Origin of the sequence: Roseovarius pacificus (assembly GCF_900142665.1) — a bacterium.
Lineage (GTDB): Bacteria > Pseudomonadota > Alphaproteobacteria > Rhodobacterales > Rhodobacteraceae > Roseovarius > Roseovarius pacificus.
Genome location: NZ_FRBR01000001.1, coordinates 570,682 through 1,029,303 on the forward strand (window position 1 = coordinate 570,682; position 458,622 = coordinate 1,029,303).

General features: G+C 63.0%; 433 protein-coding genes, 2 tRNA genes, 1 other RNA gene, 2 pseudogenes and 2 riboswitches. Of the genes and pseudogenes, 188 read left to right on the forward strand and 250 right to left on the reverse strand.

All coding sequences use genetic code 11. The annotated features are described in order from the left end of the window. Positions 1-291: 291 nt before the first annotated feature. From BUB53_RS02750 to BUB53_RS02760, 3 genes are all read left to right on the forward strand, one after another. Entirely contained in the window at positions 292-1,338 is a 1,047-nt protein-coding gene (locus BUB53_RS02750) for a YeeE/YedE family protein (protein ID WP_073032428.1), read from the forward strand. 108 nt (positions 1,339-1,446) lie between these two features. Beyond that, a complete protein-coding gene (locus tag BUB53_RS23110) occupies positions 1,447-1,857 on the forward strand; it encodes a DUF4177 domain-containing protein (RefSeq protein ID WP_073032430.1) in 411 nt (136 codons plus the stop codon). A 156-nt stretch (positions 1,858-2,013) separates the two neighbouring features. After that, positions 2,014-2,637, forward strand: coding sequence for a DnaJ domain-containing protein (locus BUB53_RS02760; protein WP_073032432.1), 624 nt, complete (start codon positions 2,014-2,016; stop codon positions 2,635-2,637). Between the two features lie 47 nt (positions 2,638-2,684). On the opposite strand, the gene msrB is transcribed toward BUB53_RS02760, so the two are convergent. The 4 genes from msrB to BUB53_RS02780 form a co-directional block, all read right to left on the reverse strand. Next, a complete protein-coding gene (gene msrB, locus BUB53_RS02765; RefSeq protein WP_073032434.1) occupies positions 2,685-3,161 on the reverse strand; it encodes a peptide-methionine (R)-S-oxide reductase MsrB in 477 nt (158 codons plus the stop codon). Positions 3,162-3,253: 92 nt separating this feature from the next. After that, on the reverse strand, positions 3,254-3,811 hold the full coding sequence (locus tag BUB53_RS02770) for a fasciclin domain-containing protein (RefSeq protein WP_073032436.1): 558 nt from the start codon (positions 3,809-3,811) through the stop codon (positions 3,254-3,256). Between the two features lie 121 nt (positions 3,812-3,932). After that, positions 3,933-4,625 carry an anti-sigma factor gene (locus tag BUB53_RS02775; RefSeq protein ID WP_073032438.1) on the reverse strand — a complete coding sequence of 231 codons (693 nt, stop codon included), beginning with the start codon at positions 4,623-4,625 and terminating at the stop codon, positions 3,933-3,935. Continuing rightward, positions 4,622-5,164: a sigma-70 family RNA polymerase sigma factor gene (locus BUB53_RS02780; protein ID WP_073032441.1), complete on the reverse strand. Its 543-nt coding sequence runs from the start codon at positions 5,162-5,164 to the stop codon at positions 4,622-4,624. Before BUB53_RS02780 ends, BUB53_RS02775 begins: the two co-directional genes overlap by 4 nt. Before the next feature lie 145 nt (positions 5,165-5,309). Between BUB53_RS02780 and cobS the strand changes: the two genes are divergently transcribed. From cobS to BUB53_RS02865, 17 genes are all read left to right on the forward strand, one after another. Then, on the forward strand, positions 5,310-6,296 hold the full coding sequence (gene cobS / locus BUB53_RS02785) for a cobaltochelatase subunit CobS (RefSeq protein ID WP_073032443.1): 987 nt from the start codon (positions 5,310-5,312) through the stop codon (positions 6,294-6,296). Further along, positions 6,293-6,670 (forward strand): hypothetical protein, encoded by a 378-nt coding sequence (locus BUB53_RS02790; RefSeq protein ID WP_073032445.1) that lies wholly within the window; start codon positions 6,293-6,295, stop codon positions 6,668-6,670. The genes cobS and BUB53_RS02790 overlap by 4 nt, the downstream gene beginning before the upstream one ends. Then, on the forward strand, positions 6,667-8,547 hold the full coding sequence (gene cobT, locus BUB53_RS02795; RefSeq protein WP_073032448.1) for a cobaltochelatase subunit CobT: 1,881 nt from the start codon (positions 6,667-6,669) through the stop codon (positions 8,545-8,547). Before BUB53_RS02790 ends, cobT begins: the two co-directional genes overlap by 4 nt. 172 nt (positions 8,548-8,719) lie before the next feature. Beyond that, positions 8,720-10,528 (forward strand): aminopeptidase P family protein, encoded by a 1,809-nt coding sequence (locus BUB53_RS02800; RefSeq protein ID WP_073032450.1) that lies wholly within the window; start codon positions 8,720-8,722, stop codon positions 10,526-10,528. Between the two features lie 57 nt (positions 10,529-10,585). Beyond that, a complete protein-coding gene (locus tag BUB53_RS02805; protein ID WP_073032453.1) occupies positions 10,586-10,927 on the forward strand; it encodes a DUF427 domain-containing protein in 342 nt (113 codons plus the stop codon). Positions 10,928-11,268: 341 nt separating this feature from the next. After that, positions 11,269-12,357 (forward strand): response regulator, encoded by a 1,089-nt coding sequence (locus tag BUB53_RS02810; protein WP_073032455.1) that lies wholly within the window; start codon positions 11,269-11,271, stop codon positions 12,355-12,357. 190 nt (positions 12,358-12,547) lie between these two features. After that, on the forward strand, positions 12,548-13,915 hold the full coding sequence (locus BUB53_RS02815) for a serine/threonine protein kinase (protein WP_073032458.1): 1,368 nt from the start codon (positions 12,548-12,550) through the stop codon (positions 13,913-13,915). 10 nt (positions 13,916-13,925) lie between these two features. Further along, on the forward strand, positions 13,926-15,167 hold the full coding sequence (locus BUB53_RS02820) for an FHA domain-containing protein (RefSeq protein WP_073032460.1): 1,242 nt from the start codon (positions 13,926-13,928) through the stop codon (positions 15,165-15,167). Beyond that, positions 15,151-16,059, forward strand: a complete 909-nt coding sequence (locus tag BUB53_RS02825) for a PP2C family protein-serine/threonine phosphatase (RefSeq protein WP_073032462.1) — start codon at positions 15,151-15,153, stop codon at positions 16,057-16,059. The genes BUB53_RS02820 and BUB53_RS02825 overlap by 17 nt, the downstream gene beginning before the upstream one ends. A 34-nt stretch (positions 16,060-16,093) precedes the next feature. Beyond that, on the forward strand, positions 16,094-17,314 hold the full coding sequence (locus BUB53_RS02830; RefSeq protein ID WP_073032464.1) for a hypothetical protein: 1,221 nt from the start codon (positions 16,094-16,096) through the stop codon (positions 17,312-17,314). 166 nt (positions 17,315-17,480) lie between these two features. After that, positions 17,481-19,544, forward strand: coding sequence for a dynamin family protein (locus tag BUB53_RS02835; RefSeq protein WP_073032466.1), 2,064 nt, complete (start codon positions 17,481-17,483; stop codon positions 19,542-19,544). Between the two features lie 14 nt (positions 19,545-19,558). Then, positions 19,559-20,458, forward strand: coding sequence for a dynamin family protein (locus BUB53_RS02840; protein ID WP_159437756.1), 900 nt, complete (start codon positions 19,559-19,561; stop codon positions 20,456-20,458). Positions 20,459-20,534: 76 nt separating this feature from the next. After that, the gene (locus BUB53_RS02845) at positions 20,535-20,912 is read left to right on the forward strand and encodes a hypothetical protein (RefSeq protein ID WP_073032470.1); all 378 of its coding nucleotides are present in this window, start codon (positions 20,535-20,537) and stop codon (positions 20,910-20,912) included. Continuing rightward, positions 20,912-21,718, forward strand: a complete 807-nt coding sequence (locus BUB53_RS02850) for a hypothetical protein (RefSeq protein WP_073032472.1) — start codon at positions 20,912-20,914, stop codon at positions 21,716-21,718. Before BUB53_RS02845 ends, BUB53_RS02850 begins: the two co-directional genes overlap by 1 nt. A 374-nt stretch (positions 21,719-22,092) precedes the next feature. Beyond that, entirely contained in the window at positions 22,093-22,725 is a 633-nt protein-coding gene (locus BUB53_RS02855; protein ID WP_084728817.1) for an acyl-homoserine-lactone synthase, read from the forward strand. A 201-nt stretch (positions 22,726-22,926) separates the two neighbouring features. Further along, entirely contained in the window at positions 22,927-24,069 is a 1,143-nt protein-coding gene (locus BUB53_RS02860; protein WP_073032474.1) for a response regulator, read from the forward strand. A gap of 282 nt (positions 24,070-24,351) precedes the next feature. After that, positions 24,352-25,698, forward strand: a complete 1,347-nt coding sequence (locus BUB53_RS02865; protein ID WP_073032476.1) for a cytochrome P450 — start codon at positions 24,352-24,354, stop codon at positions 25,696-25,698. Positions 25,699-25,717: 19 nt separating this feature from the next. Here BUB53_RS02865 and BUB53_RS02870 read toward each other — a convergent pair whose 3' ends face one another. Then, positions 25,718-27,094: an FAD-binding oxidoreductase gene (locus tag BUB53_RS02870; RefSeq protein WP_073032478.1), complete on the reverse strand. Its 1,377-nt coding sequence runs from the start codon at positions 27,092-27,094 to the stop codon at positions 25,718-25,720. A gap of 83 nt (positions 27,095-27,177) precedes the next feature. Between BUB53_RS02870 and BUB53_RS02875 the strand changes: the two genes are divergently transcribed. Then, positions 27,178-28,866, forward strand: coding sequence for a chloride channel protein (locus BUB53_RS02875; RefSeq protein ID WP_073032480.1), 1,689 nt, complete (start codon positions 27,178-27,180; stop codon positions 28,864-28,866). A gap of 216 nt (positions 28,867-29,082) precedes the next feature. Then, on the forward strand, positions 29,083-30,402 hold the full coding sequence (locus BUB53_RS02880; protein WP_229709451.1) for a sensor histidine kinase: 1,320 nt from the start codon (positions 29,083-29,085) through the stop codon (positions 30,400-30,402). Between the two features lie 59 nt (positions 30,403-30,461). On the opposite strand, the gene recN is transcribed toward BUB53_RS02880, so the two are convergent. The 13 genes from recN to ftsW all read right to left on the reverse strand — a co-directional run bounded on the left by recN (position 30,462) and on the right by ftsW (position 45,382). Then, complete coding sequence (gene recN, locus BUB53_RS02885; RefSeq protein ID WP_073033690.1) at positions 30,462-32,111, reverse strand: DNA repair protein RecN; 1,650 nt, start codon at positions 32,109-32,111, stop codon at positions 30,462-30,464. Between the two features lie 39 nt (positions 32,112-32,150). Further along, positions 32,151-32,999 carry an outer membrane protein assembly factor BamD gene (locus BUB53_RS02890; RefSeq protein WP_073032484.1) on the reverse strand — a complete coding sequence of 283 codons (849 nt, stop codon included), beginning with the start codon at positions 32,997-32,999 and terminating at the stop codon, positions 32,151-32,153. A 110-nt stretch (positions 33,000-33,109) separates the two neighbouring features. Next, entirely contained in the window at positions 33,110-34,030 is a 921-nt protein-coding gene (gene lpxC / locus BUB53_RS02895; protein ID WP_073033691.1) for a UDP-3-O-acyl-N-acetylglucosamine deacetylase, read from the reverse strand. A gap of 218 nt (positions 34,031-34,248) precedes the next feature. Continuing rightward, the gene (ftsZ, locus tag BUB53_RS02900; protein ID WP_073032486.1) at positions 34,249-35,874 is read right to left on the reverse strand and encodes a cell division protein FtsZ; all 1,626 of its coding nucleotides are present in this window, start codon (positions 35,872-35,874) and stop codon (positions 34,249-34,251) included. Between the two features lie 206 nt (positions 35,875-36,080). Then, positions 36,081-37,415 (reverse strand): cell division protein FtsA, encoded by a 1,335-nt coding sequence (ftsA, locus tag BUB53_RS02905; protein ID WP_073032488.1) that lies wholly within the window; start codon positions 37,413-37,415, stop codon positions 36,081-36,083. 4 nt (positions 37,416-37,419) lie between these two features. Then, a complete protein-coding gene (locus tag BUB53_RS02910; protein WP_229709450.1) occupies positions 37,420-38,286 on the reverse strand; it encodes a cell division protein FtsQ/DivIB in 867 nt (288 codons plus the stop codon). Then, the gene (locus BUB53_RS02915; RefSeq protein WP_229709449.1) at positions 38,274-39,152 is read right to left on the reverse strand and encodes a D-alanine--D-alanine ligase; all 879 of its coding nucleotides are present in this window, start codon (positions 39,150-39,152) and stop codon (positions 38,274-38,276) included. Before BUB53_RS02915 ends, BUB53_RS02910 begins: the two co-directional genes overlap by 13 nt. A 104-nt stretch (positions 39,153-39,256) precedes the next feature. Beyond that, the gene (murB, locus tag BUB53_RS02920) at positions 39,257-40,177 is read right to left on the reverse strand and encodes a UDP-N-acetylmuramate dehydrogenase (protein ID WP_073032496.1); all 921 of its coding nucleotides are present in this window, start codon (positions 40,175-40,177) and stop codon (positions 39,257-39,259) included. Further along, positions 40,164-40,427: a DUF2484 family protein gene (locus BUB53_RS02925; protein ID WP_073032498.1), complete on the reverse strand. Its 264-nt coding sequence runs from the start codon at positions 40,425-40,427 to the stop codon at positions 40,164-40,166. Before BUB53_RS02925 ends, murB begins: the two co-directional genes overlap by 14 nt. Further along, a complete protein-coding gene (locus BUB53_RS02930; RefSeq protein WP_073032501.1) occupies positions 40,424-41,611 on the reverse strand; it encodes an APC family permease in 1,188 nt (395 codons plus the stop codon). Before BUB53_RS02930 ends, BUB53_RS02925 begins: the two co-directional genes overlap by 4 nt. A 62-nt stretch (positions 41,612-41,673) precedes the next feature. Next, positions 41,674-43,074 (reverse strand): UDP-N-acetylmuramate--L-alanine ligase, encoded by a 1,401-nt coding sequence (gene murC / locus BUB53_RS02935; protein WP_073032503.1) that lies wholly within the window; start codon positions 43,072-43,074, stop codon positions 41,674-41,676. Positions 43,075-43,103: 29 nt separating this feature from the next. Then, positions 43,104-44,219: a UDP-N-acetylglucosamine--N-acetylmuramyl-(pentapeptide) pyrophosphoryl-undecaprenol N-acetylglucosamine transferase gene (locus BUB53_RS02940; protein WP_073032505.1), complete on the reverse strand. Its 1,116-nt coding sequence runs from the start codon at positions 44,217-44,219 to the stop codon at positions 43,104-43,106. Next, positions 44,216-45,382 (reverse strand): putative lipid II flippase FtsW, encoded by a 1,167-nt coding sequence (gene ftsW, locus BUB53_RS02945; protein WP_073032508.1) that lies wholly within the window; start codon positions 45,380-45,382, stop codon positions 44,216-44,218. Before ftsW ends, BUB53_RS02940 begins: the two co-directional genes overlap by 4 nt. 294 nt (positions 45,383-45,676) lie before the next feature. Here ftsW and BUB53_RS02950 point away from each other — a divergent pair, with 294 nt between their 5' ends. Next, entirely contained in the window at positions 45,677-46,864 is a 1,188-nt protein-coding gene (locus BUB53_RS02950) for a BaiN/RdsA family NAD(P)/FAD-dependent oxidoreductase (protein ID WP_073032510.1), read from the forward strand. Here the strand turns inward: BUB53_RS02950 and BUB53_RS02955 are convergent, their stop codons facing one another. The 15 genes from BUB53_RS02955 to BUB53_RS03025 form a co-directional block, all read right to left on the reverse strand. Beyond that, complete coding sequence (locus BUB53_RS02955) at positions 46,865-47,263, reverse strand: hypothetical protein (protein ID WP_073032513.1); 399 nt, start codon at positions 47,261-47,263, stop codon at positions 46,865-46,867. A 205-nt stretch (positions 47,264-47,468) separates the two neighbouring features. Beyond that, the gene (murD, locus tag BUB53_RS02960; RefSeq protein WP_073032515.1) at positions 47,469-48,866 is read right to left on the reverse strand and encodes a UDP-N-acetylmuramoyl-L-alanine--D-glutamate ligase; all 1,398 of its coding nucleotides are present in this window, start codon (positions 48,864-48,866) and stop codon (positions 47,469-47,471) included. 283 nt (positions 48,867-49,149) lie between these two features. Continuing rightward, complete coding sequence (gene mraY, locus BUB53_RS02965; RefSeq protein WP_073032528.1) at positions 49,150-50,232, reverse strand: phospho-N-acetylmuramoyl-pentapeptide-transferase; 1,083 nt, start codon at positions 50,230-50,232, stop codon at positions 49,150-49,152. Then, the gene (locus tag BUB53_RS02970; protein ID WP_073032530.1) at positions 50,233-51,678 is read right to left on the reverse strand and encodes a UDP-N-acetylmuramoyl-tripeptide--D-alanyl-D-alanine ligase; all 1,446 of its coding nucleotides are present in this window, start codon (positions 51,676-51,678) and stop codon (positions 50,233-50,235) included. Then, entirely contained in the window at positions 51,675-53,183 is a 1,509-nt protein-coding gene (locus tag BUB53_RS02975; RefSeq protein WP_073032532.1) for a UDP-N-acetylmuramoyl-L-alanyl-D-glutamate--2,6-diaminopimelate ligase, read from the reverse strand. The genes BUB53_RS02970 and BUB53_RS02975 overlap by 4 nt, the downstream gene beginning before the upstream one ends. Before the next feature lie 19 nt (positions 53,184-53,202). Then, positions 53,203-54,987 (reverse strand): peptidoglycan D,D-transpeptidase FtsI family protein, encoded by a 1,785-nt coding sequence (locus tag BUB53_RS02980; protein ID WP_073032534.1) that lies wholly within the window; start codon positions 54,985-54,987, stop codon positions 53,203-53,205. Next, the gene (ftsL, locus tag BUB53_RS02985; protein WP_073032536.1) at positions 54,984-55,337 is read right to left on the reverse strand and encodes a cell division protein FtsL; all 354 of its coding nucleotides are present in this window, start codon (positions 55,335-55,337) and stop codon (positions 54,984-54,986) included. The genes BUB53_RS02980 and ftsL overlap by 4 nt, the downstream gene beginning before the upstream one ends. Next, positions 55,337-56,329 (reverse strand): 16S rRNA (cytosine(1402)-N(4))-methyltransferase RsmH, encoded by a 993-nt coding sequence (gene rsmH / locus BUB53_RS02990; protein ID WP_073032542.1) that lies wholly within the window; start codon positions 56,327-56,329, stop codon positions 55,337-55,339. Before rsmH ends, ftsL begins: the two co-directional genes overlap by 1 nt. 3 nt (positions 56,330-56,332) lie before the next feature. Continuing rightward, positions 56,333-56,836 carry a division/cell wall cluster transcriptional repressor MraZ gene (gene mraZ, locus BUB53_RS02995; RefSeq protein ID WP_073032547.1) on the reverse strand — a complete coding sequence of 168 codons (504 nt, stop codon included), beginning with the start codon at positions 56,834-56,836 and terminating at the stop codon, positions 56,333-56,335. A gap of 649 nt (positions 56,837-57,485) precedes the next feature. Next, entirely contained in the window at positions 57,486-58,001 is a 516-nt protein-coding gene (locus BUB53_RS03000) for a GNAT family N-acetyltransferase (RefSeq protein ID WP_229709448.1), read from the reverse strand. A 127-nt stretch (positions 58,002-58,128) separates the two neighbouring features. Beyond that, the gene (locus BUB53_RS03005) at positions 58,129-58,545 is read right to left on the reverse strand and encodes a universal stress protein (protein ID WP_073032551.1); all 417 of its coding nucleotides are present in this window, start codon (positions 58,543-58,545) and stop codon (positions 58,129-58,131) included. 202 nt (positions 58,546-58,747) lie between these two features. After that, positions 58,748-59,743 (reverse strand): acryloyl-CoA reductase, encoded by a 996-nt coding sequence (acuI, locus tag BUB53_RS03010; RefSeq protein ID WP_073032554.1) that lies wholly within the window; start codon positions 59,741-59,743, stop codon positions 58,748-58,750. 108 nt (positions 59,744-59,851) lie between these two features. Beyond that, positions 59,852-60,361: a DinB family protein gene (locus tag BUB53_RS03015; RefSeq protein ID WP_073032556.1), complete on the reverse strand. Its 510-nt coding sequence runs from the start codon at positions 60,359-60,361 to the stop codon at positions 59,852-59,854. Beyond that, positions 60,361-60,990: a DUF1326 domain-containing protein gene (locus tag BUB53_RS03020; RefSeq protein WP_073032559.1), complete on the reverse strand. Its 630-nt coding sequence runs from the start codon at positions 60,988-60,990 to the stop codon at positions 60,361-60,363. The genes BUB53_RS03015 and BUB53_RS03020 overlap by 1 nt, the downstream gene beginning before the upstream one ends. Before the next feature lie 18 nt (positions 60,991-61,008). After that, positions 61,009-61,767, reverse strand: coding sequence for a DUF2182 domain-containing protein (locus BUB53_RS03025; RefSeq protein WP_188744965.1), 759 nt, complete (start codon positions 61,765-61,767; stop codon positions 61,009-61,011). 60 nt (positions 61,768-61,827) lie between these two features. On the opposite strand from BUB53_RS03025, the gene BUB53_RS03030 reads away from it, so the two are divergent. Then, positions 61,828-62,562 (forward strand): FadR/GntR family transcriptional regulator, encoded by a 735-nt coding sequence (locus tag BUB53_RS03030; protein WP_073032563.1) that lies wholly within the window; start codon positions 61,828-61,830, stop codon positions 62,560-62,562. A gap of 4 nt (positions 62,563-62,566) precedes the next feature. Here the strand turns inward: BUB53_RS03030 and BUB53_RS03035 are convergent, their stop codons facing one another. The 5 genes from BUB53_RS03035 to BUB53_RS03055 all read right to left on the reverse strand — a co-directional run bounded on the left by BUB53_RS03035 (position 62,567) and on the right by BUB53_RS03055 (position 66,435). Further along, positions 62,567-62,776 carry a Trm112 family protein gene (locus BUB53_RS03035; protein WP_073032565.1) on the reverse strand — a complete coding sequence of 70 codons (210 nt, stop codon included), beginning with the start codon at positions 62,774-62,776 and terminating at the stop codon, positions 62,567-62,569. Next, entirely contained in the window at positions 62,773-63,432 is a 660-nt protein-coding gene (locus tag BUB53_RS03040) for an LON peptidase substrate-binding domain-containing protein (protein ID WP_073033692.1), read from the reverse strand. Before BUB53_RS03040 ends, BUB53_RS03035 begins: the two co-directional genes overlap by 4 nt. 27 nt (positions 63,433-63,459) lie before the next feature. Beyond that, positions 63,460-64,371: a thioredoxin family protein gene (locus tag BUB53_RS03045; RefSeq protein WP_073032567.1), complete on the reverse strand. Its 912-nt coding sequence runs from the start codon at positions 64,369-64,371 to the stop codon at positions 63,460-63,462. Positions 64,372-64,675: 304 nt separating this feature from the next. Beyond that, entirely contained in the window at positions 64,676-65,464 is a 789-nt protein-coding gene (locus BUB53_RS03050; protein ID WP_073032569.1) for an exodeoxyribonuclease III, read from the reverse strand. 284 nt (positions 65,465-65,748) lie between these two features. Then, on the reverse strand, positions 65,749-66,435 hold the full coding sequence (locus BUB53_RS03055; RefSeq protein ID WP_073032572.1) for a response regulator transcription factor: 687 nt from the start codon (positions 66,433-66,435) through the stop codon (positions 65,749-65,751). Between the two features lie 175 nt (positions 66,436-66,610). Here BUB53_RS03055 and ribA point away from each other — a divergent pair, with 175 nt between their 5' ends. Then, positions 66,611-67,702, forward strand: a complete 1,092-nt coding sequence (ribA, locus tag BUB53_RS03060) for a GTP cyclohydrolase II (protein ID WP_073032574.1) — start codon at positions 66,611-66,613, stop codon at positions 67,700-67,702. Between the two features lie 35 nt (positions 67,703-67,737). On the opposite strand, the gene BUB53_RS03065 is transcribed toward ribA, so the two are convergent. The 6 genes from BUB53_RS03065 to BUB53_RS03090 form a co-directional block, all read right to left on the reverse strand. Further along, positions 67,738-67,905 carry a hypothetical protein gene (locus BUB53_RS03065; RefSeq protein WP_327213531.1) on the reverse strand — a complete coding sequence of 56 codons (168 nt, stop codon included), beginning with the start codon at positions 67,903-67,905 and terminating at the stop codon, positions 67,738-67,740. 213 nt (positions 67,906-68,118) lie between these two features. Then, positions 68,119-70,317, reverse strand: coding sequence for an excinuclease ABC subunit UvrB (gene uvrB / locus BUB53_RS03070; protein ID WP_073032576.1), 2,199 nt, complete (start codon positions 70,315-70,317; stop codon positions 68,119-68,121). 148 nt (positions 70,318-70,465) lie between these two features. Beyond that, positions 70,466-71,065 (reverse strand): rhodanese-like domain-containing protein, encoded by a 600-nt coding sequence (locus BUB53_RS03075; protein WP_073032578.1) that lies wholly within the window; start codon positions 71,063-71,065, stop codon positions 70,466-70,468. A 102-nt stretch (positions 71,066-71,167) separates the two neighbouring features. Further along, a complete protein-coding gene (locus BUB53_RS03080) occupies positions 71,168-71,575 on the reverse strand; it encodes a universal stress protein (RefSeq protein ID WP_073032580.1) in 408 nt (135 codons plus the stop codon). 71 nt (positions 71,576-71,646) lie between these two features. After that, entirely contained in the window at positions 71,647-71,958 is a 312-nt protein-coding gene (locus BUB53_RS03085) for a DUF5665 domain-containing protein (protein ID WP_073032583.1), read from the reverse strand. Continuing rightward, complete coding sequence (locus tag BUB53_RS03090) at positions 71,959-72,279, reverse strand: antibiotic biosynthesis monooxygenase family protein (RefSeq protein WP_073032585.1); 321 nt, start codon at positions 72,277-72,279, stop codon at positions 71,959-71,961. Between the two features lie 144 nt (positions 72,280-72,423). Here BUB53_RS03090 and BUB53_RS03095 point away from each other — a divergent pair, with 144 nt between their 5' ends. After that, positions 72,424-73,083, forward strand: coding sequence for a hypothetical protein (locus tag BUB53_RS03095; RefSeq protein ID WP_084728821.1), 660 nt, complete (start codon positions 72,424-72,426; stop codon positions 73,081-73,083). 23 nt (positions 73,084-73,106) lie between these two features. On the opposite strand, the gene BUB53_RS03100 is transcribed toward BUB53_RS03095, so the two are convergent. From BUB53_RS03100 to proS, 13 genes are all read right to left on the reverse strand, one after another. Continuing rightward, positions 73,107-75,401 carry a glycosyl hydrolase family 28-related protein gene (locus tag BUB53_RS03100; RefSeq protein ID WP_073032587.1) on the reverse strand — a complete coding sequence of 765 codons (2,295 nt, stop codon included), beginning with the start codon at positions 75,399-75,401 and terminating at the stop codon, positions 73,107-73,109. Between the two features lie 167 nt (positions 75,402-75,568). Further along, the gene (locus BUB53_RS03105; RefSeq protein ID WP_073032589.1) at positions 75,569-76,012 is read right to left on the reverse strand and encodes a universal stress protein; all 444 of its coding nucleotides are present in this window, start codon (positions 76,010-76,012) and stop codon (positions 75,569-75,571) included. A gap of 10 nt (positions 76,013-76,022) precedes the next feature. Beyond that, the gene (locus BUB53_RS03110; protein ID WP_073032591.1) at positions 76,023-77,309 is read right to left on the reverse strand and encodes a TRAP transporter large permease; all 1,287 of its coding nucleotides are present in this window, start codon (positions 77,307-77,309) and stop codon (positions 76,023-76,025) included. 3 nt (positions 77,310-77,312) lie between these two features. Next, positions 77,313-77,963: a TRAP transporter small permease gene (locus tag BUB53_RS03115; protein WP_084728823.1), complete on the reverse strand. Its 651-nt coding sequence runs from the start codon at positions 77,961-77,963 to the stop codon at positions 77,313-77,315. 91 nt (positions 77,964-78,054) lie between these two features. Beyond that, positions 78,055-79,068, reverse strand: coding sequence for a TRAP transporter substrate-binding protein (locus tag BUB53_RS03120; protein ID WP_073032594.1), 1,014 nt, complete (start codon positions 79,066-79,068; stop codon positions 78,055-78,057). Positions 79,069-79,227: 159 nt separating this feature from the next. Beyond that, the gene (gene ehuR, locus BUB53_RS03125; RefSeq protein WP_073032596.1) at positions 79,228-80,616 is read right to left on the reverse strand and encodes a MocR-like ectoine utilization transcription factor EhuR; all 1,389 of its coding nucleotides are present in this window, start codon (positions 80,614-80,616) and stop codon (positions 79,228-79,230) included. Positions 80,617-80,659: 43 nt separating this feature from the next. After that, the gene (locus BUB53_RS03130) at positions 80,660-81,076 is read right to left on the reverse strand and encodes a c-type cytochrome (protein WP_073032598.1); all 417 of its coding nucleotides are present in this window, start codon (positions 81,074-81,076) and stop codon (positions 80,660-80,662) included. 30 nt (positions 81,077-81,106) lie between these two features. Continuing rightward, a complete protein-coding gene (locus BUB53_RS03135) occupies positions 81,107-81,523 on the reverse strand; it encodes a c-type cytochrome (protein ID WP_159437757.1) in 417 nt (138 codons plus the stop codon). A gap of 90 nt (positions 81,524-81,613) precedes the next feature. Then, the gene (locus tag BUB53_RS03140) at positions 81,614-82,603 is read right to left on the reverse strand and encodes an Ldh family oxidoreductase (protein WP_073033696.1); all 990 of its coding nucleotides are present in this window, start codon (positions 82,601-82,603) and stop codon (positions 81,614-81,616) included. Between the two features lie 112 nt (positions 82,604-82,715). Then, positions 82,716-83,399, reverse strand: coding sequence for an ABC transporter ATP-binding protein (locus BUB53_RS03145; protein ID WP_073032600.1), 684 nt, complete (start codon positions 83,397-83,399; stop codon positions 82,716-82,718). Next, entirely contained in the window at positions 83,392-84,681 is a 1,290-nt protein-coding gene (locus BUB53_RS03150) for a lipoprotein-releasing ABC transporter permease subunit (RefSeq protein ID WP_073032602.1), read from the reverse strand. The genes BUB53_RS03145 and BUB53_RS03150 overlap by 8 nt, the downstream gene beginning before the upstream one ends. A gap of 199 nt (positions 84,682-84,880) precedes the next feature. Continuing rightward, complete coding sequence (locus BUB53_RS03155; protein ID WP_073032604.1) at positions 84,881-85,384, reverse strand: DUF2937 family protein; 504 nt, start codon at positions 85,382-85,384, stop codon at positions 84,881-84,883. Between the two features lie 36 nt (positions 85,385-85,420). Next, positions 85,421-86,812, reverse strand: coding sequence for a proline--tRNA ligase (gene proS, locus BUB53_RS03160; protein ID WP_073032607.1), 1,392 nt, complete (start codon positions 86,810-86,812; stop codon positions 85,421-85,423). A 150-nt stretch (positions 86,813-86,962) separates the two neighbouring features. On the opposite strand from proS, the gene BUB53_RS03165 reads away from it, so the two are divergent. Genes BUB53_RS03165 through BUB53_RS03180 form a run of 4 tightly spaced genes read left to right on the forward strand, consistent with a single transcriptional unit; the run spans position 86,963 to position 92,525 of the window. Continuing rightward, entirely contained in the window at positions 86,963-88,027 is a 1,065-nt protein-coding gene (locus BUB53_RS03165) for an AI-2E family transporter (RefSeq protein WP_073032609.1), read from the forward strand. Further along, positions 88,027-88,695 (forward strand): P-loop NTPase family protein, encoded by a 669-nt coding sequence (locus BUB53_RS03170; RefSeq protein ID WP_073032611.1) that lies wholly within the window; start codon positions 88,027-88,029, stop codon positions 88,693-88,695. Before BUB53_RS03165 ends, BUB53_RS03170 begins: the two co-directional genes overlap by 1 nt. Positions 88,696-88,750: 55 nt before the next feature. Continuing rightward, positions 88,751-90,925: an RNA degradosome polyphosphate kinase gene (locus BUB53_RS03175; RefSeq protein WP_073032613.1), complete on the forward strand. Its 2,175-nt coding sequence runs from the start codon at positions 88,751-88,753 to the stop codon at positions 90,923-90,925. 52 nt (positions 90,926-90,977) lie between these two features. Next, positions 90,978-92,525, forward strand: a complete 1,548-nt coding sequence (locus tag BUB53_RS03180) for a Ppx/GppA family phosphatase (protein WP_073032616.1) — start codon at positions 90,978-90,980, stop codon at positions 92,523-92,525. A 3-nt stretch (positions 92,526-92,528) separates the two neighbouring features. On the opposite strand, the gene BUB53_RS03185 is transcribed toward BUB53_RS03180, so the two are convergent. From BUB53_RS03185 to BUB53_RS03220, 8 genes are all read right to left on the reverse strand, one after another. Continuing rightward, complete coding sequence (locus BUB53_RS03185) at positions 92,529-92,903, reverse strand: hypothetical protein (RefSeq protein ID WP_073032618.1); 375 nt, start codon at positions 92,901-92,903, stop codon at positions 92,529-92,531. Positions 92,904-92,939: 36 nt separating this feature from the next. Continuing rightward, the gene (locus BUB53_RS03190) at positions 92,940-93,971 is read right to left on the reverse strand and encodes an endonuclease/exonuclease/phosphatase family protein (protein WP_073032620.1); all 1,032 of its coding nucleotides are present in this window, start codon (positions 93,969-93,971) and stop codon (positions 92,940-92,942) included. Beyond that, complete coding sequence (locus tag BUB53_RS03195) at positions 93,952-94,650, reverse strand: molecular chaperone DjiA (RefSeq protein ID WP_073032622.1); 699 nt, start codon at positions 94,648-94,650, stop codon at positions 93,952-93,954. The genes BUB53_RS03190 and BUB53_RS03195 overlap by 20 nt, the downstream gene beginning before the upstream one ends. Positions 94,651-94,693: 43 nt before the next feature. Next, a complete protein-coding gene (locus BUB53_RS03200) occupies positions 94,694-95,182 on the reverse strand; it encodes a GNAT family N-acetyltransferase (RefSeq protein WP_143163114.1) in 489 nt (162 codons plus the stop codon). After that, positions 95,179-95,790: a VOC family protein gene (locus BUB53_RS03205; protein ID WP_073032625.1), complete on the reverse strand. Its 612-nt coding sequence runs from the start codon at positions 95,788-95,790 to the stop codon at positions 95,179-95,181. The genes BUB53_RS03200 and BUB53_RS03205 overlap by 4 nt, the downstream gene beginning before the upstream one ends. A gap of 10 nt (positions 95,791-95,800) precedes the next feature. Next, positions 95,801-96,301 (reverse strand): MAPEG family protein, encoded by a 501-nt coding sequence (locus tag BUB53_RS03210; RefSeq protein ID WP_073033698.1) that lies wholly within the window; start codon positions 96,299-96,301, stop codon positions 95,801-95,803. Between the two features lie 87 nt (positions 96,302-96,388). Continuing rightward, positions 96,389-98,518, reverse strand: coding sequence for a methylmalonyl-CoA mutase (gene scpA / locus BUB53_RS03215; protein WP_073032627.1), 2,130 nt, complete (start codon positions 98,516-98,518; stop codon positions 96,389-96,391). Next, complete coding sequence (locus BUB53_RS03220) at positions 98,490-99,425, reverse strand: hypothetical protein (RefSeq protein ID WP_073032629.1); 936 nt, start codon at positions 99,423-99,425, stop codon at positions 98,490-98,492. The genes scpA and BUB53_RS03220 overlap by 29 nt, the downstream gene beginning before the upstream one ends. A gap of 177 nt (positions 99,426-99,602) precedes the next feature. On the opposite strand from BUB53_RS03220, the gene BUB53_RS03225 reads away from it, so the two are divergent. Beyond that, positions 99,603-100,058, forward strand: a complete 456-nt coding sequence (locus BUB53_RS03225) for a DUF4174 domain-containing protein (RefSeq protein WP_073033699.1) — start codon at positions 99,603-99,605, stop codon at positions 100,056-100,058. A gap of 13 nt (positions 100,059-100,071) precedes the next feature. Here the strand turns inward: BUB53_RS03225 and BUB53_RS03230 are convergent, their stop codons facing one another. From BUB53_RS03230 to BUB53_RS03255, 7 genes are all read right to left on the reverse strand, one after another. Further along, positions 100,072-100,560 carry a hypothetical protein gene (locus BUB53_RS03230; RefSeq protein ID WP_373285756.1) on the reverse strand — a complete coding sequence of 163 codons (489 nt, stop codon included), beginning with the start codon at positions 100,558-100,560 and terminating at the stop codon, positions 100,072-100,074. Between the two features lie 43 nt (positions 100,561-100,603). After that, a complete protein-coding gene (locus BUB53_RS03235) occupies positions 100,604-102,604 on the reverse strand; it encodes an acetyl-CoA carboxylase biotin carboxylase subunit (RefSeq protein ID WP_073032633.1) in 2,001 nt (666 codons plus the stop codon). A 126-nt stretch (positions 102,605-102,730) separates the two neighbouring features. Next, positions 102,731-102,940, reverse strand: coding sequence for a hypothetical protein (locus BUB53_RS03240; protein WP_073032635.1), 210 nt, complete (start codon positions 102,938-102,940; stop codon positions 102,731-102,733). 385 nt (positions 102,941-103,325) lie between these two features. Then, entirely contained in the window at positions 103,326-103,685 is a 360-nt protein-coding gene (locus BUB53_RS03245; protein ID WP_073032638.1) for a hypothetical protein, read from the reverse strand. Positions 103,686-103,913: 228 nt separating this feature from the next. Next, a complete protein-coding gene (locus BUB53_RS22925; protein WP_188744964.1) occupies positions 103,914-104,057 on the reverse strand; it encodes a hypothetical protein in 144 nt (47 codons plus the stop codon). A gap of 217 nt (positions 104,058-104,274) precedes the next feature. Next, positions 104,275-104,691 (reverse strand): DUF6497 family protein, encoded by a 417-nt coding sequence (locus tag BUB53_RS03250; RefSeq protein ID WP_084728830.1) that lies wholly within the window; start codon positions 104,689-104,691, stop codon positions 104,275-104,277. Positions 104,692-104,704: 13 nt separating this feature from the next. Beyond that, the gene (locus BUB53_RS03255) at positions 104,705-106,237 is read right to left on the reverse strand and encodes an acyl-CoA carboxylase subunit beta (protein ID WP_073033701.1); all 1,533 of its coding nucleotides are present in this window, start codon (positions 106,235-106,237) and stop codon (positions 104,705-104,707) included. Between the two features lie 223 nt (positions 106,238-106,460). On the opposite strand from BUB53_RS03255, the gene BUB53_RS03260 reads away from it, so the two are divergent. After that, positions 106,461-107,678, forward strand: a complete 1,218-nt coding sequence (locus BUB53_RS03260) for a multidrug effflux MFS transporter (protein ID WP_073032641.1) — start codon at positions 106,461-106,463, stop codon at positions 107,676-107,678. 18 nt (positions 107,679-107,696) lie between these two features. Here BUB53_RS03260 and BUB53_RS03265 read toward each other — a convergent pair whose 3' ends face one another. Continuing rightward, positions 107,697-108,293 (reverse strand): LysE/ArgO family amino acid transporter, encoded by a 597-nt coding sequence (locus BUB53_RS03265; protein WP_073032642.1) that lies wholly within the window; start codon positions 108,291-108,293, stop codon positions 107,697-107,699. A gap of 89 nt (positions 108,294-108,382) precedes the next feature. Between BUB53_RS03265 and BUB53_RS03270 the strand changes: the two genes are divergently transcribed. Beyond that, a complete protein-coding gene (locus BUB53_RS03270) occupies positions 108,383-109,273 on the forward strand; it encodes a LysR family transcriptional regulator ArgP (RefSeq protein WP_073032645.1) in 891 nt (296 codons plus the stop codon). 169 nt (positions 109,274-109,442) lie between these two features. On the opposite strand, the gene BUB53_RS03275 is transcribed toward BUB53_RS03270, so the two are convergent. Further along, positions 109,443-110,192 carry a YebC/PmpR family DNA-binding transcriptional regulator gene (locus BUB53_RS03275; RefSeq protein ID WP_073032647.1) on the reverse strand — a complete coding sequence of 250 codons (750 nt, stop codon included), beginning with the start codon at positions 110,190-110,192 and terminating at the stop codon, positions 109,443-109,445. Between the two features lie 124 nt (positions 110,193-110,316). On the opposite strand from BUB53_RS03275, the gene BUB53_RS03280 reads away from it, so the two are divergent. Continuing rightward, positions 110,317-112,098, forward strand: coding sequence for an SLC13 family permease (locus BUB53_RS03280; protein ID WP_073032649.1), 1,782 nt, complete (start codon positions 110,317-110,319; stop codon positions 112,096-112,098). Between the two features lie 7 nt (positions 112,099-112,105). Here BUB53_RS03280 and BUB53_RS03285 read toward each other — a convergent pair whose 3' ends face one another. Then, positions 112,106-113,884 carry an SLC13 family permease gene (locus BUB53_RS03285; protein ID WP_073032651.1) on the reverse strand — a complete coding sequence of 593 codons (1,779 nt, stop codon included), beginning with the start codon at positions 113,882-113,884 and terminating at the stop codon, positions 112,106-112,108. An 80-nt stretch (positions 113,885-113,964) separates the two neighbouring features. Next, complete coding sequence (locus BUB53_RS03290) at positions 113,965-114,777, reverse strand: TIGR00282 family metallophosphoesterase (RefSeq protein ID WP_073032653.1); 813 nt, start codon at positions 114,775-114,777, stop codon at positions 113,965-113,967. A gap of 197 nt (positions 114,778-114,974) precedes the next feature. On the opposite strand from BUB53_RS03290, the gene BUB53_RS03295 reads away from it, so the two are divergent. The 4 genes from BUB53_RS03295 (at position 114,975) to folP (ending at position 119,496) form a co-directional block, all read left to right on the forward strand. Continuing rightward, on the forward strand, positions 114,975-115,367 hold the full coding sequence (locus BUB53_RS03295) for a c-type cytochrome (protein WP_073032655.1): 393 nt from the start codon (positions 114,975-114,977) through the stop codon (positions 115,365-115,367). 265 nt (positions 115,368-115,632) lie between these two features. Continuing rightward, positions 115,633-117,306 (forward strand): cytochrome c oxidase subunit I, encoded by a 1,674-nt coding sequence (ctaD, locus tag BUB53_RS03300; RefSeq protein WP_073032658.1) that lies wholly within the window; start codon positions 115,633-115,635, stop codon positions 117,304-117,306. 170 nt (positions 117,307-117,476) lie between these two features. Beyond that, on the forward strand, positions 117,477-118,406 hold the full coding sequence (locus tag BUB53_RS03305; RefSeq protein WP_073032672.1) for a dihydroneopterin aldolase: 930 nt from the start codon (positions 117,477-117,479) through the stop codon (positions 118,404-118,406). A 76-nt stretch (positions 118,407-118,482) separates the two neighbouring features. After that, a complete protein-coding gene (folP, locus tag BUB53_RS03310; RefSeq protein ID WP_073032674.1) occupies positions 118,483-119,496 on the forward strand; it encodes a dihydropteroate synthase in 1,014 nt (337 codons plus the stop codon). 118 nt (positions 119,497-119,614) lie between these two features. Here the strand turns inward: folP and BUB53_RS03315 are convergent, their stop codons facing one another. Further along, positions 119,615-120,526 (reverse strand): DMT family transporter, encoded by a 912-nt coding sequence (locus BUB53_RS03315; RefSeq protein ID WP_073032676.1) that lies wholly within the window; start codon positions 120,524-120,526, stop codon positions 119,615-119,617. An 87-nt stretch (positions 120,527-120,613) separates the two neighbouring features. Continuing rightward, complete coding sequence (gene ilvC, locus BUB53_RS03320; RefSeq protein WP_073032678.1) at positions 120,614-121,636, reverse strand: ketol-acid reductoisomerase; 1,023 nt, start codon at positions 121,634-121,636, stop codon at positions 120,614-120,616. A gap of 128 nt (positions 121,637-121,764) precedes the next feature. On the opposite strand from ilvC, the gene BUB53_RS03325 reads away from it, so the two are divergent. The 3 genes from BUB53_RS03325 (at position 121,765) to BUB53_RS03335 (ending at position 123,910) form a co-directional block, all read left to right on the forward strand. Further along, a complete protein-coding gene (locus tag BUB53_RS03325) occupies positions 121,765-122,220 on the forward strand; it encodes an Lrp/AsnC family transcriptional regulator (protein ID WP_073032680.1) in 456 nt (151 codons plus the stop codon). Next, the gene (locus BUB53_RS03330) at positions 122,217-122,675 is read left to right on the forward strand and encodes an Lrp/AsnC family transcriptional regulator (protein WP_073032682.1); all 459 of its coding nucleotides are present in this window, start codon (positions 122,217-122,219) and stop codon (positions 122,673-122,675) included. Before BUB53_RS03325 ends, BUB53_RS03330 begins: the two co-directional genes overlap by 4 nt. A gap of 107 nt (positions 122,676-122,782) precedes the next feature. Continuing rightward, complete coding sequence (locus tag BUB53_RS03335) at positions 122,783-123,910, forward strand: aminotransferase class V-fold PLP-dependent enzyme (protein ID WP_073032685.1); 1,128 nt, start codon at positions 122,783-122,785, stop codon at positions 123,908-123,910. A 33-nt stretch (positions 123,911-123,943) separates the two neighbouring features. On the opposite strand, the gene BUB53_RS03340 is transcribed toward BUB53_RS03335, so the two are convergent. From BUB53_RS03340 to BUB53_RS03350, 3 genes are all read right to left on the reverse strand, one after another. Further along, positions 123,944-125,146, reverse strand: coding sequence for a UbiH/UbiF family hydroxylase (locus BUB53_RS03340; RefSeq protein WP_073032687.1), 1,203 nt, complete (start codon positions 125,144-125,146; stop codon positions 123,944-123,946). 64 nt (positions 125,147-125,210) lie between these two features. After that, complete coding sequence (locus BUB53_RS03345; RefSeq protein ID WP_073032688.1) at positions 125,211-125,435, reverse strand: hypothetical protein; 225 nt, start codon at positions 125,433-125,435, stop codon at positions 125,211-125,213. Between the two features lie 88 nt (positions 125,436-125,523). Next, positions 125,524-126,168, reverse strand: coding sequence for a pyrimidine 5'-nucleotidase (locus BUB53_RS03350; protein ID WP_073032689.1), 645 nt, complete (start codon positions 126,166-126,168; stop codon positions 125,524-125,526). 113 nt (positions 126,169-126,281) lie between these two features. Between BUB53_RS03350 and BUB53_RS03355 the strand changes: the two genes are divergently transcribed. Next, positions 126,282-126,926 carry a GntR family transcriptional regulator gene (locus BUB53_RS03355; protein WP_073032690.1) on the forward strand — a complete coding sequence of 215 codons (645 nt, stop codon included), beginning with the start codon at positions 126,282-126,284 and terminating at the stop codon, positions 126,924-126,926. Here the strand turns inward: BUB53_RS03355 and BUB53_RS03360 are convergent. Together BUB53_RS03360 and carA are read right to left on the reverse strand one after the other, a co-directional pair. Continuing rightward, the gene (locus BUB53_RS03360) at positions 126,900-128,837 is read right to left on the reverse strand and encodes a glycosyltransferase (protein ID WP_234983209.1); all 1,938 of its coding nucleotides are present in this window, start codon (positions 128,835-128,837) and stop codon (positions 126,900-126,902) included. The genes BUB53_RS03355 and BUB53_RS03360 overlap by 27 nt on opposite strands. Before the next feature lie 77 nt (positions 128,838-128,914). Next, entirely contained in the window at positions 128,915-130,063 is a 1,149-nt protein-coding gene (gene carA, locus BUB53_RS03365; RefSeq protein WP_073032691.1) for a glutamine-hydrolyzing carbamoyl-phosphate synthase small subunit, read from the reverse strand. A gap of 187 nt (positions 130,064-130,250) precedes the next feature. Here carA and BUB53_RS03370 point away from each other — a divergent pair, with 187 nt between their 5' ends. Next, positions 130,251-130,709, forward strand: coding sequence for a GatB/YqeY domain-containing protein (locus tag BUB53_RS03370; RefSeq protein WP_073032692.1), 459 nt, complete (start codon positions 130,251-130,253; stop codon positions 130,707-130,709). 19 nt (positions 130,710-130,728) lie between these two features. Here the strand turns inward: BUB53_RS03370 and BUB53_RS03375 are convergent, their stop codons facing one another. From BUB53_RS03375 to gatC, 6 genes are all read right to left on the reverse strand, one after another. Further along, positions 130,729-131,238 carry a DUF2244 domain-containing protein gene (locus BUB53_RS03375; RefSeq protein WP_073033703.1) on the reverse strand — a complete coding sequence of 170 codons (510 nt, stop codon included), beginning with the start codon at positions 131,236-131,238 and terminating at the stop codon, positions 130,729-130,731. 94 nt (positions 131,239-131,332) lie between these two features. Next, positions 131,333-131,737, reverse strand: an RNA gene (rnpB, locus tag BUB53_RS03380) — RNase P RNA component class A. Positions 131,738-131,748: 11 nt separating this feature from the next. Beyond that, positions 131,749-132,465 carry an N-acetylmuramoyl-L-alanine amidase gene (locus BUB53_RS03385; RefSeq protein ID WP_229709447.1) on the reverse strand — a complete coding sequence of 239 codons (717 nt, stop codon included), beginning with the start codon at positions 132,463-132,465 and terminating at the stop codon, positions 131,749-131,751. A 1-nt stretch (position 132,466) separates the two neighbouring features. Further along, a complete protein-coding gene (locus BUB53_RS03390; protein ID WP_073032693.1) occupies positions 132,467-133,201 on the reverse strand; it encodes a hypothetical protein in 735 nt (244 codons plus the stop codon). Between the two features lie 38 nt (positions 133,202-133,239). Continuing rightward, on the reverse strand, positions 133,240-134,727 hold the full coding sequence (gene gatA, locus BUB53_RS03395) for an Asp-tRNA(Asn)/Glu-tRNA(Gln) amidotransferase subunit GatA (protein ID WP_073032695.1): 1,488 nt from the start codon (positions 134,725-134,727) through the stop codon (positions 133,240-133,242). Further along, positions 134,727-135,014 (reverse strand): Asp-tRNA(Asn)/Glu-tRNA(Gln) amidotransferase subunit GatC, encoded by a 288-nt coding sequence (gatC, locus tag BUB53_RS03400; RefSeq protein WP_073032697.1) that lies wholly within the window; start codon positions 135,012-135,014, stop codon positions 134,727-134,729. The genes gatA and gatC overlap by 1 nt, the downstream gene beginning before the upstream one ends. Before the next feature lie 128 nt (positions 135,015-135,142). Between gatC and BUB53_RS03405 the strand changes: the two genes are divergently transcribed. The 6 genes from BUB53_RS03405 to BUB53_RS03430 all read left to right on the forward strand — a co-directional run bounded on the left by BUB53_RS03405 (position 135,143) and on the right by BUB53_RS03430 (position 142,302). After that, on the forward strand, positions 135,143-135,835 hold the full coding sequence (locus BUB53_RS03405) for a metal-dependent hydrolase (protein ID WP_073032699.1): 693 nt from the start codon (positions 135,143-135,145) through the stop codon (positions 135,833-135,835). A 293-nt stretch (positions 135,836-136,128) separates the two neighbouring features. Continuing rightward, complete coding sequence (locus BUB53_RS03410; protein ID WP_073032702.1) at positions 136,129-137,445, forward strand: glutamine synthetase family protein; 1,317 nt, start codon at positions 136,129-136,131, stop codon at positions 137,443-137,445. 96 nt (positions 137,446-137,541) lie between these two features. Then, positions 137,542-138,219, forward strand: a complete 678-nt coding sequence (locus tag BUB53_RS03415) for a type 1 glutamine amidotransferase (RefSeq protein WP_073032704.1) — start codon at positions 137,542-137,544, stop codon at positions 138,217-138,219. Position 138,220: 1 nt separating this feature from the next. After that, complete coding sequence (locus tag BUB53_RS03420; RefSeq protein ID WP_073032705.1) at positions 138,221-139,567, forward strand: glutamine synthetase family protein; 1,347 nt, start codon at positions 138,221-138,223, stop codon at positions 139,565-139,567. A 48-nt stretch (positions 139,568-139,615) separates the two neighbouring features. Continuing rightward, positions 139,616-140,920: an NAD(P)/FAD-dependent oxidoreductase gene (locus BUB53_RS03425; protein ID WP_073032707.1), complete on the forward strand. Its 1,305-nt coding sequence runs from the start codon at positions 139,616-139,618 to the stop codon at positions 140,918-140,920. 173 nt (positions 140,921-141,093) lie between these two features. Then, on the forward strand, positions 141,094-142,302 hold the full coding sequence (locus tag BUB53_RS03430) for a DegT/DnrJ/EryC1/StrS family aminotransferase (protein ID WP_073032709.1): 1,209 nt from the start codon (positions 141,094-141,096) through the stop codon (positions 142,300-142,302). A 10-nt stretch (positions 142,303-142,312) separates the two neighbouring features. Here BUB53_RS03430 and BUB53_RS03435 read toward each other — a convergent pair whose 3' ends face one another. The 4 genes from BUB53_RS03435 to BUB53_RS03450 all read right to left on the reverse strand — a co-directional run bounded on the left by BUB53_RS03435 (position 142,313) and on the right by BUB53_RS03450 (position 146,374). Continuing rightward, positions 142,313-143,278: a LysR family transcriptional regulator gene (locus tag BUB53_RS03435; protein ID WP_073032721.1), complete on the reverse strand. Its 966-nt coding sequence runs from the start codon at positions 143,276-143,278 to the stop codon at positions 142,313-142,315. Positions 143,279-143,285: 7 nt separating this feature from the next. Beyond that, the gene (gene phaR / locus BUB53_RS03440) at positions 143,286-143,843 is read right to left on the reverse strand and encodes a polyhydroxyalkanoate synthesis repressor PhaR (protein WP_073032733.1); all 558 of its coding nucleotides are present in this window, start codon (positions 143,841-143,843) and stop codon (positions 143,286-143,288) included. 142 nt (positions 143,844-143,985) lie between these two features. Continuing rightward, the gene (locus BUB53_RS03445) at positions 143,986-144,432 is read right to left on the reverse strand and encodes a phasin, PhaP (protein WP_073033705.1); all 447 of its coding nucleotides are present in this window, start codon (positions 144,430-144,432) and stop codon (positions 143,986-143,988) included. Between the two features lie 133 nt (positions 144,433-144,565). Next, entirely contained in the window at positions 144,566-146,374 is a 1,809-nt protein-coding gene (locus tag BUB53_RS03450; protein WP_073032735.1) for a PHA/PHB synthase family protein, read from the reverse strand. A 105-nt stretch (positions 146,375-146,479) separates the two neighbouring features. On the opposite strand from BUB53_RS03450, the gene phaZ reads away from it, so the two are divergent. Beyond that, complete coding sequence (gene phaZ, locus BUB53_RS03455; protein ID WP_073032737.1) at positions 146,480-147,793, forward strand: polyhydroxyalkanoate depolymerase; 1,314 nt, start codon at positions 146,480-146,482, stop codon at positions 147,791-147,793. 111 nt (positions 147,794-147,904) lie between these two features. Here the strand turns inward: phaZ and BUB53_RS03460 are convergent, their stop codons facing one another. The 4 genes from BUB53_RS03460 to BUB53_RS03475 all read right to left on the reverse strand — a co-directional run bounded on the left by BUB53_RS03460 (position 147,905) and on the right by BUB53_RS03475 (position 150,056). Continuing rightward, positions 147,905-148,171 carry a hypothetical protein gene (locus BUB53_RS03460; protein WP_073032739.1) on the reverse strand — a complete coding sequence of 89 codons (267 nt, stop codon included), beginning with the start codon at positions 148,169-148,171 and terminating at the stop codon, positions 147,905-147,907. Beyond that, a complete protein-coding gene (locus tag BUB53_RS03465) occupies positions 148,164-148,889 on the reverse strand; it encodes an alpha/beta fold hydrolase (protein WP_073032741.1) in 726 nt (241 codons plus the stop codon). Before BUB53_RS03465 ends, BUB53_RS03460 begins: the two co-directional genes overlap by 8 nt. A gap of 80 nt (positions 148,890-148,969) precedes the next feature. After that, complete coding sequence (locus BUB53_RS03470) at positions 148,970-149,731, reverse strand: alpha/beta fold hydrolase (protein WP_073032743.1); 762 nt, start codon at positions 149,729-149,731, stop codon at positions 148,970-148,972. A 76-nt stretch (positions 149,732-149,807) separates the two neighbouring features. Further along, a complete protein-coding gene (locus tag BUB53_RS03475) occupies positions 149,808-150,056 on the reverse strand; it encodes a hypothetical protein (RefSeq protein ID WP_073032745.1) in 249 nt (82 codons plus the stop codon). Between the two features lie 174 nt (positions 150,057-150,230). On the opposite strand from BUB53_RS03475, the gene BUB53_RS22385 reads away from it, so the two are divergent. Continuing rightward, a complete protein-coding gene (locus BUB53_RS22385) occupies positions 150,231-150,590 on the forward strand; it encodes a hypothetical protein (protein WP_143163115.1) in 360 nt (119 codons plus the stop codon). Positions 150,591-150,797: 207 nt separating this feature from the next. On the opposite strand, the gene BUB53_RS03480 is transcribed toward BUB53_RS22385, so the two are convergent. Further along, positions 150,798-151,034 carry a hypothetical protein gene (locus BUB53_RS03480; protein ID WP_073032747.1) on the reverse strand — a complete coding sequence of 79 codons (237 nt, stop codon included), beginning with the start codon at positions 151,032-151,034 and terminating at the stop codon, positions 150,798-150,800. A 403-nt stretch (positions 151,035-151,437) separates the two neighbouring features. Between BUB53_RS03480 and thrS the strand changes: the two genes are divergently transcribed. From thrS to BUB53_RS03505, 5 genes are all read left to right on the forward strand, one after another. Continuing rightward, positions 151,438-153,384, forward strand: a complete 1,947-nt coding sequence (gene thrS / locus BUB53_RS03485) for a threonine--tRNA ligase (protein ID WP_073032749.1) — start codon at positions 151,438-151,440, stop codon at positions 153,382-153,384. Between the two features lie 222 nt (positions 153,385-153,606). Beyond that, positions 153,607-153,912, forward strand: coding sequence for a BufA1 family periplasmic bufferin-type metallophore (locus BUB53_RS03490; RefSeq protein ID WP_073032752.1), 306 nt, complete (start codon positions 153,607-153,609; stop codon positions 153,910-153,912). 68 nt (positions 153,913-153,980) lie between these two features. Continuing rightward, entirely contained in the window at positions 153,981-154,838 is an 858-nt protein-coding gene (bufB, locus tag BUB53_RS03495) for an MNIO family bufferin maturase (protein WP_073032754.1), read from the forward strand. Continuing rightward, positions 154,835-155,590 (forward strand): HvfC/BufC N-terminal domain-containing protein, encoded by a 756-nt coding sequence (locus tag BUB53_RS03500; protein WP_073032756.1) that lies wholly within the window; start codon positions 154,835-154,837, stop codon positions 155,588-155,590. Before bufB ends, BUB53_RS03500 begins: the two co-directional genes overlap by 4 nt. A gap of 3 nt (positions 155,591-155,593) precedes the next feature. After that, the gene (locus tag BUB53_RS03505) at positions 155,594-156,217 is read left to right on the forward strand and encodes a DoxX family protein (RefSeq protein WP_073032759.1); all 624 of its coding nucleotides are present in this window, start codon (positions 155,594-155,596) and stop codon (positions 156,215-156,217) included. Here BUB53_RS03505 and BUB53_RS03510 read toward each other — a convergent pair. Together BUB53_RS03510 and BUB53_RS03515 are read right to left on the reverse strand one after the other, a co-directional pair. Then, positions 156,129-156,497 carry a hypothetical protein gene (locus BUB53_RS03510; RefSeq protein WP_073032762.1) on the reverse strand — a complete coding sequence of 123 codons (369 nt, stop codon included), beginning with the start codon at positions 156,495-156,497 and terminating at the stop codon, positions 156,129-156,131. The genes BUB53_RS03505 and BUB53_RS03510 overlap by 89 nt on opposite strands. Positions 156,498-156,542: 45 nt before the next feature. After that, the gene (locus BUB53_RS03515; protein WP_073032764.1) at positions 156,543-156,857 is read right to left on the reverse strand and encodes an ArsC/Spx/MgsR family protein; all 315 of its coding nucleotides are present in this window, start codon (positions 156,855-156,857) and stop codon (positions 156,543-156,545) included. 215 nt (positions 156,858-157,072) lie between these two features. Between BUB53_RS03515 and BUB53_RS03520 the strand changes: the two genes are divergently transcribed. Beyond that, a complete protein-coding gene (locus BUB53_RS03520; protein ID WP_073032766.1) occupies positions 157,073-157,279 on the forward strand; it encodes a cold-shock protein in 207 nt (68 codons plus the stop codon). Between the two features lie 327 nt (positions 157,280-157,606). Here BUB53_RS03520 and thyX read toward each other — a convergent pair whose 3' ends face one another. Then, positions 157,607-158,515, reverse strand: a complete 909-nt coding sequence (gene thyX, locus BUB53_RS03525; RefSeq protein WP_073032768.1) for an FAD-dependent thymidylate synthase — start codon at positions 158,513-158,515, stop codon at positions 157,607-157,609. A gap of 174 nt (positions 158,516-158,689) precedes the next feature. Between thyX and BUB53_RS03530 the strand changes: the two genes are divergently transcribed. Both BUB53_RS03530 and BUB53_RS03535 read left to right on the forward strand, forming a co-directional pair. Next, positions 158,690-159,118 (forward strand): VOC family protein, encoded by a 429-nt coding sequence (locus tag BUB53_RS03530; protein ID WP_073032770.1) that lies wholly within the window; start codon positions 158,690-158,692, stop codon positions 159,116-159,118. After that, entirely contained in the window at positions 159,112-159,888 is a 777-nt protein-coding gene (locus BUB53_RS03535) for a DUF1194 domain-containing protein (protein WP_084728834.1), read from the forward strand. The genes BUB53_RS03530 and BUB53_RS03535 overlap by 7 nt, the downstream gene beginning before the upstream one ends. Here BUB53_RS03535 and BUB53_RS03540 read toward each other — a convergent pair. The 3 genes from BUB53_RS03540 to BUB53_RS03550 all read right to left on the reverse strand — a co-directional run bounded on the left by BUB53_RS03540 (position 159,827) and on the right by BUB53_RS03550 (position 161,079). Continuing rightward, complete coding sequence (locus BUB53_RS03540; protein WP_073032773.1) at positions 159,827-160,324, reverse strand: MarR family winged helix-turn-helix transcriptional regulator; 498 nt, start codon at positions 160,322-160,324, stop codon at positions 159,827-159,829. The genes BUB53_RS03535 and BUB53_RS03540 overlap by 62 nt on opposite strands. Before the next feature lie 94 nt (positions 160,325-160,418). After that, positions 160,419-160,682, reverse strand: a complete 264-nt coding sequence (locus tag BUB53_RS03545) for a succinate dehydrogenase assembly factor 2 (protein WP_073032776.1) — start codon at positions 160,680-160,682, stop codon at positions 160,419-160,421. Further along, a complete protein-coding gene (locus BUB53_RS03550) occupies positions 160,675-161,079 on the reverse strand; it encodes a helix-turn-helix domain-containing protein (protein ID WP_073032778.1) in 405 nt (134 codons plus the stop codon). The genes BUB53_RS03545 and BUB53_RS03550 overlap by 8 nt, the downstream gene beginning before the upstream one ends. A gap of 94 nt (positions 161,080-161,173) precedes the next feature. Here BUB53_RS03550 and BUB53_RS03555 point away from each other — a divergent pair, with 94 nt between their 5' ends. Continuing rightward, positions 161,174-162,376, forward strand: coding sequence for a pyridoxal phosphate-dependent aminotransferase (locus tag BUB53_RS03555; protein WP_073032780.1), 1,203 nt, complete (start codon positions 161,174-161,176; stop codon positions 162,374-162,376). 15 nt (positions 162,377-162,391) lie between these two features. Next, on the forward strand, positions 162,392-162,796 hold the full coding sequence (locus BUB53_RS03560) for a hypothetical protein (RefSeq protein ID WP_073032782.1): 405 nt from the start codon (positions 162,392-162,394) through the stop codon (positions 162,794-162,796). A 31-nt stretch (positions 162,797-162,827) separates the two neighbouring features. Here BUB53_RS03560 and BUB53_RS03565 read toward each other — a convergent pair whose 3' ends face one another. The 23 genes from BUB53_RS03565 to BUB53_RS03675 all read right to left on the reverse strand — a co-directional run bounded on the left by BUB53_RS03565 (position 162,828) and on the right by BUB53_RS03675 (position 187,872). After that, entirely contained in the window at positions 162,828-163,190 is a 363-nt protein-coding gene (locus BUB53_RS03565) for a response regulator (RefSeq protein ID WP_073033706.1), read from the reverse strand. Positions 163,191-163,435: 245 nt separating this feature from the next. Next, positions 163,436-163,783 carry an Hpt domain-containing protein gene (locus BUB53_RS03570; RefSeq protein ID WP_073032784.1) on the reverse strand — a complete coding sequence of 116 codons (348 nt, stop codon included), beginning with the start codon at positions 163,781-163,783 and terminating at the stop codon, positions 163,436-163,438. Beyond that, positions 163,773-164,741 carry a response regulator gene (locus BUB53_RS03575; RefSeq protein WP_073032785.1) on the reverse strand — a complete coding sequence of 323 codons (969 nt, stop codon included), beginning with the start codon at positions 164,739-164,741 and terminating at the stop codon, positions 163,773-163,775. Before BUB53_RS03575 ends, BUB53_RS03570 begins: the two co-directional genes overlap by 11 nt. 208 nt (positions 164,742-164,949) lie before the next feature. After that, entirely contained in the window at positions 164,950-166,158 is a 1,209-nt protein-coding gene (locus BUB53_RS03580; protein WP_073032787.1) for an ABC transporter permease, read from the reverse strand. After that, positions 166,158-166,895: an ABC transporter ATP-binding protein gene (locus BUB53_RS03585; protein WP_073032790.1), complete on the reverse strand. Its 738-nt coding sequence runs from the start codon at positions 166,893-166,895 to the stop codon at positions 166,158-166,160. The genes BUB53_RS03580 and BUB53_RS03585 overlap by 1 nt, the downstream gene beginning before the upstream one ends. Further along, positions 166,864-168,120 carry an efflux RND transporter periplasmic adaptor subunit gene (locus tag BUB53_RS03590; RefSeq protein WP_073032792.1) on the reverse strand — a complete coding sequence of 419 codons (1,257 nt, stop codon included), beginning with the start codon at positions 168,118-168,120 and terminating at the stop codon, positions 166,864-166,866. The genes BUB53_RS03585 and BUB53_RS03590 overlap by 32 nt, the downstream gene beginning before the upstream one ends. 253 nt (positions 168,121-168,373) lie before the next feature. Further along, positions 168,374-169,366 carry an NAD(P)H-quinone oxidoreductase gene (locus BUB53_RS03595; RefSeq protein ID WP_143163116.1) on the reverse strand — a complete coding sequence of 331 codons (993 nt, stop codon included), beginning with the start codon at positions 169,364-169,366 and terminating at the stop codon, positions 168,374-168,376. 6 nt (positions 169,367-169,372) lie between these two features. Then, positions 169,373-170,722: a hypothetical protein gene (locus BUB53_RS03600; RefSeq protein ID WP_073032794.1), complete on the reverse strand. Its 1,350-nt coding sequence runs from the start codon at positions 170,720-170,722 to the stop codon at positions 169,373-169,375. A gap of 10 nt (positions 170,723-170,732) precedes the next feature. Continuing rightward, the gene (locus BUB53_RS03605) at positions 170,733-171,560 is read right to left on the reverse strand and encodes an SDR family NAD(P)-dependent oxidoreductase (protein ID WP_073032796.1); all 828 of its coding nucleotides are present in this window, start codon (positions 171,558-171,560) and stop codon (positions 170,733-170,735) included. Beyond that, the gene (locus BUB53_RS03610) at positions 171,557-173,062 is read right to left on the reverse strand and encodes a tripartite tricarboxylate transporter permease (RefSeq protein WP_073032799.1); all 1,506 of its coding nucleotides are present in this window, start codon (positions 173,060-173,062) and stop codon (positions 171,557-171,559) included. Before BUB53_RS03610 ends, BUB53_RS03605 begins: the two co-directional genes overlap by 4 nt. Positions 173,063-173,065: 3 nt before the next feature. Further along, entirely contained in the window at positions 173,066-173,590 is a 525-nt protein-coding gene (locus tag BUB53_RS03615) for a tripartite tricarboxylate transporter TctB family protein (protein WP_073032801.1), read from the reverse strand. A gap of 75 nt (positions 173,591-173,665) precedes the next feature. After that, positions 173,666-174,649, reverse strand: coding sequence for a Bug family tripartite tricarboxylate transporter substrate binding protein (locus BUB53_RS03620; RefSeq protein WP_073033708.1), 984 nt, complete (start codon positions 174,647-174,649; stop codon positions 173,666-173,668). Positions 174,650-174,702: 53 nt separating this feature from the next. Next, on the reverse strand, positions 174,703-175,416 hold the full coding sequence (locus BUB53_RS03625) for an SDR family NAD(P)-dependent oxidoreductase (RefSeq protein ID WP_073032803.1): 714 nt from the start codon (positions 175,414-175,416) through the stop codon (positions 174,703-174,705). Positions 175,417-175,420: 4 nt separating this feature from the next. Further along, positions 175,421-176,185, reverse strand: coding sequence for a citryl-CoA lyase (locus tag BUB53_RS03630; RefSeq protein WP_073032805.1), 765 nt, complete (start codon positions 176,183-176,185; stop codon positions 175,421-175,423). Between the two features lie 2 nt (positions 176,186-176,187). Next, entirely contained in the window at positions 176,188-177,711 is a 1,524-nt protein-coding gene (locus BUB53_RS03635) for a class I adenylate-forming enzyme family protein (protein ID WP_073032807.1), read from the reverse strand. Positions 177,712-177,723: 12 nt separating this feature from the next. Then, positions 177,724-178,509, reverse strand: a complete 786-nt coding sequence (locus BUB53_RS03640; protein ID WP_229709446.1) for an IclR family transcriptional regulator — start codon at positions 178,507-178,509, stop codon at positions 177,724-177,726. Positions 178,510-178,813: 304 nt separating this feature from the next. After that, a complete protein-coding gene (gene pcaF, locus BUB53_RS03645; RefSeq protein WP_073032809.1) occupies positions 178,814-180,013 on the reverse strand; it encodes a 3-oxoadipyl-CoA thiolase in 1,200 nt (399 codons plus the stop codon). Positions 180,014-180,025: 12 nt separating this feature from the next. Further along, positions 180,026-180,700: a 3-oxoacid CoA-transferase subunit B gene (locus BUB53_RS03650; protein WP_073033710.1), complete on the reverse strand. Its 675-nt coding sequence runs from the start codon at positions 180,698-180,700 to the stop codon at positions 180,026-180,028. A 17-nt stretch (positions 180,701-180,717) separates the two neighbouring features. Beyond that, on the reverse strand, positions 180,718-181,437 hold the full coding sequence (locus BUB53_RS03655) for a 3-oxoacid CoA-transferase subunit A (RefSeq protein ID WP_073032811.1): 720 nt from the start codon (positions 181,435-181,437) through the stop codon (positions 180,718-180,720). Between the two features lie 33 nt (positions 181,438-181,470). Next, entirely contained in the window at positions 181,471-182,781 is a 1,311-nt protein-coding gene (locus BUB53_RS03660; protein WP_073032813.1) for an aspartate aminotransferase family protein, read from the reverse strand. After that, a complete protein-coding gene (locus BUB53_RS03665; protein WP_084728842.1) occupies positions 182,778-184,118 on the reverse strand; it encodes an aspartate aminotransferase family protein in 1,341 nt (446 codons plus the stop codon). The genes BUB53_RS03660 and BUB53_RS03665 overlap by 4 nt, the downstream gene beginning before the upstream one ends. Further along, positions 184,115-185,815: a hydantoinase B/oxoprolinase family protein gene (locus BUB53_RS03670; RefSeq protein ID WP_073032815.1), complete on the reverse strand. Its 1,701-nt coding sequence runs from the start codon at positions 185,813-185,815 to the stop codon at positions 184,115-184,117. Before BUB53_RS03670 ends, BUB53_RS03665 begins: the two co-directional genes overlap by 4 nt. A 23-nt stretch (positions 185,816-185,838) precedes the next feature. Then, entirely contained in the window at positions 185,839-187,872 is a 2,034-nt protein-coding gene (locus BUB53_RS03675; RefSeq protein ID WP_073032817.1) for a hydantoinase/oxoprolinase family protein, read from the reverse strand. A gap of 178 nt (positions 187,873-188,050) precedes the next feature. Here BUB53_RS03675 and BUB53_RS03680 point away from each other — a divergent pair, with 178 nt between their 5' ends. Next, positions 188,051-188,821, forward strand: a complete 771-nt coding sequence (locus BUB53_RS03680) for an IclR family transcriptional regulator (RefSeq protein ID WP_073032819.1) — start codon at positions 188,051-188,053, stop codon at positions 188,819-188,821. A gap of 50 nt (positions 188,822-188,871) precedes the next feature. Here the strand turns inward: BUB53_RS03680 and BUB53_RS03685 are convergent, their stop codons facing one another. The 3 genes from BUB53_RS03685 to dctP are packed head-to-tail and all read right to left on the reverse strand — an operon-like array spanning position 188,872 to position 191,778. Next, complete coding sequence (locus tag BUB53_RS03685) at positions 188,872-190,182, reverse strand: TRAP transporter large permease (protein WP_073032821.1); 1,311 nt, start codon at positions 190,180-190,182, stop codon at positions 188,872-188,874. Then, positions 190,175-190,693, reverse strand: coding sequence for a TRAP transporter small permease subunit (locus BUB53_RS03690; protein WP_073032823.1), 519 nt, complete (start codon positions 190,691-190,693; stop codon positions 190,175-190,177). The genes BUB53_RS03685 and BUB53_RS03690 overlap by 8 nt, the downstream gene beginning before the upstream one ends. Before the next feature lie 56 nt (positions 190,694-190,749). Further along, positions 190,750-191,778 carry a TRAP transporter substrate-binding protein DctP gene (gene dctP / locus BUB53_RS03695; protein ID WP_073032825.1) on the reverse strand — a complete coding sequence of 343 codons (1,029 nt, stop codon included), beginning with the start codon at positions 191,776-191,778 and terminating at the stop codon, positions 190,750-190,752. 373 nt (positions 191,779-192,151) lie between these two features. Here dctP and BUB53_RS03700 point away from each other — a divergent pair, with 373 nt between their 5' ends. The 4 genes from BUB53_RS03700 (at position 192,152) to BUB53_RS03715 (ending at position 200,527) form a co-directional block, all read left to right on the forward strand. Beyond that, on the forward strand, positions 192,152-193,015 hold the full coding sequence (locus tag BUB53_RS03700) for a hypothetical protein (protein ID WP_143163117.1): 864 nt from the start codon (positions 192,152-192,154) through the stop codon (positions 193,013-193,015). After that, positions 192,964-194,586: a hypothetical protein gene (locus BUB53_RS03705; RefSeq protein WP_159437758.1), complete on the forward strand. Its 1,623-nt coding sequence runs from the start codon at positions 192,964-192,966 to the stop codon at positions 194,584-194,586. The genes BUB53_RS03700 and BUB53_RS03705 overlap by 52 nt, the downstream gene beginning before the upstream one ends. An 18-nt stretch (positions 194,587-194,604) precedes the next feature. Next, complete coding sequence (locus BUB53_RS03710) at positions 194,605-198,315, forward strand: hypothetical protein (protein WP_073032832.1); 3,711 nt, start codon at positions 194,605-194,607, stop codon at positions 198,313-198,315. A 268-nt stretch (positions 198,316-198,583) separates the two neighbouring features. Next, positions 198,584-200,527 (forward strand): TonB-dependent receptor, encoded by a 1,944-nt coding sequence (locus BUB53_RS03715; RefSeq protein ID WP_073032834.1) that lies wholly within the window; start codon positions 198,584-198,586, stop codon positions 200,525-200,527. Between the two features lie 57 nt (positions 200,528-200,584). Here BUB53_RS03715 and BUB53_RS03720 read toward each other — a convergent pair whose 3' ends face one another. After that, positions 200,585-200,872 (reverse strand): DUF2218 domain-containing protein, encoded by a 288-nt coding sequence (locus BUB53_RS03720; RefSeq protein WP_073032836.1) that lies wholly within the window; start codon positions 200,870-200,872, stop codon positions 200,585-200,587. Between the two features lie 145 nt (positions 200,873-201,017). On the opposite strand from BUB53_RS03720, the gene BUB53_RS03725 reads away from it, so the two are divergent. From BUB53_RS03725 to BUB53_RS03785, 13 genes are all read left to right on the forward strand, one after another. Continuing rightward, on the forward strand, positions 201,018-201,926 hold the full coding sequence (locus BUB53_RS03725) for a siderophore ABC transporter substrate-binding protein (RefSeq protein WP_084728847.1): 909 nt from the start codon (positions 201,018-201,020) through the stop codon (positions 201,924-201,926). 5 nt (positions 201,927-201,931) lie between these two features. Continuing rightward, positions 201,932-202,876: an ABC transporter permease gene (locus BUB53_RS03730; protein WP_073032838.1), complete on the forward strand. Its 945-nt coding sequence runs from the start codon at positions 201,932-201,934 to the stop codon at positions 202,874-202,876. After that, on the forward strand, positions 202,869-203,813 hold the full coding sequence (locus BUB53_RS03735; protein WP_073033712.1) for an iron chelate uptake ABC transporter family permease subunit: 945 nt from the start codon (positions 202,869-202,871) through the stop codon (positions 203,811-203,813). Before BUB53_RS03730 ends, BUB53_RS03735 begins: the two co-directional genes overlap by 8 nt. Beyond that, on the forward strand, positions 203,810-204,571 hold the full coding sequence (locus BUB53_RS03740) for an iron ABC transporter ATP-binding protein (RefSeq protein WP_073032841.1): 762 nt from the start codon (positions 203,810-203,812) through the stop codon (positions 204,569-204,571). The genes BUB53_RS03735 and BUB53_RS03740 overlap by 4 nt, the downstream gene beginning before the upstream one ends. Before the next feature lie 339 nt (positions 204,572-204,910). Further along, positions 204,911-206,293, forward strand: coding sequence for an RNA polymerase factor sigma-54 (gene rpoN / locus BUB53_RS03745; protein WP_073032843.1), 1,383 nt, complete (start codon positions 204,911-204,913; stop codon positions 206,291-206,293). 145 nt (positions 206,294-206,438) lie between these two features. Further along, positions 206,439-207,644, forward strand: coding sequence for a 3-oxoadipyl-CoA thiolase (gene pcaF / locus BUB53_RS03750; RefSeq protein WP_073033714.1), 1,206 nt, complete (start codon positions 206,439-206,441; stop codon positions 207,642-207,644). Between the two features lie 397 nt (positions 207,645-208,041). Beyond that, positions 208,042-209,247 carry an ABC transporter substrate-binding protein gene (locus tag BUB53_RS03755; protein WP_073032845.1) on the forward strand — a complete coding sequence of 402 codons (1,206 nt, stop codon included), beginning with the start codon at positions 208,042-208,044 and terminating at the stop codon, positions 209,245-209,247. A 63-nt stretch (positions 209,248-209,310) separates the two neighbouring features. Then, entirely contained in the window at positions 209,311-210,096 is a 786-nt protein-coding gene (locus BUB53_RS03760; protein WP_073032848.1) for an ABC transporter ATP-binding protein, read from the forward strand. After that, positions 210,080-210,829, forward strand: coding sequence for an ABC transporter ATP-binding protein (locus BUB53_RS03765; RefSeq protein ID WP_073032850.1), 750 nt, complete (start codon positions 210,080-210,082; stop codon positions 210,827-210,829). The genes BUB53_RS03760 and BUB53_RS03765 overlap by 17 nt, the downstream gene beginning before the upstream one ends. Before the next feature lie 11 nt (positions 210,830-210,840). After that, positions 210,841-211,728, forward strand: a complete 888-nt coding sequence (locus BUB53_RS03770) for a branched-chain amino acid ABC transporter permease (RefSeq protein ID WP_073032852.1) — start codon at positions 210,841-210,843, stop codon at positions 211,726-211,728. Between the two features lie 3 nt (positions 211,729-211,731). Next, complete coding sequence (locus BUB53_RS03775; protein ID WP_073032854.1) at positions 211,732-212,733, forward strand: branched-chain amino acid ABC transporter permease; 1,002 nt, start codon at positions 211,732-211,734, stop codon at positions 212,731-212,733. Between the two features lie 75 nt (positions 212,734-212,808). After that, the gene (locus tag BUB53_RS03780; protein WP_073032856.1) at positions 212,809-213,960 is read left to right on the forward strand and encodes a CaiB/BaiF CoA transferase family protein; all 1,152 of its coding nucleotides are present in this window, start codon (positions 212,809-212,811) and stop codon (positions 213,958-213,960) included. Next, a complete protein-coding gene (locus BUB53_RS03785; RefSeq protein WP_073032858.1) occupies positions 213,957-214,946 on the forward strand; it encodes an NADPH:quinone oxidoreductase family protein in 990 nt (329 codons plus the stop codon). The genes BUB53_RS03780 and BUB53_RS03785 overlap by 4 nt, the downstream gene beginning before the upstream one ends. A 28-nt stretch (positions 214,947-214,974) precedes the next feature. Here BUB53_RS03785 and BUB53_RS03790 read toward each other — a convergent pair whose 3' ends face one another. The 11 genes from BUB53_RS03790 to BUB53_RS03840 all read right to left on the reverse strand — a co-directional run bounded on the left by BUB53_RS03790 (position 214,975) and on the right by BUB53_RS03840 (position 227,948). Then, the gene (locus BUB53_RS03790; RefSeq protein ID WP_073032860.1) at positions 214,975-215,784 is read right to left on the reverse strand and encodes an N-acyl homoserine lactonase family protein; all 810 of its coding nucleotides are present in this window, start codon (positions 215,782-215,784) and stop codon (positions 214,975-214,977) included. After that, entirely contained in the window at positions 215,781-217,076 is a 1,296-nt protein-coding gene (locus tag BUB53_RS03795; protein WP_143163118.1) for an alpha/beta fold hydrolase, read from the reverse strand. Before BUB53_RS03795 ends, BUB53_RS03790 begins: the two co-directional genes overlap by 4 nt. Then, complete coding sequence (locus BUB53_RS03800) at positions 217,015-217,935, reverse strand: NAD(P)-dependent oxidoreductase (RefSeq protein ID WP_200797768.1); 921 nt, start codon at positions 217,933-217,935, stop codon at positions 217,015-217,017. The genes BUB53_RS03795 and BUB53_RS03800 overlap by 62 nt, the downstream gene beginning before the upstream one ends. Continuing rightward, complete coding sequence (locus BUB53_RS03805; RefSeq protein WP_073032866.1) at positions 217,925-218,305, reverse strand: carboxymuconolactone decarboxylase family protein; 381 nt, start codon at positions 218,303-218,305, stop codon at positions 217,925-217,927. Before BUB53_RS03805 ends, BUB53_RS03800 begins: the two co-directional genes overlap by 11 nt. Before the next feature lie 22 nt (positions 218,306-218,327). Further along, positions 218,328-219,026: a GntR family transcriptional regulator gene (locus tag BUB53_RS03810; RefSeq protein ID WP_084728849.1), complete on the reverse strand. Its 699-nt coding sequence runs from the start codon at positions 219,024-219,026 to the stop codon at positions 218,328-218,330. Between the two features lie 282 nt (positions 219,027-219,308). Beyond that, on the reverse strand, positions 219,309-220,370 hold the full coding sequence (locus tag BUB53_RS03815) for a GlxA family transcriptional regulator (protein ID WP_073032868.1): 1,062 nt from the start codon (positions 220,368-220,370) through the stop codon (positions 219,309-219,311). A 144-nt stretch (positions 220,371-220,514) separates the two neighbouring features. Continuing rightward, positions 220,515-222,956, reverse strand: coding sequence for a GcvT family protein (locus tag BUB53_RS03820; RefSeq protein ID WP_073032870.1), 2,442 nt, complete (start codon positions 222,954-222,956; stop codon positions 220,515-220,517). An 8-nt stretch (positions 222,957-222,964) separates the two neighbouring features. Continuing rightward, the gene (locus BUB53_RS03825) at positions 222,965-223,855 is read right to left on the reverse strand and encodes a phosphotransferase (protein ID WP_073032872.1); all 891 of its coding nucleotides are present in this window, start codon (positions 223,853-223,855) and stop codon (positions 222,965-222,967) included. After that, positions 223,852-225,858, reverse strand: coding sequence for an ABC transporter permease (locus tag BUB53_RS03830; protein WP_073032875.1), 2,007 nt, complete (start codon positions 225,856-225,858; stop codon positions 223,852-223,854). The genes BUB53_RS03825 and BUB53_RS03830 overlap by 4 nt, the downstream gene beginning before the upstream one ends. After that, positions 225,855-226,886 (reverse strand): quaternary amine ABC transporter ATP-binding protein, encoded by a 1,032-nt coding sequence (locus BUB53_RS03835; RefSeq protein WP_073032888.1) that lies wholly within the window; start codon positions 226,884-226,886, stop codon positions 225,855-225,857. The genes BUB53_RS03830 and BUB53_RS03835 overlap by 4 nt, the downstream gene beginning before the upstream one ends. A 117-nt stretch (positions 226,887-227,003) precedes the next feature. Further along, positions 227,004-227,948 carry an ABC transporter substrate-binding protein gene (locus BUB53_RS03840; RefSeq protein ID WP_073033716.1) on the reverse strand — a complete coding sequence of 315 codons (945 nt, stop codon included), beginning with the start codon at positions 227,946-227,948 and terminating at the stop codon, positions 227,004-227,006. A 204-nt stretch (positions 227,949-228,152) separates the two neighbouring features. Between BUB53_RS03840 and BUB53_RS03845 the strand changes: the two genes are divergently transcribed. Next, entirely contained in the window at positions 228,153-228,959 is an 807-nt protein-coding gene (locus tag BUB53_RS03845; RefSeq protein ID WP_073032890.1) for a DeoR/GlpR family DNA-binding transcription regulator, read from the forward strand. A 15-nt stretch (positions 228,960-228,974) separates the two neighbouring features. Further along, positions 228,975-229,757: an inositol monophosphatase family protein gene (locus BUB53_RS03850; RefSeq protein WP_073032892.1), complete on the forward strand. Its 783-nt coding sequence runs from the start codon at positions 228,975-228,977 to the stop codon at positions 229,755-229,757. A 64-nt stretch (positions 229,758-229,821) separates the two neighbouring features. On the opposite strand, the gene BUB53_RS03855 is transcribed toward BUB53_RS03850, so the two are convergent. Together BUB53_RS03855 and BUB53_RS03860 are read right to left on the reverse strand one after the other, a co-directional pair. Further along, positions 229,822-230,754 carry a choline/ethanolamine kinase family protein gene (locus tag BUB53_RS03855; RefSeq protein WP_073032894.1) on the reverse strand — a complete coding sequence of 311 codons (933 nt, stop codon included), beginning with the start codon at positions 230,752-230,754 and terminating at the stop codon, positions 229,822-229,824. A gap of 22 nt (positions 230,755-230,776) precedes the next feature. Beyond that, positions 230,777-233,200 (reverse strand): GcvT family protein, encoded by a 2,424-nt coding sequence (locus BUB53_RS03860; protein ID WP_073032907.1) that lies wholly within the window; start codon positions 233,198-233,200, stop codon positions 230,777-230,779. A 155-nt stretch (positions 233,201-233,355) separates the two neighbouring features. Between BUB53_RS03860 and BUB53_RS03865 the strand changes: the two genes are divergently transcribed. From BUB53_RS03865 to BUB53_RS03885, 5 genes are all read left to right on the forward strand, one after another. Continuing rightward, positions 233,356-234,117 carry a DeoR/GlpR family DNA-binding transcription regulator gene (locus tag BUB53_RS03865; RefSeq protein WP_073032909.1) on the forward strand — a complete coding sequence of 254 codons (762 nt, stop codon included), beginning with the start codon at positions 233,356-233,358 and terminating at the stop codon, positions 234,115-234,117. A 211-nt stretch (positions 234,118-234,328) separates the two neighbouring features. Further along, positions 234,329-235,402: an extracellular solute-binding protein gene (locus tag BUB53_RS03870; protein ID WP_073032912.1), complete on the forward strand. Its 1,074-nt coding sequence runs from the start codon at positions 234,329-234,331 to the stop codon at positions 235,400-235,402. A 71-nt stretch (positions 235,403-235,473) separates the two neighbouring features. Next, positions 235,474-236,577 carry an ABC transporter ATP-binding protein gene (locus BUB53_RS03875; protein ID WP_073032914.1) on the forward strand — a complete coding sequence of 368 codons (1,104 nt, stop codon included), beginning with the start codon at positions 235,474-235,476 and terminating at the stop codon, positions 236,575-236,577. Beyond that, positions 236,577-237,434, forward strand: a complete 858-nt coding sequence (locus tag BUB53_RS03880) for an ABC transporter permease (RefSeq protein ID WP_073032916.1) — start codon at positions 236,577-236,579, stop codon at positions 237,432-237,434. Before BUB53_RS03875 ends, BUB53_RS03880 begins: the two co-directional genes overlap by 1 nt. An 11-nt stretch (positions 237,435-237,445) precedes the next feature. Then, positions 237,446-238,294, forward strand: a complete 849-nt coding sequence (locus BUB53_RS03885) for an ABC transporter permease (RefSeq protein ID WP_073032918.1) — start codon at positions 237,446-237,448, stop codon at positions 238,292-238,294. Between the two features lie 61 nt (positions 238,295-238,355). Here BUB53_RS03885 and BUB53_RS03890 read toward each other — a convergent pair whose 3' ends face one another. Further along, positions 238,356-239,258, reverse strand: a complete 903-nt coding sequence (locus BUB53_RS03890) for a MurR/RpiR family transcriptional regulator (protein WP_229709445.1) — start codon at positions 239,256-239,258, stop codon at positions 238,356-238,358. Positions 239,259-239,401: 143 nt separating this feature from the next. Here BUB53_RS03890 and BUB53_RS03895 point away from each other — a divergent pair, with 143 nt between their 5' ends. From BUB53_RS03895 to BUB53_RS03930, 8 genes are all read left to right on the forward strand, one after another. Next, positions 239,402-240,175 (forward strand): N-formylglutamate amidohydrolase, encoded by a 774-nt coding sequence (locus BUB53_RS03895; RefSeq protein WP_073032920.1) that lies wholly within the window; start codon positions 239,402-239,404, stop codon positions 240,173-240,175. Further along, on the forward strand, positions 240,168-240,764 hold the full coding sequence (locus BUB53_RS03900) for a TRAP transporter small permease subunit (RefSeq protein ID WP_073032922.1): 597 nt from the start codon (positions 240,168-240,170) through the stop codon (positions 240,762-240,764). The genes BUB53_RS03895 and BUB53_RS03900 overlap by 8 nt, the downstream gene beginning before the upstream one ends. Continuing rightward, a complete protein-coding gene (locus tag BUB53_RS03905; protein ID WP_073032924.1) occupies positions 240,764-242,086 on the forward strand; it encodes a TRAP transporter large permease in 1,323 nt (440 codons plus the stop codon). Before BUB53_RS03900 ends, BUB53_RS03905 begins: the two co-directional genes overlap by 1 nt. Before the next feature lie 54 nt (positions 242,087-242,140). Continuing rightward, complete coding sequence (locus BUB53_RS03910) at positions 242,141-243,178, forward strand: TRAP transporter substrate-binding protein (protein WP_073032933.1); 1,038 nt, start codon at positions 242,141-242,143, stop codon at positions 243,176-243,178. Between the two features lie 80 nt (positions 243,179-243,258). Next, a complete protein-coding gene (locus BUB53_RS03915) occupies positions 243,259-244,620 on the forward strand; it encodes a glutamine synthetase family protein (protein ID WP_073032935.1) in 1,362 nt (453 codons plus the stop codon). Positions 244,621-244,640: 20 nt separating this feature from the next. Then, positions 244,641-246,020: an aldehyde dehydrogenase family protein gene (locus tag BUB53_RS03920; RefSeq protein ID WP_073032937.1), complete on the forward strand. Its 1,380-nt coding sequence runs from the start codon at positions 244,641-244,643 to the stop codon at positions 246,018-246,020. After that, positions 246,017-247,162 carry an iron-containing alcohol dehydrogenase gene (locus tag BUB53_RS03925; RefSeq protein WP_073032938.1) on the forward strand — a complete coding sequence of 382 codons (1,146 nt, stop codon included), beginning with the start codon at positions 246,017-246,019 and terminating at the stop codon, positions 247,160-247,162. The genes BUB53_RS03920 and BUB53_RS03925 overlap by 4 nt, the downstream gene beginning before the upstream one ends. A gap of 183 nt (positions 247,163-247,345) precedes the next feature. Further along, a complete protein-coding gene (locus BUB53_RS03930; protein ID WP_373285761.1) occupies positions 247,346-248,098 on the forward strand; it encodes an SDR family NAD(P)-dependent oxidoreductase in 753 nt (250 codons plus the stop codon). Positions 248,099-248,138: 40 nt separating this feature from the next. On the opposite strand, the gene BUB53_RS03935 is transcribed toward BUB53_RS03930, so the two are convergent. Genes BUB53_RS03935 through BUB53_RS03950 form a run of 4 tightly spaced genes read right to left on the reverse strand, consistent with a single transcriptional unit; the run spans position 248,139 to position 252,563 of the window. Further along, positions 248,139-248,969, reverse strand: a complete 831-nt coding sequence (locus BUB53_RS03935) for a PPC domain-containing DNA-binding protein (RefSeq protein WP_073032941.1) — start codon at positions 248,967-248,969, stop codon at positions 248,139-248,141. Further along, positions 248,966-250,576 carry an acyl-CoA synthetase gene (locus BUB53_RS03940; RefSeq protein ID WP_073032943.1) on the reverse strand — a complete coding sequence of 537 codons (1,611 nt, stop codon included), beginning with the start codon at positions 250,574-250,576 and terminating at the stop codon, positions 248,966-248,968. The genes BUB53_RS03935 and BUB53_RS03940 overlap by 4 nt, the downstream gene beginning before the upstream one ends. Next, positions 250,573-251,745: an acetyl-CoA acetyltransferase gene (locus BUB53_RS03945; protein WP_143163121.1), complete on the reverse strand. Its 1,173-nt coding sequence runs from the start codon at positions 251,743-251,745 to the stop codon at positions 250,573-250,575. The genes BUB53_RS03940 and BUB53_RS03945 overlap by 4 nt, the downstream gene beginning before the upstream one ends. A gap of 11 nt (positions 251,746-251,756) precedes the next feature. Further along, on the reverse strand, positions 251,757-252,563 hold the full coding sequence (locus BUB53_RS03950; protein WP_073032948.1) for an IclR family transcriptional regulator: 807 nt from the start codon (positions 252,561-252,563) through the stop codon (positions 251,757-251,759). Positions 252,564-252,746: 183 nt separating this feature from the next. On the opposite strand from BUB53_RS03950, the gene BUB53_RS23355 reads away from it, so the two are divergent. The 12 genes from BUB53_RS23355 (at position 252,747) to mnmH (ending at position 263,717) form a co-directional block, all read left to right on the forward strand. Further along, a complete protein-coding gene (locus tag BUB53_RS23355) occupies positions 252,747-252,881 on the forward strand; it encodes a hypothetical protein (RefSeq protein ID WP_268238400.1) in 135 nt (44 codons plus the stop codon). Between the two features lie 110 nt (positions 252,882-252,991). After that, entirely contained in the window at positions 252,992-253,642 is a 651-nt protein-coding gene (locus BUB53_RS03955; RefSeq protein WP_073032950.1) for an isochorismatase family protein, read from the forward strand. Between the two features lie 99 nt (positions 253,643-253,741). Then, a complete protein-coding gene (locus BUB53_RS03960; protein WP_073032951.1) occupies positions 253,742-254,977 on the forward strand; it encodes a metal-dependent hydrolase family protein in 1,236 nt (411 codons plus the stop codon). An 18-nt stretch (positions 254,978-254,995) separates the two neighbouring features. Further along, on the forward strand, positions 254,996-255,718 hold the full coding sequence (locus BUB53_RS03965; protein ID WP_073032953.1) for a haloacid dehalogenase type II: 723 nt from the start codon (positions 254,996-254,998) through the stop codon (positions 255,716-255,718). A gap of 69 nt (positions 255,719-255,787) precedes the next feature. Continuing rightward, the gene (locus BUB53_RS03970) at positions 255,788-256,909 is read left to right on the forward strand and encodes a C4-dicarboxylate TRAP transporter substrate-binding protein (protein WP_073032955.1); all 1,122 of its coding nucleotides are present in this window, start codon (positions 255,788-255,790) and stop codon (positions 256,907-256,909) included. A gap of 72 nt (positions 256,910-256,981) precedes the next feature. Then, a complete protein-coding gene (locus tag BUB53_RS03975) occupies positions 256,982-257,476 on the forward strand; it encodes a TRAP transporter small permease subunit (protein ID WP_073032956.1) in 495 nt (164 codons plus the stop codon). A gap of 20 nt (positions 257,477-257,496) precedes the next feature. After that, entirely contained in the window at positions 257,497-258,804 is a 1,308-nt protein-coding gene (locus BUB53_RS03980) for a TRAP transporter large permease (protein WP_073032957.1), read from the forward strand. Between the two features lie 92 nt (positions 258,805-258,896). Beyond that, positions 258,897-259,586: a TetR/AcrR family transcriptional regulator gene (locus BUB53_RS03985; protein ID WP_229709443.1), complete on the forward strand. Its 690-nt coding sequence runs from the start codon at positions 258,897-258,899 to the stop codon at positions 259,584-259,586. Between the two features lie 149 nt (positions 259,587-259,735). Continuing rightward, on the forward strand, positions 259,736-260,716 hold the full coding sequence (locus BUB53_RS03990; protein WP_073032960.1) for a TRAP transporter substrate-binding protein: 981 nt from the start codon (positions 259,736-259,738) through the stop codon (positions 260,714-260,716). Positions 260,717-260,781: 65 nt separating this feature from the next. Next, entirely contained in the window at positions 260,782-261,309 is a 528-nt protein-coding gene (locus BUB53_RS03995; RefSeq protein ID WP_073032962.1) for a TRAP transporter small permease, read from the forward strand. Further along, the gene (locus tag BUB53_RS04000; RefSeq protein WP_073032965.1) at positions 261,302-262,585 is read left to right on the forward strand and encodes a TRAP transporter large permease; all 1,284 of its coding nucleotides are present in this window, start codon (positions 261,302-261,304) and stop codon (positions 262,583-262,585) included. The genes BUB53_RS03995 and BUB53_RS04000 overlap by 8 nt, the downstream gene beginning before the upstream one ends. A 70-nt stretch (positions 262,586-262,655) precedes the next feature. Continuing rightward, positions 262,656-263,717, forward strand: coding sequence for a tRNA 2-selenouridine(34) synthase MnmH (gene mnmH, locus BUB53_RS04005; protein WP_073032966.1), 1,062 nt, complete (start codon positions 262,656-262,658; stop codon positions 263,715-263,717). Here mnmH and selD read toward each other — a convergent pair. Continuing rightward, positions 263,714-265,909, reverse strand: a complete 2,196-nt coding sequence (gene selD / locus BUB53_RS04010; protein WP_073032968.1) for a selenide, water dikinase SelD — start codon at positions 265,907-265,909, stop codon at positions 263,714-263,716. The genes mnmH and selD overlap by 4 nt on opposite strands. Before the next feature lie 74 nt (positions 265,910-265,983). After that, entirely contained in the window at positions 265,984-266,514 is a 531-nt protein-coding gene (gene idi / locus BUB53_RS04015) for an isopentenyl-diphosphate Delta-isomerase (protein WP_073032970.1), read from the reverse strand. A gap of 225 nt (positions 266,515-266,739) precedes the next feature. Between idi and BUB53_RS04020 the strand changes: the two genes are divergently transcribed. The 7 genes from BUB53_RS04020 to BUB53_RS04050 all read left to right on the forward strand — a co-directional run bounded on the left by BUB53_RS04020 (position 266,740) and on the right by BUB53_RS04050 (position 275,193). Further along, positions 266,740-267,603: a LysR family transcriptional regulator gene (locus tag BUB53_RS04020; protein ID WP_268238398.1), complete on the forward strand. Its 864-nt coding sequence runs from the start codon at positions 266,740-266,742 to the stop codon at positions 267,601-267,603. A 110-nt stretch (positions 267,604-267,713) separates the two neighbouring features. After that, the gene (locus BUB53_RS04025) at positions 267,714-269,165 is read left to right on the forward strand and encodes an aldehyde dehydrogenase family protein (protein ID WP_073032973.1); all 1,452 of its coding nucleotides are present in this window, start codon (positions 267,714-267,716) and stop codon (positions 269,163-269,165) included. 5 nt (positions 269,166-269,170) lie between these two features. Further along, the gene (locus tag BUB53_RS04030) at positions 269,171-270,166 is read left to right on the forward strand and encodes a membrane dipeptidase (protein ID WP_073032975.1); all 996 of its coding nucleotides are present in this window, start codon (positions 269,171-269,173) and stop codon (positions 270,164-270,166) included. A gap of 45 nt (positions 270,167-270,211) precedes the next feature. Next, positions 270,212-271,771, forward strand: coding sequence for a BCCT family transporter (locus BUB53_RS04035; RefSeq protein ID WP_073032977.1), 1,560 nt, complete (start codon positions 270,212-270,214; stop codon positions 271,769-271,771). A gap of 69 nt (positions 271,772-271,840) precedes the next feature. Then, entirely contained in the window at positions 271,841-273,535 is a 1,695-nt protein-coding gene (locus BUB53_RS04040) for a hypothetical protein (RefSeq protein WP_073032979.1), read from the forward strand. Continuing rightward, complete coding sequence (locus BUB53_RS04045; RefSeq protein ID WP_073032981.1) at positions 273,532-274,188, forward strand: DUF3726 domain-containing protein; 657 nt, start codon at positions 273,532-273,534, stop codon at positions 274,186-274,188. Before BUB53_RS04040 ends, BUB53_RS04045 begins: the two co-directional genes overlap by 4 nt. A 147-nt stretch (positions 274,189-274,335) precedes the next feature. Next, positions 274,336-275,193 carry a DUF2189 domain-containing protein gene (locus tag BUB53_RS04050; protein ID WP_073032983.1) on the forward strand — a complete coding sequence of 286 codons (858 nt, stop codon included), beginning with the start codon at positions 274,336-274,338 and terminating at the stop codon, positions 275,191-275,193. Between the two features lie 25 nt (positions 275,194-275,218). On the opposite strand, the gene BUB53_RS04055 is transcribed toward BUB53_RS04050, so the two are convergent. Beyond that, entirely contained in the window at positions 275,219-276,190 is a 972-nt protein-coding gene (locus tag BUB53_RS04055; protein WP_073032985.1) for an MBL fold metallo-hydrolase, read from the reverse strand. A 192-nt stretch (positions 276,191-276,382) separates the two neighbouring features. Between BUB53_RS04055 and BUB53_RS04060 the strand changes: the two genes are divergently transcribed. Further along, complete coding sequence (locus BUB53_RS04060; RefSeq protein WP_084728855.1) at positions 276,383-277,453, forward strand: phosphatase PAP2 family protein; 1,071 nt, start codon at positions 276,383-276,385, stop codon at positions 277,451-277,453. A 2-nt stretch (positions 277,454-277,455) separates the two neighbouring features. On the opposite strand, the gene BUB53_RS04065 is transcribed toward BUB53_RS04060, so the two are convergent. Continuing rightward, positions 277,456-277,731 (reverse strand): MBL fold metallo-hydrolase, encoded by a 276-nt coding sequence (locus BUB53_RS04065; protein WP_073032987.1) that lies wholly within the window; start codon positions 277,729-277,731, stop codon positions 277,456-277,458. 103 nt (positions 277,732-277,834) lie between these two features. Here BUB53_RS04065 and BUB53_RS04070 point away from each other — a divergent pair, with 103 nt between their 5' ends. Continuing rightward, entirely contained in the window at positions 277,835-278,887 is a 1,053-nt protein-coding gene (locus BUB53_RS04070) for a phosphatase PAP2 family protein (RefSeq protein ID WP_073032989.1), read from the forward strand. 3 nt (positions 278,888-278,890) lie between these two features. On the opposite strand, the gene BUB53_RS04075 is transcribed toward BUB53_RS04070, so the two are convergent. Further along, positions 278,891-279,478 carry a riboflavin synthase gene (locus tag BUB53_RS04075; RefSeq protein WP_073032991.1) on the reverse strand — a complete coding sequence of 196 codons (588 nt, stop codon included), beginning with the start codon at positions 279,476-279,478 and terminating at the stop codon, positions 278,891-278,893. A gap of 150 nt (positions 279,479-279,628) precedes the next feature. Between BUB53_RS04075 and BUB53_RS04080 the strand changes: the two genes are divergently transcribed. The 3 genes from BUB53_RS04080 to BUB53_RS04090 all read left to right on the forward strand — a co-directional run bounded on the left by BUB53_RS04080 (position 279,629) and on the right by BUB53_RS04090 (position 284,203). After that, positions 279,629-280,912 (forward strand): capsule biosynthesis protein, encoded by a 1,284-nt coding sequence (locus BUB53_RS04080; RefSeq protein WP_073032993.1) that lies wholly within the window; start codon positions 279,629-279,631, stop codon positions 280,910-280,912. Positions 280,913-281,009: 97 nt separating this feature from the next. Next, entirely contained in the window at positions 281,010-282,158 is a 1,149-nt protein-coding gene (locus BUB53_RS04085) for a polysaccharide biosynthesis/export family protein (protein WP_073032995.1), read from the forward strand. Then, positions 282,158-284,203, forward strand: coding sequence for a capsular polysaccharide biosynthesis protein (locus tag BUB53_RS04090; protein ID WP_073032997.1), 2,046 nt, complete (start codon positions 282,158-282,160; stop codon positions 284,201-284,203). The genes BUB53_RS04085 and BUB53_RS04090 overlap by 1 nt, the downstream gene beginning before the upstream one ends. A gap of 10 nt (positions 284,204-284,213) precedes the next feature. Here the strand turns inward: BUB53_RS04090 and BUB53_RS04095 are convergent, their stop codons facing one another. The 3 genes from BUB53_RS04095 to BUB53_RS04105 all read right to left on the reverse strand — a co-directional run bounded on the left by BUB53_RS04095 (position 284,214) and on the right by BUB53_RS04105 (position 287,100). Continuing rightward, a complete protein-coding gene (locus tag BUB53_RS04095; protein WP_073032999.1) occupies positions 284,214-285,536 on the reverse strand; it encodes a TRAP transporter large permease in 1,323 nt (440 codons plus the stop codon). Beyond that, positions 285,529-286,017 carry a TRAP transporter small permease gene (locus tag BUB53_RS04100; RefSeq protein WP_073033001.1) on the reverse strand — a complete coding sequence of 163 codons (489 nt, stop codon included), beginning with the start codon at positions 286,015-286,017 and terminating at the stop codon, positions 285,529-285,531. The genes BUB53_RS04095 and BUB53_RS04100 overlap by 8 nt, the downstream gene beginning before the upstream one ends. A 78-nt stretch (positions 286,018-286,095) precedes the next feature. Then, positions 286,096-287,100 carry a DctP family TRAP transporter solute-binding subunit gene (locus BUB53_RS04105; RefSeq protein ID WP_073033003.1) on the reverse strand — a complete coding sequence of 335 codons (1,005 nt, stop codon included), beginning with the start codon at positions 287,098-287,100 and terminating at the stop codon, positions 286,096-286,098. A gap of 189 nt (positions 287,101-287,289) precedes the next feature. Between BUB53_RS04105 and BUB53_RS04110 the strand changes: the two genes are divergently transcribed. Continuing rightward, the gene (locus BUB53_RS04110) at positions 287,290-288,108 is read left to right on the forward strand and encodes an IclR family transcriptional regulator (RefSeq protein ID WP_073033005.1); all 819 of its coding nucleotides are present in this window, start codon (positions 287,290-287,292) and stop codon (positions 288,106-288,108) included. A gap of 20 nt (positions 288,109-288,128) precedes the next feature. Here BUB53_RS04110 and ribD read toward each other — a convergent pair whose 3' ends face one another. The 12 genes from ribD to BUB53_RS04170 form a co-directional block, all read right to left on the reverse strand. Then, entirely contained in the window at positions 288,129-289,199 is a 1,071-nt protein-coding gene (gene ribD / locus BUB53_RS04115) for a bifunctional diaminohydroxyphosphoribosylaminopyrimidine deaminase/5-amino-6-(5-phosphoribosylamino)uracil reductase RibD (RefSeq protein WP_073033719.1), read from the reverse strand. Between the two features lie 23 nt (positions 289,200-289,222). After that, complete coding sequence (gene nrdR / locus BUB53_RS04120; protein WP_073033007.1) at positions 289,223-289,708, reverse strand: transcriptional regulator NrdR; 486 nt, start codon at positions 289,706-289,708, stop codon at positions 289,223-289,225. A gap of 265 nt (positions 289,709-289,973) precedes the next feature. Next, the gene (locus tag BUB53_RS04125) at positions 289,974-290,414 is read right to left on the reverse strand and encodes a hypothetical protein (RefSeq protein ID WP_073033010.1); all 441 of its coding nucleotides are present in this window, start codon (positions 290,412-290,414) and stop codon (positions 289,974-289,976) included. Continuing rightward, complete coding sequence (locus BUB53_RS04130) at positions 290,411-290,854, reverse strand: secondary thiamine-phosphate synthase enzyme YjbQ (protein ID WP_073033012.1); 444 nt, start codon at positions 290,852-290,854, stop codon at positions 290,411-290,413. The genes BUB53_RS04125 and BUB53_RS04130 overlap by 4 nt, the downstream gene beginning before the upstream one ends. A gap of 786 nt (positions 290,855-291,640) precedes the next feature. Continuing rightward, positions 291,641-293,638: an RNA polymerase sigma factor RpoD gene (rpoD, locus tag BUB53_RS04135; RefSeq protein WP_073033014.1), complete on the reverse strand. Its 1,998-nt coding sequence runs from the start codon at positions 293,636-293,638 to the stop codon at positions 291,641-291,643. 118 nt (positions 293,639-293,756) lie between these two features. Further along, positions 293,757-295,709, reverse strand: a complete 1,953-nt coding sequence (dnaG, locus tag BUB53_RS04140; protein ID WP_073033016.1) for a DNA primase — start codon at positions 295,707-295,709, stop codon at positions 293,757-293,759. Positions 295,710-295,749: 40 nt separating this feature from the next. After that, positions 295,750-296,046: a hypothetical protein gene (locus BUB53_RS04145; protein ID WP_073033018.1), complete on the reverse strand. Its 297-nt coding sequence runs from the start codon at positions 296,044-296,046 to the stop codon at positions 295,750-295,752. A gap of 109 nt (positions 296,047-296,155) precedes the next feature. Beyond that, positions 296,156-296,707 carry a sarcosine oxidase subunit gamma gene (locus tag BUB53_RS04150; RefSeq protein ID WP_073033720.1) on the reverse strand — a complete coding sequence of 184 codons (552 nt, stop codon included), beginning with the start codon at positions 296,705-296,707 and terminating at the stop codon, positions 296,156-296,158. Further along, positions 296,700-299,630 (reverse strand): sarcosine oxidase subunit alpha family protein, encoded by a 2,931-nt coding sequence (locus tag BUB53_RS04155; protein ID WP_073033020.1) that lies wholly within the window; start codon positions 299,628-299,630, stop codon positions 296,700-296,702. Before BUB53_RS04155 ends, BUB53_RS04150 begins: the two co-directional genes overlap by 8 nt. Further along, positions 299,627-299,899: a sarcosine oxidase subunit delta gene (locus BUB53_RS04160; protein ID WP_073033022.1), complete on the reverse strand. Its 273-nt coding sequence runs from the start codon at positions 299,897-299,899 to the stop codon at positions 299,627-299,629. The genes BUB53_RS04155 and BUB53_RS04160 overlap by 4 nt, the downstream gene beginning before the upstream one ends. Before the next feature lie 63 nt (positions 299,900-299,962). Next, positions 299,963-301,216, reverse strand: a complete 1,254-nt coding sequence (locus BUB53_RS04165; RefSeq protein ID WP_073033024.1) for a sarcosine oxidase subunit beta family protein — start codon at positions 301,214-301,216, stop codon at positions 299,963-299,965. Between the two features lie 144 nt (positions 301,217-301,360). After that, entirely contained in the window at positions 301,361-302,791 is a 1,431-nt protein-coding gene (locus BUB53_RS04170) for a Glu/Leu/Phe/Val family dehydrogenase (RefSeq protein ID WP_073033033.1), read from the reverse strand. Between the two features lie 364 nt (positions 302,792-303,155). Between BUB53_RS04170 and BUB53_RS04175 the strand changes: the two genes are divergently transcribed. The 3 genes from BUB53_RS04175 to BUB53_RS04185 are packed head-to-tail and all read left to right on the forward strand — an operon-like array spanning position 303,156 to position 306,174. Further along, the gene (locus BUB53_RS04175) at positions 303,156-305,072 is read left to right on the forward strand and encodes a VWA domain-containing protein (RefSeq protein WP_084728857.1); all 1,917 of its coding nucleotides are present in this window, start codon (positions 303,156-303,158) and stop codon (positions 305,070-305,072) included. Then, positions 305,069-305,602: a TadE/TadG family type IV pilus assembly protein gene (locus tag BUB53_RS04180; protein ID WP_073033035.1), complete on the forward strand. Its 534-nt coding sequence runs from the start codon at positions 305,069-305,071 to the stop codon at positions 305,600-305,602. Before BUB53_RS04175 ends, BUB53_RS04180 begins: the two co-directional genes overlap by 4 nt. A gap of 5 nt (positions 305,603-305,607) precedes the next feature. Next, positions 305,608-306,174 carry a TadE/TadG family type IV pilus assembly protein gene (locus BUB53_RS04185; protein ID WP_073033037.1) on the forward strand — a complete coding sequence of 189 codons (567 nt, stop codon included), beginning with the start codon at positions 305,608-305,610 and terminating at the stop codon, positions 306,172-306,174. Positions 306,175-306,192: 18 nt separating this feature from the next. Here BUB53_RS04185 and BUB53_RS04190 read toward each other — a convergent pair whose 3' ends face one another. Continuing rightward, positions 306,193-306,675 carry a hypothetical protein gene (locus tag BUB53_RS04190; protein WP_073033039.1) on the reverse strand — a complete coding sequence of 161 codons (483 nt, stop codon included), beginning with the start codon at positions 306,673-306,675 and terminating at the stop codon, positions 306,193-306,195. A gap of 171 nt (positions 306,676-306,846) precedes the next feature. On the opposite strand from BUB53_RS04190, the gene BUB53_RS04195 reads away from it, so the two are divergent. Further along, complete coding sequence (locus BUB53_RS04195; RefSeq protein WP_073033041.1) at positions 306,847-307,758, forward strand: pirin family protein; 912 nt, start codon at positions 306,847-306,849, stop codon at positions 307,756-307,758. Between the two features lie 149 nt (positions 307,759-307,907). On the opposite strand, the gene BUB53_RS04200 is transcribed toward BUB53_RS04195, so the two are convergent. The 3 genes from BUB53_RS04200 to BUB53_RS04210 all read right to left on the reverse strand — a co-directional run bounded on the left by BUB53_RS04200 (position 307,908) and on the right by BUB53_RS04210 (position 310,040). Beyond that, positions 307,908-308,345 carry an HIT family protein gene (locus tag BUB53_RS04200; RefSeq protein WP_073033043.1) on the reverse strand — a complete coding sequence of 146 codons (438 nt, stop codon included), beginning with the start codon at positions 308,343-308,345 and terminating at the stop codon, positions 307,908-307,910. A gap of 85 nt (positions 308,346-308,430) precedes the next feature. Then, positions 308,431-309,078 (reverse strand): imm11 family protein, encoded by a 648-nt coding sequence (locus BUB53_RS04205; RefSeq protein ID WP_143163123.1) that lies wholly within the window; start codon positions 309,076-309,078, stop codon positions 308,431-308,433. Positions 309,079-309,452: 374 nt separating this feature from the next. After that, positions 309,453-310,040, reverse strand: coding sequence for a TetR/AcrR family transcriptional regulator (locus tag BUB53_RS04210; RefSeq protein WP_073033047.1), 588 nt, complete (start codon positions 310,038-310,040; stop codon positions 309,453-309,455). Between the two features lie 107 nt (positions 310,041-310,147). Here BUB53_RS04210 and BUB53_RS04215 point away from each other — a divergent pair, with 107 nt between their 5' ends. From BUB53_RS04215 to BUB53_RS04240, 6 genes are all read left to right on the forward strand, one after another. Next, positions 310,148-310,438, forward strand: a complete 291-nt coding sequence (locus tag BUB53_RS04215; RefSeq protein WP_073033049.1) for a hypothetical protein — start codon at positions 310,148-310,150, stop codon at positions 310,436-310,438. Between the two features lie 95 nt (positions 310,439-310,533). After that, positions 310,534-311,820, forward strand: coding sequence for a homoserine dehydrogenase (locus BUB53_RS04220; RefSeq protein WP_073033051.1), 1,287 nt, complete (start codon positions 310,534-310,536; stop codon positions 311,818-311,820). A 77-nt stretch (positions 311,821-311,897) separates the two neighbouring features. Then, the gene (glpX, locus tag BUB53_RS04225; RefSeq protein WP_073033053.1) at positions 311,898-312,863 is read left to right on the forward strand and encodes a class II fructose-bisphosphatase; all 966 of its coding nucleotides are present in this window, start codon (positions 311,898-311,900) and stop codon (positions 312,861-312,863) included. A gap of 12 nt (positions 312,864-312,875) precedes the next feature. After that, complete coding sequence (gene recJ, locus BUB53_RS04230; RefSeq protein WP_143163124.1) at positions 312,876-314,627, forward strand: single-stranded-DNA-specific exonuclease RecJ; 1,752 nt, start codon at positions 312,876-312,878, stop codon at positions 314,625-314,627. A gap of 134 nt (positions 314,628-314,761) precedes the next feature. Continuing rightward, positions 314,762-314,836 (forward strand) — tRNA-Glu (locus tag BUB53_RS04235). 160 nt (positions 314,837-314,996) lie between these two features. Further along, positions 314,997-315,197, forward strand: a complete 201-nt coding sequence (locus BUB53_RS04240; protein WP_073033055.1) for a hypothetical protein — start codon at positions 314,997-314,999, stop codon at positions 315,195-315,197. 171 nt (positions 315,198-315,368) lie between these two features. Here the strand turns inward: BUB53_RS04240 and BUB53_RS22220 are convergent, their stop codons facing one another. Beyond that, complete coding sequence (locus BUB53_RS22220) at positions 315,369-316,478, reverse strand: SEC-C domain-containing protein (RefSeq protein WP_084728861.1); 1,110 nt, start codon at positions 316,476-316,478, stop codon at positions 315,369-315,371. A 147-nt stretch (positions 316,479-316,625) separates the two neighbouring features. Next, complete coding sequence (locus BUB53_RS04245; protein WP_073033057.1) at positions 316,626-317,171, reverse strand: helix-turn-helix domain-containing protein; 546 nt, start codon at positions 317,169-317,171, stop codon at positions 316,626-316,628. Between the two features lie 52 nt (positions 317,172-317,223). On the opposite strand from BUB53_RS04245, the gene BUB53_RS04250 reads away from it, so the two are divergent. After that, positions 317,224-317,694 carry a hypothetical protein gene (locus BUB53_RS04250; protein ID WP_143163125.1) on the forward strand — a complete coding sequence of 157 codons (471 nt, stop codon included), beginning with the start codon at positions 317,224-317,226 and terminating at the stop codon, positions 317,692-317,694. Positions 317,695-318,079: 385 nt separating this feature from the next. Here BUB53_RS04250 and BUB53_RS04255 read toward each other — a convergent pair whose 3' ends face one another. Further along, entirely contained in the window at positions 318,080-318,775 is a 696-nt protein-coding gene (locus BUB53_RS04255) for an IS1595 family transposase (protein WP_073033061.1), read from the reverse strand. A 165-nt stretch (positions 318,776-318,940) separates the two neighbouring features. Here BUB53_RS04255 and BUB53_RS04260 point away from each other — a divergent pair, with 165 nt between their 5' ends. Beyond that, positions 318,941-319,201, forward strand: coding sequence for a hypothetical protein (locus BUB53_RS04260; protein WP_073033062.1), 261 nt, complete (start codon positions 318,941-318,943; stop codon positions 319,199-319,201). Between the two features lie 81 nt (positions 319,202-319,282). Here BUB53_RS04260 and BUB53_RS04265 read toward each other — a convergent pair whose 3' ends face one another. The 7 genes from BUB53_RS04265 to BUB53_RS04295 all read right to left on the reverse strand — a co-directional run bounded on the left by BUB53_RS04265 (position 319,283) and on the right by BUB53_RS04295 (position 325,906). Beyond that, positions 319,283-321,955 carry a hypothetical protein gene (locus BUB53_RS04265; protein WP_073033064.1) on the reverse strand — a complete coding sequence of 891 codons (2,673 nt, stop codon included), beginning with the start codon at positions 321,953-321,955 and terminating at the stop codon, positions 319,283-319,285. A 1-nt stretch (position 321,956) separates the two neighbouring features. Next, a complete protein-coding gene (locus BUB53_RS22705) occupies positions 321,957-322,199 on the reverse strand; it encodes a hypothetical protein (RefSeq protein WP_073033066.1) in 243 nt (80 codons plus the stop codon). Further along, a complete protein-coding gene (locus BUB53_RS04275; RefSeq protein WP_073033069.1) occupies positions 322,196-322,525 on the reverse strand; it encodes a hypothetical protein in 330 nt (109 codons plus the stop codon). The genes BUB53_RS22705 and BUB53_RS04275 overlap by 4 nt, the downstream gene beginning before the upstream one ends. 429 nt (positions 322,526-322,954) lie before the next feature. Next, positions 322,955-323,155, reverse strand: a complete 201-nt coding sequence (locus BUB53_RS04280) for a helix-turn-helix transcriptional regulator (RefSeq protein ID WP_084728867.1) — start codon at positions 323,153-323,155, stop codon at positions 322,955-322,957. A gap of 75 nt (positions 323,156-323,230) precedes the next feature. Then, complete coding sequence (locus BUB53_RS04285; RefSeq protein WP_073033073.1) at positions 323,231-323,956, reverse strand: hypothetical protein; 726 nt, start codon at positions 323,954-323,956, stop codon at positions 323,231-323,233. Then, positions 323,953-325,134, reverse strand: a complete 1,182-nt coding sequence (locus BUB53_RS04290) for a tyrosine-type recombinase/integrase (protein ID WP_073033723.1) — start codon at positions 325,132-325,134, stop codon at positions 323,953-323,955. Before BUB53_RS04290 ends, BUB53_RS04285 begins: the two co-directional genes overlap by 4 nt. A 250-nt stretch (positions 325,135-325,384) precedes the next feature. Continuing rightward, the gene (locus BUB53_RS04295; RefSeq protein WP_073033083.1) at positions 325,385-325,906 is read right to left on the reverse strand and encodes a DUF2478 domain-containing protein; all 522 of its coding nucleotides are present in this window, start codon (positions 325,904-325,906) and stop codon (positions 325,385-325,387) included. Between the two features lie 442 nt (positions 325,907-326,348). On the opposite strand from BUB53_RS04295, the gene BUB53_RS22710 reads away from it, so the two are divergent. The 8 genes from BUB53_RS22710 to BUB53_RS04330 all read left to right on the forward strand — a co-directional run bounded on the left by BUB53_RS22710 (position 326,349) and on the right by BUB53_RS04330 (position 334,259). Next, positions 326,349-326,492: a hypothetical protein gene (locus BUB53_RS22710; protein ID WP_159437759.1), complete on the forward strand. Its 144-nt coding sequence runs from the start codon at positions 326,349-326,351 to the stop codon at positions 326,490-326,492. A gap of 10 nt (positions 326,493-326,502) precedes the next feature. After that, the gene (locus BUB53_RS04300) at positions 326,503-327,189 is read left to right on the forward strand and encodes an adenylate kinase (RefSeq protein ID WP_073033085.1); all 687 of its coding nucleotides are present in this window, start codon (positions 326,503-326,505) and stop codon (positions 327,187-327,189) included. Between the two features lie 62 nt (positions 327,190-327,251). After that, positions 327,252-327,512, forward strand: coding sequence for a DUF4212 domain-containing protein (locus BUB53_RS04305; RefSeq protein ID WP_073033087.1), 261 nt, complete (start codon positions 327,252-327,254; stop codon positions 327,510-327,512). A 12-nt stretch (positions 327,513-327,524) separates the two neighbouring features. After that, a complete protein-coding gene (locus tag BUB53_RS04310) occupies positions 327,525-329,312 on the forward strand; it encodes a sodium:solute symporter family protein (RefSeq protein WP_073033089.1) in 1,788 nt (595 codons plus the stop codon). Positions 329,313-329,457: 145 nt separating this feature from the next. Continuing rightward, positions 329,458-331,284 (forward strand): DUF294 nucleotidyltransferase-like domain-containing protein, encoded by a 1,827-nt coding sequence (locus BUB53_RS04315; protein ID WP_073033091.1) that lies wholly within the window; start codon positions 329,458-329,460, stop codon positions 331,282-331,284. A gap of 15 nt (positions 331,285-331,299) precedes the next feature. Then, entirely contained in the window at positions 331,300-331,833 is a 534-nt protein-coding gene (locus BUB53_RS04320; protein ID WP_073033101.1) for a hypothetical protein, read from the forward strand. Further along, positions 331,823-332,206: a response regulator transcription factor gene (locus BUB53_RS04325; protein WP_073033104.1), complete on the forward strand. Its 384-nt coding sequence runs from the start codon at positions 331,823-331,825 to the stop codon at positions 332,204-332,206. Before BUB53_RS04320 ends, BUB53_RS04325 begins: the two co-directional genes overlap by 11 nt. Beyond that, positions 332,199-334,259 (forward strand): 3'-5' exonuclease, encoded by a 2,061-nt coding sequence (locus tag BUB53_RS04330; protein ID WP_073033105.1) that lies wholly within the window; start codon positions 332,199-332,201, stop codon positions 334,257-334,259. The genes BUB53_RS04325 and BUB53_RS04330 overlap by 8 nt, the downstream gene beginning before the upstream one ends. 18 nt (positions 334,260-334,277) lie before the next feature. Here BUB53_RS04330 and BUB53_RS04335 read toward each other — a convergent pair whose 3' ends face one another. Further along, positions 334,278-335,321, reverse strand: a complete 1,044-nt coding sequence (locus BUB53_RS04335; protein ID WP_229709441.1) for a diguanylate cyclase domain-containing protein — start codon at positions 335,319-335,321, stop codon at positions 334,278-334,280. Beyond that, entirely contained in the window at positions 335,318-335,914 is a 597-nt protein-coding gene (locus BUB53_RS04340; protein ID WP_073033107.1) for a heme NO-binding domain-containing protein, read from the reverse strand. Before BUB53_RS04340 ends, BUB53_RS04335 begins: the two co-directional genes overlap by 4 nt. 130 nt (positions 335,915-336,044) lie before the next feature. Next, positions 336,045-336,144, forward strand: a riboswitch (TPP riboswitch). A 112-nt stretch (positions 336,145-336,256) separates the two neighbouring features. On the opposite strand from BUB53_RS04340, the gene BUB53_RS04345 reads away from it, so the two are divergent. From BUB53_RS04345 to BUB53_RS04365, 5 genes are read left to right on the forward strand one after another with little or no spacing between them, the layout of a single operon-like run. Beyond that, on the forward strand, positions 336,257-337,144 hold the full coding sequence (locus BUB53_RS04345) for an ABC transporter substrate-binding protein (RefSeq protein ID WP_373285760.1): 888 nt from the start codon (positions 336,257-336,259) through the stop codon (positions 337,142-337,144). Further along, the gene (tenA, locus tag BUB53_RS04350; RefSeq protein ID WP_073033109.1) at positions 337,141-337,815 is read left to right on the forward strand and encodes a thiaminase II; all 675 of its coding nucleotides are present in this window, start codon (positions 337,141-337,143) and stop codon (positions 337,813-337,815) included. The genes BUB53_RS04345 and tenA overlap by 4 nt, the downstream gene beginning before the upstream one ends. After that, positions 337,812-338,537: an ABC transporter ATP-binding protein gene (locus BUB53_RS04355; protein ID WP_073033111.1), complete on the forward strand. Its 726-nt coding sequence runs from the start codon at positions 337,812-337,814 to the stop codon at positions 338,535-338,537. Before tenA ends, BUB53_RS04355 begins: the two co-directional genes overlap by 4 nt. Before the next feature lie 17 nt (positions 338,538-338,554). Beyond that, entirely contained in the window at positions 338,555-339,211 is a 657-nt protein-coding gene (locus BUB53_RS04360) for a TenA family protein (protein WP_073033113.1), read from the forward strand. Further along, on the forward strand, positions 339,208-339,948 hold the full coding sequence (locus BUB53_RS04365) for an ABC transporter permease (protein ID WP_073033115.1): 741 nt from the start codon (positions 339,208-339,210) through the stop codon (positions 339,946-339,948). The genes BUB53_RS04360 and BUB53_RS04365 overlap by 4 nt, the downstream gene beginning before the upstream one ends. Before the next feature lie 157 nt (positions 339,949-340,105). Here the strand turns inward: BUB53_RS04365 and BUB53_RS04370 are convergent, their stop codons facing one another. The 4 genes from BUB53_RS04370 to BUB53_RS04385 form a co-directional block, all read right to left on the reverse strand. After that, positions 340,106-341,668, reverse strand: a complete 1,563-nt coding sequence (locus tag BUB53_RS04370; RefSeq protein ID WP_073033117.1) for a trimethylamine methyltransferase family protein — start codon at positions 341,666-341,668, stop codon at positions 340,106-340,108. Between the two features lie 107 nt (positions 341,669-341,775). Further along, complete coding sequence (locus BUB53_RS04375) at positions 341,776-342,663, reverse strand: DMT family transporter (protein WP_073033119.1); 888 nt, start codon at positions 342,661-342,663, stop codon at positions 341,776-341,778. Further along, complete coding sequence (locus BUB53_RS04380) at positions 342,660-343,376, reverse strand: HAD family hydrolase (protein ID WP_229709436.1); 717 nt, start codon at positions 343,374-343,376, stop codon at positions 342,660-342,662. The genes BUB53_RS04375 and BUB53_RS04380 overlap by 4 nt, the downstream gene beginning before the upstream one ends. Then, positions 343,373-343,657 carry a DUF3572 domain-containing protein gene (locus BUB53_RS04385; RefSeq protein ID WP_073033123.1) on the reverse strand — a complete coding sequence of 95 codons (285 nt, stop codon included), beginning with the start codon at positions 343,655-343,657 and terminating at the stop codon, positions 343,373-343,375. The genes BUB53_RS04380 and BUB53_RS04385 overlap by 4 nt, the downstream gene beginning before the upstream one ends. Positions 343,658-343,743: 86 nt before the next feature. Between BUB53_RS04385 and BUB53_RS04390 the strand changes: the two genes are divergently transcribed. Then, positions 343,744-345,135: a diguanylate cyclase gene (locus tag BUB53_RS04390; protein ID WP_073033125.1), complete on the forward strand. Its 1,392-nt coding sequence runs from the start codon at positions 343,744-343,746 to the stop codon at positions 345,133-345,135. A gap of 28 nt (positions 345,136-345,163) precedes the next feature. On the opposite strand, the gene BUB53_RS04395 is transcribed toward BUB53_RS04390, so the two are convergent. The 4 genes from BUB53_RS04395 to BUB53_RS04410 form a co-directional block, all read right to left on the reverse strand. Continuing rightward, positions 345,164-345,640, reverse strand: coding sequence for a periplasmic heavy metal sensor (locus BUB53_RS04395; protein ID WP_073033127.1), 477 nt, complete (start codon positions 345,638-345,640; stop codon positions 345,164-345,166). Further along, positions 345,640-346,020 carry a hypothetical protein gene (locus tag BUB53_RS04400; RefSeq protein WP_073033129.1) on the reverse strand — a complete coding sequence of 127 codons (381 nt, stop codon included), beginning with the start codon at positions 346,018-346,020 and terminating at the stop codon, positions 345,640-345,642. Before BUB53_RS04400 ends, BUB53_RS04395 begins: the two co-directional genes overlap by 1 nt. Next, positions 346,013-346,591, reverse strand: coding sequence for an RNA polymerase sigma factor (locus BUB53_RS04405; RefSeq protein WP_073033131.1), 579 nt, complete (start codon positions 346,589-346,591; stop codon positions 346,013-346,015). Before BUB53_RS04405 ends, BUB53_RS04400 begins: the two co-directional genes overlap by 8 nt. A 107-nt stretch (positions 346,592-346,698) precedes the next feature. Next, the gene (locus BUB53_RS04410; protein ID WP_073033133.1) at positions 346,699-347,361 is read right to left on the reverse strand and encodes an EF-hand domain-containing protein; all 663 of its coding nucleotides are present in this window, start codon (positions 347,359-347,361) and stop codon (positions 346,699-346,701) included. Positions 347,362-347,586: 225 nt separating this feature from the next. On the opposite strand from BUB53_RS04410, the gene BUB53_RS04415 reads away from it, so the two are divergent. After that, a complete protein-coding gene (locus tag BUB53_RS04415) occupies positions 347,587-347,976 on the forward strand; it encodes a DUF983 domain-containing protein (protein WP_073033142.1) in 390 nt (129 codons plus the stop codon). Between the two features lie 28 nt (positions 347,977-348,004). After that, the gene (locus tag BUB53_RS04420; RefSeq protein WP_073033144.1) at positions 348,005-348,703 is read left to right on the forward strand and encodes an NUDIX hydrolase; all 699 of its coding nucleotides are present in this window, start codon (positions 348,005-348,007) and stop codon (positions 348,701-348,703) included. A 25-nt stretch (positions 348,704-348,728) separates the two neighbouring features. Here BUB53_RS04420 and BUB53_RS04425 read toward each other — a convergent pair whose 3' ends face one another. Genes BUB53_RS04425 through BUB53_RS04435 form a run of 3 tightly spaced genes read right to left on the reverse strand, consistent with a single transcriptional unit; the run spans position 348,729 to position 350,760 of the window. Then, on the reverse strand, positions 348,729-349,631 hold the full coding sequence (locus tag BUB53_RS04425) for a DMT family transporter (protein WP_073033146.1): 903 nt from the start codon (positions 349,629-349,631) through the stop codon (positions 348,729-348,731). A gap of 21 nt (positions 349,632-349,652) precedes the next feature. Further along, positions 349,653-350,561 (reverse strand): fatty acid desaturase, encoded by a 909-nt coding sequence (locus tag BUB53_RS04430; RefSeq protein WP_073033148.1) that lies wholly within the window; start codon positions 350,559-350,561, stop codon positions 349,653-349,655. Beyond that, a complete protein-coding gene (locus BUB53_RS04435; RefSeq protein ID WP_073033150.1) occupies positions 350,554-350,760 on the reverse strand; it encodes a DUF2061 domain-containing protein in 207 nt (68 codons plus the stop codon). Before BUB53_RS04435 ends, BUB53_RS04430 begins: the two co-directional genes overlap by 8 nt. 106 nt (positions 350,761-350,866) lie before the next feature. Here BUB53_RS04435 and BUB53_RS04440 point away from each other — a divergent pair, with 106 nt between their 5' ends. Beyond that, on the forward strand, positions 350,867-351,751 hold the full coding sequence (locus BUB53_RS04440; RefSeq protein ID WP_073033726.1) for a helix-turn-helix domain-containing protein: 885 nt from the start codon (positions 350,867-350,869) through the stop codon (positions 351,749-351,751). Between the two features lie 411 nt (positions 351,752-352,162). Here the strand turns inward: BUB53_RS04440 and BUB53_RS04445 are convergent, their stop codons facing one another. The 7 genes from BUB53_RS04445 to BUB53_RS04475 are packed head-to-tail and all read right to left on the reverse strand — an operon-like array spanning position 352,163 to position 360,134. After that, on the reverse strand, positions 352,163-353,329 hold the full coding sequence (locus BUB53_RS04445; RefSeq protein ID WP_073033152.1) for a phenylacetate--CoA ligase family protein: 1,167 nt from the start codon (positions 353,327-353,329) through the stop codon (positions 352,163-352,165). A 33-nt stretch (positions 353,330-353,362) separates the two neighbouring features. After that, positions 353,363-354,154: an ABC transporter ATP-binding protein gene (locus BUB53_RS04450; protein ID WP_073033155.1), complete on the reverse strand. Its 792-nt coding sequence runs from the start codon at positions 354,152-354,154 to the stop codon at positions 353,363-353,365. Between the two features lie 2 nt (positions 354,155-354,156). Further along, positions 354,157-355,404 carry an ABC transporter substrate-binding protein gene (locus BUB53_RS04455; RefSeq protein ID WP_073033164.1) on the reverse strand — a complete coding sequence of 416 codons (1,248 nt, stop codon included), beginning with the start codon at positions 355,402-355,404 and terminating at the stop codon, positions 354,157-354,159. A 38-nt stretch (positions 355,405-355,442) separates the two neighbouring features. Continuing rightward, positions 355,443-356,516, reverse strand: a complete 1,074-nt coding sequence (locus BUB53_RS04460; RefSeq protein WP_073033166.1) for a branched-chain amino acid ABC transporter permease — start codon at positions 356,514-356,516, stop codon at positions 355,443-355,445. Positions 356,517-356,519: 3 nt separating this feature from the next. After that, a complete protein-coding gene (locus tag BUB53_RS04465) occupies positions 356,520-357,398 on the reverse strand; it encodes a branched-chain amino acid ABC transporter permease (RefSeq protein WP_073033173.1) in 879 nt (292 codons plus the stop codon). 2 nt (positions 357,399-357,400) lie between these two features. Next, positions 357,401-359,359 (reverse strand): AMP-dependent synthetase/ligase, encoded by a 1,959-nt coding sequence (locus BUB53_RS04470; protein ID WP_073033178.1) that lies wholly within the window; start codon positions 359,357-359,359, stop codon positions 357,401-357,403. Next, the gene (locus tag BUB53_RS04475; protein WP_073033180.1) at positions 359,349-360,134 is read right to left on the reverse strand and encodes an ABC transporter ATP-binding protein; all 786 of its coding nucleotides are present in this window, start codon (positions 360,132-360,134) and stop codon (positions 359,349-359,351) included. Before BUB53_RS04475 ends, BUB53_RS04470 begins: the two co-directional genes overlap by 11 nt. Positions 360,135-360,254: 120 nt before the next feature. On the opposite strand from BUB53_RS04475, the gene BUB53_RS04480 reads away from it, so the two are divergent. Then, the gene (locus tag BUB53_RS04480) at positions 360,255-361,163 is read left to right on the forward strand and encodes a LysR family transcriptional regulator (RefSeq protein WP_073033182.1); all 909 of its coding nucleotides are present in this window, start codon (positions 360,255-360,257) and stop codon (positions 361,161-361,163) included. 122 nt (positions 361,164-361,285) lie between these two features. Here BUB53_RS04480 and BUB53_RS04485 read toward each other — a convergent pair whose 3' ends face one another. Further along, positions 361,286-362,149 carry a universal stress protein gene (locus BUB53_RS04485; RefSeq protein ID WP_073033185.1) on the reverse strand — a complete coding sequence of 288 codons (864 nt, stop codon included), beginning with the start codon at positions 362,147-362,149 and terminating at the stop codon, positions 361,286-361,288. 202 nt (positions 362,150-362,351) lie between these two features. Between BUB53_RS04485 and BUB53_RS04490 the strand changes: the two genes are divergently transcribed. Then, the gene (locus BUB53_RS04490) at positions 362,352-364,079 is read left to right on the forward strand and encodes a cation:proton antiporter (RefSeq protein WP_200797769.1); all 1,728 of its coding nucleotides are present in this window, start codon (positions 362,352-362,354) and stop codon (positions 364,077-364,079) included. Between the two features lie 313 nt (positions 364,080-364,392). Here BUB53_RS04490 and BUB53_RS04495 read toward each other — a convergent pair whose 3' ends face one another. From BUB53_RS04495 to gdhA, 5 genes are all read right to left on the reverse strand, one after another. Continuing rightward, positions 364,393-366,924, reverse strand: coding sequence for a cation:proton antiporter (locus BUB53_RS04495; RefSeq protein WP_073033196.1), 2,532 nt, complete (start codon positions 366,922-366,924; stop codon positions 364,393-364,395). 187 nt (positions 366,925-367,111) lie between these two features. Next, on the reverse strand, positions 367,112-368,632 hold the full coding sequence (locus BUB53_RS04500) for a tripartite tricarboxylate transporter permease (RefSeq protein WP_073033197.1): 1,521 nt from the start codon (positions 368,630-368,632) through the stop codon (positions 367,112-367,114). Positions 368,633-368,635: 3 nt separating this feature from the next. Then, the gene (locus tag BUB53_RS04505) at positions 368,636-369,115 is read right to left on the reverse strand and encodes a tripartite tricarboxylate transporter TctB family protein (RefSeq protein ID WP_073033199.1); all 480 of its coding nucleotides are present in this window, start codon (positions 369,113-369,115) and stop codon (positions 368,636-368,638) included. A gap of 64 nt (positions 369,116-369,179) precedes the next feature. Further along, positions 369,180-370,163, reverse strand: a complete 984-nt coding sequence (locus BUB53_RS04510) for a Bug family tripartite tricarboxylate transporter substrate binding protein (protein WP_073033201.1) — start codon at positions 370,161-370,163, stop codon at positions 369,180-369,182. 243 nt (positions 370,164-370,406) lie between these two features. Continuing rightward, positions 370,407-371,762 carry an NADP-specific glutamate dehydrogenase gene (gene gdhA, locus BUB53_RS04515; protein ID WP_073033203.1) on the reverse strand — a complete coding sequence of 452 codons (1,356 nt, stop codon included), beginning with the start codon at positions 371,760-371,762 and terminating at the stop codon, positions 370,407-370,409. Positions 371,763-372,346: 584 nt separating this feature from the next. Between gdhA and BUB53_RS23545 the strand changes: the two are divergent. Next, a pseudogene (locus BUB53_RS23545) lies at positions 372,347-372,553 on the forward strand (IS6 family transposase); the annotation flags it as partial. 216 nt (positions 372,554-372,769) lie between these two features. On the opposite strand, the gene BUB53_RS04525 reads toward BUB53_RS23545, so the two are convergent. Continuing rightward, positions 372,770-373,354 carry an HNH endonuclease gene (locus BUB53_RS04525; protein WP_073033210.1) on the reverse strand — a complete coding sequence of 195 codons (585 nt, stop codon included), beginning with the start codon at positions 373,352-373,354 and terminating at the stop codon, positions 372,770-372,772. 237 nt (positions 373,355-373,591) lie between these two features. Here BUB53_RS04525 and BUB53_RS04530 point away from each other — a divergent pair, with 237 nt between their 5' ends. Beyond that, positions 373,592-374,023 (forward strand): VOC family protein, encoded by a 432-nt coding sequence (locus BUB53_RS04530; RefSeq protein WP_073033212.1) that lies wholly within the window; start codon positions 373,592-373,594, stop codon positions 374,021-374,023. 32 nt (positions 374,024-374,055) lie between these two features. On the opposite strand, the gene BUB53_RS04535 is transcribed toward BUB53_RS04530, so the two are convergent. From BUB53_RS04535 to BUB53_RS04550, 4 genes are read right to left on the reverse strand one after another with little or no spacing between them, the layout of a single operon-like run. Further along, positions 374,056-374,721, reverse strand: a complete 666-nt coding sequence (locus BUB53_RS04535) for an alpha/beta hydrolase (RefSeq protein WP_073033213.1) — start codon at positions 374,719-374,721, stop codon at positions 374,056-374,058. Further along, positions 374,718-375,347, reverse strand: coding sequence for a DNA-3-methyladenine glycosylase family protein (locus BUB53_RS04540; protein ID WP_073033215.1), 630 nt, complete (start codon positions 375,345-375,347; stop codon positions 374,718-374,720). The genes BUB53_RS04535 and BUB53_RS04540 overlap by 4 nt, the downstream gene beginning before the upstream one ends. Then, positions 375,344-376,072, reverse strand: a complete 729-nt coding sequence (locus tag BUB53_RS04545; RefSeq protein ID WP_073033217.1) for a cobalt-precorrin-6A reductase — start codon at positions 376,070-376,072, stop codon at positions 375,344-375,346. The genes BUB53_RS04540 and BUB53_RS04545 overlap by 4 nt, the downstream gene beginning before the upstream one ends. Further along, entirely contained in the window at positions 376,069-377,115 is a 1,047-nt protein-coding gene (locus BUB53_RS04550; RefSeq protein ID WP_073033219.1) for a cobalt-precorrin-5B (C(1))-methyltransferase, read from the reverse strand. Before BUB53_RS04550 ends, BUB53_RS04545 begins: the two co-directional genes overlap by 4 nt. Before the next feature lie 143 nt (positions 377,116-377,258). On the opposite strand from BUB53_RS04550, the gene cobA reads away from it, so the two are divergent. The 6 genes from cobA to BUB53_RS04580 all read left to right on the forward strand — a co-directional run bounded on the left by cobA (position 377,259) and on the right by BUB53_RS04580 (position 385,536). Beyond that, complete coding sequence (cobA, locus tag BUB53_RS04555; protein ID WP_073033221.1) at positions 377,259-378,110, forward strand: uroporphyrinogen-III C-methyltransferase; 852 nt, start codon at positions 377,259-377,261, stop codon at positions 378,108-378,110. Positions 378,111-378,201: 91 nt separating this feature from the next. Next, positions 378,202-379,476, forward strand: coding sequence for a cobyrinate a,c-diamide synthase (locus BUB53_RS04560; protein WP_073033223.1), 1,275 nt, complete (start codon positions 378,202-378,204; stop codon positions 379,474-379,476). Positions 379,477-379,532: 56 nt separating this feature from the next. Next, positions 379,533-380,750 (forward strand): MFS transporter, encoded by a 1,218-nt coding sequence (locus BUB53_RS04565; RefSeq protein WP_073033225.1) that lies wholly within the window; start codon positions 379,533-379,535, stop codon positions 380,748-380,750. Between the two features lie 882 nt (positions 380,751-381,632). Beyond that, positions 381,633-383,072 (forward strand): cytochrome P450, encoded by a 1,440-nt coding sequence (locus BUB53_RS04570; RefSeq protein ID WP_084728872.1) that lies wholly within the window; start codon positions 381,633-381,635, stop codon positions 383,070-383,072. Then, the gene (locus tag BUB53_RS04575) at positions 383,069-384,208 is read left to right on the forward strand and encodes an alkane 1-monooxygenase (protein ID WP_073033227.1); all 1,140 of its coding nucleotides are present in this window, start codon (positions 383,069-383,071) and stop codon (positions 384,206-384,208) included. The genes BUB53_RS04570 and BUB53_RS04575 overlap by 4 nt, the downstream gene beginning before the upstream one ends. A 95-nt stretch (positions 384,209-384,303) precedes the next feature. Continuing rightward, positions 384,304-385,536 (forward strand): MFS transporter, encoded by a 1,233-nt coding sequence (locus BUB53_RS04580; protein WP_073033229.1) that lies wholly within the window; start codon positions 384,304-384,306, stop codon positions 385,534-385,536. Between the two features lie 428 nt (positions 385,537-385,964). Here BUB53_RS04580 and BUB53_RS04585 read toward each other — a convergent pair whose 3' ends face one another. Continuing rightward, the gene (locus tag BUB53_RS04585) at positions 385,965-387,242 is read right to left on the reverse strand and encodes an MFS transporter (RefSeq protein WP_073033232.1); all 1,278 of its coding nucleotides are present in this window, start codon (positions 387,240-387,242) and stop codon (positions 385,965-385,967) included. A 210-nt stretch (positions 387,243-387,452) separates the two neighbouring features. Between BUB53_RS04585 and metG the strand changes: the two genes are divergently transcribed. Continuing rightward, entirely contained in the window at positions 387,453-389,171 is a 1,719-nt protein-coding gene (gene metG, locus BUB53_RS04590) for a methionine--tRNA ligase (protein ID WP_073033234.1), read from the forward strand. 180 nt (positions 389,172-389,351) lie between these two features. Here metG and BUB53_RS23550 read toward each other — a convergent pair. Further along, a pseudogene (locus tag BUB53_RS23550) lies at positions 389,352-389,480 on the reverse strand (IS1 family transposase); the annotation flags it as partial. Between the two features lie 293 nt (positions 389,481-389,773). On the opposite strand from BUB53_RS23550, the gene BUB53_RS04595 reads away from it, so the two are divergent. Beyond that, positions 389,774-392,491: a cation-transporting P-type ATPase gene (locus tag BUB53_RS04595; RefSeq protein WP_073033236.1), complete on the forward strand. Its 2,718-nt coding sequence runs from the start codon at positions 389,774-389,776 to the stop codon at positions 392,489-392,491. Between the two features lie 789 nt (positions 392,492-393,280). Here BUB53_RS04595 and BUB53_RS04600 read toward each other — a convergent pair. Next, complete coding sequence (locus BUB53_RS04600) at positions 393,281-393,826, reverse strand: tetratricopeptide repeat protein (protein WP_073033239.1); 546 nt, start codon at positions 393,824-393,826, stop codon at positions 393,281-393,283. 32 nt (positions 393,827-393,858) lie between these two features. After that, on the reverse strand, positions 393,859-394,335 hold the full coding sequence (locus BUB53_RS04605; RefSeq protein ID WP_073033241.1) for an Lrp/AsnC family transcriptional regulator: 477 nt from the start codon (positions 394,333-394,335) through the stop codon (positions 393,859-393,861). A 108-nt stretch (positions 394,336-394,443) separates the two neighbouring features. On the opposite strand from BUB53_RS04605, the gene putA reads away from it, so the two are divergent. The 3 genes from putA (at position 394,444) to BUB53_RS04620 (ending at position 399,093) form a co-directional block, all read left to right on the forward strand. Beyond that, positions 394,444-397,875 carry a bifunctional proline dehydrogenase/L-glutamate gamma-semialdehyde dehydrogenase PutA gene (gene putA, locus BUB53_RS04610; RefSeq protein WP_073033243.1) on the forward strand — a complete coding sequence of 1,144 codons (3,432 nt, stop codon included), beginning with the start codon at positions 394,444-394,446 and terminating at the stop codon, positions 397,873-397,875. A 106-nt stretch (positions 397,876-397,981) separates the two neighbouring features. Continuing rightward, positions 397,982-398,728 (forward strand): rhomboid family intramembrane serine protease, encoded by a 747-nt coding sequence (locus tag BUB53_RS04615; RefSeq protein WP_073033245.1) that lies wholly within the window; start codon positions 397,982-397,984, stop codon positions 398,726-398,728. Beyond that, the gene (locus BUB53_RS04620; RefSeq protein WP_073033247.1) at positions 398,725-399,093 is read left to right on the forward strand and encodes a GFA family protein; all 369 of its coding nucleotides are present in this window, start codon (positions 398,725-398,727) and stop codon (positions 399,091-399,093) included. Before BUB53_RS04615 ends, BUB53_RS04620 begins: the two co-directional genes overlap by 4 nt. Before the next feature lie 107 nt (positions 399,094-399,200). Here the strand turns inward: BUB53_RS04620 and BUB53_RS04625 are convergent, their stop codons facing one another. Together BUB53_RS04625 and BUB53_RS04630 are read right to left on the reverse strand one after the other, a co-directional pair. Beyond that, positions 399,201-399,989: an inositol monophosphatase family protein gene (locus BUB53_RS04625; protein ID WP_073033249.1), complete on the reverse strand. Its 789-nt coding sequence runs from the start codon at positions 399,987-399,989 to the stop codon at positions 399,201-399,203. 52 nt (positions 399,990-400,041) lie between these two features. Then, the gene (locus BUB53_RS04630; RefSeq protein ID WP_073033251.1) at positions 400,042-400,971 is read right to left on the reverse strand and encodes a LysR family transcriptional regulator; all 930 of its coding nucleotides are present in this window, start codon (positions 400,969-400,971) and stop codon (positions 400,042-400,044) included. A gap of 102 nt (positions 400,972-401,073) precedes the next feature. On the opposite strand from BUB53_RS04630, the gene metF reads away from it, so the two are divergent. Continuing rightward, the gene (gene metF, locus BUB53_RS04635) at positions 401,074-401,940 is read left to right on the forward strand and encodes a methylenetetrahydrofolate reductase [NAD(P)H] (RefSeq protein WP_073033253.1); all 867 of its coding nucleotides are present in this window, start codon (positions 401,074-401,076) and stop codon (positions 401,938-401,940) included. Positions 401,941-402,012: 72 nt separating this feature from the next. Next, positions 402,013-402,495: a PaaI family thioesterase gene (locus BUB53_RS04640; protein WP_073033729.1), complete on the forward strand. Its 483-nt coding sequence runs from the start codon at positions 402,013-402,015 to the stop codon at positions 402,493-402,495. Here the strand turns inward: BUB53_RS04640 and BUB53_RS04645 are convergent. The 3 genes from BUB53_RS04645 to BUB53_RS04655 all read right to left on the reverse strand — a co-directional run bounded on the left by BUB53_RS04645 (position 402,463) and on the right by BUB53_RS04655 (position 407,043). After that, positions 402,463-403,572, reverse strand: a complete 1,110-nt coding sequence (locus tag BUB53_RS04645) for a DUF2235 domain-containing protein (RefSeq protein WP_073033255.1) — start codon at positions 403,570-403,572, stop codon at positions 402,463-402,465. The two genes, BUB53_RS04640 and BUB53_RS04645, sit on opposite strands and share 33 nt — an antisense overlap. Beyond that, positions 403,550-405,847, reverse strand: coding sequence for a xanthine dehydrogenase family protein molybdopterin-binding subunit (locus BUB53_RS04650; protein ID WP_073033257.1), 2,298 nt, complete (start codon positions 405,845-405,847; stop codon positions 403,550-403,552). The genes BUB53_RS04645 and BUB53_RS04650 overlap by 23 nt, the downstream gene beginning before the upstream one ends. A gap of 65 nt (positions 405,848-405,912) precedes the next feature. Continuing rightward, positions 405,913-407,043, reverse strand: a complete 1,131-nt coding sequence (locus BUB53_RS04655; RefSeq protein WP_073033259.1) for a type III PLP-dependent enzyme — start codon at positions 407,041-407,043, stop codon at positions 405,913-405,915. A gap of 114 nt (positions 407,044-407,157) precedes the next feature. Between BUB53_RS04655 and BUB53_RS04660 the strand changes: the two genes are divergently transcribed. Both BUB53_RS04660 and BUB53_RS04665 read left to right on the forward strand, forming a co-directional pair. Further along, positions 407,158-407,592 carry an Lrp/AsnC family transcriptional regulator gene (locus BUB53_RS04660; RefSeq protein ID WP_073033261.1) on the forward strand — a complete coding sequence of 145 codons (435 nt, stop codon included), beginning with the start codon at positions 407,158-407,160 and terminating at the stop codon, positions 407,590-407,592. A gap of 178 nt (positions 407,593-407,770) precedes the next feature. Continuing rightward, positions 407,771-408,286, forward strand: coding sequence for a hypothetical protein (locus BUB53_RS04665; protein ID WP_143163127.1), 516 nt, complete (start codon positions 407,771-407,773; stop codon positions 408,284-408,286). An 82-nt stretch (positions 408,287-408,368) separates the two neighbouring features. On the opposite strand, the gene BUB53_RS04670 is transcribed toward BUB53_RS04665, so the two are convergent. Then, positions 408,369-409,328, reverse strand: a complete 960-nt coding sequence (locus BUB53_RS04670; RefSeq protein ID WP_073033266.1) for a zinc transporter ZntB — start codon at positions 409,326-409,328, stop codon at positions 408,369-408,371. Positions 409,329-409,479: 151 nt separating this feature from the next. On the opposite strand from BUB53_RS04670, the gene BUB53_RS04675 reads away from it, so the two are divergent. The 3 genes from BUB53_RS04675 (at position 409,480) to BUB53_RS04685 (ending at position 413,999) form a co-directional block, all read left to right on the forward strand. Continuing rightward, positions 409,480-412,506, forward strand: a complete 3,027-nt coding sequence (locus BUB53_RS04675) for a valine--tRNA ligase (protein ID WP_073033268.1) — start codon at positions 409,480-409,482, stop codon at positions 412,504-412,506. A 114-nt stretch (positions 412,507-412,620) separates the two neighbouring features. Beyond that, complete coding sequence (locus BUB53_RS04680) at positions 412,621-413,727, forward strand: pyridoxal phosphate-dependent aminotransferase (protein ID WP_073033270.1); 1,107 nt, start codon at positions 412,621-412,623, stop codon at positions 413,725-413,727. Positions 413,728-413,783: 56 nt separating this feature from the next. Further along, positions 413,784-413,999, forward strand: a complete 216-nt coding sequence (locus tag BUB53_RS04685; protein ID WP_073033272.1) for a hypothetical protein — start codon at positions 413,784-413,786, stop codon at positions 413,997-413,999. On the opposite strand, the gene BUB53_RS04690 is transcribed toward BUB53_RS04685, so the two are convergent. After that, entirely contained in the window at positions 413,964-415,160 is a 1,197-nt protein-coding gene (locus BUB53_RS04690; protein WP_073033274.1) for a pyridoxal-phosphate-dependent aminotransferase family protein, read from the reverse strand. The two genes, BUB53_RS04685 and BUB53_RS04690, sit on opposite strands and share 36 nt — an antisense overlap. Positions 415,161-415,295: 135 nt before the next feature. On the opposite strand from BUB53_RS04690, the gene BUB53_RS04695 reads away from it, so the two are divergent. Continuing rightward, on the forward strand, positions 415,296-415,979 hold the full coding sequence (locus tag BUB53_RS04695; RefSeq protein WP_073033276.1) for a phosphatase domain-containing putative toxin: 684 nt from the start codon (positions 415,296-415,298) through the stop codon (positions 415,977-415,979). 3 nt (positions 415,980-415,982) lie between these two features. Here BUB53_RS04695 and BUB53_RS04700 read toward each other — a convergent pair whose 3' ends face one another. Further along, the gene (locus tag BUB53_RS04700; protein ID WP_073033278.1) at positions 415,983-416,651 is read right to left on the reverse strand and encodes a TIGR04283 family arsenosugar biosynthesis glycosyltransferase; all 669 of its coding nucleotides are present in this window, start codon (positions 416,649-416,651) and stop codon (positions 415,983-415,985) included. A 65-nt stretch (positions 416,652-416,716) separates the two neighbouring features. Between BUB53_RS04700 and ygfZ the strand changes: the two genes are divergently transcribed. Both ygfZ and BUB53_RS04710 read left to right on the forward strand, forming a co-directional pair. Further along, the gene (gene ygfZ, locus BUB53_RS04705) at positions 416,717-417,448 is read left to right on the forward strand and encodes a CAF17-like 4Fe-4S cluster assembly/insertion protein YgfZ (protein ID WP_073033280.1); all 732 of its coding nucleotides are present in this window, start codon (positions 416,717-416,719) and stop codon (positions 417,446-417,448) included. After that, positions 417,445-418,245, forward strand: a complete 801-nt coding sequence (locus BUB53_RS04710; RefSeq protein ID WP_073033282.1) for a fructosamine kinase family protein — start codon at positions 417,445-417,447, stop codon at positions 418,243-418,245. Before ygfZ ends, BUB53_RS04710 begins: the two co-directional genes overlap by 4 nt. Positions 418,246-418,248: 3 nt before the next feature. Here the strand turns inward: BUB53_RS04710 and efp are convergent, their stop codons facing one another. Then, the gene (efp, locus tag BUB53_RS04715) at positions 418,249-418,812 is read right to left on the reverse strand and encodes an elongation factor P (protein WP_073033284.1); all 564 of its coding nucleotides are present in this window, start codon (positions 418,810-418,812) and stop codon (positions 418,249-418,251) included. Positions 418,813-419,029: 217 nt separating this feature from the next. Here efp and BUB53_RS04720 point away from each other — a divergent pair, with 217 nt between their 5' ends. Both BUB53_RS04720 and BUB53_RS04725 read left to right on the forward strand, forming a co-directional pair. Then, positions 419,030-419,350: a DUF6280 family protein gene (locus tag BUB53_RS04720; protein WP_073033294.1), complete on the forward strand. Its 321-nt coding sequence runs from the start codon at positions 419,030-419,032 to the stop codon at positions 419,348-419,350. Positions 419,351-419,494: 144 nt separating this feature from the next. Then, positions 419,495-420,946: a cobyric acid synthase gene (locus BUB53_RS04725; protein WP_073033296.1), complete on the forward strand. Its 1,452-nt coding sequence runs from the start codon at positions 419,495-419,497 to the stop codon at positions 420,944-420,946. Here the strand turns inward: BUB53_RS04725 and BUB53_RS04730 are convergent. The 3 genes from BUB53_RS04730 to BUB53_RS04740 form a co-directional block, all read right to left on the reverse strand. Then, entirely contained in the window at positions 420,943-421,890 is a 948-nt protein-coding gene (locus BUB53_RS04730) for a prolipoprotein diacylglyceryl transferase (RefSeq protein ID WP_073033298.1), read from the reverse strand. The two genes, BUB53_RS04725 and BUB53_RS04730, sit on opposite strands and share 4 nt — an antisense overlap. Positions 421,891-421,962: 72 nt before the next feature. Continuing rightward, entirely contained in the window at positions 421,963-423,357 is a 1,395-nt protein-coding gene (locus tag BUB53_RS04735) for a TolC family outer membrane protein (RefSeq protein WP_073033300.1), read from the reverse strand. A gap of 65 nt (positions 423,358-423,422) precedes the next feature. Continuing rightward, positions 423,423-424,076, reverse strand: coding sequence for a protein-L-isoaspartate O-methyltransferase family protein (locus BUB53_RS04740; protein ID WP_073033302.1), 654 nt, complete (start codon positions 424,074-424,076; stop codon positions 423,423-423,425). A 145-nt stretch (positions 424,077-424,221) separates the two neighbouring features. On the opposite strand from BUB53_RS04740, the gene BUB53_RS04745 reads away from it, so the two are divergent. Then, positions 424,222-424,295: transfer RNA gene (locus tag BUB53_RS04745), tRNA-Cys, on the forward strand. A gap of 49 nt (positions 424,296-424,344) precedes the next feature. Here BUB53_RS04745 and glpK read toward each other — a convergent pair. The 9 genes from glpK to glpD all read right to left on the reverse strand — a co-directional run bounded on the left by glpK (position 424,345) and on the right by glpD (position 434,127). After that, on the reverse strand, positions 424,345-425,841 hold the full coding sequence (gene glpK / locus BUB53_RS04750; RefSeq protein WP_073033303.1) for a glycerol kinase GlpK: 1,497 nt from the start codon (positions 425,839-425,841) through the stop codon (positions 424,345-424,347). Positions 425,842-426,010: 169 nt separating this feature from the next. Further along, on the reverse strand, positions 426,011-427,729 hold the full coding sequence (locus tag BUB53_RS04755) for an ABC transporter substrate-binding protein (protein WP_073033304.1): 1,719 nt from the start codon (positions 427,727-427,729) through the stop codon (positions 426,011-426,013). A 103-nt stretch (positions 427,730-427,832) separates the two neighbouring features. Continuing rightward, positions 427,833-428,105 (reverse strand): DUF2160 domain-containing protein, encoded by a 273-nt coding sequence (locus tag BUB53_RS04760; RefSeq protein ID WP_073033305.1) that lies wholly within the window; start codon positions 428,103-428,105, stop codon positions 427,833-427,835. A gap of 83 nt (positions 428,106-428,188) precedes the next feature. After that, positions 428,189-428,503, reverse strand: coding sequence for a GIY-YIG nuclease family protein (locus tag BUB53_RS04765; RefSeq protein ID WP_073033306.1), 315 nt, complete (start codon positions 428,501-428,503; stop codon positions 428,189-428,191). Positions 428,504-428,593: 90 nt separating this feature from the next. Beyond that, on the reverse strand, positions 428,594-429,445 hold the full coding sequence (locus BUB53_RS04770; protein ID WP_073033307.1) for a carbohydrate ABC transporter permease: 852 nt from the start codon (positions 429,443-429,445) through the stop codon (positions 428,594-428,596). A gap of 1 nt (position 429,446) precedes the next feature. Further along, positions 429,447-430,322: a carbohydrate ABC transporter permease gene (locus BUB53_RS04775; protein ID WP_073033730.1), complete on the reverse strand. Its 876-nt coding sequence runs from the start codon at positions 430,320-430,322 to the stop codon at positions 429,447-429,449. Further along, positions 430,322-431,398, reverse strand: a complete 1,077-nt coding sequence (locus BUB53_RS04780) for an ABC transporter ATP-binding protein (protein ID WP_073033308.1) — start codon at positions 431,396-431,398, stop codon at positions 430,322-430,324. Before BUB53_RS04780 ends, BUB53_RS04775 begins: the two co-directional genes overlap by 1 nt. Before the next feature lie 12 nt (positions 431,399-431,410). Further along, positions 431,411-432,499 (reverse strand): ABC transporter ATP-binding protein, encoded by a 1,089-nt coding sequence (locus tag BUB53_RS04785; RefSeq protein WP_073033309.1) that lies wholly within the window; start codon positions 432,497-432,499, stop codon positions 431,411-431,413. Further along, on the reverse strand, positions 432,496-434,127 hold the full coding sequence (gene glpD / locus BUB53_RS04790) for a glycerol-3-phosphate dehydrogenase (RefSeq protein WP_073033311.1): 1,632 nt from the start codon (positions 434,125-434,127) through the stop codon (positions 432,496-432,498). Before glpD ends, BUB53_RS04785 begins: the two co-directional genes overlap by 4 nt. A gap of 257 nt (positions 434,128-434,384) precedes the next feature. Here glpD and BUB53_RS04795 point away from each other — a divergent pair, with 257 nt between their 5' ends. Next, positions 434,385-435,146, forward strand: coding sequence for a DeoR/GlpR family DNA-binding transcription regulator (locus tag BUB53_RS04795; RefSeq protein WP_073033313.1), 762 nt, complete (start codon positions 434,385-434,387; stop codon positions 435,144-435,146). Positions 435,147-435,152: 6 nt separating this feature from the next. Here BUB53_RS04795 and dacB read toward each other — a convergent pair whose 3' ends face one another. After that, on the reverse strand, positions 435,153-436,643 hold the full coding sequence (gene dacB, locus BUB53_RS04800) for a D-alanyl-D-alanine carboxypeptidase/D-alanyl-D-alanine endopeptidase (RefSeq protein ID WP_073033315.1): 1,491 nt from the start codon (positions 436,641-436,643) through the stop codon (positions 435,153-435,155). A 60-nt stretch (positions 436,644-436,703) separates the two neighbouring features. Further along, positions 436,704-437,321, reverse strand: a complete 618-nt coding sequence (locus BUB53_RS04805) for a nicotinate-nucleotide adenylyltransferase (protein WP_373285755.1) — start codon at positions 437,319-437,321, stop codon at positions 436,704-436,706. Between the two features lie 83 nt (positions 437,322-437,404). On the opposite strand from BUB53_RS04805, the gene BUB53_RS04810 reads away from it, so the two are divergent. Then, entirely contained in the window at positions 437,405-438,295 is an 891-nt protein-coding gene (locus tag BUB53_RS04810; protein ID WP_073033328.1) for a bifunctional helix-turn-helix transcriptional regulator/GNAT family N-acetyltransferase, read from the forward strand. A gap of 73 nt (positions 438,296-438,368) precedes the next feature. After that, entirely contained in the window at positions 438,369-440,024 is a 1,656-nt protein-coding gene (ettA, locus tag BUB53_RS04815) for an energy-dependent translational throttle protein EttA (protein ID WP_073033330.1), read from the forward strand. A gap of 67 nt (positions 440,025-440,091) precedes the next feature. On the opposite strand, the gene BUB53_RS23415 is transcribed toward ettA, so the two are convergent. After that, a complete protein-coding gene (locus BUB53_RS23415; protein ID WP_308424286.1) occupies positions 440,092-440,340 on the reverse strand; it encodes an REP-associated tyrosine transposase in 249 nt (82 codons plus the stop codon). After that, positions 440,337-440,591, reverse strand: a complete 255-nt coding sequence (locus BUB53_RS23420) for a transposase (RefSeq protein ID WP_308424285.1) — start codon at positions 440,589-440,591, stop codon at positions 440,337-440,339. Before BUB53_RS23420 ends, BUB53_RS23415 begins: the two co-directional genes overlap by 4 nt. Before the next feature lie 288 nt (positions 440,592-440,879). On the opposite strand from BUB53_RS23420, the gene BUB53_RS04825 reads away from it, so the two are divergent. Next, positions 440,880-441,086, forward strand: coding sequence for a cold-shock protein (locus BUB53_RS04825; RefSeq protein ID WP_073033332.1), 207 nt, complete (start codon positions 440,880-440,882; stop codon positions 441,084-441,086). Positions 441,087-441,175: 89 nt separating this feature from the next. On the opposite strand, the gene BUB53_RS04830 is transcribed toward BUB53_RS04825, so the two are convergent. Then, positions 441,176-441,577 carry a BrnA antitoxin family protein gene (locus BUB53_RS04830; RefSeq protein WP_229709433.1) on the reverse strand — a complete coding sequence of 134 codons (402 nt, stop codon included), beginning with the start codon at positions 441,575-441,577 and terminating at the stop codon, positions 441,176-441,178. A gap of 213 nt (positions 441,578-441,790) precedes the next feature. Between BUB53_RS04830 and BUB53_RS04835 the strand changes: the two genes are divergently transcribed. Both BUB53_RS04835 and BUB53_RS04840 read left to right on the forward strand, forming a co-directional pair. Continuing rightward, the gene (locus BUB53_RS04835; protein ID WP_073033334.1) at positions 441,791-442,345 is read left to right on the forward strand and encodes a L,D-transpeptidase; all 555 of its coding nucleotides are present in this window, start codon (positions 441,791-441,793) and stop codon (positions 442,343-442,345) included. A 209-nt stretch (positions 442,346-442,554) separates the two neighbouring features. Continuing rightward, complete coding sequence (locus tag BUB53_RS04840; RefSeq protein WP_073033336.1) at positions 442,555-442,761, forward strand: cold-shock protein; 207 nt, start codon at positions 442,555-442,557, stop codon at positions 442,759-442,761. Positions 442,762-442,819: 58 nt separating this feature from the next. Here the strand turns inward: BUB53_RS04840 and BUB53_RS04845 are convergent, their stop codons facing one another. Further along, entirely contained in the window at positions 442,820-443,497 is a 678-nt protein-coding gene (locus tag BUB53_RS04845; RefSeq protein WP_073033338.1) for an arylesterase, read from the reverse strand. Here BUB53_RS04845 and BUB53_RS04850 point away from each other — a divergent pair. The 4 genes from BUB53_RS04850 to BUB53_RS04865 all read left to right on the forward strand — a co-directional run bounded on the left by BUB53_RS04850 (position 443,496) and on the right by BUB53_RS04865 (position 449,541). After that, a complete protein-coding gene (locus BUB53_RS04850) occupies positions 443,496-444,185 on the forward strand; it encodes an ABC transporter ATP-binding protein (RefSeq protein ID WP_073033340.1) in 690 nt (229 codons plus the stop codon). The genes BUB53_RS04845 and BUB53_RS04850 overlap by 2 nt on opposite strands. Continuing rightward, entirely contained in the window at positions 444,182-446,701 is a 2,520-nt protein-coding gene (locus tag BUB53_RS04855) for an ABC transporter permease (RefSeq protein WP_073033343.1), read from the forward strand. The genes BUB53_RS04850 and BUB53_RS04855 overlap by 4 nt, the downstream gene beginning before the upstream one ends. Positions 446,702-446,771: 70 nt before the next feature. Next, positions 446,772-447,653, forward strand: coding sequence for an inositol monophosphatase family protein (locus BUB53_RS04860; RefSeq protein ID WP_073033345.1), 882 nt, complete (start codon positions 446,772-446,774; stop codon positions 447,651-447,653). 103 nt (positions 447,654-447,756) lie between these two features. Continuing rightward, positions 447,757-449,541, forward strand: coding sequence for a bifunctional helix-turn-helix transcriptional regulator/alpha/beta hydrolase (locus BUB53_RS04865; protein ID WP_229709430.1), 1,785 nt, complete (start codon positions 447,757-447,759; stop codon positions 449,539-449,541). Positions 449,542-449,895: 354 nt separating this feature from the next. Here the strand turns inward: BUB53_RS04865 and gcvP are convergent, their stop codons facing one another. From gcvP to BUB53_RS04885, 4 genes are all read right to left on the reverse strand, one after another. Further along, positions 449,896-452,745, reverse strand: a complete 2,850-nt coding sequence (gene gcvP / locus BUB53_RS04870; protein ID WP_073033349.1) for an aminomethyl-transferring glycine dehydrogenase — start codon at positions 452,743-452,745, stop codon at positions 449,896-449,898. 98 nt (positions 452,746-452,843) lie between these two features. Further along, complete coding sequence (gcvH, locus tag BUB53_RS04875) at positions 452,844-453,203, reverse strand: glycine cleavage system protein GcvH (RefSeq protein ID WP_073033351.1); 360 nt, start codon at positions 453,201-453,203, stop codon at positions 452,844-452,846. A gap of 31 nt (positions 453,204-453,234) precedes the next feature. Beyond that, the gene (gene gcvT, locus BUB53_RS04880) at positions 453,235-454,362 is read right to left on the reverse strand and encodes a glycine cleavage system aminomethyltransferase GcvT (RefSeq protein ID WP_073033353.1); all 1,128 of its coding nucleotides are present in this window, start codon (positions 454,360-454,362) and stop codon (positions 453,235-453,237) included. Between the two features lie 160 nt (positions 454,363-454,522). After that, a riboswitch (glycine riboswitch) is annotated at positions 454,523-454,609 on the reverse strand. A 29-nt stretch (positions 454,610-454,638) separates the two neighbouring features. Continuing rightward, positions 454,639-455,091 carry an RrF2 family transcriptional regulator gene (locus BUB53_RS04885; protein WP_073033355.1) on the reverse strand — a complete coding sequence of 151 codons (453 nt, stop codon included), beginning with the start codon at positions 455,089-455,091 and terminating at the stop codon, positions 454,639-454,641. Between the two features lie 95 nt (positions 455,092-455,186). Here BUB53_RS04885 and BUB53_RS04890 point away from each other — a divergent pair, with 95 nt between their 5' ends. Together BUB53_RS04890 and BUB53_RS04895 are read left to right on the forward strand one after the other, a co-directional pair. Continuing rightward, positions 455,187-455,753, forward strand: a complete 567-nt coding sequence (locus BUB53_RS04890) for a gamma-glutamylcyclotransferase family protein (RefSeq protein WP_073033357.1) — start codon at positions 455,187-455,189, stop codon at positions 455,751-455,753. A 68-nt stretch (positions 455,754-455,821) separates the two neighbouring features. Next, positions 455,822-457,069, forward strand: a complete 1,248-nt coding sequence (locus BUB53_RS04895; RefSeq protein WP_073033359.1) for a DUF2254 domain-containing protein — start codon at positions 455,822-455,824, stop codon at positions 457,067-457,069. A gap of 25 nt (positions 457,070-457,094) precedes the next feature. On the opposite strand, the gene gltX is transcribed toward BUB53_RS04895, so the two are convergent. Beyond that, positions 457,095-458,420 (reverse strand): glutamate--tRNA ligase, encoded by a 1,326-nt coding sequence (gltX, locus tag BUB53_RS04900; protein WP_073033361.1) that lies wholly within the window; start codon positions 458,418-458,420, stop codon positions 457,095-457,097. Positions 458,421-458,622: the final 202 nt, after the last annotated feature.

A 458,622-nucleotide genomic window follows, 5' to 3' on the forward strand; every position in this document is an offset into this window, starting at 1 on the left:
CGGGCAGGATTGGCGTCAAACGGCAAGCGGCCGGACCCCGAGCGCAGCGCCATTTACAGGCATCTGAGCGGAACTCGGCGCATCAGAGCAGAAAAGAAAGCCGGTCACGGCGAGGGCGGACGGCGTGGATCAATAACCCGCCGCGCCGCCACAGGCGAAACGGATGTTTTGCTCCGCTCCGATGTGAGGTATTTTGTTCCATCCCGCTTAGGTCCGCCCAATTTATACGGTCTTGATCGAAATCCATTTCCGCTCCATCTGGGAAAAAATTCCGATTTCGGGAGAATCGATATGTTTGAAACTCTGGGTTTCGAATCCCTGACCGCATCGCAGGCCGCCGTCTGGTTCGCACTGGGGCTCGGCGTGCTGTTCGGCGCGCTGGCGCAGGTGACCCGTTTCTGCCTGCGTCGCGCCATCGTGGCTGGTGAGCATCGCCGACAGGCCGCCGGTGTCTGGCTGACCGCGCTGGCCGTGGCCGTTCTGGGCACGCAGTTTGCCGTCGCGCAGGGCTGGATCGGCTTTGGCGACCATCGGTTCATGGCGGGCGACCTGCCGGTATTGGCCATCGTGGCCGGTGGCGTGATGTTCGGGATCGGCATGGTTCTGACCCGCGGCTGCATCTCGCGGCTGACCGTGCTGAGCGGCGCGGGCAACCTGCGCGCCGCGCTGGTTCTGGTCATTTTCGCGATCACCGCACATGCCACCCTCAAGGGCGTTCTGGCCCCGGTACGCACCGCGCTCGGATCGCAGACCGTGGCGCTGGACAATGCCGCGCTGCCCGGCAATCCGGCGATCTGGGCCGGGCTGATTGCCATAGCGGCGCTGGCTTATGGGCTGCGCTCGGGCAATCGTGCGGGCATTCTGGCCCTGGCGGCCCTGATCGGGGCGCTGGTGCCTCTGGGCTGGGTCGGCACGGGGTTCATTCTGTATGACGATTTCGATCCCATCGCGATGCAATCGCTGTCCTTCACCTCTTCTGCGGCGGATGCACTGTTCTATTCCGTCGCCTCGACGGCCGTGGGCGCGAATTTCGGTGCCGGGCTGATCGGCGGTGTATTGATCGGGGCGCTTGCGGCGGCGCTTCTGAACGGCGGTTTCGCCTGGCAGAGCTTTGACAGCCCGCGCCAGACCGGGCGCTATATCGCCGGTGCGGTTCTGATGGGGCTCGGCGGCGTTCTGGCGGGGGGCTGCACCGTGGGGGCCGGTCTGGCCGGTGTCCCGACGCTGTCGCTGGCGGCCATTCTTGCGCTGCTTTCGATTGTCGCGGGCGGTGTGCTCGCCGACAGGCTGTTGCGCGGCGCACCCCGGTCCGCGACACAGGTTCAGCCCGCCGAATAACCGGCACGACGCCAAACGTTCAGGCCCCCGTGCAAGTGGTTGCCGGGGGCCTTGCGCTGTCCGGCTGTGCGGGTAGGATGCGCCAGCCACGAAACTGGACGGAACGCGATGCCCGCAACATTCGAATACAAGGTGATCCCTGCCCCGGCAAAGGGGCGCAAAGCGCCCGGCGTCAAAGGGGCCGAGGCCAGATTCGCCCATACGCTGGAAGCGGCGCTGAACGAAATGGCCGCCGAGGGGTGGGAATACCTGCGCTCGGATATCCTGCCATCGGAAGAACGGCAGGGGCTGACCTTGTCGCATACGGTGTATCGCAGCGTGCTGGTGTTTCAGCGCGTCTTGCAGGAGGGCGAGCGGCTGAACACCGAGCCTGCGCAGGCCGAAGAGGCCGTGCCCGACAACGAGGCGGAAACGGACGAACAGGACGGCATTGCGCCCGAAACCGCCAGCGATGCGGCGCAGGGCGATATGGATACGTCCGACGAGACCGACGCCGAGGCCCGGCCCGAGCGCCCCTGACACGGTTCCGTGCGCCGGGCATCCCGGCGGCATGACGCGGATTCGGTTGGGGTCATGGCGGGTTTGCGCTGATCAACGGGATTTTTTGCACCCTGCCCCCTTCAATTCGCGCGCGTTTAGCATAAACTCTGCGCTCCGAGTCGCAAAGGTAGAGCCATGTCCAAGACAGATCCCTTCGGTTTCGACATGTCGGTTTCGTCGGCCAAGAAGAAGAATCCGCGTGGTCGGCGCGGCATGTCCGGCGCATCCGAAACGTCAACGCGCATCTGCGAGAAAGAAGGCTGTCAGGAGCCGGGCAAGTATCGTGCCCCCAAGGCGCCCGACGTGCTGGATGAGTTCCACTGGTTCTGCAAGGAGCATGTGCGCGAGTACAACCAGCAATGGAACTTCTTCCACGGCACGACCGAGGCCGAGATGAACGCGCAGATGTCCAAGGACAAGGTCTGGGAGCGTGAGACCAAGGCCTTTGTCGATCCCGAAACGCGGGCCTGGGCGCGGCTTGGCATCGAAGACCCGCATCAGGTGCTGGGCGAGAACGCCACCAAGAATCCGGGCCGCAAGAAGGCCGGCGGGCGCAAACTGCCGCCGACCGAGCGCCGGGCCGTGGAAATTCTGGAGGTCGAGGACAACTGGACCAAGGCGGATATCCGCAAGAGTTACAAGAAGCTGATCAAGGTGCTGCACCCGGACATGAACGGCGGCGACCGCAGCCAGGAAGAGCAGTTGCAACAGGTCGTCTGGGCCTGGGACCAGATCAAGGCCAGCCGGAACTTCAAGTAAAGCCGGCGACAAGGCCGCTCAACCGGCCTTGCGCGGCGGATGCCGGATCAGGCCGGTTTGAACACCAGGCTGACGCCGTTGATACAGTGGCGTTTGCCCGTCGGTTTGGGACCGTCGTTGAACACATGCCCGAGATGACTGCCGCAGCGGCTGCAATGGCATTCGGTGCGCGGGATCACAAGTTTCCAGTCGCGTTTTGTGGCCACGGCAAAGGCATTGACCGGTTGCCAGAAGCTGGGCCAGCCGGTGCCGCTGTCGAACTTGTGCTTGCTGGAATACAGCGCCAGATCGCAGCCCCGGCAGTGATAGGTTCCCGGATCGTATTGTTTGTCCAATGGCGAACTGAAGGCCGGTTCGGTGCCCTCGCGGCGCATCACCTCGTATTGCCGGTCGGACAGCATCGCCTTCCATTCGGCCTCGGTGCGGGTGATCTCAAAGGTTTCTCCGGCGGCGAGGGCGTATCGTGTCAGGGACAGGCCGGTTCCCGCCCCGATGACGGTGGCGACAAAGCTGCGGCGGTTCATGCGGGGCTCCTTTTTTGCAGGGCTGTGTCTCATGAAAAGTGACGGGTATGGGGCCGTGGCGCAATGCACGGCCCCACACGATCGGGTGAGAATTACTGCATCGCCGGCAGGATCACCCGGTCGACCACGTGGATGACGCCGTTGGACTGATCGACATCGGCAATGGTCACGTTGATGGTGCGGCCGCGCTCGTCTTCGAGCATGATCTTGTCCCCCTCATAGGTGGCCTGTAAGGTGCAGTTGCCGAGGGTGGGCACGGGATGTACGCCGCCATCGTCGTCGATCATCCCCTTGATGGCCATCGACATGGCGTCGGCCCCCACGACGTGGCATTTCAGGATATTGGTCAGTTGCTCCCTGGCCGCGGGGTCCAGCAATGCCTCGACGGTGCCTTCCTTGAGCATGCCGAACGCGTCGTCGGTGGGGGCGAACACGGTGAACGGCCCTTCCGAGTTCAGCACATCGACCAGACCGGCGGCCTTGACGGCGGCGACCAGCGTTTCGTGATCGGCCGAGTTCACCGCGTTTTCGACAATGGTCTTGTCCGCATACATCGCGGCCCCGCCGACCATCGGGTTTTCCGCGGCGGCAAAGCTGGCCGAAAGGCCGAGTGCGGTGGCTGCGGCGGCAAATGTCCTGATCGTAAACATATCGAGTTCCTCCTGTTATGACGTCGCGGCTTCGATCGCCGCGACAAGGGCGTGACGGGCCTGATTGCCCGCCGACACCCGAAGCCACGCAGACGCCTTCAAAGAGTTTCAGGACAAGCGATCACAGGTTCGTGATCTCTCCGACGGCCAGAATATCGCCCGTGGCGGTGCCCGTGGGCGACCCGCCCGGCGGTTCGTCGGAGATCGCCAGCACCGCACCGTCGAGACGCGGACGCAACGCCGTCGGCACAGTCAGATCGGCCTGAGCCTCGGCGGGCAACACACCGAGCGACACCGGCGCGTCCTCTCCTGCGATCAGCCACAATTCCAGCGCGCGCCCCTCACGCGGGGCGCCACGCTGTCGGTCGATGAACAAACGCCCCTGCCCCGCATCATAGGCGGCGGCAACGACGAGGCTGCGGTCCTCGGCAGCGATTTCGGCAACATAGGCGGGGCTGCCCGGCGGCGTCGGGCCACGATCCAGAACCCCTGTACCAAACCCGACCGCCACGACCACGACCGCCGCCGCCATCGCGCCCATTATCCATGACAGCCAAGTCCTGCCTGTGCTGCGGCCCTTGCCGAACAGCCGTGCCTCGATCTGGCCGAACACCCGTGGCGGCGGGGCGACCGGTTCGATCCGGTCGGTCAACCTGGCCAGATCTTCGGCCCAATCGGCATAGACCGCGCGCAATACGGGATCGGTGGCCAGACGCGCCTCGAACGCCGCCGCCTCATCCGGCGGCAGCAATCCCAGGGCGTATTCCCCGGCCAGGGCCTTGTCGGCCTCGCGATCTGGTGTCTCATCGCTCATCGCGACAGGCACTCCCTCAGTTTCAGCAGGCTGCGGCGCAGCCATGTCCGCATCGTATTGAGCGGCACATCGAAGCGGCTGGCAAGCTCTGCATAGGTCTCGCCGTCCAGATATGCACGGCGCACGGCCTCGGCATGACCTTCGTCCAGTTCATCCATACAATCCGAGAGGCGCGCGTTTTCGGATGCGGCAATCGCGCGCTGTTCCGGCCCCGGCCCGCTGTCGGATTCGGAGTCGATGGCCGACATATCCGCCGGGATCGCCACACGCCGCCGCTTGCGGTCCACGGCGGCGTTGCGGGCAATGGTGATCAGCCATGTCATGGGGCTGAGCCCGTTGACCCGATAGCGCCCGGCATGCCGCCAAATGCGCATGTAAACCTCTTGCAGCACCTCTTCGGCTTCGGCCCTGTTGTCCAAGACACGCAGGATAACGCCAAAAAGTTTCGCAGATGTGGCCGAATACAGCGCGGAAAACGACGCACGGTCCCCCAATGCGATCTGCCCCAGCCAGTTTTCAATATCGTCACGCGTAGCCAAGATGGCGCCATTCCTCTTGTTCCATGGCCTGAGTTAGCGCGACTATTTCCGGAGTCCATGGCTCTTGCCCTTCCCCTTGCCCTTTGCTGCAATATGTTGCACCACGTAACGCAACTTGAGACACCCGACTTGAAGGACCGCGCGAATGGCTGACGGCAGCATCGACACGAACGCAAAACCGACCGAAGAGATTTCCGTTCGCGAGGTATTCGGCATCGACACCGACATGATCGTGAAAGGCTTTGCCGAGCGCAGCGATCGCGTGCCCGAACTGGACAGCACCTACAAGTTCGACCCCGACACCACGCTGGCGATCCTTGCGGGCTTCAGCCACAATCGGCGCGTGATGATCCAGGGCTATCACGGCACCGGCAAATCCACCCATATCGAACAGGTCGCCAGCCGCCTGAACTGGCCCTGCGTGCGGGTCAACCTGGACAGCCATATCAGCCGGATCGACCTGATCGGCAAGGACGCGATCAAACTGAAGGACGGTGTGCAGGTCACCGAATTTCACGAAGGCATCCTGCCCTGGGCGCTGCGCAACCCCACCGCCATCGTGTTCGACGAATACGACGCGGGCCGTGCGGACGTGATGTTCGTGATCCAGCGGGTGCTGGAAGTGGACGGCAAGCTGACGCTGCTGGACCAGAACGAGGTGATCACCCCCAACCCCTATTTCCGCCTGTTCGCCACCGCGAACACCGTGGGCCTGGGGGATACGACCGGCCTCTATCACGGCACGCAGCAGATCAACCAGGGCCAGATGGACCGCTGGAGCCTTGTCGCGACACTGAACTATCTCAGCCATGACGCCGAAACCAATATCGTGCTGGCCAAGAACCCGCTTTACAACACCGAAAAGGGCCGCAGGATCATCAGCCAGATGGTGACCGTCGCGGATCTCAGCCGGTCGGCCTTCATGAATGGCGAGCTGAGCACCGTGATGAGCCCGCGAACGGTGATCGCATGGGCGCAGAACGCCACGATCTTCCGCGATGTGGGCTATGCGTTCCGCCTGACCTTCCTCAACAAGTGCGACGAGCTGGAGCGCCAGACCGTGGCCGAGTTCTATCAGCGCTGCTTTGACGAGGAACTGCCCGAAAGCGCCGCGAGCGTGAGTCTGGGGTGAGTGCGCAGGCCGCCCTCGTTCCCGCGCTGCTTTGCGCATGGCCCGCATTCGCGGACGGTGGCGAACTCTACCCGGCGGCGGACTGCGCGGCGCTTTGGTTCGGCTACGGGGATTATGCGGCTGTGTCGTCCTTTCTCGACGGGCAGCAGGCGGCCTATGACAAGGCGAATGCCTTCCGCGCAGCCGCGATCCGCCTGACCGGCGATGCAGAGGCGGTGGAGGCCCATATCGCCAGGTGGCGCCCCGACATGGCGCTGATGATGGAGGCCTATATCGGCCATGCCGACCGCTCCAGCCGCGAGATATTCGAACGCCTGTCAGACACCTGCAAAGATTTTGCCCGCACCCAACCCGAAACACGGCTATTGCAATGACCAAACCGACCGACAACCCCGCCGATCCGTTCAAGAAGGCCCTGGCCGAGGCCACCAAGGTCCTGGCCGACGACCCGGAACTGACGGTCAGCTATTCGGTCGATCCTTCGGGGCTGACCGGCGATTCCATGCGCCTGCCGCAGGTCAGCCGCCGGATGACCCGTGACGAGGTCTTGCAGGCGCGCGGCACTGCCGATGCGCTGGCGCTGCGCCACAAGTATCACGATGCGGCCACCCATACGCGCTATAACCCGACGGGCGAAATGGCGCGCGATCTGTATGAAGCGATGGAAACCGCCCGCTGCGAGGCCATCGGCGCGCGTGACATGCCCGGCACCGCCGGGAATATCGACGCCAAGATCGGCGCCGAGGCCGAGCGCATGGGCTATGGACAGATCACCGAGGCCTCGGATGCGCCGCTGGCCACCGCCGCCGGATATCTGGTGCGCCACATGGCGACGGGGCGCGATCTGCCCCCGGCGGCGCAGAACGTCATGAACCTGTGGCGCGGCTTTATCGAGCAGCAGGCCGGCGGCACGCTGGAGGGGCTCGGGGACACGCTGGCCGATCAGGCGGCCTTTGCCCGGTTCGCCCGCAAGGTGATCGAAGATCTGGGTTATGGGGATCAGCTGGGCGACGATCCCGACGCGCTGGACGAGGATCAGGACGACGAGGCCGAGCAATCCCCCGACGAAGAGGACGAACAGCCCGACAATTCCGGTCAGGACGACAGCGAGGACGACGAATCCGAGGCCAACCCCGAACAGGCCCAGGATCAGCAGATGGACGAGCAGCAGGCGCAGATATCGTCCGACGACATGGCCGAAGACGAGATGAGCGACGAAACCGAGCTGCCCGAAGGGGAAGCCCCGCTCGATCCGCCCCCGCCTGCGCCGGTGTCCGAAGCCGATCCCGACTATACCGTTTTCAGCACCGCGTTCGACGAGGAAATCCGCGCCGAGGATCTGGCCGAGCCCGTCGAACTGGAACGCCTGCGCGCCTATCTGGATCAGCAGCTCGAGCCGCTCAAGGGCGCGGTCAGCCGCCTTGCCAACAAGCTGCAACGCCGCCTGCAGGCGCAGCAGAACCGAAGCTGGGAGTTCGACCGCGAAGAAGGCATTCTGGATGCGGGCCGGCTGGCGCGCGTGGTGGCCAACCCGACCACGCCGCTGTCCTTCAAGGTCGAAAAGGACACCGAATTCCGCGACACCGTCGTGACCCTTCTTCTGGACAATTCCGGCTCGATGCGCGGGCGTCCCATCTCCATCGCGGCGATCTGCGCCGATGTTCTGGCGCGCACGCTGGAGCGCTGCAACGTCAAGGTCGAGGTGCTGGGCTTCACCACCCGCGCGTGGAAAGGCGGGCAGAGCCGCGAGACCTGGCTGAACGAGGGGCGCGCGCAGCTTCCCGGCCGCCTGAACGATCTGCGCCATATCATCTACAAATCCGCCGACGCCCCCATGCGGCGCACCCGCGACAATCTGGGCCTGATGATGAAAGAGGGCCTGCTCAAGGAGAATATCGACGGCGAGGCGCTGGAATGGGCGCATCGGCGGCTGGCCGGGCGCAAGGAGGCGCGCAAGATCCTGATGGTGATCTCGGACGGGGCGCCCGTGGATGACTCCACCCTGTCGGTCAACCCCGCCAATTACCTTGAAAAGCACCTGCGCGACGTGATCGATATGGTCGAGCGGCGCAAGGCGGTGGAATTGCTGGCCATCGGCATCGGCCATGACGTGACCCGATATTACGAGCGCGCGGTCACGATCACGGATGTCGATCAGCTGGCCGGCGCGATGACCGAACAACTGGCGGCGCTGTTCGATCCCGACCCGCGGGCGCGGGCCCGCGTGATGGGCATCAGGAAAGCGGGCTGAACGCTGCAACAAGGCGGCCCGCCGTCTTCATCTTTCCCGAAATACTCCGGGGGAGTCGCCCGACGGGCGACGGGGGCAGCGCCCCCATCTTCCCTCCGGCGCATGCGCGGCGTTGATCTTCGGAGCGCGGTTCACTAGCACTGTCGGACCAGATCGTTTTCAGGAGATCGCGATGTTCCAGTCCTTCGACGACACTGCCAGCCCGGAACAGGGCCCGCCGCGTCTGGCGCAACTGCGCGAGGCGATCTCCGCCGAGGGGCTGGCCGGGTTTCTGGTGCCCCGCGCCGACGCCCATCAGGGCGAATACGTCGCCCCCTGCGACGACCGTCTGGCGTGGTTGACCGGGTTTACCGGATCGGCGGGGTTCTGCGCCGTTCTGTCCGGCATCGCGGGCGTCTTCGTCGATGGGCGCTATCGCGCTCAGGTCAGGACGCAGGTGGATACCGCGCATTTCACGCCCGTGGACTGGCCCGAAACGAAACTGGCCGTCTGGCTGAAAGAGCATCTTCCCGATGGCGGCGCGGTGGGCTTCGATCCGTGGCTTTATACGCCCGCGCAGATCGCGGCGGTCGAAAAGGACCTGGCCGGGTCCGGGATCGAGCTGAAACCCACCGGCAACCTGATCGACCGTATCTGGCCTGACCGGCCAGCCCCCCCGCAAGGCGCGGTGCGGGTCTATCCCGAAACCCTCGCGGGTGAACCGCAATCAGACAAGCGCCGCCGTCTGGCCGCTGCCCTGCGCAATGCCGGCCATGCCGCGGCGGTGATCACCCTGCCGGATTCGATCGCGTGGCTGTTGAATATCCGCGGCAGCGACATCCCCCGCAACCCGGTGCCGCATGGTTTTGCCGTGCTGCATGACGATGCGCATCTGACACTGTATATCGACGCCGCCAAGCTGGACGACAGGGTGCGCGATCATCTGGGCGGCGAGATCACGATCCGCCCCACCAGTGCGTTCGGCCCCGGGTTGCGCAGCCTGACGGGCAGCGTGCGTCTGGATCGGGCGAGCGTGCCGCTCTGGGTGGTGCAGCATCTGGACGAGGCCGATGTCGCGCATGTCTGGGGCGATGATCCCTGTGTCCTGCCGAAAGCCACGAAAACCAGCGCCGAGATCGCCGCCACGCAAGAGGCGCATCTGCGCGACGGCGCGGCGCTGTGCGAGTTCCTGGCCTGGTTCGACGCTCAGGCCCCTGGCACCATCAGCGAAATCGACGTGGTCACAAGGCTGGAAGAGGCGCGCCGCGCCACCGGCAAGCTGCTGGACATCAGCTTTGACACCATCGCCGGGTCGGGCCCGCATGGCGCGCTGGCGCATTACCGGGTGACGCAGAAAACCAACCGTGTGCTGCAAAACGGCGATCTTCTGGTGCTGGACGGCGGTGGGCAATACCTTGACGGCACCACCGACATCACCCGCACCCTGCCCGTGGGCGATATGGGCGAGGACGAGCGCACCGCCTTTACCCGCGTGTTACAGGGCATGATCGCGATGAGCCGCACGCGCTGGCCGCGCGGGCTGGCGGGGCGCGATCTGGACGCCATCGCGCGCTATCCGCTGTGGCTGGCCGATCAGGATTATGCGCATGGCACGGGCCACGGCGTGGGGGTGCATCTGTGCGTTCACGAGGGCCCGCAGCGCCTGTCGAAGATCAGCGACGTTCCGTTCGAACCGGGCATGATCGTGTCGAACGAACCGGGATATTACCGCGAAGGCGCGTTCGGCATCCGTATCGAGAACCTGTTGGTCGTGCGCGAGGCCGAAACGCTGCCCGGCGGGGATGCAACCGGCAAGCTGTGCTTCGAAACGCTGAGTTTCGTGCCGATCGACCGGCGACTGATCGTGACCGATATGCTGAGCGATCCCGAGCGCGACTGGCTCGATGCCTATCACGCCGCGTGCCGCGACAAAATCGGGCCTCGGATATCCGGGGCGGCTCGTCTATGGTTGGACCAAGCAACCACGCCTTTGCAACACTGACGTTACAAAAGCCGGGCAAGCACACAGCAGAAACGACGAGACGCGAAAGGGACGGAGATGACCGATATCAAGATACGCAAGGCCGAGGGAACGTGGGTGGTCCGTGCAGGCGGCGCGGTTCTGGCTGAAAGCAAGGACGCGCTGGAACTGTCGGAAAACGGCCACCCGGATGTCATCTATTTTCCCCGCGGCGATATCGCCATGGCGTTTCTGGATGAAAGCGATCAGCGCACCACCTGCCCGCACAAGGGCGAGGCGCGCTATTATTCCATCGTGACCAAGAGCCAGACCCTGGAGAATGCGGCGTGGAGCTATGACGCCCCCAAGGACGACGTGGCCCGCATCAAGGACCATCTGGCCTTTTATCCCAGTGAAAAGGTCGCGGTCGAGCGCGTATAAGAGCCCTATCGGCATATAGGACAGGACGTGAACGGGCACTCGTTTCAGGCGGGGGTACGGGGCGTGTCCTGTGCGCCAGTCAGGGTCGCTCGGCACAGACCTGAGACGCCGGTCGGCATATGCCGCCGACCGGCTTATGACAGTCGTCGGCCCGTCCGGAAATCCCGCTGATCTCATAGGAACATCTTCGCCCGGACGGGCCGGAAACGGCCAATTTCTGCTCCCGGCGCGCAACGAGGAAAAAGGGTCAAAGTTCCACCACATTTCGCCTCTAAACCGAGATTCTGCGTAGCCAGTGATCTGTGTTTTCTCCTGAACTCAACACCAGAGGCCAACGCGAAATGAAGATCCTTGCGGTCGACGATGACGAAAGCATTTTGGAAATTCTTCGGCACGTTCTGGGAGGCACTGGGTATCACGAGGTCGAAACGGCGCGATCCGCCAAACATGCGCTGGAAACCATCAGCGATGAACAAAGGTTCTTCGACTGTTTCCTGATCGACATTCAAATGCCGTCCATGGATGGGGTCGACCTGACGGGGTTGATCCGTCAGACACCGGGCTACCGGCACAAGCCGGTCCTGATGCTGACGGCGATGGAAGACAAGCATTATCTCGACCGGGCCTTTGCCGCCGGCGCCACCGATTACATCACCAAACCGTTCGACTTTCTCGAGCTTCGCGCCCGTCTTCACGAAGCGCAAAGGCTGACCCATGACAAGCTACATCACGATTTCTGGCCCAACATGGACGAGACTATGGCACAGCCCGGCACTCAGCCCGGCTCCGGGCAGGTCGGGGACAGAACAGGCGAATCCGGGGCGTTGATCGACTACGCGGAATTCGAAAACTACCTGATCGCGCTTGGCCGTCGCAAAGCGTGCAAGGCGATTCTCATCGCGTTCAAGATCAGGCATTCGAGGCGCGACTTTCCGAAGCATTCGCCAGAAAGCCTCGCGATCATGGTGCCGGACGTGGCCATATCGGTTCAACAGGCGCTGTCGGGTCATCTGAGCAGCCTGTCCTATCGCGGTGATGGAACATTCGTTTGCGTCCTCGAGAAACCGCTGAACGCGTTCCGGGACGAAATCGAAGACATGATAAACACCCGGATCGCCTCGCTTCCCCGGCAAGACAGGAAATCCTCCGTTCGGGTGGTCGCCGGGGATCAGGTTTCGTTGAAGACGATCTCGCCGCAGAACCTTTTCAAACTGCTGTGGCACGCCGTCGACAGCGTTGAGCAAAGGCACCTTTCGGCGAACGAGTTCGTTTCGATTTCGAAACGCTTCCTGAGCCGCGCCCTGCTGTCCGATGAACAGCGGCGTCTCGATCAGAAAGCCTACAGGTCAGTCCTGAAAGAGACCCTCCCGGAAGTGAACGACACCCAGTGGCACCAACGGCTTGCCGCCAGGAAAACCCGGACAGGCTGACGCACGCGCCCGCGGCCTGAGGGCTCCCGCAGATGCGCCTGCGACCATTTTGAGGCAAGTTTAACCGGCTTGCCAACTCATCGACCGATCTTGGCCACGATCTGATCACAATTCCGGTGCAGCGTATCAACGTTATGAGTGCAAACGTACCCTTCCCAATGGTTTTCAAGCTATCCAATGGAAAGTTACATTGCCAAACACGGCCACCATTCAAAGCCTGCCTGAGGATCAGCTCCTCTCTCCCGGCGCGACGCTTCTTTACGGTCAGTACACGATCGAACGGCATCTCATAGACGGGGGGTTCGGCATGACCTACCTCGCCCGTGACAGCCTTGATCGTCGTGTCGTGATCAAGGAATGCTTCCCCAGTTCGATCTGCCAGCGCGTCGACGGAGAAGTCCGACCGACCGAGACGGACAATCAGGAGCAGTTCCAGTGCGTCATTCGCAATTTCCTGCGCGAAGCCCTGCGTCTGGCCAAGCTTGAACATCCCAATGTCGTCGGAGTGCATCAGGTCTTTCAGGAAAACAACACCGCCTATATCGCCATGGAGTACATTCAGGGCGTTGACCTGATCACCGTGCTCGAACGCGAACCCGAGCGGCTGACAAACCGCCTTATCACCAAGTTGCTGCACGATACCCTGAACGCGCTGGATTACGTTCACGCCCAGGGAATGCTGCACCGCGATATCTCGCCCGACAACCTGCTGCTGGATATCAATGACAAGGTCACCATGATCGATTTCGGGGCCGCGCGTGAGGAGGCCCGCAAATCGTCGCGTGCCCTGTCGACCCTGCTCGCCGTCAAAGAGGGCTATTCCCCGCAGGAATTCTATGTTCAGGACAGTGTCCAGGACATGTCGAGCGATCTCTATTCCGTCGCGGCGACGTTCTATCACCTGGTCACGGGCGAAGCGCCACCGGAAAGCCAGAAACGGCTTGCTGCGCTGACCTCGGACGAAGCGGACCCCTACGTTCCGCTGGCCGGTGGAAAATGGCCTTTCGACAGGCCGTTTCTGGACGCCATCGACCGCGCCCTTTCGCTGTCACGGGGGGAACGCATTCGCTCGGTCGAAGAATGGCTGACCCTGCTCGATGCGAAACCGGATGCGGTTGCAAACATTCCCGAGCTCGAGCCGGAGGCGGAACTACCGGATTCAAGACTCGAAGCCGTGATTTCCTCGCTTGTGGCGGACACGAACAGGTATCTTACCGCCGCCGTGCCCGACACGGCCATACAGACCACAGACACGACCGACGACTCCGCCGAACAAGAGGACGACCCTCCGCAGCTTGTCGATATCTTCGGCAACCCGATCCAGGATCTCGAGGCCTGGCTGAAAGATCAGGACCGGCAATCGGAAAAACACAGCCGCCGCAAAAGACCGGAGGTGGCTGAAATCCGGCACGAGATCGAAACTAAAGAACCGGAAACGCCGATGATGGCAGCGGCGGACGAAACGGTCGAGGAGCAGGCTCCGCGTTCCGGGCTGTCGCGTATGTTGAATTCTCTTGTGAAACGGCGGGGCCGCTCAGCCGCCACGGGTCAGAACTGAAAGGACGATCATGAAATTCATTCGTGACATTATCGGAGAAAAGCGTCAGGCGCATTTCGAGGCTGGCGGCATTCCCCCGGCAGATAGTCCCATGCCCGACAGGCCTCGCATCGACAGCACGCAGGAAGAGATGCCGCACCGAACCGCACAGGACCAGCAGGCAGAGCGGCTTGATGATATCCTGCTTGGGCATGTCAGCGCGAAAGCCGAAGACGGTTTCGAACAGTTCGACCGGAAAACCGGCGATCTGGCCGAGAGCCTGACAGAGGGTCCGAGCGAAACCGCGGATCACGACCTGATGGACGATCTGAACAATCTCTTTGCCGATACGGATTACGACGATCTGCAAGACGATGTCACCTTTGCGGATGCCGGGGCAATGCCCGCTGCCCCTGCCGAAACATGCGCGGTGGAGAAGCCGCAGCAGGACGCAGCGCGCCCCCTTGCAGACGACCCGCCGGCGTTTCAGCCCGACGATACGGCTCCCGCATCGCAACCCGACACGACCACCCCGCAGCACATGACCGGGGAACACGAAGTGCCGCAACCGCAAGACCCTGTCGAGCCCCCCGCTGACGGCCCTGCGCCCCTGCAACTCGGCCCCGAATACGAACGCACCGTCACCGTTTCGCCCGAAATACCTGCACAAGAGGCAAGTAACGAAACACCGCCCCCCGCACCGGCCAGCGAGTCATCGACGCCCGCCGCCGATCCTGCCCCCGCTGTCGCGGTCAATGTCCCTCAACCGACAGCGGGGCTTGGCGCCGGGCGTCGGGGCCGGGCCAAGACACGGTTGCTGGGGTTTCAGCCGGGGAACGGCCTCGGGCGGGATGTGCTGTCGGACGCGCCGGTCGCATCGCATGCGGAGCACGCCATGTTCCCGGTCGGATGGCTGGTGGTGATCGGCGGCGCAGGCTATGGCGCATCCTTTACCCTGCATAACGGTGTCTGCACTATCGGGCGCGGTGCGGATCAGTCGGTTCGGCTGGATTTCGGCGACAACAGCATTTCGCGCGAGAACCATGCCTCGATTGCCTATGACGAACAGCAACGCGCCTTTTACATCGGGCATGGCGGCAAGGCGAACCTGGTTCGCCGCAACGACAGGCCGGTTCTGAGCACCGAAGACCTATGCGCAGGCGACAAGATCACCATCGGCGAGACCGTTCTGAAGTTCATCCCGCTTTGCGGTCAGGATTTCAAATGGGGCACCCCGGACAACGATGGCTGGGCCCATGACGCAAACGGCTGATCTGACCTACGAAACATCGATGTCCATCGACCAGGGGCGTCGCGACCGGCAGGAAGACGCAGTCGTGTCCGATTTTCAGGCCGGATTCCCCTGTGGTTTCGTGGTTCTGGCAGACGGCATGGGCGGGCACGCCGCCGGCGATGTGGCCAGCAAGATCGTCGTGACCGAGGTTTTCAGCGAGCTGAAGCTGCAATCCGGCGATCCCGAACTGCTGGAGCCGCAGATCGGGGATATATTGCGCCGTGCCGCCGAATGCGCGAACGAATGCGTCGGATTATATGCCAGCACGCGCGCAAACGTCGCCGGAATGGGCGCGACCCTTGTCGCCTCGGTCTTCATCGAGGACAGGCTCTACTGGGTTTCGGTCGGGGATTCGCCCCTATACCTGTTCCGCGATGGCGTGTTGACGCGCCTGAACGAAAACCATGCGCTGGAATCCCAGATCGATTTCCTGGTGAACAACGGCATCATGGGCTACGAGGAGGCGCTGAACTATCCCGATCCAAGCTGCCTGACATCCGTCCTGATCGGGGATGACATCCCCCAGATGGACTGCCGGTCGATGCCCCTTCGGATACGGCATGACGATATCCTGATCGTGGCCAGCGACGGGCTGCAATTTCTGGACGACGCCCAGATCGAGGGCGTCCTGCGGTTTTCGCGTAAACGCTCCGCCGACGATATCAGCGCGGCGCTGATGCGCGAAATTCACAAGCTCGACGACCCGGATCAGGACAACGTGTCGTTCTGCGTCATCAAGGCCGTGCAGGAAGGGGCAAAAATGTCAGAGCCCCCTGCCGAAGCGGTGACGCATTCAAGCATGCATCAGGCCGGGAACAAAACCATCACGATTCTGGCCAAGGTGTCCCGCTCGGGCGCCGGAACCGCATAGGCCGGATTTGGAAGAGAGTACACGCGTGACGCATATGGGGAACATCAGTCCGGTCATCGACCGTCTGGAAACCGCGCTGTCCAGCGGAAACATACCGCCCCCCTACGATCGCTGGGGAGGGCGGCTGTTGTCGCACCTCACCAAACCGGTTCAGGTGGTCGTCACCGGCCTGCCGGGCAGTGGCAAGACGGCCCTTCTGGAAATGCTGTCGGGCCATTCGGTATCGACGGGGGATTTGTCGCCGCCGATCATGGAGCTGTCCTATGGCGAGCGTCAGCGCACCGTGATCGAGCGCCGCGACGGTTCGGTGCAGGAAATTGCGGGAGCGCTGAAGGATATCGACCTGCCCGCGGATGTGGTGCGTGCACGCCAGGAAATCCCGACCCCGAGACTGGCCTGTCAGGACTTCATTGAAATCGGCCTGACGGGAAACCCCGCCGAAAACGGTTCCGTTCTCGATCAGATCGTCAGGCGGGCCGATATCGTCCTGTGGTGCAGCCAGGATTTCAACGACGCGGAACAACAGCTTTGGGCGATGGCCCCGGACCACATCAAGGATCACAGCTTTCTGGTGCTGACCAAGGCGGACAAGCAAATGATGCGCGGCGTGCTGCCCGGTATCATGTCCCGTCTGGAGCCCGTCGTGGCCGAGGAATTTTTGGGCATGTGCCCGGTCGCGACGATTCAGGGCATAACGGCGCAGACCTCGGGCGCGGCGGTGGACGATGCGCTCTGGGCGTCGAGCGGTGGCCAGCGCCTGATGAATCTGGTGCTGAACGAGGTGCGGCAGGGGCGTGCCGCCGACATCGACCAGGGCCGGGTCTTTCTGGAAAGGCTGTCGACGCAGGCCCCGATGGCCCCGGACGCAAGCGCCGCCCCCCCCTCACCCGCCCCTGCCCCGCACCAGACCTCCGGCAATGAGCCTGTCGCGGCCAAAACCGGTGCGCTGCTGTCCGAAGCGGTCGATCTGCTACAGAAACAAGCCGGGCAGATGCTCGACTCGCTGGATATGTCGGGGGAACTGAACTCCGACGCAATCCTGAATGGCTGCGTCGAGGCGGTATCGTCGCTCGGCACCCTGATGGACCGCATCGCCCCGAACAATCCGGCGGCGCAAACCGTACGTGACGATCTTCAGGATGGCGAGGAAATGCTGGTTCTGTTTCAACTGGAACGCGGCGAAGACGCCGCCCTCGACGCCGTGACCCTGTTACTTCAGATGCGCAAGGAGCTGATCGAAAAAGCGGCAGGCTGAAAAGCGGGTTAACGAACTGGGCAAAAACAAGATTATTTCCGCAGACCCGTCCAATTCTCACCACAATTGCTTGCCAGTTTCGTCAAATGTTGAATGCGGGCGGATCATATGGACGTCTCGAGCAGGCCTGTCCATCCGCCTCGCCCAAGCCGACACCGGAAGCCGAATGAACGTCAAAGCCGAAGTAGATCACGCAACCGGGCTCCTGACCTCCGCCGGTCCGGCCAATCTGTCGTCGGGCATGGAAGACCTGAGCGACTTCGCCTGCCGGGCAGCCGAAATCGAACAGGCCTTGGAAACGCTTGCCAATCTCGCAGGCAAGGGCACGCGCCGTTCGGTGCAGCGCCTGCAGGACGAGCTTGCCGGCTTCGAGCCCTGCGTCACGGTTCTGGGGCAGGTCAAATCGGGCAAGACGACCTTGCTGAACGCCATGGCCGGTTGGGCGGACCTGCTTCCGTCAGATGTCAATCCGTGGACCTCCGTCGTGACCTCCCTGCACCTGACGCCGGGCCGGAAACGCGCCGAGAACGGCGCGAAATTCCAGTTCATGACCGAAGACGAATGGGATCGGCTGACCTCCAAGGGCGGTCGTCTCGGAGAACTGGCCGGACGCGCCGGGGCGGACAGCGAGCTGCAGAAAATTCAGCATCAGCTCGAAACCATGCGCGAGAAATCCCGCAAGCGCCTGGGGCGCAAATTCGAACTGTTGATGGGGCAGGAACACGAATACAGCTATTTCGACAAGAACCTGCTGGAACGCTATATCTGTCTGGGCGACGATTTCGGCGATGACAGCAACGATCCCGCCGATGACGGACAGGGGCAGTTCGCCGATATCACCCGGTCGGCCGATCTCTATCTGAATTGCCGGACGGTTCCGCACAGGATTTGCCTGCGCGACACACCGGGCGTCAACGATACCTTCATGATGCGCGAGATGATCACCATCAAGGCCGTCCGCGACAGCCGGATCTGCGTGGTTGTCCTGTCGGCGGCGCAGGCGCTGACCACGGTCGACCTTGCCCTGATCCGCCTGATATCGAACCTGCCGTCGCGCGACGTGGTGATCTTTGTCAACCGGATCGACGAGCTGTCCAACCCGGTCAACCAGATCCCCGAGATCGAGGACAGCATCCGCGAAACCCTACAGGCCCATGACGGCCCGGCAGAGGCCGAGATCATTTTCGGCAGCGCCTATTGGGCGAACAAGGCACTCAGCGGAAAACTGGATGATATGCCCGATATCAGCGCCGATGCCCTGCTGGCGATCACAACCCATCTGCTGGGCACCACCCGGATCGACCGCCAGCCCGCCGATCAGATATGGGACATGTCCGGCCTCCCTGCCCTGATGCAGGCCTTGTCGCAACGCATCATCGACGGGCTTGGCGCGCCGCTGCTGGAAAAACTGGCCTCTTCGGCGCTGTCCATCGCCACGTCCCAACAGGCGGCGCAATCGGTCATGATCAAAGCCGGCGATCACGGCGCCGATCTCAGCGGCTATGACCTGCGGAAAGAATTCGAGCAGATCGCCCAAACCCATCTGGACGGGTTCGGCAGCGAGATCGACGAGATCATTGCGGATTTTCACCTGCGTGCCGGCCGGGCGCATGAGAACTTCGTCGAACGCTCCACGCATTCGCTTCTGACACATCTTGAACGTTTCGGTCCCGATCTGGTTTGGGAATATACCCCGACGGGGCTGCGTGTCCTGCTGCGGTCGGCCTATTCCTCGATGGGCGCACGTATCCGCAAGGCTGCCGAGCAGCGCTATGAGGCCGCCGTGACCGATACGGCCCATCTTCTTTACCGCGGCTTCGGACAGATGGTCGAAGGCATCCAGATCGGAGTGCCCGCAGTTCCCGATATCCCCGCCCCGGTCGCCCTGGGGCAGACCATCGCACTGGATTTCAACGACAGCTGGTGGGTCATGTGGTGGCGCAAGACCCGCGGCTACAAGGCGTTCGCCAAACAGTTCCGCGAGTTGATCCGCGCCGAAACCGAAGATTTCATGACCCAGATGAAGGATGCCCAAACCGGCGACATTCGCACTGCCGTCCTCAAGGAACTGCAAGGGTTCCTGGACCAGCAGCACGACGTTCTGACCGACCTGATTGCAGGCCGCCAGCACGGCGAAAACATCGAGACCCTGTTTCAGGCACCGGCAGGCCGGGACTGTCACGGCAGTCTCGACGCGGCGATCGAAACATTCAGACGCTACACCTCATGACGAAGGAGACGACCTTGGATACCGCCGATACAAGTCTGCGCGTCGCCCCCCGCAAACCCCGGTTGGCGCTGATGGGCGAGTTCAGCGCAGGCAAGAGCACGCTGTCCAAACTGCTTCTGGGCGGGGCGCCGATGCCGGTGCGCGTGACCGCTACGCGGCTTCCGCCGGTCTGGCTCAGCAAAGGCGCGGACTCTGCCGTTGCCATACGGCACGACGGAACGGAAACGCCCTGTGACATCACCGCGCTCGACGAGGTGTCGGTCGAAGATACACGTTATATCCGGCTCTGTAACCCGTCCGAAACGCTGGATATCTGCGATCTTGTCGACATGCCCGGCATTTCCGATCCGAACCTGTCCACCGAGGCGATGCTGTCCCTTGTCGATGACATCGATTGTGTCGTCTGGTGCACCCCGGCCACGCAGGCATGGCGGCAATCCGAAGCCGCGATGTGGGAGCGGATCAAGGACCGGACGAACGGCGACAACATTCTTCTTGTGACCCAGGCCGACAAGCTGCGCAACGATCGCGATACCGCGCGCATGCTGGCCCGCGTGCGCAAGGAAACCGAGGGGCTGTTCAAGGCCGTCTACCCCATTTCGATCCTCAAGGCGCTCGATTCGGGGGACGACGAAGCGAAATGGCAGGCCAGCGGCGCGGCGGAATTCGTCGATCACCTAGTGGAAATGCTGCTCAATCCATCGTCATCGGCCGCGCAGCAAGCGCCGCACTATACGCCGCCCAACGCGCCTTCGGATATGGCCCGGAGCGATGATGCCGGCGAAACATCTCTGGCCCTGGCAGGGTCCGACGACGACGAAACCGCCTCCGATCCCGGAATCGTGCCAAAGCGCGTGCGCCGCGTGCGCACCGAACTGCGCGGGCGTCGGACGCGACCGGGGGCCGACCTATGACACAACGCAGGACACAACGGCTGGCACCGGCGAGGTAATCGTCGCGCCAGCATGACCATCGCCGGGGGGGCGGAGCATGAACATTGCCGAATACCTGGACCAAATGCGCAGGGACATTCCCGATTGCTCGCTGGTTTCCTTCGGGGACCTGCGCACCGGGCTTTCGCTTCGTGCCAGCGCGGCAGACCCTCTGAGACAGGATCAACTGGAAGAGATTCTTCAGCACGCAGCCTTTACCTTTTCCGTGTCCGACGCGCTGGCGGCGACAGGTGAAACGGAAACTGCCGACCAGCAAAGCGCTATCGTTGCCCGCCCGCAGGGAGTGCTGATTTTCGTGCGCTCCCCGGATGAGCCATCCGATGTCATATGTTGTCTTTGCCGGGATGCGACGGCGGAGACCCGTGTCGTGAACGGCGCAAACAAACTGTTCCATGGCATGGCGGGGGGCTCCTGATGGCAAGGACAGCCCAGATAACGCCGGGTCCGAACGACAAGGCGGAACAGCGCCTGCGAAAGGTGCTGAAACGCTTATGCGCCGAGCGGACCGCCCTGAGCGCCGAACGCAACACCCCTGCCGAAAATGGCCTCGGTCTGGTTCGCAGGGTCATAGACGAAATCGACGAAACCATCCTGCCCAGGCGGATCGACATCGTGGCGGGCGGCCAGGTGGTGGCCCGGCTGATCGCCTCGCACCGAAGGCTGATCGCCCTCGATACCGCCCACCCTGCCCCCGAAAGCAATGCCACTCCGGAAGGCATGGCGCGCGCCCATGTCGAAACCCTTGTGCAGATCGGCGACAGCCATCCCCAGGCATCGCTGTGCTGCCGGGGGCGCATCGAAAACGTCGCGACCGACAGTCAGTCCTGTTCGGTCGAGCAACTGGCAGCCTGCACCGTTGCAGACGACCGGACCGAGCCCTTGGAGCGTTTCCTTGGGGAAATCGAGGATCGGGCACAGGGCTGGATACGGCTCGAGGGGCGAACGACGATCCTTGGTTCCGGCGGTTCACAGGATCTGGTCGTCCGCCTGGCCGATCTGGAGCAGCTCGTTGCAGAAAAGCGGATGTACAAAGGATCACTGTCGCGCCTCAAGCGAAACGAGCCGACCTGTTCGATACTGCCCTTTTCCCGGACGTTACGTGCCGTCGTCGCATCGGATTCCGACGACTATGTCATCGCCGTCCTGCACCACGAGGATGTGACCGGGACACTGGCGGATTGGCAACGGTTTTACGGCACGAAATTCCCTGCGTCGCCATAAAATCCCCCAATCGTCAAAGCCCATCCCCGCCGCAGCGGGATAAAAAGCCCGATTCTCGCCTGACGCACACAGAATGCGCGCAAGCGAAAAAAGCCGCACAACCAGAACAACTTATAAATCTGCTGCCCAATTTCCGGGCAGATAGATGCGTATGACGTATGCTATGGCATTCTAAACCAACGAAATTTAATAAAAAATTAATACGCGGTAGACTTGTTTGGTTAAAATTTGGCATAAATAAGTCAAAAATATGTTGAGAGCAGGCAATGAACCGATCGTGGTCGCCTTTCCGTGCACCGTCCGAAACTCCAGACTGGCCAAATCCGGCGTCCCTGACGACACCGGAAAACGCCAGAGGCATTCCCTCGGGTTTCATGACCCGCGGCAAGGCATCGAAGCGGGAAAAACCGGCCTCGAAGATCAAATCCGTCACCATGGGCTTTCGCACCATGCACGAGCATGGCGATCTTCTGGTGAAATATCTCGAGGCACGCAAAACGATATTTCTGGACCAGTTGAAATGGGACGTCTGCGAGGCAGACGGCATGGAGTTCGATCAGTACGATACGCCCGCGTGCCAATGGGTTGTCCTGCACGAATTCGGCGAGGTTCTGGGCGGCGTTCGAATGCTGCCAACCATGGCGAAATGCGGCATTTACAGTTACATGCTGCGCGATGCGCAACGCGGCCTTCTGGAAAGCCTGCCCACCGACGTCCTGTTCATCGAAGCACCGGTTGAGTACGATGTCTGGGAGGCATCGCGCTTTTTCGTGACCGATATCGTCCCCGCCTCGCGGCGTCTGGAGGTCGAACAATTGCTGTTCAAGGGCATGACCCAGGTCGCGGTCGACAACGGGGCGAAATATATCCTTGGGATCGTTCCGGCAATCTGGTCGCGCTGGGCACGGCGCCTGGGCGTCAGCGCAACCCCGATCGGCGCGAAATTCACCATTGACGGCACCACCAGCCAATCGGTTCTGTTCAACGCGCAGGGCTTCGTGATCTGACCAGAAAACGGCGTTTATTTCGGACGTAACGGAAACATTGCCATGCTGAAAGGCGGGTTTCCGTGCAATTTATCAACAATGTCATGGAAATGCCCGATTTTACCCACAATCGGTCAGAATTCGTCGAAACCGGGCCTCAATAAAAGCACAATCTTTAATTATCGGTTGATCGCTATTCCGCAGCAATAACGGCCGTGGCTCATGACCAACCTGATTTCAGCAAGTGACCGTTTCCAGCGTAAGCTGGATGACCGTGCGAACAAGATTATGGCCTCCACCTTCCGGATTCTGGTGGTGGATGACGAGCCCAGCATCCTGGAGCTTGTGAAGACGGCCTTGGAAACGCTTGACGATTACAACGTATCGACCGCAACGAACGCGATTGCGGCGCTTGAGGAAATTCGCCGCGCCGAACGGCCCTTCGACTGCATTTTGCTCGACATCCAGATGCCCGAAACCGATGGCATCGAACTGCTGCGCGGGCTGCGATCCCTGCCCGACTATGCCGACATTCCGATTCTCATGCTGACCGCCATGAGTGATCGCAGCTATATCGACGAAGCCTTCAAGGAAGGCGCAACGGATTACGTGAACAAGCCCTTCGACTTTCTGGAGTTGCGCAGCCGCATCAAATGCGCGCATCAGCTTGTCGATGAACGGCGCAAGACCGAACTCAGTCAGAAATGCGCCTATCAGTTGCAACAGAAGATGAAGCGGAATAAGCAGTTCAACTTCGACGATCCGATCTCGGTTTCCGATGTCGACAAGCATCTGCGCTACCTTGAATTCGACAACTACGTCACACAGCTTGCCCGCCGCAAGCTGTTCAATTCGCAGTCGATCGCGATCAAGATTCAGGATGCCCAACTGCTGTACGAAAAACAGGATTGCGACAGTTTCCGCAATGCGATCCAGACCGTCGCCGAAAGCATCCAACTGGCCACTCACAAGGTGGATTGTGTCTTTTCCTACCGCGGCGGCGGTATCTTTCTGGTCATTTCGCACGATGCGAAGGGGGCCGAAGCGCTCTCATGTGAAAAGAACCTGAACACCCTGATCCAGGAGCGGACGCCTCATCAACAACCCGCGCCCGAACCGATCAATGTTCTGGTCAGCAACTCCGTCCCGATGCGCGGCCTGTCACGGTCGGCGGCTGCAACGGCCCTTCAGGACGCAATCAGCAACGTCAACGAACTGGAGCTCGCCTTGCAAAAAGATCAGGATACACAGACCGGCACCATGCACGATCACCGTCAGGATCTTCGCAAACAGACGCGCAAGCGTGTCTACGAGCGTGTTCTCTTCGAATTGTTCGGGGAAGAAAACTATCTGAATATGCGATAAAGTCGCAAAACTGATCTGTTTTACTCGTCCCGGAAGACGCGGTAAAAAATAAACGGTTTGGTACACTTGCCAAACCGGCATCTGATGATTCACTATGTCCACACTTGGCAAGCGCTGCGAGCCGGTTCGGGAATGCCTGACGGTATTTCCGTTTGTGTCTGAACAAGTTGGACGTGTTTTCCATAAAATCAACTTTGGCCTGTCCGGGCGTTTGTGCGCTTGTCAGGCCTCTATTCTGAATCTGGCTCGATTACGCGCCTGACCTTGGGGAGGTCGTTGGCAATGACTGAACAGCCTCTGTTCGATGCGACGCCCATCACGGCGCAGCTTGCCACGAAACCTGTCGGTTTGCTGAAATTCGCCCAGTTGGCAGGGCGCAACATGCTCGAAGTGATTCCCGACGAAACGCTTCGGCAGAAATACGTGCGCGGGCCGCTGAACATCCATTATTTCTGCGATCCCGATATCATTACCGAATTGCTTGTCGGCAAGGGACGCTACTTTCCCAAGGCGAAGTTCACCAAGGACATCATCGGCTCGGCCGTCGGCAACGGGCTGATCCTGTCCGAGGGCGACAAATGGCGCAGTCAACGCCACCGCTATTCCCCCCTCTTCGCCGCGCGTAACCTGCCCCTGCTGGCGACGCATTTCGCCGAAACCGGGATCGAAGTGGCCGACTCCCTTCTCGAAGGGCACGGCATCGTGGATGTCACCCAGATGGCCCCGGCCTCGACGCTCACCAACATCTCCCGCGTCATTTTTTCCGGCAACGAAGAGGTCAGCGCCGAAGAAATCCGCGCCGGGCTGAAAGCCTATTTCGAATATATTTCAAGGATTTCTCTGTTCGACCTGATGCAGCTTCCCAAATGGCTCCCGCGCCGCAAATGGCTGCAAAGCAACGCGCCGGTCACCAACATGCGCAACCTGGCCCGGCAGGTCATCGTTGAACGGCGCAGCCAGAACCGGGAAGAGCCCGAGGATTTCCTGGACCTCATGATCGCAGCGCTGGAAGAAGATTTCGAGGACCTCGAAACCACCGTGGACAACCTTCTGACTTTCGTCGTGGCCGGGCATGAAACCTCGGCCAATGCGTTGGCATGGGGATATTACCTTCTGGCCCTGCATCCGCGCATGCAAAACCGGATTCGTCAGGAAATCCGCAAGATCACGCCCGATGCGCCGGTCACCTACGAGGATGTGCAGCACATGCCGCTCTTGCGGGCCCATATCAAGGAAACGCTGCGCCTCTACCCGTCGGCGGCCTTCTTTGCCCGCGATGCGTCGGACGATCTGCAAATCAAGAACGTGACCATCTCCAGGGGCGACGCGCTGTTCTTCCCGGTCTATTCTCTGCACCGGAACGAAAAGCTATGGGACGCCCCCGAAAGCTATCGCCCCGAGCGGTTCCTGTCGGGCAAGATCCCGCGCGGCCAGTATATTCCGTTCGGCGACGGGCCACGAATCTGCCTTGGCGCGCAATATGCCGAAACCGAAATCATGGTTCTGATGGCCAGCGTTCTGCGCAAGATCACGTTCTCCCTTTCGGGGTCCCTCATCCCGCGCCCGGTGCTGACCTTTACGATGCGCCCCGAGGGGCCGATGATCCTCAACGCACGGCCCGCACCGTAAACCCGAACGTCCGACCGGCTCAGTTTCGCGGCGGCACGAGCTTGCCGGGGTTCATGATGTTCTGCGGGTCCAGTGCGGCCTTCACCGCCCCCATCATCTGCCATGCCCCGCCATGTTCGCGCGCCATGTAATTCAGCTTGCCCACGCCGATGCCATGCTCGCCCGTGGCCGTCCCGCCAAGTGCAAGCGCGCGGGTCACCATCTTGTCTGAAACGGTTTTGGCGCGGGCCACGGCATCGGCGTCGTTTTCGTCGAACATCAGGATCGCATGGAAATTCCCGTCGCCCACATGCCCGAGGATCGGGCCGGGCAACCCGGCCTCTTCCAGATCGGCCTGCGTGCCCTCGATGGCCTCGGCCAGCCGCGAAATCGGAACGCAATTGTCGGTCACCACCGCACGGGTGCCGGGCCGCGAGGCCAATATCGCGTGATAGGCATTGTGCCGCATGGTCCATAGTGCATTCCGGTCTTCAGCCCGCGTGGCCCAGTCGAACCCGCTGCCACCATGTTCGGCGGCGATCAGGCCGAAGGTTTCCGCCTGTTCCGCCACACCCGCGTCCGAACCGTGGAACTCCAGCAACAGATGCGGCCGCTCGGGCAGGGTCATGCCAGAATAGGCGTTCACCGCCGCGACGCTGGCCTCGTCCATCAGTTCGATCCGGGCCATGGGCACCCCCATCTGGATCGTGTCGATCACCGCCTGCACCGCGCCGCCCATCGTGTCGAACCCGCAAACCGCACTGGAAATGGCCTCGGGCTGGCCGTGCAGGCGCAGGGTCAGTTCGGTAATCAGCCCCAGGGTGCCTTCGGCGCCCACGAAAAGCGAGGTCAGATCGTACCCGCTGGACGATTTGCGCGCCCGTGTGCCGGTGCGGATGATCTCGCCCGCAGCGGTGACCACTTCGAGGCCCAGAACATTCTCGCGCATCGTGCCATAGCGCACCGCCGTGGTGCCGCTGGCCCGCGTCGACGCCATACCGCCAAGCGAGGCGTTCGCACCCGGATCGACCGGAAAGAACAACCCCGTCGCGCGCAGTTCTTCGTTCAGGCTCTGGCGCGTCACGCCGGGCTGCACGGTCACGTCCATATCCTGCTGACGTATCTCCAGAACCCGGTTCATCCGGCTGAAATCCACGCTGATCCCGCCCTGAAACGCCTGGGCCTGCCCTTCAAGCGAGGTTCCCGTGCCCCAGCCGATCACCGGGCAGCCCGCCTTGGCGCAGGCGCGCAGGATCTGTGCCACCTCCTGCGTGGTTTCGGGATAAGCCACGGCATCCGGGGGCGTGAGTGGGAAATAACTTTCGCTGCGGCCATGCAAGTCCAGATCGGACTTGGACCGCGTCAGCCGTTGGCCTAGAAATGTGGAAATCTCGGCGATTGCGTCCTGAACACCCATGCGTTTCCCCTCAAGCTGACTCCGGCGCACAGTAGGGCATGTGCTGGGTGGGGGAAAGATCGCCCCAGGGGAAACGGTGCGCAATGACCGACGGGGAACAGTCCATTTTTCGGCAAAAAGCCGCAGCAGCCACCGACGCGCTGCGCAACGGCTGGACGGTGCTGGTCACGCGCGGGCCGAGCCAGTTCCAGTTCTGGCTGATCGCCCTGACCATCGGCGTGGGCGCAGGCTTTGCCGCGTTGTTTTTCCGCAAGGGCATCAACGCCTTGCAGGGCCTTCTTTACGGCACGGACGATCCCGGCAGCATACACAGCCTGGCCGAAACCCTGCCGTGGTACTGGATTCTCATGATCCCGATCATCGGCGGGCTGGTGGTGGGGCTGATCCTGCACCATTTCACCGACGACGCACGGGTGCGCACGGTCTCGGACGTGATCGAGGGCGCGGCGCTGAACGAAGGCCGCGTCGAAGGGCGCGCCGGTGTCGCTTCGATCTTTGCATCGCTCATCACGCTTGGCACCGGCGGATCGTCCGGACGCGAAGGGCCGGTCGTGCACATGGCCGGGGTGATCTCGAGCTGGGTCAGCGACCGGATCAATGCCGACGGAATTACCGGGCGCGATCTGCTGGGCTGTGCCGTGGCGGCGGCGGTGTCGGCCTCGTTCAACGCGCCGATCGCCGGGGCGCTGTTCGCGCTCGAGGTGGTGCTGCGCCACTTCGCCCTGCATGCCTTTGCCCCCATCGTGATCGCCAGCGTGGCGGGCACGGTCATCAACCGGCTGGAATTCGGCGACATCACCGAATTTGCGCTGCCCACCTCCAGCGCCCTGGAATTCTATGTCGAACTGCCCGCCTTTCTTCTTCTGGGGCTGATCTGCGGTGTGGTGGCCACCATCCTCATGCACTCCATGCTCTTTGCCGAAGACATGGCCAGCTATATGCAGAAACGCGCCCGCCTGCCGCGCTGGCTGCGCCCGATGGTGGCCGGGGCGTTGCTGGGCGCGCTTGCCATCGGCTTTCCCCATATCATCGGTGTCGGGTATGAAACGACATCGCTGGCGCTGACCGGGCAGATGCTGCTGCACGAGGCAATCGTCTTTGCCATGGTCAAGGTGCTGGCCGTGTCGATCACCATCGGCGGGCGCATGGGGGGCGGCGTGTTTTCGCCCTCGCTCATGGTCGGTGCGCTGACAGGGTTGTCTTTCGGCCTGATCGCGACCGGGCTGTTCCCCGACGTCTCGGGATCGTCCACGCTCTATGCGCTCGCGGGGATGGGGGCGGTCGCCGCCGCCGTTCTGGGGGCGCCGATTTCCACCACGCTGATCGTGTTCGAACTGACCGGCGACTGGCAGACCGGTCTTGCCGTGATGGTCGCCGTGTCGATCTCCACCGCGCTTGGCGGGCGGCTGGTGCGGCGGTCGTTCTTCCTGACCCAGCTGGAGCGGCGCGGCACGCGGCTGGCAGCCGGGCCACAGGCCTATCTGCTGGCGATGTTCCGGGTCGAACGGCTGATGCGCGGCCCCGATCACGAACGCGCAGCCAGGGACGAGCAACTATGGGAGCTGATCGAGGACGGCATCTATATCGACAGCAACGCCACACTCGAGGCGGCAATGCCGATTTTCGACCGCTCGGCCATTCCCTTCATCCCCGTGGTCACGCTCAGGGGCGGGGATCAGCCACCCGAGTTGAAAGGCGCGTTGTTCCATGTCGATGCCCTCAAGGCCTATAACCGGGCGCTGGCCGCTGTCTCGGCGGAAGAGCACAGCTGACCCACGGCTGAAACGCTCCGCCGGGCGGCAGTGACAAGATTTTAACAGATTGCGGGCGTATTCGTTCCACTTCACTATGAGACAACGCGCCGAACGGGGCGTATGTGGGTAGTAACGACAGGTCATAAAATGGCGTTTTTTGATATTGTTCAGCCGGGTTCCAAAACGGCTGCTCCGGACGAGCGGTTGCTGCAAAATCTGAAAGACTACACATCGATGAGTTTGACGCTGCTCTGGCAGCGTCAGGCGATCTACCTTGCGGCAACCCTGCTGACCGCATTCTATTTCGATCCGATCAATGCCGCGCTTTTCTATGTGACGATCCTGTTCTGCGAAGTTCAGGACATCATGCTGGCCCGGCGCGTGGCGGCGCTTCTGCCTCGTCAGACCGATGCCATCTATTCCAGCCTCATCTGGATTCTCCTGAACACGATGCTGAGCGCGGCGGCCATCTGCCTGTTCGCGATCTCGGTCGCCTTCGAACAGGAAAGCGGCGGGCATTTCACGCCATTGTTCTTCCTGTTCGCCGCGGCGCTTTTTGCGGCGATGAACAACCACCAGCTGGTCATGGCGCTTACGATACGGCTGGCGATGTACGGCCTGTCGTTCTTCATCATCGTTCTGCGCGATCTGTGGCTGCACCGTCCCGATCTGGATTCCGAACTGTGGCTGCACTTCTTCACGGTCGTGTTCGTCATGTATTTCCTGATCGACTGTTCCATCGTTTTCCTGAAACTCTACCAGAAAAACCTCAAACAACTCGAAGCGCTCCGCGAGGAACACGAGCGCACCAAGGCCGCCTATATCGTTAAGTCGCAGTTCATCTCGACCGTCAGCCACGAATTGCGCACCCCGCTGACCTCGATCAAGGGGTCGCTCGACCTGCTGAATTCGGGAACGATGGGTCCGGTGCCCGACTCCATGCAGAAACTCGTCGAAATCGCCGGCAAGAACGCCCTGCGCCTGTCCCATCTGATCGACGATGTTCTGGATCTACAGAAAATCGAAGCGGGCGAAATGAACTACAAGATCACGATGGTCGACGTAAACGCCCTGCTGGACGAGGCCGTGAGCGGCAATTCGGGCTATGGCAACACCTACGGCGTGACCATCACCGAAGACTGCCCCCCGGACGAAACCATGAGAATCAGGGCCGACGAATCGCGTCTGATGCAGGTTCTGAACAACATGATTTCCAACGCCGTGAAATTCTCGCCCGAAGGAAGCGAAGTGACGGTCGGCTGCAAGCGTTTCAGCGACACCGTCAGAATCTATGTCTCGGATCAGGGCAGCGGGATACCCGAAGGCGTCAAGCACAAGGTCTTCGACCGGTTCAGTCAGTTGGATTCCTCGGACCAGCGGCGCGCGGCGGGCAGCGGCCTGGGCATGAGCATTTCAAAAGAAATCGTCGAACAGCTGGGCGGCACGATCGACTATGTCAGCGAACTGGGGCACGGAACGACCTTCTACTGCGATTTCCCCGCCTGCGGCGATTCCGACGAACAATGGCTCAAGGGCACCTTCGGCAGCCTGTGATCCCCGGCGCGCGGTTTCGTTCGCAGCCGGGCCTTTGGAATATGCCCCGAAAGCGGCCCCTACCCCGCCATCAGCGCCTGTGCGGCGGCGCGGGCCTCTTCGGTGATCCGGTCGCCCGACAGCATGCGCGCGATTTCATCCACCCGTTCGGACGTCGGTAGCGGCGTGACGGTGGACAGGGTCTGCTCCCCGGTCACCTTCTTCTCGACACGCCAGTGATGCGCCCCGCGCGCCGCCACCTGGGGCGAATGGGTCACCACCAGAACCTGCCCGTCTTCGGCCAGTTGCGCCAGACGTCGGCCCACGGCATCCGCCGTAGCGCCCCCGACCCCGCGGTCGATCTCGTCAAAGATCATCGTCAGCCCGCTATCGGTGCCGGTCAGGCAGACCTTGAGCGCCAGCAGGAACCGGCTGAGTTCCCCGCCCGAAGCGATCTTGTTCAGCGGTCCCGAGGGCGCGCCGGGGTTGGTGGCCACGGTGAATGTCACCGTATCGCGCCCCTCCGGCCCCGGATCGGACGGCTCGACCTGCGTGCTGAACACCGCGCGCTCCATCCTGAGCGGCGCCAGTTCCTCGCTGACGGCCCGGTCAAGTTCGCCTGCCGCCTCGCTCCGCGCCGCGCTCAGCGCCCCGGCAGCGGCGTCATAGGCCGCCTGCGCCGCCGATAACGCCGCCTCCAGCGCCTTCAGGTCCGCATCCCCCTGATCGAGCGCCGCCAGCTTTCCGCGCAGTTCGGTCGCAAACTCCCCCAGGTCGTCCGCCGCGACCCCATGCTTGCGGGCCATGGCGCGGATGGCGAACAGGCGTTCCTCGGCCTCTTCCAGATCCAGCGGGTTGAAACTCAGCCCCTCAAGGCATCGCGCCACCCCCTGCGCGGCGTCATCCAGTTCGACCATCGCCCGGCCAAGCGCGGCAATGGCATCGTCAAGCTGCCCCTCGGCCCGGTCCGCCACCCCTTCCAGCCAGCGCAGCGCATCGCCTGCGGACCCTTCGGCCCCCTCCTGCCCAAGCGCAGCCTGCGCGCGGGCGATATCCTCGCGGATACGCTCGGCCTGCTGCATCAGCCGGCGGCGGGTATCCAGCGCCTCCTCCTCGCCCGGCTGCGGGTCCAGCGCATCGAGTTCCGACACCGCGTGGCGCAGGAATTCCTCTTCGGCGCGCACCTCGTCCAGCGCCGCCGTGGCGGTTTCCAACGCCTTGCGGGCCTCGGCCACACCGCGCCATGTGCTGCGGGCCTTGGTTTTCAACGGCTCGAGCCGCCCATAGGCATCCAACAACGCGCGATGCCCTTTCGGGTCCAGCAAACCGCGATCGTCATGTTGCCCGTGCAACTCGACCAGTGTTTCCGACAGCCGCCGCAGCACCTCGCCGGAACAGCGCCGGTCATTCACCCAGGCGGTCTTGCGCCCGTCGCGGGAATTGACCCGCCGCAGGATCAGCTCATCCCCCGCCGGAAGGCCCGCCTCTTGCAGCACATCGCGCGCCGGGTGCCCCTCGGGCAGGTCGAATTCGGCCATCACCTCGCCCTGATCGGCCCCCTGGCGCACCAGTTCCGCCCGCCCGCGCCAGCCCAGAACGAACCCCAGTGAATCGAGCAGGATCGACTTGCCCGCCCCGGTTTCCCCGGTCAGCACGTTCAGTCCGGGCTGAAACGCCAGCTCCAGATGGTCGATGATCAGAATGTCCCGGATATCAAGCGCGCGCAGCATCGGATGCATCCCGGCAGCGGGGCTGGCCCCGCCGCCCCTTTACAACCAACGGCCCTGGATCATCTGGCGATAGATCTGGCGCAACCAGCTATCGCCCGCCGCCTCCAGCGTCAGCCCCTGACCGGTCAACAGCTTGTAGCTGTCTTCGTACCATTTGGTGCCGCGGAAGTTATGACCCAGAATCGCACCGGCGGTGCGCGCCTCGTTCGTCAGCCCCAGAGACAGGTAGGATTCGACCAGACGGTGCAATGCCTCGGGCGTATGCGTCGTGGTCTGGAAATCCTCGACCACCACGCGGAACCGGTTGATCGCGGCGGTGAAATTATCCCGGCGCAGGTAATACCGCCCGATTTCCATTTCCTTCGACGCCAGATGGTCGAACGCCAGGTCGAACTTGAGAATCGCCGAGCGCGCATATTCGCTGTCGGGGTAATGCTCGATCACCTGCCGCAGCGATTGCAGCGCCTGGAAGGTCAGGCCCTGATCCCGCCCGACCTCGTCGATCTGATCGTAATAGCTGAGTGCCAGAAGATACTGCGCATAGGCCGCATCCTCGTCGGTCGGATAGAAGTCGATGAATCGCTGCGCGGCGGAACGGCTGTTCTCGTAATCCTTGTCCTGATGATAGGAATAGGCCTGCATGATCAGCGCCCGCTTGGCCCATTCCGAATAAGGGTACAGGCGTTCCACTTCGCCAAAGACATCGGCGGCCATACCGGGATTGCGGCGGGCAAGATCGTATTCGGCTCGTTCGAAAATCTGCTGGGCGCTGTAGTTTTCGAAATCGACGTCGCCGCGCTCGACCCGGCCATTGTCACTACAGGCTGCAAGGCCAAGGCCCACGACGATTGCACCGACCAGCTTTGCGCGGGACTTGCCGATAGTCATGCTCGAACTCACCTATCTTGCGTATCTGCGGGGAAAATCCCCAGCTTCCGGAACGGTCCTAGCACATAAATTTCCGGTGCAAAACGCCTTTGGCGCTTTTCTTGTGCTGTTCAGGCGACCTCGGGAATCTCATCCCAGTGGACATCGGCGCCGGGGAGGCGTGCCGTCGTGGCCGCGTCGCATTCGACAATCTCATAACAATCGGGCTGCGAGAACACCGCATGCAACAAATCGTTGGTCAGCGCATGGCCCGCACGAACACCGTGGTAATGCCCGAGGATCGGCAGCCCGGCCAGTCCCAGATCGCCCACAGCGTCCAGCATCTTATGGCGCACCGCCTCGTCCGCGTGGCGCAGGCCACCGGGGCTGAGCACCTTTTCGCCATCCACGACCACCGCGTTTTCCAGCGTGCCGCCAAGCGCCAGACCGTTGGCGCGCATGGCATCCACATCCGCCTTGCGGCAGAATGTGCGGCTGGTGCTGAGTTCACGCACGAAACTGCCATTCGACATGTTCAGGGTCTTTTTCTGGGTGCCGATCGCGGCATCCTCGAACTCGATGGCGAATTCGACCAGCAGCGTGTCATGCGGCGTCAGCCGGGCACTGGCCGCGCCGCGGATCACTTCGACCGGGCGCAGGATACGCAGCGCCTGCAAGGGGGCCGCCATCCGGCGCACACCACGCGACAGGATGCCCCGCACGAACATCGCCGAACTGCCGTCGAGAATCGGAACCTCGGGGCCGTCGATCTCGATCACGGCGTTGTGGATGCCACAGCCGACGAGGGCGGCCATGATATGCTCGACCGTCGAAACACTCATCCCGTGTTCGTTTTCCAGCAGCGTGCACAGCGGCGACTGGTTCACATGGCTCCACAGCGCCGGAATATCAGCCTGCGCGGGGTCGGCATCGGTACGGCGAAACACGATCCCCTGCCCGGCGGGCGCGGGCAGGATCGTTGCGCAGGCCGGTTGCCCGGAATGCAACCCGACCCCTTTGAACGCGACTGATGACTGAACCGTCGTCTGCAAGATACCCTCGATTACGCAAAACAAGGCGCTTTAATGGTTACCGAGGGTTTAATTCTGCTGCGCCACAGCCTCAACTCAATCTTTGCAACGGCTTGAAACATCCCCGTTCAGACACCGGCGGATTTTCGCCAACAGCGCATCTTCACCCGCTACCCCATTGTTTCACAAAGAAAAAGGCCGCCCAAAAGGCGGCCTTTTCCTGCTAATCGCGAAGCCGTTCAGTTGGCCTGTCGGCGCAAAAATGCCGGAATTTCGATCTGTTCGTCTTCCGCCTCTTCAGGGGCCGGAGCCGCCTGCCGGGGCTGATGCGCCTGCATGGTGGGTTGCTGACGCGCCGGGCGCGGGGCCTCGGACTCGGCACCGTGGCCGGTCATGCGGTTGATCAGCGAGTTGATCCCGAAACGCGGACGCTGCTCGGCTGCCGGAGCCTCTTCCCGGAAGGTCTCGCGCTGCACCGGCTGCGGGCGATGCTGCTGCGACGGCGTGTTGGTCACCGCGCTGTGCAGACGGGCCAGCGCCTCGGGCGACGGCGTGCCGGGGGCCGGGGCGCGGGGCGCGACAAAGCTGTCACGCTCCTCTTCTTCCTCGGCACGATGTGCGCTCGGATCGAACGCATCCGGGCGCGGCTGATAGGCCGGCGGCGGCAGATCGTCGGTCAGTTCCTCTGCTTCGGGCTCGAAGATATCTTCCATCTGGTCCTGCGCCGCGGCGCGCTGCGCATCCAGACCGTCCGTTCCGAACAGGCCCGGTTCGTTTTCGCTGCGTGCGGCGACCGGCGTCACCTCTTCGGCCAGGTCTTCCACCGGCATTTCGGCGGCGGGTTTCAGCGGCTCCGCCAGCGACCGGCGCGGCACCGGAATATCCGTATCGACCGCCGTGGCATCGATGCCCGTGGCCACGACGCTGACGCGCATCGCGCCTTCCATCGCCGTGTCCAGCGTGCTGCCCACGATGATGTTGGCATCGGGGTCCACCTCTTCGCGGATGCGGTTGGCGGCCTCGTCCAGTTCGAACAGGGTCAGGTCGTGCCCGCCGGTGATGTTGATCAGCACGCCGCGCGCGCCTTTCAGGCTGATCTCGTCCAGCAGCGGGTTGGCGATGGCCTTTTCGGCGGCCTGGATCGCGCGATCTTCGCCGCTGTCCTCGCCGGTGCCCATCATGGCCTTGCCCATCTCGTCCATCACGGCGCGCACGTCCGCGAAATCGAGGTTGATCAGACCGGGGCGCACCATCAGGTCGGTCACGCCCTTCACACCCTGATACAGAACGTCGTCTGCCATCGAGAACGCCTCGGTAAAGGTCGTCTTCTCGTTCGCCAGGCGGAACAGGTTCTGGTTGGGAATGATGATCAGCGTATCGACCATCTTCTGAAGCGCCTCGACCCCTTCTTCGGCCTGACGCATGCGCTTGGCGCCCTCGAACTGGAACGGCTTGGTCACGACGCCGACGGTCAGCACACCCAGCTCACGCGCCGCATGCGCGATGATCGGAGCGGCGCCGGTGCCGGTGCCCCCGCCCATCCCGGCGGTGATAAAGCACATATGCGCCCCCGCCAGGTGATCGACGATCTGCTCGATATTCTCTTCGGCGGCGGCGGCCCCGACCGAAGCCTTGGCGCCCGCGCCCAGCCCTTCGGTAACCTTCACCCCCAGTTGAACCCGGTGTTCCGCCCGGCTTTGCTGCAGCGCCTGCGCATCCGTGTTGGCCACCACGAAATCAACACCGTCGAGCTGTTTCTCGATCATGTTGTTGACTGCGTTGCCACCCGCGCCGCCCACACCGAAAACGGTGATCCGGGGCTTCAGCTCGTGGTCCTGACCGGGCATCGTGAGGTTCAATGTCATTGCTCTATCCGCCTGCTGTTACGCCTGTCGTTACAGGCCGTTTTTCCGCCTAAACTGACTTATTCTTACTGATCGTTAACCCATACGTCACCCAAAAAACACCTTTTTACCACAAAATATGGCCTTTTTTTGATCTCGATTCGCGGGATTTTGCCGATAAGGGCATATTTTGGGGTCTGGATTGACTTCAGACATAGCAGACATCCTTACCAATTGTCCCGAAACCACTTGACCGCACGCTTCAAAGAGCGCGCCGGATAGCGGTCCTGGGGGATCTCGAAATCCCACCATTCGTCCTGTGGATTCGCCGCGAACAGGCACATTCCGACGGCGCTGGAGAAGCCGGCGCCGGTGGCCGCCTGCGGCAGGCCATGCACCCGCAGCGGCCGCCCCAGACGCACCTGGTGGCCCAGGATCTTGCTGGCCAGCCCGTCAAGGCCGGGGATCTGGCTGCCGCCCCCGGTCAGCACGATCTGCTGACTCGGCAGGTGATCGAACCCGGCGGCATCCAGCCGCGCGCGCACCTCTTCCAGTATCTCCTCGACCCGCGGGCGCATGATGCCGATCAGTTCGGCGCGGCTGACCGTGCGCCGGTCATGTTCCCAGTCGCCGGTCTCGCCGCCGATCTCGATCATCTCGCGGTCGTCCATGCCGGTGGCCACGACCCCGCCATAGAATGTCTTGATCCGCTCGGCGGTGGCCTTGGGCACCTGAAGGCCCATGGAAATGTCGCTGGTCACGTGATCGCCGCCCATGCGCACGCTGTCGGCATAGATCATGTGCTTCTTGATAAAGACGGACACGCCCGCCGTACCGCCGCCAAGGTCGATACAGGCGGCGCCCAGTTCCTGCTCGTCCTCGACCAGTGCGGAAATCCCACTGACATAGGCCGAACTGGCCAGCCCGGCCAGTTCCAGATCGCAGCGTTTGATGCAATAGGCCAGGTTCTGGATCGCGGCGCCCCCGACGGTCAGCATATGCATGTCGGTCGACAGGGTCTGTCCCATCTGCCCGCGCGGATCGGCCAGCCCGCTGCGATGATCCAGCGCGAAATTCACCGGCTGGGCATGCAGCACCTCGCGCCCCTCGCCGTAATCGGGCACATCGCAGGAGCTCAGCACCCGGCTGATATCCTGTTCACTGACCGTATGGCCCTCAAGCTCGACCTGTCCCGCCAACCCGTAAGAGCGCGGCTCGGCCCCCGAAAAGCAGGCGATGACGTGATCGACCCGGATATTGGCCATTTTCTGCGCCGCCTGCACGGCGGTGCGGATCGCGCGCTCGGTCTCGGCCATGGCGCTGACCTCGCCAAAGCGCACCCCGCGCGACCGCGTCGTCGCCGCGCCGATCACGCGGAATCCCGCCTGCCCCGCCATCGCGCCGATTCCATCGGCTTCGGACAGGCGCTCGGTCCCATCGAAGCGCAGGACCAGACAGGCGATCTTGGATGTGCCCACATCCAGAACCGCGACCACGCCGCGCTGCATCGCGGCCTTGCGCATGTTGCGCATCGCTCGTTGGGATTCGTAGAGCTCGATCATTTTCTTATTCTGCCCCTACTGTCATTCTTGTTACCTGCCACCATTCTTCGACGGCGTTTTCGCTCATTCTCAGGGTCGGGCGCGCGGCCAGCCGCATGTCCACCACAACAACATCGCGCGCCAGCGTCTCCTGCACCTCGTCCAGCACGATCACCCGCTCCAGCGCGCGCACGGGGTTGGCCTCGGGCAACAGGATGCGCTGGCCGCGATCCAGCACCACGTCCCACCGCCGCTCGCCCATACGCACCAAACCGCGCACCCGCTCCCTGAGCGGTGCGGCGGCGCGCAGGATTTCCAATGCCTCGGGCACGGCGCGATCGGCCCCCTCGCCCACGATCAGCGGCAGGTCGGCACGCGCCGCGCGGCTGTCCAGATCGTCCACGACGACGCCTTCGGCATCGACCGCGCCCAGCCCGTCACGGGTCCGCCATACCGCCACCGGCTCGCGCTCGCGCACCTCGGCCACCAGAACACCCCCCTGCCGGATGCGCAGGCTGGCCTCGGCCACGGCGGGCAGGCCCTGCACCATCTGCTGAACATGCCCCAGATCCAGATCGAAGGAACTGGCCGGCAGGTCGTAAGGGAAAATCTCGCGAATATCTTCCTCGACACCGGTGCTGGCGCCTTGGACGGCCAGCAGCGACACCATGAATTCCGGGCGCGTGGCCAGTTGCTCGCGCATGTCGGCCACACTCAGCAGGATCGCCTCACGCCGCGCATTGTCGGCCAGATACCATGTGCCGACGGCAAAGGTCAGGCAGAACGGAATGCCCACCCGCAGGGCCAGACGGAACAGCGGCGTCAGCATCAGCCGCTGGAACCTGTAGGACCAGCGCGAGGGGGCCGGATCGGGGCGCGTCACCTGTTGCACGATGCGTCCTCCACCAGCCAGTGGCACAGTTCGGGGAACGAAATCCCCACCGCCTGCGCCTGTTCCGGGCTCAGCGAGGTGGGCGTCATCCCCGGCTGCGTGTTGGTTTCCAGCAGGATCAGCCCGTCCAGCCCGCGCGCCTCGTCCCAGCGGAAATCGGTGCGGCTCAGGCCACGGCAACCCAGCACCTCATGCGCGCGCACCGCGTAATCGAGGCAGGCCTGGAAAATCTCGTCCGGCAGGTCGGCGGGCACCACATGGCGCGATCCGCCCTCCTTGTACTTGGCGTCGTAATCGTACCAGCCTTCGGTCAGGATATCGGTCACGGTCAGCGCCCGGTCGCCCATCACGCTGGCGGTCAGTTCACGCCCCGGCACAAAGGCCTCGACCATCACCTGTTCGGGCATGTCATCGGACAGCGCAGGCGGCGCATTCGCCGCCTCATGCACCAGATACACCCCCACCGACGAACCCTCGTTGTTGGGCTTCACGACATAGGGCGGCGCGATGACATGGCGCGTGCGCACCTCATCCCGCGGGGCCAGAACGCTTTCGACCACCGGCAGCCCGGCGGCGCGGTAGGCATCCTTGGATTTCTGCTTGTCCATCGCCAGCGCCGAGGCCAGCACGCCGGAATGCGTATACGGAATCCGCATCCATTCCAGCAGCCCCTGCACGCAGCCATCCTCGCCCCAGCGGCCATGCAACGCGTTGAACACGACATCGGGCGCGGCATCCGTCAGACGCGCGGCCAGATCACGGCCCGCATCCACCTCGATCACCTCGTAACCGGCTTCCCGCAATGCGGCGGCGCACTCACGTCCTGTGGAAAGCGACACTTCGCGCTCGGCCGAAGGTCCGCCCATGATCACCGCCACAATCGGGGATTTTCTGCTCGAAAGTCCCAATTTGTGCCTCAAAGTACCGGACCGTTTTCCGGCCCTGTTTAATTCTGTCGCCTGCCTTGGCGTCACGGGGCCGGTTCGCCGACCCTCATGATTTCCCAATGTAACTCTATTCCACTGTTTTGGAAAACCCTTTTTCGCACCTCTTCGCCCAGGGCTTCCAGATCCTGCGCCGTGGCACCGCCGGTGTTGATCAGGAAGTTCGAATGCTTCTCGCTCATCTGCGCGCCTCCGATGCGCGCGCCGCGCATCCCGGCATCGTCGATCACCTTCCACGCTTTCAGGTCATGCACGTCATCCGCGCGCCCCGTGCTGGAAAACCCCGCAGGGTTGCGAAAGGTGCTGCCGGCGGTGCGCTCCCTGCTGGGCTGGGTGGCGTCGCGCCTGGCCAGTTGCTCGGCCATGCGCGCCTCCAGCGCCCCGGCCTCGCCCCTTGGCGGGGCAAACACCGCCTCGACGATCACCCATCCCTCGGGCAGGTCGGTCTGACGGTAGCGGAAATTCAGATCACCCGCCGTCAGCGTCACCACCTCGCCGGCGCGCGTCACCGCCGTGGCCTCGACGAAATGATCGGCCGTATAGATGCCATAGCACCCGGCATTCATCCGCACCGCGCCGCCGATCGCGCCGGGGATGGTGCGCAAAAAGGTCAGGTCCAGCCCCGCCGCCGCCGCCTTGCGCGCCACATGCGCATCCAGCGCCGCCGCGCCCGCGCGCACCCGGTCGCCCTCGATTTCGATATAGTTGAACCCCCGCCCCATGCGGATCACCACGGCGCGCAGCCCCCCGTCGCGCACGATCAGGTTGCTGCCCACCCCCATCGGGAAAACCGGCACCTCCGGCGGCAAATCGCGCAGGAACGCGGCCAGATCCTCCACATCGGCGGGCTGGAACAGCCAGTCCGCAGGCCCGCCCACGCGCAACCATGTCAGATCCGACAAAACCCGGTGTTCCGTCAGCTTGCCGCGCGTTTCAGGCATCCGCATCCTTGTTCCCCACATTCCGGCGCATCCAGCGCCCCAGATAGATGACCGGCCAGCGCAACAGGCTCATTCCGCCCAGCAACACCGCCAGCCCGATCCATGGGCCGTTCTGATAGGTGACATAGCCCAGAATGGGAACCCCCACGGCGATCAGCGCATAGGCGCGGCGCCAGTGATTGTCATGGCTGGGGATCATCGCCAGGACATTGGCGGCAATGGCCCAGAGAAAGGCCAGGATCAGCGACAGGCTCATGATCCCACTCCGAAACTGACGGCCAGCGCCCCCATGGCCGCCAGCAGGCCCACCACGGGCACCGCCATCGGCACCCGGAACGCCGCCTCGGGCTCTGCCCGCTTCATGGCGATGAGCGCCGCATTGACCAGCACGAAGACCGACAACAGAATGGCCGAGGTCACCTCGGCCAGATCGGCCACCGGCAACAGAACCGCCATGGCGATCACCGCCGCGCCGATCAGGGCCGTGGCCAGAACCGGCGTGCCGAACCGGGGATGCGCATGATGAAACACCGCCAGCGAAGGGTGCCGCCGCCCCACGCCGAACATCACCCGGCTGGCCATGACGATCTGCGCCAGGATACCGTTCATCGCCGCGGCCACGGCGATCAGCGACAGGAACCCGGCGCTCCCGCCCCGTGCGCTCGACCAGACCAGCGCCAGCGGCTGCTCGGACGCGCCAAGCTGCTCCAGCGGCACCGCACGCACGGCGGCCCAGCTGACCAGCGCATACAGCAGGCTGGTGATCACCAGCGACATCAGGATCGCACGCGGCAGGGTGCGCAGCGGATCGCGCACCTCTTCGGCCATGTTCACGATATCCTCGAACCCGATAAAGGCGAAAAACGCCAGCACCGCCGCCGAGGCCACGCCGGGCCAGACAATCGCGGCGGGCGCGGCGTAATCCGCCGTCGGCTCGGCCCCTGCCCCGGCCCAGACCACCAGCGCCAGCCCCAGAACCTCGACCGCCGTGAACAGGGCCGCGACGGTCAGGCTTTCCAGCACCCCGGCAATCGCAACCCCGACCAGCACCAGCCCCATGACAATCGCCGTCGCGGCAAAAGGCAGATCGACCACGCTCAGCAGATAGCCGGTGCCGCCCCGCAGCACCGCCGCCGCCGAAACCGTCCCGGCGGCCACGATGGCCAGCCCCACCAGCATGCCCAGCCACGCGCGCCCCAAACCTTTTTCGACGAAAACCGCCTCGCCCGCCGCTTCCGGCAGGCGGGTGGAAAACTCGGCATAGCTCAATGCCGTGGGGGCCGCGATCAGCCCCGCGATGACAAAGGACAACGGCGCCCAGACGCCCGCCTCAGCGGCCACCGCGCCGACCAGCACGTAAATTCCGGCCCCGACCATGACGCCCACGCCATAGGCGGTCAGCAGGCCCAGCCCGATCCGGCGCTTGAGGTGTTCGCTCATCTCACGCCCTTCCCGTTTATCGTAAACCGGGGGTTCGTTGCCCCCGGTCCCCCCGGTGATCGTTACATGCGCTTCAGGCGCTCCGGCAGCCCGTTGGCCCATGTGCTGATCGTGCCCGCCCCAAGGCACACGACCATGTCGCCGGGCCGTGTCTGTTCACGCACCAGCCGTTCCAGATCGTCCTCGTCCCGGATGGCGCGGGCATGGCGGTGGCCATGCCGGATCAGCCCCGCCACCAGATCGTCGCGTGTCGCGCCCTCTATCGGGTCTTCGCCCGCGGCATAGACTTCGGCAATCGCCACGACATCGGCCTCGTTGAAACAGGCGCAGAAATCGTCGAAATGATTGTGCAGGCGGCTGTAACGGTGCGGCTGATGCACCGCGATCACCCGCCCCTCGCAAGCCTGCCGCGCGGCCTTGAGAACGGCGGCGATTTCCGTCGGGTGGTGGCCATAATCGTCGATGATGGTCACGCCGTTCACCTCGCCCACGCGGGTAAAGCGGCGGTTCACCCCGCCGAACGCGGCCAGCGCCTGCCGGATTTCCACATCCTTCATGCCCAGATGACGCGCCACCGCCACGGCGCTCAGCGCGTTGCTGACATTGTGATCGCCGGGCATCGGCAATGTGCAGCCCTCGATGGTCTTGTCCTCGTTCTGCAAGCGGATATCGAAATGCGCCACGCCCTTTTCATAGCGCAGGTTCACCGCCCGGATATCGGCCTGCGCGTTGAACCCGTAGGTCACCACGCGCCGGTCGGTCAGCTTGCCCACCAGCGCCTGCACATCGGTATCGTCGGTACAGCATACCGCCAGCCCGTAGAACGGGATATTGCTGACGAACTCGTAGAACCCGCGATGCAGGTTCTCCTCGGTGCCCCAATGCTCCATATGCTCGGGGTCGATATTGGTCACGATGGCGATGGTCGCGGGCAGGCGGTTGAAGGTGCCGTCGCTTTCGTCGGCCTCCACCACCATCCATTCGCCCTCGCCGACGCGGGCATTGCTGCCATAGGCGTGGATGATCCCGCCATTGATCACCGTGGGGTCGAAATTCCCGTGATCCAGCAGCGCGGCCACCATCGTCGTGGTGGTCGTCTTGCCATGGGTTCCGGCCACGGCCACATTGGATTTCAGCCGCATCAGCTCGGCCAGCATCTCGGCCCGGCGCACCACGGGCAGGCCCCGGCGGCGCGCCTCGTCCAGTTCCGGGTTGCCCGGCTTGATCGCCGACGAGATCACGACCACCTCGGCCCCCTCGAGATTCTCCGCCGCCTGCCCCTCGAACACGGTCGCCCCCATGCCTTCCAGCCGCTTTGTGATCGCCGAGCGTTTCAGGTCGCTGCCCTGCACCACATACCCGTGATTGAGCAGAACCTCGGCAATGCCCGACATGCCGATGCCCCCGATCCCCACGAAATGAATGGGGCCCACATCTCCGGGCAGTTTGGTCGCGGCATTCATCACAGGCTCTCCTTCACGCGCGAAATCCCTCATTGCTCGTCCCCCCTGCCGGCACCCGCCGCCAGCGCCTCGACCATGTCGGCCAGATGCTGCGGCGCGTCGGGCAGCGCCACGCTCAACGCGGCCTGCGCCATCTGAAGGGCCCCTTCGGGAGTCGTCAGAACGCTGGCTATCTGCTCCGAAAGCGTCTCGACCGCAAGTTTCGATTCCGGAATCACGATCGCCGCCCCGGCCTGCGACAGCCCCTTCGCATTGGCGCTCTGATGATCCGCCGCCGCCGCCGCATAGGGAATCAGGATCGAGGGCCGCCCGATCACGCTGATATCGGCCACGCTGCTGGCCCCGGCCCGGCTGATCACCAGCTGCGCCTCGCTCATCCGGCGCGGCACATCGCGGAAAAACCCGGCCACATCGGCGTCGATCCCGTGTTCGGTGTAAAACGCGGCGACCCGCTCGCCATCCTCGTCCCGCGCCTGGTGGCTGACCCGGATGTTGCGGCGCAGCTCCTCGGGCAGGGCCGCAATCGCGCCGGGCACCACGTCGCTCAGGATACGCGCGCCCTGGCTGCCGCCGATCACCAGAATCGACATCGGGTAATCCCCCGGCGGGATATAGGCCGCCCCCGCCCGTTCCAGCACCGCGGCACGCACCGGGTTGCCCACATGCACCCCCTCGACGCCCTCGGGCAGCGCGGTCGGCCATGTGCCACAGGCCACACGGTCCACCTTTTTCGAGAATATCTGATTCACCCGGCCCAATACGCCGTTCTGCTCATGCACCATGCGCGGCAGGCGCAACAGCCACGCCGCCCCAAGCGCCGGGATCGTCGGATACCCGCCAAACCCCACCACCACGGCGGGCCGCTCGCGCAGCATCCGAACCGTCGCGCCCAATACACCGCCCAGAATATGGAACGGCGCCAGCAGCCTGTTGACAACGCCACCCCGCGCAAAGGTCGCGCTGGACACCTGCTCGATCTCCACCGAATGCGGAAAGCCCCCCACATAGCGCGCCCCGCGCGCATCGGTGCTCAGCCGCACATGCCAGCCCCGGCGCAGCATCACCTCGGCCAGCGCCTGGGCGGGAAACATATGCCCGCCCGTGCCGCCCGCGGCGATCACCAGCAAAGGCGCCTTGCCGTTCATCGGCCCCTCCCGCGCAGGATATCCCCGATCTCGCCCTGCGGACGGGTGCGGGTAAAGGCGAACAGCATGCCCACGGCGATGCCTCCGGCAATCAGGGAGGACCCGCCATAGCTGACGAAGGGCAGCGTCATGCCCTTGGCCGGCAGCAGGCGCACGGCCACCCCCATGTTGATCATCGCCTGCACACCGAACATTGCCACCATCCCGGTCCCGGCCAGACGGATGAACGGATCGCGCTCGCGCATCAGGCGCATCAGCGAGCGCACGACGACAATGGCGTAAAGCGCGATGATGACCAGCACCAGAATCAGCCCGTATTCCTCGGCCGCCACGGCGATGATGAAATCGGTATGCGCATCCGGCAGGCTCCACTTGACCTCGCCCTCACCGACGCCGACGCCGAAAAACCCGCCCTCGCGGATCGCGTTGGTGGCAAAACCGAGCTGCGTGTTGGGGTCGACATCGGGGCTCAGGAACCCGTCGATCCGGCGCGCGAAATGCTCGGAGCCGGAATAGGCGAAACTGCCCGCCAGCACCACGCAGACCGCCATGCCGATCAGCAGCAACAGCGGCGCACCGGCCACGAAATACATCACGCCCCAGCCGAACAGCACCAGACAGGCCTGCCCGAAATCGGGCTGCATCGCCAGAAAGACCACGATCACCAGCGTCAGCAAGAACGACCAGCTCCGCCCCGGCGGGCCGTTGATCTCCTGACTGGCCGCCATCATCCAGGCCGCGACCACGACGAAACCGGGCTTGAGGAATTCCGACGGCTGCACACTGGCAAAGCCCAGCGAATACCACCGCACCGCGCCCTTGCCGAAATCGGTGCCGAAAAACGGCAGCAGCATCAGCGCCACGAAGGCCCCGAGAAACCCCAGAACGGCCAGCCGCCGCACCAGTCGCGGGTTCATCATCGAAGTCAGCATCATCGCGCTCAGCGCCAGCGCGCCGAACACCGCCTGCCGCTCCACGTAATGGAACGGGGCAAAGCCGTTCTTTTCCGCCAGCGGCGGCGATGCCGCCAGCCCCAGCAAGATCCCGATCCCGAACAGGATCAGGACACAGGACATCGACCATTTGTCGATCGTCCGCCACCACTTGGGAAGAACAGGCTCCGACTCCCGCACAGGGATCGTGCCATAGACCATTTCTGTCATCTGAACCGCCGACTACTGCCTCATGTCCCGCCCCTTTTCGGGGTCTGTTCGCATAGTTTAGCAGCAGAACGGCCCCGTGGGAAGCGTTCTTGACACCATGCGCGGCGCACCACGCATGGACCGGAGGCAAACGCACCCGCCGCCCCATTGCGTATGTTCACCGCCAGAAAGACCCGACGCACCCCCTTCTTCTTGCCCGAAATATCCCCGCCGGAGGCATCCGGCACCGGCCACCGGGCGCAGGGCCGCGAAACCGATTGACCCCACCCGCCCCATGCGCCACATCCTGCGCCCATGCAGGTCAACACACTGATCCTCGGCGCCGGGGCCGCCGGTATGATGTGCGCCGCCCATGCGGGCGCGGGCACCCTGATCGTCGATCACGCCAGGGCGCCGGGCGAGAAAATCCGCATCTCGGGCGGCGGGCGCTGCAATTTCACCAACATGCATGCCGGGCCGGAAAACTTCCTGTCGGGCAATCCGCATTTCTGCAAATCCGCGCTGTCACGCTATACCCAGTGGGATTTCATCGACCTCGTGGCGCGCCATGGCATCGCCTATCACGAAAAGACCCTCGGGCAGTTGTTCTGCGACGGCAAGTCCGGGCAGATCATCGCCCTTCTGCGCGCGGAAATGGCCCGCGCCGGGGCCGATCTGTGGCTACAGACCACGCTGGCCGAGCTGACCCATGACGGCAGCCGCTTCATCGCCACGCTCGACCGCGAGGGCCGGCGCACAACCGTCACCGCGCGCCATCTCGTGGTGGCCACCGGGGGCAAGTCGATTCCCAAGATGGGCGCGACGGGGCTGGCCTATGACATCGCCGCGCAATTCGGGCATGGCCTGCGCGAAACGCGCCCGGCGCTGGTGCCGCTCACCTTTTCCGATCAGCGCTTTGCCGGTCTCTCGGGCGTGTCCGCCCCGGCGCGGGTGTCCAATGCGCGCGCCGCGTTCGACGAATCCGTCCTGTTCACCCATCGCGGCCTGTCCGGCCCCGCGATCCTGCAAATCTCCTCCTACTGGCGCGAGGGCGAGGATATTCTGATCGACCTCGACCCCGGCGGTCACCTGTTTGAAACCCTGCGCGCACAACGTCAGCAGGAGGGGCGGCGCAAGCTGACCACCGAACTGGCCCGCCACCTGCCCGCGCGTCTTGTCGAGCATCTTGCCCCGGACCTGTTACCAAACGGTAACCTCGCCGATCAGTCCGACGCCGCGCTGGCCGAAATGGTCCGAAACCTGCGCGAATGGCGTCTCAGGCCCACCGGCTCCGAAGGCTACCGCACCGCCGAGGTCACCCTGGGCGGCATCGACACGGCGGGCCTGAAGTCCCGCTCCATGATGTCGCAAACCCTGCCCAACCTGTTCTTCATCGGCGAGGCCGTGGACGTGACCGGCTGGCTCGGGGGCTACAATTTCCAGTGGGCCTGGTCCTCGGGCTGGGCGGCGGGGCACGCCATTGCCGCAGGCCCGATCCCCTGATCAGCGCCCGATACAGTAGGCCGCGCCGCCATAAAGGACCGGCGCGTATCGCGGGCATGTCCCGCGCAGCGCCTTGCGCGGTTTCTTCCCTGCCGGGATACGCGCACGGCCCAGCTTTTCATCGGCACAGGCATTGATCCACCGGGCATCCTCCTTGCTGACGCCACCGCGCGGCAGAATGCGCAGAACGGAATTTCCGGCCAGCGGATATTCCTGCCAGACCGCCTGAAAAACCGCCCGGCCACCCCGGCCCAACTCATGCTTGCAATCCAGAATGGCGGCGCGCTGGTCGTTCGCGGAATAGTACCCGTCACGATCCGCACCGAGCGCCGCAGCGGGTGATGTCATCGGAAAAAGCGCCAACAGGGTGGCGCCGAATGTTGCGCTGAAATATCTCATCAAAGGTGTTTCCCGTCTCTTAATATCTCCCTCTGATTGATGCCGGTTTTGACGTCCAGGGTCAACGTCCCCCTCCCGGCGTGCTGTGGTGGTGGCGGACCCGGCGGGCCCGCGCGATTTGCGCCCCTGATGGACGCAAATTCTCCCCGCACCCCCGATTTTCGTACAAAACCCGCGTACACATCGTACAAAACGTACGAAACGCTCAGAGGCGGGACGTGACCTGGCGGATGAAATCCTCGCCGCGTTTTTCGAAATTGTCGTACTGGTCGAAACTGGCCGCCGCAGGGGCCAGCAAGACCGTCTCGCCCGGCTGCGCATCCTCCATGGCGCGGGCGACGGCGCGCTCCATCGTGGTGCAGACCTCAGCCTCAAGCCCTTCCAATTGCAGGGAAAATTCCGCCGCCTCGCGCCCGATGACATAGGCCTTCGCGACATGGCCGAACCCCGGCACAAGCGCCGACAGCCCGCCCTCCTTGGCCAGCCCGCCGCAAATCCAGCGGATTTTATCGAACGCCATCAAGGCCTTGAGCGCCGAATCCACATTCGTCGCCTTGCTGTCGTTCACGAAAGCGACCCCATTTTTCTCGGCAATCACCTGACTGCGATGCGGCAACCCTCCGAAGGACTGAAAGGCCCGCTCGATCACCTTGGGCGCCAGCCCGAGGGTGCGGCAGGCCGCATAGGCCGCACAGGCGTTCTGGTGGTTATGCGCCCCCGGCAAGCCCTTGATATTCCTCAAATCTATCGACCCGGCCTGTTTGCCCTTGCGGTACTCCGACAGGAACCCCTTGCGCGCGAACACCGACCACCCCGGCCCCGACAGCCTGCGATCGGCCGACACCCGGATCACCCGGTCGTCGCCGCGCCCCACGGCCAGTTGCCCGGCCAGGAACAGGCCCTCGTCCTCGTCCACGCCGATGATCGCACGATCCGGCCCGCCCTCGGCGAACAGCCGCCGTTTGGCCGCGAAATACCCGCCCAGACCGGCGTGCCGGTCCAAGTGGTCGGGGGTCAGGTTGGTGAAGACCGCAATATCTGGTGTCAGGGCACGGGCCAGTTCGGTCTGGTAACTGCTCAGTTCCAGCACCACCACACCGCCATCGCCGGGCGGGTCGATATCGAGCACCCCACGCCCGATATTCCCGGCCAGTTGCACGTCCTTTCCGGCCTCCTCCAGAACATGATGAATCAGCGCCGAAGTCGTTGATTTTCCATTGCTTCCGGTCACCGCGATCACCTTGGGCGGCTGATCGTATGCCTCCCATCCGGTGCCCGAAAACGAGCGGAAGAACAGCCCGATATCGTTGTCCACGGGCACCCCGGCCCGCAAGGCATTGGCGACCACCTTGTTGGGCTGCGGATAAAGATGCGGAATGCCGGGGCTGACAATCAGAGACGCGATGTCATCGAACACGCCATCGCGCGATAAATCCTTGATTTCAAACCCTTCTTCGGACGCGCCCTCGCGCGCGGCGGGGTTGTCGTCCCATGCCAGAACCTGCGCGCCACCCGCCCGCAAGGCCCGCGCCGCCGACAGGCCCGACCGCCCCAGCCCCAGCACCGCCACACGCTGCCCGGATACGCCCTGCACCTCGATCATGCCTGTTTCCTTCGATAGTTCACCACGCCAAACTGCCCCCACAACGCCCCGCGCGCAAGCGGGTTAACAAAGTGTTACGCCTTGCGGACGCTCCCGGCCGGGCGACGGTGCCGAATCCCTTTGTTAACAAGGGCCGCGCCCCCATTCAGGCCCTTCGGTATCGTGTCGGTATCGCGTCGGTGCCGGGGCGGTGCGGCCTGCGGATAAACCGGGCGCACGCTGGACGTTCGTACAAAGCGTACGCGCGTTTCGTACAAAAGATGAAACAGCCCACCAAGCGGGATCAGCGAACCTTCAGCGTCGCCAGCCCGACCATCGCGAGAATCAGGGCGATGATCCAGAACCGGATGACGATCTGCGGCTCGGCCCAGCCTTTTTTCTCATAGTGATGATGGATCGGCGCCATCAGGAACACCCGCTTGCCGGTGCGTTTGAAATAGAGCACCTGAATGATCACGCTGAGCGCCTCGACCACGAACAACCCGCCGACAATGCCAAGGACGATCTCGTGCTTGGTGACCACCGCAATCGCGCCCAAGGCACCGCCAAGCGCCAGCGAGCCGGTATCGCCCATGAACACCGCCGCAGGCGGGGCGTTGTACCACAGAAACCCAAGGCCACCACCGAACAGGCCAGCGGCGAAGATCAGGATTTCCCCCGTACCGGGGACGTAATGCACATCGAGATACTCGGTAAAGTCCACACGCCCCACCGCATAAGCGATCACCCCCAGGGCGCCGCCCGCGATCATCACCGGCATGATCGCCAGACCGTCCAGCCCATCTGTCAGGTTCACGGCATTGGCCGCGCCCACGATGACGAACATCGCGAAGGGTACGAAGAACCAGCCGAGGTTGATCAGCGTATCCTTGAACACCGGCAGGGCCAGCTGGAACTGCAATGTTTCGGGGTGATAGACTGACGCCCAGTACGAGGCGATCCCGGCGATCAGGAAACCGAGCCCGAGGCGCACCTTGCCCGGCACGCCCGACACGTTCTGCTTGGACACCTTGGCGTAGTCATCGGCAAACCCGATCAGGCCGAAGGCCAGCGTCACGAACAGCACCAGCCAGACGAACGGATTGTCCAGCCGCGCCCAAAGCAGGGTCGAGGTGAGCAGCGCCCCCACGATCAGCAACCCGCCCATGGTGGGGGTGCCGGTCTTGGCGATGTGGCTTTCCGGGCCGTCGCTGCGGATCGGCTGCCCCTTGCCCTGGCGCTTGCGCAGCACGTTGATCAGCGGCGGCCCGAACAGGAAACCGAACAGCAGCGCCGTCATGAAGGCCCCGCCCGCGCGGAAGGTGATGTAGCGGAAAAGGTTAAAGATATCCCCGCCATCCGACAACGCGGTCAACCAGTAAAGCATTCAACTGTCCTCTGTTTCCCGGCCCGAAGGCCGCATGGCGCGTCGCAGCGCATCGACCACAAGGCTGACTTTGCTGCCCTTGGAGCCCTTGACGAGCACGACATCGCCCGCGTCTATCATACGGCGGGCGCGGTCCGCCAGTTCCTGTGCCGTTTCGCACCATACGCCGCGCTTGTGCTCCGGCAGAACCTGCCATAGCGCCCGCATCCGCGGGCCGACACAATGAATCACGTCCAGATCGGCGATAAAGGGCAGATCGGCCAGACCGGCATGCAGGGCGGTTTCATCCGCGCCCAGTTCCAGCATATCGCCCAGAATGGCGATGCGCCGCCCCCTGGACACCCGCCCGACGCCATCCTCGGGCGTCGTGGCCGCCAGCACTTCGAGCGAGGCAGCCATCGAGGTGGGGTTTGCGTTGAACGCATCGTCGATCAGCGTCAGCGACAGATCGTCCACCGTATCCAGCACGATCCGCTCGCGTGTGCCCCGCCCCGCCGGGGGCCGCCACCTGGACAGATCGCGCGCCGCGAGCGTTACGTCACCGCCCAGGGCCTCGGCCACCGCCAGAACCCCAAGAGCGTTGGCCGCGAAATGCCGTCCCGGCGCCGACAGTTTCACGATTTGCGCCCCCGAGGGCAGTTCAGCCCGGATCACCGTGGCATCTGCGGTCAACTGCACCGATATCAGGCGGTATTGGCAGTCCTCGCCCGCCCCGAAGCGGAACACCGAGCCGCCCGTTGCGCATGCCGCGCCTTCGATGGTGCGCGTCACCGTTTTGTCCAGATCGCCATTGAAGATGCAGGCGCCGCCCTCTTCCAGCCCTTCGAAGATCGCCGCCTTCTCCCGCGCGATCCCGTTGAGATTCTCGAAGGCCTCCATATGCGCGGGCGCGACGGTGGTGATCATCGCCACATGGGGCCGCGCCAGGCGTGACAGCGGCGCGATTTCGCCGGGGTGGTTCATGCCGATCTCGATCACCGCGAATTCGGTCCCGGCAGGCATGCGGGCCAGCGTCAGAGGCACGCCCCAATGATTGTTATAGCTTGCCTCGGCGGCATGGGTGCGGCCCTGTCGGGACAGCACATCGCGCAGCATTTCCTTGGTCGAGGTCTTGCCGACCGAGCCGGTCACGGCCACCACGCGGGCCTGCGTGCGGGCCCGCGCGGCGCGGCCAAGCGCCTCGAGCCCGGTTTGCACGTCCTCCACGATCAGCAGCGGCGCGCTGTCGTCCAACCCGTCGGGAATACAGCTGACCAGTGCGGCGGCAGCCCCGTTTTCAAGCGCCTGCGCCACGAAATCATGCCCGTCGCGCGCCGCCTTCAGCGCCACGAACAGATCGCCGGGTTGAATGGTGCGGGTGTCGATCGAAACGCCGGTGGCTTGCCAGTCGCAGGTGCTGCGCCCGCCGGTGGCCGCTGCGGCCTCCCGTGCCGTCCAGAGCGTCATGCGAGGCCCCCGTCGAGCGCCGACACCGCGACGCTGGCCTGTTCGCTGTCATCGAAGGGAAACACGTCGTCGCCGACGATCTGCCCGGATTCATGGCCCTTGCCGCAGATCAGCAGCGCATCGCCCGGCCCCAGCATATCGACTCCGCGCAGGATCGCCTCGGCCCGGTCGCCCACCTCGGTGGCCGAGTCGGCGCCGCCCGCTGTGGCGACGCCCGCCATCACCGCGGCGCGGATCGTTGCCGGATCTTCCGAGCGGGGGTTGTCGTCGGTCACGATCACCAGATCGGCGTTTTCCACCGCCGCCTTGCCCATCAGCGGGCGCTTGGCCGCGTCACGATCCCCGCCCGCGCCGACAATGGCGATCAGGCGGCCCATCACATGCGGGCGCAACGCCTTGAGGGCGGTCGAAACGGCATCGGGCGTATGGGCGAAATCCACGAAAACCGCTGCGCCATTGGCGCGGGTCGCGGCCAGCTGCATCCGGCCCCGCACGGTTTTCATATGCGGCAGGGTTTCAAAGACGCGCTCGGCATCGGCCCCGGCGGCAATGGCCAGACCGGCGGCCAGCAGCACGTTTTCCGCCTGGAACCCGCCGATCAGCGGCATCCGGGCCTGGTGTATCCGGCCCTGCCAGTCAAAGCGCAATTCCTGCCCGGTAGGATCGAACCGCTGCGCCAGCATGTGCAGATCGCTCCCCTCGCGGCGGCCAACCGTGATCAGGTCCTGCCCGCGCGCGCTGGCGATTTCGGCCATCGCCTGCCCCCTGGGATCGTCGACGTTCAGCACCGCGACGCCATCCTCGGGCAACACGCGGTCGAACAGCCCGGCCTTGGCCGCGAAATATTCATCGAACGTGGCGTGGTAATCCAGATGGTCCTGCGAAAAGTTCGTGAAGCCCGCCGCGCGCAGATGCACGCCATCGAGGCGGCGTTGCTCCAACCCGTGCGAGGACGCCTCCATCGCCGCATGGGTCACGCCGGCCGCCTCGGCCTCGGCCAGAACGCGGTGCAGGGTGATGGGCTCGGGGGTGGTATGGGCCAGCGGCGCCTCGAACGCGCCTTCGACGCCGGTGGTGCCGATATTCACAGCCTCCAGCCCCAGTTCCATCCAGATCTGGCGGCAGAAACTGGCGACCGAGGTCTTGCCGTTGGTGCCGGTCACGGCAACCATCACCTCGGGCTGCGCCCCGAACCACAGGGCGGCGGTATAGGCCAGTGTCTGGCGCGGGTCTTCGGCCACGATCAGGGCGACATTGTCATACAAGGCCAGATCGTCAGCCGCCAACCGCGCGCCTCTTGAATCGGTCAGGATGGCCGCGGCCCCCATGCGCAACGCGTATTGAATGAATTCGCCGCCGTGCACGCGGGTGCCGGGCAACGCCGCGAAGAGAACCCCCTCGGCCACCTCGCGGCTGTCCACGGTCAGGCCGGTGATCTGCGCCCGCTTGCCGCCTTGCGCGGTCAGGCCGAGTTCCGTCAGTGATTTCGTCTGGCCCGCCACCATATGTCCCCGCGCGTCATGCCTAGTTCGCTGTCAGCGTTATAGCAGCCAGTTCGCCGGGTTCAATCTGTGGGCGAAGCCCCAGCAGGGGAGCGACGCGACGTATGATTTCGGCGGCCACGGGTACGGCTGTCCAGCCCGCTGTGCGGCGCGGCTCGTCGCCCGAGGTTTCCACCGGCTCGTCCAGCGTGACCACCAGCACGTATTCCGGGTCATGAGCCGGAAAGACGCTGGCGAAAGTCGCGATCACCTTGTCCTCGTAATACCCGCCGCCCCGTTCCTTGGGCTTGTCGGCGGTGCCGGTCTTGCCGCCCACGGCGTATCCCGGAACCTCGCCAAAGCTGGCGGTGCCTTCGGTGACGACCTTGCGCAGCATGTCCAGCGCCACGCGCGCCGTCTGTTCCGACATCACGCGCGGACCAAGCTGCGCAGTAGGCTGACGCAGCAATGTGGGTGTCACCTTGCGCCCGCCATTGGCCAGCGTGGCATAGGCGGCGGCCAGGTGCATCGGGCTGGCCGACAGGCCATGACCATAGGAAATCGTCATCGTCGACAATTCGGACCATTTCGGCGGCAACAGGGGCTGCCCGCCTGCGGCCTCGACGATCTCGACCGGGGTCGGATCGAAGAACCCGAGTTTTTTAAGGAACGTTTGCTGACGCTCGGCCCCGATCATCTGGGCGATACGCGCGGTGCCGATGTTCGAGGATTTGACGATCACCTTGGTCGCGGTCAGTTCCGGCCCGTAATTGTGGAAGTCCCGAATGCGGAACCTGCCCCACCGCAGCGGCCCCGTGGTGTCGATCATCGTCGACGGGTTGATCAGACCCAGTTCCAGCGCCTGCGCGACCGCGAAAATCTTGAAGGTCGAACCCAGTTCGTAAACCCCCTGAACGGCGCGATTGAACAGCGGGCTGTCGCTGGGATTGCCCTCGGTCGGCGGGCGGGGCCGGTCGTTGGGATCGAAATCGGGCAGCGACGCGACCGAGATCAACTCACCCGTTTTCGCCTCCATCAGGATCGCGGTGGCGCCCTTGGCATTCATCAGGGTCATGCCGCCATGCAAAACCCGCTCGACCGCCGCCTGCACCGACAGGTCGAGCGACAGGGTCAGCGGCTCGTGGCCATGCGCCGGATCGCGCAGGCGTTCGTCGAACTGCTTTTCGATACCCGCCACGCCGATCACCTCGGCGGCATGGACGCCCTCACGGCCGAAACTCGCCCCGCCCATCACATGCGCGGCCAGCTTTCCGTTGGGGTAAAGGCGCATTTCACGCGGACCGAACAACAGGCCCGGCTCGCCGATGTCATGCACGGCCTGTTTCTGTTCGGGGCTGAGTTTTTTCTTGATCCACAGGAACTTGCGCTTGCCGGTAAAATCCTTGATCAGCCTTTCGCGATCCAGATCGGGAAAGATTTTGACCAGCTCGTCCGCCGACCGCTCCGGTTCGATCATCTGGGGCGGCTGCGCATAGAGGCTGTGGGTTTCGAAATTGGTGGCCAGGATACGGCCCTTGCGATCCACGATATCGGCGCGCTGCGCCAGTATCTGCGCCCCGGCGATGGAACTGCGCGGCTCGGACGGTTCGGAACTGGCCAGAACGCCCATCCGCCCGCCGATCACCGCGAAGGCGCAAAAGAACATCGCCCCCAGAACCAGAAGACGCCCCTCGGCGCGCACGCGGGCGCGATCCCGCATCTGTTCGTGCCGGATGCGGATATTCTCGCGCTCGATGGCATCGGGGTTTTCGCCCCTGGCACGGGCTTCGAGGATACGGGCCAGCGGACGCAGCGGGGTGCGGATCATTGCGTGTCCTCCATGTTCATATTGGAAACCTCGACCGGGGTCAGGATCGGCAGGGTTTCGTCCTCGGGCGGAAAGGCCACCTGGTCGATACGGCCGAACTGATAGGGTTGCAGCGGCACAAGGCCCAGCTTGTCGAAATTGATCTCGGCCAGATCGCGCAGACGGTCGGGCCGGTTCAGATAGGCCCATTCGGCATTCAGCACGCGCAGGCGCTGACGGGCATCGGAAATCTGAAGCTGGAGCCTCTCGGCGCGGTTCAGCGCCGCCTGGGTTTCATAATTCTCGCGATAGGCCCAAAAGGCCAGGCCGATCACCGATAAAGCGGTCAGAACGTAAAACAGGCTGCGCATTATCTGTCCCCCTTGAGCAACGGCATGCCAATGGCCTTGCGATCCGCCGGCGTGGCCGGTGCATCGGTGCGGATCGCTATGCGCAGTTTGGCGCTGCGCGAGCGTGGATTTTCACCGAGTTCCCGATCGTCCGGGCCAATGGCCTTGCGGTTTCGGACCTCGAATTCCGGCGCGATGGCCTGTAGCTCGGGTGCGTGGCGGCTGCCCCGCCCGCCCCCGCCGGACTTGGCCTGAAGGAAGCGTTTGACCATCCGGTCCTCGATCGAATGGAAGGTCACCACCGCCAGTTGCCCGCCGGGTTTCAACGCCCGTCCGGCGGCCTCCAGCCCGGCGACCAGCTCACCGAATTCATCGTTCACCGCGATGCGCAAGGCCTGAAAGCTGCGGGTCGCGGGATGGGCCTGCCCCGGCTTGGGGCGCGGCAGGCATTTTTCCACGATTTCAACCAGTTGAAAGGTGGTCTTTATGGGGCTTTCTTCGCGGGCACGAGTGATCGCACGGGCAATCCGGCGGCTGGCGCGTTCCTCGCCATAAAGATACAGGATATCGGCCAGATCGCTTTCGGGCGCCTCGTTCACCAGATCGGCGGCGCTCGGGCCGTCCTGGCTCATCCGCATGTCCAGCGGGCCGTCCTGCATGAAGGAAAACCCCCGCTCCGCCCGGTCGAGCTGCATCGAGGACACGCCGAGATCCAGCACCACGCCATCCACGCCCTGCGCATGATCGTCCATGTTGGAAAACGTATCCTGCACCAGGTCCAGCCGCGCGCCGTACTCCGCCCCCCATTCGCGCGCCATCTCGAGCGCCAGCGGGTCGCGGTCCACGCCGATCACACGCTCGGCCCCGGCCTCCAGCAGCGCACGGGTATAGCCGCCCGCGCCAAGGGTTCCATCGACCCAAACGCCCCGAACGGGCGTAACGGCCTCCAGCAGCGGGCGCAGAAGAACAGGAATATGCGGGGCGGTATCGGGGGCGTGGGCAGCGGCAGCCATCCGTCAATCCCCTTTCGGCCCATCCAGGAAGGACAGCGGATCGAAATCCTCGGGCAGATCGTCCAGCCACTCTTCGGTCTTGGCCAGCTCTTCTTCCTCGTAGGTTTCGGGCTTCCAGACCTGAAAGGTGTCACCGGCGGCGATGAAGAACGCCTCGCTCTCCAGCCCGATCTTCTGCCGCAGCTTGGCCGGCAGAACCAGACGCCCGGTTTCGTCCACATTGGTCGGATAAGACTGACCATGGAACAGGCGCTGCAACATCTTGCGCTCCATCGAGCCGCGCGGCAACGCGTCGATCTTGGCGTCGACCTCGGCGATGGCGTCCATGGTGTAGCATTCAAGGTAATTGCGGCGGTGATCGCCATAGACGATGACCAGTTCGGGGTTCAGCCCTTCGGTCCAGTTCGGGTCGGAGGCTTCGAGGACACGGCGAAAAGAGGCCGGGATCGAGACCCTGCCCTTGCTGTCCACCTTGTGGTGGCTTTCGCCTCTGAACCTGCGAACCACTGTCCCGTCCGCCTCTCTGTCGCCCCGGTTGAAATCGTCCCCCCCCCCTGAAACGAAACGACGGACTGAGCTGCTGCCACTGCCCAATCCGCCGCCCTCGTCCCGCCTCGCGGGGATGTCCGACTGCGCGCGCCACCTGGGGGGATGTCTGCTCGCCCGCGCGCCGGATCTCTTCGTTCGATGAAAGCGGGTGCCTGTATGAAACCTGACTTGGGAGTTTTTTGTTCGGGGTCTTTGTTGCGCCCCTTTGTTCCCGTCCTCATCGTGATTAAAGGGATGCCATGGGATTTCATGGAAATCAATAAGTTTTTGCGGGAAACAGGCACATGATCTTGTTCTTAGTAGCCTTCAAAAACAACATGATGTGCTAAATCGGCACGCCTGAACGCATAACTTAGCGGAATATACCGTCATCTAACACAACATATAGTAGACTAAGGCAAGGCCGAATTTTTCCCATGCTTTCCCGAAAAAATCCCATAAATCAGCAGCCCGGTCAGAAATTTCAGCTGAAATCAGGTACGCTCAGGGCCAATCGCACCGATCACACCCCCGTGATTCGGCGCGTGAACAGACCCCGCCCATGAATTCCCATGGCGCGGTCCCATGAATTCCCGCACGGTTTCCCAGGATGTCCCGAAAGGCGCAGTCAGCCCTGCGCAGGCTCCAGCCACTTATACATCACCAGCGCATCCACCAGCCCCGCCTCGGGGTGGCGAAACGCCCCCGGCAGGCGGCCCACGGTCTCGAACCCCAGATACTGCCACAGGCGGATCGCGCCGGTATTGGTGGACACGACCAGATTGAACTGCATCGCCAGATAGCCCAGCTTGACCGCCTCGTCCTGCGAGTGCAGGCACATGGCGCGCGCGATCCCCTGCCCACGGGCCGAAGGGGCCACCATGTAACCGCAGTTGCAGACATGAGCCCCGTTCCCGGCCTGGTTCGACTTGATGTAGTAGCTGCCCAGGATTTCGCCCTCGCGCTCGGCCACATAGGTGGCGCGGGGCTGCTCGACCCACTGCGTCAGCATGCGGTCGCGTGTCAGGTTCGGGTCGATGGCATAGGTGTCGCCCTTGCGGATCACATCACGCAACAGGGGCCACACCCTGTCGGCATCCGAATCCCGCACCGGGCGGATCACAAGATCGCCGTTGTCCTTCACCCGATGCTCCTTGCGTGGCCGTTTCAGGAAAGGCCACATTACCCCCTGCGCCGCTCAGAGCAAGCCCTCGCGCAAAAGGTCGCGCCGCAGCCCCGGCGTCAAGTGCCGGGACCGCGCGTCCTTCATATCAGCCGCGCACCACGAAAACCGAGCACTTGGCATGTTCGGCCACCTTGCCGCCATTCGATGGCCAGATGTAATCGAGAATGTTCGGCATGTGGCTTTGCATCACGATAAGATCGACGCCCTCGTCCTTGACGGCCTTGATCAGCACATCGTCGATATCCGTTGTCGGGTCATGCGCCATCACCATGTCCGCCGTGGCATTGATCCCGTGCGCCTCGGCCTGCTCCGCCGCAAAGGCCATCAGCTTGTCCTTGTACTCCGCAGGGTTGTGCGCGGTCGAACTGGGCGTCGGCGTCGTGGCCCCGACATAAACCACGTCGGCGCCGTATTGCTTTGCAAGGTCGGCCGTAACGGCCAGAGATTTGGTCAGATCGCCTTTATGGGCCAGATCGACCGGCGTCATGATCTTCTTGAACATTCACTATCCTCCTGTCGCGCGGATTGCACCGCCGCTCCTGTCCGAAACCGGACAGGCCGCCTGTGCGCTCCGCCGAACGGGGGCCTGCGGCGGCTCCGCAGGATGCCCCTTGCATCGACGGTAACGCGGCGCGGGGCCGAAAATCAATCAACCACGCCGTTTTCCATGCCAGTCGCGACATATGCGGCCCCGCAGGACGATCTCAGGCGTTCACATCCACCACGACCCGGCCCTTGATCTGCCCCTTGAGGATATCACGCCCCAACCCCGGCAGGTCCGACAGCGTCGCGGGCTGCACCATGGCCTCCAGCCTGTCCATCGGCAGGTCGCTGGCCAGCCGCTGCCACGCGCGCAAACGGTTGTCATAGGGTTGCATCACGCTGTCGATCCCCAGCAGGTTGACACCGCGCAGAATAAAGGGCGTGATCAGCGCCCCCTCGATCGCCGCGCCACCGGCCAGCCCCACGGCCGCAACCGACGAGCCGTATTTCATCTGCTTCAGAACCCGGCCCAGCATGACGCCCGCCACCGCATCGACGCAGCCCGCCCACTGCTCGGATTCCAGCGGCTTCCGGGTGACCTCGGTCAACTCCTCGCGCGCAACGATCTGGCTCGCGCCAAGCCCTTTCAGGTACGCGCCGGTCTCTGGCCGCCCGGTCACCGCCGCCACCTCGTGGCCCAGATTGGCCAGGATCGCCGTGGCGACACTGCCCACGCCGCCCGCGGCCCCGGTCACCAGAACCGACCCGTGACCCGGCTCCAGCCCGTGATCCTCCAGCGCCATGACCGACAGCATCGCGGTCAGCCCGGCGGTGCCCACCGCCATCGCCGCACGGGTATCCAGCCCCTCGGGCAAGGGCACCAGCCAGTCGGCCAGCACCCGCGCCTTCTGGGCATAGCCGCCCCAATGCGCCTCACCCACGCGCCAGCCGGTCAGCACCACCTTGTCGCCGGGCTTGTAGCGCGCATCGCTGCTCTCTTCGACCGTGCCGGCAAAATCGATCCCCGGCACATGCGGATAGCGGCGCACCAGCCCGCCGCCCGGCCCGATGCACAGCCCGTCCTTGTAGTTGACCGTGGAATAATCCACCGCCACCAGAACCTCGCCATGGGGCAGGTCATCGACCCCGATCTGCGTCACTGCGGCGCTTGTTTTGCCGCTGTCCTCGTCCTTGTCCACAACCAGTGCGTTGAACATCTGTCTCTCCCTTCGCGCAATCAGGGCCAGCCCCCTGCTTCATCTTTCCCAAAATACTCCGGGGAGTGTGAGGGGCTGGCCCCTCACTCCCTCGCTCGCAACAGGCGCCTACGTCCCCGGCATCGCGAACAGATCGCTGACCGGCGCATCGAACCCCGCCCGTGTCATCATCGCATGCAACTGCCCGCGATGATGGGTCTGGTGGTTGAACATATGCACCACGCACAGCGCCTTGGGCTTGCTCACCTCGCGGCCCAAGGCGCCCGAATGCCATGTCAGATCGCCGGTCAGGTCCAGCGCATGCAGCTTGTCGGCCCAACGGGCGATGGCCGCATCGGTCACGAACCGCTCGGCACTCCACACCGCGAGGGTCGGGCACAGCCCCGGGCTGCCCTCGATCCCACCCTCGGGCGCACCGACCAGATCGGAGGCGAACCGGCTCATCCAGATCCGGTCTCCCCACAGGATATGGCTCAGCGTTCCCAGGATCGAGCCGAAGAACGCGCCGTGACCTTGCCGCAGATCGTCCAGCGATGCGCCGTCCAGCGCGGCATGTATCTGCCGGTTCTGCCACGCGTTGTAGCGCGCCATCTGCCGCGGATACGCCGGGCCGATCATCAGCGGGGCCCGTGCCAGTCGATCTGGCAGATTTCCGCGCTGCGCCCGTCGAAATCCCACACCCGGCCAAAGGCGCGCACCCGCCCCTTGGTGGCGGTGGCCACGGTAATGTCGGGGCCCATCCAGTATTCGGTGTTGGTCACAACGATATCCTCGCCGCCCTTGCCCTCGACCGGCACCACCTCGCCCTGGATCTTCTTGCCCACCATCAGGCGGCGCGCCTTGCCTTCGGTTTCGAACACCACCGGCGCGCGCTCGGCGCCCAGGAATTCGCTGACCAGCAAGCTGAACAGCCCGGTGGTGCCGCGCGCCTTGCCGCTGAAGATATTGACCAGCGCCTCATAGGCCTCGTCGCTGGCGCGCTCGTCGATATAGGCCGCCGCCTTCCAGTTGCCGCGCGCCATCAGGCCCGGAATTTCCAGCATCAGCCCCACGTTCAGCCCCGACAGGTCGGCATCGCCATACTGCCCCTCGTCGATGCGCACCCCGGCCCAGGCCTGGCAATGACCTTCGGTCGGCGGATGTTTCCCAAGGCTGACGACACAGGGGCAGAACACCGTGCAGTTGCAGTTGAGGATCAACTCCCCCTTGATGGTCCAGGGCACCGTGCCCAACTCGTCGAACGGCATGTTTCACTCTCCTCCGTTTCAAATTCCGCCTGCCAGCATCCAAAGCCCGGCCAGCCCCAGCCCCGCCCCCAAAGGACGGGTCAGCCAGCGGCCCAGATCGGGCAGTTTCTCGATGATCATGATCGCCGTGGCGAGTCCCATGAAGGCCAGGTTCATCACCCCGCCCACAAAGGCCAGCGCCATCAGCGCCCAGCAACAGCCAAGGCACACCAGCCCCAGCCGCAGCCCGTTGCGCCACGCGCCTTCGTCCCAGTGCTGCATGAAAAAGGTCAGCGGCGCGCGGCATTTGGCAAGGCAGGCCTCTTTCACCGGGCTGAACTGATACGCCCCGGCGATCAGTAACAGCACCCCGGACAAGATTCGCGAGCGGCTGTCGCCAAAGGCGCTGACCAGGTCGCCCCGGTAAAGCCCCATCTGCGCCCCCGCCGCCAGCAGCGAAAAGCCCAGCCAGATCGTCAGATACCCCGCCAGCAGCGCGGCAAACCCCGACCGCCCGGTCGTTGGCAACTCGTCATAGGTGGCCAGCGCCGGCAGGGCGGTGGGGGCCATCATCGCCGCCGACATCAGCGCCCACATGACCGTGATCCGCCCGAATCCCGCCGCGTCGGGCGTGACCACGCACAGGCTGGCCAGGAACTCGGCCCCGTAAACCTGCCCCGCCGCCCTCAGGCTCTCGGGCAAGGCCATCGCATAGAGCAGCGCCCAGGCCAGAACGATCACACCGAACAGCGTCAGCCAGTGCAGGCCCGTCATCCGTCTGATCCGTGCTGAAATCATCTCACCCTCATGCGACTCATCGCTTGCCTTTAAATTGTCAGACATTTAAATGTAAGACAAATGAAAATCGACCCGAACACCAAAACCGACCTCTCGGCCCAGATCGCCAAGGCCATCCGCGACGCCATCGTCGAGGGGCGCATGATCGTGGACGAGCGCCTGCCCTCCGAGGCCGAACTGGCCGAGCAGTTCGAGGTCTCCCGCCCCACCGTGCGCGAGGCACTCAAACGGCTGGCGGCGCAATCGCTGATCCGCACGCAGCGCGGCGCCTTCGGCGGGGCTTTCGTCAAACGGCTCAGCTATGAAGAGGCTTACGGGCAGCACGTCACCACCTCGACGCTGCTGTTGTCGATGAACGCCGTCAGTTTCGAAACCGCCTGCGAGGCCCGCTATGCGCTGGAACGCGCCTGCGCGCCGCTGGCCTGTGCGCGCCGCAGCGCCGATCATCTCGCCACGATGCGCGCCGAGATTCACCGCCAGACCCAGCCGGGCCTGTCCGATGAATCCTTCTGCGCGTCGGACGTGGCCTTTCACCGCGCCCTCGTGGATGCCGCCGGGAATCCGGTGCTCAGCTATCAGCTGGCGGGCGCGGTCGAGGCGATGCAGCCGCTGATGAACATGATCACCTTCACCGCCCGCTCACGCGAAACCATCGAGCGCCTGCACACCCGCATCGCCGATGCGCTCGACACGCAGGACGCGGCCGCCGCCGATACCGCCCTGCACGAGCTCGAAGCCTATACGCTGACCCTCGGGCACGATGTCATGGCCGCCCGCGCCCGCAAGGCCACCTGACCCGTCAGTCGTCCAGCCGGCGCGCCTCGTCCAGCAGCATCACCGGAATCCCGTCGCGAATCGGATAGGCCAGGCCGGCGGCGCGGCTGATCAGTTCCTGACGCTCGGCGTCATATTCCAGCGTCACCTGCGACTGCGGACAGATCAGCGCCTCCAGCATGCGCCGGTCGAACCCGGCATGATCATGACGGCTGTCTTCGGCGGTATCGTTCATTGCACGACCTCCCTGTCGTCGCCCCCGCGCAGGGCGTATTCGATCAGCGTCACCAGCGTTTCGCGCCGTGTCGACAGCGACGGCGCCTCCAGCAGCGCCTGCTTGTCCTCGGGCTCGAACCCCAGGAGCATCGACAGCGAATTGATCAGCAATTCGTCCTCGGCCTGCTCCAGCGTCTCCCAATCGGTCTGCAACTCGCGCGATTTGAAATAACGCCCCAGCAGCGCCAGAAACGCCGCGCGGTCGAACTCCGGGTCGGCATCCGCCGGTCCGAGATCGCGGTCGAACCCCTCCCAGGACACGCGCGCGCGCCGGTACGGGGTGAACCCCTCGACCTCTTCCAGTATCCGATACCGGGAAAGCCCCGTCAGCGTGATCATGTATCGCCCGTCCTCGGTTTCCGAGAACTGGGTGACGCGCCCGACGCAGCCGATGGCGTGCAAGCCCTTGTCCTTGCCGCTCTCGGGGGCCGAGGCCGGGCCGGGATTGGGCTGCACCATGCCGATCAGCCGCTCCGGCGTCTTCAGCACATCGTCGAGCATCGCCAGATAGCGCGGCTCGAACAGGTGCAGCGGCAGACGCGAGCGCGGCAACAGCAACGCCCCCGGCAGCGGAAAGACCGGGATGACATCGGGCAGATCGGATGCGTTGAACATATCGGTCAACCTAGCCCGCACAGGCGGTCAGGCAAATATCATCGAGCTGAGCTTGCGGCGTCCGTTCAGAACGATGGGATCATTGGGCTTGAGCGCCTCGAAAATGGTGAACAGCTGCTGCTTGGCCGCCGCGTCGTTCCATTCACGGTCGCGGCGGAACAGTTCCAGCAACTGATCGACCGCCTCCTGTGTCTGCCCGGTCGCGTTCAGTGCCTGGGCCAGGTCGAACCGCGCCTGATGGTCGTTGGGATCGGCCTCGACCTTGTCCTGCAATTCGCCCACGGGTCCGGCATCCGCCGCCTGCCGCGCCAGTTCAAGCTGAGCATGGGCCGCCTCCAGTTCCGGGGCCTGCGATATCTCGGCGGGTGCGCCGTTCAGGATCGCCTCGGCCTGTTCCAGATCGTCCATCGAGATATGGGCCCGAACCAGCCCGCCATAGGCGGCGGCGTTCTGCGCATCCTCCTGAAGGATCGCGGCAAAGGTCTGGGCGGCATCGGTCGCCGCGCCCTGCTCCAGCATCTCCTCGGCCGCCGCAAGCGCATCGTCGAGCCCGCCGCTGGCATCGCCCCCGGCGGCCTGCACGACACGTTCGACAAAGGCGTCGATTTCCGACGGGGGAACCGCGCCCTGAAACCCGTCCACAGGTTGCCCCTGCCAGAAAGCATAGACCGTCGGGATCGACTGCACCCGCAACTGGCCCGCGATCATCTGGTTTTCATCGACATTGACCTTGGCCATCCTGACCGCGCCCTTGGCCTTGGTCACCGCCGCTTCCAGCGCCGGACCGAGCGTCTTGCAGGGGCCGCACCACGGTGCCCAGAAATCCACGATGACCGGAACGGTCTGGCTGGCTTCGACGACTTCGCTCATGAAGTCCGCCTCGCTCACGTCCTTGATCAGATCGGTTGCAGGAGGGGTTTGGCCACCAAGTTCAAGCATGTCTCGGGCTCCGGATGCTGTGCGTGTATTCCCCGGTTACATGGAGCAGCCGCGCGCATGTTGCAAGAGGGCAGCGCACTCATCCCCTTGCGCCCGAGAGTGTTCCGCCCCGGACACCGGCCTGAGAGTCACAAGGGGGGCGGCAGCCAAAGCCCACAAGACAGCGCCACCGCCCAAGAGGGCCAAACCTCTGACACTCGCATTCATGAACCGTTTACTGTTTGGCCCCCCGCGGTTGTTCTTTCTGATCGGGGGGCAAATTGATAGGTCAGGTTTTCCTTACCTAAATTGCGACAACGTAAAGCTATAAATCGAATGTCGCGAATACGGGGGCGTGGTCGCTGGGCTGGTCCCAGCCACGCGCGGCGCGCAAAATGCGGCTGGAATGAAAGGCGTTCTTCAGATCGCCGGACGTCCAGATATGATCCAGCCTGCGCCCCTTGTCCGCCGCGTCCCAGTCCCGCGCGCGATATGACCACCAGCTATAAAGCTGCCCTTCGGGAATATCGGCGCGGGTCACGTCCGTCCAGCCCCCCGCCTCTTGGGCATTGCCCAGATGTTCGACCTCGATGGGAGTATGGCTGACCACCTTGAGAAGCTGCTTGTGCGACCACACGTCGTCCTCGCGCGGGGCGATATTCAGGTCACCCACCAGAATCGCCTTTTCGGGGCGGCTGTCGCGGAACCAGTCCCGCATTTCTGTCAGGTAATCCAGCTTCTGGCCGAATTTCTCATTGATGGCACGGTCGGGCTTGTCGCCCCCCGCAGGCACATAGAAGTTATGGATCACCGTGCCGTTTTCCAGCCGCGCCGCCACGTGGCGGGCATGGCCAAGCGCGGCGAAATTCATGTCTCCCGCATCTTCCAGCGGCAGGCGCGACAGGATCGCAACGCCGTTATATCCCTTCTGTCCGCGCGCCACCATATGGCCATAGCCCAGGGCGGCGAACTGGTCGCGCGGGATTTTCTCGACCGGGCTCTTGCATTCCTGAAGGCACAGGATATCCGGGCCTTCTTCCTGCAACAGCCGGGCGACCAGCCCTTCGCGCAGCCGGACCGAGTTGATGTTCCATGTCGCCAGCGTGAATGCCATGAGTGTCCCTTTCCTTGCCTGTGCGTTCGAATTCCGTATCCGCTCTATACCGCGAAGCGCGCGCCGCGACACCCTCGGAAATAGCCCGCGCCGCCATGCCCACCCCGACCCGACAAAAAAAGACCCCGGCGCAAAGCCGGGGTAAGTCCAACAGGGAGGTGCATGCGATAACCCGCACATGCAACGGGAACTCTTGCAGCATACCACCGCATGCAGGCGCTATCCTTGACCTGCGTCAAAACCTGCGTGGCATGCCAGTCACCCTAACATAAGCTATCTTTGCCCTATGCCAAGAGGCGGTACCCGCCTGTTTCCGTCACTAAAAGACGTGCATTCGACGGATCGGGTTCGATTTTCTGGCGCAGACGGTAGATATGGGTCTCCAGCGTATGCGTCGTCACCCCTGCATTATAACCCCAGACCTCGTGCAGCAGCACGTCGCGCGCAACGACGCCCTCGGGGGAACGATACAGGAATTTCAGGATGTTGGTTTCCTTCTCGGTCAGACGAATCTTGCGGTCGTCCTCGTCGATCAGCATCTTCATCGCCGGTTTGAAGGTATACGGCCCCAACTGGAACACCGCGTCCTCGGATTGTTCATGCTGGCGCAGCTGGGCCCGGATTCGCGCCAGGAGCACCGGAAACTTGAACGGCTTGGTCACGTAATCGTTGGCCCCGGCATCGAGGCCCAGAATGGTGTCGGCATCGCCATCATGGCCGGTCAGCATCATGATCGGCGCCTTGACCCCCTGCTTGCGCATCAACCGGCACAGTTCGCGGCCATCGGTGTCGGGCAGGCCGACATCCAGAATCACCAGATCGTAGAGTCCGTCGCGCGCCTTGGTCATCGCCTCGGCCCCGTTGGCGGCCTCGAACACGTCGAAATCCTCGGTGATCACAAGCTGCTCGCTCAGCGCCTCGCGCAGGTCGTCATCGTCATCGACCAGAAGAATTTTCTTGAGCTGTCCCATGCAAATGGCTCCTCGTACTGGATGCCGGAAAGATGTGGCAGCCAGGGCGATTGCACAAGATATGCAACAGCGGCCTCACAGCGACGTGTTGAATCGGGGGCGTATATTTCAATTCCCTGCAAAAGGGGCTAGATGTTACACAGTAACAACGAAGACACCCCAAGGACACCGCACCATGAGCCTTGCCCCGGACCTGACAGAAACGCTTGCACGCGCCCGCGCCGATCTGCGTATGGGCGTGCCCGTCGTGCTCGAGTCCGCGGACGGCGCGGCACTGGTGCTGGCCGCCGAAACGCTGGATGCGCAACGCCTGGCGGACCTGCGCGCGCTTGGCGGGCGGCCCATGCTGGCGATCACCGCGCGCCGCGCCGAAACGCTCAAGGCCCGCGCCTATGACGGCGACGTGGCGCGCATCCTCCTGCCGCCGGATGCCAGCCTGCCCTGGGTTCTGGGCGTGGCCGATCCCGCCGACGATCTGAAAACCCCGATGAAAGGCCCCCTGATGGCCGAACGCGGCGGCGATGCCGCGCTGCACCGCCTTGCCCTGTCGCTGGTCAAATCGGCCCGCCTCCTGCCCGCCGCGCTGGTACTGGACCTCTCCGACCCCGACAGCTTTGCCGCCAGCCACAGCCTGACGCGCGTGCCCGCCACGCCCGCCGCCGCGATGATATCGGAAACCAGCCCCCTGCACCCGGTGGTCAGCGCCCGCCTGCCCTTGCAGGTGTCCGAGGCCGGACGGCTGCACATTTTCCGCCCCGAGGACGGCGGCGAGGAACATTACGCCATCGAAATCGGCCAGCCGCCGCGCGACAAGCCGGTTCTGGCGCGCCTGCATTCGGCCTGTTTCACCGGCGACCTGATGGGCAGCCTGAAATGCGATTGCGGCCCGCAACTGCGCGGCGCGCTGGCGCAAATGGGGGCCGAAGGCGCGGGCGTGCTGCTCTATCTCAACCAGGAAGGGCGCGGCATCGGCCTCGCCAACAAGATGCGCGCCTATTCCCTTCAGGATCAGGGGTTCGACACGGTCGAGGCCAACCACCGCCTGGGGTTCGAGGATGACGAGCGCGATTTTCGCATCGGGGCGGAAATCCTCAAGCGCATGGGCTTTTCCTCGGTGCGGCTGCTGACCAACAACCCCGGCAAGATCGCCAAGATGGAAGAATGCGGCGTCAGCGTGACCGAACGCGTGCCCCTGAAAGTGGGCGAAAACGCCCATAACCGCGCCTACCTCGCCACCAAGGCCGCCAAGTCGGGCCATCTTCTCTGACCGAAATCCTGAAAAGATTTCGAACCGCTTTCTTTTCAAGAAAGCGGCACCGGCCCCGACAGCCACCGCACGGGCGCACGGTTGCAGAAAATCACGATCTGCCCCGAGTTCTCCGCCACCTGAACCCCCCGTCGATGGATTTCACGCAGGAACAGTTCCATCCCCACAAAACGCTCCACATCCCGCGCCTTGCGCCGGATCACCCCCCCTGCTGCACCGCCTTGGACGCAAACAGATCGTTGAGCCATATTTCGGGCGAAAGAGGAGAATTCCGGTTCTGCATGGGACGCAGACTGGCGCAGGTATGGTTAAAATCACGTTAAACGAGGCCCCCGTAGGGTGCGCATTCACTGCGCACCATGCCCGAAACACCCCGCGCAAACGATGCGCATTCACTGCGCACCCTCCCCTTTGCTCTACCGCCCCCGCCGCTTCACGTTCCCCCCGCGTTGCCCCGGACGCCCGGCTGTCGAGCGCCCGCGCGCTTTCACCGCGTCCTCGCTGGCCTTCTCCACCGCCTGTTGCCGGGCCAGCGGGTCGTCGTGGACGGCCAGATCGACCGCTTCCAGCCGCCTGACCTCGTCGCGCAGGCGCGCGGCCTCTTCGAATTCCAGATTCTCGGCGGCCTTGCGCATCTCGGCGCGCAAACCGTCCAGATGGGCCTGAAGATTGCTGCCCACCATCGGCTTGTCCACCGTCGCCGTCACCCGGTTCATATCCACGTCGCCCTGATAGAGCCCGGCCAGAATGTCATCGACATTCTTCTTCACCGTCGCGGGCGTGATGCCGTGTTCCTCGTTATAGGCGATCTGCCTTGTGCGGCGGCGGTCGGTTTCGTCCAGGGCCCGCTGCATCGAGCCGGTGATCCTGTCGGCATACATGATCACCCGCCCCTCGGCATTGCGCGCCGCGCGCCCGATGGTCTGGATCAGCGAGGTTTCCGAGCGCAGGAATCCCTCCTTGTCGGCATCCAGAATGGCCACCAGCCCGCATTCGGGAATGTCCAGCCCCTCGCGCAACAGGTTGATCCCCACCAGCACGTCGAACGCCCCGAGGCGCAGGTCGCGCAGGATTTCGATCCGCTCGATGGTGTCGATGTCCGAATGCATGTAGCGCACGCGAATGCCCTGCTCGTGCAGGTATTCCGTCAGATCCTCGGCCATGCGCTTGGTCAGCGTAGTGCACAGCGTGCGATAGCCCGCCTCCGACACCCGGCGCACCTCGTCCAGCAAATCATCCACCTGCATTTCGACGGGCCGGATTTCCACCTCCGGGTCCAAAAGGCCCGTGGGGCGGATCACCTGTTCGGTAAACACCCCGCCCGTCTGCTCCAGTTCCCAGGCGGCGGGGGTGGCGCTGACGAACACCGATTGCGGGCGCATGGCGTCCCATTCCTCGAACTTCAGCGGGCGGTTGTCCATGCAGCTCGGCAGGCGGAAGCCATGCTCGGCCAGGGTGAACTTGCGCCGGTAATCGCCCCGGTACATGCCGCCGATCTGCGGCACGCTGACATGGGATTCGTCGGCGAACACGATGGCATGGTCGGGAATGAATTCGAACAGCGTGGGCGGCGGTTCGCCCGGCGCGCGCCCTGTCAGGTAGCGCGAATAATTCTCGATCCCGTTGCAGACGCCGGTCGCCTCCAGCATCTCCAGATCGAAATTCGTGCGCTGCTCCAGCCGCTGCGCCTCCAGCAATTTGCCCTCACCCACCAATTGATCCAGCCGCTGGCGCAGCTCCTTGCGGATATTCACCATCGCCTGCTGCATGGTCGGCTTGGGCGTGACATAGTGCGAATTGGCGTAGACGCGGATTTGCTCGAAACTGCCGGTTTTCTCGCCGGTCAGCGGATCGAATTCTCCAATCGATTCAAGCTCCTCCCCGAAAAAGCTCAACTTCCATGCCCGATCCTCAAGGTGCGCCGGCCAGATTTCGAGGCTGTCGCCCCGCACCCGGAAACTGCCGCGCTGGAACGCCTGATCGTTGCGGCGGTATTGCTGGGCCACCAGATCGGCCATGACCTTGCGCTGATCGTACTCCTCGCCCACCTTCAGGTCCTGCGTCATCGCGCCATAGGTCTCGACGCTGCCGATCCCGTAGATGCACGACACCGAGGCCACGATGATCACATCGTCCCGCTCCAGCAGCGCCCGCGTGGCCGAGTGGCGCATGCGGTCGATCTGCTCGTTGATCTGGGATTCCTTCTCGATATAGGTGTCGGAGCGCGGCACATAGGCCTCGGGCTGGTAGTAATCGTAGAAGCTGACGAAATACTCGACCGAGTTATGGGGGAAAAATCCCTTGAATTCCCCGTAAAGCTGCGCCGCCAGCGTCTTGTTCGGGGCCAGGATGATCGCCGGGCGCTGCGTTTCCTCGATGACCCTGGCCATCGTGTAGGTCTTGCCGGTGCCCGTCGCGCCCAGCAACACCTGATTGCGCTCGCCCTCGTTCACCCCTGCGGTCAGTTCGGCAATCGCCGTGGGCTGATCGCCCGCGGCCTCGAACTCCGTCACCATTTCGAACCGCTTGCCGCCTTCCAGCTTTTCGCGCGTTTTCACGTCCGGCGCGGGGCTGTGCAGGATCGGCGGGGTTTTATCGGAATGGGCATAGGGCATATCTGGGGCGGTCCTCGTGGTTCCGCCCCACATTTGTTCTCTTTTCGTCCCGGATCAAGGGGCAATCCCCGAACGCGCCGGAAATGCCGCCCCGTCGCCTGCCCGGCTCAGCGGTGCAACCGGGGCGCGGCCATCCGGTGCCCCTGGCTCAGTTCGACGCCCCGGTCACGCTCAGCCCCAGCACCCGCCAGCTTTGCATGCCCCCGCGATAGTAATGAATCCTGTCGGCGGGATATCCCACCTCGATCATGTTGCGGATTGCTGTGGGGCTTTGCCCGCACCAAAGCCCGTTGCAGAACAGGGCGACGGGCCGCGCCTCGTCGCAGACCCAGCCCTCAAAGTCGATTTCGCAGCCCAATTCGCCCAGACGATCCACCACCTGCGTATAGGGGATGTTGACCGCGCCGGGGATGGTGCCGCCCGCAAACCACTCCGGCGTGCGGCTGTCCACCACCACGGCCTCCTCGTCGGCCAGCATCTCCAGCAATTCCACCTCGCCAATCGTGGTCACGCCCGGTGCGGGTGTCATCGGCTGGATGCAGAACGGCGGACAGGCCCGCGAGGTGCGCGCCCATTCGCCGGTGATCTCATGCGCATTGTCCTGAATGCGCGAAATTTCGACCGGCCCCGAGGGCGTCTGAACCGTGACCGAGGGGATATAGGGCCGGATATTGACCGGCTTCTGCTCCTGCGCCGCCACCGGCATCGCCAACAGGCCCAGCATGGCCGAAATGATCGTGAAACGCATCGAAACTCCTCCCTCTCGTGAACACGGATCAGATCAGCACGAAACGCCCGCCCCCGCAAGGGACGGGCCCTGTGGCACCCTGACCGCCAATCGCCCGCGGTCTCAGCGGATCACATGCACCGCACAGCCCGCATGCCGCACCACCTGCGTCGCGGTACTGCCCAACAGCAAATCCTGCATGCCGGGCCGGTGGCTGGCGATCACGATACAATCCACGCCGTTCTTTTCGGCGTAATCCAGAATGGTGCGGCCCGAATGCCCGTCGATCACCTCGGCCACACCGTTGGGCAGGGCCGACGCCATTTCACTCAGTTCAGCCTCGATGGCCTGCCGGCTTTCCACCAGGTAATTCTCGGGCACATAGGAAATGGCATAGCCCGGAATCTGCTCCATGACATGCAGCACGGTCACCTTGCCACCGTCGCCGGCCAGAATACGCGCCACATTTATCGCGCCCGCCGAATCGCGGTCTTCCTCAAAGGAAACAGGGACGAGAACATTCTTGTACATAAGGGCCTCCAATTGCAGTTCATGACAGTATGGCACGGCATGTGCCGGGAAACATTGACGCAGGTCAGATGCTAAGGCAATTCCGTCGCTTCCTCGATCTGGCGTTTGATCTCGGCGCCCCATTCCCCGATCACCGGAAGAAGTTCGACCTGGCTCAGCCCCCAGACCACGATCGACAGGATCATCGACGCTCCCAGCAGCGTGCCCAGCGCAAAGGCCGCGCCGCGCGCGAAATTGAACAGCAACAGCCGCGGGATCGAGTTGTGAATCCGCACGAAACGGTGCTTGTTCAGCCGCGCCACCTCGGCGCGCAGCGCTTCGAGCTCGTCGGCCAGCGCGCGCTCGCCGCTCTCGTTCCCCTTGTCCATGTCACCCCGGCTCATTCAGTCGAAAGTTCCGGCGACCTCGTACATCACCGGCTCGAATCCCTTGCACAGTTCGTTGATCCGGCGATTGCGCTTGCGCATTTCCTGGCTGCGCAGCATCGCCTGAAAATCCTCGCGCCGCTTCCACTGGGAATAATTGGCGATCCGGGTCTGCGCATCGTTCACATGCAGCCCCGCCGCGATGAAGCCGGGCTGTTTCGAAATGAACTCCTCATAGGCGCTGGTCAACTCGTCCAGAAGGTCCTGACAGGTGCCGGGCGTCATCTCGAAGGTGGTGATCACGGTCTGATAGCTGTTGTCGGTACGGATCAAAGGCATGGCGGAACTCCTTTTACACGCTTCAGCCTAACATCCTTGCGTCACAGCGCAAATTCTAACCGCGCCCGATCAGAAATTAACCGCCGGTTTACCAAGACTAAGGATAACTGAATCCCGTGTGGGGGCCGTCTGACCGGAGGGCCGATGCGGCGCGTTCTGCTCCTGATATGCCTGTGCGGTCTGCTGGCCGCCCTGCCTGCGCGCATGGCGCAGGCCGGCCCCTGGCCGCGCGGCAAGGGCGACACCTTCCTGTCATTTTCATGGGAACGCGACATCCTGCACGACCGGGGATACGCAACCCTCTACGGCGAATATGGCCTGTCCGACCGGCTGACGCTCGGCGTCGATATCGGCGCAGACCCGGGCGGGCTCGACAAGGCCATCGCCTTCGCCCGCATCCCCTTCGCTCAGGCCCCCGGAGGCATGCGCCTCGCGCTGGAACTCGGCTCGGGCGTTCAGGACTCGCGCCCGGTGCTGCGCCCCGCCATGTCCTTCGGGCGCGGGATCGACATCGCCGGACGCTCCGGCTGGCTGGTGCTCGATATCCGCGCAACCGTCTTTCAGGACAGGTTCGACACCGCATGGGAAAGCGACCTGACACTCGGCCTCGACACCACAGCGCGCATCAAAACCATCCTGCAACTTCAGGCCGGACAACCGCTACAGGGCGATGCCTATCTCAAGCTCGCCCCGTCCTGGGTGATACAGGGCCCGCCTGGTCGCCACATCGAAATCGGCGTGGTGACCGGGCTGAAGAACAGCCGGGCACTGGCGGCGAAAATCGCGCTCTGGCACGACTTCTGAACGCCGCCAGCCCCGCCGCCCGGTCACATCGGGTCGTCGATCCGCACCGTGATCCGCACCGTCCCCTGCACATCCTCGCTCCAGCGCAGCACCACCTGATCGTTCTCCGGCCCCTGCTTGCCCTGGTAATACGGCGTACCATAGTAAACCGCGCCACTGTCATCGCGCAGCGGCCCCGCGGCCACCACCGCATCCACCCCCTGCGCCCAGGCATCGAACGGCAGGCGCGGTCCGGCATCTATGGTCCAGGCCTGCGCCGGGCTGGCCTCGGTATGTTCGATCATGATCGGACTGGCCACCCTGCGGTTCACGTTCTTGAACATGTTGTCGCGGAAGGTGACATTGGAGAACCGGTTGAAATCCAGCGCCGCGAAACTGGTGTCGATCCCCTCGACCCGGTCGACCGGATCGCCGATGATGCGGAACGAATTGCCCGTCATCGTCAGCCCGTTCAGGAAATGCCCCGCCCCGTGCGGCTTGACCACGAAGAAATTGAACCATCGCGCCACATGGCTGGCCAGAAAGGTGTTGTCGGTCACGATCAACTGGCTGAACGAAAACTCGTTCGCGAACTCCGGCGCCTGATCGTGCTCGTTCGACCACTCGATGAAACTGTTGTCCACATAGTTGCCGTTGATCGTGCCCCGGTTATTGGTACGCGTCAGAACCAGCCCCGCCATGCGCGGCGAATTCTGCAACGTATCGCCCTGGAACCAGTGATTGCCGGTCACGATCGTGCTGGAGCCTCCGATCACCGCGAAATGCCGGAAATGCACCGCCCGGTTGTTGCGCAGCTTGACGTCGTTGGCATTGGTGTTGATCGCGATGGACTGCCGGTCCACGGCGGCCAGCGGGCTTTCGTTGGACAGGAACTGGCAGCGGTCGATCAACATCCCCTGACAGCCCTCGCCATGGCTGGTGATGCCGCGATCCTTCGGCCTCGTGATGAAACAATCCCGCAGCGCAAAGCCGCTGCCGGTCGGCGGCAACAGGATGCCGCTGCATTCACCGCCGCACTGGAACTCGATATCCGACAGGGTAAAGCGCCCCAGATCCTCGAACCCGCTGAAATCGAGGATGTATTTGAACCGCCGGAAGGTGAACAGCTGCGAGCCGTCCGCATCGTAGAGCGGCGCGCTCAACTCCACGCTTTGCGCCGCAATGTTCTTCGCGCGCACGTAAACCTCGCGCCCCACGCCATTGCCTTCCACCAGCGCGCCCACCGGCACGTTGGCCACATTCACCACCCCGGTCAGCCGCTTGGGATCGTTGGGCGAATAGCTCGCTTGCGAGGTCGCCACCTCGGTCTCCCAGGCCGGGCCGGAATAGATCGAAAACTGCCCGTTGCGGATCACCCGCCGCTGGTTGAAATAGGTCCGGTTGGCCAGCGCCGCCTGCATGTCGATGGGCGCGCGCACCCCGATGAGCCGCCCCCCCAGATCGAGCGAGTCATGCCCTGCCGTGTTCAGCAGCGCCTGAAACGCCTTTTTGAAGGCCAGTTCCTCGTCATCGCCGAACGCGTCGATATAGGCGGGCAGGTCGAAATTCTTCGTCAGGCCAAGGATCTTGTCCTCGGGCATCGCAACCGACCCTTCGAATCGCACCCGGTTCTGAAAGGTCACGCTGTCGGCAAGGTAATAGGTACCCTGCGGCACCAGCACCTCGCGCCCGTTCGCCGCCGCATCGGCCCGCTCGAAGGCGGCGGAATCGTCGCTCACACCATCGCCCAGCGCACCGTAGTCGCGCACGTCCACCACGCTCAGCATATCGCGCAGGAACACATGGGTGACATCCTCGATCGCGATGTCGTCGATGCGCACCACGCCGCCGCTCGGGCCGGTCAGGTCCAGCCCGAAATGCCCATAGAGCGCCTCGCTCCCCCACACCATATCGACCCCGGTGCGCGCGCCGGTGCCGACAATCGCGCTCACCTCGACCACCTCGCCATAGCTGGTCAGGCTCACCGCCGGGCCCGCCTCGCTCAGCCCGCCGACATGCGCCCCGCCCGCGCCCCCGGCCCAGCCCGCGATGCGCACCGATGGCAGATTGCCCGCCACCGCCTTCACCCGCGCGCTGATCCGCAGGTAACAGCCCGGCAACAGCGGCGTTTCCCCCATATAGCGCAGCTTTTGCACCGTATCGGCCTTCTGGAGTTCCAGCGCCCCGCCAAAATCCTGATCCGCCGGGACAAAGGCCGCATTGACCGCGTTGTCATAGGTATCCGCGCCGGGCGTTCCGTTCCCGCTCGACCACACATCCAGCCCGCCCGCAAATTCGGGCGGCATGAAAACGACCCCGTCGGTGATTGCCTTGTTCATGAGACTTCCCTTTCCGCATCCCGGCCCCACGCGGCCCGGATGTCATACGTATCTGCACGACAGGCACGGCCCGCCGCCGCACCCGATACGCAAGGGAGGTATCAACAAGGAATTAACAGGCCCCGACACCACCGTGACGGTGCCCTGTTCTCAGGAACGAAGACGGATCAGATCACCAGCACCGGGATCGAGGTCAGGCTCGTCACCTTGTGACTGACCGAGCCCAGCATATAGCCCTCCGACGCGCCCAGCCCGCGCGAGCCGACGACGATCAGATCGCAGCCCTTTTCTTCCGCGAAGGACACGATGGTGCGCGCCGACGGGCCGCCCTTGATGAAGGCATGCACCGACTCGACCCCAAGCTCCCCGGCGCGGGCCTTGGCGTGCTCCGCCGCCTCGCGCGACACCGCGCGCATCGCATCGTCCAGGCTGGCGCCGCTCTCGTCGCTGCCCCGCACCATGGACAGCGACGCTTCGAGGATCGAATGATGCCGGTACACCGTCAGCACCATCAGCTCGGCCCCGGTCAGCTTGCACAGTTCGGCCCCCTTCTCCAGCGCGGCCTCGGCCCCCTTGGACCCGTCATAGGCGACAAGTATCTTCCTGAACATCACGACCCCCTCACTTGGAGAATGCCAGATCACGCAGGAACAGCGCGATCTGCGGGAAAAAGATCAACAGCACCGCAACCGACAACAACATGATGATAAAGGGCGGCGTGCCCCTGACCACCTCGGCATAGGGCCGTTTGAACACCGCGATGGCCGTAAAGATATCGCAGCCGAACGGGGGCGTCGCACTCCCGATCGCGACCTGAAGCGTGATGATCGTCCCCACCAGCACCGGGTCCAGCCCGACCGAGGCCACCACCGGCGCGAAGATCGGCACAAGGATCAGGATCACCACAATGGGATCGACGAACATGCAGCCGACGAAAAAGGCGATGGAAATCGTGAACAACACGCCATAGCCGCCCATCTCGTCGATGCCGATGCTGCCCAGCACCTGCTGCGGAATCTGCGCAAAGCTGATGACATAGGAAAACGCCGCGCCGGCCCCGACAAGGATGAACACCACCGCCGTGATCAGCCCGGTGGATTTCGCCGTCGCGTACAACTGCCTGACGTTCATTTCGCGAAACACACCCATCTCCAGGATCAGCGCATAGAGCACACAGGCCGCCGCCGCCTCGGTGGGCGAGAAAATCCCGCCATAGATCCCGCCGACGATGATCACCGGAAAGCCCAGCGGCCACAGCGCACGCTGGATCGCCCGGCCCCGTTCGCCCCAGCTTGCCCTGGGCTCGGTCGGCACGTTGTGCCTGACCGCGTAGAAATACGAATAGACCGAGAACATGAACAGGATCAGAAGCCCCGGCCCGATCCCGGCAATGAACAGTTCCGAAATCGAGGTGCCCGAAACCACGCCGTAAATGATCATCCCGATGGAGGGCGGGATCAGAAAGGCGATATCCGACGAATTGACGATCAGCGCCAGCGCGAAACTGTCGTTATACCCCGCCTTCAGCATCCGCGGGCGCAGCGGCCCGCCCACGGCGACCACCGTCGCCTGGGTCGAGCCCGACACCGCCCCGAACAGCGTACAGGCCGAAGCCGTCGACACCGCCAGACCGCCCTTGAGATGCCCGACAAAGGACATGACCAGGTCGATCAGCCGGTTCGCCGACTGTCCGCGCGTCATGATATCGGCGGCGAAAATGAACATCGGCACCGCGATCAGGCTGGCGGGCCGTATCCCGCCCAGAATCTGCTGCACCATGGTGTCCAACTGGCCAAACCCGCCAAACAGCGACACGAACCCGATCAGCGATCCCGCGATCAGCGGAATCATCATCGGGAACCCCAGAAGCAAAAGCACGATCATCGTGCCGAAGATTGCGATGGCCATGGCTCAGACCTCCTCTTCGCTGGTATCGTCGTAGCCTTCCAGCGTGCTCGTCGACAGCCAGATATCCTTGTGAATCATGTTCTTGATCGCCGTCAGCGCATATTGCACCCCGGTCAGGAAGAACCCCAGCGGCGCCCAGACGATGATCCACCAGACCGGGATCTGAAGCGCCGGCAGCAACCGCCCGCGCGATGCCTGCGTCATCAGGTAATCCAGCGCATACCACGCCAGCAGGAACATCGCCGCCGACGTCACCAGGGCGATCACCACCATCAACAGCTTGCGCAGCGGCGGTTTCATCGCATCGAAAAACGCCGACATGCGGATATGGCGGCCATGACGCGCGGCATAGGATATCCCGGCGAACGTGATCAGGACGATCAGCGCCTGGTTCACTTCTTCGGAAAAGAAAATGCTCTGGCCCAGCACGAAGCGCCCGACGACATTCGCCATCGTGTTCAGCGCCATGAGCAGGACCCCGACAGCCAGCAACACCGCCTCGATCCGGGCAATGGCAACGTCGATCACCCCGAGAAACCCCGGCAATCCCGAAACGTAACTGGAATCGTCGATATCGTCGTCCGCCACCGGGACGGCCACTTCGGCAAGGAGGTCCGGATCGCTCGCGGACGCGCGTTCTTGTTCAGGCTTCATGGCCGCAATCCTCGGGATAATCTGTCGGGTTGGCGCGGCCGTCGCGAAACGGCCAGCGCCTTGTATCCGGTGCGCAGTCCGCGCGCGCCGGTCAACCGCCGCTCTTGGCGGCTTCCAGATCGGCCTTGAGCTGATCCAGGATCGTCTGTGCCTGATCGCCACCGATCTCCAGGAACTCCTGCTCGACCGACTCCGCCGTCGCCATGAACGGCGCGCGTTCTTCCTCGGTGAGCGTGGTGATGGTCATCGAGGGCTTGGCCTCCATGATCTTCTCCAGCGAGGCTTCGGTCAGGCCGGACTGATACTCGATGATGTAATCGAACGCCGCGTCGATGGCGTTGTTCACCAGTGTCTTGTCCTCGTCCGGCAGCCCGTCATAGAAATCCTTGTTGGCCATGACGGCGGTGGTGAAGTTGTTGTGCCCGGCGCGGGTGATATGGTCGGTCACCTCGTACATCTTCGTCGACTCGATGAAGAAGGCGGGATTTTCCTGCCCCTGGATGATGCCGGTCTGCAACGCGCCATAGACCTCGCCCCACGGCAGCGGCGTCGGCGTGGCGCCGAAGGCCTTGTAGCTTTCCACCAGCAGCGGGTTGGTCATGACCCGGAACTTCACTTCGTTCAGATCGTCCGGGCCGCTGACCGGCTCGGTCGTGGTCATCATCACCTCGCCCTCGGGGAACATCGTCAGCAATTCCAGCCCCTGCTCGGCATAAAGCGGCGGGAACAACTCGTTGATGGCCTTGGAATTTTCAAAGAAGCTGGCCAGCGTCTCGGTGTCCTGCGGCAGCAGATACGGCACGAAGAACACCTGCGCCTCGGGGATCAGCGCCCCGGTGAACCCCGGCGACTGGTCGACGAATTGCAGGATGCCCGACTGGGTCTGTTCCATGATGCTGTCGGATTCGCCCAGCGTGCCGAAGGGAAACAGCTGGACCGTGTGATCGGAATTGGCCTCGATCTCTTCCTTGAACTTCTGGGCGAATTTGCCCTGAACCTCTTCCATCGCCTCTTCGAACGCGTACCGCCACGTATCGGCCGCGGCGGCGCCCGCGCCCACGAGAAGCGCCATGGCACTGGTCGTCAAGAGTGATCTGTAAGTCATGTTTTACTCCCTGTCGTTAGACCCCGCCGCAGCGAAACACGCGGGCGGAATGGCTTCCAGGTTGCGGGGAAAACTCCCACACTGGCTACCGTCAAACTCCAAGGACAACTTTTTCAAGTCAATTGATATATTAAATCATGACAATTTTCGCCGTGGTTTTCAGAGCCTTTCCACGGCTGGCTGCGCAGGGCCGCTTGCCAGGGAGGCCAGCGTGTTCAGCGCCAGCTTCAGATCGCGCAACCCGACACCGCCCAGACACAGCCGGACGGCCGGGCCTGTTTCGGACACCGCGAAACCGGCGCCCGCCGAAACCGCCACCCCGTGCTCCAGCGCCGTTTGCCTGAACGCCCGCTCGTCCTGCGTGTCCGCCAGCGCCAGCCAGCGATGCAGCCCCTGATCCCCGCCGAGACAGCGCACCCCCAGAAGATTCTGCGCCAGCCGGTTGCGCAGCACCAGTTCCGCGCGCTGCGCCTCCAGCAACCGATCGGCGCTGCCGGTCTTCATCCAGTCCGACGCGATCTCCGCAATCAGCGGCGTCGCCATCCACGACACCGACAGATGCCTGCTGGCGGCGCAATCCGTCAGATAATCGGGCGTCACCAGAAACCCCAGCCGCAGCCCCGGCGCAAGGCACTTGGTCAGGCCGGTGCAATACAGCGTCCGGTCGGGGGCGAAACTCGCGATCGGCGGGGGCCGCCGCGAAACCAGCGGCCCCAGCGGATCGCTTTCCAGAATGACCAGCCCGGCAATTTCCGCCGCCCGCGCCAGCGCCGCCCGCCGCTCCCGGTCGATGACGCGGGCGAAGGGACCGGCCCCCGACGGCAACAGGAACACCGCCTTCATCTGCCCCGACGCCGCCTGCGCCGCCTCGATCAGAGCCTCCGGCAGCATCCCGCGCTCATCCCCGGCGATGCCCTGCAACCGCAGATGCAGATGCTGCGCGACCGGCCTCATCGAATGGCAGGTCGCGCTTTCCGTCGCGATCACGTCCCCCGGACTCGCCACTGCCGCCAGGGCGACGAACATCGCCGGGGTGACCCCGTTGGTCACCAGAATCCGCTCGCGCGGAACCGTCAGGCCACAGCGTTTCAGCCAGGCCTGCGCCATCTCTCCGTAATGCGACGAGGCCCGTCCGGGGCGTGAATCGTGAAAGGCCCCCTCCGGCAACCGCCCCGCCACGCGATGCAACGAGTCGGCCCAGGCTTCGGCGATCTGCGGCAGGCAGACCGGAGTCATCAGCGACAGGTCCATCGGCGGGCGCTCGGTGGCCCCGTGATGCCACGGCATTTTCAGCGTTTCGCGCGGCCCCCTGTTCACATAGGTTCCGCGCCCCACCTCGCCGGTGACCAGATCCGCCCGAATCAGCTCTTCATAGGCGCGGCTGACCGTCTGAACCGAAATCTTCAACCGCCATGCCATGTCGCGATGCGGCGGCAGGCGGTCTCCCGGCTGCAACGTCCCCGCCTGAATGGCTGCGGCAATGCCCTGCGCCAGACTGCGATAGGCCGGTCTGGAGATATCTTCGGGGGTAAGGGGCCAGTGCGACATGGCGCTCAGCGTCGCGCAGCCGCCCCGGCTTGTCCAGCAGTTGCTACTGCACCTGCAAACTTAGCAAATAGGCCACCAGATCGACCACCGGGGTCGAGGTGATCACCGGCTGGCCGCTCTCGGTGCGCAACGATGCCCCGTCGCCGTCGAAGAAATCGCCATAGACCGGCATCTGGCTGCCATGCGCCACCAGCGGATCGCGCCCATCGATCCGCTTGACCACCCGTTCCATCGGGAACACGCCGTCATTGCCCGCGCTCAGGGCGGTCAGGTCGCTGGGCTGCACCGTCAGAACGGCATGCATCGGCCCCTGCCCCGTGGCCCCGGCGCCGTGGCAGGCCGCGCAATACCGGTCATACAGCGCCTCGCCGGTCGCCGCGTCCCCCTCCGCCGCCGCCGCCGCCGAAGCGCTCAGGGCCACGGCTAGGGACAGAACACTCAGGTCAAACACTCGGGTCATGGTCTTGCTCCTCCTGATGGGGCCGCGCGATCAGCCCCGTTGAATGCTGGCCAGATACAGCGCCAGGGCCAGCAGCGCCCGCGGCGTTTCCACCCTCTCGCCCGTGGCCGGATCGTGCCACGTTACACGCGGCCCGTCCAGCAGCGGGCCGAATTGCGGCATTTCGTGAAACTGCCCCGGATAGCCGTGAATGCGCGCCATCGCCGCCGCATAGGGAAACACCCCGCCATTGCGCGCCGCCAGCCGCGTCAGATCCGCCGGCGGCACGGACAGATCCCCGGCCAGAGGCCCGTCGCCCCGCGCCCCCGCGCCATGGCACGAGATGCAATAGGCCACATATAACTGTGCGCCGTTCTCTGCCTGCGCTTCGGCCCCGGTCTCGGGCGCCGGCACGCACCCCGCCACGGACAACGCGGCCAAAGCCGCCAGAATGGGTTTCATCGTCATGGTCCCGCCGCCTGTTTCCATCACTCATCAAGCCCCATCGCCCCGCGCGGCGCATTGATCTCGATCAGACACGGCCTGCGCCCGGCCACGTCAGTCCAGCCCGGCCAGCCCCCGCACCTGCGCCCAGACGCTCTCGTCCAGCGCCACGGGATCGGCGAGGCGCTTGCCCTGCCCCGGCATCCGCGCACCGCTGTCACCGTCCAGCGCCACACCCGCCCCGACCTGCGCCAGCCGCTCGAAAAACGCCCCCGACGCCTCCGGGTCCATCAACAGGTAATACTGGCCCAGATCGTGCGGCGGACCGTCTGGCGCTTTCAGCGGTGTCACGTCCCGGCTGACCACGCCGCCGGTCATGCCCGCCGCCAGCAGTTCCGCCATCAGGCCGAACCCCCAGCCCTTGTAGCCCCCCACCGACACCAGCGACCCGGCCAGCGCCGCCTCGGGGTCGGTCGTGGGGCGGCCTTCGGCATCCACCGCCCAGCCCTCGGGAATGGGCTCTCCGGCGGCCTTCGCCATGGTGATCTTGCCCAGCGCCACGGTGGTGGTGGACTGATCGAACTGCATCGCGATCCCGCCCTGCCCGTCGGGCACCGAGAACGCGATCGGATTGGTGCCGATCACCCGGGTCTTGCCCCCCGGCGGCGCGACGATGGGCGAGGCATTGGTCAGCCCCAGCCCGATCAGCCCCGCACGCGCGATCTGTTCGGTGAAATAGCCAAGGCTGGTGCAGGTATGCGCATGCCCCACCGCAAGGCTCGCCACACCGCATTCCCGCGCAGCCTCCAGCGCCTGCGGCAACCCACGGGCAAAGGCAGGCTGCGCAAAGCCGAATTTCGCATCCACCTCGACCACACCGGGACGCGGGCGCGTGACCACCGGCTCGGCATCGCCCCGGACCCGGCCGCTCTCCAACTGGCTGCAATAGCTTTCGAGGTAATAGAGCCCGCAAATCCGGTTGCCGACGCTTTCCGCCTTGCGCACCGCATCGGCCACGCAATCGGCCACCCAGCCCGCCGCGCCATGGCGCACCAAGGCCGCCTTCGTTACCCGTTCGATCTCGTCCAGCGCAACGTCAACCATCCGTGCCCCCATCCGTTTCAAATGTCGCGGCACATTGATCAGGGCCATGCGTCAGGTCAATTCAAACCTTCTGAACGGCCTTTCAGTTTCACAGAACCGGGCCCCGGCCCGCTCAGCCCGCCACCACCTGCCCCTGATCCAGCCGCACCACGCGATCCATCCGCGCCGCCAGATCGAGGTTATGCGTGGCGATCAGCGCCGACAACCCGGTTTCGCGCACCAGTGTCATCAGCGCCCCGAACACCTGATCCGAGGTCGCCGGATCGAGATTGCCGGTCGGCTCGTCCGCCAGCAACAGGCGCGGCGCGTTGGCCAGCGCCCGGCAAAACGCGACCCGCTGCTGCTCGCCCCCCGACATGGCCGAGGGCCGGTGATCGGCCCGCGCCCCGATCCCGACCCGCGCCAGCAGGTCGGCGGCGCGGGTCTGCGCCTCAGCCCTGGCTATGCCGTTGGCCAGTTGCGGCAGCACGATGTTTTCCAGCGCCGTGAACTCGGGCAACAGGTGATGGAACTGGTACACGAATCCCACCTCCTGACGGCGCGCCACCGTGCGGCGGCGGTCGCTCAACCCGGTGTAATCGGTCCCGCCGATCCGCACCGTCCCGCTGTCGGGCGTGTCCAGCAGCCCGGCGATATGCAACAGCGTCGACTTGCCCGCGCCCGACGGCGCGACCAGCGCCACCATCTCGCCCGCGCGCACCTGCAACGCGGCCTCGTCCAGAACGCGCACCTCGTTTTCGCGGCCCTTGTTATAGGTCTTCGACACGCCCTCCAGCGCCAGCATCGCCTCACTCATAGCGCAGGGCCTCCACCGGGTTCATCCGCGCCGCGCGCCGCGCCGGAAAGATCGTCACCACGAAACTCAGCCCCAGCGACAGCGCCACCGCCGACATCACGTCAGCAAACTGCAACTGCGCGGGCAGATGATAGATGCCGCGAATGGACGGGTCCCAGACCTGCCCGCCCATCATCATGTTGATGAAGCTGAAGATCGGGTCGATATAGATCGCGAACAGGCAGCCAAGGATCACCCCGCACACCGTGCCGATGATCCCGGTGAACGCCCCGCAGATGAAAAACACCCGCAGCACCGATCCTTCGGTCAGGCCCATGGTGCGCAGGATACCGATATCGCGCCCCTTGTTCTTGACCAGCATGATCAGCCCGCTGGTGATGTTCATCGCCGCGATCAGAACGAGGATCGACAGGATCACGAACATCACGTTGTCCTCGACCTCCAGCGCGCGCAGGAACCCGCCGCTGGCGTCCTTCCACGTCCAGACCTGCGCCCGCTCGCCCGCCGCCTGTATCAGCGGCAGCGTCATGGCGTCCACGCCGTCCGGGTCGGTCACCATCACCTCCAGCTCATCCGCACGCCCCTCGCGGTTGAAGAACCCCTGCGCCTCCTCGAAGGGCAGGTAAACGCGCACCCGGTCGATATCGTAGCGTCCGGCGCTGAACACATAGACCACGTCATAGGCATTCACCCGCGGGCTGGTGCCAAAGGCCGTCTTGACCCCGTTGGGCGAAATCAGCTTGATCCGGTCGCCCACGTTCACGCCCAAGTCCCGCGCCACGCCCGAGCCAATGGCGATCCCGCTCTCGAAAGCGTCGATATCGCCCTGCGACGTTTCCGGGTCGGCAATGCGCGGAATGCCCTTCAGGTCGTCGGCCCGGATGCCGAACACCTGCACCCCCGCGTTTTCCTGCCGGGCATTGGCCATCACCTGCCCCTTGATCAGCGGCGCCACCCGCGTCACGCCCTCGACGGCGCGCACCCGCTCGGCCATGGCCTCGTAATCCGCGATGGTCCGGTCCAGCCGCCCGGTCTGCGTATCGACCTCACCCATGCTGTAGACCGTGACATGCGCATTCGCCCCGAGGATCGTATCCACGAACTCGGCCCGGAACCCCGAGCGCACCGCCAGCGTCGCCACCAGCGCGAACACCGCCAGCGTGATTCCGATCAGGCTGATCCACGTCATGACGCTGACACCGCCCTCGGCCCGCTTGGCCCGCAGATAGCGCCAGGCGATCATCCATTCAAAAGGCGCGAAGGGCGCGGTGGTGCCTGCCATGTGTCAGCCTCTGCTCAATCTCTCGGGATCGGGTTCGCGCGGACAGTGGGGCTTGCGCCCGGCAAGGTCAAGCCGGGGGCGGCAATTGCCGCCTCTCGGGTGGTCCATCCCCGATTTGCGTCCCTAATGGGCGCACAGTTCCCTGCCGGGCGCGATTTTCGTACAAAACCCGCGTACACTTCGTACAAAACGTACAAAACTACGCCCTGGCCTCGGAGCGCCTGCGCCCCAGCAGCGCCAACCCGCCAAACAGCCCTGCAAACAGGCCGTATCCCGCAAGGAACCCGATACCGGCAAGGCCCAGCCCGGCGCCGGTGACCGGCACGGCGGGCTTGAAATCCCCCCAAGCCTTCTGCGCCAGTTCGAGATCGGTAAAACGACCTGCATTCAATATCTTACCAATCGTTGTTGACCTTCGGATCGCGGCCAGATCCTCACTCAGCATCTGGTGACGGTTCAGCACGTAACCCATTGAAATTGCGCGCGCTTCGCCCATTCTGCCGCCCTGACGCAAATCTTCCAGCGCGGCCTCACGGTCAAGGCCAAGCCCCGCCGCATCCGCGTCGAACTGCGCCACCACCGCCGAAAGTTCCTCCACCGCACCTGAAAGACGCTGCGTATACTGTTGAGAATACTCGGGAAATTGCGACAGCCCGACCGCACCGGCCAAGCCGCCCGCCATGGCGATTGTCCTGATAATCATATGTCCTGCCTCTTTTTTAGAGGCAGTATAGCAATCTTACAGCCAGGTGTGGAACGACCGTTTCGCCATCGGCTCGGCACGGGCGACGGAATGGTGCGGAGCGTATATTTTCGCAACCTTTTCAACGGCTTGCTCCGGCGGCAATTCTTCGCTCCCGCCCGTCCGGCGGCAGGTCAGTTCGACCACCCCGTTCTTCAGCCCCCGCGGCCCCACCGTGATCCGCCACGGCAACCCGATCAGATCCTGCGTCGCGAACTTCGCCCCCGCCCGGTCATCGGTATCGTCGTAAAGCGGCTCCAGCCCAAGGGCTTCGATGGATTTATAGATCGCCTCACAGGCCGCGTCGGCCTCGCTATCCCCTTGTTTCAGATTGACAATTCCGACATGGAAGGGAGTCACGCCCTCGGGCCAGATGATGCCCTTGTCGTCATGGCTGGCCTCGATGATCGCCCCCACAAGGCGGCTCACCCCGATCCCGTGGCTGCCCATATGCACCGGCACGGGCTTGCCGTCCGGCCCCTGCACCGTCGCGCCCATCGGCTCGGAATACTTTGTTCCGAAATAGAAAATCTGCCCCACCTCGATTCCCCGCGCCACCCGGCGGCGCCCTTCGGGAACCTGCTGGAACACGGCCTCGTCATGGGTTTCGTCCGTCCGCGCATACCGTGAGGTGAATTCCTCCAGCACCGCCTGACACTGCGCGACATCGTCATAGTCGATCTCACGGTCGCCAAAACGCAGATCGGTGATCTCGCTGTCATAGAACACCTCGGACTCGCCGGTTTCGGCCAACACAAGGAATTCATGGGTATAATCGCCCCCGATCGGCCCCCCGTCGGCGCGCATCGGGATCGCTTGCAGGCCCATCCGCTCGTAGGTCCGCAGGTAGCTGACCAGATGACGGTTATAGGCGTGCAGCGCGTCTTCCTTGGTCAGATCGAAGTTATAGCCGTCCTTCATGAAAAATTCGCGCCCGCGCATCACACCGAACCGGGGGCGGATTTCGTCCCGGAATTTCCACTGGATATGATAGAGCGTCAGCGGCAGATCCTTGTAACTGCCCACGTGCGAGCGGAAAATATCGGTGATCAGCTCCTCGTTCGTCGGGCCGTACAGCATGTCGCGGTCATGCCGGTCGGTGATCCGCAACATTTCCTCGCCATAATCGTCATAGCGCCCCGATTCACGCCACAGATCCGCCGATTGCAGGGTCGGCATGAGCATCGGGATATGGCCCGCGCGCATCTGCTCCTCGTGAACGATGTTTTCCAGCTTGCGCAGCACCTTGAAACCAAGCGGAAGCCAGGAATAGATGCCGGCGCTGGCCTGCTTGATCATGCCGGCCCGCAACATCAGGCGGTGGCTGGCGATCTGCGCCTCGGCAGGCGTTTCCTTGAGCACGGGCAGGAAGTAACGGGACAGGCGCATGTTGGACCCTCGCGGCAAATTTGCGTTTTGCCCCGTTTATGGCTTTGCGCCCTGGCAGACAAGCCATCGCAAGCCGTTTTCGCGCCGCCCGCTCTTGCAAGCCCGGCCCGCTTGGGCGATGTCTAAGAGCCAACAACCACCGAGGCGCGCATGGCTCTGCCGGTCAAGACACAGATGAAATACTGGGGCATCGCATCGGCGGTGATCCTGATCGTGCTGTGGTTTCTGGGCGACGTGATCCTGCCCTTCGTTCTGGGCGGCGCAATTGCTTATTTCCTTGATCCTGTCGCCGACCGGCTGGAGCGCATGGGCGCCACCCGCGCCGTCGCAGTAACCGTGATCACGCTGATCGCGCTGATGATTTTCGCAATCATGGCGCTGCTCGTGGTGCCGACCCTGATCGAACAGACGGTCAGCCTGTTCGAAACCGCGCCCAAGCTGGTCAACAGGTTTCAGGAGGCCCTGACCCAACGCTTCCCCTCGATCGTCGATCAGGAATCGACCCTGCGCAAATCGCTGATCGCCCTCGGAGAAACGATTCGGGACCGCGGGGGCGAAGTTCTGCAATCCGTGCTCAGTTCGGCGGCATCGCTGATCAACGTGGTCCTGCTGTTCGTGATCGTGCCGGTCGTGGCGTTTTACCTGCTTTATGACTGGGATCGCATGATCGCCTCCATCGACGACCTGCTGCCGCGCGACCACGCGCCGGTGATCCGCAAGCTGGCGGGGCAAATCGACAACACGCTGGCCAGCTTCATTCGCGGCATGGGCACGGTATGCCTGATCCTCGGCACCTATTATGCCGTCGCGCTGATGCTGGTGGGGCTGCAATTCGGCCTTGTGGTCGGGGCCGTGGCCGGGCTGATCACCTTCATTCCTTACGTGGGCGCGGTGGTGGGCGGCGCCCTGGCCATCGGGCTGGCGCTGTTCCAGTTCTGGGGCGACTGGCTGTCGATCGGCCTTGTCGCGGGCATCTTCGCACTGGGGCAGGTGATCGAAGGCAACGTCCTGACCCCCAAGCTGGTCGGCAATTCGGTCGGCTTGCACCCTGTCTGGCTGATCTTCGCGCTGTCGGTCTTCGGCGCGCTCTTCGGCTTCGTGGGGATGCTTGTGGCCGTGCCGGTGGCCGCCGCCATCGGGGTTCTGGCGCGCTTTGCGATCAGCCAATACACCAACAGCCGCCTCTATCGCGGCCTGTCGCAAACGGACGACTGATGGCCGAACAACTCAGCTTTGACCTGCCCGTGCGCGAGGCACGGGGCCGCGAGGATTTCTTTGTCTCTCCCGCCAATGCCGAGGCCGTGGCGATGATCGAAGGCTGGCAGGGCTGGCCCTCGCACAAGCTGGTCCTGACCGGCCCGCCGGGGTCCGGAAAGACGCATCTGGTCCATGTCTGGGCCGCGCTGTCGGGCGCGCGCATCGTCTCTGCGGCAGATCTGCCCGAGGCCGACATTCCCGATCTGGCCAGCGGTCCTGTCGCCATCGAGGATTGCGACGCCATCGCCGGGAACCGCCCCGCCGAAGAGGCCCTGTTTCACCTCCACAATCTTGCAATGGCCGAGGGGCGTTCGATCCTGTTCACCGCCGAAAAGCCCGCCAACCTGTGGAACCTCACCCTGCCCGATCTGGCCAGCCGGATGCAGGGCACCCCCGCCAGCCCGCTGCATGAACCCGACGATACGCTGCTTGGGGTCGTCCTGATGAAACTTCTGGCCGACCGGCAATTGTCGCCCACGCCCAACACGGTGCCCTATCTGGTGCGCCGCATCGACCGCTCTTTCGCCGCTGCGCGCGACGTCGTGGCCCGGCTGGATTCGCTGTCCCTGTCCACGGGCCGGCCGATCAATCGCGCGCTTGCGGCAAAGCTGCTGGACAATGCCTGAAACCGGCGGCAGACTCGGTCATCTTCCCGTTACATGACACCGCCATAAGGCCCGCATGACACAAGCAGATTTCCTCAAATCCCCGATGCCCGAAGCGACCGAAATGCCCGATCTCGATCAAGAGGGGCCGGGACGTTTCTATAACCGCGAACTCAGCTGGCTGGGGTTCAACTGGCGCGTATTGGAAGAAGCGCAGAATACGCGGGTTCCCCTGCTGGAACGGCTGCGTTTCCTGTCGATCTCGGCCACCAACCTGGACGAATTCTACAACGTGCGCGTGGCCGGTCTGCGCGAGCTGGCCCATGCCGGCAACACCACCCCCGCCGCCGACGGGCTGACCCCCGCCGAACAGCTTGTGCTGATCAACGAGGACGCGCGCAAACTGCTCGAGGCGCAACAGGACACCTACGAAACCCTGCGCCGCGAGATGGAGGACGAGAACATCTCGATCCTCGACAATACCAGCCTGACGGCGGATGACCGCGCCTATCTGGCCGATGTCTTCCTGAACAACGTGTTTCCGGTCCTGTCGCCCCTGGCGATCGACCCGGCGCACCCCTTCCCCTTCATTCCCAACCTCGGCTACTCGCTCGCCCTTCAGCTCGAGCGCAAATCCGACAAGCGCCCCCTGCAAGCGCTGCTGCCCATCCCGCAGCAGATCGACCGTTTCGTCAGCCTGCCCGCCCCCCATGGCACCCACCGGGTGATCCCGTTGGAGGAATTGCTGCTGGTGCATCTCGACAGCCTGTTCCCCGGCTACAAGCACAAGGGGCACTGTTCCTTCCGGGTGCTGCGCGACAGCGATCTGGAAGTCGAGGAAGAGGCCGAGGATCTGGTGCGCGAATTCGAGGTCGCCCTGAAACGCCGCCGCCGCGGCGAAGTGGTGCGCATGAAGATTTCCTCGGGCGCCCCCGAGGCCCTGCGCCGCGTCATCATGGACGAACTGCACGTCAACCCCGACGAGGTGGTCGAGGTCGAAGGCATGATCGGGCTGGCGGACCTCAAGGAGCTGGTGCTCGAGGACCGTCCCGACCTGCTGTGGCCGTCCTTCACGCCACGTGTCCCCGAACGGGTGCAGGATCACGACGGCGACATGTTCGCGGCGATCCGGCAAAAGGACATGCTGCTGCACCACCCTTACGAAACCTTTGACATGGTGGTGCGGTTTCTGGCGCAGGCCGCGCGCGACCCCGACGTGGTGGCGATCAAGCAGACGCTTTACCGCACGTCCAAGGACAGCCCCATCGTCAGCGCCCTGTGCGAAGCCGCCGAAGACGGCAAATCGGTCACCGCGCTGGTCGAACTGAAAGCCCGCTTTGACGAGGCCGCCAATATCCGCCAGTCCCGACGGCTGGAGCGTTCGGGCGCGCATGTGGTCTATGGCTTTCTCGATCTGAAAACCCACGCCAAGATTTCCACCGTGGTCCGCCGCGAAGGCGATCAGCTGGTGACCTATACCCATTACGGCACCGGCAACTATCACCCGATCACCGCGCGCATCTATACCGATCTCAGCCTGTTCACCTGCGATGCCGCGCTCGGGCGGGACGCAACCAAGGTGTTCAACTACCTGTCGGGCTACGCGCAGCCCGAAAGGCTGGAGAACCTTGCGATCTCGCCGATCACGCTCAAACCGCGCCTGCTCGAGATGATCGCGAACGAGGCCGAGAACGCCCGCAACGGCAAGCCCGCCGCGATCTGGGCCAAGATGAACGCGCTGATCGAACCCGATGTGATCGACGCGCTCTATGCCGCCAGCCAGGCGGGCGTGAAAATCAGCCTCGTGGTGCGCGGCATCTGCGGCCTGCGCCCTGGCGTCAAGGGGCTCAGCGACAACATTCGCGTCAAATCCATCGTCGGGCGTTTCCTTGAGCATTCGCGCATCGTCTGTTTCGGCAACGGGGCCGACCTGCCCTCGAAAAAGGCGCGGGTCTATATCAGTTCCGCCGACTGGATGGGCCGCAACCTGAATCGCCGCGTCGAAACGCTGGTCGAAATCCAGAACCCGACCGTCAAGGCACAGATCGTCAGTCAGGTGATGGCCGCCAACATGGCCGACATCGCGCAAAGCTGGGTGATGGCCCCCGACGGCAGTTTTACCCGCGCCGACCCGCCCGAAGGCGCGTTCGCCTTCAACTGTCACCGCTTCTTCATGGAGAACCCGTCGCTGTCCGGGCGCGGATCGGCCGGGGCGTCGGACGTCCCCAAACTGACCCACACCGAAGATTGACGGCCCCGCCCTGCTATCGCATACAGAACACCCGAAGCGACCCGAGGGGCAAATGGACGGCACCAACGATCCGGCGCAGGAAGATGGCGGGCCTTTTGGCCGCCCTCTGTTCGACAAACCCTCGGCCCGCGCGCTCAGCCGCGTGGGCGTGGTCGATGTCGGCTCCAACTCGGTCCGGCTGGTGGTGTTCGACGGCGCGGCGCGCAGCCCGGCCTATTTCTACAACGAGAAAATCATGTGCGCGCTTGGCGCGGGCATGTCCGAAACCGGGCGCCTCAACCCCGAAGGGCGCGTTCGCGCACTCGAAGCGCTCAAGCGGTTCAGGCTGTTGGGTGACGGGATGGGCACCGGCCCGCTGGTGGCCGTCGCCACGGCGGCGGTGCGCGACGCCGAAGACGGCCCCGAATTCCGCGACGAGGTCGAACGCGAAACCGGCATCCGCCTCTGGGTGATAGACGGTCGCGAAGAGGCACGCCTGTCGGCGCAGGGCGTATTGCTGGGCTGGCCCGGCTCTTATGGTCTCGTCTGCGATATCGGCGGCTCTTCCATGGAACTGGCCGAGATCAACGGCGGCACGGTGGGCAAGCGCATGTCGTCTTCGCTCGGGCCGCTGAAACTGCGTGACCTCAAGGGTGGCAAGAAGGCCCGCAAGGCGCAAATCCACGACACCATCGCACGGATGCGTCAGGAACTGGGCGAACAGAAAAACCGCCTGTTCCTTGTGGGCGGCTCATGGCGGGCCATCGCCAAGATCGACATGGAACGCCGGGGCTATCCCCTGCATGTGCTGCACGAATACCGCATGACGCCCAAGGCCGTGCGTGAAACCGCCAAGTATATCGAAAAGAACGATCTCGAAGAGCTGCGCAACCGCGCGGATGTGTCTTCGGCCCGCGCCGCCCTTGTGCCCTACGCCATCGAGGTCCTGCGCGAGGTGGTGCGCACCTTCAAACCCCACGACATCGCCGTCTCCAGCTATGGCATCCGCGAGGGGCTGCTTTACGAACAGATGCCCCAGCAACTGCGCGATCGCGATCCCCTGATCGAATCCTGCCGCTTTGCCGAGGCCAAGGATGCCCGCATCCCCGGATTTGGCCGCGTAGTGTACGATTTCATCGAACCGCTTTTCAAATCCGCCAAACCCGACCGCCGCCGCATCATCAAGGCAGCCTGCCTGCTGCACGATGTCAGCTGGCGCTCGCACCCCGATTACCGCGCCGAGGATTGCTTCGACAACGCGACCCGCGCCAACCTTGGCGGACTGAAACATTCCGAACGGGTCTATCTGGGCCTTGCCCTGCTGCACCGCTATTCCAACAAGCGCGAAGGCACCCGGTTCGCGGATCTCTACGACCTGATCAGCGAGCGCGACGCCCAACAGGCCGAAGTTCTGGGCAAGGCGATGCGCTTTGCCGCCATGCTATGGCTGCGCAAGGACGCGAAACTGGGGCAGATGCGCTGGTATCCCAAGAAAAAACAGCTCGAACTCAGCCTGTCCCCCGAAGCCGCGCCGCTGTTCGGCGAAGTGGCCCAAGCGCGGTTTCAGTCCCTCGCCGCCTCGCTCGGGGCCGAGCCCGCCATCAGGACAGCGCGAAAATAGCCCTCAGATCTCGATCTCGCCATCTTCGAGCGGCGGCGCGGCTTCGGGCTCTTTCGGGGTCTTGCGGCGCAGGATGATATCGCCGTTGGGCAGCATCTCGGGCGGGTGATAGGCGTTCAGATCGTCGATCTGGCCCATCAACTCGCCAAAGGCCGGGCCCATCTCCTCGACAAAGCGGCGCAGTTCCGGCCCCATGGTTTCGGCCAAGCCCTTCAGGTCGTTCACCGCGGGTTCCATCTCGCGCATGATCCCGTCCAGAAACATCCGCGCCCCGCGCTCCATCAACGAGGGGCCGGTCTCGTCCTCGTCGGTTTCCTGCGCATGAAGCGGCAGGGCAAGGCACAGGGCAGTCGCCGATATCAGGGCAATACGTGTCATGCCGCCAATATAAGCGCAGCCGGTGACGAATTTAAGTCACAACACGATATCCATCGTCACCGGGAAATGATCCGACGCGGCGATCAGCGCCTCACGCAGTTCCGGCACCTTCCAGCAGCCAGGATCGTCGAACGGATGCCAGATGCGCCAATCGGGCCGTCTGGCCGCCAGATCGGACGACACCATGATGTAATCCAGCAGCGCCTGAAGGTACCGTTTCTCGCTGGTCAGGTAGAACCGCGCGGTCGTGTTCACCGCGCCGATCCGCCGGGTCAGCGCAAGATGCGCATGCGGGTCGCTCAGACAAAACGCGCCGCCATCCCCCTCGCCCATGATGATCTCGACCGAAGAGCGCCCGAACAGGTGCTCGTATTCGTCCAGACCGGGGCCGTCATTCAGATCGCCCAGCACGATCATCGGTTCTCCGTCGCGCAGATGTCCCTCGATCCGGCGGCGCAACCAGACCGCCTGCGCCTGCTGCTTGCGCCGGTTGGCGATGGCCATGCGCATGATCTGATCGCGGGTGCGCGCCCCGTGCGGCGCCTTGGATTTCAGATGCGCGCCGATCATGCGAAACGCGAAACCGCCAGCGGTTTCGCAAGCCAGCTCCAGCGGCGGCTTGGAAAACTCCACCCGATCCTCGGTATCGTCGATATCCAGGTCGATCCGGAACACCCCGTCAAAGCGCGGTGCCTCATCACTCCCTTTCTCCGGCGTCAACACGCCCCTGGGATCGTGACGGCAACTCAGCACATCGGGATCGTAAAGCAGCGCGATTTCCTGCTGGGTGTCATTGGTGAACCCCACCACCGCCTTGCGCGCCCGGATCTGCGCAAACGCGGCAAAGGTCTCGAGCGCGGCGACGGTCGTCCGCTTGCCATTGTGATCGGGCGCCTCGATCACCATCACCGCATCGGCATCGAGCGCGGTGAACACGATCCCGAGCGCCGCCAGCTGATCGGCCCGCGTCACATTATGACGGCCGGACCATTCCCCATCGGCCAGCAACTGACCGGCATCGTCGAACAGGGCATTGAACCACTCGACATTATAGGTGGCGATCCGCATGGCTCTCCTTCTGGCTGATCTCTTCCCAGGCCCGGTTGATATCGACCATGCGCTTTTCGGCCAGCTTGATCGCCTCCTCGGGGACGCCCCGCGCGATCATCCGGTCGGGGTGGCTCTCGCGCACATGCTTCTGCCAGACCTTCCTGATGTCGCGGATCTCCATATCCGGGCTGACGCCCAGAACGTCATAAGGGTCCGGCTCGGCATCCGTCACGAAGCGGCTGCGCAACCGGCGGAAATCGCTCTCTTGCAGGCCGAAAATCTCGGCCACCCGGCGCAGGAAATCGTCCTCGTTCGGGTGGTACTGGCCATCGGCCATGGCGATATGAAACAGCCCCTCCATCAGGTCGCACAAGGTGCCATCCTGTCCGTCGAACATGCGCCGGATGCGCGTGGCATAGTCCTCGAACCCGGCCACGTCCTGCCGCGCCAGGTTGAACACCCGCGCCGCGCCCGCCTCGTCTTCGCGCGCAATCTGGAACACCTCGCGAAAGGCCGTCACCTCGTCACGGGTCACCAGACCGTCGGCCTTGGCCATCTTGGCCCCAAGCGCGATCACGGCAATGGTAAAGGCGACGCTGCGCTCGGGCGGGCTGCGCAGCCTGTCGAAAACAGCGCTCAACCCCTCGCCCTTGGCAAGGGCCGAGACGGCTTCGGTTATACGGGTCCAGATCGACATGGGCGGCACCCTAGAGCGTTTCGCCGGGCTTGTCAGCGCGGGCTCAAAGACATTTCTGCAAAAGAATCAGATCCATCCACCGGTCGAACTTCCATCCCACCTGCGGCAGAACGGCCACCCGCGTATAGCCCAGCCGTTCATGAAACCCGACCCCGCCGGGATTTTCACCGCTGACTCCCGCGATCATCGAATGCATTCCGCCCGCCCTCGCGTGATCCTCAAGTGCGCTCATCAATACGCGCCCCACACCGCGCCCACGCGCGCCACCGGGCAGCATGATACTATGCTCTCCGGTGCGGGCATATCCCGGCCCGCCGCGAAACTGCTTGTAACTGGCAAATCCCAACACCCGCCCATCCTCTTCGGCCAGAAGATACCCATGGCCCTGCGCGCGCCGCTCGGCGATCTCGGACCGAACCTCCCGCGCCGTCTTTTCCTGGCTGTTGAAGGTGATCGCCGTGTCCCGGATCACCGGGTTCACGATATCCGCAATCGCCTGCGCATCTGCGTCCGACGCCGCGCGCAGGATCATTCCAGCACCCGCAGACCACCGGGCGTGGCGATCTCGGCCCGCAGGCCCGGCAGCCCGCGCTCGAACTGCACCCGCTCGTCCCGCAACACCGGCCCCAGCAGATCGGCCAGGTCTCCCGCCTGCGGATGGCTGACCATCAACCGCTGCAAGCTACAGCCCGAAGCCGTCAATCGCTCCGCCGGATGCGCCTCGCAGTCCCACTGGATAAGCGCCGGAAACAGGTTGTCATAGGGCAGGATACCGTCGTCGGGCACCGCCATGCGCCAGTTCAGATCGCCCCGCGACAGTGCCACGGGCCGCCCGGCCTGCGGAAACCGCACCACCTCACCGGTCAAGTCGTCCGACCGGCAAATCCACGTATTCAACCGCGGCGGCCCGTCGAAACGGTCCAGATCGAACCACCGCGCATAGTCCGGCGGCGGCGCATCCGGGTCGATCGCGATCACCTCGAGGTAAAGACCATCCTCCAGCCCCAGCAACAGGTTGTGCGTGGCGAAATGCGGATGCTGCCCGCCCCCCTGCAAACGCACGCCAAGCGCCGCTTCGACCGCTGCGCGCCCTTCTTCCAGCGTGCGCGCAGCCACCGCCAGATGATCCAGTTCCAACATGCCCGTTCTCCTAGCCAATTCCACCCGTCAGACGCCAGAGCGCCCAGAGTGCCACCAGAACCGTCGGCCAGAACGTGGCCGCAAACCCCACAACCCGCAACAGTGGCGCGCGATGATACCCCACCCAGAACACCACTCGTGCCAGCACGAACCCCGCTCCGAGCGTCACGATCACGCCCGGCCCGGCCTCGGCCAGCAATACCGCCGCCGCAGGCCAGATGCACAGTGCCAGAACCAGTTGCTCCACCGTATTCTGCAACACCCGCTGATCCACCGCCGCCGCGCCGTGCAACGCGCCACCGGCCAGCATCTCTTCGTCGCCCAGGCGTCGTGTGGCCACCCGCATCACCATCGCCGCCGTCACCAGCCCCGGCGCCAGAAACGCCGTCATGATCGTCGGCATCAGGGTAAAGACCGGCAGGCGCACGAACTGGGCCGCCCCCCACAACAGCGCCAGCGCCCATAAAAACCCCACACCCGAGGCTGCTATCACACGTGTCCGGCGGCTCATGCCCGTCCCCTTCATCTTTCCCGAAATACTCTGGGGGAGAATTGGCCGCAGGCCAAGAGGGGGCAAGGCCCCCTCCCGCCCTCGTGATCAGCCCCGCGCCTCGCGGATCAGGCGCAGGATGTCCTGTGCCGCCTCGGGAATATTGGTGCCGGGGCCAAAGATCGCCTTGACGCCCGCCTTTTGCAGGAACTCATAATCCTGCTGCGGGATCACCCCGCCGCAGATCACGATGATATCCCCGGCATCCTTGGCCTTCAGCGCCTCGATCAGTTGCGGCGCCAGCGTCTTGTGCCCGGCGGCCTGGCTGGAAATGCCGACCACATGCACGTCATTGTCCACGGCGTCCTGCGCGGCCTCTTCCGGGGTCTGGAACAGCGGGCCCACATCCACATCGAACCCGATATCGGCAAAGGCCGTGGCGATCACCTTGGCGCCGCGGTCATGCCCGTCCTGCCCCATCTTCACCACCAGCATCCGCGGACGGCGGCCTTCGGCCTCGGCGAAGGCGTCCACCGATTTCTGGATTGCGGCGAACCCCTCGTCGCCCTCATAGGCTGCGCCATAGACGCCGGCCAGCGTTTTCACTTCGGCGCGGTGACGGCCGAATTCCTTTTCCATCGCCATGCTGATCTCTCCCACCGATGCGCGTTGACGTGCGGCCTCGACCGCCGCTTCCAGAAGATTGCCGCCCTCTTTGGCGCGGCGTGTCAGTTCGCCCAGGGCCGCCTCACAAGCCGCCTCGTCTCGTTCGGCGCGGATTTTCTCCAGCCGCGCGATCTGGCTTTCGCGAACCTTGACGTTGTCCACGTCGAGAATGTCGATCGGGTCTTCCTTGTCCTTGCGGTACTTGTTGACGCCCACGATCACCTCGTCGCCCCGGTCGATCATCGCCTGCCGGGTGGCGGCGGTTTCCTCGATGCGCAGCTTGGGCATGCCGGATTCGACCGCCTTGGTCATGCCGCCCATTTCCTCGACCTCTTCCATCAGGGCCCAGGCCCTGTCGGCCAGATTCGCCGTCAGCTTCTCGACGTAATAGGACCCCGCCAGCGGATCGACCACATGGGTCACGCCGGTTTCCTCCTGAAGAATCAACTGCGTGTTGCGCGCGATGCGGGCGCTGAAATCGGTGGGCAGGGCAATCGCCTCGTCCAGGGCATTGGTGTGCAGCGACTGCGTGCCGCCCAGAACCGCGCTCATCGCCTCATAGGCCGTGCGGATCACGTTGTTGTAGGGGTCCTGCTCCTGCAGGCTGACGCCGCTGGTCTGGCAATGGGTGCGCAGCATCTTCGAGCGCTCGTTCTTCGCGCCGAATTCGGTCATCACCCGATGCCACAACAGGCGCGCCGCGCGCAGCTTGGCCGCCTCCATGAAGAAATTCATACCGATGGCGAAAAAGAACGACAGCCGCCCGGCGAACTTGTCCACATCCATGCCCGCCTCGATGGCCGCGCGCACGTATTCGCGCCCGTCGGCCAGCGTATAGGCCAGCTCCTGCACCAGGTTCGCCCCGGCCTCCTGCATGTGATAGCCCGAAATCGAGATCGAGTTGAAGCGCGGCATCTCGTTGCTGGTATATTCGATGATGTCGCTGATGATCCGCATCGACGGTTTGGGCGGATAGATATAGGTGTTGCGCACCATGAATTCCTTGAGGATGTCGTTCTGGATCGTGCCCGACAGAACGCCCTTGTCATGGCCCTGCTCCTCGCCCGCGACGATGAAACTGGCCAGTACCGGGATCACCGCGCCGTTCATCGTCATCGAAACCGACACCTTGTCCAGCGGGATACCGTCGAACAGGATCTTCATGTCCTCGACGCTGTCGATCGCGACGCCCGCCTTGCCGACATCGCCCACCACGCGGGGGTGGTCGCTGTCATAGCCCCGGTGCGTGGCCAGGTCGAAGGCCACCGATACGCCCTGCTGACCGGCGGCCAGGTTGCGGCGGTAAAAGGCGTTCGATTCCTCGGCGGTGGAAAACCCGGCATATTGCCGGATGGTCCAGGGGCGGCCCGCATACATCGTGGCGCGCGGCCCGCGCGTGAACGGCGCCTGACCGGGGATCGAGCCCAGATGCTCCAGCCCCTCCACATCCTCGGCGGTGTAGAGCGGCTCGATCTCGATCCCCTCAAGGGTTTTCCAGTTCAGATCCTCCAGTGGGCGACCCTTCAGCTCGCCCTCGGCAATCTTACGCCATTCGTCTTTCTTCGTCGTCATTTGCGTGTCCTCTTGTCGTCTGACCGGTCGGCGGATGTTCCCCCGCCTGTCCCGGTCCGTTTTCCTCGATCAAAGTCGCCAGACCATCCGCCCCGGCCCGCAGCCAGAGCAGATCGTCCGCATAAGCCTCGCGCAGCGCGGCGGTTTGCGCGCTGTCGAACGGGTGCCAGCGCCCTTCGCCGTCGCCCAGCCGGTCGGCATCGCCGCCCCGTTCGGCCACGATCCCGCGCAGCGCCTTCAGCGTCGGGGCCCGGTTCAGCCAGGCGCGCGCATGTTTGCGCGGCAGGTCGGCGCGGCCCGTCATGACCTCCAGCTTGCGCTCCGGCAGGCTGCCGAACAGCTCGTAAGGCAACACCTGAAGGTCGGCGCGCGGAAAGGCGCAGGCCACATCGGCGATCACGTCGCGCCAATGGCGGTTAGAGGTCACCAGCCGGTCCAGATCGTCAGGGCGCGGCACACGATGCCCCCGCGCCACAGCAAATCCCAATACCGAGGTCCAGTAACTCTCCTGCCCGCGAATCGACAGCACCACCCGCGTCACCCGGCCGCCGAAGGCCTGCGCGAACCGGGCCATGCGCTCCCCCGCGTCGCCATACAGCGCGCTTTGGCGCAGGTTGCGGCGCGGGGCCCCCAGCATGTTTTCATCGCTGACCAGCAGTTGCGTGAATCCGTTCTTCTGCGCCGTGACGGCGGCAATCGCGATCCGTCCCGCCGCGCGTTTCAGCTGCTGCCCGGGCGGGCGCAGCCCCGGCACCGGAACAACCCCGGTCAGCAGCCCGTCCCGTGTCCGCAGCGGCCCCCATACCCCGATACCGAGCCCCGACAACGCATCGGAATTGCTCCGCAGATAGTGCTGGAAACCGGTCGAGGCCGTTCTGTGCGCTCCGATATGCAGTATGATATCCATCGTCTTGCTGGCCCTTCGCCGGGTGGCCGCGCTGTGCGGGCTTGGAAATTGCGTCACGCTCATGCTGTCCCCCGAAAGCTGAGGAAGGGCTTAACGCTAAAATTTTCCCGGCCACACAGGCATTCAGCCTTCGCAATTGGCCCCGGCCCGCCTATATCTTGCCAGACAGGTGAGATGATGAAGAAGTTATTTGTCCTTATTTTCATGGCTCTGGCCGCGTTTCCCGCATATGCGCAGGACAGCGCGGAACGCGATCCATCGGGTGATTCGCCGATTATTTTCGACGGGGTCCGGACGGATTTGAACGAATTTCTCTGGATAAAACGCCCGCTGGTCGTCTTTGCCGACGCCCCGGCCGATCCCCGGTATGTCGAGCAGATGCAGTTCCTCACCGACCGGCTGGAGGCGCTGGATGCGCGCGACGTGGTGGTGCTGACCGATACCGACCCCGGCGCGCGCAGCGACCTGCGCCAGCAGTTCCACCCGCGTGGCTTCATGCTGATATTGCTGGGCAAGGACGGCACCATATACCTGCGCAAACCGTTCCCGTGGGATGTGCGTGAAATCAGCCGCGTGATCGACAAACTGCCCACCCGCCAACGCGAGATGCGCGAAAATTCCGGCGGCAGTTGATCCAATACCGCCATCACCGCGCCCCCACCGACACGACCAGCACCCCCGTGACCGGATCGAGGATCATCAGGCTGCCGCTGTCGCGGTCAAAGGCCAGTACGCTGCGCGGCTCCTCCAGCGCATAGCGAAAGGCGCTTTCCACGGTGTCGTCCATGCAGGCCCGCCCCTCCAGCGCGGCGCGGCGCATCTGCATGCCGGTCGCGCGGTCGCGGTTGATCAGCGCCACCAGCCCCGCATCGGGGGGTTGTGCGCTGTCATCCAGCGCGGCACGCCCGGACTGTCCCAGCCTCAGCAGCATCTCGCCCGTCCCCGAGGCCACCGGCATCGGGGCCTTGATCGACGGATCGACCAGCCGGAACACCCCGGCCGCGCATTCCTGCGTGGCCGAAAACCCCACGCTCTCGCCCAGGGAAAACCATTGATCCAGCCGCGCCCGCATCGCGGGTTCGTCATCGCGGGCACAGGCCGCGGTCAGGCTCAGCGCGGCCAGTACCATCGGCACCCGCCCCCTGCTCCCGATATGTCCCGCGGCCCGTATCATCCCCTTATTCGAACTCCATGATCACTTCGTCCACGGCAAGGCTGTCGCCCGGCCCGGCATTCACCTTGGTCACGATGCCCTTACGCTCGGCACGCAGGATATTTTCCATCTTCATCGCCTCCACGGTACACAGCGCCTGCCCCTCCTGAACCTCGTCGCCTTCTTCCACGTTGATCGCGACGATCAGGCCGGGCATCGGGCACAGCAGCATCTTGGATGTATCAGGCGGAAGTTTCTCGGGCATTAATTCGGCCAGTTCCGCCTGGCGCGGCGTGCGCACATGCACCTTGAGGTCCGCCCCCCGGCTGCGGATACGGAAGCCCCCCGACACCTTGCCGACCTTCAGAACCAGCGGCGCGCCATCCACCGTCAGATGCGCCAGTTGGTCGCCCGGCGTCCAGTTGCTGGTGACACGCTGCGTATCGCCATCCTCGAAGGTGACGGTCGATCCGTCCCTGTCCGCCGCGATCCGCACCGGGAAACGATGCCCCTGAAGGGTGACGACCCAATCCTCGCCGACATGGCGTTCGTGGTTGTCCATCCGCCCCGACACACGGGTGCGCCGGATTTCCGCCACCCGATGCATCGCCGCGCAGCTGGCGGCGATCCGGCGCAGGGCATCCTCGCCCAGGTCCACACCTTCAAACCCCTCGGGGTATTCCTCGGCGATAAAGGCGGTGGTCATGTCGCCCGAGACGAACTTGGGATGATCCATCACCGCGCTCAGGAACGGCAGGTTATGCCCGATCCCTTCCACCTCGAACCCGTCCAGCGCGTTGCGCATCCCTTCGATGGCTTCGGCGCGGGTATGGCCCCAGGTGCACAGCTTGGCGATCATCGGATCGTAATACATGGAAATCTCGCCGCCCTCGTAGACGCCGGTATCGTTGCGCACCACCGCGCCCTCGACATCCAGTTCCTGCGGCGGGCGATAGCGCGTCAGACGGCCGATCGACGGCAGGAAGTTGCGATACGGGTCTTCGGCATAGAGGCGGCTTTCCATCGCCCAGCCGTTCAGCTTGATATCGTCCTGGCTCAGCGCCAGCTTTTCGCCATAGGCCACGCGGATCATCTGTTCGACCAGATCGACCCCGGTGATCAGTTCCGTCACCGGATGTTCCACCTGCAAACGGGTGTTCATTTCAAGGAAATAGAAATTCCGGTCGCCATCGACGATGAACTCCACCGTGCCGGCGCTGGCGTAATCCACCGCATGGGCCAGCTTCAGCGATTGCTCGCCCATTGCCTTGCGGGTTTCCTCGTCCAGAAACGGGCTGGGGGCCTCTTCGATGACCTTCTGGTTCCGGCGCTGGATCGAACATTCCCGCTCGCCCAGATACACCCCGTTGCCATGACCGTCGCACAGCACCTGAATTTCGATATGGCGCGGCTGCGTGACGAATTTCTCGATGAAAATCCGGTCGTCGCCGAAACTGCTGGCCGCCTCGTTCTTCGAGCTCTGGAACCCCTCGCGCGCCTCCTCGTCGTTCCAGGCGATGCGCATGCCCTTGCCACCGCCCCCGGCGCTGGCCTTGATCATCACCGGATAGCCGATCTCCCGGCTGATCTTCACCGCCTCGTCGGCATTCTCGATCAACCCCATCACGCCGGGCACGGTGGACACGCCCGCATCCTGCGCGATCTTCTTGCTGGTGATCTTGTCGCCCATCGCCTCAATGGCGCCCTTGGGCGGCCCGATAAAGGCAACGCCCTCGGCCTCCAGCGCCTCGGCGAATTTGGGATTTTCCGACAGGAAGCCGTATCCGGGATGCACGGCCTCGGCGCCGGTCTGGCGGATCGCCTCCATCACCTTGTCGATCACGATATAGGATTCGTTCGCAGGCGGCGGGCCGATATGCACCGCCTCGTCGGCCATCTGCACATGCAGCGCCTGCGCGTCGGCATCCGAATAGATCGCCACCGTCTGGATACCCATCTTGCGGGCGGTCTTGATCACCCGGCAGGCGATCTCGCCACGGTTCGCGATCAGGATCTTCTTGAACATACTGTGTCCCTTCTTCCGGTTCCGGCCCCCGTGGGGGCCACATCAAAAAGACCACCGGCGCAAGGCGCACCGGTGGTCCTGTCAAAATCGTTCCGTATCCGCGCGTCAGGCGCGGAAATTTTCAGATCAGCGGCAACGGCCCGGATAGGCCTTGCAATAGGCGACATTGCCCGCCGCACCGACAAGCGCGCCCGCGCCGATGCTGCCATCGAGCACCGCCGCCGTGCCCGCCCCGGCCCCGGCGCCCAACAGCGCCTGCTCGGGCAGGGTGTCTCCACAGGCCGCAAGCCCAAGCAATCCGGCCCCTGCCAATAGTGTGATGAAACGCTTACGCATGATAATCCACCCTTCTCGATTTTCGGTTTCTCTCTACCGAATATCTGGGGTGGCTCCACCGCCAGGTCAAAGCCCAGGGCGGATATGCGGCCATGATCGGCAACTTGCCGCCGACGCCGAAAGCGAGCCAACATATTGTTTTTCAACAAAAAAAAGGACGGCCCGCACGAAATGGTGCAAGGCCGTCCACTAGGGGAAGGGTAACGGATAAGACGTCGCGTCTCAACCCCGTGGGGGCGGGGCATCGTTACGAACAATTCAACCGTCGCGCGATAATCGCCCAAACCCAAGCTACCCCGCACGGGCCGCCCGAAATCGGCTGTTCTTTGCGTAAAATCCGCCGCCCTCGGCAAAAAGACGCCAGTCGGCCGCATCTTTTGCACCATCACCATCCCTCGTCACCGTCGAAGACCTCGGGAAAGGCGGCGCGGGCAGCCTCGACATCCAGCATCAGCAACGCCTCGTAACTGGCCGGATCGAAGGGATCTTCCGCGGGAATCACCTCGCGCCCGAACAGCCAGCTCAGGCGTCCGGCATCCAGATTGCCCCGCTCGAACGGCTGATCGCCGAACTGCTCCCACAGAGCGCGCAAAAAGGCGCTGTCGGCGCGGCGGTCGGCAGGCTTGCGGTCGCGGTAGCGTTCACGCCGGGTGATCGCCGTCACGCCACGCGGATTGGCCCGGCGAATCGTGAATTGAAAATCCGTTCCCGGCATACGGCTGGGAAAGCCACGATGCTTCAGCATGGCGCACCTGCCGCATCCCGGCGCGGCGCGACAGCCCGCAGCCCTTCGAAAGCCAGTGTTTCAAGGGAAATCACGGGCGCAACAGCCCTGTTCAGGCGGCGCGTGCAAGCCTGGCGATGTCGGGATATGCGCCCTTCGGCGCGACAGGCCAGCCCGGACACCCTGTCCGATGCGCTGGCATGTGTCGGGACAGGCCAACCGGCCTGCCCCCGGTAAACCGCTGACGGCTTACTTGTACTTACCGGTGTAGACCGGCTCTTGGCTGACGGGCTCGGGTTCGACGACCACGAACTCTTCTTCAGCCTGCTGAGCGCAAGCAGCTGCGAAAGCGACCAGGCCGAAGGCCAGAATGCTCTTGATGCTGTTCGACATTTTATGTGTCTCCTGTCATTTTTCACGGGCAAACGCAGCGTAAACCGCCCCACCTGCCCCAGTTCCGAGGTATGGGTTACTTGGGTGCAACCGTTTGGCACCATAACGGAATTTCCGGCGGTTGCATACGCGGCATACGCGAACAGCCGCCAATGTGGCGTCAAAGCCTCATACTGGCCACAGGCATGACCGTCCGGGGCTATATCTTGTGCCCACATCAGAACATCTCCCAGATACAGGTGCCGTTTTCGACACGATATGCCTCGAAAACCTGCGTTGCCGTAGGGTCGATCACCCCGAATTCGGTTTCCCGGTCGGACAATGAAATCACCACCTGACGGGGCATCGGCCCGACATTCGACAAATGCGGAATCGCATGGCTGTTACACAGGAACTCCAGATCGCTCATGATCGTGTCGAACTCTTCCTCTCCGGTGAACCCGGCAGCCACGAATCGGAACCGATAGGTCAGGCCCTGTCCGGGCTGATTCCACACCATTTCCTGCAACACGGCCTCCAGCCCCGAGGGCAGGACAAGGCGCTCCTCCGTCGCCTCGCCCTGCTCTGCCGCACCGGCCTGACCGATGGTCAGCGCCAGCAACGCGGCGGGGATATGCAGGCCTCTCGCCCTCACAACGCGCCGCGTCTTACAACGGGATATTGTCGTGCTTTTTCCACGGGTTGCTCAGCTTCTTGTTGCGCAGCGCGGCAAAGGCGCGGCTGACGCGCTTGCGGGTGCTGCGCGGCTGGATCACCTCGTCGATAAAGCCACGTTCGGCCGCCACGAAGGGATTGGTGAAGCGGTCTTCGTAATCCTTTGTATGCGCGGCGATCTTGTCGGCATCGCCCAAATCGGCGCGATGAATGATCTCGGTCGCGCCCTTGGCGCCCATCACCGCGATTTCCGCCGTCGGCCAGGCATAGTTGAAATCGCCGCGCAGGTGCTTGGAGGACATCACGTCATAGGCCCCGCCATAAGCCTTGCGGGTGATCACCGTGACCTTGGGCACCGTCGCCTCGCCATAGGCGAACAACAGCTTGGCGCCATGCTTGATCACCCCACCGTATTCCTGACTGGTCCCCGGCAGGAACCCCGGCACATCCACCAGCGTCAGGATCGGAATCTCGAAGCAGTCGCAGAACCGCACGAAGCGCGCCGCCTTGCGGCTCGAATCGATATCCAGACACCCGGCCAGAACCATCGGCTGATTGGCCACCACGCCCACGGTCTGCCCTTCCAGACGGATGAAGCCGGTGATGATGTTCTTGGCGTAATCTTCCTGAATCTCATAGAAATCGCCCTCGTCGGCGACCTTCTCGATCAGTTCCTTCATGTCGTAGGGCGTGTTCGGGTTGGCCGGGATCAGGGTATCCAGGCTTTCCTCCACACGGCCCGGCTCGTCGAAGAACGGGCGCACCGGCGGCTTTTCCCGATTGTTCAGCGGCAGGAAATCGACCAGCCGGCGCACCTCGGCCAGCGCCTCGACATCGTTCTCGAACGCCCCGTCCGCGACCGAACTCTTGCGCGTATGGGTCACCGCGCCGCCCAGTTCCTCGGCGGTCACCTGTTCGTTGGTCACGGTTTTCACCACATCGGGGCCGGTCACGAACATGTACGAGCTGTCCTTGACCATGAAAATGAAGTCCGTCATCGCCGGGCTGTATACCGCACCGCCCGCGCAAGGGCCCATGATCACGCTGATCTGCGGGATCACGCCCGAGGCTTCGATATTGCGCTGGAACACCTCGGCATACCCCGCAAGGCTGTCCACGCCTTCCTGAATGCGCGCCCCGCCCGAATCGTTCAGCCCGATCACCGGCGCACCGTTCTGCATCGCCATATCCATGATCTTGCAGATCTTCTCGGCATGGGTTTCCGACAACGACCCGCCGAACACCGTGAAATCCTGGCTGAAGACATAAACCATCCGGCCATTGATCGTGCCCCAGCCGGTCACGACACCATCGCCATAGGGGCGCTCTTTCTCCATGCCGAAATCGGTGCAGCGATGCGCCTTGAACATGTCGAACTCTTCAAAGCTGTCCTCGTCGAGCAACAGTTCGATCCGCTCGCGGGCGGTCAGCTTGCCCTTGGCATGCTGCGCGTCGATCCGTCTCTGCCCGCCGCCCAGCCGGGCCTCGTCGCGGCGATCCTCGAGTTCCTGAAGGATATCTTTCATGTCGGTCCCCTTGCGATTTTGCGCGACCATAGGCAATGCAGGCGCTGTCACAAAGAAGAATCCGGCAAATTTGCAAAACCTCGCAAATTTCATCCTGCTAATCTGAAAATCTGCAAACTCCACAACGGATTCCCCAACCGTCACCTCATGCCATCCAATCTGTGCATTTCGCCACAGTTCCTTGTGCATGGACAAAACCGCGAGGCAGGCCTAACCCTGTTCCATGACCGACATGCACCCCTCCCGATTTCTGGATCGCGCCTCGCCGCCGCATATCGCCACGCTGATCCTGCTGGCGGGGATATCGGCACTGGCCATGAACATCTTTCTGCCCTCCCTGCCGGGCATGGCGGCCTATTTCGACACGGAATACCGGGTGCTGCAACTGTCGGTCGCCCTGTACCTGGGGGTGAATGCGGCGCTTCAGATCGTCATGGGGCCGATCTCCGACCGCTTCGGCCGCCGCCCCCTGATCCTCGGCGGGCTGGCGATTTTCCTGATCGCCACCCTGGGCTGCATATTCGCCACCAGCACCCTGATGTTCCTGACCTTCCGGATGTTTCAGGCCACGGTCGTGGTAGCCATGGTGCTCAGCCGCGCCGTGGTGCGCGACATGGTCCCCGAAGATCAGGCCGCCAGCATGATCGGCTATGTCACGATGGGCATGGCCGTGGTTCCGATGATCGGCCCGACCATCGGCGGCGCGCTGGATCAGATGTTCGGCTGGCAGGCCAGTTTCTGGGCGCTGTTCCTCCTCGGCGCGATGGTCACATGGCTGGCGTGGCGCGACCTCGGCGAAACCGCACCGCAGTCTGGCCAGACCCTGCGCCAGCAGATCGCGGACTACCCCGAGCTTCTGTCCTCACCGCGCTTCTGGGGCTACGCGATGGCCACGGCGCTCTCCTCTGGCGCGTTCTTTGCCTATCTGGGCGGCGCGCCCTTCGTGGGCGACCGGGTCTTCGGGCTCGATCCGGCGGTTCTGGGGCTCTATTTCGGAGCGCCCGCCGTCGGCTACATGGTGGGCAGTTTCATTTCGGGGCGCTTCTCGATGCGGCTCGGCGTCAATCGCATGGTCCTTTGGGGATCGCTGATCAACACCATCGGAATCGCCGTTAATCTCGGCCTGTTCTATGCCGGGTTCGGCACTCCCCTCACCTTCTTCGGACTGATGACGCTGATGGGGCTCGGCAACGGCATGGTCATTCCCAACGCCACCGCCGGGGCGCTGTCGGTGCGCCCGCATCTGGCCGGCACCGCCAGCGGCTTGTCCGGCGCGCTGATGATCGGCGGCGGCGCGGCGCTGTCAGCCCTGGCCGGGCTGCTCCTCACCCCCGGCTCCGGGGCCTACCCGCTTCTGTGGATCATGCTGACCACGGCCTTGGCCGGGATCGCCGCCATCGCGCTGGTCATATGGCGCGAACGCCACCTGACCCTGCCCTAGGACCGGGGGCCACCCCGCCTACCCCGTCAGCAGCCGCAGGGCAATCGCCCACATGGTCGCCCCCACCACGGCATCCAGCACCCGCCAGCTGCCAGGGCGGCGAAACAGCGGCGCCAGCCCCCGCGCGCCATATCCAAGCCCAAAGAAGAATACGAAACTCGCCAGAACCGCCCCGGCGGCAAAGCCGGGTTTATCGTCGTATTGCGCACTGACCGAGCCCAGCAGAACCACCGTATCCAGATAGACATGCGGATTGAGCCATGTCAGCGCCAGACAGGTCAGCAGCGCCCGGCGCAGGCTCGCCGCCCCCTCGCCCGCCTCCAGACTCTCGCCACCGCGCCACGCGGCGATGAAATTGCGCGCACCATACCAGATCAGGAACGCCGCCCCGCCATAGCGCATCACCCCCTCCAGCCCCGGCACCGCACGGGCCAGCGCACCAAAGCCCAGCACCCCCGCCGTCACCAGCACCGCGTCCGACAGCGCACAGACCAGCACCACGGGCAGCACATGCGCGCGCCGCAGCCCCTGCCGCAACACAAAGGCATTCTGCGCCCCGATCGCCAGGATAAGAGAAAACCCAAGGGCGAATCCTGCGCCCATCGCCTGCGTCATACCTGCCTCCACAATCCGACAGGGGCTTGCCTACCGATCCGCAGAACATTACTCAAATTAAAGTTCATTGCCCGTAATCAGGATTTCTAATGCAGCTCGACCCCGCCCAGCTTGCCGCCCTCTCGGCCATCCTTCGCACGGGCGGCTTTGCCGCCGCGGCGCAGGATCTGGGCATCACCCAATCCGCCATCTCGCAACGCCTCAAGACGCTCGAGGACCGCGTCGGCGCGCAGCTCGTGACGCGCGGCCAGCCCTGCACCGGCACCGAAACCGGGCGCCGCCTTGCGGCCCATGCCGAACAGGTCGGCCTGCTCGAAGCCCGGCTTGCCCGCGACATCGGCGCGCTCGCCCCCGCTCCCGACACGCGCCTGCGCATCGCCGTCAACGCCGACAGCCTTGCCACATGGGTGCTCGAAGCTCTCGCCATGGTGCCCGGCCACACCTTCAGCCTCGTGATCGACGATCAGGACGTGTCCGCCGAATGGCTCCGCCGGGGCGAGGTCCTGGGCGCGGTCACCGCCAGTTCCACGCCGGTCGCCGGATGCGATGCAATGCCGCTCGGCATCCTGCGCTACATCCCCACCGCCAGCCCCGCCTACATGACCCGGCATTTCCCCGACGGTCTGACGCCCGAGACCATCGCCCGCGCCCCGATGCTGCGCTTCAATGCCAAGGACCGGCTGCAACACCGCTGGATCGCGCGCTACATGGGGGTACAGGCCAGCCCGCCCTTTCACGATATCGCCTCCTCGCAGGCCTTCGTGCGCGCCGCCTGCCTCGGGCTCGGCTGGGGCCTCAACCCCGACCATCTGGTGCAGGCCGAACTGTCGCGCGGCACGCTCGTACCGCTCCTGCCCGACAGCCCGATGGACACGCCGCTCTACTGGCAATCCTCGCGCCTGCTCGGCCCCGCCCTCGCCCCCCTCACCCGCGCCATCCGCCACGCCGCCCGGACCTGCCTGCACCCGATGGAGGGATAGCCGGACACCCCGACTTGCCTCCAAGATGGACACAAGGTCTGGCACAGCACCGGATTTTCGTACAAAACCCACGTCCCTTTCGTACGTTTCGTACAAATTCTTATTCCCTCCAACAAAACAAAAAACGGCGCCCGTCAGGACGCCGCTTTCAAACCATATGACGGCCGCGTTACTCCGCCGCCAACTGGTCCATCACCTCGTCGGAGGCTTCGAAATTGGCAGTGACGCGCTGCACGTCGTCGTCATCCTCCAGCGCGTCGATCAGCTTCATCAGCTTCTGCATGCCGTCCAGATCCATCTCGGTCGTGGTGGTCGGCTTCCACACCAGCTTGGTCGACTCGCTTTCGCCCAACTCGTTCTCAAGCGCGCCGGACACGTCGTTCAGGTCGGTATCGGCGCACCAGATAATATGGCCGTCCTCGCTGCTTTCCACGTCCTCGGCCCCCGCCTCGATCGCCGCCATCATCACCGTGTCGGCATCGCCCACCCCGGCGGGATACGTCACCTCGCCCTTGCGCTCGAACATGAAGCCCACGCTGCCGGTCTCGCCCAGGTTGCCACCGTTCTTGGTAAAGGTCGACCGCACGTTGCTGGCGGTGCGGTTGCGGTTGTCGGTCATCGCCTCGACGATCACCGCCACCCCGTTCGGGCCATAGCCCTCATAGCGGATTTCCTCGTAATCCTCGCCATCGCCCGCCGAGGATTTCTTGATCGCGCGGTCGATCACGTCCTTGGGCACCGAATTGGACTTGGCCTCTTTCACCGCCAGACGCAGGCGCGGGTTTTTCTCGGGATCGGGGTCGCCCATCTTGGCGGCAATGGTTATCTCTTTGGAAAGCTTTGAGAAAAGCTTCGACCGCGCAGCGTCCTGACGCCCTTTGCGGTGCTGAATATTTGCCCATTTGGAATGGCCGGCCATACGTGTCTCCGATTGGAATGTCCCTGATTTCGGCCTGATATAAGGCAGGCCGAGCCCCTATCGCAACCCGCTTGCGCCGCGCCGCCCAATCGGGTTGGCTGAACGAACGAAACCGGAGAGCGCCATGAATGTCGATCAGATCGTCCTGTTTTCCCTGTTCGGAGCCTTGTTCACCCTGCTGATCTGGGGCCGGTACCGCTATGACCTCGTGGCGTTTGCCACACTGCTCTGCGCCGTGGTTCTGGGCGTGGTGCCCGCCGAAACGGCCTTTACCGGATTTGGCCACCCGGCAACGATCATCGTGGCGCTGGTGCTGGTCGTATCGACGGGTCTGGTCAATGCCGGCGCGGTTCAGATAATCACCCGCACGGTCGTGGACGGCGGCCGCAGCCTGCGCTCCCATATCGCCCTCCTGGGCGGGATCGGGGCCGTCCTGTCGGGATTCATCAACAACGTGGCGGCCCTCGCCCTGCTCATGCCGGTCGACATACAGGCCGCCCGCAAGTCCAGTCGCGCCCCCGGCCTTTCGCTGATGCCGCTCAGCTTCGCGACGATTCTGGGCGGCATGGTCACCCTGATCGGTACGCCGCCCAACATCATCATCGCCTCGATCCGCCAGGCCGAACTGGGCCGCCCTTTCGAGATGTTCGATTTCGCCCCGGTCGGGGTGGTGACGGCACTGGCCGGCATGGCCTTTGTCACGCTGGTCGGATGGCGGCTGATCCCCGAACGCGCCGCCACCCGCGACCCCGCCGGAGCCCTGCACGAAACCTCGGCTTACCTCGCCGAACTCTCGGTGCCCGATAACAACGGCCTCGTCGGCAAACGCCTGTCCGAACTCGATGAAACCGCCACGAAAAGCGACGTGTCGATCCTCGGCCTGATCCGTGACGGCACGCGCCGCTACGGCAGTTCGCGCGGGACCGTGCTCAAGGCCGACGACATCCTCGTGCTCGAAGCGCAGCCCGACGCGCTCGACGATTTCCGCGCCGCGCTCGGGCTGGCCTATACCGATGCCGACCGGCGCGAGCTGATCGAGGGCGAAACCGACGGGCTGACCCTGATCGAGGCCGTCGTGCCCCGCGATGCGCGCATCGCGGGCACCTCGGCGCAGGCCGTGGGCCTGCACTGGCGGCAGCGCTCGGTCATCGTCGGGATATCGCGTCAGGGCCGCCGCATCACGCAGAACCTGCGCCGCGCCCGGATCACCCCCGGCGACATCCTGCTGCTGCTGACCCCGGCCGATGCCGGGCCGCAGGTGATCAACTGGCTCGGCTGTCTGCCCCTGGCCCAACGGGGCCTGTCGATCACCCGGCAAAACAAGAGCTGGCTGGCCATCGCGCTGTTCGCCGCCGCCGTGGCCGCCGCCACCGCCGGGCTGATCCCGCTCTCCATCGGGCTGGGGGGCGTGGTGGTGGGCTACGTCCTCAGCGGGATCGTGCCGCTGCGCGATCTCTACGATCAGATCGAATGGCCCGTGGTGGTCCTGCTCGGCTCGCTCATCCCCCTGGGCGAGGCGCTCAGCGACAGCGGCGGAACCGAGCTTCTGGCCTCGCAACTGGTCGGGCTGACCGGCGACCTGCCGACATGGGCCATCCTTGCGGTGCTCATGGCCGTGACGATGACCCTCTCGGACGTGCTCAACAATACCGCCACGGCGATTGTCGCGGCCCCCGTGGGGATCGAGATCGCCAACCGGCTGGATGCCGCGCCCAATGCCTTCCTGATGGCGGTCGCCGTCGGGGCGTCCTCGGCCTTCCTCACCCCCATCGGGCACAAGAACAACACGCTGATTCTCGGGCCCGGCGGCTATCGCTTCGGCGATTACTGGCGCATGGGCCTGCCGCTCGAACTGATCGTCATCGCCGTGTCGGTGCCGATGATCCTGCTGGTCTGGCCGCTCTGAGCACCGCTCACAACGGCCAGATCAGCGGAATAAGCGCGCTGGCCAGCAGCCCCACGCTCAGGTTCAGCGGAATACCGACCTTCATGAAATCGGTGAACTTGTACCCGCCGGGGCCATAAACCAGCGTATTCGTCTGGTATCCGATGGGGGTCGCGAAACTGGCCGAGGCCGCGACCATCACCGCCACCACCAGCGGGCGCGCGTCGATCCCCATGACATCGGCCAGCCCGATCGCGATCGGCGTGATCACCACCGCCACCGCATTGTTGCTGACAAGCTCGGTCAGAACCGAGGTCAGCAGATACACCGCCCAGACGATCAACACCGGTGGCAGGGCCGACAGAACCGGCGCCAGCGCCTCGACGATCAGGCGCACCGCGCCCGACGCCTCCAGGGCCGCGCCGATCGCCAGCATGGCGAAAATCAGTGCCAGCAACCGCCCGTCGATAAAGGAAAACGCCTCGTCCGCGTCGATGCAGCGCGTCACCAGCACCACCGCCACCGCGACAACGGCCAGCGCCAGAATGGGCGCCACGCCAAGCCCCGCAAGCGCGACGATCCCGGCCAGCGCGGCCACCGCCAGCGGCGCATGCCCCCGCCGGAACGCCCGCGCCGAAGGTTTCGAGACATCCACCAGGTCCATCTCGCGCGACAGGCGCTGGATGTCCTCGGGTGCGCCTTCCAGCAGCAGGGTATCGCCCACCCGCACCACCAGATCGTCCAGTTGCCGCCCGATATTCTGGTTCCGCCGGTGCACCGCCAGCGGATACACCCCGAACCGCCGCCGCAACCGCATCGCCCCCAGGGTGCGCCCCACCATGCGGCATCCCGGCGTGATCAGCACCTCGACCGTGGTGGTTTCCACCGCCGACACCTGATCGACCCGCTTCAGGCTCTTGTTGCGCTGAAGACTCAGAAGTTCGGTCATCTGCGTGCGCAGCACCACCCGGTCGCCCACCTGCAACTGCACGCCCTTCAGGTTGCGCCGCAGCGACAGATCGCCCCGGATCACGTCGATCAGGCGTACGCCCTCGCGCTTGAACAGCTGCACCCCCGTCACCTCGCGCCCGATCAGGTTGGAATCCGGCGGGATGACCGCCTCGGTAAAGAACTTCATGCGCGAACGGTCCGACAGCATATCGGCCATCGACGCCCGGTCCGGCAACAGGTGCGGCCCGACGAAGCGCAGATAGAGCGCGCCCCAGACCACCAGCACGACGGCCAGCGGCGTGACCTCGAAAATGCTGAACGGCTCAATCCCGTGGGTGCGCGCCACACCATCCACCAGCAGGTTGGTCGATGTCCCGATCAGCGTCAGCGTGCCCCCCAGAATGGCGGCATAGCTCAGCGGAATCAGCAACTTGCTGGCCGGCATTCCCAGGGTGCGCGCCAGTTGCACGAACACCGGAATCATCACCACCACCACCGGCGTATTGTTCATGAAGGCCGACCCGGCCAGAACGCAGACGAACAGCAGCACGATAGCCACCCTGGGGCGTTCCTTGGCCTCCCGGTCCGCCAGAGAGGTCAGCGCATCCAGCGCCCCGGTGCGCACCAGCGCCCCCATGATGATGAACAGCATGGCGATGGTCCAGGGCGCCGGGTTGGACAGCACATCCAGCGCCGCGTCATAAGGCAGCACCCCAAACACCAGCAGCAACGCCGCACCGCTGATCGCCACCACCTCGGTCGGATAGATTTCGCGAATGAACAGCGCGAACATCGCCGCAACAACAGTCAGGGCCACAACCGCTTGTCCCGTCTGGGAAAACTCGAAAACGTCCATCCTACCTGCCTGTTGCAAAAATTGCTGCCGGCCATTTTCACCCATGGCGCGGGGCGCGGCAAGCGCCATCGCACAGAGCGTTAGGGAGCGGCCTGTTCCAGCCGCCCGCCCAGCCGGACCATGGCACAGCGCACGGCCTTGCCGGTCTTGTCGTCGGTTTCCACGAACAGCCCCGACAGGGTGACATCGCCCAGGGCGGGCTGGAACCGGCCCTTGCTCATGCCGGTCACGAAGCGGCGCATCGGCTCGGCCTTTTCCATGCCGATGACCGAATCGTAATCGCCGCACATGCCCGCATCGCTCTGATAGGCGGTGCCGCCCGGCAAAACCTGCGCATCCGCCGTGGGAATATGGGTATGGGTGCCCACGACGGCGCTGGCGCGCCCGTCGCAGAAATGACCCATCCCCACCTTTTCGCTGGTCGCCTCGCAATGCATGTCGATCAGGGCCGCCTGCACCGCCCCGCCCCGCGGATGCGCGCGCAGCACCGCATCGACGGCCGAGAACGGATCGTCGAAGCAGCGTTTCATGAACACCTGCCCCAGCACCTGCGCCACCAGCACCTTGCGCCCGCGCGCATCGGTGAACACCCGGTGCCCCCGCCCCGGCGCATCCCTGGCAAAGTTGATGGGCCGGATCACGCGCGGCTCGTTCTCGATGAATTGCAGCATGTCGCGCTGATCGAAGGCATGATCGCCCAGGGTCACGCAGTCCGCGCCGGCATCCAGAAGCAGCCTGGCGTGATCCCCGGTCAGGCCCATTCCGCCCGACGCGTTCTCACCGTTGACCACGACAAAATCCAGCCGCCACTCGTCTCGCAGCCGCGGCAGGGTATCGGCCACCGCACGCCGCCCCGCACGGCCCACGACATCGCCCAGAAACAGTATTCTCATGAGCGGATTGGTAGGCCCCGCCACGGCCAAACGCAAGGCCCGCCGCCGCGCCCGGCACAGCGCAGCCCGTTCTGCGGGACGACAAAACGCCGCTGCGAAATCCCGCCAGAACGGCCAAGGAATGCTTGCTGCACGGCCTCAGCTTGCTATGTATTGAGGGCAAACGCGCGTTCGATAACCATCATAACGAGGTCGGAATGAAAACTCTCATCACAGCAACCGCCGCCATGCTGGCCATCGCCGCTCCGGCGCTGGCCGAAGGCGACGCAGCCGCCGGCGAAAAGGAATTTCGCAAGTGCAAGTCCTGCCACATGATCGAGTCGCCCGAAGGTGAATCGATCGTCAAGGGCGGACGCGTCGGGCCCAACCTTTACGGGATCATCGGCAGCACCGCCGGCACGGTCGAGGACTTCCGCTATGGCGAAGCGCTCGTCGCCAAGGGCGAAGAAGGCCTCGTCTGGGATCAGGAAAACATCGTCGAGTACATGGAAGACCCGGCCAAATTCATCGGCGGGCGCTCGAAAATGACCTTCAAGCTGCGCAAGGGCGGCGAAGACGTCGCGGCCTACCTGGCGACGTTCTCGGAATAAACACCGGAAAATCAACGCATTACCCAAAGCCGCGCGGCGCTTGCCGTGCGGCTTTTCCTTTATCCCGCCCCGCGCCACGGGGCCGCGATGTCCGCCCGATCCCGCCACCCCCGCCCGGTCATAGGTTCAAGAGGGTGCGACAAAATTATTTGATCTGGGTCAACTTCTCGCATTGCCCCCTTGGTTCCGCCATTCTAAAACCTGAATGGATATGGGGGCCGGCGCAGAGTCGCGCGCCCGGAATTTTACCAGCAGGAGGCAGACAATGGCAGACGCAGCCATTCACGGCCACGAACACGAAGATCAGCGCGGGTTCTTTACCCGGTGGTTCATGTCCACGAACCACAAGGACATCGGTATCCTTTACCTGGTCACTTCGGCAGTCGTCGGCCTGATCTCGGTGCTCTTCACCGTTTACATGCGGTTGGAGCTGATGGAACCCGGCGTTCAGTACATGTGCCTGGAAGGCGCGCGCTTCACCGCCGCGGCCGCGGGCGAATGTACCCCCAACGGACACCTCTGGAACGTCATGATCACCTATCACGGCGTCCTGATGATGTTCTTCGTGGTGATCCCGGCCCTGTTCGGCGGCTTCGGCAACTACTTCATGCCGCTCCAGATCGGCGCGCCCGACATGGCCTTCCCGCGGATGAACAACCTCAGCTACTGGCTCTACGTGGCCGGGACGGCGCTTGGCGTCGCCTCGCTGCTGGCGCCGGGCGGCAACGGTCAGCTCGGCTCGGGCGTGGGCTGGGTGCTGTATCCGCCGCTCTCGACCAATGAAACCGGCATTTCGATGGACCTGGCGATCTTTGCCGTGCACGTATCGGGCGCCAGCTCGATCCTGGGCGCGATCAACATGATCACCACCTTCCTGAACATGCGCGCCCCCGGCATGACGCTGTTCAAGGTGCCGCTCTTCGCCTGGTCGATCTTCGTCACCTCCTGGCTGATCCTTCTGTCGCTGCCCGTTCTGGCCGGCGCGATCACCATGCTGCTGACCGACCGTAACTTCGGCACGACCTTCTTCGACCCGGCCGGCGGCGGTGACCCGATCCTCTATCAGCACATCCTGTGGTTCTTCGGCCATCCCGAGGTGTATATCATCATCCTGCCCGGCTTCGGCATTATCAGCCACGTGATCGCCACCTTCGCGCGCAAGCCCATCTTCGGCTACCTGCCGATGGTCTGGGCCCTCATCGCGATCGGCGTTCTGGGCTTCGTCGTCTGGGCGCACCACATGTACACCGTCGGCATGTCGCTGACCCAGCAAAGCTACTTCATGCTGGCCACGATGGTGATCGCGGTGCCCACCGGCGTTAAGGTGTTCAGCTGGATCGCCACCATGTGGGGCGGCTCGATCGAGTTCAAGACGCCCATGCTGTGGGCCTTCGGGTTCCTGTTCCTCTTCACCGTGGGCGGCGTCACCGGCGTCGTGCTCAGCCAGGCGGGCGTCGACCGCGCCTATCACGACACCTACTATGTCGTGGCGCATTTCCACTACGTGATGAGCCTTGGCGCCGTCTTCGCGATCTTCGCCGGTATCTACTTCTACTTCGGCAAGATCACGGGCCGCCAATACCCCGAATGGGCCGGCAAGCTGCACTTCTGGGCAATGTTCATCGGCGCCAACCTGACATTCTTCCCGCAGCACTTCCTGGGCCGTCAGGGCATGCCGCGCCGCTATATCGACTACCCCGAGGCCTTCGCGGTCTGGAACTACTGGTCGTCGATCGGTGCGTTCATCTCCTTCGCGTCCTTCGTGTTCTTCTTCGGTATCGTTATCTACTCGCTGCTCCGCGGTGCCCGCGTGACGCAGAACAACTACTGGAACGAATACGCCGACACGCTGGAATGGACCCTGCCCAGCCCGCCGCCCGAACACACGTTCGAGCAGCTGCCCAAGCGCGAAGACTGGGACAAACAGCCCGCTCACTGACCAGCGGACCAGACGGAAACCCGAAAAAGGCCCCGGACATCTCCGGGGCCTTTTTTCATCCCTGCAACCGGCGCCGTGCCGCCTCTGCGCGCCAGCCCGTCGCATTCTCCCTTCCCCCGTGGTCCGCGCACATGCTATCCCCCGTCCACTGACCACCCAGAGGACGCATCATGTCCAACGAAATCCGCCTCGCTTTCGAGCACCCCTCCGCCCGCGCGGACGCCACCGCCCCCGACGGCCCGCTGGATCGCATCTCGCTGCGCGATCACATCGTCGCGGTCGAGATCGGCGCCTTCCAGGCCGAGCGCGGCGTCACCCAACGGCTGTGTTTCAACGTGGTGGTCGAGGTGCGCCCGATCACCGACCCGCTGGAAGACGACGTGGATCGCATCCTCAGCTACGACCGCGTGACCGAGGCCATCGCCGCCGAACTGGCCGAGGAACGCCTGAACCTGCTGGAAACGCTGGCCGAACGTATCGCCGAGCGCATCCTGTGGGAGCCGCAGGCCGTGCGCACCTTCGTGCGGATCGAAAAGCTCGATCGCGGCCCCGGCGCGCTTGGCGTGGAAATCGTCCGCTCGGTCGACGATCTGGCAACCAAACCCGTGGGCAGCCACCCCGACACCACGCCGCACCCGCATCTGGTGTTCCTGACCAATACCGCGATCCGGTCGCCCAATCTGGGCCGCTGGCTGGACCAGCTGGAAAAACGGGCCGAGCCCGTGATCCTCTGTGTCGGCCTCTCCGATACCCCCGCCCCTCAAACCGGCCACAGGATGACACAGCGCCGGGTGGACCTGCTGGCCATCGAACAGAACGCCTGGGTGCTGGGCGGGCGCGACGACCGCTGTGTCGTGGTCAGCACCCGCACCGAACTGGACTGGGCCATGAAGAACGGCCAGATCAGCGTCTGGGCCCCCTCAAAGATCGTGCTCGATGCCGTCGACGGCCCCTCGACCGGCCCGGATGACCCCGTAGCGCTGGCCGCATGGTTCGCCGGCCACATGGAGGCCTCGGACCTCCTGCTGATCGGCGAAGCCCCGCCAAAGAACGCCCCCGTGCCCGTCCTGATCCAGGACATCGCGCAATCGGGGCTCTGATCGGCCGCGCCGCAGGCTTGACCCGGCGCGCCTGCCGTCAATAAAGGGGCAACCCCTTGCTGAAACGGATCGCATCATGGCCGCCTATTACCGCCCCGTCGCCCGCTTTGATCATGCCCGCCCCGATGCGGCGCTGCCGCTCGCCGGTGGCGCGCTCTGGTTCGATACCGTCGAAGAGATGCACCGCGACGCGCCCTCGCGCCTGATCCCCGCCGCACAAACCCCGTCCGAGGCGCTCGACCGCCTGACCGCGCCGCGCGCCCCGGTGGCCGGGCTCGATATGTCCCGCGCGCAGATCATGGGCATCCTCAACGTCACCCCCGACAGTTTTTCCGACGGCGGTCTGCATTTCGATCCCGGCTCGGCCCTTGCCCACACGCGCGAGATGATCGGCGCGGGGGCCTCCATCATCGACGTGGGCGGCGAATCCACCCGCCCCGGCGCGCAGGAAGTCCCGATTGACGAGGAAATCCGCCGCACCGCCCCGGTGATCGCCGCCATCCGGGGCGAAACCGATGTTCCGATCTCGATCGACACCCGCAAGGCCCCCGTCGCCCGCGCCGCGCACGAGGCCGGCGCAAGCCTGATCAACGATGTTGCGGGCTTCACCTTCGATCCCGATCTGGCCCCCTACGCCGCCGGGGCGGGTCTGCCCGTCTGCGTCATGCACGCCCAGGGCACCCCCGAGATCATGCAGGTCGATCCGCGCTACGACAACGTGTCGCTCGATATCTACGACTACCTGTCCCAGCGGATCGAGGCCCTGGCCGCCCTCGGCATCCGCCGCGATCAGATCGTTGTCGATCCCGGCATCGGCTTTGGCAAGACGCTGGATCACAACCTGACCCTTTTGCAAAATCTCTCGCTCTTCCACGGCCTCGGCTGTCCCGTCCTGCTCGGCGCATCGCGCAAGCGCTTCATCGGCACCCTCGGCGGCGTCGAAGAGGCCCGCCACCGCGCGCCCGGTTCCATCGCGGTGGCCATCGCCGGTGTCGCACAGGGGGTGCAGATGCTGCGCGTCCACGATGTGCGCGAAACCGTCGAAGCGCTGCGCCTGTGGCAGGCCGCGACCCTGGGGAAGGCCGATTAACCGGACCGCCGCGTGCGATCCGGCCACCGGTCATTGCGTCCATCATGTAGACACATCAACATATCCCTGCCGGATTTCGTACAAAACAGCGGTACGCTTTGTACAAAACGTACAAAACTCACACCCGCCGGAACAACCGGCTCAGCGCGCCGTATTGGCTCACCCCGACGCCGCACAGGATCAGCGCCAGCGCCGATATCAGGCTGGGCGGCAACGGTTCCGACAGGATCAATGCGCCCAGCACCACCGACCAGACCGGCACCTGGTAATTGACGAGGCTCATGAAAACCGGCCCCGCCGTGCGGATCACCAACACCCGCAACAGGCTCGCGCCAGCAGTCGGCACCAGTCCAAGAAAAAGCAGCACATACAATGTGTTACGGTCGGTTTTCGGCGGCGATCCTTCGACGGCCCAGGCCGCCGCGATCACGATTACCGCCCCGATCAACAGCGTCACCGCGTTCAATCCGATGGAATCCACATCCGGCAGCAACCGCATCTGCACCGAACTCAGCGCGTAACAACTCGCCGCGCCCAGACAGGCGATCCGCCCGAAACCTTCAAGGGATTCACCTGTCGTTTCAAAGGCTTGCCCCCCGATCAGCACCACCACACCCATGAACCCGATCACGAATCCCGCCACCTTGCGCCGGGTCAACCACTCTCCGGGTACCAGAAAATGCGCCAGGGGCAGCACCACCAGCGCCACTGCCGCCATCGACACACCGGCAAAGCCCGAGGTCACATATTGTTGCCCCCAGCTCAGCAACATGAACGGCACCGCCGACGACAGCGCGCCAATCGCGATAAGGCGTAAAATATCCGCATTTCCAACAGGTTGCGTAAATAACCTGAACCCCCGAAAGGCCCAGATCGCCAGCATCAGTAGCGTCGCGAACCCGATCCGCGCCGAGGCCAGCCAGAACGGCGTGATCCCTCGCAACGCGATTTCCATGACCAGAAACGTACCGCCCCAGATCAACCCGAGAGCGGCCACCATGATCCAGCTTTTTCCCGTAATCTCAGGCATTTGCGCGCGCCTTCTCATCTGGTCAAAGCGAAAAGACCCCAGCCGCTGGCCGGGGTCAATCCAATATCGCTCAGGCTGTGGCGCCGATCAGTTCTTTTCCTGATCCACCAGCTTGCCCGCGCTGATCCACGGCATCATATCGCGCAGTTTCTTGCCCACTTCTTCGATCTGGTGCGCATCGTTCATCCGGCGCGTCCCCTTGAAGAACGGCTGACCAACCGCGTTTTCCTGCATGAAGTCACGCACGAACTTGCCGGTCTGGATATCGTGCAGGATCGCCTTCATCTCTTTCTTGGTCTGCTCATAAGGCAGAACCCGCGGACCGCTGACATACTCGCCATACTCGGCCGTGTTCGAGATCGAGTAGTTCATGTTCGCGATGCCGCCTTCATAGATCAGATCGACGATCAGCTTCACTTCGTGCAGGCACTCAAAGTAAGCCATTTCAGGGGCATAGCCCGCTTCGACCAGCGTCTCAAAGCCCATGCGGATCAGTTCCACCAGACCGCCGCACAGCACCGCCTGCTCGCCGAACAGGTCGGTTTCGCATTCTTCCTGGAAGTTGGTTTCGATGATCCCGGAACGACCGCCACCGATGGCCGAGCAGTAGCTCAGGCCGATTTCCAGCGCCTTGCCCGAGGCGTCGGTGTCAACGGCCACAAGGCAGGGCACGCCGCCGCCCTTGACGTATTCACCGCGCACGGTGTGGCCGGGGCCCTTGGGCGCCATCATGATCACGTCGACGCCTTCTTTCGGCTCGATCAGGCCGAAATGCACGTTCAGACCGTGGGCGAATGCAATCGCCGCGCCCGGCTTGATGTGATCATGCACGTATTTCTTGTAGGTTTCGGCCTGCAATTCGTCGGGCATGGTGAACATCATCACGTCACACCATGCGGCGGCTTCGGAAATCCCTTTGACTTCAAGACCTTCCGCTTCAGCCTTCTTGGCCGAGGCCGAGCCGTCGCGCAGCGCGACACAGAGGTTCTTGGCGCCCGAATCCCGCAGGTTCAGCGCGTGGGCGTGGCCCTGGCTGCCATAGCCCAGAATGGCCACTTTCTTGTCCTTGATCAGGTTGATATCGCAATCGCGATCGTAATAAACGCGCATGTCGCACTCCTTTGCTTACAGATTACCGGCAGATTACGCCGAACCCGGAAAAAGAGCATTCAAAACGCATATATTCCGTGAAACAATCGTGGTATTCATTCTCAAAGTCACTGCTATATAAAAATATCATGCTCGACGATATCGACCGGCGCCTGCTGCGCCACTACCAACACGACGCCAGCCTCGGCCCCGCCGACCTGGCGGACCTCGCCGGATTGACCCCCGCGACCTGCGCACGCCGGCTGGAAAAGCTTCAGGCGCAGGGCGTCATCCGCGCCAATCGCGCAGTCATCGACTGGCGCGCGCTCGGGTATGAGGTGGCGGTGTCCCTTCGCGTCACACTGGACAAGACCCAACCCCGCGCCTTCGACGATTTCATGCAGGCCGCGCGCCAGGTGCCCGATGTGGTGGAAATCCAGACATTCCTGGGCCGTGTCGATGTGCGCCTGTCCATCATTGCGCGCGACATGGCGCATTATCAGCAGGTCTATCGCAGCGCGATCCTGACCCTGCCCCATATCGCCGATATCGAGGCCCTGATGCATGTGGCCCAGATCAAATCCGACGAGGTTCTGCCCCTGTGATCGAACTGGACACGACCGACCGCCTGATCCTGCGCGAACTGGTGCAGGACGCCACCCAAAGCGCCAGCGCATTGGGCCGCAAGCTGAACCTGTCGCAACCCGCCACCTGGCGGCGCATCAAGCGGCTGCGCGACAGCGGCGTGATCAAGGGGCAGCGGCTGGATCTCGACAAGGAAAAGCTGGGCTTTGGCGTGTCGGTCTTTCTGGGCATCAAACTGGCCACCAAGGGGCGTGTCAGCCTCGAGGATTTCGAACGCGCAGTGTCCGCCATCCCCGAAGTGCAGACCGTGGAACATATCCTTGGCCTTTATGATTATCGCCTGCGCATCGTGGCCCGTGACATTTCGGACTTCGAACGTGTCTTGCGGCGCAGGATCATGACCCTGCCGGGCGTGGGCGATGTCGAGGCGAACGTGCTGATGAGCGAAGAACGCCGCCCCGGTCCCATCGGTTAGGCCGACAGGGCAGGAAACGCGCCCGCTCCGGCCCCCTCCCGATCCGGGCTTTGCCATCCCCCGCGCTACAGGCTAGCACTATGGCGAAACCTGCAAGGAGATTCCAAATGACCGCATTGCTCGACACAGTGGACCCTGACGGGCTGCTGGAATTCTCGGTGGTGTTCACCGACCGCTCGCTCAACCACATGAGCCAGAGCTTTCAACAGGTGATGCGCGACATCTCGGGCATGCTCAGGGATGTCTACAAGGCCGATGCGGTCGCCCTTGTGCCCGGTGGCGGCAGCTATGGGATGGAGGCCGTCGCGCGGCAGTTCGGCACGGATGCGCATGCGCTGATCGTTCGCAACGGCTGGTTTTCCTACCGCTGGAGCCAGATTTTCGACGCCGGAAAATTCGCCGCCGACACGACCGTCTGCATGGCCCGCCAGACCGGCAATGGCGCGCAGACCCCTTTCGCCCCGGCCCCGATTGACGAAGTGACCGCGAAAATCCGTGAAACCAGGCCGGATGTCGTGTTCGCCCCGCATGTCGAAACCTCGGCAGGGCTGATCCTGCCCGATGACTATGTCACCGCCCTGGCCGATGCCGCACATGAGGTCGGCGCGCTGCTGGTGCTGGATTGCATCGCCTCGGGCTGCGCATGGATCGACATGAAGGCGACCGGCGTCGATGTGCTGATCTCGGCCCCGCAAAAGGGCTGGTCGGCCTCACCCTCGGCAGGGCTTGTCATGATGTCGAAACGCGCGCTCGAGCGGCTGGAAAACACCAGTTCGAACAGCTTTGCGCTGGACCTGAAGAAATGGCGCGACATCATGGCCGCCTATGAAAACGGCGGTCATGCCTATCACGCCACCATGCCCACGGACGCATTGCGCGCCTTCCGCAACACGATGGTCGAAACCCGCGATTATGGCTTCGACAAGCTGCGGGATGCGCAATGGGAACTGGGAAACAGCGTCCGGGCTGTGCTGGCCGAAAAAGGTGTGAAATCCGTTGCCGCCGAAGGGTTCGGCGCTCCGGGCGTCGTGGTCAGCTACACCGACGATCCCGACATCCAGAACGGCAGCAAATTCGCCGCCGAAGGCATGCAGATCGCAGCGGGCGTGCCGCTGGCCTGTGACGAGCCCGAGGGCTTCCGCACCTTCCGGCTGGGCCTGTTCGGGCTGGACAAGCTCTATGACGTGCCCGGCACGGTCGACCGTCTGAAAACCGTGCTCGACAAGGTTCTCTAGAAGCCAGCACAGCACATCAGGCAGCGGGGCGGTTCAGCCCCGCGCGCCAAGCCCGAGCTGCATCAGCGTCTTGCGCACCGGGGCCAGCGAATAGATCGCGTTCAGCGTCATGGCGCGCGCATCCCGCAAGGGCTGCGCATGCATCATCGACGCACGGTTCAGCAGGTCGATCCCCCGCACCCGCGCAGTCACCTCCCAATGGCGGCGGCGGTGATAGCTTTCCAGCATCGCCAGATCGCCCAGCCGGTCGGGTGCGGCCTCGGCCAGGTCCAGCAGAACGCGCATATCGCCAAGCGACATGTTCAGCCCCTGCGCCCCGATCGGCGGCACCACATGGGCGGCCTCGGCCACAAGGGCCACGCGCTCGGAATACATCTGGTCGGCCTGCTGGCTGATGATCGGCCAGACCGTGCGCCGCGAGGCCAGCGTCAGGGGGCCGAACAACCGGCAGGACCGCTCGTTCATGGCCGCTTCGAACTCGGACACGGGCAGCGCGGCAAGACGTTGCACCTCGGGGCCGCCCTCCATCCAGACAATGGCCGAACTGGGCCGCCCCTCGTAATCGGGCAGCGGCACCAGCGTAAAAGGCCCGCCCGTGCGGTGAATTTCGGTGGACACGTTTTCATGCGGGATCTGATGGGTCACCGCAAAGGCCAGCGCCTTTTGCCCATAACGCATTGTTTTCACGCCAATCCCGGTCGCCTCGCGCACGGGCGAATTGCGCCCGTCGGCGGCAATTACCAACCGGCACCGCAGCTTCGTGCCGTCACTCAGCCCGACACGCGCCTCGGCCTCTCGGGTAAAAAGCGAGGCAAAGCCGGTGCCGGGGCGGAACGCGACCGTGTCGAGGCTTTCCAGATGCGCGACCATCTCGCGCCGCAGCAACCAGTTGGGCAGGTTCCAGCCAAAGGGCCGGTCCGAAATGTCCGAGGCGTCGAATTCCTTGGTCAGGCGCGGTTCGGCCAGTTCGCCGCCCGCATCGACGATGCGCATGATCTGCAAATCGGCCGCATGAGGCGCCAGACGCGCCCATAACCCGGCCCGCTCCAGCAGCGCCTGCGCCGGTTGCAAAAAGGCCGTCGTGCGCAGATCGGCCCCCTTGGCATCGCGGTCCGTCACCGGAGGGGCGGGATCGACGCACAGCACCGAAAACCCGGCGTTCCCGAACACCGCCGCGGCGGTCAGCCCCGCCACGCCGCCGCCTGAAACGACAATATCGAAATCCGGTGCAGTCATGGCCAGGCCCTCCTGCCGTGCAGCATAGGCCGGGCCGCCGGGCTATGCCAGCGGCCGATTTGCCTCAACCCCGCGAAATCCAGATCAGCAGCCCCATCATCACCGGAACCAGTGCAACCGCCGGAACGTAAAGCCCCGGAACGCCCCACATCACGAAACTGCCCGCCCAGGCGGCCAGCAGGACGAAAACGGTCAGCAGGATCGGACCCGCGATGGCGATATCGGGGTCGCGATGGGCCGCGTGGCTGGCCTGTGCGGTTTCACGGGTTGCGGTTTCTGATGCGGTCATGGCGTTTCCTCGAATGCTTGATTGGGTTTGGGGCATAGATATGACAGTGCACCGATCCGCAAAGGCACATTTCGCCGCATGCGACAGATCAGACCAGCCGCGCCAGAAAACCGCTCAGGTCGTCGGTATGATGATGAATGTGATCGAGCGCCTGACGTTCGGGCGCCACATGAACAGTGCGCATTCCCATGGCGTGCGGGGCCGCCAGATTGCGGGGATCGTCCTCGAACATGGCGGCGTCCTGTGGCGTGATCCCGTCGCGGGCGAGAACCGCGTCGAAGGCGGCACGCTCGGGCTTGGGCCGGTATCCCGCATGTTCGAACCCATAGACGGCATCGAACACCCCCGACAGGCCACGCCGCGCAATCACACGTTCCGCATAGGGCCCGCTGCCGTTGGTATAGACGATCCGCCGCCCCGGCAGCGCCGCGATCCGGGTGCGCAACTCTTCGTCCGGCGTCAGGGCGTCAAAGGAAATGTCATGAACCTTTACAAGATAGGGATCGGGGTCGATCCCGTGTTCGCGCATCAGACCGGCCAGTGTCGTGCCGTATTCGCGCCAATAGTGATGACGCAAACGGTTGGCCTCGGTGCGGTCCACATGCAGCGCCTCCATCACGAATTGCGTCATGCGCTGTTCGATCTGGTCGAACAGCCGCACTTGCGGCGGATAGAGCGTGTTGTCCAGATCGAAGACCCAGCTTCGAACATGAGAGAAATCTTGCTTAGGCATGGCATCAATCTAGGCGGCCGTGACAATGGGTGCAATCGCGTTACACTTGATTGCAGCCCCCTTCCCCGCTTAGTGTCGCGCAAATCAACAAATGACAGGGACAGACCGCGCTTATGAAAACGCCCCCGAAAGATGCCTATACGTTGATCCTCGAAGCGATCGACATGGGGCTGTACAAGCCCGGCGACCGCCTTGTCGAAAGCGATCTGGCCGAACGGTTCGGCGTATCGCGCACGCCCATCCGCGAGGCGTTGCAGCGGCTTGAAACGCAATCCCTGCTCACCCGCGACGGGCGCAGCCTGATCGTGGCGTCGCTCGATCACAACCAGTTGGCCGAGCTTTACGTGGTGCGCGCCGAGCTGGAGGGGCTTGCCGCCAACCTTGCCGCCCGCCACGCCACCGACGAAGAGGTGCGCGTGCTGCGCGACATGGTCGAGGACGACCGCGCCCTGCTCAATGATCCGCAGGCCATGGCCCGCGCGAACCGGCGCTTTCACAAGCAAATCCATCTCGCCTCGCACAACCGCTTCCTCGTGCAGCAACTGGACCTCGTGCACCGATCCATGGCGCTGATGGCCACCACCTCGCTGGCGGCGCTCGGTCGCCCCGAGGATGCGCTGAAGGAACACGATGCCATCGTCAGCGCCATCGAGGCGCGCGATTCCACCGCCGCTGGCGAGGCCCTCAGAGCGCATATTTCCAAGGCTTTCGTGACCCGCCTGAAACTGGATTCAGGCGAGGTGAACGCCATCGCCTGACACGGCCCGCCCCGCCGGCGGCGCGGCCTCCGGCAACGAAAGCCCATGCGTGGTCTTGTCCCAGAAGAACGGTTTCAGGATCAGTTCGTAAAGCGCCTTGTAGGCGGCAATCGCGCCAAGCGGAGCGTAGACATGCATCATGGGCACCCATGGCAACAAATGCCGGTGCACCGGATCGCGCACGGCGGCCGCGTGGATCACGATGTTGATCGCCTCGACCATCAGGAACAGGCTGGCGAAACCGACAAGAACCTCCCGCGGCAGGACCGCATCCAGCGGGTGCGCCACCCCGAACAGGATCAGCCAGAAAGACCACAGGAACGGCGCCAGCACGAATTGCGACAGGGCCGTAACGAAATGCGCCTGAAACCCCCAGAATTTCCACGCGCCCAACTGGCGGTACAGTACCGAAGGCCGCCGCATATGCACCAGATAGGTGGTCATGTACCCCTTGAGCCAGCGGGATCGCTGCTTGATCCAGGGCCATAGCCTGCAATTGGCCTCTTCCCCGGTGACGGTGTTCAGCATCTCGGTCCGATAGCCGTGCCGCGCCAGCCGAAACCCCAGATCGGCATCCTCGGTCACGTTATGGGCGTCCCATCCGCCCAGATCCTCAAGCACGTCGCGGCGAAAATACAATGTCGTCCCGCCAAGCGGGATCGCGAACCCCAGTTTCGCCATACCCGGCAGGATCATGCGGAACCATGTGGCGTATTCGATGGTGAAACAGCGCGCCAGCCAGTTCTGACGCGGGTTGTAGTAATCCAGCACCCCCTGCAGGCAGACCAGATCGGGCGGCGCCTGCTGAAAGCGGCGCGCGACTGCGGTGATCTGATCTGGGTCCGGCGCATCCTCGGCGTCGAAAATTCCGATGATATCGCCCCGGCAGAAATCCAGCGCATAGTTCATCGCCCGCGGCTTGGTGCGCGGCTGTCCGTCGGGCACCACAACGGCGCGAATCCACGGCGGCAGGTCGATCTGGGCCAGCGTCTGTCGGGTCAGATCGTCCTCTTCCTCCAGCACCAGCACCACATCGAGCAGGCATTTGGGATAGGTCAGACGCGTCAGGCGGGCGATCAGGTGATGCGCGATCTCGGTCTCGCGAAACAGCGGCACGAGGACCGACACCTTGGGCAAAGGTGCCTTGCGGTCAGGTGCGGGGGGCATGGGCAGTGCATCGTCCCCCGCCGCCATGCGCGCCACGAATGCCGTTGTTTTCATTCCCGCCGACACGATCAGGGTAAATGCGGCCCAGCCCACGAACACTCCGAACACGGCAACCGGGAACGCCAACGACAAGATCGCCAGAACCGCAAGTAAGGTCAGCGTCACTCCAAGCCGCAGGCCAAAGCCCGCGCCCCATGTGCGGCAACTTTCCGCCTCGGGCACGCGGGCCTGCGCCGAGGCGATCAATGCCTCCCGATGGCGACTGGCGACAGCCTCCTGCACCGCGTGCCGCGGCGCCAGCAACAACCGCGCCGACATACCATTTTCGGACAGTTCATTATTCAAAATGCCGGTTTCCGGCGGAGCATCCGTGACAATCGCGGGCCGTCCATCATGGTCCATGACCGGAAGGATCGCATTCTTTATCAGGTTGCGGGGATCAACGCCGCTTTGATAGTCGGGCAGTCGCGTCAGGTCAGCGACAGTGGCGCGCCGCACACCCAACCGCGCCGCATGAGCCGCAAGCAACCGATCCTTGTCGGCCAGACCTTCGGCGCGCAGGATATCGTCCAGTCCGGCATCGCAATGCCTCTGCACGATCCAGGCAAGCGCCAGATCGGAGGACGAGACCACCCCCCGCCGCACCAGATCGGTTCCGGCTGTGTCCCGCGCATCCGCAAGGACATCGCCGCGCGCGCCAAGCTGGCGCAGTTCCGAAATCCCCATACGGCCCTCCTTGCCCATGCCGTGCTCTCGCACAATGGGCCAGAAAGATTAATCACAGGTAAATCAAGTGTTAACAGGATGTTAACGGTCGAAGGTCACGCACCCATCGACGCGGCGAAACGCTCGAACAGGTAGAAACTGTCCTGCGGTCCGGGGCTGGCCTCGGGGTGATGCTGAACCGAAAACACCGGGCGGTCGGTCATGCGAATACCGCAGTTCGAGCCGTCAAACAGCGACACATGCGTTTCCACGACCCCCTCGGGCAAGGTCTGGCTGTCCACCGCGAACCCGTGGTTCATCGACGTGATCTCGACCTTGCCGGTTTCCATGTCCTTGACGGGATGGTTCGCGCCGTGATGGCCGTGGTTCATCTTGACGGTCTTCGCCCCAAGCGCGAGGGCCAGCATCTGGTGGCCAAGGCAAATGCCGAACACCGGCAAACCCTTGTCCAGAACGCCCTTGATCATCGGCACGGCATACGCCCCGGTCGCGGCCGGATCGCCGGGGCCGTTGGACAGGAAAACCCCATCGGGATTCAGCGCAAGAACATCCTCGGCGGTGGCGGTCGCCGGCAGGACCGTCACCTCGCAACCGGCGCTGGCCAGACAGCGCAGGATGTTGCGCTTGGCGCCATAGTCGATCGCGACGACCTTGTGTTTCGCATCCGTCTGGCGGCTGTAGCCCTCGGGCCATGCCCACCGCATTTCGTCCCACCGGTAGGACTGCGCACAGGTGACGCGCCGCGCCAGATCCATGCCTTCCAGCCCGGCGAAGGCACGCGCCTTTTCCACCAGGGCAACGGTGTCGAAATTGCCCTCCGGGTCATGCGCCAGGGCCACATGCGGTGCGCCCTGCTGGCGGATCGCACGGGTCAGGCGGCGGGTATCGACCCCGCCGATGGCGATGCGCCCGCGCTTGGCCAGCCAGTCGGCCAGCGTTTCCGTGGCCCGCCAGTTGCTGGGGTCGGTCGGGTCCCACTTGACGACCATACCCTCGGCCACCGGATCGGCGGTTTCATCGTCCTCGGGATTGACGCCGACATTGCCGATATGCGGGAAGGTAAAGGTGACGACCTGCCCGGCATAGGACGGGTCGGTCATGATTTCCTGATATCCGGTCATCGCCGTGTTGAAACACAACTCGGCCGTGGTTTCCCCCGCCGCGCCAAAGCCTTTACCGTAAAACAACGTCCCGTCGGCAAGGGCCAGGCAGGCGGTCGGGCGGTCTTGGGTCGCATGAGCCATGGGGCGAGTCTCCGGATGTGGGCAAATTGGCGGATATGTAGGAGCCTGCCCCGACAGGGTCAAGTCACAAGATCGCCATGCCTTGCCGCCCCTGCGGCGCAGCAAACACATACGGACGTATGGTTGTCACCGCAGTGCGGGTTCTGTATTGTCGCGAACTTGTGACTCTGAAACGGGATGGACCGGAATGAACTTGCGAGAGCGTGTAAACACGGCCCTCAAACAGGCAATGAAAGACAAGGATGCAGCCCGCCTTGCAACCTTGCGGCTGATCAACGCCGCGATCAAGGATCAGGATATCGCCCGCCGCGGCGGCGATGGCGATCAGGGCGTCGACGACACCGACATCCTCGCGATCCTCGGCAAGATGACCAAGCAGCGTCAGGAAAGCGTCCGCGCCTATGAAGAAGGCGGGCGTCTGGACCTGGCCGAGCGCGAACGTCAGGAAATCGCCGTGATCGGGGAATTCCTGCCCCGTCAGTTGAACGACAAGGAAACCGAAGCCGCCATCGACGCGGCCATTGCCGAAGTCGGGGCCGGTTCGATCCGCGACATGGGCAAGGTCATGGGCCGCCTGAAAGAACAGTATACCGGCCAGATGGATTTCGGGGCGGTCGGCCCCCGGATCAAGGACAAACTCAGCTGATCGCGCGGCACCGCCCCGCCTACTGCGCGGGGTCCGGTGCCGCCGCGGCGCGCAGCGCATCGACAATCTCGCCATAAAGCGCCCTGCGCTCGTCCTCGGACAGGAACGCGCCGATCTCGACCTCGCGTTCGGCCCCGCGCAGGGTGATGTAATGGCCCACCGGTCCGCCCGTGGGGTGCATCTGCGCGCGCGCCCAGTAGCTCAGGCATTCCCATTCCTGACGCACCCCGCCCGGATTGATCCGCACAAGGTGAACCTGCTCGGGGTCGATGGTCAGTTCCTCGGAAATATCGCCGTCGCGATAGGATTTCTCCAACGCCCACCAGATACCGGCCACGGCCAGCAACATGAACGGCAACAGCCCCCACAGAACCACGGTGCCCAACAGCGGATAGAGCGGCACGGTGATCAGGGTGAACGTGCCCAGAATGAACGCGGCAAAGCCCTTGCGGGGCAACGACCGGTGCGGCCAGAGCCTGAGGCGCGAAACACGCGCCCCACTCGTTTCGGAAGACCATTCATAGGGCATGAGCCGCATTCTAGCGTGGCTAGGCCGCGGGAAAAGCCCGCACTCCGCCCGTGCGGCAAAAAACATGGCCGGAAGAGCGGAACGATCAGAATATCGGCGCGGAAGGCCTGTAAGCCGGATTCTGTCCACCCCGGATCGTGATCCGGGGCTGGATGACCATTCCTCTGGATGCCGTGTTGCCACGACACCTCAAGCTGCCAACCCGGATCGCTGGGGCAAGACGTCCCTGCGGGCGGTATCCCGAACCGAGGTCCGGGACCGGCCCCCGCGCGCGATCCCTATTCGGCATTGCTCCCGGTGGGGCTTGCCGTGCCGGACCTGTTACCAGCCCCGCGGTGGGCTCTTACCCCACCGTTTCACCCTTACCGCGCGAAACGCGGCGGTCTGTTTTCTGTGGCGCTTTCCCTCGGGTTTCCCCGGCCGGGCGTTACCCGGCACCGTTGCCTTGTGGAGTCCGGACTTTCCTCGGGGCGAACCCCGCGGCCATCCGGCCTTCCGCGCAAGGGGTATCTAGGCATCCCTCGCGGCGCGGTCAATGGGGAAGCGCGCGGCAAGATCGGCCATCAGCGCCCGGTCGGTGGCGTCCAGCCCCCCGCGCGCCCAGGGGCGAAACCGCTGGCGAAAGGCGGGCAGGATCAGATCCACCGCCGCATCGTTATCCATTCCGTCGGGAATGGCATAGCCGAACCGCACCGCGTCTTGCAGAAAATCCCCCGGCTCGCCCCCGATCCGAGGCCAGATGGACAGCCCCCGCAGCGCCAGCCGCTGCCAGTCGAACCGTGGGCCGGGATCGGATTTGCGATCCGGCGCCATGTCGGAATGGCCGATGATGCGCGTGGCCGGGATGCTCCAGCGGCGCATGATCCCCCGCAATAGCGCCTCGAGCGCCCGCATCTGCGGTTCGGGAAACGGATGCGCGCCGGTATTGGCCAGCTCGATCCCGATCGAGCGGGAATTGACGTCACGGACATCGCCCCACTGCCCGGCCCCGGCATGCCACGCGCGCTGATCCTCATCGACCATCTGCCAGACGGTCCCCGCCTCGCAAATCAGGTAATGCGCCGACACCTCGGCAGCCGCGTCGCACAACCGCTCAAGCGCGGTCCGGGCATTCTCCATCGCGGTGTAATGCAGAACGACCATATCGGGCAGCGCGCCCTGGCGGCGCGGCCCGAAATTGGGGGATGGGGTTGGAACGATATCGGGCTGCGCAACCGCGCCGGACATATCAGCCGCCGACGGCCTTGCGGAACGGGCGTGGGTCCCAGTCACAGGCATACCCGTCGCCATCCGGGTCCAGCCCCAGACGGTCGCGCTGCGGCCCGCCCTTCGACAAAAAGTCGATCTGCGCCTGATCGGCCGAGGCGTAAGCAGCGCAGTTGCGGCGGAACTTGGCCTCCTTGTTCAGACCCGGACGGCTGAACACCTGCGTGCCTCGGGGGTGATTGCTCTGCAAGGCGTACTGCACAACATTGGGTTCGCTCGTGCCGTTGCGCGCCGGCAGAGCCTCGGGCGCGATCACCTTGTAACGCGCCCGGTTGCGTTCGATCAGCGCGGCGTCGCTTTCGATGGAGCGTTCCGAACTCACGGCTTCGAAATCGGTTTCCTCCGACATGCCGTCGGCCGTGGTCACGGTTTGCGGCGGCGGGTTGCCGGGATCGGCATGGACCACCGCCTGCCCGGAATTCGCGGCCTGCTCACGCAAGGCGGCCTGCGTTTCCGCAGCCAGATCCGCCGCATCGTCGCCCTGCCCGCCTGCCGGTATGGCCGCACCGTCCAGCGTCTCGGACGACACGGCGTTCGGAGCCGGTATGCTTGTGCCCGCAAGCTGCGTTTCACGCGCCTGCCGTTCGGCCTGATATTGAGTATAGTCGCCAAATCCCACGCCGGCCCCGCTGTCGGGAACCGCCGGAGCACAAGCCGTAAGGGCCGCAAGGGCCGTTGCACCAAGGATAATACGCATCTGCTTTGTCCTGCCGTCAGAAGCTTTTGATCGGTTGCTTACCACCATTTGCCGGGTTTGGCCACAAAACCGGCAGCCTGTTCAAGCGCATAAGCCGTATTCAGCAAATCGCCCTCTTCCCAGGGCCGCCCGATCAGTTGCAGCCCCAGGGGGAGGCCCTGCTTGTCCAGCCCCGCAGGCACCGAAATCCCCGGCAGCCCGGCAAGGTTCACAGTGACGGTGAACACGTCGTTGAGATACATCTGAACCGGATCGGCATCCTTCATCTCGCCCAGACCGAAGGCCGACGACGGGGTCGCAGGGGTCAGGATCGCATCCACACCATCGCCGAACACCTGCTCGAAGTCACGCTTGATCAGGGTGCGCACCTTGCGGGCACGGTTGTAATAGGCGTCGTAGAACCCGGCGGACAGCACATAGGTGCCCACCATCACGCGGCGCTTGACCTCGTCGCCAAAGCCCTCGGCGCGGGTTTTCTCGTACATCTCGGTGATGCCGTCGCCCTGCTCCAGCTTCGCGCGGTGGCCATAGCGCACCCCGTCATAGCGCGCGAGGTTCGAAGACGCCTCGGCGGGCGCGATCACGTAATACGCAGGCAAGGCATATTTCGTGTGCGGCAGGGAAATGTCGCGGATTTCCGCACCCGCGTCCCTGAGCATCGCCGTACCGTCCGACCACAGTTTCTCGATCTCTTCGGGCATGCCCTCCATGTGGTATTCGCGGGGAATACCGATCACCTTGCCCTTGACGTCGCCGGTCAGCATCGCCTCGAAATCCGGCACCGGAATATCGACCGAGGTCGAATCCTTCGGATCATGGCTGCACATCGCCTCGAGCATGATGGCCGCGTCGCGCACATCCTTGGTCATCGGACCCGCCTGATCCAGCGAACTCGCAAAGGCCACGATCCCCCACCGCGAACAGCGCCCGTAGGTCGGCTTGATCCCCGTGATACCGGTGAAGGCCGCGGGCTGGCGGATCGAGCCGCCGGTATCGGTGCCGGTCGCCGCAAGGCACAGATCGGCCGCCACGGCACTGGCCGAGCCGCCGGACGATCCGCCCGGCGTCAGCGCCGCCTCGTCATTGCCACGCCGCCACGGGTTCACCGCGTTGCCGTAGCACGAGGTTTCATTGGAACTGCCCATGGCGAATTCGTCCATGTTCAGCTTGCCCAGCATCACCGCACCGGCATCGAACAGGTTCTGTGTGACGGTCGATTCATATTCGGGCCGGAAGCCGTTGAGGATCGCGCTTGCGGCCTGGCTGGGCACGCCCCTGGTGCAGAACAGATCCTTGATGCCAAGGGGGATGCCGCACATGTCCGGCGCATCGCCGCCCCTGATGCGCTCATCGGCGGCTTTGGCCTGATCCCGCGCCAGATCGGGCGTGTGGTGAACGAACGCGTTCAGCGCGCCCGCACCCTCGATGTCCGACAGGCAGGATTCGGTCAGCTCGAGGCTGGTCACGTCGCCCTTGCGCAGCGCGTCCCGCGCGGCAGAGATGGTCAGCTTGCTCAGTTCAGACATTATTCCACCACCTTCGGCACTGCAAAGAACCCCTCGCGCGCATCGGGCGCGTTCGACAGGATCTTGTCGGGCATGCCGCCTTCGGTCACCACATCCTCGCGCCGCTTGAGACGCATCGGGGTGACGCCGGTCATCGGCTCGACGCCCTCGACATCGACCTCGGCCAGTTGCTCGATAAAGCCGAGGATATCGTTGAATTCCTGCGCCAGGGCCGGCAGCGCGTCCTCTTCGACGCGAATGCGGGCCAGCTTGGCCACCTTGGCGGCGGTGTCCTTGTCGATCGACATGCATCAATCTCCGTTTTCCATTCGCACCAGCGTTTAGCGCCCGGATACGGGCGGCGCAAGCATATGGCGGGCCTTTTCCCCCGCCGCAGCCATGCTAGGGTGAGATCGGACAACAATAGGAGACGGACATGAAACTCACATGGCTTGGACATGCCTCCTTCCGGCTGGAAATCGGCGGGCTGGTCCTGTTGATCGACCCGTGGCTGACCGGCAATCCGATGCTGGAGCCGGATCAGCACAAGGCCGCGCTCGACGGGGCGACGCATATCGTGCTGACCCATGCGCATTTCGACCATGCGGGCGACCTTCCCCGGCTGTCGAAGGAGCTCGGCGTGCCGGTGGTCGGCCAGTTCGACCTGATGTCGCACTGGGAAGAACATGCGGGGATCGAAACCGTGGGCTTCAACAAGGGCGGCACGGTCGATCTGGGCGGCGTGATGCTGACGATGGTGAACGCGGTGCATTCCAGCTCGGTCGGAACCGAAAACGGCCCGCAGGTGATGGGCACCGAATGCGGCTACATGATCGCGGGCGAAGGGCACACGATCTACCTGTCCGGCGATACCGACGTGATGGCCGACATGAAGGTGTTCAACGACCTGCACCACCCCGATATCGGCATCCTCTGTGCAGGCGGGCATTTCACCATGGACATGAAACGCGCGGCCTATGCGGCAAAGACGTTCTTTGATTTCAAGACGGTCGTTCCATGCCATTACAAGACCTTCCCGATCCTCGAACAATCCGCCGGGGAACTGGCGCGCGCCCTGCCCGGCGTCGATGTGATCGAACCGGAGGTGATGCAGGCGATCGAGCTTTAGGAAGGGGGCGCTGCCCCCGTCGCCGCAAGCGGCCTGTCCGGAGCTCCGCCCGTTCGGGGCTGAAACGATCCCCCGGATCGTTTCCGGGACGCCCCTCACCCCCGGAGTATTCCGGCAAGAAGAAGCAGGGGCCGCGGCCCCTGTTTTTATACCGTTGCGCACCGGCGGAATACCGACACGATACCGACGTGATACCGACGCGCCGGACGGCGAAAATATTTTGATCAAATTATTGTGGCATCCCGGCGCCCCCTGGGCTAGCCTTTGCGCGATCCACGTTCAGGAGCCGCCCAATGGAACTGTCAGACTATCCCACGATCCGTGTCGCCGCCTGCGACCTGAACGGACAGATGCGCGGCAAGCGTGTGCCCGGCGACTATGCCGCCAAGCTCGACAGCGGCGCGGTGCGCATGCCGCTGTCGGTTCTGAACGTGGACATCTTCGGCGCGGATATCGAAAATTCGCCGCTGGTCTTCGAAACCGGCGACGCCGACGGCGTGCTGCGCCCCACCGGTCGCGGGCCGGTGCCCCTGCCCTGGCTGAACGCGCCACAGCCCCTGATCCCGATGACCATGTATCACGAGGACGGCACGCCGTTTGACGGCGACCCGCGCCATGCGCTGGAGGCGGTGCTGGAGCGTTATGCCGCACGCGGCTGGCAGGTGGTGGCCGCGACCGAACTGGAATTCACGCTGGTCGACGACAGCGGCGATGCGCTCAAACATGTGCGCAGCCCGCGCTCGGGGCGGCGGCTGGATGCGCCAGGCATCCTGTCGATGTCGCAGATGGATTCCTTCGACGATTTCCTGACCGCGCTCTACGAGGGCTGCGCGGCCATGGGCATCCCGGCCCAGACCGCCACGATCGAGGCCGGAATCGGCCAGTTCGAGGTCACGCTCGATCATCAGGACGCGCTGCGCGCCGCCGATGACACATGGCTTTTCAAGGCCTTGATCAAGGGGCTCGCGCGCCGCCACGGCTTTGCCGCGACCTTCATGGCCAAACCCTTCGACGAGGATGCGGGCAACGGGATGCACATGCATTTCTCGGTGCTGGACGGCGACGGGCGCAACGTGTTCGACAATGGCGGCGCAGCGGGCACCGACACCCTGCGCGCCGCCGTGGCGGGATGCCTTGCGGGGATGCCGCCCGCGACGCTGCTGTTCGCGCCGCATGCCAACAGCTATGACCGGCTGGTGCCCGGCGCCCATGCGCCCACCGGCGCGGCCTGGGCCTATGAAAACCGCACGGCGGCCATTCGCATCCCCGGCGGGCCACCCGCCGCGCGGCGCATCGAACACCGTGTCGCGGGCGGCGACATCAACCCCTATCTCAGCTTCGCCGCCATCCTCGGCGCGGCCATGGCCGGGATCGAAGACGCCATGACACCCCCCGCCCCGATCACCGGCAACGCCTATGATCTGAACCTGCCCGGCCTCGCCGCCGACTGGCAAACCGCCATCGACCGCTTCGAAGCCTCGGAGCTGATCGCGCGCATCCTGCCGTCGGGCCTGATCCGCAATCTGGTGATGACCAAGCGGCAGGAACTTTCCGCCATGTCGGCCATCCCGCACGAGGCATGGTGGAAAACCTATCTGGAAACGGTGTAACCCCTTGCCTTCGGGCCACCGCCGCGCTGAACTGAAAGGGCTTGCCGCACGCGCCATGCTGCGCTAGCCTTAATTTGATCAAATTATGGAGACCCCATGAAGATCGGCATCCTTCAAACCGGCCACGCCCCCGATATCGTGCTGGGCGAACTGGGCGATTACGACACCATGTTCGCGCGCCTGCTGGACGGGCACGGGTTCGACTTCGCCACATGGAGCGTGGTCGACAACGAGTTTCCCGACAGCCCCGATGCGGCGGATGGCTGGCTGATCACCGGCTCCAAACACGGGGCGTACGAGGATCACGACTGGATCGCGCCGCTGGAAGAGTTCATTCGTGCCGTCCATGCCGACGGGCGGCCCATGATCGGCGTCTGCTTCGGCCATCAGATCATCGCGCAGGCGCTTGGCGGCAAGGTCGTCAAGTTTCCCGGCGGCTGGTCTGTGGGCCCGACGGAATACCGGATCGAGGGCCGGACCCTGCCGCTCAACGCCTGGCATCAGGATCAGGTCGTGGAATTGCCCGAAGGCGCACGCGTCGTCGGCTCGTCCGATTTCTGCGAAAACGCCGCGCTGATCTATGATGACCGGATTTGGACGATCCAGCCGCACCCCGAATTCACCGCGCGCATGATCGAACAACTGATCGACCACCGGGGCCGTGGCGTGGTGCCCGATGCCCAACTGGACGCGGCCCGAAACCGCCTGTCCGACCCAATCGCCAACGACGCCATCGCCGCGCGTATGGCCGCCTTTTTCAAGCGGGAGTCCTGAAATGTCCGACTGGATCAACACCCTGCCCGACCCGGCGCAGGCCTATCTCGAAGGCCGCCGCCTCGACGAAGTGGAATGCATCGTCGCCGACCTGCCCGGCATCGCCCGCGGCAAGGCCGTTCCGGCCAGCAAGTTCGCGCGCCAGCAGCATTTTCACCTGCCCGATTCGATCTTCTACCAGACGATCACCGGCGACTGGGGCGAAGAGGGGTTCATCGAGCGCGACATGATCCTGCGCCCCGACATGACCACCGCCACCGCCGCGCCGTGGACCGGCGACTGGACGCTTCAGGTGATTCACGACGCCTTCGACCGCGACGGAAGCCCCATTCCCTTTGCCCCGCGCAACGTGCTCAGGCGCGTGGTCGAGATGTACCACGAACGCGGCATGAAACCCGTGGTCGCCCCGGAAATGGAATTCTTCCTCGTGGCCCGCAATCTGGACCCGGCCAAGGAGATCGAACCGATGATGGGCCGCTCGGGCCGCCCCGCCGCCGCACGTCAGGCCTATTCGATGACCGCCGTCGACGAGTTCGGCCCCGTCATCGACGACATCTACGACTTCGCCGAGGCGCAGGGCTTCGAGATCGACGGCATCACGCAGGAGGGCGGCGCCGGGCAGCTGGAAATCAACCTGCGCCACGGCAGCCCGGTCAAACTGGCCGACGAGGTGTTCTTCTTCAAACGGCTGATCCGCGAAGCGGCCCTGAAACACGATTGTTTCGCCACCTTCATGGCCAAACCGATCGAGGACGAACCGGGCAGTTCGATGCATGTGCATCACTCGATCCTCGATGCCAGGACCGGCGAGAACCTGTTCTCGGACAAGGACGGCAGTGAAACCGAGATGTTCTATCACTTCATCGGCGGGCTACAGAAACACCTGCCCGACGCGATTGCCGTGCTCGCGCCCTACGTCAACTCGTACCGCCGTTACGTCAAGGACCACGCCGCGCCGATCAACCTCGCCTGGGCGCGCGACAACCGCACCACCGGCATCCGCGTGCCGCTCGCCCCGCCCGAAGCGCGCCGCGTGGAAAACCGTCTGGCCGGGATGGACTGCAACCCGTATCTGGGGATCGCCGCCAGCCTTGCCTGCGGCCTTCTGGGCATCATGAACCAGGAAACCCCGGACGGGGAGTTCAAGGGCGATGCCTATGCGGGCGAGGCCGACATTCCCCGCGTTCTCGGCACGGCGCTCGACATGTTCGACAACGCCACCGACCTGCACGATCTCCTCGGGCCGGACTTCGCGCGCGTCTATTCCATCGTCAAACGCGCCGAATACGAGGAATTTCTGCAAGTCATCAGCCCCTGGGAGCGTGAGCACCTGCTGCTGAACGTCTGAACGGGCCATGCGCCCGCAGCACCGCAAGTCTTTTGCCAGGACAAAGCCATGAACCTGCTCTTCGCCAATGACCGTCAGGGCCGGTATCCGCCCAGTTGGTACGCCGCCACCGCCAACGACCTACCTGCCTTCGCTCCCCTGCGCGGGCAGGAAAAGGCCGATGTCTGCATCGTTGGCGCGGGCTATACGGGGCTGTCGGCGGCGCTGCATCTGGCCGAACGGGGCTATGACGTGGTGCTGCTCGAAGCGCATCGCGTGGGCTTTGGCGCGTCGGGGCGCAATGGCGGTCAGTTGGGCTCGGGGCAACGGATGGAGCAGGACGGGCTGGAAAAGCTCGTCGGGCACGAGGACGCCGCGAAACTGTGGGATCTGGCCGAAGACGCCAAGGATCTGGTCAAGTCCCTGATCGCGAAACACGCCATCGACTGCCATCTGAAACCCGGCATCGCGCATATGTGCTTCACCCCGCGCGAGGTCGAGGCCGAATACGCCTATGCCGATCATCTGGCGGCGCGCTACGGCTATACCGCATTGGAAAAGCTGGATCGCGACGCGGCACAGGCGATCTGCCCCTCGCCGCGCTATGTGGGCGGCACGCTCGACATGACGGCGGCGCATCTGCACCCGCTGAACTACGCGCTCGGGCTGGCCCGTGCCGCGCGCGATGCGGGCGTGCGGATATACGAAAACACGCTGGTGGCGCAGATCAACAAGGGCCAGCCCGCCCGCGTGCAGGCCGACAAGGGCGCCGTGACAGCCGATCACGTCATTCTGGCCTGCAACGGCTATCTGGGCGGGCTCGACCGCAAGGTCGCCGCCCGTGTCATGCCGATCAACAATTTCATCGCCGCAACCGAACCTTTGGGGGACGACGCGGCAAGGGTGCTGGCCCGCGATATCGCCGTGGCCGACACCAGGTTCGTGGTCAATTACTTTCGCCTCAGCCACGACAATCGCCTGCTCTTCGGCGGCGGCGAAAGCTATGGCTACCGTTTCCCGTCCGATATCGGCGCGACCGTGCGCAAACCCATGGCCGAGATTTTCCCCCACCTGCGCGACGTGCGTTTCGACTACACATGGGGCGGCACCCTTGGCATCACCATGAAACGCATGCCCTATCTGGCGCGGCTTGGGCCCAACATGCTGTCGGCCTCGGGCTATTCCGGCCATGGCGTGGGCACCGCGACCCATGCGGGCAAGCTGATGGCCGACGCCATCGCCGGGCAGGCCGAAGGGTTCGACACGCTCTCGCGCGTTCCGGCCCCACGCTTCCCCGGCGGCAGCGCCCTGCGCGCGCCGCTGCTGGTGCTGGCAATGACGTGGTACGCGATGCGCGACCGGATGGGCGTCTGAGCCGCGACAGGTCTGTGCCGCGCCCCCAGGATACCTGCAATCCTTCTCCCGGTGCCGGGAACGGCACGCGCCCCTACCCATGGGCGCGGCAGCCTGTCACAGAATTTTCGCTTTGGGTTTACGCCGCTTTGTTTTAGATTTCCCGAAAAGATAGTTCAGGAAAGCCGAAAAGAATGACCCTGCCGCCCAATGTCTACGACGCCGAAGCCATCCCCGAAGCCGCCCGCGCCGAAATCGACCGCATGCTGCAATCAGGCGATCTGTTCCGCTATACCGCGCCGGAAAACGCCCCCGTCACATTGCTCGAGCAGGAGTTCGCCGATCATCTGGGCAGCAAATACGCGCTGGCGGTCTCGTCCTGTTCGGCGGCGCTGTTCCTGTCGCTCAAGGCGCTCGGCCTGCCGCGCGATGCACGGGTATTGATCCCCGGTTTCACCTTCGCCGCCGTGCCTTCTTCGGTGGTGCATGCCGATTGCATCCCGGTGCTCTGCGAAGTGGGCGAGAACTACCGCATCGACATCGACGATTTCACCGCCAAACTGGACAATGTGCAGGCCGTCATCATCAGCCACATGCGCGGCCATACCAGCGACATGGACGCCATCATGGCTCTGTGCACCGCCCGCGACATCCCGGTGATCGAGGACGCCGCGCATTCGCTCGGCACCACATGGGCGGGCCGCAATATCGGCACGATCGGGCAAGTGGGCTGTTTCAGCTTCCAGTCCTACAAGCTGGTCAATGCCGGCGAAGGCGGGATCATGGTCACCGACGATGCCGATCTGATCGCCCGCGCCGTGATCATGTCCGGCGCTTACGAGCATAACTGGTCCAAGCACATCAGGGGCGGCGATAACGCCCTGCGCGCCGCCTTTGCGACATGGCAGAACCAGTTGCCGCTCTATAACCTGCGCATGAACAACCTCAGCGCGGCCATCATCCGCCCACAGATTGCCGAAATCCCCCGCCGGGTCCGCGACGGACGCTCCAACCACGATTATGTCGCGGCGCAACTGAATGTGTCACCGTGGCTGAACGTCCCCGACAAGCTCACCCCCGAAGAGCGCGCACCGGATTCCATCCAGTTCAACCTCGTGAACATGAGCGATGAGGACACACGCGCCTTTGCCGCCGCGGCCGCCGAACGGGGCGTCAAGGTGCAGGTGTTCGGGCTGTCCACCGACAACGCACGCGCCTTCTGGAACTGGCAGTTCCTGCCCGAAGCGCCGGGCGACCTGCCCCGGACGCGCGCCATGCTGATGCGCGCCTGCGACGCCCGCCTGCCCGCACGCCTCACCCGGCCCGAACTGGACCTGATCGCCGACGCGCTGGTTCAGGCGGCAAACGATGTGATGGGCGAAGCACTGGCCTACGGCACCTGAAACCGGCGCGTCACAGCAGCGTCAGGCGGTCGGCCAGAAACGGATGCGCGGCAATGGCCGGGGTAACGATCCGCTCTTGCAGGATCGGGCGCAGGGTGGCAGCAACCTGCGCCGGCATCTCGCCCAGAATATCCTTGCGCGCCATCAGGCTGATCGTGCGGCTCAGCGGCTCGAACGGCAGTTCCATCACGTCGATCTGATCGGCAAAGCGCTGCGCCCGCATCAGCGCCAGCGGCGGCAGGATGCTCCAGCCCGAGCCCTGCCCGACCAGCGCCAGCGTTGCGTGATAACTGTCGATCTCGAAGCGGTGGCGCAAGGTCAGGTTCTGCCGCGTCAGATGCGCGCTGACCAGCCGGCCCATGTAATGGCGCTGCGTGTATTGCACCAGCGGCAGCCGCTTGAGCTGGCGCAGCACGTCGCCCCCCTGGTCGATCGCCCCCTTCGGCACGGCCGCGACAAACCCCTCGCGCAGCAGCGCATGCACCTCGGCCCAATCGCTCCCCGCCCCCAGATCGGCGGCCACGATCACGTCGAGCGTGCGCTGATCCAGCAGATCGTACAGGTAATGGCTGGCCCCGGTCTCCAGCAGGAACTGACAGCCGCGCAATTCGTCGGCCATGTGGGTCAGCAGGCGCGGGGTCACGTCGGCCTCGAAATCCTCGATCATGCCAAGGCGGAACCGCGTCAGCATCGACAGGTCCGACATGGCCAGTTCGGCGCGCGCCTGCGTGGCCTCGTTCAGGATCACCTGCGCATGGCGCTTCATGATCTCGCCCGCGGGGGTCAGGCGCACGGGCCGCGCGTTGCGTTGCAGCAACGTGGCCCCGACCGCGCCTTCGAGATTGGTCAACTGCTGGCTGACCGCCGACGGACTGGCCCCCAGGCGTTTCGCCGCCGCCGAGATCGAGCGTTCATCCGCCGCGGCCATGAACACCTCGATCCCCCACAGGGTTATCCGGCCCGGACTATCGACCATGCCAGCGTTACTTGTTCATCTTCGACAGCTTGTCCTGCAACTCCGACAGCTGCTTGCGGATGGCGTCGAGGTCTTCCTGATCCTCGTCCTTGGCGTCGTCCTCGCGCGCGGGGGCGCTCGTCATGCCGCCAAAGCCGCCGGTCATCGCCTTGAGAAACGCCTCCTGCTGGGCGCGCATGGCGTCCATGCCCGGCATGCTGGCCAGCGGGTTGCCCTTGGTCATGTTCTCGACCATGGCCGATTGCCCCTCGCGCAGCATCTCGAAACTGGCAGCCAGGAAATCGGGCACAACGCTGGTGGCCTGATTGGTGTAACTGCGCACCAGATCGGTCAGTACGTTGATCGGCAGGACATTGTCGCCCCGGCTTTCGTGTTCGGCGATGATCTGCAACAGGTATTGCCGGGTCAGGTCGTCGCCGGATTTGAGGTCGATGATCTGCACCTCGCGGCCCAGCCGGATGAATTCGGCGATATCGTCCAGCGTCACGTAATCGGACGTCTCGGTATTGTATAAACGCCGGCTGGCGTAGCGTTTGATCAGCAACGGCTTTTCGGTGTCGGCCACGTCGCGATCCTCCCATGTTTCAGCGCTGCAGCATAGCTTATGCCAGTGCAGCACAAAAAGAAAGGGCGGGCCGCTATGGGCCCGCCCCTGTCATACCGGCCGATCAGGGAGGATGGATCGAACCGTATGTTTCACACCGCGCTTACTTGACGGTGGTGGCTTTCTTGGCAGCCGCCGTTGCGTCGTCGGTGGCTTTCTTGACGGCCTTTGCGGCGTCTTCCTGCATGTCCTTGCCCGCAGCCATCATCAGTTCGACGGTGTCCATCTGAACTTTCTTGGCGATTTCGGCGAAGGCAGCCATGTTTTCGGCAGCCACTTCGGCATTGGCCGATGCGAAATCGGTCAGCGCCTTGGCGTAGTCGGCCGGCTCTGCCTTGGCTTTGGTCATGTCCGACATCTTGGCCAGGGTTTCCTTGGTCCATTTGCTGGACAGTTCAGCCGACTTTTCAGCGGCGTCCAGGGCAACGCCCGACAGCTTTTCGCTCAGGGCGGCCTGGTTCTTGAACGCGTCTTCCATCGCCTTGGTGTCGACGGGGAATGCGCCCATGATGTCTTTCATGACGGTGGTGAAGTCTTGTGCTTTGGCCATTGGTAGTTCCTCGGTTTTGCTGGTCCGCGGGACGATCCCGCCTTTCTGCATCTGCGAGGAATATGCATGCTGCACCGCAGAAAATCAACCCTCTTTTTCTGCGGTGCAGCATTTTTTGGGAAATGACCCGATATCAGACACTTGCCTTCTTTCGCACATAGGTTCCCGGTGCGGGCGCCAGGGGCGGATGCTGCGAATCGCCGGGTTCCCTAGCGTCAACTTTCTTGCCCGACCGCTTGCGCAGCCAGGCCTCCCACCGGGGCCACCACGACCCCTCGTGAAACTTCGCGCCCTCCATCCAGGCGGCGGCGTCGCCGCTCAGGTCGGCATTGGTGTAATGGCCGTATTTCTTTTTCGACGGCGGGTTCACGATCCCCGCGATATGGCCCGATTGCGATACGATGAATGTCCGGTCCTTCGCCCCGGTCTGCCGGAAGCCGCGATAGCAATCCCGCCACGGCGCGATGTGATCGGTCTCGCAGGTCACCGACATCAGCGGGATCGTCACATCGCTGATATGCAGCCGCTCGCCGCAAAACTCGACCCCGCCCTCGATAAAGGCGTTCTTCTGGCACAGCAGGCGCAGATACTCGACCGTCATCCGCCCCGGCAGGTTCGATCCGTCCCCGTTCCAGTAGAGCAGATCGAAGGCGGGCGGCGCCTCGCCCATCATGTAGCTGCGCACGGCGGGCTGATAGACCAGATCGTTCGAGCGCAGGAACGACATCGTGCGTGACATGATAAAGGATCTCAGCACCCCCTGCTCGGCCACCTCGGCCTCGATCCCGTCGACGAAATCGTCCTGCAGGAACGGCGTGAACTCTCCCTGTTCGGAAAAATCCGTGAGCGCGGTAAAGAACGTGGCGGATTTCACCGACTTGTCGCCGCGCCTGGCCATCAGCGCCAGGACCAGGTGCAGGGTGGTGCCCGCAATGCAATAGCCCACCGCATTCACCTGCCTGACCCCGCAAATCGCCTTGACCTCGCGGATCGCGGTCAGGAACCCCTCTTCGATGTAATCCTCCATGCCCACATCGGCATAGGACGTATCCGGGTTCACCCAACTGACCACGAACAGGGTATAGCCCTGCTCGGTGACCCATTTGATCAGGCTGTTCTGCGCCTTGAGATCGAGAATGTAGAACTTGTTGATCCAGGGCGGGAAGATCACGATCGGCGTCGCATGCACCTGCTCGGTGGCCGGGGCATACTGGATCACTTCCATCATCCGGTTGCGGTACACGACCTCACCGGGCGACGTGGCGATGTTGCCGCCCAGTTCGAACGCCTTGTCGTCCGCCAGGCGCACCAGCATTTCGCCGTTATTGGCCTCCAGATCGGCCACGAGGTTTTCCAGCCCCCGCACAAGGCTTTCGCCCTCGGTCGCAACCGCCTTTTCCAGGGCATCCGGGTTCGTGCCCAGAAAATTCGTCGGGCTCATCATGTCGATGATCTGGCGCGAGAAATACTCCAGCCGGCGTTTTTCCACCGCGTCCAGATCGTCGATCTCCCGCACCGCCTCCTCGATGGCGCGGGCATTCAGGGCATATTGATGCTTGATGTAATGAAAAAACGGATGCGTCTGCCACAGCGGGTTGGAAAACCGCTTGTCGCCCTTCAGCGGATCGTCCTCATCCGCCGGCGCGGTTTCGGCGCCATGCCCCTGAAACATCTGCTGCTGCGCCTCCATGAAATGGCGCACCGATTTGCCCCAGTATTCCAACTGCCTTTCATAGATGCGGCCGGGGTTTTCCAGCATCTCCGACCAATAGGATGTGGCCGCCTTGGCAAACAGATCCTGCGACGGGCCACCCAGCGTGGGATTGGCCGGATTACGCTCCGACAACACACTGATCAAACGCTGTGACAACTCCTCCACGCGGGCCAAATTCTCGTTCATCCGTTCGAGATTTTCACCTGCGGCCTCCTCTTTTGTTGCCATATGCTTAAATCCCTTCTAAGTTTCTGCTGTGCAGCATTGCGCCGCAAACCGGAGGACAAGTGTGGCGTAATCGACCGGAAATCCCGGTGTAACAAGGAGATTACAATGCGCCACATGATGAATTACGACTGGATGGAAACCCTCCGGAATGCCAATCAATGGATGGGCGCATCGGCCCTTTCCTTTGCATCCTATCCCGTTTTCGCGATGACGCCAAACCCTGCTTTGCAATGGATGGCCGCCTGGGGCGAAGTGACCGAACGCACCTTTCAGCGCATGGTCACGAAACCCGACTGGGGGATCGAATCGATCACCGGCGAAGACGGGCGCGACCACCTGGTCAACGTCGAAACCGTGGTCGAACGCCCCTTTGGCGACCTGATCCATTTCGACGTGATGGGCCGCGATGAAATGGACCGCCGCGTGCTGCTGGTGGCGCCGATGTCGGGGCACTACGCCACGCTCCTGCGCTCGACCGTGCGCTCGCTCCTGCCCGATTGCGAGGTCTATGTCACCGACTGGCACAACGCCCGCGACATTCCCGTATCGGCGGGCAAGTTCGATATCGAGGATTACACCCTCTACCTGATGGATTTCATGCGCAACCTGGGCAGCGACCTGCACGTGATCGCCGTCTGCCAGCCCGCACCGCTGACGCTGGCCGCCACCGCCTACCTGGCCGAGCTGGAACCCGAGGCGCAACCCCGCTCGCTGACCCTGATCGGCGGCCCCATCGACCCCGACGCCACCCCGACCGACGTTACCGATTTCGGCAATCGCGTGACCATGGGCCAGCTCGAGGAAACGATGATCCAGCGCGTCGGCTACAAATACAAGGGCGTGGGGCGTCAGGTCTATCCGGGCCTGCTGCAATTGTCGTCCTTCATCTCGATGAACGCCGATCGCCACGCCAAGGCGTTCGCCAACCAGATCATGCGCGTCAGCCGCGGCGAAGCCAGCGACCGCGACCCGCATAACAAGTTCTACGACGAATACCTCGCCGTGATGGACATGACCGCCGAATTCTACCTCTCCACGGTCGAGCGCGTCTTCAAGGGGCTGGAAATCGCGAAGAACGAATTCGTCGTCAACGGCCACAAGGTGGATATGGGCGCGATCACCAGCGTCGCGGTCAAGACCGTCGAAGGCGCCAAGGACGATATCTCGGCTCCCGGCCAATGCGTCGCCGCGCTCGACCTGCTGACCGGCCTGCCGGACGAGAAAAAGGCCAGCCACCTGGAACCCGACGCCGGCCATTACGGCATCTTCGCGGGCCGCAGCTGGCGCAACAACATCCGCCCGCTGGTGCTGGATTTCATCGACGCCAATTCCGAAGCCCCCGCCGCGCGCAACCGCACCAAGCCGCGCAAGGCCAAGGACAAGGCCAGGAAAGCCGCCAACAAGAACGCCGCCGCCTGACGCATTACCCTGACGGGGGACATAAGGGGGCGCTGCCCCCATCGCCGCAAGCGGCGACTCCCCCGGGATATTTCCGGCAAGAAGAAAGGATGCCGCAGGCGCGAGGCCGGTTCACTCTCGCGGCGGTGTTCTGCCCTTGCGCCGCCCCCGCAACCAGCGCCAGACCGGCACCACATCCAGTGCCGCCACGGCCATGCCGAGCGGGAACATCCAGAATCCCACCACCGGCAAAAAGCCCAGCACGCCCCCGGCCATCAAGACAAGCCCGGCCAGCAACCGCACCCCCGGCGGCAGCTTGCGCCCGGTCCATATCTGCACCTTGCGGCGTATCCGGCGCAGCCGCACCAGCCAGTCCGCCGGCGGTTCGGTGTCAGGCATCGGCACGGGTTTGCAGGACGTAGGGTTGTTTCAGCCAGCCCTCCAGCGCCGCGATGGTGGCTGTCGGGGCCTCGAGTGGCGGCAAATGCCCGGCGCCGTCGATCACCTCCAGATTGGCATAGGGGATCAGATCGGCCATGAAACTGTGCCGTTTCACCGGCGTCAGCCCGTCCTGCGCGCCACAGAGCACCAGCGCGGGCACCTTGCAGCGGCGCAGAACCGACTGGTAATCGCGCCGCCGCTGCAACGCCCGGATCTGCCGGATGATCGCCGTCTCGCCCACATGATCGGCCATATCCAGGACCATCGCCATGATATCCGCCCGGTCCGGCCCATCGGCCAGCGCCTCGGGGGGCAACAGGGCCTCGACCGCCTCACGCAACTGCCCCGAGCGCAGCTTGATGATCGCCGGCTCGTAATTGGCCGCCGTCTGCGGGGTTTCGGCCAGTGAATTCGTGTCCATCAGAGCGATCCGGGTCACCCGTTCGGGCGCGCGCCGCAGAACCTCCATCGCGACGATGCCCCCCATCGACAGCCCCGCCAGCGCGAATTTGTGCGGCAGCAGGTCCAGCAGCCCCGACGCGATCTCCTCGATCCGCTCTCCCCCGGTCACCGGCGCCACCGTGATCGCGTAATCGGCGCTCAGCGCCGCGATCTGCGGGCCGAACACCCGTGCGTCGCACATCATCCCCGGCAACAGCACCAATGGGTCGCTCATGTCGCAATCGTCCTTTCCCGCCATGCGGAACGTGCCCGCCACCGCACATTGCCACAGCCCCGCTCAGGGTCAAGCGCCGCTCAGCCGCGCCCCCCGGAACGGGCCAGGACCTGCCCGACCGCCTCTTCGATCAGGGCCAGGCAATCGGGATCGGAAAACCGGTGATCGGCCCCGTCCACCAGCGTCAGGCGCATGTCGGGGCCTTGCGCATGCTCCAGCAGGCGCAAGGCCACCGACATCTCGACATCCTCGTCCGCCGTGCCCTGCAGGAAGCGCACCGGAAACGGCAGCGGCAGGGGATCGCGCAACACCAGATGGTTCCGCCCGTCCTCGATCAGCCGCCGGGTGATGATATAGGGCTCGCCATAATCGCTGGGCAACGCCACCTGCCCCCTGTCCTGCAACTCGGCGCGCTGCGCGCCATTGAACCCGGCCCACATGGAATCCTCGGTGAAATCCGGGGCGGCGGCGATGGTCACCAGCCCGGCGACCTTGTCAGGCATCTCCCGCGCGCACAGCAGCGAAATCCAGCCCCCCATGGAGGACCCGACCAGCACCTGCGGCCCGTCCGTCAGATCCCGGATGACAGTCATCGCATCCCCGGCCCAATCGCCGATACAGCCATCGACGAACGCCCCGGACGATTGCCCATGCCCGGAATAGTCGAACCGCAGGAACGCCCGCCCCGTGCGCCGCGCCCAGTCCTCCAGATGCACCGCCTTGGTGCCCTCCATGTCGGATTTGAACCCGCCAAGAAACACCACACCGGGGGCCTTCCCCGCAGTCTGGTGATAGGCCAGCTTGCGGCCCTGTTGCGTGGTCAGAAAATCGGTCTGCCCCATCTTGCCTTGCCCCTGCTTGAAAACACGGGAGCAGACTCGCCGAAAGCGGGGGGCAGATGCAAGCCGCGAATGCGGCTCAGGCCACCGAGCCGATACGCGCCTCGATCCGGCGCAGGGACCATTCGGCCTCGGCCCGCTCCGGTGTGGCACTGTCGGCGGCGTCATTCGATATTGATGGGTCGGCCAGACGCCGGGGACAGGTCCGGCTCAGGGTGACATATTGTTCGGTCAGCAGGGAATCGTGTTCTGAACAGGCCATCTTGGGGCTGATGCCTTTGTCGTTGTTGGTTCGGTTCTGGTCGCGGGCCTGCGAGGTTTCCGGCATCTATTGAGATCAGGATATCTCGTTGTTAGAAGGGCAAACGGAGTCAATCGGGGATATCCCTGCTGATATGCCTGTTTGCTGATATTGCTGCTGTTTCAGCCTCATGAAAAGTAACCGGCGCACGTCAAAGCACATTCCTCGGGTGGACAAAAAACGTGGCTTTAGGAGGTGCCTTTGCTGAAGAAGATATTGGCGGGAATTTTGCTGTCCGGAACACTGACGGCATGTGGTTCTACGACACTGTCAGTGCCTGACAAGATTGAGTACAACGGACAAGAAGCTTTCGATGTGCTTGCGGTATATACAAGCAACTTCGATTACCCGCCTACAGACGATCAGACCGCCTATGCACTGAAAGAACTGGAAACCGGCAAAAAGTTTTCAAGATTGCCTGCGAGAGCATCCAAAGCATGCCCGTCGGGCAGCTATACGATATTGAAGAGAGAAGAAGCTCAGGTTGAATCGTATTTGATCTCGGCTATTCCTCAAATCGTGGCTCGCTGGAAACAGCGTTTCATTATTGCTTGCGACTAAGCGATCAAGAGTCGCTGCCACCCAACGAATAGTGCGGTGACAGCGACAACTGTTCAGGGAATCCCAAATATGCCTGCGGTCTGAATACGTCGTTATTATGAATCAGATGAACGGCAAGCCGCCCTACACGATCTTCATTCTCATTCCCTGTAGCGCCAATTTTTCCCGGCAGGATGGGAAACCGTGTGCATTGGCCATCGGCCTCCCTCACCCACCGATATAGGGCCGCTCCTGCGGTCGGTAAAACACCTTCTGATTATGCAGACGGCCCAGCAGATCGTGAATCCGGCGCACCGACTCGTCGATCTGTTGAATCTCTTCGTTGTCGGCCTCGTCCGCCTCGACCAGCCTGCCCGCCAGATCACGCTTGGACTGGCGCAGGGCGGTCTCGATCAGGTCCAGGTCTTCAACCGACAATTCGAAATTCTCGTTGTAACGCGGCATGTGCAATTCCTCGGGTTGCAGTTGCTGACGATGTATCGGAAACGATGATAAACGACAATACAGGCATCATTTGCGACAGGCGATATTTTTTATCGTTCTGCGTCAATGTGTTACGCCCCGTTTCCGCATACAATCGCACACCGTCGCGACGCACCGCCGCATGTCGGGTGTCAAATGCCCTCAGTCTCCCGTGTGATCCTCAAATCGCGCCACTTGTGTCCCTTGTGGACGCACATTTCCCCAGCCATTCCGATTTTCGTACAAAACCCGCGTACACTTCGTACGTTTCGTACAAAATGCCACGCTTGACTTGGGCCGGGGCGCGGGGCAGAACGCGGGCCTGAACCATATACCCGCAACCGGGCGTTCCGTGGGCGCCAAACTGACGAGGAGCGACAGGCCGATGGCCCAGATTTCCCTTGAATTTCCTGATGGTAACCAACGGTCTTACGAGGCCGGCATCACCCCGGCCGACGTGGCCGCCGACATTTCCAAATCCCTGGCGAAAAAGGCGATCTCGGCCACTGTGAACGGCCAGCACTGGGATCTGCAATGGCCCATCGAATCCGATTCTTCCATTGCAATCAATACGATGAAGGACGAAGCTCAGGCGCTCGAACTGATCCGCCATGACCTTGCCCATATCATGGCCCGCGCCGTGCAAGAGCTCTGGCCCGACGTCAAGGTCACCATCGGCCCGGTGATCGAGAACGGCTGGTACTACGATTTCGACCGCGCCGAGCCTTTCACCCCCGAAGATCTGGGGGCGATCGAGAAAAAGATGAAGGAAATCATCAACCTGCGCGATCCCGTCCGCACCGAGATCTGGGACCGTGCCCGTGCGGTCAAGCACTATGAAGACAATGACGAACCCTTCAAGGTCGAACTGATCGACGCCATTCCCGGCGACGAACCCCTGCGCATGTACTGGCACGGCCCCTGGCAAGACCTCTGCCGCGGACCGCACCTGCAACATACCGGCCAGGTGCCCGCCGACGCGTTCAAGCTGATGTCGGTGGCCGGGGCCTATTGGCGTGGGGATTCCAACCGCCCGATGCTGCAACGCATCTACGGCGTGGCCTTCACCGGCAAGGAAAAACTCAAGGAATACCTGCACTTCCTGGAAGAAGCGGAAAAACGCGACCACCGCAAACTGGGCCGCGAGATGGACCTGTTCCACATGCAGGAAGAGGCGCCGGGACAGATTTTCTGGCATCCCAACGGCTGGACGATCTACACCACGCTGCAAGACTACATGCGTCGTCAGCAACGTCGCGGCGGCTATGTCGAGGTGAACACCCCGCAGGTCGTGGACCGTAAACTGTGGGAGGCGTCGGGCCACTGGGACAAGTACCAGGAAAACATGTTCATCGTCGAAGTCGACGAGGAACACGCCCGTGAAAAGGCCATCAACGCGCTCAAGCCGATGAACTGCCCCTGCCATGTGCAGATTTTCAACCAGGGCCTGAAATCCTATCGCGACCTGCCCCTGCGCATGGCCGAGTTCGGCAGTTGCAACCGCTACGAACCCTCGGGCGCGCTACACGGCATCATGCGCGTGCGCGGCTTTACCCAGGACGATGCGCATATCTTCTGCCGCGAAGATCAGATCGGCGCGGAAACCGAGAAGTTCATTGGTTTCCTGTCGAAAATCTATCGCGACCTCGGGTTTGAATCCTTCAAGGTCAAGTTCTCGGACCGCCCGGAAAAGCGCGCCGGCAGCGACGAGGTCTGGGACAAATCCGAAGAGGCGCTCAAGACCGCAACGCAAACCGCCGGATGCGAGTTCACCCTCAACCCCGGCGAAGGCGCGTTCTATGGCCCCAAGCTGGAATTCGTGCTGACCGACGCCATCGGGCGCGACTGGCAATGCGGCACGCTTCAGGTGGATTTCGTGCTGCCCGAGCGGCTGGACGCCACCTATATCGCCGAGGATGGCGCCAAACACCGTCCCGTTATGTTGCACCGTGCCGTTCTGGGCAGTTTCGAGCGGTTCATCGGCATCCTGATCGAGCAACACGCCGGCAAGCTGCCCTTCTGGATGGCGCCCCGTCAGGTTGTGGTCGCCTCGATCGTGTCCGAGGCCAACGACTATGTGCAACAGGTGGTGGATCAACTGGTCGCCGCTGGCGTGCGTGCCGAGGCCGATATTCGCAACGAAAAGATCAACTACAAGGTCCGCGAACACTCGGTCGGCAAGGTCCCGGTGATCCTGGCCTGCGGCCTGCGCGAAGTCGAGGAACATACCGTTTCGGTCCGTCGCCTTGGTGAAAAACAGACCAAAGTCGAGGCGCTGAATGACGTGATCCCGGCCCTTGCGCATGAGGCAACGCCGCCCGATCTTCTGTAACAATCGGCACTTTACCGGGAAGCGGCGCGTGTAACATTTGACACGCGCCGCTCTTTCTTTTGCGAAAATTGATTTTTGAATCAGAGCCTTACTCCTCCCCACCCTCCTCACACGGTTTAACGCGTTCGTGTCTGACGGGCTCGTGAATGGCCGCGTGATCGCCCTCGCGCTTACCCTCACCCTGTCGCTGATACTGGCGATGTAACCTGAGGGAGAGACCCGATGTCGAAAACGATGAAGACCATGGCGATTGCTGGTGCGATGACCGCCGCGCTTGCCGCACACACCAATATGGCCAGTGCCGAAGGCGCCAAGGAAAAATGCTTTGGCGTGGCCATGGCCGGGCAGAATGACTGCAAAGCCGGGGCTGGCACCACCTGCGCGGGCACGTCGACCGTCGATTATCAGGGCAACGCCTGGTCGCTGGTCGATGAAGGCACCTGCGCCGAAATCGACCTGCCCGACATGGCCGATGGCACGCCACGTATGGGCAGCCTTGAAGAACTGGATCGCGACCTGCCGTCCTGATCCTTGTCCGGGATGCGCGGGCCAGCCTGTGCATCCCTATCCGCCACCCTGTCTTCACGAGGCCCACCATGCTGGACAATACCCGTCCCTGTTCGCATCTGCCCGCCGCCCCTGGCGTGGGCTACAAACCGCAGCATTTCGCCGACATCATTGCCGATGCCCGGCCCGTGGAGTGGCTGGAAATCCACGCCGAGAATTACATGGGCGACGGGGGACGCCCGCTGGCGCAACTGCGCCACCTGTCCGAAAGGTTTGCCGTATCCGTCCATGGTGTAGGTCTGTCGATCGGGGGCGAAGGACGGCTTGACCCCGATCACCTGTCCCGGCTCAGGCACCTGTGTGACTGGCTGCAACCGGCCAGCTTTTCCGAACATCTGGCCTGGTCCACCCATGACAGCCATTTCCTGAACGATCTTCTGCCCCTGCCCTATACGCAGGCCACGCTGACACGCATCGTGGATCACATCGACGAGGTACAGGAAACGCTTGGCCGTCCCATGCTGCTGGAAAACCCCTCCAGCTACCTGGCATTCGACGAAAGCACCTATGCCGAGCCCGAGTTCCTGTCGGAAATCGCCCGCCGCACCGGCTGTGGCCTGCTGCTCGATGTGAACAATGTCTTTGTGTCCGCCACCAATCTCGGCCTCGATCCACGCGCCTATATCGACGCCTTCCCGCTCGAGCGGGTCGGAGAAATTCACCTTGGCGGGCATGACGAGGATCAAGACGATCATGGCGCGCCCCTTCTGATCGACAGCCATGGGCAAGAGGTGGCCGATCCGGTCTGGGCGCTGCTGGACTACACGCTGGATCGCATGGGCAAGCGTCCCCTGCTGATCGAATGGGACGCCAACGTGCCGGACTGGCCCGTTCTGGCCGCCGAGGCGCAACGCGCCGCCGATGCCCTTGCAAAGGTGCCCGCATGAGCCTGACCCAAACCCGTTTCCACGATGCGCTGCTGACCGGCGCGCAGTTGGCACCCGACGGGCTGAGCGACGGACAGGGCCGACCGGCCGGACGGCGGTTTGACGTCTATCGCAACAATGTTGCCGTCAGCCTGACAGAGGCGCTTGAGCAGGGATTTCCCGCCGTACGAAACCTGATCGGGCCCGACAGGTTCAAATCCATGGCAGGCCGGTTCCTGCGGCAACACCCGCCGGAAACCCCCATGATCATGCACTATGGCGCGGCCTTCCCCGCCTTTCTGGAAGCCGCCGAACCGCTGGCGCATATCGGTTATCTCGGCGACGTTGCGCGGCTTGAGCAAGCCCAACGCGAAGCCTATCATGCGGCGGATGCCACGCCCGTCGACGCCGCCGCACTCTCTGCCTTGCCGCCCGACGATCTGGTGCGATCCCTTGTGCGGTTTGCCCCTGCGCTCCGTCTGATACGCTCGGCCTGGCCGGTGCTGGCGATCTGGCGCTATGCCACGGAACCCGGTACGCCCAAACCGGCCGCCATCGCTCAGGATGTCCTGATCACCCGCCCGGACTTCGACCCTGAACTGACCGACCTGCCCCAGGGGGGTGCGAGCTTCGTCACGGCACTCATGAACAACAGCACGCTGTCCGCCGCGCTGGACACGGCACTGAGCGATGCGCCGGACTTCGACCTGCAAAACATGCTGGGCCTGCTGCTGCAACGTCAGGCCATAGCCGCCATAACCCCGTCGGAGTGACCCATGAGTGCCCTTCTAAATCTCTATCACGATATCGTCTCAAGGCTTGAAAGGGCCGACGGGCTGTTGCCGCTACTGGCCCGCATCCTGTTCGCTGCCATCCTGACGGGATATTTCTGGGCCTCGGGCCTGACCAAGCTGGGCTCTGGTCCATTGGGTTTTTTTCGCCCCGGTACAGGGGCTTATGCGCAGATATTCCCCCGCGCGATGGAAGCCGCGGGATATGACAGTTCGCAACTCGGCCTCTTTCACGGCCTTGTCGTTCTGGCTGGAACCTGGGCCGAATTCATCCTGCCCCTGTTGATCGTGATCGGCCTGTTCACCCGCCTTGCCGCGCTCGGGATGATCAGCTTTATCACCTTGCAGAGCCTGACCGACCTCTATGGTCACGGCGCATTGTCCGATCCGCTGACTCTGGGCGCATGGTTCGACAAGGCGCCTGACGGGATCATCCTCGATCAGCGAGCTCTGTGGGTGTTCCTGCTGCTGGTACTGGCGATCAAGGGGGCGGGGGCAGTATCGCTCGACCGCGCCCTGCTCAGAAATGCGCCTTGGGCTCGTCCGGTTTCCCGGCAGCCAGCGCCAGAAGACCGCCAAGCGCGGTACAGCCGATCGGGAACATGGTGAACACGCCGAAATCGAAGGCGTAGAACATCGCCGCCGCCGAGAGCAGCATCAGCACCCCGCCCCAGAGGGCGCGAATCCTGGCCATGGCGCCTCCGGCAATGGCCAGAAGCGGCGCGAAGAAGCTGACGAAACGAATCAACCCGACACGCTCCACCTGCGTGGCCAGCCCTTCTATCTCACCGTATTCATTGATGAATTCGGTATAGCCATAGCTGAAGAAGCCCACCAGCATTGCGAAAAGCCCGCCGATTATTCCCAAGACCAGGGCCGCGTTGCGCATGTCGCTCTCCTTGTTGCTGCCGTCCAGATAGGCACCGGGCGGCGTTTATCCAAGCAGGGCGGCCTGAACGTCCTTGCCCCAGCCGAGATACAGACGGCCCTGCGATTCGATCAGGGGGCGCTTCATCAGGGTTGGGTGATCCGCAAGCAATTCCAATGGGTTACGCTGTCTTTCCGTGTCATCCAGCCCGCGCCATGTGGTCGAGCGGGTGTTGAGCAACGCTGCCCCGAATTGCGCGTGCGCGGATTTCAGCAGGTCTTGCGGCACCCCGTCGGCGCGGACATCCACGAACTGCGCATCCGGCAATGATTTCAAGGCCTTGCGGCAGGTATCGCAGGTTTTCAAACCATACAGAATCATGGCGTTCCCCCTTTTGGGTGCCTGATTAACGGGCAGTGCGGCGCAGGTCACGCGGGTTTTGCTTGCTTTTTACATGACCCGTGTAATCATCGTTTTCGCTGCATTGGTCAAAACCTGTCCGCCTTCGAATTTTCGCAGTTGGATCAAAGGCTTGCCCGGTCGGCACTATGGCCCGGCATACTTCCGGGGAAGCGAAGTGAAGAAGGAGAGACGGCATGCCAACAGGCACCGTGAAATGGTTCAATACCACCAAAGGCTACGGATTTATCGAGCCTGATCAAGGCGGTAAGGATGTTTTCGTCCATATTTCGGCGGTCGAACGCTCGGGGCTGACGGGCCTCGCGGACAACCAGAAAGTGGGCTACGAACTGCAAGAAGGACGTGACGGGCGCGAAATGGCAGCCGACCTCAAGCTACTGTAACCAAACGATATTTTCAGGCCATCGCAGCGGCGCAGGCGATTGTGCCGCTGCAATTGCGTGTGACTCACCCCGCGCGTCCCCTCTGATACGGGCGTTTCAAAGCGGGGTTCGGTCGCGCCCCCGATAGCGTAGAGTTTCGTACGTTTTGTACGAAGTGTACGCGTGTTTCGTACGAAAATTGGGCGGGTCCGGCGGATATGTGTCCATCATGGGCGCAAACCGGGAATTTGGGCCGTTCTTCGGGATGACGCGAGTCCGGCAACAGCAGCGACCGGGCGAGGCATGATGCGCCCCGAGGGATGGGGGTGGTGCGCATGAATGCGCACCCTACGGTTCGATGACACCCATGAACTCTCGCCATTCGCCCTTGGACATGCCCGAGCTTTCCTGTGTCACCTCTTCGCCTTTCAGCATCCGGCGGACGCAATCGAGCGCGGAGGAGGAGAGCGTCGCGCCGCCCATGCGGTAATCCTCGAACGCCTTGTAGGCGGCGGGCACCCAATCGGCCACGATGGCGCAGATCGCGTCGGCATAGACGCGGATCTCGTACTGGGCGTGGGCATCGGCGCGCAGGCGCAGGAAGTGCAGCAGGTTGTGCAGATCGACCTTCCAGTACCATTGCGTATAGACATTGGCGGGCAGGTTCATGCGGGCCAGTTCACGGGCCAGCCCCTGTTGGCCGTCCTCGGAAATCATCTGTTCGTAATGGTCATAGCAGCGCATGGCGTCATCCTGAAGGATGCGCAGCACACGCTGAGCCTCGTCGCCTTGCAGGGCCTCGCCCCGGCCCTGATTGTTGGTGGTGGATTGCGCGGCCAGCGCATCGGGCGCGGGAATGTAGAACTCGCGATCGAGGATCGAATAGCGCGCCGAGTATTCGTTGACATTGGCGGTGCGGTGGCGAATCCACTGGCGCGCGACGAAGACGGGCAGTTTGACGTGCAGCTTGACCTCGCACATCTCGAACGGGGTCGAGTGCCAGTGGCGCATCAGGTAGCGGATCAGCCCCTCGTCATTGCTGACGGATTTGGTGCCCTTGCCGTAGCTCACGCGCGCGGCCTGACAGATGGCGGCATCGTCGCCCATGTAATCGACCACCCGCACGAAGCCGTGATCCAGAACCGGATGCGCGGTATAAAGATGGCGCTCCATCCCCGGCGCGACGGTGCGCAGGGTTTCCTGCGGCTGGCTGCGCAGGGTGTCGATTTCGGCCTGTTGCTCGGGCGTGAGGGGCATGGCGAATCCTTTCGGTGCGTTCGGTGCGTCGCGAGTCGAAGCTTACTATATCTTGCGTTGCCGCCCAGAGGAAACGCCAATATCGGGTGGGCAGTGCGCCAATTGGCGCGGGTGGCTCGACATGGGCCATGACAGGCCTATTGTGACAGGGAACGACATGAACGGAGGCACGCGATGCGCATCAGGTATCTGCATACGATGGTCCGGGTGAAGGACCTTGAGGAAAGCATGAAATTCTATGGCCTTCTGGGGCTGAAGGAAACGCGGCGGATCGACGTGGAGGCCGGGCGGTTCACGCTGGTGTTCATGGCCCCCGACGGGCAGGAGGAATGCCCTGTCGAACTGACCTGGAACTGGGACGGGGACGAGGGGCTGCCCTCGGACAGCCGCCATTTCGGGCATCTGGCCTATGAGGTCGAGGATATTTACGCCATGTGCCAGCATTTGCAGGACAACGGCGTGGTGATCAACCGCCCGCCCCGCGATGGGCGGATGGCCTTTGTGCGCAGCCCCGACAATATCTCGATCGAACTGTTGCAGCAGGGGACGGCGCAGGAACCGCAGGAGCCCTGGGCCAGCATGGAAAACACCGGCCATTGGTAAGGCTGGCGGCACTGGCCGGGGTCCTCTGGGCCTGCGGGGCATGGCCGGCAGCGGCGGCCTGCCGGCTGGCGCTGGTGCTGGCGCTGGACGTGTCCTCGTCGGTGGACGAGATGGAATACCGGCTGCAACGCGCGGGGCTGGCGGCGGCGCTGAATGCGCCGGATGTGCGCCATGCGGTGTTGCGGGGCGGCAATGGGCATGTGGCGCTGACCGCCTATGAATGGAGCGGGCGATACCGGCAGCGGGTGTTGCTGGACTGGCAGGCGCTGCATGGGCCGCGCGATATCGACCTTGCGGTGGCGGCGCTGGCGCAGGGCGAGCGCGAAGAGCGGATGCACCCCACGGCGATGGGCTATGGCCTGGGCTATGCGGCGACCCTTCTGGAGCGGGCGCCGGACTGCGCGCGGCGCGTCATCGACGTGTCGGGCGACGGGGTGAACAATGACGGGTTCGGCCCGCGCCTGGCCTACAGGCATTTCCCGCTGGACGGGGTCACGGTGAACGGGCTGGTGATCCTCGGGCACGATCCCGAGGTGGAGGCGTTCTATCGCCGGGAGGTGATCCGCGGGCGCAATGCCTTTGTCGAAGTGGCGCAGGGGTTTCAGGATTTCGAAACCGCCATGACCCGTAAGCTGTATCGTGAACTGAGCGACATCATGCTGGGCGCCCTGCCCGACACCACGCCGCCGGGCAAGCGATACGCGCAGGTCAGTAGATATAGCGGATCTGATCCGTCCAGTAGCGTTCGACCCGGCGCAGGGCCGCGGTGATCTGGTCGATCCCGTCGGCCCCCAGCACGCCCTTGCCCTGAAGCCCGTCGGCATGGCGGGCGAACAGCCCGGCGACGATATCGCGGATTTCGCGCCCCCGCGCGGTCAGCCGCACCCGGACCGAGCGGCGGTCGATCTCGCAGCGCTGGTGGTGCATGTAGCCCATCTCGACCAGTTTCTTGAGATTGTAGCTGACATTGCTGCCCTGATAGTAGCCTCGGGTTTTCAACTCGCCCGCCGTGACCTCGTTATCGCCGATATTGAACAGCAACAGGGCCTGAACCGCGTTGAGCTCCAGAACGCCGACGCGTTCGAATTCGTCCTTGATGACATCGAGCAGCAGGCGGTGCAGCCGTTCGACCAGTGACAGGGCATCGAGATAGCCCAGCATGAACCCCTGCTGATCGGCCGTGGCCAGTGGTGTGTGCAAACTCATTTCCGTCTCCGTGCGATGCTGTTGGCAGCGACACTGAGCGAAAATGCCGAAAAATCGGTAAATCCCGCCAAAGACCGATAAAATGCGTTCGATTTTACCGCGAGGCGTCGGAGTCCTGCGCGATACCGGCGATCAGGCTGGCGAAGGGATCGGGTGCGGGGGCCTGCCCCGTCACCCATTGATAGAGGTCCTGATCGTTTTCCGACAACAGGCGGTCATAGACATCCAGCTGCTCGGGCGTCAGGGACTCGAGCCGTGCATCGGCATAGCGGCTGAGGATGATATCCATTTCCTTGATGCCGCGCCGCATCGAGCGCATGCGCAGCCGCTTGAGCCGGGTCTGGCGGTCTTCAGGCACCGGCCTCGTCCCTGAGTTTGGCGCGCAGGCTTTTCTCGAGCCGGCCCAGACGATCGGTATATTGCGCCAGATGGGTGCGGATATCGCGAATCTCGGTCAGCATCTCGACCACGTCCGAGGACAGTTCGCCCGCTTCGTTGGGGCCGTCGGGGCCATCGCCCTCGCCCGAGAGGAGCCACAAAAGGGAAACGTTCAGCAGCCCCGCCATCATCGACAGCTTGTTGGCGCGCGGTTCGCTCAGGTCGTTTTCCCAGCCCTTCAGCGTCTTCAGCTTGACGCCGAGGCGCTTGGCCAGTTCGGCCTGGCTCATGCCGGCCTGTTCGCGGGCACCGGCGACGCGGTCGCCGAATGTGGTGGCCTCGGGGTCGAACCAGCCGTCGTTGGCTTCGGTGTTCATCTTCAATCCTTTCCGGTCATCCGTTCAGAATGGTTGATCCGTCTCGGGGCAGACCCTAAGACATTCGGGAAAGCATTACAAACCGGAGCGCGCCATGAACCCTCTTTCCGCGACACTATCTCGCGTCAAACCGTCCCCGACCATCGCCGTCACGTCGAAGGCGGCGGAAATGCGCGCGGCGGGGATGGACGTGATCGGCCTTGGCGCGGGCGAGCCGGATTTCGACACGCCCGACAACATCAAGGCCGCGGGCATCCGCGCCATCGAAGAGGGCAAGACGAAATACACCGCCCCCGACGGCATCCCGGAACTGAAAGAGGCGATCTGCGCCAAGTTCAGGCGCGACAACGGGCTGGACTATACCCCCGCGCAGGTCAGCGTGGGCACGGGCGGCAAGCAGATTCTCTACAACGCCCTGATGGCCACGCTGAACCCCGGCGACGAGGTGATCATCCCCGCCCCCTACTGGGTCAGCTATCCCGATATGGTGCTGCTGGCGGGCGGAGAGCCGGTGGTGGTGCCCGCTGGCATCGACACGGGGTTCAGGCTGACCCCCGAGGCGCTGGAGGCCGCGATCACGCCCCGGACCCGCTGGTTCATCTTCAACTCGCCCAGCAACCCGACCGGCGCGGGGTATTCATGGGACGAACTGAAGGCGCTGACCGACGTTCTGATGCGCCACCCGCATGTCTGGGTGATGACCGACGACATGTACGAACACCTGGCCTATGACGGGTTCGAATTCTGCACGCCCGCGCAGGTGGAACCGGGGCTTTACGAGCGCACGCTGACCTGCAACGGCGTCAGCAAGGCCTATGCCATGACCGGCTGGCGGATCGGCTATGCCGCCGGGCCCGAGGTTCTGATCGGGGGCATGCGCAAGATCCAGTCGCAATCCACCTCGAACCCCTGCACGATCAGCCAGTGGGCCGCGATAGAGGCGCTGAACGGGCCGCAGGAGTTCATCGCCACGAACAACGCGGTCTTCGTGCGCCGCCGCGATCTGGTGGTGGAGATGCTGAACGCGATCGAGGGCGTGGACTGCCCGGTGCCCGAAGGGGCGTTCTATGTCTATCCGTCCATCGCGGGGCTGATCGGCAAGACCAGCAAGGGCGGCACGACGATCACCGATGACGAAGCCTTCGCCACGGCCTTGCTGGAAGAAACCGGCGTGGCGGTGGTGTTCGGCGCGGCCTTCGGGCTTTCCCCGGCGTTCCGCGTCAGCTACGCTACGTCCGACGAGGCCCTGAAAGAGGCCTGCGGCCGGATTCAGACCTTCTGCGCCGCGTTGACGTAATCGGGGGCGGTAACGATGGCCGGAGACCTGCCGGACTATTATTTCAGGGTGCGCGAGAACGGTGCGTTCGTATTTCGCGTGGACACGGAAAACCGCCAGCGGCGCATCGACATGGACCAGATCGCGGTGGTCAACATCCGCAACGGCCAGATCAAGCCGCATGGCGAGCGCGACCTGACCGACGAGGATTTGCAGGTCATCAAGGACTGGATGGAAGACCGCGCCGCGCTGCTGGCCGAGCGTGATATCGACGACATCCACCGGGCGGTGGATTACCTGAACCAGACCACCCACTGGGCGCAATCGCGCGCCAGCGACGAACAGCTGGAACACGTCACCGACGCCCTGTTGCTGGCGATGCACGACCTGCGCACCGTTCTGGTGCGCAAGAAGGCCGACCGCCTGCTGAAGGACGAGTGATACGAAAACGCTCCGCTCGGGCAGGCCCGCCTTAAAGCGCCTCGCGCAGCTGGGCTGCGAGGGTCATCGGATCGAAGGGTTTGGTGATCACCTTGAGAGCGCCTTCCAGCAGGAGGGTTTCCGAGAACGAGTCCTCGGCCTTGGCCGTCACGTATATGGTCCCCACATTTTCCATGCCGGGCATTCCGGAAATGGCGGCGTGCACCTCCCGGCCGGTCATGTCGGGCATCATGAAATCCAGCAAGAGCAAATCCGGCTGAAAAATCTGTGCCGCCTCGATGGCCGACGGGCCGTCATGACATTGCCTGAGTTCGAAATCCTCGGCGAAGGACAACGCGATATCAACGATCGTCCGAATATCTTCGTCATCTTCAACGTGAAGAATCTTGCGCATTTCCGTAACCTGCCTCTCGTCGTGCGACCGGCTCATGTTGCGCACATGTGGCCGGGCCAGACGTCTGTTTTCTCAAGGTTTCGATTTACCACTCCACCAATCAACCTGTCCTGAACAGTACCGAACCGCTTTGATTATGTTTGTTTTGCGGTTTCAGCGCAATTACCGGCCAACCGGGCCGGTGATCGGGAACATTTTTCGTCCACGTCTCCATCGCGGCGTCGGGCCCATCGGCATCGGGCGCCTCATACCGCGTCCTGATCGAGCACGACCTCCATTTCATCCAACAGAGTCTCGACCTTTTGTATAACCGTCGCGGGATCGGCCGAGGCATCCCCCGCAATCGTTTCCGCCTCGCGGGCGGCATCGCCAATCGCGTCGAACCCCAGGGATGGGGCAACCCCCGCCAGATTGTGCGCCTTGCGGGCGATTTCCTGAAAGGCGCGGCTTCGGTTCTCGGCGGTCCGGCAGTATTGCAGCAACGCCTCGATATCCAGAATACGCTCTTCCAGCGTATCGACGAACTTGATCCTGAGCGAGGCAATCGCCTCGTCTATCCTCTGCCGTTCCCTGGTTTGCAGGTCATGCGACATGAACCGCACCCTTGATCCTGATGGCCTTGTGATCCTGCACACCGACATCCTGCGCCGATTGCATGGCGGCGAACAGCATCGCGGTCGGATCGCTGAACAGGCTCAGGCCACTGGATTTGGGCGCGCCGACGGCAACCGACGGCACCAGCGCGGCATCGTCGGACAGCAGGCCCGCGACCTGGGAAATCTTCCAGCCGATATCGGTTTCCAGGGTGTCCGAATCCAGCCGGGTCATACGAGAAATCAAGGCGCAGAAATTGCCGCTGCCGAAATAGGAAAGAACACGCAATCCGCCATGCAGCGATCCACCGATGGATCGCGCCACCTCGGCCATGGTGTCGGCAAATTCCAGCCCCGACGAATGAACAAAGATGTCATGGGCGTTGCGGACATGGAAACCGACAGCGACCGTCGTCATCAGGCGCAACGGCCCCAGACGCAGCACATAGTTTTCAAGGCTGCTTGCGGGGATCAGGAATCTGGAATTGGCGATGATGTCGGCGTCTTCGAACCCATGCGTCATGCCGAAGGCCTGTTCCGTTTCCGTGAGTTGCGACGATATCTGGCTGCACTGGCGCCGTTCGCTGGCAAGAGCCTCGACCATACGCATGCGCGCCTTGACCTCCATCGGGTCCACCGGCTTGTTGATGTAATCGCTCGCCCCGGCGTCAAAAGCGGCATCGACATATTGCTTGTCCGTCACGGACGAGATCATCACGATCGGCGTTTTATCGTAGGAGGGCCTGTTCCTGATCGACGCGCACAGCTCTATCCCGTTCATGCCGTCCATGTTGACGTCGAGAAAGAAGCAATCGAACGGTGCCTGCGATTGTGAGATGACATCGAGCGCCTGATCGCCGGACTCTGCGAATTGCAGGTCGTCATATCCGTCGCCTTGAAGGACCTGCATCAGCAGATCGCGGAAAATGGGCTCGTCGTCGACGATAAGTATCTTCATTCTGTGTGCTCACGTTTCCAGATGAGAGGTATAGGATTACTGTTGAGCACTCTTTACGCTTAAGTGATTATGCAACTTTCATACTACTCTTCGAGTTGAGTGCGGCGACAATATGGCGACAATATGGCGATCTGCTAAAAATGAAGGAAAATGAGCGGGATGCGGGGGGCGGCGCCCTTGACCGACGCGCGCGCCCCCCTGCCCCGCGTCAGTGCCGCAGGGCTTCGATCGGGTCGAGCTGCGCCGCCCTGCGCGCCGGGAAATATCCGAAGATCACCCCGACCAGCGCCGAAAAGACGAAGGCAAGCAGAACGATCTGGATATCTATCACGAACGGGACATTCAGCATCCGCGTCCCCACCGCCCCGAACGCCAGCCCGAGCAATATGCCCATGATCCCGCCCAGACCGGACAAGACCACCGCCTCGACCAGAAACTGCATCAGGACCTGACGCGCCTGCGCACCGACCGCCATGCGTATGCCGATCTCGCGGGTGCGTTCGGTGACCGAAACGAGCATGATGTTCATGATGCCGATCCCGCCCACAAGCAGGCTGACCGCCGCCACCGCCGACAAAAGGCCGGTCAGCACATCGGTAATCCCCGTGAGCATCGAGGCCAGTTGCTCCATGTCGCGGATCGCGAAATCGTCCTCTTCGCCCCGACCGATGCGCCGGGTCTCGCGCAGCAGCGCGGTAAGGTCGTCGATTGTCCGGGTGGTCGAAAACCCATCGCGGACCGAGACATAAATGAGCCGGACATCCGACGTGCCCGCGATGCGGCGGGCGAAGGTGCGGAACGGGATCATGACGATATCGTCCTGATCGGTGCCGAAGGACGACGCCCCCTTGGCTTCGAGCACGCCGGTGACTGTGCAGGAAATCGGCCCGAGGCGCAGTTTCTCGCCAAGCGGATCGGTCATGCCGAACAGCTCGTCGCGCACCGTCTTGCCCAGAATGCAGACCGGCTTGCCCGCCTGTTGCTCGGCTTCGGTGAAACTGCGCCCCTGTGCGATATTCCAATCCGTCGCCAGCAGGTACTGGTTGGTCGTGCCGCTCACGCTGGTGCGGTAATTCTCGTTGCCGAACACCGCAACCAGCGACGAAGAGCCCATCGGCGCGGCGGTTTCGACGCTGGCAAGCTGATCAACGATGGTTTGCACGTCCCTTTCGGAAAAGGCGCGCGCACTGCCGGAACCGGCGCTCGGCCCGAACCGGCTTTGACCCGGCGAGAGCATCAGAAGGTTGGCGCCCAGCTTTTCGACATCGCTTGTCACCTGCACGGTCGATCCGCGCCCCAGTGTCACCATCGCGATCACCGCGGCCACGCCGATCACCACGCCCAGAACCGTCAGGAACGACCGCGTGGGATTGCGCAGGATCGCCTGTAGCGCCAGCCTGACCGTTTCCAGAAACATCAGGCGGCCCCTTTGCCGGTGGGCCGGTCGGATTCGATACGTCCGTCCACCATCCAGATCAGCCGGTCGGAAAACGCGGCCATGTCGTCTTCGTGCGTGACCATGACGATCGTCAGGTTCTCGTCGCGATTGAGACTTTGCAGGAGTTCCATGATCTCGATAGAGCGCGTGGTGTCGAGGTTGCCCGTCGGCTCGTCGGCCAGAATCACGCTCGGCTGACCAGCCAATGCGCGGGCGATGGCGACCCGTTGCTGCTGACCGCCCGACAGTTCCGAAGGATCGTGATGCGCGCGGTTGCCCAGGCCCACCTTTTCCAGCGCGGAAAGCGCGCGCGCCTCGCGCTCGTCACGGGACATGCCCTTGTAGATCAGGGGCAATTCCACATTCTGAAGCGCCGTCGTGCGCGGCAGAAGGTTGTAGCCCTGAAAGATGAAGCCCAGATAGTGCCGCCGCAACAGGGCGCGCTGGTCCTGTGTCAGATCGGCAACCTCAACACCGTTGAACAGGTATTGCCCCGAGCTCGGCCGATCAAGGCACCCCATCACGTTCATCGCGGTGGACTTGCCCGACCCGGACGGCCCCATGATCGCCACGAATTCCCCCTGCGTGATGGTCAGCGTGATCCCGGCCAGCGCAAAAACCTGCGCCTCGCCCTTGCCGTAAACGCGGGTGATGTCGCGGAAATCTATGACGGGGTGGGCAGGATCAGTTGCCGTTGAAGCGGTCTGTGATGACACGGTCGCCCTCCTTCAGATCGCCGGACCGGATAATCGTGACCAGACCGTCGGTCTCGCCCGTTTCGACGGCCACTTCCTCGGCCTGCCCGCCCCGCAGCACCCAGACCGATTTGCGCGCTTCCGCCGCCCCGCCGCTTCGGCCACGATCCGGCCTTCGGGACATCATCAGCCCGACCAGCCCGCTGCCGCCCTGTCCGTTGTCTTCCTCGGCCTCCACGGGCGGGGTGTAGCGCAGCGCCGCATTCGGCACGAGCAGCGCATCCGCGACCGAGGTCACGACGACATCGGCGGTCGCGGTCATGCCCGGACGCAGCGCCATGTCGGAATTGTCGAGCGTCAGAATGCCCTTGTAGGTCACCACGCCATCCACGGTTTCGGGCGCGAAATACAGTTCGGTTATCTGCGCGGGGAAAACCCGCTCGTCATAGGCATCCACGGTAAACCGGGCCTCTTGCCCCACCTCGGCCCGGCCAATATCGGCCTCGTCGATGTCTATCTGAAGTTCCATCCTGGCGATATCCTCGGCCACCGTGAACAGGACGGGCGCCGACAGCGACGCCGCCACGATCTGCCCGACATCCACGGCGCGGTCCAGCACGACCCCGTTGACGGGCGAGCAGATGCAGGATTTCGTCAGGTCCACCTTCACGACCTCGAGATTGGCCTTTGCAAGATCGCGGTTCGCGATGGCCGCCTGAAGTTCGGCCTTGGCGCGTTCGTACCCGGCCTCCTGCGCGATGAAGGTCTGTTCGGCGGCCACCCCCCGGCGCGACAGTTCCAGACCGCGCTCGAAGGTCTTGCGCGCTTCGTCCAGCGACACCTCGGCTATGGCGACCCTGGCTTCGGCGGCGGCAAGCGATGCCTCCTGCACGGCGCGTTGCGCCTCGAGTTTGCTGGTATCGAGCGTGGCCAGCACCATGCCCTTTTCGACCGTGTCGTTGAAATCGACGTGAACGGCGGCGATGGTTCCGGACAGTTCGCTGGAGATATCGAACAGATCCGTCGGCTCGACCGAGCCGGTCGCCGAGACCGTGACCTCAAGACCGCCGCGCCGCGCCTCTTCGGTGACATAGCGCACCTGCTCGCCGCTGGTGGCGCCACGATAGAACAGGACCGCAGCCACCAGCAGGATCGCACCCCCGGCAACTGCGATCCAGCGCCACGAGGCATGGCGGCGGCGCCCGATCCCGAGCGTTTTGGCGATCTCTTCCTGTTCGGCTGTCATGCGTCGACCTTTCCCGATTTCGGAACCCTGAAAAAGAATAACGTAACAGCAACGGTTTTCCGTCGCGGAAAATCAGGATTTTTTTTCGGCTGCCTGTCCGGGTCATGCAGCACAAGACCGGCCTCAAGTCAAAGGCCAACGCTCTCTGACACGCAAAACCGGCAGGCCGCGCCGGGCGCAAGACCGCAAAAACGGGACATTTCATGCAACACAGCGCAGACCGCGCCCGGTTCCGACCGGGGCGGTTCGCCCCCTACCTGACGGACAGAACGATCTTTCCCACATGGCCCCCGGCCTCAAGCTCGGCATGGGCATCGCAGGCCCGCCCCAAAGGATGCACGGAATGGATGACGGGCCGGACCGTGCCGCTCTTCAGCAGCGGCCAGACATACCGGTGCAGATCGCGCGCGATCACCCCCTTTTCCTGCGGCGTCTGCGGGCGCAGGGTGCTGCCGCAAAGGGTCTGGCGTTTGCGGATCATGGATTCGATATCCACCTCTGTCCGCCCGCCTCCGAGAAACGCGATGATCACCAGCTGCCCGCCCACGGCGAGAGAGGCGAGATTGCGATCCAGATACTCGGCGCAGATCATGTCGAGAATGACATCGACACCGCGCCCGTCGGTCAATCGGGCGATTTCGGTCTCGAACCGCTCCGTTTTGTAATTGATCGCCTCGGTCGCGCCCAGTTCCCTGCATGCCCGGCATTTTTCGTCGGTGCCTGCCGTGGCGTAAACCGTTGCGCCAAGGGCGCAGGCCAGCTGGATCGCCGTCGTGCCGATGCCGCTGGCGCCGCCATGGATCAGAACGGTTTCGCCCTCGCTCAGCCGCCCGATGCGAAACAGGTTGGTCCAGACGGTGAAAAAGGTTTCCGGGATGGCCGCGGCTTCGAGCGCCGTCAGACCGGGCGGCCATGGCAGAACCTGTTCGACCGGGGCAACGCAATATTCCGCATAGCCCCCGCCCGCGACGAGGGCGCAGACCTTGTCGCCGGGCGCGTAACCCGTCACGCCAGCGCCGCAAGACACGATCTCGCCCGCCACTTCGAGACCCAGAACCTCGGTCACACCGGGGGGCGGCGGGTAGCCGCCCTTGCGCTGGCGCAGGTCGGGGCGGTTGACCCCCGCCGCCGCCACGTGGATCAGAACCTCGCCCGCGGCAGGGTCGGGCACGGGAATCGGCCGCGCCTCAAGAACCTCGGGACCGCCCGGTTCGGTGGCGAAAATGGCCTGCATCGTCTGGGTCATGTGCTCTTACCTCTGTAATGAAATGAAAACCGCCGTGGCGCAGAACAGCCCGACCACCAGCAAGGCCAGCACGGTCAGTTTCAGGTTGCCCCTGCGCACAAGGTGCCCCCCGTCCAGCCCCATGATCCGGCTGGTGATCAGCACATTGGCGGTGAAGGGCGAGGAAGCGGCCGTGATGCCCCACCCCAGGATCGCCGCCAGTGCCAGCCAGATCAGCGCGGGCTCGGGCACGAGCGGATGAAGGACGCCCAGCAGGATGCTGGCCGACACGATGGGATTGACGGCCCACAACCCTGCGCCGACCATCCCCACCGGCACCAGGGCGACGATCACCGGCAGCAGGATGTCGGGCGGCGCGGCAATCGCTCCGCCAAATGCCGAGATGGTTTCGGCGATCACCGCCCCGAGGAAGCCTGCGCCCGAGACGATGACGATCTCGTTCACGCTGTTCCCGGCTGTCGCGGCAAGTTCGCGATGCAGCCCGGGCGCGGCCCCGGCCAATATCTGCACGCCCCACCAGGCCAGCGAAAAGCAAAGGACCGCCACCAGCACCGATGCGGGCATCGACAGCGCCGCCAGATGGTGCAACCCGAACGCGACCGCCACCAGCAGAACGACCCTGAGAACCACACGCCCCAGCACCAGTTGCTCGGGCCAGGACGGCAATGCGCGCGTCAGACCAGCATCGTGCGAGGGGCCTTTCGACAAAAGGTAGCCCGCGCCGACATAGAGCACCGCCGCCGCGATCCCGTAGGGCAGCACCTGAAAATAGCCGACCTCGGGCAGGATCGACAGGGTGATGATCGTCGACAGCGCCAGCGGCGACCACATGGGCATTGCCGCGAACCCGCGCAGCATGGCCAGGGTCAGATCCTCGACCGCGTTCTGCCGCACGAGCGTATCGCGGCTTTGCGCAAGAAGCGTCGCCATCAGGGCGGCGGCCCCGAAATTCAGGAAGATCGCAAAGACATGCGTGCCGAACATGACGAACAGATACCGCGCCCCGCGGGGACGGTTGGCGACGATGGATGCGGCGCGCCGGACGTCCTCTGCGCGCGAGGCCGCGCGGCTGAGAATACCAAGCGCGATCAGAAGGGCCCCGAGAAAGATCACACGGGGCATCGCATCCGACGAAGCAAGCCAGCCCGTCAGCCAGCCGCCGAAGAACAGGACCATGACGATGACCCCGATGATCCGCGCAGGCCGGTTGAGCCGCTGCCGGTTCAGCACGGCCATGACGATCAGGACCACGCCCACGGGCATTTCGGGCACGTGAACAAAAATCGACGCCGCACCGGCACACAGCAGGCACAGCGCGACAACGGCATTGATCCTGTCCTTCGGGGACATCGGCATTGCTGCGGGGTCAGCCATCCATGGCCTGACGAACGCTTGCCGACAAGCCACCGTCGACGACCAGTTCGGTTCCCGTGATATAGCCCGCCCTGTCGGAGGCCAGGAAAACCGCCGCCTCGGCGATATCCCAGGCACTGCCCATGCGCCCCAGCGGGCATTGCCGGGCGCGGGCCTCGCGCATCTGCGCCTCGGTCTTGTCGCCATAGCTTTGCGCAAGGGTGATGCCGATCCGCGGGGTGTCGATCAGCCCGGCGATGATCGCGTTGACCCGGATGCCATCCGGCGCCAGTTCGACCGCAAGGGCGCGCGCGAACTGGTTCGCCCCGGCCTTGGTGGCCGAATAGGCCAGATGCGGAAAACCCGTATGCCGGATCGAGGCAATCGACGAGGTCACGGTGATGACCCCGCGCCCCTGCGCACGCATCATCGGCAGCGCCGCCTGCGCCGCGACGTGCAGCGAGGTCAGGTTGGCGTCGCTGATACGCCGCCACTCCGCCGGGCTGGTCCGGTCGGATGGCCCGCTTTTGCCAAGCCCCACATTGCAATGCAGGATATCGAGCCGGCCATGCCCGGCCTCCACCGCGCCGACAAGCTCTGTCACGCTGGTATCGTCGAGCACGTCCACGCTGCGGGCTTCGCCCTGGCCGCCCTCGTCGCGGATCAGGGCGACGGTTTCCCCGGCGGCGGCCAGATTGCTGTCGGCGGCCACCACATGGGCGCCTGCGCGGGCCAGGCAGATGGCGATGGCGCGGCCTATCCCGATGCCCGTGCCGATCGAACCGGCCCCGATCACGAGCGCGACGCGCCCTTCGAGTTCGGATCGGACCGGCGCCTTCATCGCGCACCTCCCGCGCGGATCGCATCGCGCTTGGCGCGCGTCGCGCGCAGCTCCCGCCGGACGCCGACATACAGCGACAGGACGGTGATCGCGATGAAGATCCAGCAGATCGGGCTTCTGAAGAAGATCGTGATATCCTCGGAGATCAGGAAGGACCGGCGCAGGTTATCCTCGAACAGCGGCCCCAGAATGAACCCCATCAGGAACGGCGCGGCGGCCATGTGGATTTTCATCATGACATAGCCAAGCGCCCCGAAGGCCAGCATCACGCCGACGTCGAACATCTGGCTTTGCACCGCATAGCTGCCGAAGACGCAGAACATCAGGACCACCGGCAGAAGGATATGGCGGGGGATATCGGCGATCTTCGCGAAATACCGGATGGCAAGCTTGCCCGAGCCCAGCAGCACGACGGAACTCAGCATGATACCGATGAAAATCGCGTAGATGATGGTGATGTTGTCCTGAAACATCAGCGGCCCCGGCGTGAGCCCCTGAAGCATGAACGCCCCGAGGATCACCGCCGTCACCACGTCACCGGGAATGCCCAGCGCCAGCAGCGGAATGAGCGTGGCCCCGGCCACACCGTTGTTCCCGGCCTCGGAGGCGGCGACGCCCTCGATATTGCCCTTGCCGAAGGTTTCCGGCGATTTCGAGGTCCGCCGCGCCTCGCCATAGGACAGGAACGCCGCGGCGGTGGCCCCGGCGCCGGGAATGGTGCCGATGATGACGCCAATAAAGCTGCCGCGGATGATCGAGACAAGGCTGCGCTTAAATTCCTCCAGCGTGACGCGGCTCTTGTCGGCGGTCTTGACGGTGACGGGCGCGACCTTGCGCACGTAGAAATCAATGACTTCGGGCAGCGCGAAAAGACCGATCAGCAAGGGAATATAGCTGACACCCCCCATCAGGTTGAAATTGTCGAAGGTGAAGCGCTGCGTGCCATAGACCAGATCGAGCCCGATGGTCGAGGTCAGAAGCCCCAGCAGGCCCGAGATCAGCCCCTTGGTCAGCGACGATCCCGAGATCGAGATGACCACCGTCAGCGAGAAACAGATCAGCCAGAAATACTCCGGCGGGCCGAAGGCCAGCGCCAGGCCCGCGATCAGGCTGGCGAAAAAGATCAGCGACAGGTTCGACAGGAAATCCGCAATGCACGACGCGTAAAGCGCCATGTTCAGCGCCTTGCCCGCCTGCCCCTTCTGGGCCAGCGGATACCCGTCGAGAATGGTGCAGGCCGCCGCCGGTGTGCCCGGCGCGCGGATCAGGATGGCGGTGATCGACCCGCCGAACACCCCGCCCTTGTAGACCCCCACCAGCAGAAGGATACCGGTCACCGGATCGAGATTGAAGGTGAAGGGCAGCGCAAGCGCCACGGCCATGGTGGCCGTCAGCCCCGGAATGGCCCCGACAACCACCCCCAGGCAGACGCCCGCGGTGATCGCCATGAGATTTCCCAGGGTGAAGAACAGTTCGAACCCGGTTGCGATGTTTTCAAGCATGAATCACATCCAGTCTTCGAAGATACCCGTCGGCAGGGGCACCTGCGCGACATGGGCGAAAAACAGATAGACCAGCAGCGGCACGGTGATCCCGACCCCCAGCAGGATGACGGGACGCCGCTCGCCGCCGATGGCAAGCAGGGCGACGGTGACCAGAACCGAGGTCAGAAGCATGCCCAGCCGGTCGGGCACCAGAAGATAGACCAGCAGCAACGCACAGAGCATCAGCAGGCGGCTTTTCCATCTGGGGTGAACGCCCGACATCATGTCTTCGTCTTCGCCGGGGATATGCGGGGCAAAGATCGCTTCGAGCATGTGGATCAGGGCGAACAGGCCGATGGCGATGGTCAGAAGATACGGCAGAAAGGCCGGCGACAGCGGCAGGTGCTTCACCGAGGATGGCGTCGTGACCCCGGTCGGTATGACGATCAGGGCGAACAGCACCGACGCCGCAAGCGTGAGCGCCGCAAAGACGATCTCGCGGCGGCGGCCCCTGTGGGCATCGGTCCGGGTTGTGTTTCCGCTCATGGCTGACCCTCCTCCTGTGGTGTGAGTCGGCAGTGGCGGCCCGTCGGGGCCGCCACGCATGATGATATCGCAGTGTTACTCGACGGTCACGCCGGCCTCGTCCACGACGGTTTTCCAGCTCGACAACTCGCTGGCGATGAAGTCGCTGAACGCCTCGGGGCTGCCGCCCTCGATCTGCGCACCACGCGTATCGGCGAACTTGACGAACCCGTCGCTGACGATGACCTGATCGAGCGCGTCGGACAGCGTTGCGACAATCGCCTCGTCCGTTCCGGCGGGCGCCAGCAGGCCGAACCACGACCGCGCCGCGAACCCGTCGAGTTCGGGAATGTCCAGCTCATCCAGCGTCGGCACGTCGGCCAGCTTGTCCGAGCGTTCCGGCGTGGTCACCGCCAGGGCGCGCAGCGCCCCCGACTGGATATGCGGCATGGCCGACGGCAGGTTGTCGAACATCACGTCCACATCCCCGGCCAGCAGGGCGGGCACGGCCTCGCCGCTGCCACGGAACGGCACATGGGTCATGTCGGCCTTGGTGCGGGCCTTGAACATTTCGCCCGACAGGTGGATCGAACTGCCCACACCGGACGAGCCGAAGGTCTTGCCCTCGGATTGCGCCGCGGCAAGGAATTCGGCGGCACTCTGGTAGGGGCTGTCCTTGTTGACCACCATCACGTTGGGGATCGACATCAACAGCTTGATCGGCGCGAAATCCGCGACCGGGTCGTATTGCAGGTTCTTGTAGACCGCAGGCGCGATCCCGTGCGATGACACCTGCCCCATGAAAAGCGTGTACCCGTCGGGCCGGGCCTTGGCGGCCTGAGTCGTCCCCAGGGTCGCACCGGCACCGGGGCGGTTTTCGACCGTCACCGTTTCATCCAGCGCCTGGCTCAGGCTATCGGCCACCTGACGGGCCAGGATGTCGGTCGCGCCACCGGCGCTGTAGGGCACGATGATGGTGATACGCTTGCTCGGGTAATCCTGGGCCATGGCCGATGTGCCGAGGGCCAGCATCGAAACGGCGCCTGCCGCAGCGATGATCGTTCTTCTGGAAAGTGTCATCTTCTTCTCCTCCATTGGTGAAAACGTCTGTTTTCCGGGTGTCCGGATGCTGTTCAGGCAGATCCGATCGTCATACCTCCGCAGACGAACAGAACCTGCCCCGTCACGAATCCCGATCTCTCCGAACAAAAGAACGATACGGCATCGGCCACATCTTCGGGGTTTCCTGTGCGCTTGACCGGAATGGACTGGATGATCCGGTCCGTGCGCGGGTCACCGGGCGGGTTGACCTTGTTGAAAAGTTCGGTGGCGATCGGCCCCGGACCGACGGCATTCACCGTGATCCCGTGCTGCCCGAGTTCGAGCGCCCATGTTTTCGTCATCCCGTGCAGCCCGGCCTTGGTTGCCGAATAGGCCGAGCGCAGTTCCTTGCCGAGCGCCACGCGGCTCGAGATGTTCACCACCCGGCCCAGCCGGGCCTCCTTCATCGCGGGCAACGCCGCCTGAAGGCACAGGAGCGGCGCACGCAAGTTGACTGCGGCGACCCGATCGAGCGAATAGGGATCGGTCGATTCCACGTCGGCGGGCTCGACGATGCCGGCATTGTTGACCAGCCGGGTCACGCGCCGCCCCTTGCAGAAGGCCCCGAGCGCGGACTGAACCGCCTCGACATCCGACAGGTCCAGGTCCAGAACCTCGTCGGCGACATCGTGTTCGGGCCGGACCCGGTCCACCACGGCGACACGCAGCCCGTCGGCCTTCAGCCGTTGGGCCACCGCCGCCCCGATCCCGCGGGCTCCGCCTGTGACGATTGCGAAATCCTGCATTGACTCAGCTTTCAAAGGGCATGGCTTTGTCGATGGTCTCCCAGATGAAACGACCCGACGGTTTGCGCTGTTCTTCGGCGATATGGGCGACAAGCCCCGCAGCGCGGGAAATGACGGCAAAACCGCGCATCAGTTCCACCGGAATGTCCATATCCCCGAGCAGGGCCGCCGTCGCGCCGGTGGCGTTGATGGTGATATGGCGCTGGAATTCGGCATCCACCGCAGCCGACAGGGTCCGAAGCGCCGTCAGGTAGCGGGGCGTTTCGCATTCGGCCTCGCCGATCTCCAGGAGCCTCAGCGCACGCGGATCGTCGGGCTTGTGCAGGTGATGGCCGAACCCCGGCAGATGCGCCTTGCGGGCACGGTGCTCGCGCACGATCCCGGCGGCGCGGGCCGCCTGGGCATCGCCCTCCAGATCGACCAGTTCCGCCAGAAGGCGCGCGTTGTTCTCGATGGTGCCGACAAACTGGCTGCCAACCGCAAGAAGGCCCGCGGCCACCGCGCCCTGAAGGTTCTCGGGGGCGGACATGTAGATCGAGCGGGTGGCGATGGCGCTCGGCGTCAGCCCGTGCTCCATCATGGTGATCAGGATCGCGTTCATCACCCGTTTCTGGCCGGGCGGCACATCGCGCCCCAGGATGTGCTGCATCATGACGGTCACGAAATCGCTGTCGCCGGTCAGCAGCTCATCGACCAGGTTGCGGTCGCGATAGAAAATCTCGGTATCGGTATACCGGCAAAGCGATGTGGTCGGTGCGGATTTTGACATGATTAACCTTCCTTGAGTGCATCGGCGCGCTGCGCCATGTGCTGTTCGGCGAGTTGCGTTTTCTGGAGCTTGCCAATCGCGTTGCGCGGCAGGCTCTCGACGAAGCGGACGGATTTGGGCGTTTTCACCGGCCCCAGCCGTTCGCGGATGAAGGCGATAATCTCGGCCGGGGTGACGGATTGCGCGTCGCGCACCTGCACGGCGGCATGTACGGATTCACCCCACTTGTCGTCGGGAACGCCATAAACCGCGCAGTCGATGATATCGGGATGCTCGCCCATCACCGTTTCCACATCGGCGGGATAGACATTGAACCCGCCGGTGATGATCATCTCCTTGGCGCGGCCGCGAATGAAGACATAGCCGTCCTCGTCCTTCAGCCCCAGATCGCCGGTATGCAGCCACCCGTCCACAAGGGTCTTGGCGGTCACCTCGGGCTGATCCCAGTAGCCGGTCATCAACAGGTCGCCGCGGATCACGATCTCGCCGGTTTCCCCGGCGGGCAGGATGCGCCCCTCGCCATCCATGATCTCGACCTGCGTCAGGAACGTCTCGCGCCCGACCGAGGCGCGCTTTGCCGGGTTCTGCAACTCCTGCGCGGAAATCATCGTGGCGATCTGCGGCGCTTCGGTCTGGCCGTAGGTCGAGGCGAGGCACGGGCCGAAAATCGCCTGCGCCCGCTCGATGGCGTCGGGGCGCATCGGACCGGCCCCGTAGATCAGGTTCCTGAGATCCGCGTAATCGGACTCCCGCACGTTCTCCAGTTCCATCAGCATATAGAGAACAGTGGGCGGCACGAAGGTGGTGGTGATCCCGGCATTTTGCAGGAAATGCAGCGTTTCCTCGGGGCGCGGCCTGTCGAGCAGAACCAGCGTGCCCCCCGTGGCCAGCGTCGGCAGAATGTAGGTCGAGGTGCCATGCGTGATCGGAGCCGCCGCCAGATAGCGCTGCCCCTCGGCAAGCGACCATGCCGAAATCTGGATCGCGATATTCGTGTTCCAGGCGCGATAGGGTTGCATCACCCCCTTGGGCAAGCCGGTGGTGCCCCCGGTGAACTTGATCGCCTGCGTGGCGCTCAGCGGCATATCCGCACCCTCGGGCACCTGCCCCATATGCTTTTCACACAGCGCAATCGTGGTCTCGGGGCCGCCCGCCGGATCGGACATCAGGAACCGGGTCTCGGCCCCGGCCAGCTTGTCCACGGTCTCGGGTTGGGCAATGACGATGCTGGCCCCGGTGAATTCGACCGCGCGCACCAGTTCGGCCCTGGCGTTCATCGGCTGAAGCGGCACCCAGACCTTGCCGGCGGCCAGAACGGCCAGCCAGCTGATCAGGTGATCCACAGAGTTGTAACAACAGATCCCGACCCGCGAGCCGAACGCGGGATCGAGCGTTTGCAACCCCGTGGCCAGCGCCTGAACCCGGTCGTGAAGCGCCTTGTAGCTCAGCGCCTCGTCGCCGTGTTCAACGGCGATGTGATCCGGCCAGAGCCGTGCTGCGCGATCGAAGAAATGGATTGGATACATGCTTGTCTTGCCTCAGGTCTTGAGCCCGGCGCGGTTGAGCGCCTGTTCCATCACGGCCACGATTTCCTTACGGCGCTGAGGGCCCATGCGCGACTTGCGCGCCGAAACCGACAGCGCCGCCAGAAGGCGGTCGGAGCCATCGAACACGGCCACCGCAATCGCGCTCACATCCGGGATGATGAGCGAATTGTTCACCAGATACCGATGCTTGCGCCAATGCCGCACCATGGAGCGGACCTCGGCCGTGGAGAGGTCGCCATAGCGTCCGTACACCTCGCTGTTGGAGCTGATCAGACGGTCGCAGCTGTTCTCGGGCAGCGCCGCCAGAATGGCCGCGCTTCCCGCCCCCACCCCGAGGGGCCGCCGGGACCCGACCTGCAACGTATTCGCCCGCAGCGGGGTGGTCCCGATCACCGCGTCGATGCACAGGGCCTCGTCGCCGAACGGCACCGTCAGGTAAACGGTTTCGCCCGTGACCGTGGCGGTCTCGGCCAGCGCGGGATGCAGTTCCATGCGCACGGCATCGAACTGCCGCGGCGATCCCGGCGCACCGGCGAGATCGAACAACCCGATGCCGAGCGTGTAGATTTTGGAATAGGGATCGAAGCTCAGAAGCCCGCCATCGACAAGCCCCTGCAACAGCCTGCGCGCCGTCGCCGTCGTGAGGTTCGCCTTGCGCGCCACCGTCGACAGGTTGACGCCCGTCGCGTTGCGTTCCGCCACGATGGGCAGCAGCCGGATGGCCTTGGCAAGCGACGTCTCAGCGCGCCGGCCGGAATCTGCGTCCAGTGTGGGCAATGGCCCCTCCCCCTTCAGGACAGGCCAATCGAATGGCCCCTCCGACAGGGATAAAACTTGTCCGGCAGGCCGCGAGAGTCTATCGAATTTTTATCATATATCGAATTTTTTTTATCATATACTGATATATATTTTTTTAAATTACTGTTTTACATATATTATCTTTAATAACAAATTGAAAAACCAATACCGAAAAATCCGGCTGCCCACCCGTTCCACACGGCGCAAATGACGAAACGTGCCCGACCATGCGGCCGGGCGCCTCGCCTCATTCACTTGTGCAAAAGGGACGCACGGCCTCTGATCAGACGGCTTCCAAAGCGATCGCAATGCCCTGACCGACGCCGATGCACATGGTCGACAGGCTTTTCTGCCCGGGTTTCAGCTCCAGCATCGCCGTGCCGGTGATCCGGGCGCCGGACATGCCCAAAGGATGCCCCAGGGCAATCGCACCGCCGTTCGGATTCACCCGCGGGTCGTCATCGGCGATCCCCAGATCGCGCAGCGTCGCCAGCCCCTGAGACGCAAAAGCCTCGTTCAGTTCGATCACCGCGAAACCGTCCTGTTTCATACCCAGACGGTCCATCAGCTTTTTCGACGCGAGCGCCGGGCCAAAGCCCATGATCCGCGGCGCGACACCGGCACTGGCCCCACCCAGAACCCTGGCGACGGGCGTCAGGCCATGCACACGCGCCGCGTCCTTCGAGGCAAGAATCAGCGCCGCCGCGCCGTCATTCACACCCGACGCATTGCCCGCCGTCACGGTCCCGTCCGCTTTGACAATGCAGCGCAGTTTTTGCAGCGCTTCCAGGGTGGTGGCGGGGCGCGGATGCTCATCCTCTGCCACCACGACAGGATCGCCTCTGCGCTGCGGGATGGTCACCGGCACGATTTCCGTCGCCAGACGCCCGCTGGCCATCGCCGCCCCGGCCCTTTGTTGCGATCGCAGGGCGAAAAGATCCTGATCTTCGCGGGAGACATTGAAATCCTCTGCCACGTTCTCGGCGGTTTCCGGCATCGAATCGACGCCGTATTGCGCCTTCATCAGGCTGTTGACGAAGCGCCAGCCGATGGTCGTGTCGTGAACCGCGTTGGCGCGGGAAAAACCGATTTCCGCTTTCGGCATCACGAAGGGTGCGCGCGACATCGACTCGACACCGCCGGCAACGATCAGATCGGCCTCGCCCGCGCGGATTGCGCGGGCGGCGGTGATCACGGCATCCATGCCCGAACCGCAAAGCCGGTTCATCGTGGTGCCCGGAACCGTGTCAGGGTAGCCGGCCAGCAAAAGCGACATGCGCGCCACGTTGCGGTTGTCTTCGCCCGCCTGATTGGCGCAGCCGAAAATCACGTCGTCGATCGCCGCAGGGTCCATCTCCGGGTTGCGCTCGGCCAGCACTTTCAACGGGATTGCGCCCAGATCGTCGGCCCGCACGGACGACAATGCGCCGCCATAGCGGCCCACCGGCGTACGGATATAGTCGCAGATATAAACCTCGGTCATCACAGGCCCCCTTCAGATATCCGCCGGAACGATCAGATCGCCGACCTGGCCTTCGGAGTGCAGCCTTGCCCCTGTCACCGCCTGCAAGGCGTCCATCGGGATTTGCGGCAGCTTTTCCCGCAGCACGAATTTGCCATCCACGATATCGACCACCGCCAGCGACGAGTACACACGGGTGACACATCCCAGCCCGGTCAGCGGAAAGGTGCAGGATTCGACCAGCTTGGGCGCTCCGTCGCGGGTGACATGATCGGTCACCACCGCCACGCGTTTCGCGCCGTGGACCAGATCCATCGCCCCGCCCACGGCCGGAACGCTTTTTGACCCCACGCGCCAGTTTGCCAGATCGCCGTTCTGCGCAACCTGGTAGGCCCCCAGCACCGCAAGATCGAGATGCCCGCCACGGACCATCGCGAAACTGTCGGCATGGTGAAAGAACGAGGCGCCGGGCTTCAGCGTGATGGCCTTTTTCCCGGCATTGATCAGGTCCCAGTCCTCGTCGCCCTCGGCAGGCGCCTTGCCAAAGCCCAGCACGCCGTTTTCGGTGTGATAGGTCACGTTGCGGCCTTCGGGCTGAAACCTGGCGATCATCTCGGGAAAGCCGATCCCGAGGTTCACATAGGACCCGTCCCCGATATCCTGCGCGGCACGCCATGCGATCTGCGCGTTCGACAGCTTGTCTTCCATGATATTGAAACCCGACATCAATAGACCACTCCCATGCGCACCAGCACTTCTTCCTGTTGAGGTTCGGGGACTTCCACGATCGTATCGACGAAGATGCCGGGGGTGATCACCTGCTGCGGGTCGATACATCCCGGTTCGCCCAGCCTTGACACCTGCGCGATGGTCCTGTCGGCGGCCATGGCCATCAGCGGATTGAAATTGCGCGCCGCCATGCGATAGGTCAGGTTTCCGACCGTATCGCCCTGCTGCCCCTTGATCAGCGCGAAATCGGCCTTCAGCCACCGCTCGCGCACATACATCCTGCCATCGAATTCCTCCGCCGGTTTGCCCTCGGCCAGCTCCGTGCCGTAAGAGGTCGGCGTGTAAAAGGCCGGGATACCCGCACCCGCGGCGCGGATGCGTTCGGCCAGCGTGCCCTGCGGGACCAGTTCAAGCTCGATCTCGCCCGCAAGGTATTTCTCGTTGAAGGCCTCGGCGTTGGAACTGCGCGGAAAAGAGCAGATCACCTTCGCCACCATTCCCGCCCTGATCATCGCGGCGATGCCGATGCCGCCATTGCCGGCATTGTTGTTGACGATGGTCAACCGGGCCGGATGCCCCGTGGCGCGAAACCTGTCGATCAGCGCATGCAGCAGTTCCACCGGCGCCCCCGATCCGCCGAACCCGCCGATCATAACCGTCGCGCCATCGGGAATGTCGGCGACGGCAGCCACCAGATCAGGGCATAGCTTGTTCATTCTCTGTCTCCTTCATCAGGTTGCACGCGGGCCTTACCGGCACTCCCGGCCAGGCACGAAAGGCAGTTCATCGCGCACCGCATCGGTCAGGATTTCGGCGATCCGCTCACGGCGCGGGACCTCCATCGGCAACGACAGGTAAATGTCGCCGCGCGGTGTCAGGGCCAGACCGCGCTCCAGCGCGTTGAGATGCACCAACCGCCGCAGGATCACGCTGCGCGGATCGGTCTGCGCCAGCGTTTCGGGGCTCTCCGCCCCCAGATGCAGGCTCAGAATCGACCCCATGCCGCTGGCGCGAACCTCCAGACCTTCGCGCGCAAACCCCGCATTCAGCCCGTGCCGGAAGGCCTCGCACTCCTGTAGGAACTGCGCGGCGCGGGCGGGCGTGAACACATCGCGCAGCCCGGCAAGCCCCCCGGCCATCGACATCACGTTGTTGTTGAAGGTGCCCGCATGGGCCAGCGCGCCGGGGCGCGCGGGGTCAAAGCGCTCCATCACCTCCGCGCGCCCGCCGAAGGCCCCAAACGGCAACCCGCCGCCCAGATATTTCCCGAGCGTCGTCATGTCCGGGGTGACGCCGTACTCCCCCTGCAATCCGCCCGCGCCAAGACGCGATGTCTTGACCTCGTCGAATATCAGGATCGCCCCGGCGCGGCTGGCCTCCTGACGCAGCATATCCAGAAACGCGGCGCGGCCCGGGATATTGCCCGCCGCGCCGATCATCGGCTCGACAAGGATCGCGGCCAGTTCCCCGGCATGATCGCGGATCGCGGCGCGGGTGGCGTCGATCTCGTTGAACCGGGCCATGACCCAATCGAACGGAGCCGCCATCGGCGACGGGCCCTGCCCGAAGGTCAGCACACCGCCGTGATACGCCCCTTCGAACACCATGATCCGGTCCCGGCCCGTCGCATTGCGCGCGGTCTGGATCGCGAACAGGTTGGCCTCGGTGCCCGAGTTGCAAAACCGGACCCGCTCGACCGAGGCGAAACGCGCGCAGATCAGTTCGGCGAACGGCACCTCGTACCGGTTCGGCCCGCTCAGAACCAGCCCGCCCGCCAGCGCCTCATGCAGCGCCGCGGTGATTTCGGGGGTGTCGTGGCCATACAGCCCGGCGGAAAATTCGCCCGCGCAGTCGATATAGCTGATCCCGTCGATATCCGTCAGGGTATCGGCCTTGCCCCCGGCGATGACGAAGGGAAACGGCGACAGATGCAGCACGCTGCGGGTATTGCCGCCGGGCATCACCGCGCGGGCGCGCTCGTGATGACGGTGGCTTTCGGGACGGCGGGCGGCATAGGCCGCGCGCAATTCGCTCAGACGGTCCTCAGCGGTGTCGGTCATGCGATCTCCTCCAATGCGTCGTCCAGGGCCAGCGCGAGGCGTGCAACGATCTCGTCCAGTTCGGCCTCCGACACGGTCAGGGCCGGGGCCAGCAGGATGTGATCCCCCTGCGCGCCGTCCACGGTTCCGCCGGACGGGTAGATCATCAGCCCGCGCGTCATCGCCGTGCGCTTGACCACGGCGTGCAGACTGCGGGCCGGATCGAAGGGGGTCTTTGTTTCTCGGTCCTGCACCAGTTCCAGCCCCAGAAACAACCCGCGCCCCCGGATATCGCCCACATGCGGATGCTGCCCGAACCGCGCCTCCAGCCGCGCGCGCAGGGCCGCACCACGCAGCGCCGCACGTTCGACCAGCCCTTCCCCGGCGATCACCCGCTGCACCGCCAGCGCCCCGGCACAGGCCACCGGATGCCCCATATAGGTCAGCCCGTGGCCCAGCCTGCCGCTGCCTGCGGCGATGGCATCAGCGATTTGCCCGCCGATCAGCACCGCGCCGATGGGCAGGTATCCCCCGCCCAGCCCCTTGGCCATGGTCATCAGGTCCGGCGCGACCCCGTCTTCGAGGCAGGCATGACCATGCCCGGTGCGCCCTGCCCCGCACATGATCTCGTCCAGAATGAGCAGCACGTCATGCGCATCGCAAATCCGGCGGATTTCACGCAGGTATCCCGGAACGGCGGGCGCGCATCCCAGCGTCGCGCCGACCACCGGCTCGGCGATGAAGGCGGCGACGTTTTCCGCCCCGAGCCGCAGGATGGTGTCCTCCAGGTCGCGCGCGGCGCGCAGCCCGTAGTCGGCCTCGCTCTCGCCGGGGCGCTGATCGCGATAGGCATAGCAAGGCGCAATGAACTCGGCGTCGAACAGCAAGGGCGCATAAAGTGCGCGCCGCGCCGGGTTCCCCCCCACCGACAACGCCCCCAGGGTCGCCCCGTGATAGCTTTGCCGGCGCGCGATGATCCGGCTTTTCTGCGGCTGGCCGCGCTCGACCCAGTATTGCCGCGCCAGTTTCAGCGCCCCTTCCACCGCTTCGGAGCCGCCCGAACAGAAGGCGACCTTCGCGATCCCGTCGGGCGCCGAGGCGACAAGGGTTTCGGCCAGGTCCTCAGCCGGGTCCGACGTAAAGAAGGACGAATGCGCATAAGCCACCCTGTCGAGCTGCGCCAGGATCGCCTCGCGCACGGTCGGATCGCCATGCCCGATTGCCGAAACCGCCGCACCACCCGACACCGCATCGAGATATTCCCGGCCCTCGGAATCGGTGACCCACAGGCCGCGCGCATTGCCCAGCCGGGGCAGCGTCGTGCCTGTCTGGCGGTGCAGGATCGCGCTGCCGGTCATGGTTTCGCCCCGTGAGGATCGTGCGGATCGAGATAGCCTTGCAGGCGGTCACGCGCGACGGCCTCGTCGGCACGGTCGGCCGCAGGGCCATACCCGCCGCCGCCCGGCGTGTTGACTTCGATCCAGTCGCCGGGGCACAGCACGAAATCCTCCCCCTTTGAGCGATGCTCGGGTTCGATCACCCTGTCGCCCTGACCAATCCGGATGCGATTGGGGTCTCCGGCCTCTCCGCCAAGGATACCGGGCGGGCCATAACGCCCATGCTCCATCAGGAACGACGCCTTGCCCTGTCCGCGCAGCAACCTCAGGCGATAGCTGACCCCCATGCCGCCGCGATGCCGCCCCGCCCCGCCCGAGCCGGTGCGCAGCCGGTAACTGTCGAACAGGATCGGATATCGCTGCTCAAGAATTTCGACCGGCTGGCTTTTGGAAATGCCGATGGTCGAACAGCCGTTATTGAGCCCGTCGCCGTCCCACCAGCCGCCATAGCCGCCGCCCGAGAAGTAATACATGATGTATCCTTCACCGGTTTCGGGATCGGTGCCGCCGAGGCTGAGATTGCCGCTGGTGCCTGCGGGCGCGGCGAACAGCCGGTCGGGGATCGCCTGCGACAGCGCCAGGAACACCGCCTCCATCACCCGTTGCGACACCTCCGCCGCACAGCCCGCCACCGGGCGCGGATATTCGGCGTAAAGGAAGGTGCCCCTGGGCTTTTCGACGGTGATCGGCTCGAAACAGCCCGCATTCATCGGCACGTCGGGAAAGATGTGCTTGAGGCCGACATAGACCGCCGACAGGGTCGAGGCCCAGACCGAGTTGAGCGGCCCCTGACAGGGCGGGCTGGATTTCGAGAAATCAAACGAGATATGCTGCCCCTCGACAGTGACCTCCAGATTGATCTCCAGCGGTTCGTTCACCACGCCGTCGCTGTCCAGATAGGCCGTGCTGGCATAGCAGCCGTCGGGGATCGTCTCGATATGGTTGCGCATCAGCCGCGCCGAGCGGGTTTCGAGCTCGGCAATCGCAGCTTCGACCACGTCCGCACCGTAGCGGTCCAGCAACGCGGCCAACCGGCGCGCCCCGCTGTTGAGCGCCGCGATCTGCGCGCGGATATCGCCGATGCGTTCCTCTGCGACCCGGATATTGGACAGGACCATCTGCACGATGTCCTGTTGCATCTCACCCCGCCGGACCAGCTTGACCGGCGGGATGCGCAGGCCCTCCTGGTGAATCTCGGTGGCGGTGCTGTTGAACCCGCCGGGCACCATGCCGCCGGTGTCGGGCCAGTGGCCGGTATTGGCCAGGTAACACCACAGCCGCCCCTTGTAATAGAACGGGCGCACCATCTTGACATCCATCAGGTGCGTCCCGCCCAGATAGGGATCGTTCACCAGGATCACGTCGCCGTCTTCCAGATCGTCGCGCGCCTCGATCACGCAGCGCGTCGTTTCCTGCATCACCCCCAGAAAGATCGGCAACCCCATCTCGCCCTGTGCGATCATCCGCCCGTCACCGAGCCCGTAAAGCCCGTTCGAGCGGTCGAACGCTTCCGAGATGACCGGCGAGAACGAGGTTTTCTCGTGCACCAGATCCATCTCGGAGCAAACCTGTTGCAGCCCTTTTTCGATCACGGTCAAGGTGACGGGATCAATGCCGGCGGAAGGATCGGAAGACAGTGTATTGGCAGTGTTTTGCATGGCGATTGTCCTGAAATATGTGATCAAACGGCGTCGATTTCGACGATGATGTTGCCGATGTCGTCCACCTGCGAAACGGTGCCCGGATCAAGCACCAGTGTGGAATCGGCCTGCTCGACGATGGCGGGGCCGACGATCCTGCCCCCCGCAGGCAGCGCATCGCGCGCATAGACCTGCGTGTCGTGCCAGACACCGTTGAAATACACCTGACGGCTGCCCGTCCGGGCGTCTTCCAGCGTGCCGGACGCCGGCCTGAAGATCGCCAGATCGGTCTTTTCGCGCCGCCCGATAATCGTGGTGCGCATGTTCACCAGCACCGGGATCATCTCGGGCAGTTCCAGATCGAACCGGGTCTTGAAGGCGCGCTTGAACGCCTCGAGCGCGGCATCGGGGGAAAACGTCTCACCGCTCAGCGGGATACGTAGCACATGCGACTGCCCCTTGAACAGAAGGTCGGCCTCGTGCTGCAATTCGATGCTGGTGACCTCCACCTTTTCATCCTGCAAAAGCGCACGGCCACGCTCGCGCTGATCGGCCATGATCGCGTCGATCCCGGCACAATCTATGTCGCGCAGCGGCTGGTTGACGGTCTGCACGAAGTCGTGGCGCACATCCGCCATGACGCAGCCCAGAGCCGAGGTCAGCCCCGGAAAACGCGGCACCAATACGCGCGGCAGGCCCAGTTCGCGGGCGATGGCCACCGCATGCAGCGGCCCCGCCCCGCCAAAGGGCATCAGCGCAAAGTCGCGCGGATCGTGGCCCTTTTCGATCGAGATCAGCCGGATCGCCCCGGCCATGTCGGCCACGGCCACATCGACGATGGCCGACGCCGCCCGATCCGCATCCAGCCCCAGAGGATCGCCGATATCGGCCCGCATCGCGGCCCTGATCCGCTCCAGCGGCGCGGGCTTGTCCGAACCGGTGATCGCCTGCGGATTCAGCCGCCCAAGCAGGAAATTCGCGTCCGTGATGGTCACCTTGTCGCCACCCCGGTCAAACCCGATCGGCCCCGGGAACGACCCCGCGCTTTGCGGCCCGATACGCAGCATCCCGGCCTTGTCGATCCGCGCCAGACTGCCGCCACCGGCCCCGACCGTGTGCATGTCGATCATCGGAATGCGGATCGGCACGCTATAGGCCAGATCCTTTTCGGCGGTGATCACAGGCTCCCCGCCGACCACCAGCGCCACGTCGAAACTGGTGCCGCCCATGTCGCCGGTGATGATCTTGTCGAACCCCGAGGCGCGCGCGATCTGCGCGGCGGCCAGAACGCCCCCGGCCGGGCCTGACATCACGGTATGCGCCGCATGATCCCCGATCAGACGCGAGGACATCATGCCGCCATTGGCCTGCATGATCAGCAATTCATTGGCAAAACCGCCATCGCGCAGGCGGTCCGCCACACGGGTGATGTACTGGCTGACGATCGGGGCGATGCTGGCATGGATCGCGGCGGTGCTGCCACGCTCGAATTCGCGCACCTCGCGGATGATCTCGTGCCCGGCGATGACATGCGGATTGGACCAGAGGTCGCGCGCAATGGCGACGGCGCGGCGCTCGTGATCCGGGTTGACGTAGGAATGCAGGAAATGGATCGCCAGCGATTCGACCCCGTCGGCGATCAGTTCCCCGACAGCGGCGCGCAGCGCGGCCTCGTCCAGTTCGGTGACGACACGGCCCTGCGCATCGACGCGCTCGGGCACCTCGCGGCGGAAACGGCGCTCAATCAGCGGTTCGAAATTGCCCGACAGCCCATAGGCATGCGGCCGCGTGCGGCGCCCCAGTTCCAGAACATCCCCGAATCCCTGCGTGGTGATCAGACCGCAACGCGCGCCGTTGCGTTCCAGCACGGCATTGGTGCCCGCGGTGGTGCCATGCACCAGCCAGCCCACCTCGGCGGGCGATACGCCCAGCTCGGCCAGCCCCTGAAGAAACCCCTTGGCCCGGTCGTCGACCGTGGTCGGCACCTTGGCGGTGGCGAATGCGCCTGACGCGGAATCCAGCATCAGAAAGTCGGTAAAGGTTCCTCCAACGTCCACGCCCACGCTGATCGTCATGACATCACATCCCCAAAGTTAAAGTTTCGTTTATCGGAACTATTTCTCGATTATTGATAATTAGAAAACCTGTGCCCCGAATTGTCAAGCGGGGTTTCATCCCGGGGATGACTTGTGTCCGCCGGGCAATCCAATCCATAAAGGCAGCAATGCCGAAGGCCCGAAGGAGTCCCCCCTGTTGAGTGCGAAAAATCCCCGTCCGATCGAACGGTACTTCCAGATCATCGAGATCGTTGCCGCCTCGCGGGACGGGCTGACGCTTGCCGAGATCAGCCAGATCGCCAACCTGCCGAAACCCTCGGCACACCGGCTGGTGAAGGCACTTCAGGAACTGGATGTGCTGGTCAGCGACGAAACCTGGTACAAGAAATTCCGCATCGGCCCCTATATGCGCCGCATCCTCCAGCTGTGCGTCGAACCCGAAAAGGAAGTCGCCTTTGCCCAGATGACGGTCGACCGGCTGGCCGCCGAACTGGGCGAAACCGCCTATGTCGTGCGCATGGAGCATGACAGCATCCGTTCTATTGCCCGCTCCGCCCCCGATCAGGGGCACCGGCTGCACGTTCTGCCCGGCGAAGTACTGCCGGCGCATGCCGCGGCCTCGGCCAAGGCGATCCTGGCGTTTCAGGACGAGGCCACCGTCGCACGCTTCCTGACGCCCCCGCTGGACGCCCTGACCCCCCTGACCAAGACCGACGTGGAGGCCGTGAAGGCCGAGTTCGCGCAGGTCCGCGAGACAGACTTCGCGATCTGCGACCGCGAAATCGACGAAAACGTCCGCGCCTATGCCTGCCCGGTGCATATCGAGGCCATCGGCGTCATCCACGCCGTCGGCGTCACCGGCCCGGTGACGCGGCTGGGACAGCACGACCATGACCACTGGATCGCGCCGATGAAACAGGCCGCCGACACCCTTGCCGCGATGCTCGCCACGCTCAAGCCGGCCTGAGCCGCATCGCAGGCCACACCGGCCACACCGGCCCGCCCCCTGCCGTCACATCAGAACAACTGCTCCGGCAGCCACAGCACGATTCCCGGCGCAGCCATGCACAATCCGACCGCCGCCAGCATCAGCAGGATGAACGGTATGACCGAGCGATAGATATCGGTCATGCGGATACTCGGCGGCGCGACACCGCGCAGATAGAACAGGTTGTACCCGAAGGGCGGGGTCAGGAATCCGATCTCCATCATGACGATGAACAGAATGCCGAACCACACCGGATCGAAGCCCAGCGCCACGACGATGGGCACGAAAATCGGCACGGTGATCATGATGATCCCCACCGTATCCAGCAACATCCCCATCACGAACAGGATGCTCAGCATCGCGATCAGGACGATCCAGCGATTGATCTCCAGCCCCAGAACCAGCCCCTCGATCAGGCGCGAGGCGCCCATCGCGGTGTAAAAGGTGGACATCGCCGTCGCGCCGATGATGATCCAGAAGATCATGCAGCTCAGGTGCAGCGTGTCCTCGGCGGCCTCGCGCAGCATCGTCCAGGTGCAACGCCGCAGGATCACCGCACACAGGATCGCCCCGCCCGCGCCGACGGCGCTGGCCTCGGAAACGCTGGCGATACCGCTCAGGATCGAGCCCATCACCGCAACGATCAGCGACAGCGGCAGCACCAGCCCGCGCAGGCTGGCGACCTTCTCGCGCCAGCTGTAGCGTTGCATGTCCTGCCCGCCGCTGATTTCGGGCTGCAACCAGCCGCGCAGGATCAGATAGGCGCAAAACAGCGCCGCGATCACCAGCCCCGGCATCAGCCCCCCGGCATAGAGCTTGCCGATCGAGGTATTGGCGACGATCCCGTAAACGATCATCGTCACCGACGGCGGAATGAGAATGCCCAGCGACCCGCCCGCGGCGATGGCGCCCAGCGTGATATCCTTGCCATAGCCGCGCGACAGCATCGAGGGGATGGCGATCATCCCCATCGAAATGGTCGCCGCACCGCTGATCCCGGCCATGGCGGCAAACAGCGTGCAGATCACGATCGTGCCCACGGCAAGCCCGCCGCGCAACCCGCCAAAGAATTTCTGCATCGTATCATAAAGATCGTCGGCCACCCGCGCCCGTTGCAGCATCGCGGCCATGAAGATGAACAACGGGATCGCCAGGTATTCAAAGCTCGACGCCGTTGAAAAGGCCTTGATCGGCACCATGTTCAGGGCCATCGGGCTCCAGAACAGGTAGATCATGCCGATGGACAACCCGCCCAGCGCAATGGCGATAGGCACCCCGAGGGCCAGGAAAAGCCCCATGCCGGCGAACAGCAGCGTCGTGGTCAGAACGGGATCAGGCATCGGAAGCCTCTCCGGGGTGCAACGCATCGCGCCACAACCGCAACAGGTGCAGCACCCAGGCCACGCATAACAACGCCGCGCCCAGCGGCATCATCCCCTTGGCCAGCCAGACAGGGCCGTTCCAGCTTCCGGTGGCCGAGCGTTCGCCCATCGCAAAGGACTTGAGCGCGAACTCCCCGCCCAGCTTGATCAGCGCCGCCGCGAACACGGCGAAAAGCAGCGTGGAAACGGTGCTGTCGATGATCGCCTTGACCATGGGCGGGAAATGCTCGTGCAGGGCATCGACACGCACGAAATTGCCCCGCGACAGCGCCCAGGGCCCGCCCAGAAAGATGAACGCCACCAGCAGCCAGGCACTGACATCGCCCGCCCAGGCGGCAGATCGCCCGAACACGCCGCGCGACACCATTTCAAAGACCATCACGGCGATGATCGCCAGAACGAACAGCGCCACCACCCGGCCCAGCCCCGTGATGAACCGTTCCAGTACTGAGATTGTATTGTCGAGCATGGTCCCTCCGGTCATAAACGGCCCCCGCCCGGTACCGGGCAGAGGCCATAGCCAGCTTACTCCGTGCGGCCCAGATCGGCCAGAAACGCGTTCAGCATCTCGACACCGCGCCTGGCCAGGTCGTCATGCTCGGCATAGGCCTGCCAGAGACTGCGCGCCTCGGCCTCCATCGCCACCCATTCGGCATCGGGGATCGTGCTGATCTCGACACCGGCGGCCTGCATGTCCTGCATCGCGCGCGCATCGTCGTTCATGCTGCGCATGATGTAATCCAGCGACGACGCGACAGCGGCCTCGTTCAGGATAGCCTTGATATCGTCCGGCAAACCGTCCCAGGCCGCCTGATTGACGGCAAAAAAGTTGTTGGGCACCGGCATCGGCGAGGGTTGCACATAATACTTGGCGACCTCGTGGAACGAGTTGTTCATGTTCCCCGCAGGGCTTGCCCAGCGCGCGGCATCGACCACGCCGGTGGCCAGCGCCGTATAGATTTCACCACCCCCAAGGAAGACCGGGCTTGCGCCCATCTTTTCGTACCAGTCGGCCTCAAGCCCGAACGAGCGGATCTTGAGCCCGTCGAAATCGGCTTGCGAGGTGATCGGCCTGGTCGACATGATGTCCCAGGGCGGGCTGAGTTGCGGCCCGAGATAATAGACCCCCTGCGCGCCATAGGCCTCGCGCGCCAGATCGAGGAAGCCGCGCTTGTAAAAGAAATTGAACCGTTCGACCGGCGTGCGCAGCGAACCGGGCACACCGCTTTCGAGGCTGGCGATCGGGCCCATCTTACCGGCGTAATAGCCCCCGGTCAGCACGGCCATTTCCGTCACCCCGGCAGACACCGCTTCCAGCCCGTCCTTCATCGGAAACAACGATCCGACCGGATAGATTTCAAACGCGATACGGCCCCCGGACATTTCCGACGCCAGGCCGGCGAACTTCTCTTCCAGCGCGACATAGCCGGGTTCACCGGCGTTCAGGTTACTCTGGATGCGCCACTGGAAATCCTGCGCCGATACGGCGCCGGGCAAAAGCGAACTGCCAAGCAGCGCCGCCGATCCGAGCATCAGTTTCAGGGATTTTAACATGGGATATCTCCTCTCTGCTGGTTTAATGTCTCGATTATCGAGATTTAATTTTACTTAATGGAACTTTTGCAAAGAATTGTTTTCCGGTCAAGCCCGCCTCGCACCAGAAAACCAGACAAAAACCGATTCCGGCGCCAGAATGATGAAGAACTCATCGCCGAACCCCGAAACACCGCCCGCGAAACGAACCGGCATGCCCCGGCTGGACTGGCACCTGTCTGGTATGAAAACCTTGGTCCTGTTCGTATCGGGATACATTTTTGTGCGCATCGGTCCGATACCGACAGCCCCCCGCCGCGACTTTCGCCAATGGAGTTGAGTTCTCTTACTCCCCTGCTAAGGTATAGGATATCTTTTTGACGGTATGTCGCTCATGCGGTTTTTATTTTTGCTCTTTCTCGGCATATTTATTGGCACACAGCCCGCTCAGGCTGACTGGACCCTCGCGCCGAACGGAAACTGGATCTCCCAAACCCCGACCGCCATTGGCGTTTCGGTGGATGGCGTCAAGGCGCTGTCGCTGACATGCGCCAACGGGGCACCGCTGATCTACACCAGCGGCTATCCGGCGACACCCGGCCAGAACCGTCAGGACAGTTTCACCGTCACCGTCGAGGGCCGGGATTTCCCGATAACCGGCGAACATTCACCGCCCGATGGCCTCTGGACGGGCATCCCCCCGGCGGCGCTTGTCGATGCCCTGAAAAAGGGGCGGGTGGCGGATATCCGGCCGCCCGGTCAGGGCAAGGCGCGCATGTCGCTCAAGGGTTCGTCGAGGGCGATTGATGCGGCGCTGGCGGGATGCATGCCCGTGGCCGATCAGGCCTCCTCCCCGCCAACCGGCGGCGGGACCGGTCGTATCGTCCTGACCGGCGCGCTGATCGCCGAGGCCTGTGGCGGCGCGTTCGACATCGCCGACGGGGCCGAACTGACGGGCCTTCTGGATGGCGACGACAAACCCGATATCGTGCTCGACTGGGCAGGCGTGACCTGCGCCGACAGGTCCAGGGGGCGCGGCGCCGGGCGCTGCGGCATCAATATGTGCTCGGTCGAGGTGTTCCTCACCCAGACCCAGAGCAGCCAGCAATTGCTGGGCTTGCAGCCGCAAATCGTGAACCGCGCCTTCGGCAAATCCGCGCTGCGCACGCTGGCGCTCAGGCCCTCCTGCCCCGACGGTGCGCTGGAATGCGTGATCGACTGGCGCTGGACCGGCACAAGGCTGGAGCCCGCGCAATGAGGTGGCTCGCCTGTCTCCTGACCCTGTCGCTGGCTCAGGGGGCAGCGGCGCAAACCGAACTCGATCTTTTCGGCGCGATGGTCGAAGGCCCGGACGGCACGGCGCTGGCCACCGCGACCAGCGTCGGCGGCACGCCCGAACACTTGCTGTACCTGACCTCTGCCGAGGCCGCGGGCATGCCCGGTGCCTGCCTCCGTATCTGGGCGCGGGGCGCCTGCCACCCGACCAGAGCGGCGGACGGCGCTCCGCTTGCCGGGCTGCCGGGGCTGGGCCTCGTGGCCGTGACGATCCCGAATGACGAGATGATGGCCAAATTCTCGGAGCTGCGGATCACGGCGATGCCCACGGTCGGCACCTTCGATGCCGCACGCGATGGACGACAGGTCCAGATCCTGACCCAGAACGCCTTTGGCGGCTGGGAAATCCCACTGGACCCGGCAGAGGTGTCGGGAAAAACCGGGCGCGGCATCACGATCCGCACCCCCGCCCTCTCCGGCCTCAGCACCGGCGCGCCGGTCGTCCACGGCGAAAAGGGCCTGATCGGCGTCATCGACGCGGCCCGGAACGGCAGCGCAAGCGTGGTGGACTTCGCCCGCATCGTCGAGGCCGTGATGACGGCAGGATATGCCGTGCCCCCCGAACTGCGCCCGCAGGCCGGGCCACAGGGCGAGTTGCCCCGCCAGGTCGACAACGAGATGGGCCGCCTGTTCGTCTTCAGCGACAACAGCAGCATCCAACAGGGGCTTTCGGGGTTCTACGGCCCGTCGCAGGGGCTGGGCTTCGATGCGAATTTCGTGACCGGCATAGAGTACAGCGTCTGGAGCGTCGATCTTCAGGGCGCCTCCGGGGCCTTGCTGGCAAGCGGCGCGAAAACCGTTCCCATGATCCCCGGCGGCATGCCGCTCGAAGCGCCCTATGACGGGACGCCGCCGGATATCGTCGCCACCTGCGTCCTGCACGCGACGCCCGCCTCTCAGGGGCGCCGGGCGATGGTGATGCAGTTCTGGCGCGCGGTGCCGGACCGCTACAATCCCAATACCGGCAACAAAAGCTATGACGAGGCCGCACCGCCGCTCACCGGCTGGGCCGATCATGCAAGCCCCTGCGCAGACCGCCTGACGCGGCTCGATGCCGAACGTCGCGCCGCCCTTCAGGGACTCGCCCCGCCGCCCACCGCCGCACCGCCCGTGCCCGCGCGCCCCACCGGCACCGCCAACCCGGCCCCACCCGGCGAATGGGCCCCGATCGCGCAATGGCCGGTAACGGGATATCCCGCCACGTCCATCGCGCTGGCACAGGGCCGCACCCTCACACTGGGCTGCACCGAAAGCCGCGAACTGGTGCTGACCATCGCACCGGGGGCGAGCGTCTCCGGCTTCCTGATCGGCGGACAGGCCGCCACCGAACAGGGCGAGGCCGACGGGATGGCCTACGGATTTTTCCCCGGCACTGGTTTCGGGCAACTGGCCGCCGGGGCCAGCATCGGCTTTCGGATCGACGGCGCACCCATGGACCTGCCCGGCCCCACGACCCTGCAAGGCGGACCGCTCGGGGACACCTGCCGCCCATAGACACGACGGAAAAGGAACATGACGATGATCTTTCGGACAGTCTTGGTGATCCTGATCGCCCTCGGCACCGCCGCCCAGGCCCAGATGGCCGACAAGACCGAAATCGCCCGCACCCTGTTCCTCGAGGCCATCCGCGCCACCCCCTCGCTGGCCGATGAAAACGACCCCCGGCGTTTTGCCCTGATGACCTATGTCGATCCCGGCTCGTCCAAAACCTTCGGGCAACGCCCCGCCGCCGAACAACAGCAGAACCTCGACGCCGCCGAGACCTGGATCAGGCAGCAGTTGCAACAGCCCCCCGCCCTCCCGCTGAAGATCGAGGTCGCCCTGCCCGCCGCGATCCAGATGAACGACGACGGCTCGGTGCGGCTCAGGGCCGGCAGCGGCAAGAAGCCCAAAATCGTGTCCGGCACGCTCGACGCGCTCAGGGTTCAGGCGCCACTGCAATCGCCGGGCGTCGAAATCTATCCGATTCAGCCGTTCGACCTGACCGCGCTGCGCCCGCCCGCCGCCGTGCAGGACCGGCTGGAGGGCCTTGCGCGCTCCCGTCAGGGCGTGATGATCGTCGCGCAGATCACGGTCACCCGCATCAATCCCACCGTGCAAAGCCGCGTCACCAGCGCCGCCGGGAGTGTCGACGCCCTGGCAGTGCACGAGATCACGGCCGTGAACCGCGAGTTGGTGCCGGGCAACCTGATCTGGACCCTCCCGGCACCGGAGACCGACGCCGACAGCGTGACACTGGCCAATGTCGAACAGGCGCTGCGCCTGCGCTCGCGCGACGGGCGCTACCTGGACGAACGGCAGGGCGGGGCCAGCGCGCTCAACCAGCTGATGCAATGGCGCGCCCTGACCGCCCTGCCCATCGAAGATATCCTCTCCCGCCGCCTCAGCCCCGATCTGTTCTGGCAGGCCTATCTGCAAATGGCCCCGCGCGCCCTGCAAGACAGGCTGATCCCCCCCGACAAGCTGACTCCGGGCCGGGATCGTTTCGCCCTGCATATCAACGACATCGAACAGCGCGACCTGGAAGACCGGACACTCCGCGCGCTGCTGCCGCAGATCGCCGCGGTCCTGCCGCAAGACCCGATTGCCGTCACCTCGACGGTGACCGTTCCCATGTCGGATTACGATTTCGACAAGGGCGGTTTTGCCGTGACCTTCCGCGCCGGTGGCTGGCTTCTGGGAACGCATTACCCGGTCGTCAGCGGGCTGCCCGATTTCTTCAGGATCGGCCAGAACGAAGCCACCCAGATCCTCGACCGGATGGCCATGATCGACGGGCCGGGGCGGAAATTCCTGACCCTCTATGCCGAACTGGGCCTTCGCGCCCGCGAAACCGTCTTTGCCCCGGACGGCCCCATCGGCCTGCCGCGCATTACGCCGGGGTTCGATCTGAGCGCCCTCAGCCTCCATGCCGGGTCGAACCACCCCGATCACGACTCGTTGCAGACCAACAAGCTGCTGGATCTCGATCCGCAAAACTATCGCGGAGCGGAACAGCCGATTGCGGATCGCGACGAACTGGCCCTCTGGGGCGAACTGTCCGGTGATCCGGGCGCGCGGGGCGAGGATCTGATCGCCGCCGCCATGCAGGTGGCCGAAGATCGGGCCGCCTTCGCGCAGGCGATGAACCGGCGCGGACAGGCCGATGACCCGCTCGCCGCCGCCCATGCCCTGGCCATGCCCGACCCGCCCGTCCTGACCGGCACGATGACATTCGTCAAACAGGGCACGGGCTGGAGCGCGAACGGCTTTCGCTGGACCTACCGGAGCAACGAAAGCGGCCTCGACGCGCCGCAGGTCGAACTGGCCGATTCCTCGATCCTGACCAATCTGCCGCTGAGCGACACGCAGGACAGCGCCATGCAGGCAATCGGCGGCACCGTGCAGTACCGTGCGCTTTTCACCCCCGTGGCCACCGCCATCAAGGGCGGGCGGACCACCGTTTTCGTTCGTCTCAGGGAAATCGCCCTGTTTTCGCACCAGAAGGACGAAACCGGCCTGCCCCTCCTGCGCGTCATCCTGAAGGAAGAGCCCGGCACCGCCCAACCCGAGGCACCGCAAAGCGCGGACTTGCCGGACCGGCCCGAAATCGTGATGCTGGATCACGATTTTCTCGATCTGCTACAGGTCCGCGAAACGGGCGACTCGCTGGACGAGGCGACGCTCGACCGGATGTTTCTGGATCGGCTGCACCGCGAATTGCGCACGCAAAACGACGCCGACCTGTCCTGGGGGCGGTTTTTCGATCCCATTCCGCAGCGCCTGAACCGGATTGAGCGCGCCGCGATGCTGCCCGCCTTCCAGGCCTGGCAGACGGCCCGCGTCGCGGCCCTGCCCGAGCGTGTCATGCTGCGGGTGGCGACCAACCCGATTTCGGCGGGCTGCGCGGCACTGAGCTATGCCCATCCCTCGCAGGTCAACGGGTTCTCGCCCGGCGTCAAGGCGATGCTCGAAGGGCTCGATTACGCCGCGTTGGCGCAATCTGTCGGAAATACGCTCGGCATGCTCGAAAAGACCGCGCAGAAAATCCCCGAACGCAAACCGGTGCTGGCCGACACCCGCCTGACGCAGATCGGCGGGCGGCCCATCTATCAGCTCTATCGCACGGCCCGCCATCCCAGCGTTTCGGCCTGCGTCGGGCAAGAGCGCTTGGATGCCGTGACTGACGGTTTCGATCCCGCCGCCAGCCAGACGACCGATGCCGTCATCGTTCTGAACCACCCGATCCTGATCGCGAACGAGCGCCGTCAGGTGGTTGAAACCCGCCATCTGGCCCGCCTCGCCGATATCGCCTTCGTGCCCGGCACACCGGCAGGACCCGGGCCGCGCCATGCGGGCACCTTCCGCATCGAGCTCGACGTGACCGACAGCATATTCTACGGACAGGACGCCCTGCCGCAGCGCCATATGCCCGACCCCACCGGCAAGCCCGTCCGCCTGTCGGTCGCGCAGGTCGAAAACCTCCGCGTTCCGGCCCCGCAGGTGAGCGACATCAAGGGCATGAGGCTGGAGACATCGGCGGAAGACATGGAAATCGCGCTGATCGCCAACGGCGCGGGGCAACGCGACTATGCCCAGAGCTTTGCCCGCCAGATCTCCCCCAAACCCGTTCCCGGATTGGGCACCCTGCCCGCCACCGAGGCGATCACCGATGCAACGATGCTGATCGACCTGCCCGAACACGAGGCGATCCTGTCGCTGTCCGACAGCCGGACCGGAACACCGCGTCTCGGGCTGGGACGGATCAAGCTGTACGATCCCGCCGCGGTGACCTCCGACGGGCTGGCCGGGGCGCTCATCAAGAAATACGGCGAACCCCGCTTTGCCGAAGCGGACCGCCGGGGTGGCCGCCAACTCAATCGCTATGTCTGGGGCTACCACCCGGCCATTTCCATGCCGTACTGCCTGCCGCAGATGAACGAAACCGCCGGTCGCCAGATGCGGGACGCCTTCAGGATCGACAACGACGAAGACCGCCGTTTCCTCGATCTCGCCAATGCCCTGACCTGGCCGCAATTCGGATCGCTGACCGAGGCCGGCCCGGATTTCGGCCTGTGCCAGCCGATCGTGATTGCAGAAATCTCGACCCACGCCGACAAACTCAGCCTCAGCACCTGGGTGATCGACCCGGCGGTCTTGTCCGGGCTTGACTGGGGTGGTGACGACGGCACGCCCAAAACCGCCGGGGAGTTGGCCAGCGAAGCCGCCGATATCGACCTCTGAATGCGCCGCCTGACTCGGGCACTTGCGTCCATGTTGGACGCAAGTGTTCCGGCAGGCCCCCGGTTTCGTACAAAACCCGCGTACACTTCGTACGTTTCGTACAATTTCCGTGCCCGCTTTTCCCGCCACACCGCGCCACGGAATCCCCGGAATCCTCTGGCGCAGCTTGACCTGACAAAAACACTAAGATAACGCGCCCGGAACAGCCAGACGCCGTGTCATCCCGTGCGCTCCAGCCAATTTCATACTATTACGCTGAGGGACACACATGACACGGATCACCAAGGGGCTGCTGCTCCTGTCCGCCTGCGGCTGGGCGGGCACAGTTCACGCCCAGGACGGCACGGCCTTCGATCTCGGGACCATCCGGATCGACACCGACGAGGCCCAAGCCCTTCTGGGCAATGAAGAAATCGACGCCGAAGACCTCGAGAACAGGAACCCGTCCACCACCAAGGACGTGTTCGCCGGTGAGTCCTCCATCACCGCCAGCGGCGGCGCCTCCATCGCGCAAAAGGTCTATGTGAACGGGATCGAGGAAAGCCTGCTCTCGGTCACCATAGACGGCGCGCGCCAGAACAAGTCGGCGTTTCACCACACCGGCAACGTGCTCTTGGACCCCGCATTGCTGAAACGGGTCGAAGTCAGCGAAGGCATCGCCCCCGCCGACGCCGGCCCCGGCGCACTGGCAGGCCAGATCGCCTATGAAACAAAGGATGTCGGCGACCTTCTGGACGACGGCGACAGCTTCGGCGGCTTCTCCAGCGTGACGGGCGGCACCAACGGTTATGGCGCGCGCGGCACGCTGACATTGTTCGGCCGCCAGGGCGGTTTCGAATGGCTGCTCAGCGGCACCCGTCACAAGGGCGACGATTACGATGACGGCGCAGGGCGCACCGTCCCCGGCACCGAAGCCGACCTCACCGATTACATGCTGAAACTGGCCTATACCGGCCAGAGCGGCGGGCGGCTGGAATTCTCGGCCTCGCAAACCGAAGACACCGGCACCCGCTCGGCACAGACCGGACCGGGCGGCCTGCTGTACACGCGGCCGGATTTCGCCGCGGTGGTCGGGCGCAACTCTTCCTTTGTCGAGGCCCTGTCGAAACGGAACTCCTACACGCTGACCTATACCGATGAAACACCCGAAGGCTGGCTCGATCCGACGGTGCAACTGTCTTATAACGAACAGGAAATCGACGCTTCTGGCGTGTGGGGCCTCAACACCAGCCTCAGCGGCACCGTCAAGAACGAATGGGCCACCGGGAACGGAACGATCACAGCCGGGTTGGATTTCTTCGATGAAGAGGCCAAAGGCCACAGCCGTGTTCCCGGTTCTCTGACAGGCAAGGAAAAACTCAGGAATTACGGCCTGTTCGTGCAAGCCCGGCAGGATCTGAGCGACCGCGTATCGGTATCCTACGGCGCGCGTTTCGACACGCAGCGGTTCAGGGCGGCCAATGGCATGGTGTTTAAGGATAACGGCATGAGCGCCAACGGTGCGGTCGATATCATCCTGTCGGACAACTGGACCTTCAACGCCGGCGCCGCAACCAGCTGGGGCGGGTACGAACTGGGCGAAGCGGCCCTGATCGACCCCACCGCCTGGACCTATGCGGGCTTCACGTCGTCACGCGCGAACTCCGCACGCGCCGGTCTGCGCTATGCCAGTGGCCCCTGGGAGGTCAGCGGCGCGCTGTTCTATACCGAGGTGAACGACGTCAACGCCGTCCTGCCCACCGCCGGCAATCGCGGCGCGACAAGCGATCTGGTTTCGCAAGGCTTTGACGGGTCTGTTTCCTACCGCGGCGCACAAGGGTTCGTTCGTATGAACTACACCTATGCCGATGTGGAACTCGACGATACCGCCATCGGATCGACCGCCTATTACCTCGGGCGCCCGGCGGGCCATATCATCGGGCTGGAAGCGGGCTATGACATCACGCAGGAATGGCGTGTCGGCGGCAACGCGCAGATCGTTCTGGAAAACGACGATATCACGCCGTCCCTGCCCGCCTATGAGACAGTCAACCTCTATACCAGTTACAAACCGGCCACCCTCGACGGGCTGGAATTGCGGCTGGACGTGTATAACCTGTTCGATGAAACCTATGCGGCGCGCAGCTCGGACGGGATCGACATCCCCTCGCGCGTCGTTGCCCTGAACGAACCGGGGCGCACCTTTGCGCTGACGGCCAGGCTGAACTTCTGACCGGCGAACACGGAAAACAATCTGGGCGCGCCGCGACATCGGCGCGCCCTGTCGTATTTACAGGGCCTGCCAGCCCATCCCCTTGAACGCCTCGCGAAACGCAAACCGTTCAAGATGAACGTCGACGATATGCCGGGCAGCTTTCAGCCCTGCCTCGTCCGGTGCGCAGATCTCGACCCGTAGTTCGCTTGCGGTCGCTCTCAGCCGCACAGGCCCCGGCGGCAGCGCGGCTTCGCCACTTTGCGCGTCATAGCGCACCTCCACCTTGTGGGCGAAATGCTTGCACAGTTGTTGCAGGTATTTACTGGCGTTTTCGGTCGCGAAAATCCCGACTTCAGAGTACATTTTTCCGGTCACATCCAATTCCTGACTATTTTAGGTCAATTAAGCCCTTGCAGTCGCCCGTTGCAAGGGCATATTGCAACCGGAACACCGCGCCGCCAGCCCACGCCAGCCCCGCGCCCACTCACCTCGACCGAAGGATGATCCGATGCGTGATCTGTTCGCGATGGCTGCCGCGTTTACCTTTTGCTGCGTCTCCGGCGCACTGGCCCAAACCCTGACCGTGGACACCGCCCGTGGCGATGTTGAGGTGCCAGCCGCCCCCCAGACTATCGCCGTGTTCGATGTGCCCGCGATCGACACGCTCGAAGCACTCGGCGTAGCGATCGCAGGGGTGCCCGCGCCGCTCTACCTGCCGTATCTCGACGATGTGGCCGCCGAAGCCGAACAGGTCGGTACCCTGTTCGAACCCGATTACGAAACACTGGCCACCATGGCGCCCGACCTCATCATCGCCGGGGGGCGCAGTTCAGAGCAGGTGGACACGCTGGCACGGATCGCTCCAACCATCGACATGACCATCTGGGGCGGTGACATGGCCGCGCAAGCCATGGCCCGCACCACCGCCTACGGCGCCATATTCGACCGTCAGGACCAGGCCGCCGCACTCAACGCGGCGTTCACGGCCCGGCTGGCCGAAGCGCGCGACGTCGTCGCGGGCAAGGGCAACGCCCTGATCCTGCTGACCAACGGTGGCAAGATTTCCGCCTATGGCGACGACAGCCGCTTTGGCTGGTTGCACAGCGCCACCGGCCTGCCCGAAGCCTATCCCGGCGTGTCTTCGGAAACGCATGGCGAGGCGGTGTCGTTTGAATTCGTCGCCGATCTCAACCCCGACTGGATACTGGTGATCGACCGCGGCGCGGCTATCGGCGCGGCAGGTCAGGCCGCGGCGGCGACGCTGGACAATCCGCTGGTTCAGGGCACCACCGCCGCGCAAAGCGGGCAGATCGTTCATCTCGATGCCGGGCCGATCTATATCGCTGGCGGCGGCATGCAGTCGATGATGCACACGCTGGATGAACTGATCGCCGCCTTCCGGGCCTCCGGGGGCTAAGCCCGGTGCGGCTGCCGCTGATCATTGCGCTCGTGCTGGCCGCCCTCGTGACGGCCAGCCTGTGCATCGGTGCCGCCTCGCTGTTTGCCGGGGATCTCGACGCCGGTTTCCTGATCGCGACCAGCCGTTTTCCCCGCACCGCCGCAGCGCTGCTGGCGGGCATGGGGCTGGCGCTGGCGGGGGTGGTGGTACAGCAATCGGTGCAAAACCGTCTTGTCGAACCCAGCCTGATCGGCACCCCGGAATCCGCCATGCTGGGATTGCTGGCGATCACACTGGCCTGGCCGGGTGCTCCGATCTGGATCAAGATGTGCAGCGGCGCGCTGGCGGCACTGGCGGGCATGGCCGGATTCCTTGGCCTTGCGCGCGCCCTGCCCCGGCACGATCCGATGCTGTTGCCCATCGTCGGCATGATCTATGGCGGCATCCTGATGGCTGTCGGGCTGTGGCTGGCATGGGTCACCGACCTGATGCAATACCTGGGCACATGGCGCCTGAGCGAGTTTTCAGGCGTGGTGCAGGGGCGCTATGAACTGCTCTGGGGGATCGCCGCGCTGGCGGTGTTGCTCTATCTGGTTGCCGACCGCATCACTCTTCTGGGCCTTGGAGAGACACAGGCCCGCAGTCTCGGCCTGAACTATGGCCAGACCCGCGCGCTCGGGCTGGGCATCGTCGCAACGATCATCGCGCTGGTGGTGGTGACCGTGGGCACCCTGCCCTTTGTGGGGCTGGTCGCCTCGAACATCGTGTCGCGCTGGCGCGGCGACAACCTGCGCGCCAACCTGCCGGTCATCGCGGCCTTCGGGGCGGGCGCGGTGCTGGCTGCCGACATTCTGGGGCGCCTCATCCGCTATCCCTATGAAATTCCGGCCGGAACGATCTTTGCCGTGGCCGGGGCGGGCATCTTCCTGTGGCTGCTCAATGCCGCCCCGGCGCGCGCCCATGATTAAACGGCGGGTGACATGGCTGGCGCTGGCGATGCTGGCGCTCTCGGCGGGCTTCCTGCTGTGGCAACTCAAAGGGCCCACCGGGTTCATCCTGACGCTCAGGGGCACCAAGCTGGCCACGCTGATCATGGTCGGCGCGGCCACCGGCGCGGCGACAATCCTGTTTCAGACGGTCGCCGCGAACCAGCTTCTGACACCGGGGCTGGTCGGGTTCGATGCGCTCTACGTGTTTCTGCAAACCCTGCTGGTGTTCCTGCTGGGCGGTGTCGGCTATGCCGCGATCCCCGCGGCGGCGGGGTTTCTGGCCGAAGCCGGCCTGATGATACTGGTCGCCGTGATCGTCTTTCGCCTTTTGTTTCGCAATGGCGGCGCTGACGTTATCCGTATTCTCCTGACCGGCGTCATTCTGGGGATCATGCTGCGCGGGCTGGCCGAATTGCTCCAACGCCTGCTGGACCCGGCGGAATTTTCCGTCGTGCAACAGGCCAGCTTTGCCAGTTTCAGCGCGGTCAGTCCCGCGCAACTGGCCATCACCGGGACGGCGCTGGCCATCGCCCTGTTTCTCTGTGCCCGCATGGCGCCCCGGCTTGACGTGGCGGCGCTTGGGCGCCCCGTTGCGCGCGGCCTCGGGCTGGATTACGACCGGCTGATCATGCAGGCGCTCGCACTGGTGGCGGCGCTGGTGGCGATCTCAACCGCGCTGGTCGGTCCACTGACATTCCTGGGGCTTCTTGCCGCCAGCCTTGCGCGCGAACTGGTGCCCACACATCGCCACGCATGGCTGATCCCCGCCGCCGCCCTGACCGGCGCGCTGATCCTCGTTGCGGGGCAATTCGTGTTCGAGCGCCTTCTGGGTCAGCAATCCACCCTGTCGGTAATTGTCGAATTTTTCGGCGGGCTGCTGTTCATCGCCCTGATCTTCAGACGGAGAACCCTATGATCGAGGTGTCCAACCTGTCGTATTCCGCCGGTCAGGCGCAGATCCTGCGCGACATCAGCCTGACCATCCCGCAGGGCGGGATCACGGCCATCATCGGGCCGAACGGGGCGGGCAAATCCAGCCTCCTGCACTGCATCGCGGGCCTGTTGACGCCGTCGGGCGGACAAGTGCGCATCGACGGCCTCGACCCGTTTGATGCCCCGCACCGGGACCGTGCCCGCGCCGTCGCACTGTTGCAGCAGACGCCGCGTATTGCCACACGCCTGCGGGTTCGCGAACTGGTCGCCTTCGGGCGCTGGCCCCATCACGGAGGCCGCCCCGGCCCCGAGGATGCGCGCCTGACCGAAGAGGCCCTCGCCACCTTCGACCTGACCCCGCTGGCCGACCGGTCACTGGAGACCCTCTCGGGCGGGCAACGTCAACGCGCGCTGGTTGCCATGACATGGGCGCAGTCCGCGCCATGGCTGTTGCTGGACGAGCCGCTCAACGCGCTCGATCCGAAATATGCCCGCGACCTGATGGAACGCCTTCACGATCTGACACGCCCCGCCCCCGAACAACGCAGCGTCGTCGTGGTGATCCACGACATCAACGCCGCCGCCGGCTGGGCCGATCGCGTGATCGCCCTCAAGGATGGGGAAATCGGTGCCAGTGGCCCCTGCAACGACATCATGACCCCCGCGACCCTGCACGCGGTGTTTGGAATGGCGTTCGATGTCATCGACCACAAACAGCGGCCCGTCGTGATTGCACGATGAGCGGGCCGATCCGGCCAGGGGCCCACTTGGCGCTCAGCTAATTCAAACGGACCTGTCACCAGCGTTTTCTCTGCGCCTGACGCTTCCTCAGGCAGACTAACGAAATAGACTTCGAAGCTTGCGGCGCCCCAAAACAGAACAATTCCCGCGAAAACTGACTGCAAGACAGACAATCCCGAAACGAGAGGGCTATGCAGGGCTTCTCCCCGACTTAAAAACTGACAAAATTCATGGAAACTGTATTTTTGGCACGATTCTTGCTATTCCAATTTTACACAAGCCCGCTATCCGGACGAGGAGGGACGGAGAGCGGCGCAGGCAGATCTGGGGGGAGAAAGAATGCACCTGCAAGCGACTCAGGAACTGAGCCAGTCTCAGTCTTTGAAAATCACCGCGCAGGCAATTCAGTCGGTCAAGATATTGCAACTCGGCAGCCAGGAACTCAACGAACTCCTGCGTGACGAGGCGGAAAGCAATCCGTTGCTGGACGTGCAGTTTCCCGATGCGCATTCCCGGTCTTCCGACGAAAAATGGCGGCCCGTCGATACATCGGCGCGCCCATCCACGTCTGGGGACAACATATCGGCAACGGATATCCCCAGCATCGCCGATACTCATGCCCACCATGTCAGCCTGCGAGAACACCTGCATCAGCAGGCGGCGATCACGTTCCATAAAAAACACGACAGGACCATCGCCTTCGAAATCATCGAGTCCATCGAACCGGACGGATACTTTCGGCGATCCGCAATCGAAATCGCCGACACCCTGAAAACAAGCGAACCACGCATCCTTCAGGTTCTCGGCAAAATACAGGAGTTTTCACCGTGCGGCGTCGGCGCGCGCGATCTGGCGGAATGTCTGCGCCTGCAACTGACCGAACGCGGGGAACTGACCCCAAAAATAAGTTGTTTTCTGGAAAACCTTCCACTTCTGGCCAATTACGAGGTCGACAAACTCGCCCGGAAATGCGGCTGCGACCGGCGGGGCGTCATCGAAATAATCGAGCATTTGAAGCGGTTGAACCCCGCACCGGGGCGTCAATTCGATACAAGCCCCACACCGCTGGCCATGCCCGATATCATCGTTCGCTACGACACCGCAGACGACTTCAAGGTTGAGTTGAATACCGATCTCTTGCCCAAAGCACTGATCGACCGGGACTATTATGCCCTGATACGCCGCCATTCACAGACACGCAGCGACAGAAAATTCATTGCCGACTGCATGAAGAGCGCAACCTGGCTGACCAAGAACCTGGACAGGCGCGCCCAGACCATATTGCAGGTGGCCAGTGAAATCGTCGTCCAGCAGCGCGATTTCTTCGTCCACGGTGCGGACCACCTGAAACCCCTGTCGCTCAGGGATATTGCAGAGGCGGTTGGCCTGCATCAGTCCACGGTGTCCCGCGCCATAGCCAACAAGTATATCCTGAGTCCGCGCGGCCTCACCTCGCTGAAGTTCTTTTTCTCCGAGGCGGTTCCGGTGTCCCAGACCCGCACGCAAGTTTCGGGCGAGGCCGTCCGCAACAAGATCAAGGGCCTGATCGAAGCGGAAATCGCCGGGGCAGTCCTTTCCGATGACGGTATCGTAGAGGAACTATCGCGCAACGGCATCAACATCGCCCGCCGCACCGTTACCAAGTACCGCAAGATGATGCGCATTCCATCTTCAGCGGTGCGCAAAAGGATCAAGAGAACACAGAGCGTTTCCATTGCCTGACGACCGGATCACCGCCATGCCGTTCCGGCTTTCGAGGGTTGCAATCCGTGCCGGGCGATCCCGAACCCGAAAAGCGCCCGTTCATATCGGGTTTCTCCGACCTCCATCAGCACACACGACACCCTTCAGATAACAGGAACACATGATGCAAGACGTCTTTATCTGCGACTACATTCGCACACCGATAGGCCGCTTTGGAGGCGGGCTGTCCACGATCCGGCCCGACGATCTCGGAGCCGTCCCGCTGCTGGCCCTGATCGCCCGAAACACCGCTGTGGACTGGGCGGCGGTGGACGACGTGATCTATGGCTGCGCCAACCAGGCTGGCGAAGACAACCGCAATGTGGCGCGCATGTCCCTGCTGCTGGCCGGGCTGCCGGAAACCGTGTCGGGCACCACGATAAACCGGCTCTGCGGATCGGGCATGGATGCGGTGATCACCGGAGCGCGCGCAATCCGCGCGGGCGAGGCCGATCTGATCGTCGCCGGTGGCGTCGAAAGCATGAGCCGCGCGCCTTTCGTCATGCCCAAAGCCGAAAGCGCCTTCTCGCGTTCGAACGCGGTGTATGACACGACCATCGGCTGGCGTTTCGTCAATCCGCTCATGAAACAGCAATACGGCGTGGATTCGATGCCCGAAACGGCCGAGAACGTGGCCGGGGATTTCGGCATCAACCGTGAAGATCAGGATGCCTTCGCACTCCGCTCGCAACAGCGGGCCGGGTTGGCGATAGACAACGGACGCCTTGCACAGGAAATCACCACCGTGTCCGTTCCGCAGCGCAAGGGCGATCCCCGTCAGATAACAACCGATGAACACCCGCGCCCGGACACCACACTCGAAAAGCTCGCGAAACTGCCCGCACCGTTTCGCGACGGCGGGACCGTCACGGCGGGCAATGCGTCGGGCGTGAACGATGGGGCAGCGGCCCTTGTTCTGGCCTCCGAACAGGCCGCCAAGGCGCACGGGCTCACCCCCATCGCCCGCATCCTCGGCGGTGCGGCTGCCGGTGTCGCCCCTCGCATCATGGGGTTCGGTCCGGCCCCGGCCTCGCGAAAACTTGTGACCCGGCTTGGGATGACCGCCGACGATTTCGACGTGATCGAACTGAACGAAGCTTTCGCCAGCCAGGCCCTCGCCACCATGCGCGACCTGAAGATCGCCGATGACGATCCTCGTGTGAATCCCAATGGCGGCGCAATCGCCTTGGGTCATCCTCTGGGCATGTCCGGTGCCCGGCTTGCGGGTACGGCGGCCCTGGAACTCAAACTGACGGGCGGGAAAAAGGCGCTTGCCACCATGTGCATCGGCGTCGGCCAAGGGATCGCCATCGCGCTCGAGGCGGTCTGACGCCGCATTTTGCGCCCTCCGACAGCGGATACTGCATTGCATCGTCCGCTGTCGGACAACACCGGATGACCTGAATCGAGACACTTTAAATTCAGGCATACCTAGTGGGAACAAGCGCCGCGCAAATCATTTTTCTGTCGCCCCGCCGACACCGGAAAGAATTGCCCGATCATGCCCCGGCCCCGCGATAAAGACAAAATCGAACAGGCCCTTACCCCAAAAACGCCAATTCCCCTGCCGCAGCACACGAAACAAGGGTACTGTCGGCATCTCCCGCCCTTTCCGGGATAAAATTCACGCGCAAAATTAAATAATGGCACGCATTTTGCGTCACATCCTGTGGCCGTCGCAGTGACGTGACCTTCAGTTTACCTGACCCTAGGGAGGAGACCAGAAAATGAAACTTTTGACAGGAGTAACCGCGACGATCGCGCTGTCGACCGGCATCGCCATGGCACAGGACGTGTCCGGAGATGCGGTCAAGATCGGCGCCATGGTCGATATGACCGGCGTCTATTCCGCGAATGGCGGCATGGGTGCCGTCCTCGGTGCGGAAATGGCCATTGAGGATTTCGGCGGTGAAGTGAACGGCAAACCGATCGAACTGCTCTCGGCAAACTATCAGAACCGGGTCGACGTGGCCTCCAACCTTGCGCGCGAATGGGTCGACCAGGAAGGCGTGGACATGATCATTGAGTCCACCGACTCGGCCGCAGCCATCGCCATTCAGAATATCGGCAAGGAAAAGGATATCCTGACCGTCGCGGCCGGATCGGCTTCGACGGCGCTTACGAACAACGAATGCTCGCCGACCGGCATCCACTATGTCTATGACACGTTCGCCCTGGCGACCGGCACGGGAAATGCCATCGTCAAGAACGGCCTCACGGACTGGTTCTTCATTACAGCCGACTACGCGTTCGGGCATTCGCTCGAGGAAAACACCGCGACTGTCGTCAAGGAACTGGGCGGCAACGTCATCAACACCGTCCGGCATCCGTTCAAGGCAACGGATTACAGTTCGTTCATCCTTCAGGCGCAATCTTCGGGCGCGCAGGTCGTTGCTTTCGCCAATGCCGGCACCGACTTCAGCACGGCTCTGAAACAGGCCAGCGAATTCGGCGTCGTTCAGGGCGGACAGACCATCGCCGGTATGCTCGTCTTCCTGACCGATATCTATGCCCTTGGCCTCGACGTTGCACAGGGCCTGACCTACACCACCGGGTTCTACTGGGATTACAACGACGAAACGCGCGCCTTCGCCGAACGTTTCAAGGAACGCCACGGCAGCATGCCCACGATGATTCATGCCGGGTTCTACTCGGCGGTCACGCATTACCTGAAGGGCGTCGAGGCCACCGGTTCGGACGATCCCGCAACGGTGCGCGCATGGATGGGCGAAAACCCGATCAACGACTTCTTCGCCAAGGATGGGTATATCCGCGAAGATGGCCGCATGATGCACACGATGTACCTGGCACAGGTGAAATCGCCCGAGGAATCCGAAGGCGAAGATGACGTTGCCAAGGTTCTGCGCGAAATCCCTGCCGAGGAAGCCTACATGCCGCTCGCCAAGAGCACCTGCTCCTTGGTGAATGGCTGACATCATTTCCAAAGCGGTGCCTTTGCCTCAAAGGCACCGCCAATCAGCAAGGACATCCTTCCCATGACATCCCGCCATGATGACGGGGCCGATTATGTTCTCACGGCCAAGGGTTTGACCAAGGTCTTCGGGGGCATAAGGGCCGTAGACAACGTGGATCTTTCAGTGCGGCGCAACTCTATTCATGCGCTGATCGGTCCGAACGGGGCAGGCAAGACGACCTGTTTCAATCTTCTTACGAAATTTCTTACACCATCCAAAGGCACCATCACTTACGAAGGTGAAGACGTCACCAATCTGGCTCCTGCGGCCATCGCCCAAAAGGGATTAGTGCGTTCATTCCAGATTTCGGCTGTATTCGGTGGCATGACCGTTCTCGAAAACGTTCGCCTCGCCCTTCAGCGACGCGTTCACGGTCGCTCCTTCGATTTCTGGCGGTCCAGCAAGTGCCTGAACAGCCTTGAGGACGAAGCCGTTCAATTGCTCGAGGACGTGGGACTGGAGGACTTCCTTCACGATCGCGCGGCAGACCTTCCTTATGGGCGCAAACGGGCACTGGAGATCGCGACGACACTGGCGCTGGACCCGCGCCTTCTGCTTCTGGACGAACCGCTGGCGGGTATGGGCCAGGAGGATATCGGCCGCACGTCGGATCTTATCAAACGTGTCGCGGAGACACGGACCGTTCTGATGGTCGAGCACAACCTTTCAGTCGTCGCCACACTTTCGGATCGCATCACGGTGCTCGCGCGCGGCGCGGTACTGGCCGAAGGAAATTACGCCGAAGTGTCCGAGGACCCGGCCGTTGTGGAAGCTTATATCGGAGAGCCGAATGACACATACGATTGAGAAATCCCAGGCGGACACACCCGGCCCCGAAACCCAGGCCATGCTTGAGGTTCAGGGGCTGAATGGCTGGTACGGCGAAAGCCACGTGCTGCATGACGTCAACCTGACCGTCAACAAGGGCGAGGTTGTTACCCTTCTGGGCCGCAATGGCGCCGGGAAGACGACGACACTCAAGGCCATCATGGGGCTCCTGAAATCCCGCAGCGGCAGTATCCGCTTCAATGGCACGGAACTGATCGACCTGCCCGCGCGCGATATCGCCAGGCTCGGCATCGGGTATGTGCCCGATGATCGCGGGATATTCGGCAGCCTGTCGGTGCTCGAAAACCTGCTTTTGCCACCCAAGGTGGCGGATGGCGGTTTTGATCTGCCGGCGATCTACGAGTTGTTCCCGAACCTGGAGGAACGCCTGGACAGCTATGGCAACAAACTGTCGGGCGGGGAACAGCAGATGCTGTCCATCGCGCGGATTCTCCGCACGGGCGCACTGTTCGTTCTCATGGACGAGCCGACCGAAGGGCTGGCCCCGGTGATCATTCACCAGATCGGCCACACCGTCCGGCGCCTCAAGAAAGCAGGGTTCACGATCCTGCTGGTGGAGCAGAACTTCCACTTTGCGCGCGAACTCGCCGATCGTCATTACATCGTGCAGGAGGGCAAGGTCGTCGACCAGTTCCGCAACGATGAGATCGCGGACAACCTGGAAAAAATCCAAGGCTATCTTGGCATATAAGGAAACTAACTATGTTCGAGCTATTGGGAATTCCGCCACAGGCTCTTTTCGGCCAAGTGCTCCTTGGACTGATCAACGGATCCTTCTATGCGGTTCTGAGCCTTGGTCTTGCGGTCATTTTCGGCCTGCTGAACATCATCAACTTCGCGCATGGGGCCCTTTACATGATGGGCGCGTTCGTGTCGTGGATGCTGCTGACATATCTGGGCATTCCATTCTGGTTTGCCCTGGTGATCTCGCCGCTGGTGGTGGGCGCACTGGGCATGGTGATCGAACGCACCATGCTTCGCCCGCTGCATGAGCTGGATCACCTCTACAGCCTGCTTCTGACCTTCGGCCTGACACTCGTCATCACCGGGGTGTTCCAGAACTTCTATGGCGTCTCGGGCAAGCCCTATCCCATTCCGGCGGCACTGACCGGGGTCATGAATCTGGGCTTCATGTTCCTGCCCATATACCGGGGCTTCATCATCGTGATGGCGGTGATCGTGTGTTTCGCCACCTGGTTCCTGATCGAGAAAACGCGGCTCGGCTCCTACCTGCGCGCCGCGACCGAAAATCCCGAGATGGTCAGCGCGTTCGGAATCAACGTCCCGCTTCTGGTCACCCTGACCTATGGCTTCGGCGTTGCCCTGTCGGCATTCGCAGGGGTGCTGGCGGCGCCGGTCTATTCGGTCAACCCGGTGATGGGCAACGACCTGATCATCGTGGTGTTCGCGGTCATCGTGATCGGCGGTATGGGCTCGATCATGGGGGCGATCATCGGGGGCTTTTCGCTGGGTCTGGTCGAGGGGCTGACCAAGGTTTTCTACCCGGAAGCCTCGACAACGATCATCTTCATAATCATGGCGCTTGTTCTGCTGTTCAAACCCAGCGGCATCTTCGGGCGGGAGGTTTAAATCATGTCAAAACAAGCCGAAACAACGAACCGGACCACGGCAATTCACCAGAGTCGCCCGCCTTCGGATGCGCGCGCACGGATGACGCGCCATCACATGATCGTTTTTGCCCTGATCGGGCTGTTCGTGGTGATCGCTCCGCAGTTCCTGTACCCGGTGTTCGTCATGAAGCTGCTTTGCTTTGCACTGTTCGCAATGGCCTTTAACCTGATGCTCGGGTTTGGCGGGCTGTTGTCCTTCGGGCACGCGGCTTTCTTCGGCGGCGCGGCGTATGCGGCGGGTTACGCGGCCAAGGTCTGGGGCTGGCCGCCGGAACTGGCCATCGCCTTCGCGGTGCTGGTCGCCGCTGTCATGGGCGCAGCGTTCGGGTTCCTGGCGATCAAAAGCCGGGGCATCTATTTCGCCATGATCACGCTGGCCTTTGCCCAGATGGTGTATTTCTACGCCTTGCAGGCCCCCATAACGGGGGGCGAAGACGGCATGCAGAGCATTCCGCGCAACGCCCTTTTCGGCCTTGTGGACATGTCCGGAGACGGTCCCTTCTACTGGATGGTGGTGGTGATCTTCATCATCGGCGTCCTGTTCATGTACAGGGTCATCCACTCGCCCTTCGGCGAGGTCCTGAAAGGTATCCGCGAGAACGAGCCGCGCATGATCTCGCTCGGGTATCAGGTGCAGCGCTACAAGCTTCTGACCTTCGTGATCTCCGCCGCCCTGTCGGGCCTTGCGGGGGGCACCAAGGCGCTTGTCTTCCACCTGGCGTCACTGGTGGATGTCCACTGGACCATGTCCGGCGAAGTCGTTCTGATGACCCTGATCGGGGGGATGGGGACGATCTTCGGCCCGATTGTCGGGGCGACGGTCATCGTTACGATGCAGAATTATCTCGCCAATCTGGGGTCGCTCGTGCTGATCATTCAGGGGGCGGTATTCATCGTTTGCGTTCTGACCTTCCGCGAAGGCATCGTCGGCGTTATTGCCAAATGGCTCAAGACACGCCTGTAATCGAAAACGTGGCCCGCCTGCGGGCGGGCCGCCTCTGCGAACCACTCGAAACTTCAAAATCTCCGAGGCAAACTCATGGCAACCCCATTGGACAATATCCGCGTTCTGGATTTTTCAACCCTTCTGCCGGGGCCGATGGCAACGCTTTTCCTGGCCGAAGCCGGTGCGGAAGTCATCAAGATCGAACGCCCCGGACGCGGCGAGGAAATGCGCAGCTATGTTCCGAAATGGGGCGAGGACAGCGCCAATTTCGCCATGCTGAACCGCGGCAAGAAATCGCTGGCGCTGAACCTCAAGGAAGCCGGGGAACGTGAGCGCCTGATCCCGCTCCTGAAAGAGGCCGATATTCTGGTCGAACAATTCCGGCCCGGAGTGATGGAAAGACTGGGATTTGGCTATGACGATGTCGCCGCGATCAATCCCGGCATCATTTACTGTTCCATCACCGGCTACGGGCAATCTGGACCAAAGGCCGCGCGCGCCGGGCATGACCTCAACTATATCGGGGACAGCGGATTGCTGGCCCTCGCTTGCGGTACCCCCGACACGCCCGTGATCCCCCCCGCCCTGATCGCGGACATCGCGGGCGGCACATATCCTGCGGTGTTCAACATCCTTCTGGCGCTGCGGGAACGCGACCGGACCGGCAAGGGGGCCCATATCGACATCGCCATGTGCGACAACCTTTTCCCATTCATGTACTGGGCACTGGCAGAAGGACAGGTCACCGGCGACTGGCCCGGCAACGGCGACTCTCTCGTGACCGGGGGCTCCTGTCGTTACAGGCTCTATCCGACGCGTGACAACCGTTTCGTTGCCGCAGCCCCTCTCGAACAAAAGTTCTGGGATATATTTTCCGAAGCCATCGGGCTGGACCCCGCTCTTCGTGATGATGGTAAAGACCCGCAAGCCACAACCGATGCCGTGGCCCGGATCATTGCCGCGCATGACGCCGACCACTGGCAGACCGTTTTCGAAAAGGCCGATTGCTGCTGTTCCGTGGTTCAATCGCTGCAAGACGCCGTGTCAGATCCGCATTTCAAAAGCCGTGGGGTTCTGGACCGCACAGTCGAAAATGCCTCGGGGGAGCGCACCATGGCGTTGCCCGTACCAGTGGTCCCGCAATACCGCACTTCGCAGGAAACATCCCGCGCCCCGTCCCTCGGCGCCGATAACGATATGATGCCCCGAATTGGAGCCTCGGAAATAACGGAGAAACCGCAATGAAGGCCGTTCTTGTCCGTGAATTCGGCCCCGTGGACACGGCCCGCGTCGAAGACCTTCCGGAACCGACACCCGGTCCCGGCGAGGTTGTCGTCGACCTGCGCGCCGCCGAAGTGAATTTTCCCGACATTCTCGTGATGGAAGGGAAATACCAGGTAAAGCCCCCCCTTCCCTTTTCGCCCGGCAAGGCCGGGGCCGGCGTGATTTCGTCGATAGGGCAAGACGTAAGCGGCCTTGAGGTTGGCGATCATGTCGCCATTCAGGCCGAATACGGCACCTATGCGGGTCAAATCGCGATCACCGCAGACAACTGCCACCCGATGCCGGATGATATGCCGTTCGAGGTCGGGGCGGCGCTCGGCCTTGTTTATCAGACCGCGCATTTCGCTCTGATCGAGCGCGCCGCCATGAAACCCGGCGACACAGTGCTGGTGTTGGGGGCGTCAGGCGGTGTCGGATCAGCCGCCGTGCAACTGGCGCGCGCGATGGGGGCCGGTGTCGTGATCGGTGGCGTCAAGGGCGCGCGCAATGCCGAACTCGCGCGCGCGGCAGGATGCGACGAAACGGTCGATCTGGGGATGGACAATCTGCGCGACGGGCTGCGCGACAAGGTTCGCATGGCCACTGACGGACACGGTGCCGATGTCGTCATCGACCCGGTCGGCGGCGCTGTGACCGAGGCCGCGCTGCGGGCGATGGCCTGGCGCGGGCGGCTGGTTGTCGTGGGCTTTGCCGCAGGAGAGATTCCCACGATCAAGGCCAATTACCTGCTGGTCAAGAATATCGCCGTGTCGGGCCTGCAATGGTCGGATTACCGCGAACGCGACCCGGCATGGGTACATCGCGTGCAACAGGACATCTTCGACCTCTGGTCACAGGGCAAGCTGTCGCCGCAAATTGCAGACACCCTGCCGCTGGATCAATTCTCGGACGCGCTGCAACGCCTGCAAGAAGGCCGCGCACATGGCAAGATCATCCTGACCCCTTGAGCGGGACGCGCAGGGCCCGCGCCCCCTGTCAGGCGGGTACGGGGCTGCGGTTCGGCGGCTCGTGCAGCACGAAAATCAAATCGTCGTCGGGATGGGCCGGATACAGCCCGGCCACCAGGGGATCGTGGCCGGGGATCAGCCGCTCATACCCGCCAGCAAGTTCCAGAATGCGGTCATGGCCATCCAGAGCCTGCCCCACATGCGTGGTGATCCGAAACGGGCTGCCAAGCGCGACATTGTCGAAAAAATGCACCGTGTCCGACGCAAGACACAACCGGCCACGACGGGTATCGACCGTCACCGCCTGAAGACCCGGCGAATGCCCCGGCACATGATGAAGGCGCACACCATCGGTCAGGTCATGCGCACCGTCCACGAAACGGACCCGTCCCGCATAATTCTGGCTGACCATCTCGAGCACATCCGGCAACGCGAACGGCACCCGGATCAGATCGTGACGCATGTAGCGCCCGGTTGCAAAACGCATCTCTTCGTCCTGCAGGATGAATTCGGCGTTGGGAAACAGGTTCAGGTTTCCGGCATGATCGTAATGCAGATGGGTGATGATCACCGTATCGACATCTTCCGCCTCGACCCCAAGCACGCGCAGCCCTTCGGTCGGGCATCGCTGAAAATCCCGCCCTCGTTCCTGGGCACGCTGTTCGCTGAACCCGGTATCGACCAGAATGCAGCGGTCCTCGTTCCGGATCAGCCAGACGTAATAGTAGATCGGTGCGGGGCCGTCATGCGGGTCCGCCCCCAGGAAATAGTCAGACGAAGGCCGGATCGAGGTGGCGTACTGGATAGCGTAAACTTCGAATTCGGGGGGCGTCGTCATGGCTGCATCCTTTCGATATAGCGCAATGCATTCATAAAATGGGGGCGGAAACCCGTCGGGTCTTCGATCATCGGAAAATGGCCAAGTCCAGGCATCTCGGCAAACCACAGGGTCTCCGAGGCCACGGCCCGGCACAGGCTGCGGGTGTTGTCGGGCGATGCGGAATAATCGTAACTGCCTGTCAACAGGGCCAGCGGGCGGGCGCTGTCGCGCAGCAGTCCGGCGATGCGGGCACCGTCGTATTCCTCGCTGTAATACGCCAGATCGCCCATATAAATCCCCGGCCGCGCCTGCGCATAGATCGCGCACGCCTCGTCGCGCTGGCGTTGCGGACAGGCCGGCCCCAGCATCGCGCGCACATAGGCCGGGTTGTGCTGACTGTCGGCGATACGTGCATCGGTCAGCAGGTCGCTGCGTCGGCCCGGCGCGGCCATCGGCGCCTCGAGCGCGATACAGCCACGTATCAGTTCAGGGTGCCGCGCGGTCACCGTCAGCGCCATGGTCGCGCCCATCGAACAGCCGGCCAAAACCACAGGCTCCCCGGCGGTTTCGCTGATGAACGCGCAGACCCACTCCAGATAGGCCGCCTCGGTCAGCCGGTAATCCGCCGTTGTCTCGCATCCGTTCTCGCCCGAAGACAACCCGTGCCAGGGCAGGTCAAAGGCCATCATCCGATACTTGCCCTGCAATTCTGTATCGGCCAGTTGATGAAGATACTGTCGGCTGTCGGCCCCGGCAGTATGCAGAAACACCACCGGCGGCCCCTCCCCCGTTTCGATCCAGTGAATCAGCGCCTCCTGCCCACCGGCACGGCGCAACACCCGTCGCCCCCCCAAAACGGAGGTGGCGTCATGTGCAAACCCGTGCCCCTCGAAATAAGGGGCTTCGGGACGCGCCAGTTCGATCAGGCGTTCCAGTGCAGCCAATGCCTGCGCCTGCGGCAGCGGATCGGCGGAAATGGCAAGCCCCGTGTCATGGCGCAAAAGCGCCCCGAACGAATGGCTGCCCGGTGGCGGATCGGCCTGCCCGACCCGGTCAAACGCCTCCTGCGGCCCTTCGATCAGAATGTCGGGCTGCTCCAGATCTTCGACCTCAAGCGGTCGCGGCACATCGGACAGCAACAGCCCGCACGTCCCTTGCGTTGATCGCAGGACTAGGCGCAAAGACAGGCCGCGGCAATGCCACGCAAAAACGCGATCCGCCGCGGCCCGCCCGATCCAGTCACTCAGATCAAACGCCATCGCGTTCGGCCAGCGTTTCGAGATAGCTGAAGATTTCCGTGTGATCGGCATCTTTCTCCAACCTGTTCCGGGCGTCGGTCCACAGATCGCTGACTTCGTCGATACAGGGCAAATCGAGCCCCAGATCGGACGACAAGGACTTGGCCAACGCCACATCCTTGGCCATCAGGTCCAGCGAAAAGCCCGCCTTGCGAAACTCGCCGTTCAGCACGAATTGCTTCAGCTTGTTTTCCGTTGAGTTGTTGCGCCCGGTCGAAACATTCAGAACATCGACCAGCGTTTCGGGGTTCAAGCCAAACTTGCGGCCCACGATCAGCGCCTCGCAAGCCGCCGCCAGACCGGCGGCAGACACGTAGTTGTTCAGCGCCTTCGAAGCATGCCCCGAGGCCAGCGGCCCGGTCAGTATGACTTTGCCCATTGCCTCGAGCACCGGCGTGACACGACCTGCGGCAGCCTCATCGTCACTGCCCAGCATGATGCTCAGGGTTCCGGCGATCGCCTTGCGCAAACCACCCGACACCGGCGCATCCAGCAAGGTGACACCGGCCTTTGCCAACTCGCCCGCCAGCTTGCGGGTTTCCATCGGATCGGATGAGCTCATGTCAATCACGAGCGCACCCTGTTTCAGCCCGTCAACCAACCCCGGAGCATCGTCACCCGACCCGAGACAGACCATGCGCACGATTTCCGAACGCGGCAACATCAGGATCACCAGATCGCAGGCCTGACCGATCTCGGGCAGGCTGCCCATCACATCCAGCCCGTTTTCATCAGCAACCCTGCGCGCCGCCTCATGATCGACATCAAACAGCGCCGGGCGCAAACCGGCCTCCACAAGGCACCGGACCATGGGCGCCCCCATCGTCCCGATCCCGACAAACCCGATTTTCATGTCCGGCTCAGATTTCATCCATCTCTCCCAGAACGGTGCGGGCCACGCGGAAACTGTCGACCATTGCCGGAACCCCTGCATAAATTCCGACCTGAAGCAGGATTTCCTTGATGTCGTCCGGTGTCAGCCCATTGTTGATTGCACCACGGATATGGGCGGCCAGTTCATGCTGACGGTTCAGCGACGCGATCATCGCGATGTTGATGGTCGAGCGCGTCTTGCGATCCAGCCCTTCGCGGCCCCAGATCTCACCCCAGCAATAGCTCGTCACCAGTTCCTGGTAGTCACGTCCAAAATCGTCGGCATTCGCAAGCGCCTTATCGACATACTCGTCGCCGAGCGTCGCGCGGCGGATTTCAAGACCCTTTTCATAGGTTGCCTCGTCCATGGTGGGGTATCCTCTTCATTGGTTAGGTATTCGTATTCATGTCCAGAAAACTCTGATCGGCGGCCCTGGCGGCCGAGGCCACATGCACCTCTGCCAGACGGCGCGCCGCCTTGGCATCGCGCCGCATGATAGCGGCAACAATGTCCTGAATTTCCGAGAGCATCTTGGGCAAGCGGCCCTCTTGAGACAGCGACCGGCGGCGCAGAAGAACAACGCGGTTGTTCAACTGGTTGAGAATCTTTTCAAGCGGCTGATTTTGCGCCCCCGCGAACAGGCAGCGGTAAAAATCGTTCTTCGCAGCGACCAGCGCCTGTTCAGGCGCCCCCTCGGCCACCAGTTCCGCCATACGCGCAGTGATCGCCTCGAGTTCGTAAAACTCTTCTGGCGTGGCATTGGCCGTAAATTCCGCACAGGCCAACCCTTCGACAGCCCCCCGCACACGGTAGAGGTCCTGTGCCGATTTGCGGTCGAGGCGGGTTACCATCGGCCCCTTGTGGGGCACATGCGTGATCAGATCTTCAGCGGCAAGCGCCTTGATCGCCTCACGCACAAGGCTGCGGCTGACCCCGAACATATCGCACAGCGCTCGTTCGCTCAGGTGCTGTCCCGGCTCCAACACACCATCCAGGATGGCGTCACGCATGGAGCTCAGCAAACGCCCGCTCAGTGTAACGTCGTCTCTTTTCAGCAACAGATTCTGTTGTGGGATGTCGTCCATCATGGCGAAACATCATCATATTGTCCTACAATATGTCAACTGTCTATATACCTGGTACAATACAATATCGCCCCAGACCAGCCTCAAAACCCGGCGCGGGAGCCCCTTGGCTCCGCCCTCTCCAGCCAAGTTGACAGCCGCAACTCGCTCATGGGCTTAAAGCACGCCCTCTGATGGCGATCAGCAAGACGGTTTCTTGTCGCTGCAAAATATGAAGGATGTGCACACAGGCATCTGCCCAAAGCACGACTGTCGAAGCGGCAGGCATGTCCGGCGCTTCAGCGGTTAATAAAAGGCATTGACCTCGTGAAGGATCGGCGCCGGGGTCAGTGCCTTCAAATCGCCCTTTCCCGATACGGTCCGGCAGCGTTCGGCACGGGGCGAGCGCCCATAGAGAGTTTCGTAGTGCTTCTTCATCGCCTGCGTCGTCCCAAAGCCGCAAATCAGGGCGATTTCCGTCAGGCTGTGGTCACTGTATTGCAGGAGTTGCCGCGCAAGCGACAAGCGGATACTGCGATAGAATTTCTCGGGCGTTGCACCGAGTTCGGCTTTGAACTGACGCTCCAACTGACGCACGCTGGCGCCGACATCCTTTGCCAGATCCTTGATTTTTCGGGGTTCGCCGATGTGATCGTTCATGATCGCAATGGCATCCAGCAGCAACTTGTTCGAGGTGCCGTAACGAATGTGGGGCATCAGGTTCGGGCTGTCCCGCCCGTCACGGATACGATCCATGACCATCCGCGTGGCCACGTCCAGAGTCAGATCAGACCCCAGTATCCGTTCGAGATAAGCCAGCATCATATGCGCGCTGGCCTCACCGCCCGCGCATGTCGAAATGCGCTCGCCCAGTTCGAAAATTCTTTCGGTCACATTGATCCTGGGGTGATTTTCCCGCAGGCGGGGGCTGTCCTCCCAATGTGCGGCACAATCACGCCCGTCCAACAGGCCCGTGCGCGCCAGAACCATGACGCCGGATGACACGGCCCGTATGCCGCCCCCCTGACGGTGATGGAACCGCAGCCAGTTTTCGACAGGCCGGGTGTGTGACAGGTCGGTTTCGCTGCCGGAAAACACCAGGACATCCGTCAGCCCCGGCACATTTTCCAGATCGTAATCCACCAAACAGGCGACACCGTTGGATGCCGACACCTGACGCATTCCATGCCCGATCAGGGACCATGTGAAAACCTCCCGCCCCATCAGGATATTTGCGCTTCTCAGGGGTTCCAGAGCCGCCGAGAAGGAATAATGCGAAAACCCCGGCAAAAGCAGAAAACCGATGTGGTGCTTGCGACCGGGATCACCTTTCCCGGTGGACCCAAGAGACATTCGCGGCAGACCCATCGTATTTCTCCTTTTCGGCCTCGCGTCCCCTTCGCGCCTGAGCGGCGTCGGGCTTTCGTCAGCGCACGGGGCCAGACAGCAGCCCCATACCCCCGCCCCGCGCGGCGGGCGCATCGCCCGCCATCAAGGTGGCAGATCCCTCGCTCAGCACTTCACCCGCTTCATCCGGGGATCATACAGCGGGCCGAGTTGCACCGCGCAAGGCACGCGTTCGGTCGCGACCTCCAGCTCGTAATCCCCGCTCAGGACGAAATCCCGTCCGATGGCCTCGGAGGCGCGGACATAGCCATAACCGATGGACTTGCCCACCGTGTACCCATAACCACCGCTGGTCAGCCACCCGACGCGCTCGCCGTTGCGATAGATCGTTTCGCGGCCCGACAGCACGATATCGGGTTCCGTGGTGAAGCAGGCCAGTATCTTTTTGACTCCGTTGTCACGTTGGCCCTCGGCGGCCTTGCGGCCCTTGAAGTCGATGTTTTGCTTCAACTTCACGGCCCAGGCCAAACCGGCCTCGGCGGGCGTATGATCGGCCCCGATGTCAGAGCCCCAGGCGCGATATCCCTTTTCCAGCCGAAGGCTTTCGATGGCCCGGTATCCTGCATCCCGCAGGCCGGAATCGCGCCCGGCCTCCATCAGCGCATCGTAAACGGTGGTGGCATATTCCACGGGCAGGTGCAGTTCCCACCCCAGTTCGCCCACATAGGTGACCCGCAAGGCATTGATCGGGCAGCCCGCGATGCCGATCGTTCTGGCGGTGCCGAACTTGAACCCTTCGTTCGACACATCATCGCGCGTGACCTGTTGCAGGATGTCGCGCGCCTTGGGCCCCATCAGCGACAGCACCGCATAGGACGAGGTGACATCGACAAGCTGAGCATTCATGCCCTCGGGGATATTGCGCGAAATCCAGTCGAAATCATGGGTGGCATATCCGGTGCCGGTCACGATGTAGTATTCATCCTGCGCGACGCGAACGACAGTCAGATCACATTCGATCCCGCCCCGGTCATTCAGCATCTGGGTATAGATGAGCGACCCAACGGGCTTGGCCACGTCATTGGCTGCGATCCAGCTCAGCGCGGCCTCGGCATCCGGCCCCTTCAGGGTGAACTTGGCGAACGAGGTCTGATCGAACAGCACCGCCGCCTCGCGACAGGCCTTGTGCTCGTCGCCAACGGCACCGAACCAGTTCTGCCGCCCGAAGCTGTAGACATCCCTGGCTTCCATACCGTTCGTGGCAAACCAGTTCGGGCGCTCCCATCCCAGTTTCTCACCGAAACAGGCCCCTTTGGCGCGCAGCTTGTCGTACAGCGGCGATTTGCGGCAGGGCCGCCCCGAGCTGTGCTCCTCGAACGGCCAGGCCATGGTGTAGTGTTTGCCATAGGCCTCGACGGTGCGGGTGCGCACCCAATCGCTGTCGAAATGCGGACGCCCGAACCGGCGGATATCGACCGGCCACAGATCGAAGGGCGGTTCGCCCTTGGCAACCCATTCGGCCAAGGCCATTCCCGCACCGCCGCCAGCGGCGATCCCGTAGGCATTGAACCCCGCACCGACAAAGAAATTCTTCAACTCCGGTGCTTCACCCAGAATGAAATTGCCATCGGGCGTGAAACTTTCGGGGCCGTTGACGAGTTGCTTAACCCCCGCCGTTTCCAGTGCCGGAACACGGCCAAGCGCCAGTTCGACCAGTTGTTCGAAATGATCGAAGTTCGAGTCGAGCAACGTGTAGTGGAACCCCTTGGGAATGCCGTTCATCGCCCATGGGATCGGGTTCGGCTCATAGCCGCCCATCACCAGGCCGCCGACTTCCTCCTTGTAATAGGTCAGCCTGTCGGGATCGCGCAGCGTGGGCAGATCCGGGGTAACCCCGTCGATCCGCTCGGTCACCATGTACTGATGCTCCATCGGCGCAAGCGGCACGTTGACGCCAACCGTCCTGGCGAAATCACGCGACCACTGGCCGCCGCACAGCACCACCTTTTCACATTCGATAAAGCCCTTGTCGGTCATCACCCCCTTGATGACGCCGTCCTCCAGTTCGACTCTCGTCACCTTGGTGTCTTCAAAGATCGACGCCCCCGCCATGCGCGCGCCCTTGGCAAGGGATTGCGTGATATCCGACGGGTTGGCCTGCCCATCGGTGGGCATATAGGCCGCGCCGACCAGATCGTCGGTGGTCATCAGCGGCCACAACTCCCTGGCTTCGGACGGGGTCAGAAGCTGCATCTCCAGACCGAAGGAATGCGCGGTGGTCGCCTGCCGCTTGACCTCGGTCCAGCGTTCCTCGTTGCAGGCCAGTCGCAGACCGCCGTTCATCTTCCAGCCCGTGGCCTGCCCGGTTTCCTGCTCCAGCGTGTTGTAGAGGTCCACCGAATATCCCAGAAGCTGGGTGATATTGGCGTTCGAGCGCAATTGCCCGACCAGCCCCGCGGCATGGAATGTCGTGCCCGAGGTCAGCTTCTTGCGTTCAAGCAGGACGACATCGGTCCACCCCATCTTTGCCAGGTGATAGGCGGTCGAACATCCCACGATGCCCCCGCCGATGATGACGGCCTTAGCGCTTGTCGGAAAATTGCTCATCTTGGTCCTCACATGGATTGAAAATCGGACAGGGCTGCCCGAAACCGTGACAGGTTTTGTTCGGTGTAGTCGGCGTAATCGAAGTCGATGTCTGAATGGATTTCAGAAACCATGCTCCACATCGTTTCCCGCAGAAGCGATGCGCATTTCATGGCATGGTATTTCCGGTTCAGTTCGCCGGTCAGTCGCGTCTCGAAATAATTTTCCAGAAGCCATGTCTCCTGCGCCGGGCTCAGTTCGTTGTTCGAGGCCAGACCGGCAAGATCGAACAACGGCGAGTTGAACCCGCCGTATTCCCAGTCCAGCAGCCACAGCCGCTGCCCGTCATCCAGAAAATTGGCGGCCAGCAGGTCGTTATGGCCCAGAACGATATCGACCTGTCCCACCGCCTGTTCCAGACCGGCAGCGATCTGCAACAGCTCATCCAGCCGCGCGATATGGCGTGACCTGGCATCGCGCAACGTGGCGGCATAGTCACACAGCACATGAAAGACCCAGAACGCCAGGACCGGCCCGCGCAGATGCGCAGGTGCTTCGGTATGGCAGCGTTTGAGAACCGGCAGGATACGCTCCAGCATCGCGTCGTCGCGAATGGCGGCCTCGTCGAGTGTGACGCCATCCACGAATTCGATCACCAGAATTCCGGGTTCGCTATGCCGGATTGCGGCGGCGATCCCGATGGATTGCGCCGCGCGATGCACCGCGAGTTCGTTGAACCGCATGATCTGATGCAGCACGATATCCTGCCCGACACGCACGACATATTTGCGCCCCTTGTCGGTCAGCGTGACATTGAAATTCGTGATCCCCCCACCCAGCAACTGAACATCCGTCGGCGCGCTCCAGATCGGAAGCGACGCGGCGGTTTCGAGGGCGGCTTTGGCTGCGTCGTTCATCATTCCAACCCCAGATTCCGACGCGCGCGACGGGCCGAGGCCGACAGGATGCGATCCGCACAGATGGCGATGAAGGCAACGGCCAGACCGGCCACGATGCCCTGCCCGGAATTGGCCTTGGTCAGCGCGATATAGACCTCCTGCCCCAGATCGCGCGTTCCGACGAGCGCGGTGATCACCAGCATCGAGAGGGCCAGCATGATCGTCTGGTTCAATCCCAGCAGAAGCTCGGGAACGGCCATCGGCAGCTTGATGCGCCACAGCACCTGTCGTGGCGTGCAGCCCGAGACCAGCCCGGCCTCGATCAGTTGCGGGTCGATGTTGCGGATACCGTGGGCAGCATAGCGCACAGCCGGGGCCATGGCATAGAGCACCACGGCGATCATGGCGGAAAAATCACCGACCCGGAACAGCATCACCACCGGGATCAGGTAGACGAAACTGGGCAGGGTCTGGAGCGTGTCGATCAACGAGCCGACGATGCGGTTCGCCATATCGTTCTGCGCGGCCAGTATCCCCAACGGGATTCCGATGACCGACGCCACCAGCACCGAAACACCGCACAGGTAAACCGTGGTCATGGCTTTGTCCCAAAGCCCCACCGCAGCGACCAGCGCAGTCAAAATCCCGGTGAGCAGCGCCAGGGAAATCCCGCCGATACGCCAGCCGATGATGGTCATCACCAGGATACCCCAAGCCCAGGGAATGCCAGTGAAGAAGCGCTTGATGGGGAGCAACAGGTAGGTCAGGAACGCCGTCTTGACCGCCTCGAACGTGTCGAAGAAATTCACGTTTATGTAGGTCATGAAATCCGACCAGAACGTCCCGGTCGAAATCGTCGCGCTTTGCGGATAGGTCTGGAACGCGGGCGATACCTGCGCCAACAGGAAAGTGGACACCGCGACCAGCAGAACGACAGAGGTCCAGGGATGCCTGCGAACCAGATTCTGGTCGGCATCTATAGCATGCAGATCCGCCGTGCGGGTCGCGAAGGCCTGACTCAGGCGGTCCAGCGCAATGGCCATGACCACAATGGCCAGCCCCGCCTCGATCCCGCCGCCGATGTCCAGACGCCGCAGTGCCCCCAGCACGTCAAAGCCAAGTCCCCCGGCCCCGATCATCGACGCGATGATGACCATGTTCAGCGTCAGCATGATGACCTGGTTCACCCCCACCATCAGTGTCGGCGCCGCCGAGGGCACGATCACCTTCCACATCAACTGCCGCCGGGTACAGCCGACCATCACGCCGACATCGCGGATTTCCGACGGCACACCGTGCAGCGCCACCGTGGTGACGCGCACCATCGGCGGCATGGCATAGATGATCGTCGCGACGAGCGCCGCCACCGGGCCGAACCCGAACAGGAACAGGATCGGCACCAGATAGGCAAAAACGGGCACGGTCTGCATGAGGTCGAGGACCGGGCGAAGCATGGCCTCGAACAGGGGAACACGATAGGCCAGAATGCCCAGCAACAGCCCCCCGACCGCCCCTATCGGTACGGCGATCAGAACCGAGGCGAGCGTGACCATGGCGCTGTCCCACTGTCCGAACACCGCCAGATACAGAAAGCATCCACCGACCAGAGCCGCCAGCTTCCAGTCCCGCGCATAGTGCCCCATCGCCCCAAGCGTGACGATGACCGCGATCCAGCTCAGTGACGGGGCGATCTTGACCGCATCGCTCCCGAGCCCGACCGAGAAGCCGTCGATCAGCAGGTCGCGCACGAAATCATAGGGGTATTCGATCAGTGCAGCAATGAACCGCGTCACATCGCGAAAAGTGAAAAGTCCGAAGGTCGCGTCCTCGACAAGCCATTGCATGAAGGCACTGATCGACGTTTCGGCTTTCAGCAGGTAGGCGCTCGGGTATTTGACGATCCAGCGTGCATCGAGCGCCTTGTAGATATCCCACGAATAATGGGACAGCGCCCATGTGATCGCGAAAAGGCCCAGCCAGAACCAGCCGCTGCGCCCCGGCAGAAGGTCACGCAGCCGGTTCATGAGACGACCTTGCGGCCGATCAGAACGTCGATCACGGCCTGACGTCCGATTGTGCCGACGACAGAGCCGTCATTGTCCAGAACCCGGAACGGCAAGTCGCTGGCCTCGATCTGGTCGGCAACCGCCTCGATGCGTCGATCCTGCTGCAAATCGCCCGCTGTCTCGCCTGACGGTGCGCCGGGTGTCATCACGCTGCGCAGTGTCAGAACCTTAGAGCGGGGGATGTGGCGGGTGAACTCCTGAACATAGTCCGTGGCCGGGTTCAGCACCAGTTCCTCGGGTGTCGCGATCTGAACCACCTCGCCATCCTTCATGACGGCGATGTGATCCGCCAGCCGGATCGCCTCGTCAAAGTCATGGGTGATGAAGACAATGGTCTTGTGCAGCATGCCCTGAAGGCGCAGGAATTCGTCCTGCATCTCGCGGCGGATCAGAGGGTCGAGCGCCGAAAAGGGCTCGTCCAGGAACCAGAGGTCGGGTTCGACCGCAAGCGACCGTGCGATCCCCACCCGCTGTTGCTGTCCGCCCGAAAGCTGGCGCGGATAATAGGCCTCCCGCCCTTTCAGCCCGACCAGTTCGATCACCTCGCGGGCGCGCGCCTCGCGCTCGGCCCTGGGCACGCCCTGCACTTCCAGCGGGAAGGCGGCGTTCTGCAACACGGTCAGGTGAGGCAGCAGCGCGAAATGCTGGAACACCATGCCCATCTTCTTGCGCCGTATCTCGATCATCTCCTTATCGGTCATCGACAAGAGATCGCGCCCCTCGAACAGTATCTCGCCCCCGGTCGGTTCGATCAGGCGGGACAGGCAGCGCACCAGCGTGGACTTGCCCGATCCGGACAACCCCATGATCACGAATATCTCGCCCTGCCGTATCTGGACCGAGGCATCCCGCACAGCGCCCACGAGGCCATGTGTCCTGATCTCATCGGCACTCAGCTTACCGTTGTTGCGGGAAAAAATATCCTCGGCGTGCGCTCCGTAGAGCTTCCAGATGCCCCGGCAGTCAAGCAAGATCGGTTTTTCCATATCTGTCCTCAGGCACGAATGAACCAGCCAGACCGCAACCGGGCCAGGAAAGGCTGTTCATGGTGGAAGGGCGGAGAACGGCGGACCGGCGAAACCGATCCACCGCAGACTATCGGATCAATCGGCAATCCAGGCGGACCAGACGTCCTTGTTCCCGGCAAGCCAGGCATCGGCCACCTCATCGACGGATTTACCGTTGAGGTCGACATCGGCAACCATGGCGCCCATATCTTCGTTATTGATATCGAACGCCTCAACCGCTTTTGCCGCGCCAGGCCATTTTTCCGCCACGCCGGACCACGCCACCTTCCAGATCGGGCCGGTGGGCTTGCCACAATCATAGGCCATATCCGGGTTCGACCCCCATGCAGGATCATCATAGCATTCCGCTGTATAGGGCGGGAATTCCACGAAGCTACCTTCGTACTTGGCAGGAGCCCAATGCGGCGCATAGATCCAGAGAACAATCGGCGCCTTGCGCTGATAGGCGCTTTCGAGTTCCGCAAAAAGCGCGGCGTCGGTGCCCGCGTGGACCACTTCGAAATCCATTTCCAGCGCCTCGACACGTTCTTCGTCGAAGCCACCCCAGGTCACGGGACCACCCAGATAGCGCCCCATCGGCGCGGTTTCCGGTGTCGAGAATTCGCGCGCACAATCGTTGAGCGCCTTCCAGTCGGGCAGACCCGGACAGGTTTCTTCCATATAGGCCGGATACCACCATTCCTCGATGGCGGTCATGCCGGTTTCGCCCATGTTGACGACATTGCCGGTGGCGACCGCCTCGTCCATCGCCTCGCGCCCGGTGGTTTCCCATATCTCCATGGCCACATGCAAATCGCCGCTTTTCAGCCCGGCGAACTGCGCGATGTAATCGGCCTGCACGTATTCCACGTTATATCCGGCCTCGGACAGAACCTTGCCCATGATGGTCGTGGTCAGCAACTGACCACTCCAGTCATGCAATGTCAGTTTGATGGGTTCTTGCGATTCCACTTCGGCAAAAGCCGCGCCGGCCATTGTGGCCCCGACCAAGGCTGTTGCCGCCAATACATTAAAGCGCATCCTGAAACTCCCTGTGTTTTTTTGCATGCAGTCGATGGCCTGAGCAGGCTTTCGATTCTCCATTTTTGTGACATCCAACCTCCGACAAGACGCCACATAAATCAACAAAAAGTTTCACTATGTGTTGATTTATATGTTCTATTTTCGGCTTTATGTGGTTAACTGACCGAAAACTGCACAAAGCCTTTGCGGAGGATCGTCAAGATGCCAGAAAACCCCACATCACCCGCACCAGACAAAAAGGTTCTTCCGGCTTCGCGCCGGGGCGCCGAAATCATTGATCTCGTCATGCGGGCGGGTGGCAGTATGCGCATCCAGTCGATTGCAACGGCATTGAACGTGTCCGAGGAAACCGTACGGCGAAACGTGCGGCGGCTCTCTGATGAGGGGCTGGTGCGCAAGGTGCATGGCGGCGTCCTGCTGCAACACGGCTCGACCGAACTCAGCTTTGCGCAGCGCATGGCCGAGAATCCCTTGCCCAAGCAACGGATCGCCGCCCATGTGGCGGGGCTGATCGGAAACGGGTCGTCCCTGTTTCTCGATATCGGATCGACCACGGCCTTTATTTCAGAGGCGCTCAAGGGTCATCAGGAACTGCTGATCGTCACCAATTCCGTTGCGGTCGCCTACAATCTGGCCGCCCGGAACGACAACCGCGTCTTCATGCCCGGAGGCGAGCTGCGCAATCACGACGGAGGAATTTTCGGCGCGCAATCCCTTGATTTCGTCAGCCAGTTTCAAACGGATTTCGCCGTACTTTCCGCTGCTGCCATCAACATGCGCTCGGGTTTCATGTTGTTCGACATGGAAGAGGCGCTGTATTCCCGCGCGATCATGGCCAATTCCAAGACACGCATCCTGGCTGCGGACAATTCGAAATTCGGGCGCGCCGCACCAATCACCCTTGGCGATCCGGCCACCATCGACCTGCTGATCACCGACGAACAACCTCCCGCCGATATTCGCGATGCGGCCGAGACGTGGGGCACTGAAATCGTGGTCGCGGACTGAAATAAAGGAAACCCGATGCCCGATACTGCCGACCTGCGCCGTTACCTGGACATGGCCCTGGATATTACCGAAGCGGCAAGCCGCATCGCTCTGAGCCATTTCAACGGCGCATTCGAGATTGTTACCAAGTCCGACGCCAGCCCCGTTACGGTTGCCGATCAGGAAACCGAACAGGCCATTCGTGCCGCCCTGCAACAGGTCTTCCCGGAAGACGGGATTTTCGGCGAGGAATACGGCACCGAGGGGCTGAATAACGAAACGGTCTGGGTCGTCGATCCAATTGACGGCACACGATCCTTCATTGCCGGAGTGCCGCTGTTCGGCATGCTTCTGGCCATGACGCGAAACGAGATACCGCAACTGGGCATCTGTCGGCTGCCCGCATTGGGGCAGGTGTATGCAGGCGCGCGCGGGCTGGGGGCGACGCGCAACGGATCGCCTATACAGGTTTCCGACTGCAATCGCCTGAACGATGCGATGCTGTTCATCAACGAGGGCGAAAAAATCTATGCCGAAGACCCTGCGCTGTTCGACCGCCTGATGGCTGCCGGTCGCCTGCGGCGGCTGGCCTATGATTGCCAGCCCCATGCCCTGATGGCGGCCGGTCAGGTGGACGCGGTGGTGGATTTCGACCTGAAGCCTTATGACTACCTCGCCATGGTTCCGATCATCGAAGAGGCTGGCGGGGTGGTCACCGACTGGCAGGGCAAACCGCTCGACTTTTCCTCTGACGGGCGGGTGGTCAGCGCCGCCACGCCCAACCTTCACGCTGAACTCCTTGCGATGCTGGCAGAATAAAATGGGCGCGCGAAACACTCCGCGCGCCCCAGTTTTCAGAGAGAAGACACTCCCAGGAAGAGACTTACCCGGCCCGCACGGCCTCGACATGGCCAGCAAATGCCGGATCGGACATCAGTGCCTTGCAGCGTTCGAACCGCCCCGTTGAATAGGCCCAGAAATCCTCGGCCGGATTGCCGTCCGCATGCTGGATCAATCCCCAAAGCGTCCAGAGCAGATCGCACATCGCCTTGTAGATTACTGTCCGGCCAATCTGTTCGGGCGTCGGAGCCTGCCCGAAATAGGCGGTCAGCATCTCGATATCCTGCTCATCGCTCAGCCCCGCCTCGACCGACAGGTCGCCCAGATCCCAAAGCGGGTCGTTCATGCCGGAATATTCGTAATCCACGATCCACATACGCGTGCCATCGTCGAGGAAGTTTTCGCACAGCGGATCGCAATGGCTGGGCACCAGATCGCCCGGTTTCTCGGCCAGAAGCCGCTTGATCGGCTCGGCCTCGGCCACCACCTGCGCATATCCTTCGGGCAGGTCGGTCTTCTTGGTGGACAGCACTTTCAGATAGTCGTCGATCATCGAAAACAACTCGAAGCGAAACCTGAAAGGCTCCCTGGCGTCGTGCAACTGGCGCAACGCGGCCCCTGCCCGCGCCGGAGACCCGGCCCGACTCCGGAACAGATCGGGCGTCATGGTGACGATCCCCTCGATACAATCGCACACCATGTTTCCCGTGTCCGGGTCGGCCCACAGCACCTCGGCGGACACGCCCGCCGCCGCCGCGATGCGCGTGTTGTGAATTTCCACAGCCCGGTCGATATAAGATTCCGTTCCCTCGCCCGGTATTCGCACGATCACACTGCGCTCGCCGCTTTCCACGCGGTAGACTAGGTTCGTCAGCCCGCCAAGCCGCTCAACGGTCACGGTCTCGGGGGTCACACCTCCGAAACTTTCGACATTGCGCAAGACACTCAGCACTTGTTCGGTATTGTTCTTTGTCATTTTTTATACCTCCCCGTTTTGTTCAGGCTTTCAGGCGTTCATTGGCCGGATCATAAAGCGGCCCCTCGACCCGGCGGATCGCGTGGCGTTCACCGAAAAGCTCGAGTTCGAACTCGGTCTCGCCAGAGATATCCGTTGGCAAATAGCCAAGAATGATCGTCTTACCGACAGTGTGGCCGTATCCCGCACTGGCCGCCAGCGACACCGTTGCGCCGTCCTTCAGGATGGTTTCGCCGCCTGTCGTTGGCAGTTTGTCATCGCAGGCAAAGGTGCACAGCTTTTTGCCCGTGCCGTCTGCCTTTTGTTTCTCCAGAACAGCACGCCCGGTGTAATCCCCCTTGCTCTTGAGATGAACGCGAAAGCCAAGCCCGGCCTCGACCGGGGTATAGTCGGGCGTGATGTCGGCGCTCCAATAGAGATACCCCTTTTCAAGCCGCAGGGATTCAATGGCGCGGTAGCCAACGTCGCGAATGCCATGCGCCTGTCCCGCCTGCCACAAACAGTCATAGACGTGGCGGGCGAATTCGGTGGGAACGTGCAACTCCCACCCCAGTTCCCCGACATAGCCGATACGCACGGCCTGCACATGGGCTGCGCCGACGATAATGTCCTGCCCGGTGCCGAACGGAAATGCCGCGTTGGACAGGTCATTCTCGCTGACGGCCTGCAATACGTCGCGCGCCTTGGGTCCACAGATATTAATCACCGCCCGCCCCGAGGTCACGTCGATCAGATGTACCGACCCATCCTTTGGCAAGGCGCGGCGAATCCAGTCGCTGTCATGCACGCCAAAGCCCGACCCGGTGACGATATAGAACCTGTCCTCGCCCAGCCGGGTGATCGTCAGATCGGCCTCGATACCGCCGGTTTCATTGCAAAGCTGGGTATAGATCACGCTGCCCACGGGCTTGTCCATGTTCGACACGGCCATGTGTTGCAGGGCCTCCAGGGCCCCCTTGCCGAACAGTTCGAACTTGGCGAAACTCGACTGGTCGATCAGGGCCACGCCTTCGCGCACGGCCTTGTGTTCCTCGGCGGCATATTTCTGCCAGCCCGGATCGACAAAGGCCAGTTGGTCGACCGGTTCCACCCCTCCGGGCGCGAACCACAACGGGCGTTCCCAACCGTTTTTCGACCCGTAAACCGCCCCGTGGTCCTTCAGCCGGTCGTAAAGCGGGCTCAGGCGCAACTCGCGCGCGGTCTCGGCCTCCTGCCCCGGATAGCGCATTTTGTAATGATGCGCGTAATGCTCCACCGCACGCGGATACATAAAGGCGCGCGTGGCATGGTGCGGGCTGAACCGGCGCACATCCAGCGGCCACAGATCAAGGCTTGGCCGCCCGTCGAGAATCCATTCCGCAATCATCTCGCCCGCGCCGCCGCCTGCGGCGATACCGTAGAGGAACCCGGTGGACAGCATCAGGTTGTCCAGTTCGGGCGCCCATCCCATAACGAAATCACCATCGGCCGAATATGGAATCGGGCCGTTGATGACCTGCCGGATACCAACCTCGTTCACCACCGGCGTCACCTCACCGGCCATTTCAGCCAGAGGCGCAAAACGATCCAGATTGTCGGGCAATAACTGGCGCACGAACTCGCCCGGTATCCCCTTATCGCCAAAGGGCAAGGTGCCTTCCTCATAGCCACCGATCACGAGACGGCCACCGGCGTCGGGCTTGTAATAGACCAGCCGTTCGGGATCGCGCAGGGTGGGCAGCCCCTTGACCAGATCGGGATTGGGCAGCGGCTCGGTCACGATATACTGGTGTTCCACCGCACAGGCAGGCACCGTGACGCCCAGCTTGTCGGCCAGTTCGCGGCTCCACATCCCTGCGGCAAGGATCACGTTCTCGGCCTCGTAATCCCCTTCCGAAGTCATAACCCTGGTGATCCGGCGCCCGGTAATCTCGAAATCGGTGACCTTCACGCCCTGCCGGATCTGTGCGCCGCGATTGCGCGCACCCGCCGCAATCGCCTGGCACAGGCTGGCCGGATCGACATGCCCGTCCGACGGAATAAACGCCGCGCCCTCCAGCCCATCGGCGTCGATATACGGGAAAAGTTCCTTGGCTTCGGCGGGCGTGATGATTTCCATTTCAAGGTCGAAACTGCGCGCCATGGTCGCCAGCCGCTGCGCTTCCAGAAGGCGCTCCCTGGTGGCGGCGAGCCGCAGGCTGCCAACCTTTTTCCAATCGAACGCCATTCCCGTTTCCGCCTCGAGCGCGTCATACATCGCGACCGACCGTTTGAGCATGCGCGTCGTGTTTCGCGACGACCGCAACTGCCCCACCAGACCGGCGGCATGCCATGTGGCGCCTTCGGTCAGCGACGCCTTTTCCAACAGGACGATGTCCTTTTCGCCGGATTTGGCCAGATGATACGCGATGGAGCATCCAATGATCCCCCCGCCTACGATAAGGTGCTTTGCCGCATGCGCCGCCATGTCTGATCATACCTTCTGTAAAATGGTGTCGAGGAAAATACATCCGAGATTTCAACATAAATCAACAAATTTGTATTATTTATGTTGAATAATGTTGATCACGCTGAAATTTTCCGCTCAAACTTTCCGGGGAAGGTGCGTAAAATAGACGAACCATGTCTAAATACGAACACGATATCCTGAGTACGGTGAACTTGCGCGGCACGGTTTCGGTCACGGAGCTGGCGCAGATTCTCGATGTGTCGGATCAAACGATCCGGCGCATCGTCAAGCCATTGGTCGAGCTTGGAAAAGTCCGCAAGGTGCACGGGGCGCTGGTCAGCACGCAAAATGTGATGGACCCGCCTTTCCTGGCCCGCATGAACGAGAACCGTTCGAAAAAGGTGGCAATCGCCAACAGGGTGGCACAACTCATCACCGATGGCGGATCAGTCATGATCGACACCGGGTCGACCTCCGCTTTCGTGGCGCAGGCCCTGGCCAACCGGAAAAACCTCACCGTGATCACCAATTCGGCCTATATCGCAAGCAAACTCGCGATGATCGAAGGGAACCGGGTGTTCATGGCCGGTACACAATTGCGCAACCATGACGGCGCCGCCTTTGATCGTGCCGCCTTCGAGGTCATCGCCAGCGCATCCGTCGAGATATCGATCATTTCCGCATCTTCGGTGCATCCCAAACGCGGATTTCTGGCGTTCGACCAATGCGAGGTGGATATCGCCCAGGCGATGATGGAAGTCTCTGCCCGAACCGTCATGGCGGTCGATTGCACGAAATTCAAGGAAACCGGAACAAAAGCGTCATTGCGCATGCCGCCTCTCAGACCGCAGGACATCGTTGTTTGCGACTCGCGCCCTGCCGAAAGATTCGACGATCTGCTGAACGCACAGGAATTTATTTCTGCTGATACATAAGGATAGGCGGCATGCCCATCGTAAATCCGGAGTCTGCATATCGTGACAGCGGCACCGGTTTGCGGGAAGCCCCTGACATCTCAGGCCGATCCAGCAAAGACCGCGCCACCGGTTCCAAGTGTCATCTAGGTTTTACTTGGAAAGCGGTCCATTCCTGCACTAACAATAAATTGGACCATTCGGACAAATCCGTTCAAGACAGGGAAGTCTCATGAAAACCTACGCTACACAGTTGAAATACGCTGCCGTCATCACCGGTGCTTTTGCGCTTGCCGCCCCCGCCAATGCGGACACGCTGCGCCTTCTGACATGGGGCGGCTATGCGCCCGAGAATGTCATCGAGAAATTCGAGGCGGAAACAGGCCACACCGTCGAGGTGACGCTGTCCAACAACGAGGAAATGATCGCCAAGCTGCGCGCCACCGGCGGCGGCGGCTTCGACCTGGCCCAGCCCAGCCAGGACCGCATCGCCGGGCCGCAGGCCGAATTCGGCATCTACAAACCCATCGACCTGTCCAAGATCGACGAGTCGCAGTTCATCCCCTCGATGCTGATGGCCACCAAGGCCAACACCACCGTTGGCGATGAAATCTATGGCGTGCCGCATGTCTGGGGGACTTCCGGGCTGGTTCTGGACACCGCCAAGGCCGGCATGGTCAAGGATTACACCGATCTCTGCGCACCCGAGGTGTCGGGCAATGTCTCCTATCGCCTGCGCCGCCCGACGCTGATCGGGTTCGCCTTCGCGATGGGGATGGACCCCTTCGCCGCCTATGGTGACGAACAGGCCTACACCGAGATGATGGAAGAGGTCGAAGCCAAGCTGAAGGACTGCAAGCCCAATGTCAAAGCCTACTGGAGCGGCGGTGACGAGTTGATGAACCTGCTGCGCTCGGGTGAAGTCGTGGCCGCGATGGCATGGGACACCGGCGGCTGGAAGCTGAACGATGACAATGCCGACATCACCTTTGTCGCGCCCGCATCCGGTGCGCTTGGCTGGATCGACACCTTCGTCCTGCCCGCCAAGGGCCGCGCGGACGATGCCGCCTATGACTGGATCAACTTCGTGATGCAGCCCGAGGTTTCCGCCATGATCACCGATTCCGTCGGCAACTTCACCGCCTCGCAGGGCGCCGATGAATATGTTTCGGACGCCCTGAAAGCCAAATATCAGGCCAGTTTCCCGCCCGAAGCCGTGGACAACATCAAGTGGTACCCGCCGGTTCCCGCCGGGCTTGAGGTGATCGAAGGCGCTGTACTGGATCGCGTCAAGGCCGCCAACTGAGACCACACATACTCTGAAAGCCCCCGTTCAACCGGCGGGGGCTTTTTGCTTTGCAAGGACAACGATACCCCATGACGGCACCTGATCTTGAATGTACTCACCTGACCAAGCGTTTCGGCGACACCACCGCCGTTCAGGATGTCAGCTTCGAGGTGCCACCGGGTTCTTTCTTCTCGATCCTCGGGCCGTCGGGCTGCGGCAAGACAACGATCATGCGCATGATCGCCGGGTTTCTCGCCCCCACCAGTGGGGATATCCGCATCAAAGGCCGTTCGGTACTGGATGTCGCCCCCAACAAGCGGCCGGTGAACATGGTGTTCCAGCATCTTGCGCTGTTCCCGATGATGAACATTGCCGAAAACATCGGCTACGGACTGCGCCGCAAGGGCCTGCCCAAGGCCGAAATCACCCGCAAGGTGGGCGAAGTACTGGAACGCATCGGCCTGCCCGATATCGGCGCGCGCAAGGTGGATGAACTATCGGGCGGGCAGAAACAGCGCGTGGCCATTGCCCGCTGCATGGTTCTGGAACCCGATGTGCTGCTGCTGGACGAACCGCTTGGCGCGCTGGACCTGAAACTGCGCGAGCATATGAAAATCGAACTCAAGGCATTGCAGGCGGCGTTCGATACGACATTCGTCTATATCACCCACGACCAGAGCGAGGCGCTGGTCATGTCCGACAACATCGCCGTGATGAATGCCGGGCAGTTCGAACAGGTCGGCAGTGCGCGCGATCTGTATTATCGCCCGGAAACGGCCTTTGTCGCCGGGTTCGTGGGCGACAGCAACCGCTGGCGCGGACAGGTCATGGGCGTGTCCGGCGACACGTTGCAATTGCGCAGCGAAAACGGCCTCGAGTTGCGCGGCTCCTGTCACGGGCGTCGCCTGGCCCGGAACGATACCGCCGAAATCTTCGTCCGCCCCGAGGCGATCCGCCTTGGCCACAGCGCACAGGACGTTTCGCATTTCGACAACCGCCTGTCCGGCGAGGTCACCAGCCTGCTGTTCAACGGCGCGGCCAGCCGTATCCTGATGCGCCCCGAGAGCGGCGGCGAGGAAATCGAGGTCACATTGCCCCAGTCGGGCGAGTTTGCCCATCTCGACCGCGGCGCACAGGTGCATATCGGCTGGTCCAGCGATCAGGGAAGCTGCTTTGCGGCGGGGACGGCCTGATGCAGGCCGCGCATCGTCTGGGCTTCGTGCTGCTGCTGACGCCATTGGTTCTGTGGCTCGCGCTGTTGATCATCATCCCCCATATCGACATGTTCTTCGTGTCGCTGCGCGAACGGGTCGGCGTCGGGGAATACGAAACCAGCCTCGCCAACTACCGCACCTTCCTTGAAGAACCGCTGTACCTGATGACCTTCGCACGCACGGCGGTCATGTCGGTGCTGGCGACGGCGCTCACTTTGCTGATCGGGTTTCCCGTGGCCTATTACATCGCCAAGATCGCGCGAGGGCGGGTCCGCTCGGCGCTGTTCCTGCTGTGCCTCGTGCCGTTCTGGGTGTCCGAACTGGTGCGCACCTTCGGATGGATGATCCTGCTGCGCGAAACCGGGGTGTTCTCGTCGTTGCTGCAATGGGCCGGCCTGGCACAAGGCCCGGTCGAAATGCTCTATAACGATGCCGCGATCATGGTCGGGCTGGTTTATACCTCGATGTTGTTCATGGTGGTGCCGCTGGTGACGACGCTGGACAGCCTCGATGATGCGGTGATCGAAGCCGGGTACGACCTTGGCGGATCGGGGCCCTCGATCCTGCGCGAAATCGTGATCCCCCATGCCATGCCCGGCATCGTTTCAGGCTCGATCGTGGTGTTCATGCTGTCGCTCGGCAACTACCTCACGCCGATCATGCTGGGCGGCAAGGACAGCCTGTGGTTCACCGAACTGATCTATTCGCAGTTCATCGTCCGCTTCAATTGGGAACTGGGCGCGGTGTTCGGCTTCATGCTGCTCATCCTGTCCTCGGTCATCGTCTGGGGCACGTTGCGCCTGACCGGTCAGACCCTTGAAAAGACGATGGGATAAGGAGGCGCGCCATGATCCCCACCATCCCGCAAAGCCGCCTGATCCGCGCAACCTATGGCGCTTATGTCGCGCTGTTCTTCCTCTACCTCGCCCTGCCATTGGCCGTTGTCGCCATCTTTGCCTTCAACGACAGCCAGTTCCCGTCGCTGCCGTGGGAAGGTTTCACATGGGACTGGTTCTTTGGCGACGAGCGCCCCAAGATCGGCGTGTTTCACGAACGCCCGATCCTGCGCGCCATCGGCACATCAGCCTTTGTCGGGCTGTGTGTTTCGCTCCTGTCCGTGGCGGTCGGGACATCGAACGCCTTCCTGTTCAACCGCTATGATTTTCGCGGCAAGGGAGTGTTCTATGTCCTGATGCTGCTGCCGCTGGTCATTCCCGGCATCGTTCTGGGTATCTCGATCCTGGTATTTTCATCGACCGTGGCAAATGCGGCGTGGAACGTCATGGAGTGGGACATCATGGCGCTGCGTCCGGGGTTGTTGCTGGTGATCCTCGGGCAATTCTCGTTCATCACCACCATCTCCACCCTGGTCATCGCGACCCGGCTTCAGAAATTCGACCGCTCGCTGGAAGAGGCCGCGCTGAACCTCGGGGCTGGCCGGCTGACCGCCGTACGCACCGTCACGATCCCCTTCCTCATGCCTGCCCTGATCGGCGCTTTCGTTGTTGCCTTCCTGATGAGTTTCGAGAATTTCAACACCACGCTGATGCTTGTCGGCTCGGACGCGCCCCTGACCATTGCGATGTTCGACCGCCTCAAGGAAGGCTCAACCCCGCTGCTGAACGCGGTTTCGCTGCTGCTGATGGTCGGGTCCAGCCTGCTGGCGCTGGTCATGATCGCATTTCAGCGCAAATAGAGGCCGGCGGCATTATAGGGAATCTCGACGTCGGAGCCGACGCCGCTCTGACTGCACGCCTTCAGTTCTTGCGGAACAGGCGTGTCATTTCGAACAGCTTGTCCAGCCGCTCGAAGCGCTCGCGCGCCTCGGGCCAACGCTCTTCCTGCGTGGCCGCGATCAGCGCCTCGATCAGGGACAGCGTGGCGATGTTCGAATCCCATGCCGACGGAATCTCGCCCCAGCAATGAAACGTCGCCTCTGCCAGACCGGCAACGGGGCTGGCCCATTGATCGGTAATCAGGATCACGCGCCCCCCCCGGTCCGATGCGATTTCGGCCAGCCTGAGCAGGTTTTCCTCGTATCGGCGCACATCGAAGATCAGAAGGGTATCTCCTTCGACCATATCCAGCACGTAATGCGGCCACGTGGCCGGCGACGAGGTCAGATGCGTCACGCCTTCGCGGATTGCCTGAAAGTGCGTAAAGGCGTATTCGGCCAATGACCGGGTTATCCGCCCCCCCACGATATACAATCCCGGAGCCGACGCCATCAACCGCGCCGCGGCATCGAATTGCGTCGTGTCGATATTCGAGAATGTCTGGGCAAGGTTTTGCGTCACCGCGCCTGCAAAACGATTGAGCATGTGTGATTCCGGGGCTTCCGCCGCCCAGACCGCACGCCGCTCTGTCGGGCCCGAAACCTTGGCCTGAAGCTCTTGCAAAAGCGCCTGGTGAAACTGCGGGAACCCTTTGAACCCCAGCTTCTGCACCATTCTCGCGACCACCGGCGTCGAAACCCCTGCCCCCTCGGCCGCAGCAGTGATCGTTGCCAGCCCTGCATTGGGGTAGTTTTCGACCAGTGCATTGGCGAACTTGCGCTCTGACTGGGTGAGTGTCGGGTAATGTTTGCGGATCAGCTGGCGCACTGTCGGCGTGGCCGCAGCCACGGAAACGGGCAGGTCGGTATCGGTTTCATCGGTCACGGGCGCGCCCCCTTGCGGCTGTTTTCCTGAGCGGAAACCCGGATATGCGAGGAGGCTGTCGGGTTTCTTTCGTCAGGCTGCTGGAAAAATATTGACGAAAAACTTTCCTCGTGGAAAGCTTTTTCCAACAACGAGGGGGCGACATGGCCAACAATGACGAAAAGGCCTTTGAAATACTGAACGCGGATGGCCGGGGGGCGGCTGTCATCGTGTGCGAACATGCTTCGAATCACGTCCCGGCCCGTTATCGCAACTTGGGACTGAGCGAGACCGACCGCCAGAGCCACGCCGCCTGGGATCCTGGCGCCGAAGCCGTGGCGCAACGCCTCTCGCAAGCACTGGATGCCCCGTTGATCGTGGGCCGCGTCTCGCGCCTCGTCTACGATTGCAACCGCCCGCCCGAAGCGCCGGGAGCCATGCCCGAACGTAGCGAAGTCATCGACGTGCCGGGCAATGTCGGATTGAGCGACGAAGACCGCGCCGAGCGCGTGCATTGCGTTTACGATCCCTTCACCACGGCGCTTGGCAATCTTCTGACACGGCAGGCTCAGCGCGGAACGCCCCCCGCCCTGATCACCGTGCACAGTTTTACTCCGCTCTGGTTCGGCGAACATCGGAGTGTGGAAATCGGTATCCTGCATGACGATGACAGCCGCCTTGCCGATGCGATGCTGGCGCGGGCCAAGAGCATTCCGGGGCGCAAGATCAATCGCAACGATCCGTACGGCCCCGCTGATGGCGTCACCCACACGCTGCGCCTGCATGGGCTGGCCAACAATCTGGCGAACGTGATGATCGAGGTTCGCAACGATCTGATCGAAACCCCGGCGCAACAAAACGCCGTCGCGGAAGAGTTGTTGACGCTTTTGCGTCCCGCACTGGCCCAACTGACACAGGCGGAGGTCGGGAATGCATAAGGCGATGCAGGGCTATATCCGCGCGATAGACCGGATGAATCACGTCATAGGACGGATCGCGATGTATCTGATCTTCGTTCTCATGGGCGTACTTTTGTGGTCATCGGTTTCCAAGACCTTTCTGACACCATCCATCTGGACCCTCGAAACCGCCCAGTTCGTCATGGTGGCCTACTACGTATTGGGCGGCCCCTATTCGATACAGCTTGGGTCGAATGTGCGCATGGATCTGTTTTACGGAGACTGGTCGCCGCGCACCAAGGCCTGGGTCGATGGGTTCACCGTCTTCTTCCTGCTGTTCTATCTGGTGGTTCTGTTCATGGGCGCGGTCAGTTCGACGGCCTATTCCCTCGGATATTTCGGGATGGAACCCTTTGCCTTCTTCGGTGACCTGTTCATGACGCTGATCACCCAAGGGTTTGCCGCGGCCAATGAAAAACTGGGCTTTCTCGAAAAAAGCCCCACCGCGTGGCAACCGCAACTCTGGCCGATCAAGGTGGTGCTGTGCCTGGGGGTATTTCTGATGATCCTGCAATGCGTTGCGGAGTTTTTCCGCGACCTGGAACGTCTGCGCGGGAGTGAAGCCTGATGTCGCATGACCTGATCGCAATCGTCATGTTCTCGGGCATGATGCTGATGCTGATGACCGGGCAGCGCGTGTTCGGTGCAATCGGCTTCGTCGGGGCGCTGGCCGGGGTTCTGCTATGGGGCACCGGCGGGGTGGAAATTCCGTTCTCGGCGGCCATGAAGCTGATGAAATGGTATCCGCTGCTAACGCTGCCGATGTTCATTTTCATGGGCTATGTCCTGTCCGAAAGCCGCATCGCCGATGACCTCTATAAAATGTTCCATGTCTGGATGGGCCCGGTACGAGGCGGGCTTGCCATCGGCACGATCGGGCTCATGGTCCTGATTTCGGCCATGAACGGGCTGTCGGTGGCGGGCATGGCAATCGGCGCAACCATCGCGCTGCCGGAACTGCTCAGGCGGAACTACGACAAGATCATGGTCACCGGGGTCATACAGGCGGGATCGTCGCTTGGCATTCTGGTTCCGCCCTCGGTGGTGCTGGTGCTGTATGCCATGATCGCACGGCAGCCCGTGGGGCAACTCTGGCTGGCCGGCGTCATTCCCGGCCTGCTCATGGCCTCGCTGTTCATTCTTTACATATACATCCGCTGCCGGTTGCAGCCGAACCTCGGCCCGGTCCTGCCCGAGGACGAGCGGAACGTACCCATGTCTGAAAAACTGCGCCTGCTGCGCGCCGGAATCCTGCCGCTGGTGATTTTCGCCGTCATGATGGTCCCCTTCGTCAAGGGGTGGACCTCGCTGGTGGAAAGTTCGGCCATCGGAGCGCTGGCCGCCTTTCTGGCTGCCGTCCTCAAGCGGCGCATGACGCGCGAGGTGTTTGAAAAATCCGTTCGCAGTACGCTGGCGATTTCCTGCATGTTCATGTGGATCATCCTTGCCGCATTGGGCTTTGGCGCGATCTTCGACGGGCTCGGCGCGGTGCGCGCCATCGAGGGACTGTTCACCGAGACCCTGAATCTCAGCCCGTGGATGATCCTGATCCTCATGCAGTTGAGCTTTATCATCATGGGCACATTCCTTGACGATACCGCCATGCTGGTGATCGTCGCGCCGCTTTATGTGCCGCTGGTCGGGGCGCTCGGGTTCGATCTGATCTGGTACGGGGTGCTGTACACGATCACCACGCAGATCGCCTATATGACACCGCCTTTCGGATATAACCTGTTCCTGATGCGCGCTATGGCCCCGCCCGAGATCGGGCTGCGCGACATCTATCGCTCGATCGTGCCCTTCGTGGCGGTCATGGTACTGGCGCTGTCGCTGGTGATGATCTTCCCGCAGATCGCACTTTGGCTGCCGGAGTACGTGTACGGAAAATAATCAACACAAGAAGCCCTGCCGAAGGGGCCGCATTTCAAACAAGGAGAGAAGACAATGACCACGACAAGACGCAAGTTCCTGAAAACCGCCGGGGCCAGCGCCGTCGCCGCCCCGCTGGCCGCCCCGGCCATCGCGCAATCCACCATCACATGGCGGATGCAGACCTATGCAGGTGCCGCGCTGGCCGAACATGTCGTGAAACCGGCCATCGACACGTTCAACAAGATCGCCGGAGATCGCATGCAGATCGAACTGTACTTCGCCGATCAGCTGGTTCCCACGGGCGAATTGTTCCGCGCGCTTCAACGTGGCACCATCGACGCCGTGCAATCGGACGACGATTCAATGGCGTCACCCACCGAAGTGACGGTTTTCGGCGGCTATTTCCCCTTCGGCTCGCGCTATTCCCTGGATGTGCCGGTACTGTTCAACCAGTACGGCCTCAAGGAAATCTGGGACGAAGAATACGCCAAGGTCGGGGTCAAGCACATCTCGGCCGGGTCATGGGACCCCTGCCACTTTGCCACCAAGGACCCGATCAACAGCCTCGAAGACCTCAAGGGCAAACGTGTCTTCACCTTCCCCACCGCGGGTCGCTTCCTGTCGCAATTCGGCGTCGTGCCGGTCACGCTGCCATGGGAAGACATCGAGGTTGCCGTGCAGACCGGCGAACTGGACGGCATCGCATGGTCGGGCATCACCGAAGACTACACGGTGGGTTGGGCCGACGTGACCAACTACTTCCTGACGAACAACATCTCGGGCGCATGGGTCGGCCACTTCTTTGCCAATATGGGCCGTTGGGACGAATTGCCCGAGGACCTCAAACTGCTGCTGGCAACATGCATGGAGCAATCGCACTATTACCGCCAGTGGTGGTACTGGGGCGGTGAGGCCAGCCTGCGCGTGAACGGCGAAAAGATGCAGCTGACCACGATCCCCGATGCCGAATGGGCCACCGTCGAAAGCGCCGCGCGCGAATTCTGGGACGAAATCGCAGCAGAGTCGGAAACCAAACGCAAGGTCGTGGAGATCTTCAAGCAGTACAACACCGACATGGAGAAGGCGGGCCGGCCTTACCGCTACACCTGAGCAGGCCAAACCCCGCCAATGAAAGCCGGAGGGGGCCAGAAACCGGCCCCCTTCCCCAAGCCTGAACGGAGCAAATCAAAATGACAGCCCTGACCCTGGACGCGCTGAAAACCAAGGCCGCAAGCGGCGAAATCGACACCGTGCTCGCCTGCGCCGTGGACATGCAGGGCCGCCTGACAGGCAAGCGGTTTCACGTCTCGAACTTTCTTGAGACCGGGTTCGAGGAAACCCATTGCTGCAATTACCTTCTGGCCACCGATCTGGAAATGGCCACCCCGGATGGCTATGCCTCGACAAGCTGGGCGTCGGGCTATGGCGATTACGTCATGAAACCCGACCTGTCCACGCTTTGCCCGGTGCCGTGGCTTGAAGGCACCGCAATGGTGCTGTGCGATTATCTGGATCACCACGATCATGCACCGGTGCCGCATTCCCCGCGCCAGATCCTCAAAGCGCAGATGGACCGCGCCGCCGCCATGGGCTTTACCCCGATGATGGCGACCGAACTGGAATTTTTCCTGTTCGCCAAGACCTATGATGAAATCCGCGCCAGCGATTACCGCGATCTGGAAACGCTGGTGAAATACAATCAGGATTACTCGATCCAGTTCACCAGTCGTGAAGAGCATGTGATGCGCCCGGTGCGCAATGCGCTTTACGCCATGGGCATACCGGTTGAAAACACCAAGGGCGAAGCCGAAATCGGCCAGGAAGAACTGAACATCCGCTATGGCGATGCCCTGGCCGCCTGCGACCAGCACACGCTGGCCAAGCACGCGATCAAGGAAATCGCCGCACAGCAGGGCCACGCCGCCACCTTCCTGCCGAAATGGCGCTCGGACAAGGTGGGCAGCGCCGCGCATATCCACCAGTCGCTGTTCAATGACGACGGCAACGTGTTCCACGATGCCGACGGGGCCTATTCCATGTCGCAGACCATGCGCCATTACGTGGCGGGCCTGCTGAAATACGCGCCCGACTGCATGTTGCTGATGGCGCCCTATATCAACAGCTACAAACGCTTCGTGCCGGGCACTTTCGCGCCCACGAAAACCGCATGGTCCATCGACAACCGCACCGCCGGGTTCCGCCTTGTGGGTGAAAATACCAAGGGCGTGCGGATCGAGTGCCGCATTCCCGGCTCAGACATGAATCCCTATCTGGCCTGCGCCGGGCAACTGGCCGCCGGTCTGGCCGGGATCGAGGAAAAGCTCGACCTGCCCGATCCGGTGCAGGGCGACCTGTACAGCATGACGGACATACCCGACGTGCCGCACACGCTGGCCCGCGCCACGCAAACCTTCCGCAACTCGGACATGCTGCGCAAGGCATTGGGCGATGACGTGGTCGATCACTACACCCGCGCCGCCGAAGTCGAGCAAGAGGATTTCGACCGCGCCGTTACGGATTACGAATTGCAGCGCGGTTTCGAACGCGCCTGACCTGAACCCCAGAGGATACCATGACAACGCTGACTTGCACATCCCCGATCGACGGATCGGTTTTCGCCACACGCGAGACGCTGAGCGCGCAAGACGCCCGCGACGCCATCGCCGAAACCCGCGCCGCACAGGCCGAATGGGCCGCCCGCCCCTTGCAGGAGCGCATTGATCTGGTCATGGCCGGGGTCAAGGCCGTGGGCGAAATGAATGATGAAATCGTGCCGGAACTGGCGCGCATGATGGGCCGCCCCGTGCGCTATGGCGGCGAATTCGGCGGTTTCGAGGAACGTGCCTCGAAAATGGCCGAATTGGCAGAGGAAGGCCTTGCAGATATCGAAATCGCCAACGACGGCGATTTTCATCGCTATATCAAGCGCATCCCGCATGGTGTTGTCTTTGTGGTTGCCCCCTGGAACTACCCCTACATGACGGCGATCAACACCGTGGCCCCGGCTCTGATCGCGGGCAATACCGTGGTGCTGAAACACGCCACGCAAACCCTATTGGTGGGCGAGCGCATGGCGCAGGCCTTTCACAAGGCCGGTATCCCCGAGGCGGTCTTCCGCAACGTGTTCCTCGATCACGGCACCACCTCGACGCTGATTTCCGAAGGGCTGTTCGATTTCGTGAACTTCACCGGCTCGGTTGGCGGCGGCAAGGCGATGGAGCAGGCTGCGGCCGGTACGTTCACCGGGCTTGGCCTGGAACTGGGCGGCAAGGACCCCGGCTATGCCATGGATGACGCGGATCTCGATGCAGCCGTTGCCGGGCTGATCGACGGGGCGATGTTCAACTCGGGGCAATGCTGCTGCGGAATCGAACGGATTTACGTACATGAAAGCCTGTTCGACAGCTTTGTCGAGAAGGCCGTCGAGATCGTCAGGGGCTACAAGCTGGGCGATCCGCTGGACCCGGAAACCACCATCGGCCCGATGGCCAATACCCGCTTTGCCACCGAAGTTCGCGCACAGATCGCCGAAGCGGTGGAAAGCGGCGCGACCGCCCATATCGCCCCCTTTGCTGAGGATGATGGCGGCACCTACCTGACGCCGCAAATCCTGACCGGGGTCACCCATGACATGCGCGTGATGCGCGACGAGAGTTTCGGCCCGGTCGTGGGCATCATGCCGGTGCGCGACGACGCCGAAGCGATCGAGTTGATGAACGACAGCCCCTTCGGCCTGACCGCCTCGCTCTGGACACGGGACGAGGCGCGCGCCGCCCGCGTGGGCGACGCCATCGAAACCGGCACGATCTTCATGAACCGTGCCGATTACCTTGACCCGGCATTGTGCTGGACCGGCTGCAAGAACACGGGCCGGGGCGGTGCGCTTTCGGTCATTGGCTATCACAACCTGACACGTCCCAAATCCTACCACCTCAAGAAGGCCACGACATGACACTCACTGCCAACTGGTCCTATCCCGCCGCCATCCGTTTCGGCGCAGGCCGCATCGCGGAACTCGCCGACGCCTGCACGCAATCGGGCATCTCGAAACCCCTGCTGGTCACCGACAAGGGGCTGGCCAGCCTGCCGATTACCGAGCAAGCACTGGACATCCTGCGCAAGGCGGGGCTCGATGCCGCAATGTTTTCCGAGGTCGATCCCAACCCCAACGAAAAGAACCTCTCCGCCGGGATTGCCGCCTATAACGATGGCGGCCATGATGGCGTGATCGCCTTTGGCGGCGGCTCGGGGCTCGATCTGGGCAAATGCGTGGCCTTCATGGCCGGGCAGACACGCCCGGTCTGGGATTTCGAGGATATCGGCGATTGGTGGACCCGCGCCGATGCCGATGCCATCGCCCCGATCATCGCCGTGCCCACCACCGCCGGTACGGGCTCGGAAGTAGGACGCGCTGGCGTTCTGACCAATTCCGAGACGCATGAGAAGAAAATCATCTTCCATCCCAAAATGCTGCCCGCAGCGGTGATCTGCGACCCCGAACTGACGGTCGGCATGCCAAAACCCATCACCGCCGGCACCGGGCTCGATGCCTTTGCCCATTGCGTCGAGGCGTTTTCCAGCCCGCATTATCACCCGATGTCCCAGGGCATCGCGCTTGAAGGCATGCGGCTGGTCATCGAAAACCTGCCGCGCGCCTATGAGGACGGTACCGATATCGAGGCCCGCGCCCACATGATGAGCGCCGCCGCGATGGGCGCCACCGCATTCCAGAAAGGTCTGGGGGCGATCCACGCCATGAGCCACCCGATTGGCGCACATTTCAACACCCACCACGGCACCACCAACGCGGTGTGCATGCCTGCCGTTCTGGACCTCAACGCACCGAAAATCGCCGAACGCTTTGAGCGCGCGGCGGGCTATCTGGGCATTGACGGCGGCTTCAAAGGCTTCCGCGCTTTTGTGGACCGGTTCAACGACCAACTGGGCGTTCCCAAGGGGCTTGCCGCGCTTGGCGTGACCGAGGATACGATCCCCGATCTGGTCAGGGGCGCGATCAAGGACCCGTCCTGTGGCGGCAACCCCGTCGAACTGACCGAAGAGAACCTGACGGCCCTGTTCAAGGCCGCGATGTAAGCCGGTCCGGCCCCTTTTCACGACCTCGACTCATGGCGGCATTCGTGCCGCCATGTTCTTTCCCGGCCGACCGCCTATTCATCTTTCCTATGACTGTCCGGCACCTGCCCTGGGCGGCTTACTTCCACCTTGCAAACCCGGTTGCTCATAGTAGCGTAGCCTGGGAAACAAGAGGGAATGATCATGCAAAAATGCGCCATCGTAACCGGCGCCGCGCGCGGCATCGGGCTGGCCACGGCCAAACAGTTTCTGGAACAGGGCTATGTTGTCTCAGCCGTCGACCGCGACGAGGCAGAACTTGAAAAAGCGCTCGGCGAACTGGGCGAAGGCGCGATTGGCCTGCCTTACGACATTTCCTTCCCGGAAAAGGCCGAGGCAATGGTGACCGATACGCTGGCCTCCTTTGGCCGGATTGACGCGCTGGTCAACAACGCGGGCGTGGCCGATTTCGGCCCGGTCGAAGACACCGATTTCGCCCGCTGGCGCAGGGTCATGGAAACCAATCTGGATGGGGTGTTCCTGTGTTCGCAGGCCGCCACACCGGCGCTCAGGGAAACCAAGGGCGCGATCCTGAACATCGCCTCCATTTCCGGGCTGCGGGCCTCGACCCTGCGGGTCGCTTATGGCACCTCCAAGGCCGCCGTGATCCACCTGACGCAACAGCAAGCTGCGGAACTGGGCGAGTACGGCATTCGCGCGAATTGCGTGTGCCCCGGCCCGGTACGCACCAAGCTGGCGATGGCCGTGCACACACAGGACATCATCGACGCCTATCACGACGCGATCCCGCTGAACCGCTACGGAACCGAGGAAGAACTGGCCAATGTCATCACCTTCCTGTGCTCGGACAAGGCCAGCTATGTCACCGGCCAGATCGTGGCGGTCGACGGCGGCTTCCAAAGCACAGGGGTCGGCCTGCCCGCCCTGCGCAAGTGACGTGAAAGCCGCGGCGGCACAAGCATATCGGTGATCGGGGTCAGCCGGCCTCGATCACCATCAATTCAAAGGTCACGCAAACCGGCGCGCCACCGGGAACGATGTCACCTGAAAACTGATCGTCGTCAGGATCGACGCAATACATCGGCAAGCGCAACCCATCCTCGGCCCATTGCGCACCGGGCGTAATCATGACCTCGGAAATGGGCGACTCCATCGGTATCCCTGCTTCGAACCGGGCACCGATCAGGCTCCCGACCCCCAGCACCTCGGCGCGCGCGAAACCTGCGTCCCGGACGATCTGCGATACGGTCTGGTGAATATCGTGATGCGGATTCACCTTGGCGATCAGGGCATTGCCGTCGGACGCCCCGTCAACGGGATGGAAGATGGGAAACAATGTTTCCTCGTTCAACGAAACATCGAACGCCCCCCCATTAAAGGCATACAGCATGACCCCGGCATCATTCGGCACGGTCACATCGTCAGGCAGAAGATGACCGCATTTCACGCTGTCGCCTTCTTCCCAAACCGCATGGCAATGCAGCCACCAGGCCCCGTCCCGCCTGCCCACGATGGCCGATCCGTGGCGGATACGGGCGTGCGATCCATGATGGGTGGCGCTGTACCATGCCGCATGAACCCCATCATCGGACGGCCCCGGCATGACGTAATCGTAAGGGCCGATGTCCATCCCGTCGACAACGATCACCCCGCTGTCGCTGCCGGTCTTCTCCATCACGTCCGCAACCGCATCCATCAACGACTGCCCGCCTTGCAAGGTAACGGGCAGCTTGCGCCCCTGCCCCCGCGCGACCGCATACGGCTTGGGCGCAGGCGGGCCGGGATGGCGGATGACATCACGGGTCATGCCCCCTCTCCGGGCCAGATCCCCTGCGCTTCCAGTTCTTCGCGGACGAGTTTCTTGGTAATCTTGCCATAGCCCGTCTTGGGCATCTCATCCAGGAACACATAGTGATGCGGCAGTTTGTATTTCGCCAGCTTCTGCTCAAGCATCTGCGCCAGGTCTTCGGGCGAGACAGACTGCCCCGGCTCGCAGGTGCACACGGCAACCCCCACTTCGCCCCACCTGGGATGGGGTGCGCCAAGAATAGCCACCTCGGACAGGGCAGGATGGGTCAGCATGATTTCCTCGATCTCGCGCGGATAGACGTTCGAGCCGCCTGAGATATACATGTCCGATGACCGCCCCGTGATATACAGATACCGTTCAGCATCCATATGGCCCAGATCGCCGGTGCGGAACCAGCCATCGCGGAACGCCTTTTCATTGGCGCCGTCATCCATGTAATAGCCCGCGCAAACCGCCGGCCCGGCCACGCAGATTTCGCCGGTTTCACCGGGGCTCAGTTCACACCCGTCATCGTCCTGAATGCTGACATGCAACCCCGTGCGTTCGATCCCGCACGACCCGAGGCGCGTGTCCGGCCCATCCTCGACATGATGATCCTCGCGCGGCAGATAAGTGATGCACCCCGTCACCTCGCCGAGGCCGAAATACTGCACCAACACCTGCCCCAGTTTGCGCAGCGCGTGTTTCTGGTCCTCCCGATACATCGGGGCCCCCGCATAGATCACGAAGCGCAGGCTGGAATGATCGTACTCATCGACAGCCGGGTGTTCCGTCAGCATCTTCACGATGGTCGGCACCGTGAACATATTGGTGATCCTGTATCGCTCGACCAACGCCCAGGCTCTGGCCGGATCGAACTTGCCGGACGGCATGAGCACCGAACACACGCCGCCCGCGATCATCATCAGCTGGTGCATTCCGGCCCCGTGCGACAAGGGCGCCACCACAAGGCTCATGTCCTCGGGCGTGGTTCCCGGCGTCAGATCGTGCAAGTGATTGAGCGCGGTAAAGGTCAACTGGCCATGGGTCAGCACCACGGCCTTGGGCCGCCCGGTGGAACCCGAGGTAAAGAACAGCCAGCAAGGCGCGTCGCGATCCACCGCCGCATCGGGAACATGAACGCCAGCGTGACGCGCGATCAGATCGTCATATGCCGTGCCGAACCCCTGACCGATGCAAACCACATGCTCCAGCCTCGGCGCGGCGTCGAGGCAGGCGGTGGCGTGATCGGGGAAGCCCTCTTCACAGAACATCAGGGATACGTCGGATTTCTGCGCCAGATAGGCCACCTCATCGGGTCTCTGGCGATAATTCGACGGCACCCAGACCGCCCCGATCCGCCAGCAGGCCAGCATGATTTCGGTGATCTGGTTGTTGTTGGGGCTTTGCACCATCACCCGGTCGCCGGGCTGCAATCCGTAATCGTCCCGCATCGCCGCCGACAGCGCGCTGACACGCCGGTCCAGATCGCCCCAACTCAGGGTCGTGTCATCCCAGATGATCGCGGGCCGGTCCCTGAGTCGCGCGGCGTTCTTCGTCAGGAAATGCGCAAGGTTATGGCTGCGCACGGACCAGGGCAGTTTCGGATCACGGTTCCGGGTCATTTCACGCGCTCCAGAATCGACACGTAAGAGGCCACAGCCGCCCCACCCATGTTGAACACACCCGCCAGTTGCACATCGTCAAGCTGCATATCGCCAGCCTCGCCCATCAATTGCATCGACGCCATGACGTGTTGGGACACGCCCGTCGCCCCGATGGGATGCCCACGCGATTTGAGCCCGCCCGACGGATTTACCGGCAACCTGCCGTCCCGCGCAGTGGTGCCCTCACGGATCACGCGCCCGCCCTGGCCACGCTCGGCCAGACCCATGGCTTCGTATTCCAGCAATTCGGCGATGGTGAAACAGTCGTGGGTTTCGACCATGTCCAGATCGTCCAGCGTGAGACCGGCCTGTTCCAGCGACTTGCCCCATGCCGCTCGGGGGCCTGCGAATTCGGTGGGATCGCGACGCGACAAGGCCAGCACATCATTCACATGGTTATGCGCGCGAAACGCGATGGCGCGGCGCATCTCGGCGGCCACATCGGGATGCGCCACGATCAGCGCCGCCGCCCCGTCCGACACCAGCGAACAATCGGTCCGGCGCAACGGCCCGGCCACCAGCGGGTTCTTGTCGCTGACGGTATTGCAGAACTCTGCCGTAAAAGGCTTTTGCATATGCGCATAGGGGTTGCGCATTCCGTTTTCGTGGTTCTTGGCCGCAATCATCGCCAGTTCCTGCGAATGATCGCCATGCTGCTGGAAATAGCGGTTGGCGATCTGCCCGAAGACCCCGGCAAATCCGCCGTCGATATCGCCCTCCTCGGTGCGGTATGACGCGGTCAGCAGGATATCCCCAACTTCCGGCCCCGGCGTGGCGGTCATCTTTTCGCCGCCCACGACCAACGCAATCCTGCCCCGCCCGGCAGCGATGAAATCCAGCGCTGCATAGAGCGCCGCCGACCCGGTAGCACAGGCGTTTTCCAGATGCACCGCCGGAACATGCGCAAGCTCGGGCACCGCCATACCCACAAGCGCGCCCTCGAAGGCCTGTTTGGAAAACCCGTTATTATAGGCCCCCACGAAAATGCCATCCACATCTGCTGCGCCAATTCCTGCATGATCCAGCGCCTCGGGCACGACCACGCCCATCAGTTCGGTCAGGTCTTCCTCGGGCGCCTTGCCGAATTTCGTATGCGCCCAACCCACGATTTGCGGCTGATTGTCCATCTTCGATCCTCTCATAATCCAGGGCTTCGGCCCGGTTGAATTCCCTTACATAGCGCATGCTCCACCTGCGCCACTTCGCGCCGCAAGAGCGCGGCCAGTTTTTCCTGCCGCTCGGGCTGCATCCGCGTGTCGATCGCGGCAATCGACAACGCGCCCAGAACCTCTCCGGCGGGGCCATGCACGGCCATGCCGATGGCCCATGAATTGGGCAGGTACAGCCCCGGATTCAGTGCCCAGCCTCGCTCCTGCGCCCTGGCGACCGCGCCCGAGACGACCTCGGGTGTGTAGCCGGGATATCCTTCGGCCAGTTCCGGCATGATCCTGTTCAGCACTTCGCTGCGTTCACCATCGGGAAGTGCCGCAAGAATGGCCATCCCACCCGCTCCGACACCCAAAGGATGCCTGTCCCCGGTCCTGAGCGCCTGGCTGCGGATCGGATAGGTGCCCTCTTCGCGGTGAACGCAAATACCGTAGGAACCGCGCCGCAACGACAGATAGGCATTGTCCTCGCTCTCGGCGGCCAAGCGCAACAAGCTGTCGGTCGCAGCGCCCAGCAGATCCACCCGCCGCGCGGCCATCAACCCGAGCAGATAGGCCTCGGCGCCCAAAAAATAGGCACGGGTATCGGCATCCTGTTCGATCATACCGGAGCGCATCAGGGCAAGCATCAGCCGCCGCACGGTTGGCCGGCTGAGCCCCGTCGCCTCGGTCAATGCAACGATAGGCACCGGCGCACCCGCGCCCTGTCCGACCAGGACCAGCAAAGCCAGAGCCCGATCGACACTTTGCGCACCACCGCTGTCCTTTGTTACCGGCATATAGTCCACATTATGGATGCTTTGAGGTATTAATGACCACATGCTGCAATATATAGAAACAATGAACAAGAAGAAATATACCTGTTAATAACGACAAACAGCACGTCTCACCCGAAACCCGACCTTATATCCATATTGTGTAATACAAATTCCGTAATGCCTTCACAGCGATAACGAAAACGGATGACCGCCCCTATCGGCGCTGCCGACAGCCGCCAAGGCTCGCCCGGTTTCGCGCAGGATACCAGCACGCCACTCACGATCCGCCCCTCGACCAAATCCGATCATCCTGACCTCACGCGTCCGGAGTGCATCTGACCCGATGGACAGATGCGATTACTTGCCATGGGCAATACAAACAGTCTTGACTGTTTTTTTGATAGGGATACTCTTTTCGAAAACAATTTCAGCCACAGGGAGTTCGAAACATGGCACATGCGGACGATTACAAGAATCGAAGCTACGGCGAGATACCCGTGGGAACGGGCTTCAAGCCGGGGATCGTCGTGGTCGATTTTCAGATCGGCTTTACCGACGCGCAATATCCGCTTGGCGGCGCGCCCCTCGTGATGCGGGCGCTCGAAAACACCGCAAAACTGCTCAAGGTGGCGCGCGCCTGCGGCGTGCCGGTGGCCAATTGCAACACCGCCTACATGAACGAGCGGGAAATGCCCTATTGGAAAATCACCGCCGTGCGCGAAACCTTCCGCCGCGACCATCCCAGCGTGGCCTTCGACGAGCGCATCTACGATCCCGACTACGATCTCACGGTCTGCAAAAAGGGCCCGTCGATCTTTTTCGGGACCGACGTCAGCGACTATTTCACCAAGGAACGCGTCGATACCGTCATCGTGACGGGCTGCAACACGAGCGGCTGTATCCGTGCCTCCTCGATCGATTCATTCAGTCACCGTTACAGGACGCTGGTCCCCGAGGATTGCGTCGGCGACATCGAGGAACAGCCGCACCGCGACAACCTGCGCGACCTCGGTCGCCGCTACGTGGATGTCGTCGACCTCCAGACAACGCTCGACTACATCCAAAGCTGGCACCAGTCGCAAACCCGCAAAGCCAGCTGACGGTCGACCTGCCGGGCGCAATCGGGCCGGTGCCCTCCTGAACCGCCAGCAAAGACCACTCTCATATTCGACACATCCGCCGAAAAGGAACGATGAAACATGGCCGACCTCCTCGTCAAAAACGCCCGGATCGTTGACGGCACGCAACCCGAGCCAACCGATCCGGTCGATATCGTCATCGAAAACGGGCTGATCGCGGATGTCGGCCCCAAGCTGTCGGCCAAGGCAAACGGCGAACTCGACCTCAAGGGGCTGACCGTCATTCCCGGTCTTGTCGATTGCCATGTGCACGTGATGGCAAGCACGGCCAATCTGGGCCTGAACGCATCGCTTCCGTCTTCCCTGATCGCCGCCAAAAGCGCCCGGTTGATGAACGATATGCTGATGCGCGGCTTTACCACCGTTCGGGATCTTGGCGGTGCGGACCGTGGATTGCAGCAGGCAGTGGACGAGGGCTATTTCGTTGGGCCGAGGCTCGTCATCTGCGGCAAGGCCTTGTCCCAGACGGGCGGCCATACCGATTATCGCGGCCCCTACAACAACCACGATGTCGGCTGGTACAATGACCGCCTCGGAGCAATGGGCCGGATTTGCGACGGGGTCCCCGAAGTCCAGCGCGCCGCGCGTGAAGAAATCAAGAACGGCGCGCAATTCATCAAGGCGATGGCGGATGGCGGGGTGTCTTCGCCCTCGGACCCGATCGGATATCTGGTTTTCTCGGTCGACGAACTCAAGGCAATGGTCGAAATCGCGAAGGGTTTCGGCACCTATGCAACGGGACATCTCTATTGCGACGAAGCAATCGTCCGGGCGCTCGACTGCGGGTTCGAGTGTATCGAACACGGCAACCTGATTTCGGATGCCACCATCGAACGTGTCGCGCGTGACGGAATTTTCGTGGTTCCGACCAACATCACCTATGACCTCCTGGCGCGCTGCGGCGCCGATTTTGGCCTGCCGCCCGAATCCGTGGCCAAGGTTTCGGACGTGCGCGAGGCCGGGCTCGAACGGCTGGGCAAGATGCACAAGGCGGGGGTTATCATGGGCTATGGCTCGGACCTCCTGGGGGGGATGCAAACCGAACAATCGGGCGAATTCCCGCTGCGGGGCCGTTACATGCCTGCCGATGCGGTGATCCGCTCCGCCACGGTGGACGCCGCAAAGGTGCTGCGCATGGAAGGGCAGATCGGCACCATCGCGCCCGGTGCGTTTGCCGACCTGATCGCCGTGGACGGCAACCCGCTGGAAAACCTCGATCTGCTGACCGGCCAGGGCGCGCATATGCCGCTGATCATGAAAGGTGGCGAAGCGATCAAAAAAGCAGCGTCTCTCTGACATTTTGCGAAAGGAGCGATGACCATGCTCACGGATTACACGGCCCTCAGCTTCGACGTTTACGGAACCCTGATCGACTGGGAAAGCGGCATTCGGGAAAACCTGCGTCCCCTCACCGACCGGCTCGACCAAGAGATGAGCGCAGACGACGTGCTGGAACTGCATGCCAAATGCGAAAGCAGCCAGCAGGCCCAGACCCCCGCACGGCGGTACTCGGACCTCCTCGCCACGGTCTACCGGCGGTTTGCCGAGGTCTGCGGCCTTGCCGTGGATTGGGACGAATGCAAACGATACGGGGAAAGCGTCGGAAACTGGCCCGCCTTTCCCGACAGCGCCGATGCGCTGGCCTATCTCAAACAGCACTACAAGATGATCGTGCTGTCCAATGTCGATAACCAGAGTTTCGCCGGATCGGCAGAAAAGCTCAAAATCCAATGGGATGCGATCTGCACCGCCGAGGATGTCGGCGCCTACAAACCCGCGCAGGCGAATTTCGATTACCTCCTTCTGCGCCTCGATGAATTGGGCATCAGGAAGAGCGACCTGCTCCATACCGCCGAAAGCATGTTTCACGATCACGTCCCGGCGCGCACAAACGGATTGACCAACGCCTGGATATACCGGCGTCATTCCAAACAAGGGTTCGGGGCAACCATGGACCCCGGCCAACTGGCCGAAACGACATTCCGGTTCAACAGTCTCGCAGAGATGGCCGAAGCCCACCAGAAGGCTAGGACCTGAGCACCCGGAAAGAGGCAGACAAAACAGGCCTGCACCTTGAAAACCCAAAAAAACAACAGGGAGAAAGAAATGAAAAACCTAATCAGGATCACGGCCCTTGCAGGGCTGATGGCCGCACCGGCAGCGGCGGAAACCACATTCATCGCCAACAGCTTTTACGATGGGGCCGTGCCGATGTCCGGCGAAGGCTACCTGAAATGGGCCGAACTGGTCAAAGACCTGTCCGGCGGCGATCTCGCGCCCGAGGTCTATACCGGCACCGTCCTTCTGGCCCCCCGCGCGGCCCTTCAGGGGGTGCGGGACAACGTCGTTCAGGTGGCGCATCACGCCGCGATCTATACACCTTCCGAACTGCCGGTCGCAAATGCCGTGCAGGAACTCGGGTTCAACTATTCCGATCCGGTTCCGACGATCTTCGCCGTGGCCGACTTTTCGATGAACAATGCCACGCAACTGGCCGAATGGAAGGACAAGGGCGTCGTATATCTCGGGGCCTACACGACACCGCCCTATGTGCTGATGTGTTCCAGTCCTGTGCGCAACCTGACTGAAATCAAGGGCAAGCGTATCCGCACCGCCGGGTCCGCGGTTTCGGTCTGGGTGGAAGAGGTCGGCGGCATCCCCGTCAACGTACCGTCCAGCGAAATGTATACCGGGCTTGAGCGCGGCACGCTCGACTGTGCGACCAACGCCGCCAGCGACCTTGTCGACCGCTCGCTGATGGAAGTCGCCGAACACACGACGCTGGTTTCGACCGGAATGTATTGGTCGGGCCCGCAATGGGGCTACAATTCATCGTTCTGGGCTGGCCTGTCTCCCGAACAGCGCAGTGTCCTGATGGAAGCCTCCGCCCGGTCGATGGCCCGTATGGTCATCGCCTACAAGGAGAAGGTCGCGAATGGGCTTGAAACATCGCAGGCGGCTGGCGGCAACGTCTACGAGCCCGAGGACGACCTTGCGGCATCGCTGGTCAGCTTCCGTGAAAAATCGCTAAGCTCGGTTTACGATACGGCAAGGGATCAGTTCGGTCTCGACAACGCCGAAGACGTCATCGACGATTTCCGCAGCGCCATGACCAAGTGGGAAGACCTGCTTGACGGTGTCGATACCACGGATGAGGATGCCCTGACCGCGCTGGCGATGCAGGAGATTTTCTCGAAAATCGATCCGGCAACCTACGGCGTCGACTAAGCCCCTTTCGGGCGGGCGCGTCCCTTCCGGCGCGCCCGTCAAAAGCACATTCCTGACACAAGGATTGCGGCCATGTCGTTTCTCATCCAGACAATCCGCTGGCTGAATATCGGGGGGCTGACGTTGTCCGCCATCGCGATGCTGGTGATGATGCTGCACATCACCCTCGATGTCGGTATCCGCTATTTCTTCAATGGCCAGATCGTCGGCACTCTGGAAGTCGTCTCTTTCTACTACATGGTCGTGCTCGTGTTTCTGGCACTGGGCTATGTCGAAAACCGCAACGAAAACATCCGGGTCGATCTGTTTGCACAGATGATGCCGCGGAGCGCGCAACTTGCGCTCTATATCTTCGCCTGCCTTGCAGGGCTCGTGTTTTTCGGAATGCTGTTCTGGCAATCGCTCCATGACGCAATCGGCTCGACTCAGCGCAAGGAAGACGCGATGAGCAATTTCACCTTTTTCATCTGGCCCGCACGCTGGGCTTTACCGCTCGGTTTCGCCGGTGTGTTCCTGGCCACGGCCTCGAACCTGCTCAAGTCCATCGCCCGTCGGCAAGCCCTGTAACACATCCCGGAGACTGAAGAATGAGCAATCTGGACATCGGTATCTGGGGCACGGTTCTGGCGCTTGTGATGATCGCCCTGCGGGTTCCGGTGGGATTGGCGCTTGGGCTCGTTTCGATTGGCGGCATCGCCATGATGTTCAACATGAATGTCGCCTGGGGCATGATCTCGGCCACCCCGTTTGATTACGTGGGCCAATGGGAACTGTCGGCAGCGCCCATGTTCCTGCTGATGGGCTTTATCTGCTCCTCCACCGACATGACGCGCGGGCTGTTCATGTCGCTGCGGCTCTACCTTGCACGTCTTCCGGGAGGCCTTGCGATCACGTCGGTCGGGGCCTGCGCCTTCTTTGCCGCCGCCTCCGGCTCGTCAGTGGCGACCGCCTCGGCCATGTCGCGCATGGCCGTTCCCGAGATGCTGGACAATGGCTATGACCGGGGCCTTGCAACCGGTACGATCGCCGCCTCCGGCACGCTCGGCTCACTGATCCCGCCTTCGGTGCTGCTCATCCTCTTCGGCGTTTATGCACAGGTATCGGTGGGGCAATTGTTCATGGCCGGGTTCATCCCCGGCATCCTGTCGGCGCTGATCTACATCGCCATGATCGTGATCCGGGTGAAACTGAAACCCGAACTCGCCGGAACCGTGACCGTCGATCCCACCCCCGAGGAGCGTGCGGCGGCGCTGCGCGATGTCTGGCCGCTCCCGACACTCATCCTCGTCGTATTGGGCGGCATTTTCACCGGCATCTTCTCTCCGACCGAGGCAGGCGCCTTGGGCGCATTCGCCGCCGTGATCATCGCCCTCATGCGCCGCAAGCTGACCCGCAAGGCCATGGTCGAGGCGATGCGCCAGGCCGTGGTGTCCACGGCGTCGATCTTCATCATCCTGATCGGCTCGCTTTTCTTCACACGATTCCTGGCCTTGTCCGGCTTCCCCCGTGCATTCGCCGACGCCATCCTGTCGGTCAGCGACCAGGTCTGGTGGATTCTGTTCGCCGTCGCGGTCATCTACCTCGTTCTCGGAATGCTGATCGACAGTATCGGGCTGCTGCTGTTAACGCTTCCGATCCTCATTCCTCTGGTCAACGCGGCGGATATCAATCCGGTCTGGTTCGGGATCATCGTGATCAAGCTGCTCGAGATCGGGCTCATCACCCCGCCCATCGGGCTGAATGTCTACATGATCAACGGAGCCCTGAACAACAGGGTCACCTTGCCGGAAATATTCCGGGGCATCACCTGGTTCCTGGCCATGGATCTGCTGACGCTCATCATCCTGATCGCGTTCCCGATCCTGTCGCTGTGGTTGCCCTCCATCGCGTATTGAGTGGCCGGTCACCCTCATGATCCGATGCCGTGCCATCACGGGCGGAGAACATCGGAAACCTTGGCAACATGCCATGTATCGCGTAACCGGTGGTGGCCAGGCCCAGGCCACCAAAGACACAAGGCGTACAGGAAATGGTAAAACGTGAGAAACAGGCACGCAGCATCGCCACCCGGGAGAAACTGATCGAGACCACGCTCGATGTCATTTACGATGTCGGGTACAACAGGGCGTCCACACCGGAATTCTCCGAACGCGCCGGCGTATCGCGTGGCGCATTGCTGCATCATTTTCCGACACGCGCGGATATCATCGTTGCGGCGATGGAAAAGCTGCTGAGCGACGGCACCCGCGATATCCGCAACATCGCAGGCAAAGTCACGCAAAAACAACTGGGCACCGACGAGTTCGTCGATTTTCTCTGGAGCATGTTCTCGGGCCGGTTTTATTACCTCTCCATCGAATTCATCAACGAGGCCCGCACAGACGAGGAGCTGCGGCTGAAAATGATGCCGGTGGTTAAGAAGTTTCATGAGGCCCTCAATGAAATCTGGGCCGAATTTCAGACCCGTGAACACCCGTCCTCCTCTCATGAGGCGCAGGTTATTCTGAACCTGACCGTATGCCTGGTGCGCGGCATGGGCATTCAGACCGTCCTGAAAAACGATCCCGAATATTTCGCGACTTTGCTTGATGCATGGAAAACCATTTTACGGCAGTTGGTTAAAAAACCCTCCGAGGTCGGGAAAACGCCTCTGTTTGCAACACAAGAAACATCATAGCGGGCGGCAAAAGCCGATAAATCCTGAAATATTGAGATTTCTTATGCCCCCTATATCGTTTTAATATACCCCACCCCTCGTATCGCTCCAATCTTGTCGCTCTTCATCCTTACCGCTAACAAGACGAGAGATACTTGGGAGGATCTGCTATGACATCAATATTCCGTAAACTCACCACCGCCGGCGCAATCGCGATGCTGGCCGGAAGCGCGGCCGCACAAACCGAAATCAAGATCGGCTATGCCCTGGCACCCGACAGCCACTACGGCGTCGCCGCCGAGAAATTCGAAGAAGTCGTTCTGGCCGAAACCGGCGATGATTTCACGTTCCGCCACTTCCCCTCCTCGGGTCTGGGCGGCGAGCGCGAGGTGATCGAAGGCCTCCAGATCGGCACCGTCGAAGCCACTATCGTATCCTCGGGGACACTGGCCAACTTCGTGCCGGAAACCGGCGTGTTCGACATCCCCTTCCTGTTCCGCGATCTCGGCCATGCGCGCCGGGTGCTGGACGGCCCCATCGGGCAGGACATCCTGGCCAAGTTCGACGATGTCGGGCTGCACGCGCTGGCTTGGGGCGAGCAGGGCTTTCGCCACATCACCAACAACCGCAACCAGATTCAGGGCCCCGCCGACGTTCAGGGCCTGAAACTGCGCACCATGGAAAACCCAGTGCACCTTGCGGCCTTCGAGGCCATGGGCGCCGCCCCCACCCCGATGGCATGGCCCGAGGTGGTCTCATCGCTGCAACAGGGCGTGATCGACGGGCAGGAAAACCCGCTGTCGGTGATCGTGTCGGTCAAGCTGAACGAGGTTCAGGAATACCTGACGCTGTCGGGCCACGTCTATTCGCCCGCGATGCTGCTGGTATCCAAACCCTTCTGGGAAGGTCTGAACGACGATCAGAAAGCCTCTCTTGAAAAGGCCGCGACCGAAGCCGTGACCGCCATGCGTGCCTATGTTGACAATGTCGAAACCTCGGGCGTCGAAACACTCAAGGAACGCGGCATGAAAGTGGGCGAGTTGTCGGCCGAGCAAAAAGCCGAGTTCCAGGCCGCGATCCAGACGGCCTATGAAGGGTACTACGAGACCTACGGCAAGGAACTTGTCGACGCGATCGTCGCAACCGAGTAAGACAATCCAAAATCCGGATGTGGCCGGTGCCCAGCGGTGCCGGCCCATTTCTATAAAGGTCTCTGGTGCGGAAACTGGAACGCATAATCGTCGCGCTGAATGCCTGGGCGCTGATCGTCATGCTGTCGGCCATGGCTCTGGTCGTGGGCGCGAATGTCGCGCTCCGCTACCTGACAGCACATTCCCTGCCCTGGGCGGACGAGGCCGCGCGCTACCTGATGATCTGGATGACCTTCGGCGGGGCCGGTCTGGCGCTGCGCGTGGGCGGCCATGTGGCCATAACCAACCTGCACGATGTCTTTCCCACGCCGGGCCAGCGCCTGCTGCGCGGGGCGATCGTCCTGGCGCTGCTGGGCTTTTTCGTCTTCATGGTCTGGGTCGGCTGGACCTATGCGCAGCGCATGCAATATCAGGTCACACCGGCCATGCGCCTGCCATTTTTCTATGTCTACCTGGCGATGCCCGTGGGGTTCGGCTTGCTGATCCTGCACCTGCTCATGATCGCGAAACCCTTCATCATGGCGGGGGATTACAAGGGCCTGAAAGGCGACGCGGCACAGGGCGAAACCCTGCCCGGGGGTGCCAATGGCTGAAATCCTGTTTCCCGCGCTGTTCATCCTTCTGGCCCTTGGCCTGCCGGTGGCCTTCGCCATGGCCATTTCGGTCTTTCTCGCACTTAGCTTCGGCTCCAGCTATCCGCACCTCGTCGTCGTGAAGGAAATGTTCGCGGGGCTGGACAGCTTCCCGCTGCTGGCGGTGCCGTTCTTTATCCTTGCCTCGGAAATCATGACCGGCGGCGCAGTCACGCAGGCACTCTTGCGGCTGGCGCAATCGCTGGTCGGGCACCTTCGCGGCGGGCTCGGCCATGCCAATATCGTCAGTTCGGCCATGTTCGCGGGGATCTCCGGCAGTGCTCTGGCCGATGCCGCAGGCCCCGGCGCGATGATGATCCGCATGATGGAAAAGGGCGGCTATGACCGGGGCTATGCCGGGGCGCTGACCATCGCCAGCGCCGTGGTCGGGCCGATCATCCCGCCCTCGATCACCATGATCATCTACGCCATGCAGGATCAGAGCGTATCGGTCGGCTCGCTGTTCATGGCCGGTATCCTGCCGGGCCTCCTGATCACCGCGCTCGTGCTGACCGCCAACGCCCGGATGAGCCACCTGCGCGGCTATGCCAGCGGCACCGCCCGCCCGCCGCTGCCCGAGATCGCGCGCATCGCGCTTTACGCCGTCCCGGCGCTGTTCCTGATCGTGCTGATCGTGGGCGGTATCCGCTTCGGCGTCTTCACCCCGACCGAGGCATCGGTCATCGCGGTGTTCTACGCGCTGTTCGTGGGCATGTTCGTCTATCGCTCACTGCGGCTGCGCGACCTGCCCAGGATCGTACTCCAGGCGGCGCTGACCTCGGCGGCCGTGCTGCTGATCCTCGGCGCGGCGCGGGCCTTTGCCTGGGTGCTGATCATCGAAGGCATCCCGCAATTCCTGGCCGAAACCATCATTTCCTGGGATCTGTCGCCCATCGTCTTCCTGCTGGCCGTCAACCTGCTGTTGCTGGCCTTCGGGCTGTTCATGGACCCGCTGCCGGGGGTGATGATCCTCGTACCGATCCTCGCCCCGATCAGCCATTCACTGGGGATCGACCCGAACCATTTCGCCATCGTCGTCATCGTCAACCTCACCATGGGGCTGACGACGCCGCCGGTGGGCAGCCTGATATTCGTCGTCTCCTCGACGGTCGGCCTGCGCCCATCCACCCTGATCAAGGAAATGCCGCCGTTTTTCCTGGCGCAGCTGATGGCGCTTTTGCTGATCACCTTCCTGCCGTTCCTGTCCACATGGCTGCCCACGGCCAGCGGCTTCTGACGCACACCATTTGCCCCCCCCGCACCTTTGACGCTGGCACTCGCTGCCCGGATCGCCTAGATGCAATGACATGAAATTGACCCTGTCCGATCTGGGCGATCTGGCCAATCTGCCCGCCGACACCGTGATCGACGCCCGCTCCCCGTCGGAATACGCCGAGGACCACCTTCCCGGCGCGATCAACCTGCCCTCGCTCAGCGATGCCGAGCGGGCCGAGGTCGGCACGATCTACGTTCAGCAAGACCGTTTCCTGGCGCGCAAGATCGGCGCGGCCCATGTCGCGCGCAACGTGGCGGCCCATCTGGAAGGGCCATTGGCCGACAAACCCGGCGGCTGGCGGCCTCTGGTCTATTGCTGGCGCGGCGGGCAGCGCTCGGGCGCCTTCGCCACGATCCTGTCGCAGATCGGCTGGCGGGTGCGACTGCTGGACGGCGGATACCGATCCTACCGCCGGCTGGTGGCGCGGCTCTTGCACGATACGCCGCTCGCGCTGCGCCCGGTGCTGCTCGATGGCAATACCGGCACCGCCAAGACCCGCCTTCTGGGGCTTCTGGCAGACCGCGGCTGGCAGGTGATCGACCTCGAAGCACTGGCCAATCACCGCGGCTCAGCCCTCGGGGCACAGGACGGCGGACAGCCCTCGCAAAAACTGTTCGAAGGGCGGCTGGCACAGGTCATCGCCCGGCTCGACCCGGCCCGCCCCGTGGTGATCGAGGCTGAATCCAGCAAGGTGGGCGAACGCATCCTGCCCCCGTCCCTGTGGAAAGCCATGTGCGCCGCCCCCGTGGTCGAGGTCACCGCCCCCCTGCCCGAACGCGCCCGTTATCTGGCCCACGCCTATGCCGACATTGCTGGCGATACCGCCCAGCTGTCGCAACAGCTCGACCTTTTGCGCCCGCTGCGCGGCCACAAACAGGTGGATGAGTGGCACGCGATGGCCGAACAGGGCGCGTTAACCTCCCTGGCCGCCAGCCTTGTCGAAGTGCACTATGACCCCGGTTATGAGCGCGCGCGCAAACGTACCGCCCTCACCCCGCCGGACCGTGTGACACTGGAGCGGCTGGACGACGACGGCCTGCAAAGCGCCCTGCCCCGGCTCGAGGCCGCGCTGATCCGCGCCGCCACGCCCTAAACCAGCGTCAGCCCCGGCGGCTCATCGGTCACGCGGCCAATCCGCACCGCCGCGATGCCCTCGTCCCGCAATGCCGACAGGGCCGCATCCGCATCTTCCGGGGCCATGGCCGCCAAAAGCCCCCCGGCGGTTTGCGGATCGAACAGCGCCTCGTATTCCGGCGCTCCCCGATCTCCGCCCATCCCCATCAACGCCTCGGCATAGGCCGCATTCGCCGCATGCAAGGACGACCTCCGCCCGTCCGCCAACAACGCCCCGGCCCCGTCCAGCAACGGCACATCCGCCAGCACCAGTTCCGCCCCGCAGCCACTGGCCTTGCAGATCGCCAGCACATGACCCGCCAATCCGAAGCCGGTGACATCGGTCATCGCATGCGCACGGCCCAAGGCGCGGGCTTCCGCCGCAAGACTGCGATCCATGACACGCAGCGCCCCCATCACCACCTCACCATCGGCCCGCCCCGCCATCTCGGCGGCCAGTATGACACCGGTGCCGATGGGTTTCGTCAGGATCAGAACATCGCCGGGCCGCGCGCCCGCCACGCCAATCGGTGCCCCCTCGCACAGGCCCGTCACGGTAAACCCCAGCGTCATCTCTGCCCCTTGCGTGGTGTGCCCGCCGATAATCTCGGCACCCGCCCCGGCCATGACCTGCCCCGCCGCCTCCATGATCTCGGCCAGGGTGCGGCGTTGCAGGCGCTCGGACATGCGCGGCAGCACGATATTGACCAGCGCCGCCTGCGGCTCTGCCCCCATCGCCCACACATCGCCCAAGGCATGGTTCGCCGCGATCCGGGCCATACGCCACGGATCGAGGATGAAACCACGCAGATGATCCGTACTCAGCACCTGCCGCTGCCCGCCCAGGTCGAGAACCCCGGCATCGTCCCCCGGCAGGCCGATCACGTCGGGGCGCTCCACATGCGGCAGGCTCTCCAGCAGATCGCTCAGCGCGCCCGGCCCCACTTTGGCCCCACAGCCGCCACAGATCACCGGATGGTCGGAAACTTCGGCGCGCACGCCCTCGGCAACCTTCTGCGGCAAATCGGGCACGGGCATCTCGGGCAAACTGCGGAACTTCTCCATGAACCGCCGGTCGATCCAGTCCTTCCAGCGCCACATGCCCGGCAAGCGCAGGCCTATCCCGCCCTTGTCAGCCACGGCCTGCTTGCCGCCCAGCGACACCAGTTTCAGGAAATCGCGCTGCGGACGGTATGACCGCATGGCGCCGCCCGTCAGCCCCGCGCACAGGTTGTCATACAACACCGGCGCGGCGCGCACCGCATAAACCCCCGCCTTGGGCCGGGGCGCATGGGTCAGATGCGCGCAATCCCCGGCGGCGAAAATGTTTGAATCATCCACCACACGCAATGTTTCATCGACCTTGATGAACCCGTCCTGCAACGGCAGATCGGTCCGGGCCAGCCATCCCCATGGCCGCGCGCCCGCCGCGCCCACGACCAACCCGGCCTCGATCAGACCACCATCCGCCAGCACGGCACCCTGCGCCGTCACCTCGCTCGGGCTCATGTCCTCGCGCAACTCGACCCCGGCCTTTACCATTGCTCGGCACAGCGCCCTGCGCGTCCCGCTTCCGGTTCCCTGCAACCCTTTGGCGGCATCCAGCACCACGACCTGCGGCGCCCTGTCCGTGACCTGCGCCAGCCGGTGATGCATCGCCAGCGCCAGTTCCACACCGGCCACCCCAGCCCCGATCACCGCTATCTGCGGCGCGGTACGCCCCTGCGCCACGTCCTCCACGAACCCGGCCCAACGGGCGGCGAACGGCCCCAGCGGTTTGGCCGCGATGCCGTGGTCCGAAAATCCCGGCAGGTCCGCCATGTCCGAGGTGATGCCGATATCAATCGACAACAGGTCATAGGCGATCTCGCCCCGCCCCTCGACCGTGACGCGCTGCGCCACCCGGTCCAGCCCCACGGCGCGGCCCTGCACCAGCCGTGCCCCGGCAAACCGCGCCAGACGCACAAGGTCGATATCCAGCGCCTCGCGCGGGTAATGCCCGGCCACATACCCCGGCAACATGCCGGTATAGGGCGCGCGCGGGTTCGGGTCGATCAGCGTCAGCCGCGCACCGGGCAACGGCGCCATGCCCCAACGCCGCAACACCAGCGCATGAGCATGTCCGCCACCGATGAACACCACATCGCGGGTCAGGGGAATCCGGCTATCCATGCTTTGTCTTATCCGGTCCGCCGACATGGAACCAGAGACCGACACCTGAAAGTGACAGGCGTCCCCTCATACCGTCAGGCGAATATCTGCCCGGCATGCCGATCCAGATAAATCCGCAGCCACGGGGTAAAGCACTCCGGGGCCGCGGCAATTCGCTGGCGCAGTTCCTCCAGCGTGATCCACCCGGTCTCCATCACCTCGTCCGGGTTCGGCTGGCACACAATGCGCTCCTCCACCCGTGCCGTGAAAATATCGACCAGTTCATGCTCGACCAGCCCGCCCCCGACATCGGCGCGATACTCCACCTGATCGCGATAGGTCAGGCGCAGGCCTTCGATGCCCAGTTCCTGCCGCAGGCGGCGATGCGCGCAGGCTTCCGGCGTTTCGTCCCAATGCGGATGGGTGCAACAGGTGTTCGCCCACAGGCCCGGCGTGTGATACTTGCCCAACGCCCGGCGCTGGATCAGCAACGCATCCCCGCACAACACAAAAACCGACACCGCCTTGTGCCGCAAGCCGCGCCGATGGGTGTCCAGCTTGCCCACCGGGGTCAGCACGCCCGCCTCCCAGGCCGGGATCATATCGGTATCGTTGGGCCGTTGCATGGTTGGGGTCCCGATCCTGCCGTGTCATATCCTGCCGATTGCGGGGGCTTTTAATACGCCCTGCCCGCCAAGGCCAGCACCGCAAATACGCTGCGCTTTCCGGCCAAACCCCCAGTCGGGAATCGCAAAAAAGATAGACTATGATGCCCTCCTGGCGTACTTCAATATCAAGGCATATCCGACCGCAGAAGTTAAAGGGTTCTGAAACTGGCGATTAAACTGGAAATGTTGCGCTGCTTCCGTGCCGTGGCAGAGCAAGGAAGCCTTGCCGATGCAGCCGAGATTCTGGGCCGCACACCATCGGCTGTATCGATGATGCTGCGCCAGTTCGAAGATCATGTCGGCGCGCCCCTGTTCGAAAGCACCCGCAAATCCCGCCTGACCCCGTTGGGCGAACTGATCCACGCCGAGGCGCGGCGCGAACTGGTGCATTTCGACCGTACCGTCGCCGCAATCACCGGCATGGCGCGGGCCGAACTGGGCCATGTCAGGCTGGCCGTCACGCCCTCGGTGGCGCAGGTCATCATGCCTCCGATCCTGCGCGACTACATGGCCAAGCACCCCGGCGTGAATGTCGACCTGCGCGACGGGGATTCGGCCACCATCCAACGCGATCTGACCGCCGAACGTGCCGATATCGCGCTGGCCACACTTGGCCCGATCCCCGGTTTCACCCGGCACCTGATCCTGACCGACCGGTTCGGCGTGGTCTGCCGGGCCGATCACCCGCTGGCGCGCGACTGGTCCGATCTGGGATGGACCGATCTTGCGGATGTGGACTTTATCGCCAATGGGCTATGCGATCATATCCGCGACGAAAGCTTTACCCCGATCCGCAATGGCGCGCGACTGAACGTCGCCAACACGGCCTCGCTCCTCAGCCTCGTGCGCGCCGGGGTCGGCGTGACACTGCTTCCCGAACTGGCCGTTCAGCCCGGCCAGGACGATCTGTGCTTCCTGCCGCTGATCGACAGTAGCGCAAGGCGCGAAATCTGGATGCTGACCCCGCCGGACGAGATGATGACTCCCGCCGCACGGGCGCTGGTTTCCGCGATCCGTTCGGCCGATCTGCGCGATCCGCAATCATAACTTCAATTTAACTGAATTAGAATTCAGAACATTGCGTTTGCCTGAAATGGCATCCCGTGCCCTTCTGTCGTGCATCAAGCTTGAACCGCGACTCAGCACGGGGCGACACCATGACCGACACCAAATTGAACTACATCGCCGGCGACTGGATCGCCGGCGGCAGCGAAATCGAAAACCGCAATCCCTCCGACCTCGGCGACCTGATCGGTCGCTTCGCGCAGGCCACCCCGGATCAGCTCGACACCGCGCTCGACGCCGCCAGCTCCGCCCAGGCCGAATGGGCCCGGTACGGGATGGAACGCAAGCAGGCCGTGCTGATGAACATCGGCAACGAGTTGATGGCCCGCGCCGAAGAACTCGGAACATTGCTGAGCCGCGAAGAGGGCAAGCCCTTCGCCGAGGGCAAGGGCGAAGTCTACCGCGCCGGGCAGTTCTTTACCTACTACGCCCATGAATGCCTGCGCCAACTGGGGGAAAACGCCGATTCCGTGCGCCCCGATATCGAGGTCGATGTGCGCCGCGAACCCGTGGGCACCGTGGCCGTGATCAGCCCGTGGAACTTCCCCACCGCCACCGCAAGCTGGAAAATCGCGCCCGCGCTGGCCTATGGCAACGCCGTGCTCTGGAAACCCGCCAACCTGACACCCGCCTCCGCCGTGGCCCTGACCGAAATCATCGCCCGTCAGGACATCCCCAAGGGCCTTTTCCAACTGGTGATGGGGGCGGGCCGCGACGTGGGGCAACGCCTTGTCGAAAGCCCCAGGGTGGATGCCATTTCCTTCACCGGCTCGGTCCCGGTCGGCAAGGGCATCGCCGCCGCCGCCATTCAGAACCTGACAAGGGTACAAATGGAAATGGGATCGAAAAACGCGCTCGCCGTGATGGACGATGCCGATCTCGACCTGGCCGTCACCCTGGCGCTTGGCGGCGCATTCGGCGGCACGGGTCAGAAATGCACCGCCTCGTCGCGCCTGATCGTTCATGACACCGTCCACGACGCCTTTGTTGAAAAGCTCGTGGCGGGGGTGCAGGCGATGAAGGTCGGCCATGCGCTGGCCGAGGGCACCCAGATGGGCCCGGTGGTCAGCGAACAGCAGCTTCGCGAAAACCTCGACTATGTCGAACTGGGCAAATCCGAAGGCGCCGAACTGGCCTGTGGCGGTACCCGCCTGAACATGGAGACCGAAGGCTATTACATGTCCCCCGGCGTGTTCCTGAACACCACCAACGCCATGCGCATCAACCGCGAGGAAATGTTCGCACCGCTGGCCGCCGTCATCAGGGTCGGCAGCTATGACGAGGCGCTGGCCACGGTCAACGACACCAATTTCGGCCTGACCTCCGGGATCGTCACGCGCGACCTCGCCCGCGCCACCCATTTCCGCCGCAACGCGCAAACAGGGGTCGTCACCGTCAACCTGCCCACGGCGGGCACCGATTACCACGTCCCCTTCGGCGGGCGCGGCGACAGTTCCTACGGGCCGCGCGAACAGGGCATTCACGCCCGCGACTTCTACACCACGGTGAAAACCGCCTACATCGCCGCCGGACGGCCGGAGTAATCGACATGACCTACCGCATCGATTGCCTGCAATACGCCAACTGGTCCGAAAAGATCTTCCGCCAGATGTGCGAGGGGGGCGTCGATGCGGTGCATGTCACCATCGCCTATCACGAGACCTTTCGCGAAACCGTCCTCAACATCGAGAAATGGAACCGCTGGTTCGAACAATACCCCGACCTGATCTTTCACGGGGAATGGGCCAGCGACGTGGCCCGCGCCCGCGAAACCGGGCGCACCGCGATCTTCTTCGGCTTCCAGAACCCCAGCCCGATAGAAGACGATATCGGCCTTGTCGAAGTACTCCACAAACTCGGCGCACGCTTCATGCAACTGAGCTACAACAACCAGTCCCTGCTGGCCACGGGCTGTTACGAGGCCGAAGACCCCGGCATCACCCGCATGGGCCGTCAGGTGATCCGGGAAATGAACCGCGTCGGCCTTGTGGTTGACATGAGCCACTCCGCCGACCGCTCGACCATCGAAGCGGCGGATATTTCCGAACGTCCCATCGCCGTTACCCATGCCAACCTGCATTCCTGGCACCCCGCCCTGCGCAACAAGCGCGACGACGTGATCCGCGCCGTGGTGGAAAACGGCGGCATGATGGGCTTTTCGCTCTATCCCCACCACCTCAGGGGCAAGAGCGACTGCACCCTGCAATCCTTCTGCGAGATGATCGCCACCGCCGCCGAGCGCTTCGGCGCGGATCATTTCGGCATCGGGTCGGACCTCTGCCAGGATCACCCCGACAGTATCGTCGAATGGATGCGCACGGGCCGCTGGAGCAAGGATATCGACTATGGCGAAGGTTCGGCCAGCGCGCCGGGCTTCCCGCCCCAGCCTGCGTGGTTCCGCGACAACCGCGATTTCGGAAACATCGAACAGGGCCTGCGACGCGTCGGCTTCAGCGACGCGGAGATCGCCGGGCTGATGGGCGGCAACTGGCACCGTTTCTTTGACGAGAATTTCACCCCGGCCAAGGCACAGCCGGACACGTAAAGGGCGAAAGCGCCCACCACAGGCCATTCGCAGGGAGACAAGAGAATGTCCGACACCACCAACACCCCGGAGGCCCCCACACAGGGGTTGCATCACATCAACAAACCGCTTTTCGCCGCCACCGGCGGCTTCATCGCGATCTTCTGCCTGATCGCGCTTTACGACCTCGACCTGCTGTCGGCCATGGTCGATGGCAGCTTTGCCTTCTCGGCGAAATATTTCGGCCTGTACTGGCAGCTGCTTCTGCTCGCGACCTTCCTGATCGGGCTGGTGCTGGTGGTGCTGCCCGGCAGCAAGGCCATCATGGGCAACCTTGCCGCACCGGAATTCCCGGTCTTCCAGTGGGGTGCCATGATCATGTGCACCCTTCTGGCCGGGGGTGGCGTGTTCTGGGCCGCTGGCGAGCCGATGGCGCATTTCCTGTCCAGCCCTCCCTATTTCGGGGCCGAGTCCGCCACACCGCAGGCCGTGAACCCCGCGCTGGCGCAAAGCTTCATGCATTGGGGGTTCCTCGCCTGGGCGATCCTCGGCGCGCTGACCACCATCATGCTGATGCACTACCACTATGAAAAAGGCCTGCCGCTGTCGCCGCGCACGCTGCTCTATCCGGTGTTCGGCGACAAGGCCATCAACGGCCCCATCGGCCTGATCGCCGATGCGTCCTGCATCATCGCCGTGGTGGCGGGCACCGTGGGCCCCATCGGATTTCTCGGCCTTCAGGTCAGCTACGGCCTGAACGCCCTGTTCGGCATCCCCGACAGCTTCGGCACGCAGGCCGCGGTGATCCTCGGGCTGGTGGCGATCTACACGATCTCGGCCATGACCGGCCTGTCGAGGGGCATCCAGCTTCTCAGCCGGTTCAACGTGATCCTGGCCGCCGCATTGCTGCTGTTCATTCTCGTGGCAGGCCCGACCGCATTCATTCTCAAGGGCTTTTTCGGTGGCTTCGCGACCTACCTCACCGATTTCTTCGGCATGGCGCTCTATCGCGGCGATGCGGGCCTCTTCGGCGAACCCGGCTGGCTAAGCTGGTGGACCGTATTCTTCTGGGGCTGGTTCCTCGGTTACGGGCCGCTCATGGCGATGTTCATCGCACGCATTTCGCGCGGGCGCTCGATCCGTTCGATCGTGATCATGCTTTCGATCGTCGCGCCCATCGTCACCGCCTTCTGGTTCACCATCGTCGGCGGCACCGGCATCAACTACGAACTGACCACCCCCGGCTCGGTCTCGGCGGCCTTCGAGGGCTTCAACCTGCCCGCCGCGCTTCTGGCCATCACCCAGCAACTGCCGATGGGCTTTCTGGTGTCGGTGCTGTTCCTGATCCTGACCACGGTTTTCGTCGCCACGACGGGCGACTCGATGACCTACGTGATCTCGGTCGCCATGTCGAACGAAGACCTGCCCGCCCTGCCCGTTCGCCTGTTCTGGGGCGTGGCCATGGGCATCATGGCGCTGATCCTGATCTACACCGGCTCGGGCGGGGTCGGCAAACTGCAAAGCTTCATCGTCGTTACCGCCGTGCCGGTGTCGCTGGTGCTGCTGCCGTCGCTCTGGGATGCGCTGCGCATCACGCTGGCCAAAGGCCGCGAGGCCAGGAACTGACGTCAGGATCGGGGCGGCCTTTGCGGGCCGCCCCGTTTTGTTTCAAACTGAGAGGATGGGAGGAGCCCGATGGAACAGACCCAAAGCAAAACGATCCCGCCGCGCGCCCCCAATGTGGTGATGACGCTGGCCCGCCTCGGCTCGTTCCATCAATCCCGCCTCAGCTTCATGCGTATCCTCCTGCGCCGGATGGAGGCCGAACAATGGACGTTTGAGCGCCCCGTTTTCGACATCGACGCACAGGGCATGGGCCGTGCCGTCTATACCGCCCACGGCCCCGAGCGCAGCTATTCCCTGGTGGCTTTCGCCAACGACCTGCCCCCCGAAAAACGCTCGGACCGGGTGATCGCCACCGAATGGGACGCCACCTTCACCCTGTTTGACGGCATCCCCACCCCCGCCGATCTGGACCGCCTGCAAGACAACGTGCCACAGCAGGAGGCGGGCCGCGTCACCGAGTCCGAGCTTTCGATCAGCCGCGCCAACCGCTCGGTGCGGCTGTGGGACTACGTGGTCGGCAAACTGGCGGCGGGCGAACAGCCCGATCGAACCACCGTCGAGAAGGTGGGCTACCTGATGCGCACCACCGCCGTCTACGGCTCGGGCAAGTTCGGCGCGGCGGATCGCGAAGACACCGCCGAACGCCCGGAATTTCAGGCCCCTTTCCAGATCGAGATGCTGTCGGTCTACCTGACGCGCGCCTTCGTGATGGATCTCGTCGAACACATGGCCCGGATGCGCGCCCCGGACACCGCCGTGCCGCTCGATCCCGACCTGCGCCGCCGCTTCGGCATCGGCAATTCCACCGGCCTCGGCATGGCCCCCTTCCTGCTGACGCACCCGGCGCTTCTCAACAACTGGATAGCCGCGCGCGAAGAGGCCCTTGCGCGCATCCGCTCGCTGCCCGCCGCGCATATGTCCGAGGTCGATATCTTCCGCAACTTCGCCCTGCGCGCCCGCCTGCACATGCAGGACTGGTATTCGGAACACCCCGTTCAGATCGCCAGGATCGACGCCCTGCGCGCGGATACCGCCAGGCTTCTGGCCCATCTCGATACCGCCGAGCTCAGCGCCGATCATCCGTGGAACCGCCTCTGGCTCTGGGCCGAGGACGCGCTGTCGCTCGAAGGGCAGGAACTGCTGGCCTCCCTGCTGATGGAGCCCTATCCCCATCTGGTTGACGGCCTGTCCGCCTGCATGGCGGCGGACGAAGCCGCCACCTGGCGCATCGACGGGGCCATGAGCACCGACCGCCTGCGCACCCTGACCCGGGACATCTACCGCTGGGCGCTCGACACCGACTGGACGGCCCCCGAAGCACAGGCCCGCGTCTGGTATACCTCCGAGGAAAAGCTGGAGCCCCGCCTCGGCGACCGGCACACAGACCCCGTCGAACCCTACGAACAGCCGCTCTGCCCGGGCCGCGATGCCGCGCGCATGTATGGAGACCTGACAGCCACCGGCGAAACCACCGTCGCGGGTTTCCTGATGCGTCACCCCGAACACCGCCATATCGTGCGCCGCGCCCAGATCGCCGCCCGCCTGCCCTATGCCGAAATCCGCGACAACACCATCGCCGCGACGGTTCTGCCCATCGACATGCTGCGCATGAAGCTCGCCTTTTTCGGGGCCTGCCACTTCGATCCCCGCTCGGATCGCTGGGTGCGCATCAACATGTACCAGCACGCGCCGTTTCCACACGAGTTGGGCGCCCGCTCGGGCGACGACTGGGCCTATCCCTTCCTGACCGGAGCCGCGTCATGACCTGGTCCCTGAACGAAATCGAAACCCTGTCCCGCAAGGCCGCCCGTGGCGCGGGCCTGAGTTGGGGACTGGCCGAAGAGGCGGGCAAGGCCGCTCGCTGGCTCAGCGCCGCCGGGCTGCCGGGGCCACAGGTGCTGGCCGAGCTGCTGATCCGCAACGACGGCGCGGATTACGAAACGCTCTGCCCGCTCGAACACAGCGAAGGGCACTGGATCGCGACAGGCGGCACGCTCTGCCCGCTGATCTCCGGTGCGACGCTTTGCGACAGCGCGGCGCGGCTCGCCTCGGGCGACGACCTGCATCTGGGCCGCACCGCCTGCCCGGTATTGCTGCTGCCCTATCTCGCCGCCGCCGTCGGCATGACCGGGACGCGCCTGACCGTGACCTGGAACGATGTCAGCATCACGCTGGACGCCGAGACGCATATCGGCCCGCACGACCCCGAAGCGCTGAACGCTGCCGTGGTCGACTCGGTGCACATCGCCCGCGCCGAAACCGGCGAACTGACGGCGCCTCTGACGCCGGGCAACCGTGGCGAGATGCCCCCCGAAACCGCCCGGCAACTCACCGCCTTCGCCCGGCGCACCTATGCACCCGCCACCTCGGAAAGCCGCCTGTCCGGGGCGGGCGCCGGCCTCACCGACAACGACTGACCCGAACGCGCAGTCCCGAAATCGTGAACCCGTTCCGGCGGCAGGCGTGTTATCCTCATGCCTGCGCGGGTCTTCCGCCGCTGCCCAAGTCCCGCCATTTGCCCGGCCCGAGCCATTGCTCGACCGGCCAGAAACAGGAGGGACCAAATGGTCAGGACAATCGGAAATCCACTGTCATGGGCCGCCCAGGGCCTTTCCAATGCCGGCCACGCTGTGGGCGATGCGACATCCGCACTGGGAAGCGAGGTCATCGAACCGCCCGAAGTACGCCAGATCACCCGCGACGACCTGCGCGCGGCGCTGCGCAAGGGCTATGCCGATTTCGCCCGCTTCCGCAGCGACGTGATGTTTCTCGTGCTGATCTATCCCGTGATCGGCATCTGCCTTGCCGTTCTGGCCTTCCATCAGGCCCTGCTGCCGATGCTGTTCCCGCTCGGCGCGGGTTTCCTGCTGCTTGGGCCTATCGCCGCCATCGGCCTCTATGAAATGAGCCGTCAGGGCGAGCAGCGCGAGGATGTCGGCTGGACGGCGGCGCTCTCGGTGCTTCGGGCGCGCAATATCGGCCCGGTCTTCGTGATGGGGGTCTACCTGCTGGGACTGTTCCTGCTGTGGATGCTTGCCGCGGTACTGATTTACAACTGGACGCTCGGCCCCGGCGCCCCCGCCAGCGCCACCGATTTCGCAATCGAGGTGCTCACCACCGGCCCCGGCTGGCTGATGGTCGGGCTCGGCATGGGCGTGGGCTTCGTCTTTGCCGCGCTGGTGCTGGTCGCCAGCCTGACGACCCTTCCCATGCTCATCGACCAGCGCGTCGGCCTGCCTGTCGCCGTCATGACCTCGGTCGCGGTCATGCGCAGGAACCCCGCCACCGTCGCCACCTGGGGGCTGATCGTGGCCACCCTCATGCTCTTGGGAACGCTGCCGTTTTTCCTCGGGCTGATCGTCGTGCTGCCGGTTCTGGGGCACGCCACATGGTATCTCTACCGCGCGGCAGTGCCCCGCTGATCCGGCCCCGCACAGGGCCGCACGCTCAGGTTTCGAACTGCCAGAGCGCGGGGATGAAGCGATACTGATCCCCGTCGCGCTGCACATGGCCCACGCCGGGGAACGGGAAGTGATAGCCCAGAACGGCGATCCCGTCCTCGGCGGCCATATCCAGCAGCCGCTTGCGGGTCGCCACCGTCTGATCGCCATCGGCATCGAACCCGTTATACCAGTCGGGATGGGCGAAATTCGTATAGGCATGGCTCATGGAATCGCCCAGCGCGATCAATGATTTGTCGCCGCTGTCCACCCGCAGGCTCATGTGCCCCGGCGTATGGCCCGGCGTGTCGATCATCGTCAGGCCCGGCACCACCTCGTGCCCGTCCTGCACCAGCGTCCATTCCGCACCGTCCACATTGATCGAATTGACCGCCCCCAGCACGAATTGCTGGTCTTCGGCGGGAACGCGATCCACCAGCCCGTCCTGCATCCAGTAGCCATGTTCGGCCTCGCCGAGCAGGTATTCGGCATCGGGCAGAAGCGCCTCGTCGAAATCGTCGCGAATGCCCCAGATATGATCGGGATGCGCATGGGTGATCACCACATGGGTGATCCCGAACGGGTCGATCCCGGCGGCATCCAGATTGCTCATCAGCCGCCCCGTGGTTTCCATGAACCGGTTGCCCGAGCCGACATCGACCAGCACCTTCGCATCGCCGATCTCGACATACAGATGGTTGGTATGCGAATAGCCCAGTTCGGGCGACAGGAAATGCCGCTTCAGAAAGGCCTGCACCTCGGCGGGATCGGCATTCACCCCCAGGCCGCTGGTCGGCAGGCGGAAAAACCCGTCCGACACGATGGTGATGCGCGCATCCCCCACCGAAAAACGGAAATGCGGCGGATTCTCGCCCTGCGGCACGCCCAGTTCCGCCCGCACGGCAGCCGGCATTGCAAAAGCGGGCGCCGCGGCGGCCATCTTCAGAAGATCGCGACGCGTCGGTTTCAGCACAGTCATGAATAGCCTCCCTTGGTTTCCGCCCAAGGATAGGGCGCGCTGACATTTACGCAATACGTTTCGTGAATATGATTTCCACCGAAATCCCGCGCCAACGCCCCTTAATCGCCAGAATTGCGTCCTACCCACGCCCAGAACCCCACTGATGTTGCCTGCAAGTGATCTACCGCGTGAGGCAGAAAGTCCCGGACCATGAGTGCAACGAGCTTTTACAACGATCAGGCCCGGACCTCACGATACCTCGGCCGGACTCGTATGCTGTGTCTGATCGTGGGTCTCTACATCCTCGCGGTCAGCGCGATCGGTCTGGTGGCCGGACACCCCCTGTCCACCCGTGCCATGGCCGGCCTGACGACCGTGGGCCTTACCCTGACACCGTCTTTCCTGCTGATCCTGTTTCTCTGGCATTTTGTATACCTTGCAATTGTCGTCCGCCCCCGACGCCCCATTCAACGCTTTGTTGGCGATCTCCGGCTCAACATAACGGACGGCGACAAAGTCCTGAACGGCACCCTTGCCTTGATCGCGATAGTGTTCTTTTTCAGCACCTTCAATTTCGCCAAGGACAAGATCACCTATTTCCAGCCCTTCGTCTGGGACAGCTATTTTGCCGATCTCGACCGCATCCTGCATTTTGGCCGGGCCCCGCATGAATGGCTTTATCCGCTGTTCGGCACACCGCTGGCCACCACGGCCCTGAACGCCGCCTACCATTTCTGGTTTTTCCTGATGTATTTTCTGGTGTTCATGGCCTGCTATGACCGCCACTCGCGCGCCCGGAGCACCGCGTTCCTGTTCGCCGTGGTGATCTGCTTCGTCTTCGGGGGCAACATTCTGGCCACGCTCCTATCCTCGGCGGGGCCGGTCTATTACCGGGAAATGGGGTTCGGGACGGATTACGTGCCCCTGATGGACATGCTCTACCGCTTCAACGAGGTCAGCCCCGTCTGGTCGCTGCGCGTGCAGGAAAGACTGCTCGAAGCGCATCACATGGGTGGCGCGATCAAGGGAATCTCGGCCATGCCCAGCATGCATGTGGCCACGACCGTGCTCATGACATGCTACCTGTTCACATGGCGCCGCTGGGCCGGCTGGCTGATGGTGGGCTTTACCGCGATCATCATGATCGGGTCGGTTCACCTTGCATGGCATTACGCGGTGGACGGGTATCTGGCCATCCCCGTCGCGCTGGGGTCGTGGTGGCTGGGCCAGAAACTGACCCGCCTTGTGAACGCTCCGTCCGAGCCCGTCAAAACCACCTGACCCTACAGCCTTTCGTGCAACCGCGCGACACAGCGCGCCGGCATATCCATCATCGTCAGGCGCGGCACCACCACATGCCGTCCTGTATCCAATGGCCATTTGGTCTCGCCGATCAGGTATTCGGCATCCGGCAGAAGCACCTCGTCCAAGTTGTCGCGAACACCCCGGATATGATCGGGATAGGCATGGGCGATACCGGGCGGGTCGATCGCCGCCGCATCCAGGTTGCTTATCAGCCACCCGGTGGCCCCATGAAACCGCACATCGGTATCGTGCACGCACCTTTGCCGCGAAATCGACCCATTCACGCCGATGCCCGGTCAAGATCGCCTGCCATACGCACCCCGTGTGACTGTTCGATTCTATATGCGGAGTCCGTGAATGGAACTTCAGGTCAATATTGCTACGGCATGGCAGGGCGTTGTGGTCCGGGCGTTCTGGCTCAACCGCGTCCTGCTGGGCCTCGCAGTACTGCATTTCCTGGCCGCTTTCGCCGTTTCCCGGTTCCTGGGTCAGCCGTTCTACTCGGCCATGGTGCCCCTGCTGCTGACCCTCTTCAAGTCGATGGTGCCGGTCTTCATCCTGATGCTCGGGATCGGACGACTGACCTGGATCGCCACCGTGATCCGGCCCGCCTATCCGCTGCGCCGCTTGTTCACCGATATCAAATCCATCCTCCTGGATGCCGAACGGCTTCTGAGCGGGATAATCGCTCTCGTCATCATCGGCTTCGTTGTCGGCACGGCCTCCTTCCTCAAGGACATGATCCCGCTGATCCGGCCCTTTTCCTGGGACCCCGCCTTCGCCCAGCTCGACCGGGTCCTCCATGGGGGCCAGGACGTATGGCGCCTGCTTGCACCCGTTCTCGCCACCCCGTTCGTGACAAGCGCACTCAACGCCGCCTATCACGCCTGGCTTCCTATACTTTACTTCTTGGTCTTCATTGCCGCCTTCGGACGTACCGACGCGCCCGGTCACCGCATGTTCCTGCTGTCGATGGTCATGGCCTGGATCGTCGCGGCCAACCTGCTGGCAACAACCTTTTCGTCGGTCGGCCCGGTCTACTACGCCGCCTTCGGCTTCGGCGACACGTTCAAACAGCAAATGCAGATGCTACACAGCCTGAACGAGATCAGTCCCGTCTGGGCGCTGCGCGTGCAGGACATGTTGCTGGACGGATACCAGACGGGCGGTAGCGTGCGCGGCATCTCGGCCATGCCCTCGATGCATGTGACCACCGCCACTCTCATGGCCTTCTATGGCTTCACCTTGTCCCGCCCGGTCGGCTGGGCACTGACCGCTTTCGCCGTAACGATCTTCCTGGGGTCGGTTCATCTTGCATGGCACTATGCCGTCGATGGCTATCTGGCCATCGCGCTGGCCGCGATCTTCTGGCGCCTGTCGCGGCGGCTCGTCATCCGCGACACGGCCTGACCGTCAGGCGAAATCCCTCAACCGCGCGACATAGCGCGCCAGCGTGTCGATTTCGAGATTCACCCGATCCCCCACCGCAACGCCGCCCCAGGTGGTGGCCTCCTTGGTGTGCGGGATGAAGTTGATCCCGAAATCGCACCCGTCCACCTCGTTCACCGTCAGCGATGTCCCGTTCAGCGCGACCGATCCCTTGGGCGCGATGAACCGCGCCAGCGTCTTTGGCGCGCGCAGGGTCACGCGGGTGCTGTCGCCCTCGTCGCGAATGGCCACCACCTCGGCCACACCGTCGACATGGCCCGACACGATATGCCCGCCCAGCTCGTCGCCCACCTTCAGCGCGCGTTCAAGATTGATGCGGCGCTCCCCGGTCCAGGCATCGAGGTTGGTTTTCGAAACGGTCTCGGCGCTGATATCCACGTCGAACCAGTCCGCGCCCTTGTCCACCACCGTCAGACACACCCCGTCGCAGGCAATAGAGGCCCCGATCTCGACGCTGTCCATGTCATAGGCGGTGCCGATCCGCGCCCGCAGATCGCCGCGCTTGTCCAACCGGCGCACGCGCCCGACATCGGTGATGATCCCTGTAAACATGGCTGACCTCCGGTTGCTCCCTGTCCGAGTTAGCCCCGCCACGCCCCCGTGACAAGGTATCGCCGCGCCCCGGACGGGACTTATTTTTGCCGGGAATATACGCTAACGGTAAGCAACGGGTAACGGTTTGACGCGTAAGGTGCGATTTCAATGACAGGCAGCGGGCGGACATTTCTGTTTTTGCAAGGGCCGCACGGGCCCTTTTTCCATCGGCTCGGGCGGATGCTCACGCGCGCCGGGGCCACCGTCTGGCGCGTGGGTTTCAATGCCGGGGACCGGGTGTTCTGGCCCGACCGGCGCAGCTATATCGCCTTTCAGGACACACCACAAAACTGGCCCGCCACCTTCGCCCGGCTGCTGGCCGACAAGGGCGTCACCGACCTCGTGCTGTACGGCGATACCCGACCCATCCACGCGCAGGCCGTGGAAATCGCCCGCAACGCGGGCCTGCGCATCCATGTCTATGAGGAAGGGTATCTGCGCCCCTACTGGGTCACCTATGAACGGGGCGGCTCGAACGGGCATTCGCGCCTGATGGGCATGACCGTGCCGGACATGCGCGAGGCGCTGGAAAACTCCGATATGGACACCGCCCTGCCCCCGGCCAGTTGGGGCGACATGCGCCAGCACGTCTTTTACGGCGCGCTCTATCACGGCTTCGTCCTGCTGCCGAACCGCCGCTACCGCAATTTCCGCCCCCACCGCGCCCTCGGCGTCGGCAAGGAATTCCAGCTGTACCTGCGCCGCCTGCTGCTGATGCCAGCCCAGGCCCTCGAACGGCGCCTCGCCACCCTGCGCGTGCGCCATGGCGGGTTCCCCTACCACCTCGCACTGCTGCAACTCGAACACGACTCCTCGTTTCAGGCGCATTCGCCCTTTTCCACGATGACCGAATTCCTCGAATGCGTGATCGAAGGCTTCGCCGCCGGTGCGCCGCCGCATCACCACCTCGTGGTCAAGGCCCATCCGCTCGAAGACGGGCGCGCCCCCATCCGGCGCGAGCTGCGCCGCCTGTCGCGCGCCCACGGCGTGCCCGACCGGGTGCATTACGTGCGCGGGGGCAAGCTGGCGCAACTGCTGGACGAGGCGCGCAGCGCCGTCACCGTCAATTCCACCGCCGGTCAGCAGGTGCTGTGGCGCGGCATCCCCCTGCGCACCTTCGGGGCCGCCGTCTATGCCAAGCCCGAATTCGTGTCGCAAAAACCCCTGCCCGAATTCTTCGCCGGGGCCGAACGCCCCGACCGGCGCGCCTATACCGATTACCGCCGCTTCCTTCTGGAAACCAGCCAGGTCGCGGGCGGGTTTTACTCGGCGCGCGGACGGCGGCAATTGCTGCGTCAGGCCGTCGATATGATGCTGGCCGGCGAAGACCCCTACGATGCCCTGCGTTCGGGCACCGCGGCACCGCGGCAACAGTTGCACATCGTGAACTGAGCGCGCCTGCGCGAACCGCTGGATTTTTCGACCGGATTCCGTTAGGTTGCGGGAAAAATACCGAGGCAGAACAATAACAGGTCGAGGAGACCGAACAGTGAAACCCCAAAACAGCGGATGGGCCAAACCCATCGCAGCATTTGTCGTTGTATCCCTGGTTGCGTCCTGTGGGGTATTGCCGCGCGTCGGCCCGAGCAAACGTGAAATCTATGCCGGTTCCGTGCAACGGGAGGGCGATGCCTTTATCGTCACCGTGAACGACCGCGTCACGCGCGCCACGGCCGTGCAACCGGCGCTCGGCTTTTCCGAAACCTTCCGCAATGCCGGGCGTCTCGGATCGGACACCATCCGCCCCGGCGACGTGCTGGGGCTGACCATCTGGGAAAACGTGGATGACGGCCTGTTGGCCGGGGAAACCGCCAATCAGACCGTTCTGCAAGAGGTGCAGGTCGATGGCTCGGGCTTCATCTTCGTCCCCTATGCCGGGCGCATCCGTGCCGCCGACAACACGCCCGACGGTATCCGCCGGATCATCACCTCCAAGCTCGACGAACAAACCCCCGACCCCCAGGTCGAGGTCCGCCGCCTCGCCGGGGATGGCGCGACGGTTTCCATCGTCGGCTCCGTGAGCGGTCAGGGCGTCTACCCGATCGAACGGCCCACCCGCACGCTGTCGGCCATGCTGGCCGCCGCCGGGGGCATCGCAATCGAACCCGAAATCGCCCTGATCACCGTGATCCGCGGCAACCAGCGCAGCAAGGTCTGGTTCCAGGACCTGTACGAAGACCCCTCCTTCGATATCGCCCTGCGCGGCGGCGACCGCATCCTTGTCGAACAGGATACGCGCGCCTTCACCACGCTTGGCGCCACCGGCGCGCAGGCCCGCGTTCCGTTCAAGACCCAAACCCTCAGCGCGGTCGAGGCGCTGGCCCAGGTCGGCGGCCTCAACCCCAACGCCTCGGACCCCACGGGCGTTTTCGTGATGCGCAACGAACCGGCGGACATCGCCAATCAGGTGCTGGGCCGCAACGACCTTCAGGGCGCACAACGCATGGTCTATGTGCTGGACCTGACCAAGCCCAACGGCATGTTCATGGCGCGTGACTTCGCGATCCGCGACGATGACACGATCTACGTGACCGAAGCCCCCTTCGCCCAGTGGAGCAAGGTGATCTCGGCCCTGACCGGCACGCTTGGCGCGGTCAGTTCCGCCGCCACCTCGGCCGACGCCTTCAGCGGCAACTGATGCAGGCGCCTGTCGCGCCCGACCCCGCCGCGGAGCCCACCGGCCCGCGGCGGGTTTTCTATTTCAACGCCGGGTTCCTGCGCCAGCGCCGCCTGCGCCGCATCATGGACCTGGCCGGGTACAGCCTGCGCCTTGGCCGTCCCGGCGCGGACGACCTGATCGCCGTCTGGGGCCGCAGCCCCTATGCCCATCGCGGCGAACACATGGCCGAACGCAGCGGCGCGGGCCTGATCCGTCTCGAGGACGCGTTCCTGCGCTCCTTGCATCCGGGCCGCTCCGGAGAGCCACCGCTGGGCCTGCTGATCGACCGCACCGGCGTGCATTTCGACAGCTCCGCCCCCTCCGATCTGGAAACCCTGCTGGCCACCCATCCGCTGGACGACACACCGCTGATGGACCGTGCCCGCGCCGCCATCGCCCGCCTGCAAGAATCGCATCTGAGCAAGTACAACGCCTTCAACCCGGCCATGCCCTGCCCCGATCCGGGCTATGTTCTGGTGATCGACCAGACCCGCGGCGATGCCTCCGTCGCCCACGGCGCGGCGGATGCCAACAGCTTCCGCGAGATGCTGTATTACGCGCAGGAGGAACACCCCGGCGCACGTATCCTGATCAAGACCCACCCCGAAACCGTGGCGGGCCACCGGCAGGGCTATTTCACCGCCTCGGACGAAACCGAACGAGTGTCCCTGTTCAGCGATCCGGTCAGCCCCTGGGCGCTGCTCGACGGCGCGGTGGGGGTCTATACCGTCAGTTCGCAACTGGGGTTCGAGGCGATCTTTGCCGGGCACCGCCCCCGCGTCTTCGGCCAGCCCTTCTATGCCGGCTGGGGCCTGACCGAGGATCGCAATCCCAAACCCCTGCCGCGCCGGGGCCGCCAACTCAGCCGCGCACAGCTCTTCGCCGCCGCGATGATCCTTTACCCTACATGGTACGATCCCTACCGGGACAGGCTGTGCCAGATCGAACAGGTCATCGACACGCTCACCGCCCAAAGCCGCGCCTGGCGCGAGGATCGCACCGGCTGGGTCGCCTCGGGCATGCGCCTGTGGAAACGCAAACCGCTGCAAGGGGTCTTCGGCCAGTCCGGCAAACCCGTATGTTTTCGCGCCACCCCCCAAGCCGCAACCGACCTGGCCACCCGCACCGGCCGCCGCCGCATGATCTGGGCCAGCCATGCCACGCCGGACGACGACGCCACCCGTGTCGAAGACGGCTTCCTGCGCTCGCGCGGTCTGGGGGCCGAGCTGGTGCCGCCGCTGTCGCTGGTCTGCGACGATCTGGGCATCTACTACGATCCCACACGCCCCAGCCGCCTTGAACACCTGATCGCACAGCGCGCCGCCCTGCGCCCCGATCAGCACCGCCGCGCCACGGCCCTGATCGCCACGCTGACAGGGGCGGGGCTCAGCAAATACAACCTCGGCGGCGCCACCCCCGCGCTGCCTGACGGCCATCGCATCCTCGTCCCCGGTCAGGTCGAAAACGACGCCTCGATCCGCCTCGGCGCGGGCGAGATCGCGACCAATCTCGCGCTTCTGCAAAAGGTGCGCGCCGAACATCCCGGCGCTGTGATCCTCTACAAACCCCACCCCGATGTCGAAGCCGGGCTGCGCCCCGGCGCGATCCCGCCCGAGGCCCTGCACGGACTCGCCGACATGGTGCTGCCCGGCACCGATCCCGCGCATCTTTTAGGCGAGGTGCAGGAGGTCTGGACCATGACCTCGCTCATGGGGTTCGAGGCGCTCTTGCGCGGGCTGCCCGTCACCACCACCGGCGCGCCCTTCTATGCCGGCTGGGGCCTGACGCGCGATCTGGGGGACCCCCCGGCCCGCCGCGCCGCCCGTCCCACGCTGGCCGGTCTGGTCCATGCCACGCTGATCGACTACCCGCGCTACCGCGATCCGCTCACCGGACAGCCCTGCCCGGTCGAGATCGTGGCCGACCGTCTGGCCAAGGGCACCCTGCCCCGGCGCGGCCCCGCAAACCGGGCCTTGTCGAAACTTCAGGGGGTTTTCGCCAGCCAGTCCTGGCTCTGGCGCTGAGATCGGCCCCTTACTGCGGCTGCCCCAGCAGAACCAAGGACAGCTGCGGATAAAGCCCGATCACCGCCAGCCCCAGCAAGCACACCACCAGAAACGGCAAGGCACCGCGCGCCACCTTTTCGATGGACATGCGCGTCACGTTCGCCGCGACATAGAGGTTGATACCCACCGGCGGCGTGATCAGCCCGATGGCAAGGTTCACCATCACCAGCACCCCGAACCAGACAGGGTCCCACCCCAGTTCCCGCACCACCGGCAGGAAGATCGGCAGGGAAATGAACATCACCGTCACCGCATCCATGAACATGCCCGCGACAAGCAGGATCAGCATGATCACCAGAAGGATCACCATCTCGTTCCCGCTCAGCCCCAGCAGCGCGCCGGAATAAGTGCCGATCAGGTCCTCGACCGTCACCACCCAGCCGAACAGGCTGGCATAGGCCACGACCAGCATCACCGTGGCCGAGGATGCCGCCGCGTCCGTCAGGCTGTCGTAAAGGCCCCGTATCGTCAGCGTGCCATAGGCCAGCCACCCCACCGCCAGCGCATAGACCGTGGCCACCAGCGCCGCCTCGGTCGGGGTGAAAACGCCCGAATAGATACCGCCCAAAATCACCACCGGGGTCATCAGCCCCCAGAAACTGTCCTTGAACGAAATCCACAACCGAACCGGATAGGGTTTGTCGGCATGCGGCATCGGAAACAACGCATCCAGCGCCTCGGTCCCGCGCGCCTTGGCAAACGGCAGCGTCAGCAGCATCATCACGCCCATGAACAGGCCGGGCAGGATCGCCGCCAGAAACAGCCTGGAAATCGAGGTTTCGGCAATGACGCCATAGATCACCAGCCCGATCGACGGCGGGATCACGATGGACAGCGCCGCCCCGGCACAGACAAGCCCCGCCGCATAGGCGCGCGAATACCCGTCCTCTTCCATCCCCTTGATGATCATCGGCCCGATGGCCGCAACCGAGGCCGGGCCCGATCCGCTGACCGCCCCCCAGAACAGGCAGACCACCGTACCCACGACGCCCATGCCGCCGGGCGTGCTGCCCACCAGCACCCGGAAGAACCGGATCATGCGTTCGGCGATCCCGAGCGACCCCATGAGCGTCCCGGCCAGAATGAAGAACGGAATCGCCAGAAGCGAGAATTTCGACACCCCGGTCGCGATCAGATCGCCCGCCAGTTCCAGACCGAACCCGATCTGCCACATGGCATACATCGCCGACAGGCCCAGCGAAAAGGCCACCGGAACCCGAAGGGCGATCAGGATGAAAAACAGGATGATCATCTCGGTGCCCGCGGGCACGGACGGAAACAGGTCAAACATCGGGAATAACCTCATCGTCCGGCGCGCCGCGCATGACATCGACCGCATGTTGGAGATACCGGATCAGGATCAGCCCGAAACCGAACGGCACCGCGATCTGGTAATACCACGCCGGAATGCCCAACCCGTAAGAGCGCATGCCGTTGCTGATCAGGTTGGCCACGGACTGCCACGAAAACCACGCCGACAGCGCCAGAAGGCTCAGCGACAGCACCAGGGACAGCAGAAAGACCGCACGTTGCAGCACCGGCGGCAACAGGTCGTGCACCAGCGTCACCGCCAGATGCTCGCCCCGCCGCGCGGCCACCGCAGCGCCGAACACCGTCAGCAACAAAAACCCGTTGGTCAGAAGTTCCTCGGTCACGGCCAGCGAATAATTCGTGCCGTATCGCACGACGACATTGGCAAACCCGAGAAAGGTCATGGACAGGAAAAGCACCGCACAGATGATCTTTTCCGCCTCGCGCAGAATGAAAGACATCACCCCTCCCGCCAATTGATTGAAGCCGTGCAAAAAGACGCGCCCGGATGATCCGGGCGCGCCTGGTTCAGGTCAGGCTCAGTTGGTCGCCGCGATCGCATCCTCGAAGGCCTTGACGATCTCGTCGCCGACCTTGGCCGCCCATTCGTCATAGGCGGGTTTGGTCGCGGTCTTGAAGGCCGCCAGTTCCTCGGCGGAGGGCTGATAGACTTCCATGCCCTTTTCCTCCAGGAACGCGATCCCGCTTTCGGTGGCCTCGCGCGAGATTTCACGCTGGTAGGTCATCGCCTCCTGCGCTGCCGCGCGCAGCTTTTCCTGCGTTTCGGCATCGTAGCTGTTCCATTTCTGCTCGCTGATGCCGACAAAGATCGGGTCATAGGAATAATGCCAGGTCGTCAGGTACTTCTGCACCTCGTAAACCTGCTGCGGAATGATCACCGCACCGATGGGGTTTTCCTGCCCGTCCACGACACCCTGTTGCAGGGCCGTCATCGTCTCGCCCCACTGCATCTGCTGGGGGTTCGCGCCAAGCGCATTCATCACGTCGATATACATCGGGCCGGCGACCCGCATGTTCAGGCCCTTCATGTCGTCGGGCGTTTTGATCGGGCGAATGTTGTTGGTGATCTCGCGGAACCCGTTCTCGCCCCATGCCAGAACGACAATTCCCTTTTCCCCGAGGATCTCGGCCAGAATCTCACCCGGCGCGCCCTGCGTGGTGGCATCGACCTGATCGTAGGTCGAATACATGTAAGGCAGCGAGAAAACCGCCATTTCAGGTACCAGGGGGGTCACGTTGATCGCCGAGGTCACCACAAGGTCCAGCGCGCCGCGCCCGACCATTTCCGCCTGGCGCATCTGGTCACCGCCCGAAAGCTGCGCGTTGGGGAACACACGCACGCTGATATCGCCGCCCGTGGCGTCCGAAATCAGTTCCGCGAATTTCTCGGCGCCCTTGTGCCATGTCGTCGTGTCGCCGGTATTATGCGACAGGCGCAGGGTTTCCGCAGCCGCACCGCCAACCATGAGACCGCCCGCCAGCATGCATGCCAGCGCGGATTTTCCGAAGTTCAAAATTGTCATGTAGTCCTCCCAAACTATCACCCCATGCCGGGTAAGATATGCACCGCAACAATCGGCACCCCGTGATCCATATAATGGAATATTATTTCCAACAAGAGAAATAAAACCTTGAAAAGTTTTCCTAAACCTCAAAGATATCAGGAAAATTGAAAAATCCACCAAACGCAGGGCACAAGGCTGGTCCACATAATGGAACACGACGGGATATCTCTCGACGCACCCAAGGCCGCCGGGGCCCAGACCGTGGACCGTGCGCTGGCCGTGCTCAGCGCCGTGGGCCGCCATTCGACCGACGGGGTCAGCCTTGCGGAACTGGTCGGGGAAACGGCGCTCAACAAACCCACCGTGCGGCGGCTTCTGCTGGCCCTGATGCGCGGCCGCATGGTCGAACAGAATGCCGGCACCCGCAGGTATTTCCTTGGCGAAGAGGCCTATATCCTCGGCACATTCGCGGCCCAGCGCCACGGAATTCTCGAACATTGCTCGCAATCCCTGACCCGTCTGGCCCGCGATACCGGCGATGCGGCCTTCGTCTCGGTCAGGCGCGGCCACTCGTCCCTGTGCCTGCACCGCGAAGAGGGCTCCTATCCCATTCGCACCCATGCGCTGACCACCGGCCAACTCCACCCCCTGGGGGTCGGCGCCGGCTCGCTGGCGATGCTGTCCGCCCTGCCCGACCCCGAGGTCGAGGCCGTGCTCGATGCCAACGCGGCCGTACTGGCCAGCGACTATCCCGAATTCTCTCAGGACGCGCTGCGCAAGCACATCGCCATAACCCGCGAAAACGGGTTCGCGCTCAATCCCGGCCTGATCTATCCCGATTCATGGGGTCTCGGCGTGGTGCTGCGCCGCTCGGACGGGGCCATCGCCGGAGCCCTGTCTCTGGCCGCTATCGAAAGCCGCATGCAGCCCGCGCGCCGCGCCGAACTGCTCGGCCAGTTGCAACGCCACGCCCGCACCATCGAAGACTCCCTTGCCCGGCTTTACGCCCCGCGCCTGGGAACGTGACCGGCCCGCCGTTCCGGCGATCAGTCCCGCAGCCAGCGATGCATCACGTCGCCACCCACCGCACGCGTCTCGGCCAGACGGAACCGATGCGCGGCCTCCAGCCGCTCCAGCCCCAGCGCGCCGATCCCCGGCAGGCCCTCGGCCCCGATGGCCAGCCCGGCGGTGAATCCCACCAGCTCGTCCACCAGCCCCGCCTGCAACAGCGATGCCGCCAATCCACCGCCGCCCTCGCAGAAAATCCGCGTCAGCCCGCAGTCGCCAAGGTTTTCCAGAACCGAGGCGATATCCAGTTGCTGCCCCACCAGATCGCAGGCGATCCGGCTCGCCCCGACACCGTCCCACGCCTCGGCCAGCACGTCATCGGGGTCCGGCCCGTGGCACAGCCATAGCGGCACCTCCTGCGCACTGCGCGCCAGTTGCGACATCAGCGGCAGGTCCAGCCGCCGCGACACGACCACCCGCACCGGCTGGCGCACCGCGCCATGTCCGCGCACCGTCAGCATCGGATCATCCGCCCGCGCCGTGCCCGCGCCTACCATCACCGCATCGTGACGCGCCCGCAGCCCATGCACCATGTGCCGCGCCGCCGGGCCGGTGATCCACTGGCTGTGCCCCGTCGCCGTGGCGATCCGCCCGTCGAACGAGGTGGCCAGTTTCAGCGTCAGATGCGGCCGCCCGCCGCTTTCGCGGCGCAGGAACCCGCCCAGATCGGCCATCGCCTGCTCGGCGCAGACACCTGTCGTCACCTCGATCCCCGCCGCGCGCAGCCGCTCGAACCCCTTGCCCGACACCCTTGGGTCGCTGTCCGGCACCGGCGCGACCACCCGCGCCACACCGGCCCCGATCAGGGCATCGGCGCAGGGCGGGGTCTCGCCGTGATGCGCACAGGGTTCAAGGCTGACATAAACCGTCGCGCCGCGCGCTGCCGCACCGGCCCGCGCCAGCGCCTGCGGCTCGGCATGGGGCCGCCCGCCCGGCGCGGTCCAGCCGCGCCCGACGATCCGCCCGTCCTTGACGATCACACAGCCCACCGCCGGGTTGGGCCAGCACTGGCCCTGCCCCCGCCGCCCCAGCGCCAGCGCCAGGGCCATGAAGCGGGCGTCGCCGGCGCCGCTCACTCGTCCGATTGCTTGGCTTCGGCGATCGCCTCGTCCGGGCGCAATTCGCTCACGAACTTGTCGAAATCGTCCGCCGCTTGGAAGTTCTTGTAGACGCTGGCAAAGCGCACATAGGCCACGGTGTCGATCCGCGCGAGGCTCTCCATCACGATCTCGCCCACGGTTTTCGACGGAATGTCCGTCTCGCCCATGCTTTCCAGCCGCCGCACGATGCCGGAAATCATCTGCTCGATCCGCTCCGGCTCGACCGGGCGTTTCTGCAAGGCGATCCGGATTGACCGCTCCAGCTTGTCACGGTCGAAATCCTCGCGCCGCCCATTGCTCTTGACCACCACCAGATCGCGCAACTGCACGCGCTCATAGGTGGTGAACCGCCCGCCGCAGGCCGGGCAGAAGCGCCGCCGCCTGATCGAAACATGATCCTCGGCGGGCCGTGAATCCTTTACCTGGGTATCGATATTTCCGCAAAACGGGCAGCGCATCGGCCGTTCCCCTTTTCTTCATCTGCCTCTCGGTCGTGGGTCTGAAAGCCCACTTATCCACAGGCACTATAGGACACCCTCTATCAATTGTGTAGGGGGGAAATGCAGCCCCCAGATCATGAGGCCACCGGCCTGAAAATCCGGCGAAAATCGTTCGATGCAGCACGCCCGACCCCATATATCCCGGCAGCCCCGAAACAGAACAACGCCAGGGGCGGGGTCGGGCGCGAACCGGATCGCAAGCGATCCGGGAAATCTCCGAAACCTAGTACACGTACTCCACCGTTCCCGCACGGCACCGCAAATGCGCGATCTCGCCAACACCGTCCCGGTGCACGACGATCCCGCCGAACAGCCCGTCGGGCGGCCCCGGCTCCACCGCGTCGATCTTGTCGATCCCGGCATAGACCTCATAGACCACATCATTGTTGCGCAGCCGCATCACCTCCCAGATGGTGCGCCCGATGCCCGGCCACGGCTCATGGTCGGCCCCCTCGCCAAACTGCAGGCTCAGCGCCAGTTCCGGCGCGCCGCCCTTGGGTCCGAACCGATAGTTCAGCCTCCGCTCGTTATGGCAGAGTTCCACCGCCTTGCCGCCCCCGGCGATATCGCAGCGCAGAAACAGCTCCTGCCCCACCGGGCAACCGGCCCGGACCGGCGCGGCCCACAGGCCCAGCACCGCGACAACTGCGCAAACCGCCCTCATGGCGGCCACTGCGGATTGTGGCTCTCCGAGATATGCGCGGCCACCTGCCGGCGATGCGGGGCATCGCGATGCTCAACCACGTAAATCCCCTGCCACTGGCCCAGCACGGGGCGGCCATGCGCCACCGGAATTTGCAGGCTGACCGGCAACAAGGCCGCCTTGATATGGGCCGGCATGTCATCGTGCCCTTCCAGCGTATGGGTCAGGTAAGACATCGACGGATCGTCGCCGCGCGGCACCAGACGGCTGAAATAGGCCATCAGATCGCGCCGCACATCCGGGTCGGCGTTTTCCTGTATCAGCAAACTGGCCGAGCTATGGCGGATGAACAGCGTCAGCAGCCCCTGCTGCACCTGCATCTGGCGCACCCAGCCAGTCACCTGATCGGTGATCTCATAGAGCGCCGCCCCCCGCGTCGGAATGGTGAAACTGGTTTGCATGACACTACGCTGCGCCAAAGCGCCCTCCGGCGCAAGGGGAACAACCCGGCCCGCCGCACGCCTCAGGCGAGGCGTGGCTTATCGCTCTTGCGTTGCGCCCGAAGCCGACCTTGCGGGCCGGGCCGGGCCCGCCCGGGGGGCGGTCGGGCGATGCCCGGCGGCGCGCAAAGCGCGCCTTGAGTCCGGGCAAGGGCAAGGTCCGGTATGTCCCGTATTGTTGCCATCGACACCATGTCCGACGATTGTTCGGATCGAGCGCATTGGAGCCTTTCTCCCAAGCGCGAAACAGCGGCCGCAGGCCGCCGCGCATCGCCGGGCCGCCCCCCGGCACGGCGATTTGTCTGATGTAAGCGCCACGCTCTGACCATTTCATGATTTGGCTACCATAAAGTGCCACTGCCCACAGGAAGGATCGCCGCACCGCGGCCCAGCGATACCCGGCTCTGCACCAGAAACGGTTAAGCGACCGCACAGACCGGGCGAAAAACCAGCCACACCCCACCCCCCCGCACGCCCTGTTCACGATTACCCACCGCGCGCCCTGTTTACCCGACCCTTCAAAAGCGCCCGCACCCCTGCCCCATCCGCCCGCCGGTTAACAACCCGCGCGCAGACTCCGCCCCCAAAACCCACCGAAACCGTCCATTGCGTCCATCATGGAGACACCTCCACCGGATCGCCCCGAGTTTCGTACAAAACCCGCGTACACTTCGTACGTTTTGTACGAAACGCGAACGAAAAAGGGCCGCGCCATGCGCGACCCTTTCAAACCGTCCGACGGCCCGGTTACTGATCCAGGAAACTCCGCAGCTTCCGGCTCCGGCTGGGGTGTTTCAGCTTGCGCAGCGCCTTGGCCTCGATCTGGCGGATACGTTCGCGGGTCACGCTGAACTGCTGGCCCACTTCCTCCAGCGTATGGTCGGTGTTCATCCCGATGCCAAAGCGCATCCGCAGCACCCGCTCCTCGCGCGGGGTCAGCGATGACAGAACCCGCGTCGTGGTTTCCTTGAGGTTGTCCTGAATGGCGCTGTCCAGCGGCAGGACCACGTTCTTGTCCTCGATGAAATCGCCAAGCTGGCTGTCTTCCTCGTCCCCGATGGGGGTCTCCAGCGAAATCGGTTCCTTGGCGATCTTCATCACCTTGCGAACCTTTTCCAGCGGCATTTGCAGCTTTTCGGCCAGTTCCTCGGGGGTGGGTTCGCGGCCGATCTCGTGCAGCATCTGGCGGCCCGTGCGCACCAGCTTGTTGATGGTCTCGATCATGTGCACCGGAATACGGATGGTGCGCGCCTGATCGGCAATCGAGCGGGTGATCGCCTGACGGATCCACCATGTCGCGTAGGTGCTGAACTTGTAGCCCCGGCGATACTCGAACTTGTCCACCGCCTTCATCAGGCCGATGTTACCTTCCTGAATGAGATCAAGGAATTGCAGGCCGCGGTTCGTGTATTTCTTGGCAATCGAAATCACCAGCCGCAGGTTGGCCTCGACCATTTCCTTCTTGGCCAGGCGGGCCTCTTTCTCGCCCTTCTGAACCTGCGCGACGATGCGACGGAATTCGCTGATATCGAGGCCCACATACTGGCCCACCTGCGCCATGTCGGCGCGCAGTTCGGCCACCTTTTCGGGGCTGCGCTCCATGAACATCTGCCAGCCGCGACCGGACTTTTGCGCCATATCCTCCAGCCAGTTGGGGTCCAGTTCGCGGCCCCGGTATTCGTCGATGAACTCGCGGCGGTTGATCCGGGCCTGATCGGCCAGCTTCACCATGGCGCTGTCGATCTGCATGATCCGGCGGTTGATGCCGTACAGCTGGTCGATCAGCGCCTCGATCCGGTTGTTGTGCAGGTGCAGCGAGTTCACCAGTTCCACGATTTCCGAGCGCAGCTTCTGATAGGTCGCTTCCTGCTTGTCGCTGAACGAGCCGTCCTCGTTCAGCGTGGCCGAAATGCGGCTGTCCTGCATTTCGCTCAGCATTTCATAATCGTCGGCGATCCGGTCCAGCGTTTCCAGAACGCGCGGCTTCAGCGCCGCCTCCATGGCCGCGAGGCTCATGTTGGCCTGTTCGTCGTCCTCGTCGTCGTCATCGTCCTTGGCGATGGGGTTGCCGTCGGCGTCCAGCTCGGGCTGGTCGTCGCCCTTGCCCTTGCTGCCCGGCGCGTTGGACACATTGGCCGCCTCGACAACCGGCTGCGCCTCGTCGTCCCCGTCCTCGCCCATCTGGTTGCCAAAGGTCGTCTCGAGGTCGATCACATCGCGCAGCAGGATGTCCTCGCCCAGAAGTTCGTCCCGCCAGATGGTGATCGCCTGGAAGGTCAGCGGGCTTTCGCACAGCCCCGCGATCATGGTGTTGCGCCCGGCCTCGATCCGCTTGGCGATGGCGATCTCGCCCTCGCGGCTCAGCAACTCGACGCTGCCCATCTCGCGCAGGTACATGCGCACCGGATCGTCGGTGCGATCCAGCTTCTCTTCCTTGCCCGAGCCGAGCGTCAGCTCGCCCCGGCGCCCCACTTCGGCAACCGCGGTGGATTTCTGCTCTTCCTCTTCGGCCTCGTCATCCTCGATGATGTTGATGCCCATCTCGCTGAGCATCGACATCACGTCCTCGATCTGCTCCGACGAGACCTGCTCGGGCGGCAGAACCTTGTTCAGCTGATCGTAAGTGATGAACCCCTTCTCACGCGCCTCCGCGATCATCTTCTTGACCGCAGCCTGGCTCATGTCCAGAGAAAGCTCTGTCTCCTGATCGTCGGGCTTCTGGTCTTCGTTATCCTTGGCGGCCATGAAGGTCTCCTGAGCAGTGGGCGGTCGGGCGATTCGCAATTCCGAATCAATACCGTCACAAAGTGATTCGCAAACCCGTTTACCCTGTTTTCTTTACCTATTCCTCACCAAACCGCAATCAACGCGTACGCTTGGTGTAACTGATCTTCTCCAAAAGTGCATCGAACTGCTCGCGCTCATCGCGATTGATTCGCGCTCCGTTCTCGGCAAGATCGTATTCAACACGGTCCTCGGTCTGGTTGCGCAGGGCGCGCTGGCGTTCCTCGGCAGCCTGCCCCAAACGCCATGTCACCGCCTCGTCGGCCAGACCGGCCAGATCCTCGGCCGCTTCACTCACTTCGGCACTCAATCCGCGCTCGGACGACAATTTGGCCAGTTCCGCAGCAATCGTCAAACGCGCCATCTCGGCATTGCCCGGGTGGCGTACGGGCGGCGCCAGCGCGACATGGGGCAGCCGCAGCAGGTTTTCAAGGGCCTCGGGGCCCATTGCCGCCTCGATCTGGGCGTGCAGTGTCTCGGCCCCCGCAACGGCATGGTGCAGGATCAACTCGCGCAAACGGTCATGCTCGGGGTCCGAGCAGACCATCACTTCAAGCGCGCTCTCGAATTCTTCGAACACCTCGGGCGTGCAGATCAACGAGGCCAGGATCGCCGCCTCGCGCAGACGCGTCTGCGCCGCCTCGTCCGCCGCCACCAGAAGCGAGGATTTGGTCGAAGGCATAGCCGTCGGGATCGGCTGCCACTTGCCCGCGCGTGCCCGCGTTCCGGGCTTGAAGCTATCCCGCCGCGGGTTGAACAACTGCCAGCGCAAATCCTTGATCGCCTGCCCGTAATGGCTGCGGATCGACGGATCGCGGATCAGCTTGATCTTTTCGCGCAGGGCCTTGTCCAGCGCCGCGCGCCGCTCGGGGCTGTCGAACACCCGGCCTTCGGTTTCGCGCTGCCACAGCAGTTGCACCATGGGCAACGCGCCATCCAACACCGCCTGCACCGCCGGGGCACCCTTGGCGCGCAACAGGTCGTCCGGGTCCTGCCCCTCGGGCATGATGGCAAACCGCAGCGATTTGCCGGCCTCCAGCAGCGGCAGCGCAAGGTCGATCACCCGATGCGCCGCACGCAGGCCCGCCGTGTCGCCGTCCAGTGCGATGATCGGCTCGTCGGCGATACGCCACATCATCTGCAACTGATGTTCCGTCACCGCCGTGCCAAGCGGCGCAACCGAGGCCCCGAATCCCGCCAGAGCCAGCGCGATCACGTCCATGTACCCCTCGGCCACGATCAGCGGCTGACCCTTGCCCGCCGCCTCGCGCGCGGGGCCGTGATGATAAAGCGTGCGGGATTTGTCGAACAGCTCGGTCTCGGGCGAGTTCAGGTATTTCGCATTGTCGTTCGGGTCCATCGCGCGGCCACCGAAGGCGATGCAGCGCCCGCGCGGATCGCGGATGGGAAACATGATGCGGTTGCGGAACGTATCATAGGGCCGCCCGCCCTTCTGGCTGGGCTTGGCCAACCCACAGGCCAGGATCAGATCGTCCTCGACCCCTTTGCCCTTCAGATGGTCCCACATGCCCTGCCACGCATCGGGGGCGAAACCGATCTCGAACCGCTCAAGGGCCGCCTCGTCCAGCCCCCGGCCTGCCAGATACTCGCGCGCGGCAGCCCCCGCGCCGGTTTTCAATTGCAGACGGAAATGACCCACGGCCATATCCATGACTTCGGCCAGTTGGGTGCGTCGGTCGGCCTTTTGCTGCGCCTGCGGATCGCGTTCGGGCATGGGCATGCCCGCCTCCTGCGCCAGAATGCGCACGGCCTCCATGAAATCCACATTTTCGGTTTCCCGCACAAAGCTGATCGCATCGCCCTTGGCGTGACATCCGAAGCAGTAATAATACCCCTTGCGGTCATCGACGTGGAAACTGGCGGTCTTTTCGTGATGGAACGGGCACGGCGCCCACAGATCGCCCTTGCCCTGATTGGATTTGCGCGTGTCCCACATGACCTTGCGGCCCACCACTTGGGCAAGCGAGGTACGCGTCCGCAGTTCGTCCAGAAATCCAGGGGGCAGGCTCATGTCTCAGTATATGGGCAAAGCCCAGCCTTTGAGCAAGGGACTACTGCGCCAGACATTGCTCTTTGTAGGATACTTCCACCTCATCGCTCAGAAGTTCCTCAGGCAGGGTGTAAACCCAATCCACGATGGGCTGCACCGCAGGCCTGTACCGCGCGTCGGCATCGCCGATCGTGCCGGTAACGGCCTTGACGGTGGCCTCCGCCGCCGCCCCGTCAGCACGGGACGTCACGGCCTTGCCGACAATATCGGCAGTCTTTTCGCACATGGCTTCCTTGTCCTGCGCCGCAACTGGCATGGCCATGAGCAAAGCGGCGGCAAAAGCGGCAAGACGTGTCATAAAATCCTCGAATCCGTATCACTTGATCCCTCAAGGTAATGCAGTGATCCGAAATTGAAAGGGCCGGACGCGGGGAATGCACCGCCCGGCTTCCCATCCAACACATATCCTATCGACCGGCACGGGCCGCCACGCTCTCCATCACGTCGCGCAGGTCATGCACCAGCGTGCGCGCCATGCCGCGGAACACCATGATCTCGAAAGCGTCTGCGGACAGCCGGGTGATCGCGGCCTGCATATGCCGCAACTCGCTGCGCGCCGTGGCGCCCGGCGCAAACGCACTCTCCCGCAAGTCGACCGGCACCAGCCGCGCCAGCACATCCACCGCCCCCGGCCCCTCCAGCCGCACGACGGCCCAGGCATCGGAGTGATCGACCACCGCCGCATGCTGCGCCAATTCCGGCGCAGGCTCCGGCCCGATCAGCAACAGCGTCTCGCGCCCAAACCACAGGATACGCACCCCATCCGACACGGTGCTGTGCCCCGGCGCAGGGGCCGCGATGCCACAGGCAACCTCCAACGCCCCGGACAGCGCCGCCGCCTGCCCCTTGTACGGCATCAGGCAGGTCATCGCGCCCGGCGCGGCTTCGGACAGGGTGACACCGCCGATGCTCAGCGGCAGCAGGCCGTCACACGGGGATTTCGCCCTCAGTTCAATCACGCAACCGCCCTCCGTCCGGGTCATACTGCACCGGGTCCTGCACCTCGCACAGGGTTTGCGACCCCTTCATGCGGTCCACCATGCGGATCACCTCGCCATGCCGGGCGCGCCCGTTTTTCAGAAACCCCAGCCCGATCATATGCCCGAAGGTCGGCGAAAACCCGACCGAGGTGACATAACCCTGATCGTTGGCGCTGACCGCCTCGGCGTCGCGCGCAAACAGATGCGCCCCGGCCACCAGTTCCCTGACCGCTCCGACGGGTTTCAGCCCCACCAGTTGCTCGCGCTCCGCGCCCAGCAATCCGGGGCGCGCGGCGGCGGCCTTGCCGATACTCTCCCTGGCACTGCTCACCATTCCGCCCATCCCGATATCGAACGCCGTGGTGCGCCCGTGAATTTCGGCATGGGTGATGAACCCTTTTTCCAGCCGCAACACGTTCAGCGCCTCCATCCCGTAAGGGCCGCCCCCCAAAGCCTCGGCCCGCTCCACCAGCAGGTCGAACAGCGCCGCGCCGTAACGCGCCGGCACCGCAATCTCATAGCCCTGCTCGCCCGAGAACGAGATACGAAACAGCCGCCCGGCAACACCGCCAAGGCCCACCGCCCCGCATGACATGAACGGCCACATCCCGCCCTCAATCGGCGCATCCAGCACCCCGTTCAGCACCTCGCGCGCCCTGGGCCCGGCCACCGCGAACTGCGCCCATTGCTCGGTGACCGAAGTGAAGCGCAGATCCCATTCCGGGTGCAGGCACTGATGCACGAACTCCAGATGCCGCATCACCTGCCCCGCCGCCGCGGTGGTGGTGGTCATCAGGAAATGATCCTCGCCAAGTCGCGCAGTGGTGCCGTCATCCATCACATGCCCGTCCTCGCGCAACATCAGCCCATAGCGCACCCGCCCGACCTTGAGCGTCGAAAACCGGTTGGCATAGACGAAATCCAGAAAACGCCCGGCATCCGGCCCCTGTATGTCGATCTTGCCAAGGGTCGAGACATCCGCCACCCCGACCGCCTGCCGCACCATCCGAACCTCGCGATCGCAGGACTGCCGCCAATGGGTTTCGCCCCCGGCCGGAAAATAGCCGGGCCGAAACCACAGCCCGGCTTCGATCATCTCCGCGCCGCGCTGTACGCTGGCCCCGTGCGAGGTGGTCAGCCGCTCCGGCGCAAAGCCACGCCCCCGCCCACCCGCACCAAGCGCGGCAATCGCCACCGGCGTATAGGGCGGGCGATAGGTGGTCGTGCCGGTTTCCGGGATACCCTGCCCAGTGGTGTCGGCCAGCACCGCCAAAGCTCCGATATTCGAGGTCTTGCCCTGATCCGGGGCCATGCCTTGCGTGGTGTAGCGCTTCATGTGCTCGACCGAGCGGAAGTTTTCGGCCGCCGCCAACTGCACATCCTTGACCGTCACGTCATTCTGGAAATCCAGCCACGCACGCCCCTTGCCCGGCACATGCCACAGCGGCTGAATGTCATAGGCCCCGTCCTCGGCACGCGGCACCGGAACCTCCGGCACGCTCAGGCCCATTTCCTCCAATGCCGCCCGCGCGGCCCGCGCACCGCTCTCCAGACAAGCCTGCGTCGAGAACACGCCATTGCACGCCCCGGCGGCGCGCAACCCCGGCACCGCACCCTCGCGCGGGACGAAGCCGGCGATTTGTGCGTTCCAGTCGGGCCGCCCGCCCATATGACAGGTCAAATGCACCGTCGGGTTCCAGCCGCCCGAGATGCCCAGACAATCCGCTTGTATCCTGTCCGTACCGCGCGGCCCGGTCAGCGTGATCGCCTCCAGCCCCTTGCGCCCCTGGGCGTCGCACACCTGCATTCCGGGATAGAACGGCACGTCGAACTCGCACTTGGCCCCGTGCCGCGCGTCAATCAGCGCGGCCACATGCACCCCCGCCGCCAGTAGGTCAGACGCCGTGCGATGCGCACCGTCGGTATTGCCGAACACCGCCACACGCTGGCCCGGTGCCACTCGCCAGCGATTGACATAGCCCCGCACGGCCCCCGCCGTCATGATACCGGGCCGGTCGTTATTGGCGAATGCCACAGGACGCTCCAGCGCGCCCGCCGCCAGCACCGCGCGCCGCGCCACGATCCGCCAGAAACACTCGCGCGGAGCACCGTCCCGTGCCGCCACATCGGGGGCCAGCCGCTCCAACGCGCCATAGGTGCCCTGATCGTAGGCCCCGATCACGCTGGTGCGCGGCATCAGGCGCACATTGTCCATCCCGGCCAGCTCCGCCCGGATATCCGCGGCCCAGACATGCCCCGGACGCCCGTCCACCTCGATCCGCTCCAGCGTCAGCCGCCCGCCGGGGCGCGTCTCCTCGTCGGCCAGGATCACGTCCGCCCCGGCGCGCGCCGCCACCAGTGCGGCCATCAGCCCGGCAGGCCCCGCCCCAATCACCAGAAGATCGCAATGCGCAAAGGCCTTTTCGTACCGCTCCGCCGCCGCCTCGCGCGACAGCGCGCCCAACCCGGCGGCGCGGCGGATCACCGGCTCGTAAACACGTTCCCAGAAGGCCCGGGGCCACATGAAGGTCTTGTAATAAAACCCCGCCCCCAGAAACGGCGCGGCAAGGTCATTGATGCCCATCACGTCGAAATCGACCGACGGCCACGCGTTCTGGCTGCGCGCCTCCAGCCCCTCGTACAGTTCCAGCGTGGTCGCGCGCAGGTTGGGTTCCTGCCCCGGCCCCTTGCCCACGGTGACAAGCGCGTTCGGCTCTTCGCTGCCGGTCGTGAACACGCCGCGCGGACGGTGATACTTGAACGAGCGCCCCACCACGCGCAACCCGTTGGCCATCAGCGCCGAGGCCAGCGTGTCGCCCTGAAATCCCCAGTATTCGCGCCCGTCGAAGCGGAATTTCAGCCGCCGCTCGCGGTTGATCAGGCCCTCGCCGCCGATCCTCATGCGCCCGTCCTCTTGGCATCCGTGGCCAGTTCGACCTCCAACACCTCATGGGTGGCCGTGTTGCGCATCACCACCAGCCACGCACCGCAGCCCATTTCGTGATGCCACAGGTCACGGGTCACGCCACACGGGTTTTCGCGATTGTGAATATAATCGTCCCACGCCGCCTCCCCGGCCTCCGGTTCGGGCCGGGTCAGGGCCACCGCCGCGCCCTGATAATAGAATTCGCGCCGGTCCCGCTCACCGCATAGCGGACAGGTGATCCTCATTGCGCCCTCCCCGGCTTTGTCTCGGTCAAAATACTCATATCCCGCCCTCTCGGACCTGCGCCGTCAGTGCAGGCTGTGCTGGCTGCCGGTGCCTTCTTCGTCCATCAGCCCCCGGCCCGTGCGGAACCGGTCCAGCCGGAACCGCGCCGCCGGGCCGTGGTGGCGATCCGTCGCCACCAGATGCGCCATGGAAAAGCCCGAGCCCGGCACCGCCTTGAACCCGCCATAGCACCAACCGCAATTCAGATAGAGCCCGCCGATCCCCGAATGGTCGATGATGGGCGAGCCATCCGGCGTCATGTCCATGATCCCGCCCCAGCTGCGCAGGACCTTCGCCTTGCCGATCATCGGCATCAGGGCCATGCCGGCCTCCATGACATGCTCGACCAAAGGCAGGTTCCCGCGCGCCGCGTACGAGGCATACATATCCAGATCGCCCCCGAACACCAGCCCGCCCTTGTCCGACTGACTGATATAGAAATGCCCCATGCCAAAGCTCACCACATGGTCGACCACCGGCTTCAGCCCCTCGGTGACGAACGCCTGCAAGACATGGCTTTCGATCGGCAGGCGCATCCCCGCCATCGCCGCCACCTGGCTCGATCGCCCGGCCACGATCACCGCGACCTTCTTTGCCCGGATCGCGCCGCGGCTGGTCTGCACCCCGGTCACGCGCCCGCCCTCGATGTCGATCCCCGTCACCTCGCAATTCTGGATCAGGTCGACGCCCCGGTCGCTGGCGCCGCGCGCATAGCCCCAGGCCACCGCGTCATGACGCGCCGTGCCCGCGCGCCTCTGCAGAATGCCGCCATGTATCGGAAACCGCGCCTGTTCATAGTCGAGATAGGGCAGGATCTTCTTCAACTGCGGCACGTCCAGCAACTCGGCATCGTCGCCCTGATTGCGGATCGCGTTGCCCCGCCGGATCGCCGCATCGCGCTGCGCATCGGAATGAAACAGCCCGATCTGCCCGCGCTGGCTGTGCATCACGTTATAGTTCAGGTCCGCCTCCAGCCCCTCCCACAGTTTCAGGGAATGGCTGTAGAACTCCGAATTGCCGGGCAGGAAGTAATTGGCGCGCACGATGGTGGTGTTGCGCCCCACGTTCCCGCCGCCCAGATATCCCTTTTCCAGAACGGCGACATTGGTGATCCCGTGTTCCCGCGCCAGGTAATAGGCCGTGGACAGCCCATGCCCGCCGCCGCCGATGATCACCACGTCATAGGCATCCCCGGGCTCTGCATCGCGCCATTGCGCCTGCCAGCCCTTGTTTCCGCTCAAGCCTTCCCTGAGAACGCGCAGACCTGAAAACCGCATCACCCACTCCCTGATCCTTCCCTGGAACTGAACCAAGAGCCCACTCAAAACGCAATGATCAAAACGGCGAATGGCCGGGGCAACGCCCCGGCCATTTCAGTATCGGATGACAAGATGTGCGCGCCGCGGCGCGCCAGCCTGACGCTACAGCCCGAGCGCGCGATAGCTGGCCGCAACCTTCTCGATCGACACCAGATAGGCCGCGGTACGCAGGTCGTCGCAATCCTCGCGCGAGTGCCAGATCTCGCGCATGGACTGGTAGGCCGTGCGCATCGTGTCGTCCAGCCCCGAACGCACCAGTTCCAGCTCACCCGCGCCGCGCAGGTATCTCTCCTTGAAATTGGGCGACATGGTCCAGGCATCGCCCAGATGATCGTCCAGCTTTTCCAGTTCGCGCACGATCAGTTCATGGCGTGCCTCTTCCTGGCGGCGGCCCATGCGGCCAAAGCGGATATGGCTCAGGTTCTTGACCCATTCGAAATACGATACCGTCACACCGCCCGCGTTGGCATACATGTCGGGGATGATCACAATCCCCTTGTTGCGCAGAATCTCATCTGCTCCGGCGGTCACCGGCCCGTTCGCCGCCTCGATGATCAGCGGGGCCTTGATGTTGTCGGCATTGCCAAGGTTGATCACCCCTTCCAGCGCGGCCGGGATCAGGATATCGCACTCTTCCTCCAGATATTTCGATCCGTCCCGGATGAACTGCCCGGACGGATATCCATCGACCCCGCCATGTTTGGCGATCCATTTGTGCAGTTCTTCGATATTCAGACCTTCGGGATCATAAAGGCCACCATCCCGTTCGATCACCGCGATGATTTTGCAACCGTCTTCTTCGCTCAGGAACTTGGCGGCGTGATACCCCACGTTGCCAAGGCCCTGTACGATCACACGCTTGCCATCGAGCGACCCGCTCAGACCGGCAACCTTGATATCCTCGGGGTGGCGGAAAAATTCACGCAGGGCATATTGCACGCCCCGGCCCGTGGCCTCGGTCCGGCCCTGAATGCCGCCCGCGTTCACCGGCTTGCCGGTCACGCAGGCCCGCGCGTTGATATCGGTGGTGTTCATGCGCCGGTACTGATCGGCGATCCATGCCATTTCACGTTCGCCCGTCCCCATATCGGGGGCCGGCACGTTCTGACTGGGGTGGATCAGGTCGCGCTTGGCCAGTTCATAGGCGAACCGGCGGGTAATCCGTTCAAGTTCGTACTCGTCCCATTCGCGCGGGTCCACGCACAAACCGCCCTTCGAGCCGCCAAACGGCGCCTCCACCAGTGCGCATTTGTAGGTCATCAGCGCGGCCAGAGCCTCGACCTCGTCCTGATTGACCTCGGTGGCGTAGCGGATACCGCCCTTGACCGGCTCCATATGTTCCGAATGAACACTGCGGTAGCCCACGAATGTATGCATCTCGCCGCGCAGGCGCACACCGAACCGCACCGTGTATGTCGCGTTGCAGACCCTGATCTTTTCCTCCATGCCGGGCGGCAGATCCATCAGCGCCACCGCGCGGTTGAACATCAGGTCCACGCTTTCGCGAAAGGTCGGTTCTTTAATGGCTGACATCACGGGTCTCCCTTATACCTCCGGAGTGTCTCCGGCCGCTGCGATCAATACACCGCAATCGTGGGAACATGGTTAATGCCTGCGACAATTTTGTCCACCCATACCGCCTGAAACTTGTGCAATTCGTTTTCACCCCCCAAAATCACCTTGACAACCATGACGCGAACTGTTGGTTTACCCCTGCCGGACCACAGCATTGTCGGAACTTCGCGAACAATGATCGGGACTCGGCAAGATTGCGTAAAATCTCCGTATAAACAATGCATTAGAGGCGGTTTTTCGCCTTATTTTCGCCATATAATTCATTAATACAGCCTGCCTCGGAGTCCGTTACAGGGGATGTTTTCCCCCGAAAGGTGTGAGCATGACAGGTTCGGCTAAGACGCATTTCAAACGTGCAATGATCGCTTCATGGAGCGCGCTGAAATTTCCCGAAAAATTCAATGCACGGGCCCGTGCGTTCGCCTCCGAAGACTCCGGCGCGATGGTCATTCTCGCGCTCTTCTTCTTTGTCATAATGCTGGCCGCTGCGGGCCTTGGTATCGACACGATGCGCCACGAAATGCAGCGCACGCACATTCAGGCGACGCTGGACAGCGCCGTGCTTGCGGGTGCGGGCGCTCCGGCCGGAGCGACAAATGAGGATATCAAGAACATCGTCGAAGATTACTTCGACGCCGCCGGATTGCAGGAATACCTGCACGAGATCGACCCCGACAAGGATATCGACGCCGGCATCAACAGCAAACGCGTGACGGCCTCCGCCTCGATGACGATGAACACGTTGCTGATGAAACTGTCGGGGATCGACACGCTGAACGCAGGGGGCGTCTCCACAGCCGCCATCGCATCGCCCAAGATGGAAATCGTTCTGGCGCTCGACGTGTCGGGCTCGATGGCCGGCACCCGCCTGACAAAACTGAAGGAAGCTGCCAAGGAATTCGTCAGCGACGTCCTGAACAAGTCGGACGAAGGCTCCACCACCATTTCCATCGTTCCCTACAGCTGGAACGTCACCCCGCCAAAGGAAATATTCGACGTGCTTGCAGTCGACAAGCAGCATGGCTACTCAACCTGTCTGGACTTCACCGACGATGAATTCAACAGTTCCTCGATCGACCCCGATCGCGCCTATGCCCAGACGATTTTCACCTCGGTCTATGGCGATTTCGGCGAGGTCGGCAATGGCAACGTGGAATACGGCAGCTCGAGCGCCTATAACCGCACGTGCTTTACCGACGACTATTTCCGCATCCTGCCTTACGCAAGCACCTATGCCCCGCTGGCGGCGAAGATCGACTCGCTCAAGGCCGCAGGCAGTACCTCGGCGGACATGGGCATGAAATGGGCCTCCGCGTTGATCGACCCGGCATTCCGCCCGGTGGTCGCCGACCTTCAGAAAGACCGCGCAGGAACCGACGAATACGGCAATCCCATCATCTACAACATCGTCAACCCCGATATCAACGACCTGCCCGCGCTCTACACGACGGGTCAGGTGCGCAAGATCATCATCCTGATGGGCGATGGCGCAAACGACTGGTCCTATCATCTGAATGACCCCAATGACCTGATCGACCCGGACGTGCCCAAGCATCACACCTGGAACGACTACCGCGGGCCGAACTCAAACCTCTATTTCGTCAAATACAACGAAAAGAAATTCGAACGCGCCAAACTGGTGGACCGGTACGACAGGATCCTCGAGTATTCGACCCGCGAGTCCGATTGCGGCACCGATGAATACGAGCGGAGCGGCTGGTGGGGCGGACAGACCTATGTCGGCACCTGGGAGTGTGACTACACCCGCGGCAGCGAAGAGTTGACCGGATACTACATCTACACGCCCAGAAAATCCAAAGACTACTACGAACCGGAGAACAACAACTATTACTCGAGCCTCGACGATCTTTACCCCTACATCATCGAACAAACTTCCCTGAAGTGGGAAGAAGCCTGGGGTATGATGTCACCGGATTACTATCGCCGTGTCAGCGGCGACAGCACCCCCGACGACCAGTTCTCGCGCTATGGCTCGGGCAGCATCAGCCCGTCCGACAAGGACAGCCGCATGAGCTCGATCTGTGCCGCGACCAAGGAAAAGGACAATGTCCTGATCTTCACCATCGCCTTTGAGATGGGCACTCAGAGCAGTGCCGCGGGCAAGCTCAGGAACTGCGCCTCGGAAGAAGACTATCACTATAACGCCAACACGGTGAACATCAAACAGGCCTTCGGCTCCATCGCCGCCAATGTCCAGAAGCTGAGGCTCACCCAGTGATCCGTTTCCTTCGCAGCAGGCTTGCGCGGTTCAGGCGCGACGACGAGGGCAACGCCTCGGTCGAGTTCGTGATCATCGTCCCTGTGTTCATCGCACTGCTGGTGTTTTCGATCGAACTCAGCCTGATCACGTTGCGCCACGCGCTTCTGGAACGCGGCCTCGATCTGACCGTGCGGCAAATCCGGCTGGGCTACGCCATCCCGCCCGATCACCCCACGATCAAGAACATGGTTTGCGATTTTTCCAGGCTGGGCGGAAACTGCAAGGAAAACCTGCGGCTTGAAATGAAGCCCGTGGACATCCGCGCCTATGCCAGCCTCGATCCGGTTCCCGATTGCACCGACGCCGCGGAACCGACCAGGCCCGTGCGAAAATTCGATCCCGGCCAGACCAACCAGCTCATGCTGTTGCGCGCCTGCCTGAAATACAGCCCGCTCATGCCCGAAGCGACGCTCGGCAGGGCATTGAAAAAAGACAGCAGCGGGCAGGCCGCCGTGGTGTCTATGGCCGCTTTCGTACAAGAGCCATGAGTAAAATGCCGATGTTCATTCACCTGAAAAATTATCTCGCCCGCTTTCGCGACGCCACCCACGGCACCGTGACCGTCGAGGCCGTGATCATCGTCCCGATCCTGTTCTGGGCCGTCGCGGCGACCTCCGAATTTTTCGAGATGTACCGCTACAAGAGCATCCGCGAAAAGGCGAGCTATACGGTCGTCGACATGATCTCGCGCGAACAAAGCAGCCTGACGCCGACCTATATCGACAACACCAAGACCCTGTTCGACGATTTCACCAACAGCACCACCCAGGACCAGATCCGCATATCGGTCATCATCTATAACAAGGACGATGACGAATACGCCATCGTCTGGTCACAGGTCCGCGGCACCGGGCCACTCAAGGAACTGACCACCGACGAGATCAGGACCAGGCACGACATCCTGCCGATCATGGGCAATGGCGAACACCTGATTCAGGTCGAATCCTATTCCAAATACCATCCTGCGCTGGCTGTCGGTTTTGACAAGGATATCGGCGTCGAGACCCGTGTTTTCACCAGCCCACGCTTCGCCGAACAGGTCAAATGCATCGGCTGCTGAGCCGATCGTCCCCCGGCCTCAGCGGTCTTCCAATATCAACGCCGACAGGATTTCGGCCATCGCCTTGGCCTGGTGGCCCGGCGTGACACCGCCCACCCCCACCCGGCGGCCCATGCGCCACCACAGGCCCGGCTCCCACCGCCTGCGCCCCGTGTCCGCCCCTGCCCGCAGGCGCAGCATGAACCCGTTTGACGGCTTGAAGGCGAACGCCCCGCGTTCGACCGCCTCCACATCGGCGACCCGCGCCAGCACCTCGCCCGACGAGCTGCGCACCTCACTGCGCGTCAGTTCCAGCCGGTGCGCCGTCGCCCGGCGCATCCTCTCCGCCAGCCACAGCGCCCCGATGCCCAGAACCAGCAGGAACGCCATCCATACCGGGTTTTCCGGCGGGCGCGCCAGCGCCACGTAAACCGCGACCACCCCCAGAACCAGTATCGCGCCCAGCCCCAGCACCCGCCGCGGGGCCGAGGCGGAAATCACCGCCAGCACCTCATCGCTCATCGTCGTCTCCTTTTGCAGGCCGCTTACCCCGAAACCGGAACCGATGCGAGAAAAAGCCGTCACCGACCCGCCATTTCACATTTCCGCACAGCCCCGGTTCGCCCCGCCACAGCCCTCCCTGTTGCGAACCCGGCGCCAGACGTTACCTGATAAAGTGAAAGGAGATGCGCCATGTCCATCAGACCCACGCTTGAAACCCGCCTCGCCCAACCCACGACGGAAGGTGCAGGCGTTCACCTGCACCGGGCTTTCGGCTTCCACCACCCGTCGGAACTGGACCCGTTCCTGTTGTTCGACGATTTCCGCAACGACGACCCGGCGAAGTTCGAACAGGGATTCCCGTGGCACCCCCATCGCGGGATCGAAACCATCACCTATGTCCTGTCCGGCACCGTCGATCACGGCGACAGCCTTGGCAACAGCGGCACATTGGGGGCGGGCGATGTGCAATGGATGACCGCCGGGTCGGGCATCCTGCATCAGGAAATGCCCAAGGGAAACGCACAGGGCCAGATGCACGGCTTCCAACTCTGGGCCAACCTGCCCTCGGCGCACAAGATGACCGCGCCGCGCTATCAGGATGTCAAATCCGGCGACATCCCCGAGATCACCGATGACGACGGCACCACCGTGCGCGTGATCGTGGGCGATTTCTGGGGCAGGCGCGGCCCCGTGGACGGGATCGCCGCCGATCCGCAATACCTGGATATCAGCGTGCCGCCGGGCGTGAAAAAGACCTTCCGGGTCGATACCTACCGCCGCGCCTTCGCCTATGTGTTCGAAGGGGCCGGCGCCTTTGCCGATGCCAGCCAGCCCTCGGGCGTGCTGCTGGAAAAGGAGGTCATGGGCGAAGAGGTCAACATCCGCGACATGTCCGGCAACCGCACGCTGATCCGCTTCGGCACCGGCGACGAGGTAACGGTGCAGGCCGGGGAACAGGGCATCCGTTTCCTTCTGATCTCGGGCGCGCCCATTCAGGAACCCGTCGCATGGCACGGCCCCATCGTGATGAACACGACCGAGGAGTTGCAACAGGCCATGCGCGAGTTGCGCAACGGCACCTTCATCAAGCCCGCGCACTGACGAAGGTCTTCCCGTAAGGGAAAAGAAGCAACGGCAGGTTCGCGCCCGCCCTGGGGGGCGGGGTCGGGCGCGAACCGGATCGCAAGCGATCCGGGGATGGGATATATCCGAGCTATGTTATGCTCTTCAGGACCACAGGCCCTGCCCGTTCACTCCGCTCCGAACGCCGCCTGCAAATCCCGCGCGATTTCGGCCATCCGCTCATCCGCCAGTTGCGGCGGCAGGGAATATCCTTCGGGCCCGTCTTTCAGATATATCTGCGACGATACATCGTGCACATGATGCATCGGCACCACATGTGCATGGGCGTGCGGCACATGAATGCCGGTATAGAACATCGACACCCTCTCGACCCCGTAAAGCGCCTTCATCCGCCGCGCCAGCACCTGCGCGCAGGTGGTGATCCGCGTCGCCAGATCTTCGGGCAAATCCTCGAACCAGACATGATGCGCCTTGGGAATGACCAGCGCATGCCCCGCACGAATGGGGTGCAGGTCCAGAAAGGCCATGATGTGCTCGTCCTCGTACACCCGATGGGCGGGCAACTCACCCTTGGCGATCCGGCAAAACAGGCAGTCATCGGTCATGGCGGCAGGTCCTTTGCTGGCGATATCGGCACCATCACCGCCCCGCCGGAGAAAGGCAAGTGTGGTGATACGAGCGGGTACCCTGTTACTCCACTGTGCATATTTTACCAGATGCCCAGCCCAACATCCTGTGGGCGCGATAAAATCGCCAGAATTCCATCGAACAGGCGTATCTACTCATAAAGCGGCCCCGCATGATCCCGGTCGTGTAGCGCCACACATGCCGTCCCTGCACCTTATCTCCATGAAATGCGCAAGGTTCATCCGGGTCCGAAGGCACCCCTCCTCCCCAACACCAGTTGTCGTCCCTTCTGCGCGACCAGGGTTTGCCTTGGGCGTCGTATCTGAACACTGTGCCTTCGAAATCCAGACAGTCCACGGGTGGGGGCGGCAACAGCAGCCAGTGCAGGCCGTGTTCGGTTGTTCCGTTCTCCGGTTTTTCCGTCAGGATGCGAACCGGGAAAAACCGATGCACGCCGGGTTCGTGCGTTTCCAGAAACTCCCGCAGGATCGGCGCCAGAACGAACGGCCCCGTCGACATGCCTATCACCTCGGGAACCTTGCCCTTGGCCAACTTGCGGATCAGCAGAGCCTGACCCTCGGGGAACTCCTCGGGCGTGGCACGTCCCAACTGAAGACTTGTATGTAGCTCAAGAGGCATTTCCGGCAGCCAGGTCATTCCGACTGAACTACCGTCATTGACATTTACGGAAATCAGGTGCGCATAGTTCATCGGTCTCGATACGGGCATGTCCGGTCCTTACAAAGTCCATGGGCGAGCCACATCCGCGCCCTGCGAACACCTGAGCGCTGAGACCGTTCCAAAGATACAATCACGACAAAAACTATCGGAATAGAGTCTGGGGGCAACAGCAATCCGACCAAGTCACAACGATAAGGTTTTCCGGTACGTTACGGGCCATGCCGCGAAATGCGTTTCGCGTTTCGTACGAAACCCGCGTCCATTTCGTACGTTTCGACCTGCGCGCGCCCCGTTACCCCCGGTGTTTCGGTGTCCCGCACCGACGCGATACCGACGTCATACCGACATGATACCGAACCGGAATATCTTTGCGGGTCAGTCTGTTAACCGCGATTCGCCCAAAATCAGGCCGACACCGCCTTGCGCACCATGCTCCAGTAGATCTGTTCGACCTCCGGCAGGCTCAACCGCCCTTCCTCGCGATACCATGTATTGACCCCCGTCAGCATCGCGATCACCGCCATCGCCGCGATCTTCGGATCGGCCACATCAAAGACCCCGGCGGCCACGCCACGGCGCAGGATCGCTTCCAACTGGTTTTCGTACCTGCGCCTAAGCCCTTCGATTACCTCGAAATTTTCCGGCGTCAGGTTGCGCAACTCCATATAGGACACGAACACCGCTTCGGGCCGGTCATGGTGAAACCGGATATGAAACCGGGTGAATTGCTCCAGTGCCATCTGCGGAGTCTCGGGCACGGATTGAGCCGCCCACGCCCGCAGCAGATCGTCCATATGCCCTTTCATCAGGTCGAACAGAAGGCTCTGCTTGTCGGGCGTGTAATTATACAGCGCCCCCGCCTGCACCCCCACTTCACCGGCGATTTGTCTCATGGAAACAGCAGCATAACCGTTTTCAGCAAACAGCCGCAGCGCCGCCTCCCGCACACGCGGGCCGGTGATATCGGAATGTGATCCCTGGGTTCTGGCCATGATCCCAGAATTATCTGAACACCCGTTCAAATCAAAGCCCCCGCTTGCCCTTGAGGGCCAAACAGTGGCAAGAGGGAAACAACACCACGCTCCGAGGTTCCCCGCCGATGCGCTCCGATGCCCTTGTTTTCCTGGCCCTGACAGCGGTTTTCGCAACCGGATGCACTCAATTCCCCGCGCTTGAGGACACCGTCAGCGAAGAGGCCCGCAACGCCCCCTACATGACTCTGGAGCCCGTCGAAACCCTGCGCGCCGGTGTTCCCGGGAACAGGATCGAAGACACCGACACCGCCACGATGGAAGCCCGCATCGCTCGCCTGCGCACCCGTGCCGCCCGCCTCAGCGGCAGCGTGGTCGACAGCCAAACACGCTCCCGCATGTCCCGAGGCGTTGAATAACAACGCATTTCGCGCAAAACCCGCGTTGCAAGGCACTGTCGAACCCGTTACATCGCGCTTCGATAGCCGCCGACATGTGACGATTGGAGACCGACATGACAGACCCTCTGCGCCTTGGTATCGCCGGACTCGGCACTGTCGGAACCGGCGTCGTCAAGATCGTCCGCCAAAAGGCGGAACTGCTGGCCGCCCGCGCCGGACGCCCGGTTGCCATTACCGCCGTGTCCGCCCGCACCCGCGACAAGGATCGCGGCGTCAACCTGTCCGACTACGCATGGGAAGACGACCCCGTTGCACTGGCCACACGCGATGACGTGGACGTGTTCGTGGAACTGATGGGCGGCAGCGACGGACCCGCCAAGGCCGCAACCGAAGCCGCCATCGCCGCAGGCAAGGACGTGGTCACGGCCAACAAGGCCATGCTGGCGCATCACGGCCAAGCCCTTGCAAAAGCAGCAGAATCCGCCGGAAGCGTCTTGCGGTTCGAAGCCGCTGTGGCGGGTGGCATCCCGGTCATCAAGGCCCTGACCGAAGGGCTGGCCGGCAACGACATCACCCGCGTGATGGGCGTGATGAACGGCACCTGCAACTATATCCTGACCCGGATGCAGGCCACCGGACAGGGCTATAACGCCCTGTTCGAAGAGGCCGACAAGCTGGGCTATCTCGAAGCCGACCCCAATCTCGACGTGGGCGGTATCGACGCCGGGCACAAGCTGGCGCTTCTGTCTTCGATCGCCTTCGGTACGCAGGTGAATTTCGACGCCGTGGAACTGGAGGGCATCCAGTCCGTCACGCTGGAGGATATCAGCCACGCCGCCGACATGGGGTATCGCATCAAACTGCTGGGCGTCGCACAACTGACCGGGCGCGGGCTGGAACAGCGCATGTCGCCCTGTCTCGTCCCCGCCAGCAGCCCCCTTGGCCAGCTCGAAGGCGGCACCAACATGGTGGTTCTCGAAGGCGATATGGTCGAACAGATCGTGCTGCGCGGCCCCGGCGCGGGAGAAGGCCCAACCGCAAGTGCGGTAATGGCGGATGTGATGGACATCGCCCGCGGCATTCGCCTGTCCACGTTCGGCCAGCCCGCAACAGAACTTCAACAGGCGAAACCGGCGCGTGCAGCCACACCGGCCCCCTATTACCTGCGCATGTCGCTCGAAGACAAACCCGGTGCCCTGGCTAAGGTCGCCACCGTTCTGGGCGAAGCAGGCATCTCGATCAACCGGATGCGCCAGTATCGCCATGACGACACGACCGCACCGGTGCTGATCGTGACCCATAAAACCACCCGCACCGCACTCGACGGTGCGCTGGATGCAATGACAAAACTGGATGTGATCGCCTCGGCCCCCGTCGCCCTGCGGATCGAAACGGTTTGAACCCGCACTTGTGCCACACCGGTCCTGCCGCTAATGCTTGGCAGGCTTGAAAAGAACGAAAACACCAAGGAATTGCCATGACAGCCCCTGCCGATTTCAACGACCGCATGCTTTCTCTGGGCCTTGCCCGTGTATCCGAGGCAGCCGCCCTGGCCTGCGCCGACCTGATCGGTCGCGGCGACGAGAAAGCCGCCGACCAGGCGGCGGTGAACGCCATGCGCGAACAACTGAACATGCTGGCGATCAAGGGCGTCGTCGTCATCGGCGAAGGTGAACGCGACGAAGCGCCCATGCTGTATATCGGCGAAGAGGTCGGCACCGGCGACGGCCCCGGCGTGGATATCGCGCTCGATCCTCTGGAAGGCACGACGCTGACCGCCAAGGCCATGCCCAATGCGCTGACCGTCATCGCCATGGCCCCGCGCGGCACGCTGCTGCACGCGCCGGATGTTTACATGGACAAGCTGGCCATCGGGCCGGGTTACCCCAAGGATGTCGTCTCGCTCGACATGAGCCCGCGTGAGCGGGTCGAGGCACTGGCCAAGGCCAAGGGCTGCAAACCCTCCGACATCACGGTCTGCATTCTGGAACGTCCCCGCCATGAGGAGATGATTGCCGATGTGCGTGCGACCGGCGCCGCGATCTACATGATCTCGGACGGTGACGTAGCCGGTGTCATGCACTGTGCAGAGCCGGATCTGACCGGCATCGACATGTATATGGGTGCAGGCGGTGCCCCCGAGGGCGTTCTGGGCGCCAGCGCGCTGAAATGCATGGGCGGGCAGATGTGGGGCCGGTTGCTGTTCCGCAACGACGACGAAAAGGGACGCGCCGCCAAGGCGGGGATCACCGATCTGGATCGTGTCTATTCGCGCGATGAAATGGTGACCGCCGACGTTATCATCGCGGCAACAGGCGTGACCAACGGTTCGGTCGTGTCGGGTATCAAGCAGCGCGACACCTATGTGGAAACAGAAACCGTTCTGATGCGCTCGAAAACCGGATCGCTGCGCCGCATGATCTACCGCAACCCCATTCGCTGAGATCACGGGGCGGTGGTGGACGCCTATCTGGGGATCACCCAATCGCTGAGCGGTCGGCGCTGGATCGGCCCCGGCCCGGAGGTCGAGCGCCTGGCCGAGGCAATGGCCCAGTCCACCGCCCTGCCCCGTCCGCTGTGCCAGACACTGGCGCGGCTTGGCGTTCCCGAGGCCGAGGCGGAAACCTATCTCGCTCCGCAATTGCGCGACCTTTTGCCCGACCCGCACAGCCTGAAAGACATGGAAGTTGCGGCAACGCGTTTTCTGCAAGCCGCAACCACCCGGCAAAAGATAGCGATCTTTGCCGATTACGATGTGGATGGCGGCAGTTCGGCAGCGCTGCTGATCGACTGGCTGCGCCAGATGGGGCTGCAAGCCACACTGTATATTCCCGATCGCATTGACGAAGGGTACGGCCCCAACGAACCGGCCATGGCCGATCTGGCGGCCCGGCACGACCTGATCGTCTGCGTCGATTGCGGCACGCTCAGCCACGATGCCATCGCCGCCGCAAAGGGGGCGGACGTGATTGTTCTCGATCACCACCTGGGCGGCGAAACCCTGCCCGAGGCGCTGGCCGTGGTAAACCCCAATCGGCAAGACGAATCCGGCGATCTGGCGCATCTCTGCGCCGCCGCGGTGGTGTTCCTTATGCTGGTCGAGGCGGGCCGCCAGTTGCGCGAGGCCGGGCAGAAAGGCCCCGACCTGATGGCGATGCTGGATCTTGTCGCGCTGGCCACCGTGGCGGATGTCGCGCCGCTCAAGGGGGTCAACCGCGCCTTCGTGCGACAGGGCCTGCGGATCATGGCACACCGGGATCGTCCGGGCCTTGTCGCACTCGGCGACATCGCGCGTCTGGATACTGCACCGACGGCCTATCATCTCGGGTTTGTTCTGGGGCCGCGCATCAATGCCGGCGGACGGATTGGCAAGGCTGATCTGGGCGCCCGCCTGCTGGCCACCCGCGACCCGTCCGAGGCCCGTGCACTGGCTGAAAAACTGGATCAGCTCAACACCGACCGGCGCGAGGTCGAAGCCGCCGTGCGCGCCGCCGCACTGGAACAGGCCGAGGCACGCGGGCTGGAGGCCCCGCTGGTCTGGGCCGCAGGCGAAGGCTGGCATCCCGGTGTTGTGGGGATCGTCGCCTCGCGCCTCAAGGAACTGACCAACCGCCCCGCCATCGTGATCGGGCTGGACGGGGACGAGGGCAAGGGGTCGGGCCGGTCGGTCTCGGGCGTCGATCTGGGGGCTTCGATCCAACGGCTGGCGGCCGAAGGGCTCTTGATCAAAGGGGGCGGGCACCGCATGGCCGCGGGCCTGACCGTGGCGCGCGACCAACTGGACGCGGCGATGGAGCGGCTCTCAATATTGCTGAAACGTCAGGGGGCAGGCAGCACCGGCCCCGCCGACCTGCGAGTGGATGGGGTCCTGATGCCGGGCGCAGCCAGCGTCGATCTGGTCGAACAGATCGACAGCGCAGGCCCCTTCGGCGCAGGTGCGCCGGGGCCGCGCTATGTCTTTCCCGACATGAGCATCGGATTTGCCAAACGGGTGGGTGACTCGCACCTGAAACTGCGCTTTGGCGACGGGCTGTCCGGCCAGATCGACGCCATCGCCTTCGGCGCGTTCGACGGCCCGCTCGGACCCGCTCTGGAAAATCACGGCGGGGCGCGATTCCATTTGGCCGGTCGGCTGGACATCAACAGTTGGGGCGGCCGTCAAACCGTACAACTGCGCCTCGAAGACGCTGCTCCGGCCACGAGCTGAGCCCTGCAAATTCCATGTTTACAAGGGGTTTGCGAAACGGCCCTGATTAAAAGATCGCGGACATGCACTTTTTTGCAAAATGCCTCTTGCGTCGGGGCCGGGTTTTTTCTAGGTAACGCCTCACGCCACGGCATGGCCCGTTCGTCTATCGGTTAGGACGCCAGGTTTTCAACCTGGAAAGAGGGGTTCGATTCCCCTACGGGCTGCCACGTTACCCAGACAAGTAATTGAATTTACAGGGTAAACCGAGGCACCCTCAGATCGTCCCACCACTTTTCCCACCATCGGGAAAAAGTCTGTCTCCAATCTCGAACTTATCGCCCTTGGCTCGGAATGGTCCGAGTCAGCATCAAATCGAGAGGGAACGACATGAAGACGATTAACGACTGCCAGACGGATGCAACCATGCTGGCCGGGCTGCTGGAAGGTATCTCCAAAATGAACGATGATCCCGACATGGCCAACGCTGTTGCTGCAATGGCGTGGATCGCCCATGAAAGGGCGCAAGACTTGGTCCTCAATCTGGAAAAGCTGGAACAGCAGGACAGATCGCCCAAGGTTGTAGCGTAGGCCAAGGGGGGGCGGTGCCGGTCGATCAGACCCCCGCCCCCTATCGCGCTATATATGAGGCCCGATTAGGGGGGGTGGGGGCAAAATTCGCGCGCCGGAAAAGGTATAGTCCACCAGCGCTCGCGCGGCATTTCAATTTGAACGCCTTCTGAAATTTTCATTTCTAAATAACTATTGTCGAAATAATCTCGAGCATGCCGGTAATTGAAAATCTACCCCCAAACGTACGGGGGAAGATGGAACGCCACCCATACTATCCAACCCGTCACTTGCTAACTCGAGTAACTGTTCTCTCTGCTCTTTACCCAAGCCCTCAAACCAATCCGGGTTGAAGAATATATTTTCTATGTGCTTCACCACTAGTTGCAAGAATGCTGAAGCCTGCTGATCAGCTGGAAGTTCCGCTATTTGCCCTGCAATGACTTTACCAGGAGCGTTTTCAATGTTCCGCCACGAAATACAAAGCATTGCACTATTGTCACCAGCAAATGAAGAGACGAATATCTGTTCAAGTAGCGGATCTAAATACCCGTCCTGAAGCACATTTCCGTTAAAGTCTGTAAATGGTGACCAGGCACCTGCACACATGAATGGCAATGGTGCATCAAACTCCAAAATGAGTGAACCAATTATATCAGGTTGATTGTTGACGAGCGCAGATGTCAGCCATTTATGTGTGGCACTCGCGTCGCGACGGGCAGCTTCATTTCCAGTGTTGATATCGTCAAGCATCCTCTGGAAAATTACCTGTTCAATATGATGCTTTCCTTTGTCGCCTCCGCGAAGTGTCTCACGTAGATGCGCAGCAGCATCCTTCCCATAGAGTTCCCGACTAATTGTCCGATACGCTATTGCTAGGCATTGATTTGGTTGACCGACAAAAGGCTCGTTTTCAATGCAGGAGAATAATTCACGGTCATGCTTGCTGCAAAAGCCATGAAATACTGAAGCGTCTTTGATGCCGATCCTATTTATGGAAAGTTTACCAGCATTTTTGCTCAAGTCCTTGATGCTTGCAGTGTAGTGCAGCACATGACCGTTTACGGCAATCTTTGCCAAATTTGGACGGCGCGAAACCGTGTGAGCTTTGACCACAGGGCCCTCACAAGGCCCCAAGCCTGCATCGCATGCCAGACAACGCTTTCGGGAAAATGCTTTCTTGTTTTGGTCCACCGCAACCCAAGGGTTGTCTCTCTGCTGATTTTCTCGATCCCAATGGCATTTTTTTTGTTTCTTGCCAGAACCACACCAACAGAGTTTGTTGCGGTCTCTTCCCTTCATCTATCAATACCCATTCGTTTAATATGGCCCAATCTGAAATCCCGGAACCGTGAAGTACGAAGTGCGGCCAATAGAACAAATCGCGGCAGCTGAATACTTTAAATTGTACGCCACCTGACAACCCAAACCTACAGAAAATCATGCATTCTAGCCCGAGGAATAAATCTTCGGCTTGGGCCCAACCTTCGGACGTTCTGACTCCGGTCCGGCGCGCCACTCTGCTTCGATCTCAAACCGACGCCTTCGGTGTTTCAGCTTCGACCGCGTGTCGGCAATTGTTCGAAGGCCAAGGGCTGTCATTGGGCCTGGACGCAATACCACTTCGTACCCAAGCGCCTGGGCCCACTCGATGGCTGTTTGAGCGTTTGGCAGCCGTCGGCTGTCGTCCTTCTCGAACTTGGCAAGGTGGTCTTGCGCGATACCCCCAATTTCCTCGGTTTCCTTGATCGTCAGGCCCAACTGTTCCCGCCTGTGGCGCAGGTGGCCGCGCAGATCGTCAAAGGTCTCTACGGGTATGTCCCGGTGGTCCCTGTGCCCGTCTGGGTCAACCGCGGGGATATCACCGCCCGGTTTCAGAGTGGCGCATTGCTGGCACCCGTGCGCGGGGCATCTGCCGGTTACGGCCTCTTCGGAGGCGCTTTCAATGTGCCAGCCTGCCGCCTGAACCGTTCTCAAAAACTTGGCGTCAATCACTTTGGCCCCTCCTGTGCATGTGCCGGCGCCTCTGGGCGCGTATCTTGGGCGCATGGCAGATATTCATCCACTCCCCGCCCGATCGAAGCGCATTTCAGCAAAGGTTCGTGCCTGTGTGCATGCACGGGTCCGTGACGGCCTGTCCATTGCCGACGCGGCAAAGGCCGGTGGCATGTCCGCGAACGGCTTCCACAAGGCACTACAGCGGCCAGAGGTGAAGGAATACCAGCAGGAAGTGCAGCACAAGTTCGTGCTGGAAAGCGAAAGCAGCAGGGCGTTTTACAAAGCCCGAGCCTTCGAAGTTGCGCTCGATTTGATGAAGAACGCCCAGTCGGAAACAGTCCGCGCCCGAATGGTGGAATTCCTCGCCGGTGACGGCAAGGCGCCGCAAGTGGCGGTGCATGTCGATGCCCGCACCGTCAGCGGCGAATACGCTTTCGTCAGACCCGGCGGCAAAGTGGTCGAGATCCAAGACCCGAGCGAAACCGCCGAGGACGAAACGCCCGAACACAACACGCAGTAAGGCACCACGCCAGAGGCGCACAGGCGGAGCCTGCCGCACCCCAAACCCATACAAACACCCTTAGACCGCACTCAGCGTTCATATTTCGGACTGCACGGGGCAAATACCTGCAACATGCCCGCAGGAAACCCCGCATTGCAGCCGCTTTTGTTGGGCGTTCCAGAAAAGCCGATACCCTGCAAAACAAGGGAAAGGGCGTTTTAAAGTGGGAGCGGGAAAGGGGAAAAGGTGGAGTTCTTCACGCGCGGGAGCCACGGAAAACCCCTTTCATCGGCCAATCGGATATCTGTTTCAGGGCAAATGGACGCCTGATCTGTAATACAACGGCGTATTACATGGGCCGGTTTGTATTACATCAAGTATATACCGTAGGGTCTACCACAGCTCAGCGTCTGAGAGGTTTCATTCTGGACGATTTGAGGAGGATCTTGTAGAGGTCCTGATCGCGTGTATTGAATCGGAATTCGGTTTCCTTGAGGAAGGTGGGGAAGCTGGATCGTCGCAAGCCGTTGAACTTGGCATGGCGGCGCTTTGCGTAGCTCCAGAAGCTCTCGATGCCGTTGATGTGGACCCCGTTCTCAGCATAGACAGGATGCTCCCGATCCCAGTATTTGTTGATCCTGTGGTGGCGGGTGAAGCCGGCCTCGACCAGGCCGTCATAGGAGCGGAAACCATCGGTGACGACCTCGGCCGACAGCTCCACGCGCCCCTCGATGATCGCCAGGAGCGTTGCTTTCGAACAGTTTTTCACGATCTGGCAATGCACCCGGCCGCCACGCTCGAGAATGCCGAACACAGGCACCTTGCGCGGGTTGCCCCGCCCGCGATGGCCGCGTGTGCGGATCGGGCCGAAATAGCTTTCGTCCAGTTCGACCTGGCCTCGGAACGGACAATCCGCCTCGGCCAGCGCCGCCATGCGCAGGCGCAACAGGCGATAGAGTGCAAGGACGGTGTTGTGGTGAAGACCCGTCAGAACGGCGGCCTTGTCGGCGGTGATATCGAGCGCGAACAGGCGCAACAAATCGCGGAATTTGCGCTCCGAAATTCTCCCCCGAAACAGATATCGGTTTTTCTGAGCCATGAGAGCACCTTAGCATACTCTCAGAACACCTCAGATGTGGTAGACCCATACCGTATATACCGAGGGCCGGTTGCAAGAGGCGGCAGTATATACCCAGTTTGTTGACAGACTTGCCCGGCGGACCCGACTATTGAGGAGCGACCTTTTCAAATTGGAGGGCAAGCTATGTGGATAGCAGCGCTTATTGTTGCGATCATTTTCTATTATGTTCTGGCGATCTTTACGAAACAGTGGGGAAAGCAATTCATTGTCGCTGCGGTCTTGGGCTTGATCGTTGCAGCGTTCAGGTATTCATCGCACTTGGATATGTCACAAAGCATTGGCTTTGCACCTGCTTCACCGAAGCATTTTCGCAGTCCGAATTGTCTTTGCAAATCTGATCTTCGCCGCAATCGGCATGTTTCTGATGAAAAGAACGAAAGCTGATATATAGATTGGCTGATAGCGCGTGAGCGCCAGCCCCGTAAGGCCAGCGCCCGCTCTGTCACTTGTTTGGCAATACCGCTGTCAGGTTTGGGGCGCGCGGTCGGGCGTCGGAGAACCAGGCATCCACCATGAACCACGCGGAGCGTTCGGGGCGATGGCGGCCTCCATCAACTTGTTCAAATCAAAGAAGAATAGTTTGCCGTTCGCATCCGTTGCGTCATACGTGCCGGAACCGATGGTCACTTCCATCCGGTATCCCTGCTGACCCGCCGCAATCAGCCTGACATTGCCGCCGTCGATCAGTCTCTTCGGAATCACACCGCCAATTGTCGGAATGCCGCCAAGTGTCGGAGTGCCTTGATCAGATGCTTCCGCCCACACTTCGGGATCGAGCTCATACGACGTGCTGTCGAAAAGCGCGGCGCCGAGGTTTCCCATCGCGGACAGAGGGCCTCTTCCTTTATGTGGCGCGGTTCCCGTCAACGCCTTCTGCATGGCGGCCTCTACGTCGATTCCTGACACGCCGACGGGCAACAGCGTTTGATTTTTAAGGATCGTCTGCACACCGCCTGTTGCATGGCCACGCTTGTTCTTGCTGCCGCCGAGGGCCGCGTTGATACTCTGGCGCATCAGGTCTTCTTTACCGGCATCGTCCAGTTCTGCACCCCCTGCCCGGTTCGCATAGATCGCACGGGCCGCCATCATCGCATCGGCCTGCGCTTCGATACCGCCAGGAAGTCCCGCAAAGGCCGGTGCGAAGTCTCCATTGAACATATCGCGCACGGTGCTTTCGGTCGGGATGGAAACCGTTCCCTCTGACATGATCTTCTGCCCGCGCAGGATTTCCGTGGCGACAACAGGGTTCGCGCCGACCGCCATCATCTTGCCAGAGAACTGCGTCAGTCTGTCACCGTCGATTTCATCGAAGATACGGACAGCCGCCGGGCCCGCTCCATCGACAATGGCCGCAGACAGGGCCGCGCGAAGTTCTGGCGGCATGTCCTTGCTCAAGGCCGTGGCCAGAGCCTCGGATTCCTGCTTGTTGAGATAGGCTTGCGTGTCGGTATACCCGCCCGCAAACACTTCCTCATTCATGTAGCGGACGCGCTCAGACAGCGCCGTGGTGAACTGCGACGGATCATCCGCTGTAAGATCGGGCAGTTCCGGTGGCGGGTTGTTCTTGAATGCCTGCTGTGCGGCGGCAACGGGGTCTTCATTCCACGCCCGACGGCTGTTCTTGGCGATGGTATCCATCGCGTCGATCACCTTGATATCCAGATCTCCGGTGATCTTCTTGCCGCGCAGTTCCCGAACGCCTTCCTCCATCTGATCCGGCGTCAGTTTCAGGAACTCCGGCATCTGATCGCGGATGACCGTGAAAGCCAGTGCCTCTTGCGCCAGTTCCGGGTGCAGGGCCGTCATGGCAGGATCGTTCAGAATGGCCTCGTTATCAGCCGTCAGACCGCGCTTTGCGGATTCGATGATCAGGCCGAACTCTTCCTTCGCATCTGCCGCCTGCTGTTTCTTCTGGCGCTCGATCAGGCGTTCGCCGGCCTTCCTGCTGTCGATGAACACATTTGCCGACTGTTCCTCTGTCCACGCCACGCCGGGCAGTTTCTCACGGGCTTGCAGCACCCCGTCCAAGCGCGATTGTGCGGCTGTGATCTGCCCCTGATCGCCGGATGCAATGGCTTCCGCGTATTCGTCGGAATACCGCTCCACCAGCGCCCGAGAGGAATTGTTCGCCCGCTGCTGCGTGTCGCGGTGATACTCCGTCATGACGCCACGAACACGGCGGGTTGCCTCCGCCTCAAGTTCCTCACGGATATACGGCTTCAACTGCGACGGTGCAGCCTCAACGATCTGATCCACGTATTCCTTCGCAGCACCGGCAAAACCCTCTGCGTCTAGCGGGAATTGTTGCGATATTTCCAGAAGGTCAGTCGTTCCTTTTTCAAGGATTTCAGCCTGATAGGCCACTTTTGCCGCAGTGTTGTACGCTTGCAGAATTGGTCCCGAGAACGGGGAATACAGGCGCTGTTGCAGTTTCCCGTCACTGGTGCGGATCGTGATCGACGGCTTGCCTTGCGTGGAAATCGTGCCTGACGTGTCGGCTGAGATAGCCCGCTGCCCAAGGGATCGGTTGAACTTTGAAACATAGTCCGAACCGCTTGTGCCAAGAATGTCCTTTGCCCCGGACCCTTGCGATATCGGGCGACCAGTAAACCAAACGGATGCGGCCTCCTGCGGGCTTCCGTACTTTTCGACGTTTGCTCCAAATTCTGCATCAAATACCCTGTCCTGTGCCTCTCTGTCGTTCAAAAACTCCTGCGGCGTCATCCGCTTCCCGAGGTGCTTTTCCGTCCACGGCCCGATGTTGAAGTCCATGACTTGGTATCGGCCATAGGCGCGGTTACCCTTCGCGGTTTCCGGCCCGATCGCGCTGTAGTCACCGCTGCCCGCGCTTTCGATTGAGGCAATGGCATCGCGCCACGCCGCATTTCCTGCCTGACCCTGCGAAGAAACCGTGCCTGCCGCGCCCGGCTCGATATCCACATCGAACTGATCGGCGGCGGCCTGTTGCCCCGCTTCCATACCGCGGCGCTTCTGTTCCTCGATAGCTGCGGGCTCAAGGCGCTCATAGGCAAGATCCAAACCGTCTGCCAAAAGCGCGAAACCCGCCCCCCCGGTCGGTGCAACCTGAGTGAAGCGGGAAAGGGGATTGCGGCGAACAATCTTGTTCAGTTTTGCCATGTCATCCTCCAAGTTTAGTATGGTCGAAGAGCGACAGAATGGCCCTCATGAAGCCACCGAAACGGGATGCCCGCGCTTCGTGTATCGTGCCGAGTTCGGAGTTCATGTTCTCCTGCGCGACCGTATCGGCCTGCATCGCGCGGGTCCGGGCGTTCATCTGCTTTATGAGGGCTTTCACGTCAGCGGGGGGCTGGCGGCCTTCTATCGTTGGCGTTTTCGTTAGGTTATCGAGAAAGAAAGTCATTTCGCACCGCCTTTCTTGCCTTTGCGCGCGGCATTCTCGCGGGCTTGGCGGAAGCGGTTGCGAACCGTTTCAAAGGCAAACACGCGGCGCAATTGCAGGACCTGGTGTTCGTATTCCGTTTGCGGGGGCCAGGCGACTTTGCCGGGATCGAGCGCGGCTTCACGCATGGTTTCAGCAACCAATCTCGCGCCTTCCAATGCGATTTGAACTTCGTTTCGGATCAGGTCGATATCGGCCCATTCGATATGAGGATCATTTAGCGCCGTATCGACGCTGGCAAGAACTTCGGTGATGTAATCTTCCTGGGTGATGGTTGTATCGGTCATGGAGTTTCCTTTGGTGAGTGGATTTCAGAAAGTGGGCAGGTATTTTCGAGTTTCTCGCGTATTTCTCTACTTCTACTGTTGTCCCCTCTTGCTGGATGGTGAGGGTTTGAGCGAAGGGCATAGGACGACTAGCCCCAGCCGAAGCCGAGGTTAGTCCCTATGTCCTCGCGATCTTGCTGGCCGGAGCCGGGCCGTCGCTTGGGCCGATCTGGTGCCTGTTGCCTGACCCAAATCGTTGACCGCTACTTTCGACACCTTTGCAACTGTGCCGGAGATCACGCTTCGGTCGTTCGGACTGCGTTTTGCCTTCGATCTCGCCCCATGGTAGGCATTCTGCATCCAGCGCCACCGTCACATCCCCGCCAGGAGACTTGTCACCGACCGCTGGACCGACCCCGCGTTACTTCGCGTGCGCGGGGTCACTCGTTTTCAAGCTGCTTGTTGGGCCTCAATCCATTCGCTGATCTCCGAGACGCGCCAGCGCGTGGAGTTTCCGAACCTGATGGGGGCTGGTATCTGGCCCGACTTGGCGTAGCGCCAGACAGTCGCGATGCCGACGCCGAGCATGGCGGCGACTTCTTTATCCTTGAGAAGTTCGCGGGTAATATCATTCATGATCGCACCTTTCATGTCAGGTGCAATCCACTTTACTCAGGCAAAATCGCTCGTGATGTGGGTAAACAATTTACCCATAGCCTCGGGCAGTCAGTAGCCTCGGGCAGTCAGTGACTTATAATTGCGGAGATACTCTTCTCTAAAGTCATTGATTTGGTAGGTTACAACGGCCTTCGGCAAGTCCAGATCACTCGGGACAACCCAAGGGGCACGGATTTCGTTCGAGAGCGCCGAGGCGAAATCTAGATAAATCGAATGAGATATTGCCAAAAACTCAAGAAATTTTTCGCGGTCTTCCACCATATCAAGCCAAAAATCATTCCATGTCCATTCGTCTTGCGTGGTTAAGGCCTGATAGATGATTGCGGCCCAGAAATGCGACACGTCACGATACTGTCTTTCATACTTGCCGTTGTTTTCTTCATTTTTCTCGATGGTTGCCAACTTTGGGTTACGTTCTCTGGAAAGAGACGCGAGTCCCGACAGGAAATGTCTCGCTTTATTGAGCGATGGTTTGCCACCTGCCGTTGCCTGAACGCAAATATCCAAGCACATGGCACCTGCGGTCAGTCCTGCCTTAAGTTTCCGGTCTACAAGTTTTGAAAGATGCTCATAGGCTTCGGGAATCTCAATGTCATCTATTTGAACATCACCCATTACGTCTTCCATATGTCTAATGAAAAATAACTCTGTCTGATGGTATGAACGAGCCGAAACGAGATCATCCGGAAAGGCCATAATTCCGCATAGCAATACGGATGCCGCCGGGATGAAATTTCCCTTCTCATCCAAGATCGGCAGGACGCGTTCACTCATGCCCGCACCAGTTCCACAACTTCGCCAGAGGCGCCCGTTGCATAGCGGCCCCACGCGTCCATGAGTTCCCGCCGGCGCTCGAAAAGGTCGGATCTGAAATAGGCACCCTCGACACCGGCCACCGTATGAGCAAGCGCAGCCTCGGCAACCTGGCGATCAGCATGGGCAGACTCTCCGCACCAATCGCGGAAGGTTGAACGGAATCCGTGAACCGTCAGGCCTTCCTTGCCCATACGCGCCAACAGTGGGCGGAAGGCGTTGACGCTAAGGGGCTTCCCTCCGTCGCGGGGCGACGGGAACGGATAAACCGGATCGAGCCCCCTCACCTGCTCCAAAATCGCAATGGTGGGTTCGGACAGCGGCACACGATGTTCGCTCTCAGCCTTCATGCGCTCAGCGGGAATAATCCAAACCCGGTTTTCAAGGTCGATCTCATTCCATGTCGCACCGCGCGCCTCTCCGCTGCGAACCGCGGTCAAGATGATGAACTCAAAGCATCGGGCCGCTATCGCTTTCCGCTCAGCCAGTTCCCCCACGAATTCGGGAACCTGACGCCAAGGCAAGGCGGCGTGATGCTTCGGCTTCCGTGCGCCCTTGCCCAGAGCGCGCCGTAGCGCCCCGTCTACGGGGTTCGGGCCCGGATGCTGGCTCTTGCCAATCGCCCAATCGAAAATCGCTTCTATACGCTGCCGCAGTCGCTTGGCGGTAGGATGCTTCGTTGTCCAGATCGGCGCCAAGACCGACAAAACATCATCGCGGCCAATGTCTTCGATCTTTCGATGCCCTAGTTTCTTGAAAACACCGTTCGCTTCATACTCCAGCGAGGCGATCCACTGCTTGGCGTGTTTTTCACTTCTAAAGGTCGGCTTTAAAGATTCATGCAGTTCGCGCGCAGCCCGCTCAAACGTCATGATTTCTCTGTCACGGGAGGCGATTGGGTTTCGACCCGCCCGCGCCTCTGCGCGCAACGCTCTCGCCTTCTCACGGGCATCCGCAAGCCCCAAGGCAGACACGGCACCAAGGCCTATCTCCCGGCGCTTCGCCTCGCCCTTGACGGTCACACGCAAGATCCAGCTTTTGGCGCCGCCCTTGCTGACATGCAGATAGAGCCCCTGCCCGTCACCGTGCATTCCGGCATCTTTGATCGCTGAAACGGCTTTTGCGGTAAGTCTGCCCATCTGCTCATCCTCCCTTCCCACCACCTTTCCCACCATAAAATATGAGATTTGGCGGGAAGGATTGAGAGAACTTGATAACGGAGGGTAGTTAAAGTATCAAGTTTAAAGGGCTATTTGAGAGGCATGGAGATTGGCCGATAACATAGTGTGACGGACCTACGGGCTGCCATTTTCCAAAGCAGTGCAGAACCATATCCGGCTAAATCCGGGCTGTAATGCATGCATGTTCATCGATGATCCCGCTATGTGATCAGGCGGCGTGTGGGCCTCGCGGCAGCACCTCCTGCGCCCAGTTGTCCAAAGCCTGCTCTGATGCGTCAAGCTGCATGGCCAGCCCGCCGGAAAACTTCAGGAACGAAGCGTGGTTACCACGGTTCACGCCCAACAGGACCGGGATGCCATCGGCAAGGCAATGTGCGATCAGGTCTCGAAATCCGCGGCCATTGGCCTCGTGCTTGCCGAATTTGTTAGCGATCAGGAGATCCGGCCTGTGTGGAAGGCCGGCCTCGACCGCAGCCACCGCCTGCTCCAGCGCGGCCGGGTCCAGACGACACCCCCGCGCATTTGCCCCGAGCGACTGCGATATCCGGAATACTGCGCCATTCGGCAAAACCCTGACATCCATGTCGCAAAGCCGCGAGTCGGTGCAATCCGTATTGGTCTGAACAACCCCGGCAGCCCGGCGGCCCCTGGCAGCGCAAAGAGCCGCGAAATCACACAGAAGCCTGTCCGTCGCTCCGGGCTCGTCAGTCATCACATAGGCGAGACTCATACATAGTTTCCTTCCTGTATTGCCCCATGATTAACCTGTCACGAACATCTATGCCACCAATCGCGCCCAGCCAGCCCGACAGTTATCAACCATGCCGCGAAATCGATTCGCGCGACATCCCATAACGCTTGCCGCAACGCCGCAATTCACGCTTTCCCTGTCGCGCATCGACTTCTGTTTGCGCAAACAGAGTCACACTTCACGGCATACATCTGTATACTAAACTGAGCACACTATATTGAAATTCTTGAAAAATTCTCTTTGTTGAAATTTTTTTCACAAATTTACAAAGCAAAATTAAAACTTTTTTACATATAATACGCTGAAAACAATATAATTTTAAAGAATTGTCAAAAATATGCTAAACCCCGTTCACACACCGGTTTGCGATTGCCGTGAGGGAGAGACGCGGCAGTACGAACCAATATCAGGAGGGGGACATATGGCCAAAGCACCGATCCGGTCGGCTGGCGGCGATCTGTTGCAAGATGCGCCCAATGGCCTTGCAGCGGCTGCATGGCGGCTTGCCGGCTCTGACCGCTGCAATGCGGCGTTCAAAATCACCTCCGGCTGCGAAACAGACTGAGGAGGACCCCATGGACGGAACAGCCACATCGAAAACCACGGCCAACCTCGTGTTGCTTGGACCGCCCGGCGCGGGCAAGGGTACGCAGGCGCGCAAGCTGGAAGAGACGTTTGGCCTGATTCAGCTGTCCACCGGGGATCTTCTGCGCACCGCCGTGGCCGCGGGTACCGAGGCGGGCAAAAAGGCCAAAGCCGTCATGGAAGCGGGCGAACTGGTCAGCGATGACATCGTGATCGCTATCCTGCGGGATCGCATGGCCGAACCCGATTGCGCCAAGGGCGTGATCCTCGATGGGTTCCCCCGCACCACGGTTCAGGCCGAGGCACTGGATACCCTTATGCAGGATACCGGCCAGTCCATCACGGCGGCGATCAGCCTCGAGGTCCAAGACGATGCCATGGTTGACCGCATTTCGGGCCGCTACACCTGCGCCAAGTGTGGCGAAGGCTATCATGACAGGTTCAAACGCCCCGAAACCGAAGGGGTTTGCGACAGGTGCGGCGGTACGGAAATGACCCGCCGCGCTGATGACAACGCCGAAACCGTCGCTCAACGTCTCAAGGCGTATCACGCGCAAACCGCACCGCTGATTGCCTATTACAACGACAAGAATGTTCTGCATCGCATCGACGCCATGAGAGCCATTGATGCGATCACGAAGGAAATGAAATCGGTCGTGCAAATGGCGACCACCTGAGGGAGAGCGGGTGCGGGACTGTCCCGCACGCTCATGAGGAAACTGAAAAGGGAGGACGAAAAGTGTCCGACAACTCATCCAAGAACGCATATTGGTCCGCCAATTTGCGTCTCATCGTCTGGAGCCTGGTCATCTGGGCCCTGGTATCGTTTGGCTTCGGCATCCTGCTGCGCCCGATGCTGTCCGGCATCCCCGTAGGCGGCAGCGATCTGGGGTTCTGGTTCGCGCAACAAGGGTCGATCCTGGTCTTTCTTGGCCTGATCTTCTTCTACGCGTGGCGCATGAACAAACTCGATGCCGAACACGGCGTCGGTGAAGAGTAAGGAGCGCAGATCATGGATCAGTTTGTTATCAATCTGCTGTTCGTAGGCGCGTCCTTTGCGCTTTACATCGGCATCGCGATCTGGGCCCGTGCGGGCTCGACCTCGGAATTTTACGCCGCCGGGCGCGGCGTTCACCCCGTCACCAACGGTATGGCCACCGCGGCCGACTGGATGTCGGCGGCCTCGTTCATCTCGATGGCGGGCCTGATTGCCTTTACCGGCTATGACAACTCCAGCTTCCTGATGGGCTGGACCGGCGGCTACGTGCTTCTGGCGCTGCTGTTGGCCCCCTATCTGCGCAAGTTCGGCAAGTTCACCGTGTCCGAATTCATCGGCGATCGTTTCTACAGCCCGACCGCGCGCCTTGTGGCCGTGATCTGCCTGATCGTCGCCTCGGTGACCTACGTGATCGGCCAGATGACCGGCGTTGGCGTGGCCTTTGGCCGCTTTCTGGAAGTCTCCAACACCACCGGTCTGCTGATCGGCGCCTGTGTGGTCTTTGCCTACGCCGTGTTCGGCGGCATGAAGGGCGTGACCTATACACAGGTGGCGCAGTACTGCGTCCTGATCCTCGCCTACACGATCCCGGCGATCTTCATCTCGCTGCAACTGACGGGCAACCCGATCCCGGCGCTTGGCCTGTTCGGCGATCACGTCGCCAGCGGTGAGCCGCTTCTGGCCAAGCTGGACCAGATCATCAGCGAGTTGGGCTTTGCCGAATACACCACGCATCACGCCGACACGCTGAACATGGTTCTGTTCACCCTGTCGCTGATGATCGGCACCGCCGGCCTGCCGCACGTGATCATGCGTTTCTTCACCGTGCCCAAGGTGGCCGATGCACGCTGGTCGGCCGGTTGGGCACTGGTCTTTATCGCACTTCTTTACCTGACGGCCCCGGCCGTGGGTGCGATGGCCCGCCTGAACATCACCGAGTTGATGTGGCCCAACGGAACGGATAACGAGGCCGTATCCATCCAAATGATCGAGAACGAGCCCCAATACGACTGGATGGCCACCTGGCAAAAAACCGGCCTTCTGGACTGGGAAGACAAGAACGGCGACGGAAAAATCCAGTACTACAATGACGCATCCGAAGCCATGCAGGCAAAAGCGGCTGAAAACGGTTGGCAAGGCAACGAGTTGACCAACTTCAATCACGATATCCTGGTGCTTGCCAATCCCGAGATCGCCAACCTGCCCAGCTGGGTGATCGGTCTGGTGGCCGCTGGTGGCCTTGCCGCCGCTCTGTCCACCGCTGCCGGGCTGTTGCTGGCGATTTCCTCAGCGGTCAGCCATGACCTGATCAAGGGTCAGATCAACCCGAACATCTCCGAGAAAGGCGAGCTTCTGGCCGCCCGGATCGCGATGGCGGTTGCTATTGTCGTGGCCACCTATCTGGGGCTCAACCCGCCGGGCTTCGCGGCACAAACCGTGGCACTGGCCTTTGGTCTTGCGGCGGCGTCAATCTTCCCGGCACTGATGATGGGAATCTTCTCGACCAAGGTCAACAACCGCGGCGCTGTTGCGGGAATGCTGGCCGGTTTGATTGTCACGCTGGTCTATATCTTCCTGCACAAGGGCTGGTTCTTCATCCCCGACACCAACAGCTTCACGGATGCCGATCCGCTGTTGGGTACGATCCAATCGACCTCGTTCGGTGCGATCGGTGCGATGATCAACTTCGCTGTGGCCTATATCGTGGCCAACATGACCGAAGAGACCCCGCAGGAAATCAAGGATCTGGTGGAAAGCGTCCGCATACCGAAAGGCGCAGGTGCAGCCACCGCCGATCACTGATCACACAAAACCAGGGGGCGCGGCCACGCGCCCCCTGCCCTACGGAACTGTCCACCGCTAAGCTGGACATGTTCCCCGCCCCGCCACCCCATGCGGCGGGCGCGTTCCATAAAGGTTTTCGCGCAGCCACCACAGGAGGGCCCGCATGTCACAGGATCAATCCACCATACTGGACAGCCTGACACGCCACGCCCCCTTCGACATGCTACCGCCCGAAACACTCGCGGTGATGGCCGGTGAAATCGAGCATATCACGGCCCAACCCGGCGACATCCTGTTTCGCGAAGGTGAGCCTTTGAAAGGGCTCTACTTTGTCGAAAGCGGTCTGCTGGATATCGAATCCGCCAATGGCGACCTGATTTCGCAACGCGGCCCCGGTGACATCATGGGCGAACGCGGCCTTCTGCGCGATGGCAACGCCTTGCTCGGAGCCCGCGTGACGAAAACCGCCGACCTGCTGCTGATCCCACCCAAACGGTTCCTCGCACTGCTGGACGACAGCCCTGTTTTCGCCGAATGGTTTCGCCCGCGCCCCGCAACCACAGCAGAAGACAGCGGTGCGCAATCTACGGGCCTGACCGCGCTTCAGGTCTCGGACCTGATGGTGACGTCCCTGTTTTCGTGCGCCCCCGGTGACACGGTGCAGAGCATCGCCGGAACGATGCGTGACAAAGGGATTTCCTCGCTTCTGGTCATGGATGGCAAGGCGCTCATGGGCATCGTCACCGTGCATGACCTGACCAACAAGGTGCTGGCCGAAGGGCTGAACGGCGACATCCCCGTTTCGCAGGTCATGACCCCGAACCCCATCACCATCTCGCCCGATGCTCTCGGGCTGGATGCGCTGATGCTGCTGGCCAACCACAAGTTCAACCATCTGCCGGTGGCCAGGGGCAAGCGCGTGGTCGGAATGATCACCCGAACCGACCTGATCCGCCAGCAGGCCACCACGGCGAGCCATATCGCCGCCGATATCGTACAATGCGACAGCGCCGAAGGCATGGCGAAGGTGATAACACGCGTGCCCACCCTGCTGACCCAACTGGTCAGCGAGGGCATCAAGCATCAGGCGATTACCCGCCGGATCACCAACATCACCGATGCGATCACCCGCCGCCTGCTGCTTCTGGCCGAAAAGAAACTGGGCCCCCCGCCCGTGCCTTACCTGTGGCTGGCCTGTGGATCGCAAGGGCGGCAGGAACAGACGGGCGTCAGCGATCAGGACAACTGCCTGATCCTCGACGATGCGTTCCAACCCGAGCATGACACCTATTTCGCGCAGCTCGCACAATTCGTTTCGGACGGGCTGAATACCTGCGGATTCATCTACTGCCCCGGTGACATGATGGCCACCAACCCGCGCTGGCGACAGCCCCGCAAGGTCTGGCGCAACTATTTCCGCGGCTGGATCAACGAACCGGACACCGAGGCGCAGATGCTGGCCTCGGTCATGTTCGACCTGCGCCCGATCAGCGGTGAAGCCACACTTTTCGATGACTTGCAGCGCGAAGTACTGGATCAGGCCAAGGGCAATTCGATCTTCGTGGCGCACATGATTTCCAACTCGCTCAAACACACGCCGCCGCTCAGCCTGTTTCGTGGTTTCGCCCTGATCCGTTCGGGCGAGCACAAGAACACCATCGACCTCAAGCACTCCGGGGTCGTGCCGGTGGTCGATCTGGGGCGGATCTATTCATTGCAAGGTGGATTTGAGGTGGCCAACACCCGTGAGCGCCTCAAAACCGCAGCGGATCACGGTACCATTTCCACATCCGGCGCAATGGACCTGATCGACGCCTACGATATGATCGCCGAAACGCGCCTGCGCCATCAGGCCGAACAGATACGCAAGGACCAGAAGCCCGATAATTTCCTGCCACCCACGCAATTGTCGGAACTCGAACGCAACCACCTGCGCGAGGCCTTCATGGTGATCAAAACCATGCAATCCGCGCTTGGCCGCGCGTCCTGACGGAAAGGAAGGCGCATGTTTCTGGAATTGATCGCCACCTTTACCGCCGCCGTCGGCGCCGCCGGACTCGTCCTGTTGATCAACAAACTGACGGGGGGGCGGCTGCCCAAATGGGCCATGCCGGTTGCTGCCGGACTGACGATGATCGGCTACACGATCTGGTCGGAATACAGCTGGGCAAACCGCACAACCGCCGATCTGCCCCCCGGCATGGTGGTGGTCCAGCGGATCGAACAGCGCGCCATATGGAAACCCTGGACCTATCTCAAACCGCAGGTTACCGCCCTTGCGGTTCTGGATCGGGCCGGGATCAAAACCCGCCCCGACATGGCCCGGATCAAGCTGGTCGATCTTTATGTCTTTGCCCGCTGGCGTCAGCCCGCAATGGTGCCGCAACTGCTGGATTGCGCCAACCGGCAGCGCGCGGATGTCACCGATGCCGCGCTGGCTGACCCCACCGCCGCCGACTGGCGCGAAGTGACAGGCAGCGGCACATTGCTCGAGACAGCCTGCGCCGATGGACAACAGGACCAAACCGATGGCGGATAAATCGGTTCTCATCGTCGAGGACGAAGACAACTTCGCCCGCGCGCTTGACATCATCCTGACGCGCCATGGCTACACCACGCACCGTGTGTCGGATGGGGATGCCGCGTTGACAGCGCTGAACGACAATCCCCCCGCTGTGGTTCTTCTGGACGTGTTGTTGCCCAACCGCTCGGGCTTTGAAATCTGCCAGACAATCCGCCAGACACCGCATTTGCAAGACACCAGGATCGTGATGATGAGCGCCCGGAACGGACAGGCCGAACAACGCAAGGGCATGGCCATGGGGGCAGACGCCTTCCTGAACAAACCTTTTCCAACCTCGGACCTGCTGAGCCTGATCGACGAGTTGACGGGAAAGGATACGCATGCGTGAACGGCTGGGCCTCAGACTGCGATTTGCCTTGTTCTTTGCCGCGCTCGCCCTGGCGGGGGCGGCCCTGATCGCGGGCGGGCTCTGGCTGGGGCATTCGCGCTATGGCGGTCCGGTCGAAGGCTATGTCATCGCCGGGCTGATCGCCGCGTTCGGCCTGTTTGGCATCTCGGCCTGGATCGGTTTCCTGTTCGATGAAAATGTCGCCCGTCCGGTTCTGGCGCTGGCCTCCGATCTGCAAACCCGGGCGCGGGCCAAGGTGGATCAGGGGATCGATCAGAGCCAGGCCCGTCATCTGGGCGCGCTTGCCCCCGCCGCCGATGCCATCCATACCGCCCTTGCCGAAGCACGCCAGGCGCAGCGCGAGGCGGTAGAACATGAAACTGCCGCCATCAACCGTGAAAAGGCCTTGTTGGAGGCACTCTTGCGCGACCTGACCGAAGGCACGGTCGTACTGACATCCGACCGGCGCATCATGCTCTACAATCGTGTCGCTCAGGAATTGTTGGGAGATATCGGGCTGAACCGGCCAATCGACCGTTTTTTGTGTGGCGAGCCGCTGCTCCACGCGCTCGAGCGGCTGACGGCCAAACACGCGCGCGGCGATAGCAGTTCCGAACGATTCCTTTCGGCCACCGCCGATGGCCGCCGCTTTGTCATGGGGCGTGTGAGCCCGGTGCGCCACAAGGGTGAAACGGTCGGCCATGTGCTGACTTTCCACGACGCCACTGACGATCTGCGCAGCCATGCCGCGCAAGATCACCTGTTCAACACCCTTCTTGAAGAAATCCGCCGGCACGCCGCCGCAATCACCGCCCTGCTGGACGCCGCCGAGGTCGAGCCCGAAACGGCAAAAACTCAAGCCACAGGCCTGTCGCACGCCATGCGCGAGGAAATGAACCGCCTGTGTCAGTGCCTGCGCGACAGCAGTGAAAAATACCGCGCACAAATCCCCGCGCACTGGCCCATGGCCCAGGTGGCGGTGGACGATATCCTTGACACGCTGGCGGCACACGATCTGGTCCGCGCGATCCCCACGGGACATGCCGATTTCCTGTTGTGCGACGGCTTCGCAATCGCCGGTCTTCTGGCCCGCGTGATCGAGGGGCTGAGCGATGACGGCACCCGCAGCCACATCACCCTCAGCGCCGAGCCGCATGGAGCAGAAGTGTGGCTGACCCTTGGCTGGCAAGGGCCCGATATAACCGACGGCATGCTGGACAACTGGCTGCGCCGTCCTTTGTCGGAAGGCTATGGCGATTATTCCGGGCGAGACGTTCTGGCAAGCCATCGCACCGAAATCTGGAGCGATCCAAGCCGCGCCGAAAACCGCATTGTCCTGCCCCTGCCCAAAGCCGGGCCACCGATCCTGACACCCGATCAGCCGCGCCCCGAATTCTATGATTTCAATCTGCCTGCGCAGGACACAGGCAGCGATCTGGCGACGACCCCGCTCAGCGAGCTGCAATTCGTCGTGTTCGACACCGAGACAACCGGCCTCGCCCCCCGCGAAGGCGACGAGATCGTGCAAATCGCTGGCGTCCGGGTGGTGAATGGCCGGATTCTGAGCGGCGAAGCCTTCGATACATTCGTCAATCCCGGTCGCCCCATCCCACCCGCCTCAACCAGGATTCATGGTATCAGCGACGAAATGGTGCGGGGCGCGCCGGACATTGCCGAAGCCGGGCGCCGCTTTCACGCCTATTGCGAGGGGGCTGTTCTGGTCGCTCACAATGCGCCTTTCGACATGGCGTTTCTGCGCCTCAAGGAAGACCGTATCGGCCTGACCTTCGATCAGCCCACACTGTGCACCGTTCTTTTGTCCGCCGCCCTGTTCGATCACACCGGGCAACACACGCTGGATGCGCTGGCAGAACGCTTTGGGGTCACGATCCCACCCGAACACCGGCATACCGCGCTTGGCGATTCCTTCGCTACAGCCGAGGTCTTTGTGCATATGCTGGACGTCATGAAATCTGCCGGAATCGTGACTTTGGGCGACGCCATGGCCGAGGCCGGGCGGATGGTCAAAATCCGTCGCGCCCAGACCTATTAGCAGCCGAATCTTACGGCCTCACTTGTGACCTCCTGACCTGTCTGGGCCGGATATACCTGTTTCCTGCGCATAAATGACATGGCGCCCGCGACCGCCCTCCTTGGCGGCGTACAACGCCCGGTCGGCATCTTCCATCATGCGCTGCCCGGATGGAACGCGATAATCGCAGGACAGCGCGGCACCGATACTGGCCGACACGTGGCACGTCTCGTTCTGCAACGCGATCGGATGCTCAAGCCGTTTGATTAAACGCTGAGCGGTCTCACCAACGCGGTGATGATCGACCACACCAGGCAGAACCACCACGAATTCGTCGCCACCAATTCGCGCAATGATATCGGCTCTGCGCGTTTCCGCAGCCATTGCCCGCGCAACGGCCTGCAACACACGATCACCCGCTGCGTGGCCCAACCGATCGTTAACCGCCTTGAAGTAATCCAGATCCACATTCATCAGGGCGAAGTCCCGTTCGCTCTCTGTCAGGCGGGTCAGAACCGCGTCAAGTGCGCGGCGGTTCCTCAATCCGGTCAATGTATCGGTATAGGCCTGCTCCTCTGCCGCGATCATGGCTCCTTGCAGCCGATTGTTCAGGTTGCACGAGGCTTCCATCGCAACCGATTTGGCCTCGATCAGGTACAGCATTTCGATGGTCATATCCGTTGCGGCGAAATCCCTGCCGGTCAGGGCAAAGTCGTGCACCGCCTCCTGAAGTCCGATGCCGAAGGACAGGTTCAGCACGGCCCCCCCGCTCAACGGTCCGTCACCGTCGTCGGGCAAGGGAACCAGCATACCCTTCACCTCGGTCTGGCGCGGGTTGCACAGACGCAAATGCAACTTTGCTCCCGCCAGCGCGCGCAATGCCGCCATCGAACCATCGGTGTGCGGGCGGCGCAATTCGAACGCGTCCTGAAACTTCCGGTCGATCGGATCGCCGTTCTCGTAGAGCTTGGCCAATGTCGGCCCGGCATGCAAAATACGGCCGGACATGCCCAGAACCGCATGCATCGGGCACAACATATCCAGCAATAATATCAGGGTATTTCCGGTCGGGCCCAAAGTCATGGCGCCGCCTTTCCAAGGGTAAAGATCCGCCCTTCGCCATGCGCCGTCGCCAGAAGATGGATACCCAGCGTTTCCTGATGCCCCGCCGCCCCCATGTGTTCCAGCATGACCAGTGCCCCATAGTCATCGGCCAAAGCCCGCAACAACCCAAGCACCACATAGCCAAACGCCACATCCACCGCCTCCGGATTATGCACCTTGAGACAGAACCGATCCGCCCCATGATCAACGAGCGTCAATTCCGGCAACGCCAGTTCCGGTATGGCGAGCCGCGTTCTCTCGGGCAGATCGTCAAGCGAATGCAGAAATTCCTGGAATGTCGGACCGCCGAACCGCAACAAACGCCGGACCGCAGCCATGTTGGGATGAGACACCAGGTAGGTGCCGATATCCTCCAGCACCTCATCACGGGATTTTTTCAACCTGTCGGCAACCGCTCCCAACAAACGGGGCGTGACCTGCGCATCATAGCTCAACATCGCCTCGAACTCGCTAAATCCAAGATCGAGCCGCCTCATGATGTCCAGCCAGACATCACGCCCATATGTATCGCGCACGAACCGTTCCACCGCGCGATTGATCACCCCGTGCATGACACACCCCTTACAATCGACAGCAGCGTCGCTCACAAAGATTAACGTACCGCCAACAGATACAATTGCCGGGATTTTTATCGCCCGCCAACGGACCGCTTGCCGCCGGACAGTACCGTTGTTACAGTCCGGCCATCCGTTGGGGTGCCGCATGCGGCTGAGAGACCTCTGGTCAACCCATCGAACCTGATCCGGTCAGCACCGGCGGAGGGAACGGAGATTTGACAGGGCGCTCGCACCTGTCCCGCTCTTCCTTAGGCTGGCCGCAACGCGCACGAAAGGAGAGCCCCTTTGATACGCCTTCTCGCACTCGCGGCCAGTCTTCTGACGGCCGCACCAGCCATGGCCCAGGACAAGCTGACGCTGGTTCTGGACTGGTTCGTCAACCCCAATCACGGTCCGATCATCGTCGCACAGGAACAGGGCTATTTCGCGGATGAGAACCTAGAGGTCGAGGTGATCGCTCCCGCCGATCCGTCCGCGCCCCCCAAGATGGCCGCCGCTGGCAAGGCCGATCTGGCGATTTCCTACCAGCCGCAATTGCACCTTCAGGTCGCCGAGGGCCTGCCTCTCAAACGTGTGGGCACGCTCGTGGCCAGCCCTCTGAACTGCCTGCTGGTGCTTGAGGACGGCCCCATAAAGTCGGTCGCCGATCTCGAGGGCGGCAAGGTGGGCTATTCCGTCGCCGGCGTGGAAGAGGCCCTTCTGGGCGCCCTTCTGACCGATGCGGGCCTGACCATGGACGACATCGACCTGATCAACGTCAACTGGTCGCTGTCGCCCTCGCTGATGTCCGGACAGGTCGATGCCGTTTTAGGGGCCTACCGCAATTTCGAACTGAACCAGATGGAACTGGAAGGTATCGAAGGCCGTTGCATGTATCTGGAAGAAATGGGCGTGCCCGCCTATGACGAGTTGATCTATGTCGCCAATCCCGATCTGGCCGATATGGACGCCATTGCGCGTTTCCTGCGCGCAACCGGACGGGCCACCCAATATATCGTAAACCACCCCGAGGAAAGCTGGGAGGTTTTCTCGGGCACCTCGACCGACCTTCAGGACGATCTGAACGCCATGGCATGGGCCGATACGCTGACCCGCTTTGCCCTGCGCCCTGCGGCTCTGGATCACGGGCGGTACCGCGATTTCGGCGCCTTCCTGCAAAAGGCCGGCTTGATCGACACCGCCCCGCCGGTGAGCGCCCTCGCCCTGGACCCGAACGAACAATGACGGGCTATGGCGATACTTTCACGGCTTGGCGCACGGCGGCGGGCGATCACTGGTCCGCCTACACGCGTCATGCCTTTGTCGAAGGACTGCGCGACGGCTCCCTGCCGCCCACGGCCTTTCTGGATTATCTTGTACAGGATTACCTGTTCCTGATCCATTTCTCGCGCGCATGGGCCCTGGCGGTGACCAAGGCCGATACCGTGGATGAAATGCGTCTGGCCGCGGCCACGGTGAACGCGTTGATCAATGACGAACTCGCCCTGCATATCCGGACCTGCGCCGAAGCCGGGCTTTCGGAATCCGATCTGTTCACCGCGCAGGAAAAACCGCAGAACATCGCCTATACGCGCTATGTTCTGGATGCCGGGCACTCGGGCGATTTTCTGGATTTGCTGGCCGCCCTTGCGCCCTGCGTCATGGGGTATGGGGAAATCGGCACGCGGCTGGCCGCTGAAAAAACCTCGACCACCTACGCCGAGTGGATCGGCACCTATGCCGGCGAGGAATACCAACAGGTCTGCCGCGATGTAGGCAGCCTGATCGACACCGCCATCACCCGCCGCTTGGGCGATAGGCCACAAAACAGCCCCCGCTGGCCCCACCTGTGCCAGAGGTTCACAACGGCCACCCGGCTCGAGGTCGGGTTCTGGGACATGGGGCTTGAGACATGACATCTCCGGGCCTGCATGTCCGGGGCACCGCCCGGATCGGCGACACCCATGTGTTCGGCCCGCTCGACCTGACCGTCGCGGGCGGGGAATGGACCTGCCTCCTGGGCCCCTCCGGCGTGGGCAAGACGACCCTCTTGCGCCTGGTCGCAGGGCTGGATCGGGTGACCACGCTTGACGGGCAGATCGCCGCCTCGGACGGCAAACCCCTACAGGGCCGACTGGCACTGATGGCGCAAAGCGATCTGCTGATGCCGTGGCTCGATGTGATGGGAAATACCCTGCTGGGCGCGCGCCTGCGCGGGGAACGCCCCGACCGGCACCGCGCGACCGATGTATTGGCGCGCGTGGGGCTGAGCGATCACATACATAAAACGCCCGGCCAGTTGTCTGGCGGACAACGCCAGCGCGTGGCGCTCGCCCGAACCCTTATGGAGGATCGGGCCATCGTGCTGCTCGACGAACCCTTTTCCGCCCTCGATGCGCGCACCCGCTCGCAAATGCAGGATCTCGCCTGTGATCTGCTGGCAGGGCGCACCGTTCTCATGGTCACACATGACCCGACCGAGGCCGCCCGGCTGGGCGACACGATCCTGATCATGGAGCCCGGTGGTCTTTCGCCCTTCGCTCCGCCCCCCGGCGCGACGCCGCGCCCGATAGACGACCCCGCAACTCTCACCGCACAGGCCGATTTGCTGACCCGCCTGCGCAACAGTGCCGCCTGATCAAAGGATACCTGCCCATGCGCCCCACCGACCATCTGCGCGCCCTTGCCGCCGACGACTGGCAAGCCGCCACCCGGCACCCGTTCACCGACGCTCTGGCCGACGGCACATTGCCCGCCGACAGGATGCTGGCCTATCTGCAACAGGATCACCTGTTCATCGACGGTTTCGTGCGCCTCCTGGCCTCGGCCATCGCCAACGCTCCCAGCCTGCCCGATGCCATCCCGGCGGCCCAGTTTCTCGGCCTGATTTCGGGACCGGAGAACACCTATTTCCTGCGCGCAATCGACGCGCTTGGCGGCACCTGCGAGCCCCCCGCACCCGCAGCGCCCATCACCGCCGAGTTTCAGGCGCTGATGGCACAGGCGGCCCGTTCGGGCCGCTACGAGCAGATGCTTGCGGTGCTGGTGGTGGCGGAGTGGAGTTATCTCGACTGGGCCACACCCCATGCCGACAAGGCCGCCGATCTGCCCTTCTGGTTCGGGGAGTGGATCACGCTGCATTCCGGCGAGGGGTTCGAAGGCGTCGTCGCCTATCTGCGCAGTCAGCTTGATAGCGCCTGGCACACACTGGACGACGACGCAAAACATGCCGTCGAAACCACCTTCCGCCATGCCGTAACCCTTGAGCGCCGCTTCTTCGATGCGGCGCAGTCCGGTTTCCCATCCCCATGAAGAACTGGCTTTCAATCCTTGCTTCGACGGTTTTCGGTCTGGCCCTCTGGCAGGCGGTCGTCACGCTGACTGTGCCGCCCTCCTACATCCTGCCCGCCCCGTGGGACGTGGCCGAAACCCTCTGGACCGCACGGGGGCAGATCGCCCATCACTCGCTTTACACCATGGGCGAAGTGCTTCTTGGCCTTGTGCTTGGTGCGGCGCTTGGGGCGCTGTCGGCCATCGGTTTGGCCTCTTCGCCGCTGGCGCAGACCCTTTTGCGCCCGATGATGGTGTTTAGTCAGGCGATCCCTGTCTTCGTACTCGCCCCGATCCTGACGCTCTGGCTGGGATACGGCATCTGGCCCAAGGTGATCATGGCCTTGCTGATCATCTACTTCCCCGTCACATCGGCCTTTTTCGACGCTCTGATGCGCACGCCCGTGCCGTGGCTGGATCTGGCACAGGTGATGGGTGCAAATCGACGGCGGGTCATGTGGCACATCCGCATTCCAGCCGCCCTGCCCGGCCTCGCCTCTGGCCTGCGCCTGGCCGCCGTCTATGCCCCCATCGGCGTGATCATCAGCGAATGGGTCGGCGCATCGCAAGGGCTCGGCTACCTGATCCTGCTGGCCCTCGGGCGCGTCAAGGTGGACCTGATGTTCGCCACAACCATCGCCCTAGCCGTCTTTACCCTGCTGACCTACGCCGCGGTCGATCATTTCTGCCGCCACTGGCTCGACGCGCCGACGGAGTGATCTCCGATTGGTCAGGTTCCAATACGCCCGCCGGGTGCTCCTGCCCTGTCCACAAGCCCCCTTCTATCAACTGCCCCACCCATGTCGCGAGAGCGGGCGGGAGGACACCGACACAATACCGACGCGATACCGACGTTATACAGATGCCGGTTTCGGCTCAAAAATCGGTTGGCGCTCCCCCCTCGGCCTTGCGGCGCTCGACGAAGGATTCCAGCTCTTCCCGGATCGCCTCGTCCATTGGCGGCGCCACGAATTCGGCGATGATCTCCTGATAGATCTGATGGGCCCGTTGCGCCGTCCAGACGCCGCCCGCCGCCTCCCATGCCTCGTAATTGCGCCAGTCGCTCAGGAAGGGTTGATAGAACGCGGTGGTATAACGATCCTGGGTATGCTGGATGCCGAAGAAATGCCCCTGATCCCCCACCTCGCGCACCGCCTCGACCGCGATGTCGTCCGGGCCCGTCGCCATGATCGCAGAGTCCATATACCTCTGAATATGCTGTATTATTTCACAATCCATCACGAATTTCTCCGGGCTGGCGATCAGCCCGCCCTCCAGCCATCCGGCCGAATGATAGACCATATTGGCGCCCGCCTGCACCGCCGACCACAGGCTGTTCGAGGTTTCCCACATCGCCTGCCCATCCGGCACATTGGCCGCACAGACCCCGCTGGCACGCATCGGCAGCCCGTAAAACCGCGCCAGTTGCCCGGTCATTTGCGTGGCTCGCATATATTCCGGCGTCCCGAACGCCGGCGCACCCGATTTCATGTCCACATTGCTGGTGAACGTTCCGATCGCACAGCACGCACCGGGCCGGATCACCTGCGCCAGCACCACGGCACACAGGCTTTCGGCGAGGGATTGCGCCACCGCCCCGGCCATGGTCACCGGCGCCATCGCCCCGGCCAGTGTGAAGGGCGTCACGACCAATCCCTGATTGCGCCGCGCGATCCGCATCCAGCCATCCAGCATCGGGTAATCGTGCTTGAGCGGCGAGGTCGAGTTGATGTTGGTGTACATGTGAGGGCGGGCCTCGAACTCTTCCTCGTTCAAACCGCCCGCGATGCGCACCATCTCCATCACGTCCTCGACCCGCTCCTTGCCCAGACAATAGGCATGGGCGACCTTGTCGGTCAGTGTCAGCTTGTCATACAGAACGTCCAGATGCCGCACGCTGGCGTGAATATCCTGCGGCTCGACCGGATAACCGCCGACGAAGTGGATACAATTGAAAAACTGGCTGAGCTTGAGCAGGTCACGGCACATTTCCCGCGTACCCGTCACCTTGCGGCCTAATTTCATGTCCCAATAACTGGGGGGCGAGGACACGTTGCCGAAATTGATATGCCGCGCGCCCATCGTCAGTGTGTGGTCAGGGTTGCGCGGTGTGATCGTCCATTCGGACGGGGCCTTGCCGATCATCTCCATCACGAAATCGCGGCCCATACACACGTTTTCGCCATTGATCGTGCATCCGCCCGAACCGCGCAGGATCTCGACAGCCTCTTCATGAAGGAACTGGATGCCGATTTCTTCAAGGATTTGCATCGCGCCGTTATGAATGGCCTCCACGCCCTCATGGCTCAGAGGTTCGATCGGCCGGTCGATATTGATCGGCGGGTTCCACGGCATCTGTTCGATCACCGCTCCACCGCGCCGTTGTGCATTTCCTGCCCGTCCGCCGCTGCGCTTCCTGCGTTTTGGTGCTTCTGCCATGGGGCTCTCCGCTTGTGGTTCCACCTATGGAAACACTGAGCGCCCCTACAGGTTTGCCGCTTTGCGACCGATCCTGTCGTTTTTGTATAAGATGAAATAGCCGAGCGTCAGGCCAGGCACTTCCGGCGCGACCGTCCGGTCAGAAAAATGTAAAGCGCCAGACTGCTCACCACGATCACACCGCCAACCAGCATGGCCAGTGTTGGCTTTTCCCCGACACCCAACCAGACCCAAAGCGGCCCAAGAACGGTTTCCAACAGCATCAGCAAGCTGACATTGGACGCATGCGTGTAACGCGACGCCAGAGACAAAAGAAAGAACGACAAGGGCAACACCAGCATACCCGTCACGGCCATCGCCCAAACCTGCCCGTCCAACATCCGGGCAGGTCCCGTCACGATCAATCCGAACATCCCCGCCAGAAAAGCGCCGGCGCCGATCACCAGCAAGATCGGCAATTGCGGACGCGCCCGGAGAACGACAAAATTCAGAGCAAGCACAAGCGCCACCCCAAGGCCAAGCCCTGCCCCGATCAGCGCATGCAGGTTCAGGCGCACCTCGTCTCCTTCACCACCCGTGACGGCAATCAGGATTCCCGTGATCACCGCAGCAATTGTCAGCCATGTCGCCGCGCGCGTTGGTTCACCCGAAATCAACCACGCCAACACTGCGGCACAAACCGGCACTGTCGCCAGCCCGAACAACACCACCGCCACCGGCGCCACTGCAATAGCGAGGCAAAACAACAGCGAATTGAAAAACTGGCAGGCCACGATGATCGCGCCGGGTTTACTGAACAGGTGGCGCATATCGCCGCCCCGGTCACGCCCGAAACACGCCCAAAGCGCAATCATCACCGCCCCCATCAGCAGACCACGCCAGGCGGTCATCTGGAAGCCGTCCATTTGCGACAAACGCATGAACAGGGAATCCGGGGTCAGAACCAGGGTTCCGACCGCTGCCAGACCCAAACCATAATACGGGTGGTGTGTCACGCAACAATCCAGGCGGGCAGATGCCCGATATCGGGCAGAACGACATCTGCAAGCGCGGAAAGTTCATCGCGCCCGGCCATGCCGGTCAGAACGCCCACCGTCTGCATGCCCGCCGCGCGCCCCGCAACCAGATCATGAGCACTGTCGCCCACCATGACCACCCGCGCGGGCGCAAGCTGCATCTCGCGGGCGAACGCCAGCAACGGGTCAGGATCGGGCTTGGCCCCATGCCCGGAATCGAACCCGGCAATAAAATCGAAATGTCCCTCGATGCCTGCCGTCCGCAGGTGGCTGCGGGCGCCGAACTCGGTATCGTTCGTCATGACCCCCAGTTTGAGCCCCCGCGCCGACAAACCTTGCAGGAACGGTGTTAACGGCACCGCAGGAGCCAAGGGGGCATCGGTGGAGCTATGCATCAGAAAATGCTCGATCTCTTCCACGGATTGACCGGGCAAAACCCGCACCAGACGTTCCGCAGCCTCGCGATTGGTTTCGGCAATAATCGGGCTCGTCGGGTGAAACCGGGTCTCAAGCAGGTCGAATTCCAGCGCTTGCGCGATACGCTCCATCAGGTCCGGCTGATCTTGCGCCAGTTCCCGGATCGCCCCCGCCGCCCAGGTATTCCATGTTGCGCCGAAATCGAACAGCGTGCCGTCCTTGTCGAACAGAACACCGTCAACCCTCATTGACGAAATCTGAGTGTTCAAAGTCATGTCCAGTTCACCTGCTCTCCACCCGGCAATGCCATCCGGGCGCGCATCGGAATATCCGCCGCAATGCCCTGCGCCTCGCAAAAGGAGACGATCCAGGCATCGTCCATCAGGACAAAATCCAGGACCGAGCCAAGAAACTCGGGGTTCTGCGCGCCTTCGCGCATATCCGCTTCGGATACGCCGGTGGCCCCCATAAAGACGGGAAGCAATTCGTTATTTCCCGCCAGCCAGGTCAGACATTGCAATGCAACGGTTTGAGCGGTTTCCTGCGTAAGTGCCAAAAGCGTTAATTCCCGGAAAGGTTTTCTTAACCTCTGACAGGGATAGTCGAGCAAACAAAAAGAGCAAGTCCGAAAGGCGACATGCCATGTCAGGGAAAATCCTTGTGGTGGACGGTTTGGCGACGAACAGGATCGTCCTCAAGGTCAAGCTGGCCACAGCATATTACGAAGTGATCCAGGCCGCCAACGGGGCCGACGCCCTGTCGCTTGCTCAACGGGAACGCCCCGACCTGATCCTGCTGTCTGCCCAACTTCCCGACCAACGCGGATCGGATTTTCTGACGGCCCTGAAGGGGCGGCTGGGGCGGGAGACCCCTCCGGCCATCATGTTCCTGACAGAAGACAATTCACAAACACGGCTGGACGCACTCAAGGGGGGGGCGGCGGACATTCTGGTCAAACCGGTTGAAGAACAGGTCCTGCTGGCTCGCCTGCGCAGCTTGTTGCGTCAGCATCAGGCCGCACGCGACATGCGCATGCATCTGGAAGGCGCAAACGAATTCGGGTTTTCCGAAGCCTCCGGGCGCTTCAGGATACCTGGCCGGATCGGCCTGGTATCTGGCAGGAATACCGCTACCCTGCAATTTCAGAACGATTTGCGGGCAATGAGCCAACATCGGGTGATGTCTCTCGATCCCGAAGGCGCATTGTCCTCGCCCGGTCCGGGCGAGGGACCGGATGTTTATCTGCTTTGGGTCAGTGCCTCCAATGCCGATGAAATGCGCGGTCTGATCACCAAATTGCGCGCCGCGCCTCACAGCCGTCACCGCCCGGTCATGGTTGTACTTGCACCGGATGCCTCGGAGCAAATGGCCAGCGCACTGGACCTGGGAGCCGATGACGCCATGCAAGACATGCAGGATATGCGAGAACTGGCGTTGCGGATCGACCGGCAAGTAAACGAAATGCGCTGTGCGGAATCGATGCGCAAACACCTGCGGCACAGTCTGAAGGCCGCGATGGTCGATCCTCTGACCGGCCTCTATAATCGCCGGTACGCCCTGCCTTATCTCGACAAGCTGATCGACGCGGCCCATTGCGAAAATCGCAGCTACGCCGTGATGGTCGCCGATCTGGACTATTTCAAACTGGTCAATGATCGCTACGGGCATGCAGCAGGCGACGCAGTGCTCAATCATGTCGCGCGCATTCTGAAATCCTGCCTCCGACCAGATGACATGATCGCCCGCATCGGCGGTGAGGAATTTTTGATCGTCGTCCCAAACAGTTCCCCGGCAGCGGCGCGGGAACTGGCCAGCCACCTGTGCGACACGGTGCGTAAATGCCCTGTCCATACCGTGGCCGGAGCGCCTCCGGTAACGGTGACCGTCAGCATTGGCGTCATGCTGGGGCATCCTTTGCCAGATGGCGCCAAACCCAATGCGCATACCCTCCTGGACGAAGCGGACCGTGCGCTCTACCGCTCGAAATCAATCGGGCGCGACACGGTGACCTTCGGGCCGCGAACCGCGGCCTGATGGCACCGGATACACCTTGAAAAGGGTGTCAGCGGCGGCGGTTACTCTCGGTCAGACGATCCGCATACTCTGCACGTTCCTGCGGTGACATGGCTTCCAGACGATCCAGAAGCAGGGTCTCTCCCAGTTCAAGGCGATCCCGCATCAGATTGCGCATTTCCGACATACGGGACTGAACGACCGCACGCTCAAACGGATCGGCCCGCAGCGCCGTTATCAGCCCGTCCAACGCCTCGCGCTGTGCCGTCCGGCCCGGTCTGCCATCGCGATAGGCTGCACGCATTTGCCGGCCGATCTCACGCCGATCTTCATGGCTCAGCGCCCGTGTCATTGGCCCACCCGCCCTGTCAAAGCCCGGCACATGGTGCGGATGTTTACCTCCGCTCATGATCAAAACGCCACCGACCGCCCCGACCACAAGCAGGTTCAAGGCCAGAGATGCCACGAGAATCAAACGCATCCACCGCCCGCTGCCGACCTTGGTTTCGTTGCCGCTCACGCCCATCACAATGCTCCTTCATCAAGCTCGAACAGGGCGTCGGCAGATAGATCCACAAGGTACAATGCTTCGTCCGGCTCGTCATAGGTAGTGGCATAGGCGATCAATGCCGATGACTGGCTCATTCCGATCCATAGTCCCGTGACGACCGCTGCGGCGAGACCAGCTACAGCGGGCCAGCCGCCCAATCCCTGCACCAGTTGCCGGACAAACCCGCCCACGCGCACGCCGGATGCTCGGGCCACGGGAAATCCGGCCTGCACATCGGCCGCATCCGCCAGGATCCGGGCCATCAACTCGGATGAAGGCGCACGACAGTCCTTGCGGGCAGCTTCGAAATAGGTTTCCAGCACCCGGTCAGCATTATGTTTATCCGTCTCACGCATCGCCAAATCCCAGTTCTTCGCGTCGCCCGGCCAGATCCGCCACCAAACCTCTGCGGCCTCGGGCCAGCAGGCTTTCCACGGCCTCGACGCTGGTTTCCATGATTTCCGCGACCTCGGGATTGGCCAGCCCTTCAAGGTCGCGCAGAACAATTGCCTGTCTTTGCCGCGCGGGCAAATGACCAAGCGCCACCTGCAAAGCCTGCGCGCGTTCAGCCCCCTGCAACGTTTCCGCGGGGCCCTTGCGCTCATCCTGAGGCTCGGGCACGGACTCCAGAGATTCCCCCTGTATCCGGCGCAAACGGTCAACGCACAAATTGGCAACCACGCGGTACAGCCAGGTCGTGATACGCGCTTCGCCCCTGCGCCACTCAGGCGCGATTTTCCAAAGCCTCAACATCGCCTCCTGACTGACATCTTCGGCCTCGGCGTGATTGCCCAACAAACGATAGGCGTGGGCCATGACCTGCGGCGTCAATCGCATTGTCAGCGCGCGTGCCGCCGCCGCATCGCCACGAGCGAAACGCTCTAACAAGGCCTCATCCGGTATATCGCTCATCATGTCCAGCGGCATGTCCCTTGTCCTGCACCACAGTCTGAGCCGGTCCACCGCCGCCGACAATGGGAAAAAACCGGGATGGGGCGGCAGATCATACGCCACCCCGCCCCCGGAGCAAAAGATCACTGGTTACCCCGGCCCTTCTGTTGACCCTGACCGGGTTTCATTCCGTGACTATCGCCATAATAGTGATAGTGATAATGGATCTCCTGCCCATGACCATGATGCCCGCCTTTGTGCATGCCACCATGGCGACCCGCACCTTTCATGCCGCCGCACTGGCTCCGACCATGCATGCGGCCCTGCCTCCCTTCGCCGCTGCGTGCTTTGCGATACGCCTTGCGCTTGTCGCCCATGGCTTCGAACTCTTCTTTCGAAATCGCACCATCGCCATCCGTGTCGGCACGCTCCATCATCCGACCCATACGATCCCCGCGCATTTCATCAAGGCTCAGCATGCCATCGCCATCGCGATCCATACGCTCGATCATCTGAGTCGCACGGCGCGCCATGCGTTCGGCCATTTGAGCACGCATGCGTTCAGCCATTTCCTCGGCTGACAGTTTGCCATCGCCATCGGTGTCCGCTTCGCCAAAACGTGTCTCCGCACGCGTTGACATCTCTTCGGCGGTGATCTTGCCATCGCCATCCGTATCCAGTTCTTCGAAATTGAAGGCCGGGCCAGCGGGACCGTTGCCCGTGCCGTTTTGCTGGGCCATGACGAAACCCGAGGTTGCGGCCACAAAGGCCAGGGCAGCGCCAGTCATCAGGTACGTGCGTTTCATGAAAAATCTCCTTCACGTTTGTCTCGTTTCGAAACGTGCCCGCAGGCCATTTCACCCTGTCAAACGCGGGCCATGCTCAATTCCGTCGAAAAAAGTTGCGCATTGACTTCACGGATGCGTGAATGCCAGGGAAATTTGCGACATCGGGACGCAAGGACAACCTCCCGTCTTCATATCTTCGGGTAAATACCCCATCTTCTCAGGATTCGTTACCCGAGGGACGTTATGACTGATCAGACTATTAATCGAACCGAACGTGATTTGTGGCCCGCATTGCGCAAGGGTTTTCGCCGTAAATGCCCCAATTGCGGCAGCGGCCCGCTGCTGCAAAGTTATCTTAAAGTAAGAGAGACCTGTGCAGTCTGCCGCGAAGATCTGAGCCACCATCGTGCCGATGACGGCCCCGCCTATCTGACAATCCTCTTGGTCGGTCACCTGATGGCGCCGCTGCTCCATGTGTCCTTCGTGATGTGGCGCCCCGAGCCCCTGGTGCTGTTCACCATTTTCGCGGTTGGATGTGTCACACTCTCGCTATACCTTCTGCCACGATTGAAAGGGATGATCGTGGCGTTCCAGTGGGCCCGGCAGATGCACGGGTTCGGAAACACCGCTTGACCCTTTTCGCAATCTGAAATGGGTTATCATGAACGCTGTCGACAAATCCGCCATCCGAAATGCCTCCACGGTGATCGCTCTTCGCAACCGCATGGACGATCCCCATGTGCTTATGGGACAGCGCGGTTCCAAAGCAGCGTTCATGCCCAACAAGTTCGTCTTTCCCGGCGGAGCGGTCGATCCCGATGATGCAACCATCCCCCTGGCGCGTGCCCTGCCCGCACTGTGCGCCAAGCGCCTGACCGAAGACTGCAATGCGGATATCGGCCATGCCCTGGCCGCTGCCGCAATTCGCGAATTATGGGAGGAAACGGGCCTGATCCTGGGCGCTCCCGGCGAATGGCCGGCCAAAGCGCCACGGGACTGGGCCGGCTTTGCCGCGCAGGGTTTCATGCCCTCGGCCCACGCGTTGCAATTCGTGTTCCGTGCGATCACGCCGCCGGGGCGGCCCCGCCGGTTTGATGCGCGGTTTTTCCTGATCGACGCTGACGAGATCGCAAGCGACCTCGATGATTTCTCAGGCGCCTGTGACGAGCTTTCTCACCTGCAATGGATACCGTTGGCCCGCGCGCGGGAATTCGACCTTCCGTTTATCACCGAGGTCGTTCTCGCGGAAATCTCGGCGCGGGCCCAGGATACGTCGCCCCCCGCCTCTGTGCCATTCTTCCGCAACAACGATGAAGAAAGCCTGTTCTTGCGCCTGCAAGGCAAAAGCCCGCTCGACTGAGCAAAGGGGCGCCATTCAGCGTGGCTCACCCCAGCCACACCAGTGCAAGAATACTGACGCTCAACAAGGCGATTCCCACGATTTCGCGCATGGTCACGCGTTCGCGAAACACCAATACGGACGCCACCAACGAAAAGATCACCTCGATTTGCCCCACGGCAAACACCAGCGCGGCAGCCTGTAGCGTAAAGGCCGTGAACCAGCACAGGCTTCCGCCCATGCTCGTAAGTCCCACCCACACCGCCACCCGCCGCGCACGCCACACAGCAGCCAACTGCCCGGTCTCTCGCCAATGCAGCCACAACGCCAATCCCACAGCCTGGCTGCTGGTCACGACAGCCAGCGCGACACCTGCCCGCACCAACAAATCGGTGCTGGCAATTTCCAGCGTCGCACCGCGATAGCCTACCGCGGAAACCGCAAAGAGCCCCCCCGAAGCCAACCCGAGCACCGCAGCACGATTGACGATCCGCTGCAGACTCAATCCCGGCAGGCCAGCGTTGTCAGACAGGATAAGAACACCGATCAATCCCAGGACAATCGCGGCAAGAGCCAATAGGCTGATACGATCCCCCAGGATCACGAGACCGACCAATGCTGTCAGAACCACTTCGGTTTTCTTGAACGTAATTCCCACAGCGAAATTCCGGGCAGAAAACAAGGCAATGACACACCACGTCGCCACCACCTGCGTAACAGCCCCGGTTAGAGCATATATCCAGAACAGCGCCGACAGGCCTGGCACACCGCCCCCCTGCCAGATCATATAGCCGGTCATTCCTGCCACGACGAAGGGAGCAGAATAGGCAAATCGTGCAAATGTCGCCCCACCTGCGGAAAGCGCACCAAGGCTCAGTTGCTTTTGCAGCATGAAGCGCAGCGTCTGAAAGGCTGCCGCGGCAACGGAAAGAATAATCCAGGCGTCCATGAATTGGGCTATGCCCGGAAATCACTCCTTGCGCCAGAGCGGATGCGGCACCGGGTCTTTCGCACGCAGGAAATGCTTGCGAAAAATCTCGCCATAGGACCGGTAGAGATACCCGTCATTGCGGCCCAGATAATGGCTGCGATGCGCCGCGTAGAGCGCAGGCAGGCGATACCACGGAACCTTGGGATGCATGTGATGCACGACATGCAGATTGTTGTTCAGAAATATCAGCGCCAGCGGGCCGCGATCCTCGATGATCACCGTGCGGCCACGCGCCTTTTCGTGGGCACGGTGTTCCAGAAAGGTGCGGATTTTCAGGATCGAAAGCCCCGCGTACGTCGCCAGCAAATAGGCCCAGACCGGCATGACCGCGACACTGGCAATCCACCACACGACCAGCCCAACAGCCGGAAGATGCCACAGCCATGCAGCCAAGACCCCCGGCACCCCGGCGCGGATAGCGCGCCAGTCGTCTCGCATGAAGGCAACCTGCCCGACCACGGGACCGACCAGCAAACGCCCCACCAGCGTGTTGTTGAAGGCCAGAACCGCCCTGGCCCATCCCGGCAATGTCTGCCAGACAGCAGGGTCCATGTAGTTCGACTCGGGATCGTCATAGGGGTCTGTCAGATGTTCGTCATGGTGATGTGCCAGATGCGTGTCACGAAACCGCCGATACGGTACGAGCAGCGCAAGCGCCGGAAACACCAGAGCCTCGTTCAGGCGATTATTGCGAAACGGATGACCATGCAGCGCCTCATGGCACAACGATGAATGCAGCGCGATGCAAATGGCCGTAACGACGATCCCCAAGGGCAGCCACAGTGCGGCAAACCAGGTGGTTCCGGCGATCCATCCTGCATAACACACCGCCAGCAGGGCCAATGTCGGCCATTCGGCGAGCGCGCGGGCCTTCAACGCCTCAGACATGGTGGCGGCCCCAACTGATACGCGCCCAGACACGCTCGTACAGAATATACATCGTGAGGCCGATCACGGTATTGACGACCGCCATCGCGCCACCCACCGCGACCGAGCCGGTCAGGATCAGGCCGACCAACGCCATCACTGTCAACCCGATGATATTCCAGACGATTGCTTTCACAAGCGTGCGCTTGCGCGTTTCCATGAGGTCCTCCGATGTTTGATGCTGATCCTGTGGTATGACGAAATGGATCGGCCGAGGATTGCCAATCTGGTTAACATTTTTCTGCGTTGATGATATTTATCACCATATGATGCAAAATACCGACAAACGCCTGCGCGCCGATCTGTTCCGCACCCGCCTGAGCGAAGCCATCCGCGAGCGGGACACCAATCAAAGCGCGCTCGCCCGCGCCGTGGGCGTGGATCGCTCGACCATTTCGCAACTGCTCAAAGGAGAAGGCGCACGCCTGCCCAATGCGCAGGTCGTCGGTGAATGCGCCCGCGCACTCGGGGTGTCCGCAGACTGGCTTCTGGGCCTTACCGATCGCCCGGAAACCGCCGCCGACATCCTGCGCACCACCATGTCACTGACCGAAGCCCCCCGCGCCCTGGTGGATGAACAGATCTTCCAGTGGCACAAGGAGGCCGCCGGATACAAGATTCGCCATGTTCCGGCAGGCCTGTCGGATATGCTCAAGACCCGCGAAATGCTGGAATGGGAATACACTCCCCATCTGGGCCGCAGTACGCAACAGGCCATCGGAGCGTCCGAGGACCGGATGGACTGGATGCGCGGTACGCAGTCGGATTACGAAATCGCCATGCCGCTGTTCGAGGTCTACAGCCTTGCCCGTGGCGAGGGCTATTACGCCGGATTGCCCTACGAGCTGCGCAAGGCGCAGATCGAGCGCATGATTGATGTTACTCAGCAGCTGTATCCACGATTGCGCATCTATCTCTATGACGCCCGCCGGCTTTTTTCAGCGCCTGTCACGATCTTCGGCCCGCTGCTGGCCGTGGTCTATATCGGACAGAATTACATGGCCTTCCGGGATACCGAGCGCGTGCAGGCCCTGACCCAACATTTCGATCATCTGGTACGCGAAGCGCATGTCAGCGCCCGGCAACTGCCCGATCACTTGCACGAACTCTGGCAGGATGCGGCAGAGTCATCCATAAAACACAACTCTTGATGCAAGTCTTTGAGTCTATTCAGGCGGCCTTCGGCCCACTGATGAAGGCAACACATCGGTTTCACTGAAATCCCGTATTCACTTGGAAGCCCTGCATCTCCACTCCCCATCTGATCGGCACGTCGGTCTTACGCGTGACCAGAGTGTCCAATGATCACCGCGAGTCCACGCGAAAGCTCCGGCGTCAGCAGGCTTTCAACATACGCGGCAAAGGCTGCGCCACCACGGCTGAAATCAAACACTCCCGGCAACGGTGCCGACATCATCCATCCCGCAAAACATGATAGATCACTGGATCGGGCGCATGGGAATCCTGGCGATTCAGGTTTTCCGCGCGGTGCTTTAACACAACAGCCCCACACGTTGCGGCCGATGCACCGTGGTGACGGGAAAAGAGAACGGCCGGTTCCATCACGACGGCAGTGTACGTTCGTCCGAGATTATCTTGCCATCATTGGGCAGGCTGTCCGGCGCGACGATCCTGACCGCGCCCTTTATGCGCAGCCGTTCGGCCAGCCGTTCCTCGATCCCGTCTTGCAGCGTCGAATCCGCGTGTTCGACATAAAGCACCATACTGTCACGCTCGTTCTCACGGGTAATCACAAGGCGCATGCGTCCCACCCCCGGCAGGTCCTTGCGCATCGCCTCGATCTGTTCGGGGCGCACGAACATACCCTTGACCTTGGCGGCCTGATCCGCCCGGCCTTTCCAGCCGGCGATGCGTGGCTCTTCTCCCGGCAAAAGCGCCGACAGATCTCCGGTGGCGAAGCGGATCAGCGGATAATCCGGGTTGGGCCGCGTGACCAGCACCTCACCCACCTCTCCCCGGGGTACCGTATCGCCGCTGCCGGGGCGTGCGATTTCCAGGATGATCCTGTCACTGACCCGCATTCCCTCACCAGTGTCGTCCTCATAAGCGACGATGCCCAACTCGGCCGTGCCGTAAGCCTGCCGCACGGTAATGCCGCGCGCCTCGAAACCGGCCAGCAGCGAGGGCGTCAGCGCCGCGCCCGAAACCAGCGCCAGCCGGATCGGATTGGCAATCCCCGCCCCGTCGAGCTTGCCCAGAAGGATGTTCAGAAAATCGGGAATGCCGATATAGACCTCGGGCCGGTATTGTCCGATCGCCGCAATCTGATCGTCACCGGCCGACGGGCCGGCAGGAATGACCGCACATCCCAGCGACCGGGCACCGCTGTCGAACATGAAGCCAGCGGGCGTCATGTGATAAGAGAAGGTGTTGAGCACGATCATGCCCGGTCGCACCCCGAGCGCGCGCAGCGCATCGGCCGCGCCGAACCAGTCGTCACCGGCGCCTTCGGGCTCATAGATCGGTCCGGGCGAGGAAAACAGCCGCGCCATGCCGCCCGGCGCGGTCAGGTTCAACCCGCCGAAGGGCGGGGTCTGAGACTGTTTCGCCAGCAGATCGGATTTGCGCAGAACAGGCAGCTGCGCCAGGTCTTCCGGGGTGGGCACCCCGTCCGCCACCACCCCGAGCAGCCCCGTCCAGGCACCGCCGGCCTCGCGGATTCGGGCAAGCGTTTCGGCAAGGTTTGAAAAGGCGCGCGTATTGGTCATGACCGTCTCCTGCTTGCGATATGCCGACCGATCTCAGGCCAGCCAGCGTTTGCGACGGCTGTAATGCTTAACCGCACGGTAATCGGTATGCTCTCCGCCGCCGAGATAGAATTCCTGCACATCCGGGTTTTCCTTCAGTGTCGCGGCCTCGCCGGACATGACGATCTGGCCATTCTCGATCAGGTAGGCGCGATCGACGATTTCCAGCGTCGCGGTCGCGTTCTGCTCGACCAGCAGCACGGTCAGCTTGTGGCTTTCATTGATCTTGCTGATGATACCGAAGATCTCCTGCACCAGCAGCGGCGAAAGGCCCAGGCTCGGCTCGTCAAGCATGATGAGCCGGGGTTCGGTCATCAATGCGCGGCCGATGGCCAGCATCTGCTGTTCACCGCCCGACAGGTAGCCCGCCTTCGAGCGCCCCCGCTCCCGCAGGCGGGGGAAATAATCGTATACTTCCTCGCGCAGGTCTTCGAAAGACCGCCGTCCCGATCCGGCGCGATAGGCGGCGACAAGATTCTCGTCCGGCGTCAGGTGCCCGAAAACGCGCCGCCCCTCCAGCACGTGAACCAGCCCGGCCGCCACGCGGGCCGGGGCGCCGAGTGCAAGCAGATCGGTATCGCCAAAGCGGATCTCGCCCCGCGTGACCTGCCCCCGTTCGGGGCCCAGCAGGCCGCTGATCGCCTTGAGCGTGGTACTCTTGCCCGCCCCGTTGGATCCGAGAAGGGCGACCATCTCGCCCTCCCCGACTTCGAGGGACACGCCCTTGATCGCAAGAAACACCTTGTCGTAGATGACTTCGACATTGGAAAGGACGAGTCCCGGCATGATCACTTGCCCTCTTGGTAATCTGCGGCGCCGGCTTCGATCTCCTTGCGCACGATCTCCTGGAAGGCCGCGCCCCAGTCGCCGACGGGCACCCAGGCGTTGCCGTCCCATTGCCCGACACGGCCCGAGCCGCCGCCCTGGTGATCGCTTTCGGTGATCGTCACCGGCGGCATGAACCCGTCGGCATCGAAATCCGAGATCATCTCGAACCCGGCCTTGAGCTTCGGCCCGTCCAGCGGCGCGCCATGCGCCTCGAGCGCCAGCCGCGCGGCCTCGACCGAGACCGCCATGGTCGCCACGCCGATATTGTAATAGGTCGTCCCGACATTGGCCGTATCGCCCGCCCCCTTGCCGGCGTCGATAACCTTTTCCTGAATACGCTGGATGACCGGGCTTTCCATGCCCGTGGCCACTGCCTCGAAGCGCTTGACACCGGTCATCACGTCCGCACCCACATTGGCCACGTCGGTTTCGGCCAGCCAGACCACGGAATGGATGTTTTCCGGGGCGATGCCGTTGCGGATCGCCTCGCGCACCGAAACGGACTGGCCGCCCCCGGCGCCCCAGATGAACACCGCATCGGGACGATAGCGGCGCACCTCGGACCATGTGGCCGACTGTTCGTTACCGGGCGAAGCGTAGGGGAAGGCGCGCAGTTCGAAGTTCTTTTCGCTGGCCAGTTCCTCGAGAACCGGGATCGGCTCGCGGCCGAAGGGGCTGTCGATATGCACAATGGCGATTTTCTTGCCTTCGAGCCCGCCATTGTCCTCGATATACTGGGCCAGAACCGTCGCCTGCGACCAATAGGTCGCCATCATCGGAAAGACATAAGGAAAGACCGTGCCGTCCGACGCATCGCCCCGGCCGTGCAGCGCGGTGATCAGGACGACCTCGTCCTGAATCACCTGGTCGACCAGCGCGCGGCTGACCGGTGTCGAGAGGAAGTCGAACAGGATCGCACCTTCCTCGCGCGAGCGGTTATAGGCTTCGATGCCGCGCTGCGGCTGGTTGCCGGTATCGCGCACGATGGCCTCGAACATCGTGCCGTCAAGGCCGCCTTCCTCGTTGATCAGCGTCAGGTAATCCTGTTGCCCCTGGTTATACTCGCCCGTCACGAAGGTATAGACTGCGGTGAAATCCTGTAGCAGGGCGAATTTGATCGTGTCGTCCTGGGCCTGGGCCGTGCCCGCGCCACCCGCCAGGGCAAATGCCAGCGCGGCGGAACCCATCGTCTTCTTCAACCAGTTCATAAGGTTCTCCTCCCTTTGGTTGTTCCCCTGAACGGGGATCAGCTTCTGGAATGGCGGAATGGCCAGACCAGAAAATACTTGCGCGTGTTATCGTAAATCTTCGCCAGCCCCAGCGGCTCCCACAACAGGAAGCCGATGATCATCGCGCCGTAGAAGATCAGCGGCAGATGCGCCATCATGTTCTGCGAGATGTCGATCCACTGGGACGCGCCCAGCGTGGCGATCAGGTTGGTCAGCACGATCGGCACGATCAGCACGAACCCCGCCCCCAGATAGCCGCCCACCGCCGAGCCCAGCCCGCCCACCAGGACCATGGCGACCAGCTGGATCGAGACGTTGAAACTGAACTGTTCGGGCGTCACCGCGCGATAGTAGCAAAAGGCCAGCACCGCCCCGGTGACACCCCCCAGAAAGGACGAGGTCATGAAGGCCAGCAGCTTGTACCGGAACGGGTCCACCCCGATCACCGCCGCCGCGAAATCCTTGTCGCGGATCGCGATCAGCGCACGGCCGAAGCTGGTGCGCTTCACATTGAGGAAGAACACCGTCACCAGCAGCGTCCAGCCCAGGGCCAGGTAATAGCGCGAGGTCAGGTCCTGGATCGGCAGGCCGAGAAAGCGCACTTGCGGCGTACGCAGCGTCGCCTGCGCCCCGCCCGAGATTGCCGGCACGTTGACGATCACCCAGTCCACCAGGTACTGCATCGCCAGCGTGGCCATCACCAGATAAAGGCCCTTCACCCGCAGCGCCGCAGCGCCGAAGACGGTGCCGATCACCGCGGCGAACAATCCCGCCCCCAGCAGCGCCAGTTCAAAGGGTACGCCCGCCCGCACCATGTGGACCGAGGTATAGGCCCCCATCGCCATGACCGCCGCAAAGCCGAAATGCAGCTGCCCCGCAAGCCCCATCAGAAGCGACAGCGAAAGAGCCGCCGCCGTCCAGATCATCCAGGGCATCAGGTAGCTGCCCAGATAAAGCGTCGAGACCAGAAGCGGCGCAGCCAGCGCCAGCGCGGTCAGCGCCAGGACCTGCCAGCGATCTGCCGGGATCGGCCAGAGCGCGCGGTTCGTGGCATAGCGGGTGTGATAAACGCCGGATTGCCGGTAGAACATGGGTCAGATCCTCTCGATGTCTTCGCGGCCGAAAATGCCGTAGGGCCGGATCATGATGGTCAGAAGGATGATGAGTGACGTCACCACGTCGCGCGTCGATCCACCCGCGTAACTGTCCAGATACCCCGGCACCACCGATCCCAGGATGCCCACCAGCAAACCGCCCAGCAGTACGCCGACGATGGAATCGACGCCGCCCAGAATCACAACCGCGATCGCCGGGAACAGCAGCGCCGACAGGGTCCAATCCACCCCCTGCACCGCCCCCCACAACGTGCCCGCGCCCACCGCAGCGATGCCCGCGATCCCCCAGGACAGGCCGATCGCGCGCTCCACCGAAAGCCCCACGGCCCAACTGGCCAGATGGTCGTCCGAAACGGCGCGCATCTTGGTGCCCAGCCGGGTGCGGAAAAACAGCAGTGACGCCCCGATCAGCAGCAGCGCCACCACTCCGCCGACGATATACGCCCGGTTCAGGAACACGTCGCCGATGATGACCGGAGACAGGCTGATCCCGGCATTGAGCGATTTCGGCGCCGCGCCGAGAATGCCCGGCACCAGCCCGCGCAACAGGATCTCGATCCCCAGCGTCAGCATCACCACCATGATCACCGGCTGCCCCACCATGCGGCGCAGCAGAAAACGTTCGACCAGCAGCCCGAGGGCGAACATCGCCGCCGCGCCCAGCAGGACCGCCAGCCAGAGCGGCAGCCCGTAAGAGGTGAATATCCAGACCACGTAGGCCGCCGTCATCACCAGCGCGCCCTGCGCGAGGTTCGGCACCCCGGCCGATTTGTAGATCAGCACGAAGCCCAGGGCGACGAGCGAATACATCAGCCCCGTCAGCGCCCCGTTCAACAGCAGTTCCAGGAAATACGCCATGCTCAGCCCTCCCGTTCCGGCAGATCGGTGATTTCCAGATGCCGGGTCAGGGTGCCGGTCTGGCCGGTCTCGTATGTGATCCGCGCCTCGTAATCGAGGCTCCGCTCGCCCGCATAGACCGCATCGATGATCGCCTTGTAATGCTCGTCGATCACATTCCTGCGCAGCTTGCGCGTGCGCGTCACTTCGCCATCGTCGGGGTCGAACTCCTTGTGCAGGTTGACCATCCGGCGGATGAACAGGCTTTCGGGCACCGCGTTGTTGAGATGTGCGATCTCACCGGCGATCAGCGTCTGCACCTCGGGCCGCTGCGACAGTTCGGCATAGGAGGTATAGGGAACGCCCCGTTCCTGCGCCCATTGGCCGACTGCCGAGAAGTCGATGCAGACGATCGCGCTCAGGAACTCGCGCCCTGCCCCGATGATGCAGACATCGCGGATATTGGGCGAGAATTTCAGCCGGTTTTCCAGATAGGTGGGGATGAAGCGCGTCCCGTCGGCCTTGTGCACCACCTCCGAAAGCCGCCCGAGCACCACAAGCTGCCCGTCATCGGCAAATTCTCCCGCATCGCCGGTGCACAGCCAGCCATCGCGCAGCGTTTCGGCGGTGGCCTTCTCGTTCTGGAAATAGCCGTCGAACACGTTGTCGCCGCGGATCAGGATTTCGCCGGTGTCGTCGATCTTCAGTTCGATGCCGGGAAAAGGGCGCCCCACGGTGGTCAGGCTGATATCCTCGGCCGATTGCGCCACCGCCAGCGCACAGTTTTCGGTCTGGCCATAGAACTGTCGCAGGTTCAGCCCAAGCGCGCGGAAATAAAGGAACACGTCCTCGCCAATGGCCTCGCCCGCGGTATAGGGGCGTTCGACCTTGCGCAGGCCGAGCTGGTCGCGGATCGGCCCGTAGATCACCAGATCGCCCAGCCGGTACCACAGCTTTTGCAGGAGAGACGGGGATTTGCCCTCCATCTTGGCTTCTTCCAGTCGGATCGCAAAAGACATGAAGTGATCGTAGAGCCGCCGTTTCAGGCCGGTCGTCTCGGCAATGCCGACCTGGATACGGGTCAGCATTCCCGACCAAGCGCGCGGCGAAGCGAAATAAAGCGTCGGCGCGATCTCGCGCAGGTCGTGCAGCGCGGTTTCCTGGTTTTCGGGAATGTTGACGGTAAAGCGCAACTCCAGCGCCGCCGCGATGGAAAAGGCGAAATCTCCCACCCAGGCCATAGGCAGATAGGCCATGTGCTGCTCGCCCGTGCGAAAATAACCCGCTGCGGCGGCGTACCGCACCCCGGCCAGCACATGCCCGTGCTTGAGCGGAATCCCCTTGGGTGCGCCCGTGGTTCCCGAGGAATGCAGCAGCACCGCCGGATCATGCACATTCGGACGAGCCAGCAGATCGTCGCGCAGCGCCGGATCGCCGGCAAGCCGCGTGCGCCCGCGCTTGATCAGCGCCTCGATCGGCTGGGCGCCTTCCGGCGCAGCGGCGGTCAGGCCGCGCGGGTCGTCGTAATAGATCGCGCGCAGACCGTCCCATTGGCCGCGCACATTTTCGATCTTATCCACCTGCTCCTGATCTTCGGCCACTGCGGCGCAAATGTTCTCGCGCTGCATCTGTGCCAGAATCTCGCTGGGCTGGGCATCGGGATAGGCCGGCGAAGGGACCGCCCGCAGGCAGACCAGCGCCAGCATCGCGAAATAAAGCTGCGGACGATTGTCACCCACCACAAGCACCACATCGCCGTGCCCGATTCCCTCTTCCTCAAAACCGGCGGCCAGGGCCAGCACGACATCCAGATAGTCCGGCCAGGTCAGTTCGTGCCAGATTCCGCGGTCGCGTTCGCGCATGGCGATGCCATTGGGATAGTCTCGGGCGTTGCGTGCCAGAATCGCGATCAGGTGATCGTTCACCTTCCAGTTCGGGTGCAGCGCCGCCGTTGTTTCATCGGTCACGTGATCATGCCGCATCGCCGGTCCTCCCGATATAGGCCGCCACCACGGCGGGATCGGCGATCGCCTCTTTCGGCGGACCTTCCGCCAAAGACATACCGTCATTGAGCACCAGCGTGCGGTCGCAGATCGCAGTGATCACATCCATGTGGTGTTCGATGATCAGGACAGTCAGGCCAAGGCTTTCCTGCGCGTCGAGGACGAAGCGCACCATGTACTCCTTTTCCTCCTGGTTCATGCCCGCCATCGGTTCATCGAGCACCAGCATCCGCGGTTCGGCCGAAAGCGCACGCGCCAGCTCGACGCGTTTTTGCAGACCGAGGGGAATCACATCCACATGCTCGTCGCGCACGCTTTCGAGTTGCAGAAGGTCGATCACCTCTTCCACCTTGTCGCGGTGCTTGATCTCTTCGCGGCGCCCCCACCACGGATAGAACAGCGACGCCAGAGGGCTGGGATGCATGAAATTATGCCGCCCCATCAGGATGTTGTCGAGCACGCTCATGCCCCGGAACAGCGCCACGTTCTGGAAGGTTCTGGCAATACCGCCCGCCGCGATGCGATGCGGCTTCATACCGTTGATTTGCCGCCCCTCGAACAGGATGCGTCCTTCTTGGGGCGGATAGAAACCGGTGATGCAGTTGACCAGTGTCGTCTTGCCGGAGCCGTTCGGCCCGACCAGCCCGTAAATTTGGCCTTGCGCAACCGAGACGGACACACCCTTGAGCGCGTGAATCCCGCCGAACCAACGGCTCACGTTCTCGCATTGCAGTACGTTTTCGCTGGCACTCATGGCAACCGCAGGGGCCGTAATACCAGCCCTCCTCCCTTGGCGATCCGCATCAGCTCCTCCCAGACCACTGCGTTCAGGATGAGGCTAGCAAAGGACATGCTTTCTGATAAGCTGTAAATTATGGAAAGATCCGTTCTAAGAACTCGAACGCACCCCAATCTGGTCGATCACCTCGAAGCCTTCGTCACCGTCCATGAGGCGGGCAGTTTTTCGGCGGCGGCGCGGGTGCTGGGCCGTGCCGTCTCGTCGATCAGCTATTCGGTGGCGCAGCTCGAAACGCATTGTGGCTTCGAATTGCTCAGCCGCGGTTCCGGTCAGGTGAGCCTGACCGAACGCGGCCGCGCCGTTTTTGCCGAGGCACGCACCGTGGTGGACAATGCCCGGCGCTTCTCGGCCCATGCCCGGCTGCTGGAAAGCGGCGAGGAGACGCGCCTGCGTGTGCTCGTCGATGTGCTTTTTCCCCGCCAGCGCCTGAACGCCGCGCTTCTGGCCTTCGGCGCGCGACACTCGCGGGCGCGGATTCAGCTTTTCAATTCGTCGCTCAACTCCATGTGGACCGATCTGCGTCAGGGCGAGTATGATCTGGCCATGGCACTGACCGGCGCAATCCCTTCGGATATGGAGGCACGCGCCTTTGGCGAGGAACAACTCGCCCCCTATTGCGCCGCGACGCACCGCCTCGCTTCGGTGAAGGGCCCTGTGCCTGCCGGCGCCTTCCAGGCCGAGCGCCAGATTTACTATATTGGCGACCCGACAATCGACGTGGAACGCGTCGGCCGGGTGTTCTCGACCGACATCTGGACGGTAGATGATGTCGAACAGATCCGGCGGCTGGTGCTGGCCGGGGCGGGCTGGTGTTTCGGAGCGGATTTTACCTTCGAGGAGGAACTGGCCAAAGGCAAGGTGCGCCGAATCAACTGCGCAGACCCCAAGTTTCATCCGGTGCGCAATATCGGCGTGGTCTGGCCGCTCGAACGGCCACCGGGCATTCTCGGCAAATCCTTCATCGAGTTTTGCTGCAAACCATGAATGGCGCCCCCGGTCGATATCCCGCATCAGGACCTTGCATGAACGGTCGCGCGACAGATCGGGCTGTCACTCGATGACTGACCTGCGAACCTCCTTTGGTGTTATCCGTTCAGCCGTGCGGTTCATTCTTCGCGCTGCGGCGGAATGGCCAGAACATCGATCTGCGCTGTCCTGAACACCTGCTCCGTGACGCTGCCGAGAAGCATCTTCAACAGCCCGCTCCGGCCATGCGTCGACATCACGATCAGGTCCGCATCCTCTTCGTTGGCGGCCTTCAGGATTTCATGCGGCGCGGGCGAGGCTTCATAGCGCAGAACCTGCCGGGCCTGGCCGATGTCCACGGACGCGACAAAGCGGGAAAGCTCCAGTGCCGCGTCCCGCCGTTCGTCCGCCAGGTGTTTTTCCCGGTCCTCCTTCTGCATCACGTGCCCCATCACCAGCCGGAGCGCCGGCGCGTGGAACGTATGGAGCAGCGAATTCCGCGCCCCCGCACCGATCCCCAGCAACGAGAAACGTCGCAGCGCATCGCGCGAGCAGTCCGACAGGTCGGTCGTCTGCATAATGTGGCCATAGGGTCCGGCCGGCGGGGCGTTCACCATCAGGACGGGGCAATCCACCGACCGGATCACCCGCTCCGCCGTGGTGCCGATGAACACGTCGCGCAGCACCTGGCGCCGGTGCGGCCCGATGACGAGAAGATCGGGCGACATGTCCGCCACGGCTTCGAGGATGCCCAGGAAGGGCGAGGCCAGGACGACGCGCGTCCGACAGACCACGCCGTCCATCTCTTCCAGTGTCGCGGCCGTCTGGCGCAGCAGCGCCGCCGCCGCGTCCCGCTCCGCCTCGACGATCCGGCGTGGCTGATCGTCGTCAACCACGTGGACAAGCGCAAGGGTTGCGCCGAACTGTAGCGCAAGCAGGGTCGCGCGCCGCAGCGCCCGGTCGGATCTCTCGGAAAAGTCGGTGGCCACCAGGATCGTCTTCATCGCATCATGTCCTTTCGCGCCAAAATATTCAAAACCCTGCTTGAATCGTTCAATCTGCGCTATATTACGGTATCTCAAGGCAAACTTAGTGAAAAGACGCTCAGCATCTCCAGAGTGCTACATCGAACCGTCAGGGAGGTCGCCGTCCGGCGCCGGATCAGGGACGGAGAGCTTCGTACGATTTACAGGAGCATAAGAGTTGATGGAAGTTATCGTTCAGTCGCCGTTTGCTGAAATCGCAGCACTCCTGGTAATGGCGGCGGTGATCGGCTTCCTCGGGATTATCCTGCGCCAGCCGCTCATCGTCAGCTTCATCGCGGTCGGCCTGATCGCGGGGCCTTCGGCGCTGAACGTGGTGCACTCGGACGAGCAGATCAGCCTGCTGTCCGAACTGGGCATCGCCGTGCTGCTGTTTCTCGTGGGGATCAAACTGGACGTAAAGCTGATCCGGTCGCTCGGGGCAGTGTCCCTGTTGACGGGGCTCGGTCAGGTCGCCTTCACCTCGATCTTCGGCTACCTGATCGGGCTGATGCTCGGATTGGGGCATGTCACCAGCCTTTACATCGCCGTGGCACTGACCTTCTCCTCGACAATCATCATCGTGAAGCTCCTGTCCGACAAGCGCGAGATCGACAGCCTGCACGGACAGATCGCCCTCGGTTTCCTGATCGTGCAGGATCTCGTCGTGGTGCTGGCGATGATCGTACTTTCGGCAATCGGCATCGGTGCCGCGACCGAAGGCGGAGGGCATGGCGGCGGCTCGGTCACCACCGTGCTGACCTCGGGACTCGCCATGGTCGCGCTTGTTATCCTGTTCGTTCGCTACGTCGCCAACCCGCTGACCGAGCGGCTGGCGCGGGCGCCCGAGCTTCTGGTAATATTCGCCATCGCCATGGCGGCGATGTTTGCCGCCTTCGGCGACATCGTGGGACTTGGCAAGGAGGTGGGTGGCCTGCTGGCCGGTGTCGCACTCGCCTCGACGCCCTATCGTGAAACCATCGCGGCGCGTCTTGCCCCCTTGCGTGACTTCCTGTTGCTGTTCTTCTTCATCGCGCTTGGTTCCGCGCTCGATCTGTCGCTTTTGGGCGCCCATGTGGCGGGCGCCGTCGTCTTCTCGCTTTTCGTGCTCATCGGCAATCCCATGATCGTGCTGGCGATCATGGGTGCCATGGGCTACCGCAAACGCACGGGCTTCCTTGCCGGGCTGACCGTAGCGCAAATCAGCGAGTTTTCCCTGATCTTCATTGCGATGGGCGTATCGCTCGGTCATGTGCGGGAGGATGCGCTCGGTCTCGTTACCATGGTCGGCCTGGTAACGATCGCCGCCTCGACCTACATGATCACCTACTCGCACCAGCTTTATGCGTTGTTCGAGCCGTTGCTCGGTCTCTTCGAGCGCAAGGGAACCCCGCGCGAGCCGTCCGAAGCAGGGGCGCATCACGACGACCGCTACGAGGTGATCGTCTTTGGCCTGGGACGGTTCGGCACCGCCATAGGGATGCGCCTCAAGAAGCGTGGCATCAGGGTGTTGGGGGTCGATTTCAATCCTTTGGCGGTGCGGCGCTGGCGCGACCTCGGTCTGGACACCGAGTTCGGCGATGCGACCGACCCGGAATTCGTGGCCGAGCTGCCGCTGACACGCGCGGACTGGATCGTTTCAACCGTTCCGATCCACCCGACCGGCCTCAGCCATGAGGACACGCGTACCACGCTTATCCAACTGACGCGCACAAGCGGGTTTCGCGGGCGCGTTGCCGTCGCGTCGCATCATCCGAAGGATACCGAAACATTGTTCGCCTCCGGTGCGAACCTGGTACTGGAACCCTTTCAGGATGCGGCAGACCGCGCTGTCGAGCTTCTGTGCGGAGCACCCGAAGAAGAGCGGACCGAGATCCCGCATATAAAGACGGAAGAAACCCAGGCGTCGTAGCCGATGACCTCCACATGTACGATGCCGGATAAGCCACCGCCTGGGGACTGGAATTCGCAGCGGTCGATAACGGAACACATCGAATACTCGTAGAGTGAAGTGACACATGGACCGACGGGGGCACTACTCGGTTGGAACAGACCCTTGCGGATTTATCGAAAACACAAAGAGCAACCATGGCGTCCGGTGTTCAGCCGCTCTACGAACCTCCTGTTGCTTATAATTTCTGTCGATATTGTTCGTTCAGTTCGCTGAGCGCCATCGAGATATCGTACAATGCTTCAAATCAATGCTTCAAATCCCGCAAATCGCCTCAGTGAAAAAGTGTCTGCCAGGGCTTTTGCGGTTCTTCGGCCAATAGTCTGGCTGCGTCGAGTCCACGCTTTTCCGCGCTTGTCCGAACGGCGTCCTGGAGCACGTCGCTGCGCTTGAGGAGACGAACGAAACGCGCTTCATCAAGCACCAGAAGCGTCGAGGGCGCAATGGAACGAACCTCGGTCCGAGGCGTCTTTTTCATCAGGATCGCCATCTGGCCAAACATCTCCCCCCGCCCCAATCGCCAGGTCTGGCCTGCGGTTTCCAGTTCGACGGCTCCAGATGCAATAAAGAACACACTCTTTCCGACGGTATCTTTGCCGATGATGAGTTCTCCGGCATTCGCATAGCGTGTCCTGAATGCATGGCTCAGCCGTTTCAGGCTCTTGTCATCCAGGTTTGCGAAGAGAGGGAACTGCCGAACCAGTTCAATGCGCTGCAAGGCAATGTCGAGATGCGGACGTTCTTCCGCTGCGGCGCGGTGCGAGGCAAGGCGCTCCATGAGCTTGGTGTAGACTTCTGCCCCGATCAGGCCATCCTCTCGCATGGCGACGTATTCACGTTCTTCAAGTCGCAGCGCGGTCCGGCGGATGAAGCGCCGTTCGAGTTCTTCGGCATAACCGGGGTATTGCAGGCGGAGACCTTCGAGCGCGGTTTCAACCGCGTCAATCCGACGTGACAACAGTTCGTGGAGCAGATCGGACAGCCGCCGCCCATGAATACGACGGATGCGGCCATCAATGAAGGCTCCCAGGTCCCGCAAAACAAGGCGCTGTGAAAGCAGAAGCTCGAACCGGTCCGCGGTCATTCTGGCAAGCGGGCCCGACAGATGAAATCTGTTTTGCAAAAGACCCGCCGCCCGGAATCCCCGCCCATAGGCGACGCTACGTCTCGCGGCGCGATTATAGCCGCTGCGTCCTCCGGAACGTGCACCTTCGATCAGACGGTCGGCATCCGACAAAACCTGTTCCGCCATTTTCGCCGAGATCGTTCGCTCGCGAACCTTGGCGAGAATTGTATCGCGCTCGTGACCGGCCAGCGCTATCAGACCAAGCGTCACCCGGTCCCGGTCGAGAATATCGGTGCTGGCTTCCGCCTTTTTCACGGCTTCGTCCAGCCTTTCCCCAAAGCGTTTCGCTTCTGAGCGCACTATATCCCGGCTCAAATCGTAATTCTCAGTGGTGTGCGCCACATCCTCGCGCACAGTCTGAAGCGCCACGGCGACGACCTGACGCGACAGAGCCTCATCTATCGGCGACAGCCGGTCCAGCCCGAGGCGGCCGATCATCCAACGCAACGTCGTACCCTGCACAATCAGCGTGAAAAGCGTAAAGCCCGTAGCAAGGATACCGACCACCCGTTGAATTCCGTCGGGAACCCGAAAACTTTCGGTTACCGCAAGCGCCAGGGCGAGTGTCACCGCCCCTCTCAGCCCGCCCCAGAGGATCGCAACCCGATATGGTCTGTCGACCGAGGGAGAGAGCCGAAGGAAAGACAAGAGCGGCAAAAGACCGAACAGGATGACCGCCCGTGCCGTGATGGCCGCGAGGATAACTACGCCGACAAGAACGAAATCATCGACGCGTACCTCTTCCAGCATCCGAGGGATCAGGAGTGCGGCGAGAATAAAGATCAGCGCCCCCGCCCAATGGGCAAGAACATCCCACAGGTCCCGCAGGTTGGTCCACGCCTGGGGCGGCAAACGTCCGGGCCCGGCAAGATTCAGTGTCAAACCGGCAGCGACCACGGCAATCACGCCGGAGGCGCCAACGCTTTGTTCGGCCACGACATAGGCGAGATATGGGAGTGCGACCGAGATAGAGATAACCGCCAGTTCATGATTGCTGAACAACGCCATGATCCGAACTGAAATCTGTGCGATCACCCAGCCCGTGAACGCCCCTCCCGCGATCAGAAGCGGAAAACGGGCGAGCGCATCGGTGAGGCTCGGATCGGGCGTGCCCAGCATCACGAAGCCCATGAACAGACCAAAGAGCGCAATAGCCGCGGCGTCGTTCAGGAGGCTCTCACCTTCGATGATCCGGGCAAGCCGGCGCGGGGCCGAGATCGACCTGAAAATCGAAACCACCGCCGAAGGATCGGTCGTAGACACGATAGCACCGATCAGCAGGCAGGCAGCCAACGGCAACGTACTTGCCCAGGAGAGGGCATAGCCGATGCTGACAGTTGCCACGACCACAGCGACGACCGCCATCATCAGGATCGGCACCCAGTCGTCCAGCATCCGGCGCAGGTTCATGCCCAGGGTCGCCTGAAACAGAAGTGTCGGCAGAAAGACGTAGAGGAAGACATTCGAACGAATCGGAAGTCCGAGAATTGCCTCCGCCACGGGATTCAGCGCATCGGTCAGTTCTGTTTGAAGAAAGAAGATCGCACTGGCGCCGATACAGACGCCGAGAATGGCGAGGATAACGCTATAGGGGAGCTTCAGCCTGGCCGCCAACGGCTCCGCAGCCCCGATCACGAGGAAAAGCGATGCGATAATAGTTGTAACCAATACAATGCTCATAGCATTGAAATACCACAACGATCACCGAACGCAGTTGGAAAATGCCCTCATTCGCAGGCACGTGATACCGCAACGTCACAGCGATATATCCGCATAAGACAGACCTCGGGTATCTGTGCCCCGAGACAGGAAGACCGGAAAACCTCTGCAATCTGATAAAGCCGCACCCCGGTGGAAATGCCGTGCCTCAGTCGGGGGTGGATACCCCGCGTCTCTGGGCGGAACGCGCGCGCCAGGTGCGCAGGCCGGGAAGAACCACAAGGACCGCCGCCAGGATGAGCAGGACCATGGTCATCGGCCGTTCCCATATGAAACTGACACCGTCGTAAAGTTGCATGGACCGGGCAAAGTTGTCTTCCAGCATGCCACCGAGAATGAAACCGATCAGCAAAGGCGGCAGTGGAAAGTCGGCGAATTTCAGCATCGTCGCCATGATTCCGAACCCGACCAGAAGCAACAGTTCGGTCGAGTTGTTCTGCCCGATATAGGCCCCCATCAGCGTGAAAAAGAGGATGAAGGGGATCAGGAAATTGCGCGGCACCGCGAGTATCCGGGCAATGTAGGGGATAAGGGGCAGGTTCAGGACCAGCAGAACCAGATTCCCGAGATACATCGAGATGATGACCGACCAGAAAATCTCGGGTGAATCGACCATCAGACGCGGGCCCGGGGTCACGTTCAGGGCCAGCAGCGCCCCCAGAAGGATCGCCGTGGTGCCCGAACCGGGTATGCCCAGCGTCAACAGCGGCACGAACGAGCCGGTCGAGGCGGCATTGTTGGCGCTTTCGGGGGCGGCCAGCCCCTTGACGGACCCTTTGCCGAACAGCTTCTGCTCTTCGGCCGAGGCTATGTTTCGCTCGACCGCATAGCCCAGGAACGAGGCGATGGTCGCGCCCGCTCCGGGGAGCACGCCAATAAAGAACCCCTGAACCGACTGGCGGCCGATAACGGGCGCGATCTGGCGCCCTTCCTCCCGGGTGATACGCAGATTGGTGATCTTGCCGCCATCGCCCGAGCGTTTCGAACGGGCGGGATCGAGTACCAGATACAACGCCTCGGGAAGTGCGAACATGGCCATCGCCAGGGTGATGAAACCGATCCCCGATTGCAGTTCCATGATGCCCGCGGTGAAGCGCGGCGCATTGAAGAGTGCGGACGTGCCGACGGTTGCCAGCATCAGGCCCACGATCGTCATCAGCATGGCCTTGGCAACATTGCCGGTGCCCGCAAAGGCCGCGATGGCCGAAAGGCCCACGACCATCAGGGCGAAATATTCGGCCGAGTGGAACAGCAGCGCAACCGACGCCAGCATGGGGGCGAACACCATCAGGAGGACCGCGCCGATCGTCCCGCCCGCGAAACTGGCGATGGCCGCGATGGTCAGCGCCTTTCCGGCCTTGCCGTCGCGCGACATCGGATAACCATCGAAACTGGAGGCCACGGTCGATGCCACCCCCGGCGCGTTGATGAGGATGGACGAGGTCGAGCCGCCGAAAATCGCTCCGTAGTAGACCCCGGCCAGAAGGATCAGCGCCGCGGAAGGATCGCCGATGGTGATGGCCACCGGGATCATGATGGCGATGATCGACATGGGCCCGAGGCCCGGCAGCATGCCGATGAAGGTGCCGATCAGACAACCGCCCAGCACCATAAGGATGTTCGTCAGCGAAAATGCCGTCGACAGGCCGATAAGGAGTCCTTCAATCATCGCCTATGCTCCAAGTATTGCCGGAAGGGGACGCAGGAAGATACCGAGCACCTCCTGCACGAGATACCAGATCCCGACGCTTGCGATCCCCGAAGCAAGGATCATCAGAACCCAGCGGCGCTCCCCCAGGATCAGGCTGCCCAGCATGAGAAACAGGAACGTGGCGGCCAGAAACCCCAGCGGCAGGAGAAGCAGGGCATAGGCCGTCATCAGCGCCAGCAACCCGATGGCCTGCCCGTAATTGTATTCCGCCCACCGGGACAGATCGATATCGGACTCGTCCCTGGGCCGGTGCGGCGAGATCAGCACAAGGAGCGAGAAGAAGATGCCGCCAATCGCCAGCATCTTGGGAAAGGACGATGGCCAGACGGGATTCTGCACCATGAAGGGCGGAATCCGGGCATCCATAATGAACCATGCCGAATATCCGTAAAGCAGGCTGACGAGCATGAAGAAGAGAGCAATCGCACGATCAAGCGTCATGACCTCGATCCTTTCCAGACAGGGAAACCGGCCGCCACCGCTGGCAGCGACCGGATAAGAGACATTACTGGATAAAGCCCATGCTCTTCATCAACTCTTCCATCTCGGCTTCCTGATTCTGGAGATAGGCCGAGAAGTCGTCGCCAGCGTTATAGATATCGATCCAGCCATTGCGGTCGCGAACGTTTGCCCAGGCCTCGGTCGTGGTCATCTCCTTGAGGACCTCCGCATATTGCGCACGCTTTTCCTCGGGCAGGTTCGGAGCGCCGAAAAAGCCGCGCCAGTTGACGAATTCCATGTCGACGCCGAGTTCCGTGAAGGTCGGCGCGTCAGGGGCCGCATCCACGCGCTCGGGCGACGTGACGCCAAGAATGCGCACTTCACCGGCATCGGCCAGCGCAATGGCCTCGGACAGGCCGGTGGACAGAGCGGCAATCTCGCCGGACAGCAGCCCGGCCATGGCCTTTCCGCCCGCATCATAGGCCACGTAGCGCATATCCAGCGGATTGCTCCCCGCCGCCTGTAAAATCGCCGCAGGCACGAGGTGATCCATGCTGCCAGGGGCCGATCCGCCACCTATGGCAACATCACGAGGATTCTCCTGGAAGGCCGCATGCAGTTGATCCCATGTTTCGTGCGCGCTGTTCTTGCCGACAACAATGGCGGCGTAATCGCCGATCACGCTCGCGATGGGGGTCACGTCGCGAAAGCCCATGTCCACGGTCTGGTTCAGCGCCCGCACGATGATGGGGGTGGAGTGTACCATCAACGTACCCTCGTTGCTTTGCGCATTCTCCACAATGTAGTTCAGAGCCTTGCCACCGCCGCCACCGGACATGTTTTCGAAGGTCACGGTCCTGACCAGCCCGGAATTCTTGAGCGCTTCGCCGACACCGCGCGCGGTGCCATCCCAACCGCCGCCCGCGCCACCGGGAATAAGGAAATGGATCTTGTCCATCGCCTGCTCTTTTTCCTGGGCGGAGGCAACACCGGCGCCCACCGATATCATCGCCGCAAGGGCAAGTGCCCGGATCCTGACTACCTTCATCTTGTTTCCTCCCTGTCTCAGATCTTAATTCAACTATGCGCGAGGAAAAGTCGTTCGCGCAACCATAGTCTGAATTCTGCGCAGGCAAGAATGGAGGACGCGACTGTATCGGCCTGTTTCAATCTGAAGATCGGCTCCCGTTTTTATCGCCCGGCGTCCGATCGCTGCGGTGGCGCTCTGTGGGCCGCGGCGCATCGGCAGCACCGGGTTTCTTTGCACCGCCTGAAGAACAGACGCACATGCTCAGATCACCCCCAGCATCCGCATTGATTCAGCGACCCGCACGAAGCCCGCGATATTGGCGCCCAGCACGTAATCGCCCGGAGTGCCATATTCATCGGCGGTTTCGGCGCAGCGGTCATGGATGCTCTGCATAATCTGGGCCAGACGTTCTTCGGTCTGGGCAAAGCTCCAGCGGTCCCGGCTGGCATTCTGCTGCATTTCCAGCGCCGAGGTCGCAACGCCCCCGGCATTCGCCGCCTTGCCTGGTCCGAACAGGACACCAGCCTCGCGCAGAATACGAATGGCCTCGGGGGTGCACGGCATATTTGCGCCTTCCCCCACGGCCTGCACGCCGTTCTTGACGAGCGCTTTCGCGTCTTTGCCCGATAGTTCGTTCTGGGTGGCCGAGGGCATCGCCACATCGCAGGGCACATCCCAGACCGACCCTTTGCCCACGGGGACGAAATGCACGTCTTCGCCCCGGCGCTTTGCATATTCCGAAATGCGTTCGCGGCGGACGGTCTTGATTTCCTGAAGCAGTTCCAGGTCGATCCCCGCCTCGTCGATGACATAGCCGCTGGAATCCGAGCAGGCGATAACCTTGCCGCCGAAGGATTGCACCTTCTCGATGGTGTGGATCGCCACATTGCCCGCGCCCGACACCACCACGCGCTTGCCATCGAATCCGGTATTTCGGGTCTCGAGCATGGCCTTGGTGAAATAGGTGTTGCCGAAACCCGTGGCCTCGGTCCGGGCGCGCGATCCGCCATAGGCAATCGCCTTGCCGGTCAGCACACCGGCCTCGTAGCGGTTGGTCAGGCGCTTGTATTGCCCGAAGAGATAGCCGATCTCGCGCCCGCCGACGCCGATATCGCCCGCCGGCACGTCGGTCTGTTCGCCCAGGTGACGGTGAAGCTCGGTCATCAGGGACTGGCAGAAGCGCATGATCTCGCCGTCGGATTTGCCCTTGGGGTCGAAATCCGTGCCGCCCTTGCCACCGCCGATTGGCAAACCGGTCAGCGCGTTCTTGAATATCTGCTCGAACCCCAGGAATTTTATGATCCCCAGGTTGACCGAAGGGTGGAAACGCATCCCGCCCTTGTAGGGGCCGAGGGCAGAATTGAACTGGACACGAAACCCGCGATTGATCTGGACCTTGCCCTCGTCATCCACCCAGGGAATACGGAAGATGATCTGACGCTCGGGCTCGCAGATGCGCTCGATCAGTGCCTGTTCGAGATAGTCGGGATGCTTGGCAACGACGCGGCCAAGGCTTTCCAGCACCTCGTGTACCGCCTGATGGAATTCCGGTTCTCCGGCATTGCGGCGCATTACTTCGGCAAGGATCGGTTGCAGCTTTTCGTCGATATGGTTCATGTATTTCGTCGCAGTTCGGCTGAATTGTTCGCTAAGTGACTAATGTATGAGCAGCAATGCTGAATTGTGCCCAATATTAAGTCAGCTATTTGATCTTCAACCGCTGCGCAAGCCGTTCTCGGTCAGAATGAGGTCGAGAGGGGCAAGTGCGAGACTGCACCACTTGTCAGGCTGCATTCCATTGATAATTGCTCCCGGCAGTCTTGGCGAAAGGCTGGAGAGTTTAATACGCTTTCGAATGTGATCGGGATCGACGCCTGTAAGGCACGCGGACAGTGTCAGAAGAACCCGGTTTGCAGCGCCCTTCGCACCGCTCTCCCCCTGCGAACATGGCCAGATGCACACCGTTCAAGGACTTCAAAACCAGCCCCGAGATCATCCGCCGGTAAAGGCCAGAATCGCGCCCGATCCCGGCACTTGCGTCCATGATGGGCGCAACTTTCCCCAACACCCCCGAATTTCGTACAAAACCCGCGTACACTTCGTACGTTTTGTACGAAACGCCACCCCGCCCGATCGCCCCCAAAAACCACGCTCCACCTATCGTCGCAAACCTGGCGCTGGCCAATATTGACCGACAGGTGACTGATCTCTGGCTGAACAATCGCACCGGGCAGTTACACCTGCCGTTCCGACAACAAGAGCGCAGCATGACCCGCTTTAAACGCCTGAAAAATTTGCAGAAACTCGCCGCCGTCCACGCCTCGGCTTTCAACCGCTTCAATCAGGAACGCAGCCTCTCCAGCCGACAGATTTTCAAACTCAACCGCGCCGCCGCCCTCGCCAAATGACAGTGCCGTTGCGCGGTATAATGGCAGCCCTGAGCCCTGACTGAGACCGGTTAGAACCCGTCTGACAGCACGGCCCGGAGAGCAGAAACTTCACTCAAGACCCCATAGTTCCCTCTCAAATCCGCCCCGGTGAATCCGATGCGTCATTTCGGACATCAAAAGCCCCGATTCTGTGCCCTTTATGGTCCTCTTCTCAATGCCCAATATAGCTGAGTTTCAGGCCTCGAGCTCAGCATCCCAATACAGAAAGTCCAGCCAACTGTCGTGCAGGTAATTGGGCGGAAATTTGCGGCCCATATTGCGCAATTGCTCGGCCTCGGGCGCGCGTGGCGGCTTGTAAAGGCTCATCCCTGCCTGCCGCAGACTTTTCGATCCTTTGCGCAGATTGCACCTGCTGCAGGCCGCGACCACATTTTCCCAGCTCGTGATCCCGCCCCGTGCGCGGGGTATCACGTGATCGAAAGTCAAATCGCCCTTCGAGCCGCAGTACTGGCAGCGGAATTCGTCCCTCAGAAAAAGATTGAAGCGCGTGAATGCCACGCGCTTCTGGGGTTTGACGTAATCTTTCAGAACGATAACGCTTGGTATGCGTATTTCGGTACTTGGGCTTCGGACCGTACTTTCGTATTCGGCCACGATATCGACCCGATCCAGATAGACAGCCTTGACCGCATCCTGCCACGGCCAGAGCGATAACGGATAATAGGACAAGGGCCGATAATCGGCGTTCAACACCAAAGCCGGATGCTGTCGTAGCGCCGAGGGCTCCCTTACGAACTCCGTCCTGAAATCACCATCCATCTCGTTCAAAGCTCCCCGCCCGGATCACCTTTTGTCGGTTCCGGGGCGGGACACCCGCCCCTTCCATATAGCCACTATATATCGTGTTCGCAGACAGGCAAGCCCAACATATGCGGCACATTTAGCGCGGTGATAGCCTGCCCTCGTAACGGCGACATGACAGTTATCCACAGGCTGCGGGTCCTCTTGACCGATACGGCCCTGCCCCGCACACTCGGGCAAAGCTCAGGAGGTTCAATGACCGACGCCACCCTGCCCGCAGCACCGCCGCCAGAGGCCATATTGGAAGCCGCGCTTTACGCCGACGATCTGGATGCGGCGCAGCGGTTTTACAGCGATGTGATGGGGTTCGAGGAACTCGCCCGCGTCGAAGGGCGGCATGTATTCTTCCGTGTCGGGCAAACCGTTTTACTGATTTTCAACCCCGCGGCCACGGTACACGGATCGTCCAATGCCGCCCTCCCGGTTCCGGCGCATGGTGCGCAGGGCCCCGGCCATGTGTGCTTTGCCGCCAGCCGGTCCGACATCGCGGCATGGCATACCCGGCTCACAGCCGCAGGCCACCCTGTCGAGGCTGAATTCGACTGGCCGAACGGCGCGCATTCACTCTACTTTCGTGATCCGGCTGGGAATTCCATTGAATTCGCCGAACCACGCCTGTGGTTCTGAACACGGGCGAAACGCCGTTCAGGGCGCTCTCGTCAAAGCCCCAGCTTGTCGCGCATGAAGGCCAGCGCCACCTGCAGCCCGTCCGGAGCAATCCCGTGGGCCGTGCCTTTCATGATATGCGCATAGACATCCTGCCAGCCCGCGCCCTGCAACGCCTCGGCGGCCTGTGGCAGGGATTGCGGCGGCACCACATCATCGGCATCGCCATGAATCAGGATCACCGGCGGTTTGCTGATCGCTTCATCTTCCAGCAATTCGGGCCGCAGCAAACGGCCAGAAAAGGCTACGATGCCAGCCACCGGATCTTCGCGCCGGGGGGCGACATGCAGGGCCATCATCGTGCCCTGACTGAACCCGAACAGAACCACCTGCTCGGGCAGCACGTCCTCGTCCACCATCAGCGCATCCAGAAACGCGTTCAGATCGTCCGCCGCCGCCAACAGCCCGCGCTCGGACTCTTCCTCGGACGAACCGTCGATCCAAGGGATCGGAAACCACTGCAAACCCGTGGGCATCATCGGGATCGTTTCGGGCGCATCGGGGGCCACGAACAAAGTGTCGGGCAGATGCTCGCCCAGAACATCTGCAATCCCCAGCAGGTCCGCGCCATTCGCGCCATAGCCATGCAGGAACACCACGATTGACCGGGTGGTTCCCGAAATCGGCTCTTTCCGGCCAGCTTGCAATACCCGTGTCATCTGATCCCTTCCCTCTGTTTCTCATGCGCGTAGTAGGCCCATAACAGACGCGCGGCAACCGATCTCCATGGGGCCCAATCCTGTGCCATCTCGCGCAACGCACGTTCTTTCGGGCGCTCCGGCAAGTCGTAAAGCAGCCGCGCACCTTCCTGCAAAGCCAGATCGCCGGGCGCGAACACATCCGCACGACCAAGGCTGAACATCGCATAAATTTCCGCCGTCCAGACGCCGATACCGGGCACTTCGGTCAGGGTCGCGATCACCTCATGCGTAGGTGCATCCCGCAACCGGCGATAGTCGATCCGCGCTTCGGCAAGCGCACGGGCATAGCGGATTTTCTGACGGCTCAGACCGGCGGCGCGCAGATCGTCGTCCCCGGCCCAGATGATCTTGCGCGGTCCGGTCAGGCGCGCGGCCTTCATCCGCCGCCATATCGCGTCGGCCGCGGCCACGCTGACCTGCTGGCTGACAATCGCGCTCAACAACTGTGCAAACCCGTCGGGGCGACGGCGCAATGGCAAGGGCGAAGTCAGATCATGGGCATGCGCCATACGCGGGCAGATCGCGCGCAAATGGGCCGCGCCTTCCTCGACATCCTCAAGCGTTTCGATCACCCGTTCTGTCATAGTGCCGCCACCCAATCCAACGCCGCCTGCACGGTTTCGACGCATTCCGCATCCGGCTGCGCAGGCCGGTTCAGCATCGCGACCCGGATATCGAGTTCCCGCGCGGCCGTCAGCTTGGCGCGGGATGCCTCGCCCCCGGCATTCTTGACCACCAGCCAATCCACCTCCAGGCGGGCAAACGTCTCTCGCTCGCTTTCAACCTGAAACGGCGGGCGCCCCACAAGGAAATCCCCCTTGGGAAAGGGAAACGGCCCTTCTGGTGGATCGACCACGCGGCATATCAGATGACAGGCCGACAGGCCCGCAAACCGTTCAAGCGTTTGCCGACCCGTCGCCAGAAAGACGGTCGATCCCGGCGGGATATGCTGCCCGGCCTCATCCTCGTGATCCAGAAAAACCCAGTCGTCACCCGGCTCCGGCCGCCATTCGGGCCGCAAGACCTGACAATACGGCAAGTCCAACTCTGCGCACACTCGCGCGGTGCGGTGCGAAATGTCGGCGGCAAACGGATGCGTGGCATCCAGAACCGCAGTGATTCCAAGGTCTGCCAGACAGGCACGAAACCCCGCCTCACCACCGAAACCGCCCACCCGCGTGGGCAGGCCGAGGGGTTTCGGCATGCGCGTCGCGCCGGACAACGACGCCACCGCCGATATGCCCTGTCCGGCCAACGCTTGCGCGATCCGCTGTGCCTCGGTCGTGCCCGCCAACAACAACAGGGTCATACGCCGGCCCTCGCGATGATCGTCCCTGCGCGATTGATCACCACCGTATCGGCAGACACCTCTTCGGGCAGCATGTCCCGCACCCTCTCACGGGCCGCACTGGCCACCCAATCCGCCATCCTGTCACCAACAATTTCATAGGCTTGCAGCGCAGTGTTCATGTACCGCACCTCCGGCTCGCCCAAGGTTTCGGCCAGCCGCCCGAAATCCACCTGCGACCGCCCCGAATGCAAATCGCGCGCCCCTTGTGCCAGCTTGGTCATCTTGCCGATGCCCCCCCCGATGGTGATGCGCGGCACCGGGTGTTTCGCCAGGTATTTCAGCAACCCACCCGCAAAATCCCCCATGTCCAGCATCGCCACATCGGGCAGATCATAGAGTTCCTGCACGACTTTTTCGCTGGTCGCCCCGGTACATCCTGCCACATGATTCAAGCCGTTCGAACGCGCCACATCTATACCGCGATGGATCGAAGCGATCCATGCCGCACAGGAAAACGGGCGCACGATCCCGGTCGTTCCGAGAATCGACAGCCCGCCCTTTATGCCCAATCTCGGGTTCCATGTTTTCTGCGCCAGTGCCTGCCCGCCGGGAATGGACACGGTGATTTCGATATCCGGGCTTTCGCCCAATCGCTCAGCCATATCCTCTGCCGTGGCGGTCATCATCTGGCGGGGCACCGGGTTGATCGCAGGCTCTCCGGGCGGGATGGGCAACCCCGGCATCGTCACCCTGCCGACCCCATCGCCCGCGCGAAAAACCACCCCCCCTGCCGAAGCCGTTACCCGCGCGATGACCATCGCACCATGGGTCACATCCGGATCGTCGCCCGCATCCTTGACCACCCCAGCCTCGGCCCAGCCATCGCCTTGCCTGACATGGGCGATCTCGAACTCGGGAGTTTCCCCTTTCGGCAAAGTGATCCGCACTTTTGCAGGCACCGCTTCGCCCCAAAGCATCATCAGCGCCGCCCGCACGGCGGCGGTCGCGCAGGCGCCCGTGGTCCAGCCACGGCGCAGTTCTTTCGCCGGTGTCCTGCTCATCCTGCCGCAGACTATAGGGACGCCCCCTGCCCGCGCCAATTGCCATTTTCGCATCCATCCACCACGACGCATGTCGCGACTGGCCGGTGTCCGGGTCGTTTGCAACCTTTCCCGTCCCCGCCGTTCCGGGCATAAAGTAACGCATGAGCGATTCACTGCCCCTCCCCCACGGCGACTGGCCGGTTCTCGAGCCCGGATGGGTCTGGCTGTGCGGCGCAGGCCCCGGCGATCCTGGCCTGCTGACCCTGCATGCGATCAATGCGCTGCGCCGGGCCGACGTGGTGGTTTACGACGCACTGGTGCAGGAAGCGATCCTCGACTGGGCGCCGCAGGCCGAACACATCTATGCCGGAAAACGTGGCGGCAAACCCTCGGCGAAACAACGCGACATTTCCTTGCGGCTGGTCGACCTGGCAAGCGAAGGCAAACGCGTGTTGCGCCTCAAGGGGGGCGATCCGTTTGTGTTCGGGCGCGGTGGAGAAGAGGCGCAAACGCTGATCCAGCACGGCGTTCCCGTGCGCATCATCCCCGGTATCAGCGCGGGCATCGGCGGGCTGGCCTATGCGGGTATTCCCGTTACCCATCGCGACGTGAACCAGTCGGTCACCTTCGTCACCGGACACGATCAGTCAGGCGAAACACCCTCTTCTCTTGACTGGCAGGCCATTGCCAAGGGCAGCCAGGTGCTGGTGATCTACATGGGCATGAAACATGTCGAACGGATCGCAGGGGAATTGCTGAAAGCGGGCAGGCCCGGCAGCGAACCCTGTGCCGTGGTCTGCTCGGCCACCACCGGCGATCAGAAAGTGCTGGAAACCACATTGGCCACGATGCCCGCGGACATCGCCGCCAGTGGGCTGGAGCCGCCGGCAATCCTGTGCGTGGGGCGCTCGGTGCTGATGCGGCAGGTGCTGGACTGGCAGGCGTTGGCCGCTGGCAAATCCCCCCGCAATCTCGACCCGCTTGGCCGGGGGCGTCCGGCCGAAAGCGCATGAGGCGGTTTGCGGTCGCGAGGGGGCTCTGCCCCCGTCGCCGCAAGCGGCGACTCCCCCGGGATATTTTCGGCAAGAAGAAGATGGGCTGCAAATGACCCACGGCGTGATTCTGGCCGCACCGTCTTCGGGCAGCGGTAAAACGACCGTGACACTGGCGCTGCTCCGGCTGCTGGCACGGCAGGGTATAGCGGTGCGTGGGGCGAAATCCGGCCCCGACTATATCGACCCCAGGTTTCACGAGGCCGCCTGTGCCGCGCCATGTGTCAACCTCGATGCATGGGCGATGACGCCCGAGCGCCTGCGTAGTCTTGCGGCGGGCGAGGGGATGCTGATCATCGAGGGCGCGATGGGCCTGTTCGACGGTGCGCCTCCGGACGGGCGTGGCGCTGTGGCCGACCTGGCGCGGCATTTGGCGCTGCCCGTGGTATTGGTGGTGGATGCGGCGCGCATGGCGCAATCGGTGGCCCCTGTGGTGGCGGGGTTTACCGGGCATGATCCACAGGTGCGGGTGGCCGGTGTGATCCTGAACAATGTCGGGTCCGACCGGCACGAGGCGATGCTGCGCCGGGCACTGGCCCCGTTGAACCTGCCGGTACTGGCGGCCCTGCGGCGCGATCCTGCGCTGGCCTTGCCTTCGCGCCATCTTGGGCTGGTGCAGGCGGGGGAGCGTGACGATCTGGACGCCTTTCTGGACCGCGCAGCCGATGCGCTGGCCAGGACGCTGGACCGGGATAGGTTACTCGGCCTGGCCTCACCGCTGCCCGAGCCGGGGCAGGCCGGACGCATGGTGCCGCCTGCGCAAGTGATCGCCGTGGCGCGGGATGCGGCCTTTGCCTTTTCCTATCCGCATCTGCTGAACGATTGGCGGGCACAGGGCGCGGAGTTGCGGCTTTTCTCGCCGCTGGCCGACGATCCGGTGCCCGAGGCCGGTTTCGTTTACCTTCCCGGCGGCTATCCGGAACTGCATGCCGGTCGCCTCACCGCGTCCGCGCGGTTTCTGGGCAGCCTGCGTCACGCGGCGCAAACCACGCAAATCTACGGCGAGTGTGGCGGCTATATGGTGCTTGGGGACGGCCTGACCGATGCCGGGGGTATACGGCACCAAATGGCGGGACTGCTGCGGCTGGAAACCTCGTTCGCCACGCGCAGGCTGCATCTGGGATACCGGCACCTGACACCGCTGAGCGGACCCTTCGATACATGTTTCATGGCCCATGAGTTCCATTACGCGACAACGCTAAGCGCCTGTGGAGAAACGCTTTTTAAGGCCACGGATGCCGAAGGCGCACCCCTGCCCGACATAGGGTTGAGCAATGGAGCGGTCTGCGGGTCATTCGCGCATGTGATAGACGCCATACAGGCCTGAACTGGCACAGGCCCGCGTCCTTGCGCCCCCGCGTGAATGGGGATAGCAGGTAGTCCATGACTGACGCCACCCTCCCATATGAGCACAATCGCGCGCGCCGCAATGTCGTCGTTCTGACGTCGGCGCAGGCGTTTCTGGGGGCGCAGATGCCGATGCTGTTCGTGGTCGGTGGGCTGGCGGGGCAGACGCTGGCCAGCAATGTCTGTTTCGCCACATTGCCGATTTCGCTGATCGTGCTCGGCTCGATGCTGGCGGCCAATCCGTTGTCGTGGTTCATGCAGCGCGCGGGGCGCCGGGCGGGGTTCGTTCTGGGCGCGGGGGCTGGTGCGACGGGGGCGGCCATCGGGGCCTACGGGCTTTATCTGGCGTCCTTTCCCGTCTTCCTGCTGGGCAGCCTGATCACGGGTATCTATATGTCGGCGCAGGGGTTTTACCGCTTTGCCGCCGCCGATACGGCCAGCGACGATTTCCGGCCCAAGGCGATTTCCTATGTGATGGCCGGGGGGTTGGCCAGTGCGATCATCGGGCCGCAGCTGGTCAAGGTGACCAGCCAGTCGATGATCATTCCGTTCATGGGCACCTACCTTGCGGTGGTGGCGGTTAACCTGTTGGGGGCATTGCTTTTTTTCTTTCTCGATATCCCCAGGCCGCCGGTGCCGTCCGAGGATGCCCCCAAGGGGCGGACGCGGTGGGAGCTGATCACGACGCCGCGCATTCTGGTGGCGGTGATCTGCGCGATGGTGTCCTATGCGCTGATGAACCTGGTGATGACCTCCACGCCGCTGGCGGTGGTGGGCTGCGGGTTCGACGAGGGCAACGCGGCGGATATCGTGACCGGGCATGTGCTGGCGATGTATCTCCCGTCCTTTTTCACCGGCCACATGATCGCGCGGTTCGGCGTGGAAAAGGTGGTGGGCATCGGGCTGGTGATCCTTGCCGCCGCCGGGGCCGTGGCGCTGCAAGGCGTTGCTTTGGAAAACTTTTTCATCGCCCTGATCCTGTTGGGCGTGGGCTGGAATTTCGGATTCATCGGCGCGACGACCATGCTGGCCGGGGCGCATGAGCCGCATGAGCGCGGGCGTATGCAGGGGTTGAACGACCTGCTGGTCTTTGGCGGTGTGACGATGGCGTCGCTGTCTTCGGGCGGGTTGATGAACTGTTCGGGCGGGGATGCGCAGACCGGGTGGATGTCGGTCAACCTTGCGATGATCCCGTTCCTGGCGCTGGCGGGTGGTGCGCTGATCTGGCTGGCGATGCGCCCCGCCGACGACTGATCCCCACAGATAGACAATCCCCGGAGTTTCGTACGTTTTGTACGAAGTGTACGCGGGTTTTGTACGAAAATCGGGGGGTGCGCCGGAGTTTGTGTCCATGATGGGCGCAAACCGGCCTGCCAAAGCCCATGCCGGACCCTGCGCTCACCGGGGTAAGCCGCCGTTAACATCTTCATGTCAATGATCGGACATCGCCACAGGACACGCGGCAGATGCGTGCCCTGCGGCGCACCGCACAGGACGGACATGAAGCAATCGAAAGGCCAAACAATATGTTTCGGATATGCGCGCATCTGCACAGAGCCCCCGCTGCGACACGGGCGATAACGGATCGGGCGTGTCTGCCCCAAACACGCGATACCCCACCTGACATGTTGCGGCGCATGGCGTTGACTTCGTTCCGATATGCGGGCTGATATCGTCGCGACACGCCCGGCCACAGATGGATATCGGAAATGATCCGGCAATCCGGGCCCGGCACCGCGCTTCTTTTGATCGACGTTCAGAAGGGGGGTCATGTGTCCGACCACTGGGGCGGTCCGACCGGGCGGATGAACAATCCGGCCTGTCAGGCGCGGCTGGTGTCTCTGCTCAGGGCGTTCAGGGCGGCGGGGCGCGTGGTGGCCTTCACCCGGCATGACAGCCTGGAGCCCGGCAGCCCGCTGAAACTCTCGCTGGAGACCGAACCGGACGACATTGTCGTACGCAAGGATGTCAATTCGGCTTTCCCGGGCGGCCTGACGGGGCCTCCCCCCTGCGGCAAATTGAACCTTCGCGCCCCGACATCGGAAAAGTCGCCGGTGCGAGCGGCTCAATTTGACTTGTATCAAATCGCGCAATCGCCAGCCGGGCATAGTTGCGTCGGGTATCAGGACGTAACGTATGTGTGTAAACGCCGGGAAAGACAAGGAAAGCGCCCAGCCGCCGGGCTGTCCCGTGTCGCGCCCCGTTCCGGCCAAACCGGCGCAGCGCCCCGAGCGGGTATCGTTGTTGTCCTACCTGCTGCGGTTTCGCCGGGATATCCTGTCGGCGCAGCCGGCGCGGCTGTACCGGGCGTGGATGGCCGAGTTTCGCACGCCGTTCTTCACGTCCTTCCTGTGCAACGATCCCGATCTGGTCAATCTGGTGCTGACGGAGCGCCCCGGCGATTTTCCGAAATCGGGACGGCTGTTCGAGGCGTTGCAGCCCCTGTTGGGGCATTCGATCTTCATCACCAACGGCAAGGAATGGGAGCGCCAGCGGCGGATCATCGACCCGGCCTTCGAAAGCGGGCGCATCCGCGAGGTGTTTCCGGCGATGTGGGATGCCGCGGTGGCGGCGGTCGGGCGGCTGGAGCCGCTGGCGGACGGGCGGCCCATCGACATCGAGCCGCAGACCTCGCATGTGGCGCTGGACGTGATCTTTCGGGCGCTGTTCTCGATCCCGGTCGAGGACCGCACGGCAAGCGCAGTGTTCGACGCGTTCCGCGCGCATCAGGCCTCGCGTCCGATGATCAATACCGGGTCGTTATTGCCGTTGCCGCGATGGGTGCCGCGCTGGCGGGCGCGCAAGACCAAAGCCACGGCCCGCATCATTCGCGGGCTGATCCGGCAACTGGTGGATGAACGGCAGGCCGATCTGGACGCGGGCCGCGCGCCCGACGATCTGGCCACACGGATCATGACCACGGCGGACCCGCAGGACGGCAGCACCTTCAGCCCCGAAGAAATGGCCGATCAGGTGGGCATTTTCCTGTTGGCGGGGCATGAGACCTCGGCGGCGGCGCTGGCCTGGGCGCTGTATCTGATGGCGCTGTTCCCCGACTGGCAGGCGCGCGTGGCGCAGGAGGCCGAGGCGGTGATCGACCCCGGCAGGATCTATTTCTCAACCGCGTCGAAGCTGAAACTGGCGCGCGCGGTGTTTCGCGAGACGATGCGCCTCTATCCGCCGGTGCCGATGTACCTGCGCGAGGCGGCCCGCGCCGAACGGTTCCGCGCCCGCGACGTGCCCCGGGGGGCGCAGATCATCGTCAGCCCCTGGCATTTGCACCGGCACGAGCGCATCTGGCGCGATCCCGACGGGTTCGACCCGACACGGTGGGACACGCCTGAGGGGCGCGAGAGTTCGCGCCGGGCCTATATCCCGTTTTCGGCCGGGGCGCGGGTGTGCCCCGGCTCGGCCTTTGCCATGACCGAGGGGCAACTGATCCTCGCGATGATCCTGCGCCATTACCGTGTGGCGCTTGCCCCCGGACATACCCCGGTTCCCGTCGCGCAACTGACCGTGCGCGGGCGTGACGGAATCCGGCTGACCCTCACCCCGCGCAAGACGGAGACCCCATGACATCCCCCAGCACCCCCCGACCGCCCGCCGCATGGCCCTACTGGATCACGCTGAGTTTCGTGCCGCTCGCGATCCTCGCGATCGTGAAAGGCGGCTGGTGGATCGCGCTGATCCCGCTCTGGGGCTGGGTGGCGATGCCGCTGTTCGACACGCTCCTCGGGCGGGATCTGAGCAACCCGGACCCGGACACGCCCGATACCGAGCTGTTCTGGTTCCGGCTGCTGACATGGATCTGGTTTCCGATCGAGGCGGTGCTGGTGTTCGGGGCGATCTGGTATCTGACCCATGTCGCCCAGTATCCGGCGCACGAGAAATTCGCCGTCATGTTCGGCATCGGCGTGACCACCGGGACGGTGGGGATCGTCTATGCGCACGAATTGTTCCACAAGGCCAACAAGGGCGAGCGGTGGCTGGGCGATCTGCTGATGGCGATGGTGCTCTATTCGCATTTCCGCACCGAGCATCTTCTGGTGCATCACCCCTGGGTCGGCACCCCGCGCGATACGGTGACCGCGCGCTATAACGAGGGGTTCCTGCGGTTTTTCCCGCGTGTCCTGTGGCAGGGGCCGGGCTCGGCGCTGCGGGCGGAAAAGGCGATGCTGAAACGCGCCGGGCTGTCGCCATGGCATCGGCGCAATCCGCTGTGGCGCTATGGGGCGTTGCAGCTTGGCGTGCTGGGTCTGGCCTTCGTGCTGGGCGGCTGGATGGGGGTGGGCCTGTTCGCGTTCCAGGCCTTTGTCGCGATCTGGCAGCTTGAGCTGACCAATTACGTCGAGCATTACGGGCTGACGCGCCGCCATCTGGGGGACAGGAAATACGAACCCGTCGGCCCGCATCATTCGTGGGATTCGACCCATCGGGTGTCGAACCTGCTGCTGATCAACCTGCAACGGCATGCCGATCATCACCTGCATCCGATGCGGCGGTTTCCGCTGTTGCAATCCTATGCGCCCGAGACCGTGCCGCAATTGCCCACCGGCTATCCGCCGATGACGGCGCTGGCGATGGTGCCGCCGGTGTGGCGGCGGCTGATGAACCCGAAGGTGCGCAACTGGCGGCGGCGGCATTACCCCGACATCACCGACTGGACCCCCTACAAGGCGGGCACCCTGCCCGAGCCGCGCGGCGCGGGGTGACCTGACGCGAAAATGAGTCACCAGCGCGGAAAACGACAGCCTCCTGTCGAATACGCGCTGGATTTCCCCGGCCAGACTGGCAGTGTGGGCGCGTCATGCGTTTGCTCATTTCCTTTGCCGCCCTGTTCCTGTCGATCATCCTGCTGCAACTCTCGACCGGAGGGGTTGCGCCGCTGGATGCGATTTCGGGGCTGGCGCTGGATTTCACGACCGAGCAGATCGGTTTCCTGGGCTCGGCGCATTTCCTGGGGTTCTTCATCGGCTGCTGGTGGGCGCCGCGCCTGATGGGCAGCGTCGGGCATTCGCGCGCCTTTGCCGCGATGACGGCGGCGGGCGCGATCGGGCTCTTGATGCATATGCTGATCGTCGATCCCTATGCCTGGGCGCTGATGCGTGTCGCCTCGGGGCTGTGCATCGCGGGCTGTTACACGGTGATCGAGGCGTGGTTGCAGGCCAAGGTCACCAACACCACGCGCGGGCGCACCATGGGGGCCTACCGGGTGGCCGATATGGGCGCGTCGCTGGTGGCGCAGATGTTCATCTCGGTTCTGGAGCCGGCCTCTTACGTGTCCTACAACCTGCTGGCGCTCTTGTGCTGTGCATCGCTGTTGCCGCTGACGCTGACCCGCGTGCGCCCGCCCGAAACGCCGGAGGCCCCGCGCCTGCGGCCCGGTCTGGCGATCGCCTGTTCGCCGCTGGCGGCGCTCGGTGTGGTGGTGGCGGCGCTGTCGAGCGCGACCTTCCGGATGGTCGGGCCGGTCTATGGCCAGCAGGTGGGGCTGGCGGTGGACCAGATCGCATGGTTTCTGGCGGCCTTCGTTCTGGGCGGGGCGCTGGCGCAATATCCCGCCGGGTGGCTGGCGGACCGCTATGACCGGCGATGGGTGCTGATCGGGTTGTCCATTGCCGCCATCGTCAGTTGCGCGGTCACCGCGATGACCCATAACCTGACCTCGAATGGCGTGTTCCTGACGGCGTTTTTCTTCGGGCTGACGACATTCCCGATCTTCTCGGTCTCGGCGGCGCATGCCCATGATTTCGCCGAGTCCGATCAGCGGGTGGAGTTGTCGGCGGCGCTGATGTTCTTCTATGCCATCGGGGCCATTGCCGCGCCGCTCTTCGCGTCGAGCCTGATCGAACATTTCGGCCCTGCGGCGATGTTCGTGATGATCGCCGTGGGGCATCTGGTGCTGATCCTGTTCGGCCTTGCCCGCATGCGCGCCCGCAGCGCCGACAGGCCGCGCACGCCTTATATCTGGTCGCCGCGCACCAGTTTCCTGATCGGCCGCCTGACCGGACGCAGCCGCGACAGCGACGACGATACGTAGCGCCCCACGGGAGGGCGGGCCGAGGGGTGTTGGGGCAACAGCGGGGTTGGGAGATCGCGGCGGGACGTTGCGGTTGGGGCCCGGTACAGCCTTCTCCCACGCGCGAAACAGCGCCGAAGGCGCCGCGCATCGCCGGGCCGCCTGTCGCACCAAAGGTGCGCCGACTATGATTGGCACGCCTTTGGCGTGACGGCACGGCGATTTGGCTGATGCAAGGACCACGCACCGATCTTTGCAGGATTTGGCGACCATAAAGTGCCTACAACCAAAGAAAGGTTCGCCGCACCGCGGCCCTCTGATGCGCCGCTTTGTCCCCGACTTTACCAAAGCGTCAGGCGTGCGAGCGGCCTACCGATGGCCCGGTCCCTTCCGGTCCTGTTCGGGCCGGGGATGGCGATGCGCACCCACTCGGGCAACCTGTTGGCCACTCATCGCTGCGATGCCGCCTCTTCCGCCTCGGCGGCGGCCTCTTCGGCCTGTTCGACATACCATTCCTGCGCGGCCTCGACCGCCACCGGCGAGGCGGTGGGCAAGACCCCCAGATAGCTGCCGGTTTCATCCACCGGCACCGCGGGCCGGCGCGTCATGCGCCATGCGGCATAGCCGGTGATGGCCGCGAACACCAAAGCCAGAAACAGCCAGAACCCCTGCGGCCCGGCCATTTCCATCATCTGGCCGGTGACCATCGGCCCGGCAATCGCCCCGACGCCGTAGATGAACAACAGCCCGCTCGAGGCGGCGGCCATGTCCTCGGCCTCGAGGTAATCGTTGGCATAGGCGATCAGCAGGGCGTAGAGCGGATTCGCCACGCCGCCGGTGACGAAGGCCAGCCCCATCAGCACCCCGAACCCGGCGTCGACGACATAGCCCGTCGCCGTGGTCATCGACCCGATCGCCGCCAGCCCGAGGATCAGCACCCGCCGCCCCACCCGGTCCGACAACCAGCCCACCGGGAACTGCCAGATCATCGACCCGGTAAAGATCATCGCCACGAAGGCGGTGATCTGCGCCACGCTGAGGCCCGCCGCCGCCCCGTAGACCGAGGCCATGCCGAATTGTGCCGCGAACACCCCGCCCAGCAACAGCGTGCCGACACAGGCCAGCGGCGAGTTGTCGTAAAGCGCGCGCAGGCTCATGCGTTTGGTGGTTTCAAAGGCCGGAGTCGGCGTGACCGAGAGCAGGATCGGCGCAAAGCTGAGCGACACGAGGATCGAGGGAATCACGAACAGGAAATAGCCCGACGCCTCGCCCAGGTTCATCAGCCCCTGCGCGGCGATCAGCCCCACCATCTGCGCCACCATGTAGACCGACAGGACCTGCCCCCGCGTCTGGTTGGTGGCGGCGTTGTTCAGCCAGCTTTCCGCGGTGACGTAGACGCCCGAGAGGCAAAAGCCCAGAAGCACGCGGATCGCCGTCCAGCTGAACGGGTCGGTCAGGATCGGAAAGGCGATCAGCCCCGCCGAAATGAACGAGGCCAGCGCCGCGAACACCCGCACATGCCCCACCCGGCGGATCAGTTCGGGGGCGAGGCGGCTGCCCACCAGAAAGCCGAGGAAATAGCCCGAGGTCACGACCGACAGTTCCAGCGTGCCGAACCCTTCCATGGCGCCGCGCACCCCCATCAGGGTGGCCTGCATCCCGTTGCCGATCATGATCAGCGTCATGCCCAGCAAAAGCGCCCAGACGGCCATCAATACCTGAAACATCGCATTCCCCTCGATACGCCGATTGGCCGTGTCGCGTTCTGTCCGGCCCCAGAATGCCGCCCGTGCGCGACACGGTCGAACGCGGGAGCGACAGAAACGCGATAAATTTGCCGGGGGCGGAGGGCTGCGGCCTCTGGCCCTTTGGCGTTCGGGGCATTAAACGGGGGCGACGCGACAGCACATGCAGACGACAAGGCGGGACCACAGACCATGGCACGGCACCTGATCACCTCGGCCATTCCCTATATCAACGGGATCAAACACCTGGGCAATCTGGTGGGCAGCCAGTTGCCCGCCGACCTGTTCGCCCGCTATCAGCGCGGGCGCGGCAACGAGGTGCTGTTCCTGTGCTCCACCGACGAACACGGCACCCCCGCCGAACTGGCCGCCGCCAAGGCCGGGGAGCCCGTGGCCGAATACTGCGCGCGGATGCACAAGGTGCAGGCCGATCTGGCCGAGGGGTTCCGCCTGAGCTTCGATCATTTCGGGCGCTCCTCGAGCCCGCAGAACCACAGGCTGACGCAGCATCTGGCGGGGAAACTCTATGAGGCCGGGCTGATCGAGGAAGTGACCGAGAAACAGGTGTATTCCAATGCCGACGGGCGATTCCTGCCGGACCGCTATATCGAGGGCACCTGCCCCAATTGCGGTTACGACAAGGCCCGTGGCGATCAGTGCGAGAACTGCACCAAGCAGCTCGACCCGACCGACCTGATCGCGCCGCGCAGCGCGATTTCCGGCTCGACCGATCTCGAGGTGCGCGAAACCAAGCATCTCTACCTGCGCCAGAGCCAGATGCGCGACACGCTGAACGCCTGGATCGACTCCAAGACCGACTGGCCGGTGCTGACCACCTCGATTGCGAAGAAATGGCTGAACGACGGCGACGGGTTGCAGGATCGCGGCATCACACGCGACCTCGATTGGGGCATCCCCGTGAAACGCGGCGACGAGGACTGGCCCGGCATGGAGGGCAAGGTGTTCTACGTGTGGTTCGACGCGCCCATCGAATACATCGCCTGCGCCGCCGAATGGGCCGAGGCGCACAGCCTCGACGATGCCGCCTGGGAACGCTGGTGGCGCACCGGAAAGGGCGCCGACGATGTGCGCTATACCCAGTTCATGGGCAAGGACAACGTGCCGTTCCACACGCTCAGCTTCCCGGCCACGATGATGGGCTCGGGCGAGGACTGGAAACTGGTGGATTACATCAAGTCGTTCAACTACCTCAATTACGATGGCGGGCAGTTCTCCACCAGCCAGGGGCGCGGCGTGTTCATGGATCAGGCGCTGGATATCCTGCCCGCCGATTACTGGCGCTGGTGGCTGCTGAGCCATGCGCCCGAAAGCTCGGACTCGGAATTCACCTGGGAGAATTTCCAGCAATCGGTGAACAAGGACCTGGCCGACGTTCTGGGCAATTTCGTCTCGCGTGTGACCAAGTTCTGCCGCTCGAAATTCGGCGAGGCGGTGCCGGCGGGCGGCGAGATGCGCGCGCGCGAACGCGCGCTGATCGACGATCTGGGCGACCGGGTGCGCGCCTATCAGGACCACATGGAAGCCATGGAGGTGCGCAAATCCGCCGCCGCCCTGCGCGCGATCTGGGTCGAGGGCAACGAATACCTGCAAGAGGCCGCCCCCTGGGCCACCTTCAAGGAAGACCCCGAACAGGCCGCCGCGCAGATCCGGCTGGCGCTGAACCTGATCCGGCTCTACGCGGTGCTCTCGGCGCCGTTCATCCCCGATGCCTCGGCGGCGATGCTGGAGGCCATGCAGACCAGCGACGACAGCTGGCCCGACGACGTGGCGCAGGCGCTCGCCCATCTCGAAGCGGGCCACGCCTTCAACGTGCCAGACGTGCTGTTCGCCAAGATCACCGACGATCAGCGCGACGACTGGGGCGCGCGTTTCTCGGGCACGCGGGACTGATCCGGCAACGCCTGCCGCAACCGGCGGAGGCATGTGAGCCAGGAAAAAGCGGGGAGTTCGCTTTTCTTCTTGCCGAAAATATCCCGGGGAGTTTGAGGGGCAGCGCCCCTCATTCCAACCGACAGGCATCGCGCAAGCCAAAGATATCTGCGCGAGGTCAAGGCGAAAGAAAGTAGCGTATCAGTTCGAATTTTTCTGCTGCCGCTTTTTATACGGGCCACGTTTCTTTGGGGCCGGCGCACGCGCCTCAATCAGAGAAACGAGCCACTCCATATCGTGCAACGAATCATCCGCGCCAGCAGCCGTCGCGGTTTGCGGCGCAATCCACGGCTATCGCATTTGCCGTAAGGATATGCGGACATGTCGCGATGACTTTAGCGTACAGTGCAGTATGCTGAAGATCTCTTTGAGCTGATACCGACATCATCCTCGGGCTGTTTCAGCATGCCGCGGGCCGCAGCTATTGCTCCTTCGGGCGGGGCCGGGCAAAAGACTCGTGCGACTTCATTGGGAGCACTGCCGAAGGTCGACAACGAATGTGGTCCTCGGACAGGAACGGATGAACGGAAGGCAGTACAACCTCACCTCAGCAAGGAAGACCGATGACGCAGCTCACCACGCCCCATGCCCGAAGCCCTGAAGAGTGCCTTGAGGCGCTTGGCGTCTCTCCTGTGGGTTTGAGCGAGGCAGAAGTTGCGCGACGCCGGGCCGAAACCGGACCGAACCAGTTGCCGGCGGCAAAGAAACACGGGCCGATTCTGCGCTTTCTGCTGCAATTTCACAACGTTCTGATCTATGTCCTGCTCGGCGCCGCGCTGGTGACGGCAACATTGCAGCATTGGGTCGATACCGGCGTGATCCTTGCAGTGGTGCTCGTGAATGCGGTGATCGGCTTTATTCAGGAAGGTCGCGCCGAACAGGCGATGGACGCGATACGCGGCATGCTCGCCCCGCGGAGCACGGTGTTGCGCGATGGCCAGCGCCAAAGCTGCGACGCCACCGAGCTGGTGGAGGGCGATATCGTTCTGCTGGAGGCAGGCGACCGGGTTCCTGCGGATCTGCGTCTGCTCGAAGCCCGCGGGCTGAAGGCAGAGGAGGCGGTGCTGACCGGGGAATCGGTGCCTGTCGACAAAAGCGTCACCGCCGTGCCTGCCGACGCGGCACTTGGGGATCGCCATTCCATGCTGTTCAGCGGCACGCTGATCGCTACAGGGACGACACGCGGCGTCGTCACGGCCACGGGTGTGCGCACCGAAATCGGCCGGATCAGCGGATTGTTGTCCGAGGTCGAGGTACTGACCACACCGCTCGTGTATCAGATGGATGTGTTTGCGCGCTGGCTCTCGGTGTTCATCCTGCTTCTTGCGGGCACCCTTCTGGCATATGGGTATTTCGTCGGGCATCTGGAATTCTCCGGCCTCTTCATGGCGGTGGTCGGTCTATCCGTGGCGGCCATCCCCGAGGGACTCCCGGCGGTGCTGACGATCACCCTCGCCGTCGGGGTACGCGCGATGGCGAGCCGCAACGCCATCGTTCGCCGCCTGCCCGCAATCGAGACGCTGGGTTCGGTCTCGGTGATCTGCTCAGACAAGACCGGGACGCTGACCCGCAACGAGATGACGGTGAGTTCGCTCGTGGCGGCCGACGGGCATGTCTACTCGGTCGATGGCAACGGCTATGCCCCGGCCGGCGCCGTGCGCTGGCGCGAAGCGGATGCCGATCCGGCCGAGCATGCCGTGCTCGGGGAATTCGCCGGGGCAGCGGGGCTGTGCAATGATGCGGTACTGCGCAATACGGACCCTGGCTGGACCGTCGAGGGCGACCCGATGGAAGGAGCGTTGGTCGCGCTCGCGGGCAAGATCACGGGGGACGGCGCCGAGCCTTTCGCGGACTGGACCAGACTCGACGCGATCCCCTTCGATGCCGCGCATCGTTACATGGCCGTGCTGCACCGGGCGCCCGACGGGCGGCGGCAACTGCATGTCAAAGGCGCGCCCGAGGCCGTTCTAGCGCTTTGCGTTGCGCAGCGTGTCCCCGGCGGGGGCAGAACTGCACTCGATCCGAACTACTGGACCAACATGATCGAGGCCCTCGCAGGCGAGGGACAGCGGGTACTCGCGGTGGCGGTCGGCGAAGCGCCGGACGAGATTGTGACAGAAGGAACGGAGCTGCGGATGCAGGACCTGCCCGGTCAACTCACATTGATCGGGTTGATCGGGTTGATCGACCCGCCGCGCCCCGAGGCGATTGCCGCGGTGGCCGAATGCCATGCGGCCGGGATCGACGTGAAGATGATCACCGGGGATCATGCCGCAACCGCCCGGGCGATCGGCGAGATGATCGGACTCGACAATCATTCCCGTGTTCTGACCGGCGCCGATATCGAGACGATGAGCGATGCTGAGCTCGCTGAGGCCGCAGTCTCGACCGACATCTTCGCGCGCACGTCGCCGGAGCACAAGCTGCGCCTCGTGACGGCGCTGCAATCGCGGGGCCTTACCGTGGCGATGACCGGCGATGGTGTGAACGACGCCCCTGCCCTCAAGCGCGCCGATGCCGGGATCGCGATGGGCCGCAAGGGGAGTGAAGCGGCGAAGGAGGCCGCCGAGCTGGTGCTCGCAGATGACAATTTCGCGTCGATCGCCGCCGCTGTGCGCGAGGGGCGCACTGTCTACGACAACATCAAGAAAGTAGTGAGCTGGACCCTGCCGACGAATGCCGGTGAGGCGATGACCATCATTCTGGCGCTTTTTACCGGGATGGCCCTGCCGATCACGGCGGTGCAAATTCTCTGGATCAATCTGATCACCGCGGTGACTCTCGGCATTGCGCTTGCCTTCGAACCCTCGGAACAGGGCACGATGCGCCGCCCGCCGCGGCCACGGGGTGAGGCGCTGCTTACGCCCGGACTGATCTGGCATATCGTGCTGGTCTCGACACTGATCCTCATCGCGGTGTTCGGGGTTTATGCCTACGCCGTCGATCAAGGCCATTCGCAGATGCTGGCGCAGACCATGGCGATGAACACGCTGGTCGTGCTCGAGATTTTCCACCTCTTCTTCATCCGCAACATCTATAGCACCTCCCTGACCTGGACAGCGGTACGTGGAACGCCGGTGGTATGGGCATGCGTTCTGGGCGTGACGGGGGCTCAACTTGGGATCACCTATATCCCGCTCCTGCAAACGATCTTCGGGACGGTGGCGGTTCCTTTGTTCGACGGAGCGCTGATTATCGGGATCGGAGCCGTATTCTTTGCCCTGATCGAGGCCGAAAAGCAGATGCGGCTTGCGTTTCGGGCCCGGGCATCGACGGACTGAGCCCCTCCCGCCGTCAGGATTTCGGCATCCTGCAAAGCTGCTGCGCGGTGCTTTGTCTTCGCCGTCCTCTGCTTGTGCCGCGGGCTCCACGGACTGCGCCGGCGGTCGTCCCGGCCGGGCCGGTCGTCATCGTGGCCGCGACAGCCAAAAGGAGAACCGGCATGGTCACCGTCGGAATCTTCAGGTGTCTGACGACGGATGACTTGGTGCGGACGGCGGGACTCGAACCCGCACGATCATACGATCGAGAGATTTTCTTACCGGCTACGGCTTTCGCCGCCGACGCAACCGCGCCGTTTGTGGTCTGGACTATCCCTTCACCATAACCAGAAACCTGGCGTTAGGTGCTGCCCGTCTAGTCTCTACACCTTCCCCGGCCGGGGCTTGGCTCGGGATTGGCATGGGTCAAATTTGACCTTTAGCTTTCCCCGAATTTGAGCAGTTCTACTCCCGGCGTTTCCGCAGGGGCACTCAACATGGCTTAAGTCTCTTGTGTCTACCGATTCCACCACGTCCGCATTCTTGTATCTATGTCCCACAGCAGGTGACCGATGGCCAGCACCTACTGATACATCCGTCGTTCAGAAATCCTGTGTGGCCCTCAGACTTCTACTTTAAAATCGCTCCTCCGGCCTTTCCCCGTGATCCCCTTGAAACTGCACCGCATGTTTCCCGCTCAGAATGCCAATTCTCCAAACACAGGGGTTTCGTGTCTCCTGTGTCTGCCATTCCACCACGCGGGCCAGTGAGGCGGCACAATATCGGCTTCGCGCGGGGTGTAAAGGCGGCTTACAAGTCTTTTTCCGCGGCTTCCAGCGCGGGAAGGAGGTGGCGTTCCTGCAACCACGGGTTCAGCATCAGCGCCCGGCGCAATTCCAATGCGGCCTCGGGTTTGCGATCCAGCGCCATCAGCGTCAGCGCCCGGCCCGTCATCGCCGCGACATGGCGCGGCTGGCGGGCCAGCGCATGGTCGAGATCGGGCAGCGCGGCCTCGTAATCCTGTCGGATGAAGTTGACGAAAGCACGCTGGTTGTAGCCTTCGGCGTAGTCCGGGCAATAGGCGATCAGGGCATCGAAGGCCTTGAGCGCGCCGGTGAAATCATGGGCTTCGCGCCGGGTCATGCCTTCGTCCAGCCAGTCCTGCGCCTGGGAGTCGGGCGCGTCGGCCCACAGCGCCCACATCCGGTTGGCGACCTGTTGCGCCTGACGTTCGGTTTCGGCGGCCTGCACCTCGGCGAACAGATCGGACAGGGCCGCGCCGTGATCGGGCGGATCGGGGCATTCCCCCGCAAGGGCGGGTGAGGCCAGCATCAGTGCAAGAAGCGCGTGTCGCATGGCCCCACAGGATGGGGCATTTCACTCAGCGGTCAAATAACATCCGAGAGAGCGTTTTCCTTGACCGCCTGCATCGCCACATAGGTCGAGGTGTTGGCCACATGCGGCAGGGTCGAGATTTTCTCGGCCAGAACAAGGCGATAGTCGGTCATGTCCTGGGTGCGCACCTTCATCAGGTAGTCGAAATTCCCGGCGATCAGGTGGACCTGTTCGATCTCGGGGATCTTGCGCACGGCGGCGTTGAATTCGGCCAGCGCGGCTTCGCGGGTGTCGTGCAGGCGCACCTCGACGAAGCTGACGTGATCCATGCCGAGGCGGATTGGATCGAACAGCGCGCGATAGCCGGTGATCACCCCGTCCTTTTCCAGCCGCCGCAGGCGGGCCTGCGTGGGCGATTTGGACAATCCGATCTCACGCGCAAGGTCGGTGATGCTGATACGCCCGTCCGCCGCCAGAACCCGCAGAATCGCCCGGTCGAAGCGGTCAAGCCCGGAGTGATCGTTTGTCATTTCAAACCCTCGAATTTCTTTTCGGTTTGGCCTGTCGTGGGGCATCATTCGGGAAAACCGACTTATCACCCGATGATATGATAGGTCAATCACCTTGGGGAAATTGCCATGCCTTACGACACCGATATCCGGCGCATCATCGATGCGGCCACCTATGCCGACGAGGCCGAAACCATCGACCGGCTGACAGGGGTCGCCGATCTGAGCGACAGCGACCGCGCCCGCATCGTCGCGCGTGGCGCGCAACTGGTGCGGGATATCCGCGGCCAGTCCAGCCCCGGCCTGATGGAGGTGTTCCTGGCCGAATACGGGTTGTCCACCGAGGAGGGCATCGCCCTGATGTGCCTGGCCGAGGCGCTGTTGCGGGTGCCGGACGCCGAAACCATCGACGCGCTGATCGAGGACAAGATCGCCCCTTCGGACTGGGGCAAGCATATGGGGCATTCGACCTCGCCGCTGGTCAATGCCTCGACCTGGGCGCTGATGCTGACGGGCAAGGTTCTCAAGGACGAAGAGCCCGGCGTGGTGGGTCATCTGCGCGGCGCGATCCGCCGCTTGGGCGAGCCGGTCATCCGCACCGCCACGGGCCGCGCGATGAAGGAAATGGGCCGTCAGTTCGTTCTGGGCGAAACCATCCAGTCGGCGATGAAGCGCGCCTCGGACATGGAAAAGAAGGGGTATTCCTATTCCTACGACATGCTGGGCGAGGCCGCGCGCACCGATGGCGACGCGACGCGCTATCACCTGGCCTATTCCCGTGCGATCACCGCCATTGCCGATGCCTGCACCAATGCCGATATCCGCGACAATCCGGGCATTTCGGTCAAGCTGTCGGCGCTGCATCCGCGCTATGAGGTGGCCCAGCGCGAACAGGTGATGGATGTTCTGGTGCCGCGGCTGCGTTCGCTGGCGCTGCTGGCAAAATCGGCCCGGATGGGGCTCAATATCGACGCCGAGGAGGCCGACCGCCTGTCGCTGTCGCTCGACGTGATCGAAACCGTGCTGAGCGAGCCCGCGCTGGCGGGCTGGGACGGGTTCGGGGTGGTGGTGCAGGCCTATGGCCAGCGCGCCAGCCATGTGCTGGATTACCTGCACGATCTGGCCACCCGACTGGACCGCAGGATCATGGTGCGGCTGGTCAAGGGCGCCTATTGGGATACCGAGATCAAGCTGGCGCAGGTCGAGGGAATCGACGGCTTCCCGGTGTTCACGTCAAAGGCGGCGACCGACATTTCCTACATCGCCAATGCGCGCAAGCTGCTGAACATGACGGACCGGATCTATCCGCAATTCGCCACGCATAACGCCCATACGGCGGCGGCGATTCTGGACATGGCAACGGACAAATCCACCTTCGAGTTCCAGCGCCTGCACGGCATGGGCGAGGCGCTGCATGACATCATCCTCAAATCCGAGGGCACGCGTTGCCGCATCTATGCCCCGGTGGGCGCGCATCGTGACCTGCTGGCCTATCTGGTGCGCCGCCTGCTGGAGAACGGGGCGAATTCCAGCTTCGTCAACCAGATCGTCGATGAGGACGTGCCCCCCGAGGTGGTGGCCAGCGATCCGTTCGAGACGATCCGCGACAGCGCCCCGACGCTGACCACCGGGCCGGACCTGTTCCAGCCCGAGCGCAAGAACTCGAAAGGGTTCGATCTGGCGCATCAGCCGACGCTGGACGCCATCGACGCGGCGCGCACCCCCTATGCCACGCACCAATGGCAGGTCGCGCCCATTCTGGCGGGCACATCCGCGCCGAAAGACCCCGAGCCGGTCACCAACCCCGCCGACCCCGCCGACAGCCCCGGCACCGTCGCCTGGGCCAGCGCGGCGGATGTGGACACCGCACTGGAAGCCGCAAAACCGTGGGGCGTACCTGCCTCCGAGCGGGCGGCGGTGCTGAACAAGGTGGCCGATCTTTACGAGGAGAACTTTGGCGAGCTGTTCGCGATCATCCATCGCGAGGCGGGCAAGATGGTGTTCGACGCCGTGGCCGAGCTGCGCGAGGCGGTGGATTTCCTGCGCTATTACGCCGCCAACGCCCCCGAGGCCACGCCGGTAGGCACCTTCACCTGCATCAGCCCGTGGAACTTTCCGCTGGCGATTTTCACCGGCCAGATCAGCGCGGCGCTGGCGGCGGGCAATGCGGTGATCTCGAAACCCGCGGAACAGACGCCGCTGATTTCGCATCTGGCGGTGCAACTGATGCACAGGGCGGGCGTGCCGAAAGAGGCGCTGCAACTGCTGCCCGGCGCGGGGGATGTGGGGGCGGCGCTGACCTCGGACTCGCGGGTGGACGGCGTGGCCTTTACCGGCTCGACCGACACGGCGCTGAAAATCCGCGCCGCGATGGCCGCGAACATGGCCCCCGGTGCACCGCTCATTGCCGAAACCGGCGGGCTGAACGCGATGATCGTCGATTCCACCGCCCTGCCCGAGCAGGCCGTGCAGGCGATCATCGAATCCGCCTTCCAGTCGGCCGGTCAGCGGTGTTCGGCGCTGCGCTGTCTTTACGTACAGGAGGATATCGCCGGGCCGTTCATCGAAATGCTGACCGGCGCGATGGACGCACTGAGCATCGGCACGCCCTGGTCCCTGTCCACCGATGTCGGCCCGGTGATCGACGAAGAGGCCCGTCAGGGCATCGCCGATCACATCCAGACCGCGCGCGCCGAAGGCCGCCTGATGCACGAGTTGAAAACCCCCAATGCGGGCACCTTCATCGCCCCGAGCCTGATCCGGGTGAACGGGATCGGCGATATGGAGCGTGAAATCTTCGGGCCGGTCCTGCATCTGGCCACCTTCAGATCGGAGAACCTGGACGATGTGATCGACGCGATCAACGCCACCGGCTATGGGCTGACCTTCGGGCTGCAAACCCGGATCGACGACCGTGTGCAGCACGTGACCGACCGTATCCATGCGGGCAACATGTATGTGAACCGCAACCAGATCGGCGCGATCGTCGGCAGCCAGCCCTTTGGCGGCGAGGGTCTGTCGGGCACCGGGCCCAAGGCGGGCGGGCCGCATTACCTGGCGCGGTTCTGCCGCCATGACGCGCCCCGGCAGGGCGAAGACTGGCCGCGCGACATGCCCAAGGACGACCTGCAAGGCGCGCTGGACCGGGCCAACGCCCATATGGCGGAACGGCGTCAGGACATCGTCCTGCCCGGACCGACAGGGGAATCCAACCGCCTGACCACCCACACGCGCGAGGCGCTCCTGTGCCTCGGGCCGGGGGCGCAAACCGCCGCCGCGCAGGCCCGTGCGGTGGAGGATCTGGGCGGGATCGCGGTGCAGGCCACCGGCCATGTGGCGCCCGAGATGCTGAAAACCATGGGCGGGCTGTCGGGCGCCTTGTGGTGGGGCGACGAAAGCACCGCGCGCGCCTATGGCCAGGCCCTGAGCGAGCGCGCCGGGCCGATCATCCCGCTGATCACCGGCCTGCCCGATACCGGCCACGCGCTGCATGAACGACATGTCTGCGTCGATACCACCGCCGCGGGCGGCAATGCGGCGCTTCTGGGCGGCATGGCCTGAGCCGCCCGCCCATATCCACGGCAAAACGCCCGCCCGATCCGGCGGGCGTTTTCGTATCCGTGCGGTTGCGCTTGACCTCTCTCACCGGCCACGCCACTTTCGGCGCATGTTCCCGATCCGCGATCACAACCCCTCGACCCGGACGCCCTATGTCACCTATGCGCTGATCGCGATCAACGTGGCGGTGTTCCTCAGCTACTGGCCGTTCATCGCCGACCCGAGGCAATTGCAGATCTTCTTCTACGACTGGGCCATGACGCCCGCACTGGTCAGCGAACACGGCGCATGGAGCACGCTGTTCACCTCGATGTTCCTGCATGGCGGATGGATGCATCTGGCGGGCAACATGCTGTTCCTGTGGATCTTCGGCGACAACCTGGAAGAGGAGATGGGCCATGTCGGCTATCTGCTGTTCTATATCGCCTCGGGCGTGGGGGCGGCGGCGGCGCATCTGATCTCGGCCCCCTACAGCCAGGTGCCCACGGTGGGGGCCTCGGGGGCGATTGCCGGGGTGATGGGCGGCTATCTGCTGCTATACCCCAAGGCGCGGGTGGACGTGCTTCTGATCTTCGTCTTCTTCGTCCAGATCGTCCCGGTTCCGGCCTGGCTGATGCTGGGCATCTGGTTCGGCCTGCAATTGTTCAGCGGCATCGGCGCCGATCCGATGGGCGGCGGGGTGGCCTATTGGGCGCATGCCGGGGGCTTCGTGATCGGCCTGATCCTGACCCTGCCCCTGTTCCTCAAACACGGCGGCCCGGCCTACTGGAACCGCACCCATGGCCACCCGCCACATCCCGAAGCCCGCTATACCTACCGGCGCAGCGACATCCCCCGCGTAAGGAAAAAGAAATGACGACCCCTCTCAAGGCCACCTGTCACTGCGGCGCGGTCGAGCTGCGCGTCACCCTCGAAGGCGGGTTCGAAGCCGCCCGACGCTGCGATTGCTCGTTCTGCCGACGGCGCGGCGCGGCGGCCGTCACCGCCCCGCTCGACCAGCTGGAGATCGTAAAGGGCGCGGACAAGCTGACGCTTTACCAATGGGGGACCAACACCGCGCGGCATTATTTCTGCTCGGTCTGCGGTATCTATACCCACCACCAGCGCCGCTCGGACCCAACACAATACGGCATCAACCTCGGCTGTATCGAGGGCGTCAACCCGCGCGATCACGAACCGATCGGCTGGGTGGACGGGGTCCATCACCCGTCCGACCGATAACCCTTCTCCTGCTCATAAATATCCCAGGGGGTCCGGGGGACAGCGTCCCCCGGGGCCTGCGTGGCCCGAACGCGAATGCCCCTGCGCGCCAGCGGCGCACATCCGGCTTACGCGCCGCGGATCACCCTGGAGAACTTGTCGAAAATCGCCTCGTTGGCACAGATCACGTCGCCGCTGTCCAGAATGCCTGCGCCATCGGTCAGCGGCTCGGCAAATCCGCCCGCTTCCTGGACGATGATCAGACCGGCGGCCAGATCCCAGGCGTTCAGGCGGCGTTCCCAGAACCCGTCATAGCGGCCCGCGGCCACATAGGCCATGTCCAGCGCCGCCGAACCCCAGCGCCGCACCCCGGCACAGGCGGGCATCAGCCGCGCCAGATCCTGAAGCGTTAGGGGCAGATCCGAGCGACCGCCGAACGGCACGCCGGTGGCAAAGATCGATTCGATCATCCGGCCCCGGCCCGACACGCGCAGGCGGCTTTCGTTCAGCCATGCGCCTTCGCCCTTTTCGGCAAAGAACATTTCGTCCTTGGCGGCGTCGTAGATCACGCCGGCGACGACCTTGCCCTTGTGTTCCAGGGCGATGGAGATCGCCCAATGCGGCAGGCCGTGCAGGAAATTGGTGGTGCCGTCCAGCGGATCGACGATCCAGCGGCGGGTGGGGTCTTCGCCGTCCTCGGCGCCGCCTTCTTCGGCCAGCCAGCCATAGGTGGGGCGGGCGCCCATCAACTCGTCCTTGAGGATCTGCTCGGCGGCGATGTCGGCGCGGCTGACGAAATCGCCCGCGCCCTTCATCGAGACCTGAAGCTGTTCGACCTCGCGGAAGTCCTTGACCAGCGACCGGCCCGCCTTGCGCGCGGCCTTGATCATGATGTTGAGGTTGGCACTGCCCGGCATCGCATCCGCTCCTTTGCGTTCAAGCCGCGCGTATACGCGCCCCGCGCCTTGCTTACAAGGGGCCTTGCCTGCCCAGTTCTCCGCGTTGCAGGCGCACCGGGATTTCCCGCGCGAGCCGCACCAGATGGGCGACATAGGGCTTGTCGGCATCGTCCTCGCGGATCGCGGCATAGAGCCGTTTGGTCAGGCCGTTTTCGGTGATCGGGCGGGTCACGAAATCGCTGCTGGTCCTGACTTCGCGCACGACCCAGTCGGGCAGGACGGCAACTCCGCGATTCGAGGCCACCAGAAGCAGGATCACCGCCGTCAGTTCCACCTGCCGAACGGCGCGGGGTTCCACCTTGGCCGGGCTCAGCAATTCGGTGAACACGTCCAGCCGCGAGCGGTCCACCGGGTAGGTGATCAGCGTTTCGTCGCGGAAATCGTCGGCCTCGACAAAAGTCTTCTGCGCCAGCGGGTGCTGGCTGGAGGCGACAAAAACCGGCTCGTAATCGAACAGCGGCTTGAATTCGATCCCCTGCAACTCCTCGGGGTCGGAGGACACGACCAGATCGACCTCTTCCTTGCGCAGGGCGGGCAGCGCATCGAAGGCGAGGCCGGGGCGGATATCCACATCGACCTCGGGCCAGGCCTTGCGGAAGCGTTCGAGCACCGGGAACAGCCATTCGAAACAGGCGTGGCATTCGATGGCGATATGCATCCGCCCCGCGCTGCCCTGCCGCAACCCGCCGAACTCGCCTTCCAGCGCCTCGATCTCGGGCAGCACCTTTTCGGCCACGCGCAGCAGGCGTTGCCCCGCTGCCGACAGTTTGAGAGGTTTCGAGCGGCGCACGAAGAGTTCGACCCCGGCCTGATCCTCCAACCCCTTGATTTGATGGCTCAATGCGGACTGGGTGATATGCAGCATATCCGCCGCACGGGCGATGCCGCCCGCCTGATGGATGGCCCGGATCGTTCGCAGGTGCCGCAATTCGATATGCATTATATTAGCGCGCCTCACATAAACCATGAATATTATGAAGTTGTCTCACAATGCTGCACCTGCAACAAGAGGCCAACGCATATTTCCGCAGGATGCACAAAAATGAAAAAACCGAATGTTTCCTTCGAATTTTTCCCGCCCAAATCGCTGGAGGCGTCGTTTCGCCTGTGGGATACGATTCACACGCTGGCCCCGCTCGGCCCGCGCTTCGTGTCGGTGACCTATGGCGCGGGCGGCACCACCCGCGAGTTGACGCGCGAGGCGGTGGGTACGCTGCACAAGGCCACGGGCCTGAACGTGGCCGCGCACCTGACCTGTGTCGATGCGACCCGCGAGGAAACGCTGGCCATTGCCGATGGTTTCCACAAGGCCGGTGTGAGCGAGATCGTCGCGCTGCGGGGCGATCCGCCCAAGGGGTCGAACGGGTTTACCCCCAACCCCGAGGGATTCGCCAATTCCTGCGAGTTGATCGAGGCGCTGGCCGACACCGGCAAGTTCACCATCCGCGTGGGCGCCTATCCCGAAAAGCACCCCGAGGCGGCGGACCGGCAGGCCGATATCGACTGGCTCAAGCGCAAGATCGACGCCGGCGCGAACGAGGCGATCACACAGTTCTTCTTCGAGGCCGAGACGTTTTTCCGCTTCCGCGACGACTGCGTGAAGGCCGGGATCGACGCCCCGATCATTCCCGGTGTGCTGCCGATCGAGAACTGGGCCGGGGTGCGCAAGTTCGCGCAGGCCTGCGGCACGGCGATTCCGGCATGGCTGGACGATACGTTCGACAAGGCGATCCGCGACGACCGGCAGGACCTGCTGGCCACCGCGCTGGCGACGGAACTGTGCAGCGAGCTGATCGAAGGCGGCGCCGAAGACCTGCATTTCTATACGCTGAACCGCCCGGAACTGACCCGCGACGTGTGCCACGCGCTTGGCGTGACGCCCAAGGTCGAGCTGCGCGACGTGGCGTAACGCTGGCGGCCATTCCCTTTCGGCGTCCGCGCGCATAACGTGGCCGCCGAAAACACACGAATGGGAATGGATATGGCGAAACTGGCCGAAACACTCGACGATATGCCAGGCATGGACGATCTGCTGTCGCGGTCGGGGCTGGAATTCATGCAAGACATGATCGCGGGACGCCTGCCCGGCCCGCCCATCGGCGCAGCACTCGGGTTTGCGCCGATCTCGGTCGAGGAGGGGCGCGTGGTGTTCGAAGGCGCACCGCAGTTCACTGTCACCAACCCGATGAGCGCGGTGCATGGCGGCTGGTACGGGGCGATCCTGGACAGTTGCATGGGCTGCGCGGTGATGACCACGGTGCCGCGCGGATCGGTTTACACGACGCTGGAATACAAGGTGAATATCACCCGCGCGATCCCGCTTGGCACCCGTGTGCGGGCCATCGGCACGGTCGATCACGCGGGCCGCTCGACGGGTGTGGCCTCGGGCGAAATTCGCGGGATCGGGGATGACAGGCTCTATGCGACATCCTCAACCACTTGTCTGATCATGAAAATGGCCTGAGGCGGGGGCGTCCTCCATCGCCCGGTCCTGCATGCTGAAGCGTTCGGCATCGCGCCCGTTGACCGTTTCGTGCAGGCGTTCGGACGGGTCGCGCCCGACCCGGCGCCGTTCGCGCATCAGGAAAATCTTGCCCCAGCCCCGCCATGTGCCGACCGATGGGGCCTCGGGGTCCGTCAGGAAGCGGGCATGCCAGCCTTCCGGCAATGTCAGGCCGCATTCCTCGATCCGCTCCAGCATCCAGACCAGCGGGATATTGGCCAGCGGCCGGGCCGGGTGAAAGCCGCTCAGGTGGCCGCCCACATCGCCATGCGTGCCCCGGAACCAGACCTGTTCGACCCGTCCCGTCCAGTCCGGCGAGGTCTTCCACAGGACGGGGTCGAAAACCGCGCGGGTCTCGTGCAGGGCCAGGGCGTGAAAGCCATGCCTGACGGTCGGCGCCAGCTCGTGGCTGTGAAAGGCGTGCGCCTCTTCGCTCCAGCGCCACAGGACCGGCAGGCGCAGGCCGAGCGCCTTGACCGTGTCCCAGCATCCGACCATCTCGACCGGGGTTTCCTCGTGACAGAAGCGGCGGGTGAAGGCGCGCGCCGCGGCGCTGCCGGGCGGCGACTGGTAGTGGCGATAGGCGGTGAGGATATTGCGCTCGGTCGCGTTTTCGGCGCGCAGGAGGCCGACCTGGTCGATCACCCCGGCGAGCGAGCGCACCGCATAGCCCCCGCGCGAATAGCCGATCAGGTAAATCCGGTCGCCCGCGCGATAACGGCTGGCCAGATAGCCATAGGCGCGGCGAATCTGCCGGTTGATGCCACGCCCCATCATCACGTCCAGCGTGCTGCCCCAGTCCTGCCATTGCAGCCCGGCCTCGTAATAGACCGTCAGGTTGGGCCCGCTGACTTCGGACAGAAGTTTATAGGTCAGCCCGGCATTGCTTTCGCTGCCGTCGTCCAGCGAGGACATGGTGCCGTCAAGGATCAGAACATGGCTGACCTGCCCGCGCCTGTGGGCAAGTCCGGTCTGCCCCCGGCGCAGGCCGGGACGCAGGAACCCGACAAGTCGTTCAATCCACCGGCGCCACGGCATCGTTCAGCATCTTCCATACACGGTGCGGCGTGAACGGCATATCGGCCTGCCGCACCCCGCGATCCCACAGCGCATCGGCCACCGCATTGGCGGTGGCGGCCATCGCACCGACGGTTCCCGCCTCACCGCAGCCTTTCATGCCCATGGCATTGGCCGTCGACGGCACGGGTTCTGTCGCGAAACGGATCATGGGGACATCATCGGCCCTCGGCATCGCGTAGTCCATGAAACTCGCCGTGAGGAGCTGACCGTCCCCGTCATGCACCACATGCTCCACCAGCGCCTGCCCCACGCCCTGAACGGTGCCGCCATGCACCTGACCGGCGACCAGCAAGGGGTTGATCAGGTTGCCGAAATCGTCGACCACGGTGTAGCGTTCCAGCGTGACCTTGCCGGTTTCGGGATCGACTTCGACCTCGGCCACATGCGCGCCGTTGGGAAAGGAGCGCGCGGGCAGCGTGGCGGTTTCCTCATGCACCAACAGATCGGTGCGCCCGTCCGCACGGGCCATCTCCGCCGCTTCGATCAGGGTGGGCGTCAGGTTCGAGCCGCCGGCGCGGAAGGTTTCATCGTCAAAGCCGACCTCGCCTTCCTCGACGCCCATCTTGTCGGCCAGGTAGGGGATGAAGGCCGCGATCATCTTCGACACGGTCGCAAGCGTGGCGTTGTTCTGCGTGGTCACCGATCGCGAGCCGCCCGTGCCGCCGCCGGTGGCGATGCGGTCGCTGTCGCCCTGCACCACGGCGATGCGATCCACCGGGATGCCCGTCTGATCCGACAGGAATTGCGCATAGACCGTTTCATGCCCCTGCCCGTTGGATTGTGTCCCCACATAGATCGACACGCTGCCATCCTCGTTGAATTCGACCTTCGCCGTCTCCGAAGGATTCCCCAGAATACTTTCGATATAGTAACACAGGCCCATCCCGCGCAGCCGCCCGCGCGCTGCACTTTCGGCCTTGCGCGCGGCGAAACCGGCGCGGTCACTCTCGGCCTCGACCCGGTCCAGAACGCGCGCGAAATCGCCCACGTCATAGGTTTCCCCCGTCGAGGAGACATAGGGAAAGGCGGATTTGGGAATGAAATTGCGGCGGTGCAGATCCCATGTATCGACACCCAGTTCGCGCGCCGCGCGGTCCATGATGCGTTCGAGCGCATAGATCGCCTCGGGGCGGCCCGCGCCGCGATAGGCATCGACCTGCGTGGTGTTGGTAAAGAAGCCTTCGACATGCAGGAACGTGTCCTGCACGTCATAGACGCCCATCAGCACCTTCGAGAACAGGTCGGTCTGGATGCCCTGCCCCATGGTGCTGCAATAGGCGCCCAGATCGACGCGGCTGTCCACGCGGTAGGCGGTGATCTTGAGGTCGGCGTCGAAGGCCAGCGTCAGGTCGTGATCCAGCCCGCGGCCGGAATTGTCGCTGAGCATCGTTTCGGTCCGGTCGGCCATCCAGCGCACGGGTCGGCCCAGAACCCGCGCGGCATGGGCCACCAGATAGGTTTCGGGATAATCCATCGCCTTGGTGCCGAAGCCGCCGCCGACATCGGGATTGGTCACGCGGATATCGTCGGGCTGCATCCCCAGAACGCGGGCCAGATTGCCCTTGGTGCCCCAGACCCCCTGCCCGTTCACCGCGACGTGCAGGCGGTTGCCCGTGGTTTCGGCATAACAGCCGCGCGGCTCCATCGGGTTGGCGATGATCCGGTTATCGTGCAGGGGCATGCGCACCACATGGGCGGCCTTTTCGATTGCCGCCGTGACGGCCTGTTCATCGCCCATGGCCCAGTCGAACGCGCGGTTGTCGGGCGCGTCGTCATGCAGGGCCTGCCCGCCCGGCCCGATCTCCATATGCGCGGGCAGGTCGTCATAATCGAATTCGATCATCTCGGCGGCATCGCGGGCCTCTTGCAGGGTGTCGGCCACGATCATCGCCACGGGCTCGCCGACGAAACGCACACGGCCCTCGGCCAGAATGGGGCGGCGGGGGGCGGCGGATTTCGACCCGTCGCGATTGGTCACGGTGTTGATCGCCATGCCTTCGCTCACGCCCGCACCGGCCAGATCGTCGGCGGTCAGCACCAGATGCACGCCGGGGGCCTCGCGGGCCTCTTCGACATCCAGCGTCGTGATCCGTCCATGCGCCACGGATGAGCGGAGGACATAGGCGAACAGCGCCCCTTGGGGGCTAATGTCGTCCACATAGCGGCCATGTCCTGTCAGAAACCGCTGGTCTTCGAATCGCGTGACGGGTTGGCTTTTGCCGAACTTGTCCATGATTTGCCCTTTCGCACGTGCCTGGGGCCGAACGTAACGGCCCTCACGCTCATGTCCAGAGCCACTCAGCCCAAATCTGCCACCGTCACCGGATCGCCCAATCCGTAACCGTTGAACCGGGTGGTCAGGCTGCGCGAATAGGCGCCCATGCCGTCGAACAGCACATAATCGCCCTCGGCCAGATCGGAAGGCAGCGGCAGCGGATCGGGCAGCCGGTCGATGCTGTCGCAGGTGGGGCCGAACACGATGCGCGGTTGATCCTTGCCGGTGCGCGGCATTCCATCGGGGGCCAGAACGCGAATCCGCCCCGGCGCACCGATATCGCGCGCCTCGGTCAGGCCGCCATAGATCCCGTCATTCAGAAACACCGCCCCGGTATCGCGCAGCGCCTTGACACGGGTGCCAAGGGTAAAGGCATCGGCCACCATCGCGCGGCCCGGCTCGCACACCAGATCGGGGGCATGATCGGGGAAATGGCGGTCCACCTCAGCGCGGATATGGGTGAATATCGCCTCGAGGTCGGGGGCCTGCCCGGCGCGGTGCGAGGCGAAACCGCCACCCACGTTCAGCCGCGCGATCCGCACACCGGCCATCCGCGCCACCTCGGCGGCCTCGGCGATATACGCGCCCCATGCGGACGGGTCGGCGCATTGGGTGCCGGGGTGAAAGGTGATCGCCGGGACAAAGCCGCGCGCGGCCACCTCTTGCAGCAATTGCGCCGCGCGGTCGGGGCCGAGGCCGAATTTCTCACCGAAATCATAAGCCGCGCCCGCCACCGGCAGGGCCAGCCGCACGGCGATCTCGGTGCCCTTGGGCAAGACCGACAGCTTGTCCAGCTCGCGCCAGCAATCGACCGAGGCCGACGCCACGCCAAGCGCGCGCGCCACGGTGACCTCTTCGACCGAGCGCACGGGGTTGTTGTAGTGCAAAACCGCATCGGGGCAGACGGCGCGCACGGCGTACATCTCGCGCGGGCTGGCCACGTCGAAGGCGCGAATGCCCGCCGCCACCAGATTTGTCAGCACCTCTTCGCCCGCGTTGGCCTTGACCGCATATGTCACCAGCCCGTCGAACCCGGCCTGAAACCGTTGCGCGGTGGCCTGAAGGGCGGCGGGGCTGAAATACAGCATCGCGGTGTCGGGGGCATGCCGGGCGATATGCGCCGCGGGATCGGGCCAGTTCGGGGTTTCGCGCATCTGAATATCCTGTCGGGCTGCTCGTTTTTTTTCAGGATGCGGGCAAAAGGCGTCGATTCCACGCGTCACTTCGCATAAAGTGACTCTTATTGACGTCATTATGCCGAAACAACGATGCAAACAGACGAAACAGACCGCGCCCTGATCGACCTTCTGGCCGAAAACGCCCGCACACCCGTGGCCACGCTGGCCCGCAAGCTGAACCTTGCCCGTACCACCGTGCAGGCGCGGCTGGAGCGGCTGGAAAACTCGGGCGTGATCCAGGGCTACACCCTGCGGCTGAGCGACAGCCAGCGCACGCCGCTGCGCGCGACGGCGCTTGTCAGTATCGAGCCGCGCAGCGCGCCCGCCGTTCTGGCGCGGCTGCGCTCGCTGCCGGACGTGAAGACGGTGCATACCACCTCGGGGCGGTTCGACCTGATCGTCGGGATCGAGGCCGAAACTACCGAGGCGCTGGACGACACGCTGGACCGCATCGGCGAAACCCGCGGGGTGAAGGGCTCGGAAAGCCTGATCCAACTGTCCACGAAACTGGATCGCCGCAGGTAGGCGGCGGATTACCTCCAGGTCATCCAGTCAGGCCCACGGCAAGTGCAAAATTTGAGGTACTCTGGTAGTTCCCGAAAAAGTTGACTCGCCGTACCGGCCATGATTATCGCCCAGCACACTGAAATCCGCGAGCCGAAGCCGGGTCGTCAACAGATTGCCTTATGGCGTAGGAATACATATGAAAAGAGCTTTGGTATTTTTCTGTTTCAGCTTTATTGGCAGCGTCGTTCACGCCGACGATATGGCTTTGAAGGTTTTCAAATCCGTTTGCTTATCTGATTTTTCGGACGTCTCAAACATCGAAAAGTCCATGCAAAAACTGGTTCCGGGTATGACCCTCAAAAGCGGCTCAACCGAAACGAGAAAGAGCGGGTCGGTCACATTTGACAACGGAGAGATGATTATGCTGGATTACGATAGTTCCGAAGATTTCTGTATGGTCAGCGCGACGCTAAAGGAATATACGAAGCTGTCCAAGAACCGGTTTGAAAAACTCCTCAATGGACATCCGAACCCCAAGAGGAAACCCCGGACAATTGAAAGCAACGACCACACAATTCTGTCGTTTCCATACGTCCTGAATGAGAAGCCTGTCGAATATACTGCTGGCTATGGACACAAACCACTTGTGACGAGAGACGGAAGCAGACTTTATATGGTTAATTATGCTTTCCGCCATAAAGCAAGTTTCTGATATATTGCCGGGCCGCGAAAAAGATCAGGAAAGCCTGATCCAACTGTCCACGAAACTGGATCGGCGCAGGTAGGCGGCGGCGTTACCGGCGCAGCCAGCCGCGCGCACGGAAGATCCAATAGAGCGCCAGACCGATCCCGACGATCCCGGCGGTGACGATCCAGAACGCCCTCGGATCGTTTTCCCCCGGTATGCCGCCCACGTTGATGCCCAACAGCCCGGTCAGCAGGCCGAGCGGCAGGAAGATCGCCGCCACCACCGACAGGATCAGCATCTGGTGGTTCATCACCTCCGAGCGATGCTCCATGATCTGGTCCTGCACCACCTGCGCACGGTCGCGGATGGCGTCGAGCTCCTCGGACAGGCGGGTGACGCGTTCGACCGCCTCGCGCAGCCGACTGCGGTCGGCATGGGTGATCCAGGGCAGGTCCTCGATCTCGAAGGTGCTGAGCGCATCGCGCTGCGGGGCGATATGGCGGCGCAGCTTGATCGCCATGCGCCGCACATCCGCCAGATCGGCGCGCGACACCGCCCACGGCCCCTGATCGACCTGATCCTCGATATCGTCGATCCGCTCGTTCAGCCCGGCGATCACCGGCTCGGCCCGGTCGGCCAGCCGCAAAGCCAGCCGCGCCACCAGATCGCCGGTGCGCACCGGCCCCTGCCCGCGCATCGCCGAGTCCCACACATCGCCCACGGCCATCAGCCGCCTGAGCTGCGCCGACACCACGGCATCCCCGGTGATCCACAGTCGGACCGAAACCATGTCCTCGACCTCGTCGCCGGGGTTCAGGTTGACGCCCCGCAGGTTCAGCAGCGCGCCATCGCCATGCACGGTGCAGCGCGGGCGCGTGTCCTGCGCGGTCAGGGCCGAGACCACCAGCGGATCGAGCCCCGATTGATGCAGCCAATCCCCCGCGCCCTCCTGCGACAGGGCCACCCGCGTCCAGAACAGCACACCGCCCTGTGCCGGGGCGATCCCCGGCGCTGTGGCATGGCCCTGTCCTGTCTCGTCGATCTCGATGGATTGCACCGCCTGCATACCGTCCCCCGTCTACCGTCGCCCGACGATCCGACAGCCTGCGCGCAAGGTCAATCGCGCAGCGTCAATAATTTCCCGCACCAGCCTTTTCCTTGGGCATTGCATTCGCTAGAGACATCCCGACCCGAGACTTTCCGCAGGACACATCGCAATGGCCATGGACAAGACCTTTAACGCAGCCGAGGCCGAGGGCCGCATTTACGACGCCTGGGAACAGGCCGGGGCCTTCAGGGCCGGCGCGAATGCCAAACCGGGCGCCGATCCCTATTGCATCATGATCCCGCCGCCCAACGTGACCGGCAGCCTGCATATGGGTCATGCCTTCAACAACACCTTGCAGGATATCCTGATCCGCTGGCACCGCATGCGCGGCTTCGACACGCTGTGGCAGCCGGGGCAGGACCATGCGGGCATCGCCACGCAGATGGTGGTGGAGCGCAAACTGGCCGAGGACGGCAACCAGTCGCGCCGCGAACTGGGCCGCGAGAAGTTCCTTGAAAAGGTGTGGGAATGGAAAACCCATTCCGGCGGCACGATCATCAATCAGCTCAAGCGCCTCGGGGCGTCCTGCGACTGGTCGCGCAATGCCTTTACCATGTCCGGCGCGCCGGGTGCGCCCGCGGGCGAAGAGGGCAATTTCCATGACGCCGTGATCAAGGTGTTCGTGGACATGTATAACAAGGGCCTGATCTATCGCGGCAAGCGTCTGGTCAACTGGGACCCGCATTTCGAAACCGCGATTTCCGATCTGGAAGTCGAGAATATCGAAAAGCCCGGCCATATGTGGCATTTCAAATACCCGCTGGCAGGGGGCGAGACCTATACCTATGTCGAAAAGGACGAGGACGGGAATGTCGTGCTGGAGGAAGAGCGCGACTATATTTCCATCGCCACCACGCGGCCCGAAACCATGCTGGGCGACGGGGCGGTCGCGGTTCACCCATCGGATGAACGATACGCGCCAATCGTCGGGAAACTCTGTGAAATTCCCGTTGGCCCCAAGGAGCATCGCCGCCTGATCCCGATCATCACCGATGAATACCCCGACCCGGATTTCGGCTCGGGCGCGGTCAAGATCACCGGCGCGCATGATTTCAACGACTACGAGGTCGCCAGGCGCGGCGGCATCCCGATGTACCGCCTGATGGACACCAAGGGCCATATGCGCGCCGACGGCGATGATTACGCCACCTGTGCCACCCGCGCGCAGGAGATCGCCAACGGGGCGGGCTTCACCGAGGCCGAGGCCGATACGCTGAACCTCGTGCCCGACGATCTGCGCGGGTTAGACCGGTTCGAGGCGCGACAGAAGGTGGTGGATCAGATCACCTCCGAAGGTCTGGCGGTGATGGTTGAAAATGATCAAGGCGAAGCGGTGCCGCTTGTGGATAACAAGCCGATCATGCAGCCTTTTGGCGACCGCTCGAAGGTGGTGATCGAGCCGATGCTGACCGATCAGTGGTTCGTGGACACCGCGAAAATCGTCGGTCCGGCGATCGAGGCCGTGCGTTCGGGCGAGACCACGATCATGCCGGAAAGCGACCGCAAGGTGTATTTCCACTGGCTGGAGAATATCGAACCGTGGTGCATTTCCCGCCAGTTGTGGTGGGGGCATCAGATTCCGGTCTGGTATGGTGTAGGTCGCAAGCAATTTTGCGCAGCATCAGAGAACGAAGCTATCGCAGTAGCCAAAAAATTCTATTCAAAGCAATATCCCAATTGCGATATCGACGTGAAAATTGCGGAAACTGGAAAAGCTACTTATCGGGACGCGTCTGGACGTGAATTGGCATTCCCAATGGAAGCTAGCTTTGGAATGGTAGACTCTGGTCTGACAATTTCACCAAGCATTGTAGAAATCGACATAGCCCGTGACCCCGACGTCCTCGACACATGGTTCTCGTCGGGCCTCTGGCCCATCGGCACGCTCGGCTGGCCCGAACAGACGCCGGAACTGGAAAAATACTTTCCCACCAACGTGTTGATCACCGGGTTCGACATCATCTTTTTCTGGGTCGCCCGGATGATGATGATGCAATACGCCGTGGTCGGCCAGAAGCCGTTCAGCCATGTTTACGTCCATGCCCTTGTCCGCGACGAGAAGGGCAAGAAGATGTCGAAATCGCTCGGCAATGTTCTGGACCCGCTGGAACTGATCGACGACTACGGCGCGGATGCCGTGCGCTTTACCCTGACGGCGATGGCCGCGATGGGCCGCGACCTGAAGCTTTCCACGCAACGTATTGCGGGCTATCGCAATTTCGGCACCAAGCTGTGGAACGCCGCGCGCTTTGCCGAGATGAACGGCGCGGTCGGAAGCAGCGGCGAGATCCCGCAGCCCACCGCCACGGTGAACAAATGGATCGTCGGCGAAACCGCCAAGGTACGTGAAACGGTGGACGAGGCACTGGAAAACTTTCGTTTCAACGATGCGGCCAACGCGCTTTATGCCTTTGTCTGGGGCAAGGTCTGTGACTGGTACGTGGAACTGTCCAAGCCCCTGCTGCTGGATGGCGACGAGACCACCAAGGCGGAAACGCAGGCCACCATGGCCTGGGTGATCGACCAGTGCCTGATCCTGCTGCACCCGATCATGCCCTATGTCACCGAGGAACTCTGGGGCACACTGGGCGAGCGTCAGAAAATGCTGATCCATGCCGACTGGCCCGGCTATCGTGCCGCCGATCTGGTGGACGCCGATGCCGACCGCGAGATGAACTGGGTGATCTCGGTGATCGAACAGGTCCGCTCGGCCCGCGCGCAGGTGCATGTGCCTGCCGGTCTTTATGTGCCGGTGTTGTGCACCGATCTGGGCGAGGCCGAACAGCGCGCCTGGGATCGCAACGAGGTGATGATCAAGCGTATCGCCCGGATCGAAAGCCTGACCCATGTCGATGCCCTGCCCAAGGGCAGCATCACCGTGGCGGTCGAGGGTGGGCATCTGGGCCTGCCGGTGGCCGACATCATCGACGTGGCCGAGGAAAAGGCGCGGCTCGAAAAGACCCTTGGCAAGCTGGAGAAGGAACTGGGCGGGCTGCGGGGCCGGTTGAACAACCCCAAGTTCGTCGCCAGCGCCCCTGAAGAGGTGGTCGAGGAGGCCCGCGAAAACCTTGCCCTGCGCGAGGAAGAAGAGGGCAAGCTGCGCACCGCGCTGGAGCGTCTGGCCGAACTGGGCTGACGAGCGCGCGCACCGACGCGATACCGACGTTATACCGACGCGATACCGGGGGCCGTTTCCGGCCCCCGGACACACCGCTTGCACATCGGCGCGCAATCGCTTTAGCTGCGCGCCATGACTGCACCACGCTATACCGACCTCGTTCAATCCCTGCCCGCCACCGTGCCGTTCGTCGGCCCCGAGGAGCAGGAGCGCGCCCGCGGCGCCCCCTTCCGTGCCCGCCTGGGCGCGAATGAAAGCCTGTTCGGCCCTTCTCCCGCCGCGGTGAAGGCCATGCAGGCCGAGGTGCTGGAGATCTGGAAATATGGCGATCCGGGCAGCCATGACCTGCGTCACGAGTTGGCCCGGCACATGCGGGCACGTCCCGAAAATATCCTTGTGGGAGAAGGGATTGACGGGCTGTTGGGCAATCTGGTGCGGCTGCTGATCGGTCCCGGCGATGCGGTCGTGACCTCGGACGGGGCCTACCCGACATTCAACTATCATGTGACCGGGTTCGGCGGCGCGCTGTACAAGGTGCCCTACAGGGACGACCACGAAGACCCCGCCGCGCTGTTTCGCAAGGCGAAAGAGGTGAACGCCAGGCTGGTCTACCTTGCCAACCCCGACAACCCGATGGGCACATGGCACAGCGGTGAAACCATCATGGCCGCGCTGGACGATCTGCCCGAAAGCTGTTTGTTAGTTCTGGACGAGGCCTATGTCGAATTCGCCCCCCAAGGCACCGCCGCCCCGATTGAGGCCGACGATCCGCGCATCATCAGAATGCGCACCTTTTCAAAGGCTTATGGCATGGCGGGGGCGAGGATCGGCTATGCCATCGGCGCGCCCGACCTGATCCGCAGCTTCGACAAGATCCGCAACCATTTCGGGATGAACCGGGTGGCGCAGGCGGGGGCACTGGCGGCGCTGCAAGACGCTGCATGGCTCACGCATGTGCAGGAACAGGTGGCCGGGGCCCGCGACCGGATCACCGGACTCGCCGCTGACAACGGGCTCAGCGCCCTGCCCTCGGCCACGAATTTCGTAGCTGTCGATTGCGGCGGCGACGGGGCTTTTGCCAGCCGTGTGCTGGACGAGCTGGTGGCGCGAGGCGTGTTCGTGCGCAAACCCTTTGTCCCCCCGCAGGATCGCTGTATTCGGATCAGTTGCGGGCGGGTTCAGGACCTCGACGTTCTGGCCGAAACCTTGCCCGAGGCTTTGGCCGCGGCCCGCTCATAACCCGCGATCACGTGAAATTTGGCTGACAGCTGCGGTGGTCGCGGTAAACTGTCGGCATGAAACGTGGCGTCCTGTCAAAAGCCCCGAATTACACGACCGCCGCATTGGTGATGGGGTTCGTGAATTTGATGTGGATTTTCATGGTCTTATGGGCCAGTTTTGGGCTGCCTGCCGTATTGGCGGCGGGGTATGGGCTGAACTGGCTGATTTCCCTGCTGGCGCGGCGCAATCGCCGCTCAGGCCCCGGCGATCACCTCGGTCGCAGCCTCTAGCGCCCCCGTCCCGTGCGGGATGTCGAGCGCCGTCAGCCCGGCCTGCACCACCCCCAACATGCCCAGAACCATATGCGCATTCACATGCCCCATATGCCCGATGCGGAAGAACCCGTGCCAAGCGGGATCGTCAGGGTCGGCCATGCCCAGACCGATCCCGAGGGTTACGCCCGCCTTGTCCTGCACCCACTGGCGCAATTCGGTGCCATGCGGGGCACCGATGCGCAACGAGGTTACCGCGCGGCTGCGATGGGTCCGATCCGCCACGTTCAGCGCCAGCGGCCCGCCCTGCCCCCAGGTCTCGCACGCGGCCCAGATGGCCTGCGCCAGACGATCATGACGGGCCCAGACGGCCTCGAGCCCTTCGGCATGGATCATGTCCAGCGCGGCGCGCAGCCCATAGAGGTGATGGGTGGGCGCGGTGCCCCCGAAAAACTGGTAGAAATAGTCCGGGTTGGCGCGCGGCGCCCAATCCCAATAGCTGCTGACCCGGTCCAGCCCGGCCTGAACCTGCGCGGCTTTGTCGTTGAAAAACACGAAGCCCAGTCCGGGCGGCACCATCAGGCCCTTCTGGCTGCCCGCGACCATCACATCGACGCCCCAGTCATCCATTTCGAACCGGTCGCAGGCCAGCGAGGCGATGCAATCGGCCATCAACAACGCGGGATGCCCGGCGGCATCCATCGCGGCGCGGATCGCGGCGATGTCGTTCAGGATCGAGGTGGACGTATCCACATGCGTGACCAGGACCGCCTTGGTTTTGTGTGATTTATCGGCGCGCAAGGCCTGTTCCAGCCGCTCGGGATCGACCGGGGATTGCTTGCCGAAATCCAGCATTTCAACCTCAGCGCCAAGCCGTGCGGCGATTTCGCTCCAGCCGTGGCCGAACCGGCCCGTCGCGGGAACCAGAACGCGATCACCGGGCGCAAGCACATTGGCCAGGGCCGCCTCCCATGCGCCATGGCCGTTGCTGATATAGATCACGGCGTGCGCTTCGGTTCGCGCGACGCGACACAGATCGCGCATCAGGTCGGGCATCATCTCGATCAATTCGCCCTCGTAGATATTGGGCGCGGCACGGTGCATCGCCTGCAAAACCGCGTCGGGCATGACAGAGGGGCCGGGAATGGCCAGATAGGGGCGTCCGTTATTCAACGTCATTTCACAACCTCCTGAAAGCGCCGGGAGACATTACGCCGATCCCCCGCGCCGTCAATCGCTTGCCATGCCGGGCCCGCCCCCCTAAATGGGAGCAACGCCGGGCCCGGCCCCGACAAAACGGAGCGCACCTATCCCATGAAACTGTTCAAACGGATCACCGACTGGGAGCGGGCGCTGCGCAATTCCTACGATGTGGACCTGTCCACGCCCGAAAACCGGCGTCGTGCGCATATCTACAACCTGTGGTTCGATCACGCGGTGCTGCGCAAGGTGTGGACCAATTTCTATCCGGTCGCGCCGGGGGTGTACCGTTCGAACCAGCCCACGCATGAACGGTTCGAGCGCCTCAAGCAGATGGGCATCAAGACGGTGCTGAACCTGCGCGGAGCCGCCGGGGCGGCGCATTACCTGGTGGAAGAGGAAAGCTGCCGACGCCTCGGCCTGACACTGGTCAGCGTCAACCTGATGGCCCGCCAGGCCGCACCGCGCCATGACATCCTGCGCCTGATCCGGGCCTTCCGCGAGATCGAGAAACCCTTTGTCATGCATTGCAAATCCGGTGCGGACCGTGCCGGATTCGCCTCGGCCATCTATTTGATGGAGATCGAGGGCCGCCCGGTTGCGGAGGCGCGCAAGATGCTGGGGGTCAAGTATATCCATTTCAAATGGTCCCGCACCGGGGTGCTGGATTACATTCTGGATCGCTACGAGGCGCGGCAGGCTGAAACCGGCATCGGGTTCGAGGACTGGATCGCCACCGAATACGACGCCGCCAGGATGCAGGCGGATTATCTGGCCAATAACAAGCCGATTTTCTGATCCTCAGTAGCGGCGCGCCAGCCGCTCGGGGCTGACCCCGGAAAAATACCTCAGCAGCAAAGACAGGTTGCGCACCCCGCGCCGCATCCAGCCATCGCGCCGGTACTTTTCGGCGCTCGTCGTGACCGTTGCGGGCATGACGTGCAGGCGGCCAAGGGCACGGGCCATGGCCACGTCCTCCATCAGGGGAATGTCGCGATATCCGCCGACCGAGTCATAATCCTGCCGCGATATCAGCAGCCCCTGATCGCCGTAAGGCAGGTGAAACCGCCGCGTCCGCAGGTTGGCCCAACCGGCGACCAGCAAGGGCGCGATCCCCTTGGCGTCAAAGCGCAACCGGAAACAGGCCGGCCTTCCCCCGGCGATCTGCGCCTGCACGGTGTCCGGCCAGTCCGGCGGCAGGATCGTATCGGCGTGCAGGAACAACAGCCATTCGCCCTTGGCTTCCTGTGCCCCGCGCCGCAACTGCCCGCCACGCGAGGGTGCGCCCTGCACAAGGATCGCGCCCGCCTCCTCGGCGATGGTCAGGGTCGCGTCCTGCGACCCGCCGTCCGACATCACCAGTTCGCGGATCAGTCCCGCCTGTATGCCCTGGGCCAGTGCGGGCAGGCTGCGCGCCAGATCGTCGGCGGCATTCAGGGTCGGGATGATGACCGATAGTTTCGCCCGCATGACCGCCCCCTGTTGTGTCGCGCGTCATGACCTATATTACGAACCGAAGCGCGACGGGAGAGCCAATGACACGCAAGATCATCGAAATCGCCGGAGCCGAGGCGCGCAGCTTCCTGCAGGGGCTGGTCACCAACGATATCGGCAAGCTGGATCAGGGGCTGGTTTATGCCGCCGTGTTGACGCCGCAGGGCAAGTATCTGGCGGATTTCTTTCTGGTGCCGCGGGGCGATGCGATCCTGCTGGATGTCGATGCGTCGCTGGCGCAGTCGTTGATGCAACGGCTGAGCATGTACAAGCTGCGCGCCGATGTCACCCTGTCGGAAACCGATCTGACCGTGCAGCGTGGGACCGGCCCCGCCCCCGACGGCGCCATGCCGGACCCGCGCCACCCAGATCTGGGCTGGCGGCTCTATGGCGAGGAACCGGGCGATGACGGAACCGACTGGGACGCGATCCGCGTGGCCCATTGCATCCCCGAAACCGGGATCGAACTGACGCCCGACACCTTTATCCTGGAAGCCGGGCTCGACAGGCTGAACGGCGTCGATTTCCGCAAGGGCTGCTATGTGGGGCAAGAGGTCACCGCCCGGATGAAACACAAGACCGAACTGCGCAAGGGGCTGGTCACGGTGCAGATTGACGGCACCGCCCCTGTGGGCACCGAGATCACGGCAGATGGCAAGCCGGCGGGCACGCTGTTCACCCAGTCCGGCGGACGGGCGATCGCCTATTTGCGGTTTGACCGTGCGAAAGGGCCGATGCAGGCCAACGGTACGACAGTTACCTACGCCCCATGAGCCTTGAGGCGCGGATCGAGGCGGCGCTTGGGCAACCGGTTCTGCGCATCGTACCCGTTCATGGCGGCGATCTGTCCGATGTCCGGCGCGCCGATCTGGACGATGGCCGCAGCGTCATCGCCAAATCCGGTCCGCGTGTCGCCACCGAAGGGCGAATGCTGAGCGCCTTGCGCGCGGCAGCGACCCCTGTGCCCGAGCTTCTGCATGCCGAAGACGGGCTGATCGTTCTGCAATACCTCGAGGAAACCACACCGACCGCCACTGACTGGGCCGATCTGGGCACTGCCCTGCGGGCATTGCATGACAGACCGGGCGAGAGATACGGCTGGCCCGAGGATTATGCATTCGGGGACGCGCCCATCCCCAACGATACCGCAGATGACTGGCCGACATTCTGGGCCGAACGCCGCCTGCTTGCCTTTGGCGATCACCTGCCTGCCGATCTCCGCCAGCGGATCGAGCGGCTGGCTGTCCGGTTGCCCGGGCATCTGCCCCATCGACCGCCGCCCGCCCTGCTGCATGGCGATCTCTGGGCCGGGAATGTGATGTTCACCGCCGCGCGGCCCTGTCTGATCGACCCGGCCTGTTATTACGGGGATGCCGAGGTGGATCTGGCCATGCTATCGCTTTTCGGCGCGCCTCCGCCGGAATTCCATGCCGCCTACGGCCCCCTTGCGCCCGGCCATGAAAAACGCCGGCCGCTGTATCAGCTTTGGCCGGCGTTGGTGCATCTTCGGTTGTTCGGAGCAGGCTATCGCAGCATGGTCAGCCGCCTGCTGGATACGCTTGGGGCCTGAATCTCAGGCGCGTTCGGCGTAATCCATGGTTTCGGTGTTAACGATGATATCCTCGTCCTGCCCGACGAAGGGCGGCACCATGACCTTGATCCCGTTGTCCAGAATGGCGGGTTTGAAGCTGTTGGCAGCGGTCTGGCCTTTGACCACCGGCTCGGTTTCGACGACGCGGCAGGTCACTTTCTGCGGCAGGGTCGCGTTCAAGGCTTCGCTTTCGTAATATTCGATCTGAACGGTCATACCGTCCTGAAGGAACGGACGGCGCTCGCCAAGGATATCGGCGGGCAGTTCGATCTGTTCAAAGGTCTCGTTGTCCATGAACACCAGCATGCCGTCGGTTTCGTAAAGAAACTGCTGGTCTTTCTGTTCCAGGCGCACGCGTTCGACCTTGTCGGCGCTGCGGAAGCGTTCGTTCAGTTTCGAGCCGTTGCGCAGGTTGCGCAGCTCGACCTGAGCGAATGCGCCGCCCTTGCCGGGCTTGACGTGATCGACCTTGACCGCGCTCCAGAGACCGCCGTTATGTTCCAGCACGTTGCCCGGTCTGATTTCGTTTCCGTTGATCTTTGGCATAAGACAAAACCATGTCAAAAGGTTGATGAAGGATCATCCATCCCTATATCTGGGGAGGCAATGGGTGGCAAGACGACGATATATCGTGCTGCATGTGCAGAAAGCTATGCGCCAGACGCATAGAAGTTATGCATATTCGCTCTATCCGAATCGATCAAACTCCGCCATAACCATCGCCAAGCCAAAAAGACAAGACCAATAAAAACAAGGACGAAACATGACTGATTTCGTTGACGGCACGGCATTCAATGCCGAGCAGGGCAATCGTGCTCGCAAATTGTTTGCCGCTGTGGTTCTGGCAGCGCTGGACGATGCCATTGCCGATGACAAGAAATACGGAAACGGCCCCGAGCAAATCGCCCGGTGGGCCCGGTCCCGTGATGGCCGCGAAGTGCTGTCCTGCGCCGGAATCGACCCGAACGAGCGTGTCGTTTCGGGCCTGATGGAATTCGTCGGCAAGGGCGTGCGTACATCGGTCGCCCTGTCGCGCGAAGAAAGCGAACGCCGCAATGCCGCCGCACAGGCCGAAGCCGCCTGATCCAATTGCCTTGCAAGGCTGAACAAGCCCCGCCACGATGGCGGGGCTTTTCTTTTCCGCCCTGTCCCCGCGAGGCGCAACAAGCCTTCCCTCATGCCGGTTCGGGCGATATGAGCGCATTGAACCAATTGAGCGGGGCGGCGCATGGCCAAGGCGATCATGATTCAGGGCGCGGGCTCGAACGTGGGCAAGTCGATGCTGGTGGCGGGCCTCGCGCGCGCCTTTGCCAATCGTGGCCTGTCGGTCGCTCCGTTCAAACCGCAAAACATGTCGAACAATGCCGCCGTGACACAGGACGGGGGCGAAATTGGCCGCGCGCAAGCGCTTCAGGCCCTGGCATCCCGCCGCGCCCCGGTGACCGATATGAATCCGGTGCTTCTGAAGCCCGAAACCGAGACCGGCGCGCAGATTGTCGTGCAGGGGCGGCGGGTGGCGACGCTACGCGCGCGCGACTATTCGTCAACCAAGCCAAGCCTGATGCCCCCGGTTCTGGAAAGTTTCCAGCGGCTTAGCGCGACTGCCGATCTGGTGCTGGTCGAGGGGGCGGGCAGCCCTGCCGAGATCAACCTGCGCAGGAATGACATCGCGAACATGGGCTTTGCGCAGGCGGCTGGTGTGCCCGTGGTGCTGATCGGCGATATCGACCGGGGCGGAGTCATTGCCCAGATCGTCGGCACGCAGGCCGTCCTGGCACCCGAGGACGCCTCGCAGATCAAGGCCTTCGCGATCAACAAGTTTCGCGGCGATGTGCGCCTGTTCGACGATGGGCTCAACGAGATCGTGCAGCGCACCGGCTGGCCCTCGCTCGGGGTTCTGCCCTGGTTCGACGGGGCGTGGCGCCTGCCCGCCGAGGATGTCATGGACATCGCATCGACACGGGGCGGAACCTTCAGGGTGGCCGTTCCCCGGCTGGGACGCATCGCCAACTTCGACGATCTCGATCCGCTGTCCTCGGAACCCGATGTCAGTGTCGAGATCATCGAACCGGGCCGCCCCCTGCCCGGCGATGTTGATCTGGTGCTGATTCCCGGCAGCAAATCCACCATCGCCGATCTGGCTTTTTTCAGGGCGCAAGGCTGGGATATCGACCTGCAAGCCCATATCCGGCGCGGCGGTCATGTTCTGGGCATCTGCGGCGGCTATCAGATGCTGGGCCGTGAAATCGCGGACCCCGACGGCATCGAAGGGTCCGCGGCCACCGTTCCCGGCCTGGGACATCTGGATGTCGTCACCGTCATGAAGCCCGAGAAACGCCTGGCCCTGACCGAGGCCACATACCGCCCCACCGGCGATCACGTTCAGGGATACGAAATCCACCTTGGCGAAACCTCGGGCCCGGATTGCGAGCGCGCCTGGCTGGATATCGCGGACCGGGCCGAAGGCGCGGCCTCGGTTTCGGGGCGGGTACGCGGCTGTTACCTGCATGGACTGTTCAGTTCAGACAGGTTTCGCGCGGCATTCCTGAACGATCTGGGAGGGACATCCACATTGACATATGACAGTGACGTGGACATGACGCTGGATGCCCTGGGCCGTCATGTGGAAACTCATCTGGATCTCGATCTGCTGCTGAGTCTGGCCCGGACTGTCAGTTAGTCCAGTTCATGGCTGCTGAGGGCGCGATGAATCTCGCGGCGCACCAGCTTGCGCACGTTGCGGGTGATCCGCTCGCCCAAGGCCCCCTGCAATTCCTGACGGACGATTTCGCTGACCATGTCGCGCAGGGCCTCTTCGTCCAGATAGGCATCGGCGCGATCATCCTGCCAAAGCGGTGTTTCGTCGTCCTGAGTATCCTGTGGCTCCGCATCGTCTTCGGCGTGATCCGAACGTTCCGGTTCGGATTCATCCAGCAGTTCTTCGGGATGGGCCAGTTCGGGTTCAGCGGCTACTTCGGCCTCAGTCTCCCCCGAAGGCCCGGCTTCGGAGTCATCCTCGTCCTCAGTCGGTTCGGGGACATAATCCTCCCACGCCATGGGCGAGACGGCACTGCCCGAATACTCATCGCCCGAGTCGCCATCCGGCTCCCACTGATCATCGCGGGCGGCGACCGCGGCCTCCACCTCGGCGATGCGGTCTTCCAGAGCCGCAGAGGCGGGTTTGTCATCTGTGTCGGCAACGGCGTCGTCATGCGTGATGTCTTCCGCCACCTCGGCGGCCGGTTGATCCGGATCGGCAGGCGCCTCGTCGTCAGCGCGTTGCGACGTGTCATCGTCCTGACCGGACTCATCCGCGTCATCGGGCGCGTCGACCTGTGTATCCTCATCATGCGCGTTGTGACGGAACTGCCAGACATCTTCGGCAACCAGCACATCGGTCCCGGCAGGGCCCGATTCGCCAGCCTCCGCCGCGGTTTCGTCGTCATCGGTGTGATCGACCCGCAAGGACGGCGTCAGAACCAGGCGGTGCTCAGTATCGGGTGTGTCCGCCTGGGTTTCCTGCGCGTCCGCAGTCACCTCATCGCTGCGGTCGGCTGTCGAAACCAACCGGCGAATAGATGACAGGACATCCTCGATTTCCGCATTGCTGACGGGGTCAGACATGTTTTCGCACCACTCTTGCCTCGCCCCAGTGTAGCCCCGAGGACAAATCCGCACAACAGATCAGGGCGTATTTTAGTTTTCGCCCAACGCGCGCAGCACCCGGTCCAGCTTGCGGCCTTGCGGGCTGATATCCGCGGGAGCCGATTTCACCATGTTGTAGTAAGCCGCCGGATCGTATGTCTGGACCGCAAGGTTCATGTCCTTGGCCGTCAATTGCCCCATGGCCGCCAGAACGGAGTAGGCCGCAGTATAAACGTCGATCTCTGCCGAGATCTGATTGGCCCGCGCATCCAGCAATTCCTGTTCGGCGTTCAGCACGTCAAGCGTAGTACGGGCGCCAAGCGTTGCTTCTTCGCGAACCCCGCGGAACGCCACGGTGGCCGCACGTACCTGCTCGGTGCTGGATTCGCGACCGGCCCGCGCGGCCTGCAGATTGGCATAGGCATTCCCGACCTCCTGCTGCACGCGGAACAGCGCGACGTGCAGAGCCCCCCGGTTCGCATCGCGCCGGGCCATCGCCTGCCGGCGCAGCGCGCTCAGGCGACCGCCCTGATAGATCGGGCCACTCACGCCCACGCCGACGCTGCCCGTCCGGGTGTAGTCGGAATCACCGACTTCCTCGCTCAACCCGGCACGCGCCGTAAAACTTACCGAGGGCCGCATCGCCGCAGCCGCGGCCTCGATGGTCAACTCCGCCGCGGCAACATCATGCTGGACCTTCAGGACATCGGGGTGATTGCGTGCCGCGACCAGCTTGGACTGGTCGATGTCACCGCCGAGAGACGGCAGTGCCCCCGGTGCCTGCAGATCACCGGGCCTGCGCCCGACAGCCGCCACGTATTCCTCGATCGCCTGCGCCAGATCGCCCTGCGCCGCGGCCAGCCCGCTACGGGCCGAAGCCAGGCGCGCCTCGGCCTGCGCCACGTCGGTGCGTGTGACTTCACCGACCTCGAAACGGTCGCGGGCCGCACGCAATTCCTGCTCCAGCAAACGAAGATTGTTCTGGCGTAGCGAAACAAACGCGTTGTTCCGACGCACATTCATGTGGGCAAAGACGCCGCGCAACAGAACCTGCTGTTCGATGCTGCGCAGGGTCTGGCGTGTGGCCAGCACGGTTTCCTTGGCTGCCTCGATCTGGAACCCCGTGCGGCCGAAATCATACAGCAACCAGTCTGCCGTGATGCCAAGCGACGCATTGGTTTGCGCAACCGGCTGACGGTTACCCGAAACCTTGCTGCGGCCGAAATCGCGCGTCATATCGACCGACCAGTTGATGATCGGGCGCAACTGCGACAACGTGACAGCCACATCCTCGTCCGCCGCACGCAAAAGCGCGCGATTCTGCTCGAGCAGGCCGCTGTTCTGATAGGTACTGACCAAGGTATCGGCCAGTGTTTCCGACCAGGCGGCAACCGGCGCGGCAAGGCTCACTGCCACCGCAAGCACCGGGCCCGCTATTCTTTTCATAGTTGCTTGCCTCAATGTATTCTCCTGACGATCAAACCTGTCGCATCCCTGCCTGTGAACGCAGCCTAGAGAGTGAATGCCGCGTGGCGTTCAAACCCCGGCAAAACCGGCGCACCCGCGTTGAACGCGAAGCGCCATGTCATGTCTCCATCGATCTTGTATCCGATGCGGACCACACCCAGGGCCCCTTCCATGAAAAGACAGGCGATACGACCGCCGTCTTTCAACTGGTCGAGCAATGCATCGGGCAGATGCTCGACCGCGCCCTGCAAAACGATCACGTCATAGGGCCCGTGTTCGGCGGCTCCCTGAGCGAGCGGGCCCTCGTGCAGCACGACATTATCGGCCCCGTTTTCCGCCAGAAGACCCTGCGCCTCAGCGGCCATGTCGGCGTTTTCTTCGACGGCGACGACCGCCTCGGCCATCCGGGCCATGACAGCAGAGGAATACCCAAGAGCGCAGCCGATATCCAGAACCAGCTCATCGCCCTGGATGTCCAGAGCATCCAGCATCTTGGCCAGTGTGCGCGGTTCGATCACCACACGCCCGCCGCCCAGATCGATATTCTCACCGATATAGGCCGCTTCGCGCAGGTTGCGCGGCACGAACGCCTCGCGCGGGACCGACATCATCGCGTCGATGATCGGAAACTTGGTTACGTCGGACGGGCGGATCTGGGTATCGACCATAACGGTACGCCGCGCGGAATAGTCTGTCATCGGCCAGGCTCTCGTCTTCTGGGAATGTCGCAATATATTTTGACATATCCTCCGGCGGGGAACAACGCAAATACGTACGACATTCCGCAATGCGGCTCTTGCACAGCACGCAGCGATCGGATAACCGACGTGAACCACCCAAGACGGCGAGTTGGCGGAGTGGTGACGCAGCGGATTGCAAATCCGTGTACACCGGTTCGATTCCGGTACTCGCCTCCATTTCTCGGTAGTAACACGGCCCTAAATTCGATCGGCTGCAGAGTATCTCTCAGAAGCTGAGCGTTGCGGTCACCGCGCGTTTCCAGGCGCTGTATTTGCGATCCCGCTCGGTGGGGTCCATGTCGGCGGTGAACTGGCGCTCCAGAACCCAGGTCCGGGCGAATTCCTCCGGCCCCGGATACAGCCCGATCTTCATGCCCGCCAGCCATGCCGCGCCGAGTGCGGTGGTTTCCAGAACCTCGGGGCGGTCCACCGGCGCGTCGATGATGTCGGACAGGAACTGCATCGCCCAGTCCGAGGCGCTCATGCCGCCATCCACCCGCAATGTCGCCACCTCGCCGCTACCCGCCTGCGCCGCCCAGTCGGCGCGCATCGCGTCCAGCAGATCGCGGGTTTGATAGCCCACGCTTTCCAGCGCGGCGCGGGCAAACTCCTCGGGGCGCGAATTTCGGGTCAGACCGAACACCGCGCCACGGCATTCGGCGTTCCAGTACGGCGCGCCGAGCCCGGTGAAGGCAGGGACCAGCACCACGTTCTGCGCCGGATCGGCGCGTTCGGCCAGGGGTTGCGTCTCCGAGGCCTCGCGGATGATCTTCAGCCCGTCGCGCAGCCATTGCACCACGGCCCCGGCGACGAAAATCGACCCTTCGAGCGCATAGGTCGGCTTGCCGTCCAGTTGATAGGCGATGGTCGTCAGAAGGCGGTTTTGCGACGCGACCGGCGTATCGCCGGTGTTCAGCAGCGCAAAACACCCCGTGCCATAGGTCGACTTCATCATGCCCGGACGAAAACAGGCCTGCCCCACGGTGGCCGCCTGCTGATCCCCCGCAACACCGCGAATCGGAATTTCACGCCCGAACAGATCGGCGCGGGCCATTCCGTAATCGTCGGCGCTGTCACGCACCTCGGGCAACATCTGTCGGGGGATGTCCAGCAGATCGCAGATGGTCGAACTCCACCGCCCCTTGCGAATGTCATACAGCAATGTGCGCGCGGCATTGGTGGCATCGGTGGCATGCACCGCACCACCGGTCAGCTTCCAGATCAGGAAGGTATCGACTGTGCCGAACAACAGATCCCCGGCTTCGGCACGCGCCCGTGCGCCATCGACATTGTCCAGAATCCATTTCAGCTTGGTCCCCGAGAAATAAGGGTCCAGCAACAGGCCGGTGCGGTCGCTGACCATCGCCTCGTGGCCCGCATCGCGCAATTCGCGACAAAAATCGGCGGTTCGGCGATCCTGCCAGACGATGGCGTTGCAGACCGGCACGCCGGTCGCGCGATCCCAGACGACGGTCGTCTCGCGCTGGTTGGTGATTCCGATGGCGCTGATATCCGCCACGGTCAGCCCCGCGCGTTCGATGACCTCGCGGCAGGTCCCCGCCGTCGTGGACCACAGATCGTTGGGGTCGTGTTCGACCCAGCCGGAATCGGGAAAGTGCTGGCGAAATTCTTCCTGTGCGGTCGCGACCAGCCGCATATCGCGATCAAAAAGGATCGCCCGGCTGGACGTGGTGCCCTGATCAATGGCTAGGATATGGGTCATCGGTCTGGTCCTGCGCGTTTATCGTGTTCGGGATAAGAGAAAGCGACCGCCACGGGCGCGGCGATCGCAGTTTAGCCGTGCCAGCCATCCGTGCAACACCATCGGCAACCGCATGGCGACCGGGCAGGGCATCCGGGGCCGGCTGGAACTCCGGCCCCGGAGCGTATGTTTACTGCCAGCTGGCGATCAGTTCGTCATAGCTGACGGTGACCGGTTCTTCTTCCTCGTTGTCCAGCCTGGGCTTGGGCGAGCCGGGTTGCGACAGCCAGTATTCGGCGTCCTGCTCGTCGTTCATCGCCGGGCCGATATCGCCCTGAATGCCCGCGCGTTCCAGACGCTCCATCACGCTTTCCATGTCGCCGCACAGGCTGTCCAGCGCTTCCTGGGCCGTCTTCGCGCCCGACATGGCGTCGCCGATATTCTGCCACCACAGCTGTGCCAGCTTGGGATAGTCGGGCACGTTGGTGCCGGTGGGCGACCACTGGGTACGCGCCGGGCTGCGGTAGAATTCCACCAGACCGCCCAGTTTTGGTGCCCGTTCGGTAAAGCTGTCATGCTGGATCGAGCTTTCGCGCACGAAGGTCAGGCCGACATGGCTTTTCTTCACGTCGACCGTCTTGGAGGTCACGAACTGCGCATAAAGCCACGCCGCCTTGGCACGGTCCTCGGGCGTGGATTTCATCAGCGTCCAACTGCCCACGTCCTGATAGCCGACCTTCATGCCGTCTTCCCAGTATGCCCCGTGCGGGCTGGGGGCGAGACGCCATTTCGGGGTGCCATCCTCATTCATCACCGCGGGGCTGTCCACAAGCGGCGCGACAAAGGTCGTATAAAGGAACATCTGCTGCGCGATATTACCCTGCCCCGGTACCGGCCCGGCCTCGGAGAAGGTCATCCCCATGGCCGAGGGAGGGGAATAGTTCTGCAGCCAGTCAACGGCCTTTTCCACCGCGTAAACGGCGGCCGGGCTGTTGGCTGCACCGCCGCGTGCCATACAGGCCCCCACCGGCTGACTATTGTCGTTGACGCGAATGCCCCATTCATCGACCGGCAGACCGTTGGGTTCGCCCTTGTCGCCCATACCGGCCATGGACATCCATGCGTCGGTATAGCGCCAGCCAAGGCTGGGGTCTTTCTTGCCGTAATCCATGTTGCCAAAGATTTTGTCGTCAATGCCCATATGGCTCAGGTCGCGACCGGTAAAGAACTCGGCAATATCCTCATAGGCCGACCAGTTCACCGGTACACCCAGATCATAGCCGTATTCCGCGTTGAAATCGGCTTTGTTCTTTTCGTCGTTGAACCAGTCGTAGCGGAACCAGTAAAGGTTCGCGAATTGCTGGTCGGGCAACTGATACAGTTTGCCATCGGGCGCGGTCGTGAACTGGGTGCCGATGAAATCGTCCAGATCAAGGCCGGGGTTGGTCACGTCCGCGCCTTCGCTCGCCATCCAGTCGGTCAGGTTGCGCACCTGCTGATAGCGCCAATGCGTGCCGATCAGGTCGCTGTCGTTGACATAGGCGTCATAGATATTCTGGCCCGACTGCATTTGCGTTTGCAGTTTCTCGACCACGTCGCCCTCGCCGATCAGGTCATGGGTGATCCGAATGCCCGTGATCGCACTAAAGGCCGGGGCCAGAACCTTGGCTTCGTATTCATGTGTGGTGATGGTTTCCGACACGACACGAATATCCATACCCGCAAACGGCTGGGCCGCGTCGATGAACCATTGCATCTCCGCTTCCTGCTCTTCGCGGCTGAGGGCCGACTGATCGCCGATTTCGTCGTCAAGGAACGCGCGCGCCTCGTCCATCCCGGCAAACGCCGGGGCAGACAGCAGCGACAGGGCAAGCCCCAGGGCTGTTGTTGATTTCAAACTCAGGGTCATTGGTTTCTATCCTCCCGTGTTTCGAACCAATTGTCGTCATTTCTGTCCGGGGAACTTCGTGTCGTGCGCCGGATGTCCCCGGCCCCCATGCGCACGCCCTGCCCTAGACCCAGCGGAACACCGCCGCGGCATAAAGCAGGCAAACCAGCATCGCGTAGGGCTGATGCGCCCCCACGATCGCCAACCAGGCCAGATTGATGAAGGCCGAGCCCAAGAGCGTGATGAACAACCTGTCACCGCGCGTCGTTTCGATCCCCAGAACGCCGTGCCGGGGTGTTTCGGGATACCTGACCGCCAACACCGTGAAGGTGATCAACAATGCCGCAATTACTCCAAAGAATGCGGCGGTCGGCCATGTCCATGCCATCCATTCCATTTAGAATACCTCCTTCCGATACAGCACCGTCATCCTCGGGCCCGACCCGAGGATCTCCTGGCCATCAAGCCATCCGGTCGAGTTTAACGATGATGAAGGTCTGGTTGGCCGGAAATCTCCTGCCAAAAATCGACCCAATCGGGATTGGCTTGCTCGACCAGTTCGATTTTCCAGTCGCGGCTCCAGCGCTTCAAAGCCTTTTCGCGCCGAATCGCTGCGGCAGGTTCGACGTGATGCTCGTACCAGATCAGACGTGTGAGATTGTAGCGGTCGGTAAATCCGGAAATTGCGTGGGTGCGATGTTCCCAGACACGCCGCACAAGATCGTTTGTGACCCCGATGTAAAGCGTCCCGTGGCGTTTGTTCGTCACGATATAAACGTACATGTCTTTGGGCATTGGTCGCCTCAAACTGCGTGAGGCGCTCCTCCACGGAGATCCTCGGGTCAGGCCCGAGGATGACATGCCTGGGGTTAATGAATGGTTCCATCAAACCCTCCCCAGGGCAAAGCCCTTGGCGATGTAGTTGCGCACGAAGTAGATCACCAACGCACCAGGCACGATGGTCAGCACCCCGGCGGCGGCCAGCACGCCCCAGTCGATTCCCGACGCGCCGATCGTGCGGGTCATCGTGGCGGCGATGGGCTTGGCGTCGACGCTGGTCAGCGTGCGGCTCAGCAGCAATTCCACCCATGAGAACATGAAGCAGAAGAACGCCGCCACGCCGATGCCGCTGGCGATCAAAGGCATGAATATCTTCACGAAGAACCGGCCAAAGCCGTACCCGTCGATATAGGCCGTTTCGTCGATTTCCTTGGGCACGCCACGCATGAACCCTTCCAGAATCCACACCGCCAGAGGCACGTTGAACAGGCAATGCGCCAGGGCCACCGCGATATGCGTGTCGAACAGGCCCACCGAGGAATACAGCTGAAAAAACGGCAGAGCGAACACTGCGGGCGGGGCCATCCGGTTGGTCAGCAGCCAGAAGAACAGGTGCTTGTCGCCCATGAAGTGATAGCGGCTGAAGGCATAGGCCGCCGGCAGCGCCACGGCGACCGAGATCACCGTGTTCATCACCACGTAGATCAGCGAATTGACATAGCCCATGTACCAGCTGGCGTCGGTCAGGATGGTGGCATAGTTCGCCAGCGTCAGGTTCTGCGGCCAGAGCGTGAAGGCCCCGAGGATCTCGGAGTTGGTCTTCAGGCTCATGTTCAGCAGCCAGTAGATCGGCAACATGAGGAACACCAGATACAGCGTCATCACCAGGGCACTGCCGTTCACCCTGATCCGGCTGGCCTTGCGGGTGGCGCCGGTGTTTACGGTCAGGTCGGCCATGTCAGTTGCCCTCCCGTTTGTCGAGATTGGTCATCACCGTGTAGAACACCCAGGAGATCAGCAGGATCACCAGGAAATACATGATCGAGAACGCCGCCGCCGGGCCCAGATCGAACTGACCAAGCGCCATTTTCACAAGGTCGATCGACAGGAAGGTGGTGGCATTGCCCGGCCCTCCGCCGGTCACCACGAACGGCTCGGTATAGATCATGAAACTGTCCATGAACCGCAGCAGGATCGCGATCATCAGTACACCCGCCATCTTGGGCAGTTCGATATAACGGAACACTTTCCAGCGGCTTGCCTGGTCGATTTTGGCCGCCTGATAATAGGCGTCGGGGATGGATTGCAGCCCGGCATAGGCCAGCAGCGCCACCAGCGACGTCCAGTGCCACACATCCATGACGATCACCGTCACCCATGCGTCGATCACGTTCTGGGTGTAGTTGTATTCGATCCCGAGCGCGTCCAGCGTATAGCCCAGCAGGCCGATATCCACCCGCCCGAAAATCTGCCAGATCGTGCCGACCACGTTCCACGGCACCAGCAGCGGCAGCGACATCACCACCAGACAGAAGCTGGTCCAGAATCCACGCTTGGGCATGTTCAGCGCCACGAAGATGCCCAGGGGCACCTCGATCGCCAGAATGATCGCCGAAAACGCCATCTGGCGGGCCAGCGCATCCCACATGCGTTCCTCCGCCAGCATCTCGCGAAACCATTCGAGCCCCGCCCAGAAGAACTGATTGTTGCCGAAACTGTCCTGAACCGAATAGTTGACAACTGTCATCAGCGGGATCACCGCCGAAAAGGCCACCAGCACCAGAACCGGCAGGACAAGGAACCACGCCTTGTGATTGACCGTCTTTTCCTGCATCATGCGGCCTCCCCCTGAACGCGCCAGTCATTGGCGTAGACATTGATATGCGCGGGATCGAACACGACACGGGTCTTGTCGGCGCCGATCTCTTCGCCCTCGCCCGCGATGATGTTGATGTCGTTCCCAAAGAAATCGGCCCGCACGATCTTGTGGCGGCCCACATCCTCGACCCGGCGGATATTCACCGGCAGGCCCTCGCTGTCCGAGAGGCGCGCGAATTCGGGGCGCACACCGATTTCCACCTTGCCCTCCAGCGGGCCATAGCCCTGCCCCAGATCAAGCGAGGAGCCGTTGACATAGGCCTGCCGTCCGTCAACCCTGGCCGGGATCACGTTCATTCCCGGCGAGCCGATGAAATAGCCCACGAAGGTATGTTCGGGCCGCTCGAACAGTTCTTCGGGCGTGCCGATCTGCACCACACGCCCGTCATACATGACCACCACCTTGTCGGCGAAGGTCAGCGCCTCGGTCTGGTCGTGGGTGACATAGATCATCGTATGTCCGAATTCGTGATGCAGCGATTTCAGCTGTGTGCGCAGCTCCCACTTCATGTGCGGGTCGATCACGGTCAGCGGTTCGTCGAACAACAGGGCGTTCACGTCCTTGCGCACCATGCCGCGGCCAAGGCTGATCTTCTGCTTGGCATCTGCCGTCAGCCCGCGCGCCTTGCGGTCCAGTTCGGCCTCCATGCCGATCATGCGCGCCACATCCTGCACACGTTCGGCGACATAGGCCTCGTCCCGCCCCCGGTTGCGCAACGGAAAAGCCAGATTATCCCGCACGGTCATGGTGTCATAGACGACCGGAAACTGGAAAACCTGCGCGATGTTGCGCTCTGCCGTGGGCGCATCGGTGACATCCTGACCGTCGAACAGGATACGCCCCTGGCTGGGATTCAGCAGCCCCGAGATGATGTTGAGCAATGTGGATTTCCCGCAGCCCGACGAGCCGAGCAGGGCATAGGCCGCGCCATCCTCCCAGTCGTGGTTGAGTTCCTTCAGCGCATAATCCGCCTCGCCCGTCGGGTTGGGCAGGTAGGAATGCGCCAGATTGTCCAAAGTGATCTTTGCCATTCGCCCTCCTCCTCAGGCCGCCAGCGCATAGGCGGCGGACGCGACCAGCGCACCGTCCTCGCCAAAGATGTAGACATGGCTGGGGTCCAGATAGACATCCAGATCGGTCCCCAGTGCCAGATCGTGCACGCCATGAACCAGCCCCACCCACCGTTCGCCGTGATGATCGAGATGCACGAAGGTTTCGGACCCGGTCAGTTCCGTCACCGTCAGCCGGGCGGTGAATTTCATGGCATCCGCCGTATGCCGCCCGATTTCCAGATGGTTGGGCCGAAATCCGGCGTTGTAGCGGCCATCGGGCAGATCGGCCAACTTGCCGGTGGCGGGGGTCGTCTGACCGTCCCCGAACAACAGCTTTCCACCGGTCTTACTGACTTGCAGGAAATTCATCGGCGGGTCACTGAAAACCCGTGCCGTCGTGGCGTCCACGGGTTGACGATACACCTCCGGCGTGGGGCCGAACTGCGTGACGCACCCTTCCCACAGCGTAGCGGTGTTGCCGCCCAGCAAAAGCGCCTCTTCCGGCTCGGTCGTGGCGTAGACGAAAATCGCGCCGGACTCTTCGAAAATCTTCGGAATCTCGACGCGCAATTCCTCGCGCAGCTTGTAATCCAGATTGGCCAGCGGTTCATCCAGCAGCACCAGCCCGGCCCCCTTGACCAACGCCCGCGCCAATGCGCAACGCTGCTGCTGACCGCCCGACAATTCCAACGGCTTGCGCGCCAGCATCGGCGTCAGTTGCATCAGGTCAGCGGTTTTCTGAACCTCCGCGTCGATCTCGGCGGCGGGCCGGCCAAGCAGGCGCAGGGGCGAGGCGATATTGTCGTAAACGCTCATCGACGGGTAGTTGATGAACTGCTGATACACCATCGCCACGTTGCGATCATGTACCTTCTGGCCGGTCACGTCCTGATCGTTCCACAGGATACGGCCCGCATTTGGCGCATCCAGCCCCGCCATCAGCCGCATCAAGGAGGTCTTGCCAGACAAGGTCGGCCCCAGAAGCACGTTCATCGTGCCCTTTTCCAAGGTCAGGTCGGTCGGATAGATATGTGTCTGCCCGCTCACCGCCTTGGATACGCCCTCCAGTTTCAATGTCATGCGCCCTGCTCCTCTTTCATACCCGACCGGGCCACCAGCAGATCGACCTGCCCGGCATCGTCCGATGTCATCCACTCTTCCAGTGCAGCGATCTGTCCGGCCGTCATCCGAAGCCCCAGCCGGGTGCGGCGCCAGACCACATCTTCGGCACAGCGGGCATATTCATGGCGCATCATCCACGCCACCTCGCGCCCTGTCAGGGTTCCACCGAAATCCGGCCCCAGATCCTCGACGCATGTCGCATCGCCCAGCAGCTGCGCCGCCTCGGTGCCATAGGCACGCACCAGCCGCCCGGCCCAGTAGGAATCGAGAAACGGATATTTCGTCCGGAGGTCGTCGATCAGGCGTTGCACGCCATCCACCTCGAAATCCCCTCCGGGCAAGGCAACCCCGGCCGTCCAGTTGCCGCCCGCATCCTCGAAAAACGGCGTGATCCGCGCCATCGCCGCCTCGGCCAGTTTGCGATAGGTGGTGATCTTGCCGCCAAACACGTTCAACAGAGGCGCGCCGCCCTCGTCATTCAGTTTCAGCACGTAGTCGCGCGTTGCCGCCGTGGCCGATTTCGCCCCGTCATCGTAGAGGGGCCGCACCCCCGAATATGTCCATACGATATCGTCGCGCGTGACCGGCTGGCGGAAATATTCCGAGGCGAAACTGCACAGGTACTCGGCCTCTTCGGGCGTGCATTCCGGCTTGGCCGAGACATCCTCATGTTCGACATCGGTCGTTCCGATCAGGGTGAAATCGGTCTCGTACGGAATGGCGAAGATGATCCGCCCGTCCTTGCCCTGAAAGAAATAGCACTTGTCATGATCGAACAGGCGGCGCGTCACGATATGGCTGCCCCGCACCAGCCGGACACCCTCGCTGGGGTTCTGGTTCAACGTGTTGACGATGACGTCCTTGACCCACGGACCACCCGCATTGATCAATGCCCGCGCCCTGGTCTGGCGTGTTTCACCGGTGTCTCGGTCCTCGGTCGTGACCACCCAGTGATCCTTCTCCCGCCGGGCGCCGGTTACCTTCGTGCGTGTACGGATCACGGCCCCGCGCCCCTCGGCGTCACGGGCGTTCAGCACCACCAGACGGCTGTCCTCGATCCAGCAGTCGGAATATTCATAGGCACGCGCGAACTTGTCTTTCAGAACCCGCCCCGCCGGATCGTCACGCAAATCCACGGTGCGCGTTCCGGGCAGGATATCGCGCCCGCCCAGATGGTCATACAGGAACAGTCCCAGCCGGATCAGCCACGCAGGCCGACGCCCCTTCATCCAGGGCATCACCGTGTTCAGAAGTTTCGAGGTGGGCGTTTCCCCTTCGAACCTCATATCGCGATGATAGGGCAGCACGAAGCGCATCGGCCAACTGATATGCGGCATGGCGCGCAGCAGGGTTTCGCGTTCGATCAGCGCCTCGCGCACCAGCCGCATCTCGAAATACTCGAGGTAACGCAGCCCGCCATGAAACAGCTTGGTCGAGGCCGAGGAGGTGGCCGAGGCCAGATCGTTCATCTCGACCAGTTCGACACTCAGCCCACGACCGGCAGCGTCGCGTGCGATGCCGCATCCATTGATGCCGCCACCGATCACGAACAGATCGACACTGTCATTGCCTCGGGCTGATGGCACCGGAGCCTCCCTGATCTCAATGCCGCATGTGAGCGCAAACGAACCATAATCAAGGCAATTAAGTCAATTGCGAATGTTCGTTTACTTTCGATTTTGAGGAAAACATATGATTCAACGGCGTTTTATTTGCAACCATCGCCAAACAAACCATTAATTATCGCGCAAATCGAGCCAGAGTCCCGCCGAATCACATGCGAACCTTGAAACGCGGATAAAAACGAACATAATCGAAAACACCAAACGGAGAGCCAACAGACGTGTCGCAATCCTTTCGTCAACCCGACATTCTCGAAATCGCCCGCACCGAGGGCAAGGTCATGGTCGAAGATCTGGCCGAACGCTTCGACGTGACCGTGCAGACCATCCGCCGCGACCTGACCGAACTGGCCAACGCCGGCAAGCTGGAGCGCGTGCATGGCGGCGCGATCCTGCCCTCGGGTGTCACCAACATCATTTACGACGAGCGCCGCCGCCTGAACGAAGACGCCAAACAGGCCATTGCACGGGCTTGCGCGGCGGCGATTGCCGACAGTTCCTCGGTATTTCTGGATATCGGCACCACGACCGAGGCCGTGGCCCACGAGTTGCTGGACCATTCAAACCTGATGGTCGTGACCAACAACATGAACGTGGCCAATATCCTTTTGGCGAACAAGACCTGCGAAATCGTCGTGGCGGGTGGCAGCCTGCGCCGGTCCGATAACGGGCTGGTGGGCAATCTGACCGCCCGCACCATCGAGAATTTCAAGTTCGACACCGCGATCCTCGGCTGTTCGGCGCTGGACGAGGATGGCGACCTGCTGGATTTCGACATTCAGGAGGTGGTCGTCGGCCAGACCCTTCTGAAACGCTCGCGCGAGGTATTCCTTGTGGCCGATCATTCGAAATTCCAGCGCAGCGCGCCGGTACGGATCGGATCACTTCGGGATATCGACCGGATTTTCACCGACCTTCCCCTGCCCGGCGCCCTGGCCGAAAGTTGCCGCTCCTGGGGCACCGACATGGTGGTGACGGGCTAAACCCGCTCAGGCGCCATAGATCGTTGCCCAGCGCTCGATCAGCTTTTGCTGCAACTGCTTGGCGCGCCTGTTCCAACTGGCCGCCCCTGGTGGCCGCCCCGCTGCCCGGCTGTCGATCTGCTGGCGTCTGTCGGTATCCGCGCAAAAGATCGCAAAGGCCAGTTCGGTGCCGTCCGGCGCGGTCATGTAGCCCGCCAGGGAACTGACGAAATACAAGGTGCCGGTCTTGGCCGTCACCTTGACGGGATGCTCCCGGTCGATCCCGCCATTATCATCGCGCAGTGCAATGTCCTTCAGGATCGGCTTGAGCTGACCGTCGCCATGGACCCGCACCAGAGCCTGTGCAAGCGCCCCCGCACTCAGGCGCGATTGCTCGCCCAACCCGGAATGGTCCACCAGCCCCGCCCCTTGCATGCCAAGTTCGGTCCGGGCCCAACGGCTCATTTCCTGCGCCGACGCGGCCAGCGGAGCCACCCGCCCAAGGCGTGCCGCCGTCGCGGTCAGGCCGACCAGCTCCGCCGTCAGGTTGTTCGAGTATTTCAGCATGTCCCGCAGAACGTCGCGCAACGGCGCACTTCGATGGACAACGACGGCCTCGCCTTCGGGCGCATCGCGCAGCGCAGCGCCCGGCGCCAGCACGATCCCCTGCGACCGGGCGAACACGGCGAACACCTCAGCGGCATAGGCCTCGGGTTTGCGCACCGGCAGCCAGCGCGCGCCCGCATTGCCCAGCGCGGCCTTTGCAACCGTCCAGGCATCGTGATCGCCACCGTCCTCATAGGTATAAATGGGGGCGTTGCGCCCGGCTATGGCCATTCGGGCAATGGTCACCGCCGGGCGGTAGCGTGCCGAGCGCGCATCCATGCTGACGCTATATTCGCTGCCGCCCCGTTTCCATTCGAAATGAACCCGGTTGAAATTCAGGTTCAGCCCGGAAACAGAAGGGTTATACCCCACATGCTCGGGCTGGCTGGAGTCTATCACGCGCTCAAAGGGCAATGCGCCGCCCCACACCCTGAACGCACCCTGCACCTCGTGCACACCCTTGTCCTTGAGATCGGCGGCCATCTGCGCCAGGGCATCGGTATCCAGCGTCGGATCGCCCCCGCCCGCCAGAACCAGATCGCCCTTCAGAACACCGTTCTCGACCGGACCCGTGGCAATCAGCCGTGTGGCGAACCGATACTCTGCGCCAAGGATGCTCAACGCATAAAGCGCGGTCACCGCCTTGGTCACGCTGGCCGGTGGCACCCCGCCGGTTTCACCGCGCCCTTCCAGCACCAACCCCGTTTTCACATCCATCACGGAAAAGGTGACCTGCCCGTCCAGACGCGCCGCCTCGATCAGGGCCTCGGCCCCCGGCGGGGACCCGCGATACAGCCCCTCGGGGCGCGGGCGCGGACGAAGCGATACTGCCGGCGCCCCGGCCCATACCGCTCCCGCCACCGCGCTCAGCGCCGAGCCCAGAAAAATCCGCCGCGATAAAACTTTGCTCATGATGCGAAAATAAGCGCAGTCCGTGCATGCGCACAATCGCTTTTCTGCATTACGCCTGCGTCATCCGCGCCCGGATTTCGGCCAATCGCCGCGCGCGCGTAGCCCGGTCGAGGAAACGGCGCGCATCGGAACATTGACAAAGCACCATGCCGGAGGGTCGCTGTGGCCCAGCGTATGACTGAGCGCCGCTGGCAAACGAACATCGGAATAAACCCTTGCCGCCTTGGACATGCGCGCGGAAATGCGCTGGCCGGGCCGGGCCAGAACCCCCATGGGAACACGCTCGATGATATCGCGCCAATCTTGCCACTGATCGAATTGCGCAAGGTTGTCGGCCCCCATCAGCCACACGAAGCGCACACCGGGCCGCACCGCCTGCAAGGCGCGCAGCGTCTGCGCGGTATACCGCGTGCCCAGTTGCGCCTCGGCATCGGTGACGTAAATGCGCGGATGATCCACCAGTGCCCGGCAGGCCGCCATACGGCGCGCCAGCGGCGCGGGGCCATGAGGTTTCAGCGGATTGCCGGGGCTGACCAGCCACCACAACTGGTCCAGCCCGAACCGCTTGAGCGCCTCGCGGCTGATATGCACATGCCCCTCATGAGGCGGATCGAACGACCCGCCCAGCAACCCGACCACCTGACCGGGGCGGACATATGGCAACGCGATTTTCATCATGCTTCCATCACCTTGGCATCTGGCCGGTGTCAACCACCAAGCCGTCATTGACAGGCAAAAATAGTTTACTTAAGTAAACCATCATGAGTTACGATCCCGTCGCCCGCATCCGCCGTTTCAACCGCGCCGTGACCCGTGAAACCGGGGTTCTGGATACATCGTTTCTTGGCCGGGGCCGCCCGTTGGGCCTTGCCCGCGTGATCCACGCTATCGGGCGCAACGGGGCGGATCTGGAAGCGATTCGCGATACTCTGGGATTGGAAAAGGCCCTGCTCAGCCGCTACCTGAAATCGCTTCAGGACGAGGGGCTTGTCACACTGATCCGGGATACGGAGGACGGCCGCCGCCGGATCGCCGCCCTGACCGACACCGGGCTGGCCGAACTGGAGGCCTACAACGCCCTGTCCGACACCCGCGCCAATGACCTGCTGGATCGCCACCCGCATCCCGAAACCCTGCTGGCGGCGATGGATCTGGTGGCCTCGGCCCTTGGGCGTGATCGCATCACCTTTCAGCTTGCCGATCCCCGCAGCCCCGATGCACTCTATTGCCTTGGCGAATACTATGCCGAACTGGGCCGCCGCTTTGAAACCGGGTTCGACGTCACCCTAAGTTGCGACCCCGAAGCGACCGATATGCTCGCCCCGCGCGGCGCGTTCCTTCTGGCACTGTCGGATGGGCTGCCGCTCGGCTGCGTCGGGCTGAAAGGCACCGACAAGGGCTATGCCGAAATCAAGCGCCTCTGGGTCGCGCCCTCGGCCCGTGGCATGAAACTGGCCCGCCGCCTGATGGACAGGATCGAGGCCACCGCCCGCACCCTTGGCATCGCCGCCCTGCGGCTCGATACCAACTCGGCCCTGCCCGAGGCCGTGGCGCTTTATCAATCCTCCGGCTGGACCGAGATCGACCGCTTCAACGACGATCCCTACCCCGACCATTTCTTCGAAAAAACGCTGACCGCCGCGCAGCGTTGAGTGATTGCCCCCGCGCCGCGCCTCAGCTATCACAGCCGGCAACACACGATCACCCATCAGGAGCGGACGACAGATGGCAGCCTATCAATACGTCTATCACATGCAGGGCGTCTCCAAGACCTACCCCGGCGGCAAGAAATGCTTCGAGAATATCCATCTCAGCTTTCTGCCCGGCGTGAAGATCGGCGTCGTCGGCGTGAACGGCGCCGGTAAATCCACCCTGATGAAGATCATGGCCGGGCTCGACACCGATTTCACGGGCGAGGCATGGGCCGCCGAGGGCGCCAGGGTCGGCTACCTCCCGCAGGAGCCGGAACTGGACCCCAACCTGACCGTGCGTGAAAACGTCATGCTGGGCGTGGCCGAAAAAAAGGCCAAGCTGGACCGCTTCAACGAACTGGCGATGAACTATTCGGACGAAACCGCCGACGAGATGGCCCAGTTGCAGGACGAGATCGACAGCCAGAACCTGTGGGATCTCGACGCGCAGATCGACGTTTCGCTCGAGGCCCTGCGCTGTCCGCCCGACGATGCCGACGTCACCACCCTGTCGGGCGGCGAAAAACGCCGCGTCGCCCTGTGCAAGCTGCTGCTCGAAGCGCCCGACATGCTGCTTCTGGACGAACCGACCAACCACCTCGATGCCGAAACCATCGCCTGGCTGCAACAGCACCTGATCGACTACAAGGGCACCATCCTGATCGTCACCCACGACCGGTATTTCCTTGACGATATCACCGGCTGGATTCTGGAGCTCGACCGCGGCCGCGGCATCCCCTACGAGGGCAATTATTCAAGCTGGCTGGAACAGAAAGCCAAGCGGCTGGAACAAGAGGCGCGCGAGGACAAATCGCGCCAGAAAACGCTGGAACGCGAACTGGAATGGATGCGTCAGGGCCAGAAGGCCCGTCAGGCCAAATCCAAGGCCCGGATCAACGCCTATAACGACCTCGCCAACCAGTCCGAGCGCGAAAAACTCGCGCGCGCCCAGATCGTCATCCCCAACGGCCCGCGCCTTGGATCGAAGGTGATCGAGGTGAACGGACTTAAAAAGCACATGGGCGACAAGCTGCTGATCGAGGATCTGACCTTCTCGCTGCCGCCGGGCGGCATCGTCGGCGTGATCGGCCCCAACGGTGCGGGTAAATCCACGCTGTTCAAGGTGCTGACCGGGCAGGAAGCCCCCGACGAAGGCACGGTCGAATACGGCGACACGGTTGAACTCAGCTATGTCGATCAGTCCCGCGACGACCTGAAAGACAACGAAACCGTGTGGGAGGCCATCACCGGCGGCGCCGAAATCATCCAGTTGGGCGATGCGCAGATGAATTCCCGCGCCTATTGCTCGGCCTTCAACTTCAAGGGCGGCGACCAGCAGAAAAAGGTCTCGCTCCTGTCGGGCGGCGAACGCAACCGCGTCCACATGGCCCGCCTGCTGAAATCGGGCGGCAACGTGTTGCTGCTCGACGAACCGACCAACGACCTCGACGTCGAAACGCTCCGCGCGCTCGAAGACGCGCTCGTGGATTTCGCCGGCTGCGCCGTGGTCATCAGCCACGACCGTTTCTTTCTGGACCGCATCTGCACCCATATCCTCGCCTTCGAAGGCGAGGCGCATGTGGAATGGTTCGAAGGCAACTTCGAGGACTACGAGGAAGACAAAAAGCGCCGTCTGGGCCCCGATGCGCTTGAACCCAAACGGATCAAGCACAAGAAATTCGCTCGCTGATCACCGTAGGGTGCGCATTCACTGCGCACCACACACCCAAGACAAACGGTACACATGAATGCGCACCCTACGCGGCCCGGCGCCCGGCCAGAATATCGCGGTGCACCGAGGAATAGGGCCAATCCTGCGCCCGCTCGACAAACCCGTGCTTCACCGGATTCAAAAGGCAATAGGAAACCGCTGCCGCGTAATCCTGCGGGCCGCGAATATGATGTTCCCAATACCGGCGCTGCCAGACGCCGCGTTCGCGGCGGCGGATATGGCTGGGCCGCCTGAGCCCCTCCGGCGCCTGCCGGGAAAACCGGGCCTTGATCACGCGCCACCGGGTCGCAAAATCATGGTCTTCCGGCGGCCATGGTCTTCCGGCGGCAAGGTCCAAACCGCGTGCAAATGATCGGGCAACACCACCCAGGCGTCGATATAAAACGGATGATCCAACCGCGTGGCACACACCGCCTGTCGCAGAACCTCAACCTGATCCACCAATAATGACGTACCGCGCTCCGCAAGGGTCACGGTGAAAAACACGGTGGCGCCGGGCACCTTGGGACGTCTGTAATTCGGCATGTTTCCGTGCTGAACCGACCAACGTTAAAATGACGCTAACGTAGGGTGCGCATTCACTGCGCACCGGAATAATTACGGTCAGTTGGAAACAGCGGTGCGCATGAATGCGCACCCTACCCTGATCGAATTCCCTTGCCACAGCCCCCGATCCCTGTCATACGCGCCCCTGCTACGTTATTCTTTTTCGACCTACTGTCTCCCTTCACACGGCGTTCAGTCATTCGATCCAGACGACAACGCCGGGCTGCCGCACTTCCGCGGGCAGCATCTATTATCAGGAGACTTCACATGGCCAATGGCACCGTGAAATGGTTCAACACCACCAAAGGCTTCGGCTTCATCGCACCTGAAACGGGCGGCAAGGACGTATTCGTTCACATCAGCGCCGTCGAGCGTTCGGGCCTGACCGGCCTGGCCGACGACCAGAAAGTGACGTACGACGTCGAAGCAGGCCGTGATGGCCGCGAAAGCGCCGTCAACCTCGAACTGGCCTGAGGGCCGCGCGTCACCATCGTGGCGCAACACGACTTCGCACGGGGCGGGCCAGGGGCCTGCCCCGTTTGCCTTTGGCAGTCGTCACTCCACTACAGCAATCCCTTGCGCCGCATCGAGGCCTCGTAATCCGGGTCCAGCGTCGGCATGTCCTCGGGCGGCTCGGGCTCCTTGTATCCGACGCGTTCGCGCAGATACTCGTCCAGCTTTACCTCGCCCGCGATCTTCATCTGCGCCCACGTGGCCAACAGGCGGTTGATCCGGCCCTGATACCCCTGCCCCATCGCGCGATAGAACCGCGCGACCGACCGGTCGAGATAAAGCGTCACCTTCTCCTTTTTCTCCTCGACATCCAGATCGGCCTCGAGCGTGTGCCAGGCTTCGGGAATCTCTTCCTCGATCACCGACGATATCCAGCCATCGCGGTGCAAATGGATCAGGTTCTTCATCAGCCCCTCGCGGGCGATGCGTTCGGTCTTGGTCATGCGGGTCATCAAAGAGCTCCTTTCGCGCCCCGAGCCTGCCGTGGAGGGGGTTAACATCACGTCAGCCGACCGTGCGGTCGCACCGACGGGATACCGACGTTGTACCGACGCCATACCGACAGGAATTTCCGGCCTTTCACCGGGTTTTGATTTTTCCCCGTCAGGATGGCAAACTATACGTCGCCGTGTGTATTCCAGAGGGTGTATTCCAGAGGACCAGAAATGATCGACCGCCGCTTTTTCATCGGGGCCGGACTGGCCGCAGCAAGCCTGCCCGCCTCCGCCCATGCCTTTGAAGTCGAAGATAAATTCAAACCCACCAAGGTACGTATCTCGGAACAATACGCGCCCGGACAGCTTCTGATTCTGCCGCGCGCGCATTTCCTCTATCTCGTCACCACCCCCCGCGAGGCGCTGCGCTATGGCGTCGGCGTCGGCAAGGCCGGCCTCCAGTTCACCGGCACAGCCACCATCGACGTCAAGAAAAAATGGCCCACCTGGCGCCCCACCGAGGAAATGATCCAGCGCGAGCCGCAGACCTACGGCCGCTTCAAGGACAATGATTATGTCCAGCCGGGTGGGCCGGAAAATCCGCTTGGCGCGCGGGCGCTTTACCTGTTTCAGAACGGTCGGGATACCTATTTCCGTATCCACGGCACCAACGCGCCACGCTCGATCGGACGGTCGGTGTCCAACGGCTGCATTCGCATGCTGAACGAACACGTGAAAGACTTGTACGAACGAGTTCCGGTGGGAACTGTTGTCACCGTTATCTGAGCGAAGTGACGCATGACAACGCGCGGCGGCCACGACCGGCCCCGCGCGATTTTTTCTTGCGTGGCGAGATTTACAGCCCCATATAAACGGCGCGACGTTACCTCTATCGACCATCTGCTCCGTCACGACCGGCTCAGTCACTCGATCTTGCTCTGACATAGCCGGGTTGCCGCAACACCGTGGGCAACACAAACCAAAGGAGAAAACGGATGGCCACAGGCACCGTCAAATGGTTTAACACAACGAAAGGCTACGGCTTCATCGCGCCCGATGGCGGCGGCAAGGACGTATTCGTTCACATCTCTGCCGTTGAACGCGCAGGCCTCACCGGCTTGGCCGACAACCAGAAAGTGACCTTCGACATCGAACCCGGCCGCGATGGCCGCGAGTCGGCGTCGAATATCGCACTGGCCTGATCCTGGGTGGCCAACACGCCATAATCTGATCTTTGCGGGCCCCTGGCGGGGCCCGTTTTCATTGGATATTCTGCACCAGTTCCACGACCTTCGGTCCAAGAGCCGCGACAATTTTCTTGACGCCTTCGGCATTGGGATGAATACCGTCGGGCTGAAAATAGTCCTGCACTTCAGCCGGGCCGGCATCCCCGAGTCCTGCAAAGAAATCCTCAAAATAAAGCGTCTCGTAGGTTTCCGCCAAATCCGGGTAAATGCGGTCGAACGCAGCCTTGTAGTCTGGCCCGTAATTGCCCGGCGCCTTCATGCCCACCAATAAGACCTCGATCCCATGAGCCTGCGCCGCAGCCAGAATACGATCCAGATTGTCACGCGACACAGCCGGATCGATTCCGCGCAGCATGTCATTGCCGCCAAGGGTAACGATCATTGCGTCCACATCCGGCGTCAGGCTCCAGTCGACGCGGGCCGCGCCTCCGGCGGTTGTATCGCCCGAGACACCGCCATTGACGATGCGCACCTTATGACCATTGTCTTCAAGCCATTTGTCCAGTTGCGGAACGAGGCCCTGTTGATCCAACAAACCATAGCCCTGGGTCAGGCTGTCACCGAAAGCCAGTATGGTGGCCTCCCCGGCCCAGGCCGGGACTGCGGCGAAAAGAAACGCCGCAATCACCTTGCCACGCAACACCGCGACCCCATATGACAGAAATTCCTTTGTAATCAGGTGCAAGCCCATGACCGATCCCGTTCTTTCGCTCAAGGATGCCACGCTGTCGCTTCAGGGCAACGCGGGGCTTGTACGGATACTCCACGGGATCACACTGGATGTCCAGAAGGGGGAAACCGTAGGTCTTGTCGGACCGTCCGGATCGGGCAAATCTTCGCTGTTGATGTTGATGGGTGGGCTGGAACGTGCCAGTTCGGGACAGGTGCAAGCCCTCGGGCATGACCTGTCGGCAATGAACGAAGATCAACTGGCTGCCCTGCGCCGCGATCATTTCGGAGTTGTGTTCCAGTCCTTCCACCTGATCCCCACCATGACCGCTCTTGAAAATGTCGCAACCCCGCTGGAACTGGCCGGACATGCGGATGCCTTCGAGCGCGCCGCGCGCGAGCTTGAGGCCGTGGGGCTGGCTGAGCGCGCCGATCACTATCCTTCGCAACTCTCGGGCGGCGAACAACAGCGCGTCGCCCTTGCCCGCGCCGCTGCGCCGCGCCCCGATATCATGCTCGCCGACGAACCGACGGGAAATCTGGATGGCCAGACAGGCGCAGCGATCATAGGGCTTTTGTTCGATCTCAGCGCGCGCAAGGGGTCCACCCTGATCATGGTAACCCATTCTCCCGAACTGGCGGAACGCTGTGACCGGGTGATCGAACTGGTGGACGGACGACTGACCGACACGGCACAGGTGCCCGCATGAGCCTGTCCACTGCTGCGCGTCTCGCCCGCCGGGAACTGCGCGGTGGCTTGCAAGGGTTTCGGATTTTTCTGGCCTGCGTAATCCTTGGCGTCGCAGCCATCGCCGCCGTTGGCACCGTGCGCGAAAGCATCGCCAACGGGCTGGCCCGCGAAGGCGCGACCCTGTTGGGAGGCGATGCCGAGATCGAATTCACCTATCGCTTCGCCACGCAGGCCGAACGCGACTGGATGGAGACCACCGCCACCACCGTGTCCGAGATCGTCGATTTCCGCTCGATGGCGGTCTCCCCCGACGGCGAACGCGGACTAACGCAGATCAAGGCCGTTGACGGGGCCTATCCCCTGTTGGGCGAGGTCGTACTTGACCCGGCCATTCCCCTCTCCGACGCGTTGAACGGAAGGGACGGTTTGCCCGGCGCGGTCATGCATCCTTTGTTGAGCGGCAAGCTGGGCCTCGCTCCGGGCGACCGCTTTCGCCTCGGCACGGCCGAGTTCGTCCTGAGCGCCGAAATCGTGATCGAACCGGACAATGCCACGTCCGGCTTTGGTCTGGGGCCACGGACCATCCTGCGCCGTGCCGATCTTGAGGGTGCGGGGCTGCTTGGACCGGGAACGCTCTATTCCACGCATTATCGCATAGCTTTACCGCCCGGCACCGATCTGGTCGCCCTCCAGCACGAGGCGGAAACCACCTTTGCCGAAGCGGGGTTGCGTTGGCGGGATGCACGAAACGGTGCGCCAGGCGTTGCAGAGTTCGTCGACCGCCTTGGGGCGTTTCTGGTGCTTGTCGGTCTATCGGGGCTGGCCGTGGGAGGAGTGGGCATATCGGCCGCGTTGCGGGCCTATCTGGCCACCAAAACCGAAACCATCGCCACCTTGCGCACCATCGGCGCAGACCGCCAGACGGTATTCCTGACATACTTTCTGCAGGTCGCGGTGCTGGCCCTGATCGGGATCGCCTGCGGTCTGGCGCTCGGGGTGGGGGTGCCGATCCTGCTGTCACCGATCATCGAGGCGCGCCTGCCCGTACCGGCCCTTTTTGCCCCTTACCCCGCACCGATGGCCGAGGCCGCGCTCTATAGCGCGCTGACGGTACTGATCTTTACACTCTGGCCGCTGGCGCGCGCGCAGGATATTCGCGCCGCCGCCCTGTTTCGCGACGCCTTGGGTCAGGGGCGCAAATTGCCCCGCTGGCCTTATCTCGTCGCAACGCTTGCACTGATCGCCGCCCTGGTCGGCGCTGCGATGTGGCTTTCGGGTAATGCAAGACTGACCCTTGCCACCACCGGCGGAATCATGGGCGCGCTGTTCCTGCTGGTGCTGGCGGCCTTTGCGATTGTCCTGATCGCACGCCGCGCCAGGCGTTTGGCCCGTGGACGGCCTGCACTGGCCTGGGCTCTGGCCGCCATCGGCGGGCCGGGTACCACAGCGGGGCCGGTCATGCTTTCGCTCGGGTTGGGATTGTCGGTTCTGGCAGCGGTCGGACAGATCGACCAAAACCTGCGCAACGCGATTTCACGTGACCTACCCGAACGCGCACCGTCCTATTTCTTCGTCGATATCCAGAAAGATCAGATGCCCGCCTTCATGGACCGGCTGGAGAACGATCCCGCCGTCTCGCGCATCGACAATGCCCCGATGCTGCGCGGCGTGATCAGCCGCATCAACGGGCGTCCTGCCATCGAAGTCGCACCGGGCCATTGGGTCGTCGAAGGAGACCGGGGGATAAGCTATGCCGACGCCCTTCCCGAGCGCACCCGCATCATCGCCGGGACGTGGTGGGGTGAGGGGTACACCGGCCCGCCACAGATCAGCTTTGCCGCCGAAGAGGCCGAAGAGATGGGCCTGAAAATCGGTGACGAAATCACGGTGAACATTCTGGGCCGCGACATGACGGCCAAACTGACATCGCTGCGCGAAGTCGATTTCTCGACCGCCGGAATGGGGTTCGTCATGGTGATGAATGCCGCCGCGCTCGAGGCGGCGCCGCATACATTCATCGCGACCGTCTACGCCGATCCCGATGCCGAGAAGGCGATCCTGCGCGACTTGTCAGACCGGATGCCCAATATCACCGCGATCAACGTGCGCGATGCAGTTGACCGCGTGTCGGGCTTGCTGGCAGGATTGGCGTCGGCCACGGCTTGGGGCGCGGCTGCCACTTTGCTGACCGGATTCCTGGTCCTGATCGGCGCTGCCGCGGCCGATCAGACAGCCCGCACCCGCGAGGCGGCGATACTCAAGACACTTGGCGCCTCGCGCGGCCGCATCCTGTTGAGTCTCGCGCTGCGGGCCGCGATCCTTGGCGCGGTGGCTGGGCTGGTTGCCTTGGGGGCCGGAATCGCCGGAGGATGGGCCGTCAGTTATTTCGTGATGGAAACCGATTTCGAAATTGCGTGGCTGTCGGCATTGGGAATTGTCTCGGGCGGCGCGCTGATCAGCCTTCTGGCCGGGCTTGCCTTTGCCTGGCGCCCCATGCAGGCCCGTCCCGCCCGTGTTTTGCGCGCACGGGAATAACCGCATTGCCATTCGCGCAGCACGGTGGCACTCAAAAGCCGTTCCAGCACCAGAATCCGAGGCCCGAACAATGATCGATTTCCTGCCTGTCGCCCTGACCGCCCCTCTGAGCAAAGCGCAAAAAGTCAGTCTGATCAATCTGGTCCGTCGCACTGCCCGTGCCGAGATCATGCCCCGGTTTCGCAATCTGTCGCATGCGGATATCTCGGCCAAGTCCGACCCCCATGACCTTGTGACCGAGGCCGACACTGCCGCCGAAGCCATGCTGACGCGTGGTATTCAACGCATGTTTCCCCACGCGTTGATCGTCGGCGAAGAAGGCGCGGCCAAATCACCCGACCTGCGCAACAAAATCGCCGAGGCCGAAATGGCGGTGATCCTCGATCCGCTGGACGGCACCTGGAACTTTGCCCATGGCCTGCCACTTTTCGGAATCATCCTGTCGATCACCCGCTTTGGGCATCCGGTGTTCGGCCTGCTCTATGACCCGGTGATGGACGACTGGATCTTCGCCGATTCCGAAACACCTGCACATCTGTCGCGCAATGTGGGAGCCGACCGACCGCTCAGCGTCTCGCGCGGCGGTGATCTGGAGAAAATGTCGGGATATATCCACCTCTATCTCCTGCCCGAGGAAAAACAGGCCGAAATGGCCGCCTGCCTGCCAGACTTCTCACGCACGGTAATGCTGCGCTGTTCCTGCCACGAATACCGGACCCTGGCGCAGGGCGGGATGGATTTCATGCTGTCGGGCATTCCCAATCCCTGGGACCATGCCGCGGGGGTCCTGATCTGCCAGCAGGCCGGAGGAATCGTGCGAATGCTGGACGGACAGGATTATAATGCGGGAATCACCGAAGGTTACATCCTTGCCGCTCCGAACGAAGCCGCCTGGGATGTTTTGAAAACCCGGTTTTCATTCCTTCTTGACACTCAGACCGACAATGGCTGAAACCGCTATCGCGATCCGTTAACAACCGTGATTACCCTGACGCGAAACGGGCATGACTTAACATCGCTATACGCGTACCATGCCAAAGCGCGGAGGCAATCGAATGACGAGAATGGACCCGGCGAACCCTTGTAAGGACACAAGGCAGACACTGCCCGACGAAACACGTGATGCGGCAATCAGCCGTTTGTACGACGTGGCCCTTGCGCCGGACCGCTACGAGGCGCTTCTGGATCTATGGGAAGATGCCGTTCGCCCGCTGCGCGGCCAAGCCGATCTGGATGCCCCGCGCCTTCTGGAAGATCCGTTGATTGCCGGGCATTTCGAACGTGCAAGCGCCTTTCTGGATCGTGTCGAAACAGTCGGTTCCGCCAGCGAGCTACGAGACATATTACGTCCCTTTGGTCGCATGTCGGCCTTTTTGCTGGACGCCTCGCTGACTGTCTGCGCCGGGAATGCCGCCGCATTGACGGTATCGGGCCTGAAGGAGGGCGCGACGCTCAGCGATCTGCGGGTGATGCCCGAAGACATCGACGCAATCAGCAAAGCCGCACGCAATGTTCTGCAAAGCCCACAGCAGGATGCGGTGGTCTTGCGTGTGCGTTCGGTCGAGAAAAATCACTACGTCATCCTGCGTCTTCAGCTGTGCAAACTGGCGGATGGAACGCCCCTCGTTCTGGCGGCTTCGAATGATATTTATTTCTCGGAAGACAGCCAGGAAATACTGCAGCGGGCCTTCAATCTGACCAACGCCGAGGCAGGCGTTCTTCTGGGGCTGGTCAAGTGCGGATCGGTTAGCGATATCGCCGAAAAACGGGGCAGATCGGTGGACACGATCCGCGCACAGATCAAGGCCATCATGTCCAAGACCGAAGCGCATTCGCAGGTCGAACTGGTTCGGCTGGCTCTGTCAGTGGTGGACATGGCCGGTATGACCCTGGAAAACATGCCCGGCCCCCGGCAGGTCAGCCGTGGCTACGCGACACTGGAACCAAGCGTTTTCCATTCGCTGCGTACACCGGACGGACGGCAGTTGGATTACCTCAGGCTCGGCGATCAGACAGGCCGCCCAATCCTGTTCCTGCCTCTGGATTATGGGTTGGTGCGGTGGCCTGCATCCGCGGAAGCAGAAGCCAGACGTCTCGGGCTTCGCATTATCGTACCGGTTCGGGCCGGCTTTGGCGCCTCCGATCCCCTGCCCCGCAGCACCGACTATGACGACACGGCCACCACCGACTGCCTGCAAATTCTCGATGCCGAAAACGTCGATCGCTGTCCGATCATCAGCCTCGGGGGCGATTCATTCTACGCCATGCAGTTGGCCCTCCGGTCGCCGGAAACGATTACCGGGCTGATCTGCTGTGCCGGCACACTCCCGATGACCCGGCGCGAACAGTATGAACGTATGGAGAAATGGCATCGTTTCATTATCGCAGGGGCAAAATATACGCCGCACCTGCTACCTTTCATGGTCAAGGCGGGGTTTCTTCTGGCCCGGCGGATCGGCAAGCAGGGGTTTGTCCATGCGGTCTATGGCAAATGCCCCGCCGATGTCGAAACGTTCGAATCGCCCGAAGTCTTCGAAGCCATGGTCACCGGCTCGGAGGTCGCCCTGTCCGAAACGCACTCTGCTCACGATGCCTTTGTCCGCATGCTGACAGGCCGGTTTCTGGAAGACTGGAGCGCCGACGTTGAGGCCCTGCGCGGGCAGCTACCCGTTATCTTCTTGAATGGCCTGCAGGACCCGCAAGTTCCCCCGGCAACACTCGACGAATTCCGCGCAACATACGACTGGATCGAATATCATGTCTACGAGGATGCCGGGCAGTTGATCTTTTTCCGGCATTGGCGGGACGTGCTGGACAAGGTGCAACAACTGCTATCCTGAAATATTACCTCGAAATTCGGATTTTACCCAATTCGGGGTATGACCGGACCACTCGCCACGCCTTAGGATTTTACCAGTTGGTTTGCGGATGTGTGTCATGGTCGACTTCATTCTGAACAGTCTCAAATACCATCGCCTGTTGTCTTCAGATGATAAGGCGATGTGTTGTGCGGAGTCGTGATATGACCACGGAAACGCCAGAGCAGTCAGAATTCGGTCACGGGTATCGCGCAGCCCAAGCTATCAACGGGTTACGATTTCATTTTATCAGCTAACCCTTTTCACAAAGCCCTTTTCAGCAGCAAAAAAGGGGCGGCCGGATGGCCGCCCCTCCTTCACTCCAAACCAACTCCGTTATTCGGCGGCCTCGGCATAGTCCTCCATCGGGGGACAGGTACAAACCAGATGCCGGTCACCATAGACATTGTCCACGCGGTTGACCGGCGGCCAATATTTATCCACCCGGAAAGCCCCCGGTGGGAAACAGCCCTGTTCACGGCTGTAGGGGCGTTCCCATTCGCCGACCAGATCTTCGACGGTATGCGGCGCATTCTTGAGCGGGTTGTTCTCGCTGTCGCTACGACCGTCCTCGATATCGCGTATCTCGTCACGGATCGCCAGCATCGCGTCACAGAACCGGTCCAATTCAGCTTTGGTTTCGGATTCGGTGGGCTCCACCATCAGCGTTCCCGCCACCGGAAAGCTCATGGTCGGTGCGTGAAACCCGCAATCCACCAGCCGTTTGGCGATATCGTCCACGGTCACGCCCGCGCTTTTCTCGAACGGCCGGGTGTCCAGAATACACTCATGCGCGACATGACCTGTGGGCCCTTTGTAGAGAACGTCGTAGGCCCCCTCCAGACGCTTGGCGATGTAGTTGGCATTCAGGATCGCCACGCGCGTCGCCTGGGTCAGCCCCTTGCCGCCCATCATCAGACAATACGCCCATGAAATCGGCAACAGCGACGGAGACCCGAACGGCGCCGCCGAAACCGGCCCCTGCTCGCCGCCGGTCGCCGGATGGCCCGGCAGATGCGGAACCAGATGCGCCTTGACCCCGATGGGCCCCATTCCGGGGCCGCCGCCGCCATGCGGAATACAGAACGTCTTGTGCAGATTCAGGTGGCTCACGTCGCCGCCCACGTCGCCGGGTCGTGCCAACCCAACCATAGCGTTCATGTTGGCCCCGTCGATATAGACCTGCCCGCCATGGCTATGCGTGATCTCGCAGACGTCACGCACGGTTTCCTCGAACACGCCATGGGTCGAGGGATAGGTGATCATGCAGCCCGCCAGATTTTCGGAGTGCTTTTCGGCCTTTGCGCGGAAATCCTCGACGTCGATATCGCCATTCGCCGCCGATTTCACCGCAACCACGTCCCAGCCCACCATATGGGCGCTGGCCGGGTTGGTGCCATGCGCACTCATCGGGATCAGGCAAATCTTGCGATGCCCCTCACCATTGGCACGGTGATAGGCCGAGATCGTCAGCAACCCTGCATATTCCCCCTGCGCGCCCGAATTGGGCTGCATCGAAATCGCCGCATAGCCGGTGATATCGCACAGCTTTGCGCTGAGATCGTCGATCATCTCGGTATAGCCCTGCGCCTGATCGGCGGGCACGAAGGGATGCAATAGCGAAAACTCGCGCCAGCTCACCGGCATCATCTCGGCGGCCGAGTTCAGCTTCATCGTACAAGATCCAAGCGGGATCATCGCCCGATCCAGCGCCAGGTCGCGATCGGCCAGACGGCGCATATAGCGCATCATCTCGGTTTCGGCGCGGTTCATGTGGAAAATCGGATGGGTCAGGTAATCCGAACTGCGCAGCAGCGCATCGGGCATCCGGTAATCCGAGGTGAACTCGCGATCTTCCATAATGATCCCGAAGGCACGCCAGACGGCCTCGACGGTGGCGGTGCGGGTGCGTTCATCCAGCGTGATGCCGATTTTGGTATCCCCCACGCGGCGCAGGTTCACACCTTCGCGTACGGCGGCCTGCAACACCCCGCGCTGCAACAGGCCGACATCGACGGTGATCGTGTCGAAAAACGTATCCGGCTCCACCTCGAACCCTGCGGCCTCCAACCCCTTGGCCAGACGCAAGGTCTTGCGATGAATGCGCTGCGCGATGGCCTTGAGGCCCTTGGGCCCGTGGAATACCGCATACATCGACGCCATGACCGCCAGCAACGCCTGCGCGGTGCAGACATTCGACGTGGCCTTTTCGCGGCGGATATGCTGTTCACGGGTTTGCAGGGCCAGCCGATAGGCGCGGTTGCCGTGGCTGTCCACGCTGACCCCGACGATACGGCCCGGCAAGGCGCGCTTATAATCGTCCTTCGTGGCGATATAGGCGGCGTGCGGGCCGCCATAGCCCATCGGCACACCGAAACGCTGCGTCGAACCAACGGCGATGTCGGCCCCCATGGCGCCCGGTTCCTTCAGCAGGGTCAGGGCCAGCGGATCGGCAATGACGATCCCGATTGCCTTGTGTTCATGTAGAGCCGCCATTTCATCGGTGAAATCACGCAAGTGGCCATAGGTGCCGGGATACTGGAAAATCGCCCCGAACACCTTGTCGGCTTCCAGATCCTCAGGCGCTCCGACGATCACCTCGATATCCAGCGGCGCGGCGCGGGTTTGCATCACCGCGATGTTCTGGGGGTGGCAGTTTTCATCGACAAAGAACGCCTTAACCCTGGTCTTGGCCACGCGCTGCGCCATGGTCATCGCCTCGGCAGCGGCGGTTGCCTCATCCAGAAGCGACGCATTGGCGATCTCCAGCCCGGTCAGGTCGCTGACCATGGTCTGGAAGTTCAACAGCGCCTCAAGCCGCCCCTGGCTGATTTCGGGCTGATAAGGCGTATAGGCCGTGTACCACGCCGGGTTTTCAAGGATGTTCCGCTGAATCGCGGGCGGCGTGACCGTGCCGTGATACCCCTGCCCGATCAACGAGGTCAGCACCTTGTTCTTACCTGCGACCTTGCGCATGTGGTGCAGCAATTCACGTTCCGATTTGGGCTTGCCGAAGTCCAGGGGTGCATCTTGCCGGATGGATTTCGGAACCGTATCGTCAATCAGCGCGTCCAGACTGTCAACGCCAAGCACCTCGAGCATCTGCGCCATTTCCTCGGGCGAGGGCCCGATATGGCGGCGATTGGCGAAATCATAGGGCAGGTAATCGGTGGGTTTGAAAGGCATGGAATGTCCTCGTCCTGACGAAAGAGCGCCCCGCAGACGCGGACAGCCCTTTGAAATTCGCACCCGACCCACCCAACGGACAGGCCGGGCAAAGTGATTTAACCGATGAAGTCCTTGTAGGCGTCTTCATCCATGTAGTCGTCCATCTGGCCGTCATCGGACGGTTTCACCTTGAAGAACCACGCATCCCCCAACGGGTCTTCGTTCACCTTGCCGGGCTCGTCGACCAGGGCTTCGTTGATCTCGGTGATTTCGCCGTCGATGGGGGCCATGATATCGCTGGCGGCCTTGACGCTTTCGATGACGACGACCTCGTCACCCTTGGTCACCTGCGTTCCGACTTCGGGCAGTTCGACGAACACCACATCGCCCAGTTGTTCACTGGCATGTTCGGTGATTCCAACGACCACGACATCGCCATCGCTGCGCAGCCATTCATGTTCTTCGGTGAATTTCATCTTTGTCTTCCTTGTTGGTCTGATGTGGTTTTCAACGTTTGAAATTGGCCGGGACGAACGGCAAATCGGCCACCGTGGCCGGCATCCGCTTGCCGCGCACCTCACCGTACAACGGGGTGCCCGTCTCCGACAATTCATGCGGCACGTACCCCATGGACATCGGCGCACCCAAAGTCGGCCCGAAAGCGCCCGATGTCACGATGCCGACAGGATCCCCCCCCTCGGTCGCGGCAAAAAGCGGGGTTCCCTCACGCATCGGCGCGCGCCCCTCGGGGCGCAGCCCGACGCGGTTGCGCGGCGCGCCGCTCTCAAGCTGGCCCAGAATCACGTCGGCCCCGGGAAAGCCCCCGGCACGATCCCCGCCCGCGCGGCGCACCTTCTGGATGGCCCATGCCAGACCGGCTTCGACCGGCGTCGTCGTGGTGTCGATGTCATGGCCATAAAGGCACAGCCCTCCTTCCAGACGCAGACTGTCGCGCGCACCGAGACCGATAGGTTCAACCGTCTCATGCGCCAGCAGCGCGCGGGCGAAGGCTTCGGCCTGGTCGGCAACGACCGAAATCTCGTACCCGTCCTCACCCGTATATCCCGAGCGTGAAATCCACATCTCGCCATAGGCGCTGTCCATCACAGCCACATCCATGAAGCGCATGGCCTGCACGCCGGGCACTATCTCTTCCAGAACCGCCTCGGCCTGCGGCCCCTGAAGCGCCAGCAGAGCGCGGTCGGTGATTTCCTCGACCGCGCAATCGGGCAACCCCGCACGCATATGCGCGATATCGTCGGCCTTGCAGGCAGCATTGACCACGACAAACAGATGATCACCGCGATTGGTCATCATCAGGTCGTCCAGAATGCCGCCCTGATCGTTGGTGAAAAATCCATAGCGCTGCCGGTTCTCGGCCAGTCCCAGCAAACTGACGGGCACCAGCCCCTCCATCGCCTGCGCAACGGCCTTGTATCCGTCCTCGGCACGCACGATGACCTGCCCCATGTGGCTGACATCGAACAGTCCGGCCGCCGCGCGGGTATGCTGATGTTCCTTCATCACGCCAAGGCCATATTGCACGGGCATATCGTATCCCGCGAACGGGACCATCTTGGCCCCCAACTCCACATGAAGCGCATGCAAAGGGGTCTTGCTCAGGGCGTCGCTCATTCGGTTTCTCCCAAACAGCGCCAGCTTGATCTGTGATATCAATCCGGCATCGGTTCCGCGCACCCGTTCCGGCCACGCCACGATGCCCCCTCTGTCCTTTGGCCTGAGATCGCTATCCCTTCGGCGTCCCGGTCAGATCCGGGAACTCTCCAGAGTTTTTCAAATCCGATCGGTCCTTGTCGCCTGAGAGTTTCCGGGGCGGTTGCTCCTTCGGCACCGGGCTTACCGGTTCTCCCGATCAGATAGTGAGTACGGTAGTATACCGGCTTCGTGACTTCAAGCGGGATTCATGCACCGTGGCGATACGAATACATCCAGAAGCTGGACGTTCTCACACACCAGCGCATTCAGCGGAATTTCGTCGAGATGAGCGTAAAAGGCTTCGGCCGCATCCGCGATGGCCAGTTTCAGGCGGCAGAAATCGACCAGCGGGCAGGTATTGTCCACATCGGCAAAACACTCGGCAATCGGAACATTCGCCTCGAGTTGGCGAAACACGTCGCCGATCACGATCTCATTCATCGGCCGCGCCAGGGTGATCCCCCCGCTGCGCCCGCGTTGCGTATGTAGAAAACCCAGTTGCGCCAATCGGTTGATGACCTGCGCCAGGTGGCTTTCCGAGGTATTGCAACAGGCCGCAATTTCAGACTTGGTAACCAGACGGTCGGCATTGGCACCGCAGAACATGAGAACACGAATGGCGATGTTGGTACGTTTGGTAATACGCATGAGACTAGGGTCCGCTTGCTTGAACTTCAGCCATCGTGACGGCAAAACAGCCTTGAATACATGACTTAGATCAAGGGAGCCGCAAAATAACATACATGCAACATGCATATTTCTTTGGTTACGGGAGCCTCGTGAACCGCGACACCCATACCTTTGCCGAGACCCATTGCGCCACCTTGCGCGGATGGCGGCGGGTCTGGCGGCATACCATGTTGCGCCCGGTCGCGTTCCTGACGGTGGTGCCCGATGACCAAAGCGAGATCGACGGGCTGATCGCGCCGGTGCCCGGACAGGATTGGGCGGCACTGGACGAACGTGAACGTGCCTATGACCGGGTTCCCGCCGCCCATCAGATACGCCATGCCCTGCCCCATGATCCGCAGATCGCCGTCTATACCATCCCTTCCGGCCGTCACGGCACACCGACTGAATCCCATCCTGCATTGCTCAGCTATATCGACGTGGTGGTTCAGGGATACCTGCGCGAATTCGGCGAGCAGGGGGCCATTCGGTTCTTCGACACCACCGATGGCTGGGACACTCCGGTTCTGGATGACCGCGCCGATCCCGTCTATCCGCGTCACCGGCGGCTGACCCGTGACGAACGCGGCTTTGTGGACGATCAGTTACACACCCGAGGCATCCGCATCCTGCACCGCTGACAGCCACCTGCAGGCTGGACCGCACAGTACCCTTGGGGCATGGTAAATCCCAACCGGGGGCGCGCAGTATGAAAATCAAGACAGCATCCAAAACCATCCTCATGCTCCTGCGGCTCAGCAGGCTGCTATGGGTGCGCGTCGCATTGATGGCGTTGCTGGCCGTTGTCGCATCGACCACTGCCATTCTGCTTGAAAACATGATCCCCGCCTCGCTGAGCCGGAGCTTCACTCCCGAAGCGGTCATGCCGATCCTGACGATCCTGGCCTCCAGCATGCTGGCGGTCAGCACCTTTTCCCTGAACGTCATGGTCTCGGCCCATAATGCGGCGGCGTCGCAGGCCACTCCGCGCGTGCATCGTATCCTTCTGGCCGACACGACGACCCAAACCGTCCTGGCCACCTTCATCGGCGCATTCGTCTATGCCCTGACCTCGATCATCCTGTTCAAGGCGCAATTGCACGGCCCCGGCGCCGCCGTAACGGTCCTGGCGTTCACGGTGGCGGTCGTCGTGCTGGTGATCCTTGCCATGTTGCGTTGGATCGACCACCTGAGCGACCTTGGCAGCATGGATACCAGCGTGCGCGCAACCGAGGCAGCAGCACGCGACAGCCTCTTGCAGACACGCAGGGCCCCGGCCCTGTGCGCGCAGCCGCTGACATCTGAAACCATCATCCCGGAGGATGCCGAGCCCGTCGATGCGCCCTGTTCGGGGTTCCTACAATTCATCGACCTGCCCCGGCTGAGCTCTGCTCTGGGGGATGGCGAAGCGCGGATATATTTCCATGTCGCACCGGGAAGCCTCCTCCTTCAGGGGCGTCCTGTCGCCTATGCCTCGGGCCTGACCGAAGCGCAGCGCGAAACAGTGCAAAACTGCCTCACCATTTCCGATACGCGCACCTTTGAACAGGATGCCACCTACGGCCTTCTCGTTCTGTCGGAAATCGCATCGCGCGCACTGTCCCCCGGTATCAACGATCCCGGCACCGCAATCGACGTCATTGCCCGGCAACAACGCCTGCTATGGGATTGGAACAATACTCCGGTCAATCAGGACCCGCCGCAATTCGACCGCATCTTCATTCCCGACACGTCACCCTCAGACCTGATCGAAAAAGCCTTTGGCAGCATTGCCCGCGACGGTGCGGGTATGCTCGAGGTGGTCAACCGCCTGCTCGACGCGCTTAACGCCTTGAGCAACTGTACGAACACGGATCTGGCGCAGGCCGCGCATGACATGGCCGGGCGCGCCCGTGCCTATGCGGACAAGGCCCTGGCCCTGCCCGTGGAACGGGCAAGCCTGCGTGAGGACAGCTGAGGCGAGGCCGCCGCTTACTCCGGCGTCAGCCCCGCGCCTTGATCGTCTGCAAAAGCGGCAGGACCTGCCCCATGTCCGGCCCGTGGCTTTGCCCGGTCAGCGCCTTGCGCAACGGCATGAACAGACCCTTGCCCTTGCGCCCCGTCGCCTCTTTGACCTTTGCCGTCCAGTCCAACCACGTGCTGTCGTCAAACGGCCCTTCGGGCAGCAATTCCATGGCCTGAGCAATGAACTCGCGGTCCTCGTCCTCGATCACGGGCTCGGCTCCGTCACGGAACATCACCCACCACCCCGGCAGATCCTTGAGCGTGGTGATGTTTTCACGGGTGACCGTCCAGAACCGCTCGGCCAGGTCGGTGGGGACGCCGATGCGCGCGATTTCGTCCCTGACCTCGTCATAGCTGCGCTCATGCAGCAGGCGGGCGGTCAGTGGAAACAGGTCATTGACGTCGAATTTGGTTGGGGCCGCGCCGAAACGGGTGATGTCGAACCCGTCGATCAACTCGTCCATGCTGGTGCGCAACTCGACCGGATCGGCAGACCCGAGCCGCGCCATCAGGCTGAGCAGCGCCATGGGCTCCACCCCCTGCGCCCGCAGGTCGCGCAGGCTGAGCGTGCCAAGGCGTTTCGACAGAGATTCCCCCTGCGGCCCGGTCAGCAGCGAATGATGCGCGAATTCGGGCACGGTGCCGCCAAGCGCCTCGATGATCTGAATCTGGGTGGCGGTGTTGGTCACGTGGTCACTGCCCCGCACGACATGGGTCACGCCCATCTCGGTATCGTCCACGACCGAGGCCAGCGTATAGAGAACCTGCCCGTCGCCCCGGATCAGGACCGGATCGCTGACGCTGGCCGCGTCGATCGAGATATCGTCAAGGATTCCATCCTTCCACTCGATCCGCTCCTGATCCAGCTTGAAGCGCCACACACCATCGCCGCGCTCGGCCCGCAGCGCATTCTTTTCCTCGTCGGACAAGGCCAATGCCGCGCGGTCATAGACAGGCGGTTTTCCCATGTTGAGCTGCTTCTTGCGCTTGAGATCCAGTTCGGTGGGCGTCTCGAACGCCTCATAGAACCGCCCCAGTTCGCGCAGCTTGTCGGCGGCCTCGGCATAGCGGTCCAGCCGCTCGGACTGTCGCTCGACCCGATCCCAGTGCAGGCCCAACCACTCGAGGTCCTGCTTGATCGCATCGACATATTCCTCTTTCGAGCGCTCCGGGTCGGTATCGTCGATGCGCAGGATGAAGGTGCCGCCGGCCTTGCGGGCGATGAGATAGTTCATCAGAGCGGTGCGCAGATTGCCCACATGGATGTATCCGGTGGGCGACGGGGCGAAACGAGTGGTGGTCATGGGTCTCTCCTGGTTCGCCTGCGCCATGTCACAGCCGCACGCGTTTGTCCAGATTTTGCACCGGCGCCACGATACACCGGACACGTCTTCCGGCTGGCCGGACAACGGCGCACAAACACGCGTGCCACCTCACAATCCCGTTACGACAGACAGTTTCAGGACCGTTTGCACTAAAATTGGTCCAAACATGATCAGACACAGG

Bases quoted from the DNA above. Each gene is read 5' to 3' on its own strand.
- thyX (WP_073032768.1), bottom strand. From the start codon at position 158,515: ATGCCCCTCACGCCCGAGCAACAGGCCGAAATCGACACCCTGCGCAGC.
- BUB53_RS04090 (WP_073032997.1), top strand. From the start codon at position 282,158: ATGCAGGCGCCTGTCGCGCCCGACCCCGCCGCGGAGCCCACCGGCCCG.
- BUB53_RS23355 (WP_268238400.1), top strand. From the start codon at position 252,747: ATGACCGCCCCTATCGGCGCTGCCGACAGCCGCCAAGGCTCGCCCGGT.
- BUB53_RS02810 (WP_073032455.1), top strand. From the start codon at position 11,269: ATGAAGATCCTTGCGGTCGACGATGACGAAAGCATTTTGGAAATTCTT.
- BUB53_RS04495 (WP_073033196.1), bottom strand. From the start codon at position 366,924: ATGAGCATTGTATTGGTTACAACTATTATCGCATCGCTTTTCCTCGTG.
- BUB53_RS03885 (WP_073032918.1), top strand. From the start codon at position 237,446: ATGATCCCCACCATCCCGCAAAGCCGCCTGATCCGCGCAACCTATGGC.
- glpX (WP_073033053.1), top strand. From the start codon at position 311,898: ATGACAGCCCCTGCCGATTTCAACGACCGCATGCTTTCTCTGGGCCTT.
- BUB53_RS03915 (WP_073032935.1), top strand. From the start codon at position 243,259: ATGACAGCCCTGACCCTGGACGCGCTGAAAACCAAGGCCGCAAGCGGC.
- BUB53_RS04695 (WP_073033276.1), top strand. From the start codon at position 415,296: ATGAAACTGTTCAAACGGATCACCGACTGGGAGCGGGCGCTGCGCAAT.
- BUB53_RS04330 (WP_073033105.1), top strand. From the start codon at position 332,199: ATGCGTGAACGGCTGGGCCTCAGACTGCGATTTGCCTTGTTCTTTGCC.
- BUB53_RS04100 (WP_073033001.1), bottom strand. From the start codon at position 286,017: ATGTCTTTCATTCTGCGCGAGGCGGAAAAGATCATCTGTGCGGTGCTT.
- BUB53_RS03350 (WP_073032689.1), bottom strand. From the start codon at position 126,168: ATGCCTAAGCAAGATTTCTCTCATGTTCGAAGCTGGGTCTTCGATCTG.
- BUB53_RS03710 (WP_073032832.1), top strand. From the start codon at position 194,605: ATGACGATGATCTTTCGGACAGTCTTGGTGATCCTGATCGCCCTCGGC.
- BUB53_RS03595 (WP_143163116.1), bottom strand. From the start codon at position 169,366: ATGACCCAGACGATGCAGGCCATTTTCGCCACCGAACCGGGCGGTCCC.
- BUB53_RS03855 (WP_073032894.1), bottom strand. From the start codon at position 230,754: ATGACAAAGAACAATACCGAACAAGTGCTGAGTGTCTTGCGCAATGTC.
- BUB53_RS04310 (WP_073033089.1), top strand. From the start codon at position 327,525: ATGGATCAGTTTGTTATCAATCTGCTGTTCGTAGGCGCGTCCTTTGCG.
- BUB53_RS03430 (WP_073032709.1), top strand. From the start codon at position 141,094: ATGACCCTGCCGCCCAATGTCTACGACGCCGAAGCCATCCCCGAAGCC.
- BUB53_RS04215 (WP_073033049.1), top strand. From the start codon at position 310,148: ATGCGCTCCGATGCCCTTGTTTTCCTGGCCCTGACAGCGGTTTTCGCA.
- BUB53_RS04670 (WP_073033266.1), bottom strand. From the start codon at position 409,328: ATGCAGGCGGTGCAATCCATCGAGATCGACGAGACAGGACAGGGCCAT.
- BUB53_RS03210 (WP_073033698.1), bottom strand. From the start codon at position 96,301: ATGAGCCGCCGGACACGTGTGATAGCAGCCTCGGGTGTGGGGTTTTTA.
- BUB53_RS03690 (WP_073032823.1), bottom strand. From the start codon at position 190,693: ATGCTCGACAATACAATCTCAGTACTGGAACGGTTCATCACGGGGCTG.
- BUB53_RS04580 (WP_073033229.1), top strand. From the start codon at position 384,304: ATGCGTTTGCTCATTTCCTTTGCCGCCCTGTTCCTGTCGATCATCCTG.
- BUB53_RS03145 (WP_073032600.1), bottom strand. From the start codon at position 83,399: ATGAGTGAGGCGATGCTGGCGCTGGAGGGCGTGTCGAAGACCTATAAC.
- BUB53_RS04860 (WP_073033345.1), top strand. From the start codon at position 446,772: ATGATCGATTTCCTGCCTGTCGCCCTGACCGCCCCTCTGAGCAAAGCG.
- bufB (WP_073032754.1), top strand. From the start codon at position 153,981: ATGCTGGACAATACCCGTCCCTGTTCGCATCTGCCCGCCGCCCCTGGC.
- BUB53_RS04830 (WP_229709433.1), bottom strand. From the start codon at position 441,577: ATGACCCGCATGACCAAGACCGAACGCATCGCCCGCGAGGGGCTGATG.
- murD (WP_073032515.1), bottom strand. From the start codon at position 48,866: ATGATCGAGGTGCAGGGCGTATCCGGGCAGCGTGTGGCGGTGCTGGGG.
- BUB53_RS03840 (WP_073033716.1), bottom strand. From the start codon at position 227,948: ATGCGCTTTAATGTATTGGCGGCAACAGCCTTGGTCGGGGCCACAATG.
- BUB53_RS04000 (WP_073032965.1), top strand. From the start codon at position 261,302: ATGGCTGAAATCCTGTTTCCCGCGCTGTTCATCCTTCTGGCCCTTGGC.
- BUB53_RS03240 (WP_073032635.1), bottom strand. From the start codon at position 102,940: ATGCGTAAGCGTTTCATCACACTATTGGCAGGGGCCGGATTGCTTGGG.
- BUB53_RS03390 (WP_073032693.1), bottom strand. From the start codon at position 133,201: ATGCGTATTATCCTTGGTGCAACGGCCCTTGCGGCCCTTACGGCTTGT.
- BUB53_RS03050 (WP_073032569.1), bottom strand. From the start codon at position 65,464: ATGGCATTCACGCTGGCGACATGGAACATCAACTCGGTCCGGCTGCGC.
- BUB53_RS03830 (WP_073032875.1), bottom strand. From the start codon at position 225,858: ATGAACCGGCTGCGTGACCTTCTGCCGGGGCGCAGCGGCTGGTTCTGG.
- BUB53_RS04530 (WP_073033212.1), top strand. From the start codon at position 373,592: ATGACCGACGCCACCCTGCCCGCAGCACCGCCGCCAGAGGCCATATTG.
- BUB53_RS04630 (WP_073033251.1), bottom strand. From the start codon at position 400,971: ATGCATATCGAATTGCGGCACCTGCGAACGATCCGGGCCATCCATCAG.
- ctaD (WP_073032658.1), top strand. From the start codon at position 115,633: ATGGCAGACGCAGCCATTCACGGCCACGAACACGAAGATCAGCGCGGG.
- BUB53_RS03775 (WP_073032854.1), top strand. From the start codon at position 211,732: ATGTCAAAACAAGCCGAAACAACGAACCGGACCACGGCAATTCACCAG.
- BUB53_RS03860 (WP_073032907.1), bottom strand. From the start codon at position 233,200: ATGGCGGCGCATGCGGCAAAGCACCTTATCGTAGGCGGGGGGATCATT.
- BUB53_RS03335 (WP_073032685.1), top strand. From the start codon at position 122,783: ATGACCGCATTGCTCGACACAGTGGACCCTGACGGGCTGCTGGAATTC.
- gatA (WP_073032695.1), bottom strand. From the start codon at position 134,727: ATGTCTGAACTGAGCAAGCTGACCATCTCTGCCGCGCGGGACGCGCTG.
- BUB53_RS02845 (WP_073032470.1), top strand. From the start codon at position 20,535: ATGAACATTGCCGAATACCTGGACCAAATGCGCAGGGACATTCCCGAT.
- BUB53_RS03325 (WP_073032680.1), top strand. From the start codon at position 121,765: ATGCTCGACGATATCGACCGGCGCCTGCTGCGCCACTACCAACACGAC.
- gatC (WP_073032697.1), bottom strand. From the start codon at position 135,014: ATGTCGATCGACAAGGACACCGCCGCCAAGGTGGCCAAGCTGGCCCGC.
- BUB53_RS04470 (WP_073033178.1), bottom strand. From the start codon at position 359,359: ATGCGGCATGATCACGTGACCGATGAAACAACGGCGGCGCTGCACCCG.
- BUB53_RS02915 (WP_229709449.1), bottom strand. From the start codon at position 39,152: ATGGGCGGACCTTCGGCCGAGCGCGAAGTGTCGCTTTCCACAGGACGT.
- BUB53_RS04025 (WP_073032973.1), top strand. From the start codon at position 267,714: ATGACCGACACCAAATTGAACTACATCGCCGGCGACTGGATCGCCGGC.
- BUB53_RS04655 (WP_073033259.1), bottom strand. From the start codon at position 407,043: ATGCGCGAAACCCCGAACTGGCCCGATCCCGCGGCGCATATCGCCCGG.
- BUB53_RS04890 (WP_073033357.1), top strand. From the start codon at position 455,187: ATGCAACATGCATATTTCTTTGGTTACGGGAGCCTCGTGAACCGCGAC.
- BUB53_RS04390 (WP_073033125.1), top strand. From the start codon at position 343,744: ATGTCAGGGAAAATCCTTGTGGTGGACGGTTTGGCGACGAACAGGATC.
- BUB53_RS03225 (WP_073033699.1), top strand. From the start codon at position 99,603: ATGAAGAAGTTATTTGTCCTTATTTTCATGGCTCTGGCCGCGTTTCCC.
- BUB53_RS02865 (WP_073032476.1), top strand. From the start codon at position 24,352: ATGACTGAACAGCCTCTGTTCGATGCGACGCCCATCACGGCGCAGCTT.
- BUB53_RS03900 (WP_073032922.1), top strand. From the start codon at position 240,168: ATGCATAAGGCGATGCAGGGCTATATCCGCGCGATAGACCGGATGAAT.
- BUB53_RS04640 (WP_073033729.1), top strand. From the start codon at position 402,013: ATGGCGAAACTGGCCGAAACACTCGACGATATGCCAGGCATGGACGAT.
- BUB53_RS04835 (WP_073033334.1), top strand. From the start codon at position 441,791: ATGATCGACCGCCGCTTTTTCATCGGGGCCGGACTGGCCGCAGCAAGC.
- BUB53_RS04700 (WP_073033278.1), bottom strand. From the start codon at position 416,651: ATGCGGGCGAAACTATCGGTCATCATCCCGACCCTGAATGCCGCCGAC.
- BUB53_RS03220 (WP_073032629.1), bottom strand. From the start codon at position 99,425: ATGGATATCATACTGCATATCGGAGCGCACAGAACGGCCTCGACCGGT.
- BUB53_RS04570 (WP_084728872.1), top strand. From the start codon at position 381,633: ATGTGTGTAAACGCCGGGAAAGACAAGGAAAGCGCCCAGCCGCCGGGC.
- msrB (WP_073032434.1), bottom strand. From the start codon at position 3,161: ATGAACCGCCGCAGCTTTGTCGCCACCGTCATCGGGGCGGGAACCGGC.
- BUB53_RS04395 (WP_073033127.1), bottom strand. From the start codon at position 345,640: ATGGGCGTGAGCGGCAACGAAACCAAGGTCGGCAGCGGGCGGTGGATG.
- BUB53_RS04660 (WP_073033261.1), top strand. From the start codon at position 407,158: ATGCAAACAGACGAAACAGACCGCGCCCTGATCGACCTTCTGGCCGAA.
- BUB53_RS04095 (WP_073032999.1), bottom strand. From the start codon at position 285,536: ATGTTTGACCTGTTTCCGTCCGTGCCCGCGGGCACCGAGATGATCATC.
- BUB53_RS03180 (WP_073032616.1), top strand. From the start codon at position 90,978: ATGGACGGCACCAACGATCCGGCGCAGGAAGATGGCGGGCCTTTTGGC.
- BUB53_RS04460 (WP_073033166.1), bottom strand. From the start codon at position 356,516: ATGTTCTACCGGCAATCCGGCGTTTATCACACCCGCTATGCCACGAAC.
- BUB53_RS04725 (WP_073033296.1), top strand. From the start codon at position 419,495: ATGGCCAAGGCGATCATGATTCAGGGCGCGGGCTCGAACGTGGGCAAG.
- BUB53_RS03170 (WP_073032611.1), top strand. From the start codon at position 88,027: ATGGCCGAACAACTCAGCTTTGACCTGCCCGTGCGCGAGGCACGGGGC.
- BUB53_RS03785 (WP_073032858.1), top strand. From the start codon at position 213,957: ATGAAGGCCGTTCTTGTCCGTGAATTCGGCCCCGTGGACACGGCCCGC.
- BUB53_RS04055 (WP_073032985.1), bottom strand. From the start codon at position 276,190: ATGACTGTGCTGAAACCGACGCGTCGCGATCTTCTGAAGATGGCCGCC.
- BUB53_RS03820 (WP_073032870.1), bottom strand. From the start codon at position 222,956: ATGAGCAATTTTCCGACAAGCGCTAAGGCCGTCATCATCGGCGGGGGC.
- dctP (WP_073032825.1), bottom strand. From the start codon at position 191,778: ATGTTAAAATCCCTGAAACTGATGCTCGGATCGGCGGCGCTGCTTGGC.
- BUB53_RS03040 (WP_073033692.1), bottom strand. From the start codon at position 63,432: ATGTTCAACGCATCCGATCTGCCCGATGTCATCCCGGTCTTTCCGCTG.
- ehuR (WP_073032596.1), bottom strand. From the start codon at position 80,616: ATGTCGCACTGGCCCCTTACCCCCGAAGATATCTCCAGACCGGCCTAT.
- ribA (WP_073032574.1), top strand. From the start codon at position 66,611: ATGAGCCTTGCCCCGGACCTGACAGAAACGCTTGCACGCGCCCGCGCC.
- carA (WP_073032691.1), bottom strand. From the start codon at position 130,063: ATGGCTCATGCGACCCAAGACCGCCCGACCGCCTGCCTGGCCCTTGCC.
- BUB53_RS04240 (WP_073033055.1), top strand. From the start codon at position 314,997: ATGAAGACGATTAACGACTGCCAGACGGATGCAACCATGCTGGCCGGG.
- BUB53_RS04735 (WP_073033300.1), bottom strand. From the start codon at position 423,357: ATGAAAAGAATAGCGGGCCCGGTGCTTGCGGTGGCAGTGAGCCTTGCC.
- BUB53_RS04785 (WP_073033309.1), bottom strand. From the start codon at position 432,499: ATGACATTGAAACTGGAGGGCGTATCCAAGGCGGTGAGCGGGCAGACA.
- BUB53_RS04500 (WP_073033197.1), bottom strand. From the start codon at position 368,632: ATGATTGAAGGACTCCTTATCGGCCTGTCGACGGCATTTTCGCTGACG.
- gcvH (WP_073033351.1), bottom strand. From the start codon at position 453,203: ATGAAATTCACCGAAGAACATGAATGGCTGCGCAGCGATGGCGATGTC.
- ribD (WP_073033719.1), bottom strand. From the start codon at position 289,199: ATGGCCCTGGCGCTGGCGCTGGGGCGGCGGGGGCAGGGCCAGTGCTGG.
- BUB53_RS03100 (WP_073032587.1), bottom strand. From the start codon at position 75,401: ATGAACAAGGCAATCACCGACGGGGTCGTTTTCATGCCGCCCGAATTT.
- BUB53_RS03940 (WP_073032943.1), bottom strand. From the start codon at position 250,576: ATGACCCGGAACCGTGATCCGAAACTGCCCTGGTCCGTGCGCAGCCAT.
- BUB53_RS03790 (WP_073032860.1), bottom strand. From the start codon at position 215,784: ATGACGACGCCCCCCGAATTCGAAGTTTACGCTATCCAGTACGCCACC.
- BUB53_RS04145 (WP_073033018.1), bottom strand. From the start codon at position 296,046: ATGACACGTCTTGCCGCTTTTGCCGCCGCTTTGCTCATGGCCATGCCA.
- BUB53_RS04850 (WP_073033340.1), top strand. From the start codon at position 443,496: ATGACCGATCCCGTTCTTTCGCTCAAGGATGCCACGCTGTCGCTTCAG.
- BUB53_RS02930 (WP_073032501.1), bottom strand. From the start codon at position 41,611: ATGAGCGAACACCTCAAGCGCCGGATCGGGCTGGGCCTGCTGACCGCC.
- BUB53_RS03150 (WP_073032602.1), bottom strand. From the start codon at position 84,681: ATGGCAGGCACCACCGCGCCCTTCGCGCCTTTTGAATGGATGATCGCC.
- BUB53_RS03540 (WP_073032773.1), bottom strand. From the start codon at position 160,324: ATGAGTTTGCACACACCACTGGCCACGGCCGATCAGCAGGGGTTCATG.
- BUB53_RS02855 (WP_084728817.1), top strand. From the start codon at position 22,093: ATGACCCGCGGCAAGGCATCGAAGCGGGAAAAACCGGCCTCGAAGATC.
- BUB53_RS04885 (WP_073033355.1), bottom strand. From the start codon at position 455,091: ATGCGTATTACCAAACGTACCAACATCGCCATTCGTGTTCTCATGTTC.
- BUB53_RS04030 (WP_073032975.1), top strand. From the start codon at position 269,171: ATGACCTACCGCATCGATTGCCTGCAATACGCCAACTGGTCCGAAAAG.
- BUB53_RS02955 (WP_073032513.1), bottom strand. From the start codon at position 47,263: ATGAGATATTTCAGCGCAACATTCGGCGCCACCCTGTTGGCGCTTTTT.
- BUB53_RS02770 (WP_073032436.1), bottom strand. From the start codon at position 3,811: ATGTTTACGATCAGGACATTTGCCGCCGCAGCCACCGCACTCGGCCTT.
- BUB53_RS04110 (WP_073033005.1), top strand. From the start codon at position 287,290: ATGGAACACGACGGGATATCTCTCGACGCACCCAAGGCCGCCGGGGCC.
- BUB53_RS04315 (WP_073033091.1), top strand. From the start codon at position 329,458: ATGTCACAGGATCAATCCACCATACTGGACAGCCTGACACGCCACGCC.
- BUB53_RS03255 (WP_073033701.1), bottom strand. From the start codon at position 106,237: ATGAAAGATATCCTTCAGGAACTCGAGGATCGCCGCGACGAGGCCCGG.
- BUB53_RS02975 (WP_073032532.1), bottom strand. From the start codon at position 53,183: ATGGTGGCGGGCCAGACGAAATCACTGACGGAACTCGGCCTGACCGCG.
- selD (WP_073032968.1), bottom strand. From the start codon at position 265,909: ATGGATAGCCGGATTCCCCTGACCCGCGATGTGGTGTTCATCGGTGGC.
- BUB53_RS03155 (WP_073032604.1), bottom strand. From the start codon at position 85,384: ATGATTATCAGGACAATCGCCATGGCGGGCGGCTTGGCCGGTGCGGTC.
- BUB53_RS03205 (WP_073032625.1), bottom strand. From the start codon at position 95,790: ATGTTGGAACTGGATCATCTGGCGGTGGCTGCGCGCACGCTGGAAGAA.
- BUB53_RS04335 (WP_229709441.1), bottom strand. From the start codon at position 335,321: ATGACTTTGGGCCCGACCGGAAATACCCTGATATTATTGCTGGATATG.
- ftsZ (WP_073032486.1), bottom strand. From the start codon at position 35,874: ATGACATTGAACCTCACGATGCCCGGTCAGGACCACGAGCTGAAGCCC.
- BUB53_RS03265 (WP_073032642.1), bottom strand. From the start codon at position 108,293: ATGACGCAGGCGATGGGCGCAGGATTCGCCCTTGGGTTTTCTCTTATC.
- BUB53_RS04450 (WP_073033155.1), bottom strand. From the start codon at position 354,154: ATGCCGGGACTCGTCCTTTCCAATGTCGAAGTCATCTACGACAAGGTG.
- BUB53_RS03875 (WP_073032914.1), top strand. From the start codon at position 235,474: ATGACGGCACCTGATCTTGAATGTACTCACCTGACCAAGCGTTTCGGC.
- BUB53_RS02860 (WP_073032474.1), top strand. From the start codon at position 22,927: ATGACCAACCTGATTTCAGCAAGTGACCGTTTCCAGCGTAAGCTGGAT.
- BUB53_RS03625 (WP_073032803.1), bottom strand. From the start codon at position 175,416: ATGCAGGATTTCGCAATCGTCACAGGCGGAGCCCGCGGGATCGGGGCG.
- BUB53_RS04440 (WP_073033726.1), top strand. From the start codon at position 350,867: ATGATGCAAAATACCGACAAACGCCTGCGCGCCGATCTGTTCCGCACC.
- thrS (WP_073032749.1), top strand. From the start codon at position 151,438: ATGGCCCAGATTTCCCTTGAATTTCCTGATGGTAACCAACGGTCTTAC.
- BUB53_RS03620 (WP_073033708.1), bottom strand. From the start codon at position 174,649: ATGACACTTTCCAGAAGAACGATCATCGCTGCGGCAGGCGCCGTTTCG.
- glpK (WP_073033303.1), bottom strand. From the start codon at position 425,841: ATGACCCATATCCTAGCCATTGATCAGGGCACCACGTCCAGCCGGGCG.
- BUB53_RS04220 (WP_073033051.1), top strand. From the start codon at position 310,534: ATGACAGACCCTCTGCGCCTTGGTATCGCCGGACTCGGCACTGTCGGA.
- BUB53_RS03275 (WP_073032647.1), bottom strand. From the start codon at position 110,192: ATGGCCGGCCATTCCAAATGGGCAAATATTCAGCACCGCAAAGGGCGT.
- BUB53_RS04445 (WP_073033152.1), bottom strand. From the start codon at position 353,329: ATGACCAATACGCGCGCCTTTTCAAACCTTGCCGAAACGCTTGCCCGA.
- BUB53_RS03200 (WP_143163114.1), bottom strand. From the start codon at position 95,182: ATGATCCTGCGCGCGGCGTCGGACGCAGATGCGCAGGCGATTGCGGAT.
- BUB53_RS23420 (WP_308424285.1), bottom strand. From the start codon at position 440,591: ATGCCGAATTACAGACGTCCCAAGGTGCCCGGCGCCACCGTGTTTTTC.
- BUB53_RS04620 (WP_073033247.1), top strand. From the start codon at position 398,725: ATGACGACCCCTCTCAAGGCCACCTGTCACTGCGGCGCGGTCGAGCTG.
- BUB53_RS02880 (WP_229709451.1), top strand. From the start codon at position 29,083: ATGAGTTTGACGCTGCTCTGGCAGCGTCAGGCGATCTACCTTGCGGCA.
- BUB53_RS04665 (WP_143163127.1), top strand. From the start codon at position 407,771: ATGAAAAGAGCTTTGGTATTTTTCTGTTTCAGCTTTATTGGCAGCGTC.
- BUB53_RS04175 (WP_084728857.1), top strand. From the start codon at position 303,156: ATGACAGGTTCGGCTAAGACGCATTTCAAACGTGCAATGATCGCTTCA.
- BUB53_RS04710 (WP_073033282.1), top strand. From the start codon at position 417,445: ATGAGCCTTGAGGCGCGGATCGAGGCGGCGCTTGGGCAACCGGTTCTG.
- BUB53_RS04075 (WP_073032991.1), bottom strand. From the start codon at position 279,478: ATGTTTACAGGGATCATCACCGATGTCGGGCGCGTGCGCCGGTTGGAC.
- BUB53_RS04810 (WP_073033328.1), top strand. From the start codon at position 437,405: ATGAGTTACGATCCCGTCGCCCGCATCCGCCGTTTCAACCGCGCCGTG.
- BUB53_RS04490 (WP_200797769.1), top strand. From the start codon at position 362,352: ATGGAAGTTATCGTTCAGTCGCCGTTTGCTGAAATCGCAGCACTCCTG.
- BUB53_RS03510 (WP_073032762.1), bottom strand. From the start codon at position 156,497: ATGCGCAACGCGGCCCTGGTCTTGGGAATAATCGGCGGGCTTTTCGCA.
- BUB53_RS03115 (WP_084728823.1), bottom strand. From the start codon at position 77,963: ATGAAGCCTGAACAAGAACGCGCGTCCGCGAGCGATCCGGACCTCCTT.
- BUB53_RS04780 (WP_073033308.1), bottom strand. From the start codon at position 431,398: ATGGCAAAGATCACTTTGGACAATCTGGCGCATTCCTACCTGCCCAAC.
- BUB53_RS03800 (WP_200797768.1), bottom strand. From the start codon at position 217,935: ATGAAATCTGAGCCGGACATGAAAATCGGGTTTGTCGGGATCGGGACG.
- BUB53_RS04325 (WP_073033104.1), top strand. From the start codon at position 331,823: ATGGCGGATAAATCGGTTCTCATCGTCGAGGACGAAGACAACTTCGCC.
- BUB53_RS04285 (WP_073033073.1), bottom strand. From the start codon at position 323,956: ATGAGTGAACGCGTCCTGCCGATCTTGGATGAGAAGGGAAATTTCATC.
- BUB53_RS03305 (WP_073032672.1), top strand. From the start codon at position 117,477: ATGTCCAACGAAATCCGCCTCGCTTTCGAGCACCCCTCCGCCCGCGCG.
- BUB53_RS03045 (WP_073032567.1), bottom strand. From the start codon at position 64,371: ATGCTTGAACTTGGTGGCCAAACCCCTCCTGCAACCGATCTGATCAAG.
- BUB53_RS04300 (WP_073033085.1), top strand. From the start codon at position 326,503: ATGGACGGAACAGCCACATCGAAAACCACGGCCAACCTCGTGTTGCTT.
- BUB53_RS03505 (WP_073032759.1), top strand. From the start codon at position 155,594: ATGAGTGCCCTTCTAAATCTCTATCACGATATCGTCTCAAGGCTTGAA.
- BUB53_RS03590 (WP_073032792.1), bottom strand. From the start codon at position 168,120: ATGACAGCCGAACAGGAAGAGATCGCCAAAACGCTCGGGATCGGGCGC.
- BUB53_RS02830 (WP_073032464.1), top strand. From the start codon at position 16,094: ATGGGGAACATCAGTCCGGTCATCGACCGTCTGGAAACCGCGCTGTCC.
- BUB53_RS02760 (WP_073032432.1), top strand. From the start codon at position 2,014: ATGTCCAAGACAGATCCCTTCGGTTTCGACATGTCGGTTTCGTCGGCC.
- cobS (WP_073032443.1), top strand. From the start codon at position 5,310: ATGGCTGACGGCAGCATCGACACGAACGCAAAACCGACCGAAGAGATT.
- BUB53_RS03975 (WP_073032956.1), top strand. From the start codon at position 256,982: ATGTCGTTTCTCATCCAGACAATCCGCTGGCTGAATATCGGGGGGCTG.
- uvrB (WP_073032576.1), bottom strand. From the start codon at position 70,317: ATGCCCTATGCCCATTCCGATAAAACCCCGCCGATCCTGCACAGCCCC.
- mnmH (WP_073032966.1), top strand. From the start codon at position 262,656: ATGAAATTGACCCTGTCCGATCTGGGCGATCTGGCCAATCTGCCCGCC.
- BUB53_RS02805 (WP_073032453.1), top strand. From the start codon at position 10,586: ATGACCGATATCAAGATACGCAAGGCCGAGGGAACGTGGGTGGTCCGT.
- BUB53_RS04165 (WP_073033024.1), bottom strand. From the start codon at position 301,216: ATGCGGTTTTCAGGTCTGCGCGTTCTCAGGGAAGGCTTGAGCGGAAAC.
- BUB53_RS04415 (WP_073033142.1), top strand. From the start codon at position 347,587: ATGACTGATCAGACTATTAATCGAACCGAACGTGATTTGTGGCCCGCA.
- BUB53_RS03700 (WP_143163117.1), top strand. From the start codon at position 192,152: ATGCGGTTTTTATTTTTGCTCTTTCTCGGCATATTTATTGGCACACAG.
- BUB53_RS03105 (WP_073032589.1), bottom strand. From the start codon at position 76,012: ATGTTCAGGAAGATACTTGTCGCCTATGACGGGTCCAAGGGGGCCGAG.
- pcaF (WP_073033714.1), top strand. From the start codon at position 206,439: ATGCAAGACGTCTTTATCTGCGACTACATTCGCACACCGATAGGCCGC.
- BUB53_RS03385 (WP_229709447.1), bottom strand. From the start codon at position 132,465: ATGTCCGGCGCGGTTGCGCAGCCCGATATCGTTCCAACCCCATCCCCC.
- BUB53_RS03550 (WP_073032778.1), bottom strand. From the start codon at position 161,079: ATGAACACCGAAGCCAACGACGGCTGGTTCGACCCCGAGGCCACCACA.
- BUB53_RS03565 (WP_073033706.1), bottom strand. From the start codon at position 163,190: ATGCGCAAGATTCTTCACGTTGAAGATGACGAAGATATTCGGACGATC.
- BUB53_RS22220 (WP_084728861.1), bottom strand. From the start codon at position 316,478: ATGAAGGGAAGAGACCGCAACAAACTCTGTTGGTGTGGTTCTGGCAAG.
- BUB53_RS03845 (WP_073032890.1), top strand. From the start codon at position 228,153: ATGCCAGAAAACCCCACATCACCCGCACCAGACAAAAAGGTTCTTCCG.
- cobA (WP_073033221.1), top strand. From the start codon at position 377,259: ATGAGCGATTCACTGCCCCTCCCCCACGGCGACTGGCCGGTTCTCGAG.
- BUB53_RS04895 (WP_073033359.1), top strand. From the start codon at position 455,822: ATGAAAATCAAGACAGCATCCAAAACCATCCTCATGCTCCTGCGGCTC.
- BUB53_RS23110 (WP_073032430.1), top strand. From the start codon at position 1,447: ATGCCCGCAACATTCGAATACAAGGTGATCCCTGCCCCGGCAAAGGGG.
- BUB53_RS03905 (WP_073032924.1), top strand. From the start codon at position 240,764: ATGTCGCATGACCTGATCGCAATCGTCATGTTCTCGGGCATGATGCTG.
- metF (WP_073033253.1), top strand. From the start codon at position 401,074: ATGAAAAAACCGAATGTTTCCTTCGAATTTTTCCCGCCCAAATCGCTG.
- mraY (WP_073032528.1), bottom strand. From the start codon at position 50,232: ATGCTTTACTGGTTGACCGCGTTGTCGGATGGCGGGGATATCTTTAAC.
- BUB53_RS02750 (WP_073032428.1), top strand. From the start codon at position 292: ATGTTTGAAACTCTGGGTTTCGAATCCCTGACCGCATCGCAGGCCGCC.
- BUB53_RS03360 (WP_234983209.1), bottom strand. From the start codon at position 128,837: ATGGGCAAGGAGGGCCGTATGGGGATTTCGGAACTGCGCCAGCTTGGC.
- BUB53_RS04535 (WP_073033213.1), bottom strand. From the start codon at position 374,721: ATGACACGGGTATTGCAAGCTGGCCGGAAAGAGCCGATTTCGGGAACC.
- pcaF (WP_073032809.1), bottom strand. From the start codon at position 180,013: ATGACCGAGGTTTATATCTGCGACTATATCCGTACGCCGGTGGGCCGC.
- efp (WP_073033284.1), bottom strand. From the start codon at position 418,812: ATGCCAAAGATCAACGGAAACGAAATCAGACCGGGCAACGTGCTGGAA.
- BUB53_RS03195 (WP_073032622.1), bottom strand. From the start codon at position 94,650: ATGTCGATCTGGACCCGTATAACCGAAGCCGTCTCGGCCCTTGCCAAG.
- BUB53_RS04755 (WP_073033304.1), bottom strand. From the start codon at position 427,729: ATGACCCTGAGTTTGAAATCAACAACAGCCCTGGGGCTTGCCCTGTCG.
- BUB53_RS03340 (WP_073032687.1), bottom strand. From the start codon at position 125,146: ATGACTGCACCGGATTTCGATATTGTCGTTTCAGGCGGCGGCGTGGCG.
- BUB53_RS03740 (WP_073032841.1), top strand. From the start codon at position 203,810: ATGATCGAGGTGTCCAACCTGTCGTATTCCGCCGGTCAGGCGCAGATC.
- BUB53_RS03345 (WP_073032688.1), bottom strand. From the start codon at position 125,435: ATGACCGCATCAGAAACCGCAACCCGTGAAACCGCACAGGCCAGCCAC.
- BUB53_RS03290 (WP_073032653.1), bottom strand. From the start codon at position 114,777: ATGAGAATACTGTTTCTGGGCGATGTCGTGGGCCGTGCGGGGCGGCGT.
- proS (WP_073032607.1), bottom strand. From the start codon at position 86,812: ATGCGCCTGTCCCGTTACTTCCTGCCCGTGCTCAAGGAAACGCCTGCC.
- BUB53_RS04200 (WP_073033043.1), bottom strand. From the start codon at position 308,345: ATGACCGATGACTGCCTGTTTTGCCGGATCGCCAAGGGTGAGTTGCCC.
- idi (WP_073032970.1), bottom strand. From the start codon at position 266,514: ATGCAACGGCCCAACGATACCGATATGATCCCGGCCTGGGAGGCGGGC.
- BUB53_RS03025 (WP_188744965.1), bottom strand. From the start codon at position 61,767: ATGATTTCAGCACGGATCAGACGGATGACGGGCCTGCACTGGCTGACG.
- BUB53_RS03665 (WP_084728842.1), bottom strand. From the start codon at position 184,118: ATGACCGGCAGCGCGATCCTGCACCGCCAGACAGGCACGACGCTGCCC.
- BUB53_RS04865 (WP_229709430.1), top strand. From the start codon at position 447,757: ATGACGAGAATGGACCCGGCGAACCCTTGTAAGGACACAAGGCAGACA.
- BUB53_RS03560 (WP_073032782.1), top strand. From the start codon at position 162,392: ATGGCCGGAGACCTGCCGGACTATTATTTCAGGGTGCGCGAGAACGGT.
- BUB53_RS03685 (WP_073032821.1), bottom strand. From the start codon at position 190,182: ATGCCTGATCCCGTTCTGACCACGACGCTGCTGTTCGCCGGCATGGGG.
- BUB53_RS02890 (WP_073032484.1), bottom strand. From the start codon at position 32,999: ATGACTATCGGCAAGTCCCGCGCAAAGCTGGTCGGTGCAATCGTCGTG.
- phaZ (WP_073032737.1), top strand. From the start codon at position 146,480: ATGCGCCACATGATGAATTACGACTGGATGGAAACCCTCCGGAATGCC.
- BUB53_RS04420 (WP_073033144.1), top strand. From the start codon at position 348,005: ATGAACGCTGTCGACAAATCCGCCATCCGAAATGCCTCCACGGTGATC.
- BUB53_RS04360 (WP_073033113.1), top strand. From the start codon at position 338,555: ATGCGCCCCACCGACCATCTGCGCGCCCTTGCCGCCGACGACTGGCAA.
- scpA (WP_073032627.1), bottom strand. From the start codon at position 98,518: ATGACGACGAAGAAAGACGAATGGCGTAAGATTGCCGAGGGCGAGCTG.
- BUB53_RS03955 (WP_073032950.1), top strand. From the start codon at position 252,992: ATGGCACATGCGGACGATTACAAGAATCGAAGCTACGGCGAGATACCC.
- murB (WP_073032496.1), bottom strand. From the start codon at position 40,177: ATGCGGATGCCTGAAACGCGCGGCAAGCTGACGGAACACCGGGTTTTG.
- BUB53_RS03530 (WP_073032770.1), top strand. From the start codon at position 158,690: ATGCGCATCAGGTATCTGCATACGATGGTCCGGGTGAAGGACCTTGAG.
- BUB53_RS03420 (WP_073032705.1), top strand. From the start codon at position 138,221: ATGTCCGACTGGATCAACACCCTGCCCGACCCGGCGCAGGCCTATCTC.
- BUB53_RS02835 (WP_073032466.1), top strand. From the start codon at position 17,481: ATGAACGTCAAAGCCGAAGTAGATCACGCAACCGGGCTCCTGACCTCC.
- BUB53_RS03670 (WP_073032815.1), bottom strand. From the start codon at position 185,815: ATGCAAAACACTGCCAATACACTGTCTTCCGATCCTTCCGCCGGCATT.
- BUB53_RS04035 (WP_073032977.1), top strand. From the start codon at position 270,212: ATGTCCGACACCACCAACACCCCGGAGGCCCCCACACAGGGGTTGCAT.
- rpoN (WP_073032843.1), top strand. From the start codon at position 204,911: ATGCACCTGCAAGCGACTCAGGAACTGAGCCAGTCTCAGTCTTTGAAA.
- BUB53_RS03675 (WP_073032817.1), bottom strand. From the start codon at position 187,872: ATGACGATCAGCGTGGGCGTGGACGTTGGAGGAACCTTTACCGACTTT.
- BUB53_RS04550 (WP_073033219.1), bottom strand. From the start codon at position 377,115: ATGAGCAGGACACCGGCGAAAGAACTGCGCCGTGGCTGGACCACGGGC.
- BUB53_RS04605 (WP_073033241.1), bottom strand. From the start codon at position 394,335: ATGACAAACGATCACTCCGGGCTTGACCGCTTCGACCGGGCGATTCTG.
- BUB53_RS04170 (WP_073033033.1), bottom strand. From the start codon at position 302,791: ATGTCAGCCATTAAAGAACCGACCTTTCGCGAAAGCGTGGACCTGATG.
- BUB53_RS03950 (WP_073032948.1), bottom strand. From the start codon at position 252,563: ATGCCGGTAACAAAGGACAGCGGTGGTGCGCAAAGTGTCGATCGGGCT.
- BUB53_RS03615 (WP_073032801.1), bottom strand. From the start codon at position 173,590: ATGAGCGGAAACACAACCCGGACCGATGCCCACAGGGGCCGCCGCCGC.
- BUB53_RS03370 (WP_073032692.1), top strand. From the start codon at position 130,251: ATGAACTTGCGAGAGCGTGTAAACACGGCCCTCAAACAGGCAATGAAA.
- BUB53_RS03880 (WP_073032916.1), top strand. From the start codon at position 236,577: ATGCAGGCCGCGCATCGTCTGGGCTTCGTGCTGCTGCTGACGCCATTG.
- BUB53_RS03035 (WP_073032565.1), bottom strand. From the start codon at position 62,776: ATGAACGATACCGCCGAAGACAGCCGTCATGATCATGCCGGGTTCGAC.
- BUB53_RS04595 (WP_073033236.1), top strand. From the start codon at position 389,774: ATGACGCAGCTCACCACGCCCCATGCCCGAAGCCCTGAAGAGTGCCTT.
- BUB53_RS04615 (WP_073033245.1), top strand. From the start codon at position 397,982: ATGTTCCCGATCCGCGATCACAACCCCTCGACCCGGACGCCCTATGTC.
- BUB53_RS04770 (WP_073033307.1), bottom strand. From the start codon at position 429,445: ATGGCCGACCTGACCGTAAACACCGGCGCCACCCGCAAGGCCAGCCGG.
- gcvP (WP_073033349.1), bottom strand. From the start codon at position 452,745: ATGCCTTTCAAACCCACCGATTACCTGCCCTATGATTTCGCCAATCGC.
- BUB53_RS04380 (WP_229709436.1), bottom strand. From the start codon at position 343,376: ATGACTTTGAACACTCAGATTTCGTCAATGAGGGTTGACGGTGTTCTG.
- BUB53_RS03140 (WP_073033696.1), bottom strand. From the start codon at position 82,603: ATGGTTGACGTTGCGCTGGACGAGATCGAACGGGTAACGAAGGCGGCC.
- BUB53_RS03630 (WP_073032805.1), bottom strand. From the start codon at position 176,185: ATGTCAAAATCCGCACCGACCACATCGCTTTGCCGGTATACCGATACC.
- BUB53_RS04255 (WP_073033061.1), bottom strand. From the start codon at position 318,775: ATGGCTCAGAAAAACCGATATCTGTTTCGGGGGAGAATTTCGGAGCGC.
- BUB53_RS03720 (WP_073032836.1), bottom strand. From the start codon at position 200,872: ATGTACTCTGAAGTCGGGATTTTCGCGACCGAAAACGCCAGTAAATAC.
- BUB53_RS22705 (WP_073033066.1), bottom strand. From the start codon at position 322,199: ATGACTTTCTTTCTCGATAACCTAACGAAAACGCCAACGATAGAAGGC.
- BUB53_RS03465 (WP_073032741.1), bottom strand. From the start codon at position 148,889: ATGAGCGACCCATTGGTGCTGTTGCCGGGGATGATGTGCGACGCACGG.
- BUB53_RS04720 (WP_073033294.1), top strand. From the start codon at position 419,030: ATGACTGATTTCGTTGACGGCACGGCATTCAATGCCGAGCAGGGCAAT.
- BUB53_RS03580 (WP_073032787.1), bottom strand. From the start codon at position 166,158: ATGTTTCTGGAAACGGTCAGGCTGGCGCTACAGGCGATCCTGCGCAAT.
- BUB53_RS03110 (WP_073032591.1), bottom strand. From the start codon at position 77,309: ATGGCCATCGCAATCTTCGGCACGATGATCGTGCTTTTGCTTCTGGGG.
- BUB53_RS04275 (WP_073033069.1), bottom strand. From the start codon at position 322,525: ATGACCGATACAACCATCACCCAGGAAGATTACATCACCGAAGTTCTT.
- BUB53_RS02925 (WP_073032498.1), bottom strand. From the start codon at position 40,427: ATGAGCCTGTCGCTGATCCTGGCCTTTCTCTGGGCCATTGCCGCCAAT.
- BUB53_RS04435 (WP_073033150.1), bottom strand. From the start codon at position 350,760: ATGGAAACGCGCAAGCGCACGCTTGTGAAAGCAATCGTCTGGAATATC.
- BUB53_RS03030 (WP_073032563.1), top strand. From the start codon at position 61,828: ATGAAAATCGACCCGAACACCAAAACCGACCTCTCGGCCCAGATCGCC.
- BUB53_RS04840 (WP_073033336.1), top strand. From the start codon at position 442,555: ATGGCCACAGGCACCGTCAAATGGTTTAACACAACGAAAGGCTACGGC.
- BUB53_RS03520 (WP_073032766.1), top strand. From the start codon at position 157,073: ATGCCAACAGGCACCGTGAAATGGTTCAATACCACCAAAGGCTACGGA.
- BUB53_RS03770 (WP_073032852.1), top strand. From the start codon at position 210,841: ATGTTCGAGCTATTGGGAATTCCGCCACAGGCTCTTTTCGGCCAAGTG.
- BUB53_RS03920 (WP_073032937.1), top strand. From the start codon at position 244,641: ATGACAACGCTGACTTGCACATCCCCGATCGACGGATCGGTTTTCGCC.
- BUB53_RS03500 (WP_073032756.1), top strand. From the start codon at position 154,835: ATGAGCCTGACCCAAACCCGTTTCCACGATGCGCTGCTGACCGGCGCG.
- BUB53_RS04250 (WP_143163125.1), top strand. From the start codon at position 317,224: ATGGCAGATATTCATCCACTCCCCGCCCGATCGAAGCGCATTTCAGCA.
- BUB53_RS03435 (WP_073032721.1), bottom strand. From the start codon at position 143,278: ATGGTCGATAGTCCGGGCCGGATAACCCTGTGGGGGATCGAGGTGTTC.
- BUB53_RS03655 (WP_073032811.1), bottom strand. From the start codon at position 181,437: ATGAACAAGCTATGCCCTGATCTGGTGGCTGCCGTCGCCGACATTCCC.
- BUB53_RS03765 (WP_073032850.1), top strand. From the start codon at position 210,080: ATGACACATACGATTGAGAAATCCCAGGCGGACACACCCGGCCCCGAA.
- rpoD (WP_073033014.1), bottom strand. From the start codon at position 293,638: ATGGCCGCCAAGGATAACGAAGACCAGAAGCCCGACGATCAGGAGACA.
- BUB53_RS04685 (WP_073033272.1), top strand. From the start codon at position 413,784: ATGAAACGTGGCGTCCTGTCAAAAGCCCCGAATTACACGACCGCCGCA.
- BUB53_RS04190 (WP_073033039.1), bottom strand. From the start codon at position 306,675: ATGAGCGATGAGGTGCTGGCGGTGATTTCCGCCTCGGCCCCGCGGCGG.
- BUB53_RS04740 (WP_073033302.1), bottom strand. From the start codon at position 424,076: ATGACAGACTATTCCGCGCGGCGTACCGTTATGGTCGATACCCAGATC.
- BUB53_RS02950 (WP_073032510.1), top strand. From the start codon at position 45,677: ATGCAGGTCAACACACTGATCCTCGGCGCCGGGGCCGCCGGTATGATG.
- BUB53_RS03075 (WP_073032578.1), bottom strand. From the start codon at position 71,065: ATGCGTTTCACGATCATTTCGGCCATGCTGGGCCTGTTGGCGATGCCG.
- BUB53_RS03175 (WP_073032613.1), top strand. From the start codon at position 88,751: ATGACACAAGCAGATTTCCTCAAATCCCCGATGCCCGAAGCGACCGAA.
- BUB53_RS04730 (WP_073033298.1), bottom strand. From the start codon at position 421,890: ATGTCTGACCCCGTCAGCAATGCGGAAATCGAGGATGTCCTGTCATCT.
- BUB53_RS04050 (WP_073032983.1), top strand. From the start codon at position 274,336: ATGGTCAGGACAATCGGAAATCCACTGTCATGGGCCGCCCAGGGCCTT.
- BUB53_RS02870 (WP_073032478.1), bottom strand. From the start codon at position 27,094: ATGGGTGTTCAGGACGCAATCGCCGAGATTTCCACATTTCTAGGCCAA.
- BUB53_RS04480 (WP_073033182.1), top strand. From the start codon at position 360,255: ATGGAAAGATCCGTTCTAAGAACTCGAACGCACCCCAATCTGGTCGAT.
- BUB53_RS04265 (WP_073033064.1), bottom strand. From the start codon at position 321,955: ATGGCAAAACTGAACAAGATTGTTCGCCGCAATCCCCTTTCCCGCTTC.
- BUB53_RS04465 (WP_073033173.1), bottom strand. From the start codon at position 357,398: ATGGCGTATTTCCTGGAACTGCTGTTGAACGGGGCGCTGACGGGGCTG.
- BUB53_RS03120 (WP_073032594.1), bottom strand. From the start codon at position 79,068: ATGACTTACAGATCACTCTTGACGACCAGTGCCATGGCGCTTCTCGTG.
- BUB53_RS04405 (WP_073033131.1), bottom strand. From the start codon at position 346,591: ATGCCGCTGGACATGATGAGCGATATACCGGATGAGGCCTTGTTAGAG.
- BUB53_RS03835 (WP_073032888.1), bottom strand. From the start codon at position 226,886: ATGGAAAAACCGATCTTGCTTGACTGCCGGGGCATCTGGAAGCTCTAC.
- BUB53_RS04545 (WP_073033217.1), bottom strand. From the start codon at position 376,072: ATGACCCTGTTGTTGTTGGCGGGCACGACCGAGGCACAGCGGATCGCG.
- gcvT (WP_073033353.1), bottom strand. From the start codon at position 454,362: ATGAGCGACGCCCTGAGCAAGACCCCTTTGCATGCGCTTCATGTGGAG.
- BUB53_RS03895 (WP_073032920.1), top strand. From the start codon at position 239,402: ATGGCCAACAATGACGAAAAGGCCTTTGAAATACTGAACGCGGATGGC.
- BUB53_RS04425 (WP_073033146.1), bottom strand. From the start codon at position 349,631: ATGGACGCCTGGATTATTCTTTCCGTTGCCGCGGCAGCCTTTCAGACG.
- BUB53_RS04485 (WP_073033185.1), bottom strand. From the start codon at position 362,149: ATGAAGACGATCCTGGTGGCCACCGACTTTTCCGAGAGATCCGACCGG.
- BUB53_RS03515 (WP_073032764.1), bottom strand. From the start codon at position 156,857: ATGATTCTGTATGGTTTGAAAACCTGCGATACCTGCCGCAAGGCCTTG.
- BUB53_RS22710 (WP_159437759.1), top strand. From the start codon at position 326,349: ATGGCCAAAGCACCGATCCGGTCGGCTGGCGGCGATCTGTTGCAAGAT.
- ftsA (WP_073032488.1), bottom strand. From the start codon at position 37,415: ATGATCGAGCTCTACGAATCCCAACGAGCGATGCGCAACATGCGCAAG.
- ftsL (WP_073032536.1), bottom strand. From the start codon at position 55,337: ATGCGCAGCCTGTTTTACGTTCTGACCGCTTTATCGGTGATCGGCCTG.
- ftsW (WP_073032508.1), bottom strand. From the start codon at position 45,382: ATGACAGAAATGGTCTATGGCACGATCCCTGTGCGGGAGTCGGAGCCT.
- BUB53_RS03405 (WP_073032699.1), top strand. From the start codon at position 135,143: ATGAAACTCACATGGCTTGGACATGCCTCCTTCCGGCTGGAAATCGGC.
- BUB53_RS02940 (WP_073032505.1), bottom strand. From the start codon at position 44,219: ATGAACGGCAAGGCGCCTTTGCTGGTGATCGCCGCGGGCGGCACGGGC.
- BUB53_RS04040 (WP_073032979.1), top strand. From the start codon at position 271,841: ATGGAACAGACCCAAAGCAAAACGATCCCGCCGCGCGCCCCCAATGTG.
- BUB53_RS03815 (WP_073032868.1), bottom strand. From the start codon at position 220,370: ATGGGTCTGCCGCGAATGTCTCTTGGGTCCACCGGGAAAGGTGATCCC.
- BUB53_RS04060 (WP_084728855.1), top strand. From the start codon at position 276,383: ATGAGTGCAACGAGCTTTTACAACGATCAGGCCCGGACCTCACGATAC.
- BUB53_RS04600 (WP_073033239.1), bottom strand. From the start codon at position 393,826: ATGCGACACGCGCTTCTTGCACTGATGCTGGCCTCACCCGCCCTTGCG.
- BUB53_RS03090 (WP_073032585.1), bottom strand. From the start codon at position 72,279: ATGCCTTTGATCCGTACCGACAACAGCTATCAGACCGTGATCACCACC.
- BUB53_RS04205 (WP_143163123.1), bottom strand. From the start codon at position 309,078: ATGAACTATGCGCACCTGATTTCCGTAAATGTCAATGACGGTAGTTCA.
- BUB53_RS03605 (WP_073032796.1), bottom strand. From the start codon at position 171,560: ATGAAGGCGCCGGTCCGATCCGAACTCGAAGGGCGCGTCGCGCTCGTG.
- BUB53_RS03910 (WP_073032933.1), top strand. From the start codon at position 242,141: ATGACCACGACAAGACGCAAGTTCCTGAAAACCGCCGGGGCCAGCGCC.
- BUB53_RS04805 (WP_373285755.1), bottom strand. From the start codon at position 437,321: ATGATGAAAATCGCGTTGCCATATGTCCGCCCCGGTCAGGTGGTCGGG.
- dnaG (WP_073033016.1), bottom strand. From the start codon at position 295,709: ATGAGCCTGCCCCCTGGATTTCTGGACGAACTGCGGACGCGTACCTCG.
- BUB53_RS04365 (WP_073033115.1), top strand. From the start codon at position 339,208: ATGAAGAACTGGCTTTCAATCCTTGCTTCGACGGTTTTCGGTCTGGCC.
- BUB53_RS04430 (WP_073033148.1), bottom strand. From the start codon at position 350,561: ATGTCTGAGGCGTTGAAGGCCCGCGCGCTCGCCGAATGGCCGACATTG.
- BUB53_RS03015 (WP_073032556.1), bottom strand. From the start codon at position 60,361: ATGATCGGCCCGGCGTATCCGCGGCAGATGGCGCGCTACAACGCGTGG.
- BUB53_RS03135 (WP_159437757.1), bottom strand. From the start codon at position 81,523: ATGACGATGAAACCCATTCTGGCGGCTTTGGCCGCGTTGTCCGTGGCG.
- BUB53_RS04455 (WP_073033164.1), bottom strand. From the start codon at position 355,404: ATGAACTGGTTGAAGAAGACGATGGGTTCCGCCGCGCTGGCATTTGCC.
- BUB53_RS03570 (WP_073032784.1), bottom strand. From the start codon at position 163,783: ATGTCGCATGACCTGCAAACCAGGGAACGGCAGAGGATAGACGAGGCG.
- BUB53_RS03825 (WP_073032872.1), bottom strand. From the start codon at position 223,855: ATGATGAACGACGCAGCCAAAGCCGCCCTCGAAACCGCCGCGTCGCTT.
- BUB53_RS03965 (WP_073032953.1), top strand. From the start codon at position 254,996: ATGACCATGCTCACGGATTACACGGCCCTCAGCTTCGACGTTTACGGA.
- BUB53_RS04765 (WP_073033306.1), bottom strand. From the start codon at position 428,503: ATGCCCAAAGACATGTACGTTTATATCGTGACGAACAAACGCCACGGG.
- BUB53_RS04760 (WP_073033305.1), bottom strand. From the start codon at position 428,105: ATGGAATGGATGGCATGGACATGGCCGACCGCCGCATTCTTTGGAGTA.
- BUB53_RS04130 (WP_073033012.1), bottom strand. From the start codon at position 290,854: ATGCAAACCAGTTTCACCATTCCGACGCGGGGGGCGGCGCTCTATGAG.
- BUB53_RS03795 (WP_143163118.1), bottom strand. From the start codon at position 217,076: ATGCCGATCACACGGAAATCTTCAGCTATCTCGAAACGCTGGCCGAAC.
- BUB53_RS03470 (WP_073032743.1), bottom strand. From the start codon at position 149,731: ATGGGGCAGACCGATTTTCTGACCACGCAACAGGGCCGCAAGCTGGCC.
- BUB53_RS04345 (WP_373285760.1), top strand. From the start codon at position 336,257: ATGGCCCAGGACAAGCTGACGCTGGTTCTGGACTGGTTCGTCAACCCC.
- putA (WP_073033243.1), top strand. From the start codon at position 394,444: ATGCCTTACGACACCGATATCCGGCGCATCATCGATGCGGCCACCTAT.
- BUB53_RS03270 (WP_073032645.1), top strand. From the start codon at position 108,383: ATGCAGCTCGACCCCGCCCAGCTTGCCGCCCTCTCGGCCATCCTTCGC.
- BUB53_RS03930 (WP_373285761.1), top strand. From the start codon at position 247,346: ATGCAAAAATGCGCCATCGTAACCGGCGCCGCGCGCGGCATCGGGCTG.
- BUB53_RS04195 (WP_073033041.1), top strand. From the start codon at position 306,847: ATGTCCATCAGACCCACGCTTGAAACCCGCCTCGCCCAACCCACGACG.
- BUB53_RS04690 (WP_073033274.1), bottom strand. From the start codon at position 415,160: ATGACGTTGAATAACGGACGCCCCTATCTGGCCATTCCCGGCCCCTCT.
- BUB53_RS03735 (WP_073033712.1), top strand. From the start codon at position 202,869: ATGATTAAACGGCGGGTGACATGGCTGGCGCTGGCGATGCTGGCGCTC.
- BUB53_RS03245 (WP_073032638.1), bottom strand. From the start codon at position 103,685: ATGCTGAAGCATCGTGGCTTTCCCAGCCGTATGCCGGGAACGGATTTT.
- BUB53_RS02850 (WP_073032472.1), top strand. From the start codon at position 20,912: ATGGCAAGGACAGCCCAGATAACGCCGGGTCCGAACGACAAGGCGGAA.
- BUB53_RS02875 (WP_073032480.1), top strand. From the start codon at position 27,178: ATGACCGACGGGGAACAGTCCATTTTTCGGCAAAAAGCCGCAGCAGCC.
- BUB53_RS03190 (WP_073032620.1), bottom strand. From the start codon at position 93,971: ATGCGGATCGCCACCTATAATGTCGAGTGGTTCAATGCCCTGTTCGAC.
- BUB53_RS03660 (WP_073032813.1), bottom strand. From the start codon at position 182,781: ATGACCGACACCGCTGAGGACCGTCTGAGCGAATTGCGCGCGGCCTAT.
- BUB53_RS03285 (WP_073032651.1), bottom strand. From the start codon at position 113,884: ATGGACGTTTTCGAGTTTTCCCAGACGGGACAAGCGGTTGTGGCCCTG.
- BUB53_RS02980 (WP_073032534.1), bottom strand. From the start codon at position 54,987: ATGATCCGCACCCCGCTGCGTCCGCTGGCCCGTATCCTCGAAGCCCGT.
- BUB53_RS03080 (WP_073032580.1), bottom strand. From the start codon at position 71,575: ATGTACAAGAATGTTCTCGTCCCTGTTTCCTTTGAGGAAGACCGCGAT.
- BUB53_RS03990 (WP_073032960.1), top strand. From the start codon at position 259,736: ATGACATCAATATTCCGTAAACTCACCACCGCCGGCGCAATCGCGATG.
- BUB53_RS03355 (WP_073032690.1), top strand. From the start codon at position 126,282: ATGAAAACGCCCCCGAAAGATGCCTATACGTTGATCCTCGAAGCGATC.
- BUB53_RS04295 (WP_073033083.1), bottom strand. From the start codon at position 325,906: ATGAGTCTCGCCTATGTGATGACTGACGAGCCCGGAGCGACGGACAGG.
- BUB53_RS04540 (WP_073033215.1), bottom strand. From the start codon at position 375,347: ATGACAGAACGGGTGATCGAAACGCTTGAGGATGTCGAGGAAGGCGCG.
- BUB53_RS04775 (WP_073033730.1), bottom strand. From the start codon at position 430,322: ATGCAGGAAAAGACGGTCAATCACAAGGCGTGGTTCCTTGTCCTGCCG.
- gltX (WP_073033361.1), bottom strand. From the start codon at position 458,420: ATGACCACCACTCGTTTCGCCCCGTCGCCCACCGGATACATCCATGTG.
- BUB53_RS03755 (WP_073032845.1), top strand. From the start codon at position 208,042: ATGAAACTTTTGACAGGAGTAACCGCGACGATCGCGCTGTCGACCGGC.
- BUB53_RS04160 (WP_073033022.1), bottom strand. From the start codon at position 299,899: ATGAGGATCACCTGTCCGCTATGCGGTGAGCGGGACCGGCGCGAATTC.
- BUB53_RS04585 (WP_073033232.1), bottom strand. From the start codon at position 387,242: ATGTTTCAGGTATTGATGGCCGTCTGGGCGCTTTTGCTGGGCATGACG.
- BUB53_RS03705 (WP_159437758.1), top strand. From the start codon at position 192,964: ATGCGTGATCGACTGGCGCTGGACCGGCACAAGGCTGGAGCCCGCGCA.
- BUB53_RS03935 (WP_073032941.1), bottom strand. From the start codon at position 248,969: ATGACCCGTGATGTCATCCGCCATCCCGGCCCGCCTGCGCCCAAGCCG.
- BUB53_RS04320 (WP_073033101.1), top strand. From the start codon at position 331,300: ATGTTTCTGGAATTGATCGCCACCTTTACCGCCGCCGTCGGCGCCGCC.
- acuI (WP_073032554.1), bottom strand. From the start codon at position 59,743: ATGTTCAACGCACTGGTTGTGGACAAGGACGAGGACAGCGGCAAAACA.
- murC (WP_073032503.1), bottom strand. From the start codon at position 43,074: ATGAATGCCGCGACCAAACTGCCCGGAGATGTGGGCCCCATTCATTTC.
- BUB53_RS03085 (WP_073032583.1), bottom strand. From the start codon at position 71,958: ATGAGCCGGGGTGACATGGACAAGGGGAACGAGAGCGGCGAGCGCGCG.
- BUB53_RS02800 (WP_073032450.1), top strand. From the start codon at position 8,720: ATGTTCCAGTCCTTCGACGACACTGCCAGCCCGGAACAGGGCCCGCCG.
- BUB53_RS03760 (WP_073032848.1), top strand. From the start codon at position 209,311: ATGACATCCCGCCATGATGACGGGGCCGATTATGTTCTCACGGCCAAG.
- BUB53_RS03460 (WP_073032739.1), bottom strand. From the start codon at position 148,171: ATGCCTGACACCGAACCGCCGGCGGACTGGCTGGTGCGGCTGCGCCGG.
- BUB53_RS22925 (WP_188744964.1), bottom strand. From the start codon at position 104,057: ATGTCGAACAGCATCAAGAGCATTCTGGCCTTCGGCCTGGTCGCTTTC.
- BUB53_RS04020 (WP_268238398.1), top strand. From the start codon at position 266,740: ATGTTGCGCTGCTTCCGTGCCGTGGCAGAGCAAGGAAGCCTTGCCGAT.
- BUB53_RS04565 (WP_073033225.1), top strand. From the start codon at position 379,533: ATGACTGACGCCACCCTCCCATATGAGCACAATCGCGCGCGCCGCAAT.
- BUB53_RS03475 (WP_073032745.1), bottom strand. From the start codon at position 150,056: ATGCCGGAAACCTCGCAGGCCCGCGACCAGAACCGAACCAACAACGAC.
- BUB53_RS04575 (WP_073033227.1), top strand. From the start codon at position 383,069: ATGACATCCCCCAGCACCCCCCGACCGCCCGCCGCATGGCCCTACTGG.
- BUB53_RS03095 (WP_084728821.1), top strand. From the start codon at position 72,424: ATGCGGCGCGTTCTGCTCCTGATATGCCTGTGCGGTCTGCTGGCCGCC.
- BUB53_RS02825 (WP_073032462.1), top strand. From the start codon at position 15,151: ATGACGCAAACGGCTGATCTGACCTACGAAACATCGATGTCCATCGAC.
- gdhA (WP_073033203.1), bottom strand. From the start codon at position 371,762: ATGAACCATATCGACGAAAAGCTGCAACCGATCCTTGCCGAAGTAATG.
- BUB53_RS03130 (WP_073032598.1), bottom strand. From the start codon at position 81,076: ATGACCCGAGTGTTTGACCTGAGTGTTCTGTCCCTAGCCGTGGCCCTG.
- cobT (WP_073032448.1), top strand. From the start codon at position 6,667: ATGACCAAACCGACCGACAACCCCGCCGATCCGTTCAAGAAGGCCCTG.
- BUB53_RS03490 (WP_073032752.1), top strand. From the start codon at position 153,607: ATGTCGAAAACGATGAAGACCATGGCGATTGCTGGTGCGATGACCGCC.
- BUB53_RS04260 (WP_073033062.1), top strand. From the start codon at position 318,941: ATGTGGATAGCAGCGCTTATTGTTGCGATCATTTTCTATTATGTTCTG.
- BUB53_RS03185 (WP_073032618.1), bottom strand. From the start codon at position 92,903: ATGACACGTATTGCCCTGATATCGGCGACTGCCCTGTGCCTTGCCCTG.
- BUB53_RS04340 (WP_073033107.1), bottom strand. From the start codon at position 335,914: ATGCACGGGGTGATCAATCGCGCGGTGGAACGGTTCGTGCGCGATACA.
- BUB53_RS04525 (WP_073033210.1), bottom strand. From the start codon at position 373,354: ATGGATGGTGATTTCAGGACGGAGTTCGTAAGGGAGCCCTCGGCGCTA.
- BUB53_RS04355 (WP_073033111.1), top strand. From the start codon at position 337,812: ATGACATCTCCGGGCCTGCATGTCCGGGGCACCGCCCGGATCGGCGAC.
- BUB53_RS04410 (WP_073033133.1), bottom strand. From the start codon at position 347,361: ATGAAACGCACGTACCTGATGACTGGCGCTGCCCTGGCCTTTGTGGCC.
- BUB53_RS03020 (WP_073032559.1), bottom strand. From the start codon at position 60,990: ATGCCGTTCGACGAGTTGGGCACGGTGCCCTGGACCATCAAGGGGGAG.
- BUB53_RS03235 (WP_073032633.1), bottom strand. From the start codon at position 102,604: ATGTTCAAGAAGATCCTGATCGCGAACCGTGGCGAGATCGCCTGCCGG.
- BUB53_RS03450 (WP_073032735.1), bottom strand. From the start codon at position 146,374: ATGGCAACAAAAGAGGAGGCCGCAGGTGAAAATCTCGAACGGATGAAC.
- BUB53_RS03635 (WP_073032807.1), bottom strand. From the start codon at position 177,711: ATGTATCCAATCCATTTCTTCGATCGCGCAGCACGGCTCTGGCCGGAT.
- BUB53_RS04645 (WP_073033255.1), bottom strand. From the start codon at position 403,572: ATGCCGTGGCGCCGGTGGATTGAACGACTTGTCGGGTTCCTGCGTCCC.
- BUB53_RS04155 (WP_073033020.1), bottom strand. From the start codon at position 299,630: ATGAGGATCGGCGGCGAGGGCCTGATCAACCGCGAGCGGCGGCTGAAA.
- ettA (WP_073033330.1), top strand. From the start codon at position 438,369: ATGGCAGCCTATCAATACGTCTATCACATGCAGGGCGTCTCCAAGACC.
- BUB53_RS03810 (WP_084728849.1), bottom strand. From the start codon at position 219,026: ATGATGGACGACATCCCACAACAGAATCTGTTGCTGAAAAGAGACGAC.
- BUB53_RS03260 (WP_073032641.1), top strand. From the start codon at position 106,461: ATGACCGACATGCACCCCTCCCGATTTCTGGATCGCGCCTCGCCGCCG.
- ygfZ (WP_073033280.1), top strand. From the start codon at position 416,717: ATGACACGCAAGATCATCGAAATCGCCGGAGCCGAGGCGCGCAGCTTC.
- rsmH (WP_073032542.1), bottom strand. From the start codon at position 56,329: ATGGCTGCCGCTGCCCACGCCCCCGATACCGCCCCGCATATTCCTGTT.
- BUB53_RS04185 (WP_073033037.1), top strand. From the start codon at position 305,608: ATGCCGATGTTCATTCACCTGAAAAATTATCTCGCCCGCTTTCGCGAC.
- BUB53_RS04675 (WP_073033268.1), top strand. From the start codon at position 409,480: ATGGCCATGGACAAGACCTTTAACGCAGCCGAGGCCGAGGGCCGCATT.
- BUB53_RS04680 (WP_073033270.1), top strand. From the start codon at position 412,621: ATGACTGCACCACGCTATACCGACCTCGTTCAATCCCTGCCCGCCACC.
- BUB53_RS04845 (WP_073033338.1), bottom strand. From the start codon at position 443,497: ATGGGCTTGCACCTGATTACAAAGGAATTTCTGTCATATGGGGTCGCG.
- folP (WP_073032674.1), top strand. From the start codon at position 118,483: ATGGCCGCCTATTACCGCCCCGTCGCCCGCTTTGATCATGCCCGCCCC.
- BUB53_RS03715 (WP_073032834.1), top strand. From the start codon at position 198,584: ATGACACGGATCACCAAGGGGCTGCTGCTCCTGTCCGCCTGCGGCTGG.
- BUB53_RS03480 (WP_073032747.1), bottom strand. From the start codon at position 151,034: ATGCCGCGTTACAACGAGAATTTCGAATTGTCGGTTGAAGACCTGGAC.
- BUB53_RS02820 (WP_073032460.1), top strand. From the start codon at position 13,926: ATGAAATTCATTCGTGACATTATCGGAGAAAAGCGTCAGGCGCATTTC.
- BUB53_RS03925 (WP_073032938.1), top strand. From the start codon at position 246,017: ATGACACTCACTGCCAACTGGTCCTATCCCGCCGCCATCCGTTTCGGC.
- BUB53_RS04560 (WP_073033223.1), top strand. From the start codon at position 378,202: ATGACCCACGGCGTGATTCTGGCCGCACCGTCTTCGGGCAGCGGTAAA.
- BUB53_RS04625 (WP_073033249.1), bottom strand. From the start codon at position 399,989: ATGCCGGGCAGTGCCAACCTCAACATCATGATCAAGGCCGCGCGCAAG.
- BUB53_RS03165 (WP_073032609.1), top strand. From the start codon at position 86,963: ATGGCTCTGCCGGTCAAGACACAGATGAAATACTGGGGCATCGCATCG.
- BUB53_RS03005 (WP_073032551.1), bottom strand. From the start codon at position 58,545: ATGTTCAAGAAGATCATGACGCCGGTCGATCTGGCCCATAAAGGCGAT.
- BUB53_RS04210 (WP_073033047.1), bottom strand. From the start codon at position 310,040: ATGGCCAGAACCCAGGGATCACATTCCGATATCACCGGCCCGCGTGTG.
- BUB53_RS03805 (WP_073032866.1), bottom strand. From the start codon at position 218,305: ATGGACGAGGCAACCTATGAAAAGGGTCTTGAAATCCGCCGCGCGACG.
- BUB53_RS03960 (WP_073032951.1), top strand. From the start codon at position 253,742: ATGGCCGACCTCCTCGTCAAAAACGCCCGGATCGTTGACGGCACGCAA.
- BUB53_RS04125 (WP_073033010.1), bottom strand. From the start codon at position 290,414: ATGAGGGCGGTTTGCGCAGTTGTCGCGGTGCTGGGCCTGTGGGCCGCG.
- dacB (WP_073033315.1), bottom strand. From the start codon at position 436,643: ATGAGCAAAGTTTTATCGCGGCGGATTTTTCTGGGCTCGGCGCTGAGC.
- BUB53_RS03725 (WP_084728847.1), top strand. From the start codon at position 201,018: ATGCGTGATCTGTTCGCGATGGCTGCCGCGTTTACCTTTTGCTGCGTC.
- BUB53_RS03055 (WP_073032572.1), bottom strand. From the start codon at position 66,435: ATGGGACAGCTCAAGAAAATTCTTCTGGTCGATGACGATGACGACCTG.
- BUB53_RS03295 (WP_073032655.1), top strand. From the start codon at position 114,975: ATGAAAACTCTCATCACAGCAACCGCCGCCATGCTGGCCATCGCCGCT.
- BUB53_RS03445 (WP_073033705.1), bottom strand. From the start codon at position 144,432: ATGGCCAAAGCACAAGACTTCACCACCGTCATGAAAGACATCATGGGC.
- BUB53_RS03425 (WP_073032707.1), top strand. From the start codon at position 139,616: ATGAACCTGCTCTTCGCCAATGACCGTCAGGGCCGGTATCCGCCCAGT.
- tenA (WP_073033109.1), top strand. From the start codon at position 337,141: ATGACGGGCTATGGCGATACTTTCACGGCTTGGCGCACGGCGGCGGGC.
- BUB53_RS03870 (WP_073032912.1), top strand. From the start codon at position 234,329: ATGAAAACCTACGCTACACAGTTGAAATACGCTGCCGTCATCACCGGT.
- BUB53_RS03945 (WP_143163121.1), bottom strand. From the start codon at position 251,745: ATGGACAATCAGCCGCAAATCGTGGGTTGGGCGCATACGAAATTCGGC.
- BUB53_RS03610 (WP_073032799.1), bottom strand. From the start codon at position 173,062: ATGCTTGAAAACATCGCAACCGGGTTCGAACTGTTCTTCACCCTGGGA.
- BUB53_RS04080 (WP_073032993.1), top strand. From the start codon at position 279,629: ATGACAGGCAGCGGGCGGACATTTCTGTTTTTGCAAGGGCCGCACGGG.
- BUB53_RS03315 (WP_073032676.1), bottom strand. From the start codon at position 120,526: ATGCCTGAGATTACGGGAAAAAGCTGGATCATGGTGGCCGCTCTCGGG.
- BUB53_RS02775 (WP_073032438.1), bottom strand. From the start codon at position 4,625: ATGAGCGATGAGACACCAGATCGCGAGGCCGACAAGGCCCTGGCCGGG.
- BUB53_RS04400 (WP_073033129.1), bottom strand. From the start codon at position 346,020: ATGCGTGAGACGGATAAACATAATGCTGACCGGGTGCTGGAAACCTAT.
- BUB53_RS03415 (WP_073032704.1), top strand. From the start codon at position 137,542: ATGAAGATCGGCATCCTTCAAACCGGCCACGCCCCCGATATCGTGCTG.
- recN (WP_073033690.1), bottom strand. From the start codon at position 32,111: ATGCTGCGCGCGCTTGATATCCGGGACATTCTGATCATCGACCATCTG.
- ilvC (WP_073032678.1), bottom strand. From the start codon at position 121,636: ATGCGCGTTTATTACGATCGCGATTGCGATATCAACCTGATCAAGGAC.
- BUB53_RS04105 (WP_073033003.1), bottom strand. From the start codon at position 287,100: ATGACAATTTTGAACTTCGGAAAATCCGCGCTGGCATGCATGCTGGCG.
- BUB53_RS04510 (WP_073033201.1), bottom strand. From the start codon at position 370,163: ATGAAGGTAGTCAGGATCCGGGCACTTGCCCTTGCGGCGATGATATCG.
- BUB53_RS03780 (WP_073032856.1), top strand. From the start codon at position 212,809: ATGGCAACCCCATTGGACAATATCCGCGTTCTGGATTTTTCAACCCTT.
- BUB53_RS03375 (WP_073033703.1), bottom strand. From the start codon at position 131,238: ATGCCCTATGAATGGTCTTCCGAAACGAGTGGGGCGCGTGTTTCGCGC.
- BUB53_RS04280 (WP_084728867.1), bottom strand. From the start codon at position 323,155: ATGAAAGGTGCGATCATGAATGATATTACCCGCGAACTTCTCAAGGAT.
- BUB53_RS04505 (WP_073033199.1), bottom strand. From the start codon at position 369,115: ATGACGCTTGATCGTGCGATTGCTCTCTTCTTCATGCTCGTCAGCCTG.
- BUB53_RS03650 (WP_073033710.1), bottom strand. From the start codon at position 180,700: ATGGAAGACAAGCTGTCGAACGCGCAGATCGCATGGCGTGCCGCGCAG.
- BUB53_RS04045 (WP_073032981.1), top strand. From the start codon at position 273,532: ATGACCTGGTCCCTGAACGAAATCGAAACCCTGTCCCGCAAGGCCGCC.
- BUB53_RS04650 (WP_073033257.1), bottom strand. From the start codon at position 405,847: ATGGACAAGTTCGGCAAAAGCCAACCCGTCACGCGATTCGAAGACCAG.
- BUB53_RS03575 (WP_073032785.1), bottom strand. From the start codon at position 164,741: ATGAAGATACTTATCGTCGACGACGAGCCCATTTTCCGCGATCTGCTG.
- BUB53_RS03865 (WP_073032909.1), top strand. From the start codon at position 233,356: ATGTCTAAATACGAACACGATATCCTGAGTACGGTGAACTTGCGCGGC.
- BUB53_RS03980 (WP_073032957.1), top strand. From the start codon at position 257,497: ATGAGCAATCTGGACATCGGTATCTGGGGCACGGTTCTGGCGCTTGTG.
- BUB53_RS03850 (WP_073032892.1), top strand. From the start codon at position 228,975: ATGCCCGATACTGCCGACCTGCGCCGTTACCTGGACATGGCCCTGGAT.
- BUB53_RS04070 (WP_073032989.1), top strand. From the start codon at position 277,835: ATGGAACTTCAGGTCAATATTGCTACGGCATGGCAGGGCGTTGTGGTC.
- nrdR (WP_073033007.1), bottom strand. From the start codon at position 289,708: ATGCGCTGCCCGTTTTGCGGAAATATCGATACCCAGGTAAAGGATTCA.
- BUB53_RS03280 (WP_073032649.1), top strand. From the start codon at position 110,317: ATGAATGTCGATCAGATCGTCCTGTTTTCCCTGTTCGGAGCCTTGTTC.
- metG (WP_073033234.1), top strand. From the start codon at position 387,453: ATGGCACGGCACCTGATCACCTCGGCCATTCCCTATATCAACGGGATC.
- BUB53_RS04855 (WP_073033343.1), top strand. From the start codon at position 444,182: ATGAGCCTGTCCACTGCTGCGCGTCTCGCCCGCCGGGAACTGCGCGGT.
- BUB53_RS04825 (WP_073033332.1), top strand. From the start codon at position 440,880: ATGGCCAATGGCACCGTGAAATGGTTCAACACCACCAAAGGCTTCGGC.
- BUB53_RS03555 (WP_073032780.1), top strand. From the start codon at position 161,174: ATGAACCCTCTTTCCGCGACACTATCTCGCGTCAAACCGTCCCCGACC.
- BUB53_RS03410 (WP_073032702.1), top strand. From the start codon at position 136,129: ATGGAACTGTCAGACTATCCCACGATCCGTGTCGCCGCCTGCGACCTG.
- BUB53_RS02970 (WP_073032530.1), bottom strand. From the start codon at position 51,678: ATGACGCTCTGGACGGCACGGGAGGCCGCAGCGGCCACCGGCGGGCGC.
- BUB53_RS04290 (WP_073033723.1), bottom strand. From the start codon at position 325,134: ATGGGCAGACTTACCGCAAAAGCCGTTTCAGCGATCAAAGATGCCGGA.
- BUB53_RS04370 (WP_073033117.1), bottom strand. From the start codon at position 341,668: ATGGCAGAAGCACCAAAACGCAGGAAGCGCAGCGGCGGACGGGCAGGA.
- BUB53_RS03600 (WP_073032794.1), bottom strand. From the start codon at position 170,722: ATGCCGATGTCCCCGAAGGACAGGATCAATGCCGTTGTCGCGCTGTGC.
- BUB53_RS03970 (WP_073032955.1), top strand. From the start codon at position 255,788: ATGAAAAACCTAATCAGGATCACGGCCCTTGCAGGGCTGATGGCCGCA.
- BUB53_RS04475 (WP_073033180.1), bottom strand. From the start codon at position 360,134: ATGAGTGCCAGCGAAAACGTACTGCAATGCGAGAACGTGAGCCGTTGG.